The sequence below is a fragment of the Mycolicibacter algericus DSM 45454 genome (genome assembly GCF_002086455.1).
In the GTDB taxonomy this organism is placed as follows: Bacteria; Actinomycetota; Actinomycetes; order Mycobacteriales; family Mycobacteriaceae; genus Mycobacterium; species Mycobacterium algericum.
Map to the genome: position 1 here is coordinate 1 of NZ_MVHC01000002.1, position 371,887 is coordinate 371,887.

The 371,887-nt window shown below is 68.6% G+C and carries 321 protein-coding genes, 7 tRNA genes, 1 other RNA gene and 2 pseudogenes; 125 read left to right on the plus strand and 206 right to left on the minus strand.

The genetic code is table 11. From position 1 onward, the window contains the following. Nucleotides 1-7 precede the first annotated feature (7 nt). From BST10_RS01915 to ctaC, 3 genes are all read right to left on the minus strand, one after another. Nucleotides 8-541, minus strand: a complete 534-nt coding sequence (locus BST10_RS01915) for a hypothetical protein (RefSeq protein ID WP_423226883.1) — start codon at nt 539-541, stop codon at nt 8-10. A gap of 132 nt (nt 542-673) precedes the next feature. Then, a complete protein-coding gene (locus BST10_RS01920; protein WP_083036164.1) occupies nt 674-1,093 on the minus strand; it encodes a cytochrome c oxidase subunit 4 in 420 nt (139 codons plus the stop codon). A 9-nt stretch (nt 1,094-1,102) separates the two neighbouring features. Next, nucleotides 1,103-2,125 (minus strand): aa3-type cytochrome oxidase subunit II, encoded by a 1,023-nt coding sequence (gene ctaC / locus BST10_RS01925; RefSeq protein WP_275987543.1) that lies wholly within the window; start codon nt 2,123-2,125, stop codon nt 1,103-1,105. A 228-nt stretch (nt 2,126-2,353) separates the two neighbouring features. Between ctaC and asnB the strand changes: the two genes are divergently transcribed. Beyond that, the gene (gene asnB / locus BST10_RS01930) at nt 2,354-4,333 is read left to right on the plus strand and encodes an asparagine synthase (glutamine-hydrolyzing) (RefSeq protein WP_083036168.1); all 1,980 of its coding nucleotides are present in this window, start codon (nt 2,354-2,356) and stop codon (nt 4,331-4,333) included. Between the two features lie 44 nt (nt 4,334-4,377). Here asnB and BST10_RS01935 read toward each other — a convergent pair whose 3' ends face one another. The 3 genes from BST10_RS01935 to BST10_RS01945 form a co-directional block, all read right to left on the minus strand. Next, complete coding sequence (locus BST10_RS01935) at nt 4,378-5,352, minus strand: carbohydrate kinase family protein (RefSeq protein WP_083036171.1); 975 nt, start codon at nt 5,350-5,352, stop codon at nt 4,378-4,380. A gap of 122 nt (nt 5,353-5,474) precedes the next feature. Then, nucleotides 5,475-5,831, minus strand: a complete 357-nt coding sequence (locus BST10_RS01940) for a HesB/IscA family protein (RefSeq protein ID WP_065025289.1) — start codon at nt 5,829-5,831, stop codon at nt 5,475-5,477. A 96-nt stretch (nt 5,832-5,927) separates the two neighbouring features. Then, on the minus strand, nt 5,928-7,079 hold the full coding sequence (locus BST10_RS01945; RefSeq protein ID WP_083036173.1) for a glycerate kinase family protein: 1,152 nt from the start codon (nt 7,077-7,079) through the stop codon (nt 5,928-5,930). A 60-nt stretch (nt 7,080-7,139) separates the two neighbouring features. Between BST10_RS01945 and BST10_RS01950 the strand changes: the two genes are divergently transcribed. The 3 genes from BST10_RS01950 to BST10_RS01960 are packed head-to-tail and all read left to right on the plus strand — an operon-like array spanning nt 7,140 to nt 9,644. Then, a complete protein-coding gene (locus BST10_RS01950) occupies nt 7,140-7,826 on the plus strand; it encodes a DUF3043 domain-containing protein (protein ID WP_083036175.1) in 687 nt (228 codons plus the stop codon). A gap of 28 nt (nt 7,827-7,854) precedes the next feature. Beyond that, nucleotides 7,855-8,916 carry a nicotinate-nucleotide--dimethylbenzimidazole phosphoribosyltransferase gene (gene cobT, locus BST10_RS01955; RefSeq protein WP_109559376.1) on the plus strand — a complete coding sequence of 354 codons (1,062 nt, stop codon included), beginning with the start codon at nt 7,855-7,857 and terminating at the stop codon, nt 8,914-8,916. After that, a complete protein-coding gene (locus BST10_RS01960; protein ID WP_083036180.1) occupies nt 8,913-9,644 on the plus strand; it encodes an adenosylcobinamide-GDP ribazoletransferase in 732 nt (243 codons plus the stop codon). The genes cobT and BST10_RS01960 overlap by 4 nt, the downstream gene beginning before the upstream one ends. Before the next feature lie 309 nt (nt 9,645-9,953). On the opposite strand, the gene BST10_RS01965 is transcribed toward BST10_RS01960, so the two are convergent. Beyond that, on the minus strand, nt 9,954-11,060 hold the full coding sequence (locus BST10_RS01965) for a branched-chain amino acid aminotransferase (protein ID WP_083036182.1): 1,107 nt from the start codon (nt 11,058-11,060) through the stop codon (nt 9,954-9,956). A 23-nt stretch (nt 11,061-11,083) separates the two neighbouring features. Then, nucleotides 11,084-12,178 (minus strand): glycine cleavage system aminomethyltransferase GcvT, encoded by a 1,095-nt coding sequence (gcvT, locus tag BST10_RS01970; RefSeq protein WP_083036184.1) that lies wholly within the window; start codon nt 12,176-12,178, stop codon nt 11,084-11,086. A 32-nt stretch (nt 12,179-12,210) separates the two neighbouring features. Between gcvT and BST10_RS01975 the strand changes: the two genes are divergently transcribed. Beyond that, complete coding sequence (locus tag BST10_RS01975; RefSeq protein WP_083036186.1) at nt 12,211-13,299, plus strand: adenylate/guanylate cyclase domain-containing protein; 1,089 nt, start codon at nt 12,211-12,213, stop codon at nt 13,297-13,299. Nucleotides 13,300-13,310: 11 nt separating this feature from the next. After that, nucleotides 13,311-14,909, plus strand: coding sequence for a leucyl aminopeptidase (locus BST10_RS01980; protein WP_083036187.1), 1,599 nt, complete (start codon nt 13,311-13,313; stop codon nt 14,907-14,909). A 15-nt stretch (nt 14,910-14,924) separates the two neighbouring features. Here the strand turns inward: BST10_RS01980 and BST10_RS01985 are convergent, their stop codons facing one another. Further along, a complete protein-coding gene (locus BST10_RS01985; protein WP_235673719.1) occupies nt 14,925-15,809 on the minus strand; it encodes a hypothetical protein in 885 nt (294 codons plus the stop codon). A gap of 204 nt (nt 15,810-16,013) precedes the next feature. On the opposite strand from BST10_RS01985, the gene sucB reads away from it, so the two are divergent. The 5 genes from sucB to BST10_RS02010 all read left to right on the plus strand — a co-directional run bounded on the left by sucB (nt 16,014) and on the right by BST10_RS02010 (nt 21,223). Continuing rightward, a complete protein-coding gene (gene sucB / locus BST10_RS01990; protein WP_083036189.1) occupies nt 16,014-17,765 on the plus strand; it encodes a 2-oxoglutarate dehydrogenase, E2 component, dihydrolipoamide succinyltransferase in 1,752 nt (583 codons plus the stop codon). 43 nt (nt 17,766-17,808) lie between these two features. After that, a complete protein-coding gene (locus BST10_RS01995) occupies nt 17,809-18,720 on the plus strand; it encodes a TIGR01777 family oxidoreductase (protein ID WP_083036190.1) in 912 nt (303 codons plus the stop codon). 67 nt (nt 18,721-18,787) lie between these two features. Then, entirely contained in the window at nt 18,788-19,492 is a 705-nt protein-coding gene (gene lipB, locus BST10_RS02000; protein WP_013828622.1) for a lipoyl(octanoyl) transferase LipB, read from the plus strand. Beyond that, a complete protein-coding gene (gene lipA, locus BST10_RS02005; protein ID WP_041317702.1) occupies nt 19,489-20,439 on the plus strand; it encodes a lipoyl synthase in 951 nt (316 codons plus the stop codon). The genes lipB and lipA overlap by 4 nt, the downstream gene beginning before the upstream one ends. Nucleotides 20,440-20,470: 31 nt before the next feature. Further along, nucleotides 20,471-21,223, plus strand: a complete 753-nt coding sequence (locus BST10_RS02010) for a DUF4191 domain-containing protein (RefSeq protein ID WP_083036191.1) — start codon at nt 20,471-20,473, stop codon at nt 21,221-21,223. 13 nt (nt 21,224-21,236) lie between these two features. Here BST10_RS02010 and BST10_RS02015 read toward each other — a convergent pair whose 3' ends face one another. Beyond that, on the minus strand, nt 21,237-21,701 hold the full coding sequence (locus tag BST10_RS02015) for an RDD family protein (protein ID WP_013828619.1): 465 nt from the start codon (nt 21,699-21,701) through the stop codon (nt 21,237-21,239). Between the two features lie 122 nt (nt 21,702-21,823). Here BST10_RS02015 and glnA (BST10_RS02020) point away from each other — a divergent pair, with 122 nt between their 5' ends. After that, nucleotides 21,824-23,260, plus strand: a complete 1,437-nt coding sequence (gene glnA, locus BST10_RS02020; RefSeq protein WP_013828618.1) for a type I glutamate--ammonia ligase — start codon at nt 21,824-21,826, stop codon at nt 23,258-23,260. A gap of 117 nt (nt 23,261-23,377) precedes the next feature. On the opposite strand, the gene BST10_RS02025 is transcribed toward glnA (BST10_RS02020), so the two are convergent. From BST10_RS02025 to BST10_RS02045, 5 genes are all read right to left on the minus strand, one after another. Further along, nucleotides 23,378-24,001, minus strand: coding sequence for a hypothetical protein (locus BST10_RS02025; protein WP_083036192.1), 624 nt, complete (start codon nt 23,999-24,001; stop codon nt 23,378-23,380). 144 nt (nt 24,002-24,145) lie between these two features. Then, nucleotides 24,146-24,793: a PaaI family thioesterase gene (locus tag BST10_RS02030; RefSeq protein WP_013828616.1), complete on the minus strand. Its 648-nt coding sequence runs from the start codon at nt 24,791-24,793 to the stop codon at nt 24,146-24,148. A 13-nt stretch (nt 24,794-24,806) separates the two neighbouring features. Next, nucleotides 24,807-27,833 carry a bifunctional [glutamine synthetase] adenylyltransferase/[glutamine synthetase]-adenylyl-L-tyrosine phosphorylase gene (locus BST10_RS02035; RefSeq protein WP_083036193.1) on the minus strand — a complete coding sequence of 1,009 codons (3,027 nt, stop codon included), beginning with the start codon at nt 27,831-27,833 and terminating at the stop codon, nt 24,807-24,809. Nucleotides 27,834-27,845: 12 nt separating this feature from the next. After that, nucleotides 27,846-29,186, minus strand: a complete 1,341-nt coding sequence (gene glnA, locus BST10_RS02040) for a type I glutamate--ammonia ligase (protein WP_041317699.1) — start codon at nt 29,184-29,186, stop codon at nt 27,846-27,848. Between the two features lie 20 nt (nt 29,187-29,206). Next, nucleotides 29,207-30,748: an alpha/beta hydrolase gene (locus BST10_RS02045; protein ID WP_049792873.1), complete on the minus strand. Its 1,542-nt coding sequence runs from the start codon at nt 30,746-30,748 to the stop codon at nt 29,207-29,209. A gap of 230 nt (nt 30,749-30,978) precedes the next feature. On the opposite strand from BST10_RS02045, the gene panB reads away from it, so the two are divergent. The 3 genes from panB to BST10_RS22890 all read left to right on the plus strand — a co-directional run bounded on the left by panB (nt 30,979) and on the right by BST10_RS22890 (nt 33,425). Further along, nucleotides 30,979-31,830: a 3-methyl-2-oxobutanoate hydroxymethyltransferase gene (gene panB / locus BST10_RS02050; RefSeq protein ID WP_041317696.1), complete on the plus strand. Its 852-nt coding sequence runs from the start codon at nt 30,979-30,981 to the stop codon at nt 31,828-31,830. Nucleotides 31,831-31,863: 33 nt separating this feature from the next. After that, complete coding sequence (locus tag BST10_RS23645; protein WP_083036194.1) at nt 31,864-32,997, plus strand: CHAD domain-containing protein; 1,134 nt, start codon at nt 31,864-31,866, stop codon at nt 32,995-32,997. Nucleotides 32,998-33,125: 128 nt separating this feature from the next. Further along, the gene (locus tag BST10_RS22890) at nt 33,126-33,425 is read left to right on the plus strand and encodes a hypothetical protein (RefSeq protein WP_133054396.1); all 300 of its coding nucleotides are present in this window, start codon (nt 33,126-33,128) and stop codon (nt 33,423-33,425) included. Between the two features lie 8 nt (nt 33,426-33,433). Here the strand turns inward: BST10_RS22890 and BST10_RS02060 are convergent, their stop codons facing one another. Both BST10_RS02060 and rnpB read right to left on the minus strand, forming a co-directional pair. After that, nucleotides 33,434-33,895 (minus strand): hypothetical protein, encoded by a 462-nt coding sequence (locus BST10_RS02060; RefSeq protein ID WP_081465508.1) that lies wholly within the window; start codon nt 33,893-33,895, stop codon nt 33,434-33,436. Nucleotides 33,896-34,140: 245 nt separating this feature from the next. Next, nucleotides 34,141-34,526: RNase P RNA component class A (gene rnpB, locus BST10_RS02065), an RNA gene on the minus strand. A gap of 88 nt (nt 34,527-34,614) precedes the next feature. On the opposite strand from rnpB, the gene BST10_RS02070 reads away from it, so the two are divergent. After that, nucleotides 34,615-35,331, plus strand: coding sequence for a 2OG-Fe(II) oxygenase (locus BST10_RS02070; RefSeq protein WP_083036195.1), 717 nt, complete (start codon nt 34,615-34,617; stop codon nt 35,329-35,331). Here BST10_RS02070 and BST10_RS02075 read toward each other — a convergent pair. Together BST10_RS02075 and BST10_RS02080 are read right to left on the minus strand one after the other, a co-directional pair. Beyond that, the gene (locus BST10_RS02075; protein ID WP_083036196.1) at nt 35,316-35,969 is read right to left on the minus strand and encodes a class I SAM-dependent methyltransferase; all 654 of its coding nucleotides are present in this window, start codon (nt 35,967-35,969) and stop codon (nt 35,316-35,318) included. The genes BST10_RS02070 and BST10_RS02075 overlap by 16 nt on opposite strands. Then, nucleotides 35,962-36,876 carry an NAD(P)/FAD-dependent oxidoreductase gene (locus BST10_RS02080; RefSeq protein WP_083036197.1) on the minus strand — a complete coding sequence of 305 codons (915 nt, stop codon included), beginning with the start codon at nt 36,874-36,876 and terminating at the stop codon, nt 35,962-35,964. Before BST10_RS02080 ends, BST10_RS02075 begins: the two co-directional genes overlap by 8 nt. A gap of 215 nt (nt 36,877-37,091) precedes the next feature. Here BST10_RS02080 and cysK point away from each other — a divergent pair, with 215 nt between their 5' ends. The 3 genes from cysK to BST10_RS02095 are packed head-to-tail and all read left to right on the plus strand — an operon-like array spanning nt 37,092 to nt 39,240. Then, complete coding sequence (gene cysK, locus BST10_RS02085; protein WP_083036198.1) at nt 37,092-38,027, plus strand: cysteine synthase A; 936 nt, start codon at nt 37,092-37,094, stop codon at nt 38,025-38,027. 7 nt (nt 38,028-38,034) lie between these two features. Next, a complete protein-coding gene (gene epsC, locus BST10_RS02090) occupies nt 38,035-38,619 on the plus strand; it encodes a serine O-acetyltransferase EpsC (protein ID WP_083036199.1) in 585 nt (194 codons plus the stop codon). Between the two features lie 48 nt (nt 38,620-38,667). Then, on the plus strand, nt 38,668-39,240 hold the full coding sequence (locus BST10_RS02095; RefSeq protein WP_083036200.1) for a helix-turn-helix domain-containing protein: 573 nt from the start codon (nt 38,668-38,670) through the stop codon (nt 39,238-39,240). Between the two features lie 10 nt (nt 39,241-39,250). Here the strand turns inward: BST10_RS02095 and BST10_RS02100 are convergent, their stop codons facing one another. Genes BST10_RS02100 through BST10_RS02110 form a run of 3 tightly spaced genes read right to left on the minus strand, consistent with a single transcriptional unit; the run spans nt 39,251 to nt 42,252 of the window. Then, on the minus strand, nt 39,251-40,363 hold the full coding sequence (locus BST10_RS02100; protein WP_083036201.1) for a bifunctional RNase H/acid phosphatase: 1,113 nt from the start codon (nt 40,361-40,363) through the stop codon (nt 39,251-39,253). A 24-nt stretch (nt 40,364-40,387) separates the two neighbouring features. Continuing rightward, nucleotides 40,388-41,122 carry a zinc ribbon domain-containing protein gene (locus BST10_RS02105; protein WP_083036202.1) on the minus strand — a complete coding sequence of 245 codons (735 nt, stop codon included), beginning with the start codon at nt 41,120-41,122 and terminating at the stop codon, nt 40,388-40,390. Beyond that, entirely contained in the window at nt 41,119-42,252 is a 1,134-nt protein-coding gene (locus tag BST10_RS02110; protein WP_083036380.1) for a Nif3-like dinuclear metal center hexameric protein, read from the minus strand. The genes BST10_RS02105 and BST10_RS02110 overlap by 4 nt, the downstream gene beginning before the upstream one ends. Nucleotides 42,253-42,313: 61 nt before the next feature. Here BST10_RS02110 and BST10_RS02115 point away from each other — a divergent pair, with 61 nt between their 5' ends. The 5 genes from BST10_RS02115 to BST10_RS02135 all read left to right on the plus strand — a co-directional run bounded on the left by BST10_RS02115 (nt 42,314) and on the right by BST10_RS02135 (nt 46,105). Beyond that, nucleotides 42,314-42,997 carry an HAD-IA family hydrolase gene (locus BST10_RS02115; RefSeq protein WP_083036203.1) on the plus strand — a complete coding sequence of 228 codons (684 nt, stop codon included), beginning with the start codon at nt 42,314-42,316 and terminating at the stop codon, nt 42,995-42,997. Beyond that, the gene (locus BST10_RS02120) at nt 42,990-43,484 is read left to right on the plus strand and encodes a low molecular weight protein-tyrosine-phosphatase (RefSeq protein WP_083036204.1); all 495 of its coding nucleotides are present in this window, start codon (nt 42,990-42,992) and stop codon (nt 43,482-43,484) included. The genes BST10_RS02115 and BST10_RS02120 overlap by 8 nt, the downstream gene beginning before the upstream one ends. Next, nucleotides 43,484-44,317, plus strand: coding sequence for an SURF1 family cytochrome oxidase biogenesis protein (locus BST10_RS02125; RefSeq protein ID WP_083036205.1), 834 nt, complete (start codon nt 43,484-43,486; stop codon nt 44,315-44,317). The genes BST10_RS02120 and BST10_RS02125 overlap by 1 nt, the downstream gene beginning before the upstream one ends. 85 nt (nt 44,318-44,402) lie before the next feature. Then, the gene (locus tag BST10_RS02130; protein WP_083036381.1) at nt 44,403-45,212 is read left to right on the plus strand and encodes an oxygenase MpaB family protein; all 810 of its coding nucleotides are present in this window, start codon (nt 44,403-44,405) and stop codon (nt 45,210-45,212) included. 29 nt (nt 45,213-45,241) lie between these two features. Further along, nucleotides 45,242-46,105 (plus strand): LLM class F420-dependent oxidoreductase, encoded by an 864-nt coding sequence (locus BST10_RS02135; RefSeq protein WP_083036206.1) that lies wholly within the window; start codon nt 45,242-45,244, stop codon nt 46,103-46,105. 13 nt (nt 46,106-46,118) lie between these two features. Here BST10_RS02135 and BST10_RS02140 read toward each other — a convergent pair. The 4 genes from BST10_RS02140 to BST10_RS02155 form a co-directional block, all read right to left on the minus strand. After that, nucleotides 46,119-46,193 (minus strand) — tRNA-Val (locus BST10_RS02140). Between the two features lie 123 nt (nt 46,194-46,316). Continuing rightward, a complete protein-coding gene (locus BST10_RS02145) occupies nt 46,317-46,778 on the minus strand; it encodes a peroxiredoxin (RefSeq protein WP_083036207.1) in 462 nt (153 codons plus the stop codon). Continuing rightward, nucleotides 46,778-47,200 (minus strand): DUF3052 domain-containing protein, encoded by a 423-nt coding sequence (locus BST10_RS02150; RefSeq protein ID WP_083036382.1) that lies wholly within the window; start codon nt 47,198-47,200, stop codon nt 46,778-46,780. The genes BST10_RS02145 and BST10_RS02150 overlap by 1 nt, the downstream gene beginning before the upstream one ends. A gap of 84 nt (nt 47,201-47,284) precedes the next feature. Then, nucleotides 47,285-47,872, minus strand: a complete 588-nt coding sequence (locus BST10_RS02155; RefSeq protein ID WP_371869094.1) for a hypothetical protein — start codon at nt 47,870-47,872, stop codon at nt 47,285-47,287. Between the two features lie 188 nt (nt 47,873-48,060). Here BST10_RS02155 and aceE point away from each other — a divergent pair, with 188 nt between their 5' ends. The 7 genes from aceE to BST10_RS02190 all read left to right on the plus strand — a co-directional run bounded on the left by aceE (nt 48,061) and on the right by BST10_RS02190 (nt 57,733). Further along, entirely contained in the window at nt 48,061-50,859 is a 2,799-nt protein-coding gene (gene aceE / locus BST10_RS02160; protein WP_083036208.1) for a pyruvate dehydrogenase (acetyl-transferring), homodimeric type, read from the plus strand. 39 nt (nt 50,860-50,898) lie between these two features. Next, on the plus strand, nt 50,899-52,215 hold the full coding sequence (locus tag BST10_RS02165; protein ID WP_083036209.1) for a PucR family transcriptional regulator: 1,317 nt from the start codon (nt 50,899-50,901) through the stop codon (nt 52,213-52,215). Between the two features lie 176 nt (nt 52,216-52,391). Continuing rightward, nucleotides 52,392-53,315, plus strand: a complete 924-nt coding sequence (locus BST10_RS02170; protein WP_083036210.1) for an ACP S-malonyltransferase — start codon at nt 52,392-52,394, stop codon at nt 53,313-53,315. 83 nt (nt 53,316-53,398) lie between these two features. Further along, nucleotides 53,399-53,701, plus strand: a complete 303-nt coding sequence (acpM, locus tag BST10_RS02175; RefSeq protein WP_013828587.1) for a meromycolate extension acyl carrier protein AcpM — start codon at nt 53,399-53,401, stop codon at nt 53,699-53,701. Between the two features lie 2 nt (nt 53,702-53,703). Beyond that, the gene (gene kasA, locus BST10_RS02180; protein WP_083036211.1) at nt 53,704-54,957 is read left to right on the plus strand and encodes a 3-oxoacyl-ACP synthase KasA; all 1,254 of its coding nucleotides are present in this window, start codon (nt 53,704-53,706) and stop codon (nt 54,955-54,957) included. Between the two features lie 33 nt (nt 54,958-54,990). Then, the gene (kasB, locus tag BST10_RS02185) at nt 54,991-56,259 is read left to right on the plus strand and encodes a 3-oxoacyl-ACP synthase KasB (RefSeq protein WP_083036212.1); all 1,269 of its coding nucleotides are present in this window, start codon (nt 54,991-54,993) and stop codon (nt 56,257-56,259) included. 40 nt (nt 56,260-56,299) lie between these two features. Then, the gene (locus BST10_RS02190; RefSeq protein ID WP_083036213.1) at nt 56,300-57,733 is read left to right on the plus strand and encodes an acyl-CoA carboxylase subunit beta; all 1,434 of its coding nucleotides are present in this window, start codon (nt 56,300-56,302) and stop codon (nt 57,731-57,733) included. A 106-nt stretch (nt 57,734-57,839) separates the two neighbouring features. Here BST10_RS02190 and BST10_RS02195 read toward each other — a convergent pair whose 3' ends face one another. Further along, on the minus strand, nt 57,840-58,589 hold the full coding sequence (locus tag BST10_RS02195) for an SDR family oxidoreductase (RefSeq protein WP_083036214.1): 750 nt from the start codon (nt 58,587-58,589) through the stop codon (nt 57,840-57,842). A 107-nt stretch (nt 58,590-58,696) separates the two neighbouring features. Between BST10_RS02195 and BST10_RS02200 the strand changes: the two genes are divergently transcribed. Together BST10_RS02200 and BST10_RS02205 are read left to right on the plus strand one after the other, a co-directional pair. Then, nucleotides 58,697-59,566 carry a LysR family transcriptional regulator gene (locus BST10_RS02200; protein WP_083036215.1) on the plus strand — a complete coding sequence of 290 codons (870 nt, stop codon included), beginning with the start codon at nt 58,697-58,699 and terminating at the stop codon, nt 59,564-59,566. A 55-nt stretch (nt 59,567-59,621) separates the two neighbouring features. After that, nucleotides 59,622-60,215: a methyltransferase family protein gene (locus tag BST10_RS02205; RefSeq protein ID WP_235673583.1), complete on the plus strand. Its 594-nt coding sequence runs from the start codon at nt 59,622-59,624 to the stop codon at nt 60,213-60,215. A gap of 6 nt (nt 60,216-60,221) precedes the next feature. Here the strand turns inward: BST10_RS02205 and BST10_RS02210 are convergent, their stop codons facing one another. Both BST10_RS02210 and BST10_RS02215 read right to left on the minus strand, forming a co-directional pair. Next, nucleotides 60,222-61,760 carry a glycerol-3-phosphate dehydrogenase/oxidase gene (locus BST10_RS02210; protein ID WP_275987559.1) on the minus strand — a complete coding sequence of 513 codons (1,539 nt, stop codon included), beginning with the start codon at nt 61,758-61,760 and terminating at the stop codon, nt 60,222-60,224. Then, on the minus strand, nt 61,760-62,338 hold the full coding sequence (locus tag BST10_RS02215) for a TetR/AcrR family transcriptional regulator (protein ID WP_083036217.1): 579 nt from the start codon (nt 62,336-62,338) through the stop codon (nt 61,760-61,762). The genes BST10_RS02210 and BST10_RS02215 overlap by 1 nt, the downstream gene beginning before the upstream one ends. 56 nt (nt 62,339-62,394) lie before the next feature. Between BST10_RS02215 and BST10_RS02220 the strand changes: the two genes are divergently transcribed. Together BST10_RS02220 and BST10_RS02225 are read left to right on the plus strand one after the other, a co-directional pair. Further along, nucleotides 62,395-63,975 carry an FAD-binding oxidoreductase gene (locus BST10_RS02220; protein ID WP_109559368.1) on the plus strand — a complete coding sequence of 527 codons (1,581 nt, stop codon included), beginning with the start codon at nt 62,395-62,397 and terminating at the stop codon, nt 63,973-63,975. Continuing rightward, nucleotides 63,972-64,880 carry a diacylglycerol kinase gene (locus tag BST10_RS02225; RefSeq protein WP_083036219.1) on the plus strand — a complete coding sequence of 303 codons (909 nt, stop codon included), beginning with the start codon at nt 63,972-63,974 and terminating at the stop codon, nt 64,878-64,880. The genes BST10_RS02220 and BST10_RS02225 overlap by 4 nt, the downstream gene beginning before the upstream one ends. Nucleotides 64,881-64,950: 70 nt before the next feature. Here BST10_RS02225 and BST10_RS02230 read toward each other — a convergent pair whose 3' ends face one another. The 3 genes from BST10_RS02230 to BST10_RS02240 form a co-directional block, all read right to left on the minus strand. Further along, nucleotides 64,951-65,463, minus strand: a complete 513-nt coding sequence (locus BST10_RS02230) for a DUF3145 domain-containing protein (RefSeq protein ID WP_041319746.1) — start codon at nt 65,461-65,463, stop codon at nt 64,951-64,953. A gap of 128 nt (nt 65,464-65,591) precedes the next feature. Then, nucleotides 65,592-66,419, minus strand: coding sequence for a serine hydrolase domain-containing protein (locus BST10_RS02235; protein WP_083036220.1), 828 nt, complete (start codon nt 66,417-66,419; stop codon nt 65,592-65,594). An 11-nt stretch (nt 66,420-66,430) separates the two neighbouring features. Next, entirely contained in the window at nt 66,431-67,429 is a 999-nt protein-coding gene (locus tag BST10_RS02240) for an AraC family transcriptional regulator (protein ID WP_083036221.1), read from the minus strand. A 93-nt stretch (nt 67,430-67,522) separates the two neighbouring features. Here BST10_RS02240 and BST10_RS02245 point away from each other — a divergent pair, with 93 nt between their 5' ends. From BST10_RS02245 to BST10_RS02255, 3 genes are read left to right on the plus strand one after another with little or no spacing between them, the layout of a single operon-like run. Next, the gene (locus tag BST10_RS02245; protein WP_083036222.1) at nt 67,523-69,325 is read left to right on the plus strand and encodes an N-acyl-D-amino-acid deacylase family protein; all 1,803 of its coding nucleotides are present in this window, start codon (nt 67,523-67,525) and stop codon (nt 69,323-69,325) included. 10 nt (nt 69,326-69,335) lie between these two features. Then, the gene (locus BST10_RS02250) at nt 69,336-70,421 is read left to right on the plus strand and encodes an S-(hydroxymethyl)mycothiol dehydrogenase (RefSeq protein ID WP_083036223.1); all 1,086 of its coding nucleotides are present in this window, start codon (nt 69,336-69,338) and stop codon (nt 70,419-70,421) included. Next, nucleotides 70,418-71,047 (plus strand): MBL fold metallo-hydrolase, encoded by a 630-nt coding sequence (locus tag BST10_RS02255; protein WP_083036224.1) that lies wholly within the window; start codon nt 70,418-70,420, stop codon nt 71,045-71,047. The genes BST10_RS02250 and BST10_RS02255 overlap by 4 nt, the downstream gene beginning before the upstream one ends. Nucleotides 71,048-71,227: 180 nt before the next feature. Here the strand turns inward: BST10_RS02255 and BST10_RS02260 are convergent, their stop codons facing one another. After that, nucleotides 71,228-71,908: an SHOCT domain-containing protein gene (locus BST10_RS02260; protein ID WP_109559379.1), complete on the minus strand. Its 681-nt coding sequence runs from the start codon at nt 71,906-71,908 to the stop codon at nt 71,228-71,230. Between the two features lie 101 nt (nt 71,909-72,009). On the opposite strand from BST10_RS02260, the gene BST10_RS02265 reads away from it, so the two are divergent. Beyond that, nucleotides 72,010-73,089, plus strand: coding sequence for a class I SAM-dependent methyltransferase (locus tag BST10_RS02265; protein ID WP_083036225.1), 1,080 nt, complete (start codon nt 72,010-72,012; stop codon nt 73,087-73,089). Nucleotides 73,090-73,091: 2 nt separating this feature from the next. On the opposite strand, the gene BST10_RS02270 is transcribed toward BST10_RS02265, so the two are convergent. Continuing rightward, nucleotides 73,092-74,585, minus strand: coding sequence for an Hsp70 family protein (locus BST10_RS02270; RefSeq protein ID WP_163762316.1), 1,494 nt, complete (start codon nt 74,583-74,585; stop codon nt 73,092-73,094). A gap of 472 nt (nt 74,586-75,057) precedes the next feature. Between BST10_RS02270 and BST10_RS02275 the strand changes: the two genes are divergently transcribed. Both BST10_RS02275 and BST10_RS02280 read left to right on the plus strand, forming a co-directional pair. Further along, nucleotides 75,058-75,732, plus strand: coding sequence for a cutinase family protein (locus BST10_RS02275; protein WP_165757169.1), 675 nt, complete (start codon nt 75,058-75,060; stop codon nt 75,730-75,732). A gap of 157 nt (nt 75,733-75,889) precedes the next feature. After that, nucleotides 75,890-76,537, plus strand: a complete 648-nt coding sequence (locus tag BST10_RS02280) for a cutinase family protein (RefSeq protein ID WP_083036228.1) — start codon at nt 75,890-75,892, stop codon at nt 76,535-76,537. A gap of 10 nt (nt 76,538-76,547) precedes the next feature. On the opposite strand, the gene BST10_RS02285 is transcribed toward BST10_RS02280, so the two are convergent. The 4 genes from BST10_RS02285 to BST10_RS23650 all read right to left on the minus strand — a co-directional run bounded on the left by BST10_RS02285 (nt 76,548) and on the right by BST10_RS23650 (nt 82,171). After that, entirely contained in the window at nt 76,548-78,119 is a 1,572-nt protein-coding gene (locus BST10_RS02285; RefSeq protein ID WP_083036229.1) for an acetolactate synthase large subunit, read from the minus strand. A gap of 90 nt (nt 78,120-78,209) precedes the next feature. Beyond that, a complete protein-coding gene (locus BST10_RS02290) occupies nt 78,210-79,601 on the minus strand; it encodes an FAD-binding oxidoreductase (protein WP_109559369.1) in 1,392 nt (463 codons plus the stop codon). A gap of 9 nt (nt 79,602-79,610) precedes the next feature. Continuing rightward, entirely contained in the window at nt 79,611-81,950 is a 2,340-nt protein-coding gene (locus BST10_RS02295) for a Tex family protein (protein WP_083036230.1), read from the minus strand. A gap of 11 nt (nt 81,951-81,961) precedes the next feature. Further along, nucleotides 81,962-82,171 (minus strand): type I restriction-modification enzyme R subunit C-terminal domain-containing protein, encoded by a 210-nt coding sequence (locus BST10_RS23650; protein ID WP_308214909.1) that lies wholly within the window; start codon nt 82,169-82,171, stop codon nt 81,962-81,964. 318 nt (nt 82,172-82,489) lie between these two features. On the opposite strand from BST10_RS23650, the gene BST10_RS02305 reads away from it, so the two are divergent. Together BST10_RS02305 and BST10_RS02310 are read left to right on the plus strand one after the other, a co-directional pair. Beyond that, entirely contained in the window at nt 82,490-83,881 is a 1,392-nt protein-coding gene (locus BST10_RS02305; protein ID WP_083036231.1) for a 13E12 repeat family protein, read from the plus strand. Nucleotides 83,882-83,926: 45 nt separating this feature from the next. Beyond that, nucleotides 83,927-84,637 carry an ankyrin repeat domain-containing protein gene (locus tag BST10_RS02310; protein ID WP_083036232.1) on the plus strand — a complete coding sequence of 237 codons (711 nt, stop codon included), beginning with the start codon at nt 83,927-83,929 and terminating at the stop codon, nt 84,635-84,637. On the opposite strand, the gene BST10_RS02315 is transcribed toward BST10_RS02310, so the two are convergent. The 3 genes from BST10_RS02315 to BST10_RS02325 are packed head-to-tail and all read right to left on the minus strand — an operon-like array spanning nt 84,628 to nt 88,574. Beyond that, nucleotides 84,628-86,199, minus strand: coding sequence for a class I adenylate-forming enzyme family protein (locus BST10_RS02315; RefSeq protein WP_083036233.1), 1,572 nt, complete (start codon nt 86,197-86,199; stop codon nt 84,628-84,630). The genes BST10_RS02310 and BST10_RS02315 overlap by 10 nt on opposite strands. Then, nucleotides 86,192-87,718, minus strand: coding sequence for an acyl-CoA synthetase (locus BST10_RS02320; RefSeq protein ID WP_083036234.1), 1,527 nt, complete (start codon nt 87,716-87,718; stop codon nt 86,192-86,194). The genes BST10_RS02315 and BST10_RS02320 overlap by 8 nt, the downstream gene beginning before the upstream one ends. A gap of 19 nt (nt 87,719-87,737) precedes the next feature. Next, nucleotides 87,738-88,574: an SDR family oxidoreductase gene (locus BST10_RS02325; RefSeq protein ID WP_083036235.1), complete on the minus strand. Its 837-nt coding sequence runs from the start codon at nt 88,572-88,574 to the stop codon at nt 87,738-87,740. A 148-nt stretch (nt 88,575-88,722) separates the two neighbouring features. Between BST10_RS02325 and BST10_RS02330 the strand changes: the two genes are divergently transcribed. The 4 genes from BST10_RS02330 to BST10_RS02345 all read left to right on the plus strand — a co-directional run bounded on the left by BST10_RS02330 (nt 88,723) and on the right by BST10_RS02345 (nt 93,824). Beyond that, the gene (locus tag BST10_RS02330) at nt 88,723-89,835 is read left to right on the plus strand and encodes a cellulase family glycosylhydrolase (RefSeq protein WP_013828556.1); all 1,113 of its coding nucleotides are present in this window, start codon (nt 88,723-88,725) and stop codon (nt 89,833-89,835) included. 135 nt (nt 89,836-89,970) lie between these two features. Then, a complete protein-coding gene (locus tag BST10_RS02335; protein ID WP_165757170.1) occupies nt 89,971-91,788 on the plus strand; it encodes a serine/threonine-protein kinase in 1,818 nt (605 codons plus the stop codon). Nucleotides 91,789-91,925: 137 nt separating this feature from the next. Continuing rightward, nucleotides 91,926-92,933, plus strand: a complete 1,008-nt coding sequence (locus BST10_RS02340) for an MPT63 family protein (RefSeq protein ID WP_083036237.1) — start codon at nt 91,926-91,928, stop codon at nt 92,931-92,933. A 150-nt stretch (nt 92,934-93,083) separates the two neighbouring features. Continuing rightward, complete coding sequence (locus tag BST10_RS02345; RefSeq protein WP_083036238.1) at nt 93,084-93,824, plus strand: MPT63 family protein; 741 nt, start codon at nt 93,084-93,086, stop codon at nt 93,822-93,824. A gap of 23 nt (nt 93,825-93,847) precedes the next feature. Here BST10_RS02345 and BST10_RS02350 read toward each other — a convergent pair whose 3' ends face one another. Further along, entirely contained in the window at nt 93,848-94,936 is a 1,089-nt protein-coding gene (locus BST10_RS02350) for an NAD(P)H-dependent amine dehydrogenase family protein (RefSeq protein WP_083036239.1), read from the minus strand. Further along, entirely contained in the window at nt 94,933-95,967 is a 1,035-nt protein-coding gene (locus tag BST10_RS02355) for a Rieske 2Fe-2S domain-containing protein (RefSeq protein ID WP_083036240.1), read from the minus strand. The genes BST10_RS02350 and BST10_RS02355 overlap by 4 nt, the downstream gene beginning before the upstream one ends. Nucleotides 95,968-96,074: 107 nt before the next feature. Here BST10_RS02355 and BST10_RS02360 point away from each other — a divergent pair, with 107 nt between their 5' ends. From BST10_RS02360 to BST10_RS02370, 3 genes are all read left to right on the plus strand, one after another. Beyond that, a complete protein-coding gene (locus BST10_RS02360) occupies nt 96,075-96,707 on the plus strand; it encodes a TetR/AcrR family transcriptional regulator (RefSeq protein ID WP_083036241.1) in 633 nt (210 codons plus the stop codon). A gap of 89 nt (nt 96,708-96,796) precedes the next feature. Further along, nucleotides 96,797-97,483, plus strand: a complete 687-nt coding sequence (locus BST10_RS02365; protein ID WP_083036242.1) for a cutinase family protein — start codon at nt 96,797-96,799, stop codon at nt 97,481-97,483. 90 nt (nt 97,484-97,573) lie between these two features. Continuing rightward, nucleotides 97,574-98,527, plus strand: a complete 954-nt coding sequence (locus tag BST10_RS02370) for a 2-hydroxyacid dehydrogenase (protein WP_083036243.1) — start codon at nt 97,574-97,576, stop codon at nt 98,525-98,527. Between the two features lie 14 nt (nt 98,528-98,541). Here BST10_RS02370 and ygiD read toward each other — a convergent pair whose 3' ends face one another. From ygiD to BST10_RS02405, 7 genes are all read right to left on the minus strand, one after another. Then, entirely contained in the window at nt 98,542-99,390 is an 849-nt protein-coding gene (gene ygiD / locus BST10_RS02375) for a 4,5-DOPA-extradiol-dioxygenase (RefSeq protein ID WP_457920501.1), read from the minus strand. Nucleotides 99,391-99,617: 227 nt separating this feature from the next. After that, on the minus strand, nt 99,618-100,337 hold the full coding sequence (locus BST10_RS02380; RefSeq protein ID WP_083036245.1) for a trimeric intracellular cation channel family protein: 720 nt from the start codon (nt 100,335-100,337) through the stop codon (nt 99,618-99,620). Nucleotides 100,338-100,465: 128 nt separating this feature from the next. Continuing rightward, on the minus strand, nt 100,466-101,236 hold the full coding sequence (locus BST10_RS02385; RefSeq protein ID WP_083036246.1) for a MerR family transcriptional regulator: 771 nt from the start codon (nt 101,234-101,236) through the stop codon (nt 100,466-100,468). A gap of 9 nt (nt 101,237-101,245) precedes the next feature. Continuing rightward, nucleotides 101,246-102,730, minus strand: coding sequence for a flavin-containing monooxygenase (locus tag BST10_RS02390; RefSeq protein WP_083036247.1), 1,485 nt, complete (start codon nt 102,728-102,730; stop codon nt 101,246-101,248). 11 nt (nt 102,731-102,741) lie between these two features. Continuing rightward, entirely contained in the window at nt 102,742-103,662 is a 921-nt protein-coding gene (locus BST10_RS02395; protein WP_083036248.1) for a reductase, read from the minus strand. A 29-nt stretch (nt 103,663-103,691) separates the two neighbouring features. Beyond that, nucleotides 103,692-104,549, minus strand: a complete 858-nt coding sequence (locus BST10_RS02400; protein WP_109559380.1) for an SDR family NAD(P)-dependent oxidoreductase — start codon at nt 104,547-104,549, stop codon at nt 103,692-103,694. Further along, nucleotides 104,549-105,541 carry an alpha/beta hydrolase gene (locus BST10_RS02405; protein WP_235673581.1) on the minus strand — a complete coding sequence of 331 codons (993 nt, stop codon included), beginning with the start codon at nt 105,539-105,541 and terminating at the stop codon, nt 104,549-104,551. Before BST10_RS02405 ends, BST10_RS02400 begins: the two co-directional genes overlap by 1 nt. Nucleotides 105,542-105,882: 341 nt before the next feature. Between BST10_RS02405 and BST10_RS02410 the strand changes: the two genes are divergently transcribed. Then, nucleotides 105,883-106,647: a PE-PPE domain-containing protein gene (locus BST10_RS02410; protein ID WP_083036249.1), complete on the plus strand. Its 765-nt coding sequence runs from the start codon at nt 105,883-105,885 to the stop codon at nt 106,645-106,647. A 109-nt stretch (nt 106,648-106,756) separates the two neighbouring features. Here BST10_RS02410 and BST10_RS23155 read toward each other — a convergent pair. The 5 genes from BST10_RS23155 to BST10_RS02425 all read right to left on the minus strand — a co-directional run bounded on the left by BST10_RS23155 (nt 106,757) and on the right by BST10_RS02425 (nt 108,078). Then, nucleotides 106,757-106,863, minus strand: a tRNA-OTHER gene (locus BST10_RS23155). 80 nt (nt 106,864-106,943) lie between these two features. Continuing rightward, entirely contained in the window at nt 106,944-107,204 is a 261-nt protein-coding gene (locus tag BST10_RS02415; protein WP_083036250.1) for a hypothetical protein, read from the minus strand. Further along, complete coding sequence (locus BST10_RS23160; RefSeq protein ID WP_163762314.1) at nt 107,194-107,364, minus strand: hypothetical protein; 171 nt, start codon at nt 107,362-107,364, stop codon at nt 107,194-107,196. Before BST10_RS23160 ends, BST10_RS02415 begins: the two co-directional genes overlap by 11 nt. Beyond that, nucleotides 107,361-107,495, minus strand: a complete 135-nt coding sequence (locus tag BST10_RS24095) for a hypothetical protein (RefSeq protein ID WP_264079706.1) — start codon at nt 107,493-107,495, stop codon at nt 107,361-107,363. Before BST10_RS24095 ends, BST10_RS23160 begins: the two co-directional genes overlap by 4 nt. 193 nt (nt 107,496-107,688) lie before the next feature. Further along, nucleotides 107,689-108,078 (minus strand): hypothetical protein, encoded by a 390-nt coding sequence (locus BST10_RS02425; RefSeq protein WP_235673579.1) that lies wholly within the window; start codon nt 108,076-108,078, stop codon nt 107,689-107,691. Nucleotides 108,079-108,323: 245 nt separating this feature from the next. On the opposite strand from BST10_RS02425, the gene BST10_RS22895 reads away from it, so the two are divergent. Continuing rightward, nucleotides 108,324-108,605, plus strand: a complete 282-nt coding sequence (locus BST10_RS22895; RefSeq protein WP_133054398.1) for a hypothetical protein — start codon at nt 108,324-108,326, stop codon at nt 108,603-108,605. Between the two features lie 749 nt (nt 108,606-109,354). On the opposite strand, the gene BST10_RS02435 is transcribed toward BST10_RS22895, so the two are convergent. The 8 genes from BST10_RS02435 to BST10_RS02460 all read right to left on the minus strand — a co-directional run bounded on the left by BST10_RS02435 (nt 109,355) and on the right by BST10_RS02460 (nt 114,795). Further along, nucleotides 109,355-109,897 (minus strand): hypothetical protein, encoded by a 543-nt coding sequence (locus tag BST10_RS02435; protein ID WP_083036253.1) that lies wholly within the window; start codon nt 109,895-109,897, stop codon nt 109,355-109,357. Between the two features lie 31 nt (nt 109,898-109,928). Then, complete coding sequence (locus BST10_RS02440) at nt 109,929-110,261, minus strand: hypothetical protein (protein ID WP_083036254.1); 333 nt, start codon at nt 110,259-110,261, stop codon at nt 109,929-109,931. Between the two features lie 249 nt (nt 110,262-110,510). Then, nucleotides 110,511-110,858 (minus strand): hypothetical protein, encoded by a 348-nt coding sequence (locus BST10_RS02445; protein ID WP_083036255.1) that lies wholly within the window; start codon nt 110,856-110,858, stop codon nt 110,511-110,513. Nucleotides 110,859-111,134: 276 nt separating this feature from the next. Beyond that, the gene (locus tag BST10_RS24100) at nt 111,135-113,525 is read right to left on the minus strand and encodes a bifunctional DNA primase/polymerase (protein WP_163762313.1); all 2,391 of its coding nucleotides are present in this window, start codon (nt 113,523-113,525) and stop codon (nt 111,135-111,137) included. 139 nt (nt 113,526-113,664) lie between these two features. Beyond that, a complete protein-coding gene (locus BST10_RS22350; RefSeq protein ID WP_235673578.1) occupies nt 113,665-114,021 on the minus strand; it encodes a hypothetical protein in 357 nt (118 codons plus the stop codon). After that, nucleotides 114,018-114,191: a hypothetical protein gene (locus BST10_RS23165; RefSeq protein WP_163762312.1), complete on the minus strand. Its 174-nt coding sequence runs from the start codon at nt 114,189-114,191 to the stop codon at nt 114,018-114,020. Before BST10_RS23165 ends, BST10_RS22350 begins: the two co-directional genes overlap by 4 nt. Then, nucleotides 114,188-114,541, minus strand: coding sequence for a hypothetical protein (locus BST10_RS02455; RefSeq protein WP_083036257.1), 354 nt, complete (start codon nt 114,539-114,541; stop codon nt 114,188-114,190). Before BST10_RS02455 ends, BST10_RS23165 begins: the two co-directional genes overlap by 4 nt. Nucleotides 114,542-114,588: 47 nt before the next feature. Next, nucleotides 114,589-114,795: a helix-turn-helix transcriptional regulator gene (locus BST10_RS02460; RefSeq protein WP_083036258.1), complete on the minus strand. Its 207-nt coding sequence runs from the start codon at nt 114,793-114,795 to the stop codon at nt 114,589-114,591. A 101-nt stretch (nt 114,796-114,896) separates the two neighbouring features. Between BST10_RS02460 and BST10_RS02465 the strand changes: the two genes are divergently transcribed. Continuing rightward, nucleotides 114,897-115,481, plus strand: coding sequence for a helix-turn-helix domain-containing protein (locus BST10_RS02465; protein WP_083036259.1), 585 nt, complete (start codon nt 114,897-114,899; stop codon nt 115,479-115,481). After that, the gene (locus BST10_RS02470; RefSeq protein ID WP_083036260.1) at nt 115,481-116,653 is read left to right on the plus strand and encodes a site-specific integrase; all 1,173 of its coding nucleotides are present in this window, start codon (nt 115,481-115,483) and stop codon (nt 116,651-116,653) included. The genes BST10_RS02465 and BST10_RS02470 overlap by 1 nt, the downstream gene beginning before the upstream one ends. A 53-nt stretch (nt 116,654-116,706) precedes the next feature. On the opposite strand, the gene BST10_RS02475 is transcribed toward BST10_RS02470, so the two are convergent. After that, nucleotides 116,707-116,783, minus strand: a tRNA-Ile gene (locus BST10_RS02475). Nucleotides 116,784-116,917: 134 nt separating this feature from the next. Then, on the minus strand, nt 116,918-117,820 hold the full coding sequence (locus BST10_RS02480) for a sigma-70 family RNA polymerase sigma factor (RefSeq protein ID WP_083036261.1): 903 nt from the start codon (nt 117,818-117,820) through the stop codon (nt 116,918-116,920). Between the two features lie 78 nt (nt 117,821-117,898). On the opposite strand from BST10_RS02480, the gene BST10_RS02485 reads away from it, so the two are divergent. Continuing rightward, nucleotides 117,899-118,282, plus strand: coding sequence for a DoxX family protein (locus tag BST10_RS02485; protein ID WP_083036262.1), 384 nt, complete (start codon nt 117,899-117,901; stop codon nt 118,280-118,282). 1 nt (nt 118,283) lies between these two features. On the opposite strand, the gene mddA is transcribed toward BST10_RS02485, so the two are convergent. Then, a complete protein-coding gene (mddA, locus tag BST10_RS02490) occupies nt 118,284-119,027 on the minus strand; it encodes a methanethiol S-methyltransferase (RefSeq protein ID WP_083036389.1) in 744 nt (247 codons plus the stop codon). Nucleotides 119,028-119,139: 112 nt separating this feature from the next. On the opposite strand from mddA, the gene BST10_RS02495 reads away from it, so the two are divergent. Continuing rightward, nucleotides 119,140-120,003, plus strand: coding sequence for an alpha/beta fold hydrolase (locus BST10_RS02495; protein WP_205277383.1), 864 nt, complete (start codon nt 119,140-119,142; stop codon nt 120,001-120,003). Nucleotide 120,004: 1 nt separating this feature from the next. Here BST10_RS02495 and BST10_RS02500 read toward each other — a convergent pair whose 3' ends face one another. Beyond that, entirely contained in the window at nt 120,005-120,823 is an 819-nt protein-coding gene (locus tag BST10_RS02500) for a carboxymuconolactone decarboxylase family protein (RefSeq protein WP_083036263.1), read from the minus strand. A 39-nt stretch (nt 120,824-120,862) separates the two neighbouring features. Here BST10_RS02500 and BST10_RS02505 point away from each other — a divergent pair, with 39 nt between their 5' ends. Next, on the plus strand, nt 120,863-121,867 hold the full coding sequence (locus BST10_RS02505) for a zinc-binding dehydrogenase (protein WP_083036264.1): 1,005 nt from the start codon (nt 120,863-120,865) through the stop codon (nt 121,865-121,867). A 5-nt stretch (nt 121,868-121,872) separates the two neighbouring features. Next, a complete protein-coding gene (locus BST10_RS24105) occupies nt 121,873-122,034 on the plus strand; it encodes a PPW family C-terminal domain-containing PPE protein (RefSeq protein WP_264079707.1) in 162 nt (53 codons plus the stop codon). 26 nt (nt 122,035-122,060) lie between these two features. On the opposite strand, the gene BST10_RS02510 is transcribed toward BST10_RS24105, so the two are convergent. From BST10_RS02510 to htpG, 3 genes are all read right to left on the minus strand, one after another. Continuing rightward, nucleotides 122,061-123,221 (minus strand): PPE family protein, encoded by a 1,161-nt coding sequence (locus BST10_RS02510; protein WP_083036265.1) that lies wholly within the window; start codon nt 123,219-123,221, stop codon nt 122,061-122,063. A 25-nt stretch (nt 123,222-123,246) separates the two neighbouring features. Beyond that, a complete protein-coding gene (locus BST10_RS02515) occupies nt 123,247-124,458 on the minus strand; it encodes a PPE family protein (RefSeq protein WP_242665658.1) in 1,212 nt (403 codons plus the stop codon). Nucleotides 124,459-124,785: 327 nt separating this feature from the next. Beyond that, nucleotides 124,786-126,735 carry a molecular chaperone HtpG gene (htpG, locus tag BST10_RS02520; protein ID WP_083036267.1) on the minus strand — a complete coding sequence of 650 codons (1,950 nt, stop codon included), beginning with the start codon at nt 126,733-126,735 and terminating at the stop codon, nt 124,786-124,788. Nucleotides 126,736-126,945: 210 nt separating this feature from the next. On the opposite strand from htpG, the gene BST10_RS24380 reads away from it, so the two are divergent. From BST10_RS24380 to BST10_RS24400, 5 genes and pseudogenes are all read left to right on the plus strand, one after another. Further along, nucleotides 126,946-127,464, plus strand: a complete 519-nt coding sequence (locus BST10_RS24380; protein WP_235673577.1) for an AfsR/SARP family transcriptional regulator — start codon at nt 126,946-126,948, stop codon at nt 127,462-127,464. Next, entirely contained in the window at nt 127,364-127,771 is a 408-nt protein-coding gene (locus tag BST10_RS24385; protein ID WP_443093867.1) for an AfsR/SARP family transcriptional regulator, read from the plus strand. The genes BST10_RS24380 and BST10_RS24385 overlap by 101 nt, the downstream gene beginning before the upstream one ends. After that, a pseudogene (locus BST10_RS24390) lies at nt 127,674-127,961 on the plus strand (nucleotidyl cyclase domain-containing protein); the annotation flags it as partial. The gene BST10_RS24385 and the pseudogene BST10_RS24390, both read left to right, overlap by 98 nt. Before the next feature lie 33 nt (nt 127,962-127,994). Beyond that, the gene (locus BST10_RS24395) at nt 127,995-132,917 is read left to right on the plus strand and encodes an AAA family ATPase (RefSeq protein ID WP_457920502.1); all 4,923 of its coding nucleotides are present in this window, start codon (nt 127,995-127,997) and stop codon (nt 132,915-132,917) included. Beyond that, the gene (locus BST10_RS24400) at nt 132,884-135,049 is read left to right on the plus strand and encodes a hypothetical protein (protein ID WP_235673576.1); all 2,166 of its coding nucleotides are present in this window, start codon (nt 132,884-132,886) and stop codon (nt 135,047-135,049) included. The genes BST10_RS24395 and BST10_RS24400 overlap by 34 nt, the downstream gene beginning before the upstream one ends. A 94-nt stretch (nt 135,050-135,143) precedes the next feature. Here BST10_RS24400 and BST10_RS02530 read toward each other — a convergent pair whose 3' ends face one another. Then, the gene (locus BST10_RS02530) at nt 135,144-135,323 is read right to left on the minus strand and encodes a hypothetical protein (protein ID WP_083036268.1); all 180 of its coding nucleotides are present in this window, start codon (nt 135,321-135,323) and stop codon (nt 135,144-135,146) included. Between the two features lie 32 nt (nt 135,324-135,355). Here BST10_RS02530 and BST10_RS02535 point away from each other — a divergent pair, with 32 nt between their 5' ends. Beyond that, entirely contained in the window at nt 135,356-135,784 is a 429-nt protein-coding gene (locus tag BST10_RS02535; RefSeq protein ID WP_083036269.1) for a type II toxin-antitoxin system VapC family toxin, read from the plus strand. Nucleotide 135,785: 1 nt separating this feature from the next. Here BST10_RS02535 and BST10_RS02540 read toward each other — a convergent pair whose 3' ends face one another. Then, complete coding sequence (locus tag BST10_RS02540; RefSeq protein ID WP_083036270.1) at nt 135,786-137,153, minus strand: metallopeptidase TldD-related protein; 1,368 nt, start codon at nt 137,151-137,153, stop codon at nt 135,786-135,788. Further along, nucleotides 137,150-138,664: a TldD/PmbA family protein gene (locus BST10_RS02545; protein WP_083036271.1), complete on the minus strand. Its 1,515-nt coding sequence runs from the start codon at nt 138,662-138,664 to the stop codon at nt 137,150-137,152. Before BST10_RS02545 ends, BST10_RS02540 begins: the two co-directional genes overlap by 4 nt. 33 nt (nt 138,665-138,697) lie before the next feature. On the opposite strand from BST10_RS02545, the gene BST10_RS02550 reads away from it, so the two are divergent. Genes BST10_RS02550 through BST10_RS02560 form a run of 3 tightly spaced genes read left to right on the plus strand, consistent with a single transcriptional unit; the run spans nt 138,698 to nt 141,697 of the window. Further along, nucleotides 138,698-139,570 (plus strand): carbohydrate ABC transporter permease, encoded by an 873-nt coding sequence (locus BST10_RS02550; protein WP_041317642.1) that lies wholly within the window; start codon nt 138,698-138,700, stop codon nt 139,568-139,570. Then, nucleotides 139,557-140,369, plus strand: coding sequence for a carbohydrate ABC transporter permease (locus tag BST10_RS02555; protein ID WP_083036272.1), 813 nt, complete (start codon nt 139,557-139,559; stop codon nt 140,367-140,369). The genes BST10_RS02550 and BST10_RS02555 overlap by 14 nt, the downstream gene beginning before the upstream one ends. Further along, nucleotides 140,366-141,697: an ABC transporter substrate-binding protein gene (locus BST10_RS02560; RefSeq protein WP_083036273.1), complete on the plus strand. Its 1,332-nt coding sequence runs from the start codon at nt 140,366-140,368 to the stop codon at nt 141,695-141,697. Before BST10_RS02555 ends, BST10_RS02560 begins: the two co-directional genes overlap by 4 nt. Nucleotides 141,698-141,748: 51 nt before the next feature. On the opposite strand, the gene BST10_RS02565 is transcribed toward BST10_RS02560, so the two are convergent. The 3 genes from BST10_RS02565 to BST10_RS02575 all read right to left on the minus strand — a co-directional run bounded on the left by BST10_RS02565 (nt 141,749) and on the right by BST10_RS02575 (nt 145,581). Further along, nucleotides 141,749-142,621 (minus strand): hypothetical protein, encoded by an 873-nt coding sequence (locus BST10_RS02565; protein WP_083036274.1) that lies wholly within the window; start codon nt 142,619-142,621, stop codon nt 141,749-141,751. A gap of 135 nt (nt 142,622-142,756) precedes the next feature. Then, nucleotides 142,757-143,578 (minus strand): CbiQ family ECF transporter T component, encoded by an 822-nt coding sequence (locus tag BST10_RS02570; protein ID WP_083036275.1) that lies wholly within the window; start codon nt 143,576-143,578, stop codon nt 142,757-142,759. Then, nucleotides 143,575-145,581, minus strand: a complete 2,007-nt coding sequence (locus BST10_RS02575) for a DUF2232 domain-containing protein (protein ID WP_083036276.1) — start codon at nt 145,579-145,581, stop codon at nt 143,575-143,577. The genes BST10_RS02570 and BST10_RS02575 overlap by 4 nt, the downstream gene beginning before the upstream one ends. Nucleotides 145,582-145,717: 136 nt before the next feature. Here BST10_RS02575 and BST10_RS02580 point away from each other — a divergent pair, with 136 nt between their 5' ends. From BST10_RS02580 to BST10_RS02590, 3 genes are all read left to right on the plus strand, one after another. Further along, entirely contained in the window at nt 145,718-146,167 is a 450-nt protein-coding gene (locus BST10_RS02580) for a MarR family winged helix-turn-helix transcriptional regulator (protein WP_013828521.1), read from the plus strand. Between the two features lie 184 nt (nt 146,168-146,351). Next, on the plus strand, nt 146,352-148,160 hold the full coding sequence (locus BST10_RS02585; protein ID WP_049793013.1) for a putative bifunctional diguanylate cyclase/phosphodiesterase: 1,809 nt from the start codon (nt 146,352-146,354) through the stop codon (nt 148,158-148,160). Nucleotides 148,161-148,578: 418 nt separating this feature from the next. Continuing rightward, a complete protein-coding gene (locus tag BST10_RS02590; RefSeq protein ID WP_013828518.1) occupies nt 148,579-148,944 on the plus strand; it encodes a PAS domain-containing protein in 366 nt (121 codons plus the stop codon). Between the two features lie 4 nt (nt 148,945-148,948). Here the strand turns inward: BST10_RS02590 and BST10_RS02595 are convergent, their stop codons facing one another. The 3 genes from BST10_RS02595 to BST10_RS02605 form a co-directional block, all read right to left on the minus strand. After that, complete coding sequence (locus BST10_RS02595; RefSeq protein WP_013828517.1) at nt 148,949-149,626, minus strand: TetR/AcrR family transcriptional regulator; 678 nt, start codon at nt 149,624-149,626, stop codon at nt 148,949-148,951. Next, nucleotides 149,626-150,312 (minus strand): TetR/AcrR family transcriptional regulator, encoded by a 687-nt coding sequence (locus BST10_RS02600; protein WP_013828516.1) that lies wholly within the window; start codon nt 150,310-150,312, stop codon nt 149,626-149,628. The genes BST10_RS02595 and BST10_RS02600 overlap by 1 nt, the downstream gene beginning before the upstream one ends. Nucleotides 150,313-150,567: 255 nt before the next feature. Continuing rightward, on the minus strand, nt 150,568-151,704 hold the full coding sequence (locus BST10_RS02605) for an esterase-like activity of phytase family protein (RefSeq protein WP_083036277.1): 1,137 nt from the start codon (nt 151,702-151,704) through the stop codon (nt 150,568-150,570). A gap of 52 nt (nt 151,705-151,756) precedes the next feature. Here BST10_RS02605 and BST10_RS02610 point away from each other — a divergent pair, with 52 nt between their 5' ends. Continuing rightward, nucleotides 151,757-153,706: an acyl-CoA dehydrogenase family protein gene (locus BST10_RS02610; protein WP_083036278.1), complete on the plus strand. Its 1,950-nt coding sequence runs from the start codon at nt 151,757-151,759 to the stop codon at nt 153,704-153,706. 60 nt (nt 153,707-153,766) lie between these two features. Beyond that, nucleotides 153,767-154,165, plus strand: coding sequence for a hypothetical protein (locus BST10_RS02615; protein WP_083036279.1), 399 nt, complete (start codon nt 153,767-153,769; stop codon nt 154,163-154,165). A 16-nt stretch (nt 154,166-154,181) separates the two neighbouring features. Here the strand turns inward: BST10_RS02615 and BST10_RS02620 are convergent. Then, a tRNA-Asn gene (locus tag BST10_RS02620) sits at nt 154,182-154,257 on the minus strand. Between the two features lie 130 nt (nt 154,258-154,387). On the opposite strand from BST10_RS02620, the gene BST10_RS02625 reads away from it, so the two are divergent. Beyond that, a complete protein-coding gene (locus BST10_RS02625; RefSeq protein ID WP_083036280.1) occupies nt 154,388-154,642 on the plus strand; it encodes a hypothetical protein in 255 nt (84 codons plus the stop codon). 29 nt (nt 154,643-154,671) lie between these two features. Here BST10_RS02625 and dnaG read toward each other — a convergent pair whose 3' ends face one another. Next, a complete protein-coding gene (dnaG, locus tag BST10_RS02630) occupies nt 154,672-156,567 on the minus strand; it encodes a DNA primase (RefSeq protein WP_083036281.1) in 1,896 nt (631 codons plus the stop codon). An 82-nt stretch (nt 156,568-156,649) separates the two neighbouring features. Here dnaG and BST10_RS02635 point away from each other — a divergent pair, with 82 nt between their 5' ends. Continuing rightward, on the plus strand, nt 156,650-157,447 hold the full coding sequence (locus BST10_RS02635; protein WP_083036282.1) for a sensor domain-containing protein: 798 nt from the start codon (nt 156,650-156,652) through the stop codon (nt 157,445-157,447). A gap of 6 nt (nt 157,448-157,453) precedes the next feature. On the opposite strand, the gene BST10_RS02640 is transcribed toward BST10_RS02635, so the two are convergent. Continuing rightward, a complete protein-coding gene (locus BST10_RS02640) occupies nt 157,454-158,716 on the minus strand; it encodes a deoxyguanosinetriphosphate triphosphohydrolase (RefSeq protein WP_013828509.1) in 1,263 nt (420 codons plus the stop codon). A gap of 143 nt (nt 158,717-158,859) precedes the next feature. Here BST10_RS02640 and BST10_RS02645 point away from each other — a divergent pair, with 143 nt between their 5' ends. Beyond that, nucleotides 158,860-160,860 carry a TPM domain-containing protein gene (locus tag BST10_RS02645; RefSeq protein ID WP_083036283.1) on the plus strand — a complete coding sequence of 667 codons (2,001 nt, stop codon included), beginning with the start codon at nt 158,860-158,862 and terminating at the stop codon, nt 160,858-160,860. A 114-nt stretch (nt 160,861-160,974) separates the two neighbouring features. Here BST10_RS02645 and BST10_RS02650 read toward each other — a convergent pair whose 3' ends face one another. Together BST10_RS02650 and BST10_RS02655 are read right to left on the minus strand one after the other, a co-directional pair. After that, nucleotides 160,975-161,862: a DUF559 domain-containing protein gene (locus BST10_RS02650; protein WP_083036391.1), complete on the minus strand. Its 888-nt coding sequence runs from the start codon at nt 161,860-161,862 to the stop codon at nt 160,975-160,977. 173 nt (nt 161,863-162,035) lie between these two features. Continuing rightward, nucleotides 162,036-163,433 (minus strand): glycine--tRNA ligase, encoded by a 1,398-nt coding sequence (locus BST10_RS02655; protein ID WP_013828506.1) that lies wholly within the window; start codon nt 163,431-163,433, stop codon nt 162,036-162,038. Between the two features lie 162 nt (nt 163,434-163,595). On the opposite strand from BST10_RS02655, the gene BST10_RS02660 reads away from it, so the two are divergent. Together BST10_RS02660 and BST10_RS02665 are read left to right on the plus strand one after the other, a co-directional pair. Next, entirely contained in the window at nt 163,596-163,952 is a 357-nt protein-coding gene (locus BST10_RS02660) for an ArsR/SmtB family transcription factor (RefSeq protein ID WP_083036284.1), read from the plus strand. Next, nucleotides 163,949-164,341: a Fur family transcriptional regulator gene (locus BST10_RS02665; protein WP_013828504.1), complete on the plus strand. Its 393-nt coding sequence runs from the start codon at nt 163,949-163,951 to the stop codon at nt 164,339-164,341. The genes BST10_RS02660 and BST10_RS02665 overlap by 4 nt, the downstream gene beginning before the upstream one ends. A gap of 25 nt (nt 164,342-164,366) precedes the next feature. Here BST10_RS02665 and BST10_RS02670 read toward each other — a convergent pair whose 3' ends face one another. The 5 genes from BST10_RS02670 to recO form a co-directional block, all read right to left on the minus strand. Then, nucleotides 164,367-164,759, minus strand: a complete 393-nt coding sequence (locus BST10_RS02670) for a hypothetical protein (protein WP_083036285.1) — start codon at nt 164,757-164,759, stop codon at nt 164,367-164,369. Further along, nucleotides 164,759-165,646, minus strand: coding sequence for a decaprenyl diphosphate synthase (locus BST10_RS02675; protein WP_083036286.1), 888 nt, complete (start codon nt 165,644-165,646; stop codon nt 164,759-164,761). Before BST10_RS02675 ends, BST10_RS02670 begins: the two co-directional genes overlap by 1 nt. 82 nt (nt 165,647-165,728) lie before the next feature. Continuing rightward, nucleotides 165,729-166,949 (minus strand): class I SAM-dependent methyltransferase, encoded by a 1,221-nt coding sequence (locus BST10_RS02680; protein ID WP_013828501.1) that lies wholly within the window; start codon nt 166,947-166,949, stop codon nt 165,729-165,731. A 136-nt stretch (nt 166,950-167,085) separates the two neighbouring features. After that, on the minus strand, nt 167,086-167,580 hold the full coding sequence (locus BST10_RS23505; protein ID WP_205277382.1) for a hypothetical protein: 495 nt from the start codon (nt 167,578-167,580) through the stop codon (nt 167,086-167,088). A 124-nt stretch (nt 167,581-167,704) separates the two neighbouring features. Continuing rightward, nucleotides 167,705-168,505, minus strand: coding sequence for a DNA repair protein RecO (gene recO / locus BST10_RS02690; RefSeq protein WP_083036287.1), 801 nt, complete (start codon nt 168,503-168,505; stop codon nt 167,705-167,707). Nucleotides 168,506-168,581: 76 nt separating this feature from the next. On the opposite strand from recO, the gene BST10_RS02695 reads away from it, so the two are divergent. The 3 genes from BST10_RS02695 to BST10_RS02705 all read left to right on the plus strand — a co-directional run bounded on the left by BST10_RS02695 (nt 168,582) and on the right by BST10_RS02705 (nt 171,372). Further along, a complete protein-coding gene (locus tag BST10_RS02695) occupies nt 168,582-170,030 on the plus strand; it encodes an amidase (RefSeq protein WP_083036288.1) in 1,449 nt (482 codons plus the stop codon). Between the two features lie 123 nt (nt 170,031-170,153). Beyond that, a complete protein-coding gene (locus BST10_RS02700) occupies nt 170,154-170,492 on the plus strand; it encodes a hemophore-related protein (protein ID WP_013828497.1) in 339 nt (112 codons plus the stop codon). A gap of 13 nt (nt 170,493-170,505) precedes the next feature. Further along, nucleotides 170,506-171,372, plus strand: coding sequence for a sulfurtransferase (locus tag BST10_RS02705; RefSeq protein WP_083036289.1), 867 nt, complete (start codon nt 170,506-170,508; stop codon nt 171,370-171,372). Nucleotides 171,373-171,380: 8 nt separating this feature from the next. On the opposite strand, the gene BST10_RS02710 is transcribed toward BST10_RS02705, so the two are convergent. The 6 genes from BST10_RS02710 to BST10_RS02735 form a co-directional block, all read right to left on the minus strand. Continuing rightward, a complete protein-coding gene (locus tag BST10_RS02710; RefSeq protein ID WP_083036290.1) occupies nt 171,381-172,838 on the minus strand; it encodes a flavin-containing monooxygenase in 1,458 nt (485 codons plus the stop codon). Nucleotides 172,839-172,867: 29 nt separating this feature from the next. Next, nucleotides 172,868-173,542, minus strand: coding sequence for a DUF5642 family protein (locus BST10_RS02715; RefSeq protein ID WP_041317626.1), 675 nt, complete (start codon nt 173,540-173,542; stop codon nt 172,868-172,870). Between the two features lie 134 nt (nt 173,543-173,676). Further along, entirely contained in the window at nt 173,677-174,573 is an 897-nt protein-coding gene (gene era / locus BST10_RS02720) for a GTPase Era (RefSeq protein ID WP_013828493.1), read from the minus strand. 102 nt (nt 174,574-174,675) lie between these two features. Then, on the minus strand, nt 174,676-175,974 hold the full coding sequence (locus tag BST10_RS02725) for a hemolysin family protein (protein WP_013828492.1): 1,299 nt from the start codon (nt 175,972-175,974) through the stop codon (nt 174,676-174,678). Next, nucleotides 175,971-176,507, minus strand: a complete 537-nt coding sequence (ybeY, locus tag BST10_RS02730; protein ID WP_013828491.1) for an rRNA maturation RNase YbeY — start codon at nt 176,505-176,507, stop codon at nt 175,971-175,973. Before ybeY ends, BST10_RS02725 begins: the two co-directional genes overlap by 4 nt. Further along, the gene (locus BST10_RS02735; protein WP_013828490.1) at nt 176,504-177,562 is read right to left on the minus strand and encodes a PhoH family protein; all 1,059 of its coding nucleotides are present in this window, start codon (nt 177,560-177,562) and stop codon (nt 176,504-176,506) included. Before BST10_RS02735 ends, ybeY begins: the two co-directional genes overlap by 4 nt. A gap of 196 nt (nt 177,563-177,758) precedes the next feature. Between BST10_RS02735 and BST10_RS02740 the strand changes: the two genes are divergently transcribed. Next, on the plus strand, nt 177,759-178,406 hold the full coding sequence (locus tag BST10_RS02740) for a class I SAM-dependent methyltransferase (RefSeq protein WP_083036291.1): 648 nt from the start codon (nt 177,759-177,761) through the stop codon (nt 178,404-178,406). Here BST10_RS02740 and BST10_RS02745 read toward each other — a convergent pair. From BST10_RS02745 to hrcA, 4 genes are read right to left on the minus strand one after another with little or no spacing between them, the layout of a single operon-like run. Continuing rightward, the gene (locus BST10_RS02745; RefSeq protein ID WP_235673575.1) at nt 178,385-179,062 is read right to left on the minus strand and encodes a helix-turn-helix domain-containing protein; all 678 of its coding nucleotides are present in this window, start codon (nt 179,060-179,062) and stop codon (nt 178,385-178,387) included. The genes BST10_RS02740 and BST10_RS02745 overlap by 22 nt on opposite strands. Before the next feature lie 4 nt (nt 179,063-179,066). Next, entirely contained in the window at nt 179,067-179,804 is a 738-nt protein-coding gene (locus tag BST10_RS02750; RefSeq protein WP_013828487.1) for a 16S rRNA (uracil(1498)-N(3))-methyltransferase, read from the minus strand. A 3-nt stretch (nt 179,805-179,807) separates the two neighbouring features. Continuing rightward, a complete protein-coding gene (dnaJ, locus tag BST10_RS02755) occupies nt 179,808-180,956 on the minus strand; it encodes a molecular chaperone DnaJ (protein ID WP_083036292.1) in 1,149 nt (382 codons plus the stop codon). 33 nt (nt 180,957-180,989) lie between these two features. After that, nucleotides 180,990-182,033, minus strand: coding sequence for a heat-inducible transcriptional repressor HrcA (gene hrcA, locus BST10_RS02760; protein WP_083036293.1), 1,044 nt, complete (start codon nt 182,031-182,033; stop codon nt 180,990-180,992). 112 nt (nt 182,034-182,145) lie between these two features. Between hrcA and BST10_RS02765 the strand changes: the two genes are divergently transcribed. Continuing rightward, on the plus strand, nt 182,146-183,558 hold the full coding sequence (locus tag BST10_RS02765; protein ID WP_083036294.1) for a pyridoxal phosphate-dependent decarboxylase family protein: 1,413 nt from the start codon (nt 182,146-182,148) through the stop codon (nt 183,556-183,558). Between the two features lie 10 nt (nt 183,559-183,568). Continuing rightward, entirely contained in the window at nt 183,569-185,110 is a 1,542-nt protein-coding gene (locus BST10_RS02770; RefSeq protein ID WP_013828483.1) for a xylulokinase, read from the plus strand. A 39-nt stretch (nt 185,111-185,149) separates the two neighbouring features. Here the strand turns inward: BST10_RS02770 and BST10_RS02775 are convergent, their stop codons facing one another. The 8 genes from BST10_RS02775 to BST10_RS02810 all read right to left on the minus strand — a co-directional run bounded on the left by BST10_RS02775 (nt 185,150) and on the right by BST10_RS02810 (nt 203,219). Continuing rightward, nucleotides 185,150-185,647 (minus strand): MTB12 family secreted protein, encoded by a 498-nt coding sequence (locus BST10_RS02775; protein WP_083036295.1) that lies wholly within the window; start codon nt 185,645-185,647, stop codon nt 185,150-185,152. 86 nt (nt 185,648-185,733) lie between these two features. Continuing rightward, a complete protein-coding gene (locus BST10_RS02780; RefSeq protein WP_013828481.1) occupies nt 185,734-185,964 on the minus strand; it encodes an MbtH family protein in 231 nt (76 codons plus the stop codon). Further along, nucleotides 185,964-187,280 carry an NADPH-dependent L-lysine N(6)-monooxygenase MbtG gene (gene mbtG / locus BST10_RS02785; RefSeq protein WP_083036296.1) on the minus strand — a complete coding sequence of 439 codons (1,317 nt, stop codon included), beginning with the start codon at nt 187,278-187,280 and terminating at the stop codon, nt 185,964-185,966. The genes BST10_RS02780 and mbtG overlap by 1 nt, the downstream gene beginning before the upstream one ends. Then, on the minus strand, nt 187,277-191,689 hold the full coding sequence (locus BST10_RS02790; protein ID WP_083036297.1) for a non-ribosomal peptide synthetase: 4,413 nt from the start codon (nt 191,687-191,689) through the stop codon (nt 187,277-187,279). Before BST10_RS02790 ends, mbtG begins: the two co-directional genes overlap by 4 nt. Further along, nucleotides 191,686-198,216 (minus strand): non-ribosomal peptide synthetase, encoded by a 6,531-nt coding sequence (locus BST10_RS02795; protein WP_083036298.1) that lies wholly within the window; start codon nt 198,214-198,216, stop codon nt 191,686-191,688. The genes BST10_RS02790 and BST10_RS02795 overlap by 4 nt, the downstream gene beginning before the upstream one ends. Next, a complete protein-coding gene (locus tag BST10_RS02800) occupies nt 198,213-201,143 on the minus strand; it encodes an SDR family NAD(P)-dependent oxidoreductase (protein WP_083036299.1) in 2,931 nt (976 codons plus the stop codon). The genes BST10_RS02795 and BST10_RS02800 overlap by 4 nt, the downstream gene beginning before the upstream one ends. Then, a complete protein-coding gene (locus tag BST10_RS02805; protein ID WP_083036300.1) occupies nt 201,137-202,480 on the minus strand; it encodes a beta-ketoacyl [acyl carrier protein] synthase domain-containing protein in 1,344 nt (447 codons plus the stop codon). The genes BST10_RS02800 and BST10_RS02805 overlap by 7 nt, the downstream gene beginning before the upstream one ends. Then, entirely contained in the window at nt 202,473-203,219 is a 747-nt protein-coding gene (locus BST10_RS02810) for a thioesterase II family protein (protein WP_013828475.1), read from the minus strand. Before BST10_RS02810 ends, BST10_RS02805 begins: the two co-directional genes overlap by 8 nt. 165 nt (nt 203,220-203,384) lie before the next feature. Here BST10_RS02810 and BST10_RS02815 point away from each other — a divergent pair, with 165 nt between their 5' ends. Continuing rightward, nucleotides 203,385-203,759 carry a nuclear transport factor 2 family protein gene (locus BST10_RS02815; RefSeq protein WP_232062487.1) on the plus strand — a complete coding sequence of 125 codons (375 nt, stop codon included), beginning with the start codon at nt 203,385-203,387 and terminating at the stop codon, nt 203,757-203,759. 42 nt (nt 203,760-203,801) lie between these two features. Here BST10_RS02815 and BST10_RS02820 read toward each other — a convergent pair whose 3' ends face one another. The 3 genes from BST10_RS02820 to BST10_RS02830 form a co-directional block, all read right to left on the minus strand. Next, nucleotides 203,802-204,401, minus strand: coding sequence for a DUF3060 domain-containing protein (locus BST10_RS02820; RefSeq protein WP_163762311.1), 600 nt, complete (start codon nt 204,399-204,401; stop codon nt 203,802-203,804). A 73-nt stretch (nt 204,402-204,474) separates the two neighbouring features. Then, the gene (locus tag BST10_RS02825; protein WP_013828472.1) at nt 204,475-206,214 is read right to left on the minus strand and encodes an ABC transporter ATP-binding protein; all 1,740 of its coding nucleotides are present in this window, start codon (nt 206,212-206,214) and stop codon (nt 204,475-204,477) included. Continuing rightward, nucleotides 206,211-208,799, minus strand: coding sequence for an ABC transporter ATP-binding protein/permease (locus BST10_RS02830; protein WP_083036302.1), 2,589 nt, complete (start codon nt 208,797-208,799; stop codon nt 206,211-206,213). Before BST10_RS02830 ends, BST10_RS02825 begins: the two co-directional genes overlap by 4 nt. Before the next feature lie 125 nt (nt 208,800-208,924). On the opposite strand from BST10_RS02830, the gene BST10_RS02835 reads away from it, so the two are divergent. Next, nucleotides 208,925-209,554, plus strand: coding sequence for a GNAT family N-acetyltransferase (locus BST10_RS02835; RefSeq protein ID WP_083036303.1), 630 nt, complete (start codon nt 208,925-208,927; stop codon nt 209,552-209,554). Here BST10_RS02835 and mbtN read toward each other — a convergent pair. The 3 genes and pseudogenes from mbtN to BST10_RS02850 form a co-directional block, all read right to left on the minus strand. Beyond that, nucleotides 209,515-210,681, minus strand: coding sequence for a mycobactin biosynthesis acyl-ACP dehydrogenase MbtN (mbtN, locus tag BST10_RS02840; RefSeq protein ID WP_041319723.1), 1,167 nt, complete (start codon nt 210,679-210,681; stop codon nt 209,515-209,517). The two genes, BST10_RS02835 and mbtN, sit on opposite strands and share 40 nt — an antisense overlap. Nucleotides 210,682-210,686: 5 nt before the next feature. Continuing rightward, nucleotides 210,687-212,270, minus strand: a complete 1,584-nt coding sequence (gene mbtM / locus BST10_RS02845) for a long-chain-fatty acid--ACP ligase MbtM (RefSeq protein ID WP_083036304.1) — start codon at nt 212,268-212,270, stop codon at nt 210,687-210,689. Next, nucleotides 212,267-212,530 (minus strand): annotated as a pseudogene (locus BST10_RS02850) (acyl carrier protein); the annotation flags it as partial. The gene mbtM and the pseudogene BST10_RS02850, both read right to left, overlap by 4 nt. Nucleotides 212,531-212,700: 170 nt before the next feature. Between BST10_RS02850 and BST10_RS02855 the strand changes: the two are divergent. Then, the gene (locus BST10_RS02855) at nt 212,701-213,633 is read left to right on the plus strand and encodes a hypothetical protein (protein ID WP_083036305.1); all 933 of its coding nucleotides are present in this window, start codon (nt 212,701-212,703) and stop codon (nt 213,631-213,633) included. 280 nt (nt 213,634-213,913) lie between these two features. On the opposite strand, the gene BST10_RS02860 is transcribed toward BST10_RS02855, so the two are convergent. Next, complete coding sequence (locus BST10_RS02860) at nt 213,914-217,441, minus strand: non-ribosomal peptide synthetase (protein ID WP_083036306.1); 3,528 nt, start codon at nt 217,439-217,441, stop codon at nt 213,914-213,916. Nucleotides 217,442-217,542: 101 nt separating this feature from the next. On the opposite strand from BST10_RS02860, the gene BST10_RS02865 reads away from it, so the two are divergent. Both BST10_RS02865 and BST10_RS02870 read left to right on the plus strand, forming a co-directional pair. Then, nucleotides 217,543-219,366 (plus strand): (2,3-dihydroxybenzoyl)adenylate synthase, encoded by a 1,824-nt coding sequence (locus BST10_RS02865; RefSeq protein ID WP_235673574.1) that lies wholly within the window; start codon nt 217,543-217,545, stop codon nt 219,364-219,366. Continuing rightward, complete coding sequence (locus BST10_RS02870) at nt 219,363-224,519, plus strand: type I polyketide synthase (RefSeq protein WP_083036307.1); 5,157 nt, start codon at nt 219,363-219,365, stop codon at nt 224,517-224,519. Before BST10_RS02865 ends, BST10_RS02870 begins: the two co-directional genes overlap by 4 nt. Nucleotides 224,520-224,567: 48 nt before the next feature. On the opposite strand, the gene BST10_RS02875 is transcribed toward BST10_RS02870, so the two are convergent. From BST10_RS02875 to BST10_RS02885, 3 genes are all read right to left on the minus strand, one after another. Then, nucleotides 224,568-224,837 (minus strand): metal-sensitive transcriptional regulator, encoded by a 270-nt coding sequence (locus tag BST10_RS02875; RefSeq protein WP_013828462.1) that lies wholly within the window; start codon nt 224,835-224,837, stop codon nt 224,568-224,570. A gap of 115 nt (nt 224,838-224,952) precedes the next feature. Then, a complete protein-coding gene (locus tag BST10_RS02880; protein ID WP_013828461.1) occupies nt 224,953-225,447 on the minus strand; it encodes a hemerythrin domain-containing protein in 495 nt (164 codons plus the stop codon). Continuing rightward, nucleotides 225,444-226,478, minus strand: coding sequence for a Rieske (2Fe-2S) protein (locus BST10_RS02885; protein ID WP_081465500.1), 1,035 nt, complete (start codon nt 226,476-226,478; stop codon nt 225,444-225,446). The genes BST10_RS02880 and BST10_RS02885 overlap by 4 nt, the downstream gene beginning before the upstream one ends. 485 nt (nt 226,479-226,963) lie before the next feature. On the opposite strand from BST10_RS02885, the gene BST10_RS02890 reads away from it, so the two are divergent. Continuing rightward, nucleotides 226,964-227,248 (plus strand): hypothetical protein, encoded by a 285-nt coding sequence (locus tag BST10_RS02890; protein WP_083036308.1) that lies wholly within the window; start codon nt 226,964-226,966, stop codon nt 227,246-227,248. Nucleotides 227,249-227,270: 22 nt separating this feature from the next. Here the strand turns inward: BST10_RS02890 and hemW are convergent, their stop codons facing one another. Genes hemW through BST10_RS02905 form a run of 3 tightly spaced genes read right to left on the minus strand, consistent with a single transcriptional unit; the run spans nt 227,271 to nt 229,445 of the window. Beyond that, nucleotides 227,271-228,449 carry a radical SAM family heme chaperone HemW gene (gene hemW / locus BST10_RS02895; RefSeq protein ID WP_083036309.1) on the minus strand — a complete coding sequence of 393 codons (1,179 nt, stop codon included), beginning with the start codon at nt 228,447-228,449 and terminating at the stop codon, nt 227,271-227,273. 49 nt (nt 228,450-228,498) lie between these two features. Then, nucleotides 228,499-228,906 (minus strand): transglycosylase family protein, encoded by a 408-nt coding sequence (locus tag BST10_RS02900; protein WP_083036310.1) that lies wholly within the window; start codon nt 228,904-228,906, stop codon nt 228,499-228,501. Beyond that, nucleotides 228,903-229,445, minus strand: coding sequence for a hypothetical protein (locus BST10_RS02905; RefSeq protein ID WP_235673573.1), 543 nt, complete (start codon nt 229,443-229,445; stop codon nt 228,903-228,905). The genes BST10_RS02900 and BST10_RS02905 overlap by 4 nt, the downstream gene beginning before the upstream one ends. 414 nt (nt 229,446-229,859) lie before the next feature. Here BST10_RS02905 and BST10_RS02910 point away from each other — a divergent pair, with 414 nt between their 5' ends. The 4 genes from BST10_RS02910 to BST10_RS02925 all read left to right on the plus strand — a co-directional run bounded on the left by BST10_RS02910 (nt 229,860) and on the right by BST10_RS02925 (nt 233,952). Next, nucleotides 229,860-231,539, plus strand: a complete 1,680-nt coding sequence (locus BST10_RS02910; RefSeq protein WP_083036312.1) for a nitrite/sulfite reductase — start codon at nt 229,860-229,862, stop codon at nt 231,537-231,539. Next, nucleotides 231,536-232,267, plus strand: a complete 732-nt coding sequence (locus BST10_RS02915; RefSeq protein ID WP_083036313.1) for a phosphoadenylyl-sulfate reductase — start codon at nt 231,536-231,538, stop codon at nt 232,265-232,267. The genes BST10_RS02910 and BST10_RS02915 overlap by 4 nt, the downstream gene beginning before the upstream one ends. Beyond that, the gene (locus BST10_RS02920) at nt 232,257-232,979 is read left to right on the plus strand and encodes a sirohydrochlorin chelatase (RefSeq protein ID WP_083036314.1); all 723 of its coding nucleotides are present in this window, start codon (nt 232,257-232,259) and stop codon (nt 232,977-232,979) included. Before BST10_RS02915 ends, BST10_RS02920 begins: the two co-directional genes overlap by 11 nt. A gap of 136 nt (nt 232,980-233,115) precedes the next feature. Next, nucleotides 233,116-233,952: an iron reductase gene (locus tag BST10_RS02925; protein ID WP_083036315.1), complete on the plus strand. Its 837-nt coding sequence runs from the start codon at nt 233,116-233,118 to the stop codon at nt 233,950-233,952. A gap of 7 nt (nt 233,953-233,959) precedes the next feature. On the opposite strand, the gene BST10_RS02930 is transcribed toward BST10_RS02925, so the two are convergent. The 5 genes from BST10_RS02930 to BST10_RS02950 form a co-directional block, all read right to left on the minus strand. Then, nucleotides 233,960-234,991: a sulfate/molybdate ABC transporter ATP-binding protein gene (locus tag BST10_RS02930; protein WP_083036316.1), complete on the minus strand. Its 1,032-nt coding sequence runs from the start codon at nt 234,989-234,991 to the stop codon at nt 233,960-233,962. Further along, nucleotides 234,988-235,803, minus strand: a complete 816-nt coding sequence (gene cysW, locus BST10_RS02935; protein WP_013828450.1) for a sulfate ABC transporter permease subunit CysW — start codon at nt 235,801-235,803, stop codon at nt 234,988-234,990. The genes BST10_RS02930 and cysW overlap by 4 nt, the downstream gene beginning before the upstream one ends. After that, nucleotides 235,803-236,660, minus strand: a complete 858-nt coding sequence (gene cysT, locus BST10_RS02940) for a sulfate ABC transporter permease subunit CysT (protein WP_109559372.1) — start codon at nt 236,658-236,660, stop codon at nt 235,803-235,805. The genes cysW and cysT overlap by 1 nt, the downstream gene beginning before the upstream one ends. Next, nucleotides 236,657-237,676 carry an extracellular solute-binding protein gene (locus BST10_RS02945; protein ID WP_083036317.1) on the minus strand — a complete coding sequence of 340 codons (1,020 nt, stop codon included), beginning with the start codon at nt 237,674-237,676 and terminating at the stop codon, nt 236,657-236,659. Before BST10_RS02945 ends, cysT begins: the two co-directional genes overlap by 4 nt. Before the next feature lie 436 nt (nt 237,677-238,112). Continuing rightward, entirely contained in the window at nt 238,113-238,316 is a 204-nt protein-coding gene (locus BST10_RS02950) for a hypothetical protein (RefSeq protein ID WP_443093857.1), read from the minus strand. A gap of 158 nt (nt 238,317-238,474) precedes the next feature. Here BST10_RS02950 and BST10_RS02955 point away from each other — a divergent pair, with 158 nt between their 5' ends. Further along, the gene (locus BST10_RS02955; protein WP_013828446.1) at nt 238,475-240,526 is read left to right on the plus strand and encodes a glycoside hydrolase family 15 protein; all 2,052 of its coding nucleotides are present in this window, start codon (nt 238,475-238,477) and stop codon (nt 240,524-240,526) included. Between the two features lie 122 nt (nt 240,527-240,648). Here BST10_RS02955 and BST10_RS02960 read toward each other — a convergent pair whose 3' ends face one another. The 3 genes from BST10_RS02960 to BST10_RS02970 form a co-directional block, all read right to left on the minus strand. Continuing rightward, nucleotides 240,649-241,416, minus strand: coding sequence for a sensor domain-containing protein (locus tag BST10_RS02960; RefSeq protein ID WP_083036318.1), 768 nt, complete (start codon nt 241,414-241,416; stop codon nt 240,649-240,651). Next, complete coding sequence (gene lepA, locus BST10_RS02965) at nt 241,416-243,272, minus strand: translation elongation factor 4 (RefSeq protein WP_083036319.1); 1,857 nt, start codon at nt 243,270-243,272, stop codon at nt 241,416-241,418. Before lepA ends, BST10_RS02960 begins: the two co-directional genes overlap by 1 nt. 126 nt (nt 243,273-243,398) lie before the next feature. Then, nucleotides 243,399-243,977 carry a hypothetical protein gene (locus BST10_RS02970; RefSeq protein ID WP_013828443.1) on the minus strand — a complete coding sequence of 193 codons (579 nt, stop codon included), beginning with the start codon at nt 243,975-243,977 and terminating at the stop codon, nt 243,399-243,401. A gap of 402 nt (nt 243,978-244,379) precedes the next feature. On the opposite strand from BST10_RS02970, the gene BST10_RS02975 reads away from it, so the two are divergent. Continuing rightward, entirely contained in the window at nt 244,380-244,994 is a 615-nt protein-coding gene (locus tag BST10_RS02975; RefSeq protein WP_083036320.1) for a type II toxin-antitoxin system PemK/MazF family toxin, read from the plus strand. Nucleotides 244,995-245,016: 22 nt separating this feature from the next. Here BST10_RS02975 and BST10_RS02980 read toward each other — a convergent pair whose 3' ends face one another. After that, nucleotides 245,017-245,445: a CBS domain-containing protein gene (locus tag BST10_RS02980; protein WP_013828441.1), complete on the minus strand. Its 429-nt coding sequence runs from the start codon at nt 245,443-245,445 to the stop codon at nt 245,017-245,019. 127 nt (nt 245,446-245,572) lie between these two features. Between BST10_RS02980 and BST10_RS02985 the strand changes: the two genes are divergently transcribed. Both BST10_RS02985 and rpsT read left to right on the plus strand, forming a co-directional pair. Beyond that, nucleotides 245,573-246,430: a ribonuclease Z gene (locus BST10_RS02985; protein ID WP_013828440.1), complete on the plus strand. Its 858-nt coding sequence runs from the start codon at nt 245,573-245,575 to the stop codon at nt 246,428-246,430. 118 nt (nt 246,431-246,548) lie between these two features. Then, nucleotides 246,549-246,809, plus strand: coding sequence for a 30S ribosomal protein S20 (gene rpsT / locus BST10_RS02990; protein ID WP_013828439.1), 261 nt, complete (start codon nt 246,549-246,551; stop codon nt 246,807-246,809). Nucleotides 246,810-246,882: 73 nt separating this feature from the next. Here rpsT and holA read toward each other — a convergent pair whose 3' ends face one another. From holA to BST10_RS03010, 4 genes are all read right to left on the minus strand, one after another. Continuing rightward, entirely contained in the window at nt 246,883-247,845 is a 963-nt protein-coding gene (gene holA / locus BST10_RS02995) for a DNA polymerase III subunit delta (protein WP_083036321.1), read from the minus strand. Nucleotides 247,846-247,857: 12 nt separating this feature from the next. Next, complete coding sequence (locus BST10_RS03000) at nt 247,858-249,420, minus strand: ComEC/Rec2 family competence protein (protein WP_083036322.1); 1,563 nt, start codon at nt 249,418-249,420, stop codon at nt 247,858-247,860. A gap of 3 nt (nt 249,421-249,423) precedes the next feature. After that, nucleotides 249,424-250,275 carry a ComEA family DNA-binding protein gene (locus BST10_RS03005; RefSeq protein ID WP_083036323.1) on the minus strand — a complete coding sequence of 284 codons (852 nt, stop codon included), beginning with the start codon at nt 250,273-250,275 and terminating at the stop codon, nt 249,424-249,426. A gap of 98 nt (nt 250,276-250,373) precedes the next feature. After that, nucleotides 250,374-250,901, minus strand: coding sequence for a DUF4352 domain-containing protein (locus BST10_RS03010; protein ID WP_083036324.1), 528 nt, complete (start codon nt 250,899-250,901; stop codon nt 250,374-250,376). Between the two features lie 109 nt (nt 250,902-251,010). On the opposite strand from BST10_RS03010, the gene BST10_RS03015 reads away from it, so the two are divergent. Continuing rightward, nucleotides 251,011-252,171, plus strand: coding sequence for an acyl-CoA dehydrogenase family protein (locus BST10_RS03015; RefSeq protein ID WP_013828434.1), 1,161 nt, complete (start codon nt 251,011-251,013; stop codon nt 252,169-252,171). Between the two features lie 14 nt (nt 252,172-252,185). Next, nucleotides 252,186-253,295 carry an acyl-CoA dehydrogenase family protein gene (locus tag BST10_RS03020; protein ID WP_083036325.1) on the plus strand — a complete coding sequence of 370 codons (1,110 nt, stop codon included), beginning with the start codon at nt 252,186-252,188 and terminating at the stop codon, nt 253,293-253,295. Nucleotides 253,296-253,315: 20 nt separating this feature from the next. On the opposite strand, the gene BST10_RS03025 is transcribed toward BST10_RS03020, so the two are convergent. Next, a complete protein-coding gene (locus tag BST10_RS03025; RefSeq protein WP_083036326.1) occupies nt 253,316-254,527 on the minus strand; it encodes an enhanced intracellular survival protein Eis in 1,212 nt (403 codons plus the stop codon). Nucleotides 254,528-254,565: 38 nt separating this feature from the next. Between BST10_RS03025 and BST10_RS03030 the strand changes: the two genes are divergently transcribed. Beyond that, the gene (locus BST10_RS03030; RefSeq protein ID WP_083036327.1) at nt 254,566-255,618 is read left to right on the plus strand and encodes an NAD(P)H-dependent amine dehydrogenase family protein; all 1,053 of its coding nucleotides are present in this window, start codon (nt 254,566-254,568) and stop codon (nt 255,616-255,618) included. Between the two features lie 45 nt (nt 255,619-255,663). Here BST10_RS03030 and BST10_RS03035 read toward each other — a convergent pair whose 3' ends face one another. Continuing rightward, on the minus strand, nt 255,664-256,239 hold the full coding sequence (locus tag BST10_RS03035) for a PepSY domain-containing protein (RefSeq protein WP_083036328.1): 576 nt from the start codon (nt 256,237-256,239) through the stop codon (nt 255,664-255,666). Nucleotides 256,240-256,458: 219 nt separating this feature from the next. Between BST10_RS03035 and BST10_RS03040 the strand changes: the two genes are divergently transcribed. Together BST10_RS03040 and BST10_RS03045 are read left to right on the plus strand one after the other, a co-directional pair. Next, nucleotides 256,459-256,902 carry an MmpS family transport accessory protein gene (locus BST10_RS03040; RefSeq protein ID WP_013828429.1) on the plus strand — a complete coding sequence of 148 codons (444 nt, stop codon included), beginning with the start codon at nt 256,459-256,461 and terminating at the stop codon, nt 256,900-256,902. Continuing rightward, nucleotides 256,899-259,814 carry an MMPL/RND family transporter gene (locus tag BST10_RS03045; protein ID WP_013828428.1) on the plus strand — a complete coding sequence of 972 codons (2,916 nt, stop codon included), beginning with the start codon at nt 256,899-256,901 and terminating at the stop codon, nt 259,812-259,814. Before BST10_RS03040 ends, BST10_RS03045 begins: the two co-directional genes overlap by 4 nt. Before the next feature lie 7 nt (nt 259,815-259,821). On the opposite strand, the gene BST10_RS03050 is transcribed toward BST10_RS03045, so the two are convergent. Genes BST10_RS03050 through nadD form a run of 5 tightly spaced genes read right to left on the minus strand, consistent with a single transcriptional unit; the run spans nt 259,822 to nt 263,157 of the window. Further along, nucleotides 259,822-260,673 (minus strand): DegV family protein, encoded by an 852-nt coding sequence (locus tag BST10_RS03050; protein WP_083036329.1) that lies wholly within the window; start codon nt 260,671-260,673, stop codon nt 259,822-259,824. A 7-nt stretch (nt 260,674-260,680) separates the two neighbouring features. After that, on the minus strand, nt 260,681-261,430 hold the full coding sequence (octT, locus tag BST10_RS03055) for a diglucosylglycerate octanoyltransferase (RefSeq protein ID WP_013828426.1): 750 nt from the start codon (nt 261,428-261,430) through the stop codon (nt 260,681-260,683). Continuing rightward, entirely contained in the window at nt 261,420-262,100 is a 681-nt protein-coding gene (gpgP, locus tag BST10_RS03060; RefSeq protein WP_013828425.1) for a glucosyl-3-phosphoglycerate phosphatase, read from the minus strand. Before gpgP ends, octT begins: the two co-directional genes overlap by 11 nt. After that, nucleotides 262,097-262,483 carry a ribosome silencing factor gene (gene rsfS, locus BST10_RS03065; RefSeq protein WP_083036330.1) on the minus strand — a complete coding sequence of 129 codons (387 nt, stop codon included), beginning with the start codon at nt 262,481-262,483 and terminating at the stop codon, nt 262,097-262,099. The genes gpgP and rsfS overlap by 4 nt, the downstream gene beginning before the upstream one ends. Next, nucleotides 262,480-263,157 (minus strand): nicotinate-nucleotide adenylyltransferase, encoded by a 678-nt coding sequence (gene nadD, locus BST10_RS03070; protein WP_109559373.1) that lies wholly within the window; start codon nt 263,155-263,157, stop codon nt 262,480-262,482. The genes rsfS and nadD overlap by 4 nt, the downstream gene beginning before the upstream one ends. 157 nt (nt 263,158-263,314) lie before the next feature. Between nadD and BST10_RS03075 the strand changes: the two genes are divergently transcribed. Together BST10_RS03075 and BST10_RS03080 are read left to right on the plus strand one after the other, a co-directional pair. Further along, entirely contained in the window at nt 263,315-264,307 is a 993-nt protein-coding gene (locus BST10_RS03075; RefSeq protein WP_109559374.1) for a class I SAM-dependent methyltransferase, read from the plus strand. Nucleotides 264,308-264,503: 196 nt separating this feature from the next. Then, a complete protein-coding gene (locus BST10_RS03080) occupies nt 264,504-267,155 on the plus strand; it encodes a helix-turn-helix transcriptional regulator (RefSeq protein WP_083036332.1) in 2,652 nt (883 codons plus the stop codon). 102 nt (nt 267,156-267,257) lie between these two features. On the opposite strand, the gene BST10_RS23170 is transcribed toward BST10_RS03080, so the two are convergent. The 6 genes from BST10_RS23170 to BST10_RS03120 all read right to left on the minus strand — a co-directional run bounded on the left by BST10_RS23170 (nt 267,258) and on the right by BST10_RS03120 (nt 280,118). Continuing rightward, a complete protein-coding gene (locus BST10_RS23170) occupies nt 267,258-272,528 on the minus strand; it encodes a PGRS repeat-containing protein (protein ID WP_163762310.1) in 5,271 nt (1,756 codons plus the stop codon). 345 nt (nt 272,529-272,873) lie between these two features. Next, nucleotides 272,874-274,313: a vWA domain-containing protein gene (locus BST10_RS03100; RefSeq protein ID WP_083036333.1), complete on the minus strand. Its 1,440-nt coding sequence runs from the start codon at nt 274,311-274,313 to the stop codon at nt 272,874-272,876. 11 nt (nt 274,314-274,324) lie between these two features. Then, the gene (locus BST10_RS03105; protein ID WP_083036334.1) at nt 274,325-275,233 is read right to left on the minus strand and encodes an AAA family ATPase; all 909 of its coding nucleotides are present in this window, start codon (nt 275,231-275,233) and stop codon (nt 274,325-274,327) included. An 18-nt stretch (nt 275,234-275,251) separates the two neighbouring features. Further along, nucleotides 275,252-276,505: a glutamate-5-semialdehyde dehydrogenase gene (locus BST10_RS03110; RefSeq protein ID WP_083036335.1), complete on the minus strand. Its 1,254-nt coding sequence runs from the start codon at nt 276,503-276,505 to the stop codon at nt 275,252-275,254. Nucleotides 276,506-276,564: 59 nt separating this feature from the next. Then, nucleotides 276,565-277,929, minus strand: coding sequence for a mechanosensitive ion channel domain-containing protein (locus BST10_RS03115; RefSeq protein WP_083036336.1), 1,365 nt, complete (start codon nt 277,927-277,929; stop codon nt 276,565-276,567). Further along, on the minus strand, nt 277,926-280,118 hold the full coding sequence (locus BST10_RS03120; RefSeq protein ID WP_371869210.1) for an adenylate/guanylate cyclase domain-containing protein: 2,193 nt from the start codon (nt 280,116-280,118) through the stop codon (nt 277,926-277,928). The genes BST10_RS03115 and BST10_RS03120 overlap by 4 nt, the downstream gene beginning before the upstream one ends. 61 nt (nt 280,119-280,179) lie before the next feature. On the opposite strand from BST10_RS03120, the gene BST10_RS03125 reads away from it, so the two are divergent. Next, nucleotides 280,180-281,040 carry a ribokinase gene (locus tag BST10_RS03125; RefSeq protein WP_083036338.1) on the plus strand — a complete coding sequence of 287 codons (861 nt, stop codon included), beginning with the start codon at nt 280,180-280,182 and terminating at the stop codon, nt 281,038-281,040. Nucleotides 281,041-281,135: 95 nt separating this feature from the next. Here the strand turns inward: BST10_RS03125 and BST10_RS03130 are convergent, their stop codons facing one another. Both BST10_RS03130 and BST10_RS03135 read right to left on the minus strand, forming a co-directional pair. After that, entirely contained in the window at nt 281,136-281,531 is a 396-nt protein-coding gene (locus BST10_RS03130; RefSeq protein WP_083036339.1) for a tautomerase family protein, read from the minus strand. Between the two features lie 76 nt (nt 281,532-281,607). After that, nucleotides 281,608-283,662 carry an NAD(+) synthase gene (locus BST10_RS03135; RefSeq protein WP_083036340.1) on the minus strand — a complete coding sequence of 685 codons (2,055 nt, stop codon included), beginning with the start codon at nt 283,660-283,662 and terminating at the stop codon, nt 281,608-281,610. A gap of 58 nt (nt 283,663-283,720) precedes the next feature. Here BST10_RS03135 and BST10_RS03140 point away from each other — a divergent pair, with 58 nt between their 5' ends. The 4 genes from BST10_RS03140 (at nt 283,721) to BST10_RS03155 (ending at nt 287,105) form a co-directional block, all read left to right on the plus strand. Further along, a complete protein-coding gene (locus BST10_RS03140; protein WP_083036341.1) occupies nt 283,721-284,260 on the plus strand; it encodes a cysteine hydrolase family protein in 540 nt (179 codons plus the stop codon). A 4-nt stretch (nt 284,261-284,264) separates the two neighbouring features. Next, complete coding sequence (locus BST10_RS03145) at nt 284,265-285,113, plus strand: Sir2 family NAD-dependent protein deacetylase (protein WP_083036342.1); 849 nt, start codon at nt 284,265-284,267, stop codon at nt 285,111-285,113. A 10-nt stretch (nt 285,114-285,123) separates the two neighbouring features. Continuing rightward, entirely contained in the window at nt 285,124-286,365 is a 1,242-nt protein-coding gene (locus BST10_RS03150) for an MFS transporter (protein WP_083036343.1), read from the plus strand. A gap of 146 nt (nt 286,366-286,511) precedes the next feature. Then, nucleotides 286,512-287,105, plus strand: a complete 594-nt coding sequence (locus BST10_RS03155) for a hypothetical protein (RefSeq protein WP_083036344.1) — start codon at nt 286,512-286,514, stop codon at nt 287,103-287,105. A gap of 17 nt (nt 287,106-287,122) precedes the next feature. On the opposite strand, the gene BST10_RS03160 is transcribed toward BST10_RS03155, so the two are convergent. Beyond that, nucleotides 287,123-288,382, minus strand: a complete 1,260-nt coding sequence (locus tag BST10_RS03160) for a cytochrome P450 (RefSeq protein WP_083036345.1) — start codon at nt 288,380-288,382, stop codon at nt 287,123-287,125. Nucleotides 288,383-288,486: 104 nt separating this feature from the next. On the opposite strand from BST10_RS03160, the gene BST10_RS03165 reads away from it, so the two are divergent. Continuing rightward, nucleotides 288,487-289,140, plus strand: a complete 654-nt coding sequence (locus tag BST10_RS03165) for a TetR/AcrR family transcriptional regulator (protein WP_083036346.1) — start codon at nt 288,487-288,489, stop codon at nt 289,138-289,140. On the opposite strand, the gene BST10_RS03170 is transcribed toward BST10_RS03165, so the two are convergent. The 17 genes from BST10_RS03170 to clpX form a co-directional block, all read right to left on the minus strand. Continuing rightward, entirely contained in the window at nt 289,098-289,817 is a 720-nt protein-coding gene (locus BST10_RS03170) for a PE-PPE domain-containing protein (protein ID WP_083036347.1), read from the minus strand. The genes BST10_RS03165 and BST10_RS03170 overlap by 43 nt on opposite strands. A gap of 10 nt (nt 289,818-289,827) precedes the next feature. Further along, complete coding sequence (proB, locus tag BST10_RS03175; protein ID WP_013828404.1) at nt 289,828-290,931, minus strand: glutamate 5-kinase; 1,104 nt, start codon at nt 290,929-290,931, stop codon at nt 289,828-289,830. Continuing rightward, the gene (gene obgE, locus BST10_RS03180; RefSeq protein WP_013828403.1) at nt 290,928-292,373 is read right to left on the minus strand and encodes a GTPase ObgE; all 1,446 of its coding nucleotides are present in this window, start codon (nt 292,371-292,373) and stop codon (nt 290,928-290,930) included. Before obgE ends, proB begins: the two co-directional genes overlap by 4 nt. Nucleotides 292,374-292,476: 103 nt before the next feature. After that, nucleotides 292,477-292,743 carry a 50S ribosomal protein L27 gene (gene rpmA, locus BST10_RS03185; RefSeq protein WP_013828401.1) on the minus strand — a complete coding sequence of 89 codons (267 nt, stop codon included), beginning with the start codon at nt 292,741-292,743 and terminating at the stop codon, nt 292,477-292,479. A gap of 12 nt (nt 292,744-292,755) precedes the next feature. Next, a complete protein-coding gene (rplU, locus tag BST10_RS03190; protein WP_013828400.1) occupies nt 292,756-293,067 on the minus strand; it encodes a 50S ribosomal protein L21 in 312 nt (103 codons plus the stop codon). Between the two features lie 150 nt (nt 293,068-293,217). After that, on the minus strand, nt 293,218-296,061 hold the full coding sequence (gene rne, locus BST10_RS03195) for a ribonuclease E (protein WP_371869085.1): 2,844 nt from the start codon (nt 296,059-296,061) through the stop codon (nt 293,218-293,220). A 295-nt stretch (nt 296,062-296,356) separates the two neighbouring features. Beyond that, the gene (gene ndk, locus BST10_RS03200; RefSeq protein WP_041319710.1) at nt 296,357-296,803 is read right to left on the minus strand and encodes a nucleoside-diphosphate kinase; all 447 of its coding nucleotides are present in this window, start codon (nt 296,801-296,803) and stop codon (nt 296,357-296,359) included. 211 nt (nt 296,804-297,014) lie between these two features. After that, nucleotides 297,015-297,365, minus strand: a complete 351-nt coding sequence (locus BST10_RS03210; protein ID WP_013828397.1) for a DUF4233 domain-containing protein — start codon at nt 297,363-297,365, stop codon at nt 297,015-297,017. Further along, a complete protein-coding gene (gene folC / locus BST10_RS03215; protein WP_083036350.1) occupies nt 297,362-298,774 on the minus strand; it encodes a bifunctional tetrahydrofolate synthase/dihydrofolate synthase in 1,413 nt (470 codons plus the stop codon). The genes BST10_RS03210 and folC overlap by 4 nt, the downstream gene beginning before the upstream one ends. After that, nucleotides 298,771-301,422 carry a valine--tRNA ligase gene (locus tag BST10_RS03220; protein ID WP_083036351.1) on the minus strand — a complete coding sequence of 884 codons (2,652 nt, stop codon included), beginning with the start codon at nt 301,420-301,422 and terminating at the stop codon, nt 298,771-298,773. Before BST10_RS03220 ends, folC begins: the two co-directional genes overlap by 4 nt. Before the next feature lie 192 nt (nt 301,423-301,614). Next, the gene (locus tag BST10_RS03225; protein ID WP_083036395.1) at nt 301,615-302,208 is read right to left on the minus strand and encodes a DUF937 domain-containing protein; all 594 of its coding nucleotides are present in this window, start codon (nt 302,206-302,208) and stop codon (nt 301,615-301,617) included. Between the two features lie 83 nt (nt 302,209-302,291). Beyond that, the gene (locus BST10_RS03230; RefSeq protein WP_041317583.1) at nt 302,292-303,548 is read right to left on the minus strand and encodes a saccharopine dehydrogenase family protein; all 1,257 of its coding nucleotides are present in this window, start codon (nt 303,546-303,548) and stop codon (nt 302,292-302,294) included. Nucleotides 303,549-303,629: 81 nt separating this feature from the next. Beyond that, on the minus strand, nt 303,630-303,953 hold the full coding sequence (locus BST10_RS03235; protein WP_193374451.1) for a transglycosylase family protein: 324 nt from the start codon (nt 303,951-303,953) through the stop codon (nt 303,630-303,632). A gap of 881 nt (nt 303,954-304,834) precedes the next feature. Continuing rightward, nucleotides 304,835-305,419 (minus strand): molybdenum cofactor guanylyltransferase, encoded by a 585-nt coding sequence (gene mobA, locus BST10_RS03240; protein WP_083036352.1) that lies wholly within the window; start codon nt 305,417-305,419, stop codon nt 304,835-304,837. 15 nt (nt 305,420-305,434) lie between these two features. Further along, entirely contained in the window at nt 305,435-306,520 is a 1,086-nt protein-coding gene (locus tag BST10_RS03245; protein ID WP_013828389.1) for a 2-oxoacid:ferredoxin oxidoreductase subunit beta, read from the minus strand. Then, a complete protein-coding gene (locus BST10_RS03250) occupies nt 306,517-308,460 on the minus strand; it encodes a 2-oxoacid:acceptor oxidoreductase subunit alpha (RefSeq protein ID WP_041317579.1) in 1,944 nt (647 codons plus the stop codon). Before BST10_RS03250 ends, BST10_RS03245 begins: the two co-directional genes overlap by 4 nt. Nucleotides 308,461-308,748: 288 nt before the next feature. Then, a complete protein-coding gene (gene clpX, locus BST10_RS03255; RefSeq protein WP_083036353.1) occupies nt 308,749-310,032 on the minus strand; it encodes an ATP-dependent Clp protease ATP-binding subunit ClpX in 1,284 nt (427 codons plus the stop codon). Between the two features lie 251 nt (nt 310,033-310,283). Between clpX and mmuM the strand changes: the two genes are divergently transcribed. After that, nucleotides 310,284-311,222, plus strand: a complete 939-nt coding sequence (gene mmuM, locus BST10_RS03260; protein WP_083036354.1) for a homocysteine S-methyltransferase — start codon at nt 310,284-310,286, stop codon at nt 311,220-311,222. A gap of 25 nt (nt 311,223-311,247) precedes the next feature. Here the strand turns inward: mmuM and clpP2 are convergent, their stop codons facing one another. The 4 genes from clpP2 to BST10_RS03280 form a co-directional block, all read right to left on the minus strand. Beyond that, the gene (gene clpP2, locus BST10_RS03265) at nt 311,248-311,895 is read right to left on the minus strand and encodes an ATP-dependent CLP protease proteolytic subunit ClpP2 (protein ID WP_013828384.1); all 648 of its coding nucleotides are present in this window, start codon (nt 311,893-311,895) and stop codon (nt 311,248-311,250) included. Continuing rightward, the gene (gene clpP1, locus BST10_RS03270) at nt 311,892-312,470 is read right to left on the minus strand and encodes an ATP-dependent CLP protease proteolytic subunit ClpP1 (RefSeq protein ID WP_013828383.1); all 579 of its coding nucleotides are present in this window, start codon (nt 312,468-312,470) and stop codon (nt 311,892-311,894) included. Before clpP1 ends, clpP2 begins: the two co-directional genes overlap by 4 nt. Nucleotides 312,471-312,576: 106 nt before the next feature. After that, nucleotides 312,577-314,025 (minus strand): trigger factor, encoded by a 1,449-nt coding sequence (gene tig, locus BST10_RS03275; RefSeq protein ID WP_163762309.1) that lies wholly within the window; start codon nt 314,023-314,025, stop codon nt 312,577-312,579. A 55-nt stretch (nt 314,026-314,080) separates the two neighbouring features. Further along, nucleotides 314,081-314,157, minus strand: a tRNA-Pro gene (locus BST10_RS03280). A 125-nt stretch (nt 314,158-314,282) separates the two neighbouring features. Between BST10_RS03280 and BST10_RS03285 the strand changes: the two genes are divergently transcribed. Both BST10_RS03285 and BST10_RS03290 read left to right on the plus strand, forming a co-directional pair. After that, nucleotides 314,283-314,353 (plus strand) — tRNA-Gly (locus BST10_RS03285). 36 nt (nt 314,354-314,389) lie between these two features. After that, on the plus strand, nt 314,390-315,613 hold the full coding sequence (locus BST10_RS03290; RefSeq protein WP_083036356.1) for a serine hydrolase domain-containing protein: 1,224 nt from the start codon (nt 314,390-314,392) through the stop codon (nt 315,611-315,613). A 30-nt stretch (nt 315,614-315,643) separates the two neighbouring features. Here BST10_RS03290 and BST10_RS03295 read toward each other — a convergent pair whose 3' ends face one another. From BST10_RS03295 to BST10_RS03305, 3 genes are read right to left on the minus strand one after another with little or no spacing between them, the layout of a single operon-like run. Further along, nucleotides 315,644-316,447, minus strand: coding sequence for an Fpg/Nei family DNA glycosylase (locus BST10_RS03295; protein ID WP_083036357.1), 804 nt, complete (start codon nt 316,445-316,447; stop codon nt 315,644-315,646). 13 nt (nt 316,448-316,460) lie between these two features. Continuing rightward, nucleotides 316,461-316,940, minus strand: a complete 480-nt coding sequence (locus BST10_RS03300; protein ID WP_205277465.1) for a ribose-5-phosphate isomerase — start codon at nt 316,938-316,940, stop codon at nt 316,461-316,463. A 13-nt stretch (nt 316,941-316,953) separates the two neighbouring features. Further along, on the minus strand, nt 316,954-317,565 hold the full coding sequence (locus BST10_RS03305; RefSeq protein ID WP_013828378.1) for a mycothiol-dependent nitroreductase Rv2466c family protein: 612 nt from the start codon (nt 317,563-317,565) through the stop codon (nt 316,954-316,956). A gap of 97 nt (nt 317,566-317,662) precedes the next feature. On the opposite strand from BST10_RS03305, the gene pepN reads away from it, so the two are divergent. After that, nucleotides 317,663-320,251, plus strand: coding sequence for an aminopeptidase N (gene pepN, locus BST10_RS03310; RefSeq protein ID WP_083036359.1), 2,589 nt, complete (start codon nt 317,663-317,665; stop codon nt 320,249-320,251). Between the two features lie 22 nt (nt 320,252-320,273). Here the strand turns inward: pepN and BST10_RS03315 are convergent, their stop codons facing one another. The 3 genes from BST10_RS03315 to ctaJ all read right to left on the minus strand — a co-directional run bounded on the left by BST10_RS03315 (nt 320,274) and on the right by ctaJ (nt 321,781). Continuing rightward, nucleotides 320,274-320,882 (minus strand): hypothetical protein, encoded by a 609-nt coding sequence (locus BST10_RS03315; RefSeq protein WP_235673571.1) that lies wholly within the window; start codon nt 320,880-320,882, stop codon nt 320,274-320,276. 211 nt (nt 320,883-321,093) lie between these two features. Next, nucleotides 321,094-321,561, minus strand: coding sequence for a DUF5130 domain-containing protein (locus tag BST10_RS03320; protein WP_013828375.1), 468 nt, complete (start codon nt 321,559-321,561; stop codon nt 321,094-321,096). Further along, entirely contained in the window at nt 321,548-321,781 is a 234-nt protein-coding gene (gene ctaJ, locus BST10_RS03325; RefSeq protein WP_083036360.1) for an aa3-type cytochrome oxidase subunit CtaJ, read from the minus strand. Before ctaJ ends, BST10_RS03320 begins: the two co-directional genes overlap by 14 nt. Nucleotides 321,782-321,899: 118 nt before the next feature. Between ctaJ and BST10_RS03330 the strand changes: the two genes are divergently transcribed. Beyond that, complete coding sequence (locus tag BST10_RS03330; protein ID WP_083036397.1) at nt 321,900-322,826, plus strand: carbon-nitrogen hydrolase family protein; 927 nt, start codon at nt 321,900-321,902, stop codon at nt 322,824-322,826. Between the two features lies 1 nt (nt 322,827). Here the strand turns inward: BST10_RS03330 and BST10_RS03335 are convergent, their stop codons facing one another. After that, nucleotides 322,828-323,463 (minus strand): HNH endonuclease, encoded by a 636-nt coding sequence (locus BST10_RS03335; RefSeq protein WP_013828372.1) that lies wholly within the window; start codon nt 323,461-323,463, stop codon nt 322,828-322,830. 126 nt (nt 323,464-323,589) lie between these two features. On the opposite strand from BST10_RS03335, the gene BST10_RS03340 reads away from it, so the two are divergent. Both BST10_RS03340 and BST10_RS03345 read left to right on the plus strand, forming a co-directional pair. Then, nucleotides 323,590-323,997 carry a globin gene (locus BST10_RS03340; RefSeq protein WP_083036361.1) on the plus strand — a complete coding sequence of 136 codons (408 nt, stop codon included), beginning with the start codon at nt 323,590-323,592 and terminating at the stop codon, nt 323,995-323,997. Continuing rightward, nucleotides 323,997-325,574, plus strand: coding sequence for a glycoside hydrolase family 13 protein (locus BST10_RS03345; RefSeq protein WP_083036362.1), 1,578 nt, complete (start codon nt 323,997-323,999; stop codon nt 325,572-325,574). The genes BST10_RS03340 and BST10_RS03345 overlap by 1 nt, the downstream gene beginning before the upstream one ends. Before the next feature lie 43 nt (nt 325,575-325,617). Here the strand turns inward: BST10_RS03345 and BST10_RS03350 are convergent, their stop codons facing one another. The 5 genes from BST10_RS03350 to BST10_RS03370 form a co-directional block, all read right to left on the minus strand. Next, nucleotides 325,618-326,046 (minus strand): acyl-CoA thioesterase, encoded by a 429-nt coding sequence (locus BST10_RS03350; RefSeq protein WP_013828369.1) that lies wholly within the window; start codon nt 326,044-326,046, stop codon nt 325,618-325,620. Continuing rightward, entirely contained in the window at nt 326,043-330,905 is a 4,863-nt protein-coding gene (locus tag BST10_RS03355; protein WP_083036363.1) for an NAD-glutamate dehydrogenase, read from the minus strand. Before BST10_RS03355 ends, BST10_RS03350 begins: the two co-directional genes overlap by 4 nt. 54 nt (nt 330,906-330,959) lie before the next feature. Next, nucleotides 330,960-332,636: an energy-dependent translational throttle protein EttA gene (gene ettA, locus BST10_RS03360; protein ID WP_013828367.1), complete on the minus strand. Its 1,677-nt coding sequence runs from the start codon at nt 332,634-332,636 to the stop codon at nt 330,960-330,962. A gap of 82 nt (nt 332,637-332,718) precedes the next feature. Continuing rightward, nucleotides 332,719-333,183: a single-stranded DNA-binding protein gene (locus tag BST10_RS03365; protein WP_013828366.1), complete on the minus strand. Its 465-nt coding sequence runs from the start codon at nt 333,181-333,183 to the stop codon at nt 332,719-332,721. 155 nt (nt 333,184-333,338) lie between these two features. Beyond that, nucleotides 333,339-333,950 carry an LppX_LprAFG lipoprotein gene (locus BST10_RS03370; protein WP_232062640.1) on the minus strand — a complete coding sequence of 204 codons (612 nt, stop codon included), beginning with the start codon at nt 333,948-333,950 and terminating at the stop codon, nt 333,339-333,341. On the opposite strand from BST10_RS03370, the gene BST10_RS23685 reads away from it, so the two are divergent. Together BST10_RS23685 and BST10_RS03375 are read left to right on the plus strand one after the other, a co-directional pair. Further along, nucleotides 333,841-334,263, plus strand: a complete 423-nt coding sequence (locus BST10_RS23685) for a hypothetical protein (RefSeq protein WP_232062729.1) — start codon at nt 333,841-333,843, stop codon at nt 334,261-334,263. The genes BST10_RS03370 and BST10_RS23685 overlap by 110 nt on opposite strands. Before the next feature lie 114 nt (nt 334,264-334,377). After that, nucleotides 334,378-335,724, plus strand: a complete 1,347-nt coding sequence (locus BST10_RS03375; protein ID WP_083036398.1) for an MFS transporter — start codon at nt 334,378-334,380, stop codon at nt 335,722-335,724. A 2-nt stretch (nt 335,725-335,726) separates the two neighbouring features. Here BST10_RS03375 and BST10_RS03380 read toward each other — a convergent pair whose 3' ends face one another. From BST10_RS03380 to BST10_RS03395, 4 genes are read right to left on the minus strand one after another with little or no spacing between them, the layout of a single operon-like run. After that, nucleotides 335,727-337,736, minus strand: coding sequence for a bifunctional copper resistance protein CopD/cytochrome c oxidase assembly protein (locus BST10_RS03380; protein ID WP_083036364.1), 2,010 nt, complete (start codon nt 337,734-337,736; stop codon nt 335,727-335,729). 53 nt (nt 337,737-337,789) lie between these two features. Then, a complete protein-coding gene (locus BST10_RS03385) occupies nt 337,790-340,153 on the minus strand; it encodes a glycerol-3-phosphate 1-O-acyltransferase (RefSeq protein WP_083036365.1) in 2,364 nt (787 codons plus the stop codon). Beyond that, nucleotides 340,150-341,790, minus strand: a complete 1,641-nt coding sequence (locus BST10_RS03390; RefSeq protein WP_013828360.1) for an HAD-IB family hydrolase/lysophospholipid acyltransferase family protein — start codon at nt 341,788-341,790, stop codon at nt 340,150-340,152. The genes BST10_RS03385 and BST10_RS03390 overlap by 4 nt, the downstream gene beginning before the upstream one ends. Next, a complete protein-coding gene (locus BST10_RS03395) occupies nt 341,787-343,235 on the minus strand; it encodes a wax ester/triacylglycerol synthase family O-acyltransferase (RefSeq protein ID WP_013828359.1) in 1,449 nt (482 codons plus the stop codon). The genes BST10_RS03390 and BST10_RS03395 overlap by 4 nt, the downstream gene beginning before the upstream one ends. A gap of 344 nt (nt 343,236-343,579) precedes the next feature. Between BST10_RS03395 and BST10_RS03400 the strand changes: the two genes are divergently transcribed. Together BST10_RS03400 and BST10_RS03405 are read left to right on the plus strand one after the other, a co-directional pair. Beyond that, nucleotides 343,580-343,656 (plus strand) — tRNA-Arg (locus BST10_RS03400). Nucleotides 343,657-343,865: 209 nt separating this feature from the next. Then, the gene (locus BST10_RS03405) at nt 343,866-344,624 is read left to right on the plus strand and encodes an enoyl-CoA hydratase (protein ID WP_083036366.1); all 759 of its coding nucleotides are present in this window, start codon (nt 343,866-343,868) and stop codon (nt 344,622-344,624) included. Nucleotides 344,625-344,628: 4 nt separating this feature from the next. On the opposite strand, the gene BST10_RS03410 is transcribed toward BST10_RS03405, so the two are convergent. The 4 genes from BST10_RS03410 to BST10_RS03425 all read right to left on the minus strand — a co-directional run bounded on the left by BST10_RS03410 (nt 344,629) and on the right by BST10_RS03425 (nt 349,391). Further along, on the minus strand, nt 344,629-345,831 hold the full coding sequence (locus tag BST10_RS03410; protein ID WP_083036367.1) for a dihydrolipoamide acetyltransferase family protein: 1,203 nt from the start codon (nt 345,829-345,831) through the stop codon (nt 344,629-344,631). Further along, entirely contained in the window at nt 345,828-346,877 is a 1,050-nt protein-coding gene (locus tag BST10_RS03415) for an alpha-ketoacid dehydrogenase subunit beta (protein ID WP_013828355.1), read from the minus strand. The genes BST10_RS03410 and BST10_RS03415 overlap by 4 nt, the downstream gene beginning before the upstream one ends. Next, nucleotides 346,877-347,971: a pyruvate dehydrogenase (acetyl-transferring) E1 component subunit alpha gene (gene pdhA / locus BST10_RS03420; RefSeq protein WP_083036368.1), complete on the minus strand. Its 1,095-nt coding sequence runs from the start codon at nt 347,969-347,971 to the stop codon at nt 346,877-346,879. Before pdhA ends, BST10_RS03415 begins: the two co-directional genes overlap by 1 nt. Before the next feature lie 97 nt (nt 347,972-348,068). Beyond that, nucleotides 348,069-349,391, minus strand: coding sequence for an aminotransferase class I/II-fold pyridoxal phosphate-dependent enzyme (locus tag BST10_RS03425; protein ID WP_083036369.1), 1,323 nt, complete (start codon nt 349,389-349,391; stop codon nt 348,069-348,071). A 41-nt stretch (nt 349,392-349,432) separates the two neighbouring features. Between BST10_RS03425 and BST10_RS03430 the strand changes: the two genes are divergently transcribed. Further along, the gene (locus tag BST10_RS03430; RefSeq protein WP_041317566.1) at nt 349,433-350,113 is read left to right on the plus strand and encodes a pyridoxamine 5'-phosphate oxidase family protein; all 681 of its coding nucleotides are present in this window, start codon (nt 349,433-349,435) and stop codon (nt 350,111-350,113) included. On the opposite strand, the gene BST10_RS03435 is transcribed toward BST10_RS03430, so the two are convergent. The 15 genes from BST10_RS03435 to BST10_RS03505 form a co-directional block, all read right to left on the minus strand. After that, entirely contained in the window at nt 350,110-352,692 is a 2,583-nt protein-coding gene (locus BST10_RS03435; RefSeq protein ID WP_165757171.1) for a multicopper oxidase domain-containing protein, read from the minus strand. The genes BST10_RS03430 and BST10_RS03435 overlap by 4 nt on opposite strands. 85 nt (nt 352,693-352,777) lie before the next feature. Further along, on the minus strand, nt 352,778-354,025 hold the full coding sequence (locus tag BST10_RS03440) for a sulfotransferase family protein (protein WP_235673570.1): 1,248 nt from the start codon (nt 354,023-354,025) through the stop codon (nt 352,778-352,780). Next, entirely contained in the window at nt 354,022-355,095 is a 1,074-nt protein-coding gene (locus BST10_RS03445) for a DUF1214 domain-containing protein (RefSeq protein WP_083036370.1), read from the minus strand. The genes BST10_RS03440 and BST10_RS03445 overlap by 4 nt, the downstream gene beginning before the upstream one ends. Continuing rightward, the gene (locus BST10_RS03450) at nt 355,088-355,714 is read right to left on the minus strand and encodes a TetR/AcrR family transcriptional regulator (RefSeq protein WP_083036371.1); all 627 of its coding nucleotides are present in this window, start codon (nt 355,712-355,714) and stop codon (nt 355,088-355,090) included. The genes BST10_RS03445 and BST10_RS03450 overlap by 8 nt, the downstream gene beginning before the upstream one ends. Nucleotides 355,715-355,762: 48 nt before the next feature. Next, complete coding sequence (locus tag BST10_RS03455; protein WP_083036372.1) at nt 355,763-356,584, minus strand: class I SAM-dependent methyltransferase; 822 nt, start codon at nt 356,582-356,584, stop codon at nt 355,763-355,765. Nucleotides 356,585-356,647: 63 nt separating this feature from the next. Further along, nucleotides 356,648-357,577 carry a ketopantoate reductase family protein gene (locus BST10_RS03460; protein WP_083036373.1) on the minus strand — a complete coding sequence of 310 codons (930 nt, stop codon included), beginning with the start codon at nt 357,575-357,577 and terminating at the stop codon, nt 356,648-356,650. Further along, nucleotides 357,574-358,758 (minus strand): enolase C-terminal domain-like protein, encoded by a 1,185-nt coding sequence (locus tag BST10_RS03465; protein WP_083036374.1) that lies wholly within the window; start codon nt 358,756-358,758, stop codon nt 357,574-357,576. Before BST10_RS03465 ends, BST10_RS03460 begins: the two co-directional genes overlap by 4 nt. A 25-nt stretch (nt 358,759-358,783) precedes the next feature. Beyond that, nucleotides 358,784-359,590: an HpcH/HpaI aldolase/citrate lyase family protein gene (locus tag BST10_RS03470; RefSeq protein ID WP_083036375.1), complete on the minus strand. Its 807-nt coding sequence runs from the start codon at nt 359,588-359,590 to the stop codon at nt 358,784-358,786. Beyond that, nucleotides 359,587-360,075 carry a MaoC family dehydratase gene (locus BST10_RS03475; protein ID WP_013828342.1) on the minus strand — a complete coding sequence of 163 codons (489 nt, stop codon included), beginning with the start codon at nt 360,073-360,075 and terminating at the stop codon, nt 359,587-359,589. The genes BST10_RS03470 and BST10_RS03475 overlap by 4 nt, the downstream gene beginning before the upstream one ends. Nucleotides 360,076-360,171: 96 nt before the next feature. Next, complete coding sequence (locus BST10_RS03480; RefSeq protein ID WP_013828341.1) at nt 360,172-361,332, minus strand: acyl-CoA dehydrogenase family protein; 1,161 nt, start codon at nt 361,330-361,332, stop codon at nt 360,172-360,174. Next, on the minus strand, nt 361,329-363,311 hold the full coding sequence (locus BST10_RS03485) for an acetyl/propionyl/methylcrotonyl-CoA carboxylase subunit alpha (RefSeq protein WP_083036376.1): 1,983 nt from the start codon (nt 363,309-363,311) through the stop codon (nt 361,329-361,331). Before BST10_RS03485 ends, BST10_RS03480 begins: the two co-directional genes overlap by 4 nt. A 6-nt stretch (nt 363,312-363,317) precedes the next feature. Beyond that, on the minus strand, nt 363,318-364,889 hold the full coding sequence (locus BST10_RS03490; RefSeq protein ID WP_013828339.1) for a carboxyl transferase domain-containing protein: 1,572 nt from the start codon (nt 364,887-364,889) through the stop codon (nt 363,318-363,320). Beyond that, nucleotides 364,886-365,527 (minus strand): 3-oxoacid CoA-transferase subunit B, encoded by a 642-nt coding sequence (locus BST10_RS03495; protein ID WP_013828338.1) that lies wholly within the window; start codon nt 365,525-365,527, stop codon nt 364,886-364,888. The genes BST10_RS03490 and BST10_RS03495 overlap by 4 nt, the downstream gene beginning before the upstream one ends. An 85-nt stretch (nt 365,528-365,612) precedes the next feature. Further along, a complete protein-coding gene (locus tag BST10_RS03500; RefSeq protein ID WP_041317559.1) occupies nt 365,613-366,356 on the minus strand; it encodes a CoA transferase subunit A in 744 nt (247 codons plus the stop codon). A gap of 75 nt (nt 366,357-366,431) precedes the next feature. Further along, the gene (locus tag BST10_RS03505; RefSeq protein WP_083036377.1) at nt 366,432-368,075 is read right to left on the minus strand and encodes an AMP-binding protein; all 1,644 of its coding nucleotides are present in this window, start codon (nt 368,073-368,075) and stop codon (nt 366,432-366,434) included. 100 nt (nt 368,076-368,175) lie between these two features. Here BST10_RS03505 and BST10_RS03510 point away from each other — a divergent pair, with 100 nt between their 5' ends. Both BST10_RS03510 and BST10_RS03515 read left to right on the plus strand, forming a co-directional pair. Further along, a complete protein-coding gene (locus BST10_RS03510) occupies nt 368,176-368,826 on the plus strand; it encodes an SACE_7040 family transcriptional regulator (RefSeq protein ID WP_083036378.1) in 651 nt (216 codons plus the stop codon). A 57-nt stretch (nt 368,827-368,883) separates the two neighbouring features. After that, entirely contained in the window at nt 368,884-369,660 is a 777-nt protein-coding gene (locus tag BST10_RS03515; protein WP_013828334.1) for an MmpS family transport accessory protein, read from the plus strand. A 4-nt stretch (nt 369,661-369,664) separates the two neighbouring features. On the opposite strand, the gene BST10_RS03520 is transcribed toward BST10_RS03515, so the two are convergent. Then, entirely contained in the window at nt 369,665-370,981 is a 1,317-nt protein-coding gene (locus tag BST10_RS03520; protein ID WP_083036379.1) for an MFS transporter, read from the minus strand. A 23-nt stretch (nt 370,982-371,004) separates the two neighbouring features. Here BST10_RS03520 and cmrA point away from each other — a divergent pair, with 23 nt between their 5' ends. Further along, nucleotides 371,005-371,811 (plus strand): mycolate reductase, encoded by an 807-nt coding sequence (gene cmrA / locus BST10_RS03525; protein WP_041317551.1) that lies wholly within the window; start codon nt 371,005-371,007, stop codon nt 371,809-371,811. Nucleotides 371,812-371,887: the final 76 nt, after the last annotated feature.

Consider the following 371,887-nt stretch of genomic DNA (forward strand, 5'->3'; position numbering starts at 1 on the left):
GGGACCATTAACGGGATGTCGAACGCGGATTCGTACGGCCGGCCCGCGGCGGCGGGGGCGGCGGCACGGTGGTGGTCGGGATGCTGGTTTTGGTGATCTCGTCCTGCACCGGCGGCTGCGACACGGTGGTGCTGGTCGTGGCAGGAGTGGCCAGGTCGTGCGTTTCGGTGCGGGCGAACAACAGTGCCACCGACACCACCAGGGAGATCGCGGCGATGATCACGGTGACCCCGACCACCCAGGGCCAGCGCGGCGTCTTGGCGTGCGGGTCCGGCTCGTCGGGCGCGTTGTAGTTGTCGTAGTCGTACAACCGCGGGTCGGCCGGCACGTAAGGGCCGCTCAGGAATTGCTCGGACTCCGGCGCCGAATAAGCCTGCGAGTACGCCGTGTTGTCGGGGGTGGCCGCAACATCGTCGATCGCCGGGATGTCCCTGCCGCCGACCGCGCCCGGGACCGCTTCCGGAGCCGGTTCAGCGACCGGCTGACCGTTGCCGGGGACGTCGTCTCCAGAGCCCGACTCCGGGGGATTCGGCCCGCTCATTCCCGCCTATCCTGTTCCAACCTGTGCGCCCACCCGCGCGCCACCCACCGCGGTCGAATTCGACCGCCGGTGGTCATTGTGCACCGGCAACCCTACCCAAACGGGTCGACACGGCGGCGCGTGCGGACCGGCTCAGTGTTTCTCGGGGCCGATGTAGTACTCGAAGACCAGCCCGGCCACGCTCGATATCACCAGCACCACGCCGGCGGTGATCAGCCACGGCAGCCACAACGCGATCCCGACGGCGGCCACCGATCCGGACAGTGCGATCAAAATCGGCCACCAGCTGTGGGGGCTGAAGAAACCCAACTCCCCGGCGCCGTCACTGATCTCGGCCGCTTCGTAGTCCTCGGGACGGGTGTCGAGCCGGCGAGCAACGAACCGGAAGAAGGTGGCCACGATCAGCGCCATCACCCCGGTCAGGATCAGCGCCGTGCTACCGGCCCACTCCACGCCACCGGTGGCGAACAACGACGTCAGTGCGGCGTAGACCACACCGACGACCACGAAGAAGGTGGCCACGAACTCGAACAGCCTGGATTCGATGCGCATGGATCGTCCCTACTTGTCGCTGGCTTGCGGGGCCAGCAGGCCGCGCCGGCTATCGAACGGTTGCGTGGTGACGGCCAACGGCTCCTGGTTGATCGCCTCGAGCGCCTCGGCGTTGCTCTTCCCGGCGATGCGCTGGCCGAGGTAGGCCTTGAAGTCGTTGGGCGAGACCACCCGGACCTCGAAGTTCATCATCGCGTGGTACGTGCCGCACATCTCGGCGCAGTGACCGACGAACGCCCCTTCCTTCTGGATCTCGGAGACCTGGAAGGTGTTCACCTGGTTGTTGCGCTCGGGCCAGGCGATCACGTCACGCTTGAACAGGAACTCCGGCACCCAGAACGAGTGGATGACATCGGCGGAGTTCAGCACGAACTCGATGCGCTTGCCGCTGGGCACCACCAGCACCGGCACCTCGTTCGTGGTGCCGAGTGTCTCGACCTTGTCGAAGTTGAGGTAACTGCGGTCCTCGGTGTTGCGGCCACGGATCGGCCCGACCAGCTCCTCGCCGTGCTCGTCGACGCCTTCCGGCTTGGAGATCAGCGCGTCCTTACGCTGCTGGTCCGCGCCTTCGTAGCTCAACGTGCCGTCGCGGAAGTCGACCTTCTGGTAGCCGAATTTCCAGTTCCACTGGAACGCGGTGACGTTGACGACCACCTCGGGGTCGGGTTCGTGGTGCAGCATCTTCTCCTGCACGACGACGGTGAAGTAGAAGATCACCGCGATCGCCAGGAACGGCAGCACGGTCAGCCCGAGTTCCAGCGGCATGTTGTAGCCGAACTGGCGCGGCAGTTCGGTGTCGGTCGCCTTCTTGCGGTGGAAGAACGCCGACCAGAAGATCATTACCCAGACCATCCCGCCGATCACCACCGAGGCGATGACCATGCCCAGCCACAGCTTGTAGTTGGCCTCGGCCTCGGGCGTGATGCCCTTAGGCCAGCCGAAGCCGACCACGTCGGTCCAGTCGAAGCTGCAGCCGCTGAGTGTCACCGCCAGTAGCCCGAGTACGCCGGCTCCCGCCAGCGGCCGAAGCAGACGGCTGAGCACAACGCCCTGCCCGCGACGTGTCACGTTGGTGCCTCCTCGAGTCACAGACCGGGCCGGCCAAAACCGGCGGAGCAGTCGAATACTACGCAGCGTAGACCACCCGAGTCACCCCGGTTCGGCTGACCTGCCGGTTGGCCGGTCCGGTCGGGCCCACCACCGGGCCTGGGCAGGCCTACGCGGTCTGAGACCGATCCCGGTGCGGCATACTGAGACCCGATGTGTGGACTGCTGGCCTTCGTGCGTGCCCCGGCCGGCACCGCCGACCCCGCCGCGGCGGATTCGGGCGACCGCACCGACATTGTCGCCACGGTCGAACGGGCGGCGCACCTGATGCGCCATCGGGGGCCCGACGAACTGGGCACCTGGACCGGCGACGGCGTCGCCCTGGGCTTCAACCGGTTGTCGATCATCGACATCGAGCATTCGCATCAGCCGTTGCGCTGGGGGCCCGCTGAACAGGCCGACCGCTACGTACTGGTGTTCAACGGGGAGATCTACAACTACCTCGAGCTGCGTGAGGAGTTGGCCGCAACCCACGGCGCCGTCTTCCACACCGACGGTGACGGGGAGGCGATCGTCGCCGGCTACCACTACTGGGGCACCGACGTGCTGCCGCGGCTGCGCGGCATGTTCGCCTTCGCACTGTGGGACACCGTGCGCGGCGAACTGTTCTGTGCTCGCGACCCGTTCGGGATCAAGCCGCTGTTCATGGCCAGCGGGCCGGGCGGCACCGCGGTGGGCAGCGAGAAGAAGTCGCTGCTCGACATGGCCGCCCTGGTGGGCTTCGACGTCGGCGATGCCGGCATCGACAGGCGGGCGCTGCAGCACTACACCGTGCTGCAGTACGTGCCCGAACCCGAAACACTGCACCGCGGGGTGCGGCGGCTGGAGTCGGGCTGCTGGGCGCGGATCAGCCCGGACCGGCCGGTCCCGGAGATCACCCGCTACTTCAAGCCCCGATTCGACGCCACCCCGATCAGCCGCGACACCGAACAGGCCCGCTACGACGAGATCACCGCGGTGCTGGAGGACTCGGTCGCCAAGCACATGCGGGCCGACGTCACGGTGGGCGCGTTCCTCTCCGGCGGGATCGATTCCACTGCGATCGCCGCGTTGGCGATGCGCCACAACCCGAAGCTGATCACGTTCACCACCGGGTTCGAGCGGGAGGGCTTCTCCGAGATCGACGTCGCCGCGGCGTCCGCCGAGGCGATCGGCGCCAGGCATGTGGTCAAGGTGGTCAGCCCGGCGGAATTCGTCGCCGCCCTGCCCGAGATCGTCTGGTACCTCGACGACCCGGTCGCCGACCCGGCCCTGGTCCCGCTGTACTTCATCGCCGCCGAGGCCCGCAAGCACGTCAAGGTGGTGCTCTCCGGCGAGGGTGCCGACGAATTGTTCGGCGGCTACACCATCTACCGCGAGCCGCTGTCGCTGCGGCCGTTCAACTACCTGCCGGCACCGGTACGCCGGTCGATGGGCAAGGTGTCCAAGCCGCTTCCGGACGGGATGCGCGGCAAGAGCCTGCTGCACCGCGGGTCGCTGACGCTCGAGGAGCGCTACTACGGCAACGCCCGTAGCTTCTCCGACGAGCAGCTGCGCGCGGTATTGCCCGGCTTCTCCCCCGAGTGGACGCACACCGATGTGACCGCGCCGCTGTATGCCGAATCAGCGGGCTGGGATCCGGTGGCCCGGATGCAGCACATCGACCTGTTCACCTGGCTGCGCGGCGACATCCTGGTCAAGGCGGACAAGATGACCATGGCCAACTCACTGGAGTTGCGGGTGCCGTTCCTGGACCCGGAGGTGTTCGCGGTCGCCTCCCGGCTGCCGGCGTCGGCCAAGATCACCCGCACCACCACCAAGTACGCGCTGCGCCGTGCGCTGGAGCCGATCATCCCCGCGCACGTGCTGCATCGGCCCAAGCTCGGTTTCCCGGTGCCGCTGCGGCACTGGCTGCGCGCCGGTGAACTGCTGGAGTGGGCCTACGCCACCGTCGATGGCGCCGCCGCCACTTCCGCTGCCCAGCTGATCGACGTCGCCGCGGTGCGCACCATGCTCGACGAGCACCGGGCCGGCACCGCCGATCACAGCCGGCGGCTGTGGACCATGCTGATCTTCCTGCTCTGGCACGCCATCTTCGTCGAGCATTCGGTGGTCCCGCAGATCAGCGAGCCGACGTACCCGGTACAGCTGTAAGGCGCGAACAGCGGATTCGGGCGCTTTCGTGACTGCTCGGCGGGTTATTTGAGTGCGGCGCCGATCTCCGCGGCGGGGGCGTCGCCGTAGGCGTCGGCCAGCCTGGCGAGCGCGACGTCGCGGTCCCACGACCACTCCTGGGTTCCGGTGGATTCGAGCACCAGCACCGCGACGAGAGAACCGAGTTGCGCGGAGCGCTCCAGGCTCAGCCCGGCGCTGCGGCCGGTCAGGAAACCGGCCCGGAAGGCGTCACCGACTCCGGTCGGGTCGGTCTGGGCCTTCTCGGGTACCACGCCGACATGGATCCGCGAACCGTCGGGGTTGACGATGTCCACGCCGTTGCCGCCCAGCGTGGTGACCCGCAGGCCCACCTGCTTCATGACGTCGGCCTCGGTCCAGCCGGTCTTCGACAGCAGCAGATCCCACTCGTAGTCGTTGGTGAACAGGTAGGTGGCACCGTCGATGAGCCGGCGGATCTCCTCACCGGTCAGGCGGGCCAGCTGCTGGGACGGGTCCGCGGCGAACGCCAGGCCGAGCTTGCGGCACTCCTCGGTGTGGCTGAACATCGCCTCGGGGTCGTTGGCTCCGATGATGACGAGTTCGGGGGTGCCGAGGCGCTCCACTACCTGGGCCAGCGAGATGTTGCGTGCCTCCGACATGGCGCCCGGATAGAACGAGGCGATCTGGGCCATGTCGATATCGGTGGTGCAGGTGAAGCGCGCGGTGTGCGCCGTCGTGGAGACCAGCACGTTGTCGCAGTTGACGCCGTGGGAGGCCAGCCAGTCGCGGTAGTCGGCGAAGTCGTCGCCGGCCGCGCCGACCAGCGCGGCATCACCGCCGAGCACGCCGATCGCGTACGCGATGTTGCCCGCCACACCGCCGCGGTGCACCACCAGGCCGTCGACCAGGAAGCTCAGCGAGACTTTCTGCAGGTGATCGGCCAGCAACTGTTCGGAGAACCGACCCGGAAAGCGCATCAAATGGTCGGTTGCGATCGAACCGGTCACCGCAATCGTCACTGACTATCCCCCTCGTGTTGCCAATGTGGACCTGAATGTGGGTTCCCACGGTAGCGGCCGGTGCAACCCGGTTCGTCGCCGGGCAGCGCCTAGCCGTCAGGCCGAGGGGCGGTTGCCGATGGTCAGTTGAATGAGTCGCCGCACGAGCACGAGCCGCCCGCGTTGGGGTTCTCGATGGTGAAACCCTGCTTGTCGATCTGGTCGGCGTAGCCGATCTCCGCACCCTGCAGGTACGGGGCGCTCATCCGGTCGACGGCCAGCTTGACCCCGTTGAAGTCGGTGATCACGTCACCGTCGAGGGTGCGGTCGTCGAAGAACAGGTTGTAGCGCAGGCCCGCGCAGCCGCCCGGTTGAACCGAGATGCGCAGGGTCAGGTCGTCACGGCCTTCCTGGGCCAGCAGCGACTTCACCTTGGCCGCGGCTTCGTCGGTCAAGACCACGCCCTGAGACTCGGTGGTCGACTGGTCCTGAACAGTCATTGCGTCTCCCTAACTGCGGTTGATTCGGGGCGGGCTCGCCTCGACTCGAAGCATTCAAGCCCACCGTCACAACGATACCGTGCGCCGAGGTGTTCCCTACTGAGCTGCCGGATCGGGGGAACCCGCCGGTCGGCTACCGATCTGCGCCGCAAGCACCGTGGTCAGCCCGATCAGCTGGTTGGCGGCGTCGACCAGCGCCAGGCCCACCGAGCCGGCGTGGTCGGCGATCGCGCGGGCGGCCACCACGCCGGCCGACCGCAGCGCCGGCTCGTCCAGGTCGATCTGCCCGGCAAGTACCAGCACCGGCAGCTGCCGGGTCCGGGCCGCGGCGCACAGCGACCCGATGACCTTGCCGTGCAGGGACTGCTGGTCGAACCGGCCCTCGCCGGTGACCAGGACGTCGGCATCGGCGAGGGCGGCCGCCAAATCGGTGTGGCGCGCCACGATAGCGGCGCCCGATTCGGCGACGCCGCCCAGTGCCAGCAGGGCGGCGCCGATCCCGCCGGCGGCCCCGGCCCCGGAAGCGGCACTGACCTGCCGGCCGGCGGCGCCGTCGAGTTCGGCCGCCCAGGCGGTCAGCCGGGTTTCGAGTACAGCGACCGTGGCAGCGTCAGCGCCCTTCTGCGGTCCGAACACCCGTGCCGCGCCCCACGGGCCCAGCAGCGGGTATTCGACGTCGCAGGCCGCAATCAGCTCGACATCGGCGAGCCGCCGCCTGGCGGCGGTCAAGCCGCCCAGTTCCTCGACCATGCCCTTTCCGCCGTCGGTACTGGCGCTTCCCCCGAGCCCCACGACGATGCGCCGGGCCCCGGCGTTCAGTGCCGCGTCGATGAGGTGCCCCACCCCGGCGCTGTGTGCCGCCAGTGCAGTCCGCGGCGACGGTGACCCGTCCAGCAGCGCCAACCCGCAGGCCTGGGCACATTCCAGGTAGGCCGTCTCGGCTGCCGCGTCCCAGAACCATTCCGCCTCGACCGGTGTGTCCAACGGCCCGCTGACCCGACACCGCTGCACCGTGCCCGAACCGGCCTCGCCCAGCCCGGCTGCCAGCACCGCGACGAAACCCGGCCCGCCGTCGGATTGCGGGGCGATCGCCAACCGGTCGTGGGGGCGGCTGCGGTGCCACCCGGTCGAGATCGCGGCGGCGGCCTGCACCGCGGTCAGGCTCTCGCCGTAACAGTCCGGTGCGATCAGCACCCGCAGCCCCGCCGCCCCCGCCGAGGAGGCACCGGCACCAGGGTGGTCAGCCATACCGGCAGGGTATAGAGCCACATCGGCGACCGGGAACAGCGGCCAAGTAATCTGGCGGGCGTGAAGCTGCCGGGACGCAGGAAAGACGAAGCGGGGTCCGCCGGCTCCGCTGACTCCGCCGGCGGTGCCGTCGACCTCGACGGCACCGAATCCAAGGCTGCTGCTCGGTCCGGCCTCACCGCGCCCAAGGGCCGGCCCACGCCCAAGCGCGATGCGCGCGCTCGGCGTCGCGGACCGGTGGCGCCGGCTCCGATGACCGCCGCGGAGGCCCGGGCCCGGCGCAAGAGCCTGGCCGGACCGAAGCTCAGCAAGGAAGAGCGACGCGTCGCGAAGGCACAACGGCGCGAGCGGATGGCGCAGCGCCGGGAGCGGATGCTCGCCGGTGACGAGTCGGCCCTGCTCGAGCGTGATCGCGGCCCGGTGCGCCGCTACGTCCGGGACATCGTCGACGCCCGCTACAACCTGCTCGGGCTGTTCATGCCGGTGGCGTTGGGATTGATGTTCGTGATGATCGCCGTCCCGCAGGTCCAGTACTACATCTCGCCGGCGATGATGCTGCTGATGATCCTGATGGCCGTCGACGGCGTCCTGCTGGCGCGCAAGGTCGGCAGACTGGTCGACACCAAGTACCCCGACAACACCGAAGCCCGCTGGAAGCTGGGCATCTACGCCGCCAGCAGGGCATCCACGCTGCGCCGGATGCGGGCACCGCGCCCGCAGGTGCGGCGCGGCGAACGCCTGGACTGAGTTCGGCTCGGGGCCGTCAGCTTTGGATCTGCAGGAATTCCCGCCGGTATGCCCGCCCGATGCGTCGGCGGCTGCCGCCGCCCGGGCACGGCAGGACTCGCTGACCAAACCACCCGGCTCTCTGGGCCGCCTCGAGGAGCTTTCAGTGTGGGCGGCCGCCTGTCAAGGCCGTTGCCCGCCTAAGCAATTCGACCGAGTTCGGGTGGTGGTGTTCGCCGGTGATCATGGCGTGACCCGAGAACGGGTGTCCGCTTACCCGGCGGAGGTGACGGCGCAGATGGCAGCCAACATCGACCGCGGTGGCGCCGCGATCAACGCGCTGGCCGACGTGTCCGGCGCCGGCGTGCGGGTGGTGGACATGGCCGTCAACAGTGAGGTCTCCGACTCGCTCAGCGCCCACAAGGTGCGCCGCGGCAGCGGTGACATCTCCACCGAGGACGCCCTGACCGCCGAGCAGACCGTGGCCGCGGTGGATGCGGGCCGCCGGATCGCCGACGCCGAAATCGACGCCGGTGCCGACCTGCTCATTCCCGGCGACATGGGGATCGGGAACACCACTGTCGCAGCAACTTTGGTCGCCGCAGTGACCGGTGCCGAGCCGGTGGCGGCGGTCGGCCCCGGGACCGGTATCGATGACGCCGGCTGGGTGCGCAAGACCGCTGTGGTGCGCGACGCGCTGTTCCGGGCGCGCGGGGTGTCGGACCCGTGGGAGCTGTTGCGCTGCTGCGGCGGGGCCGACTTGGCCGCGCTGGCGGGTTTCTGCGCCCAGGCGGCCGTCCGGCGCACACCGGTCCTGCTCGACGGTCTGGCGTCGACCGCCGCCGCCCTGGTAGCCGAGCGACTGGCTCCCGGCGCCCGGGCGTGGTGGCAGGCCGGCCATCGCTCGCCCGAGCCGGCCCACGCGTTGGCGTGCGCGGCGCTGCAGCTGGAGCCGATCCTCGACTTGCGGATGCGGTTGGGTGAAGGCACCGGCGCCGCGGTGGCGCTGCCGGTACTGCGGGCGGCGGTGGCCGCGCTGGCGTCGATGTCCACCTTCGCCGAAGCCGGCGTCTCCGGCCCCGCCGCAGCGACGGCCGAGGCCGACCGGTGATCCGGTCACTGGCCTCGGCGATCACGTTCGGGACGGCGGCACGGCTGCCCGCCGCCGCCGGTGGCGCGCCGGGACGCGGCACCTTGACGGCGCTACCGGTGGTCGGGGCCGGCCTGGGGGCGCTGGCGGCGGGCGCGGTCTGGGCCGGCGGCTTCGCGTTCGGTCCCGATAGCGCGTTGACTGGGCTGCTCGCGGTGGCCGTGCTACTGGCCGCCACCCGCGGGCTGCACATCGACGGGGTGGCCGACACCGCCGACGGGCTGGGCAGCTATCGGCCCGCCGAGCAGGCACTGCAGGTGATGCGCGACGGCGCGACCGGGCCGTTCGGGGTGGTCGCGGTGGTGCTGGTGGTCGGCCTGCAGGCATCGGCGTTCCCGATGCTGGACACTGCGGGCATCGTCGTCGCGGTCTGCGCCGGCCGGGTGGCGGCCGTACTGGCCTGCCTGCGTTCGGTGCCCGCCGCGCCGGGCAGCACGCTGGGCGCCGCCGTGGCGGGCAGCCAGCCGGTACCGGTGGCGATCGCCTGGGTAGCGGTGCTCGCTGCCGGGTCGACGCTCGCCGGTGCGGCGCCGTGGCACGGGCCGGTCGCCGTGGCGGTGGCGCTGGTCGGCGCCGCGGTGCTGGTCAGGCACTGTGTCCGCCGCCTGGGCGGTGTCACCGGCGACGTGCTGGGCGCGGCCGTCGAATGGACGACGGCGCTGGCCGCCGTGCTGCTGGCCGCGTTCTGACCCGGCCGAAAGCATCGAAAACTCTCCGGACTTAGAGATATTTCTCCCCCAAAGTCACAGCTCCGAGGTAAGTTTGGAAAAATAGGAACTGTTATTAACATCTTGGCCTTCTCGCGACTCGGGAGGAACGCGGATGCCTCGCCATCATCGCTACAGCAAAAGAAGCCGAGAATCGCGCAAGGCGATGACCGACGGGGCTGGCGACGCGCCGGACTACCCCGACGCCGAGGACGCCCTGGCCGAGGACTGGCCACCCGGTCCGGAGGAATCCGACCCCCCGCCCGGCTCGGCGGGTTGAGCCCGGCGGGATCAGTCCAGCCGAGCCATCCAGCCGTGAGTGTCGGCGAAGGTACCGCGCTGGATGCCGGTCAGCGTGTCCCGCAGCGCCATGGTGACCTCGCCCGGCTCACCGTCGGCGATGGTGAACACCCCGGCCGCGGACTTGACCCTCGACACCGGAGTGATGACGGCGGCGGTGCCACAGGCGAAGACCTCGGTGATCTCGCCGGCAGCGGCCTTCTGCTGCCATTCGTCGACATCGATCTTGCGTTCCTGGACCGCGAACCCAGCGTCAGCCGCCAACTGCAGCAACGAATCCCGAGTGATTCCGGGCAACAGTGACCCGGACAGCTCCGGCGTGACCAGCCGCGCCGAACCGCCGGTGCCGAACACGAAGAACAGGTTCATCCCGCCCATCTCCTCGACGTAGCGCCGCTCGGCCGCGTCCAGCCACACCACTTGATCGCAGCCGTTGTCGGCGGCCTGCGCCTGGGCGACCAGCGAAGCAGCGTAATTACCGCCGAACTTGGCCGCGCCGGTGCCGCCCGGGCAGGCTCGCACATACTCGGTCGACAACCAGACGCTCACCGGCTTGATGCCGCCCTTGAAGTACGCGCCGGCAGGTGAGGCCATCACCAGGCAGCGATACTCATTGGCCGGACGCACGCCCAGTCCCGGCTCGGTGGCGAAGATGAACGGCCGCAGGTACAGCGACTCCTCTCCCCCGGCGGCCGGCACCCAGGCGGAGTCCACCGCGATCAACTGCCGTAGCGACTCGATGAACAGTTCGTCGGGAAGTTCCGGGATTGCCAGCCGCCGAGCCGACGCGCGCATCCGGGCGGCGTTGGCCTCCGGCCGGAACGACACGATCGATCCGTCCGTCCAGCGGTAGGCCTTCAGCCCCTCGAAGACCTCCTGCGCGTAGTGCAGGACGACCGCCGACGGGTCCAGTTCGATCGGCCCGTAGGGCATGACCCGCGCGTTGTGCCAACCTGCATCGCGGGTGTAGTCGATCGACACCATGTGATCGGTGTGGAACTTGCCGAAACCCGGCTCAGCCAAAATGGTTTCACGTACCTCGTCGGGAGTCGGGTTCGCCGTGACCGACACCTGGAACTCGAGGAGGCCGCTTTTCATGCAGCGATTGTATAACCGGTGCGCTAGCGGGTTTTTGCCGTCACGAACGGCGGCCGCACCAACTGGCACTCGACGGCCCGGCCGCGCACGTCGACGGTGACCAGTGCGCCGTCGTCGATGCCGGCATCCGCGTCGATCAGCGCCAGCGCGATGCCGGCCTTCAGCGTCGGCGAGAAGGTGCCCGACGTGGTGACCCCGACCTGCCGGTCGCCGTCGAGCACCGCCAACTCGGCTCGCAACACGCCGCGTCCGGTGGCGCGCAGCCCGCGCAGCAGCCGCGCCGGGCCTGCCGCCTTCTCGGCCAGCAGCGCCTCGCGGCCGAAGAACGCCGGCTTCTGCCAGCCGATCGCCCAGCCGCAGCGCGCCTGCAGCGGCGAGATCTCCGGCGACAGTTCGTGGCCGTGCAGCGGGTAGCCCATCTCGGTGCGCAGCGTGTCGCGGGCGCCCAGACCGGCCAGCTCACCCCCGGCCTGCGAAACTGCCGCCACCAGCGCGTCGAACACTACCGCCGCCGCCTCCCACTCCGGCAGCAGTTCGTAGCCGTGCTCCCCGGTGTAGCCGCTGCGGCATACCCGTACCGGCACGCCCGCATACGACGCATCGGCGAAGCCCATGTAGTCCATCTCGGTCGGCAGTCCCAAGCCGGCCAGCACCTCGGTCGACCGCGGCCCCTGCACCGCCAGCACCGCGCGCGAGCGGTGCTCGTCGGTGATGGCCACCCCGGCCGGGGCAGCCTCGGTCAAGGCGGCCACCACCGCCGCGGTGTTGGCGGCGTTGGGCACCAGGAAGATCTCGTCGTCGGCGATGTAGTAGGCGATCAAGTCATCGATGACGCCCCCGGATTCGTTGCAGCACAACGTGTATTGCGCCTTGCCGGGCCCGATCCTGGTCAGGTCGTTGGTGAGTGTGGCATTGACGAACGCCGCCGCGCCCGGGCCGCGAACCGTCGCCTTGCCCAGATGGCTCACATCGAACAGACCCACGGTGCTGCGGGTGGCGTTGTGCTCGGCGACGGTGCCGGCGTAGGACACCGGCATGAGCCAGCCCCCGAACTCCGCGAAGCTGGCGCCCAGCTCGCGGTGGCGATCTTCCAGGGGTCCGTGTTGCAGTTCGCTCACGACGAGCCACCTTAATCGGCAAACTTGTCTAGGTGGTCGATTGGGACGCGCTGGCAGCCGCGGGCATCTCCGACGCGCGCGAGCGCGCCGACCTGCTTGAGTACCTCGACGGGCTCGGTTTCAGCACCGAGGAGATGGCCGAGGCCGAACGCCAGGGCCGGCTGTTCGGCCTGGCCGGTGACGTGGTGGGGCGCTCGGGTCCGCCCGACTACACGCTGCGGACCGCCGCCGAGGCCTTGCGGGTACCGGTCGGCGATGTCGAACGCGCCTGGACGATGCTCGGGCTCAGCGTCGATGGCCCCGACACGCCGGCGCTGAGCCAGGCCGACGTCGACGGGCTGGCCACCTGGGTCGAGATGCGGTCCTATCTCGGCGAGCCGGTCGACGGCTTCCTGCGGGTGTTGGGGGCGACGATGGCCCGGCTGGCCGAGGCCGAGTCGTCGATGATCCGGATCAGCGAGCCCGACATGTGGCTGGGCCACACCCACAGCGAGCTGCGCACCGCCCGCGCCTGGCGGACGGTCGCCGAATACATTCCCCGGATCGGCGCGATGATCGACGCCGTCCACCGCCAGCACCAGGTCAGCGCCCGGACATTCCTCGAGGGCCTGGCCGGCGGGCCCACGTCGAGCATGGTGTGCGGGGTGGGCTTCGCCGACCTGACCGGCTTCACCGCCCTGACCCAGGTGCTCACCTCCGAGGAGCTGGCGACGCTGCTCACCGACTTCGGCGGCAGCGTCGCCGACGTGGTGCACGCCGACGGCGGGCGGGTGGTCAAGTTCATCGGCGACGCGGTGATGTGGGTGAGCGCGAGCGGGGAGCTGTTGGCGAAGGCGGCGACCGACCTGGTCGACCATCCCAAGGCCCGCAAGGTGGGTCTGCAGGTGCGGGCCGGACTGAGCTACGGGGAGGTGCTGGCCATCAACGGTGACTACTTCGGCACCCCGGTGAACCTGGCCGCGCGGCTGGTGGACGCCGCCGAACCCAGGCAGGTACTGGCCTGCGCCGGCGTGGTCAAAGAATTGCCGGACTGGCCCGTGGTGGAAAGAGGGCCCTTGAAACTCAAGGGATTCGACGAGCCCGTCCCGGCATACGAGCTGGTGCTGCCCGCCGATCGTTAGGGTGAGTGCTTGTGAGCACCCAACCCGGATACCGCGCCCCTACCGTCACCGTCACCGACTCGCTGCCCACCGCCGAGGAGGCGGTGCTGATCGTGCCGGTCGTATCGGCCGGCGATGAGCCGGATGAGTCCGGCGGTTCAGCGAGGCTCGACGAAGGAGAGGCGAAGCTGGGATCGCCGCCTCAACAGGGCGCCGTGGTCGCCGCGACCGAGCCGGCACTGCCGGCCGAAGCGGTCGCCGAGATCGAGGCCGGACTGCGGGCGCTGAACGCCAAGGGCAGCAGCGAACAGGTGCATCGGCTGGTGGTGGCATCACTGCCGGTGGCCAGCGTACTGACCGTCGGACTGGGCAAGGCCCGCGACAGCTGGCCCGCTGATGTGATCCGGCGCGCGGCGGGGACCGCGGCACGCTCGCTCAACGGCACCGCCGCCATCGTCGACACCCTGGCGGGGCTGCCCGGCGTCCCCGACGAGGATGTGGTGGCAGCCGGCGTCGAGGGCCTGCTGTTGGGCGGCTACCGCTTCACCGCGTTCCGCACCGACAGGACCGCCCCGAAGGATCCGGGCCTGCAATCCCTCACCGTCCTCAGCGCCGCGCCCGACGCGGCGGCACGCGCGGCCCACGGGGCGGATGTCGCCGCCGCGGTGGCCACCGCGCGGGACTTCGTCAACACCCCGCCGAGCCACTTGTTCCCGGCCGAGTTCGCCGACCGGGCCAAGGCGCTGGGCGAAGCCGCCGGCCTGCAGGTCGAGGTGCTCGACGAGCAATCACTCGCCGACGCCGGCTTCGGCGGGGTGATCGGTGTCGGCAAGGGATCGTCGCGGCCGCCGCGGCTGGTGCGGCTGACGTACCGGCCGGCCGTCGAGCACGAGGTCAAGAAGGTGGCGCTGGTGGGCAAGGGCATCACCTTCGACACCGGCGGCATCTCGATCAAACCGGCCGCCTCGATGCACCACATGACCTCCGACATGGGCGGGGCTGCGGCCGTGATCGCGACCGTGGTGCTGGCTGCGCGCCGCGAACTCCCGGTCGAGGTGACCGCCACCGTCCCGATGGCCGAGAACATGCCGTCGTCCACCGCGCAGCGGCCCGGTGACGTGCTCACCCAGTACGGCGGCACCACCGTCGAGGTGCTCAACACCGACGCCGAGGGCCGGCTGGTGCTGGCCGACGCGATCGTGCGGGCCTGCGAGGACAACCCGGACTATCTCATCGAGACCTCGACGCTGACCGGTGCGCAGACGGTGGCGCTGGGTGCGCGCACCCCCGGGGTGATGGGTTCGGACGAGTTCCGGGACCGGGTGGCGGCGATCTCGCAGGCCGTCGGCGAGAACGGCTGGCCGATGCCGCTGCCCGACGAGCTCAAAGAGGACCTGAAGTCGACGGTGGCCGATCTGGCCAACGTCAGCGGGCAGCGCTTCGCCGGCATGCTCGTCGCCGGGGTGTTCCTGCGCGAGTTCGTGGCCGAGGGCGTGGCCTGGGCGCACATCGACGTGGCCGGGCCGGCCTACAACAGCGCCGGCCCGTGGGGCTACACCGGCAAGGGCGGCACCGGAGTGCCGACCCGCACCATGTTCGCGGTGTTGGAGGATATCGCCGAGAACGGTTAGCCGGTTACCGCCCGATCATGCCGGTTGCTTTTCGGCGACCGGATCGGAAATTTCGACGCCGCTCTGAAAGGACAGCGCGGTGCTCTGCAGCAGCACCACAACGGTCAGCAGAGTCACCCACATCCAGCCCTCGCCGGGGGTGATGTGCGAATGCGGATCAATGGTCGGTAACGCCACGACGGACCGAATCCGCGCGTACATCACGAAGGCGATGGTGATATACGGCAGCGCCGTTTGGCTGGTGCGCACGATGCGGCCACGTGGTGACGGCGAACGGCGCCGTTTTGCTCCGGCGAACCAGAGGGCACCGCTGACGGCCATCACCGTCAGCCCGAGCGGTGCCGCGAGCCGGTTCGCGTGATCCCACAACGGCTGCAGCGGCTGCCGGTCCTCCGGCGAACCGAGCGAGATGGCCAGATCCATGAGCTTGATTTCGGCGAACGCGAAGACAACCGGCGGGACGAGCACCACCACGATGAATCGCGCATGTTTGGCGAGAGCCGCCGATGAGCTCGCCGCGAACTGCACCAGGCCGTAAACCAGGATGGAGATCGATGCCGCGAACATGACGTCGCCCAACAGTTCTTCGGATGCCGCCCGGCCACCGGTCAGCGCGCAGCCGCGCTCACCGGCCAGGATGCCGTACTGGAAACTGGCGAACAGCAGGCCGAGGAACGCCGCCACCAACGCGATCCCGGTCAATTTCTCGTACTCGGCGCCGCGCACGTCGACCGGATGCCCGCCGGCGTGCTTGCGATGCGAGCGGTCGAGCACGACCGTGACGGCAGCAAATGTGAAGCCCGCGAGAATTCCGGCTATTGCCTGGTAGTTACTGGCCACACCCGATATGTCGAAACCGGACCACAGCTCGCAGTTATCGCCGCCATTTCCGGAGCCCATCACCGGGATGCTAGTTCACCGATACGGCCATCGGCCCCTGGATGTGTAAGCGAGCCGGGGCAATGACAGGATGGTTTCGGCAGTCCGCGACAGTCCGCCGCCTAGCAGCGAAAGTCCGCCCGGATACGCCGCTCGATGCACCCGCTGTGGTAAGCCGGAGGGCGAGCCAAGGCGGCCCACCGACCGATCGAGGAGTCAACTGCGATGGCGTTCTCAGTTCAGATGCCGGCCCTCGGTGAGAGCGTCACCGAGGGAACCGTGACCCGCTGGCTCAAAAAAGAGGGCGACACCGTCGAGGCTGATGAACCGCTGCTGGAGGTCTCCACCGACAAGGTCGACACCGAGATCCCGGCGCCGGTGTCCGGCGTGCTGACCAAGATCATCGCCGAGGAGGACACCACGGTCGAGGTCGGCGGCGAGCTGGCACTGATCGGCGAGGCCGGCGAAAGCGCTGCGGGCGACGGCGAGCCCGCCCAGCAGGCCGCCGCGGCCGAGCCCGCCGAGCAGGCGCCCGAGCCCGCCGCCGAGTCCAAGCCGGAACCGGAGCCCGAGGCCGCCGAGTCCGGGGCCGAGTCCAAGCCCGCTGCCGCCGCGCCGGCCGGCGACGGCACCCCGGTGCTGATGCCCGAATTGGGCGAATCCGTCACCGAGGGCACCGTGACACGCTGGCTGAAGCAGGTCGGCGACTCGGTGGAGGTCGACGAACCGCTGGTGGAGGTCTCCACCGACAAGGTCGACACCGAGATCCCCTCCCCGGTGGCCGGTACGCTGCTGTCGATCACCGCCGGTGAGGACACCACCGTCGAGGTCGGCGGCGAGCTGGCCAAGATCGGTTCGGCTTCCGCCGCGGCGGCAGAGCCGGCAACCGCCCCCGCCCCGAAACCGGAGCCCGAGCCGGAACCCGAGCCCGAACCCGCGCCGGAAACGGAGCCCGCCCGGCAGGCCCGGCCCGAGCCCACGCCGGCTCCCGCACCGGCCGCCCCGAAACCCGCCGCCGAGGCGCCGGCCGCCGGCGGCTCCGACGCCACGCCGTACGTCACCCCGCTGGTGCGCAAGCTCGCCGCCGAGAACGACGTCGACCTCAGCCAGGTCACCGGCACCGGGGTCGGCGGGCGGATCCGCAAGCAGGATGTGCTGACCTTCGCTGAGCGGCAGGCCGGACAACGGCAGGCACCGGCCGCACCGGCCGCCCGGTCGGCGACCCCGGCGCCCGCCGCCCCGGCGCTGGCTCACCTGCGGGGCACCACCGCCAAGGCCAACCGGATCCGCCAGATCACCGCCAAGAAGACCCGCGAATCCCTGCAGGCCACCGCTCAGCTGACCCAGACCCATGAGGTCGACATGACCAAAATCGTGTCGCTGCGGGCCAGGGCCAAAGCGGATTTCGCCGAGCGCGAGGGCGTCAACCTGACCTACCTGCCGTTCATCGCCCGCGCGGTGATCGACGCGCTGAAGGCCCACCCGAACGTCAACGCCAGCTATAACGAGGAAGCCGGCGAGATCACCTATTACGACGCCGAGCACCTCGGCTTCGCAGTGGACACCGAGCAGGGGCTGCTGTCGCCGGTGATCCACAACGCCGGGGACCTGTCGCTGGCGGGGCTGGCCCGGGCCATCGCCGACATCGCCGCCCGGGCACGCTCCGGCGGCCTGAAGCCCGACGAGCTGTCCGGCGGCACCTTCACGATCACCAACATCGGCAGCCAGGGCGCGCTGTTCGACACCCCGATCCTGGTGCCGCCCCAGGCCGCCATGCTCGGCACCGGGGCCATCGTCAAGCGGCCACGGGTCATCGTCGACGACGCCGGCAACGAATCGGTCGGTGTGCGGTCGGTCTGCTACCTGCCGCTGACGTATGACCACCGGCTGATCGACGGCGCCGACGCCGGACGGTTCGTGACCACGATCCGCACCCGGCTCGAAGAGGGCGAGTTCGAGGCCGAACTGGGGCTTTAGCGGACCTGAGGAGTATCGGGAAGGGCTGCAAGAGGATTCAGCTGTGGGCAACCTCATCGTCGCTATCGCCGGGTCCTCCGGCCTGATCGGCTCCGCGCTGGTCTCGGCCCTGCGGACCGACGGTCACCAAGTGCTGCGGATCGTGCGGCGTACCCCGGCCAACGGCGGCGAGCTGCGCTGGGACCCCGAGGCCGGAGACATCGACGCCGATGCGCTGGCCGGCGTCGACGCCGTGGTGAATCTGTGCGGCATCGGCGTCAGCGACCGCCGCTGGTCCGGGGCTTTCAAACAGACCCTCCGCGACAGCCGGATCACCACCACCGAGGTGCTGTCGGCCGCGGTTGCCCAGGCTCGGGTACCGCTGTTGATCAACGCCAGCGGGGTCGGCTTCTACGGCGACACCGGCGCTCGCACGGTCGACGAATCCGCGCCGGCCGGCCGAGGGTTTCTGGCCCGGCTGGCACAGGACTGGGAGGCCGCGACCGCGCCCGCCCGCGCCGCCGGCGCCCGGGTGGTGCTGGCCCGCACCGGCCTGGTGCTGGCCCGCGCGGGTGGGCTGCTGGCGAGGTTGCGCCCGTTGTTCTCGCTGGGGCTGGGCAGCCGACTGGGCAGCGGCCGCCAGTACATGTCCTGGATCAGCCTGGACGACGAGGTCCGGGCGTTGCGGTTCGCGATGACCGAGCCGGCGCTCAGCGGTCCGGTCAACCTGACCGGGCCGGCGCCGGTGACCAATGCCGAGTTCACCGCGGCGCTGGGCCGGACGCTGAACCGGCCTGCCCCGCTGCTGGTGCCCGGATTCGCAGCGCGGGCAGTCTTCGGCGAGTTCGCCGAGGAGGGTCTGCTGGCCGGTCAGCGTGCCATCCCCGCCGCGTTGGAGCAGGCCGGCTTCCAGTTCCGGCACAACACCATCGGCGAGGCCCTCAGCTATGCCACCGAGCGCCCGACCCCGCTCTGATGTTTTCCGCAGGACCTCCCCGCGGTCCCGCTCCGGCGGCCGTTGCCGAGCCGGGTAGCCTGCGAGCATGAGGTCCATCCGGTCTGACACCGCGCCGCTCGACGTGCGCCAGCTCGGTACCGTCGACTACAGCACCGCCTGGCAGCTGCAGCGTGACCTGGCCGACGCCAGGGCCGCCGGCGGCCCCGACACGCTGCTGCTGTTGGAGCATCCGTCGGTCTACACCGCCGGCCGGCGTACCGAGCCGCACGAACGCCCGCTGCCATCGGTTCAAGGTACCCCGGTGGTCGACGTCGACCGGGGCGGCAAGATCACGTGGCACGGCCCGGGACAGCTGGTCGGCTATCCGATCATCGGCCTGACCGAACCGATGGACGTCGTCAATTACGTTCGCCGCCTTGAGGAATCACTCATCGAGGTATGTAACACGTTGGGACTCAACGCACTTCGCATCGACGGCAGATCCGGAGTATGGCTGCCGGCCGACGGTAGCCGTCCCGCCCGCAAGGTCGCCGCGGTCGGTGTCCGGGTGGCACGCGCGATCACCCTGCACGGCTTCGCGCTCAATTGTGATTGTGATCTCAGCGCGTTCGGGTCGATCGTGCCATGCGGGCTCACCGATGCGGGTGTGACGTCGCTGTCGGCGGAATTGGGGTTCGCGACCGGTGTCGAAGACGTTCGGCGCGCGGTCGCCGGCGCGGTCGTCGACGCGCTCGACGGCGTGCTGCCGGTGCGCGACCACTTCGAGTCGCGCGTAACATCGACACGGTGAGCGCCGCCGGAGAAGGCCGGAGATTACGCCGCGCCGAAGCACGCAACGCCGAGACACCGATCGAGCGCAAACCGTCGTGGATCAAAACCCGCGCCCGAATGGGTCCGAACTACACCGACCTCAAGCTGCTGGTAAAGCGGGAGAAGTTGCACACGGTGTGCGAGGAGGCGGGCTGCCCCAACATCTACGAGTGTTGGGAGGACCGGGAGGCCACGTTCCTGATCGGCGGCGAGGTCTGCACCCGCAACTGCTCGTTCTGCCTGATCAAATCGGGCAAGCCCAGCGAGCTCGATCGCGACGAGCCACGTCGCGTCGCCGAGAGCGTGCAGGCGATGGGGTTGCGGTATTCGACGGTGACCGGGGTCGCCCGCGACGACCTGGCCGATCAGGGCTCCTGGCTCTACGCCGAGACGGTGCGTGCCATCAAGGCGCTCAACCCGTCCACGGGCGTCGAACTGCTGATCCCCGACTTCGGCGGTCGACCCGACCTGCTGGGCGAGGTGTTCGAGTCCCGCCCGGAGGTGCTGGCGCACAACGTCGAGACCGTGCCCCGCATCTTCCGGTTGATCCGGCCTGGATTCAGCTACGAGCGCAGCCTGAACGTATTGACCCAGGCGCGCGACGCCGGGCTGGTCGCCAAGAGCAACCTCATCCTGGGCATGGGTGAGACACCCGAGGAGATCCGGGCGGCGCTGGCCGACCTCTACGACGCCGGCGCCGAGCTGGTCACCATCACCCAGTATCTGCGCCCCACCGAGCGGCACCACCCGATCGACCGGTGGGTCAAGCCGGAGGAGTTCGTCGAGCACGCCCGCTACGCCGAAGAGCTCGGGTTCGCCGGGGTGATGTCCGGGCCGTTGGTGCGCTCGTCGTATCGGGCCGGCCGGCTCTACCAGCAGGCCATGGCTCGTCGCGCCGAGCGGGACCGCACTCCGGCCCCCGGCTGACGAGAAGCCCGGCTGCGTATCCTTGGTAACTATGCCCAGACCGCGCACCACCGCCGAGAACAAGGCTGCCCGGGAGGCCGCGAAAGCCACCCGCAAGGCCGCCAGCAAAGAGCGCCGCACCCAGCTGTGGCAGGCCTTCCAGCTGCAGCGCAAAGAGGACAAGCGGCTGCTGCCGTACATGATCGGCGCATTCGTGCTGGTCGCGGGGGTGACCACGGCGTTGGCGCTCAACGGCGGGACGTTCGCCAAGGTGACCACGATTCCGCTCGGCCTGCTGTTGGGCGCGCTGGTGGCGTTCGTGATCTTCGGCCGGCGCGCACAGCGGACGGTCTACCGCAAGGCCGAGGGGCAGGCCGGGGCGGCGGCGTGGGCACTGGACAACATGCGCGGCAAGTGGCGGGTCACCCAGGCGGTCGCCGCCACCGGCCAACTGGACGCCGTCCACCGCGTGATCGGGCGCCCCGGTGTCATCTTCGTCGCGGAAGGCTCCGCCACCCGACTCAAACCGCTGCTCGCCCAGGAGAAGAAGCGCACCGCGCGACTGGTCGGCGATGTACCGATCTACGACGTCATGGTGGGCAACGGCGACGGCGAGGTGCCGCTGGCCAAGCTGGAACGGTTCCTGACCAAGCTGCCGGCCAATATCTCGGCCAAGCAGATGGAATCGCTGGAGTCGCGGCTGGCGGCGCTGGGCTCGCGGACCGGTACCGCGGCCATGCCCAAGGGCCCGCTGCCCGGCGGCGCGAAGATGCGCGGCGTGCAGCGCGCGGTGCGCCGCCGGTAGGCCGCAGATAGATTCAGCGGCTGCGCACCACGGCGGTTGCGGTGGCGCGATCCTGCAGACCGCGACCGTCGGCGTCGATGAACAGCGCCGGGACCACCAGCGCGATCGACAGGCCGCGTACCACCGCGCGGACCAGTCCCACGCCGGTGCCGTCCACCGCGACCACCCGCAGCCCGCACACATACTGACCCGGCGTGAAACCGAACAGCCGCACCGCGGCCACGCCCAGCACCAGCCAGATGACCAGCACCGCGGTGGCGAGCAACGGCGGGGTCACCAGCCCCAGCGTGACCCCCAGTCCGGCCAGGCCGTAGGCGACCAGCCAGTCGACGGCCAGTCCCAGCGCCCGGCGTCCCGTCGAGGCCAGCGACCCGGGACCGGTGGGCGGCAGGCCCAGGTCCTGCCCCGGGGCGCCTTCGGGGGGCTGCGGTCGAGCCGACTCCGGCCCGGACAGCCACGAGGAGAAAGTGCGGCTCATGCCTCCTACGATAAGCGGGCTGGAACCCGACCCGGCTTGGGCGGGTCCCGCCGCGGTTGCGTAACGTCAGCAACGGCAACCCCGCCGTCCGACCGGGGCTACCAGCGGAGGAGAACAATTCTGTGACCGACAAGACGGCCGACGACATTCTCAAGCTCGTGGCCGACGAGAACGTGGAGTACATCGACATCCAGTTCTGCGACTTGCCGGGCATGATGCAGCATCTGACGATCCCCGCCGCCACGCTCGACGCCAGCGTGTTCGAGGACGGATTGGCCTTCGACGGTTCCTCGATCCGCGGCTTCCAGTCCATCCACGAGTCGGACATGATGCTGCTGCCCGACTTCTCCACCGCCCAGATCGATCCGTTCCGGGCGGCCAAGACGCTGAACCTGAACTTCTTCGTCCACGACCCGTTCACCCGCGAGCCCTACTCCCGCGACCCGCGCAACGTCGCCCGCAAAGCGGAGAACTACCTGACCAGCACCGGCATCGCCGACACCGCCTACTTCGGCGCCGAAGCCGAGTTCTACATCTTCGACTCGGTGAGCTTCGACTCGCAGATGAACGGCACCTTCTACGAGGTCGACTCGGACTCGGGCTGGTGGAACACCGGCTCGCCGACCGAGATCGGCGGAGGCGTCAACCGCGGCTACAAGACCCGCCCCAAGGGCGGCTACTTCCCGGTGGCGCCCAACGACCATTACGTCGACCTGCGCGACGCGATGACCACCAACCTCGCCAACGCGGGCCTGACCCTGGAGCGCGGGCACCACGAGTGCGGCTCCGGCGGGCAGGCCGAGATCAACTACCGGTTCAACACGCTGCTGCACGCCGCCGACGACCTGATGCTGTTCAAATACATCATCAAGAACACCGCCTGGGCTAACGGCAAGACCGTCACCTTCATGCCCAAACCACTGTTCGGTGACAACGGCTCGGGCATGCATGTGCACATGTCGCTGTGGAAGAACGGCGATCCGTTGTTCTACGACGAGGCCGGTTACGCCGGGCTGTCCGACATCGCCCGGCACTGCATCGGCGGCATCCTGCACCACGCCCCGTCACTGCTGGCGTTCACCAACCCGACCATCAACTCCTATAAGCGCCTGGTGCCGCACTACGAGGCGCCGATCAACCTGGTCTACAGTCAGCGCAACCGCTCGGCCTGTGTGCGCATCCCGATCACCGGTACCAACCCCAAGGCCAAGCGGCTGGAGTTCCGCTGCCCGGACTCCTCGGGCAACCCGTACCTGGCGTTCGCGGCGATGCTGATGGCCTGCGTCGACGGCGTCAAGAACAAGATCGAGCCGGCCGCTCCGGTCGACAAGGATCTCTACGAGCTGCCGCCCGACGAGGCAGCCGGCATCCCGCAGGCCCCGACCACCCTGGCCCAGGTGATGGACAACCTGGAAGCCGATCACGAATACCTCACCGAGGGCGGGGTTTTCACGCCGGATCTGATCGAGAACTGGATCCGCTACAAACGCGACCACGAGATCACCCCGATCAACCTGCGCCCGCACCCCTACGAGTTCGCGCTGTACTACGACTGCTGAGTCGAGTTCCGGCGCGACACCATCGGCGGCGCAAATCGCGCAAAGTTCAGGGCGGGAATCAACCGGCCAGCAGGAATGTCGCGAGGAAGGCCAAGCGGCCGGCGGACGATCGTTGCGTCAGAACCCGAAGTCGAAGAAGTCCGTCATGGCCACGGCATCGTCGAAGAGGCTGCCGATCCAGACCACGGGAGCCGACGCGAGCGCGAGCGGGATCACCTCACCGAAGCTGATCCCCAGCATCTGGAATCCCGCGGACATGGTGTCGGCCATCGAGCCCTCGGCGACCGCACTCTCGAACGCCTGCGAGGCATCCAGCATCGATTCGCCGGCATCCGCCCACTGCTGGTTGAGCGGCGCGAAGAACAACTGGTCGATCAGCGACGACATCGACCCGGAATGCTCGAGGATCGTCGCTTCGGCCGGCGCGAGTTTGTCGTCGATGATGTCGACCGCCCGGTCCATGATGCTCGGAAAACGATGCATCGCCTCCACAGCCGACAGCAAGGTTCCGGATAGCTCTGAGGTGTCGATCCCGGTGATGACGTCGCTGGCGTCCCCGAAATTCGTACTCGCGATGATCAACAGCTCGGTCGAATCGGCGTTCTCGCCGGCGACTGCGATACCGGCGAGCTGATCGGCGGCGCCGGCGTGGGCGCCGCCCAGTCCGACCGTCACCGCAACCGCCACGGCCCCGCTGACCAGGCCGACTCCCACACCGAAACGACGCCCATAAGCCGACATCAGCAAGATCCTCTTCCCCGAATCCCCACCGCGACCCTGACAACCTCGCGGACATGAGTGTTTCTGAAGAAAACCCTAGCAAATGATCAGGTCCATCCGAAGAATTCCTGCGCAACGCATTCTCCCCGACTGCTGCGCCAGCCCTCACTCCACCGCGTCGCGGGCCCAGGACGGCATGATGAAGACCCCGTCGGCCTCCACGGTCACCCCGGACGCGTCGGAGATGTGCCCGCGGGCATAGGTCTTGAAGCCCTCCTTGCGGTAGATCGAGGCTTCGGCGTGCAATGGCCCCAGCGGGGTGCCGCGCAAGTACTTCACGGTGATGGTGCCGGTGTAGAGCGCCTTGGTCAGGCCGTCGCTGGCGGCCTCCCCCAGCAGGTGGTCGAGGACCAGGGCGCTGACCCCGCCGTGGACCAGGCTCGGCGGCCCTTCGTAGGCCGCCCCGAGATGGAAATCGGTCCAGCAGTGACCGTTTTCGCCGTGCTCGATCACCAGCGGAGGAGCGATCGGGTTGCGCAGCCCGATCACGGCGTTGCCCCATGCCAGCGGCCGCCCGTCGACCACGTAACGCATTCCGGGCGAGTCGCTCAGCGTATCGGCCTGCAGCCGCCCGGTCAGCTCGCGCAGTTGAGCGGTCACCTCGCGAGCCGTGGTGTCGTCGGTTTGGGTACGGATGGTGGCGTCGATCAGCTCACGCACCGCCTGCGCCAGCGGTCCGTAACGCTCCAACAACCGCGCACTCTCATCGGTACTGATCGTCGGCACGTTCGAGCCCGGCCTGAATTGCACCACAAACGTACTCCTTCTAGTCTCCGAATACCTTGCGCACCACAACCTTCGCGCGCCGCGTCACCCGCAGATAATTGTCCAGGAATTCACCGCCGTCACCGCCGGGCCAGCCGGCGGCCACCGCCACCGCGTTGAGCGCCCGCCCCGCCCCGGGCAGCTGGTCGGTCGGTTTGCCCCGCACCAGCACCAGCGCGTTGCGGGCCCGGGTCGCGGTCAGCCAGGCCTGCCGGAGCCGGTCCACGTCGTCTTCGTCGACCAGCCCGGCATCGGCGATGGCGTCCAGCGTCTCCAGCGTCGACGTGTTGTGCAGCGCCGGGACCTCGTGTGCGTGGCGCAGCTGCAGCAACTGCACGGTCCATTCGACGTCGGCCAGCCCGCCGCGGCCCAGTTTGGTGTGGGTGTTGGGATCGGCGCCTCGCGGCAGCCGCTCGGCGTCGACTCGGGCCTTCACCCGGCGGATCTCCCGCACCGCATCGACCGACACCCCGCCGGCGGGGTACCGGGTGCGGTCGACCATCAGCAGGAACCGGCGACCCAAGTCCGCGTCGCCGGCGACCCGGTGCGCCCGCAGCAACGCCTGGATCTCCCACGGCTGCGCCCACTGGTCGTAGTAGGCCGCATACGAGGCCAGGGTGCGCACCGGCGGGCCGCTGCGGCCCTCCGGTCGCAGGTTGATGTCCACCTGCAGCGGCGGGTCGGCGCTGGCGGTGCCCAGCAGTGCCCGGACCTGCTCGGCGATCGACGTCGCCCAGCGCACCGCGTCGGCATCGCTCACCCCCGCCACCTGTTCATTGGCCTCGCAGACGAACATCACGTCGGCGTCCGAGCCGTAGCCCAGCTCGCGCCCGCCGAGCCGCCCCATGGCGATGACGGCGATCCGTGCTGGAGCCGACTCCGCCTGGCCGTCTGGCAGGTTGACCCGGATGATCGCGTCCAGGCTGGCCTGCAACACCGCCACCCACACCGACGTCAACGCCGCGCAGACGTCGCGGACGTCGAGCATGCCCAGCAGGTCCGCCGAGGCGACCCGGGCCAGCTCGTGACGGCGCAGGCTGCGAGCGGCGGCGATCGCGCGCACCGGATCGGCGTGGCGGGCCGCCGAGGCGATCAGCGCCCGCGCCACCGCGTCCGGCTCGGGGTCCAGCAGCTTCGGCCCGGCAGGCCCGTCGCCGTAGGCCAGCAGGACATCCGGCGCGCGCAACAACAGTTCCGGAACATAAGCCGAGGTGCCCAGCACCCGCATCAGCCGCTTGGCGACGGCGCTGCTGTCGCGCAGCGTGCTCAGATACCAGCGGTGGGCGGCCAACGCCTCGCTGAGCCGCCGGTAGGCCAGCAGCCCGGCATCGGGATTGGGGGTGTCCGACAGCCAGTAGAGCAGCTTGGGCAGCAGCACCGTCTGCACCCGCCCGCGGCGGCCGCTCTGGTTGGTCAGCGCCGCCAGGTGCGTCAAGGCGTTCTGCGGCGCGTCATAGCCGAGCGCGGCCAGTTGCCGCTCGGCGGCGCCGGGCGTCAGACCGCCGGCCAGCTCCAGACCCGCGGGTCCGACCGCTTCCAGCAGCGGTTGGTAGAACAGCTTGGCGTGCAGCCGTGATACCCGCAGGTTCTGCGCCTTGAGCTCCTCGCGCAGCACTCCCAGCGCATCATGGCGGGCGTCCGGGCGGACGTGGGCGGAGCGGGCCAGCCAGCGCAACGCCTCGTCGTCGTCGGGCGGCGGCAGCATGTGGGTGCGCTTGAGCCGCTGCAACTGCAGCCGGTGTTCGAGAAGCCGGAGGAACTCATACGACGCGGTCAGGGTGGCCGCGTCCTCGCGGCCGATGTAGCCGCCGGCGCCCAGCGCCGCCAGGGCGTCGACGGTGGAGGCCACGTGGAGCGACTCGTCGCCGCGACCGTGGACCAGTTGCAACAGTTGCACCGCGAACTCCACATCACGCAGTCCCCCCGTGCCCAGCTTGATCTCCCGGTCCCGGATCTCGGCGGGCACCAGCTGTGCCACCCGCCGGCGCATCGCCTGCACGTCGGCGACGAAATCCTCACGCTCGCAGGCGGTCCACACCATCGGCAGCAGCGCGTCGACGTAGGCCCGCCCCAGCTCGGCATCACCGGCGGCGGGGCGGGCCTTGAGCAACGCCTGAAACTCCCAGGTCTTGGCCCACCGCTGGTAGTAGGCGATGTGCGACTCCAGCGTTCGCACCAGCGCACCGTGCCGGCCCTCCGGCCGCAGCCCGGCATCCACCTCGAAGAACGCCTCGCCCGCCACCGCCATCAGTTCGCCGGCGACCCGGCTGCTCACCGCGTCGGCTTCCTCGGCGACGAAGATGACGTCGACATCGCTGACGTAATTCAGTTCCCGCGCACCGGATTTGCCCATCGCGATCACGGCGAGCCGCGGCACGGCGGCGGTGTCGTCCGCGCCGCACACGTTCCGCTCGGCCACCTGCAGGGCGGCGGCCAGCGCGGCGTCGGCCAGGTCCGCCAGGTGCGCCCCGACGGCCACAAACGGCAGCGCCGGCAGTGGCTCCACGGTGGGCGCCAGATCCAGCGACGCCAACACCAGCAGCCGGTCGCGGTAGAGCACCCGCAGCCGCTCGACGTAGGCGCCGTCCGTGGTCTCGGCGATGCAGTCGGCGAACATGGCGCGCAACGCATCCGCCGACGGCAGGGTGATCACCCCGTCGGCAGCGCCGTCGGCGCCCTCGGGGGCCGCCAACAGCTTCCACGACTGCGGATGGGCGATGAGGTGATCACCCAGCGCCAGTGAGGATCCGATCACCCCGAACAGCCGCCCGCGCAGACCGCGGTCGGCCAGCAACGCAGCGCTCAGTTCCTGCCAGTCGATTCCCGGCGTCTCCGACAGCCGGACCAGGGTGCGCAGCGCGACGTCGGCGTCGGGTGCCCGCGACAGCGCCCAGAGCACATCGACGTGCGGCTGGGTGTAGGCGCTGTACCACCCCAGTGCCGTCAGGTCCGCCGCGGCGTACCGGTCGACCAAACCGAGCCGCCCGACGCTGGGCAGCTTGCGGCGCTGCGCTCCGGGATAGGCCACGAGGCGTCCGGACTAGAGCGCCAGGTAGTTCTGCAGCTCGTAGGGGGTCACGTGGCTGCGGTAGTTGGCCCACTCCTGGCGCTTGTTACGCAGGAAGAAGTCGAAAACCTGCTCCCCCAGCGCTTCTGCGACCAGCTCGGAGTTCTCCATCTCGGAAAGGGCGCGCTCCAGGGTGCCGGGCAGTTCCCGATAGCCCATCGCCCGGCGTTCCTCGGGCGTCAACGCCCACACGTTGTCCTCGGCTTCCGGGCCGAGCTCGTAGCCCTTCTCCACCCCGCGTAGCCCCGCGGCCAGCAGCACGGCGAAGGTCAGGTAGGGGTTGCACGCCGAGTCCGGACTGCGCACTTCGACGCGCCGCGACGACGTCTTGTGGGGGCTGTACATCGGTACCCGCACCAGCGCCGACCGGTTGGAGGCACCCCAGGATGCCGCGGTGGGCGCCTCCCCGCCGTGGATCAGCCGTTTGTAGGAGTTCACCCACTGGTTGGTGACGGCACTGATCTCGTTGGCGTGCTCGAGGATTCCGGCGATGAACGACTTGGCGGTATCGGAAAGCTGCAGTGGGTCATCTGGGCTGTGGAAGGCATTGACCTCGCCCTCGAACAGGCTCATGTGGGTGTGCATGGCCGAACCGGCGTATTCGCGGAACGGCTTGGGCATGAACGATGCCCGCACTCCTTCTTTGAGCGCGATCTCTTTGATCAGGTAGCGGAACGTCATCACGTTGTCGGCCATCGACAGCGCGTCGGCGTAGCGCAGGTCGATCTCCTGCTGACCCGGGGCGTTCTCGTGGTGGCTGTACTCCACCGAGATGCCCATGGTTTCCAGCGCCTCGATCGCGTGCCGGCGGAAGTTCGCGGCCGAGCCGTGGATCGCCTGGTCGAAGTAGCCGGCGTCGTCGGCCGGTACCGGCGTCGACCCGTCGTACGGGCCGGGCTCAAGCAGGAAGAACTCGATCTCGGGGTGCACGTAGCAGGCGAAGCCCAGCTCGCCGGCCTTGGCCAGTTGCCGGCGCAGCACGTGCCGCGACGACGCCCACGCCGGCGACCCGTCGGGCATGGTGATGTCGCAGAACATCCGGGCCGAGTACTGCCGGCCGGCGTCCGATGTCCACGGCAGCAGCTGGAACGTGGACGGGTCGGGGTGGGCGACCATGTCCGATTCGAAGACCCGGGCGAAGCCCTCGATCGCCGAACCGTCGAAGCCCACGCCCTCCTCGAAGGCACCCTCGAGCTCAGCCGGTGCGATCGCGACCGACTTCAGGTATCCCAGGACGTCGGTGAACCAGAGCCGGACGAAGCGGATGTCGCGTTCCTCCAGCGTGCGGAGCACAAACTCCTTCTGACGGTCCATACCGCGAAGCGTAGCAGCGCTCAGCACTTCGCATCGGTCGGCGGCAACGTGCCTTCGATCAGGTAACGCGTGGCGAACCCGTCGACGCATTCGTTGCCCTGAAACACCACCGTGTGCTGGGTTCCGTTGAACGTCAGCAGGCCGCCGCGCAACTGCTTGGCCAGGTCAACACCCGCCTGATACGGGGTGGCCGGGTCACGGGTGGTCGACACCACCATCGTCGGCGGCAGATCCGGCACCGAGATGGTGTGCGGCTCGCTGGTCGGGGGCACCGGCCAGAACGCGCAGGTGCTCAGTGGCGCGTCACCGGTGAACTTCCCGTAACTCATGAACGGCGCCAATTCACGCGACCGCCGGTCCTCGTCGATCACCTTGGCGCGGTCGGTGATCGGCGGCTGGTCGACACAGTTGACCGCCACCCGGGCGTCGGTGGCGTTGGTGTACTGGCCCTTGGCGTCGCGGCGCATGTACAGATCGGACAGGCTGAGCATGATGTCGCCGCGCCCGCCGGCCAGATCCGACAGCCCGTCGTTGAGGTGCGTCCAGAACGTCGGCGAGTACAGCGCCATGATGGTCCCGACGATGGCGTCGCTGTAGGACAGCCCGCGCGGGTCCTTGGTCCTGGCGGGCTTGTCCACCAGCGGGTCGACCAGGCTGTGGTAGACGTCGACGGCCTTGTCCGGATCGGTGCCCAGCGGGCACTCCGGCTCCTTGGCGCAGTCCGCCGCGAAGTCGTCGAAGGCGCCCTGAAAGGCCTGCGCCTGGCGCAGGTCCTCCTCGATCGGGTCGGCGTTGGGGTCGACCGCGCCGTCGAGGATCATCGCGCGCACATTCTGCGGGAAGGCCTCGGCATAGGCCGAGCCGATCCGGGTGCCGTAGGAATATCCCAGGTAGGTCAGCTTCTCGTCGCCCAGCCCGGCCCGGATCGCGTCGAGGTCACGGGCGACGTTGACGGTGCCGACGTTGGCCAGGAACTCCTTGCCGGTCTTCTCCAGGCAGCGCTCGACGTATTCCTTGGTCTCGTTCTCGATGCGTGCCACGCCCTCGGGGCTGTAGTCCACCTGGTTGAGGGCCCGCAGCCGGTCGTTCTCCTTGTCGGAGTTGCACCAGACCGCCGGCCGGCTCGACGCCACCCCCCGCGGGTCGAAGCCGACCAGGTCGAAGTGCTCGCGGACCTTGCGCGGCAGCGTGGTGACCAGACCCACCGCGGTTTCGATGCCGGACTCGCCCGGCCCGCCCGGGTTGATCACCAGCGAGCCGATCTTGTCCTTGGTGGCCGGGAACCGGATCATGGCCAGCCGGGCCACGGCGCCCTGCGTGTTGGAGTAGTCGACCGGCACCGCGATGAATCCGCACTGGGCGTCGTCGGGCACCTTGATGTTGGTGTCGGCGGTGAACCGGCACTTGTCCCACTGCACCGGCTGGCCGACCCGCGGCGCGGCCAATACCGCGTGCCCCGGCGTCATCCTGGTGCAGCTGCCGACCGTGAGCGCCACCATCGCGATCGCGAGGCAGGTCAGGGTCGTACGCGCGATCCTGTCGCGGCGGGTCGGCGGGGTCATGACACCACATGCTGCCATGCACGGTCGGTCGGCTCCGGGCACCCGGTCGCTCAGCGCGTGGCGTCGAGCAGGCCCGCCGCTGATCGGGCCGGCCGGTTCGGGTGTGAGGAAATCCACTCCACCTGGTGGTTCAGCAGCACCGCGGCAGGTGGCACACTGGCTGATGTCAGACGACCCGGGGACCCTGCGCAGGGCTTCGAGGATCGACCCGACCAATTCGAGGGACAACGATGTCTGAGCACGTTTACGGCGCTTCGCGCGATGACAAGCCCCAACCGACCCGCATTGCTCCGCAGACCCGCGTTCATCATCTGCAACAGCTGAAAGGCGAGGGCCGCAAGTGGGCGATGCTCACGGCCTACGACTACTCCACGGCCCGGATCTTCGACGATGCCGGCATCCCGGTGCTGCTGGTGGGCGACTCGGCGGCCAACGTGGTCTACGGCTACGACAGCACCGTGCCGATCTCCATCGATGAACTGATCCCGTTGGTCCGGGCGGTGGTGCGCGGCGCCCCGCATGCACTGGTGGTCGCCGACCTGCCGTTCGGCTCGTATGAGGGCGGACCGGCGGCGGCGCTGGCCACCGCCACCCGCTTCATGAAGGAGGGCGGCGCCCACGCGGTCAAACTGGAAGGCGGAGAGCGGGTGGCCGAGCAGATCGCGACGCTGTCGGCGGCCGGCATCCCGGTGATGGCGCACATCGGCTTCACCCCGCAGAGCGTCAACACCCTCGGCGGTTTCCGGGTGCAGGGTCGCGGTGACGCCGCCGAGCAGACCATCCACGATGCGATCGCCGTCGCCGAGGCCGGTGCGTTCGCCGTGGTGATGGAGATGGTGCCCGCCGAACTGGCCACCCAGATCACCGGCAAGCTGACCATTCCCACCGTCGGGATCGGCGCCGGACCCAACTGCGACGCGCAGGTGCTGGTATGGCAGGACATGGCCGGGATGACCACCGGCAAGACCGCCCGGTTCGTCAAGCGTTTCGGCGATGTCGGCGCTGAATTACACCGTGCGGCAACCCGGTACGCCGACGAGGTGTCGGCCGGTACCTTCCCCGCCGAGGAGCACTGCTTCTGACACGGCGCCACTCGCGGTGTGACACGCTGAGCTATGGCCGGTGACAACGCGGGCGATCCGATCCGCTGCGCCATTGCCGAGCAGGTCGCTTCGCTGCCGGTGATCGAGCGCGCCGTGCGGGCCGATGCCGACGACGCGGTGCATCAGCTGCGGGTGAGCATCCGCCGGATCCGCAGCCTGCTGCGGGCCGTTCCCGGCGGTTCAGCGAGGCTCGACGAAGGAGAGGCGAAGCTGGGACCGCCGCACGAACACAGCGGTTCAGCGAGGCTCGACGAAGGAGAGGCGAAGCTGGGACCGCCGCACGAACACAGCGGTTCAGCGAGGCTCGACGACGGAGAGGCGAAGCTGGGACCGCCGCACGAACACGGCGGTTCAGCGAGGCTCGACGAAGGAGAGGCGAAGCTGGGACCGCCGCACGAACACAGCGGTTCAGCGAGGCTCGACGAAGGAGAGGCGAAGCTGGGACCGCCGCACGAACACAGCGGTTCAGCGAGGCTCGACGACGAGCTGCGCTGGCTGGCCGGGGTGCTCGGCACGGCGCGGGACACCGAAGTGCTGGCCCAGCGCTACCGGCGGGCACTCCACCGGATCGCACCGTCACTGGTGCGGGGGCGGGTCGCCGAACGACTGGTGGACGCCGCCGCGCAGCGCTACCGGGCCGGGTGGGCGCAATCGGTGGCCGCGCTGGACTCGCCCCGGTATCGCCGACTGCTCGCCGGCCTTGAGACCGTGGCCGCCGGGCAGAGCACCGCCCCGGCCGACGAGTCGGCCGGCAGCGACACCGCGACCGTCGCGGCCGCCTATCGGCGGGTGCGCAAGGCCGCCAAGGCCACCCGGGTCGGCGGTACCGGCCACGACGACGAAGCGCTGCACCGGATCCGCAAGGCGGCCAAGCGGCTGCGCTACACCGCGGCGGCGATGGGTGCACCCTCGATCGAGGAGCAGGCCAAGACGATCCAGAACCTGCTCGGCGAGCATCAGGACAGTGTGGTCAGCCGGGAACATCTGCTTACCGAGTCTCGGGCCGCCGAAGCAGCCGGTGAGGACACCTTCACCTACGGGTTGCTCTACCAGCAGGAACGCGACATCGCCCGCACCTGCCGGGCCCAACTCGATCAGGCGCTCGACGAACTCGCCGAGTCGATGGCAGTGCTACGGGGCGGATGAGCCGGCCTGTAATCCCGCCGCGGTGAACGCCGCACACGGCCACATCTGGGCACGTGCGAACTCGACGACTGTCCACCGCCAAGCCCCACCAGCGAGAGAACCCGGGCCCTTTCGGCCGGTGCACCACGTTGGCATTCCCCGGCGGGGACACGTGGCCCCGCCCCGGTCGGACGCTGACACCGACCAACCAACGAAATGCACTGCATCAAAAGGTATTTCACGAAAAATCAACGACCAGCCATCGCCCGCTGATCGAGCCACTGTCGACCACGCCAACTCAGCCAAGCCGGAAGGGAAATACCCATGAGCGCACCAACCCCGGGATCGTCACCACCGACGCCGAGGTGTTCAAAGCCGAAGCCGGCCGCAGGCGCATGAAGGCCATCCTCCGCCGCCAGCCAGCACGCTTGCGGGCGGTCCTCTACTGAGAGGGCGCCTAGTCCCCGGCGGATGTGCCCGCCAGTGCGCCCAGTACCCGATCGATGAACCGGTCGGCGCTGCCACGAAGACTGTCGTTCGTGTGTTGGGTCGTGTCGACCTCGATCGGATTCCCGGATGCAAAGCGCACCACCACTGCGCGCCGGTACGTTCGCTCCCCGAAAGTGTCCGCCGGACCATAGGCGTTGACTTCGACCCCGATGACCTGGCTCAGCGGCCGGATCAGCGCAACGAGATCCTGCTCCTCCGCAGCGTCCGCGATGTAGTCCAGCTGTCCGATCGCGTGCCCGTCGATCCACACAAGACGGCGCTGCTGATCCGGCAGCATCTCGCGTGCGAAGCCATCAACCGGCCATCGCCTAACCAGCTCGCCGATCTGCTCAACCACGATCCTGGGCGGCCGCGACCAGTCCGGGAATACGTCCCTGGCTATCTGCCGGAGTCGTTCTTCATTCGTCATGGACGACAAGTTAACCCGCAATGCTCCCTCGCGCAGGCCGCGATCAGCCCGGGATGACGGTGGCCCGTCAACTTGTGACGGTGCTGGGCACGGCTCGAAGCTCGCGCCACCCAAAACGGCCGCCAGCAACCGGATCCGCTTCCCCCACGCTCAGGCCTGCACTTGCTCCGCCACTACTACGCCAGCCGGTTGATCCGGCACGGCGAGAGCGTCAATGGGTGAACGCACTGGTCAAACCTACGGGGCGGACGAGCTGGCCTGTAAGCCGGATTCTGTTCCGCACCGCGGGCGCGGTGCGGCGGCGACCATCCATCTGGGCACACCGTCGCCGGGTACCTCGAGCGGCCTACCCGCAGATTCGGGCGAGCAGCCCTCGAACACCTGCGCGACCGCACGAAGTGCGGTCTTCTTGGCCTTGCTTCGGGTGGGGTTTACCAAGCCGTACCGGTCACCCGGCACGCTGGTGCGCTCTTACCGCACCGTTTCACCCTTACCACCTCGCGGTGGCGGTCTGCTTTCTGTGGCACTATCCCGCGAGTCACCTCGGATTGCTGTTAGCAATCACCCTGCTCTGTGAAGTCCGGACTTTCCTCGACCCACTCTCGCGAGCCGCGGCCGCCCGGCCAACTCGTCCGCGCTGATCACCGTACCGGCAAGCCGTCCGGTGAGCCACCCGCAGCGCCCCGCCGCCGAGCCGGCCGGGCTTAGGCTTTGCGGTGATGACAACGACACCGTGGCAGCGGCGGGTGGACGCCGGCGACTGGGACGCCATCGTCGCCGAACTCGACGAGGTCGGCGGCGCGCTGTTGCCGCGGCTGCTGACGGTGTCGGAGGCTGCGCGGCTACGCGGTATCTACAAGGACGACGAGCGCTTCCGCGCCACCGTCGACATGCAGCGACAGCGCTACGGATCCGGGCAATACCGGTACTTCGGCGCGCCGGCACCGGATCCCGTCGATGCGCTCAAACGGGCGCTGTATCCGCACCTGCTGCCGATCGCGCGGAACTGGGCGGCGCGGCTGCGGCGAGACGCCCCGTGGCCCGACGACTTCGACGAATGGCTGGATCACTGTCACCGGACCGGGCAGACCAAACCCACCGCGCTGATGTTGCGCTACGGTCCCGGCGACTGGAACGCACTGCACCGGGACCTGTACGGCGACTTGGTGTTTCCGCTGCAGGTGGTGATCAACCTCAGCGACCCGGGCACCGACTACACCGGCGGGGAATTCCTGCTGGTCGAACAGCGGCCGCGCGCCCAGTCCCGGGGCACCGCCACCCAGTTGCCGCACGGACACGGCTATCTGTTCACCACCCGCGACCGGCCGGTGCGCTCCACCCGGGGCTGGTCGGCGTCGCCGGTGCGCCACGGCGTTTCGACGGTCCGCTCCGGCGAGCGCTACACCCTCGGGCTGATCTTTCACGACGCCGCTTGAACGTCGCCGTTCGGTGTGCGGCGCAGCAGAATCACGTTGTCGGTCAGCGTGGCGGTCTGGCCGTCGGGCCCGACGGCGTCACGCTCGGCGGTGCCCACCCGCAGCCGCTCCCACCGCGCATCGTCGAGGCGCAGCCCCGCCAGCACCTCCTCCGCCGCGGCGAAGTGGTGGGCGTGGGCCTGCTCCCCAGCCCACGGGGGCGCACCATGGTCGACGATCAGCAGCAGCCCGCCCGCCGCCACCGCCTCGGCGGCCCGGCGCAGCACCGTGTCGCGTTCCAGCCGCGCCGGGGAGTGTAGGAACTGCGCCGACACCAGGTCGAACCGGCCGGCCGGAAAGCTGTCGGACAGATCGTGCCGCTCGAAATGAATGTGCGGCAGCACTTCTCGTTGCCGCGCTGCGGCCCGAGCCCGGTCCAAGGCGTTGGCCGAGACGTCCACGGCGAGCACCTGCCAACCCTTTTCGGCCAACCAGATCGCATCAGCGCCCTCGCCGCAGCCCAGGTCCAGCGCCCGGCCCGGCGCCAGGCCGGCGGCGATCTGTGCGAGGTGGACGTTGACCCGGCCGCTCCATATCCGGTCGTCGCCGTCGTAGAACTCGTCCCAGAACTCCTGCGCGTCGCGCTGCGGTTCAGACATCGCCTACCGCCAGACTCTGCACCACTGCGACTGCGGCCCGAGCCCCCGCCGCGATCGCCACGGCGACCTGCGGCATCTCGCCGGTCAGGTCTCCGGCGGCGAACACCCCGGGAACCGAGGTGCGGTACAGCGGATCCACGCCGATCGGGTCTTGGGCGACCGGGCTCGGCGCGGTGATGTCCACGCCCAGTTGGGCCGCCAACCGATCGCGCTGCCGCGTGCCGGTCGCGACCAGCAGCCCGCGCCGCGGCAGTCGGCTGCCGTCGGCGAACACCACCGCCGACAATTCACCGTCAGCTGCATCCAGCGCCGCTACCGGCCGCTCGTCGACCTCGACGCCGGCACCGGCCAGCCGGGCGCGGCCAGCGTCGGCGAGGTCGGCCGAGCCGTCGGCCAGCAGCACGATGTCGTCGCTCCAGCACCGCAACAGCAACGACAGCTGCACGGCTTTCTCACCGCGGGCCAACACCGCCAGTGGTTGATCGGCCACCTCCCAGCCGTGGCAGAACGGACAGTGGAAGACCGACCGGCCCCACAGCGGCGCCAGGCCGGGCAGCTCCGGTGGCAGGTAGGCCATTCCGGTGGTCAGCAGCACCCGGCGGGTGCGCTCGTTGGCCCCGTCCGCCGAGCGCACGACGAAGTCCTCGTCCACCCGGCTGATGTCGGTCACCTCGCCGGAGCGGATCTGCACACCGTAGGACGCGAGTTCGCTGCGTCCGATTTCATACAGGTCGGCCGGCGGGCGCCCGTCGTGACCCAGTAGGCCGCCGATGCCGGCAGCGGGCAGGTTGCTCTGCTCCCCGGCGTCGATCAGGAATGTCTTGCGTCGGGACCGGCCCAGCACCAAGCCGGCGCTGAGCCCGGCCGCCCCGCCGCCCACCACAATGCAATCCCAGATCTCTGCCATACGCCCGAGCGTGCCGGTGCGCTCCAGACCCGGCAAGCCCACTTGCTATCTAGGCAAGTACGCGGATGGGTTCACATCCCCGTCGATATGAAAATCGAGGTGTTCTGCCGGGCCATTCGTCGCACCGAAGCAGCGGGCTCCTAGCATCGTTTACGGGGTCTGTTTTGTGTGGCCACGACGCAGCACCGGACGAGCAGCGAGAGATAAGGTCTCCTATGGGCAGGATCTACGACAACGTCACCGAACTGGTCGGGCATACGCCGCTCGTCCGGCTCAACCGGCTCACCGATGGCCTCGGCGCGAAGGTGCTGGCCAAGCTGGAGTTCTATAACCCGGCGCACAGTGTCAAAGATCGCATTGGGGTGGCGATCGTCGACGCCGCCGAGCGCTCCGGTGAGCTGCGGCCCGGCGGAACCATCGTCGAGGCCACCAGCGGCAACACCGGCATCGCGCTGGCGATGGTCGGTGCGGCGCGCGGGTACAAGGTGATCCTCACCATGCCGGACACCATGTCCACCGAGCGCCGGGTGATGCTTCGCGCGTTCGGCGCCGAGATCGTGTTGACCCCCGGCGCCGAGGGCATGTCCGGCGCGGTGGCCAAGGCGAAGCAGATCATCGCCGACACCGACAACTCGGTGGCAGCCGATCAGTTCGCCAACCCCGCCAACCCGGAGATCCACGCGACGACGACCGCCGAGGAGATCTGGTCGGACACCGACGGCGCGGTCGACATCTTCGTCGCCGGGATCGGCACCGGCGGAACACTGACCGGGGTGGGTCACGGGCTCAAGGAACGCAAACCCGGGGTAAGGATCGTCGGCGTCGAACCGAAAGACTCCCCGATCCTCACCGGCGGAGACCCCGGGCCGCACAAGATCCAGGGTCTCGGAGCGAATTTCGTGCCCGAGGTGCTCGATCCGGAAGTCTACGACGAGATCATCGATGCCACCTTCGACGACGCCGTCAAGGTCGCGCGCCGGCTCGGCACCGACGAGGGCATCCTCGGCGGAATCTCCGCGGGTGCGAACGTCTGGGCCGCAATCGAACTGGCCAAGCGCCCGGAGAACGACGGCAAGCTCATCGTCACGGTCATCCCCGACTTCGGCGAACGCTACATCTCGACGCCGCTGTTCGAGCACATCAGGGAATAATCGCCTTATGAGCCTGATATCGGCGGTACGCGAAGACCTGCAGAACGCCCGGGCCCACGATCCGGCAGCGCGTGGGAACGTGGAGAACGCCTTGGTGTATTCAGGTCTGCACGCCATCTGGTCACACCGTGTGGCACACCGGCTTTGGGCCCGGCCCGCATTGCGGGGCACCGCACGGCTGCTGGCCCAGTTCACCCGGTTGCTGACCGGGGTCGAGATCCATCCGGGTGCGACCATCGGCCGGCGGTTCTTCATCGACCACGGGATGGGCGTGGTGATCGGCGAGACCACCGAGATCGGCGACGACGTGATGCTCTACCACGGCGTGACGCTGGGCGGCCGCTCGATGAAGCGGGGCAAGCGCCATCCCACGGTGGGCGACCGGGTCACCATCGGCGCCGGGGCAAAAGTGCTCGGGCCGATACGCATCGGGGACGACTCAGCGGTGGGCGCCAATGCCGTCATCACCCGTGACGTACCGGCGAACTCGATCGCGACCGGGATCCCGGCGGTGGTGCGCCCCCGGGCCGAGACCCAGCGGGAGCCCGGTGTCGACCCGACGGCCTACATCGACCCCGCGATGTACATCTGACCCGGGCCCGATTGCGCTGACCGGCATCCGTCGGCAAACTGGTTTGCCGTGGCGGCAACTGATGAGAACAGCGTCGACCTGCGGGTGCGCCGCCGGCTGCGGGAACTACGCACCCAGCAGGGGCTGACACTCGAGGACGTGGCAACGCGCGCCCGCATCGACGTCTCGACGCTGAGCCGGCTGGAGTCCGGCAAACGGCGCCTGGCACTGGATCACCTGCCCCGGCTGGCCGAGGCGCTGTCGGTCAGCACCGACGAGTTGCTGCGCGCCCCCGAACACCGCGACCCGCGGGTACGGGGCGCCGCGCAGACCCGCCACGGCATCACCTACTGGCCGCTGACCCGGCACGGCCCGGCCGGTGGCCTGCATGCCTTCAAGATCCGGGTCAACGTCCGGCGTCGGCGTCCGGCCGAGTTGCCGGTTCACGAGGGGCACGAGTGGATGTACGTGCTGTCGGGCCGACTGCGCTTGGTGCTCGGCGACGACGACTTCCTGATCGGGCCGGGCGAGGCCGTGGAATTCTCCACCTGGATCCCGCACTGGTTCGGCGCGGTCGACAGGCCGGCGGAGGCGATCATGATCTTCGGCGCCCACGGTGAGCGGGTGCACCTGCGCGACTGAGCGCGCCCCGTTAGAGGTAGGCGGTCTGATTCACCAGTCGCACCGACGCGGGCCCGTCAGCGAAGAACTCGGCGATGCTCAGCGAGGCCAGGTCCAGGTGCAGCCGGTAGAGAATGGCCGGACCGGCGTCCAGCGCCAGGCGCAGCATCGTCTTGATCGGCGTCACATGCGACACCACCAACACGGTGGTGCCGGCGCGCTCGGCGATGATCCGGTCGCGTGCGCGCCGTACCCGCCGTTGCACCGCATCGAAACTCTCCCCGCCTGGCGGCTCGGTAGCGGTGTCGGTCAGCCACCGCCGGTGCAGTTCCGGGTCGCGTGCGGCCGCCTCGGCGAACGTCAGGCCCTCCCAGGCGCCGAAGTCGGTCTCGATCAGATCCTCATCGACGGCCACGTCCAGTCGCAGCAGCTTCGCCGCGGCGGTGGCGGTGTCATGGCAGCGCTGCAGTGGCGAACTGATCACCGCCGAAATGCCGCCGCGCTGCGCCAGGAAGCGCGCCGCCGCGTCGGCCTGGCGCCGGCCCGTGTCGGTCAGTTCCGGATTGCCGCACCCGGAGTAGCGCCGTTGCACCGACAATTCGGTCTGCCCGTGCCGCAGCAGCAACAGCCTGGTAGGGGTCCCCGTCGCGCCCGTCCAGCCGGGCGCCGTGGGCTTATCCGACACCGGTTTCCCGGGATTCTCGGCCGTCGGCTCCGCAACGGCCGGGGCGGTGCCATTGGCGGCGGCGGCGTCCATCGCCTCATTCGCCAGCCGGTCGGCGTGAGAGTTCTTCTCCCGCGGAATCCAGTTGTAGCGGACGTGGTCAAACTTGGCCGCCAGCTCACGGGCGCGGGTGTGTAGCGGGATCAGATCCGGATGCTTGACCTTCCATCGGCCGGCCATTTGTTCGACCACCAACTTGGAGTCCATGAACACCGCCACCTCGGCGGCGCCTAGTCGTGCCGCCTCGGTCAGACCGGCGACCAGGCCGCGGTATTCGGCCACGTTGTTGGTGGCCACGCCGATCGACTCCTTGATCTCGGCGAGCACCTCGGCGCGATCCGCGGACCACACCACCGACCCGTAGCCGGCGGGCCCCGGGTTGCCGCGCGATCCGCCGTCGGCCTCGACTACAACCTTCATCCCACGACCTTCATCCGCGGCGCTCTACCCGAAGTCCTTGACCCGCAACAGGATCGCACTGCACTCCGGGCAGCGCAGCACCTCCTCGGGCTGGGCCGCCGAGATCCGGGCGAGCTCACCGCGGTCGATCTCGATCCGGCAGGCCCCGCACTGGCCGCCTCGCAGCGGTCCCGCCCCGACGCCGCCGGAGGCCCGCTGCCGCTCGTAGAGCGCGAGCAGCTCACCGTCGATCGTGCCGGCCAGCTCCGCACGGGTCGCCGCGCGCTGGGCACGAGTGGTCTCGAGATCGGCCGACGCGGTCTGCAGGCTCTGCTCCACCCGGGCCAGCTCGGTGGCCAGCTCGTCGACCACACCGGTTTCGGCGGTCGCCTGCGTCTGCAGTTGCTCACGCTGTTCCAGCAGCTCCAGCAGCGAATCCTCCAGGCTGGCCTGACGCCGCTGCAGTGTCTCGAGCTCGTGCTGCAGGTCGGCGACCTGCTTGGCACTGGTCTGCCCGGAGTCCAGCAGCGCGCGGTCACGGTCTGCGCGCTGGCGCACCGCGTCGATCTCGGACTCGAACCGGGCGGCTTGGGCGTCCAGATCCTCCAGCGCCAATTCCAGTGCGGCCAGCCGGTCGGCGGCGGCGGTGTGATCGGCCTGGATGCGCTCATGCTCCTGCTGCTCGGGAAGATGACCGGCCCGATGTGCGATTCGGGCCAGTTCGGCGTCGAGTTCGGAGAGCTCCAGAAGCGAACGTTGGTGTGCCACTTCAGCCTTCATCGCCGGTCTCCTTCGAGCGCGAGATTCCAGGGGTCGGTACGCAACGCGCTGACGCGCACCGGCAGGGCAGCACCGAAATGCGACCGGAGCACGTCGGCCGCCTGCGCGCACCACGGGTATTCACTGGCCCAGTGCGCCACATCGACCAGCGCCACCGCCGACCGGCGGCCATGCTCGTCGGCCGGGTGATGGCGCAGATCCGCGGTGACGTAGGCCTGTGCGTCGGCCACCGCCGCAGCGTCCAGCAGGGAATCGCCGGCGCCGCCGCACACTGCCACCCGCGACACCGGCAGATCCGGGTTCCCGGCCGCGCGCACCCCCCACGAGGTGGCCGGCAGCCCGGCGGCGACCCGGGCCACGAACGTGCTCAGCGGCTCCGGCGCCGGCAAGGTGCCGATCCGGCCGATCCCGACCCCAGCGGGCAGCGGTTGCAGCGCGAACACGTCGAACGCCGGTTCCTCGTAGGGATGCGCGGCAAGCAGCGCCGCCCGGACCCGGCCGCGGGCGCGGGCCGGAGCCACCACCTCGATGCGATCCTCGGCGACGCGCTCCACCGCGCCCACCCGCCCGATCGTCGGGTCCGCGCCGTCGCCGGGCAGGAACTGTCCGGTCCCGGTCACCCCCCAACTGCACTGGGTGTAGTCGCCGATGTGCCCGGCTCCGGCGGCGAACACCGCGGCCCGCACCGCCTCGGCGTGCTCGATCGGGGTGTAGATCACCCACTTGTCGGTGTCGGGGGCCTGCGTGGCCGGTTCCAGCACGGCCTCCACGGTCAGGCCCAGTGCGTCCGCCAGCGCATCCGACACCCCCGGTGAGGCCGAGTCGGCATTGGTGTGCGCGGTGAACAGGGCTCGCCCGGAACGGATCAGCCGGTGTACCAGCGAGCCCTTGGGGGTACTGGCCGCCACGGTGTCCACCCCGCGCAACAGCAGCGGGTGATGGGCCAGCAGCAGGCCGCCGTCGGGCACCTCGTCGACGACCGCCGCGGTCGCGTCGACCGCGATTGTCACCGAGCCCACCACGTCGTCCGGATCGCCGCAGACCAGCCCGACGGAGTCCCACGAGTGAGCCAGTTCCGGGGGGTAGGCGGCGTCGAGCACGTCGATGACATCAGCCAGCCGCGCGGTCACACCCCAAGACAGTAGTGCGCCACCCGGCGAGGCCGCCGCCCACATCGGGGACAATGGGGCCGTGACGCGCACTACCACTGCCGGCGCCGAACTGGTGATCTTCGACCTGGACGGCACTTTGACCGACTCCGCGGCCGGGATCGTGGCCAGCTTCCGGCACGCGCTGGACCACATCGGGGCCCCGGTGCCCGGCGGGGATCTCGCCCAGCGGATCGTCGGGCCGCCGATGCACCACACGCTGGCCGCGATGGGCCTCGGCGAGCAGACCGACGCGGCGATCGCCGCCTACCGCGCCGACTACACCAGCCGCGGCTGGCTGATGAACACCATGTTCGACGGTGTCGCGGCACTGCTGAGCGATCTGCGCGCCGCCGGGGTACGGCTGGCCGTGGCGACCTCCAAGGTCGAGCCGACCGCGCGCAAGATCCTGGCCCACTTCGGGCTCGCCGGGCACTTCGAGGTCGTTGCCGGCGCCAGCGTCGACGGCAGCCGGGCGGCGAAGTCCGACGTGCTGGCCCATGCGCTGCAGCAACTGGGGCCACTTCCGGCGCGGGTGCTCATGGTGGGCGACCGCCGTCACGACGTCGACGGCGCGGCCGCCCACGGCATCGACACCGTCCTGGTCGGCTGGGGATACGGGCAAGCCGACTATCAGGACGTCGCCGACTCCGGCGCTGACATCTCCGACGGTCCCGTTGCCCGGGTGCAGACCGTCGCCGAACTACGGGAGGTGCTCGGTGTCTGACCCGGCGCTGCATGTCACGTTCGTCTGCACCGGCAACATCTGCCGCTCGCCGATGGCCGAGAAGATGTTCGCTCACCAGCTCGCGCAACGCGGCCTGGGCGAGCTGGTACAGGTGAGTAGCGCCGGAACCGCCGACTGGCATGTCGGCAAGGGCGCCGACGAACGCACCAACCGGGTGCTGCGCGACAACGGCTATCCGGTGGAGCATTCCGCCGCCCACGTCGGTCCGCTCCATATGGCGGCCGATCTGGTGGTGGCGCTGGGCCGCAATCACGTCGGGCTGCTGCGGGGGCTGGGGATCCCGGCCGACCGGATCCGGATGCTGCGGTCCTTCGATCCGCGTTCGGGTGCGGCCGTGCCCGACGTCGACGACCCCTATTACGGCGGACACGACGACTTCGTGGATGCCTACACGGTCATCGCGGCCGCGTTGCCGGGCCTGCACGACTGGGTCGACGGACGGCTGGCGTCCCGCGAGGGCAGCTGATGCGGCGGCTGGCCTTCCTGCTGCGCCCGAGCTGGCTGGCCCTGGCGGTGGTGGTGCTGGCCTTCGCCTACCTGTGCTTCACCGTGCTGGCGCCGTGGCAGCTGGGCAAGAACACCACCACCACACGCGCCAACAGCCAACTGGAGCGGGCGCTGACCGCGGAACCGGTGCCGCTGACGACGGTGCTACCGCACCAGGATTCGTCGGCGCCCGATGAGCAGTGGCAGCCGGTGACCGCCACCGGCCGCTATCTTCCCGACGCGCAGGTGCTGGTGCGGCTGCGGCTGATCGAGGGCGTGCCGGCCTTCGAGGTACTGACACCGTTCGCGGTCGCCGGCGGGCCGACGGTGTTGGTCAACCGCGGCTACGTGCGCACCGATGACGGCGGCACGCGGATGCCGCAGATTCCGCCGCCGCCGGACGCGCAGGTCACCATCACCGCACGGCTGCGCGATTCGCAGGCGGTGATTCCGGGCAAGAATCCGTTCAGCGAGAACGGCTTCCGGCAGGTGTACTCGATCAACACCGAACAGGTCGCGGCGGTGACCGAGATTCCGCTGACCGGGTCCTACCTACAACTGGTCGACGACCAACCGGGCGGGCTGGGGTTGATCGCGCTACCGCGCCGCGATAACGGGCCGTTCCTGTCCTACGGCATCCAGTGGATCGCGTTCGGGATCCTCGCCCCGATCGGCCTGGGCTACTTCGCGTTCGCCGAACTGCGCGCACGGCGATCGGAGAGCTCCGTCACCGCCGACGGCGACGCCGACGAGCCGGCACCACCGATGACCGTCGAACAGAAACTCGCCGACCGGTACGGCCGGCGGCGCTGACCACCGCCCGCACGCACTCGGCGCGAGTGCGGCATACCGGCCACCGCATTCGGGCATACTCGCAGCCATGGAGCAGCGCCGAGCGATGAAGCGGCCCACGAAAGTCGCCGACCTGCTGAATCCCGCCTCACTGTTGATGCCGGCGGCGAACGTGATCATGCAGTTGTCGCTGCCGGGCGTCGGTTACGGCGTGCAGGAGAGCCGGGTGGACAGCGGCAACGTCTACAAGCACCCGTTCAAGCGGGCCCGCACCACCGGCACCTACCTGGCGGTGGCCACCATCGGCAGCGACGAAGACCGTGCGCTGTACCGCCAATGGGTGGACAGCGCGCACCGGCAGGTGCGTTCCACGCCCGAAAGCCCGGTGCGCTACAACGCGTTCGACCCCAAGCTGCAGCTATGGGTGGCGGCCTGCCTGTACCGCTACTTCGTCGAGCAGCACGAGTTCCTGCACGGCCCCCTCGACGACGCGGCCGCCGACGCGATCTACGCCGACGCCAAGAAGCTCGGCACCACGCTGCAGGTGCGCGACCAGATGTGGCCGGCCGACCGGGCGGCGTTCGACGAGTACTGGAAACGCTCGCTGGACGAACTGCGCATCGACCCGCCGGTGCGCGAGCACCTGCACGGCGTGGCCTCGATGGTGTTTTTGCCCTGGCCGCTGCGACTGGCCGGCCCACTGAACCTGTTCGCCACGACCGGCTTCCTGCCCGCCGAGTTCCGCCAGCTGATGCGGCTGGACTGGTCGGCCTCGCAGCAGCGCCGGTTCGAGTGGCTGCTGTCCGGGCTGCGGCTCGCCGACCGGTTGATCCCACAGCGGGTCTGGGTGCTGGGCTACCAGGCCTACCTGTGGGACATGCGTTTTCGGGCCCGCACCGGTATGCGCGTGGTCTAGCGTCGCCGGCGCTGTGCCATCCTGGGCTGATGGTCGACATCTCGGGTGTGGGGATCTGGAGTGCGCCGCTGCGCTACGGCGATCAGGGCGAGGCCGCCGAGGCGGCCGCCGAACTGGAGGAACTGGGCTTCGGCGCGCTGTGGATACCCGACGTCGGCGGTCCGGTGTTCGACTCGGTGGGCAACCTGCTGTCGGCCACCCGGCGGGCGGTCATCGCCACCGGCATCCTGAACCTGTGGATGCACACCCCGGCCGACGTCGCGGCGTCGTACGCATCGCTGACGGCGACCCACGGTGACCGCTTCCTGCTCGGGATCGGTGTCAGCCATGCACCGCTGATCGACGCCGGGGATCCCGGCCGCTACCGCCGGCCGCTGCGGGCGATGACCACCTTCCTGGACGGCCTCGACGCCGCGGACAACCCGGTACCCGCCGGATCCCGCGTGCTCGCGGCACTGGGCCCGAAGATGCTCGGGCTGGCCGCAGCGCGCAGCCGCGGCGCCCACCCCTACCTGACCACCCCGGAGCACACCCGGTTCGCCCGCGAACAGCTGGGATCCGGTCCGTTGCTGCTGCCCGAGCAGACCGCGATCCTGTGCGCCGACCGGGCCGAGGCGCGCGAGATCGGCACCAAGTGGCTGGGTTCCTACCTCGCGCTGCCCAACTACGCCAACAACCTGCTGCGTTCGGGCTTCACCGACGAGGACATCGCCTCGGTCAGCGATCGACTGTTCGACGCGATCATCGCCTGGGGCTCCGTGGAGGCCGTGACCGGCCGGATCGCCGAACATCGGGCCGCCGGGGCCGACCACGTCTGCGTGCAGCTGCTCGACGCCGACCCGCGCGCCTTCCCGCGGGACCACTGGCGCCGGCTGGCCGAAGCCGTGTGCTGAACTGCATCGATACTGGTGGGCGCGGACGGTATCGAACCGCCGACCGCTGGTGTGTAAAACCAGAGCTCTACCACTGAGCTACGCGCCCTGACCCGGGCAGGTTACCCGTACCGCTGCAAGACACCCAAACCGCCACGGCCCTCGGCGAGTGTGCGCAGAATTCCGGCCACACCGGCGTGTCGGTGTGCAAACGCGCCCGCTCGCGCCGGGGTTACCCCTGGAGGGCGGCCAGCGCGTCGACCCACAACTGCTGGTCGCGCGCTTCGCCGGGCGCCTTCATCTCGGCGAACCGGATGACGCCGGACTTGTCGATGACGAACGTGCCGCGGTTGGAGAATCCGGTGTCGGCGTTGAACACCCCGAACGCCTGGCTGACGGCGCCGTGCGGCCAGAAGTCGGAGAGCACCGGGAACAGGAATCCGCTCTGGGCCGCCCAGATCTTGTGGGTGGGCGGCGGGCCCACCGAGATGGCCAGCGCCACGCTGTCGTCGTTGACGTAGGTGGGCAGGTGATCACGCAACTGGTCCAGCTCGCCCTGGCAGATACCGGTGAAGGCCAGCGGGAAGAACACCAGCAGCACGTTCTTCTCACCGCGGAAGCCACTGAGGGTGACCTGTTGCTGGTCCTGGTCTTTGAGGGCGAAATCGGGTGCTGCGGTGCCGACTTCCAACATCAGCGCTTTCCCGTCCGTGACTTGGGTTGAACCAATCGACTGGCGCTCCAGTCGCCGAGATTGACCGACGAGGTCGGCATCAGCCCGGCGGTCGGCGCCGACTCGGCGATCTCGGCGGGGCGCACATGGCCGGACTTGCCGGTCTTGGGCGTCAGTACCCAGATCACGCCGTCATCGGCCAGCGCGGTGATCGCGTCCATCAGGGTGTCGACCAGATCGCCGTCGCCGTCGCGCCACCACAGCAGCACGACGTCGATCACCTCGTCGGTGTCCTCGTCAAGCAGTTCGCTACCGCAGGCCTCTTCGACGTCGGCACGGATGTCGTCGTCGGCGTCGTCGTCCCAGCCGAACTCCTGGACCAACTGGTTGCTCTGGATGCCCAATTTGCGGGCCAAGTTCGGGGCGTTATCCGCCGCGACCACCGTGTAACCTCCTTCGACCGTCACCGCGCCGTTTGTTGAGCATCATCGTTGCACAGCACGCCGCACGGCACGGGATCGATGGGCTCAGAAGGCGCGACACAGCTGCATCCCCTTCTCCCGTGCCCGGTTGAGCTCATCCTTGCGGGCGTTGTACACCGAAACAGGCGCCTTACTGGAAATCGCATTCGCCACGCCACGCGCGGCTTCGACGTAGGTGTTGAACGCGTCGGTGAGCTCACCCGACAGCTTTTCGTTGATGGCACCGGCCACTTCGTCGGCACTGTGGTTGAGCGCCTCGACCGCCGGCCCGGCGGTGCCGGGGATGTCCCCGCCGCTGTTGAACGCCTCGACGTACTTGTTCACGGTGTCGACGGCGTCGCTGCTGCTCGAGGCGAACCTGCCGCACGCGCCGCGCACCGCCTGGGTCGTCATGGATTGCTGACGCTGGGTCTCGCGGATGCTCGACGTCGCCTCCGAAGCCGACACCGATGCCGACACCGAGGAGCGGTAGGCCGGTGCCGCCGAGGTGTCCGCCTGCGGGTCCCCGCCGATGATGCTGGTGCAGCCGACGACGCCCATCGCCACCGCCGCGGTTCCCCCGGCCACCAGGGCGCCCACCCGGGCGTGTCCCCGCACCCGCCCACGCGGGACGGTCCGCCATCCGGTCAGCACAACCTCAGACGTTACCGCGTTGTCGCGAACAAGCCGAGATCAGCCCACCGCAGCCGACTCACCCACCGCCGGTCCCGGCCGCGGTGGGGCAGGATAGAAAAGAAGGGACCGACGAAGCGATCGATTTCCGTGTCGTGCCGGCCACAAGCCGACAGACACGTTTCACCTCCAAACCAAGGAGCAATGCGTTGACTACCGAGGCCGCGGACCAGGATCTGGCCAAGAAACCAAGCGGCACAAGCGAAACCGATCGGGTCCGAGTGATCCGGGAGGGCGTGGCGTCCTACCTTCCCGACATCGACCCGGAAGAGACCTCCGAGTGGCTGGAGTCCTTCGACGGACTGCTGGCCCGCTCCGGCCCGGCTCGCGCCCGCTACCTGATGCTGCGCCTGCTCGAACGCGCCGGCGAGCAGCGGGTGGCCATCCCGGCACTCACCTCGACCGACTACGTCAACACCATCCCGACCGAACTGGAGCCGTGGTTTCCCGGCGACGAGGACATCGAACGCCGCTACCGGGCGTGGATCCGCTGGAACGCCGCGGTCATGGTGCATCGCGCCCAGCGGCCCGGGGTCGGCGTCGGTGGTCACATCTCGACCTACGCATCGTCGGCCTCGCTCTACGAAGTCGGGTTCAACCACTTCTTCCGCGGCAAGGACCACCCCGGCGGCGGGGACCAGATCTTCATCCAGGGCCACGCCTCCCCCGGCATCTATGCGCGCGCGTTCCTGGAGGGCCGGCTGAGCACCCACCAGCTCGACGGCTTCCGGCAGGAGCACAGCCATCCCGACGGCGGCCTGCCGTCCTACCCGCACCCGCGGCTGATGCCGGACTTCTGGGAGTTCCCCACGGTGTCGATGGGGCTGGGCCCGATGAACGCCATCTACCAGGCGCGGTTCAACCACTACCTGCACGACCGGGGCATCAAGGACACCTCCGACCAGCACGTGTGGTGCTTTCTGGGCGACGGCGAGATGGACGAGCCGGAAAGCCGCGGGCTGCTGCACGTCGGCGCGCTGGAGGGCCTGGACAACCTGACCTTCGTGATCAACTGCAACCTGCAGCGCCTCGACGGCCCGGTGCGCGGCAACGGCAAGATCATCCAGGAGCTGGAGTCGTTCTTCCGCGGCGCGGGCTGGAACGTGATCAAGGTGGTGTGGGGCCGCGAGTGGGACGCACTGCTGCACGCCGACCGGGACGGCGCCCTGGTCAACCTGATGAACGTCACCCCCGACGGCGACTACCAGACCTACAAGGCCAACGACGGCGGCTATGTGCGGCAGCACTTCTTCGGCCGCGACCCACGCACCAAGGCGCTGGTCGAGAACCTGTCCGATCAGGACATCTGGCACCTCAAGCGCGGCGGGCATGACTACCGCAAGGTCTACGCCGCCTACCGCGCGGCCGTCGAGCACCAGGGTCAGCCGACGGTGATCCTGGCCAAGACCATCAAGGGCTACAGCCTCGGCAGCTACTTCGCCGGCCGCAACGCCACCCACCAGATGAAGAAGTTCCGCCCGCAAGACCTCAAGGACTTCCGCGACGAGATGCGAATCCCCATCTCCGACGCCGAGATCGAGGAGAACCCGTACCTGCCGCCGTACTACCACCCCGGCGAGGATGCACCGGAGATCCGCTACCTGCTCGACCGCCGCCGCGCCCTGGGCGGTTTCGTCCCGCAGCGCCGCACCCGGGCCCGCGCGCTGACCCTGCCGGGCCCCGAGGCGTACGCGGCGGTCAAGAAAGGGTCGGGGACCCAAGAGGTCGCCACCACCATGGCGACCGTGCGGGTGTTCAAAGAGTTGTTGCGCGACAAGGAAATAGGCACCCGCCTGGTCCCGATCATCCCCGACGAGGCCCGTACTTTCGGGATGGACTCCTGGTTCCCGTCGTTGAAGATCTACAACCGCAACGGGCAGCTCTACACCTCGGTCGACGCCGAGTTGATGCTGGCCTACAAGGAAAGCGAAGTCGGCCAGATCCTGCACGAGGGCATCAACGAGGCCGGCTCGACGGCGTCGTTCACCGCGGTCGGAACGTCGTACGCCACCCACGACGAGCCGATGATCCCGATCTACATCTTCTACTCGATGTTCGGCTTCCAGCGCACCGGCGACAGCCTCTGGGCCGCCGCCGATCAGATGGCGCGCGGTTTCATCCTCGGCGCCACCGCCGGACGCACCACGCTGACCGGTGAGGGCCTGCAGCACGCCGACGGGCACTCGCTGCTGCTGGCGGCCACCAACCCGGCGGTGGTCTCCTACGATCCCGCGTTCGCCTTCGAGGTCGCCCACATCATCGAAAGCGGTCTGCAGCGCATGTTCGGGGAGAACCCGGAGAACGTGTATTTCTACGTCACGCTCTACAACGAGCCCTATGTGCAGCCGGCCGAGCCCGACGGCTTCGACGCTGAAGACGTCGCCGGACTGCTGCGCGGGATCTACCGCTACCAGAAGGCCGCGGAGCCGAAGTCCCATGCCGCCCAGATCCTCGCCTCGGGGGTGTCGATGCCCGAGGCGCTGCGCGCCGCCGAGCTGCTGGCCGCCGACTGGGATGTGGCCGCCGACGTGTGGTCGGTGACCAGCTGGGGTGAGCTCAACCGCGACGGCGTGGCACTCGAGCGCGAGCGCCTGCGTCACCCCGAGCGCCCGACCGGCGAGCCGTACGTGACGCGGGCGCTCGCCGACGCCGCCGGCCCGGTCGTCGCGGTGTCGGACTGGATGCGCGCGGTACCCGAGCAGATCCGGCCCTGGGTGCCGGGCACCTTCGTCACGCTGGGCACCGACGGCTTCGGCTTCTCCGACACCCGGACCGCCGCGCGGCGCTACTTCAACACCGACGCGGAGTCGGTGGCCGTGGCGGTACTGGCCGCCTTGGCCCGCGACGGTGCCATCGACGCGTCGATCCCCGCGACCGCCGCCGACCGGTATCAGATCGACGATGTGATGGCCGCCCCGGAGCAGACGTCGGACTCGGGCGTGGCCTAGTTGTCGGGTCCCGCCAGAAAATTGGCGTAGCTTTTAGGGATGGCCGACAACAATGCGGGGCCGGTTCTGCCGAGGTCCACGCTTGATCTGCTGAGCGCTGTCCCGGACACCCTGCTGCGCAGGCTGAAGCACTACTCGGGCCGACTGGCCACCGAGGCGGTCTCAGCGATGGGCGACCGGTTGCCGTTCTTCGCCGACCTGGAGGCGTCCCAGCGCGCCAGCGTCGCCCTGGTGGTGCAGGCCGCGGTGGTCAACTTCGCCGAGTGGATGCACGACCCGCACGGCAATGTCGGCCACACGGCGCAGGCGTTCGAGTTGGTCCCCCAGGACCTGACCCGGCACATCGCGCTGCGCCACACCGTGGACATGGTGCGGGTGACCATGGAGTTCTTCGAAGAGGTCGTGCCGATGCTGGCCCGCTCCGAGGAGCAGGTGACCGCGCTGACGGTGGGCATCCTCAAGTACAGCCGCGACCTGGCCTTCACCGCCGCCTCCGCCTACGCCGACGCCGCCGAGGCCCGTGGCACCTGGGATTCCCGGATGGAAGCCAGCGTGGTCGACGCCGTGGTGCGCGGTGACACCGGGCCGGAGTTGCTGAGCCGCGCAGCGGCGCTGAACTGGGACACCAACGCCCCGGCCACGGTCGTGGTGGGCACCGCGCCGCCCGGCCCGGACGCGTTCTCCGGCCAAAAGGCCAGCCAGGATGTCCGCGACGTCGCCGAGCGCCACGGCCGCGCCGCCCTGACCGACGTGCACGGCACGTGGCTGGTGGCGATCGTGTCCGGCCCGCTGTCGCCGACCCAGAAATTCCTCGCGGATCTGCTCGCCGCGTTCTCCGACGGGCCGGTGGTGATCGGCCCGACCGCCCCGAGCCTGACCGCGGCCTACCACAGCGCCAGCGAGGCGATCTCGGGCATGAACGCCGTGATCGGCTGGACCGGGGCGCCGCGGCCGGTGCTGGCCCGCGAACTGCTGCCCGAGCGCGCCCTGATCGGGGACGCATCGGCGATCGCGGCCCTGCACACCGACGTGATGCGGCCGCTGGCCGAGGCCGGACCGTCACTGACCGAGACGCTGGACGCTTATCTGGACTGCGGCGGGGCGATCGAGGCCTGCTCCCGGAAGTTGTTCGTTCATCCAAATACCGTCCGCTACCGACTCAAGCGGATCGCCGACTTCACCGGACGCGATCCCACCCAGCCGCGCGACGCCTACGTGCTGCGGGTCGCAGCCACGGTGGGCCGGCTGGCCAATCAGGCGCAGCACGCCAGCTTCAGCAGCGCACAGGTGACCTATGCCACCACGACCATGCCCCCGACGCCCGGCCCCGGACTCGACGAACATCACGTCGGGTGAGAGCCGGCGCGGTCCGGCGGAGCCGAGGCGGCGCCGTCGACGCGGCAGTTGTCGCAGGACGGTATCGAACATGTCGCATCGGATGACCGTTTTGTAGGACCTCCACAAAAACATAAGACAATGTTCATAATCTAGGACATCCTGCAAAACCCGCTTCACAATGTTCTCTTAAAGACGTGATTGCGTTGCTCGCTCCCGGACAGGGATCGCAGACCCCCGGCATGTTGTCGCCGTGGCTGGAGCTGGCCGATTCCGGTGACGTCCGGGCCCAGTTGGCCGCCTGGTCAGAGATCAGCGGCCTGGACCTGGTCGCGCTGGGCACCACCGCGACCGCCGAGGAGATCACCGACACGGCGGTCACCCAACCGCTGGTGGTGGCGGCGACCCTGCTGGCCCACGGCGAACTGGCCAAGCGCAACGACGGCTCGCTGACCAGCGGTGACGTCGTGGTGGCCGGTCACTCCGTCGGCGAGATCGCCGCGTACGCCATCGCCGGCGTGATCTCCCCCGACGACGCCGTCATGCTGGCCGCCACCCGCGGCCGCGAGATGGCCAAGGCCTGCGCGCTCGAGCCGACCGGCATGGCGGCCGTGCTGGGCGGCGACGAAGCCGAGGTGCTGACCCGTCTCGAGCAGCTCGACCTGACCCCGGCCAACCGCAACGCCGCCGGGCAGATCGTGGCCGCCGGCCCGCTGACCGCACTGGACAAGCTCGCCGAGGACCCGCCCGCCAAGGCCCGGGTGCGTAAGCTGGCTACCGCGGGGGCCTTCCACACGCAGTACATGGCCCCGGCGCTGGAGGCCTACTCCGCGGCGGCGGCTCGGGTCACCACGAACGAGCCCACCGCCACCCTGTTGTCCAACCGCGACGGGCAACCGGTGGCCACGGCGGCCGCGGCGATGGACCAGCTGGTCGCGCAGCTGACCCGGCCGGTGCGCTGGGACCTGTGCACCGCGACGCTCCGCGCCCGGGCAGTCACGGCGATCGTGGAGTTCCCGCCCGCGGGAACGCTCGCCGGGATCGCCAAACGTGAACTTCGGGGGACCCCGACGCACGCCGTCAAGTCCCCCGCGGATCTGGACGGGCTCCCCGAGTTCTAACGCCCGATTCCAAACTGCACAACCAGATACACCCAGTTATCAAGCCGCACACCCCGTGCGGAACCAACCGAAGGGAACACACTGTGCCTGCCAGTCAGGAAGAAATCATCGCCGGTCTCGCCGAGATCATCGAAGAGGTGACCGGTATCGAGCCGTCTGAGGTCACCGTCGAGAAGTCGTTCGTCGACGACCTGGACATCGACTCGCTGTCGATGGTGGAGATCGCCGTCCAGACCGAGGACAAGTACGGCGTGAAGATCCCCGACGAAGACCTCGCCGGTCTGCGCACCGTCGGCGACGTGGTCGGCTACATCCAGAAGCTGGAGGCCGAGAACCCCGAGGCCGCCGCCGCACTGCGCGAGAAGTTCGGTTCAGAGAGCAACTGACCGTGTCTTCCAAGCCTTCTACGGCCAACGGCGGTTACCCCAGTGTGGTGGTAACCGCCGTTGAGGCCACCACATCGATCGGTGCGGACATCGAGAGCACGTGGAAAGGCCTGTTGGCCGGCGAAAGCGGAATCCACGTCCTCGAAGACGAGTTCGTCACCAAGTGGGACCTGCCGGTCCGGATCGGCGGGCATCTCAAAGACCCGGTCGACGACCACATGGGCCGGTTGGACCTGCGGCGCATGTCGTACGTCCAGCGGATGGCCAAGCTGCTCAGCGGCCGACTCTGGGAGAACGCCGGCACCCCGGAGGTGGACCCGGACCGGTTCACCGTGGTGATCGGCACCGGCCTGGGCGGCGGCGAGAAGATCGTCGAGACCTATGACCTGATGAATGAGGGCGGCCCCCGCAAGGTGTCGCCGCTGGCCGTTCAGATGATCATGCCCAACGGCGCCGCCGCGGTGGTCGGGCTGCAGCTCGGCGCCCGCGCTGGGGTCATCACCCCGGTGTCGGCCTGTTCGTCGGGTTCGGAGGCGATCGCGCACGCGTGGCGTCAGATCGTCATGGGCGACGCGGACTTCGCCGTGTGCGGCGGGGTCGAAGGCGGCATCGAGGCGTTGCCGATCGCGACATTCTCGATGATGCGCGCGATGTCGACCCGCAACGATGACCCCGAGGGCGCCTCACGGCCGTTCGACAAGGACCGGGACGGCTTCGTGTTCGGCGAGGCCGGCGCGATGATGATCATCGAGACCGAGGAGCACGCCAAGGCTCGCGGCGCCAAGCCGCTGGCCCGGCTGATGGGCGCCGGTATCACCTCCGACGCCTACCACATGGTGGCGCCCGGACCCGACGGCAAGCGGGCCGGCCGGGCGATGACGCGGTCGCTGGAGTTGGCGGGCCTGTCCGCCAAGGACGTCGACCACATCAACGCGCACGGGACGGCCACCCCGATCGGTGACACCGCTGAGGCGAACGCGATCCGGGAAGCCGGCTGCCAGCACGCCGCGGTGTACGCACCCAAGTCGGCGCTCGGCCACTCCATCGGAGCGGTCGGCGCGCTGGAATCGGTGCTGACGGTGCTCTCGTTGCGCGACGGGGTCATCCCGCCGACGCTGAACTACGAGACCCCGGACCCCGAGATCGACCTCGACGTCGTCGCCGGCGAGCCCCGCTACGGCGACTACAAGTACGCCATCAACAACTCATTCGGTTTCGGTGGGCACAACGTCGCGCTCGCCTTCGGGCGGTACTGACACCAGTATCCGGGGAGGGAAGTTCGCAACAGCATGTCAACGCTGACCACAGGGAACGGTTTTCCCAACGTTGTCGTCACCGGGTTTGCATTGACGACCGCTCTGGCCGCCGACGCCGACACCACATGGAAGAAGCTGCTCGACGGCCAGAGCGGTATCCGTACGCTCGAAGACGACTTCGTCACCAAGTACGACCTGCCGGTCCGCATCGGCGGGCACATGGTCGAGACACCGGCGTCCTTCGAGACCACCTTGACCAAGGTCGAGTCTCGTCGGTTGTCCTACCTGCAGAAGGTGGCGCTGGTCCTGGGCCGGCGGGCGTGGGAGGACGCCGGCTCACCCGAGGTCGACACCCGGCGTCTGATGGTGTCGGTGGGCACGGGGCTTGGCTCCACCGAGGAGTTGGTCTTCGCCTACGACGACATGCGCGAGCGCGGGCTCAAGGCGGTCTCCCCGCTGACCGTGCAGAAGTACATGCCCAACGCCGCGGGCGCGGCCATCGGCTTGGACCTCAAAGCCAAGGCCGGGGTGCTGACCTCGATCTCGGCGTGTGCATCCGGCGCCGAGGGCATCGCCCGCGCCTGGCAGCAGATCGTGCTCGGTGAGGCCGACATCGCGATCTGCGGCGGTGTGGAGCAGCGCATCGAGGCGGTGCCGATCGCCGGCTTCGCCCAGATGCGCATCGTGATGTCGACCAACAACGACGACCCGGCCGGTGCGTGCCGTCCGTTCGACCGGGACCGCGACGGGTTCGTCTTCGGTGAGGCCGGCGCCTTGATGGTGATCGAGACCGAGGAGCACGCCAAGGCGCGCGGAGCGAACATCATCGCCCGCATCATGGGCGGAGCGGTCACCTCCGACGGCTACCACATCGTGGCCCCGGATCCCAACGGCGAACAGGCCGGCTACGCGATGACCCGGGCGATCCAGTTGGCCGGGCTCACCGCGGGCGACATCGACCACGTCAACGCGCACGCCACCGCGACCACCGTCGGTGACGTCGCCGAGAGCCACGCGATCGACAATGCCCTGGGCAAGGGTGGCGGCAACGCGGCGGTGTACGCGCCCAAGTCCGCGCTCGGGCACTCCGTCGGGGCGGCCGGCGCGGCCGAGTCCATCCTGACCGTGCTGGCCCTGCGCGACCAGATCATTCCGCCGACGCTCAACCTGAAGAATCTCGACCCGGAGATCGACCTGGACGTGGTCTTCGGCGAACCCCGACCCGGTAACTACCAGTACGCGATCAACAACTCATTCGGATTCGGCGGGCACAACGTGGCGCTCGTCTTCGGCCGGTACTGATCGCAGCTGCACAAGCAGCACAACGACAAGGAGACGCGCGATGACGACCATGGCTCCCGAGACGGTGGGCGAATCACTCGATCCGCGCGACCCGCTGTTGCGGCTGTCGACGTTCTTCGACGACGGCACCGTGGAACTGCTGCATGAGCGGGACCGCTCCGGGGTGCTGGCCGCCGGCGGTGAGGTCAACGGGGTGCGCACCATCGCGTTCTGCACCGATGGCACCGTGATGGGCGGTGCGATGGGCATCGAGGGGTGCGACCACATCGTCAACGCCTACGACACCGCGATCGCCGAGCAGAGCCCGATCGTGGGCCTGTGGCACTCCGGCGGCGCCCGGCTGGCCGAGGGCGTGCGCGCGCTGCACGCGGTCGGGCGAGTTTTCGAGGCGATGATCCGGGCCTCGGGCTACGTCCCGCAGATCTCGGTGGTGGTCGGCTTCGCGGCCGGCGGTGCCGCCTACGGCCCGGCGCTTACCGACGTCATCGTGATGGCGCCGGAGGGACGGGTGTTTGTCACCGGCCCCGACGTGGTGCGCAGCGTCACCGGTGAAGACGTCGACATGGCCGCGCTCGGCGGTCCCGACACCCACCACAAGAAGTCGGGCGTGTGCCACATCGTCGCCGACGACGAGCTCGACGCCTACGCGCGCGGCCGCCGGCTGGTCGGATTGTTCTGCCAGCAGGGCCATTTCGACCGCAGCAAGGCCGAGGCCGAGGACACTGACCTGCACGCGCTACTGCCGGAGTCGGCGCGTCGCGCCTACGACGTGCACCCGCTGGTGAACGGGCTGCTCGACTCGGAAGCCGATGGCACGCCGTCCTTCGAAGAGTTCCAGGCCAAGTGGGCGCCGTCGATGGTGGTCGGGCTGGGCCGGCTGTCCGGTCGCACCGTCGGGGTGCTGGCCAACAACCCGCTGCGGCTCGGTGGCTGCCTGAACTCCGAAAGCGCCGAGAAGTCGGCGCGTTTCGTGCGGCTGTGCGACGCGTTCGGGATTCCGCTGATCGTGATCGTCGACGTGCCGGGCTACCTGCCCGGCGTCGGCCAGGAGTGGGGCGGCGTGGTGCGCCGCGGCGCCAAGCTGCTGCACGCATTCGGTGAGGCCACCGTTCCGCGGGTCACGCTGGTCACCCGCAAGACCTACGGCGGGGCCTACATCGCGATGAACTCCCGGTCGCTGGGTGCCACCAAGGTGTTCGCCTGGCCGGACGCCGAGGTCGCGGTGATGGGTGCCAAGGCCGCGGTGGGCATCCTGCACAAGAAGAAACTGGCCGCCGCCCCCGATGACGAGCGCGAGGCTCTGCACGAGGAACTCGCCTTGGAGCATGAGCGGATCGCCGGCGGCGTGGACAGCGCGATCGACATCGGCGTCGTCGACGAGAAGATCGACCCGTCGCACACCCGCAGCAAGGTCACCCAGGCGCTGGCCGAGGCCCCCGCGCGCCGGGGCCGCCACAAGAACATCCCGCTGTAGCTCGTCCCCCTTTTCCCGCGAGCCTGCCCGTTAATCCTCCGCGAGCGTGCGCGTCCCCGGCCCGACACGCCGAGTCGAGGCCGGAAGTGCGCACGGTCGCGGCCGGCTAGCGCGTGGTGTAGCCGCCGTTGGCGAAGATGGTCTGCCCGGTGATCCACTGGCCGCCGTCCAGCAGGAAGAGCACCAGCGGCGCGATGTCCTCGATCTGGGTCAGCCGGTTGCCCATCGCCTGGGACTTGTGGAACTCCACGCGCTCCGGGGTCTCCTGCGGGTAGAAGAACGGGGTGTCCATCGGACCGGGTGCGACGCTGTTGACGTTGATGCCACGGGCCGCGAATTCCTTGGCCGCCGCGCGGGTGAAGTGCTCCACCGGACTCTTGGATCCCGCGTAGGTGGAATAGCCGTCGGTGAACGCCCCGAGCAGCGCTGTCACGATCGTCACCACCGAACCGTTGTCGTTGAGCCTCCTGCCGGCCTGCTGCAGAAAGAAGTAGGCGGACTTGGCGTTAATGTCGAACATCGAATCGTATTCGGCCTCAGTGGTTTCCAAGATGGGCTTGCGCAGCACCTTGCCGACGGTGTTGATCGCGTAGTCCACTCCGCCGAATGCCTCGACCGCGGCGTCGAACAGCGCGGTGACGTTGGCCGGGCGGGTCAGGTCGCCCTGGACCTTGATCGCCTTGGCCCCGGCGGCCTGTACCGCGGCGACGGTCTTGTCGGCGTCGGCTTCGGAGCCATCACTGTTGTAGTGCACCGCGACGTTGACGCCGCTGCGCCCCAACGTCGTGCTGATCAATCCGCCCAGGTTCTTGGCCCCGGCGGCCACCACCGCAGACTTGCCGGACATATTGGTCATGGTTGTTCCCTTCTGTCTTCGATGACGAACCTAATCGGGCAGTGCACAAATGAGAAACAATGTCTTGCGAACAATCCACAAATAATTTTTGTGGCTAACATGGTCCGATGCTCCCGGTCCCCGACCTGCGCCGCCTGACCCACTTCATCGCCGTGGCCGAGGCCGCCGGCTTCACCCGCGCGGCCGGGCAGCTGCACCTGTCGCAGCAGGCACTGTCGCATTCGGTGCAACAGCTCGAGAAGGAGATCGGCGCGACGCTGCTGGTGCGCTCCGGACGCCGCATCACGCTGACCCCGGCGGGCCAAACGCTGGCCGACGAGGGCCGCGCCCTGCTGGCAGCGGCCCGCACGATCACCGCCCACACCCGGGCAGCGGCCACCGCACGCCCCGCGGAGTTCGTCGTCGGGCACTCGCCGGCGATCAGCAACCACGATGTCTACGCGCTGATCGAGCCGGCCGTCGCCGCGGCACCTGACACCTCGTTCACGGTGATGCAGCTGTTCCCCGACCAGATGACCACCGGGGTACGCGACGGCACCGTGCAGTTGGGCCTGCGCCGTGCGGTGGTGCCGCAGGAACGTCTCGCCGGTGCCGTGATCCGCTACGACGCGATGCGGGTTGCGGTGCGCAGCGACCATCCGCTGGCCGCCCGCGCCCGCATCACCATCGCCGACCTTACCGACCAGCTCATCGCCTTGTGGGCACCGCCCGGATCGTCTTATTACAGCGACTTTCTGGTCAATGCCTGCCGGCGCGCCGGGTTCGAACCGCAGTACCGGGTCAGCCGGGTACAGGGCTGCCCACCGGAGGTGGCGGCTCTGACCGAGAACGCCGCCGCGTTTGTCACGGCACCGGCGGGTCCCGCGGTGAGCGGCGCCGTCACGGTGATCGACCTCGACCAGCCCCTGCTGATCCCGATGCAGGCACTGTGGCAGCCGCACACCAGTTCCGCCGTGCGCGATCTGATCTTGCGCTGACCTGCTTGACAAGTGCCACGGCCGAAACAATAATTCACCATACGATGAATTGAGCGTGGTTGCGACGAACGAAGGGATCCCGGTGCCCGGATACCTGGCCGCGCTGGCGCTGGCGTTATGTCCCGTCCTGGTCGCTGCCCGCCTGATTGTGCTGCGGCGCAACGGGACACGGGCGATGCACTTCGGGAACGTCGATAAGAAGGACTTCCTGATCCCGCCCTTCGCGCTGATCTACTTCTATGTCATTTTCGCCGGGGCATTCGGTTGGCCGCTGGTAGCCTCCCACCGGTTCCTCAGCTCCGAGGCCATCGCGTGGGCCGGGGTTACAGCGTGCTTCGGCGGCCTGGGGTTGGTCCTGCTGAGCCTGGTCGCCTTCGGCAAGAGCTTCCGGGTCGGCATCGGCGTCGACCACCCGGACAAGCTGGTGACTTCGGGGGTGTTCGCGATCAGCCGCAACCCCATCTACGTCGGATTCGCGCTGGTGCTGCTCGGCGAGTTGCTGGTGTTCCCGAGCTGGATTCCACTGATCTATCTGGTTGCCGCGGTATGGCTGTTCCACCGCCAGGTACTGCGGGAGGAAGCCTTCATGGCGGAGCACTACGGCCGGGAGTACGCCGGGTACGCCGGCCGGGTCCGCCGCTATATCTGAGCGTCGTCAATCGGCGGCGGCGACGAACTCCCGCGCCACCGACAGAACCCGCTCCCGGTCGGCGGCCACCAGCCCGATCCGGGTCCGGCGATCCACGATGTCCTCGGCGGTCAGGGCCCCTTCGTGGCTGACGGCGTACTCGAACTCCGCGCGGATCACGTCGATGCCGTCGGCCACCGGGTCGGCGGGCCGCCGGCAGGTGGCAGCGGCCAGCACGTTGGCCGCCTCCGCGCCATACCGCAGCACCAGCGATTCGGGGAGTTCGACCGACAGCGGGTCCTGTGACCCCGGGTTGTCCGGCGCGCCCACCAGCGGCAGGTCGCGGGTGCGGCAGGGCGTGGCGGACAGCGCCCGCAGCCGCACCGCGCGGTCCAGCACGTCTTGGGCCATGTGCCGGTACTCGGTCAGCTTCCCGCCGATCACGCTGAGCACCCCCGTCCCCGATTCGACGACGGCATGGTTGCGCGAGACGTCGGCGGTGTGGCCCGCCCCGGTGTCGATCAGCGGCCGCAGACCCGCATAGCGGCCGATCACGTCGCCGGCGCCGAGCGCGGTCCCCAGCGCGGTGTTGACGGTATCCAGCAGGAACGACACCTCCGCCGAGGTCGGTTGCGGCACATCGGGAATCGGGCCGGGCGCCTCCTCGTCGGTGAGTCCCAGGTAGACCCGGCCGAGCTGTTCGGGCATGGCGAAGACGAACCGGTTCAGCTCACCCGGGATCGGTACGGTCAGCGCGGCCGTCGGGTTGCCGAATGCCGCCGCGTCGAACACCAGGTGGGTGCCCCGGCTCGGCCGCAGCCGCAGGCCCGGGTCGATGTCAGCGGCCCATACCCCGGTTGCGTTGATGACGGCCCGCGCGGCGACGTCGACCGACTCCCCGGTGAGCTGGTCGGTCAGCCGCACCGAATCGCCGGTGGCCTCCGAGGCGGCCACATAGTTGAGGATCGTCGCGCCGTGCTGGGCGGCGGTGCGGGCCACCGCGGTGACGAGGCGCGCATCATCGATCAACTGCCCGTCGTAGGCCAGCAGACCGCCGTCCAGGCCGTCGCGGCGCACGGTCGGCGCCAGCTCGACCGTCGCTTCGGGCGAGATCCGTTGCGAACGTGGCAGCACCGTCTCGGGGGTGCCGGCCAGTCGCCGCAACGCGTCACCGGCGAGGAACCCGGCGCGCACCAGCGCCCGGTCGCGGCGGCGCATCGATCCCAGCAGCGGCACCAGTTGCGGCATCGCACGAACCAGGTGAGGAGCGTTGCGGGTCATCAGGATTCCGCGTTCGATCGCGCTTCGCCGCGCGATGCCCACGTTGCCGGTCGCCAGGTACCGCAGCCCGCCGTGCACCAGTTTGGAGCTCCACCGGCTGGTGCCGAACGCCAGATCGTGCTTCTCGGCCAGTACCACCCGCAAGCCGCGGGTGGCAGCGTCCAGTGCGATGCCGGCACCGGTGATACCGCCCCCGATCACCACGACGTCGACGCCGGCACCGTCGGCCAGCGCCGCCAGCTCCCGGGTGCGGCGGGCGGCGTTGAGGGCGGCGGTCTCGAGCATCACGACAGGTACCTGTTGAGGGCGTAGGTCAGTTCGGCGGCCAGGGCGTCCTCGTCGAGGATCGGCGCGACCAGCTGCGCCGACTGGATCGCCGACTGGGTGATCAGCAGACACATCGCGGCGAGCCCGCGCGGATCTCCCGGCCGTACGCCGCCGCCGACCTGGGCAGTGCGCAGTTCGGCCGCCACCAGGTCGATCAGCCGCTGCTGGCTGGCCCCCATCCGCTCGGTGATGTAGACCATCGCCAGTTCCGGTGCGTGATGCAGCACCTGCATCACCACCTCGTCCCGCCGCAGCCGTGCGGCCACCGCCACGATCCGCTCGACCAGCGCCGCACGTCCGGCCCCCGGCACGGTCACCTCGGTCCAGGCGTCGGTAACCCGGGCGGTGAGCAGCGCGGCGATCACCGAGCGGCTGTCGGGCCACCGCCGGTACACCGTGGGACGGCTCACCCCGGCACGGCGCGCGATGGCCGCCAAGGTCACCCGCTCCACGCCCAACGCCAGCAGACAACTCGCAGCGGCGTCGAGAATCCGGTCCCCCACAGCAAGCTGCTCGTCATTACTGGTTGACAGCATATGTAATACTGTAACGCATGACTCCGCCCGATGCCCAGGATGTCCTCACTCCCCCGATGAAGTGGAACGCCTGGGGCGACCCGGACGCCGCCAAACCGCTGTCTGACGGCATCCGCCAGCTGTTGAAGGCCGCACTGGGCATCGAGGGCACCGACGCCGTCGCGGCCGAGCCCGATCAGGTGGCGCTGCGGCCATCGGCGCTTGCCGACACCGATCGCCGGGCGCTGGCAGCGATCGTCGGCGAGGAATTCTGCCGTGTCGATCAGCGCGGGCGACTGTTGCGCGCCGGCGGCAAATCCACGCTGGATTTGCTGCGGCGCAACAGATCCGGAATCCAGGATGCGCCCGACGCGGTGCTGCTGCCGGGGTTCGAACTCGACATCGTCGCGATCCTGGAGTACTGCAGCCGGCACAACATCGCGGTGGTCCCGTTCGGCGGCGGTACCAGCGTGGTCGGTGGCCTCGACCCCATCCGCGGTGCGTGTAAGGCCGTGGTGTCGCTGGACCTGCGCCGCTTCGATCAGCTGCTGGAACTCGACGAGGTCTCCGGCGAGGCGGAGTTCGGCGCCGGGGTCACCGGACCGGAGGCCGAACGACTGCTGGGCGAGCGCGGTTTCTCACTCGGCCACTTTCCGCAGAGTTTCCAGTTCGCCACCCTCGGCGGGTTTGCGGCCACCCGGTCCTCGGGTCAGGATTCGGCCGGCTACGGCCGGTTCGACGATATGGTCCGCGGGCTGCGGATGATCACCCCGGCCGGGGTTCTGGATTCGGGGCGGGCCCCGGCGTCGGCGGCCGGACCTGACCTACGCCAGTTGCTGATCGGTTCCGAGGGCGTCTTCGGCGTGATCACCCGGGTCCGGGTGCGGGTGCATCCGGTGCCGGCGACCACCCGCTATGAGGCGTGGTCGTTCCCGGACTTCGCCACCGGCGCCGCCGCGCTGCGGGCGATCACCCAGACCGGCACCGGCCCCACCGTCGTCCGGCTCTCCGACGAGGCTGAGACCGGCGTCAACCTGGCCAGCACCGAACAGATCGGCGAGCAGCAGATCACCGGCGGCTGCCTGGCGATCACCCTGTTCGAGGGCACCGCCGAACACACCGAGAGCCGGCATGCCGAAACCCGGGCGCTGCTGGCCGGCCACGGCGGCACCTCGCTGGGCGAGGGGCCGGCGCGGGCCTGGGAACACGGCCGCTTCTCCGCTCCGTACCTGCGGGATTCGCTGCTGGCGGCGGGAGCGCTGTGCGAAACGCTGGAGACCGCCACCGCCTGGTCCAACCTCGGCACACTCAAGGCCGCCGTCACCGACGCGCTGACCACCGCACTGGCCGACAGCGGCACGCCGGCACTGGTGCTGTGCCACATCTCGCACGTCTACGCAGGCGGCGCGTCGCTGTATTTCACCGTCGTCGCCGGGCAGCGCGGCAACCCGATCGACCAGTGGCTGGCGGCGAAAACCGCTGCGAGCGAAGCGATCATGCGCAACGGTGGCACCATCACCCACCACCACGCCGTCGGCGCCGACCACCGGCGCTGGATGGTCGACGAGGTGGGCGAGCTCGGGGTGCAGGTGCTGCGGGCGGTAAAGGCAACACTGGATCCGGCCGGCATCCTCAACCCCGGCAAGCTGATCCCGTGACACGCCGGATCGGGCGGGTCACGCTGCTGACCAATCCGGCGGCCGGGCACGGCAACGCCCGGCATGCGGCCGAGCGGGCCCTCGCCCGCTTCCAGCAGCGCGGCGTGGACGTCAACCACATCGTCGGCTCCGATCCCCGGCACGCCCGGCAGCTGCTCGACGAGGCGCTGGCCGCCGGCACCGACGCCGTGGTGGTGGCCGGCGGCGACGGGGTCATCTCGTTGGCGCTGCAGGCGCTGGCCCTCGGCGCCGTGCCGTTGGGAATCGTCCCGGCCGGCACCGGCAACGATCACGCCCGCGAATACGGTCTGCCCACCGGGAACCCCGAGGCGGCCGCCGACGTCGTCGTCGACGGATTCACGGAAACGGTCGACCTGGGCCGCATCACCGCCGACGGCGGCGCCCCGTCGTGGTTCGGCACCGTGATGGCGGCCGGCTTCGACTCACTGGTCAGCGATCGAGTCAACCGGATGCGCTGGCCGCACGGGCGGATGCGCTACAACCTGGCCATGGTGGCCGAGATGTCCAAGCTGCGGCTGCTGCCGTTCCGGCTGACCTTCGACGACGACGAGCCGATGGAGATCGATCTGACCCTGGCGGCGTTCGGCAACACCCGCAGTTATGGCGGCGGGATGCTGATCTGCCCGGGCGCCGACCACGCCGACGGCCTGCTCGACGTCACGATGGTGCATTCGGGATCGCGCACCAAGCTGATCCGGCTGTTCCCGACCGTGTTCAAGGGCACCCATGTGGGCCTCGACGAGGTGAGCACCCGGCGGGCGGCCTCGGTCCGGGTGGAATGCCCGGGCATCAACGCCTACGCCGACGGAGACTTCGTCGCCCCCCTTCCGGTGACGGTGACGGCGGTACCGGGCGCACTGCAGATCCTGCGCCCCGCCGGCTGACCGCGAGCGCGCGTATCCCCGAGCGACACACCGGGAAACTCACCGCTGTTGCGCACGCTCGCGCCCGCGCTTACCCCACGCCGCGGCTGAGCCAGGACACCTCCGCGCCGTCGCCGCCGTCGCGGAAGGCCTCCAGGGCCTCGTCCCAGGCGGTGCCCAGCACCGTTTCCAGCTCGGCGGCCAACGCGTCGGCGCCGGCCGCCATCATGGTGCGCAGGCGGTTCTCGCCGACCATCACGTCACCGTTGGCGCTCATCGATCCACTCCACAGCCCCAATTGAGGGGTGTGGCTGAACCGGTGCCCGTCGACGCCGGCGCTGGGATCCTCGGTGACCTCGAATCGCAACACCGACCAGGAGCGCAGCGCGCTGGCCAGGCGAGCACCGGTCCCGACCGGCCCGACCCAGTTGACCACTGCGCGCAGTTGCCCGGGCATGGCCGGCTGTGGTGTCCAGTTGAGTTTGGCCTGCGCGTTCAACGTCGAGGTCAGCGCCCATTCGACATGCGGGCACACCGCCGCGGGCGACGCGTGGATGTACACCACGCCGCTGGTCACGTCGGCGAATTGATTCGTCGCGCGCATCAGTTGCTCCTTCGGATCCACGAGGGACGTCTTCCCCAACGACCTGGCGGAACCGAGTGGAACGGTGCTGATGCTGCTGTTTATTTAGTGTCGTATGTGTCTATTGTGCCTCGTGAGACGCCTGTTGGCTAGTCCCCGCCGTACTCCGACACGACCGCGTCGGCCAGCGCCGGCCACCGGGACATCACCCAGTCCCCGAAGTCGCGGTCGCTGAGCACCACCAACACCCGCTCGATCACCGGATCAGCCCAGATCAGCGTGCCCGACTGGCCGAAATGGCCGTAGGTCTGCACCGAGTTGGCCGCCCCGGTCCAATGCGGGGATTTGCCGTCGCGGATCTCGAAGCCCAGCCCCCAGTCGTTGGGCCGCTGGCGCCCGTACCCGGGCAGCACACCGTCCAGGCCGGGGAATTGCACCTGGGTGGCCTCGGCATGCAGCTGCGGCGACACCGTGACCGGCGCCAGCAGGTCACCGGCAAATGCGGCCAGATCGGCAACAGTCGAGGTAACCCCGAAACCTGCCGCCGCAGCACCGCCGTCCAGCCGGCTGGCCGACATCCCCAGCGGTTCGAACACCGCTTCGGTCAGGTAGCGACCGAATTCAATACCGGATGCCTGCTGCACTGCCTTGGCCAGCACGGCGAAGCCGTGGTTGGAGTACACCCGCCGGGTGCCCGGCTTGGCCAGCACCCGGTCGGAGTCCGCCGAGAGCCCGGAGGCGTGCGCGAGCAGATGTCGCACCGTGGCGCCGGGCGGCCCGGCCGGGGTGTCCAACTCGACGGCGCCCTCCTCGACCGCGACCTGCACCGCCCGCGCAACCAGCGGTTTGGTCACCGACGCCAGATAAAACGAGCGCGTGGTGTCGCCGCGGTCGGCCAGCACGCCCTGCGGACCGATGACCGCCGCGGCAACGTGGTCGACGGGCCAGTCATCGAGGGCATCGAGGGCTGCAGACATCGGCCGCCAGCCTAGCCTCGAACCGCCTTGCGGTAGCTACTCGCGCTGCACCCGAACCAGCGACGGCAGGACCGGCTGAGCACGCTCTGCTCGGCGTATCCGAGTTCGCGGGCCAGGTGCGACAGGCTGATGTCGGTCTCGCGCAGATAGCGATCGGCGGCGTCTCGGCGGACACCGTCGACCAGGGCGGCGAACGTGGTCTGCTCGGCGGCCAGCCGCCGGTGCAGCGCCTTGGGGTGCAGGCCGAGCTCGTCCGCGATCAGCTCCAGGCTCACCGTCCCGGTGGGCAACAGCTGGCGGGCCATGACGCGCACCGACGCGGCGATGCCGGGCGACTCGTCGGTCATGGCGCGCAGGTAATGCACCATGGCCTGGTGCGCCTGGTCGTCGCGGTGCAGCGGGCGGTTCAGGTCGGCGGTACGGAAGGTGAACCCCGCGACCGGTTGCGCGAAGTAGGGGCGGCAGCCGAAGTAAGCCAGGTACTCACGCACCGGGGTCAAGGGTTCATGCGGAAGGTGCACCGACAGCGGCGCATACGGGCTGTCGAACATCATCCGCATGATGCCCAGCGACACCCCGAGCGACAGCTCGGTGGTCTGCGGGTGCGGCGGCGAGCGCTCGAGCAGGACGTCGAAGGCATAGAACGACTCGCTGCTCTTCGCCCCCGGGGTGATGCGGGCCGAGATCGCCGGGCTGTAGGCGGACATGAACCGCTCCACGATCGAGAACCCCCCGCCGACGGTGGCCGCGGTGCGCGCAGCCACGCCGAGCGGCCCGAAGATGTCGATGTCCTGGCGCAGTGCCAGCCGTCGCCCGAAATCCGGGCAATCGACTGCATTCGCTGCACCTTCAATGGCGAGGATTACCGCGCGGTACGGCACGAACAGCTCGTGAGTTCCGGCCGCACCGGAAGGCACCCCGGCCGCCGCCAGTAACGCCGCCGGATCGCCGCCGAGTTCGGCGACCAGCTCCGGATAACCGGACAACGCGGTGCCGCGCACCACCGACATGTCCGCAAATATCAAAGAAATGTCCGCAGTTGTCAAGACTTCGCCTGCCGGGCAGGCCATGCTGAATCAGGCATCGATCGGAAGGAACGTCCCGTGAGCTTTGACACCGTGATTCGTGGCGGCCGGTGGTTCGACGGCACCGGCGCGCCGTCGGCGATCCGCAACATCGGTATCCGCGACGGTCATGTCGCCGCGATCTCGGCCGAACCGCTCGACGAAGCGGGCTGCGGCCAGGTGATCGACGCCGCCGGCAAATGGGTGCTGCCGGGACTGCTCGACATCCACACCCACTACGACGTCGAGGTGCTGGTCGCCCCGTCGCTGTCGGAGTCGGTCCGGCACGGTGTCACCACGGTGCTGGTCGGATCGTGTTCGCTGTCGACCATCCACGTCGACGGCCAGGACGCCGGCGACCTGTTCGGCCGGGTGGAGGCGATCCCGCGCCAGTACGTCGTCGACACCATCGACAAGCACAAGGACTGGTCGAATTGCGCGGACTACATCGCCGGCCTGGAGCGGCTGCCGCTCGGACCGAACGTGACCGCATTCATCGGACATTCCGATATGCGCGCCGCAACCATGGGCCTGGACCGCGCCACCCGCGGCGACGCTCGGCCCACCCCGGCTGAGCAGGCCCGGATGGAGCAGATGCTCGACGAGGCGCTGCAGGCCGGGTTCGTCGGGATGTCGTCCCAACAGCTGCTTTTCGACAAGATGGACGGTGACGTCTGCCGGTCACGCACCCTGCCGTCGACGTACGCCAAGCCGAGAGAACTGCGCCGGCTCAAGGCGAAGCTGCGCCGCAGCGGACGGATCCTGCAGGCCGGCCCGGACGTCAAGAACCCGTTCGATGTGGTCTCCCAGTTGGCGCAGGCGCTGGGCATCTTCCGCCGGCCGCTCAAAACCAGCCTGCTGGCCGCCGCTGACGTCAAGAGCAACCCGCTTGCGGTTCCGGCGATGATCAAGGCCTCGCGCGTGCTGAACAAGCTGGGCGCCGACTTCCGCTGGCAGCACCTGCCGGTGCCGTTCGAGGTCTACGCCGACGGCATCGATCTGGTGATCTTCGAGGAGTTCGGCTCCGGCGCCGAAGCGCTGCACCTGCGCGAGTCGGTCGAACGCGACGAGCTGATGCGCGACGAGGGCTACCGGCGGCGCTTCCGCAAGGACTACCAGAACAAGTACGGCCCACGGGTTTGGCACCGCGACTTCTTCGACGCCGAGATCGTCGAGTGCCCCGACGCGTCGGTGATCGGGAAGTCCTTCGGTCAGGTCGGGGTGGACCGCGGCGGGGTGCATCCCGTCGACGCCTTCCTCGACCTGGTGCTGGAACACGGAACCGCGCTGCGCTGGCACACCACCATCTCCAACCACCGTCCCGACATGCTCCGCAAGATCGCCCGTGAGCCGGGCGTCCAGATGGGCTTCTCGGACGCCGGCGCACACCTGCGCAACATGGCGTTCTACAACATGGGCCTGCGGCTGTTGCGCCACGTCCTCGACGCACAGCAGGCCGGGCAGCCGTTCCTGTCGATCGAGCAGGCGGTGCACCGGCTGACCGGTGAACTGGCCGACTGGTACCGCATCGACGCCGGCCACCTACGGGTGGGTGATCGCGCCGACGTCGTGGTGATCGACCCCGCCCACCTCGACGACACGCTGGATGCCTACGTCGAGGAGACCTTCGCCGCCTACGGCGGTATGTCGCGCATGGTCAACCGCAACGACGCGGCCGTCACCGCCGTGTTCATCTCGGGCCGCGCGGTGGTCCTCGACGGGCAACCCACCGGCGTGCTCGGCACGCAACGCACCGGAAGCTTCCTGCGCGCCGACACCCGAACCCCGGCCGTCACCGCGCAGGCCACGGTGCCGGCGGCGGGCGCCCCAACCGCAACATAAGGTTGGCATCATGAGTCAGACAGTGCGCGGCGTGATCTCCCGCGAAAAGGGCAAACCGGTCGAAGTGACCGACATCGTCATCCCCGACCCCGGTGCCAAGGACGTCGTCGTCGCCATCACCGCCTGCGGGGTGTGCCACACCGACCTGACCTACCGGGACGGCGGCATCAACGACAGCTACCCGTTCCTGCTGGGCCACGAGGCCGCCGGCACCGTCGAGTCGGTGGGCTCGGCGGTGACCGCGGTCGAGCCCGGTGACTTCGTGGTGCTGAACTGGCGCGCGGTGTGCGGACAGTGCCGGGCCTGCAAGCGCGGCCGCCCACACTTGTGCTTCGACACCTTCAACGCCTCGAAGCCGATGACGTTGGTAGACGGCACCGAGCTGACCCCGGCGCTGGGCATCGGGGCGTTCGCCGACAAGACACTGGTGCACGAGGGTCAATGCACCAGGGTCGATCCGGCCGCCGACCCGGCGGTGGCCGGACTGTTGGGCTGCGGGGTGATGGCCGGCGTGGGCGCGGCGATCAACACCGGCGGCGTCACCCGCGACGACACGGTCGCGGTGATCGGCTGCGGCGGCGTGGGCGATGCCGCGATCGCCGGTGCGGCCCTGGTCGGCGCCCGCCGAATCATCGCCGTGGACACCGACGACACCAAACTGGACTGGGCCCGCGGCTTCGGCGCGACCGACACCATCAACGCCCGCACCCAAGATCCGGTCGAGATCATCCAGGAGCTCACCGACGGCTTCGGCGCTGACGTGGTGATCGACGCCGTCGGGCGCCCAGAGACCTGGAAGCAGGCGTTCTATGCCCGTGACCTGGCGGGAACCGTTGTGCTGGTGGGGGTTCCGACCCCCGACATGCGGCTGGACATGCCGTTGATCGACTTCTTCTCCCACGGCGGGTCGCTGAAGTCGTCCTGGTACGGCGACTGCCTTCCCGAGCGCGACTTCCCCACGCTGATCAGCCTCTACCTGCAGGGTCGGCTGCCGCTGGAGAAGTTCGTCTCCGAACGCATCGGACTCGACGACATCGAGGAGGCCTTCGACAAGATGCACGACGGTAAGGTGTTGCGCTCGGTGGTGATGTTGTGAGCGGCCCCGCCATTCAGCGCGTCGTGACCAGCGGCACGTTCGAGCTCGACGGCGGCAGTTGGGACGTCGACAACAACATCTGGATCGTCGGCGACGACTCGGAGGTGGTGGTCTTCGACGCCGCCCACACCGCCGCGCCGATTATCGAAGGCGTCGGCGGCCGCAAGGTGGTCGCGGTGGTGTGCACGCACGGCCACAACGACCACATCACCGTGGCGCCGGAACTCGGCGAAACGTTCGACGCTCCGGTGCTGCTGCACCCCTCCGACGAGATGCTGTGGCGGATGACGCATCCGGACAAGGACTTTCGGCCGCTATCGGACGACCAGACGCTGCGGGTGGCCGGCACCGAGCTCCGGGCTCTGCACACGCCGGGCCACTCGCCGGGATCGGTGTGCTGGTACGCGCCCGAACTGCGCGCGGTGTTCAGCGGCGACACGCTGTTCTCGGGCGGGCCGGGCGCAACCGGACGCTCGTTCTCGGACTTCCCGACGATCCTGGCGTCGATCTCCGAGCAGCTCGGCAGTCTGCCGGACGACACCGTCGTCTACACCGGCCACGGCGACAACACCCGAATCGGCGACGAACTGGTCAACTACGACGAATGGGTGGCCCGCGGCCACTGACGATGCACCGCGAGGAACGAGCGGTGAGGAGGAAGCGGCCCACCCGGCATGGCCACTGACGATGCACCGCGAGGAACGAGCGGTGAGGAGGAAGCGGCCCACCCAACCTGGCCACTGACGATGCACCGCGAGGAACGAGCGGTGAGAAGGAAGCGGCCCACCCGGCATGGCCACTGAGCCTCAGCGTTCGTCGAGAATTCGCCGCTTCTCGGCCTCGAACTCGGCCGCCGTCAACGCGCCGCAATCACGCAGTGCCGTAATCGTTTTGAGCTGCTCGATACGGATGCCCTCGCCGTCGGGGACCAGCGCCGCGCCCACCGTCGGCCGGCTGCGGTCGCGGACCGGCCAGAATCGTGCTCCGATCAGACCCACCGTGCCCAGCCCGAACACTGCCGCGAACGCCCACGGAAGCGAACCGTGGGCACCGGATCTGCCGAAGGCCAGCCGCGGGGCGATGAAGCCGCCGACGTCGCCGTCCGTGGTGATCTGGTAGTCGCCGGCCGTCGCCACCTGGACCCGCCACAGCCGCCGCCGGGAGTCGTTGTTGACCGTCGTCGTGATCCCGACGCTCTGGGTGAACTCCGGATCGGCCGCGCCGGCCGGTGCCACCACTCCCAGGCTCAACGGCGGCACCGGCAGGCCGCCGCCGCTGGGACTGGAGATGACCCGGGTGTGCAGGCTCACCGTCACCTCGCCGGCCGGAAGGTGGACGGTGCCCGTCCCCGGGATCGGCACCTCGCCGTAGGCGTTGTAGCGATCCAGCACGAAAATGTTGAGCATCAGCGCAACCACGAACCCGATGACGCCGATGGCCATCAGGACCGCCGCGACCACGACCGGAACCCGTCGGGTCGCCCGCACGCCGCTCACCTGGGCAGTGTGCCACGGTGATCACCGGCAGCGGCACACCCGCTACCGTCGGAGGTGGTGTCCGCGAATGCCCGCAACGGTGGGAGGTGCACATGCGGGAGTCGAGCATCGTCGTCCGCCCGGAGGCTGCCGGCACCCCCTCGAGGCGATTGCAGGCAGCCGGCCTGGCCCATGCCACCGCCGTGTTCGAACAGCTGGCGGCGGCGGTCCCGCTACCGCGCGCCCCGCGGCCGATCGTGGTCGCCGACTACGGCGCGGCGACCGGCTACAACTCGCTGCTGCCGATCTGTGCCGCCATCGCGGCGTTCCGGCGGCGCACCCGACCCGACCACGCCGTGCTGGTGGCACACACCGACCTGCCCGACAACGACTTCACCGCGCTGTTCAGCACGCTTGCCGACGATCCGGACAGTTACACCCGCAAGGACGCGGCCAGCTTCCCCTCGGCGATAGGCCGGTCGTTCTACGCCCAGATCCTGCCGTCGCAGAGCGTCAACCTGGGCTGGACCTCGTGGGCGACGATGTGGCTGCGCCGACCCGCCGAAGAACTGCCCGAATTCGATGATCACGTCCATGTCGACCACAGCGACGACGCCGGCGCCCGGCAGGAGTACACCCGCCGGGCCGCTCAGGACTGGCACGACTTCCTGGCCTTCCGCGGCCGGGAACTGGCCCCGGGCGGCAAACTGCTGGTGTTGACCGCGGCCGTCGACGCGCAGGGCCGGTCCGGCTACCAGCCCGTGCTGGACGCCATCGTCGCGGCGCTCGACGAACTGGTGCACGATGGCTTGCTGAGCCGCGACGAGGTCGCCCGGATGACCATCCCGGTGCTCGGCCGCAGCGAGAAGGAGCTTCGCGCGCCGTTCGCCCCGGCCGGGCGGTTCGAAGCACTGACGATCGATCGACTCGAGCTGTTCGACGCCGAGGACCGGTTCTGGGAGCGCTACCTGCTCGACGCCGACGCGCGTGCGCTGGGCGCCCAGTGGGCCGCGTTCACCAGCGCCGCGATCTTTCCGACGCTGGCCGCCGCACTGGCCGGCGGGGCCGGCGACCCGCGGGCAGCCGACTTCGTGCAGCGCCTGCAGGCCGGTGTCGCCGCCGAGCTGGCAAGCAGCCCGCAGCAGGTGCAGATTCCGCTGGCGCTGGTGGTGCTGTCCAAAAGGGCGGCGTAACGCTACGGGACGGCCGGGGCCTCGGCGGGTTCCGGGCCCGGCGGCATGGCCGGCGCCTCGGGAAGATGCGGGAAGGCCGGCGGGGCCGGTTGGGGGTGCGGCGCGTACGCCGGCGGGAGTTCGACGGTGGTCGTGGGGTGTGTCGTCGACACCGTCGTCAGCACACCGGAACCCGGTCCCTCATCGGCGGCGTGCCGCAACACCAGCACGGCTACGGTGCCCAACAACATCGCGACCAGCGCGGCCAGGATCACCACCGGCGCCGGTCGCCGGTACCACGGCACCCCGCCCCGGTCGCCGATCTCCACCGGCTCGGGTGCGACAGGCTGCGATACGGGCGCGGGACGGGCCACCGGCGGCGGCGTGATCAGGGGCTTGAACGCCGCGTTGGGCGGGTTGTCCACCGGCGGCGGCGGTGGTGGGGGTTCGACCGGCGCGGTTTCGGGCAGCGGTGGCGGCTCGGCAGGCGGCGCAGCTTTTCTCGGCGTGGCCACCACGTTGCCGGCAACGCTGAGCGCCGCGCCGATCGCCGCCGTCAACTGTGGCCGGGGCGAGCTGATGACGGCGGCACCGAAGCGTTGCGACAGGCCGTTCGTGACCGTCGGCATATTGGCCCCACCGCCGACGGACACGATCGCTGACAACTCGCCGGGAGCGATCTCGTTGTCGTCCAAGGTCTCTTGTAATGCGGTGAAGAAGCCGTCGAGCGGTTGACGCAGTGCCTCGTCGAGTTCTGCGCGGGTCAGCCATACCCCACCGTGGAATCCCGCAAGTTCGGCGACCGTCTCCGTCGACAGGTGCTCCTTGGCGTCTCGGCACTGGCTGCGCAACCGGGTCAACGACCCGACCGTCGGGGGCCCGTCACTGTTGCCGCCCAGATCGGCCACCACATGATCGAGCAACGCCTGATCGATCACATCACCGGAGAACGTCGTGATGCGGCGGGTGGCGCCGATGGGTTCGTAATCGCGTCGGGCGTCGACGAGGGTGATATTGCTACCGCTGCCGCCGAAGTCACACACCGCGATGATGCCGTGGTCGGGCAGGCCCGGATTGGCCCGCAGGGCCGTCAACACCGCAGCGGTGTCCGAGATCAGCGTCACCGGATGCTGCGCCCATTCCGACACCCGCCCCAAGGCGGTGCGCAGCGCGCCGATGGCTTCCCGCGACCAGTGGGCCGGATGGCTGACCGCAACCGCGGGCGGTATCGGGCGTCCCTCGGTCGCGGCGTAGGCCAGCGCGTGCAGCCCGTCGCCGAGCAGTTGCTCGGCGCGGTGTGTGGATCCGTCGCCCGCCACCACCGGCTCCCGGCCGCCGACGCGATCGACGAAATCGGTGACCACCAGCCCGCGCTCGACCAGATCGACGTTGACGGCGGAATTCTCCGACGGCATGCCGATCTGGGACGGCCGGTCCCGGAACAGCGTGAGCACCGGCCGGCGGGTGATCGCGCGATCGGCGGTGACCGCCGCCAGAGTGGTCGCTCCGACAGACATGCCCATCGCGGGGCCTGTGTCATGCGCCATGCTGTCCCATCCACAGTGTCCACCGGCGATCGGAACGCACCGGATCCATGCAATTTTATCGATGCGTCTCCGATTTGCTCCGCATTGCAGCGCCATTGGTGCGCCGAACCACTCGCAGCGCTTCGCGCGGCAACCCCCGAACACCTGCGGCCCCCGGCTTCCGACAGTCGATTACACCGTGTCGGAAGCGGGCTGGCGGCACCCCGCGGCGGCGTCCGGTTCCGAGTTTGCTCCGGCAACACAGTGCGGTGGCCGCTCCGCCGACACCGGGCCGACATGCCGTGGTAACCGCCCGCTCACTTGCGCGTGGTCCGGTGATAATCCAAATCCTGAACACGACATGCGAGTCGGGGCGCGACGCGCCGGCAGCCGCCTCCGCTATTACGTGAATTCCCAGGGCAGCTTGCTTACGTCGCGGCACGAGTTATGCCACCATGAACGGGTGAACACACGTCGGATTCTTCGCTCCCTCGGTGTTGTGCCGGCACTGACCTGGCTGCTGCAGAGCACCGCTGTCACCCCTCCCCTCGCCTATGCCGAACCCTGCCCGGACGTCCAAGTCTTGTTTGCTAGAGGCACCGATGAAGCGATCGGCCTCGGTGAGACCGGGCAAGCATTCGTCGATGCGCTGCAGCACCGGCTCGGCGAGCGCTCCATGGCGGTCTACGCCGTCGACTACCCGGCCACCAACGACTGGCCGACCGGTATCCAGGGCATCCGTGACGCCACCACGCACATCCAGGCCACCGCCGCGAACTGCCCCAAGACCAAGATGGTGCTCGGCGGCTTCTCGCAGGGCGCCGCGGTAATGGGTTTCTCCACCGCCAACGCCATCCCGGACGGGGTGGTAGGAGTCGATGTACCACAGCCGATGCCCCCCGAGGTGGCCGACCACGTCGCCGCCGTCGTGCTGTTCGGCACCCCGAACGAGCGGGCGATGAACTTCCTGGGCCAACCACCCCTGGCCATCGGCCCCGCCTACCTGGCCAAGACCATTCAACTGTGCGCGCCGGAAGACCCGGTTTGCTCAGAGGGAATGAATTTCGCGGCGCACGCCCCCGGCGCCTACGACGGGATCGCCGACGAGGGTGCGGCCTACGCGGCAAACCGGCTGTAATCACTGTCTTCGCAGCGTGACGTCGGCATTGCTGTTTGCTGGCGACGCCGGTCGGCTGCGGTTGCCGGCGTGCGGGCGATGACCTGACCGGGCCGGCACGGCGCCGAATGTCGACCCGCGGGCCGGTCGCGCGACCGCGACATGTCAGCATTTGACCATGACCTTGCGTGACACCGTTCGCACCGTCACTGTCGCGGTGATGCTGATTGGAACCCTGCTGGGCTCGCCGACGGGCATTCCGGCCGCCGGCGCCGAGCCCTGCCCGGACACCGAGGTGGTGTTCGCGCGCGGCTCCGGGCAGCCCGTCGGGCTCGGTGACGTCGGCGAGGCGTTTGTCGCGTCGCTCACCGAACAACTTCCCGGTCGCGACGTGCGGGTCTACCCGGTCGACTACCCGGCGAGCACCGACTACCGCAACAGCGCGCTGCTCGGTGAGAGCGACGCCACCGCACGCATCCAGGCCACCGTCGCCAACTGCCCGAACACCAAACTCGTGCTCGGCGGTTACTCCCAGGGCGCCAGCGTCATCGAGATGTCCAGCAATTCGCTGCCGCCGGCGGTCGCCCAACGGGTGGCCGCAGTGGCCCTCTTCGGTCCACCGTCGAGTCCGTACTCCACCTCGTTGTGGGGCGGTCCGCTGCCGGTCCTCGCCGCCTCGTACCAGCCGATGACCATCACCTTCTGCCTGGCGGGTGACATCTACTGCGAAGACAACGGCAGCGTCGTCCCGCACCTGATGTACGTGCAGGACGGCAAGGCCGACGAGGGCGCCGCCTTCGCCGCGAATCGCCTGACGAGCGGTTAGTACGACTCGGTCAGAACACGCTCGGCATCCGCGCATCGATCAGGTGCGGGCCCGGTTCGGCTAGCGCCCGGCGGAACTGTTCGGCGAGTTCCTCACAGGTGGTCGCCACGCTCGCCGGCACCCCGAAACCCTCGGCGATCTTGGCGAAGTCCATGTTCGGCCGCGAAAGGTCCAGCAGTGCTTCCGCTTTGGGACCATAACGCCCACCTTCAGCTTCGGCGCCCACCCGGGCCAGTTCCATGCGCAGGATCGCGTAGGAGCTGTTGTTGATCAGCACCGTGGTCACATCGGCGTTCTCCCGCGCCATCGACCACAACGCCGAGATGGTGTAGGCCGCGCTGCCGTCGGCTTGCAGCGCGATCACCGGCCGGTCCGGCGCGGCGACGGCAGCACCCAGGGCGACCGGCAGTCCCTGCCCGATCGCACCGCCGGTGAGGGTGAGCACATCGTGGCGCGGTGCGCCGGCGGTGGCCGCGGGAAGCATCAGGCCTGAGGTGTTGGACTCATCGGAGATGATCGCGTTCTCGGGCAGCAGCGCCCCGATCACCTGCACCCAGTTCTGCGGGATGAGCTCCCCCGCCGGCAGCTGCGGGGCGGCGGCGGGTGCGGGCCGGGGCTGCACCCCCGGCGCCACCGCCTCGGCCAGCTGTGCCAGCGCGGCAGCCACGTCCGTCTCCAGGCCCGCCAACTGGTGCACCGCACAGCCTTCGGGCACCAGGTCACTGGGCTTGCCGGGGTAGGCGAAGAACGACACCGGGGCTCTGGTGCCGGCGACCACCAGGTGCTTGATCCCGTCGAGCTGGAACGCGGCCTGCTCGGCCAGGTAGCCGAGCCGGTCGATGGCCGGCACCCCGGCGCCGCGCGCCAACCGGGCCGGGAACGTCTCGACCAGCGCACGGGCTCCGGTCGCCGCGGCGATCCGGTCGGTGGCCTGCAGTGCTGCCACCTCGGCGGCCGCCGGCCCGCCGATCAGCAGCGCCACCGGCTCGCCGCTGCGCAGCACGTCGGCGATCTCGGCGACGGCATGTGGGTCGGGGGCGGCCGCGGCGACCGCTTCGACCGGTCCGGCCGCCTGCGCCCCGTCGTCCCAGGAGATGTCGGCGGGCAGGATCAGGTTGGCCACCTGCGCCGGACTGGCCATCGAGGCGGCCACCGCTTCGGCCGCATCCCGGCCGATCTCGGTCCCCGCGCCGGTGCGACGCACCCAGCCGTGGGTCCAGTCCGTCAGCGGCTCGATGTCGGATTCCAGTGGGGCGTCGTACTTCTTGTGGTAGGTGGCGTGGTCACCGATGACGTTGACCACCGGCACGTGCGCCCGGCGGGCGTTGTGCAGGTTGGCCAGGCCGTTACTCAGCCCGGGCCCCAGGTGCAAAAGGGTGGCCGCCGGCTTTCCGGCGATGCGCGCATAGCCGTCGGCTGCGCCGGTCACCACTCCTTCGAACAGGCACAACACCCCGCGCATCTGCGGCACCGAATCCAGCGCGGCCACGAAATGCATCTCGGAGGTGCCGGGGTTTGCGAAGCAGACCTGCACGCCGCTGTCGACCAGGGTGGTGATCAGGGCCTGTGCTCCGTTGGTCATGAGGTTGCCTTTCTTCGTCCCGCCGAGTGGGAACACTGCGACGCGACACGCCGTCCGGGGGCCGCGACGTTCCCGGTCGCAGAGGTCGTCCTATAGAAGCACGCCGGGGTTGAGGATCCCGGCGGGGTCGAAGGCGTCCTTGATCCGGCGCATCAGCGCGATCTTGACCGGGTCCTCCAATTCCAGGAAGTGTTGCGTCTTGGCCCGGCCGAGGCCGTGCTCGCCGGAGATCGCACCGCCCAACGCCATCGCCGCCGCGAAGATGTCGTGCAGCAGTTGGTGCCGGACCTCATCGTCGGCGCAGAACACCGCCAGGTGCACGTTGCCGTCTCCGGCGTGCCCGCATCCGACCACGCCCGCGCCGGCCGCTTGCGCGGATTGCTGAGCCCGGGTGAAGAACTCGTGCATGACCGCACGCGGAACCACCACGTCGATGACGTCGTGGGCGCCGGCGGCCTTGGCCGTCCAGAACGCCTTCTCGCGCGCCTCGATCAGCGTGTGCGCCGAGTTTCCTTCCAGTACGTAGACATCGACTGCCCCCAGTGAGCCCAGCAGTTCGCCCAGCATCGCCACGTCGTCGTCGAGGCGGGCACGGTCGCGGTTCTCCAGCCCGATCACCAGGTGCGCTTCGGCGCTGTCACGGACCTCGTCGGGGATGCCCAGGTTGAGGTGCTGTGCGTAGCTGATCGCGGCCAGGGTGAGTTTGTCGACGTATTCCAGGATCACCGGGTCCACGCCGCTGCGCACCACCGTCGGCACCGCGCGCATCACCGCGGGCAGGTCGGGGAACGGCGCCAGCAACGTCGCCGAGTGGGCCAGCCGCGGGTAGAGCCGCACCGTGATCTCGGTGGCCAGCGCGCAGGTTCCCTCGGAGCCGATGATCAGCTGGGTCAGGTCGTATCCGGTGGACAGTTTGGTGATCCGGCCGCCGGTACGGATCAGCTCGCCGGTCGGCAGCGCCGCCTGTAATCCGAGCACGTTGTGGCGGGTCACCCCGTATTTCACCGCGCGCATGCCGCCGGCGTTGGTGCCGACGTTGCCGCCGACACTGGCCGACAGCTCCCCGGGGAAGACGGTGTACATCAACCCCGCCGCGGCGGTTGCGGTGTCGAGGTCGGCCAGCGTGACCCCGGGCTGCACCACGGCGACCTGGTTGTCGGTGTCGATCTCCAGGATGGCCGCCATCTTCTCCAAGGAGATCAGCAGGCCGTCGGCGCACGGTCGCGCGCCGGCCGACAGCCCGGTGCCCGACCCGCGGGCGGTCACCGGGATCTTGTCGTCGGTCGCGGCGGCCAGCAGCGCCGCGACCTGTTCGGCGGTCTGCGGGCGAGCGACGTAGCGCGGTGTCACCGGCGCCCCGACCAGTGCCTCATCGTGGGTGTAGTCCGGGCCGATCTGCTCCCCGGTGAGCAGATCGGCCGCGCCGACGATGTCAGCGAACCGATGGGCGGCGTCGGCCTGCGCGCTGTCCAGCATGCCCATGCCTGCCCCTCACTTTCCGAATCCGGCGTCCCGCAGCGCCTGGGCCATCGACCCGCCGGCCGGGGCCGCGTCCCGGCGCCCGGCACCGTTACCGGGTCGCCGCCCCCGATTCTGCTTGCCGGTGTCGCGGCCCGCAGCCGGTTTGGCGGCCGAGCCGCGATCCGGCTTGTCCCGCAGCCGCAGGCTGAGCCCGATCCGCTGGCGGTCGACGTCGACGTCGACGACCTTGACCTTCACCACCTGGCCGGAACGGACCACCTCGTGCGGGTCGGAGACGAAACGGTCCGCCATCGCCGAGACGTGCACCAGGCCGTCCTGGTGGACTCCGACGTCGACGAAGGCGCCGAAGGCGGCGACGTTGGTCACCACCCCTTCCAGAACCATGCCCACTTTGAGGTCGGCCACCTTCTCCACGCCCGCGGCGAACGTCGCCGTGGAGAACGCCGGCCGCGGGTCACGGCCCGGCTTCTCCAGCTCGGCGAGGATGTCGGTCACCGTGGGAACCCCGAAGCGGTCGTCGGCGAAATCGGCGGGCCGCAAAGACCGCAGCAGTCGTTCGTCGCCGATGATCTCGGCCAGTGCGACGCCCGCGCGGTCCAGGATCCGGCGGACCACCGGGTAGGCCTCCGGATGCACCCCGGAGGAGTCCAGCGGGTCGTCGCCATCGCGGATGCGCAGGAACCCGGCGCACTGCTCGAATGCCTTGGGCCCCAACCTCGGCACGTCGCGCAGGGCGGCCCGACTCCGGAACGGTCCGGCCTGTTCGCGGTGCGCCACGATGGCTTCGGCCAGTGATTCCGAGACGCCCGACACTTTGGCCAGCAGGGGCGCGGACGCGGTGTTGAGGTCGACGCCGACGGCGTTCACGGCGTCTTCGACCACCGCGTCGAGGCTGCGCGCCAGGTTGCCCGGCGAAACGTCGTGCTGGTACTGGCCGACGCCGATGGACTTCGGTTCGATCTTGACCAGCTCGGCCAGCGGGTCCTGCAGCCGCCGCGCGATCGACACCGCCCCGCGCAGCGTGACATCGAGGTCGGGTAGTTCGTGTGCGGCGTAGGCCGACGCCGAGTAGACCGAGGCGCCGGCCTCGCTGACCATCGCCTTGACCGGCGCGGCGGCGCCGGCGGCTTTGAGGTCGGCGATCAGCTCGCCGGCCAGGGCGTCGGTCTCCCGCGAGGCGGTGCCGTTGCCGACGGCGATCAGGTCCACGCCGTGGCGGGCGATCAGCGCAGCCAGCATCGCCTTGGCCTGGTCCCACTGCCGTTGCGGCTGGTGCGGGAAGATCGCGCAGGTGTCGAGCACCTTGCCGGTGCCGTCCACCACGGCCACCTTGACGCCGGTGCGAAACCCCGGGTCCAGTCCGAGGGTGGTGCGGTTGCCGGCCGGGGCGGCCAGCAGCAGGTCCTTGAGGTTGGTGGCGAACACCGTCACCGCATCGGCTTCGGCGCGTTGCTTCAGCCGCATCCGGGCGTCGACGGCGGCCGAGAACGCCAGCCTGGTCTCCCACGCCCACCGCACCGTCTCGGCCAGCCAGGGCGTCGCCTGGCCGGGCGCGGCCATGTCCACACCGAGCGACTCGGCCACCATCGCCTGATAGGGCTCGGCGTCGCCGCCGCCAAAGGTCAGCGCCAGGGCCCCCTCCTTCTCGCCGCGCAGCACCGCCAGCACCCGGTGCGACGGCATCGTCTCCAACGCCTCGCTGAACTCGAAATAGTCGCGGAATTTCTGTGCGGCAGCACTTTTCGCAGCCTCTTCTGACCGAGGCGCGGTGCGCAGCGACCCGCAGGACCAGAACTTCTCCCGCACGGCCCCCACCAATTCGGCGTCCTCGGCGGCGCGCTCGACCAGGATGGCACGCGCGCCCTCCAGCGCCGCCGCGGCATCGGCGACGTCCTCGGCGGTGAAATCCCCGGCGAGCTGTTGCGGGTCCAGCATCGGGTCGGCCAGCAACCGGTCGGCCAGCGGTTCCAGGCCGGCCTCGCGGGCGATCTGCGCCTTGGTGCGGCGCTTCGGCTTGTACGGCAGGTAGATGTCCTCGACGCGGGCCTTGGTGTCGGCCTGGATGAGCGCGGCGCTGAGCTCGTCGGTGAGCTTGCCCTGCTCCTCGATCGAAGCCAGCACGGCGGCCCGGCGGTCGTCGAGTTCACGCAGGTAACGCAGCCGCTCCTCGAGGGTTCGGAGCTGCCCGTCGTCGAGGCTGCCGGTGACCTCCTTGCGGTAGCGGGCGATGAACGGCACCGTCGCCCCCTCGTCGAGCAATGCGACAGCCGCGGCGACCTGTCGTTCCGCCACCGCCAATTCATCGGCGAGGCGGGCGTTTACCGGTTTGAGGGCGAGGTTCGCGGTCACGCCGACGGACCCTACCGAACGCCGCCGACGGTTCCTTGGTGCGGGACGGCGTGATTTTTGACCGTGCGCAGGATGTCTACGATGCCGCCCACCTCGGCGTCGCCGAACATACCTTCCGGCCCGCGCGGTGCGTGGTCGGTGTAGGGCGATTCATACAGGCGTGCGGGCTCCATCACCCCGTTGGCGGTCACCTCGTCGATGATGAGGTTGACGAACCGGATCTGCTCGACGGTGAACTTTTGCCATCCAGGTAGGCGCCGAAAGCCTCGACTGCAGCCTGTCGATCCAGGCCCACCAGCGGCCGGATGAACAAACCCAACCCGCTGTCAATCAGCATCTGCTCCAATGCCTCCAGGTCGCTGCCGGTGAGCTGTTTGTTCCGCCGCAGCAGCTGCAGTGCGACGTCGCACCCACCGTGGACTGTTCGACGGCGTTGTCGGCCGGCGCGGTTTCAGGAGATCTATCCACAGTTGCCCGGTTCATCCACAGAGCACCGCACGACCCCCAATATTCGCACAATTGTTCGATACGTTGGAGCTGTGTCCGAACCCGATCAGGTCCTGCCTCCCGCCGCGGCGGCCCGCGCAGCCATCCGCGCGGACCTGGCCCTGATCGATGATGCCCAGGCCCGGCTGCGGCGCGCGGACACCGACATCGTCGGCAACGCGTTTCGCGTCGAGGTCGCCGAACACCTCGAAACCCAGCATCGAGTCAATCGCGGTCTGTCCTACCGCATATTCGGCGAGATCGCCGACCCGGCCGACGGTCCCGAGGACCCCCGACTGCCCGCCGACACCAAGATCCCAGACCTGCTGTGGTCGCGCCTGCGCATCACCCGAGCGGAGGTCCGGCGCCGGTTCCGCATCGCCGCACGCATCCGGCCGCGACGCAACCTGACCGGACCCCCAACCCCACCCGAACTCTCCGAAACCGCCGCCGCTGTCGAGGACGGCCGCATCGGCGACGACCACATCAAAGCGGTCGCCAAAGCCCTCGACGAACTTCCCGCGAAGATCGCGCCGACCGATCGTGAGGCTGCCGAACGTACCCTGGCACGCCACGCCACCGAACAGGACGCCGCCTTCGTCACCGCCATCGGGCATGCCATCGCCGACCGCCTCAACCCCGACGGCAACTTCACCGACGAAGACCGGGCGCGGCGACGCAACCTTGTCCTGGGCCGCCAAGGCCCCGACGGGATGAGCCGACTCTCCGGCTGCGTCGATCCCGAAGCCCGCGCCTACCTCGAGGCCGTCTTCGCCGCCGTCCGCCCCGGTCATCGTCAGCCCGACTGCTCCGCTGGCCGCGATACCCGTTCGTCGGGACAACGTGACCACGATGCGCTCAAACTCGCGCTGCGCCATGGCATCGAATCCGGCGCCATGGGCACCCACCGCGGCGTTCCGGTGACGGTCATCGTCACCACCAAACTCGCCGACCTCGACCAGGCCGCCCGCGCCATGGCCGACCCGAATGTCCCAATGCCCGCCCCGGCCCGCACCGGCGGCGGCAGCCGCCTGCCCATGCGTGACCTGATTCGCATGGCGGCCAACTCGATTCATTACCTGGCGGTCTTCGACGACCACTCCGAGCGCCCGTTGTACCTGGGCCGCAGCAAACGGATCGCCACCCTGGATCACCGGATCATCTGCCACGCCCGCGACCACGGCTGCACCAGGCCGAACTGCTCAGAGTCCGGCTACCATTGCGAGGTCCACCATTCACCGAACTGGGACCCCGACGGCCGCACCGACGCCGACGCGCTCTACTTCGCCTGCGGCGCCGACCACGGCGCTGCCACGCGCGGCGACCTTCAAACTCACGTCACCGAGCAAGGCCGGCTGGCCTGGACCGACGGCACCAGCCCACCGCAGATCAACCATCTGCACCATCCGGAGGAGCTCCTGGATGATCCGCACGCAGATCCATAGCTGCGAGTTCAGGTATCGCGGCCCGAACCGCGAGAGGATGCCACGGTGACGACCTACACCGAGATCCGCAACAATGCGCCGCTGTGGCCGGGCGTGATGGACCGCTCGCTGCTGGGCAACCGGCAGGCGCAGGCCGCGTTGTATCTGGCCGACGCCGCCAAGCGAGGCAAGTGGCGCAAGGTGGTTCGCGAACTCGACCGCGGCGACCACGTGGTCGACGTCAAGGCCTGGCGTCCCGGCGGCAAAACCTGGCTGACCGTGCTGCATCAGGCCGGCTGGCACGGGGCGTCCCCGGACGTCGCGTCATGGCTGATCGAGCGGGGCGCCCTGCGCAGCCAGCCCGACGCCGCCGGGCGCACCGCCTACGACATCGCCGTCGAGCACCACCAGCCTGCCGAGCTGTTGGAGGTACTCAAGCCCCCGGCGGCGCCGCTGGACCGCGACCGGATCGCCGCGCTCAACACCCAGCTCGCCGGAATCATCGACGACCTGATCCAGCAACTGTTCCGCGGTGTCGATCTGCGACGGATGTTCCGGTATCCCCCGGTCGAGGTGCTGCACGAGCTGCCCGGAAAGCAGCTGTGGTTCCCGGTTCCCTACCTGTGGGGCGGCTTCCGGGTAGGCCTACAGGACGACGACGTCGAACTGTTCGGCGGCTACCGCGAGCTCGACCCGGTCGGCGACGTGCACATCGCGACGGTGGGCTATCTCATCACGCCCGACGGCCCATCGCAGGTCTACGAGGGCTACGAGTGACCGCTGATCTGTCGCAGCTGCCCTTTGGCGATCTTGCCGCCGGAGGACCGCGGCAGTTCGTCGACGACGACGAGGCGTTCAGGCAGTAGCTCTTTCGACACCCCGAGGGCCAGCAGGTGCTCGACAAGCTCGGGCAATTCAAGGTTGCCGGTGCCGGCGACCTTCGCGTCGGCGAGTTCGGCGAACACGCACACCTTCTCGCCGAACACCGGATCTGGCATCGGCACCGCGGCGGCCACCGCGATCGCCGGGTGGGTCATGACGGCGTCCTCGACCTGTGCGGCGCTGATGTTCTTGCCGCCCCGCAAGATGAAGTCCGACGTCCGGCCGGTGACGCTGAGGTAGCCGTCGACGTCGATCTCGCAGATGTCACCCATGCGCATCCAGCCGTCCGCGGTGAACAGTTTGTCGTGATCGGCACCGCCCAGATAACCGAGGCTGGTGGCCGGTCCCCGGCAGGCGGGTTGGCCGCGACCGCTATCGGTCACGTCGGTGTCGCCGTCCTCGCCGCCGAACAGCCGGACCGCCATCTCCGGAACGACCCGCCCTCCGGTGCGCAGCCGCCGCTCCAGCGGGTCGTCGAGGGTGGTCGCGCTGAGCAGGCCGGTCTCGTTGGAACCGTAGAACTGCAGGATCGTGGCCCCGGTGAGTTCCTCGAACTCCGCGGCCGGCCGGTAGGGCAACGCCTCGCCGCCGGTGAACACCACCCGCAGCGAGCTCAGGTCGAACTCCCGACTCGCCGGGTCGGCCATCATCATCGTCAATTGTGTGCTGACACAACACAACACGCTGACGCGGTGTTCGGCTATGGCAGCGCAGGTCGCCGCGGCGGTGAACCGGTCCAGCAGGATCGCCGTGACACCGAGGTGGATCGGGGTGGTGTGGCTGGTCCAGAGCCCGAAACCGAACGGGGTCGGGATGATCGGCAGAAAAACGTCGTCGCCGCTCAGCTGCCCGTTGGCGGCGGCCAGCTGATGGAAGTAGTGCCACCGGTTCTGGGTGTGCACGACGCACTTGGGCAGACCGGTGGTGCCGGAGGTGGAATTGATCAAGAAAACGTCGTCGGCGCCGAGTTGCGGCCCGGGCAGCCCGATCTCGGCGGCGGCGTTCAGCGCATCGATGTGCACCGTGTGGATCTCGAGGTCGGCCGCGGCCGCCTGACGCGGCTCGTCGGTGATCAGCAGCTCGGCCTGCGCTGCGGCCAGGATTGCCGTCACCTCTCGGATCCCGGCACGCGCACCGATGCCCACCACCACCGCGCCGCACCGCTCGATCGCCACGAACAGCACATGGATGGCTGCGGAGTCGCCGTGCCAGACTGCGATACGGTCACCCGGCGACACTCCTGCGCCGGCGAGCCTGGCCGCCAGGGTGTCCGCCGCCGCGTCGAACTCCCGCCACGTCAGTTCCGCGCCGGGATGGTCGACGTAGGCGGCGCGGGCCGGGAAACGTTGCGCGTTGCGGCGGACCGCATCCGACAGCGTGGTCTGCGACCACCACCCGGCGTCGTGGTAGCGGGCCACCTCGGCCGCGGTGAACGCCGGCGAATCCCAGTCAGGCATAACGCTCCTGCAGTCGTCGCTTGACCAGCTTGCCGGTGGGTGTTCGCGGCAGGTCGGTGCTGAATTCGTAGCGGCGGGGCACCTTGTAGTGGGCCAGTCGCTCCCGCAGGAACCGATCGAGCGCTGCGGTCAACTCGTCGCGCGGGCCGGCTTCGGCAGCCGGGTGGACCACCGCCAGCACCGACTGCCCCATCTCCTCATCGGGGACGCCGATGACGGCCACATCCAGCACCGCCGGGTGCAGTGCCAGCGCGTTCTCGATCTCCTGCGGGTAGATGTTGACCCCACCGGAGATGATCGTGAACGACTTACGGTCGGTGAGATACAAGTAGCCCTCGGCGTCGAGGTATCCCACGTCACCGGTGGTGGTCCAGTTCGGATGGTTCCGGTGGCGGGTTTCGGCGGTGCGCTGCGGGTCGTTGTGGTATTCGAAAGGCGCGGCGTCACGTTCAAAGTAGACGGTGCCGTGCTCTCCCACCGCGACCTCGCAGCCGCTGTCGTCGCAGATGTGGGCAACGCCCAGTACCGGTTTGCCGACCGAGCCGGGATGCGACAACCAGTCGTGACTGTCGATGATGGTGGTGCCGGCGGCTTCGGTGGCCGAGTAATACTCCAGCAGGATCGGCCCCCACCAATCGATCATGGCGTGTTTGACCTCCGCCGAGCAGGGCGCTGCGCCATGTACTGCGCAGCGGTGCGATGACAGGTCATAGGAGTCACGAAGCCGCCGGTCGAGTCTGAGCATCCGGACGAACATCGTCGGCACCCACTGACTGTGGGTGACCCGATACCGCTCGATGAACCCCAGCGCGTCCGCGGCGTCGAAGTGCCGCATCATCACCACCGTGGCGCCGACCCGGTGTGCCATGGCCATGAACCGCAGCGGGGCCGAGTGGTAGACCGGGGCCGGCGACAGATAGACCGAATCGGCAGCCAAACCCATCGGCGGCGCGAACAAGCCCGTTATCCGGTCGCCCGGCGCGTCGACGTCGCGGCCGGGCAACGGCACCTTGATCCCCTTGGGGAACCCGGTTGTGCCCGACGAGTACAGCATGTCCGCTCCGCACGGCTGCGCCGGCAACGGTTGCGCCGAGGCGGCCGCCACCAGGGTCTCGTAGTCGTCGAAACCATCGATGAGCCCGAGTGCGATCCGGCGAGCGACCCGGGGTGTCCGGGCGACCACCGCACCGGCGATGCCGGCGTACTTCTCGGCGATCACCAGGGTCTGCGCATCGCAGTCGTTGACGACGTAGGCGACCTCCCCGGCGGTCAGGTGCGAGTTGATGAACGTGATGTAGAGCCCGGAACACATGGCGGCCCAGTAGATCTCCAATGCGCGCGGCTGGTTGTCGCAGAGCACCGCGATGTGGTCGCCCGGCCGGACCCCGACGTCGTAGAGGTGGCGGGCGAACCGCCGCGAGCGGGCGTCGAGTTGGCCGTAGGTGAGGGTCTCTGCGGTGTCGGCGACGATGATCGCCGGCTTGTCCGGCGTGGTCGCCGCATGAGCGCCGGGATACATCGTGACGGCCGCCTCGGTGTCAGTAGATGTAGTCTTCGCCGCTTGCCCGCACGGTGATGTCACTGATGCTGATCCCCCACGGCTGGTCGATCACTGCGACTACGGCCGCGGCGAGGTCGTCGGGGGTGATCAGCCAGTACTTCACCGAGTCGACGTCGGTCTGCTCGGCCGCCAGGGTGCCGTTGGCGAATGCGGTCATCGACTGGATGTAGTTCTCGGCACGCGAACCGACGATGCCCATGATCGCCGCGCCGTTGACGACCCCGCTGCCGAGATTGGTGCCGAGCACGCCGGTCGGTTTGACCGTGGTCACCTTGATCTTGCCCTTGGCCTCGCTGCGCAGCGAGTCCGACAGCACGGTGACCGCGGCCTTGGTCGCGCTGTAGACCCCGGAACCGGCCACTCCGGCGTTGCCGTAGATCGAGGAGATGTTGACGACGTGGCCGCGGCCCTGGGCGATCATTTGATCGTAGACGGCCGAGATCCCGTTCACCACGCCCTTGATATTGATGTCGATGGCGCGGTGCCACTGCTGCCAGGCTTTGTCGTGGTCGGCGAAGTACGCCAACGGCATCACCCCGGCGTTGTTGACGATGACGTCTACCGCGCCGAAGGTCTGCACCGCGTGCTCCACGGCGGCTTTCATCTGCCCCATGTCGGTGACGTCGGCGATGTGGTGGGTGCCCGACAGCCCGGCGGCGCGGATGCCGTCGAAGACCGCAGCGAGGTTCTCGGCGCCGATGTCCACGCCGACCACCCGGGCGCCGCCGGCGGCGCACTTCTCCGCGATCAGTTTGCCGAACCCACCGCCGGCGCCGGTGACGACGACAACTTTGTCCTGCAGGTGCTGCGACATAGTCGGCCTCCCGGCAACGCGACTCGGACGGAGAAGTTTCGATGAGTGTAGGTGGCCTCTGTTGCATCTGTGACGCGCGCCCGATTTGCCCGGCGACAGGCCGGACATCCACCCGCCGCACCGGCGAGCCGGGCGCTATGGTCACTGCGTGAAGCGTCGAACGGCACTGGGGCTGCCGCTCCTGTTGGCGGCGGGTCCCGCCCTGAGCCGCATCCCGCGGGCCGGTGCCGACGCCGGCCGGTGGTCGATCGACCGGGCCAACCGCTGGTATCAGGCGCAGGGCTGGCCCGTCGGCTCCAACTACATCACCTCGACCGCCGTCAACCAGCTCGAGATGTTTCAGCCCGGAACCTTCGACCTGCGGCGCATCGACGCCGAGCTGGGCTGGGCCCGCTCGGCGGGGTTCAACACCGTGCGGGTGTTCCTGCACGACCAGCTCTGGGCGGCCGACCGTAAGGGCTTCCAGTACCGGCTGGCCCAGTTCGTCTCCGTCGCCGCTCGGCGCCGGATCAAGCCGATGTTCGTACTGTTCGATTCCTGCTGGGACCCGCACCCCAAGGCGGGCCAGCAGCTTGCGCCCCGGCCCGGTATCCACAACTCGCGGTGGGTGCAGAGCCCCGGCGCCGAGCGGCTCGGTGACCGCAACTACTACCGCACCCTCTATGACTACGTCACCGGCGTGATGACCCAGTTCCGCTACGACGAACGGATTCTGGCCTGGGACCTGTGGAACGAGCCGGACAACATGGCTCGGGAGTACAGCAGCGTCGAGCGCTCCGACAAACTCGACCTCATCAGCGACCTGCTTCCCCAGGTCTTCAGTTGGGCGCGCGCGGTCGACCCTCGTCAGCCGTTGACCAGTGGCATCTGGGAGGGCTCGCGGCAGGGCAGCACGATCGTCAACACCCAGCTCAACAGCTCCGACATCATCACGTTCCACTCCTATGACAGGCCGGCGGCGTTCAGTGAGCGGATCGCCGAGCTCGCTCCGCTGGGCCGGCCGATGATGTGCACCGAGTATCTGGCGCGCACCAAGGGCAACACCATCGACGGGATTCTGCCGATCATGAAGCGCCACAATGTGGGCGCCTACAACTGGGGTTTCGTCGCCGGGCGAACGCAGACCTACCTGCCGTGGGACTCCTGGGACAGCCCCTACACCGCGGAGCCGCAGGTCTGGTTCCACGATCTGGTGCAGCCCACCGGGCGCGCCTACCGCAACCTGGAGATCTTGACGATCAGCAACTTGACCGGCCGGTGACCGCAGACCGCCTTTCGGGGCAGGTTGGCACGACCGGCTGATAGCCGCTGGATTCAATGGTGAAATTATTGGCGGCAATGTCATCAACCGCCGGTTCGGTGGTCGGTGTTCACGGGTCTGCTTGAGGAGTCGATGATGGGCGAGACCGCGCCGGGTTCGCGGGCTGGGTCACGTGTTGGGCGCTACCTCCTCAAACGTCTGCTGGGCCGCGGCCCCACCGGCGAGGTTTACGAAGCCGTCGACACGCAGAAGGATCGCCCGGCCGCGCTCAAACTGCTTGCACCGGCGTTGGGCCGCGACCCGGCGTTCCGGGAGTGGTTGCAGCGTGAGGCGCTGACCGTCGGGCGGGTTCAGGAACCGCACGTGGTACCGGTCCGCGATTACGGCGACCTGGACGGCGAGGTCTTCATCGACATGCCCCTGGTCCACGGCGCCGACCTTTCCGCGCTGTTGAAACGCACCGGGGTGCTGCCGCCGTCGCGCGCCGTCAACATCGTGTGGCAGGCCGCCTCGGCGCTGGATGCCGCGCACGCCGCCGGGGTGATCCACCGCGGCGTCAAACCGCGGAACCTCCTGCTGACCGGTGACGACTTCGTCTACCTGGTGGACTTCGGCATCGCCGGGGCGCCCGGGGCGAACGCCGGTGACGCCGACCACGCGGGCGCTCGCTGGAAGTACTCGGCGCCGGAGCTGTTCTCCGGCGGCGACTTCGGCCCGGGCGTCGATGTCTACTCGCTGGCGTGCGTGCTCTACCAGTGCTTGACCGGCTCACCGCCGTACCGGGCCGACAGCGTCAAGATGCTGGCCAATGCTCATCAGACCAAGCCCATTCCGCGGCCCAGCCATGCCGGGTCCACGATCCCGCCCACCTTTGACGCGGTGATCGCCAAGGGCATGGCCAAGGATCCTCAGGAGCGCTATGGCAGCGCCGCCGAACTGGCGACCGCGGCCTATCAGGCGCTCGGTGCGCCCGATCAGCACCGGACGCTGCAGATCTACGAGGCCAGTCAACAGTCCACCCTGCCGTTGATCGAGCAACCGAAGCCGAGCGTGCCGCCAGTGGTGCCGACTGCGCAGCCGCCCGAACAACCGAAACCACCGGCGGCACCGGCCGCGACGTCGCCGGCAGGTCCGGTGCCGCCCGCGCCGCCGGTGTCGCCCGCCCCGCCGGTGTCACAGGCCGCGACCCAACCGAGCACCCCGGCGCCCACCGCGCCGACCACACCGGAAACCGAACCCGCTCCGGCACCGGAACCGGTGGGTGCCGCCGTCCGCGCCACCGGACAGCCGAGCATTCCGCGCATCTCGACCCCCGACCATGACTGGTTCAGCTCGCCGCGACCGGTGCCCGCCTATCGCAATCCCGCCAAACGCAAGAAACTGCTGCGTCTTGCCGCGGCGCTGGCCGTGGTCGTGGGGCTGATCACCTGGCTGACGAACCGGTCGGGTTCCGATGAATTCGCCGCCGACAGCGACCTGCCGGGGTCCGCCGCCGCTGCCAGTGAGCCCGCATCGCCGGTGTCGAACGCCGAAGCCCAGGCGCGGTTGCTCAAACTGCTGCCCGCCGGTTATCCGCAGGACGCCTGCGCGTCGACCACACCGATGGGCGGCGCCATCGCGGAGGTGACCTGCGGCCGCAACGTCGATGTGGACGGCCCGCCCTCGGCGACCTACTCGCTGTTCCCGAATGCCGGCACGTTGCGGCTGAGTTTCGATAACACCGTGCAGGCCACCAACGTCGTCACCTGTCCGGGCCGGATCCAGTCGCCGGGGGCGTGGCACCGGACCGCCACACCGGACAAACCGAGCGGAATGCTGTTGTGCGGCACGCGGCAGGGCTCGCCCACGCTGGTGTGGACCAACGATGCCGACCTGATGATGGCGGCGCTGCGCACCGAACACAGCACCCCGAGCCTGGAGCAGTTCTATTCCTGGTGGAGTTCGCATTCCTGACCGGCCGTGCCGCGCCGACGCAACGAGATGTATCGCAACTCTGAGACGCGGGCAAACAACAAGGTCAAATCCGTTAAGATCTGCGGTCTGGACTACATAACCCCCGAGATCCAGTCGAACCGAGGAGTCAACCAATAATGAAGTTGATCACTACTGCCGTCGCAGCAGCGGGAGCATTGGCCGCGGCCGGCGCCCTCAGCGTCGCAACCGCCGGCGCCGACGCCGGTGACGTCACTCCGACGACCCACCCGATCGGAAGCCAGGCCACCATCGACAACGGCGGGGTAATCCAAGGCTGGACCATCAGCGACCTGCGGCCCAGCTCGGACGCCATTCCCTACCAGCCACACGGCACGCTGTGGGAGGCCACCGCCACCGACGTCGCCATTCAGGGCACCGTCACCCCGGTCGTCGCCAACCTCGGCGCCCGGTCGCCCAGCGGTCAGACCTACCCCGCGCTGTTCGGTGTCGCCACCCCGCAGGGCGTGAACCCCTCGAACCTGGCGCAGGGCCAGAAGACCACCGGCAAGGTGTACTTCGACGTCACCGGCGACGCGCCCAACAGCGCGGTCTACCAGTTCGCCGGCAAGGACCAGCTGATCTGGGTCCAGGCGGCACCGGCCAACGGCGGTTCGTCGGCCCCGGCGGCCGGCTCGCAGCGCAGCCCTGCGGCCACCAGCGGAAAGCCGGCGCAGTCGGGCAGCCAGACCACCCCGGCGCCCGCCGGCAACCAGACCACCGGCAGCGAGAGTGCCCCGTCGGCCACCGGCAGTCAGGGCACGCCGCTGAACTCCGCCAGCCAGGGCACCCCGCTGCCGGCCGAGGCCGACGGCACGCCGGCGACCACCGGAAGCACCGAGGGCACCCCGGCAGCGGCAAGCGGCTCGGAGACGCCGACCTCGGCGGGCACCCCCGAGGCGTCCGCTCCGGCCAACACCCCGGCGGCGGCCGGCAGCTCCGGCACGCCGCTTCCCGCCGAGACCCCCGGCGCCCCGACCGCAGGGTCGGAAAGCCCGGCTGCGGCCAGCTCGCACGGCAGCGACGCCGGCGGCGCGACGGCTTCGGGTGGAAACCAGGGCACGCCGCTTCCCGCCCCGGGTGCGCCGGCAGCCGGCGGCACGAGCAACGTGACCGGGTCGAACTGACCGCGCCATAGGTCGTTCATCCGGCCCGGCCTCCGCTTCCGCGGGGGCCGGGCCGGACTCGTTTCCGCGGCGGCCCGGTCGGCGGCCCGTTAGGATTCAGTACCTGAGTACCAATCACCGGGATGCCGCCGAACCGAGGAGTCAGACCACATGAAGTCCATCTCGACCGTCCTGGCAGCCGGAGCATTGGCCGCCGCCGGTGCGTTCAGCACCGGAATCGCCGCCGCGGACGAGCCTGCCCCGGCCACTCACCCGCTCGGCACCCAGGGCACGCTGCCGGAGGGTCCCGGAGTGCACGGCTGGACAGTCGCCGACCTACGGCCCAGCTCGGATACCATCCCTTACCAACCGCGCGGCACGCTGTGGGAGGCCACCGCCACCGACGAGGCGATCCAGGGCACCGTGTTCCCGATCGTCGCCAACCTCAGTGCCCGCTCCGCCAGCGGCCAGGATTACCAGTCGCTGTTCACCGTGCCCACTCCGCAGGGCATCGTGCCGACCGGCCTGACCCAGGGCCAGAAGACCAGCGGCAAGGTCTATTTCGACGTCACCGGCGACGCGCCGAACAGCATGGTGTATCAGGCCGGCGGCGCCGACCTGATCCGGTGGGTGGTTCCGGCGCCGCAACCGCAGTCCCGGCCGGCCGCGCCGCAGCCGCAGGCTCCGGCCGGAGCCGGATCGCAGTCCCCCGCGAGTGGCGGCAGCCATCGGGCGCCGGCCCCGGCTCAAGGCCCGTCATCGCGCCCCGCCAATCCGGCGCCGGCTTCACCGCCCGTTGGCAGCTCCGGCACGCCGCTACCCGAAGGCAGCTCCGGCACGCCGCTGCCGGCCGAGGCCCCCGATTCGTCGGCGACGTCGGGCGGTTCGGCGGGGACCCCGGCAAGTCCCTGACGCTCGGTCGGGCCTCGGACCGATCAGAGTTTGAAGCGGCCGGCGAAACCCCGCAACGGCAGGTCGGCACTGGTCAACAGGCCCGGACGGGCGGCCACCACCGAACTGATCGCGTTGAGTGCCGGCAGCCCGGTCACGGTCATCCCGATCGAGGCGAAGTTGTCCGGATCTGACAGGTCGACGCCGGGCTTCGGCAAGATCATGTGCTTGTTGTACACGCACGGATCACCGGTGACCCGGGTGATGTAGCAGCCCTTGATCTTCCAGTTCGGTTCGGTGTGCGGGGTCATCTGCCATTCCAGGTGCGTTTCGACGCGCGGCACACCGTCGACCATGCCCTGGTACTTGATGTAGTTGCCGCCCAACGAACCTTTGGGCAAGGTGTACCAGCCCAGGTCGACGTCTTTGGTGCACACCCCCAGCTCATAGCCGAAGGTGACCTCGTCGAGTGTCAGGTCGAAGCAGTCGGCCATCATCAGCACGCTGTCTGCGAAGACGCGGGTGAACTTCTCCAGCTTGGCCGGGATCTCCGGATCATCGGCCGGCTGGCCGTAGCCGACCTCGATCCAGGTCTCCTTTGAGTGATGGCAGGACACGTCGACCGATTCGATGGTGGTGACGTTCTCGATCTCGGCGACGTCGGCCGCAGCGACCACGCCCAGGATCTGGTTGAGGCCCGGGTTCATCCCGGTGCCGTAGAAGGTCGACCCGCCCTTTTTGCACGCCTCGGCCAGCAGTTGTGTCACCGGCTTCCCCGACGGGTGCGGGTGGTTGTGGTCACGATGCCAGCCGGTGATCCAGTCCGCGGTGGTGACGATGTTGATGCCCGCCTCCAGAACCTTGACGTAGAGGTCCTCATCGGGGAACACGCCGTGGAAGGTCAGCACGTCCGGTTTGGCGGCGATGATCTCCTCGACGGTCCCGGTCGCTATCACCCCGTTGGGCGAGATCCCGGCCAGCTCGCCGGCGTCCTTGCCGACCTTCTCGGGCGAGTAGCAATGCACGCCAACAAGTTCGAGATCGGGGCGAGGCGCGATCCGCTTGATCATCTCGGTACCGACATTGCCGGTGGCGACCTGGAACACGCGGATCGGTGCGTCGGATGCGGTCATGCGGGTGAGCCTTTCTGGACTGTGGCTTCAGCGACCTCGGCAGCACTGCCGCCGATGCCGTCGGGATAGAACTGCTTGGCCCACTGCCGGATTGCGGTGAAGCCCTCGTACTCGGCGCTGGCCAGGGCCGGTGGGTCCGAATAGCGCTGGTGCGACCAGATGTAGATGTCCTGTTCGAATTGGCGGATCACTTCCCGCCCGAATTCGGCGCCCCGGGCCTCGGCGCGCGCGGGGTCGGCGCCCGGCGTCCGGCCGATGTAGACCATGAACCGGACGTCGGAGGTGCGGTCGTCGACCGGGGTGATCGCCGAGATGGTGCGGTTGTCGATCATGCCCCAGCTCTTGGTCACCGCGATGCCCAGGCCGCCGTTGATGGCCTCCACCCCACTGTTGACATCTTCGATCCGCTGACCGTCGTCGCCTTCGAAGGTGATGGTGAAGTCCACGTAGGACACCGGTTCGGCGAAGTCGTGGCGGGTGAACACCGGCACGATCGGGGTGCGGTGCACGTATTTGAAGTGGGCGAAATCCACCCCGTTCTCCAGCACGTACTGCGGGTGCATCTCGAGAGACCGCCGGTAAAGCCGCTGCTGCGGGTAATAGTCGGCGGCGGTGCGGTCATCGAAACTCGCGAACACGTCGGGCGGGTCGAAATACGGCTCGCGTCGGTCCACGTCATGCCAGATGTAGACCGACTCGTTGCGCTCGACGACCGGGTAGGTGCCGATCCGCCGGCCGCGGTTGGGCTTGTCCTGGTAGGGGATACAGACGTTGCGGCCCTGGGAGTTCCACTGCCAGCCGTGAAACGGGCACTGCAGCACCTCGCCGCAGACGGTGCCGCCGTAGCCCAGGTGCGCCCCGAGATGCTCGCAGTAGGCGTTCATCACGGTGAGCTGGCCGGATTCGGCACGCCAGGCGACCATCTCCTGATCGAAGTACTTCATGCTGTGGACCTCGCCGAGACCGATCTCGTCGGACCAGGCGACCTGAAACCAGCCGGTCGGCTTCATCGACAGCGGCGGTTTAGCCATGCGCAGATGTCCTCTCCGAAGTCTGGACCGGGCCGACTTCCGCAGCATAGTTCGACCCGCACCAGAATCATAGTGGGTGCTATGGAAATGTTGCTAGGATTCCCGGGATGACGCAACCGGCGCCTCGGCGCAGCAACAAGCGGGGGCTGGCAACCCGCGAGGCGATGCTCGACGCCGCAGTGCGCTCACTGGCCACCGGCGATCCGGGAGCGGTGTCGGCGAGCCGGATCGCCAGGGAGAGCGGCGCCACCTGGGGTGCGGTGCAGTATCAGTTCGGCGACGTCGACGGCTTCTGGGCGGCGGTGCTGCATCGGACCGCCGAACGCCGCGATGCGGCGATGTCGGCATTCGCCGGTGTGAAAACGGATGCGCCGCTGCGGGATCGGGTCGCCGCGATCATCGATACGCTATATGACGGGTTGGCGTCGCAGGATTCGCGGGCGATCGAGAACCTGCGGGCCGCGCTCCCCCGCGATCACAGTGAGCTGGAACGGCTGTACCCGCGCACCGCGGCGGAGTTGTTCTCCTGGGGCAGAAGCTGGCTGCAGACCTGCCACAGTGCGTTCGCAGGCCTCGGGGTCGACCCACAGCGGGTGCGCGAGGTGGCCGCTCTCATTCCGGGTGCGATGCGCGGGCTGGTCTCCGAGCGCCAGCTGGGCTCGTACGCCGATCTCGAGGAGGCCCGCCGCGGATTGACCAACGCGCTGGCGGCGTATCTCGAAGAGTCGCGGGGCAGCTGAGGCGGCGCGACGCCATCGCTGAACGAGGTACGTCGACCGAGCCCGAGCCGGTGGCGACAGTGGGTCGGCGGACCACTACTATCCACCTCGTGAGCGATTCCTCGGCCCGCCGATTGAGACTCACAAGTCGGGTCACTGTGCTGGCGGCAGCCCTGCTGACCGCACCCGTCGTGATCCCCGCCGGGGCGCCCGGCGCGGTTGCACCGGCCAGCGCGGCCTGCCCCGACGTCGAAGTGGTGTTCGCCCGTGGGCGTTTGGAATCGCCCGGGGCCGGCGCGGTCGGCAACGCGTTCGTCAGCGCGCTGCGCGCCAAGACTTCCAAGAACGTCAGTCTGTATGCGGTGAACTACCCCGCTGACAATCAGATCGACCAGGGCGCCAACGACATGAGCGCCCGCATCCAGAACACGATCAACGGATGCCCGAACACCCGCATCGTGCCGGGGGGCTACTCACTGGGTGCCGCAGTCACCGACGTGGTGCTCGCCGTCCCCTTCTCGGCGTTCGGCTTCACCAATCCCCTGCCACCGGGTGCCGACGAGCACATCGCGGCGGTCGCACTGTTCGGCAACGGCAGTCAATGGGTCGGTCCCATCACGAACTTCAACCCGATCTACAACGATCGGACCATCGAGCAGTGTCATGGCGCCGACCCGATCTGCAACCCCGCCGACCCGAATACCTGGCAGGAGAATTGGCCGCAGCACCTGGCCAGCGCCTATATCTCGGCAGGGATGGTCAACGAGGCCGCGGACTTCGTCGCCGGAAAGCTGTAGCCGGCGGCCTGTCTCGACGTTGCCGGGCTCATCGACTGCGCAGCGCACACGCGGGCCATACCGAGACGCCCCGCCGTGGACACTGACGGTATGGGAGTTCTCGAAGTAGGCAGGCCGGATGCGGCGTTGGCCGAGGCCTTGACCGCGAAACATCAACCACTGCAGTTGCCGGACGGGCGCGAGCGGGACGCCTTCCTGGCCGAGCATGGGCCGAGCGTCGTCGCCGCCGTGGTGGCGGGACCGCCGGGCGTCGATGCCCGCCTCATGAACGCGCTACCCAATCTCGGTGCGATCGTGAATTACGGGGCCGGCTACGACTTGATCGACGTCGACGAGGCGCAACGACTCGGCATCGGAGTCAGCAACACCCCCGACGTCCTCAACGACAGCGTCGCCGATACCGCCGTCGGCTTGCTGCTTGCGACGATGCGCGGCTTCTGCAGTGCGGATCGCTACGTCCGGGCCGGTCGCTGGCCGGTCGAGGGACCGCTGCCGTTGGCCCGTGATGTGAGCGGAACCCGGGTCGGGATCCTGGGGTTGGGCCGGATCGGCTCGGCGATCGCGTCTCGGCTGACCGGATTCGGCTGCCAGATCTCGTATCACAATTGCCGGCGGGCACCCGACTGCCCCTATCACTATGCCGCGTCGCCGATCGAACTTGCCGAATCGGCCGACGTACTGGTGATTGCGGTCAGCGGCGGCAGGGGCAGCCGGGAATTGGTCAGTCGGCAAGTGCTGGAGGCGCTGGGCGATGACGGCTACCTGATCAACGTCGCTCGCGGCAGTGTCGTAGATCAGGACGCACTGGTGGAATTGCTTGTCGACAAACGCCTTGCGGGTGCCGGCCTTGATGTCTACGCCGACGAGCCGCACGTTCCCGAGCAATTGCGCGAGTTGGACAACGTGGTGCTGCTCCCGCACATCGGTAGCGCGACACCACGAACCCGGTCGGCGATGGCCGCGCTGACGCTGCGAAACCTGGACGAGTACCTCACCCGCGGAACACTGACGACACCGGTATTGCCACCACGACGATCCAGTTGAGCGTCTCCGCCGATTCAGATGTTGGAAGCGTCGGCGGGAAAGGCAGGCGGTGACTGCGGGGCATCCGACCGGCTGTCGGTGGCGGCATCGGCCCCGGCATGTCCGAGGGTGTAGGCGGTCATCGACATCGATCCGTACGCGTAGCCTTCGACGAGAATGTCTGGGGTGCCCGAGGCAACGCCGGTTAGTCCGGCGAAGTACAGCAACGGGATGAAATGGTCCGGTGTCGGCACGGCAGCCCGATAGTCACTGTGCCGGTCGAGTCGCACGGCGTCGACAGGGTCCGACAGCATCAGCGTCTTGGCATCCTCGTCGAAGCGAATGGCCCAGTCGTACCCCTTGTCAGCGAGGTGCCAGTCCATGGCCCGCAGATTGTGCACGACGTTGCCACTGGCGATCACCAGCACACCACGGTCTCGTAGCGGAGCCAGCCGGGCACCCAGGTCGAGGTGGTAGTCGAGCGGCTTGTCAGCGTTGATCGACAGCTGCACAACCGGAATGGACGCATCGGGGAAGGCGTGCACCAGCACCGACCAGGCGCCGTGATCGATACCCCAGCTGTCGATGTCGGCGCCCACCCAGGTCGGGTGCACCGCTTCGGAGATTTCGTCGGCCAACTCGGGTAGGCCGGGCGCGGGGTACTGAACCTCGAACAGCTCCGGCGGGAACCCATAGAAATCATGGATGGTGCGGGGCCGCGGCATGGCGGTGACGGCCGTCGCGTTGATGTACCAATGCGCGCTGATCACCAAGATGGCGCGAGGTCGCGTCACCGCTTGCCCGAACGCCTGCCACGCCGAGGTGTACCGGTTGGTTTCAATCGCGTTCATCGGGCTGCCATGCCCGATGAACGCCGCCGGAATTCGGCGAGGCGCGCTGCCGGTGGTCGTCTGCGTCTCGCGATGCATTCCTCTTTATATCCCCGATGGCTCCGCGGAACCGCATTAAAGCGTCAGCGGCCACTCCAGCGACGACTGCATGACCGGGGCAAAGGCCGGGGAATGGTTGACCGGGATGTCCGTGCTGACGCGGCCCGCCGATGCCGCCTTCTGATAGGTGGCGGGGTCGATTCCGCTGTGCCGCGAGTGATTCAGCGCTCGTCGTTGAAGTCCTTCCCGTCTTGGAGGTCGGCGGTATCCGGCGATGTGGGGCGGTGACGTGCGAAAGCCCCACCTGGTGACCAGGAGTCGGCCGCGGGCAACATCCACCCGCGCCAGTGGGAAAGCAGGCACAACACCGTTCCGGTCAGTGCTGCCATTAACAGGCCGGGGGTCGGGTGCTCGCGGTAGTTGAAAAGCACCAGCACACCGCTCGCGGCCAGCGCGCAGGTGGCGTACAAGGTGTTGCCACCGAAGATGCCGGGCACCCGCCGTATCGCGATGTCACGCAACGCGCCGCCGCCGACCGCCGAGATCGTCCCCAACAGCAGCGCGGCCAACCAGCCGAGCCCGACGGCGAGCGTCTTGTGCGCGCCGGTGGCGGCCCAGCATCCCAGCGCCAGCGCGTCGACGATCGGCCATGCCCGGTTCCACACCCGGCCCTCTACCCGGAAGACGAACGCGATCAGCGCTCCGGCCAGTGCGGTCAACAGGTACGCGTAGTCAGTGAGAGCGACCGGCGTGCCGCGCTGCAGTAGGGCGTCGCGGATCATGCCGCCGCCCAGACCCGATAACACGGCCAGGGCGGCAAAGCCGACCGGATCCAGCCCTTCCTTGCGGGCGACCACGCCGCCCAGCAACGCGTTGCCGAGCACGCCGATCAGGTCGACCACCCGGAACAGGTCCGTCACCGTCAGCTCGGTGAGCACCACACCACGCCCTCCTTCAGCGAACGGCCCGCTGATCCTCGTCAGCCCCGGGTACCCAGATCGGCGCAAACGCTGTCAAGTCCGCCTGATCCGGTGGTCCGCGCGTTGAGCTATTCCCCACACAGCTCGCGTCAGGGGTTCCCGTCCCCGGGCGCGTCCTGCGTTCTGCTCTCGCGCTGGTATCGCCGCAACTCGGTGCGTACCGCCGCGTCGAACGCCCGGTCCAGGCTGGCGTGCGCTGCTCGTCGTGCCACCCGGCGCATGGCATCCACCAAGTCGGCGGCCCACGCGAGTTCGTCGTCGTTGGCGGGTAACCATCCAGCCCCTCGCTGGCGCACCACCTCCGAATGTCCGCTGCGGGCCAGCACGCCGGCCGCTTCGTCCAGTTTCTGGTCGACTTCGCCGACCGCGTTCAGCAGTGCCGGCAATGGCATACCACGCGAGATCAGCGTGGCCAGGTCATCGACGAGGCGCAGATCGATCACCCGGTAGTTGTTGTCGGTGGTGCTCGGCTCGATCACTCCGTCATCGGCGAGCCGGCGCAGCATCGGGTCGTCCAGACTGCCGAGCCGCGTTTCCAGCTGGTCGCGGGTCATGCTCTGCGACACCGGGTTCGACCACGGCGCAGTCACCAGCTCGCCCAGATCGGCCAGATCCAGCACCTCGACCAGATCCTCGCCGCGTTGCAGACCGGTGAGGAACTTCAGGATGTGCTTGACCGTGAAGCCCTCGCCGAGCAAGCGAATGATCGCCTTCAGCTGCTTGAGGTGCCGGTCGGTGTAGATCGCGACGCGGCCCCGGCGCTGCGGCCGGGGCAGCAGACCGTTCTCCTGGTAGACCCGAACGTTGCGGGTGGTCGTTCCCGCCTCCCGTGCGAGGTCGTCGATCCGGTACTCGGCCACCAGTGCAGCCTATGTGCTCAGAACCGGGTCGCGGCTGGTCTCCGCCACAGTGATCTTGAAGTCCTTCAAGTCAACCGTCTTCAGCTGGTTGACGTATTGGGTGGCAAAGCCCGGGAACATGGTGGCGTTGAAACCGTCCTCGGTCAGATACCAGCTCTGGCATCCGGAGTTCCAGGTGGTCGATTCCAGGCGCCGCTGAATGTCCTTGTTGTAGCGGGACTGCACCTCGGGCCGCACATCCAGCGATTTCCAGTCGAACTGCAGCAGTTTGGAGATCGCCCCGACGATGTAGTCGATCTGGGCTTCCATGTAGACCAGCGCTGAGTTGTGGCCGGGACCCGAGTTCGGACCGAAGGTGAAGAACAGGTTCGGATAACCCGATACCGCGACGCTGCGGTAGGCGTAGGCGCCGCGGCTCCATTCCGAAGCCAGATCGCGACCGTCCAGGCCGGTGACCGGGAATGGGGTCCCGGCCTTGGAAACATCGAAGCCGGTGGCGAATACGATGGCGTCGAATCGGTGCTCGATGCCCTCAACGGTGCGGATTCCCTTGGGCGACAAGCGGGCGATAGGCCAGGTCACCAAGGTGCAGTTGTCCGCCTGCAGTGCCGGGTAGTAGTCGCTGGTCATCAGCAGCCGCTTGCATCCGGCCGAGAAGTCCGGTGTCAGCTGGCGACGCATCCAGGGGTCCTTCACCTGCAGACGCAGATTTGCGGCGCTGATGGCTTCGACGAGCCGGGTCAGCGGGGTGTCCCATACCACCCCAAGGGCTACCGACTCGTGGCCCCAGTACCAGGCGGACCGCATCAGCTTCTCGGCCAGCGGCACGTGCCTGTAGAACTGCTTGAGTCGGTCACCGGTCGACGTGTTGAGCTTGGGCAGCACCCAGCCCGGCGTGCGTTGGAATACCTTCACCGACTCGGCGACCTTGACAAGTTCCGGGATGATCTGGACCCCGCTGGATCCGGTGCCGATGACGGCAACCTTCTTGCCGACGAAGTCGTAGTCGTGATCCCAACGGGCACTGTGGATCTTGTGGCCTTCGTAGGTCTCGATACCCGGGATGCTCGGGAAGCTGTGATTGGCCAGCGGCCCGGAGGCCACGATCACGGTCCGGGCCCGCAGCGGCTCCCGGCCGGCAAGACCGACGGTCCACTCCCCCGCGTCGGCGTCGTAGACGACACCGGTGACGTTGTGGCCGAACCGGATGTGAGGTGCAATTCCGGCGGATTCGACCATGCTGTCGATGTACCCGAGGATCTCCGCACTGCCCGAGTAGGTCTGCGACCACTCCGGGTTACGCGCGAAGCTGTAGGAGTACAGCCGCGACGGAATATCGCATTCGGCACCCGGATAGGTGTTGTCCCGCCACGTGCCCCCGACACGCGAATCGCGCTCGAGGATTACGAAATCGGTGATGCCTTGGGCCTTGAGGCGGATGGCGGCACCGACACCGGCGAACCCGGCGCCGATGATCGCTACGGAGATCGTCATGTCCTGCTCCCTCATGCGACCGGTTCGTAGGTCAGTTCCCGCGACCAACTCGGCTCGTGACGGACCAACGACGCCGGGATGACGCCGGTGACTTTCACCAGCGAATCAGCCAGCCAGTGGTACTTCGAGCTGCGGTCGATCACCTTCTTGCCGTGCCAGGAGATCAACCGGTACATCGGCACCCGGCGGGCAAATGCGCTTCGTTCACCGACGTTTTGGAACCGGCGCATCGCCTGGTAGAGGCGTTCCTCATTGACGCCCATCGCCACGATGTTGTCGCGCATCTTGTTCAGCAGCGGGAAGTAGCTCAACGTGCCGACCACCAGCGCCGGGTTCAGCCAGCTGCCGACGAGTTCGACAGCCAACTTGCGGATGCTCGCGTGGCCCAGGATGTCCATCACCTCGAAGTCGACCGCCAGATGACGCGACTCGTCGGAGTTGATCCGCTTGAACACCTCTTGGGCCACCGGGTCTTTGACCTCGTCGGTGATGAACTTGATCAGCGCGCCGTCGAGGGCTACTTCCAACATGGGGATGACGGTGCCCAGAATCGACAACGACATGCCGTCGGAGAACTTGTCGAGCCAGGTGATCACCAGCTGCACGTTGACGCTCGGCGGCGGGACTTCGTCGTCCTCCAGCATGCCCCACCGTCGCATCAGCGCGAGTTCGGCATTGGCGTGCTTCTGCTCCTCGGCGTGGAAGTGCTCGTAAATGCTCTTCAGTGTCGGGGTCGGCGCCTTCTTGGCCAGCGCCGCGAATCCGCGGGCACCAACGTTCTCGATCCACATCAGGTCGGTCATGAACGGTTTGAGCTTGGCCCACAGCTCGGGCTCGATCAGCTCGGCTCCCGGGGCATCCCAGTCGATGTCGACCAAGGCCCACTGCTTGTCCTTGATCTTCTGCAGCATGTCGTCCAGGTCCATCGCCATGATCGGCTGTATTCCTTTCGTGAGACGGTTCAGTTCTTGGGAAGGACGCGGCCGAGCAGGCCGGCGCCACGGGCATACAGCGCGGGGAAATGTCGCTTGAGGTGCCAGATGACGGTGGCGTCGAACTGTGGCACCACATACAGCCGCCCGCTGTCGTGCGCGTCCAGCGTGCGCGCCGCGACGCTGTCCGCGGACAATCCGGTCCAGCGGGCCAGCTGCTGGCTGAGGCTCATCGAGCCGGGAGTGATCCGGCCGTCGGTAAAGACGTTGGTCTTGACGAAGGTCGGGCACAACATGGTGACCGCGATGTCGGTCCCATCGAGTTCGGCGGCCAGCGTCTCCGACAGCGACATGACGCCGGCTTTGGACACGTTGTAGGCCGCCATCGAGGGCGCGGCAGCGAATCCTGCCGCCGATGCCACGTTGATGATCCCGCCGCGGCCGGCCTCGCGAAGGATCGGTGTGAAGATCTCACAGCCGTGGACCACCCCCCACAGGTTGATCCCGAGCGCCCACTCCCAGTCCTCGAAGCCGATGTCGCCGACCGGCTTTCCCCCGATGCCGACGCCGGCATTGTTGATCACCAGGGTCGGCGCACCGCCGAAGACCTCCAGGGCATGCCGGGCCAGCTGCTCGACTGCGGCACGGTCGGATACATCGCACTGCACCGCATGTCCGGTGCCGGTGGGAAGCTGCTCGATCAGTGCCACCGTCTCGGCCGCGCGGGCGGCGTCGATGTCGGCGCAGAGGACGTCGCCGCCGCGGCGGACCAGTTCCAGGGCGAAGGAACGTCCGATACCGCTGCCGGCACCGGTGACCACCGCCTTGGCCTTGACCGAGCGCCGGTCGGTCCGGAAGGCGTTGAGCACCGTGTCGATGCCGAAGATCACGACACCCCCTCGAGGGTGTCGGATCGCTCGTCGCCGTAGGCATCGGCGATGAAGGCCGCCGCCCGCCGCAGCGCCGATGCGGCTTCCGGCGCCAGCCGCGGCAGCGCTTGGAAGACGTGCACCATCCCCGGCCAGATCTCCAGGGTGCTGGTTGCGCCGGCCCGGCGCAGTTCGGCGTCCAGGTACCGTGCGTCAGCGCTGAGCATCTCGTATTCACCGACCTGAATGAGCATCGGCGGCAGCCGATCCGCCCGGGCGAAGTCGAGTCGGAGACGCGGGTCGGCCTGGTCATGTCCGCGCATGTAGAGGCTCACCATGCGGCGCGCGGCGCGAGCCGACATCGCCGGGTCGCGGCGCACCACTTCCTGCTGTAGGGCCAGACCCAGGCTCAGGTCGATCAATGGCGAGAACAGCACCACAGCGGCCGGCCGGAAATGCGGGTCATCGGCGTGCGCGAGCAACATGTCACAGGCCAGGTGACCGCCGGCGGAGTCCGCACCGACCACGATGTCGGATGCCGCATACCCCTGGGCCAACAGCCACCGGTAGCCGGTTTCGACATCGTCGGCCGCCGCCGGAAATCGGTGCTCGGGCGCCAGCCGGTAATCCACCACGAACATCGGTAGGCCGGTGGCCTGTGACCATCGCGCGACCAGCTTGCGGTGGGTCCGCGCCGAGCAGATCACGTAGGCACTGCCGTGCACGTAGTAGCCGGCGCGCTTGCCGAACTCCACGCCCGGTCCGAGCACCCACTCCCCGCGCAACCCGGGCCCGGTCACCGGCACGATCCGGGTGCCGCCGGGCATCGACCCGAACGCCGCCATGATGGTGGCGATCAACCTGCGTCCGAACCAGACACCGGGTCGATTCATCGGGATCGCGCTGGTGAGACATCCCAGCGTCCAGCGGGTGGCTGTGGCTGACAGCACGGCCCGCAGGGTCGCACGGGTGGGTATGGCGGGCAGCGCCGCGCCGTGGGGTTCCGTCACGGTCGAGATGACATCACTGATTGTGCCATTTGTCAATGGCACGATAGTGGCGGTCAAAACTCGATAGTCCTTTTCCATGGACGCTCGTAGGCTTATCTTCCGCTTATGTTCCAGAGGCCATTCACTTAGTACATCAGGAGACTCGGCATCGGCAATCGGTGGGCGATTATTTCGATTCCGGGGACTAAATTGACGCCACCGGCAATAATCCGTATGTCGGCAACCGGTGCCGCCACAGCAGGATTCACATCTACACCGGGGAGGTGTCGATCGATGTATTCACATGCCGAGCAGAACAGCCGGACGACATCATCTGGGCTCTTTGCGAAAAAGGGGGAGCTATGAAGCGACTGATAATCGGCGCCGCGCTGTGTGGCGCCGCGATGGCATTCGCCGCCACAGCCAACGCAGCCGACGAGAATAACTACGAATTCCTCTACGGCTCGAGCGACGCGTTGGTCCTGGGCCCGACCGGGATCCCGACACCGAGTGCCAACTACATCAGCAACGGGATCGACCTGTACTTGGAACCGCTGGGGTACCAGGGCACCGTTGCGTCGTCGGAGGCGCTGACGCTTCCCAACTCTTATGACTTCTTCGAGAGCGTCCCGGGCGGCGAAAAGATCCTCATCGACGCGATCCTCACCGACTACAACGCCGGCGCGATGGGCTGCGATGACGCAGGCGTGTGCACCGATCCGCTGACCATCTTCACCTACTCCCAAAGCAGCCTGGTGGCCGCCCACGCCCAAGATGACCTCGTCGAAGCGGGCGTGCCCACCGACGCGTTACGTTTCGTGATGCTCGGTGCCAACCCCGACGCCGTCCCCACCGGCTTCTACGAAACCCAAATATTCAACATCGACGGCGACATCTTCACGAACAACGTGTACGAAAGTTGGTGGGACCTGCTGTTCGGCGGGAACACAAGCTTTGAGGATGTGCTGATCGGGTTGGCCCTCCACAACTCCTACCTCGGCTTGACCGAAGCCCAAATCGACGCTGCCACATCGGTTACCGAGGGAATGACCACGATCAACGAGATTCCGACGCTCACCATCCCGGAGCTGTTCCAAGCGTTGCTGGCTTCGTTCTTCAACGTGTAACCGCGCAGCGGCAAGCAGGACGTCACAAGCCGGTGGCGCGACTGCAGAACCACGACGAGGATGACTGCGCCACTGTTCCTGGCGCGCCAGGAACAGTGGCGCTTTACGGTGGGGCGGGCGGGGCTCGAACCCGCGACCAACGGAATACCGGCCGAACCTACCCAAACGTTGCCAATTGATCACGTTATCCGTTGTGTTGCAACCGATCCCACCCGCAACGGTACGCACTGTATACGCGGCCGTTTCGGTCCTATCTCGAACATTTCCGGCGGATAAGCGGCAACCGGCCAGACCACCTAACCGACCGCTGCCCGGGCTAGAGCTTCATCGGCCCGGGCAGCGCGCATCGCGGCCACCAGCTCGGCCCATTGCTCAGGCGTCGGCATGGGCCGCGGCCAAACGTTCGACCATTCCACCAGCGCGCCGTGCAACTCCTGCCAGCGGCCACGCAACCGGCAACCCGGCAACGCCAGATACCGCCCGGCCTCGGTGGCAGCGGCATGGATCGCGGCGAGCGTGCACGGCGGCAACGGCCGCCCCTCCTCGTCAGTCCGCATGATCGAGCAACGTGGTCGGCCCGCCGAGGCGCACCAATGGCGGCCGCCGGCGCTCCCGCTCCAACTCGGCCACCCTGCCTTCCAGCGCGATCAGCCGAGCCGCCACCGCGGCGCCCAACTCCGCGGCCAGCTCGGCGGTGCCGTCGTCGCCGGCGTTCACAAGTCGCGGTAGTCGGCCAGGTCGGCCACCGGCGGCGACGGCCGCACAGCATGATCCGACAACTTCGACTCGCCCACCACCGCCGGGAACTGCCCACGCCCCGCGGCAACCTGCACCAACCACGTCGACATGCGACCACCAGCCCCCGGCGCCCTATGCGGCGGGCCACCGTTCGCCGACTCCCAAGCATCCAAGAAATTCGCCACCCGACCGTGAGACTCATCGACCCGCCCGCGATGCAACGCCACATCGAGGCACCGCACCGCCCGGAACCAATCACCCGGCGAGCTGTAATCCAACGACGGCCCCGCAGGCTGCACAAACCTACCCATGATTGCGTCTCCCCCCGGCGTGGCCGGCACCCCGAACAGCCGCCGGCCGCGACGTAGGCGCAACCGGCCCCGCCCCCGCCACCGTGCGCTCAAGGCCCCGGCGAACTCGGCCCCACATCAGCACCGACTCCTTCTCGGAGGCTCGAACCTCAGCCGACAACCTGACGAGGATCGCCGGATCAGGCTCAGGCCGTCCAGCCTCCCCGTCAAGGGCGCGCTGCAACAGCTCGATCCGCTGCGCCAACCGCACCGCGGTCTCCACCATCGCCGCCTCATCCGGCGAAAACGTGACGCGACCGCCCCCGATTTCGTCCAACAGCTCGGCGTACTCGGCCCTGGTGCGGGCCTCAACCGTGGGCGCCGCACCCTGCTTTCTGGCCATCACAGGCCCCTTTCTGTCGATTCGCGGGTTTCCCCATGGGGACTCGCCGAGCCGGGCTTACCGGCAGGCACTATGTCGGCCTCGCTGCCGCCCTCCCCCTGGTCGGGACCCTCCCCACCCTTCGGCGGGCGGACTCGCGGCCACACTCCGAGGTCGGCGGGCTGGGCGCCGGCACCGAGGGCCGAGCGTGGATGCTTCGGCCGCCGCGCTTCCTTCTCCGCAGCTCGTGCGGCTGCTGCTGCCCGTTGGCCTTCGGCGCGTTGCTGCGCTGTGCGTTCGCGGTGGCATTCTGGGCAGAGCAGTCTGTACCAGCGTTCGATTTCGTCGGCGCGGAGACCTGCTGGTGGAAGCTCGCCGCAGCGTCGTTGATACTCGGCAATTCCTGGTACGTGGTCGGCTTCGAGGGGCTGATCGACTCGGCCGCAGGCAGCGCAGAAGGCTGGCAGGATTTTGTGGGCGAGTCGGCGGTCGCGTCGGTAGGCGTTGCCGTACGGGTTTTCGCCGCCGTGGCGTCTGGTGTTCCATGATCTGCTCATCGCGGACCACGTTTCGGTGCGCGCGTGCCGGCCCATCGGCGGGTGCGACGGGCGAGCATCTGCAGCTCGAAGTCTCGGTGTTGCCATTCGTCGCGGTTGGTGCGTTGACGGTCGCGACGTGTGGGCGTCGCTGGCCGGGTGCCGGCCGGGCCGGTCGGGGTGGCCTCGGGGGGCCTCGGGTGTCCGGGTGCCCGGGTGGTCATCCGGCGCCCCCTCTCTCTCTGTGTCGGTGGGGATGTTGGCCTGCCCAGGTCGGCCCCTGTGCCGCCGCGGTGCGCTGTGAGTGGCCCAGCAACGTAGCCGGCGACCTCGGTGAAGAAACCCCGGCTCTGGTGGCCGAGTGGGCGTTGTTCCCCCACCGCCGGCCTCGAAGCGGCGGTGGGCGCCTTGGTGCGCCGGTCGGCGCCCCGGGGCAGGCGCCACCGGCCCTGAGTTCCTTAAGCTCGGGGCCGGTGGCAGGCCCCCGCCCGTGGGAGCGGGTCGGGGCCTCACGTTTGACCGCCCCCGGGTGCACGGCTGCAATCCGTGGTTGACACACCCGGGGGCGGGGTCTTGGTGGATGCGGCCGGCACTAGCGCGCCTGCCCACCCTGCCGGTTGGAGGACGCTGCGGAGCATCATCCCGGCGGGGTGGTGTCGTCGCTGGTGCCGACCGCACGTTGGGGTGGCACCGACCGCCCGGCGCCGGCGGGGGTGCGGATAGGAACGCGCCGCGGGCCGCTCGGGTGGTCGGTGCCACGATCATGCGCCGGCCTCAGCCGGCTCGGGAATGTCCAGTGGGCCACCAAGATGGGAGACGGCCCAAGACTGTAGGCGTTCGACGGCGGCGGCGTGGCTGGGGCCGGCCGCTTTGGTGGCGGCGTCATCGAACCGGCCGGCCTGCACCAAACCTTCGAGGGTGCCGTCGATCTGGTTGGCGGCGTCGGCGGCCTCGGCGTGCTGTCGGGCCAGCCGGGTCAGGTCGCGGGCGATGGTGTGGCGGGCTGCCCGGATCGCGTCACTGACAGCCCGGCCGGCTGCGCTGATGGCGGCGAAGTGCGCGGTGCGGCGGGCCTCAAAGGTGACTTCGGCGAGGGCGGCCGCGTCGATCGCCTTCTGGTCCTGCGCGATTGTCGCGTCGATCAGCGTGTGGGCGCTGGGCTGCCGTGGTGCTGCGGCTTCCAGCTTGGCGAGCTGGTCGACCTTGTTCTGCACGGCGGCCGGGATTTTCACGCCGAGGTCGGTGAGTTGACCAACGGAACGTTTGGCGCGGACGGCGCCAGCTGCATCGGAGTTGTATGTCATCGTTGTTTCTCCTATCGAATGGGGTTGCAGGTCAAAACGTTTCGCCGGTGTTGTCGTGGCCGGCGTAGGTGACTCCGGTGGACTCGATCGCCGCGGCCGCGGCGTCGGGGCTGTACTTCGGTGTGCCGCGACCCATCGAGGTGCTGCCGTAATCGGCCAGGGCGGCCCGGGCGGCTTCTTTGCGCTGCGCGGCGGCTTCGGGGTCACCGAGGGGCACCCCGGTTAGGAGCCGTTTCGCTGCGGCCCTGCGTATGTCGGGGTCCTCGTGGGCGATGGCTGCCTGGACGGCGGCACCGCCACCGCGGAGCAGGCCGCGTAGCGCTGCTGCTGCGGCCTGCTGTTTCGTCTGCTGGTCTGCTGCCACGATGTGTTCCCCTATCGGTGCTGTCGCCGCCCGCCGTGGTGGCGGGTGGCCCTATCTGTTCGGCTATTTCCCGGGGGTCGGGTGGCGGTGTTGGCGAGGCCGGAGAAATTCGACAACCCCGGCCCCGCCAGACTGGCCTCACTGGTCAGCCCGCATGTGCTGCGCCATCCAGTCTATCGTGTTCGGTTGTGCCGCAGCCACTTTCGTAGACTGGTCTACAGGCCTTGGGCGGGCCGGGTCGCGCGGCGGTCACTGCTGGGCCACCTTGGCGCCGGCCGCGGTGGTGAGGTCGGCGAACAGTCGGGCGCGGTCACAGCCGACCAGGACCACGGTGACCGTGCCCGAAACGATGCGGTTGTCGCCGATGCGGCTCTGCGCCCAGTTCAGTTCGGCAAGTTCGACGGGTTCGACTGGCCGCGTGAACTCGGGGAGCTTGCCGCGTCTGGCGATCCGGGTTAGGCGTTTCGCGTCACGGCGGCGCAGCCGGTCATGCTCGCCGAGGAACGGGCAGCCGGGTTCGTGTTCCATCACCCGGTGGGTGGGTGCGGCGTTGCAGTCCGGGCAGCGGGTCGGCATCGCGGTGGCGGTGTCAGTCATGGTGCACTCCTTCGCTGTTTGCTGTTAGCTAGGCCAAAAGGTAGGCCAGGTAGGCCAGGTAGGCCGGGGTTCCTGTGTTCGCCCCAAACGCTGAGCGATCACCCTCTGTATATAAAGGATATTTAGTTAGTTATACTTACTACAGCAGGTAGATACGTTTCTGCGTTTTCGCCGTCAGACGCAATCCTGTGGACAGACTCAGGAATGGGGGCGAGGGCGGGCCTACTGGCCTACCTTGGCCTACCTGGCCTACCTCGTTTTCGTGTTTGCTGACAGTCATTTTTTCAACCTCCACCGCTTCTCTACGCGCTCGATCCGCTCGGCTTCGCCCAGGGCATCGAGGACCCGCGGCAGGTGCGGTTTGTCCCTGCTGGACAGCTTCCGGTTCAGTTCGGTTGTGGTCAGCTCCCCCGTGTCGCCGAGGTAGCGCAGCACTTTCTCCGCGACCCGCTGGTGCGCAGCATCGGCGAGGGCCGCCCGGGTGGCGTCGGCCGCGAACTGCTGCCGGCCGCGGGTGTTGCCGACCTGTTCGGCGTCGGCGTGCCGGGCCTCGTTGAGTCCTTCGAGGACCCAGTCCCGGGTGGCCGCTGAGACGGTGGCGGCGATCCCGGACAGCCGCCAGTCGTCGGCGCTGATCCGGTCAGGCCGGCCGTCGAGTACCGCGATTGCGTAGGCCAGTTTCAGGCGGACGAACAGGGCGTGCCCGTCGAGGGCGGCAACTTCACCGCGCCCCCGGGCCTCGGCGGCGAGGAGCACCGCCTCTCGTGCCGCCTCGGGAATCTTGATGTGCTGGGGGTGGCCGGGCCGGTAGTGGCCGCCGGGGAACGCTCCGCGGCGTGGGGGCTGGGCTAGGGCGCGTTGTTCACTGTCCGCGTGGCTGATCGACACCCGCGGGTCGGCGGCTGGGAACCATGCGAACCGTTGCGGGGTGCCGCCGCCGGCATCATCGAACAGGGCGCCGGCCCGGGCGGGCTGCACGCCGACCGTGATGCAGGCCCGGTAGGTGCCGGCCTTGAGTACGTCCTCGGTGCGGCCCCGGTAGCCGAACGCGATCGTTCCCCCGGAGAACGCGGTGCGTATCACCGACTTCGATGTTGAGCCGGTGCGGTTGTTGAGGGCGGCGAGCTGGTCGATTTCGTCCACGTCGAATAGCACCGACTCCCGCCACTGCGGTGCGGGTGGTTCGCTGGTCGGGTCGGCGGGTTGCCGGTAGGCGTCGAGGAATCCTTCACCTGAGCCGAGACCGGCCTCCTTCGCGCCGAGTGGGCCGGTGAGGTTGGCGGCGACGTGCCCGCTAGCGGATTTGCCGCCCGACGAGCTGGCGGCCAGAGCGGCGATGAAGTTGAGGGACCCGCGGCCGATCAGGTCCGGGAGTTCGCAGTGCGGCGGTACATCGGCGAGGGTGCGTGCGGCGACATGCCCGAACACGCCCCACGGCGAGCACATGCGGGCCACCGCGGCGGCGTGGATGAGGCCGAGTGACTGCGGCCGGCAAGTCCAGAAATCGCCTTCGAGGGGTCGCACGTCGATGTTGCCGCCGATCCGCCCGGCCACCGGCGGGCCGCCCGCGTCGTGGGCGGTGTTGGTGTCGGCGGCGGGGTCGGCGTAGACGAAAGTGGTTGAGTCCGGGCCGATGGCGGTGCCGTTGTAGGGGCGGTCCTCCAAGGGCCGGCCGCCGTCCTGTTCGGCGAATCGGCGGGCGTCGGCGATGTCGGTGTTCATGGCGGTCTCTCCGTCGTCGGCGGCGTACCCGTTGCTGATGGCGGCGGCCCGGAGCTGGGCTTCAACTTGGTCCAGGTCGAGGCCGTAGTAGATGGCGGTCTGGAACGCGGACTTGCCCCACTTGATGAGCCGGTCGTGGCGCTGTCCGCGGCCGGTGGTGGCCAGCTTGGCGACGAGCGCGCTGATGGCGGCGACGGCGCGGGCCTGGTCCTGTCCACCGGCGGTGGTGATCGTGGGCGGCAGGCCGGCCGCCGGCCGCGGCGTGGTCGGCTTCCGGTAGTTGTCTAGGAACTCGATCAGCTTGGTGGGTGCGGCCGCCAGTGGCACCCCGGTGCCGGGGCCAAGGATTTCGGTGTACTCCCCGGTCCAGGTGTCTCCGGTGTCCTCGTTGCGGCCGTGCATGACGGAGCCGGGCATGAGCACGTAGTGCTTGCCGGGCTTCCGTAGATCAATGAGGGCGTAGCCGTCGATGCTGATCTTTCCGGGCCACCTGTCGCTGTCGGTGCCGTCCGGGATGGCCTGCCAGATGTGGAAACCGCCGGATGCGGTTCGGATCACCCACGACGGCAGGGCCAGCAGCCCGGCCTGGTACATGTGGTCGATGACTTGTTCGACGCGCTGCACGGCGGCGATGTGGTCGTCGGTGGTGCCGCGGCCCCATTTGCCGGCGGCCGGCAGGTCGAAGTCGAGTACGAGTCGGCCGGCGGTGACGGGTGCGCCAATGTTTCCGGCGCAGGCGAGCCCGTGTTGGTCGAATAGGGCGTGGATGCGTTCGGTTCCGGTCACGGCGTCGTGGAATCCGTGCCGGGTGGCCGGTGTCTTGCCGTTCGCCGCGACTGGGAACACCGGCACCGTGTAGGTGTCGCTGATCTGGTCTGCGCGTTCAGCGCCGTACCGGGCAGCATCAAGGTCGCTACCGGCGGCATCGGTTGGTAGGCTGGTCATTTGAGGGGTTCCTGTCCTCTTGTGGTTGGTTGAACCGCCCCGGCGTGGTGGCCGGGGCGGTTCGTCGTTTACGGCCAGACGGCGACGAGTAGGCCGGTGACGGCGGCCAGCAGGGCGGCGGCCGCGATTGCCATGTCGATCACTGGGCGCCACCGCCCGGGGCCGGGCACATGGCTTCCAGTGCCCGCCGGTAGAGCCACCCGCCAAGCGGGTTGGAAATATCGACGCGCACGTCGGCCGGCACCAGCCGGTCGCCGCAGCGCGCATAGCCACTGCCGAGGCCGCCGGCGTCGGGTGGTGCCGGCACCGGCCCGCACCGCTGGTTGCCGTCGCGGGCGCAGGCCCACACGGGGCAGTCGGCCTCGAAGCACGCCGGGGCCGGCGGCGGCGGTTCGGCGCCGGCCGGTGGTGCGGCGGTGAACCACAAGGCCGCGAATACGCCAGCCAGCAGGATCAGGAACCAGGCCGCGTGAGTGACGTACTGGCGGCGGTTCACTGGTCGGCCCCCTGCCCGTAGGTGTTGCGGACAGCGCCCGCGAGTCGCAACGCGATCCGCATGTCGGCGGCGCATCCGAGCGCGATGATGGCGGGACCGGCGCCACGGTCATTGGCCCGCCACAACGCGACAGCCTCAGTAATGCGGTCGAGCTGGTCGCTGATGGTCACCGGATCACCCCCAGCGCGCTGAGCACCTGGGCGGCCTCGACGTGGCCGCCGGCCTCGGCGGCGACCTCGCGGCCGATGGGGCCGGTGAATGTCCACGCGCAGCCCGAGCAGCTGGCGTGCAGCCGGCCGCCGGCCGCGGTGATGACCGCCTCGTGGCGGCGAGCGCGGCCGGCGGGGTGGCGGTCCATGCACGCGGCAAGCTCGGCGGCGTCGTCACGTTCGGCGGCGGCGAACACGGCGGTAGGGCCGTTCGGGCAGCCGCGGGTGTGGCCGCCGATGCCCTGGCAGCAGCGGTGCAGCGTGCTGTCGACCGGGCGGTCACCCCAGCCGGCGTCGGGGGTGCTGGTCATGGTGGTCTCCTGTCGTCTGTGGTGGTGGTCGGTGTGGCGTGGGCGGGCTACTCGGTGCCGCCGCCGGCCTGCTCGGCTTCCCATGCCTGCACGTCAGCGAGCCGGTAGCGGGCGTGCCGGCCAAACACGGTGTAGCGGGGGCCGATGCGGCGGTACGCCCACATAGCGATGGTGCGAACGGGCAACTTGAGCCGGTCGGCGACTTCCTGCCGGGTCAACCAAACGTCCCCGGCCGGGGCGGTTGTGGTGGTCATCTGATGCACTCCTAGTTTCCAATCGAGGCACGTTCTGCCTCGTATTGTCACAATAGCATCGCTGTCGTACATCGTGGCAACCGTCGTGCGATACTGCCTCAATGGACGGCAATTCCTCAGATTGGCCACGGTCGTTGTCGGCGCGGATCGGCGCCGCCATCCGGGCCGCCCGTGAACAGCAGCACGTCTCCGCGCTGCGACTCTCCGAACTCACCCGGGCACTTGGCGCACCCGTCCACCGCAACGCGCTCGCCAAGCTCGAAGCCGGCGAACGCGACATCACCCTGCCGGAACTGGTAGCGATCGCCGCAGCGCTCGGCACCGTGCCGACCGCCCTCGCTGTCCCGGTAATCGCCCCCGGCGTCGAAGTCCTACCCGGCGTAGACGCACCCGCCGCCACCCCGCCTGTGGAGGTCCTGCCCGGCCGGTCGATGCCGGCCGTTGCCGCACTCGGCTGGTTCACCGGGCGCGGTCCCGACAACCCCGCCGGCGTCACCCGCCACCCGACCGCCGTGTGGGAACTCGAACGCGCCCTGGAGCTGATCGACGCCGACCGTCGTCTTGCCGCCCACCGCGCCCTGTTCGCCAACGAGTCCGACCCGGCCGTGGTGGAGCAGCACCGCGGGCTGATCGACACCTTGCAGAATCGCCGCGACGAACTCGCTGCCGCCCTCGGCGGTGCGTGATGGCCGGCCGCCCGTCGCTGCGCATCGGCGAACACGGCCGCGTCAACCGACGCGAGCTGAAACCCGGCGTGTGGCAGGCCGATTGCCGCTGGCGCGGCCCGGACGGCCGCACCATCCGGGTGGTGAAACAGACGCCGGCCGGTGCTGCTGATCCGCGGGGCCGGGCCGCCGAGGACGCGCTCCTGGCCGAACTCGACCGGCGGGCCGCGGCGGGCGGCGCCAGCGGCACCGAGATAACCGGCAACACCCGGCTCGCCGCCCTGGTTGATCTGCACCTGGAACGGCTCGCCGACGACGGCCGCAGCCCGGCCACCCTGGCGACCTACCGCACCGCCGCCGACAAACTCGACCCGTTCGCCGGCGGGCTGCGAGTCGCCGAGGTCACCCCCCACCGGCTCGACGGCGCGCTCCGCACCATGCGGAAAGCCCACGGCCCGACCATGACCCGGCAGGCGTTGACCATCATCAAGGGCGCGCTACAGATCGCAGTCGCAGCCGGCGCCGCCCCCCGCAACGCTGCCCGCGATGTGCAGCTCGACCGCCCCGAACCGGCCCGCCGAGCGCCCGCGCTCACCGTCGAAGAACTCCGCGGCCTACTCGCCGCCATCACCGCTGACGAAGCGGCGCAACGACTGGACCTCGCCGACCCGATCGCCGTGCTGGCCGGCACCGGGCTACGCAAATCCGAACTGCTCGGGCTGCGCTGGCAGGACTTCGACCCGGACGGCCGCACGATCGCCGTAGCCGGCCGCGTCGTGCGCGCCACCGGCCACGGCCTACAGCGCCTCGACAACGCGAAAACCCGCGCCGGCGTCCGCGTGGTACCGGCGCCGAGGTTCGTCTGCGACACGCTCACCAAGCGCCGCCACCGGCCGTTCTACGGCGAGCAGACCGCGATCTTCCCCAGCACCGCCGGCGGGTGGCGGGACCCCGGCAACTTCGGCAAACAGTGGCGGGCCGTCCGTGACCAGCTCGGCGTGCCCGATGTGTCCAGCCACAGCTTCCGCCGGTCGGTGGCAACCCTGCTAGACGATGCCGGCTTCTCCCCCCGGGTCGGCGCCGACCAGCTCGGGCACTCGCGGCCGTCGATCACGATGGACGTTTACCAGCAGCGCGGCCGGGTCCACCGCGGTGTCGCCGACATGCTCGACAGCCACATTTCCGGCGAATAAGCGGCAACCGCAGCCACGCCCGGCTGCCGCTCGGGTGCGTATCCGCTGGTAGATGGTGGGGCGGGCGGGGCTCGAACCCGCGACCAACGGATTATGAGTCCGCGGCTCTAACCGACTGAGCTACCGCCCCCGGCACCAACTAGCTGCGGATGACCGTCCCGCAAGATCGTCGGTCGGCGTCGGCGCGAAGCCTCCGCACGACCAAGACATTAGCGCGCGGGATGACCGCCGACCACGCCCCGGTGCACCCCAACAGGCCGACGTTCACCTCCGTGGCGGCTGATGGGCGCTGGCGGGCGCTTGGGGATCCTGCGGCAGATCCATGCCGGCCAGCCGCGCCGGGTCCGCGATCGAGACGATGCCCACCAGGCGGCCGGCTCGCACGGTGCACGCCATCAAGCTCAGCGGCCGGCCTGTCGGACCCCAGGCCAGGATGCCTGGTTCGCCATTGACCAGCACGCGGCGAGCGGTGATCCGCGCCCCCTGGCCTCGGCGAACCGCTTCCACGATCGCGGAGGATCCCGCCATGACCGTCACCCCGCGCGACGTGTGTTGACGCCATGTGACGTCGGGGTCGAGCACCCGCAACAGGGCGTCGAAATCGCCTCCCTGCGCGGCCGCCAGGAAGGCGTCGACGACCTCTCGCTGCGCCCGCCGGTCCCCCGTCGGCTGCGGCACGTCCTGCACCTTGCGGCGCGCCCTGCTGGCGAGCATCTTGGCGGCGTCGGCCGATCGTCCGAGGAGCTGCCCGATCTCGGCGAACGGCACCGCGAACATGTCGTGCAGCACGAACGCAAGGCGCTCATCGGGACGCAGCGATCCCAGCACAACCAGCAGCGCCAGTCCGACCGACTCCGACAGCACCGCGGTGTCTTCGGGGGTCTCGGCGTCATCGGTCACCACGAGTTCCGGAAGATCCTGATCGATCGGGATCTCGGGCCGGGAAGCACGCGACCGAAGGGCGTCGATGCAGATGCGGCCGGTGACGGTCGTCAACCACCCCGGCAGGCGGTCGATTGCGTCGGCGTCCTGACGGGCGAGCCGCAGCCATGCCTCCTGCACGGCATCTTCGGCATCGGACCACGAGCCCAGAACCCGGTAGGCCAGGGCCCGCAGCCGAGGGCGATGCTGCTCGAAAATCTCGGCCAGCTGCGACTCGCTCGTCATCGGTTACCTCTCGTCGTACCGGTCCGTCATAGGTGATGACGAGCCTCACCCGACCGACGTAACCACGAAGGAGCAGCCATGAACACCACCCTGTGGATCATCGCCGGTGTCGCCGCCGCCGGGTATGCCATCGGCGGCGCGACCCTGTTGCTGATGCCGAAGGACAAGTACCGGTCGCTGGGCACCAACCAGCACTGGGTCGACGACTTCACCACCGGCCACCTCAAGGCCATCGGCACGATCAAGCTGGTCGCAGCGCTCGGCCTCGTCTTGCCGGCGGTCCTCGGCATGGCACCGCTGCTGGTGCCGATCGCCGCCTGCGGCCTGATGCTCTTCATGGCCGGGGCCGCTACGACGAGGTTCCGGCGCAGCGAGTGGGGATTCATGGCCGGCGACGCGATGTTTCTCGCCGTGTTCGCCTTCCTCGCTTGGGGGCGGTTCCTCCTGCAGCCGTTCGCCTGAACTACCGCGACGCGACGTCGCGCCTGGGGACCGGAACCAGCATCCGCACCCGGCGACGGTACTGCCGATACTCCTCACCGAGCATCCCCGACAGATCCCGTTCCTCCAGCTGCAGCGCGATCAGGATGTAGCCGGTGCTCGCCGCCGCGAACAGCAGGTGGCCGGCGGTCATGGTGGGCGCAGCCCAGAACGCGATCACGAACCCCAGCATCAGTGGGTGGCGCACCACCCGGTACAGCGCCGAGGCGCGGAACCCGACTGGGCGGTAGGGCTGTTCGCGCCACGCGAGGTAAACCTGTCGCAGCCCGAACAGGTCGAAGTGGCTGATCATGAACGTCGACGCCAGCGCGATAGCCCAACCGATCCAGAACAGCACCCACAGCGCGGTCCGCCCCACCGGCGACGCGACTTCCCAGATGATCGGCGGGACCGGACGCCACTGCCAAAAAAGCAGGGCCAGAACGAGATTCGACGCCAGAACGTAGGTGCTGCGTTCGATGTCCGGCGGTACCAGTCGCGTCCACCATCGCTTGAACGCCGGTCGCGCCATCACGCTGTGCTGCACGGCGAACAAGCCCAGCAGCAGCACGTCGACCACGATCGCTCGGCCGGTCGGCGCCGGCGGGCCGTGGTCCACGGTGCGCGGCACCACGAAGTCGCCGACGAAGCCGACGGCATAGAGGAAGACCGCCAGGAAGACCAGATAGTTGAGCACCGCGTAGGCCAGTGCGAGAAATCGGGCCATGGCGCCCTCCCAGCCGGTGAGTCCCCCATCGTAGTCCGGAAACAAGCAGCTCAACAAGGGTTTTTACTGGGCAAGTGAGCAGCGCCCATCGGCACCGGCTTACGATCCCACCATGACCGCGGAAACGTTCGTCACCCACACCCCCGGCGATGTCCGGATCATCGCCGACCGTCACGGTGACCCCGACGCACGCGCGGTGGTGTTCCTGCACGGCGGCGGGCAGACCCGGCGCTCGTGGGGCCGCGCAGCCGCCGCGGTGGCCCAGCGTGGCTGGCAGGCCATCACCGTCGACTTGCGTGGCCACGGCGAATCGGATTGGGCGAGCGAAGGCGACTACCGGCTGGTCAGCTTCGCCTCCGACGTTCACGAGGTGCTGCGCACGCTACCGCCGGATCCGGTGGTGGTCGGCGCCTCCCTGGGCGGGTTCACCGCGATGCTGCTGGCCGGCGAGCTGGCACCCGGCGCGGCCAGCGCGGTGGTGCTGGTCGACATCGTGCCCAACATGGATGCCTCCGGCGCCGAACGGATTCAGGCGTTCATGGCCGAGCGGATGGATTCGGGTTTCGACTCCCTCGACGAGGTCGCCGACGCGATCGCCGCCTACAACCCGCACCGGCCCCGCCCCGCCGACCTGGAGGGCCTCACCACCAACCTGCGCCGCCGGGGAGACCGCTGGTATTGGCACTGGGACCCGAAATTCGTCAGCGGCTCAGACGAATTCTCGCCGCTGGAGATCCACGACGTCGACCGGCTCAACGCCGCGGTGGGCAATATCCTCGACGACGGCGTGCCGATGCTGCTGGTGCGCGGCCAGCTCAGTGATCTGGTCAGCGCCGAGAGCGCCGAGCTGTTCCTGACCCGCTTCCCGCAGGTGGAGTTCATCGACGTGGCCGGTGCCGGGCACATGGTCGCCGGCGACCGCAACGACATCTTCGCCGACGCGGTGTTGGGCTTCCTCGCCCGTCACACCGACTAAGTCAGCTGAAGACGGTCTGGCCTTCCGCGTTGAGCAGGTAGGGCTCGGTTCCGTCTGCAACCCGCGGTGCATCGGCACCCAGCGACACCGCGATCTTGTTGCCGGCGTTGCGCATCACATCCAGCGTCAGCTCGATGATCTGGTCCTCGGTGAAGTGTCGGCGTACCCCGGCGGCGACGTCGGGATCGATGCGCGCCGGCGTCCAGATCAGCGCGTCGACGTAGCGCAGCGCCGCCTTCTGCGGCTCGCTCAGCATCCCGGAGGACTCGAAGCGTTCGATCTCGTCGTAGAGCGTCTCGGATCCGCCGGCGTCCAGGGCGGTCGTCTCCCGCAGCGACTTACACAACCGGCAATTGTGCTGGGCCGCACCGCGCAACCGGACCACCTCGGAGGTCACCGCGTCCAACGACCGCAGCCGGGCCACGGCGGGCATGAACCGGTTGAACAACGCCTCGCCCGGGTGGCTCGAGTGGTCCCACACGATCGTCTCCGGCCACGACACCGAAACACCCACCGCTGCCAGCCCGGCGCGCACCCGCGGAACGAAGTCGGCGATGTACATCTGCACCACGGCGTCGAAGGCCGCGTCCCCCAAAGCGTCTCGCAGCCGGTCACGCTGGTCTTCGGTGATCACCGAAACATCGACGCTGAACTGTTCGGCGAACTCGACAACCGCCGGATCGGCGCCGAGCCGGTCACCGTCCACCTCGGCCGGCAGCGGCGGCAGGCCCAGCGTGCGGGCGCACACCGCCCGCACCGCTGCGCCGACGGCACCGCCCGACAACGCCACCAACGCGTTCAGCTCAGCGAGAACGTCCATGGCAAGGATTATGGACCCAACGGCAATAGGCTGAAACCCATGCGCGTCGTCGTCATCACCAAACACGGGCCTCCCTCGGTGCTGCAGGTGCAGGACCGCCCCGACCCGCTGCCCCCGGCGAGCGGCCAGGTCCGTATCGCGGTACGTGCGGCGGGAGTGAACTTCGCCGACCACCTCGCCCGGGTCGGGCTGTATCCGGATGCACCGAAGGTACCCAGCGTGGTCGGCTACGAGGTGGCCGGGACCGTCGAAGCGGTCGGTGACGGCGTGGATCCGGCACGCCTCGGCCAGCGGGTGCTGGCCGGCACCCGCTTCGGCGGGTACGCCGAGATCGTCAACGCCGACGCCGCCGACACCGTGGCGCTGCCACCGTCGATGAGCTTCGAACAGGGCGCTGCGGTACCGGTGAACTATGCGACGGCGTGGGCGGCGCTGCACGGCTACGGGTCACTGCAGGCCGGCGAACGCGTGCTGGTGCATGCGGCCGCCGGCGGCGTCGGTATCGCGGCGATCCAGCTGGCCAAGGCCGCCGGCGCCGTCGTGGACGGGACCTCGTCACCGGGTAAGCATGCTCAGCTCGAAGCACTGGGGATCGACCGCGCCATCGACTATCGACGCGACGGCTGGTGGAAAGGGCTGCCGCCCTACGACATCGTGCTCGACGGGCTCGGCGGCACCTCGCTGCGGCGGTCGATGACGTTGTTGCGTCCCGGCGGACGGCTTGTCGCCTATGGCCTTTCGTCGCTGCAGCAGGGCGAGAAGCGATCGCTGCGCCGGGCGGCCCCACAGGCGCTGGCGATGCTGCGCGGCTTCAGCCTGCTCACTCAGATGGAGCAATCCAAGACCGTGATCGGCCTGAACATGCTGCGACTGTGGGACGACCGCGGCACGCTCGAACCCTGGATCGCACCGCTGTCGCAGGCGCTGGCCGACGGCACCGCGGCGCCCATCGTGCACGCGGCGGTGCCGTTTGCGAACGCCCCCGAGGCCCACCGCATCCTGGCCGCGCGGGAGAACGTCGGCAAGGTGGTGCTGGTGCCCTGAACCGATTGCACGACGGCGGCGCTCACAACAACGACACCGCCACCAGCACAGCGGGTTTGACAACATTGAACGGTGACACGTTCGCGAGCGGCCCGACCATGCCGATGATGCCGGCCAGCTGGTCCCGGGACGCAGAACAGCTATCCGACACTCCGAATGAAAGCTGAGCATCGGTGGTCGGCGGCGGCAGTGGTTATCCGGCCGCAGGCGGCCGGGGCATCCGAAAACGCCGATCCCGCATGCGGTACATCAGGGTGCCGTCGCTGCGGGGCGCCTGACGGGCCATCGGTCCCATCACCGGTGGCATCGCGGCGTGGCCCACCGAGTTGGCGGCCGCCACGGGTGGCGTACGGACGGTCGCCGGTCGTGGCGATCGAGCAGCCGGATCGGCGGCAGCGGATGTCTGCGCTGCGGTCAACCAGTTTTGCGGCACCGATAGCTTTCCCACCGGCGCCGCTTTGCCTACCCCCGCCAGCACGCCGGCCGGGGCACCCGGCGAGACGGTTGGGTGCGCATCGGCCAAGACGGCCGCAGGAAGCAGCTCGGCGTCCACGGCCGCCTCTGCTTGGGTGTTGAGAATCGCCATCCCGAAGATTCCCAGCGAGCCGGTGGTGAACACCACCTGTTGAGCTACGCCCAGGACCCCTAATGGGGGGCCCAGGCCGGCAAACACGCTGACGACCGGCCACGACGACGCCTGGGCAGGTCCCGCCTGCGGGGCCAGCGCCGGTGCCGCGGTGAGGAGCTGTGACTGTTGCGGCGCACCGGCGACAACGTCGGCGGCAGCTCGCGCCACCGCGGCGTGCTGGGCGGATTGCCCGCCCGGGTTGCTCGTCTGCGGCGGCTGTTGAAACGGCGTCAGGGTGCCCGCCGCGCCCGAGGCTGCGGCGTAGCCGTACATCGCGGTGGCATCTTGGGCCCACATCTCGGCGTAGACGGCCTCGGTGGCTGCGATCGCCGGCACGTTCTGGCCGAAGAAATTCGTGGCCACCAGCATCGCCAATTGGGCCCGGTTGGCCGCTACCGCCGCGGGTGGCACGGTTGCGGTGAATGCCGTCTCGTAAGCGCCCACCACCGCCCGGATCTGGGCGGCGGTCCGTTCGGCCTGCGCCGCGGTCGCCGTGGCCCACGCCATGTAGTGGGCGGCGGCCGCCGCCATCGCGTCCGAGGCTGGACCCGACCAGTGCTGGCCCTGCAGCGTCGAGATCGTTGCGGAGTAACCGGTTGCCACCGACTCCAGTTGCGCGGCGATACCGTCCCAGGCCGCAGCCGCCGCCAGCATCGGCCCCGACCCCGGACCGGAATACATCCTGGTCGAGTTGATCTCGGGGGGCAGGACGCCGAAATCAAACATCAACTGCCCCGTCGCCGGGCATCAGCTATCCGCCGCAGGACGGACGGGGCATCTTGAAGCGGCTGGGCGCGACCCGCAGGGCTCCGGCGACCGTTTGACGCCCCGCCGCCCCGCCGGCCATCATTGCCGCCATCGGCCCCATACCCACCGCCGGAGAGGCGCCGGGGATGTCCGCCACCGCACCACCCTCCGACGTGTCCGCAAGCTCTGCGTCCGACAGCCACACCGGTTCTTTGGTGGCGGCGCCGACCGGGGTGGCATCCGCCCAGGCTGGCGGCACCGACAGCTGTCCCACTGGTGCCGCTTCGCCACCCATATGGGCAAGCACCGCAGGGCGATTGCCCGCGGCCCCCGCCTCGGCGACCGGTGCTGCTTCCTTCGCCAGGACCGGCGCCACAGCACTGGCCGCACCGATGCCGGCATTGCCGTGGGTGAGCATGTAGGCATTTCCGGCCAGCGAGAAGGAGCCGACCGCCGAGATGGTCCGGGCAGTCTGCATGCCGAATGATGCCGGCCCCAGCAGGATGTTCATCGCCTCGATGCCCGCCAGCGGCAACAACGGATCGGCTTGGGCGGGCAGCGCTGAGGCTGCCCCGGTGGAGAGGCCGCCGAGTTGCTGCGGCAACCCCGCAAGCAGCTGCGACAAAAAATTCTGCGAGTTCGACACACCGGTGGCGCCCGCGGAACCGGCGACCGCGGCGGCCTGGGCGGCGCCACCGGCTGGGCTGGTGGTCGGCGGCGGCGGCTGAAACGCCGGCAGCTGCGTCGCCGTCGACGCCGAGGCCGCATAGCCGTACATCCCCAGGCTGTCCTGGGCCCACATGTCGGCGTACTCGAACTCGGTGGCCGCGATCGCCGGGGTGTTCTGCCCCAAGATGTTGGTCGCGGCCAGGCCCGCCAGCCGCGTCCGGTTCGCCGTCACCAGCGCCGGCGGCACGATCGCTAGACGGGCGTTCTCATAGGCGGCCGCCGCCGCGCGGGCCTGACCGGCGGCGCGTTCGACCTGCCCCGCCGTTGCCGCCGCCCACTCGGCATACCGTGTCGCCGCAGCCGCCATCGCCGCCGACGCCCGGCCGGTCCAACTTTCGCCCTGCAGGTCCGCGATCACCGAGAAGTAGCCGGCAGCAAATGTATTCAGTTGCGCCGCAAGAGCATCGTACGACGCCGCAGCAGCCAACAGTGGGCCCGAGCCGGGACCGGCATAGATCTTCGCCGAGGTGACCTCGGGCGGGGACATTCCAAAATCCAACACGTCACACAACCCCTCTAGTTGCCGCTCTATCGGCGACCAGCGGTGCCGGACTCACCCCGCGTTTGGAGTTCAGAGAGCTGAGCGACCAACGCTGGCTCTACCGGACCGGATCGTGTGGCGGCGTTGCCGCCGATCAGTTCGACGTCCCTTCTTCGAAAATGTCACCGGCCTGGAAGAAATCTCCTTCTACCTGCCACCAGCGTCCCTGGCGAACCGGCCGCCCGCTATCCGATATGACTCCCAATCACAGGGGGAGACGACCTGTATACGCGCTCAGGCGCCCGCTACCGTCCGGTCCGCCGCCGGCTGAGCTCAGATGGTGCGGGCCAACCGTTGCGCGAGCAGCTGGGCGAACCGCGCCGGGTCCTCCAGCGCCCCGCCCTCGGCCAACAGCGCTGTCCCGTAGAGCAACTCCGCGGTGTCGGCCAACTCGGCATCTTCGCCGCGCTCACCGTGCGCCTGGCGCAGACCGGTCACCAGCGGATGAGCCGGGTTGAGTTCGAGGATCCGCTTACCGACCGGCACCTCCTGCCCGTTGGCGCGGTAGATACGCGCCAAGGCCGGGGTCATCTCGAAGGTGTCGGTGATCAGACAGGCCGGTGATTCGGTCAGCCGGGTGGACAACCGCACCTCTTTGACGTGCTCGGTCAGGGTCTGCTGCAGCCAGCCGATCAGGTCGGCGAACTCCTTTTCCTGCTCCTTGCGCTGCTCCTCGTGGGCGGTCTTGTCCTCCTCGGAGTCCAAGTCCACCTCGCCTTTGGCCGTCGACTGCAACGGCTTGCCGTCGAACTCGGCGACGGTGTTCACCCACAGCTCGTCAACCGGATCGGTCAGCAGCAGCACCTCATAACCCTTGGCCTTGAACGCCTCCAGGTGCGGCGAACTCAGCAGCTGCTGAACCGACTCGCCGGTGGCGTAGAAGATCTGCTCTTGGCCGTCCTTCATACGTCCGACGTACTCGGCCAGCGTGGTCGGCTCCGACTCGCTGTGCGTTGAGGCGAATGAGCTGATCGCCAGCAGCGTCTCCTGGTTGTCGAAGTCGGAGAGCAGCCCTTCCTTGACGACGCGGCCGAACTCGGTCCAGAAGGTGCGGTAGTCCTCCGGCCGCTGGGACTGCAGCTCTTTGATGGTGGACAGCACCTTCTTGGTCAGCCGCCGCCGGATCGCGTTGATCTGGCGGTCCTGCTGCAGGATCTCCCGGGACACGTTGAGCGACATGTCGGCCGCGTCCACCACGCCTTTGACGAACCGCAGGTACTCGGGCATCAGCTGGTCGCAGTCGCCCATGATGAAGACCCGTTTGACGTAGAGCTGCACACCGACCTGGGCGTCCCGGTTGAACAGGTCGAACGGGGCGTGCGACGGGATGAACAGCAGCGCCTGGTATTCGAAGGTGCCCTCGGCCTTCATCGCGATGACCTCGAGCGGGTCGTCCCAGGCGTGCGCGATGTGCTTGTAGAACTCTTTGTACTCGTCGTCAGACACTTCGTCTTTGGGTCGCGCCCACAGCGCCTGCATCGAGTTCAGCGTCGCCGTCTCGAGCGTGACAGTCTCTTCCCCGCCTTCTTCGGCCGGCGGGGTGCGGCGCTCGACCTGCATCCGAATCGGCCAGGCAATGAAGTCGGAGTACTTCTTGACCAGACCCCGAATCGTCCACTCCGCGGTGTAGTCGTGCAGCTCGTCCTCGGTGTCCTCGGGTTTGAGGTGCAAGGTGATCGCCGTGCCGCACCGAGCTTGTCCATCGGCATCGATGGTTTCGATGGTGTAGGTGCCGTCGCCGCTGGACTCCCAGCGGATGGCCTCGCGGTGTCCGGCCTTGAGCGTGACCATCTCGACGCGGTCGGCAACCATGAACACCGAGTAGAACCCGATGCCGAACTGGCCGATCAGCTCTTCGGATGCCGTTTCATTCTGGGCGTTGTGCGCTTCGCGCAGTTGCTCGCGCAGCTGCGCGGTGCCGGAGCGGGCCAAGGTGCCGATCAGGTCCACCACCTCATCGCGCGACATACCGATCCCGTTGTCGCGGACGGTCAGCGTGCGGGCCGCCTTGTCCACCTCGATTTCGATGTGCAGGTCGGAGGTGTCGACATCGAGCTCCTTGTCGCGGAATGCCTCGAGTCGGAGCTTGTCGAGCGCATCGGAGGCGTTGGAGATCAGCTCGCGCAGGAACGCATCCTTGTTGGAGTAGACCGAGTGGACCATCAGATCCAGCAGTTGCCGGGCCTCGGCCTGAAATTCCAGCTGTTCAACACGCTCGCTCATAAGTGCCGAATTTTACCGATGGCGTCGTGGCGCACCACGGCGGGCCGGGCCTTTACCGGATCTTGACCGGGTGTTGAATCGCCTCGCCGACGATGGCTGACGTGACTACCATTCAAGCCGTGGAGCTGGGGGTTTTGGGACCTCTCCAGGCCCGGCGGGGACGGCGCCTCGGTCACAATACCGGGCGCCAAGCCGCGTGCGATCCTCAGCATGCTCGGGCTGCACGGCGGTGCTGTCGTGGCGGCCGAGACACTGATCGATCTCCTCTGGGGCGACGAGCCACCGCGCACCGCCGCCAAGGCCCTGCAGACCCACATCTCCGCACTGCGTCGGGCGCTGGGCGACGGCTTCGTGCTGACCGAAGGCACCGGCTGGATTCTCAGCACGACCGAGGTCGATGCCCCGCGTTACAAGCTGGCCACCCAACTGGGCCGTGACGCCGCGGCCGCCGGCGACACCACGCAAGCGGTCGTCTGCTTCGACGAGGCGTTGGCTTTGTGGCGCGGATCGCCCGAACTGCCCGATTCCCGCCGGGGAATCGCCGAGAAGACACGCTGGATCGAGGGGCAAGCCGCGCCTGGTCGAAGACCGCGCCGACGCCCTCCTCGCCACCGGACGGGCCGCGGAAATCGTCGGGGAACTCGAGGCTGCGGTCGCCGACGCACCGTTGCGCGAGCGGCGATGGGGCCAGCTGATGCTCGCCCTCTACCGCGCCGGCCGACAGGGTGAGGCCCTGGGCGCCTATCAACGGGCGCGGGCACTGCTGGCCGATGAGCTCGGCGTCGACCCCGGCCCGGAACTCCGCCGCCTTGAGGCCGCCATCGTCGCCCAGGACACGGCGCTGGAATACCCGGTGGCACAGCCCCCCCTCGTCGGTGACACGCGCGGTGACCTTTTTGCTGACCGACATCGAGGGCTCGACTGCTGCGTGGGAAGCCGATGCGGGCGCGATGGCTGTTGCTTTGGCACGACACGACGAGCTCGCCGAACTTGTCGTCACGTCCCGCGGCGGCCGGCTGATCAAGACACGCGGTGAAGGCGACGCCACGTTCTCGGTCTTCGAACGGCCATCAGCGGCGGCCGCCGCCGCGCTGGAACTGCAGGACGCGATCCGCCACGAGCCCTGGGCCCTGCAAGAGCCCATGCGTATCCGGATCGCATTGCACACCGGCGAGGTGGAGCTGCGCGACGGCGACTACTTCGGCCGTGCGGTCAACCGCGCCGCCCGGCTGCGCTCGCTGGCCGTCGGCGGCCAGATCCTGTGCTCGGGCGCAACTGCCGAACTGGTCATCGACACACTGCCCGACGACGTGCTGCTCGCCGACCTCGGGATGCGTCAGCTCCGCAACCTGCCACGCCCGGAACACGTCTTCGAGCTCCGGCTGGAGCTCGCCGAGCGACCCGCGGAGACCAGCGATGCTACGCTGCAGCGGCCCGACCTTCCCGCGATACTGATCGGCCCCGGGCCGTTCGTGGGGCGCGGCCGCGAATTGGAGCGCCTCGCGTCGGCGTGGCAGACCACGCTCACCGTTGGCGTTCACGCGGTGCTGATCGCCGGTGAACCCGGTATCGGAAAGACCCGCTTGGCCGGGGAATGGTCTCGACAGGCCTACGAGCACGGCGCCGTGGTGCTGTATGGCCGATCCGACGAGGATCTCGGCGCGCCCTATCAGCCTTTCGCCGAGGCGCTGCGTTCGCTTGTGCCACGCATCGAAGCCAAACGGCTGCGGGGGCTGCGCGGTCTCGAAGCACTGCTTCCGCTGGTTCCCGGGCTGATCGATGTGCTGGCCGATCTGGTCACGCCACCCCGTGCCGACCCGGACACCGAACGTTACGCACTGTTCGACGCCGTCCTCGCGCTGTTGGAGCTGGCCGCCGCGAGCGCACCGGTCGTCCTGGTTCTCGACGACCTGCACTGGGCGGCCAAACCCACGCTGCTGTTGCTGCGGCATCTACTGCGCTTCGGTGACCACACCCGGGTGCAGGTCGTCGCGACGTACCGCAGCACCGACCTCGACCGCTCCCACCCGCTGGCGGCGATGCTCGCCGATCTGCACCGGGACGGCACCGCCGATCGCCTCGCGCTGGGCGGCCTCGACGAAGACGACGTGACCGCTTATGTCACCGAGGCCGGACATGATGACGAAGAACTCGCACGGGCGTTGGCGTCGGTCACCGGCGGCAACCCGTTCTTCCTGATCGAAGCGCTGCGCCATGTCGCCGAAAGCGGCGGCGTCTGGGATCCGAGTACCTTGCCGCAGGGTGTTCGTGAAGCCGTGAGCCGCCGGCTGTCCCGGCTTCCGGCGGAGACGAACAAGGCCCTTGCCGCGGCCGCGGTCATCGGCAGTCACTTCGCGTTGGACCTTGTCGAGCGGGTGGTCGACCAGGATCTCGTCGACGCGTTCGACGAGGCGCGCCAGGCCGGCATCGTCGTCGAAGAGCCCGGCGGCCGTTACCGGTTCAACCACGCGATCGTCCGACAGTCGCTGCTTGCCGAGCTGGCGTCGGTGCGTCGCATGCGGCTGCACCAGCGCATCGCCGCGACGTTGGAGGGCGAGCCAGGTGCGGACGACGACCTGCTCGCGGAACTGGCGTATCACTACTTCGAATGCGCCTGGGCGGGCAATGCGGCCAAGGCCGTTGGTTACTGCCGGCGTGCCGCGGACCAGGCGATGGCCCGCCTGGCCTATGAGGGTGCCGCCGATCTGTACGACCACGCCCTGCACGCACTGGAGGAGATCGATGACGAACTTCCCGACCGGGACGAGCAGGCCGCGGAGCTGTTGATCTCGCGCTGCGAAGCGCTGCTGGCCGCGGGCGACGTGGCGTCGGCGGCCGGCGCGATTGCGCAATTGCAGGCAGCCACAGTCGATTCGGCCCGTCTGGCAGCGTGGGCAACGTGCTTCGATGGCCAGCTCTCGATGCTGACCCACCCGGAACGGCTGGACAGCGTTGAGGCCGCCGTGGGGGCCGCCGCCGGCACCCTGGCTCAAGTTGCCGACGCCGCAGGCGAAGCCAAGGCGCACACCGTGCGTGCCGGGTGCCTTGCCCGCCTCGGTTGCATCGGCGACTGCGAGATCGCTTTGGACAACGCCCTCACCGCCGCGCGGCGCGCCGGTGACCACCGCCGGGTCAACGCCGTGCTGGCGGGTGCGCCGCTGGCGGCAATCTGGGGTCCCAACCCGGTTCCGCGGGCGGGTGGACGGTGCCTGGATGTGGTGCGGCTGTTACGAATCACCACCGATTCCCCGGCGGTCGAAGCCACATCGACCCGGTGCCAGGCGGTGTTGGAGGCATTTCGCGGCCGCGCCGAGGCGGCGCGGCGGATGATCGACTCGGCACGGCGCACGGTCACCGAACTCGGCCTGCGCCATGCGCTGCTCGAGGTTGAGCAGTTCGCCGGGATCGTCGAGCTTGTCATCGACGATCCCGCCGCGGCCGAGCCACATCTACGCAGGGCCTACAACGGCTTTCGCCGCATGGGGTTAGATGCCGACACCGCTGAGACAGCGGCTTTGTTGGGTCGCACGTGTCTCGCGCTCGACCGGGGTGCCGAGGCCGCGGTCGGCCTGGCCGAGCGGACCGACGGCTTGGTCGATCACGGCGATGCGTGTCTGGCCCTGGCGACGGTGTTGAACGCCGCCGGCGATGAGGTCGGGGCGCGGGCCGCCGCCGAGCGCGCGGTGGACCTATACGAGCGGAAAGGGGCGGCAGCCCTTGCCGAGAAAGCGCGGCTGGCGCTGGGAGAGCGCGTCCCGCCACCCGCCGCGGATCGGCCCGAAGAGCCAGCAGTCGAATTGGACACCGCTGCCGTGCGAGTGGGCGAACACGTGATGGCTGCTATTCATCGGAAAGCCTGGGACGAGTTCGAGCGACTTTTCGCGCCCGACCTCGTCGTCGAGAGTCGCCGGAAAGTCGTCGGCCTTTCGCTGCCATCTGACGCGGTGCGACTGGTAATGCGGCGTGAACTCGAGGCGGGAGCGCAAATCGACCACGCCATGATCGCCGCACGAGGTGAGCGGCTCGCTTTATCCCACATGATCACGACCATTCCCGACGCGCGTCCCGGGGCGCCGCAGGACGAGCTGCTCCAGCTGTACGGCATCGATGAGGAGGGCCGCGTCACATTGCAGATCTGGTTCGACGTCGACGACATGGATGCCGCGATCGCCGAACTCGACGCCGCGTATGCCCGGTTGGAGGGCGAACGCGTGCCAGCGCGGCTGGAAAACGCGGCCGCGCGCGTATACCGGCGCAACCTGGCGCATTACGCCGCTCGCGACTGGGACGCGTTGTCAAAGACATTCGCGCAGAACATCGTCGAAGACGATCGTCGTCGAGTGGCCAATGCCGGTCTCCGACGAGGCAGAGACGCCGTCACCGCAGGAAACAGGGCACTGGCCGAGCTCGGGGTGACCTTCGCGCTAGACGCCATCGCGACCCGTGGAGAACGCCTCGCATTGAGTCATGGCCGAGCCTCGGCGGGCCAGCCCCCCGATGACTTCCACGGCGATCTCCTCGACGTGGCCGAAATCGACGCCGACGAACAGGTCGTGGCACACGTCATATTCGAGGCCGATGACTTCGAGGCCGCCATCGCCGAACTCGACACCCGCTACCTCGCCGGCGAGGCCGCGACCTATGCACAGACGTGGTCAGCCCTGACACAGACGTACGCCGCGGCGAACAGGAAACAACTCCAACTGACGCCGGACTGCGTCAACATCGATCACCGCCGACTCGCGACCATTGAGACCGGTCACCTGGCCGCGTACCTCCGCTCTTCATGGGACGACGCGCAGAACTTCGTCGTCTACATCGAGGCGGTGCACCGGCTCAGCGCACGCGGCGCGGTGTTCACCCAGGCAGCGCGTGGGACGTCAGACCGCGGCTTCGACGCCGAGTGGCGGGAAGTCATCGTTGCTACCTTCGACGGCGACCTGGTCAACCGCTGCGAGCAGTTCGACGAGACAGACCTCGATACCGCGCTCGCGCGATTCGAAGAACTGCACCCGCGAGCCCGCCGCCTCGAGAACGCGGCAAGCCGAGTCTACGAACGTTTCCAGGCGTGTTTCTTGACCCGCGACTGGGACGCACTGCGTCAGATCCTCGCCGAGGATGTTTCCACCGACGACCGTCGTCGAGTCGTGAATGGCGGCTTTCAACAGGGCCGTGATGCCGTAGTCGCCGAGCTGTCAGCCATCTCCGAGATCGGTTCGGAGACTCTGGATCTCGCGTTCGACGTCATCGCGATCCGCGGCGAGCACCTGTTCCTCGGTCGTACCCGATACAGCGTCGGCGATGAGCGCTCGGGGGCCTTCCAGGTCGACAGCCTCGAAGTCCTCGAGATGGACGCCGCGAAGCGACTCGTGGCCCGAGTCGGGTTCGACCTCGACGACATCGACGCCGCCTTCGCTGAGCTCGACGCGCGGTACCTGGCCGGCGAAGCCGCCGCCCACGCGCAAACATGGCAGGCCATTACACGGCCCTACTCCGCGCTCGATCGCGGTGAAATGCCCGCCACCACCCCCGACTTTGTAGACACCGATCGTCGACCGCTGGCAGCGATCGGTCCCGGCGACCTGAAGGCATACCTCCGTTCCATGTTGGATGGCCTGGTCAGCCACAAACGTCACATCGAGGCCGTTCATAGCCTGACCGACCTCGGCGCGGTCGTCACTCATGTCTCCGAGGGCACGTCGCGCGAGGGCCTCGACGTCGAATGGCGGATGATCGCCGTCTACACGGTCGACGGAGATCTGCTCAGCGGCTGCGAGCTGTTCGATGAGGCAGACCTCGACGCCGCGCTCGCGAGGTTCGATCAGCTCGGAAGGCCAGTACCGCGGCTGGAGAATGCGGCCGCGCACGTCTACCAGCGCATCCTGGCGCATTACGCTGCCCGCGACTGGGCCGCGCTGGCAGAAATCCTGGCCGAAGACTGTTCCTCCATGGATCGTCGTCCGGTGGTCAATGCCGGCCACCGACAGGGCAGAGACGCCATCGTCGCCGAAGTTGCAGCAATCGCCGAAGCCGGGCTGATCCTCACGTCAGACGTCATCGCGACCCGTGGAGAACATCTCGTCTTGTGCCGTGGACGTGCCTCCGAGGGGGCCGGCGACCCGATGCATTCCGCTCCGATCTCCTCGACGTGGTCGAGATCGATACCAACGCACAGGTGGTAGCACGCGTCATATTCGATATCGATGACTTCGATACCGCCATCGAGGAGCTTGATATCCGGTATCTCGCCGGGGAGGCGGCGGCCCATTCGGATGTCTGGTCAACCGTTGCAGCTAGCTACGCAGCACTCAACCGGCATGAGCTGCCGTTGACCACGCCGGATTGTGTCAATGCCGACCACCGAAGGGAGACAGCCTTCGGGCCGGGTGATGTGACCGCATACATCCAAGGCGGGTGGGATACCGAGCAAGACATCGATATATACGTCGAGCAGGTGCATCGACTGAGTGGCATGGGAGCGGTCGTCACGTACGTGGCGCGGGAGACCTCGCATGAGGGGCTTGCCGCCGAGTGGCGCGGCGTCGCGGTCTTCACGGTCAACGGCGAGAAAATCAACCGCACTGAGGTATTCGACGGGTCAGACCTCGACGCCGCACTCGCCCGGTTTGACCAACTCAGTGCGCCGGTACGTCGGCTGGAAAACGCGGCGAGCCAAGCGTACGAGCACTTCCGGGCATATTTCGCTACCCGCGACTGGGACGCCATGGCGGAGCTACTGACCGTCGACACGTCTGTCTACGACCATCGACGGGTCGTCAACGCCGAAATCCAGCGCGGTCGGGACGGCGAAATCGCGAACATGCAGGCCTTCGCCGACATCGACGCGACGAGAAGTACATCGATGGTCCTCGCGACTCGAGGTGAACGCCTTGTCCTCTGCCGGACGTGTATCTCGGACGAAGACCACCAAGCTGGAGGGTTCCGCATCGAGCTGCTCATTGTCGTCGAAACCAACGCCGACAAACGGATCCTGGCACGCGTCGCGTACGACCCCGATGACATCGATGCCGCCTTCGGCGAACTCGAGACACGGTATCTCGCTGGTGAAGCCGCCGCGTTCGCACACACGCGGTCGGTGATCGCCCAGATCTACGCCGCATACAACCGGCACGAACTCCCGGCAGCAGACTGGATCAACGTCGACCACCGGCGGAGCACGCCGTTTGCGACCGGCGACGTAACCGCCGTCATCCGCGCGTGGCGGGAACTCACACCGGACTTCAGCATGCACATCGAGACCGTGCACCGGTTGAACAATTTCGGAGCGGTGATCACCCATACGTCATCTGGGACCTCGCAAGAAGGCTTCGACGCCGAGTGGCGACAGATCCAACTGCTGACCGTCGAAGGCGACCGGATCAATCGCTGCGAAATCTTCGACGAGGCAGACCTCGATGCCGCGCTGGCTCGGTTCGACGAACTCAGCGCGCAAACGCGGCAACTGGAGAACGCCGCGACCCGGGCCTGCGCACACGCAGCCGACGCATACAACCGTCGTGACGGGGCTGCGCTGTTCGCGCTCACGAGCGCGGACAGCCGACTTGACGACCGACGAAAAGGCCTGCGCGACACACATGAGGGTGCAGAAGTACAGAAAGTCGTTGCTGTCACGTTGGAGACGACACCCGGCAGTTGGCGGATGGAGATCCGGCCCATCGCGACCAGAGGGTCTCGCCTGGCCCTGACCCGCAGGAGCTACCGCGACAGCGATGATCCCGATCAGGCGGTCACCGTCGACCTGTTGAGTGTCGTGGAAGTCGGCGCCGACGGCCTGATGAACCACACCGTGACTTTTGATCCCGAAGATTTCGACGCCGCCGTCGCGGAGCTCGACGCCCGCTACCTCGCCGGCGAAGCGGCCGCCCACGCGCACACCTGGTCAATCGTCATGGGCGCCTACGCCGCTCTGAACCGACACGAGATCGCCCCGACGACGCCGGATTGGGTGAACATCGACCACCGTCGCGGTGCAGCTTTCGAGCCCGGCGACATGGTTCCGTATCTCCAGGCCGCCTGGGACGACTCCCCTGACACCAGGATGTACATCGCAGCGGTGCATCGCCTCAGCGACATCGGAGCGGTAATTACCCATGTGGCACGCGGGATTTCGCAAGACGGCTTCGACGCCGAATGGCGCGATGTCACGCTGATGACCCTTGACGGCGATTCGTTCGATCGTTCCGAGCTGTTCAACGAGGCAGACCTCGACGCCGCACTCGCTCGATTCGATGAATTGCACCAGCACATCGACGACGCGGTCGGCCCAAGCGGGCACTCGTCATTGTCCGAGTAAGCTGCTTGCATGATTGCTATCATCATTGATAGCATGGTGCATGCCTAATGTACTGATACGCGATGTTCCCGTTGCTGACCTGGATCAAATCCGGTCAGCGGCCACCGAGCGCGGCGTTTCGTTGCAGGCATATCTGCTTGAGGCGATGCACGCCCAGGCGGCGCATCTTCGCCGCAGGGCTGCTCTGAACCGCACTGCGGCACGCCTGGCGCAGCAGCCTGCTGTCGCCGAACAAGACCGGGCAGCCGTGCTCGACGCCATCGATGAAGCCCATGCCGACCGTGGCGCACAGTTGAGTCGTCCAACGTGATCGTCGACGCGTCGGTCGTCATCGACGCCGTCACCGACTCCGGCCCCCGAGGCCAAGCGGCCCGCCAAGCGCTCGCCGACCACCCCGCCTCAGAACCGCTGCTCGCACCCGGACATCTGGCAGTCGAAATCCTGTCCGGACTGGTGGCGGCAGCACACCGACCATCCCATCCGCTGCAGCCCGACCAGATCGAACAAGCGCTACTTGACGCTGCCGCGTTGGAGATAGCCATTGAGGGCACGCCCTGGGACGACGTCCGGCGCGCCTGGGAGCTGGCCCAGGCCGCGTTGCGCTACCCAGACGCCGTCTACGTCGCCAGTGCCGAACGCCACCGGTGCCCGCTGATCACCAGCGACGCACGCATCGAACGATCCGGCGCACCGATCCGCTGTGCCGTCATCGCGATCCGCCCCGACGAGGGCTGAATCACTGCGCCTGACTCACCGATGACATGTGGAAGTCGGGAATCCGCAGTGACGGCATCACCGCCCGAGTCGCCCAGTCCCCCCACTCCCGCGGCAGGGTCGGCTCGGCGATGCCGGCCTGGGTGGCCCGGCGCAGCAGATCCAGCGGGCTCTCGTTGAACCGGAAATTGTTCACCGCCGCACGCACTTGGCCGTCCTCGACCAGGTAGACCCCGTCGCGGGTCAGCCCGGTCAACAGCAGCGTGGTCGGGTCGACCTCGCGGATGTACCACAGCGTGGTCAGCAGCAGCCCCCGCTCGGTGGAGGCGATCATCTCCGCCATGCTGGCCGAACCGCCCGTCATCAACAAGTTGTCGGCGGCCAGCGCGACCGGGGCGCCGAACTCCGCGGCGGCGGCCCGCGGGTAGACCAGTGCGTTGATCACCCCACCGCGGATCCAGTCCACGCAGCCGATGTCCAGGCCGTTGTCGAACACCGACGCCGTCTCCGATGAGGCACCGGTGGCCACGAAGGGCGCACACTCGAGTTCGAACGCGTGCGGGTCGGAGTACAGCGTCAACGGCAACTCGGTGAGACGCTCGCCTACCCGGGTGCCGCCGCCGGGCACCGAGAGCGCGGTGCGGCCCTCCTGGGCGCCGCGGCCGCTCATCGTCCAGCCCAGGTAAATCATCATGTCGGCCACCGTGGACGGCGGCATCAACGTCTCATAGCGACCGGCCGGCAGCTCGACGGTGCGCGCCGCCCAACCGAGCCGGGTCGACAACTGCTCCAGCAGCGAATCGCATCGCACATCAACGAAGTCCGGGCTGCTGATCCCCGCCCAGGCGCTCGCACCGTCACGTTTGGCGTTGATCTCGACCGTCCCGGTGGGCTGGGTGAAGCGCCGCCGCAGCCCGGCCGACGACGCCAGGAACGTCGTCGACACCTCGTGGCGCGCGAAGCCGTACAGCTGGTCGGCGCCCCGAAAGCCACGGCTCAAACCGGCCGCCAGCTCGGCGAACACCTCGGCGCCGGTTCCCGGCACGTCGGCGTCCCAGTCGTCGGGCGCCCCGGTGCCGGCTACCAGCTCGGCGGCGTCGCGGGCTTCCGGCGCACCGGCGGCCGCCTCCTGCGAGGCCGCCACCAGTTCCGGGATCAATGCCGGATCCACCTCGGCCGAACACAGCGAACCGACGCGGGGCCCCTCATCGTCGCGGACGATGGTGACCACCGTGGTGGTCCGGCTGCTGGACACCCCGTTGGTGGTCATGGAGTTGCCCGCCCACCGCAACGACGCCTCGGCCTTATCGGTGACCAGCACGATGGTCTCGGTGTCGACGCCCGTGGCCGCGGCCAGCGCGGTGTCGATAACCTGTTGCGCGGGAATCATTCCCGGCCCCCTTCAGCCCGTGTGTTGAGCACATTGATCCCACGGAACAGCGCCGACGGGCAGCCGTGGCTGACCGCGGCCACCTGACCGGGTTGGGCTTTGCCGCAGTTGAACGCCCCGCCCAGCCGCCACGTCGAGGCACCGCCGACGGCCTCCATCGCGTTCCAGAAGTCGGTGGTGGTCGCCTGGTAGGCGACGTCACGCAGCTGCCCGTCGAGCCGGCCGTCGCGGATCCGGAAGAACCGCTGCCCGGTGAACTGGAAGTTGTAGCGCTGCATGTCGATCGACCACGATCGGTCCCCGACGATATAGATGCCGTCGTCCACCCGGGCGATCAGGTCGGCGGTGCTCACGTTTTCGGCACCCGGCTGCAGCGACACGTTGGCCATCCGCTGGATCGGGACATGGTGCGGCGAGTCGGCGTAAGAACACCCGTTGGAGCGGGTCTGGCCCAACCGGGGCGCGAACACCCGGTCCAGTTGATAGCCGACGAACACCCCGTCGCGCACCAGGTCCCAGCTCTGGGCGGCCACCCCCTCGTCGTCGTAGCCGATGCTGGCCAGCCCGTAGGGCACGGTGCGGTCGGCGGTCACATTCATCACCGGCGACCCGTAGCGCATCGTGCCGAGCTTGTCCGGGGTGGCGAACGAGGTGCCGGCATAGGCCGCCTCGTAGCCGATGGCGCGGTCGTATTCGGTTGCGTGCCCGATGGATTCATGAATCGTCAACCACAGGTTGGTCGGGTCGATCACCAGGTCGGTCGGGCCGGCGGCCACGCTGGGGGCCTTCATCTTCTCGGCGAGCAGCACCGGCAGCTGCCGCAGCTCGTCTGACCAGTCCCACACCTCGTCGCCGGCCACGGCCTCCCAACCGCGCGCGGTGGGTGGCGCCAGCGTGCGCATCGAGTCAAAGCCCTCCGGGCCCACCGTGACCGCTTCGCAGACGGGCATCACCCGCACCCGCTGTTGGGTGATCGACGAGCCGAACGTGTCGGCGTAGAAGGTCTGCTCCTTGACCGCGGTCAGCGCAGCGGTCACATGGTTGACTCCGTCGGCGGCCAGCAACCGCCCGGAGTAGTCCTCCAGCACGTCGATCTTGTCGGCGGTGGGCACTGCGAACGGGTCGATCGCATACTGCGACACCCAGCTGGCGTCGCGGTAGACCGGTTCGGTCGCCAACTCGACGCGTTCGGCGTTGAGGGTGCTCAGCGTCTTGGCCACCTGCACCGCCCGGCGGGCGGTGTCGGCCGCGACGCCCGGCGCCAGTTCGGCATGCGAAGCGAAGCCCCAGGTGCCGCCGACGATCACCCGCACTGCAAAGCCCAGTTCGCGGTTGACCACCGCGGTCTCCAGTTCGCCGTCACGCAGCCGGACGACCTCGGTGGCGATCCGGTGAATTCGCAGGTCGGCGTGCTCGGCACCGGCCGCTCTGGCCGCCGAGAGCGCGGCATCGGCCAGCTCGTGGCGGGGCAGCGCCAGAAATTCGGCATCGATCCCCCGGTTCGGTGTCACCCGTCCACGGTATCGAGCGGTTTTAATACCTGCATGGCAGACTCGCCGCGCCGCTCCACTTCCCTGGCCTACGCGTTGCTGGCCCCAAGCCTATTCGGGGTGGTCGCGTTCCTGCTGTTGCCGATGCTGGTGGTGGTATGGCTGAGTCTGCACCGCTGGGATCTGTTGGGACCGATCAGCTACGTGGGTGCAGAGAACTGGCGATCGGTGCTGACCGACCCGGTGTTCGGTAATTCGCTTGCGGTGACGGTGCTTTTCGTGGTGATCGTCGTACCCGTCCAAACCGCCCTGGGCCTCGCGGTGGCGGTGCTACTGGCCCGCGAACTACCCGGCAGCGGCGCTTTCCGCACCATCTACGTGCTGCCGTGGATCTGCGCGCCGCTGGCGATCGCGGTGCTGTGGCGGTGGATCCTGAGCCCCACCGACGGCGCGGTGAGCACTGTGCTGGGGCATCGCATCGAATGGTTGACCGATCCCGGGCTGGCGCTGCCGGTGACCGCGGCGGTGGTGGTGTGGACCAACGTCGGCTACGTCGCGCTGTTCTTCCTGGCCGGCATTCTGGCCATTCCCGCCCAGGTGCTGTCGGCGGCCCGCATCGACGGAGCGAACGGCTGGCAGCGGTTCTGGCGGGTCACGTTGCCGATGCTGCGGCCCACCATGTTCTTCGTGCTGGTCACCGGAGTGGTCAGCGCGGCGCAGGTGTTCGACACCGTCTATGCGTTGACCGGGGGCGGGCCGGCAGGCCGCACCGACCTGATCGCACACCGCATCTACGACGAGGCGTTCGGGGCGGCGGCGATCGGACGCGCAGCGGTGATGGCACTGGTGCTGTTCACGGTGCTGGTCGGTGTCACGGTGGTGCAGCAGCTGTCGTTGGGACGGCGGGTCAGCTATGACCTCACGTAACGCCGTCATCTACGCCCTGCTGACACTCGGCGCGTTGATCACGTTGGCGCCGTTCGGCCTGGGACTGTTGACGTCGTTCACTCCGGCCCGCCAGTTCGCCACCGGCACCCCGCTGGCATGGCCGAACCCGCCGACCCTGGACAACTTTCGTGATCTGGGCGGTGCCGGGTTCGGCCGCGCAGCTGCGGTCACCACTCTGATGACGGCGGTGATCGTGCTCGGGCAGCTGAGCTTTTCGGTGCTGGCCGCCTACGCGTTCGCCCGGCTGGAATTCCCGGGCCGCGACAAGCTGTTCTGGCTCTACGTCGCGACCTTGATGGTGCCGGCCACGGTGACGGTAGTGCCGTTGTATCTGATGATGGCGCAGTTGGGTCTGAGGAACACGTTCTGGGCGTTGGTGTTACCGTTCGTGTTCGGCTCCCCGTATGCGATCTTCCTGTTGCGCCAGTACTTTCGTTCCGTCCCCGATGACCTGGTCAACGCCGCGCGGCTCGACGGCGCGAACACCCTGGATGTGATCGTGCACGTGATGGTGCCGGCCAGTCGGCCGATCCTGGTCACCCTCGGACTGATCACCGTCGTCTCGCAGTGGAACAACTTCATGTGGCCGCTGGTGATCACCAGCGGCGACAAGTGGCGCGTGCTGACGGTGGCGACCGCCGCCCTGCAGTCCCGCTACAACGCGCAGTGGACGCTGGTGATGGCGGCCACCACGGTGGCGATGATCCCGCTGATCGTGTTGTTCGTGGCGTTCCAGCGCCGGATAGTGGCCTCGATCGTCGTGACGGGGATCAAATGAACCGGCCGCGGTTCTCGACCCTGTTCGCGATCGCGGTGGTGTTATTGGCCGCGCTGTTCGGTGTGACGGCGGTGCTGCTCGATCACGCCTCAACCCGCTCGGCCGGCGCCAAGACGGTGGTGACGGTGCGACTGTGGGACGAGCAGGTCGCGGCCGCTTATCGGCAGTCGTTCGCCGCGTTCCACCGCGCTCACCCCGATATCGAGGTACGCGCCAACGTGGTGTCCTATGCGACGTATTTCGACACGCTGCGCACCGACGTGGCCGGCGGCGGCGCCGACGACATCTTCTGGCTCTCCGACGCCTATCTGGCCGGCTACGCCGACACTGGACGGCTGCTGAAAATTGATGGGACCGGCGCGGATTGGGAGCCGTCCGTGGTCAGCCAGTTCACCCGCGGCGGGACGCTGTGGGGGGTACCGCAGCTCACCGACGCCGGTATCGCGCTGTACTACAACGCGGATCTGCTGAGAACTGCCGGAGTCGATCCCGCCCGGCTGGTGCGGCTGCGCTGGGATCCGCGCGGCGGCAGTGACACGCTGCGGCCGGTGCTGGCCGAGCTCACCCGCGACACTGCCGGGCGCAACGCGGGCACACCGGGTTTCGACCCGCGCCGCATCCGGCAGTGGGGCTACAACGCCGCCAACGATCCGCAGGGCATCTACCTGAACTACATCGGGTCAGCCGGCGGAATGTTCCAGCGCGACGACCAGTTCGCTTTCGACAACCCCGCGGCCGTGGCCGCATTCGAATACCTGGTTCGGCTGATCAACGAAGATCACGTGGCACCGCCGGCCTCCGACACCAACACCAACGGTGACTTCTCCCGCAACCAGTTCCTGGCCGGGAAGATGGCGCTGTTCCAGTCCGGCACCTACAACCTGGCCGCCGTAGCCGAGCAGGCCGCGTTCAATTGGGGGGTCGCGATGCTGCCGGCCGGACCGGCCGGCCGGGTCAGTGTCACCAACGGCATCGCCGCCGCCGGCAACGCCGCCTCCCCGCACCCGCAGGCGGTGCGAGACGTGTTGGCCTGGCTCGGCAGCCATCAGGGAAACGAATACCTGGGCCGCCAGGGGGCGGCGATCCCCGCCGTGCTCAGCGCGCAACACGTTTACTTCGATTACTGGGCGCGCCGCGGCCTCGACGTCACCCCGTTCTTCGCCGTACTGGACGGACCGCGCATCCCGACTCCCGGCGGGTTCGCGGGATTTCCGGCCGGCAACCAGGCGATCAAACCCTATTTCGACGAAATGTTTCTGGGTCGCACCGACGTCGCCGCCACGCTGCGCCGGGCTCAAGACGCCGCCAACACCGCAGCCGCCCGGTAACGGCCTCCGTAACAACTCCGAGATTGCAACCCTGCAGGAAAATTCGCGAAATCACCTGCGTGAGTGCAATCTCGGGGTGAGGGTGCCCCGCCAACCTCGGGACCGCAACGCGCGATCGACGCGGTCGATCACGTCGTCGGGCCGGTCTTCGGCGATCACCTTGATGCTGAGCCAGCCGAGCTGCGGCAGCTTGCGCTGACGGCGTTCACCACGGACGTATTCACGGCGGTCGGTGCGGTGCTGATCCCCGTCGTACTCGGCAGCGACGCGAAACTCTTCCCACCCCATATCGAGCATGGCGAACAACTGGAAGTTGATGTGAACGGGGATCTGCGTCGTCGGGATCGGGAATCCCTCGTCGATGAGCAGCAGCCGCAACCCACTCTCTCTCAGTGATGCCGCACCGCCGTCGACCAGTGGCAGCAGTTCCCGAAGCTGCTGCAATCCCCTGGCCCCGGGATACCGATCGGCGAGCGCCAGAACACGCTCGACTGCGAACGGCGTCGCCCGCATCAGGGCGTCCAGCCGGGCCAGCGCCTGCCCCCGCGGCAGGTGGCGCCCCAAATCGAAAGCGGTGCGGGCAGGCTTGGTGACCCGGATGCCCCGCACAACAGTCACCTCGTCATCGGCGAACGTCTCATTTCGCGTCGTTACTCCCCTCGGCGGCCGACCATTACACAGCAGCATCTCGATCACCACGTCGTCGTCGACCCAGCGCGCTCCGTGCAGTGCCGATGCCGCCACGCCGGCGATGACCCCGCGGCGCCGCGACCAGAGCCAGGTGCCTTCGATTCGGTCCCGCAGCGTGGGGACAGCCTGGCCTGCGGGGAGGTAGACGTCCGGAAAGATCCGTCGGCACCGCCCCAACCGATGCCGGGAGACCGTGCCTTCGGCGACCGCTTCGCTGCCGAGAAATGCCTTCATGCCCGGCGAGCATGCTCGTGGGCACCGACAACTCGCCGAGATTGCAACCATGCAGGAAACACAGCCGGAAAGCCTGCGTGAGTGCAATCTCGCGGTGGGAAGCAGGCAGGAAGCGGGTGGCGGGAGGCGGAAGACTCACCCCGCGGTTGTCAGCACCGTCAGCTCGAGGGCCAGCGACGCACCGCACGTCAGGGTGACCAGTGCCAGCGCCACCGCATCGGCCAGCTTCGGCCGCGCCGGCGATGCCGAGATCTGGCCGATGCCACCGCGAGCGGTGATCGCATCGCCCATCTCGTCTGCCCGGCGCAGCGTGACGGTGATGGCCGCGGTGATCAGGTCGATCGCCTCACGGGCCCAGCGGCGCCGACGTTCCCGGCGGGTCCGCGGCCGCGTCTTGGGACGCAGCCCACGCGCGGCGTAGAGCACCCGGAACTCATCGATGAGCATCGGGAAGGCACGCAGCGCCAACGCCAGCGCAACGGCCCACTCGTCGACCGGAATGCGCAGCAGCCGCAATGGCCGGCCGAGTGTGGCTACCGCGGGCGCGATTTCGGCGACGTTGGTGGTCCACGACACCATCGCGCCCAAGCCCAGCAGCACGATCGACAGCGCGGTGATCCGCAGGAAATTCAACAGTCCGCCCAGACCGGCCGGTTCGCCGCCGGCCATGGCGGCGGTTGCACCGCCGACCACCAGCAACACCCACAGCCAGCGCGGCACCGACGGCAGGGCGCCTCGCGGTATGCGGGCAACCCGGGCCGCGGTGAACACCAACAGGCCCACCGCACCGATCGTCACCCAGCCCGGATAGAAGGTCAGCAGTACCGAGATGCCGAAGACGACGAGCAGTTTGGTTCCCGCCCACAACCGGTGCACGACGGAGCTGCCGGGCACCGGGCGCAGCAGCACCACCGGGCGTGGGTTTCGGCGTGGGTTTCGGCGTGCCTCCCCGGTCATGCCGCACCCGCCGGTGCCGGCACCAGCACACCGTCTTGCAGGTGCAGGGTCCTGGGACACAGTTCGCCCAGCCCGGCGAAGTCATGCGAGATGACCACCACGGTCAGGCCGGTCTCGCGCCGCAGGCCCTCCAGCAGCCGCAGCAGCCCCAGCCGGCTGGTGGCGTCCAGGCCGGCGAGCGGTTCGTCGAGGATTAGGGCCCGCGGCGAGCGGGCCAACAGGCCCGCCAGCACCAGTCGGCGCATCTGACCGCCACTGAGTTGGTCGATGCGCCGGCCGGCCAGCGCCGCGTCCAAACCGACGGCCGCCAGCGCGGCGCTGACACGGGCGTGGTCGTGCGGTGAGAAGCCGGCGGCCGACGCCACCTCCAGGCCCACGTGGCTGCGCATCAGCTGCAGCCGGGCCGCCTGGAACGACAGCGCCACCGCCCCCACCTGTTCGTCGGCCGGTCGCCCGCCGAGCAGGCAGCGGCCGGTGGTGGGCGTGGTCAGGCCGGCCATGACCCAGGCCAACGTCGACTTGCCGGAGCCGTTGCCGCCGTGGATCAGCAGGCCGTCGCCGTCGTCGACGGTGAAACTGATGTCACGCAGCGCGGTCTTGGCCCATGGGGTGCCGCTGCCGTATTCGTGTCCGACACCGGCCAGTTCGAGCACCGGGCGGCCACTGCGCCCGGCGATGGCGCCACCGGACGCCGCGACAGGAACCTCGGCCGTCTCCACCATGGCGGTGTTGTCGCGCGAGCCGGATAGATCGATGACCCGGTCGGCGCTGCCGACCTCATCGTTGTAGTGGGTGATGTGCACCAGGGACGTGCAGCGCCGTTCGGAAGAGCCCGCCAGCCCCGAGAGCACCCCCAGCAGGACTTCACGCCCCTTCGGGTCGACCATGCTGGTGACCTCGTCGGCGATCAGCAGTGCCGGTTCGCGGGCCAGGGCCGCGGCCACCGCCAGGCGCTGCAGCTCACCGCCGGACAACCCGCCGGTGTCGCGCTCGGCGAAACCGCTCAGACCGACCTCGCCGAGGAGCCGGTCGATATCGGTGGTGGCCCCCGCGGGCAGGCCCCACACCACGTCGTCGGCGACCCGGGTGCCCAGCACCTGGCTCTCGGGATGCTGCATCACGACTGCGGTGCCGCCGGGCGCGCCCAGCCCGACCGCTCCGGGGCGCTCAACGGTGCCTGCGGTGGGAGCACGCCCGGCCAGCAGCAGCATCAGGGTGGTCTTGCCCGAGCCGTTGGCCCCGGTGACCGCGACGTGTTCGCCCGCTTGGACTTCCAGGCTCACCGGCCCCAGGGCGTCGTGGCTGGTCTGCGGATAGCGGAAGCGCACCTGATTCAGCCGCACCGGGACCGGCGCTACCGGCCCACTCTCGGCCGGCAGGTCCAATTTGTGCACGTCGGGAACGCCGCGCAGCCGGTCGAGCACCCGCGACAGCGCCCACCAGCCGAGCAGCGAGACGATCATCACGCTGATCGTCGACTGCACCAGCAACAGCCACTGCCAGTAACGCAGCACCACGCCGAGCAGGCCGGTGAGGTCCGCCGCGGCCCGCTGGAATTCCGGCAGCGGGACCTTGTCCATCGCGGCGGCGACGCCGTGCACATTGGCGGTGATCGCATCGAAGATCAGGTGGCGCAGCCGCGACAGGACGGTCAACGCCGCCACGGCGGCGGCTCCGAAGATTCCGCCGGCCACCGCCGAGGCCACGACCACGGTCGGCAGGCCGCGGCGGTGACGCTTGATGACGCCGGTCAACCCGCCGATGTAGGCACAGTTCACCACCGTCATGAAGCCGCCCATCCCCGCGATCAGGAACGCGATGGTTGCGGCGGCCACCGTGGCGGCGGTCAACACCCGAAACCGGTGGCGGTAGGCCAGCAGGCCCATCGGCACCGTCCCGAGCAGCGCCAATCCACCGGCAAAGGGCACGACGACCGCGATGATCGCCGTCGCTGCGCACAGCGCCGCCATCACCGCGGCCTGCGCGATCTCGACGGGTCGCATCGACCGCGCCCGAATTCGGCTACCACCCTGGCCGGTCTTCGTCACCCGTCGATTCTGCCAGCCGCTCCGGCAGCCGCCCGATACGCGGCCGGCCGAGATGATCCACTTCTGTCCACTCTTGTGCCATACTCGCGCGATGGCAGCCCCCGCCCATATCAGCCTGGGAGCCGACCTGCTCAGCGTCGTCGCCCGCCTCAACCGCGTGGCCACCCAGCGGGTCGCCCTGCCGATTCCCGGCGCCCAAGCCCGGCTGCTGTCCACCATCGAGGATCTGGACGAGGCCCGTATCTCCGAGTTGGCCGCGGTCGACCACTGCTCTCAGCCGACGATGACCACCCAGGTGCGGCGACTCGAGGACGCCGGGCTGACCACCCGCACCCCGGATCCGCAGGACGCCCGCGCCGTGCTGATCGGGATCACCGAAAAAGGCGTGCAGACCCTGGACCAGGTTCGCCGCGACCGGGCCGCGGCGATCGACCCGGAGTTGGACCGGCTGTCCGCGGAAGACCGCCGGACGCTCGCCGAGGCCGTCGAGGTGCTACGGCGTTTCCTGGCCGAGACCGCTCCGAGCAGACCGGGGCGTTAACAGCCGGTTCACCTGAGATGTTCCAGCCTGGGCGGTTTGTCGAATATGCTCACTGCGACATCAACCCGACGCGAGCCCAGGCGTGCTGCGGCCCGTGCGGTTCCCGCGCGGGGCTGGCGGTCTTCGGGGGAAGGACATCGTGGCGGATAGATTGGCGCTGGTCACTTCGATCGCCGCCCAGCTGATGGCCACCACACCGGCCACGGCGCCCGCCGTCAGCGAGCGGGTACTGCAGACGCTGGTGGAACAGCTCAACGTCGATGCCGGATTCCTGCGCCACAACGACCACGAGATCCGGGCGTCCAAGCTGGTGGCGGAGTGGCCGCCGCGTACCGATCCGCCCGACCCGGATCCGCTGGCGGTCGTCTCGTTCACCACCGCCGATCCGGTCTTCACCACCTGCGCGCACGGCAAGCGGGTGGCGGTCATCCGGCCAGAACCGTCGGAGTCGGGCTATGTGCGCCAGCTGGCGATCGATCATGCGATCGAATCACTGTCGGTGGCGACCGCACCGCTGATCTCGGGGCCGGTGACCACCGGCATGCTCGGCCTGGTCAAGTTCCGCCGGCCAAAGTGGCGGCCGGAAGAACTCAACACGATCGAAGCGATCGCGTCGCTGTTCGCGCAGTTGCAGGCCCGGGTGGTCGCCGAGGAGCGGCTGCGCTACCTGGCCGACCACGACGACCTGACGGGGCTGCACAACCGGCGCGCGCTCGTCGCTCATCTCTCGGACCGGCTGGTCGCGGGAAATCCCGGGCCGGTCGGCGTCTTCTATATCGACCTGGACCGGCTCAAGCCGATCAACGACTATCTCGGGCACGCCGCCGGCGACTGGTTCATCCAGGACTTCGCCCGGCGGCTCCGAGCATATGCCGGGAACCGCACAATGACGGCCCGGATCGGCGGTGACGAGTTCGTCGTCATCCCGGACTGGCCCATGTCGATGGCCAGCGCGGAGACCTTCGCCGATCGGCTGCAGGGTGCACTGCGCGACAAGGTGGAGATCCAGGGCCATACCGTGACCAGCACGGTCAGTGTGGGCGTTACCGTGGGGCTGCCGGGCGAGGACACCAGCGCGGGCCTGTTGCATCGCGCCGACGAGGCGGTGCTGGCCGCCAAACGCGGTGGTGGTAACCAGACCGTCAGCTCCACCGATGACATGTCGCTGAAGAGCTTGTTCCGCAAGGACATCGAGCTGCACCTGCAGGGCAAAATCGACGACGAGTCCCTGTTGCTGTACTACCAGCCCGAGGTCGACTTGTGGAGCGGGGCGATCGTGGCGGTCGAGGCGCTGGTGCGCTGGCGGCATCCGACCCGCGGGTTGTTGCTGCCCGGCTCGTTCATCAGCATCGCCGAATCCGCCAACCTGGCCGACGACCTGGGCCGGTGGGTGATGCGCAGTGCGTGCGCGGAATTCAGCTCGTGGCAGGCCAACGGCGTCCGGACCAACGCCACCTTGCGCGTTAACGTCTCCCCGGTGCAGCTGGCCGCTCGAGGATTCGTTCAGAACGTGGTGGACACCGTCGAGGAGTTCGGCCTGCGGCCGGGGTCGTTGTGCCTGGAGATCACCGAGCGCGCGGTGGTGCAAAACATCGAGACCACCCGGCGCACCCTGGCCGAGCTGCGCGAGGCCGGAGTGCAGATCGCCATCGACGACTTCGGCACCGGCTACGCCGTGCTGTCGCACCTGAAGGATCTGCCGGTCGACACGCTGAAAATCGATACCGTATTCGTGCGGGAATTGGGCGTCAACGCGGGCGATCTGGCGATCGTGCGGGCGATCATCGCCCTCGCCGAGGCGTTCGGACTGCAAGTGGTCGCCGAGGGCGTGGAGACGTCAGCTGCCGCGCTCACCTTGATGCGTCACGGATGCCACCGCGCGCAGGGGTTCCTGTTCTCGCGCCCGGTGCCCGGCGCCGCAGCGGAATCAATGCTGGCGTCGCGCTGGATGGCCATGCCTTTCCTGGCCGACAGCCAGGCTTTGGTGATCTGAAAAGAACAACGCCCGGTAGAAAGCGGCACACAACCGCACCCCCGGCTGCCGGCCGGCGAGCTCTGCAGCCGGTGCGGTGCACCAGCGCGTCTCGGCGTACGGCGGCAATCGGCGGTGCGGACCCCTCGAGGTGCCCCGGGCGAAGCTGTGGGAGGAACTCACCGGCGCCGGCCACGGCGCGCGCTGTTGCGCACCCCCGCCTTGCAAACCAGTCCCTCGCATAAATGGAGATAGTACATACCTTTCGTATGATGTTCAACTATCACAAGACCGGTCGTTAGGGCTTGTGTGACTGCTGTGCGTCGACGGCGCACTCCCGGCCTCGCCGGGACCGGAAAGGATGCCCGCGGGCAGGACCCCGCCCGTCATAATCAGATGCATGGAGCGACGGCGAAACGCGCAAACCCCCCAGACCCCGATGGAGACGCTGCGGCAGTTGCCGGCCCTGGTCGCGCTCGAGCGGATACCGGTGCCCGTGCTCGCGATCGCCGACGACGGCACCATCTTGTTCGCCAACACCGGCTTCGCCGGCATGCTCGGCTACACCCAGGAAGAAGTGCTGGCCCTGGAGTTCCGGCAGATCTTCGGCGAGGTCCCGCCGGCTGAGGAGTCCGCATTGTCGGTAATGCACTCATTGGCCAATCTGGTTGTCTCCCTGGAACATCGGGACGGTTCAACCGTGCGGGCCTTGATGAGCAAGTCGGCGCTCGAACGTGCCGACGACCGGGTTGCGCTCGCCACCTTCCAAGACCTCACCGAGCAACTGTGGACGGACGAGCGCTAGCGACTCAGTCGACGGCGGCCGAGTCCTCGTCGCCGCCCCCCGGTCCGGGCTCGGCCTGGTGACGCAGTGCCTCGCGAGCCAGGAATTGCTGAAAGTACGCCAGCGAGTCCGGCGCCACGATCGCGGGCAGCAGCATCTCCCACATCCGGGTCAATCGGGCGATGCCGTCCTCGCAGCTCGACAGCAGCCACGTCCCGAGCATCGCGCCGGTGATCGGTTCGGCGACCTGAGCGGGATCGAGGCCCTCGCGCAAATCCCCCTCGGCGATCGCGCGTGCGGTCTGGGCGGCCACCGCCGCCGCCCATTCGTCGGCGACGTCGCCGCCCAGTTCGTTGGATTCCGACAGTGCGAAAACCAGGTGGCCCGCCGCTCGCGCCTCTTTGTCGACGGCCAGCACCGCGGTGACGGCGAACATGCCGTGGATCATGCCTTCCAAGGCAGGCGACGACGGCTGGCACATGTTCCGGAAGGTGCTCAGCATGGTGCTGAATCCACCCTCGATGATGGCCATCACCAGTGATTCCATCGAATCGAAGTGGTGGTACAGGGCGCCTTTGGTCACTCCCGCGCGCTCGATGATCGCGGTTCGGCCGGCGGCGACGTAGCCCACCTCGCCGAAGACGTCGATGGCTGCGTCGAGCAGCTTCCGTCGGGTCGCCTCGGATCGAACCTGACGTGCCATCAGCCCGCCCGGTCGTCGGCCACGGTGGGGTTCGCCGACGCGGTCTTGATGGCCAGCGCGGTGCGCCGCCGGATGAACTGGAGAAAATAGTCGATGCGGTCGTCCGGCACCATTCCGGGCAGCACGACGATGAAGCCCCGCTCGATCTGCCCCAGGAACTGTTCGGGGTCGTCGAGATCGCCCGCCTGCCGCAACCCCAGGTACAGTGCCACCAGCATCCGGGCCACATCCTGCGGTTCCCTGCCGACGATGTCCCCTTCGGCGACTGCGCGTTCGGTCACCACACTCAGCGCTTGGACCGCGTTGTTGAGCACCGTGGTCTGCAGTCCCTCGCCACGACCGACAACCGGAAGCAGATGCAGCACCGCGCGCGCGGTGTCGCGACAGCTGTCTTCGACCGCCATCAGATAGCCGACGTCGATCAGGGTTTCCAGGCCGGAAAGCTTCCGGTCGACCAGCGACTGTACCGCCGCTCCGGCCCTGGCGAGTTGTTCGTCGATGACGGCAAGTGCGAGAGCATGCTTGGAGCGGAAATGGAAATACATTGCGCCCTTGGTCAATTCCGCTTCCGCGAGGATATCGTCAAGGCCGACGTCGTGATAGGGCCGCTGGGCGAACTGGTGCGCAGCGGCGCGGATGATCTGCTGACGCGTCGCATCGGCGCGCCGGTCGGTGGAGTCAGCCAACGCGCGATCTCAGCCTCGTCACTGACCGGCAGTCGTACCGCATTGCGCTAACGCTATCAGGGCACTGTGCAAATTAAACCTTTTCGATACCCGCAATCGCCAATAACGACAGCCGGCATTCGGAAAATATCAATTAGCGGCTGTCGGGTTATATTTAGTCTCCCAGGTGGCCGGCCTGCCCCCCGATGATAGTGCCCGTCCGAGCGGGCGGTGTCCGGCCCGGGTTGTTCCTCGCCGGCGCGTCACCGCATCGACTCAGCGCGCGGACATCGCGAACACCACGAACTGCGTCAGCTGGCGCGGCGAGAAGTTGTCGTCGCTGACGAGCACCAGCGTTTGACGCCCGTCGGGCAGTTTGGGGCCCAGCGTGATCCCCTCGATGTTGTCCAGCGGTTCCAGGCCGGGCGTGGTCGACAGGTCGGCCACCAACGTCTTGACCATCGGGGTCACGGCCGCCCCGGCAAGGGCCGGCACGCCCAACACATCGGTGGCGTCCCCGATTTCGGCCCGGAACAACCGCACCGTCGGGCGCACGCTGAACGCCCGCTCGATCACCAGGAACGCGGTGTCCGACAACGCCACCAGGTCGGTCAGACCGTTGGTCTCGGCGGGGGCCGTGGCCGGCTCCAGCGGATAGGCGTATTGGGCGACCGGTGCGGCCGAGTCGGCGCCCGGGTCGACGCGGTAGGCGGTGATGCGGGTCAGCGCGCCGCGGGCCTGATCCGGCAGGGCACCGTCGTCGTAGCCGGGTCCTTCCATCGCGGCGAACAGCGACCGGCCGTCCGGGCTCAGCGTCAGCCCCTCGAGCGTCTTGTTGCGGCGCGGCCCGGTGCGCTGCGCCGACATCGCCAATTGCGGTGGCGTGGTCAACTGACCGAGATAGCTGCCGTCGAGCCCGGCGATCCTGACCCAGGGATCGGCCAGCACCGGACCACGCGGCCCGTCGGTGCGCCGCTCCCCCTCCGACGACCAATACAGCCGCTGCCGGCCGCTGTCGAACGCGATACCTTCCGGGTCCGGTGGCACGACCGGCGGCGAACTGTCGAACGACCGCGGTTCGAACTGCCGCCCGTGTTCGTCCAGCAGTGGGTGGACGGCCATGATCGCCACGGCATCGATGCCGCGATCGGACACCGACAGCCGTACCGTGTAGAACCGGGCCGGTCCGCTGGCCGACCGGTCGTCACTGATGACGTAGTAACAATCCCGCTGCGAGTCGTAACTGATCCCCGACAATCCGCCCACCGTCGTACCGGCGAACACGGTGCTCGGCGCCAGGTGGGCCTGACCCAGGTATTCCACTCCCGGCGCCGCGACCGGCGCCTCGCACGGTCCGCAGCCGGCGACGAGTATCCAACACAGCGACAACAGCCGGGCCAGCTTCCAACGCACACCGTAATTTAAACCCGGTTTACCGGTCGCCCAGCCCGGCTACCGTGCAGGGGTGACCATCTCCGCAGCACTCTGTGACACCTTGGATGGCCGTTGGCGCGCGGTGAAGAACCGGGTCCGAGCCACCCTGTCCGATGAGAAATTCCGTCCGCACCACACGCCGAACACGGTGATCGCGCGCGCCAAGGTCGCCGAACAGCTCAGGATCATGGCCGGCACCGGTGTGGCCGCCGACAGCTTCCGCAAGGAACACGGTGGAACCGGCGATGTCGGCGCGGCGGTCAGCATGATCGAGATGCTGGCGATGTCGGATCTGTCGCTGATGGTCAAGGCCGGCGTGCAGTGGGGGCTGTTCGGCGGCGCCGTGGAGAACCTGGGCACCGAGCGGCACCACCGCGCCTACGTCCAGAAGATCATCGACCTCGACCTGCTGGGCTGCTTCGCGATGACCGAGACCGGCCACGGCAGCGACGTACAGGCGCTGGAGACCACCGCCACCTACGACCCGGCGACCGAGGAGTTCGTCATCGATTCGGCCACCGGTACGGCACGCAAGGACTACATCGGCGGGGCGGCCGAAACCGCCACCATCGCGGCGGTTTTCGCCCAGTTGAGAACACCGGGCCCGGGCGGGGAAGAGCAGGGTCACGGCGTGCACTGCCTCCTGGTGCCGATCAGGGATTCCGAGGGGAACGACCTGCCCGGCGTCACCACCTCGGACTGTCACTACAAGGGCGGTCTGCCCGGGGTTGACAACGGTCGCATCGTCTTCGATCACGTCCGGGTTCCGCGCGAGAACCTGTTGAACAGGTACGCCGATGTCGACCCCGACGGCAGTTATCGGTCATCGATCGAAAGCGACGGCCGGCGATTCTTCACCATGATCGGCACCCTCATCCGCGGCCGGGTCTCGGTGGGCGGGAGCGCGGGCGCAGCCGCCCGGGTCGCACTGGACATCGCTACTCGATACGCCTTGCAGCGCAGGCAGTTCAGCGCGCCAAGCGACGACGGCGCCGAGCACGAGGTGCTCATCATGGACTACCTGGTACATCAGCGCCGGCTGCTGCCGCTGATCGCACGGTCATACGCGCTGCAGTTCGCTCAGAACGAACTGGTGAGCAAATGCCATGACCTGCAGACCGCCGACGACCCCGACCCCGAGGAACAGCGGGAGTTGGAGGCGCGGGCGGCGGGGCTGAAGGCCGCCAACACCTGGCACGCGTCCCGGGCGATCCAGGAGGCGCGCGAGGCCTGCGGCGGCGCGGGCTACATGGCCGAGAACCGGCTGATCGCGTTGCGCGCCGACACCGACGTGTTCACCACCTTCGAGGGCGACAACCACGTGCTGACCCAACTGGTGGCCAAGCAACTGTTAACCGCCTACGCCGACGACATCGCCGGTATGAGCCCGGTCGACTGGGTGCGTTTCGCCGCCGAGACGGTCAGCGACCGGGTGCTGAAACGTACCGCCGCAGAGACGATCATCCAGACCTTCGTCGACGCCCGGCAAGACAGCGAGGAAGAAGGCAGTCTGTTCAACCGGGGTACCCAGCTGCACATGTTCACCGACCGCGAAGAGTATCTGCTGACGTCGGTGGCGCGCCGGTTGCGGGCCAAGTCCGAGGAGATGAGCGACTTCGACGCCTTCAACGCCGTTCAGGACCACGTGCTGCACGCCGCGGCCGCCCACATCGACCGGGTGGTGCTGGAGGCCTTCGTCGCCGGCATCGAATCCTGCCCGGACGCGGATGCCCGCGAGCTGCTGGAGCTGGTGTGCGACCTGTACGCGCTCAGCGTCATCGAGGACGACAAGGCGTGGTACATCGAGCACCGCTACCTGTCCACCGATCGGGCCAAGGCGGTGACCCGCGGCATCAACGACCGGTGCCGGAAGTTGCGGCCGCACGCCGAGACCCTCGTCGACGGGTTCGGCATCCCGGAGCAGCTGCGATACGCCGAGATGCTGCATCCGGAACACTTGGCTGAGACTGCCCGCCGGTGAATCCACCGGCCGACCGTCATAGGCTGTCCGCATCGATGCTCAAACAAAGGAGTACCAACCATGGCGTGGTTCCTCGCGCTGAATGCCACACCGACCAAGGGCGTCCAGGCACCGACCTATGAGCTGCAGGACTCCGCCGACATCGAGCGGATTACCGAGGAGATGGCCAGCTTCGCCGCCACCGACCGGGCGGTGGCGGTTCCCGCCGTCTTCAACAACGGCCGGCAGAAGGTCACGCTGTATGTGCGGCCGGCCGCCTGGGGCGCGTGGGCGATTTACGAGCTGACCGACGAGGAGCGCCGCGAGATGATGGCCAACAGCCCGCTGGTCAGTGCGCTCGCCCAGGCCCGCGCGGCTCAGCAGCAGCAGCAGTCCCAGTCACAGCAGACGCCCCCGATGTTCGCACCGCAACAGCCGCCTTCGCAGGCCGGTCCCTCGGTGATTCCCCGGCTGGACTGACGCCGGTACAACGTGGTGGCTCCCCCGGGTGGACTCGAACCACCAACCCTCCGGTTAACAGCCGAATGCTCTGCCAATTGAGCTACAGGGGACTGCTGTCCGCGTGGACTTGCACGACTCTAGCGCATCCGGACAGCACCGCCTCCCGACGGGGGTCGCACCGAAACGCGCCGCCGCCGCGTGAGGCAGGATGGAAACACCGCACGATGTAGGGAGCAGCATTTGATCGGGTACGTCGTCGTGATGGGCGTCGGCTACGTGATGGGCACGAAAGCCGGCCGTCGCCGCTACGAGCAGATCGTCGGCACCTACCACGCGCTGACCAGCAGCCCGATCGCCAAATCGGTGATCGACAAGGGACGGCGCAGCATCGCCAACCGAATCCATCCCGACCAGAAGATGGTGACACTGACCGAGCTCGAGGACGGCATGACGGTGCTGCGGCCCGAGGACTCCGACGAATCCGGCCGGCACTGATCCGCTCAGGCGATCAGGCGATCAGGCGGTCAGGCGGTCAGGTCGTCGCCGCTGGCCTGCTCGAGCAGACTGCGCCGGTAGGCCTCCATCGCGACCAGGTCCCCGAACAGGGCGTGGTATTCGTCACTGTGTTCCACCGGTGACATGCGCTGCAGCTTGGACTTGACCTCGGCGATCTGCCGGCCCACCCAAACCTCCTGCAACCGGGCCAGCACACCGCCGATGTAGCGGGGCAGTTTCTCGTCATCGACGCGGATGGACTCCACGCTCAACTCGTGGATGAGGCCGATCGTCAGCGGCGAGGTGGTCTGCTCGCGCACCGTCTCGATCCACTGCGCGCCCGCGGCCGCCCCGGCGGTTCCGCCGGCGGTGTCGATCGCCGAGCGCACCGCCGCGTAACCGGGATGGGTGAAACTCTCCACCGTCAGGCTGTCGAACACCGGCCCGGCCAGCGCAGGAAACTGCAGCGCCGCCTTGAGCGCCTCCCGCTGCGGCCACAGCGTCGGATCGGCCGGATTGGGGCGTGCGACCGGCGGCTGGGCGACCGCCGCGGCCGAAGTGGTGGACATGCGCTTCGCGGCGCCCCGGGAATCCTTGGCCGCGGCGCGCACCCTTCCGATGACCTGCGCGACGTCGTCCCATCCCACCCAGCCGGCCAGTTGGCGGGCGTATTCGTCGCGCAGCGTCGGGTCCTTGATCGCCGCGACCATCGGTACGCAGCGACGCAGCGCAGCGACCCGCCCCTCGGCGTTGTCCAGGTCCATCTCGGCCAGCGCGGTGCGGACTGCGAACTCGAACAACGGGGTTCGGCGTGCCACCAGGTCGCGCAGCGCCTCGTCGCCGTGGGCCAGCCGCAGATCGCACGGGTCCATGCCGTCGGCGGCCACCGCGACGAACGACTGTCCTGCCAGTTGTTGTTCACCCTCGAGGGCCTTGACCGCCGCCGCACGCCCGGCCGCGTCGCCGTCGAAGACGTAGATCAGCTCCCCCCGGAAGAACTTGTCGTCCATCATCAGTCGACGCAGCATCGCCAGGTGCTCGTCGCCGAAGGCTGTGCCGCACGACGCGACGGCGGTGGTCACCCCCGCCAGGTGCATCGCCATCACATCGGTGTAGCCCTCCACCACGATGGCCTGGTGCCCGCGCGCGATGTCCCGTTTGGCCAGGTCGAGACCGAACAGCACGTTGGACTTCTTGTACAGCGTCGTTTCCGGGGTGTTGACGTACTTGGCCTCCATCGGGTCGTCGTCGAACAACCGGCGGGCGCCGAACCCGATCACCTCCCCCGCCGAGGACCGGATCGGCCACAGCAGCCGACGGTGAAACCGGTCCATCGGGCCGCGGCGTCCCTCCCGGGACAGTCCTGCGGCTTCCAGCTCCTTGAACTCGAAGCCCTTACGCAACAGGTGTTTCGTCAGGCCGTCCCACCCCGAAGGGGCGAACCCGCAGCCGAACCGCTGGGCCGCGGCGGCGTCGAAGTTACGTTCGGTGAGGTACTTGCGCGCCGGTGCGGCCTCGGGGCTGCCCAACGCCGCGGCGTAGAACTCCGCTGCCGCAGCGTTGGCGGCGATCAGCCGGCTGCGGCCGCCGCGCTCGCGCTGGATGTTGGTGGCCGATGCCCCGGTGTAGGTGATGGTGTGGCCGACCCGGTCGGCCAACAGTTCGACCGCCTCGACGAAGCTGGCGTGCTCGATCTTCTGCACGAACGCGTAGACGTCACCGCCCTCCCCGCAACCGAAACAGTGGAACAGGCCGTGGTTGGGGCGGACGTGAAACGACGGCGACTTCTCGTTGTGAAACGGGCACAGGCCCTTGAGCGAGTCGGCTCCGGCCCTCCTGAGCTGCACGTAATCGCCGACCACATCCTCGATCCGGACACGTTCGCGGATGGTGGCGATGTCGCGATCGGAGATACGGCCGGGCACCGGGTCAGTCTAGAGTGCACCGCCGGTCGCCAACCCCGATGTTTTAAGCTCGGTCCGTCAACGTCGAGGTCCGGGAGCGCCCATGAGTCTGTCCGAGCAGCCAACGGCGGCGAAATCCAAGCGACCTCGCCTCCTACTGGCGATCGCTGTCGTCGTACTGGCCGTGGTGGGGCTGGTGCTGTGGCTGGTCTGGCCCGACCGCTCCCGCGGCGCCGCATCGGGTATCACCGGCGAGACCGTCAAGCAGGTCCTGCTCGACGGCGCCGAGCTCACGAAGATGCTGGACCAGCCCTTCACCACTGTCACCGGGCCGCCCGCCTACGGCGGCCTGGAGGCGATGGAGGACTCGTCGGCGACCGGCGAATGCGTGGGCGTCGTGGACGTCGCACCGAAGAGCGTGTACGCCGCGGCCGACGTGCAGAGCTACGCACGCGAGACGTGGATCGACTCCGAACCCCACCGGGACGGGTTCACGCCGCTCACCACCCGGGTGATGTTCGTCAAGGAGGCCGTGGTCGCGCTGCCCAGCGAGGCCGACGCGCAGGAGTTGTTCGCGAGCTTCGCCGAGCAGTGGCAGCGCTGCGACGGGCGTCCGGTCAACACGACCGACCCGGTTTCGGGAGCGCAGCCGCACCTGCACGGCACCGAAATGCACATCACCGACGTGCGGGTCACCGATGACGTGCTGGCGGCCTCCATCGTGCTCGACAAGAGCCCCAAGGCCCCCGACACCCGGGCCATCGGCGTACGCGGCAACTACATCGTCGGGGTGCTGATCGCGTTCACCGGCACCGAGAACGCCACCGGTTCCGCCGATCCCCAAACCAGCAGCATCCAGGCCGTGCAGGCGATGATGGACAAGGTCACCGAACTCGGCTGAGGCCACTCAGCCCGCCGCGAGACGCTCCAATCGTCCCTCGGTGCACGACGCGATCTGATCGATGACGACCCGCAACCGCGCGCCGTCGTCCGCAGCGGCGACGAACGCCGGGACGAAGATCGGATCCAGGCTCTCCGGCGCCCCGGCAAGCAGCCGGTGCGCCACCTCGTGAATCCGCTCACGCTGGGCGGCCTGGATCTTCCGGTGCTGATCTTCGGACATGATGAACTGCACCGCAAGGGTTTTCAGCACGGCTACTTCGGCCCGAACGAGTTCAGGCACCTCCAAGTCGGCCTGGTAGCGGGTCAGCGGCCGGCGGCCCGCGGTGGCATGAGTAGCGCTGATCGCCGCGGAGGCGAACCGGCCGACCAACTCGCTGGTGAGTCGCTTCAACGCCACGGACGCCGACAGTGTGACCACGAATTTGCCGTAGCCGGCGACCGCGGCCACCACCGGCAGTTCGGTGAGTCGTTGAGCCGCCGCGGCCAGATCATGCTCCCCGTCGGGATCGCCGAGCCGCGCCAGTTCGGCCACCGTCGAGGCGTCGCCGAGCACCCGCAAGTCGATGCGACCCGCGATGACACCGTCTTCGACGTCGTGCACCGAGTAGGCGACGTCGTCGGCCCAGTCCATGATCTGCGACTCCAAGCAGACCCGGCCCTCCGGCGCTCCTCGACGCATCCATTCGGCGGCGGCACGGTCGTCGTCGTAGAACCCGAACTTGGTTCGGTCCGGGCCGTTTTCCGACCGTCGCGGCCATGGATATTTGGTGACCGCGTCCAGCGCCGCCCGGGTCAGGTTCAGTCCCGCGCTTGCGCCGTCCGGCCCCAGGACTTTGGGTTCCAGGCCGGTCAGAATGCGGAAGTTTTGCGCGTTGCCTTCGAATCCGCCGCAACCGGAAGCGATTTCGTTGAGTGCCTGCTCGCCGTTGTGACCGTACGGCGGATGCCCGATGTCGTGAGCCAGTCCGGCCAGGTCGACCAGGTCAGGGTCGCAGCCCAGTCCGATCGCCATCCCGCGCCCGATCTGGGCCACCTCCAGCGAATGGGTCAGCCGGGTGCGCGGCGTATCGCCGTCGCGGGGCCCGACGACCTGGGTCTTGTCGGCCAACCGGCGCAGTGCGGCGCTGTGCAGCACCCGGGCCCGGTCCCGGGCGAAGTCGGTCCGGTGCTGGCCGCCGGTTCCGGGCAGGCCGGCCGTCTTCGACGTCTCCGCCACGATGCGATCGCGATCGTGCGCGCCGTAGCTGTCGTATGAGTTCATGGCCACCGGCGCCAGTCTATTTAGCGCGCCCCCACATCGATGACACGCCGGCCCGAAGTCCGGCGCCGCGCCGCCCGAGCCGCCCGAGCCGTCCAGGCCGGCCGCAGAATTCCATCGATCGCCCAGGGATCGCATATACATTGACCAGCATGCGAATCACGCGCCTGATCAGCGCCGTCCTGGCGATCCTCACCGCGGCGCTGCTCGTGGCGCCGAGCGCCGCGGCGCAACCACCGCTGCGGCTGCCCAGTTCGATCACCGACAGCGCCGGGGTGCTGTCGCAATCCGACCGCGCCGAGGTGCAGGCCGCGATCGACAAGCTCTACGCCGACCGGCACGTGCGGCTGTGGGTGGTCTACGTCGAGGTCTTCTCCGGGCAGACCGCCGACGGGTGGGGCCGCAGCACGGCCCAGCTCAGCGACCTGGGCAACAACGACGCCCTGCTGGCGGTGGCCACCGCCGACCGCAGCTACGCGTTCCTGGTGTCCAACGGCATCTCCGAGATCAGCACCTCCCAAGTCGACGCGCTGCGGCGCAACCAGATCGAGCCGGCCCTGCACCGCGGCGACTGGGCCGGGGCGGCCGCTGTCGCCGCCGACGGGTTGGACGCGGCGGCAGCTCCGGCCGAGGTGAACTGGGCGCCGATCTTGATCGCGCTGGCCGCGGTGGCGGCCGCCGGCGTGGTGGTGTGGCTGGTGGCACGTCAGCTGCGGCGTAGGCGTCACGCCGCGGCGCTGGCCGCAGCCCGGCGCGTCGACCCGACCGATCCGAACGCGTTGGCCGCCGTGCCGGTGTTCGCATTGGATGCGCTGTCGCGCGAGAAGGTGGTCGAGGTCGACAACGCGGTACGCACCAGCGCCAACGAGTTGCAGCTGGCGGTCGATGAGTTCGGGCAGGAACGCACCCGGCCGTTCGCACAGGCGGTCGCCAGCGCCAACGCCGCCATGGAGCACGCCTTCACGGTGCGTCAGCAACTCGACGACGACATCCCCGAGACACCGGCCCAGCAGCGCGATCTGCTGACCGGGGTGATCGTCACCGCCGCCAAGGCCGACCGCGAACTGGAGACCCAGCGTGCGTCGTTCGAGCAGTTGCGTGACCTGGTGCTCAACGCACCGGCGCGCCTCGACGACCTGACCCGACGGCTCGTCGAGCTGACCGGGCGCATTCCGCTCTCCGAGCAGCACCTGGTCGAGTTGCATCGCGAGTTCGACGCCACGGCACTCAGTTCGGTGTCCGGCAACGTCAAGACCGCGCAGGACCGGGCGGCCTTCGCCGAACGCAACATCACCCGGGCGCGCGGGCTGGCCGATCGCCCGGTGACCGGCGGGCAGAGCGAACTGGTGGACGCCGTGCGGGCCGCGGAGTCCGGATTGGGCCAGGGCCGGGCGCTGCTCGACGCGGTGGACAACGCCGCCCGCGACATCAGGCACGCGGTCGCCACGCTGCCGGAGGCGATCACCGACGCCGAAGCCGGCATCGCACAGGCCAATGCACAGCTGCAGCGCGGCGCGGGCCCACACAGGTCCGAGCTGACCTCGGCCCGCGACACCGCGGTCAGGGCTGTCGCCGCCGCGCGGTCCAGCGGAGATCCGCTGGGGGCGTTCACCGCGTTGACCAAGGCCGACGCTGATCTGGACCGGCTGCTGGACACCGTGGCAGAGGAACGCGCGGCCGCCGAGCGACTGGCCCGCACGCTGGAGCAGGCGCTGTTCACCGCGTCGTCGCGGATCCGCGCCGTCTCGGATTACATCGACACTCGCCGCGGCAGCGTCGGCCCGGAGGCCCGCACCCGGCTGGCCGAGGCCCGCCGCCGGCTCGAGGCCGCCCAGGACACGCGCAGCACCGACGTCGCCGGCGCCATCAGCCAGGCCAACGGTGCGGCCACACTGGCCGCCGCGGCCCAGTCACTGGCCAAGGCCGACGTGCAGGCCGCACAGCGGGCCTACTACGGGCGCTACGGCGGCGGCCCCGGTCGTGGCGGGGACACCGGCGCCATGCTGGGCGGCATCATCATCGGCAACATCCTCAGCGGTGGCGGTATGGGTGGCGGCTTCGGCGGCGGTAGCAGCGGCGGAGGTTGGAGTCCGACCTCGTTCGGCGGCTCTTCGGGCGGCGGCGGCTTCTTCGGCGGCGGCGGCCGCTTCTAGCAGCACCACCGCGAGTAGCCCAACCACCGCTTCTAGCCCAACCACCGCGAACGTGCGCGTCCCCGGTCGACGCGCCGGGGAAATCCCCGGAATTCCGCACGCTCGCGCCGGCGATTACGCGGCCCGCGATCGGGACATCTCCCCCTCGATGCGGCGCACCATGTCCCAGGGACGACGCCGAACGTCGTCGTCGACAAGCGACAGTACCGTCCACCCCACTTCCTGCAATGCCGCGCGCTTGCGTCGATCGCGGCGCAGGGCCTCCGGGCTGCTGTGGAAATTGAAACCGTCGTACTCGACCGCAACCCGGTAGGCCGGCCACGCGAAGTCGACCGTCCAGGTCTGGAAGTTGCGATCGACGATCTTGTATTGCAACTCCGGCACCGGCAGGCCGCCATCGATCATTCTCAGCCGTGCTTCGCTCTCCATCGCCGAGTCCGACCGCCCGTCGGCCAGCGGCATCAAGTCACGCACCGCCACTATCCCCCGCCGCCCGCCCTGGCGGGCCGCCGCCGAGCGCAACTGTCGACGATCACAGGTCCCGCTGCGCAACGCCGCGTCGAGAGTGGCCAATGCCCTCGGCCGGCGAAGGCTGCGGGCGACTTCGACTGCTGTCCAGGCGGGTTCGGTTGCCAATCGGCCGTCGACGAAGGCCAGCGGCGCTGCGTCGCGGCGGTGCACCACCAGCCCATCGGAGTTGCGTAACTGATGCCCGACGGGGTTCAGTACGTGGAGGTCGGTTACCTCTTCGGTATCGAAACCGTATGCCGCAGCGGCGGTCCCGAGGCAGACCGCGACTTGCTCACCGGCACGCAGATCCAGGCCCGCCAGCCGGAGCGTGGTATCGGGGTCGCTTCGGGAATACACGCCGAACCACACCTGGGTGAGCTCACCACGGGCGACGCCCGTTTCGAACGCGGCGCGGCCAAGGTGGCGTTGAAACTGTCCGGCGGTTGCCACCCCGCCCTGCTTAGCCAGCAGCATGTCCAGTTCGTTGGTCATCGCCGCAGCGTGCGGCGCGAACGACAACCACGCCAGTCACGGCTGTGGATAACCGGCGGCTATCGCTGCCCTGCCGATGGCGAGCGTGCGTGGATCCGGCTCCGGCACGGAGTGTCGGGCCGGGGACACGCACGCTCGCGCAAGCGGGAGGTGCCCCCATGCTCGCGCGAAGGTCAGCAGCCCTTGAGGCGCACGGCCAGGTAGTCGGCCACCCCGTCGATGGCCACCCGCTCCTGGGCCATGCTGTCGCGCTCGCGCACGGTAACGGCGTGGTCCTGCAGGGAGTCGAAGTCGACGGTGATGCAGAACGGAGTGCCGATCTCGTCCTGGCGCCGGTAGCGCCGGCCCACCGCCCCGGCGTCGTCGAACTCGACGTTCCAGGACTGGCGCAACTCGGTGGCCAGATCCCGGGCCTTCGGCGACAGGTCGGCGTTGCGGCTCAGCGGCAGCACCGCGGCCTTTACCGGCGCCAGTCGCGGGTCCAGGCGCAACACCGTGCGCTTGTCTACCCCGCCCTTGGCGTTGGGGGCCTCGTCCTCGTGGTAGGCGTCGATCAGGAACGCCATGAACGAGCGGGTCAGGCCGGCCGCCGGCTCGATCACGTACGGCGTGTAGCGGGTGTCGGACGCCTGGTCGTAGAACGACAGGTCGACACCGGAGTGCTTGGTGTGGGTGGACAGGTCGAAATCGGTGCGGTTGGCGATGCCCTCCAGCTCGCCCCACGGGTTGTTCTGGAAACCGAACTTGTACTCGATGTCGGTGGTGCCGGCGCTGTAATGCGACAGCTTCTCCAGCGGATGTTCGAACAGCCGTAGCTTGTCGGCGTCGATACCGAGGTCGACGTACCAGGCCAGCCGGGTATCGATCCAGTACTGGTGCCACTCGCGGGCGGTGGACGGCTCGACGAAGAACTCCATCTCCATCTGCTCGAACTCGCGGGTCCGGAAGATGAAGTTGCCCGGGGTGATCTCGTTGCGGAAACTCTTGCCGGTCTGGGCGATTCCGAACGGTGGTTTGCGCCGCGCGGTGGTGACCACGTTGGCGAAGTTGACGAAGATGCCCTGCGCGGTCTCGGGGCGCAGATAATGCAGCCCCTCCTCGGTCTCGATCGGGCCGAGGTAGGTCTTGAGCATCATGTTGAACTCACGCGGCTCGGTCCACTGGCCCTTGGTACCGCAGTCCGGGCAGGCGATCTCGCTCATCGGAACGTCATCGGGGTCGACCTGCTCCCCTTTTGCAAGCCGCTTGGCGGCTACCGCCTCCTGCATGTGGTCCTGGCGGTGACGCTTGTGGCAGGACAGGCACTCCACCAGCGGGTCGTTGAAGACGTCCACGTGACCGGAGGCCACCCACACCTCGCGCGGCAGGATGATCGACGAGTCCAGGCCGACGACGTCCTCGCGGGCGGTCACGACCGAGCGCCACCACTGTCGTTTGATGTTCTCTTTGAACTCCACGCCGAGCGGACCGTAGTCCCACGCGGATTTGGTGCCGCCGTAGATTTCGCCGGCCGGAAAAACCAGGCCGCGGCGCTTGGCCAGGTTGACGACGGTGTCGATGACGGACGCCACGAGGGGGTGCACTCCTGTCTTGTCGGGACCGCGCCGGCACCGCCGGCACGCAAAGCAACCGATATCGTATCGACCTCGCAACGGTTCTTTGACATGCATCATTACGCATGGAACAGTGGGAGTCAGCTGAAAACGGTTTCCAACATGGGCGGAGGTGGTGACATGGCGCCCGCGATGACCGGTCTGGTAACCGATGACCACCAACACACCGGGCCCGCCTACCCCGCCACACCGCCGCGTGAGATCCTCGACGCCGCTGGCGAATTGCTGCGGGCATTGGCCGCTCCGGTGCGCATCGCGATCGTCTTGCAGCTGCAGGAGTCGCATCGCTGCGTCCACGAACTCGTCGACGCGCTGGGGGCGCCTCAGCCGCTGGTCAGCCAGCATCTGAAGATACTCAAATCGGCCGGGGTGGTCACCGGGGAACGGTCGGGCCGCGAAGTGCTCTACCGGCTGGCCGACCACCACCTGGCGCACATCGTCATCGACGCGGTGGCCCACGCCGGTGAAGACCATTGACCGCCCCCGGGGTGCGCTCCACCCGGCAGCGCACAGCGATCTCGGCGCTGCTGGAGACCATCGACGACTTCCGTTCGGCCCAGGAGTTGCACGACGCGCTGCGTGAGCGCGGCGAGAACATCGGGCTGACCACCGTGTATCGCACGTTGCAGGCGATGGCGTCGGCCGGTCAGGTCGACACCTTGCGCTCCGACACCGGTGAATCGGTGTACCGGCGCTGCTCGGAGGACCATCACCACCACCTGGTGTGCCGCAACTGCGGCGCCACGGTGGAGGTGGCCGACCACGAGGTCGAGACGTGGGCCGCCCAGATCGCCGCCGAGCACGGCTTCTCCGACGTCAGCCACACCATCGAGATCTTCGGCACCTGCGCCGATTGCCGGAAGTAGGACGCTCTCGGCGCAACACCCGGCCTCAGCCGATCAACGCCTGCCGGATGTCGACACCCTTGGCAAGAACCAACAACACCAGTGTGCACAGCGCATCGTCGGTCAGGCCCGAGCCCGGAAAGTTGTAGCGCAGCATCACATCTGCGACTTTGGCGTTCTTCTCGACCAGGGTGACCGTCCCGAGCTGACTCAGGCGCGCCTGCTCGGCCGCTCGCTCACGCAACTTCTTGGTCAGCGCCAGGTCCCAGGCCAGGATCTGGGTGAGCGACACCAACTCCAGTTCGTCGGTGATCGGTAGTACCCGCAATGACGCCAGCGTGCCGTCATGATGGACGGTCAGCGCACCGTCAGGTTCGGCGTCGGTGGGCACCGCCGCCGCGGTGAGGGCTGTGTGGAGACGGTGGGCCAGATCCGTCATCACGCCGTCCCGAATCGCCGCTGCCGGGAGGCGTACTGTTCGCAGGCCTCCCACAGGTCGCGGCGGTCATAGTCCGGCCACAGCTTTTCTTGAAAGATGTACTCGGCGTAGGCCGCCTGCCACAGCATGAAGTTGGACGACCGCTGCTCACCGGAGGTGCGGATCAACAGGTCGACGTCGGGCATGTCCGGGCGGTGCAGATGCTGGGAGACGGTGGCCTCATTGATCCGGTTCGGGTTCAGCTTGCCCGCAACGGCTTCGGCGGCGATAGCCCGTGCGGCCTCGGCGATCTCGGTGCGCCCCCCGTAGTTGACGCAGTAGTTGATGGTGATGACGTCGTTGCCGACTGTCATGGCCTCGGCGATCTCGAATTCCTTGATGACGCTGCGCCACATCTTGGGTCGCGAACCCACCCAGCGCATCCGCACACCCATTGCGTTGAGGTTCTCCCGGCGGCGGCGCACCACCTCGCGGTTGAACCCCATCAGGAAGCGGACCTCCTCGGCGGAACGTTTCCAGTTCTCCGTGGAGAACGCATACACGGTCAGCCATTTGATGCCCATCTCGATGGCACCACAGGTGATGTCGATCAGCACCGCCTCGCCCATCTTGTGGCCCTCGGTGCGGCCCAGGCCGCGCTGAGTGGCCCACCGGCCGTTGCCGTCCATCACGACCGCGACGTGATTGGGCAGCGCCTCGGCCGGAATCCGGGGGGCGGCGGCCTTGGAGGTGTGCTGCGGCGGACGGCACGGCCCCCCGCCCGGTGGTGACGGCAACTGCGGGAACACCACCGGCCAGGTGGACGTGTCCGGGAACACCGGATAGTCCTCGGGTGCCGCGGGCAACTGCGGGCAGCCGCCCTTGCGATCGGCCCGATTCAACACCATGCGTCCAATCCTGCCCGACCGGGCCGGCACCGCCTGCGGTGACCGCTCGTTCGCTGCGGCGGTTTACCGGCCATGCCGACGATCAGGAATCGGTACTCAGGTCCATCGCGACGAAGTCCAGGCGCCACAGCGATTGGAACAGCTTGCGGCCGAACTTCTCCAGATCGGCTGTGCTCCCCCGCGACGGCCCGCCGGCCTGCGCCAGGCTCGAGGCGATCTCACGGATGCTCCGGCGCCCGTCGATGCTCTGCACGAACGGCAGCTGGGCCGGGTTGAGCTGCATGCGCCAGCCCGGACGGAAGATCTCGCTGCCGTTCAGCCCGCACTTGAAGCGGAACAGCGGCACGTAGTCGAGACTCTCGGGTGTCGAGAAGTCGATCGCATAGGTGTTCTTGGGACGGTCGGGGCGAGTGGCAAGGAAGAAGTGCCGCGCGTTGAGGGTGTGGATGCGCTCCATCACCGACCAGATCTTGGCCTCGGGCAGCGCGTTCACCACGTCGTAGAAGCCTCCCGACGGCGCGGCGATGTCGTGCGCGTAGTACGGCGCCTTGAGCAGCCAGCCCTGGAAGTCCAGCCCGGCCGAGTTGGCCAGGTCGATGCAGCCGTCGACGTCGTAGCTCTTTGCCCTACCGTGCAGGAAGGTGTCCACCAGGCCGGAGTCCGAAACCAGGTCGCCGGCGATCTTCAGATACGACTGGACGGGATGGTCCGGAGACAGCATCCGGATGGCCTGCCGCACGGTCTGGATGGAGGCGTCGCTCTGCTCCAATCCCAAGTCCTGGAAGACCGACTCGAGGATCTCGATGCCGATCCGGCCGTAGCGCGCGTACAGCATGATGGCGGCGACGCCATCGGGCCGCAGCCGCTCCGCGATGGCCTTCATCCCCACCTTCGGGTCAGCCATGTGGTGCAGCACGCCGGTGGACACCGCGAGGTCGAAGTCCATGCCCAGCGTGGACAACTCCTCGATCGGGAGCTGGTGCAGCTCCAGATTCCACAGCCCGTGCTTGTCCTTGAGGTACTGCTGGTGTCCCAGCGACGCCTGGCTGATGTCGACGGCCACCACCCTGGCCTTCGGGTTGTTGTATGCGAAGACTGCCGCCTGGTTGGTGCCGCAGCCCGCGATGAGGATGTCGAGGTCGGGCCGGTACTCCCGGTCCGGCCACAGCACCCGGTGGGCATGGCTCGGGTCGAACCACTCCCAGTTCCCGGCCGACCACGCCTGCAGGTCGTGGATGGGCGGCGGGTAGGTCCACCGCTCGTACTGCCGGGATACGACGTCTGCGCGTGGGTTCTCAGTCACTTCTTTGTGGCTCCTTGTTACGTTGCCCCCCGGCGATCGAGTCAGACTCTAGCGGGGGTGGTTGGGGCCGGCGCGACGGGTGCCACTCCCATCGGAGCAGCGTGCCGGACGCGTCGGTTCGCTCTTATCGGCTCAGTCAGCCGGCGCGTCCGGGCTGTCCGGGTTGACCTGGCTGACCAGGCGTTCCACCCGGCCCGGGCGCTCCGCCGGCACCCCCGGCACCGCCCGCACCAGGCTGGCCGCCCGGGCCGGACGCACCACCGGCGCCCCCGGCACCGCCGTGCCCGCCGGCACCGCCCTTGCCGCCGTCACCGCCCTTACCTCCGGCGCCGCCTTGGCCGCCCTTGCCGCCCTGCCCGCCTTTGCCGCCTTTGCCGCCCTTACCGCCCTGGCCGTCGGCACCCGGAGCACCGTCGGCCCCGTCGGCGCCGTCGGCCCCATCGGCACCCGGGGCATGAGTCGACAACGGCGCCATGGCCCCGACACCCGGCCCGAAGCCCGCCTGCGCGACCGGGCCGACCGCCGGGAGCATTCCCGCAACCAGCAGGGCTCCCGCCGCTGCGCCGAGGCCGGCCGCGTACCGCGGCCCGGTGTAGTGCGCCCAGCGTCCCCACCCGGTGTCGTGAATCATTCGGCCTGCCTTCCAGATTGAGCCTTCGGATCGTGAAGTCGCATCAGCCTACCGCCGACCCGCGAATGGTCCACGCAAACGAACACAATTGCCAGGTCGGTGCCCGTGGGCCGGTGCCGCGGGGTCAGCCGTCGCTGCCGGTGGCCTCCGATACCGCCTCGGCGCCCACCGCGCCCTGCCCGGCCGCCGCCCGCTGAACGCGCTCCACCAGCGGCAATGTCCGCAGCCGGCGCTCCAGATGCCACTGCAGATGGGCGGCCACCAATCCGCTGGCGTGGCTGCGGTGCGCCGACACTGAACGTTCAGCAGCCTCCCAATCCCCGTCGTGCAGCGCCGCCATCAGATCCAGCACCCCCATCGGCGGGGTGGTCGACCCGGCCGGGCGGCAGTGGCCGCAGACGCTGCCGCCGGCCGCGACATGAAACGCCCGATGCGGGCCGGGGGTGGCACAACGGGCACATTCGGTCAGTGCCGGCGCCCAGCCGGCCACCGACATGGCGCGCAGCAGATAGGCGTCCAGCACCAGCTCGCGGGGGCGACGGCCGTCGGCCACCGCCCGCAACGCGCCGACGGTCAGCCGGTGCAACGCCGTTGCCGGTGCCCGCTCGGTGCCGGCGAGACGCTCGGCGGTCTCCAGCATCACGCAGGCGCACGTGTAGCGGCCGTAGTCGCTGACGATGTCGCTCGCGAACGCGTCCACCGACACCACCTGGGTGACGATGTCGAGGTTGCGGCCCGGATGCAGCTGCACGTCGATGTGGGCGAACGGCTCCAGTCGGGCACCGAACTTACTGCGGGTACGGCGCACCCCTTTGGCCACCGCGCGGACCAGCCCGTGGTCGCGGGTGAGCAAAGTGACGATCCGGTCGGCTTCGCCGAGCTTGTGCTGGCGCAGCACCACCGCCCGGTCCCGGTACAGCCGCATCGCACCAGTTTCGCATCATCGCGGGGGCGTTTCGAGGACGGTCACCGGCGTGGCACGCCGGATAGTCTCGTCACCGATGACCCTCCCGCCCGCGGCGCCCGGCACCCGCTTTCCCACCCTCACCGAACAGCTCTACCAGCTGGCCAGCGGCGAGGTGGCCTCCGTCGACCTGGTCCGCCGCTCGCTGCACGCCATCGACGCCAGCCAGTCCACACTGAACGCCTTCCGGGTGGTGTTCACCGAGTCGGCGCTGCGCAGTGCCACCGAAGCCGACCGGCGCCGCGCCGCCGGCGATCGCGCCCCGCTGCTGGGCGTCCCGATCGCGGTCAAGGACGACACCGACGTCGCGGGCGTACCCACGTCGTTCGGCACGTCCGGCTACGTCGAGCCGGCCGGCCACGACGCCGAGGTGGTGCGGCGGCTCAAAGCCGCCGGCGCGGTGATCGTCGGCAAGACCAACACCTGCGAGTTGGGCCAGTGGCCGTTCACCGGCGGCCCCGGGTTCGGCGACACCCGCAATCCCTGGTCTCGCCGACACACCCCGGGCGGATCGTCGGGAGGCAGCGCCGCCGCGGTCGCCGCGGGGCTGGTCGCCGCGGCGATCGGTTCCGACGGAGCCGGCAGCGTGCGCATACCCGCCGCGTGGACGCATCTGGTCGGCATCAAACCGCAGCGGGGCCGCATCTCCACCTGGCCGCTGCCGGAGGCGTTCAACGGCATCACCGTCAACGGAGTGCTCGCCCGCACGGTCCAGGACGCGGCGCTGGTGCTGGACGCGGCCTCCGGCAATACCGCAGGTGACCTGCACAAACCGCCCCCGGTCACGGTGTCCGACTTCGTGGGACGCGCGCCGGGCCAGCTGCGGATCGCGATGTCCACCCGATTTCCCTACACCGGGTTCGGCGCCCGGCTACATCCCGAGATCAGGGCCGCACTCGAGCAGGTCGCCGCGCAGCTTCGCCTGCTCGGGCACATCGTGGTTCCGGGTAATCCCGACTACGGGGTGCGGCTGTCGTGGAACTTCCTGTCCCGCTCCACCGCTGGGGTGCTGACCGCCGCGAATGCGCTCGGCGGCGCGGTGGACCTCGACCCGCGCACGCTGGCCAACATGCGCACCGGCCGGCTGTTGTCGCAGGCGGTGCTGCGCAAGGCCCGCGCCCACGAGGCAAAGGACCGGCGACGGGTGGGTTCGATCTTCCGGATCGTCGACGTGGTGCTCGCCCCCACCACCGCCCAGCCGCCGCCACTGGTGCACGCGTTCGACGACCTGGACGCCCTGGCGACCGACCGCGCCATGATCGCGGCCTGCCCGGTGACCTGGCCGTGGAACCTGCTGGGCTGGCCGTCGATCAACGTGCCGGCCGGGTTCACCTCCGAGGGCCTGCCGATCGGGGTGCAATTGATGGGGCCGGCCAACAGTGACGGTCTGCTGATTTCACTGGCCGCGGAACTGGAGGGCATCAGCGGCTGGGCGGCGCAACAACCCACACCGTGGTGGCGCACCGATCCCAACCCCTGCCCGTAACGCCCGAAAAGGCTGTGACCACGGACTTCGGCGACGCCATCGGCTGTCCGCTAAGCTTGGTCCGTCTTCGAAGTAAGACCTCATATCCACACGTGAAATGCACTGGGGAAAGGCGTCTGCAAAATGGCCGCTCTGTCGTTGACCAGGATCGCTGTCGCAGCCGGCAGTCTGGCTTTGTCGCTGTCTGCTGGAGCCGGGTTCGCGTCCGCGGATCCCGACCTCGGGCCGATCATCAACACCACCTGCAACTACTCGCAGGTGAACGCGGCGCTGAACGCGGAGAACCCCGCGGCCGCCGCGGAGTTCAACGCCTCGCCGATGGCCCAGACCTGGCTGCGGTCCTTCCTGTCCTCGCCGCCGGACAAGCGGCAGCGCATCGCCACCCAGATCCAGGCCATGCCCGAGGCCCAGCAGTACATCGGCACCATCACCTCGATCGCCACCTCCTGCAACAACTACTGAGCAGAGCCCAGCGGTGAACCCGCGCGACAAGGTTCTGATCACCGCCACCGAGCTGGCTGAGCTGTTGCGTGCCGGTGATCCGGTGACGATTCTCGACGCCCGCTGGAGCCTGGACGCACCGGACGGACACCAGGCCTACCTGCAGGGTCATCTGCCGGGCGCGGTGTACGTCTCGCTCGAGGACGAATTGTCCGACCGTGCCGTCACCGGCCGGGGCCGCCATCCGCTCCCGACCGGTCGCAACCTCGAGGCCGCCGCGCGCCGGTGGGGGGTGCGGCGCAACACGCCGGTAGTGGTCTACGACGACTGGAACCGGGCCGCGTCCGCACGATTGTGGTGGCTGCTGTCCACCTCCGGGGCGGCCGGAGTGCGCATCCTCGACGGTGGGTTGTCGGCCTGGACGGCGAACGGCGGCGTATTGCAGGCCGGGGAGGTCTCCCCCGAACCGGGCAACGTCACCCTGCTACCCGAGGATCTCTACGACGGGCTTCGACCCACCCTGACCGCTGACGAAGCCGGCGACGGCGCCGGGTCCGGCACGTTGGCGCTGCTGGATGCCCGCGCCCCGGAACGGTTCCGCGGCGACGGGGAACCCGTCGACGCGGTCGCCGGCCACATCCCGGGTGCGAAGAATCTGCCGTTCACCGCGTTGTTGCACGCCGACGGGACTTTCCTGCCAGATGCCGCGGTCGCCCGACTGCTCGCCGACCGCGGTGTGGGAGCCGACGACGCGGTGGGCGCCTACTGCGGATCGGGTATCAGCGCGACGGTGATCGTGGCGGCGCTGGCCGCCGCCGGCCGGTCCGCCGCGATGTTTCCCGGGTCATGGTCGCAGTGGAGTTCGGACCCGTCCCGGCCGGTGGCGCGCGGCGAGGACTGAGCTCCGCCTCAGCTCAGGTGGAAGTCCGCCAGGTCCGGACCGGCCAGCATCGCGTTCATCGTCGCGCGGTCGAACGGCCACAAGTCGACGGCGCCGCCCTCGGTCAGATACCACGAGTTGCAGCCGGTGTTCCAGACCGTCGGGCCCATCGCGGCGGCGACCTCGTCGTTGAACCGTGCCGTCGCCTCCTCGGTGACCTCGACGCTCGCCAGCTCTCCGTCCCGGAACTTCTCCAGCCACTGCGCGATGTAACGCGCGGTCAGCTCGGAGGTGTACTGCAACGAGATCGACCCGGTGGGCGAGTTCGGGCCCAATACCGTGAACAGGTTGGGGAAGCCCGGGATCGCGGTCATCCGGTAAGCGCGCGGGCCGGCGGACCACGCGTCGTCGATGCTGAGCCGGTCGCGGCCGAGCAACCGCATCGGGCGCATGTAGTTGTGGGCGTGAAACCCGGTCGCCAGCACGATGACGTCGGTGTCGCGGTGGGCGCCGTCGGCGGTGCGGATCCCGCTCGGGGTGACTTCGGCGATGTCGCCGGTGACGAGGTTGCTGTTGTCGGCGCGGATCGCCCGATAGTAGCTTCCCGACACCACTTGGCGCTTGCACAACGGCTGGTAGTCGGGTGTGAGTTTGGCACGTAATTCTTTGTCCCGCACTTGAATCCGCAGACATGCTCGGGCATAGGCCTGGACCGTCCGGCGTCGCCACGACGGGCGGGTGGTGACGTCGGTCAACAGCGCCGACCCGCCGAAGGTCATGAGCCGGTACAGCGCCCGGTGCAGCGTCGGGAACCGCGCCAGCACCGCTGCAGCACCCGGGATTTGCCGCAGCGACGTGGGCGCCCACAGGATCCACTGCGCCGAACGCACGTAGTGGTCGATCGACGCCGCAGCGGGCTGCAGCGCGGACACCACTTGCACACCGGTCGACCCGGTACCGATCACCGCGATCCGCTTCCCGGCCGTGTCGAGTCCGTCGTCCCAGCGGGCGGTGTGCACAACCGGGCCGGCGAAATTCGCCAGCCCCGGGATGTCGGGGGTGAACGGATGGTGCAGCACACCGGTCGCGCAGACCACGAAGTCGGCGACCAGCTGCTCACCGGCGGCGGTGGTGAGGGTCCAATGTCGGCGCTCATCCCACTGTGCGGCGGTGACCTCGGTGTCGAGCCGGATTAGCGGCGCCAGCCCGAGCCGGTCGACGACGTCGCGGTGGTAGCGCTGGATCGCCGTGCCGGTGGCCCAGGCATGCCGCCAGTCGGGTTTCGGCGCGAACCCGAACTGATAGATCTGCGACGGCACGTCACACCGCAGCCCCGGATAGCGATTCCAGTGCCAGACGCCGCCGACGTCGGAACCCTTTTCCAGCACGGTGATGTCGGTGAACCCGCGCTCACGCAGCACATGCGCGGTCGTGATGCCGGCGATGCCCGCGCCGATCACGATGACGCGGGGCTCGCGCGCGTTCACCGCCGATCCCGCGCCGACGGCGTGCGCATCTAGCTGCGCAGCGCGGACACCGCGTCGGCCAGCAGCTGGCGCGCCCGATCGGCGTCGACCATGCCCGGCGGCTGACCGCGTACCGCCTGCGGGTTCGCGGTCACCTGCACCAGGGCGCTGCCGAGGTAGGCGGTGAACGTGTAGGACTCGCGGGACTGCTGTTGGCCGTCCTTGCCGGTGATCTCGATCTCGGAGTGCGAGCCCACCGTCTTGGCGTGATCGATCTCGGGCGCATCCGTCTCATCCAGGTAGCCGGTGAGCTTGCCGGCCTGGAAGGAGACGTGCTTGCACCTCTCGGCGGCGGACTCGTCGTAGGGCAGGTCCTGGTCGGCCTGCATGGCGATGGCGACCAGTTGGTTGCCGTTGCCGACGATCGAGACCATCGACATCTTGCCGCGGATGCCCTTGGGCGGGCGACCGCTGCTGGCCGCGTAGTCGGCGCAGTCCGAGGGATCGAACGTCACGCCGGGCGGCATCTTCTGCGGCCCGAGGATCTTGGGATCGATATCGTTGGGACCCTTGGTCTGGGTCTTGTATTCCGAGCCGAACGTCGACTCGACGTTGAACAGCTTGGTGGTATCGATCGGCTTTTGGCCGCCCCCGCAACCGGTCAGTGCTTGCGCGCACATGAGCAGGCCAACAGTGGAGACAACCAGCGACTTGGGTTCCAGCACCCCTGGAATGTACCCAATGGCGCCTGCCGGCGAGGGAATGTGTCCCCGGTCCGGCCACGAGCGGGGACCGTCCGGGGTCTCGCGCCCCGGCCGGCGGAGCTGTCCGCCGGCTCGCGCGGCGGCGTACGCCGGTTCTAAAACCCCAGCCGGCCGAGCTGTTTGGGGTCGCGCTGCCAGTTCTTGGCCACCTTGACCCGCAGATCCAAGAAGACCTTCGTGCCCAACAGCTTTTCGATCTGGGAGCGGGCGGCGGTTCCCACCTCGCGCAGTCGGGAGCCGCCGCGGCCGATCACGATCCCCTTCTGGCTGTCGCGTTCGACGTAGAGCACCGCGTACACCTCGATCAGGTCGTCACGGTCTTCACGCGGGCGGACTTCCTCGATCACCACCGCCAGCGAATGCGGCAGTTCGTCGCGCACCCCCTCCAGGGCGGCTTCCCGGATGAACTCGGCCATCAGGGTCTCTTCGGGCTCGTCGGTCAACTCGCCGTCGGGGTAGAAGGCCGGGCCGACCGGTAGCGCCCCGGCCAGCACGCCGATGAGTACGTCAACCTGCTCGCCGCTGACGGCCGAGACCGGGACGATCTCGGCCTCGGGGGCCAACTCACCGACGGCGACCAGTTGGGCGGCGATCTTATCTCGGGAGGTCTTGTCGATCTTGGTGACAACGACCAGCAGTTTCGTCTTGGGGGCGACAGCGCGGATCTGCTCGATGATCCAGCGGTCCCCCGGGCCGATCGCCTCATCGGCCGGGATGCACAGGCCGATGACGTCGACTTGCGCGTAGGTGTCCTTGACCAACTCGTTGAGCCGCTTGCCCAGCAACGTTCGGGGGCGGTGCAGGCCGGGGGTGTCGACCAGGATGATCTGGAAGTCCTCGCGGTGCACGATGCCGCGGATGGTGTGTCGGGTGGTCTGTGGCCGGTTGGAGGTGATCGCCACCTTCGCGCCGACCAGAGCGTTGGTCAAGGTGGACTTTCCGGTGTTGGGCCGGCCGACGAAACACACGAAGCCGGAATGGAATTCGCTCACGAGCGACCTTTCGCCGAACGTGTACTCAGCGCGAGTTCTCGCGGAGACTTTCGCAATGAGTGCACGCTCGGCGCACTCGCGGCGGGTTGTCCGCCCGGCAGATCACTGCTCAACTGCGGCCTCCTGACCGTCGTGGTCGACCGGGCTGACCAGAACGGTGCTGATCCGCACCCGCCCGCGGCTGTCGCGGCTGCCCTCGGCCCGCAACCGCAGTCCGTGCGACACTACCTCGGAGCCGGGCAGCGCAACCCGGCCCAGTTCCAGCGCCAACAAGCCGCCGACGGTCTCGACGTCGAGGCCGGCGTCGAACTCCATCCCGTAGAGTTCACCGACGTCCTCAATGGGCAGTCGCGCCGAAACCCGGAACCTGTTGGCCCCCAAAGCCTCCACCGGCGCCACTTCGCCTTGGTCGTACTCGTCGGCGATTTCGCCGACGATCTCCTCGAGCACGTCCTCGATGGTGACCAGCCCCGCTATCGCGCCGTATTCGTCGACCAGCAGCGCCATGTGGTAGCGGGCGCGCTGCATGTCATGCAGCAAGGCGTTGAGCGCCTTGGAGTCGGGCATGAACACCGCTGGGCGCATCACCTGCGCCACGGTGGTGTCCCGCCCGCCGTTTGTCGAGTAATAAGTTTGTTGGACAAGGTCTTTCAGGTAGACGACGCCGAGGATGTCGTCGACGTTCTCCCCGATCACCGGGATCCGGGAGTGACCGCTTCGCACCGCCAAAGAGGTGGCTTGGCCGGCTGATTTGTCGTGTTCAATCCAGACCATCTGGGTGCGCGGCACCATCACCTCTCGGGCGGGTGTGTCGGCGAGCTCGAAGACCGACTGGATCATCCGGCGCTCGTCGGCGGCGACCACCCCGCGCTGCTGCGCCATATCGACCACCTCGCGCAACTCGATCTCGGAGGCGAACGGCCCGTTGCGGAATCCCCGGCCCGGGGTCAGCGCGTTACCCAGCAGCACCAGCAGACCGCTGATCGGGGCGAGCAGCACCGAAAGGACTTGCAGCGGAAGCGCTGATGCCAGGGCGATCGAATAGGCGTTCTGCCGCCCCAGGGTGCGGGGCCCCACCCCGATCACGACGAAGCTCACGACCACCATGGCGGCCGCGGCCGCGAACAGTCCCCAGTCCAGCCCGAGCACCGCGTGCAACAGGAACACCAGCAGTGCGGTGGCGGTGATCTCGCAGATGATGCGCAGCAGCACCACCAGGTTGATGTAGCGGGGCCGTTCGGCCATCAGCTTGGCCAGCCACACCGCACCCGGCCGTTTCGCGCGGACCAGTTCGGCGACGCGCGCCACCGAGACGGTGCTGACCGCGGCGTCGATCGCCGCGAACAGCCCGCCCAGACCGATCAGCGCGATCACGCCGACTACCAGCGGTGTTTCGGTCACGGTTCGTCGAAGTACCGGGACTTGTCCAGCAACCGGCGGTCCTTCTCGCTCTGGGTCTGCACCCGGTAGCTCTCCACCTGGTCGGCGACCCACTCCTCAAGCAGCCGGCGCTGCAGCGCGAACATCTCTTTTTCCTCGTCGGGCTCGGCGTGGTCGTAGCCCAGCAGGTGCAGCACGCCGTGCACGGTCAGCAGCGCGAGTTCCTGACCGAGCGAATGCCCAGCCGCCGCGGCCTGTTCGGCGGCGAACTCCGGGCACAGCGCGATGTCGCCGAGCATCGAGGGCCCGGGCTCGGGGGCGTCCGGGCGCCCGCCGGGCTCGAGTTCGTCCATCGGGAAGCTCATCACGTCGGTGGGTCCGGGCAGATCCATCCAGCGCATGTGCAGGTCGGCCATCGCGGCGGTGTCCAGCAGCACCATCGACAATTCGGCGCCGGGGTTGACGTCCATCCTGGCCAGCACGAACTTGGCGACGCTGACCAGTTCGACCTCGGAGACGTCGAGACCGGATTCGTTGGAGACCTCGATGCTCACCGGCGCGACCGGCCCTGAGACGCCCGCCGGGCCGCCCGGTTCATCGTCAGTCCCGGCTGGGATTGTTCGGCTTCATGGCGTGAGTAGGCGTCGATGATCTCGGAGACCAACCGGTGCCGGACGACGTCGGCGCTGCTCAGCTCGGCGACATAGATGTCATCGATGTCGTCGAGAATGTCCACGGCCGCCCGCAGCCCGGATCTCGCGCCGCCGGGCAGGTCGATCTGGGTGACATCGCCGGTGACCACGATCTTCGAGCCGAAGCCGAGCCGGGTCAGAAACATCTTCATCTGCTCGGCGGTGGTGTTCTGTGCCTCGTCGAGGATGATGAACGCGTCGTTCAACGAGCGTCCCCGCATGTAGGCCAGCGGCGCCACCTCGATCACCCCCGAGCTCATCAGCTTGGGGACCAGCTCCGGATCCATCATGTCGTACAGCGCGTCGTAGAGCGGACGCAGATACGGGTCGATCTTCTCGCTCAGGGTGCCGGGCAGAAAACCCAGCCGCTCACCGGCCTCCACCGCCGGACGGGTCAAGATGATCCGGGTGACCTGCTTGGTCTGCAGGGCGTTGACGGCCTTGGCCATCGCCAGGTACGTCTTGCCGGTACCGGCGGGCCCGATGCCGAACACGACGGTGTGGGCGTCGATGGCGTCGACGTAACGCTTCTGATTGAGCGTCTTGGGCCGGATCGTCTTGCCGCGCCGCGACAAGACGTCGAGGGTCAGGACTTCCGCGGGCGAGGCGCTGGCGGCGCCGGCGCCGGTCAGCATGCCGACGCTGTGGCGCACCGTTTCCGGGGTCAGCGCCTGGCCGCCGGCCACGATCGCGATCAGTTCGGAGACGATCCGCTCGGCCAGGGCAACGTCGGCCGGCTCCCCGGAGAAGGTGACGGCGTTGCCGCGTACATGCAGGTCGGCGGCCAGCAGGCGTTCCAGGGCGCGCAGGTTCTCATCTGCGGAACCCAGCAGACCCACGACGAGGTCGGGTGGAATATCGACACTGCTGCGAACCTGCGAGGCCGGCACGGCAGCGGGGGTATCGCGGGGCGTCACGGGGTTTTCGATGCCTGCTTTCTGGTCAGCGCCGGGTATCAGCGGGTCAGCCGGTTGCTGTGAGTCTACCGTCGGCCGCCGTCAGCTCCCAGCGCTTGTACGCGGGCCGGCCTCCCGGCGCTGCCGCAGCGTATCGGCGGTCGGAGCGAGCGATTCGTTCAAGACGCGAACGGTCGCGGCGCGGAGACTCGCGGCCATGAGCGAGAACGCCTTCACTCCTGCCCTGGGCCGACTGGCGCCGGCCCGTTTCTTCGACGCCGTCGTGGCGATGACGCGAGAGCGGCTGTGGCGAGGCCTGACGGTCGAGCACCTGGCGCCACAACCGGACGAGGCGATCCTCGACGTGGGCTGCGGCACCGGGTCGCTGGCGGTGCTGGCCGCCCGGGTGCAGCCGCAGGCTCAGGTGACCGGCTTGGACCCCGACCCCGAGATCCTGGCGGTGGCGCGGGGCAAGGATCCCGGCCGCCGGGTGCGCTGGCTGACCGGGATGGGCGACGCGCTGGTGGAGGCGGTGGGCGCGGAATCGGTGGACGGGGTGATGTCCAGCCTGGTGCTGCACCAGTGCCCGATGGCGATGAAGCGCGCCATATTGGCGTCGATGTTCGCGGTGTTGCGGCCCGGCGGCCGGCTGGTCATCGCCGACTACGGCTTGCAGCGGACCCGGTTGATGCGCACCGCGTTCCGAATCGTCCAGTTGGCCGACGGCAAGATCGACACCCAACCCAACGCCGACGGGGTTCTCCCGGAGCTGATCTCGGCAGCCGGCTTCGCCGAGGTGGCTGAAGCTGAGGTGGTGGCGACCGTCACCGGGTCGATCTCGGTCTATGTCGCCCGGAAACCGTGAGAGCCCAGCGCCTGCAACACGACCGACGGCGTCAGCCCCATCATCTCCTGCATCTGCCGGGTGAAGTGGGCTTGGTCGGAGAACCCGGCCGCCACCGCGGCCTCGGCCATCGGCATACCTGACCGCAATCCCCCGACGGCCCGGCGCAACCGGGACCAAATCCGCCACCGGGTCAGCGGCATGCCCAGCTCTCGTCGCGCCAAGGCACGCAGCCGCTGCGGCGAAACATCCAGCGTCGCCGCCAGTTCCGGCAACGAGATGTGCACCCTGTCCAGCAGTGCCAGCGCAGCCACCAGTCGGGGGTCGAGCTGATGCGACGGCGCTCGGCACGCGTCGACGATGTCTTGATCACGCAGCTGCGCCAGTTCCGGGGCGATCGCGATGCCGGTCTGGTATCGCTGCCGCAACCGGTCGGCAAACCGGCAGTGCGGGTCGATGTAGTAGGTGACCAGATCGGGCGCGGCGATGATCCGGTGCGGCACCATCGGGGCCACCACCAGCGCGGGGCCCTGATGACGGGTTCCGCAAGGATCCACCAGCGCGACCTCGCCGCATTCGCTCATCACGATTTGGAAGGCGCCGTGACGGTGTATGGGTCCACCGCTGCCTATCGGGCCTCGATACACCGCGTAGCCGTCGCCGATGGCCAGGTCCACCGCCTCACCCCCAGCGCGGCGTCAGCACCCCGAGCGCCCCGAGCGCAACCGCCGCCGCGGTGGAGGTGCGCAGCACCGTCGGACCGAGTCGGGTGACAACAGCGCCGGCATCGGTCAGCGCCGCCAGCTCGGTGTCGGTGATACCGCCTTCCGGGCCGACGATCAGCGCCAACGCCGACGCGGCAGCCACCGCCGGCAACCCCGCGCCGGCCCCGTCGTGCAGCGCCAACACCGTGGTACCGCCGGCCACCCGTTCACGCACCCACGAGACCAGCTCGGCAGTCCCCAGCACGCCCTCCACCGGCGGAATGTGGGCGCGCCGCGATTGCCCGGCCGCCGCCCGGGCAACCGCCCGCCACCGCCGCAGGCCCTTGTCGGCCCGCGCACCGTCCCAGCGGGCGACGCAGCGGTCGGCCTGCCACGCCACGAACCCGTCGGCGCCGGCCTCGGTGGCCAGCTCGATCGCCAGCTCGGACCGTTCGGATTTGGGCAGCGCCTGCACCACCGTGACCGGTGGGGCGGGCGCGTCGACAACCTTGCGCTCGACTACCCGAACCCGCAATCCGGCCCGGTCGGTGTGCTCGACCCGGCATTCGGCCAGCACGCCGACGCCGTCGCCCAGCGTCAGCTGCTCGCCGGGGCGGATCCGGCGCACCGTCGCGGCATGGAACCCGGCGTCACCGTCGATGTCGGCCAGCGCACCCACCTCGGGCAGCGCCTCGACATAGAACAGGCCGGCCAAGTCTCAGCGGCCGCTGAACGTCTCGCGCAGCCGGCTGAACAGTCCGCCGCCGTGCGATGCGTGTGACGTGCGGACTTCGGCGGTCTCGCGTTCCCGGTGCTGTTTGAGCTGCTGCAGCAGCTCGATGTCGTGCTGGTCCAGCCGCTCGGGCACCACCACCTCGACGTGGGCGTGCAGGTCACCGCGCGCGCCGGAACGTAGCTGCGGCATGCCGTGGCCGCGCAACACCAGGGTCGCCCCCGGTTGGGTGCCGGCCGGGATGGTGATGTCGGTCGGGCCGTCGAGGATCGCGTCGACGACCACCGTGGTGCCCAGCGCCGCGTCGACCATCGGCACCGAGAGGTGGCAGTGCAGGTCGTCGCCGTCGCGCGCGAAGATCTCGTGGGGCTGCTCGTGCACCTCGACGTAGAGGTCGCCGGCCGGTCCGCCGCCGGGCCCCACCTCACCCTGAGCGGCCAGCCGGACGCGCATCCCCTCGCCGACACCGGCGGGGATCTTCACACTGATGTCACGGCGGGCCCGCACCCGGCCGTCGCCGGCGCACTGGTGGCACGGGTCCGGGATCACTTCACCAACCCCGCGGCAGGTGGGGCACGGCCGCGACGTCATCACCTGGCCGAGCAGCGAGCGCTGCACGGTCTGCACCTCGCCGCGGCCGTGACAGGTGTCACAGGCCATCGGGCGGGAATCGCCGTGGGTGCCGCGCCCCTGGCAGCGATCGCAGAGCACCGCGGTGTCGACCGTCACCTGCTTGGTCACCCCGGTCGCGCATTCGGTGAGGTCCAGGCGCATCCGCAGCAGTGAGTCCGTCCCCGGCCGGACCCGGCCGACCGGACCCCGCGAGGTGGTGCCGCCGCCGAAGAAGGCTTCGAACACGTCGCCGAGGCCGCCGAAGCCCGAGTAGCCGCCGAATCCGTTCCCGGCAGCGCCGCCGTTCTCCAGCGGATCGCCGCCGAGGTCGACGATGCGGCGCTTCTCCGGGTCGGACAACACCTCGTAGGCGGCACTGATCTCCTTGAACCTGGCCTGCGCCGCCTCGTCGGGGTTGACGTCGGGATGGTATTTGCGAGCCAGCTTGCGATATGCGCGCTTGAGCTCGGTGTCGCTGACGCCCTTATCGACGCCCAGCAGTCCGTAATAATCGCGTGCCACGACTGACCTTTCCCAACTACTTCCGATCGGAGATTATCGAGCCCCGAGCACTTCACCGATGTACATTGCAACCGCAGCGACACTGGCAATGGTTCCCGGATAATCCATCCGGGTGGGACCCAGTACCCCCATACCTCCGTACACGGTGCCCTGCGAGCCGTAGGCGGTGGACACCACCGAGGCGCCGGCCATCTCCTGCGCCTCGGTCTCGTGACCGATGCGCACCGTGACTTTACCGGCTTCTTGCTGCACCGCGAGCAGCCGCAGCACCACGACCTGCTCCTCGAGTACTTCCAGCACCGACCGCAGCGAATCACCGAAGTCGGCGGCATTGCGAGTCAGGTTGGCAGTACCGCCGAGCAGCAGTCGCTCCTCGCGGTGCTCGACCAGCGATTCCAGCAGCACCATGGCCGACCGCCCGACCGCGTTGGCCAGGCCGGGCGACAGCCCGCTGCGCCCGTCCAGGTGCCCGGCGAGCTCGGCAACGGCGGTGGAGGCCGCCGAGATCCGCTTGCCGTCCAAGGCCGCGCCGAGCAGTTCGCGCAGCTGGGACAGCTGGTGGTCGTCGATGGCGTCACCGAGTTCGACGATGCGCTGGTCGACCCGGCCGGAGTCGGTGATGATCACCAGCAGCAGCCGCGCCGGGGTCAGCGCGATCACCTCGAGGTGGCGCACCGTGGACACCGACAGCGTCGGGTACTGCACGACGGCCACCTGGCGGGTCAGCTGTGCCAGGGTGCGCACCGCCCGGCGCAGCACGTCGTCCAGGTCGACTCCGGAGTCGAGGAACGACAAGATCGCCCGGCGCTCCGCGCTCGAGAGCGGTTTGACCTCGTCGATGCGGTCGACGAACTCCCGGTAACCCTTCTCGGTGGGCACCCGCCCGGAACTGGTGTGCGGCTGGGCGATGTAGCCTTCGGCCTCCAGCACGGCCATGTCGTTGCGCACCGTCGCCGAGGAGACCCCGAGGTTGTGCCGCTCGACCAGTGCTTTGGACCCGATCGGTTCCTTTGTCGCGACGAAGTCTGCGACGATGGCGCGCAGCACCTCGAAGCGACGATCATCAGCCACACCCATAGGCACTAGATTACTTTCTGGGACGTTTCCCGGCGCGAACGTGCGCGTTTGCACGCCGACACGCCGGGATCCCGGTACATCTGCGCACGCTCGCGCAGAAGAGAGGAACGGCATGTCCGACTTCCCCTACGCCGATCGCTTCACGGTGAACCGCGTGCTACCCGAACGCGGCCGCTCGCGCGAGGAGGTGCTCGCCGAACTGCGGGAGATGGCGCAGGCCGAAGACCCGACCTGGGAGACCGGCAAGGTATCCGGGACCATGTACTGCGGCGACCGCGAGCACTACCGCTTCCTCGACGAGGCGTTCGGGCTGTTCGCCCACGTCAACGTGCTGCAGCGTGACATCTGCCCGTCGGCGACCAAGTTCGAGGGCGAGATCATCGCGATGGCCCTGGACCTGATGCACGCCGACGCCGTAAGCGATGGCGAACCGGCCGGCATGGTCACCACCGGCGGCACCGGCAGCATCATCCACGCGCTGCTGGCCTACCGTGAGCACGCCGCCAAGCACCCTAAAAAGCGAAGCGTCGCCCGGCCCAACTTCATCAAGCCCGAGACCGGTCACCCGGCCTTCGACAAGGGCTGTCACCTGTTCGGCATCGAGCTTCGCCGGGCGCCGATTGATCCGCAGACCACGCAGGTCGACGTGGACTGGGTGGCGAACAACATCGACGAGAACACCATCGCGATCATGGGGTCGGCCTGTAACTACGGCTACGGCACCGTCGACCCGATCCCGGAGCTGGGAGAGCTGGCCGTCGACCGCGGGGTGGGCCTGCACGTCGACGCCTGCCTCGGCGGATTCGTGCTGCCGTTCGCCCAGGAGCTGGGCTACGGGGACGCTGTACCCCTTTTCGACTTCCGGGTGCCCGGCGTCACCAGTATCTCGGCGGACAACCACAAGTACGGCTACTCCTTGAAGGGCGCGTCGACCCTGCTTTTCCGCGACAAGGCCTACCGCAACGCGCAGTACTTCTACCTGCCGGACTGGAGCGGCGGGAAATACCATTCACCGGGCATCGAGGGCTCCCGCTCCGGCGGGTTGATCGCCGCCGCGTGGGCCTCGATGGTGCAGCTGGGCCGCGAGGGATACCGCGACTACGCCAAGGCGATCCTGCAGACCGCGTTTGTGATGCAGGACGCGGTGCGCAGCCACCCGGAGCTGATGATCATGGGTTCGCCGACGTTCTGCTTCGCGTTCCGCTCCAACGAGTTCGACATCTACCACGTCGCCGACGCCATGAAGGCAGGCGGCTGGCGGTTCAACGGCCAGCAGTACCCCAACGCGATCCACATGGCGGTCACCCGGCCGCAGACGCAGCCCGGGGTGACCGCGGCGTTCGCCGCCGACCTCGACGACGCGGTGGCGTACGCCAAGCAGAAGACCGCCGCCGGCGAGGCGCCGATCAGCGCCGCGATCTACGGCGGGGTCCCCGGTGGAATGACCGACGAGGCAGCCCAATTCATCGAGGGGTTCATGGAGCGGATGCTCGACACGCAGCAGTCTCTGCCCCCTGTTTCATGACGCGGCTCTCATGACACCGCGCGCCGATCGCGTCGTCCTCGCCGTCGACCTCGGTACCGGCGGACCCAAGGTCGGGTTGGTGGCGCTGGACGGCACCGTGCTGTGGTCGGACCTCATCTCGGTGCCGACCAGCTACGGCCCCGGCGGCGCGGCCACCCAGGACGCCAGGCTGTGGTGGGCGATCATCCGCGACGCCACCCGACGCGGCCTGGCCGACAGCGGCGTGCGCGGCGACCAGGTGGCCGGGGTGTCGATCACCGGGCAGTGGGCCAGCACCGTCCCGGTCGACGCCGACGGCCGCCCGGTCGGTCCGTGCGTGATGTGGATGGACACCCGCGGGGCGCCCCACAGCCGCAAGGTGTTCGGCGGCCCACTGGCCGGCTACCGCCCGCGGGCGTTGCTCAGTTGGCTTCGCCGCAACGGCGGCATCCCGTCGCCCAGCGGCGATGACCCGGTCGGGCACATGCTGCACCTGCAACACGACGACCCGGTGGTCGCCGGCGCGGCCCGCTGGTTCCTGGAGCCGGTGGACTACTTGAGCATGTGCTTCACCGGCCGGGCCGCGGCGTCTCGCGCTTCGATGATGGCCTCGTGGCTCACCGACAACCGCGACCTGGCAGTGCTCGACTACGACGACGTGCTGGTACGACTGGCAGGTGTCGAACGGGCCAAGCTGCCGCCGCTGGTGCCGACCGGCTCGATCATCTCCCGCGTGGCACCGGCGGTCGCTGCCGAACTCGGCATCTCCGCTGCGGCGCAGGTGGTCACCGGCACCCCGGATATGCACAGCGCGGCGGTGGGTTCCGGCGCGGTGCGACCGGGCGAGCTGCACCTGACCATCAGCACCACGTCGTGGATCAGTTGCCCGATGACAGTCAAGAAAACCGATGCGTTTCACCAACTCGCCACGGTGCCGGGCCTGGACCCGGCGAGCTACCTGCTGGTCAACAATCAGGACACCGCCGGCCGGGCGCTGCAATGGTTGCGCGACAACCTGTTCGACGACCTGGATTATCCCGCGCTGACCGCGTTGGCCGCCGGTGCGCCGGCCGGTTCGAACGGGGTGATCTTCACCCCCTGGCTCAAAGGCGAGCACTCCCCCATCGACGATCGCAATGCCCGCGGCGGCTTCCACAATCTGTCACTGGACACCACCCGCGCCGATCTGGTGCGGGCGGTGCTGGAAGGGGTGGCCTACAACAGCCGCTGGCTACTCGACTGCGTCAACCGGTTCACCACCACTACCGGACCCATCCGGATCGTCGGTGGCGGAGCCCGCTCGGAGCTGTGGTGCCAGATCATCGCCGACGTGTGCGGCCGCACCTGCGAACGGGTCGCCGATCCGCTCAACGCGCAGTTGCGCGGTGCGGCCTTGTTCGCCGGTATCGGGATGGGCGAACTCGACCGCGACGAACTACACGACCTGATCCCCCTCGACGGCGTCTTCGAGCCGGACGCGGGCAACCGTGCGGCCTACGACCGGCTCTTCGCCGAATTTCCCCGCCTCTACAAGACGCAGAAGGGTATGTTCGCCCGGCTCAGCCGTTCTTGAGCGCTCCCGCGCTGGGCCGTTCTTTGATCGCTGCCCGACTCAGTGCGGCAGCCGGCCGACGATCTCCTCCATCAGCTCGTCGGCCCCGTTCTGGGACAGCATCCAGCCGTTCTGGTCGGTGAAGGTCACCGGCTTGGTGATCGGGGCCGGCAACCCGGGTCCGGTGGCGGTGATATCGGCACTGACGGTGTCGGGACCGGTCGACGCGATGTCGGTCGCGGTGAAGGTCAGCGGAAGCCCACCGTGGTGGCCCAATCGGCGCAGCTGATGGTCCAACACATCGGCTTGGTGCCGCTGCAAACCACCGGCCACCAAGCCGCTTTTCACCTCCGCGGGAACCTGCGGATCGACCAGGTTGTCGAGGATTCCGGTGAGTCGCTCGGCGCTCGGCAGGTTCGTGGCCGGCGGCGGGTCCTGCGGATGCGGCGCGTGAAACACCGTGAGCGGGGGCTGGTTCGGCACTTCAGCGACCGCCACGCCCGGCACGGCGATCGCGGCCGCCAAGCCCATACCGACGGTGAGCAGTTTCACGGACATAACCACGCCTTTCTGATTGCGTCGAGCAAAAACCATGGGGTGAGTCTTCATCCGAGGGTAGTGGCATCGACACGAGCGTGGCCGGGTTACCCCCGTTCGGCCGCCATGGCATCACGAAGGCTCTTCGGCCGCAGGTCAGTCCAACGTTGTTCGACATACTCCAGACAGGCCGCGCGGGCCGCGCCCTGCTCGCCGCCGTAGACCACCCGCCACCCGGCGGGAACGTCGGCGAAACTGGGCCAGAGGCTGTACTGGTCCTCATCGTTGATCAGCACGTAAAAACTACCGTTGTCGTCGTCAAAGGGGTTGGTGCTCATCACTTCTCCTCATCATTTTGTCCGCGAGCAGTCGCGAAAGCCCCCTCGGGCGGCGCCGAAAGGGTGCTTTCGCGACTGCTCGCCGGGATGTGTGTGCCCAGGATCCGGTCGGACAGCAGGCCCAGGCAACTCAGGTTGGGGAAACCCGGCCCCTGGGTCAGTCCGGCAAGGTTGGGCAGGAACAGTTTCGGGGTGACTCCGGCGACGGCCAGATCGTGGCCGACCGCCTCGGCCAACCGGTCTCCGGACAGCGGCCCGCCCAGGCCCAGCTCCAACAGGTCCAGGGTGTCCTGCCCGAACAGCGACACGAACCACAGCGGGTCGGCCCCGGAACCGTCGATCACCAGGTCGAAGCCGTGCACGGTCTCGAAGTTCTCGCCGCCCCGATTGGTGCTCAGCGTCAACCGGATCCGGCCGTCACGAGCCACTGCGTGCGCCACCCGACCACGGAGGTGCCGGATCCGGTCGTCGGCCAGCAGTGCGTCTTGCACCCGTGCCGAGAACACACCTCGGTCGGTGCGGGCCAGCGCATCCCGTCGCTCGGCCAGTGTCAGCGCGGACCAGTCGGTCGGATCGGAGAACAGCGCGTTCTCGAAGAAGCCTTCTCCGCGGGTGAACAGCGTCACCTGCGGGGAGATCACGGTGATCGTCGAGACACGGTGTCGAAACAGCTCGTTGAGCATCGACGCGGCGGTTTCACCACCACCGATGACGGCCACCCGCGCAGCGCTGATCCGGTCGGCCGCGGCCCGGTGCCAGAACTGCGCGATCGAGAGCACCAGTGGGTTACCGGGCAGGATCGACTTCTCGGCCTGGCCCGGACCGGTGATCATCACCGCGTCGGCGGCCACTTCGGTCTCCCGGGTGTGCAACGCCCAGCCGTCGCCGGCCACGGCCAGCCGATCGACCTCGCCGGGGACCACGGTCAGCGCCACGGCATCCGCGACCCAACGAAGGTACTGGCTCCATCGCAGATGGGTGGGCGCCGGCCGGCCGCGGTCCACCCATTCGGCGAACTGGCCGGTGGCGATCAGGTAGGACTGCCAACTGTAACGGGTCATCCGCTCGTCGAGTTCGGCGTTGCGGCCCGCCACCAGCGCCGAGCGGTACGGGAAGCCGACGTCCTTCTCCGGGCTGGTTCCCAGCCGGTGTGCCCCGTCGGTCCAGCCACCGGTCGCCCGCCAGTTGGCGGCCACCTCGGTGCGTTCGACGGCGACGATCTCCGGTGTCGCGACACCCATCTCACGCAACACCGCGGCCTTCGCGGCCACCGCGACCGCCTTGGCGCCCGCTCCTACCACCGCCAGGGTGCTCATGACAGCTCCTCCACCAGGTCGCGCAGGGCCCCGGTGAACAGTTCCTGCAGTTCGATGATCTCGGCGTCGCCGAGGATGTCGGGCAGCGTCCGCCACTGGGTCATCACCACCGGGCCCGCCCCGACGTCGGCCACCGCGGCGAAGATGCCCAGCTCGTGACGCACCGCCTGATCGGGTTCGGGCACCGACGGCAGGCCGGCGATCAGGTCGGGCGCCAGGGCCGGCCCGTCCCCGACCCGGTCGACGCGGCCCAGATAGTTCAACAGCAGTTGCGGACCCGGATGGCCGGAGAGCAGGGCTGCGGTGTCGTCACGCAGATAGGCCAGCAATCCGTAATCGATTCCGCTGCCGGGGATCTCGGCCAGTGCCCGCGCGACCCCAACCGGGTCGGCCTGATGAATCCGCAGCGGGTAGATCGACGTCAGCAGCCCGGCGATGTCGGCGGAGTCGACGCGGCGACCCTGGTACACCAGGTCGTCGGCGCGTCCGTGGGTCTCCAATGCCAGCAGCGGTGCCGGGCTCTGCTGTCCGCGCCGAGTCCGCCAGGCCCGGATCATTCGCGCCGTCGCCGCCACCAGCAGATCATGCATCGGCGCACGCGAAGCCAGCAACGCTGCGGTGACTTCCGGGTCGGCGACCGCCACCGAAACCGTGAGGTCACCGGCGCGGTCGTGGTCCGGACGGACCCTCCGAGAGCCCAGTTGGGGATCGTCACCGGTGATCTGGTCGGCCCAGAAGTCCACGGTGTCCAGGCGTTGCGCCCGCGCGCCCAGCGCCGCCGCCCAGCGCCGGTAGCCACTCCGCTCGGGCAGCGGAGCTGCGCCGGCCAGCGCGGCGTGCAATTCGCCCAGCACCACCTGCCACGACACCGGGTCAAGCGCCAGTACGTGTGCGCACAGCAACAGCACGCCGGTCCCGGTCGGCGGACGCAGCCATGCCGCGCGCAACAGCACCCCGTTCTCGGGGTCCAGAGCCGCCAACAGATTGGCGCCGTGCTCGGTGACCGCAGTGAGATCAGCCGGCCCGTCGGCGCCAACGGCGATTTCGGTGAGGACGTCGGCGGGTTCGACCGGGCACAGCGTCAGCGTGTCCGGGTCGAGGCGTGCGCGCAGCACCGGGTGCGCGGCGACGATCGCAGCCAGCGCCGACCGCAACTGGCCCGCGTCGATGTCGGCCGGCACCCGAACCGCCTCGACCTGCCCGAGCCGGCGCGGACTGCCGTGCTGGTAGAGCCAACGGCCGGCCGGCAGCAGCGGGATCGGCCCGTCATCCGCGGCGGCTTCGGCGTCGGCTTGGCCGGCTTCAGCCGCTTCAGTGGCTTCAGCATCCAGGGCGGCGGCCATGTCCCGGATCGTGGTGCAGGTCAATGCGGTCCGCGGACGCAACGGCAGTCCGGCCCGGCGGGCCGCCCGCACCATCGCCAACGCAACGATGCTGTCCAGGCCCAGGTCGCGTAGATCGGTCTCGACGCCGGGCGCCGGGCTTTCCGGGCCGGCGAAGATCTCGGCCATCAGCTCGACCAATATCCGCTCGGTCTCGGTCGCCGGCTCATCGCCGACACCGCCAACGGGCCCGGCCTGGGCGAGCAGCGCCAGCAGCTCTTCAGCGTCCAGCTTTCCGTTGGGGGTCAAGGGCATCGACTTCACTACGACGATCCTGGCCGGCACCAGGTACGCCGGCAGCCGGGCACCGACCGCTGTCCGCACCCGGGCCGCGTCCAGGCCGGTGCCGGAGACGAAGCCGGCCAGTTGCGTTCCGGTGGCGCCGTCCACGGGCAGCACCGCCGCTGCCGCCACCCCGGTCGCCGCGGCCAGGGCTGCTTCGACTTCGGCGACCTCGACCCGGTAGCCGCGCACCTTGACCTGGTCGTCGGCCCGGCCGAGATAGACCAGGCGACCATCGGCCCGGCGCCGGACCAGATCTCCGGTGCGATACATCCGGCCGCCGGCGCCAAACGGGTCGGCAATGTAGCGGGCCGCGGTCGCGCCGGCCCGGCCCAGATAGCCGCGGGTGACCTGCGCACCGGCCAGGTACAGTTCGCCGGCCACCCCGTCGGGCACCTCCCGCAATGCGGAGTCCAGCACGTGAGCGGTCATGCCCCGCACCGGTTCTCCGATCACCGGCACCTCGGCGTGGGCGACGTCGGCGACGACGGCCTCCACCGTGGTCTCGGTGGGGCCGTAGCAGTTGTGCACCGCGACCGACGATGCCGCCGACACCGACCGCAGCCTCGTCCAGACGTGCGGGGCGATCGCCTCGCCGCCGAGGGCCAGCACGGTGAGGCGGTGCGCGGCGTGCGCGTCGAGCAGACCGGCGTCGAACAGCTGGGTGAACATCGACGGCGACGTGTCGATCATGTCCAGCCGGTGTCGCCGGATACCGTCGATGATCGCCTCGGCATCGCGCATCTCCTCGGCCGAGAACAGGTGCACGGCCTGCCCGCCCAGCAGACCGACCAGCGGCTGCCAGCTCGCGTCGAAACTCAGTGACCAGGCGTGCGCGACGCGCAGTGGCCGTCCCAGGTGGGCCATCGCCGGCGCGTACATGCGCTGCTGATGGTCGGCGAAGTACGACGTCAGCGCCCGGTGGGTGCCGATGACGCCTTTGGGCTCGCCGGTGGAACCGGAGGTGAAGATGACATAGGCGGCGGAGTCCGGGTGGATCCCCGCCGGTGTGGGGCACCGCACCGCAGCATCGGATCGCAACTCGGCCAACAGCTCGGCGGTCAAGGTGAGCTTCGGATCGGCTTGGCGCAGAATCGATTCGATCCGATTCTTCGGCAGATCGACATCGATCGGCACGTAGGCTGCTCCGGACTGCAGCACGGCCAGGATGGCGATGACCGAATCGGCCGAGCGCGGCAGCGCGATCGCAACCCGATCCTCGGGACCGATTCCGCGCCCGGCCAGTGCCTGCGCCAGCCGGCTCGACTCGGCCTCCAGTTGGGCATAGGTCAGGGTCTGGCGCTCACCGGTGAGCGCCGGGCTGTCCGGATGGCCTGCGGCCGCGGCGGCGAACAGTGCGGGCACGGTCGCCGCTGGCGCAGCCACCGGCGAGCTGCGCCGGGACCGTTCGACGGGCAACAGCACGTCCAGGTCGGCGACGCGCGGCCGCGCCGGGTCGACCAGTTGGCGCAGCAGCTGCAGCAGTCGCCGGCCCAGGTCCGGCACCGACAGTTCGCCCAGTGCCGCCGGCACCGCTTCCAGCAGCAGGGTGAGCCTGCCGTCGCGCGGCGGATAGCTGACCACGGTCAGCGGATAGTGGGTCAGGCTCTCCACGGCGACCGGGATGAACTGCACCCCGTCCGGCGTGGTCACCCCGGCTGCCGCCGACCCGATCGGGGCGTTCTCGAACACGAGCAGGGTGTCGAAGACAGCGCTACGTGCAGCCCGTTGCACCGATGCCAGGCTGAGGTAGCCCAAGTCGCGCATCGCCGCGGTATCCCGTTGCAGGGCTTGGCAGACGGTGACCACCTCGGCGCCGGCCGGAGTGGCAGCGACTACGGGAACGGTATTGATGAACAGGCCGACCATGGATTCGACGCCGGTGAGCTGCTGGGGCCGGCCCGACACCACCGCACCGAACGCCACCTCGCGACGGTCGGTGAGTCGGCCGAGCAGCACCGCCCAGGCGAACTGCAGCACGGTATTCAAAGTCAGCCCGTTTCGGCGGGCCCACTCGGTCAGCCGGGCGGTGTCGTCGGGATCCAGGGCCACCTCGTGGGTCTGCGGCATGACGCTGCCCAGCTCGGTTCGCTCGCCGTCAGCCAGGATGGTCGGCGCGGTCAGTGGCGCCAGGTACTCGCGCCACCGCTCGGTGGCGGCGGTGACATCCTGGGCGGCCAGCCAGCCGATGTAGTCGCGGTAGGGACGCGGCGCGGGCAACGGGTCGGTGCCGCCGGCGCGGTAGATCGCCACCAGTTCGTCGAAGAACACCGCCATCGACCAGCCGTCGACCAGCAGGTGGTGCACGGTGAGAATCAGCCGGTGCCGATCGGGCGCCGAGCGGGCCAGCACGAAGCGCAGCAGCGGGCCGCGGGCAAGGTCGAAGTTGGTGGTGCGTTCGCTACGTGCTATCTCGTCGAATTCATTTGGTGCCGCGTCGATTTCGCGCCACGGGAGCGTGACGTCGGCCGGTATGATCTGTACCGGGTGCGGCAGGTCGGCATCCCAGAACGACGCCCGCAGGTTGGCGTGCCGGCCCAGCATGGCCTCGGCACTCCGGCGCAGCAGTTGCGCGTCGACGGCCCCGACGATGTCGATGACGAACTGCACGGTGTAGACGTCAACCCCGTCGTCAACTTCAGCAGCGAGTTTGGCCAGCGAGAACAGCCCCTGCTGCAGCGGGGACAGCGCCAGCACGTCCTCGATCGATGACGCGGTGTTGCGCTGTGTTGCGGCCTCCGTCACGGTGAGTCGCCCCAGCTCGCGGTGAGATCGGCCAGCGCATCACTGCTCAATCCCGAGACACTCATCGGGGCGAACGCCGTGTCGGCGGCGGTATCGGTACCGCCCCCGGCCGCGGCAAGGCGGTCGGCCGCGGCGGCCAGTCCGGCGAATGTCGGGTGCTCGAAGATCATCCGCGGGTCGACGTCGAGTCCGGCGGCGCGCGCGCGGGCGGCCAGTTGCACCGAGAGGATGCTGTCGCCGCCGAGCTCGAAGAATCCGTCACTGCGGCCGATGCGTTCGACGCCGAGCAACTCGGCACAGATGCCCACCAGTGTCTTCTCGGTGGCGGTCACCGGCGGGTCTGCCTCCCCGCGGGTGGCCACCGCCGGCTGCGGCAGGGCCGGCCGGTTCAGCTTCCCCGAGTCGGTCAGTGGCATGGCCTCCAGCACCGTCAGCGACGACGGCACCATGTAGCCGGGCAGCTCCGCAGCCAGCGCGGCGCGCACCGACGCGACGAACGGCGCCGCGTCGGCGACCGGCTCGGCCGGCACCAGGTAGCCGGCCAGCGTGGTGGCACCCCGCTGTTCCCAGGTCCGGGCGGCAGCCGTCGCCACCCCGGGGGCAGCGCGCAACGCGGCCTCGACCTCGGCCAGCTCGACCCGGAAGCCGCGCACCTTGACCTGGTGGTCGGTGCGGCCGACGAACTCGAGTACCCCGTCGGTACTCCAGCGGGCCCGGTCCCCGCTGCGGTAGAGCCGGTCACCGGGGCTGAACGGGTTGGCCACGAATCGGGTGGCGGTCAGCCCGGGCCGCTTCCAGTAGGCCTGCACGATCTGCGGACCTGCGTAGTAGACCTCGCCGACGACACCGGGCGGCACCGGCCGCAGCGCGTCGTCGAGCAGGTAGGCCTGCGAGCCAGGTGTGGGCCGGCCGAGTTTCGGTGTGGGAGGCGTCAACTCGCCGCGCACCGCGGCCCCGGAGGTCTCGGTGGCACCGAAGTTGTTGAGCAGTTGGGTATTCGAGTCGAGCACCGCGGTCAGCCGGGCCAGCAGGTCCGCCGAGACCGGCTCGCCGCTGCAGACCAGCCGGCGCAGACCGCGGACCGCATCGGGTGCCGAATCCACCAGCACCGAGATGAGGCTGGCCACCGCGGTCACCTGGGCGACCCGTTCGGCTGTGATCAGCCGGGCCAGGGCTTCGGGATCGCGGAACTCGTTGTCGTCGGCCAAAATCATCGTCGCCCCGGCGGCCAGCCCGGCCAGCAACTCCATCCCGCCCTCGAGGAACGTCATCGAGGACTGGGCCAGCCGGATGTCCTCACCGGTAACCGGATAGTGGGCGAGCTGCCAGTTCAGCCGTGCGCTCATCGAACGGTGGGTGCCCAGCACGCCCTTGGGCACGCCGGTGGACCCGGAGGTGAACACCAGATACATCGGGTCGTCCGGGTGCGGCACCGGAAGATCCGATCCGGCAGCCTCTTTCGCCAATTCGGCTTGCACGTCAGCGTCGTCCAGGCACAGCAGTGTCGCCCCGTCCGGCATCGCGTCACGGGTCGTCGAGCTGACGACGATCACCTTCGGCGCGGCGGGGTCGGAGAACACGTCGTCGACCATGAACTCCAGGCGCTGCCGCGGATAGCCGGGGTCCAGCGGGAAGTAGCCGGCACCTGCCTTCATGATCCCGACCAGCGCCACGACCAGGTCCAGGTCACGCCGAACCGACAGGCCCACCAGGGTTCCGGGCTGCACGCCCGCCTCGATCAACAGCCCGGCGAGCCGGTCGGATCGGCTGTGCAGGTCCGGATAGGTCAGCTCGGCTCCGGCGCAGCGCACCGCGACACCGTCGAAGCTGCGGCTCGGCGCGAGCACCTCGGCGATCGTCTGCGGATCACCGTCGCCTATCGGCGCACCCTTGCTCCACTGGTTGAGGATGCGGTCGCGTTGTTCGTCGTCGATCAGGCCGATGTCGCGCAGCGTGCGCTCCGGCGCGCCGGCCATCGCCGCCAGCACCCGGCCCAGCCAGTCGGCCAGTCGCTGCACGGTGGATCGTTCGTAGAGGTCGGTGCGGTAGATCAGGTGGCCGTCGTAGCCGGCGCCGTCGCCGGTGGCGTTGGTGGCGAACAGGTTCACCGACAGGTCGGCGTGCGCGATGTCGAACGTCGGCATCACGGTGCGGAAGACCAGGTCGTCGCCACCATCGCCGCTGTCTCCGCCGTTGATGACATGGGTGACCTCGGCGGCGTCGCGTACGTGCACCACCACCTGGAACAGCGGGTTGCGCGACAGCGTCCGGACCGGGTTGAGCGCCTCGACCAGTCGATCGAACGGCAGGTCGGCGTTCGCGTAGGCCCCCAGCGCCACTTCGCGTGCCCGTAACACCACATCGCGCAGTGTCGGGTTGCCGTCCAACCGGTTTCGCAACACCACGATGTTGACGAAGAACCCGACCAGGTTGTCCAGCGCGTTGTCGGTTCGGCCGGCGACCGGCACGCCGAGCGGGATGTCGTCGCCGCTGCCCGCCAGATGCAGCAGCACCGCGACCGCGGCCTGCACCACCATGAACTCGGTGGCGCCGGTGTCGCGGGCCAACGCCGCCAGCCCGGCCCGCACCTGGGGGGAGACGGTGAAGGCAACGGAGTCGCCGGCCCCGTCCGCGGTGGCCGGTCGCGGGAAGTCGGGTCGCGGGCCGGTGTCATCGGCCAGTCCGGCGAGTTGTTCCATCCAGTAGCGGCGCTGCGCGTCGATCAACCCGGATTCGTCGAGCAGCAGCTCCCCCTGCCAGTGCGCGAAGTCGGCATACCGCAAAGCCGGCGGCGGCCACGACGGTGCACTGCCGGCAGCCCGGGATTGGTAGGCGATCAGCAGGTCGGTGAAGAGCACCTCGACCGACCAGTGGTCGGCGGCGATGTGGTGCACCACCAGTGACAGCACCCGCTCATCGCCGGGTAGGTGCAGCAGTGCCGTCCGGATCGGCCAATCCTGCTCCAAGTCGAAGGCGCCAGCGCGCTGTTCGTCGAGCCGGTCACGGGTCCACCGCTCGACCGCTTCCGGATCGCTGTCCGGGCAACGCAGTTCGGCTACCTCGACCGGTACGGGCGGGTTGATGATCTGGTGGGGCACGCCGTCGATCTCACAGAATGTGGTGCGCAGGCTGTCGTGGCGGGCCACCACGTCGTTGATCGCAGCGGTCAGCGCGGCGGTGTCGCAGGGGCCGGTGAGCCGGGCCGACAGCGGGATGTTGTCGTCGGTCGCCCGCGGGTTCAGCCGGTAGGCGAACCAGGTGCGCAGCTGGGACGCCGACACCGGAAGCGGCCCGGTTCGGGGCACCGCGACCAGCGGCGGGCGACCCGCCCCGGTCTGTCCGGCCGGCGCCCGATCGATCGCGGCGGCCAGCCGGGCCACCGTGCTTGCCTCGAAGATGTCGCGGATGCCGATCTCTACGCCGCACCGGGCGCGGATCTCGGCGACCAGCTTGGTGGCCAGCAGCGAGTGACCACCGAGGTCGAAGAACGAGTCGTCGGCGCCGACCTGCTCCCGGTCGAGTAGCTGCGAGAACAGTAGCGCCACCGTGTGTTCGGTGTCGGTCTGCGGCTCTCGATAGGGGGCCGACTCGAAGGGCTGCGGGTCGGGCAGCGCGGCCCGGTCGATCTTGCCGTGGGCGGTGATCGGGATGTCGTCGACCACCACGTAGGCCGCCGGGGCCATGTATTCGGGCAGCGCGGCCGCCACCCGGGCCCGGATCCGGGGGATCTCAACCGTGTCTTCATCCGCGTCACGCTCCGCGGGTGTCAGGTAGGCGACCAGGCTGCGGCCGAGCCCGGGCAGGTCGGAGACGAGCACCACGCACTGACCCACACTGGGGTCGACCGAAATCGCCGAGGCCACCTCGCCGAGCTCGATGCGAAAGCCGCGGACCTTCACCTGGTCGTCGGCGCGGCCGATGAATTCCAGATCGCCGGCAGCGTTGCGACGCGCCAGGTCACCGGTGCGGTACAGCCGTCCTCCCGGTGTCCACGGGTCGGCGACGAAGCGTTCGGCGGTCAGGCCGGGACGGTCGAAGTAGCCGCGTGCGACATGTGTTCCGCCGATGTAGATCTCGCCGATCACCCCGACCGGCACCGGCTGCAGCGCGTCGTCGAGCAGCCACATGGTGGTGTTGATGTTGGGACTGCCGATCGGCACGACCCGGTTGCCCTGCGCGCCCTCCACCTTGTAGCGCGACGAGTTGACCACCGTCTCGGTGGGGCCGTAGAAGTTGTGCAGCATCGCATCGAAGGTGGCATGGAACTTGTCCGCCAACTCGCCCGGCAGCGGTTCGCCGCCGATCGGGATGCGTCGCAGGGTGCGCCACTGTTTGACCCCGGGCAGCGACAGGAACAGCCCCAGCAGTGAGGGTACGAAGTGCATGGCGGTGACGCCCTCGCGCTGCAGTAGATCGGTCAGGTAGCCGATGTCGCGCAGCCCGTCGGGACGCGGAATCACCAGCCGGGCGCCGTTGCCCAGCGTGCCGAACAGTTCACCGATAGACACGTCGAAGCTGGGCGAGGCGACCTGCAGCAGCACGTCGGTGTCGTCGATGGCGTACTCGTCTCCGAACCAGGTCAGGTACTCGGTGATCGGAACGTGGGACACCTCGACGCCCTTGGGCAGGCCGGTCGATCCCGAGGTGTAGATGAGGTAGGCCAGGTTATCCGGCCGTAGCGGGCGCACCCGGTCGGCGTCGGTCGGGTCGGTGTCGGGCCGATCGGCCAACGCCTCGGGCGTGAGGGGCTCGCGCATCACCAGGGCGGCCCGGGCGTCGCCCAGGATGAACTCGATGCGGTCCGCCGGATATTCGGGGTCGACGGGAACGTAGGCCGCGCCGGCCTTGGCGATGCCCAGCGCCGTGACCACCAAGTCGACCGAGCGACCGAAGAGCACCGCAACCTTGTCCTCGGTGCCGATACCGGCGGCGATCAGATGATGCGCGATCCGGTTGGCACGGGCGTTGATCTCAGCGTAGGTGTAGCGACCGTCATCGTCGACGACGGCGATGGCATCCGGGGTCAGCGCCGCCCGGTCGGCGACCAGTGCGCCGAGCGTCGTCGGAGCGGCGCTGAAGTTCGGTCCGCGAGACGCGGCCTCCAGCCAGTGACGGTCGTCGTCTCCGAGCATGTCGAGTTCGCTGACGGCCGCCTGCGGTTGTGCGACGGCGGCGCCCAGCAGTTGCACCAGGTGTCGCAGCAGTTGGTCGACGAGCGCTTCATCGAGCACGTCGTGCAGGTATTCGGCTTCGATCAGCGCGCCGCCGTCGTGGGAGCCACCGGCCTCAACCATGATCCCCAAGGGCAGTTGGGCGATCTTGCCGCGGTAATCGGCTCGGACACACGTAATTCCGTCCGGCTGGAAACCGTCACCGCCGGCGGACCGGAATCCGAAGCTGAGCCGGGTGAGCCGCTCCACGCCCCCGTGCCGGCGGTCCGGGTTGAGCTCGCGGACGACCCGGTCGAGATTGATGCCTTGGTGGGCGAACGCACCCAGTGCGGTGTCGCGGGTGCGGGTCAGCAGGTCACTGAATCGGTCAGATGCGGTGACCCGGGCACGCAGCACCACGGTATTGCCGAAGTAGCCGATGGCCTCCTCGGTGCCGGCCGTTCGGTTGAGAACGGGTGAGGCGATCAGGAAGTCATCGGTGCCGGTGTAGCGGTAGATCAGCGCGGACAGCGCCGCCGCGACCACCATGTAGGGCGTCGCGCCGTTGTCGCGGGCCAGATCGGTGATGCCGTCCATCAATTCGGCCGGCAGCGGCCGGGTGCACAGCCCGGCCCGCAGGGTGTGGGGTATCGCGGAGCCGCGCGGGCCCGGCAGTTCCAGCGGGTCGGGCGGCTCGGCCAGCAGGGTGCGCCAGTAGTCCAGGTCGGCGCCGTGATCGGAGACCGGTGGTGTGCTGACCACAGGCGCGGGCGGGCGGGCGGCGAACGCATCCGGGTCGGTGTAGGCGGCGGTCAGATCGGCGAAGAAAACCGGCCAGCAGGCGTCGTCCCAGGCGATATGGTGGGCGACCAGCAGCAGAATGTGTTCGTCGGGCCCGAGCCGGATCACGGTGAGCCGCAACGGGGCATCGGATTCCAGCCGGAACGGAGTGGCGAACTCGCGCTGGGCCAGCACCTCCAGCCGCAGTGCCCGGGCCTGTCCGGCGAGGTCGGACAAGTCGTGTTCGGTGCAGGTCGGCGTGACCGCTGCCAGCACCGGCCGCGGCTCGCCGTTGTCATCGACGCCATACGTGGTGCGTAGCAACGGGTGACGGTCGGCCACCGCGGCCAGCGCTGTGCGCAACCGGCCGCCATCCAGCCGGCCCGACAGCCGGTAGGAGACCGAGATGTTGGCGACAGTGCCGTCGGGGTCCAGCGCCTGGACGAACCACATCCGGCGCTGCCCGTCGTTCATCGCGGGTTCGGCGGGTTCGGTGGTCGGCGCGGTTCCGGCCAGCCCGCGTTCGGCGAGCCGGCGGCGCAGCAACTCCAGTCGCAACTCGGTCGCGTCGGTTGACTGGTCGACGGTGTCAGTCATGGGTTAAAACAGTCCTTTCGCGTCGCCGCGGCAGCAGCGGTGTCATCACGGAGCGTCGCGGTCAGTTGCGCCGCGGTCATGCCCGCCAGCAGCGGTCCGAGCGCCACCCTTCTCCCGGTTGTCCGGGCCAGCCGCTTGCGCAGGTCCAGGGCGAGCAGTGAATCCATGCCGAGGTCGACCAATGCCCGATGCATGTCGATGTCGTCGGTGCGGTCCAGGCCGAGCACCGCCGCGAGTTCGCCGACCACGACGTCGCCGACCGGGCGATCCCCCGATATGGCGCTCGCGGGTGCCGCGGTGACGTCGAAGGGAGAGGGAACGCCCTGGCTGTCGAAGAACACCCCCAGCCGGTCGAAGTCGGCGGCCAATATCGCCGGGTCGTTCGGCGTGGCGCTGAGCCCCGCGGTGATCGCGGCCTCGGGCGCCATCGGGGTCAGACCGGTCCGGGCGATCCGGTTCTTCTCCTCGCCGCTCACCACGGCCACGCTCTGCCACAATCCCCACCGGATCGAGTTGGCGCTACGGCCCTGCGCCCGCAGCCGGCTCACCAGGGTGTCGGCCATCCGGTTGGCCGCTGCGTAGAGGCCGTGTCCCGAGCCGCCCCACAGCGCCAACACCGACGAGCAGACCAGCACCTGGGCGTCGGGGCGCTGCGGCCAGTGTCGCACCAGATTGTCCAGGCCGATCACTTTGGCGCCGAGGGCGTCCCTAACCGCTGCCTCGGTGATCTGCTCGGCGGCGACCGCTTCCGCCGAAGCGGTGTGCACCACGAGCCCGGCCGGGGCCGGGTGATGCTGGGAGATCAGCGCCGCAAGTGCGGCATCGTCGGTGATGTCGCACCGGATTGCGGTGATGCGCGCCCCGGTACGCATGCGCAGGGCATCCAATCGGTCCGCGGTGGCGTCGGTGTCGCCGCTGCGGCTGAGCAGGCTGATGTCGCGGGCGCCGTGGTCGGCGCAGAACGCCGCGAAAGCCATCCCGATGGCGCCGGTGCCGCCGCTGATCACCACGGTCTCCGGGATCGCGGGCATGGCCGGGGCGGCATCGGATCGCACCAGTCGGCGCACCGAAAGGCGGCCGGCGCGCACCGCGACTTCGGTGTCGGTCAGGCTCAGCGCGGCCACCGCGGCGCCGATGTCGTCGGCGGTCGGATCGACCGGCAGATCCAGGTGCGCGAACGTCTGGTCGGGGTGGGCGAATCCGGTGCTGCGGTGCAGTGCCGCCAGCGCGGCGGCCTGGGGCCGCGGCGGCAGGTCACCGTCGAGTTGCTCGGCGCCGGCGGTGATGAGCCAGACGCGTCGGCAGTGGACTCCGAGCGCCGGCGGCGCCTGGGCCACGGCAGGACCAGTGAACGCGGTTGCCACCGCGGTGATCTCGATATCGTCGGCAGGGGGTGCGACGAGCACCAGCTGTTCGGCATGTGCCGGGTCCACGGGGTCGGCGCCCATCGCCGCGATCAGTTCTGCTGCGAGCTCCGGCGATTGCCCGGTGTAGTCGATGACGGCCATCCCGGCGGGCCGATCCTCCGGGACCTCGATCGATTGCCATTGTTCGCTCATGACCACCGGCAGCCGGTGGCGCGGCGCGGGGGTCTTCCTGCCGGCCCACAGCCGGGTGGTATGCATCGGCGCGTGCGGGAAATGGCGCAGCGGCGCGGTGGACGGCGCGGCGAAATCCCGCCAGCGGTAACCGGGGTCGGTGATGGCCGCGGCGGCGATGTTGGCCGCCAACGCCTCGCCGGCCGGCTGATCACGGTCGGTGCTGGCCAGCACCTGAGCGGTGCCGGCGACATCTCCGAGAGGCACGAGCAGGGTGGGATGCGCCGACATCTCGATGAAATTGGTGACACCGCGCGCCACTGCGGCGGCGGCGGCCAGGTCGAACCGCACCTGCTGGCGGAGATTGTCGAACCAATACTGCCGGAAGGTCTTTCCCGGCGGGATCGGCCCGCCGTACACCGATCCGATGAATTCCACCGGGGCGCCGTGGAATTGCGCATCCGGTAACCGCGCGGTCATGCGGTCGCGCAGCGGCTCCAAGACGCTGGTGTGCGCCGGGTAGCGTACCGCCAGCTCGCGGGCGAACACCCCGCGCCGGTCGGCGCGTTCCAGGATTTGCTGCACCGCAGCCCATTCGCCGGAAACCACGACCGACTCGGGACCGTTGATCACCGACAGCTCCAGCCAGCCCGAGATGCCGGCGATGAGTTCGGCGGCGTCGTCGGCGGCCAGGGCGATCATCGCCATGCCGAAGCGGCCAGCGGCGTTGTCGGCCAGCAGATCGGTCAGTTCCGCACGCGCGATCACCACCGCAGCCGCGGCATCCAGGTCCACCGCTCCGGCGGTGTAGGCGGCGGCGAGTTCCCCCAGGCTGTGTCCGACGGTGATGTCGGGCAGTACGCCGAAATGCCGCCAGGTGGCGGCCAGCGCCGCGGCGTGCGTGAACTGGGCGGCCTGCACCACCACCGGATCCGGGTCGTCGGCGCCGCGCAGATAGGTCAGCGGCGAGGCGTGCCCGGCACGGCGGAAGGCATCCTCGCAGCGGTCCGCCTCGGCGCAATAGGCCGCAATTCCGAACAGGTCGGCGCCCATGCCCGGCCACTGGTTGCCCTGCCCGGGAAACACGAAGGCGATGCGGGCGGCCTCCTGACGGTGCGACCGGGCCACCAGCGGATGCTCGACATCATGGTAGACGGCGTCCAGGCCGCTGATCAGTTCGTCGGTGTCGCGCGCCCGAATCACGGTGCGGTACCGGCGGATCGGGCGGGTGGCCCGCAGCGTTTGCGCGACGGCCCCGACACCGGCGGGCCGGTTGCGCAGGTAGCGTGCCAGCGCGCCGGCTTCGGCTTGTACCAGGTCGCGGGCGTGTGCCGAGATGAGGACGGGGGTGCGGCCGTCGGGCAGCGCGGCCGGGTGACTGTTCAGCACGCTGCCACCGCCTGGCTGTCGCGGGTGTCATCGACAGCGACGATCACATGCGCGTTGGTGCCACTCATCCCGAACGCCGAGACCGATCCGATCCGGCGGCCGTCGCTCGCCGGCCAGGCGGTCAAGGCGTCGGCCAATGTGATGCCCCCGCCCTCCCCGCCGTCCCAGTCGACGCCGTCGTGCCACCCCTCGTCGACGTGCAGCGTCGGTGGTATCGCCCGGTTTTCGGCGGCAAGCAGCACCTTGCTCAGGCCGAGCGCACCGGCCGCGGCCTGCGTGTGCCCGATGTTGGACTTGACCGACCCGAGCCGCGGTCCAGCGCCCGGCTCGGTGACTGCGCCGTACACGTTGATCAGCGACCGCAGTTCGACGGGGTCACCGACCCGGGTGCCGGTGCCGTGCCCCTCGATCATCCCGACCTGGCGTGGGTGCACGTCGGCGTCGGTAAGCGCGTGCCGGAACAGCCGCTGCTGCGCCTGCTCACTGGGGGTGAGCAGCCCGGTGGTGTGGCCGTCCTGGTTGAGCCGGCTGGCCAGGATCTCGCCGTAGATGTGGCGATGTTCGCGCAGGGCGGCCGACTTGCGCTGCAGCACAAATATTCCGGCGCCTTCGGCCCATACCGTTCCCGAGGCGGCAGCACTGTAGGGTCGGCAATGGCCGTCGTCGGAGAGCGCGTGCTGCTTGGAGAACTCGACGAAAAAGCCGGGTGAGCCCATCACGCACACGCCACCGGCGAGCGCCATGTCGGTGTCGCCGGTCCGAATCGCCTGTATCGCCAGGTGCAGCGCCGACAGCGCTGACGAGCAGGAGGTGTCGACGGTGATCGCCGGTCCGGCCAGCCCGAGGGTGTAGGCGACGCGGCCGGAGATCACCGACAGTGCGGTGCCGGGTAGCAGGTGACCGCTGTGCTCGGAGAACTGAGCCATGTCCGGGCCGTAGCCGGTAACGGATGCGCCGAGGTAGACGCCGACGTCGTGGCCGGTGAGTTCGTCCGGGTTGATGCCGGCGTCCTCGCACGCACGCCAGGCCACTCGCAGCGCAACCCGCTGCTGCGGGTCCATCGCAACAGCTTCGCGTGGCGCGATGCCGAAGAAGCCGGGGTCGAATTCGGTGGCGCCGGACAGGAACCCACCGGAGTCGCAGAGCGGTTTGAAACCGTCACGGTGTGATCCGTCGATGAGTTCGTGCACCGCCCAGTCCCGGTCGTCGGGAATGGTGCTCAGCGCTTCGCGCCCGTCAGCCAGCAGTGACCAGTACTGCTCGGCGGTCTCGATACCCCCGGGCGCTTCGACGCCCAGACCGACTATGACGACCGGATCCTCGCACCGGTCAGGCATTGGCGATGATCCGATTCGCGAGAGCGTCAATGTGCTCGTAATGGTAGAAATGCCCGCCGTCGTACAGCGAGAGCGTGCAGGCGCCGGTGGTGTGATCGGCCCAGCGCTTCAGCAGGTCAGTGCCCACCCGGTCATCAGATCGGCCGCCGAGCACGTTGATGTCCGCGCGGATGGTCACCTCCGGCGCGCACCGGTAACGGTTGAACGCCTGGTAGTCCGCGCGCACGGGGGTCAGCAGCAAGGCGAGGAACTCCTGGTCGGCGAGGATTCGAGGGTCAGTGCCGCCGAGTTGCTCCAACTCCGCGCGCAGGTCGGCGTCCCCGGTCGGCACCTTGCGCAGCCCGGCCACCGCGCCCGGTGCCGGCCCCGCCGAGGCCCACAGCCGCTGGACCTCGATACCGCGCTGTTCGGCAAGGCGGGCGAACTCGAATGCGACGATGGAGCCCATGCTGTGGCCGAACAGCCGCAGCGGGCCGAGTTCCTCCCAGGGGCCGGCGTCGAACAGTCCTTGAGCCAGCTCCGGCAGGGTCTCGGCGGCAGGTTCGCGAAACCGGTCGGCGCGCTGCGGATACTGCATGACGTAGGTGTCGACGCCGCCGGCCAACGCCAGCGCCAGCGGGCGGTAATTGACGGCCGCTCCGCCGGCGTGCGGGAAGACCAGCGTTGCCGGGCCGGGGCCGGAGAAGTGGCCGATCCAGGTGGGAAAACGCGCGACGGCCGAGATGTCGTCGCCGGCCATCCGATCTCCTCCGCACACTCGCTGGGTGTTAGTAAAGGCTGCCCTAATTTCCCCGGGTAAGGTTACCCCCATCGCGGGCGGCCGGGGAAATCCGGGCGAGCGCTCCGCCGCACGGAACGCGCGTTCGGCAACAGCGGGGCCACCACGTGGGCCACACTCCTGCCCATGATGGATGTCCGCGCCACGATCGACACCTACCTGCGCGCCTGGATGCAGCAGGACCCAGACCTCATCGTCACGATCTTCACCGACGACGCGACCTACCACGAGCGGGTACTCCAGGAACCGATTCGCACTCGGGCCGGGATCCGCGACTATTGGCGGACCAAGGTCGTGGAAGGCCAAGCCGACATCGACGCCCGGCTGCTCAACCTCTACACCGCCACTGACGGCACCACGGTGATCGCCGAATGGGAAGCCACCTTCGATGACCGCGTCCAAGGGCAGCGCAAGCGGATGCGCGAAGTCGCCATTCTGGAGTTCGCCGGGGAGCAGATCGCCAGCCTGCGCGAATACTGGGCGTCAGACGTCATCGGCTGAGGGCGTCGGGCCGGATCGGATTCCACGGCCGGCCGAGCCGCCTCAACCACGTACGACGACGTTGTCGAACCCGGAGGTGCTCACCTCGGGATCCCCGAAGCGGTAGGTCACCCGGTTGTCGACACCGGATGTGGTGATCGCTGGGGTGAAGTCGACGGTGATGACGTTGCCGATGCCCGAGACGGTCAACCCCGCGCACCGGCCGGTGAGCGTGATCGTATTGCGGACGCCGCTCACCGAGACCTGGTTACCGGCGCATGCCAGGGTCTTGTCTTGCCCGGCGCCGGAGACGGTGATGGTGTCGGCGCGGCCAGGCGTCGGATTGGCCGGCGACGCCGAGGCGGGCGGCACCACCGGGACCGATCGCGATGGTGTCGGCGCCGCAGTGCTGGGCACGGTGGGGAACCCGGGCGTCGTACCGGTCGGGCCGCGGGAGATCAAGAACATCGCTGCGGCGGCGACCGTCACGAAGACCGCCGCCATCGCACGGACCGCGACGCCGATCCCGCGCCCGTTGCCTGCCGTCGGCGATACCTGCTCGGCGCCGGCCGAGGAGACGGTGACTTCGGCGGCTTTGGCGAAGTCCGACAGCGGGCGCTCCAGTTCCCGGATCCGGGCCTCGGGGTCGTCGTCGGCGCTCACCCTAGGAATGATCGCACAGGCGATCAATGGCGATGGCCCGCTGCGCCCGGCTCCGCCGTTCTTGCGGCCATCGCTAGCCGGCGTGGATGCGCCATCCGGAGGCATCGTTCTGTTGCCGCCAGAATTCGTCGAAACGCCCGCCGGCGCACTGCAATTCCTCGATCGTGCCGTCCTCGATGACCCGACCGTCGTCGAGGAACAGCACCCGGTCGGCTTGTGCGATGCTGGCCAGCCGGTGCGCGACGATCACTCGGGTGCGCGGCCGCAGCTCGGCGCTGAGCGCATCGACGACCGCGGCCTCGTTCTCGGTGTCCAGGGCACTGGTCGCTTCGTCGACCAGCAGCACCGGTGCGGGCTTGAGCAGGGCGCGAGCGATGCTGACCCGTTGGCGCTCGCCGCCGGACAGCGCCGCGCCGGCTTCTCCTACCCGCGTGTCGGTGCCGTCTGGCAGTCGGGCCACCAGCTCGTCGACCCGGGCCAGTTCGGTGGCCCGCTGGACAGACTCCTGATCGGCGTCGGGGTCTCCGACCAGGATGTTGTCCCGGATCGTGCCGTCCAGCAGGTAGGGATGCTGGAACACCATGGTGCTCGCCGCTCGGCGTGACAGCGCGTCGAGTTCGGCGGCGTCGGCCCCGTCCAGCAAGACCCGGCCGCCGGTCGGTTCGTGCAGACCGGCGATCAGGGCCAGGATGGTGCTCTTTCCCGACCCGGACGGCCCGACGATAGCGGTCGTGGTGCCCGGCTCCAGTGTGAAACTGACTCGGTCCAGCACCGGCTCGCCGCCCGACTCATAGCCGAAGGTGACGTTGTCGAACTCGATGCGGGGAGCCCCGGCACCACCGGGAAGCTCACGATCGCCGACCTGCAACGCCGGTGCGGTCAGCACGGCCCGGATCCGCTCCAGGCTGGCACGCGTCGATTCCAGTGCCGGTCCCAGCTCGCTGATGGTTGTGAAGGGTTCCAGGTAGCGGGCAGTCACAACGATGAGCGCAATCGCTTCCGGAACGCCCAGGGTGCCGCGCACGGTCAGCGCAGTGGTCGCGCCGGCGAGCAGGATCAATGCCCCCTGGCTGGCCAGGCTAAACAACAGCTGGCCGGGAATCTGCATGAGCAGCAGCCGCATTGCCGCGCCGTGCTGGGCGGTCAGGGCCGCACCGACGGTGCTGCGTTCGGGTTCGACCCGCCGCGCCGCGCGCAGTGCCTGCTGGGTGCGGGCGAACTCGATGATGCGCTCGGTCAGCGCGGTGTTGGCTTCTCCGGCGGCGACGTCGGCGCGGGCACTGAGCCGGTTGGCCGCCCACAGCGCCCCCAGCAGCAGCGGCACGCCGCCCAGGGCGGCCAGACCCAGCTGCCACGAGACGCCGAGCAGCGCCACCGCGATCGCCGGCGGCAGCAGGATGGCGCTGATCAGCGGGGTCAGCAGGTTGACGACCAGGCTGACCAGTTCGGGGCCGGTGGCCGCGATCGCCTGCCGCGCGGTGGCGGTGTTGTCGGCGGTGAACCAGTCCAGCCGGACCGCCGGCAGCCGGTCGGCGACATCGTGCTGGGTGTGATCGAGGACGGCGAACCCGACATCGAATCCGATTCGCGCGCACGCGAAGTCGATCAGCCAGCCGGCAATGGTCACCGCGGTCAGCCAGCCCAGCCAGCTCAGCGCACGGCTCGGGTCATCGGAGAACAGCGCGGCCACCAGTGGGACGAGCAAAACGGTGCCCACCGCCCGCGCCACCACCGACAGCAGCGTCAGTACGGTGTAGCCGACGAGCCGGCCGCGACGGTCTGGCGGAATCAGCCGGATCAGGGTGCGGATCACGGTGTCGCCTCCGCTCCGACGCCGACCGCCCGGCGCCCGGTCTCCCACAGCTGCAGATAGCGTCCCCCCGCTGCGAGCAGTTGGTCGTGGCGGCCTTGTTCGACGACGGCGCCGTGGTCGAGCACCACGATCTGATCCGCGCCGGTGACGGTGTGCAGCCGGTGGGCGATGACCAGCACGGTGCGGTCCTTGGTCAGCTGGTTCAGGGCTTGCTGCACCAGGTATTCCGATTCGGGGTCGGCGAAGGCGGTGGCCTCGTCGAGGATGAGCACGCCGGTGTCGGCGAGGATGGCGCGTGCGATGGTGAGCCGTTGGCGCTCACCGCCGGAGAGTGCCGCGGCGGCGCCGAGCACGGTGTCGTAGCCGTTGGGCAGCCGCAGGATCCGGTCGTGGATCTGGGCTTGGCGCGCAGCATGGTGCACCTGCTGGTCGGTGGCATCGGGCACCGCCAACGCGATGTTGTCGCGGACACTGCCGTGAACCAGCTGAGTCTCCTGCAACACGAACCCGACACGATGATAGAGGTCGTCGGCAGACAGGGACCGAATATCCTGTCCGTCAACGGTTATCGCGCCCTCCTGCACGTCATGGAAGCGGGCCAGCAGAGCGGCCAGCGTGGACTTGCCGGATCCTGACGGGCCGACCAGCGCGGTCACCGTGCCGGGCCGCAGCGTCAGCGACACATCGCGAATCACCGGCACACCCGGGCGGTAGCCGAAGCTGACCGCTTCGAAGCGCACCGTCCCGGCCGGCTGCGGATCCTCCACTGCCGGCGAAGCAGGCTCGGTCACGGCGAGTTCGGCTTCGTCCAGGGCGATCTGCAGGCGCCGGGCTGCCAGCATGCCGCCGCGGATTCCGCCGACGCCCAGGCCGATACCCAACAGCCGGGCACCGAAGGTGGTCCCCAGTAACAGGAACGGCAGCAGGCTCACCGGGTCCATCCGGCCGAGAACGATGAGCGGGGTCCCGGTCAGCATGATCAGCCACAGGAAGGTGGACGGGCGCGTGACCAGATCCATCAGCGTCTTCTTGCCGATAAAGGGCCGCTGCCAGTCCACCAGAAAATTGATGTACTCGTCGAGGCGGCGGCGGAAGCTCGAGGCCGCCGCCCCACCGAACACCCGGATCACCGGCTGCCCCTCCAAGTAGGTGCCGGCTTCGCCGTTCATCCGCTCGGCCCAGCGCTGCGCCTGACTGATCTTGGGACCCGACTGGGTCATCATCACCGACATCAGCACCAGGTAGATCAGCACCGGCACAAACAGCACGAGCGCCACCCGCCAGTCCACCACAAACAGGTAGACCAACACCGCGACCGGTGCCACGACCGCGGCGACGGCATCGGGGATGGCGTGGGTCACCAGATAGTGCAGCGACAGGGTGTCGTCGGCGACCAGTTGCTTGATCGAGCCGGATCCGCGCGCGGTGAACCAGCCCAGCGGCAGCCGAGACAGCTTGCTCAGCAATCGCGTACGCAGCGCGCTGGCAAAGCGGGCGTCGACCACATGCAGCCACAGCGTCAGCCCCGCCCCCAACAGCGTCCCCAGGCCGAGCAGCGAAACCGCGGCGATCGCGAGCGTCCACAGCCGCGACTCGTCGGCGCCGGCGACCAACAGCCTCGCCAGCTCCACCAGCAGCACGAAGGGTGCCAGCTGCAGCAGCGTGATCACCGCCTGCAGCACGCCGGAGACGATCAGCGGCGCCTTCAGCGGGGCGAGCAGCCGACCCGCAGCCTGGGCACGCCACGCCCCCTTGGTGTTGACGCTGCGCTCACCAGGCACCTCACTCGCACTTTTGTCTGGTGGCGGCAGAGTCAACGACGTTTCGGTGGGCCCGCGTTGAGTGCCCATGGCACGCCCGGCGGTCCAGTAGGCCTGCGCGTGGACCTCAGATTTGGGAAACCCGAACTCGTTGCGCAACCGGGTCCGCAGCGCCTTGAGCGTCGCGGCTTCGGGGGTGGCCCAGGCATACCAGTCCGACCAGTCGCGAGCCTCGATGGCTGCGGCCAGCGAACTCGCATCACGGCGGGGCACCCAGTGCACCCGCAGCCGGGGGTGCTCACGCAGCGGAATCAGCAGGTCGTCGTCGTGGTGCTGTTCGAGATAGAGCTCGATCGGTATCTCCGGCGCGACGGTCCCGATGATGCCGTTGATTCCGGGAATCGACGCCGAGTCCCCCATCAGCAGGTAGCCGGCGGGCTGGGCGTCGGCCTCAGGCGCCTCGAAGCGCGAGGAGCCCATCAGCGACACCGCCGCGATGGTGGCTCCGGGTTCCACGGTGCGGGCCCAGCGGCTGGCGGGCCCGGCCGGTTCGTGCAGCACCATGTCGATCGCGAAACGCCCGGTAGCGGCGTCGCCCTCGGCGATGGTGTAGGCGCGCTGGAATTCGGTGTCCGAGCCGTCCGGGTCGGGGAACCAGAACCGCAGCCAGGCCGCGGGTTCGACACTCGCCTCGGTGAACAGGGTCGGTGAGTGCATCCAGATGCGGATGAAGTGCGGGGTGATCCGGCTGGTCTCGAGCACCGTCACGACGTGGTCCCGGGCGCCGAAGCCCCTAAGTATCGCGCCCTGCAAACCGCGCGCCATCAAGGTCCTTTCGCCGACGGTTACCCGCCCCGCGGGGGTGGGGCCTGGCGCTGCCGCCCAACCCGACCGAGGTTACCCTATCCTCACTTTGACAGACAGGGCCTCCGGTAGGCTAACGGTTCGTTATGACTGATGCCGCCGCCATCCTGCACCGCGAGCTGACCGACATATCCGACGAGGTTCGCCGCGTTCCTGCGCCCCCGATCCCAGTGCTGGCCGAGCCGTATGCGATCCGGGTGGCCGATCCGGATGCCGATGCGGAGCTGATGTCGGAGTGGATGAACCGGCCGCACCTGGCGGAAACCTGGGAGTCCGCCTGGCCGCCGGAACGCTGGCATCGGTACCTGAGCGCCCAGGTGGCCGGCAGTTTCACTCGGCCGCTCATCGTCAGCCGACACGGACGAGACTATGGCTATATCGAGTTGTACCGGGCCGCAAAAGATTCCATCGCCAAGTACTATGCCGCCGACCCGCACGATCTGGGCATGCACGGAGCCGTCGCCGATGCCGCGGTGGCCAATCGGGGCTTCGCGGCCATCCTGCTGCCGCGCGTCATGACAAGCGCGTTCGACCTCGAACCGCAGTGCCGGCGGATGATGTTCGAGCCCGAGTACCGCAATACGGCGATGCGTCGGCTGGCCGAGTATGTGGGCGGCACCTTCCTCGGCGAATACGACATGGGTTATCGCAAGATGGCGCTGTATGCGGTGCTGCGCTACCCCGACGACGACCCGCTGTCGAACAGCTCGTCGTAACCGTCATAGTCGGGTCGCATCCCGGCGGCCACCAACTCCCAGAGCACCTCGTCGGTACCGCCGCCGACGCGGGCCAGCTTCATGTCCCGCCACCAGCGCCCGATCGGGGTCTCGTCGACCAGGTAGCCCGAACCGCCGAAGATGTGCATACATTCGGAGAACACCTCTTCACCGAGCCGGGCGGCGGTGACCTTCATGGCCGCGGCGGTACGCAGATCGAGCCGCCCGTCGGCGGCGATGCCGTTGAGTGCGTGGCGGAGCAGATCGACACGGGCTTGCAGGTCAGCCACGCGCATCCGCAGCGCCTGGTGCTCGAACAGGGTGGCACCGAACTGTCGGCGGCGCATCATCCGGGCGTGCGTGAGCCCCAGCACCAGCTGACACGACGCGGCGACCTGCCCGGCGATCGACATGCGTTCATGGGCCAGCCCCCAGGAGATCGCGGCCAGGCCGGTACCCGGGCGGGCGATCAGGGCATCAGCGGGCACCCAGGTGTCGATATCGACCGCGGCGGTGTCCAGCGGTCCGGCCCCCACCTTGCGGTAGGGCTCGTTGACGTGCACCTGGGAAGTCGGGACCGCGATCACCAGGACGTTGCCGTGTCGGCTGTGCTCATCGTGGTCCATGCCGCGCGCCACCACCACGATGTGATCTGCGATCGGCGACAGCGACACGAACTTCTTGCGGCCGCGGACGTCGAACCCGTCTCGCGCGGAACGGACTTCGGTCTCGACGATCTGGAGGTCGGAGCCTCCGGACTCCTCAGAGGCTGCGATGCACAGCACCGCCTCGCCACGAATGGCCTGCTCGCAGATGTCCTTCAGGTATTCCGATCGCCCGAATCGGCGCAGGATCGCGATCGCGGAGTCATGCAGGCTCACCCCGACACCGATCCCGGCCGACCGCAGCTGTCCCAGTTTGAACGCCAGCGCCACCAGCTTGGCGACGTCGGGGTGCTGGCCGTTGCTCCATTTGCCGGCGAACACACCGCTGCGGCCCAGGTGTTCGATCAGGTCGCGCGGAAAACGCTCGGTGGCTTCGGCTTCGGCGGTCCAGTCGGCCACCTGCTGGCCGAACACCTCGTCCAGCAAGGCGCGATACGTGGCGATGTCGGGCCCGGCGGTCACGTCGGTCACCTCATCACCTCCAGGTTCCGTTTGACTTCTAGCCGCCGCAGCTTCCCCGACGATGTCCGCGGCAGCGAGCCCGGCGCCAGGAACACCACATCTGCGGGCACCACCCCGCACTGCGATGCCACCCGGGAGATCACGTCGGCGCGCGCGCCGGCCTCGTCGCGGCCGCGGAACTCCGCAGCGATCACCAGTCCCGCCCGGATCCCGGCTGTGCCGACCGCCACCACCGCGCCATCGCGGACGCCGCGCACCTCGGCGGCCACGCGCTCGATCTCGGTGGGAAACACGTTGCGTCCGGCGATCGAGATGATCTCTTTGGCACGGCCGCAGACCACCAGTCCGGCGTCGGTGAAGTAGCCGAGGTCGCCGGTGGCGAACCAGCCGGCTGGGTCCAACGCCGGCTGGTCGACATAGCCGGACATCATCGAGGTTCCGCGGATCTCGATCTCACCGACCTCGCGCTGCGACAGCTCCTCGTGACGTTCGGCTACCGGACTGATCCGGACCTGCATTCCGGGAATCGGTTCGCCGAGCACCGCATGCCTGCGCACCGCTGGCGCGTCATCGCTTGCCGCGCCGATGGTTTCGTCGTACTGCAGGCCGGTACCTGGCTGTGGTGCGGTCACCGCGCAGGTGGCCTCGGCCAGGCCGTAAGACGGCATGAGAGCACCGGGGGCGAGGCCGTATCTGCCGAGTTCGGCGACGAATCGCTCCAGTCCGGCACAGTCGACCGGCTCGCCCCCGTTGATCGCGACCCGCAGCCGGCCCAGGTCCACTTCGGGAACCCGACGGGCGTACTTGCCGATCACGCCGTAAGCGAAGTTGGGTGCGGCAGTCATGGTGGCCCGGCTGTCGTGCAGCCAGCTCAGCCAGCGAAACGGCGACGCGGCGAACGCCGCGGTGGGCGCCAGCCACAGCGGGGAGCCGGTCAAGGCCGCGCTGAGCAGAAAGGTCAGCCCCATGTCGTGGTACAGCGGCAGCCAACTGCAGCCGGCGTCGGTCGCCGGGTCGACGCCGAGGTGCTCGGCCAGGCCGGAGACGTTGGCCAGCACCGCTGCCGGTGACAGCTGGGCGGTGCGGGGGGTGCCGGTGGAGCCTGCGGTGCCCTGCAGTACTGCCGGCACGTCCGGTGCGGCGGTCACCGGGGTGAAGGCGGTCGACGGCTCGATGGCGGCGGCGGTGACGTCGTGCACGGCGATGGCGGTGCCGGCCTCATCCAGCAGCTGCCGAGGTCCGCCGTGAGTGAAGACGGTGTCGACACCGATACCGCTGAACCGGTTTCGGGTCGCCTGGGCCCATTGCTGCGGATCGGAGCCGCGGACCGGTCCGGGCAGGATCGACACGCTGCGCCCGGCCAGCCAGGCGCCCTGGATCGCGGCGACCAGTTCGACGGTCGGCTCCCCGACCAGGCCCACCGCACCGGTGCGGCCGGTGTCGAGAATTCTCGACGCCACCCCCTGGGCGCGGGCGTGTACCTGCGCCCACGGGTGACGCTGCCAGCTGCCACTGGCCTGATCGAAGACCGCCAGGTCCTCATCCGAGGCGGTCATCGCCCTGGTCAGGGCGCTTGCCAGCACGCTCACGCGTCGGCGGGGGCTTTCGCCCGGATGGCGGCCTCGAGGTCTCCGACAGTGTCGCAGGTCAGCAGATCTTCCTCGGATAGTGCCACGCCCAGCCGATCCTCGATGGCGACCATGCCGATCGCGAAGGCCACCGAGTCCAGGCCGACCTCATCGACCAGCCGCGACTCCGGAGTCACCTTGGTCAGGTCGACATTCAGATCATCGCGGAGGATCTCCCGCAGCGCAACGCTGACGGCATCGGATGGCGAGGCACTCATGCCGAGGGACGCTACACGACTGTCGAAAGTAAGGTTAGCCTTACCCTAGTCTATGACGATGGACACACAGTTAGGTAAGGCTTGCCTCCTGACAAAAGATGTGTCTAAGGTAAGCCAGCGTTTACAAATACACAGGTACCTCATGACAGTTGAGGTCACGATAAGGAGAAGCAATGCAGCTCGCTCTCGCCGCCGGCTCGACCGACCGCGGCCCCGAATCTCCCGCCCGGACCACCGGGCTCTTGGCCGCCGGGATCGCACTGGCCGGCGCCGGCATGCTCGCCGTCAGCCCGGTCGCCCCGCTGGCTCCTGCGGTCGTCCACCAGCCCGCCGTGGAGCTCACCGCGACCACGTCGGAGAACCTCGACTACATCATGGACCTGCTCAATGGCCCGAACCCGATCAGTACGGCGCTGGGTGAGCTGTCCAGCTACTACGGCGAGGTCGCCCAGAACAGCTTCGACGGCGTGCAGGCCGGCCTCGAAATCATGTGGTCCGGGGGCGGCCGGGTCCTCGGCCTGGAGACCATGATCCCGCAGGTGATGGAATTCCTGCAGCAGGGTGACCTCACCAGTGCCTGGAACCTGATCAACAACGACTGGCTGTTCAATATGAACAACATCTTCCAGCCGCTCTTCGACCACATTCCGCGCGGTGAGGATGTCGAGGTCCCCGGCGTGATGGGCATCGGCGCCGACATGACCCATGTCTGGGCGAACGTGCAGGAGCTCTTCGGCGACTTCAGCTTCTGGAAGAGCACCGCCAAGTACCTGATGGAGCCGCTCACCGGCTTCGCATTCGCCTTGTCGGAGAATCTGAGCGGTGTGCCCGACGGCGTGGCACACGTGGCGCAGGACCCGTTCGACGCGTTGCTCAACGGTTACATCACCTGGGACTCGGAGACCGGCGAAGACACCGGCCAGTGGTGGGGGCTGCTCACCGAGCAGGGCACCTTCTCCTACTTCCTCGACGTGCTGCCCAGCCGGATCGCCGAGGCGTTGACCTCGACCATCCCGGTGGACGAGGTGGTGGACCCTGACGTCGGCGCCTCACTGGCAGACCCGAGCCTGTTCGACCTGGACTGGCTGACCGGCCTGTTTAACTAACTGCACACCGCCTGCGCGCACACGCAGGTACCGCCTCCTGCGCGAGCGTGCGTGTCTGCGGTAGGCACGCCGGTGTTCACCGCGAATGCACGCACGCTCGCGCAGTGCGGATGCCGGGCTCGGGTAGCAGCTACCCGAGTCCGGCTCAATGCATTTCCGGCCCTTGGTGGCCGTTAACTCAATTCAGGTTTTCCGGCGGTCGCCACAACGCAGCCACACCAGCGACGTCGCCTCAGCCGCACAGCTCAAGCCCAGGATCAGCCGGCACGGCTGAATCCCATCACTCGTTGGCCGAACCCGCATCGAGGGCCACCATGACGTCGGCCTCCGACATCGCCGCAACTTCGAGATACGCCTCGGCGACCGACTCCATTCGTCCGGCGTCGCTTTCCCGGCCGATGAGTACCTCGGCCAGCGCGGCGACCGTCCGGGCAGCGAACATGTCTGACACCATCGTCCGCGGCGAATCGAGCCACACCCGGATCTCGGCCACGACCTTCGTTGCAAGGACCGAATCACCGCCGAGTGAAAAGAAGTCGTCGTGGACATCCACGGCGTCACCATCACGGCCCAAGACCCCCGCGACGATATGACACAGCGCCCGCTCCAAGGTCGATCGCGGCCCGGTGACAGATCCTGTCGCGCCGCCGAGCTGGCCGAACTCCTGGTCAAGTCGGCAGGCAACGGCCGCACGGTCGATCTTGCCGCCATCGGTGAACGGGATTCGATCCACCGGCGAGATCCAACGCGGAATCATGTGCGCGGGAACGAGATCGATCAGCGCATCGCGAATCCGGCCTGCCGTCAAACCCGAATCATCAGCCACCCGGACCAGCGCCGCGAGCCCGTCTGAGCCACCCGCGGCGGGTAGTACCGCAGCCACCGCGGCATGTACGCCGGGAATTCTTCCCAGCGCGGCCTCAACCTCACCGAGTTCGACGCGGTAGCCGCTGATCTTGGTGCGGTGATCAGCGCGGCCGACGAATTCCAGCGTGCCGTCCGGCCAGTACCTGGCGAGGTCTCCGGTTCGGTACCAGCTGCGCGTCACACCGTGCAGCGGATACTCGACGAAGCGTTCCCCGGTGAGGTCGGGGCGACCGCGGTAGCCGCGGGCGATGCCGCGTCCGGTCACCCAGAGTTCGCCGATCACCCAATCCGGGCAATCGCTGCCGCTTTCGCTGACCACCCGGCAAGCCATGTTCGGCAACGGCACACCGTAGGGCACCGAGCTGCCGTTCGGCGGTAGACCCGCCGCCTCATCCACCTCGAAAATGGTGGCGTGCACTGCTGTTTCGGTAGCGCCACCCAACCCCGCGAAGCGGGCTCGGGGCGCCTGCAGCCGCAGCCGGCGGGCCAACTCCGGGCGCACCCAGTCCCCGCCGACGGCCACCGCCCGCAGCGACGACAACCGTCCATCACCGACCGCGAGCAGCATCTCGAGCCAGCCGGGCATGAAGTTGAGGGCGGTGACCCGATGCGCGTGGATCAGGCTGGCCCAGGCGTCGGGGTCACGGCGCTGGTCTTCGTCGACCACGACGATCGCCCCACCTGCACGCAGGTTGGCGAAGATGTCCGGCACCGACATGTCGGACTCCAACGTCGCCAGCGACAGCCAGCGGTCGCTCGCCCCGATGTCGAAATGCCGGAGCAGAAACTCGACGGTGTTCATCACGGCGTCGTGCGTGAGCTCCACGCCCTTGGGCTCTCCGGTGGAGCCCGAAGTGAACAGAACGTAGGCCAGCGCTTCGGGATCGCTTGCGACAGAAATCGATTCATCCGGGCTCGTCGGACCGGAAAGCACCTCGGCTAGGCGGAGCGCGGGCACCGACGACGGTGTCTGCTGCGCGCCGGACAACAGCGCCAAGCGGACCGATCCGGTCTGCAGTAGACGTTCCGCCCGCTCGCGGGGCTGGTCGGCACCGATGGGCAGATACACCGCCCCCGCGGCCAGAATCCCCAGCACCGCCGGCACCTGCTCGGCGTTCTTCGGTCCCAGCACCGCGATCGTGTCACCGGCCCGCACCCCCTCAGCGCGCAGGGCGGCGGCTACCGCCAGTGCCTGATCACGCAACTGCCGGTAGCTCAGATCGCCGGAACGGGCGAAGACCGCAGGAGCATCGGGCTGGCGCTCTGCCTGCCGAAAGAACCCAGTGTGCAGCGCCTCGCCGCTCGGGTCGGCGACCGTGCTGTTCACCGCCGCCCGCACGACACGCTGGGATTCGGGGACCTCCGGCGAATCGGGCGTCGTCCAGGCGTCGGGGTCGGCAAGCCGGTGCAGTTCATCGAGTTGGTGACCGAACATCGCGTCGACGACACCGGGCTGGAACGCCTCCTCACGGACGTCCCAGTTCACCAGCAGGCCGCCGCCCAGCGGTGTCACCTGAGCATCCAGCAACACCTGCGGCCCCTGGGAGATCGTCCACACCGGCGCGCCGAAGATCTCGGTCACCTCACCACCGAACAGATCACCTAGACCGAGCCCGCTGGTGAACACGAACGGGGCCAGCGTCTGGACACCGCGGTGGCGGCTCAGATCGCGCAGCACCGACAGCCCGGAATAGCCGAGGTGACGGGCGCTGGAGTGCAGCGCCTGCTGTACTGCGACCGCCCGCGACAACGGGGAGTCCGCCTGCGTCAGATCGACATCGAGCATCAACGACGACGTGAAGTCGCCGACCAGCATGTCTACCTGCGGGTGGAACGGCTCACGGCCGAACATCGGCAGGTTCAGCAAAAACCGACGACTGGTGGACCATCGGGCCAATGTCCCGGCGTAAGACGCCGCGAACGCCATTGCCGGCGTGACGCCGTGGCTGCGGGCCGCAGCGAACAGTGCCTCGCGGGCTGCTGCGTCGAACCAGTGCCAACGCCGAACGCTGCGTCGCGGATCGGACTGCTCAGATGTCGGGACGAGCGGCAACGAGGGGGGGCCGGGCAGGCTCGGTATCCGTTCGCTCCACCAGGGCTGATCCTGAGCTGACCGTGCCGCCTCCAGCCGGCTCATGGCGGCGCGATACTCCCGGTAGGTGTAGTCCAGCTGCGGCGGGGTTCCGCCTGCGTACAGCACCGCGAGGTCGGACATGAATCTGCGGTAACTCACGGCATCACCCGCCTGCATGTCCAGATCGACATGCAGGCGCGTTCGCCCGCCCGGCAGCAGAGACAGGCTCAGCTCGAGCACCTCGCCGTCGAGCAGCTGGTGAGACTTGGCCTCGCGCGTCGCAAGCAGTTGCCGCTCGACGGCCTCGGCGTCCAGCTCGCGCAAGTCACTGATCTTGACCGGCAGCTCACGGTCTCCGATGCGTTGGGTGCCGTCGGACATGATCTCGACCCGCAACATCGGGTGGCGGGCGGCCAGTTCGGCAGCCGCCGCGGCCAGGCGCTCGGGATCGACGCCGGTGCCGTCGAATTCGACGTACAAGTGTGCCGCAACCCCGCCGAGTTGCTGCTGATGGTTTCGGCCCACCCAGTAGGCGTGTTGCAGCGGCGCAAGGGGGAACGGCGCCGCGGGGCCGCCGTGATCCGCGGACGAGGCGCCGCCGTCCGGCGCGGCGTCGAGCGCGTCGGCCCCCGGAGCGTGCGCGGCAACCAGGTCCGACCACGCCGCAACGGTGGGATCGGCCGCCAGGGTCGCGAAATCGACGTCGATCCCCCGTTTTCGCCAGCGGCCCGACAACGACATCATTCGGATCGAATCCAGGCCCGACGCGATCAGATCCTGCGCCGGATCAATGGTGTCTGGACTCACGCCAAGGAGTTCGGCGACCTCGTCACGAACCGACTGTGAAGGTGTCGCACCACCGCGCACGCCGTCTCCTTAAGTTAGTATAGGATGGCCTAACTTTACGAAGGCTATCTCATGGGGTCGCTCGCACACCACCATGATTGACCGAGGGGTGGTTCGACTGGATGGGTGCTGTGCTCCAGCCCGAACCCGGCGGTTCAGCGAGGCTCGACGAAGGAGAGCCGAAGCTGGAACCGCCGCAGGAACACCGTGGTTCAGCGAGGCTCGACGAAGGAGAGCCGAAGCTGGGACCGCCGCATCAACACCGCGGTTCAGCGAGGCTCGACGCAGGAGAGGCGAAGCTGGGACCGCCGCATCAACACCGCGGACTCCTCGCCGGCTTCACGCCCTTCCCGGCTGACCGCGCCGCCGAGTATCGACAAGCGGGTTACTGGACCGGACGCCCCTTGGACTCGATCCTTACCGAAGCGGCGAGCAACTGGCCACAGCGGCCCGCTGTCATCGATGCGGACCGCAGCTATTCCTTTGCCGAACTCGATTCGGCTGCTGACCGATTCGCGGCAGGCCTGGCGCGGCTCGGCATCGCTGCGGGCGATCGCGTACTGCTTCAGCTGCCGAACTCGACGCAATTCGCGCTGGCGTTTTTCGGCGTATTGCGGGCCGGCGCCGTGCCGGTGATGTGCTTGCCGGGTCACCGTGCCGCCGAGCTGGGCCACTTCGCCGACGTGAGTGACGCGGTGGCTCTGATAATCGCCGACCGTGCAGGCGGTTTCGACTACCGCGAACTTGCCGCGCGCGTCACCGAGGGCCGCTCGAGGCTGCAGCACGTCATCGTCGATGGAGATCCCGGACCGTTCACTGCGTGGTCGACAGTCGCCCAATGCGCAGGCCCCGCCGTCCAGCGTGCCGATGTCGACACCACCACGCCCGCTCTGCTGCTGGTATCGGGCGGTACGACCGGCATGCCCAAGCTCATTCCCCGCACCCATGACGACTACCTCTACAACACGACGGCCTGCGCTCAGGCGTGCGGACTGACCGGGGACGACGTCTACCTGGTGGCGCTGCCCGCCGGTCATAACTTTCCGCTGGGATGCCCGGGAATGTTGGGCGCGATGACGGTGGGCGCCGCCACGGTGTTCACCGCCGATCCCAGCCCCGAAGCCGCTTTTGCGCTGATCCACCGGCACGGCGTGACCGCTACCGCGTTGGTCAACGCCTTGGCGAAGTTGTGGGCGCAGGCCTGCGATTGGGAGCCGAACCCGCCGACAGCGCTGCGATTGCTGCAAGTGGGTGGATCACGGATGGCGCCCGACGAAGCCCGCTATCTCCGAGAGACCCTGGGTCCGGGACTGCAGCAGATTTTCGGAATGGCCGAGGGGATGCTGAATTTCACTCGCCCCGGCGACCCCGTCGAGGTCGTCGAGCAGACCCAGGGCCGGCCGATGTCACCGCACGACGAACTGCGCGTCGTGGACGACAACGGCGAGGACGTGGCCCCGGGCGAGGAAGGCGAACTGCTGGTCCGCGGACCGTACACCCTCAACGGCTACTACCGGGCGGATCAGGCCAATGCGCGGTCGTTCAGCCCCGATGGATTCTTCCGGACCGGAGACCAGGTGCGTATCTTTGCCGACGGTCCGCTCGCCGGCAACGTCGAAGTCACCGGGCGGATCAAGGACGTGATCCACCGTGGCGGGGAGACTGTTTCGGCGTCCGACATCGAGGAGCACATCCTTACCCATCCGGCCGTCTCGGCTGCCGCGGCGATCGCGCTGCCAGATGAATTTCTGGGTGAAAAGATCTGCGCCGCAGTGATCTTCAAGAGCGAACAGATCTCCCTCGCCGAACTCAACCGCCACCTGGACGAGCGCGGAGTCTCTGCCCATTCGCGCCCGGACATGCTCGTTGCGATGCCCTCGCTGCCCATCACCGCCGTCGGGAAGGTCGACAAGAAGCAGATCGTCGCCCAGGTGGGCAGCAGATGACGACGCACGGCGCCCACCGGCACGCCATCCCCTCCAACGACACTGCCGAACCTATCGCCATCATCGGCATCGGATGCCGACTGGCCGGTGATGTCACCACACCGGCGGACTTCTGGCGGTTTCTGCTCGACGGTCGCAGTGCGGTTCGGCAGGTACCTGCCGAACGCTGGGAACCGTATCTGCGGCGTGACCCGCGAAACGCCGCGGTGCTGCGGGACACCACACCGTGGGGCACCTTCTTAGACGATCTTGCCGGCTTCGACGCGGAGTTCTTCGGCGTCTCGCCGCGCGAGGCCGAACTGATGGATCCGCAGCAGCGTCTCGCGCTCGAAGTGTGCTGGGAGGCACTCGAACACGCCGGGATCGCGCCGCGGTCGTTGGCGGGCAGCGACACCGCCGTGTTGATGGGGGTCAACGCCGACGACTACGGCAAGTTGATCATGGAAGACCTGCCCGGTATCGAGGCCTGGGCCGGCATCGGAACAGCACTGTGCGGAGTCGCCAACCGGGTCTCACACCTACTTGATCTTCGTGGTCCCAGTGTCGCCCTCGACGCGGCGTGCGCCGCGTCGTTGGTGGCGGTACATCAAGCGTGTCAGCAATTGCGTACCGGTGAAACGTCACTTGCGCTGGCAGGCGGTGTGAGCGCGCTGATCGGACCCGGTTTGACCCGGGTGCTCGATCAGGCCGGCGCCACCGCACCGGACGGTCGGTCCAAGACCTTCGACATGGCGGCCGACGGCTACGGCCGCGGAGAGGGCGCGGCGGTGGTGGTCCTCAAGCGTCTCGGCGACGCCAGGCGGGACGGCAACCCGGTGCTGGCAGTGGTCCGTGGTGGCGCTGTCGCCCATGACGGCAACACGCCGGGCATCATGTCGCCCAACGGTAGGGCCCAGGAAGATCTGTTCCGGCTTGCCTGCGCATCCGCCGGCATCGAGCCCACCAGCGTTGACTTCGTCGAGGCGCACGGGACCGGTACACCGGTCGGCGATCGGGTCGAGCTGGCCGCTCTTGCGGCGGTATACGGCGCCGGACGCCCCTCGAACGCGCCCTGCCTGATCGGATCGGTGAAGCCCAATACGGGCCACCTCGAAGGCGGGGCGGGGGTAGTCGGCCTCATCAAGGCGGCGCTGGCGCTCCATCAGGAGACGATCCCGCCGACAGCCGGGATCAGCAAACTCACGACAGCCATCGACTGGGCGGACAGCTGCCTGCGGGTGGCCACCGAAGTCGAGGCCTGGCCCCGACAGCCGGACAGCCGGCGCCGCGCCGCGGTGTGCAGTTACGGCTATGGGGGCACCATCGCCCACATCATCCTGGAAGAAGCACCACCGCGGCCCGCCGAGCACCTCGGGCCGGTCACGGCGCCCGCTGCCGTGCCGGTCGTCGTTCCGATCTCGGCGCGCACGCACGCCCGCCTCGCTCGCCAGGCCGATGCATTGGCCGACCACCTGCGAGCCCGCGACTGCTCCGTGGATCAGGTGGCGGCGACACTGTGGACCCGACGCTCGCACGAACGGATCCGCGCGGCCGTGCTCGCCGACAACTGCGACGAGCTGGTGGGCGGTCTGGACTCGCTGGCAAACGACGGGCAACAGCCCGCCGTGGTCACCGGCGCGGTGGTTTCCGGCGCACCGGACGGCGCCGTCTGGGTTTTCTCCGGCCACGGATCGCACTGGGAGGGCATGGGCAGCGAACTGCTGGCACATGAGCCCGCCTTCGCCGCGGTCATCGACGAGATCGATCCGGTGTTTCAAGCTGAGTTGGGATTCTCCGCCCGGCAAGCGCTGAGCACCGGTGAACTGGGCGCCACCGATCGGGTGCAGGCGTTGACCTTCGCGATTCAAGCCGGGCTCGCCGCATTGTTGGCCGAGCGCGGCGTGCGGCCCGCAGCCATCATCGGTCATTCGGTCGGCGAGGTCGCCGCATGCGTGGCAGCCGGTGTTCTCGACTTGGCGCAGGGAGCCAAAGTGGCGTGCTACCGGGCGCGCGGTTTCAGACACGTCGCCGGACACGGGGCGATGGCGCTGGTGGGGCTCTCACTCGAGGAGGCACAACGGCGGCTGTGCCAGCGCAGCGACGTGGTCGCGGCGATCAGCGCCACACCTGAGTCCGCGGTGGTCTCCGGCACCGTCGAGGCCATCGATCAGATCTGCCAACGCTGTTCGGACGACGGCATTTCGGCGCGTCGGGTGAACACCGACGTGGCCTTCCACAGCCCGCAGATGGACGCACTCACCGACGACCTTGCCCGGCTTACCGCAGGGCTCCCGCCGGCCGATGAACCCGCCGTCCCGCTGTACACGACCGCGCTGGCCGATCCTCGCTCGACGGCACCCCGCGACTCGCGCTATTGGGTGGCCAACCTACGAGGTCAAGTGCGCTTCGCTGAGGCCGTTATCGCCGCGGCCGAGGACGGGCACCGACTGTTTCTGGAGATATCAGCCCATCCGGTGGTCTCGCACTCGATTGCCGAAACGTTGTCACACCTCGGGCTCGACGAGCACGGCGTGGTCCCCACTCTCCGACGTCAGCAGCCCGAGCTGCGTGCGGTCACCCGTGCGCTGGCTTCGCTGTACTGCCACGGGGCGCCGTTTCCGCACGGCGTCACGGCCACCTCGCCCTGGACCGACAACCTGCCGGTCACCCAATGGGAGCATCAGCACTTGTGGCGCACCCCGACTCCCCCGCCGTCCGGCGGTGGGATTCACGACGTCGATTCCCACACGCTCCTGGGCGGCCAAGTGGATATCACCAGCGCCGTTCCCACCCGCATGTGGCAGACCCGACTGGATATGTCCAACCGGCCCTATCCCGGCGATCATCCCGTGCAGGGTACGGAGATCGTGCCCGCCGCCGTTCTGCTGAACACGATGCTGACCGCCGCCACAACGGATTTGGCGGATTTGCGGCTGCGCACGCCGGTCGCACCCGGACGGACCCGCGATATCCAGGTGGTGTTGCAGGAGCACTGCCTGAGCCTGGCCTCACGCCTCGTGGATTCAGACGACGCGCCTACCGCGGGTGGTTGGCTGGCCCACTGCACCGCGGTGGCCGAGACCAACAACGACGGCGCGGCGCCGGTCTTCGAACTACCGGCCGTGCAACGACGTTGCACGGAGGTGTTGCCTTCGACCCATGTCACCGACCTCCTGGAATCGCTCGGTGTCACCGCCATGGGATTCGAGTGGGAGATCCTGGAACTACGTTGCGGCGACGGTGAATTGCTGGCGCGGGTCAACGCCGAGCCGGACGGATCGACTCCGGCGACCTGGGCCGGACTTCTCGATGCCGCGACGTCGACGGCGTCGGTCCTTTTCAGCGACCCCGGACGCCTCAAGATGCCGGCGCGTATCGAGCGGGTGGCGGTGCACGGCCCGCCTTGTGGCGAGGCCCTGCTCCACGCGCGGCGCCGCGCAGCAGGAGCGATCACCGACGTCGTGATCACTGACCGCGCCGGCACGGTGCTGGCCTCGATGACCGGGTTGGCCTTCGAAGATCTCGAGCGTTCGACAGAACGTGAATCCAGCCGCCTGGTACACAGATTGGCGTGGCACCCGACACCCTGGCGTGACACCGATCGCCCCGACCACGTCACCTTGATCGGCGGCACCGACGAAACGCGAGCATGGTGTACGCGCGATCTGGCCGCTGCCGGAGTGCCTACCCGCAGCGTCGCAGACCCTGCGGAGCTGCCGTCCGGTGACGCAAGCTCGGGTTCCGGTGCCGTGGTCCTGGTATTGACCGAGCCGCGCGATGAGCCGAGGGTGTCCATCGAATTGGTCCTGCGGACACTGAAATGTCTGGTAGGACAGGGCTCTAAGGCACGGCTTTGGGTGCTGACCCGAAACGTGCATGAAGGCACCGATATCGAGCAGGCGCCGCTATGGGGTCTGTCCCGGGTGGCCGCGGCCGAACACCCCCAACTCTGGGGCGGTGTCTTGGACCTGTTTGAGGAGCTGTCCGAGCCCCACCTGCCCGTGCCCGCGCTGAGTTCTCTGACCGGACACGGGGTGGTCGTGGTGCGTGACGGCATCGCCTACACCGCCCGCCTGGCGTCCGCGCCGTGCGTCGGTGAATCGATGCATTGCTCGCCGGGCGGTACCTACTTGATCACCGGGGGCACCGGCGCCCTCGGACGGCAGATGGCCCACCGGTTGGTCGATCTCGGCGCCAGGCGCCTGGTGCTCGTGTCGCGTTCGGGGATGCCGGACAGGACAGTTGCGGATGCCCCGACCAACCCGGGGTTGGTCCAGACGGTCCGATCGCTGGAGGAACGCGGGGTGTTCGTGCGGGTGGCCGCCATCGACATCGGTGCAGCCGGGGCTGCGGCGGCCCTGCAACACGCGTTGAGGGATCTGCCGCCGGTACTCGGTGTGGTGCATGCAGCCGGTATCGAGACCGGTGCGCTGCTGACTGACACCACGCTTGCCCAGGTCGACGCTTCCATGCACGCAAAAGTCACCGGCGCACGGGTGCTTGATGAAGTGTTCCCGCCGGGGACGCTGAACTGGATGCTGCTGTTCTCGTCATGTGGCTATCTCACCGGCTTTCCGGGTCAGGGCGCCTACGCGTGCGGAAATGCGTTTCTCGATGCGTTCGCCCGGCAACGCCGCAACCTCGGCGACCGAACCATCAGCGTCGCCTGGACCGCGTGGCGTGGTCTGGGGATGGGGTCGACCTCCGAGTACGTTGCCGCGCAGCTCGAGTCCATGGGCATGGAAACCATCAGCGCCGACGACGCGATGTGGGCCTTGGACCTGGCGATGCGCGATGACCAAGCCAACACTGTCGTACTGCCGGTCACGCCGCTCGCGGCGTCGGTGGCCATGCTTGCCGACATCGCTCCCGCGGAATCCGACGTCGTCGAATCGCAGGATCCGGTGCAGGCGGGCTTGCCCGAGGATCCCGCCGAGGCCTCCGATTGGGTGGCGGAACGGGTATCCGCCGCGATAGCAGGCCAACTCGGTCTCCCCGACGACGGCGTAGACCCCCACCTTCCGTTGATCGAAATGGGCGTCGACTCGATCATGACCGTCGCCGTGCGACGTCGATTGGAGAAGCAGATCGGGCTGACGCTGTCGCCGACGCTGCTGTGGGAGCATCCGACGGCGGCCGCGGTGACGAAAAAGATCCTCGAACTGCTCGCGTAACCCTCGGCCCGGATTCGATGACGCAGTAGCGCGCCTCGGATCCCCCCGTTAGGCCAGGGCGAGGAACAGTTTTTCGAGTTCCTCCTCGGTGAGCGGGGCTTTTCCGCTGTCGGATTCGCCGGTCAGGCATTCGCGAAGCCCACTGGCGACGATCTTGAAACCTGCCCGATCCAGCGCGCGCGAGACCGCGGCAAGCTGCGTGACGACTTCCTTGCAGTCCCGGCCGCTTTCAATCATCGCGATCACGCCGGCAAGCTGGCCGTGGGCACGGCGCAGCCGGTTCAACACCGCCTTGAGGCTCTCGTCGTCACCAACCACGTCAGACCCTTCCCGCACCAACCATTTATACCCTGCAGGGTATCCCACCCGACGGGTGTCAGCTGGATTCAACGGACGGCGACCGGGTACGGCGCCGCGGTGGCTGTGCGCACACTCAGCCCGGCATCAGTGCCAGGAACTTCGCCCGCGCCTTGACGTGCAGCTGCTCGAATCTGGAGTTGCGCTGCCGCTCCATCTCCGCGAGCATCCGGTTGCCCAGCTCGTCCAACTCGGCGTCGGTCAGGTCGATCGGCGCAGGCGGAGGCACCAGATCGCGCTCCTCCTCGTCGGCGTGCGCCTCCAAGACGATGAGGAAGGAATTCCACTCGTCCACGTGGCGCGGTGAGTGGGCCGGTGTCCGCAGCGCCACCGCAAGCTGGTCGTAGATCTGCCGGTGTTCGGCGTGCGCGATCGCGATCAGCCGGCTGGCCGCCGCCAGCGCCGGATAGTAGATGTCATCCTCGATGCGCATGTGGATGGTGAACTCCCGCAGGAGTTCATCGAGGATCGCCTGGCGCTCGACCGATCCGACCGGGGCGGCCTTGAACCTGCCACCCAGGCCCCGCAGCACGTTGTGGTGATCCCGCAATACGTCGTAGGCGTTGCTCACTGTGCGATCTCCTTAACGTCCGAAGCGTCCGGGATTTCCGGGCATGGCACAGCTGCCGAGTCCAGGTACTTCTCCCGGGCCACGCCGAGCGGGGTCGGGGCGCCATCGCGCAGTTCGACCATCCCGTCGCGTAGCCGCGCCTGGTAACAGGGCAGCGGCGAGGCCGCCGGTCCGCGCACCACCGCACCGGTCTGCACGTCGAACTGCGAGCCGTGCCACGGGCAGACGACCCGGCCTCGGTCGAGCCAACCGTCCGCCATCGGCGCGGCCAGGTGCGGGCACAGACCGGCGAACGCCGACACCTGCTCGCCGTCACGGCACACCACTACGCCCACGCCGTCGACCTCGACCCGCTTGAGCCGCTGGTCCGCCGGCAGTTCCGCCTCCGGAAGCACCGGGGTCCAGTCGTCGATGCGCAGCCGGTCACCGGACTGATCCATGCCGATACCGGAACCGAACACCAGCGCGCCTCCCAAAAAGCCACTGCCGCTGGTGATCCCGTAGCCGATCGCACTGGTCACGATCCCGCGCAGCTGCCGTCCCCGGTGCCGGTCCCGCCAGGACTGGAGGTACAGGCCCGTCGCGACCAGATTCAGCACCCCGTGCACCAGGCCGATCCGCCGATCGTTTTCGTGGGTGTGCTGCCAGTCGGTCACACCGGTGGCCGCGGCGGCGAAGTTGGCCAGGATCCCCAGACCCAGGGCGCGCTGGGCGAACCGGGACGCATCGAGCATCTCGGTCGACGACTTGGCCGGCAACAGACTCAGCGCGTCCAAGGCCACCGTCGTCCCGATGGCACCCGTGGTCAGCGAGGCCAGCGGCGGATGTACCGGGTGACCGAGCCAGACGCCGTTCAAGAAGTTGGTCACCCGGTTCCGTGCCCCGCCGAACGCGTTGAACACGAAGCTCAGCACATTCTCCAGCCGGTAGCTCGGCCGATCGAGCCACTCCTGACGCCCGAGAAACTCCAGCAGCCGGCCGCCCACGCCGTGCGCCCGGTTCGGGGCGCGTCGCGCCCGTTGAACTGCCATCCCGTTGGCCCTCCATCCCATCTCGCGGCTGCCGCAGTTGCGGTATTACCGCGTGAGTGTATCCGCATTTGCGGTTCACAACAAACCACGGATTGCGATATTGCTGCCGCGTCGGCTGTCCACATGGTCACCACCGTGGCCGCCGGTTTCGCTGTGCCACGATAATTGTTGTATACCAGGTATTTTCGTAACCCTTCAGGTCGCCGTAGCCCCCAGCAGAAGGAAAGCTGCCAACTCGATGGCAAGCTTGCTGTGAATCTGTTGTCAGCGGTATTGCCGACACGGAACATGCGGGAATTTCGCGCCCCTTATCCGCAGATCGGGATCTCTATCTTCCACCTCCGGGGCCAATCGGTCCGGGCCCACCGGATCATGACGCCCACCGCTGCACCACTGGCGCGGTGATGTGTTACGGGCATTCACGATTCGGTCTCGGTCCTCACACAATGGTTGGCAAGGCGGGCGTCGGTATGGAATATGGAGTCATGCTAAGTATTCGAAAGTTCGTGGGTTCGATGTTCATAGCGACAGCCGCGGCGGCGATCGCCGTCGCCCCGACCGGCGTGATGGCGATGAGCGCACCGGCGGTTGTGGCCCAACCGCACGGTGCCGGCGGCCCCGACGGCAACGGCGGCGGCAGCGGCTGTGGTCACGACGCCGGCTGGCAGGGCTGCGGCGGCTTCATTCCCGGCCAGGGCGGCTTCGGTCACGGCTGCATCGGCGGAGTCTGCGGCAGCTGGGACGGCGGCCGCGGCTGGTTCAGCGGCTGACCTGTCGCTCCCGCTCCGGCGGCTACCCCAGCAGCGAACGCACCACCGCATCGGCCAGCAACCGCCCGCGATCGGTGAGCACCAGCCGATCGCCATCGACGCACAGCAAGCCATCGTCGACGGCGGACTCGGCGCGTTCCCGCTCACCCGGGTCCAGAACCGCCAGCGCCAGCCCCTCGCGCATGCGTAACCCCAACATCACCTCTTCGGTGTGCCGGTCGGCCTCGGAGAGCTCCTCGAAACCCGCGATCGGCAGCGTCATCTCACCCAGGAGCTGCGCGTAGGCGTTGGGGTGCTTGACGTTCCAAAAACGCAGCGTGCCGTCGTAGCCGTGAGCACCCGGGCCCGCGCCCCACCATCGGCCGCCGCTCCAGTAGCCCAGATTGTGCCGGCAGGCCGCTCCGGGCCGGCCCCAGTTCGACACCTCGTACCAGTCCATCCCGGCTGCCCGAAGCCGGCTGTCGACCAGCTCGTAGCGATGCGCCATCACGTCGTTGTCGGGCACCGGGAGTTCGCCGCGCCGCACCCGACGGGCCAGCGCGGTGCCGTCCTCGACGATCAGGCTGTAGGCCGAGACGTGGTCGACGCCTGCCTCCAGCGCGGCGTCCACCGAGCGAAGCAGATCATCGTCGGTTTCACCCGGGGTGCCGTAGATCAAGTCGATGTTGAGGTGTTCGAAGCCGGCGGCGCACGCTTCGCGCGCGGCGGCCACCGGCCGGCCCGGCGAGTGGATGCGGTCCAGGGTGGCCAGCACCCGCGGCGACACCGATTGCATGCCCAGCGACACCCGGGTGTAGCCGGCGGCCAGGATCGATTCGAAGAACTCCGGCGACGTCGACTCGGGGTTCGCCTCGGTGGTGACCTCGGCGTCGTCGGAGAGCCCGAAGTGCTCCCGCACATGATCGAGCACCGCCGCCAGCCGCGCTGAGCCCAGCAGCGATGGTGTGCCGCCGCCGACGAACACGGTGTCGGCGCGCGGGCCGCCCAGCCGGGCGGCGGCCAGCTCCAGTTCCCGCGCCAGCGCCGCCACCCAGGCGTCGGGGTTGGCCCCGCCCAGTTCGGCCGGGGTGTAGGTGTTGAAGTCGCAGTATCCGCAGCGGGTGAAGCAGAACGGGACGTGCACATACACCCCGAACGGGCCGTCCTGGTCAAACCGGGCCGGCGCCAGTTCGGGCAGCGCTACCGCGGTCGCGGTGGTCATAGGGCCCGATCATCCCACGACGCCGGGGACGCCGCTGGCGGGCAGCTGCTCAGTCGGCCGGTACGACCGGCCCTCCGCTGTCCTCGAACAGTGCCGACAGATAGTGGGTCAGCGAGCCGACCGGGGCCGCCCCGGCACCGGTGGTGGCCGCGGCGCCGCGGGACGCGCAGGCGGGCCAGGCGCCGGGCCCCTCGCTGGCCATGATGCGCTTGGCCACGGCGATCTGCTGCTGCCGGCTGGCGTCCGACGGCAGCCCGACTCCGCCGTTGGCGTCCCAGGTCGCGGCACTGATCTGCAATCCGCCGTAACCGTCGTTGCCGGAATCGGCCGCCCAGTCGCCACCGGATTCACAGTTGGCGATGGCCTCCCAGTTGATCGGCTCGGCGTGGGCTGCCGCTGTCAGTTCGGCGGTACCGATCAGCAGCGCACCGGCCGCCAGCGCTGTGAGTTTCCTCATACCAACTCCACCTTGCTGGCCAGCCACCGGCCGTCGATCCGGTCCATGGTCATCCGGATCCGGCTGCGATCCATCACGGGTTCGGGGTTGTCGGCGTTGCGTACCGCCTGGTTGACCAGCAGCACCACCACGGCATGGTTCCGGTCGGCGGATTTGACCACCGCTTCGGCGACGTGGCCGCGGGCGGTCGCCTTGTTGTCGATCAGCAGCTGACGCTGCCTGGCCGCGGACCGGGCGCGCATCGCGTCGAACTCGCCGGTGGCACCGTCGGCGATGTCGGCGAAGTTCCGGTCGACGTCGTCGGCGTCGATGTCGGTCAGCCGCAACACATATGCCTCGGCGACATCGAGGGCTTGCTGGCCGGCGACATGAGTTTCGTAGTGCTGCGCGGCCAGCCAACCGCCGCCGCCCACCGCGGCGACCAGGGTCGCGATGGCCAGCCAGCGTCGCAGCATGGCGCGTCCGTTGGTCCGCGGCGGCGGTTCAGGCGCCGGTGGCGGTTCCCACACCGGCTCCCATCCGAAGTCGACGACACTCACCTGTCCCACCCGCCTTCCGATCGGCTTGCAATCAGCTCGTTGTGTGCGGTCCGCATCCCGGTCCGCACCGGCCCGGGCTGTCCCGATCCGGTCCTCCCGTACCGACCGCTTCGCCCTCGGGCCCCAACTGAGTTTTACGCACGCTGATCACAACTTTGCGCCGGTAAGGAAGATTTTCGGCATCCATGGCATAATCGCCCGTGTGACTGCCGCCTACTGCACCGCATCCGGGGTTGCCCTGGTGGCTCGGCGGCACATCGATTTCAAGCGAGTTTGCACCTGTCGCTGTCTGCCTTGATGTCGTAGAACCGCCCACCTGTACTTTCCCAGCTGGCCGCCGGATCTGCGCCGCCGGACTCAGCCACCGGTGACCTGCGCTCAATCCCTGCCGGCTCCTTTTCCGAAGGAGAATCGATGACCGCCACCCCGTCCGCGCCGAGCAAGGGCCGGCAGCGCAGCGAGGCCCAGTGGGCGCTCGGTGAGACCGAACCGGTCAACAGCAACGAGCAATTCAAGAAGGACGACCCGGCGCTCAACGTGCAGGCGCGCATCATCGACGTCTACTCCAAGCAGGGCTTCGACAGCATCCCCAAGGACGACCTGCGTGGCCGGTTCCGCTGGATGGGTCTCTACACCCAGCGTGAGCAGGGTTACGACGGCACCTTCACCGGCGATGAGAACGCCGACCTGCTGGAGGCCAAATACTTCATGATGCGGGTGCGCTGCGACGGCAAGGCGCTGTCGGCCACCGCGATGCGCACCCTCGGTCAGATCTCGGTCGATTACGCCCGCGGCACCGCCGACATCACTGACCGGCAGAACCTGCAATACCACTGGATCGAGATCGAGAAGGTTCCCGAGATCTGGGATCAACTGGCCGCCGTCGGTCTGCAGACCCTGGAGGCCTGCGGCGACTGCCCGCGCGGCATGCTGGGCTCGCCGCTGGCCGGGGAGTCCCTCGATGAGGTGCTCGACGCCTCCCCCGCGCTCGACGAGATCGTCCGGCGCTACATCGGCAAGGCCGAGTACGCCAACCTGCCGCGCAAGTACAAGACCGCGGTGTCGGGCCTGCAGGACGTCGCCCACGAGATCAACGACATCTCCTTCATCGGCGTCAACCATCCCGAGCACGGCCCCGGCCTGGACCTGTGGGTCGGTGGCGGCCTGTCGACCAACCCGATGCTGGCCAAGCGGCTCGGCGCGTGGGTGCCGCTGGATGAGGTCCCGGACGTCTGGGAAGCCGTCACCCGGGTCTTCCGCGACTACGGCTACCGCCGGCTGCGGTCCAAGGCCCGGCTGAAGTTCCTGGTCAAGGACTGGGGTGTGGAAAAATTCCGGGAAGTTCTCGAAACCGAGTACCTGGGCCGCAAGCTGATCGACGGCCCGGCGCCCACGCAGCCCACCGCGACCATCGACCACGTCGGGGTGCAGAAGCTCCGCAACGGCCACAACGCGGTCGGGGTGGCCCCGATCTCCGGCCGGGTCAACGGCGCCACGCTGCTCAAGATCGCCGAACTGATGGAGCAGGTCGGTACCGACCGCGCCCGGTTCACCCCGTATCAGAAGCTGATCATCCTCGACGTGCCCGACGAGAAGCTCGACGGCCTGCTGGCCGAACTCGATGCGCTGGGCCTGCCAGCCGACCCGTCGCCGTGGCGGCGCAACCTGATGGCCTGCACCGGCCTGGAGTTCTGCAAGCTGTCGTTCGTCGAGACCCGGGTGCGCGCGCAGAGTCTGGTGCCCGAACTCGAGCAGCGGCTGGATGACCTCAATGCGCAGTTGGACGTCCCGGTCACCGTCAACATCAACGGTTGCCCCAACTCGTGCGCCCGCATTCAGGTGGCCGACATCGGGTTCAAGGGCCAGATGATCGACGATGGTAACGGCAACTCGGTCCCGGGTTTCCAGGTGCACCTCGGCGGCAGCCTGGGCGCCGACAGCGGTTTCGGCCGAAAACTGCGTCAGCACAAGGTGTTCAACGACGACCTCGGTGACTACATCGACCGGGTGGTGCGCAACTTCATCAAGCAGCGCAACGCCGGCGAGCGATTCGCGCAGTGGGCGGTGCGGGCCGAGGAGGACGACCTGCGATGAGGCCCCACAGCGAAGACGAGCTGCGCGAACTGGCCGCCAAGGGTGCCGCCGAACTCGACGGCGCCACCGCCACCGAGCTGCTGGAGTGGACCGAGGCGAACTTCGGCGGGGTGAACGGCCCGCGCGGCGGCGCGACGTGCAACTACGTGGTGGCCTCCAATATGGCCGACGCGGTGCTGGTGGATCTGGCGGCCAAGGTCCGCGCCGGGGTTCCGGTGCTGTTCCTCGACACCGGGTACCACTTCGCCGAGACCATCGGCACCCGCGATGCCGTCGAGGCGATGTACGACATCCAGTTGGTCAACGTGACCCCGGAGCAGACCGTCGCCGAGCAGGACGCCGGCCACGGCAAGGATCTGTTCGCGTCGAATCCGGCGCTGTGCTGCCGGCTGCGCAAGGTCGAACCGCTGGCCCGCACGCTCGGCGGCTATTCGGCGTGGGTGACCGGGCTGCGCCGGGTGGAGGCGCCGACCCGGGCCAACGCCCCGCTGGTCAGCTTCGATGAGCAGTTCGGTCTGGTGAAGATCAACCCCATCGCCGCCTGGAGCGACGCGGAGATGGACGCCTACATCGCCGAGCACAACGTGCTGGTCAACCCCCTGGTGGACGAGGGCTACCCGTCGATCGGCTGCGCGCCGTGCACCGTCAAACCGGCGGCCGGCGCCGATCCGCGCAGCGGCCGCTGGGCCGGTAGTGCCAAGACCGAATGCGGGCTCCATGCTTCGTGACGCATTCAGGACCACGCTGGTCTTGACGGCTCACGGCAGCCGGGATCCGCGCTCGGCTGCCAACACCCGGGCGATCGCCGGGCACCTGCGCCGGGTGGCGCCCGAACATGATGTGCGGGTGGCGTTCTGCGAACACAACACCCCGAATCTGCGCGACGTGCTCGCCGACGTCGGCGACGACGCCATCGTGGTGCCGTTCCTGTTGGCCAGCGCGTACCACGCCCGCATCGACATCCCGGGGATGATCGAAGAATCCGGGGCGGCCGTCCGGGTGGCTCCCACGCTGGGCGAAGACCGTCGACTGGTGCAGGTGCTCGGTGAGCGGCTGACGTCGGCCGGGGCGTCGCGGTTCGACCCGCAGCTGGGTGTGGTGGCGGTCGCGGTCGGATCATCGGATGCTGCCGCCAACGCGGGCACCGCACGCGTCGCCGACCGGTTGTCTCGCGGAACCCGTTGGGCGGGTGTAGAAATGGCTTTCGCCACCATGGCGGCCTCGGTGCCGCAGGCAGTTGAGCGGCTCCAGGCGCGCGGCGCCGAGCGGCTGATGATCGCGCCGTGGTTCCTGGCGCACGGCAAGATCACCGACGGCATCGCCGAATACGCGCGCCGCGAGGGCATTCCGATGGCCGAGCCGCTCGGCGCGCACCGCCTGGTGGCCGCGACCGTGCTGGACCGGGTGGAGACGGCGCTGGCCGATCGCCTCGCAGCCTGACCGGCCCTCGAACCACGCGCGCAACAGTGAAAACGGTCACAGCTGCTCCGCCCATGGGCGGCCTTGAGTATGGTTAGCCTAACCTACTTACGGAGGTCCGGTGGCGCCGAGGGGCGAGAACCCACTCACCGCGGGAATGGACGATCAACGGCCACTGGCACTGCATGAATCCTGCCAGCGCCTTCGTGAACTACATCCGCTGTACCCACGAACCTACGGTGTCACGGTGCTGGCCGAGGTCAACAAGCGTCGCTGGTGCCCGATGGACTCCGTCCTGACCATCGACCGGCTGGGGAGCGTCTTCGACGAGACTGCCACGGTCGCGGGCCGGCGCATGGCGGGAAATCTGCTGGCCGGCCGGCTGACCCACGAAGTGCTCGGGCGGGTGCTACCGCTGGTGCTGCTGGAGGGCAGAGCATGGGACACCGGCCTGGAGAACCTGTGGGTGCACTTCGACAGCGACAACGACATCGACTGGGCGGCCGTGGTGGATCCCACGATGCGTGTACTTCCCGACGATCCGGCCATCGGGCATGACGGCCGCCCCCTGCACCGGGACGCGGTGGTGGTGTTGCCCGACGAGTCGGCCCTGATCACCTGGGTGGCACACCGGTGCCACCGCGCCCTGGCGCCACTGTTCGTCTGGCTACACGGGGTGAGCGAACGAGCGGTTCCCGTCGCCTCGATGTGGCAGGCCGTGGGCTCGGCGGTGGTAATGGCCGCCTCCCAGCTCCGGCGCCTCCCGGGCAACAACGAGGCTGTCAGCTTCCGGCGCAGCCAGGCCATGCTCGACGTGATGGCCGGATTCGGTCTGCCGGTACGCGGGACGACCGCGCCGTCCCGACGGGTGGAATCGCTGGCATGCACGGTGGCAGCACATGAGCGCCCGCAACCGGCGGGACGGCACCTGCGGGCGCTGAGCCATGTCCCCGCGCCGGCCGCCGCGGGCCGCGGCGACCGAACCCCACGATGACGGCCGGCTACGCCGTCACCGACGCGTCAGTGATCGGCGTCTCCGCCAGCGGCGGCACCCGGGTGGCCCGCACATAGACGGTGTCCCCTTCGACCAAGGCCAGCGCCTCGGCGTCGCCGCGGGTGATCTGGGCGATGAAGGGCGCATGGGTGGCGGCGTTGATCAGCTCGACACGGACCTCGAAGCCCAGCGCCACCACCCGGTGCACTACCGCGCGCAGCACCGCGGACGCCTCGTCGGTATCGCCGACGGCGGCCACCGCCATCTCCGGGGTGCGACCGACCCGGATGTCGTGCGGGCGCACCAGGGCGCCGTTGAGCGAGGACACCGCCCCGAGGAACGACATCACGAACGCGTTCGCCGGAGCGTCATAGACCTCGGTCGGGGAGCCGAGCTGTTCAATACGGCCCTGATTGAGTACCGCGATACGGTCCGCGACATCCAGCGCCTCGGCTTGGTCGTGGGTGACGAGCACCGTGGTGACGTGGACCTCCTCGTGCAGCCGGCGCAGCCACGCCCGCAGATCCTCCCGGACCTTGGCGTCCAATGCCCCGAACGGCTCGTCGAGCAGCAACACCTGGGGGTCCACCGCCAATGCCCGCGCCAACGCCATCCGCTGCCGCTGCCCACCGGAGAGCTGGTTGGGATAGCGGGCCTGAAACCCGCTGAGCCCGACCACTTCCAGCAGGTTGTCCACCTTCTCCTTGACCTCGGACTTGGGCCGTTTGCGGATCTTGAGCCCGAACGCCACGTTGTCGCGCACCGTCATGTGCTTGAACGCCGCATAGTGCTGGAACACGAATCCGATGCCGCGCCGCTGCGGCGGGACACCGGTGACGTCGACGCCGTTGATCGTCACCGTTCCACTGTCCGGGTGGTCCAGGCCGGCGATCGCCCGCAACAATGTGGACTTGCCCGAACCGCTGGGGCCCAGCAGTGCGGTGAGGGACCCGGACGGCACCGCGAAGTCGACGTTGTCAAGTGCAACGAAGTCGCCGTAGCGTTTGTTGGCTCCGCGCACGGTGATCGCGTCGGTCATCTGCTCCCCTTCCCGGCCCGCCGCATGTCAAGCGCCACAGAGACGATCAACACCAGCGCCGAAACCGTCATCAGCAGCGTCGATAAGGCGTAGGCACCGTATTCGGCGCCGCGGTTGTAGCGGTCGGACACCAGCAGTGTCAGCGTCTGGGATGTGCCGGGCAGATTGGATGACACGATCAACACCGCGCCGTACTCGCCCAGGGTGCGCGCCACGGTCAGCACGATTCCGTAGGTCAGTCCCCACCGGATGGACGGCAGTGTGATCCGCCAGAACGTCTGCCACGAGCTCGAACCCAGCGTCGCGGCCGCTTCCTCCATGTCGGTGCCCAGTTCGTGCAGCACCGGTTCGACTTCCCGAATCACGAACGGCAGGGTGACGAAAATGCTGGCCAGCACGATGCCGGGCAGGCCGAAGATGATCTTGAGACCCCAGTTGTTCTCCACGAAACCCAGCAACCCGGCCGATCCCCACAGCACGATCAGCGCGACACCGACGATGACCGGCGACACCGCGAAAGGCAGGTCGATGATCGCCTGGAGCGCTCCCTTGCCGCGGAACCTGTTGCGGGCCAGCACCAGTGCCGTCGGGATACCGAAAGCGACGTTCAGCGGCACCACGATCGCCACCACGAGCAGCGACAGCTGCAACGCCGAAATCGCGGCCGGAGTGGAGATGTAGGCGAAGAACTGTCCGAATCCGGGCGCGAAGCTGCGCCACAGGATCAAAGACACCGGAACGATCAGCAACAGGCCGATGTAGGTCAGAGCCAGAAAGCGGATGAGGTAACGGACTTTCGGTGACGGTGTCATCAGGACCGCTCCTGTCGCTTGGCCACCCGCGCACCCAGCACCCGCAGTGCCAGCAACACCAAGAACGAAACCGTGAGCAGTACAAGGGAGATCGCCGCGGCTCCGGTGCGGTCGTCGTTCTCGATCAGGGTCCGGATCCACTGCGAGGACACCTCGGTCTTGCCAGGCACCGCCCCACCGATCAACACCACCGAGCCGAATTCGCCGATGGCCCGAGAGAACGCCAGGCCCGCTCCGGTCAGCAGCGCCGGAGTCAACGACGGCAACACCACCGAACGAAAGATCGTCGCACCGGAGGCGCCCAGCGACGCGGCGGCCTCCTCGACCTCCCGATCGATCTCCAACAGCACCGGTTGCACCGCGCGCACCACGAACGGCAGCGTGACGAAGGCCAGCGCCAAACCGACGCCCCAGGCGGTGTGCTGCAGGTGCACGTTGACCGGGCTGGCCGGGCCGTACAACGCCAGCATCACCAGGCTGGCGACGATGGTGGGCAACGCGAACGGCAGGTCGATGATGACGTCGATGAAACGCTTGCCGACGAAGTCGTCACGCACCAGCACCCAGGCGATCAGCAGCCCGAACGCGAGGTTGACAACGGTGACCCCGGTCGCGATCGTCAGCGTCACCCGGAAGGACTCCAGCGCGGCGTGCGAGGTGACCGCCAGCCGGAACGCCTGCCAGCCACCACCGGCGGCCTGCCAGCTCACCGCGGCCAGCGGCGCCAGCACGATCAGCGACAGCCACACCACCGCAGCACCCACCCGCAGCGAGACGCCTTCGCGATGCAACCCGGTGTGCACCGGCGGCTCGTCTCCGCCGGTGCGGGTCGCCTCGGTGACCACGATCTCGGTCATCCGGTGGCCCGGGTGTAGATCTTGGTGATGGCGCCGCTGTCCTTGTCGAACAGGCCGCCGTCGACGACCTCCCAGCCGCCCAGATCGGCGACCGTCCACAGCTTGTCCGGCGCCGGGAACTCCTCGCGGAACTCCGCCGCCACGCCCGGGTCGACCGGACGGAAGCCCGCCTGCGCCCACAGCCGTTGCGCGGCGGGCGTGTACTGGAAGTTCTTGAACGCGGTGACAGTGTCGAGGTGTCGGCTGGAGGTCACCACCGCCAGCGGATTCTCGATCTTGAACGTCTGCGACGGATTCACGTGCTCCACCGGTTTGCCCTTGCGCTCGACGGCGATCGCCTCATTCTCGTAGCTGATCAACACGTCGCCGCTGCCCTGCAGGAACACATCGGTGGCCTCCCGTCCCGAGCCCGGGCGCAGCTTGACATGGTCGGTGACGAGTCTGTGGACGAAGTCCAGGCCCGCCTGCGCATTCTTGCCGCCCTCACTCTTGACGGCGTACGGGGCCAGCAGATTCCACTTCGCCGATCCGGAGCTCAGCGGGCTGGGAGTGATGACCTCGATGCCGGGCGCCAGGAGGTCGTCCCAGCCCTTGATGTGCTTGGGATTGCCCTGCCGCACCATCAGGGTCACCACCGAGCCGAACGGGATGCCCTTGGTGACGTCGGCGTTCCAGTCCTCGCCGATCTTGCCGGCGTTGACCAGCCTGGTGATGTCGGGTTCCACGGAGAAGTTCACGATGTCGGCGGGCTTGCCGTTGGCAACGCCACGGGACTGGTCACCCGAGGCTCCGTAGGAGGTGACGACCTGCACGTCGGCGCCCGCCTCGGTGTCGTAGAAGGCCGGGATCACCTTGCTCCAGCCGGGTTCGGGCACCGCGTATGCCACCAGGGTCAACGTGGTGTGAGCGTCGGACCGTTCGCCGCCGCCCACGACGTCGCTGGGGCCGCCGCCGCACCCGGCGATCAGAATGGCGGCCAGACCGAGGGCAGCGCGGCGGGTGGCGGTGTGAGGCATTGGTGACCTTTCCGTGCAGACTGAGGAAATCGGTTCCCGTCGCGTGGCAAAGGTGGTGGCCCGATGAATGAGAAGCCGGGCATTGCGACCCCAGAGCGCCGACGGGCGGGAGTCAGCGACAACAGTGCACGTCGGCCACAGCGCAAGTACCCACGGCGACATACACCCGGAGGGCCGGGCCGCGGCACACTCCATCACCGGACGCTGCGAACATGCGGGGAAGCCTAACAGAACCCCGCGGTTCAGTGAGGCTCGACGGAGGAGCGCCGAAGCTGGAACCGCGGCAGGAACCCCGCGGTTCAGCGAGGCTCGACGGAGGAGCGCCGAAGCTGGAACCGCGGTATGAACCCCCGGCAGTTCAGCGGGTCAGCAGCCAGCTGACGATCACCAGCGCGATCAATCCGACCAGAATCAACGTCACCTGCGAGCGCGGCATCTACCGGGCCTCGCCGTCGTCGGGGCGGACCCGTTCCAGTACCCGAATCCCCTGCCCCAGCATCGCGTCCAGGACCACCGCCAGGATGTAGGCCAACGCCAGTACCACCGGCATCACCACTGCGGTCTGGATCACGAAGCCGAGTCCGGACAGCCACAGCTCAACGCCGTCCCACCAGCTCAGGAAGCCAACCACCCCGCCCACCTTAGCGGCGATCGCGAGCGCGGCGAAGCCGGGCGAAGCGGATCACCGCCATCAGCACCGCGGCGATCGAAGCGGATCACCGCCATCAGCACCGCGGCGATCGCCGACAAGGGGCGGGTCAGGTGGACTCGCGGCAGGGCGCCAGAGATGATGTCGGAATGGTCCTGCACACCCCGCCGGGCGATGCACCCGACAAGACCGCTCCCGAAGTCACCGGAAAAGCCTCCGATGCCCGTGTCGCGACCAAAATGACCCCGCCATTGTCGGCCACTGCGCCGGTGCCTTATACGGCGGCGCCGGGGCAGGTCCGCAACTCGTTCCCACCGATCGCCGACTATGCGTTTCTGTCGGACTGCGAAACGAACTGCCTGATCTCGGCGGCCGGCTCGGTGGAGTGGATGTGCGTGCCACGGCCCGACTCCCCCAGCGTCTTCGGGTCGATCCTGGACCGCAGCGCCGGGCACTTTCGGCTCGGACCGTACGGGGTTTCGGTGCCTGCGGCGCGGCGTTACCTTCCCGGCAGTCCCATCATGGAGACCACCTGGCAGACCCACACCGGCTGGCTGATCGTGCGCGACGCGCTGGTGATGGGCAAGTGGCACGACATCGAGGCGCGGTCGCAGACCCACCGGCGAACCCCTACCGACTGGGACGCCGAGCACATCCTGTTGCGCACGGTGCGCTGCGTCAGCGGCACCGTCGAATTGACCATGAGCTGCGAACCGGCGTTCGACTACCACCGCACCAGCGCCACCTGGGAGTACTCGTCCAACGCCTACGGCGAGGCGATCGCGCGGGCCCGGCAGAACCCGGACGCCCACCCGACACTGCGGTTGACGACGAATCTGCGGCTGGGTCTGGAAGGCCGCGAGGCGCGGGCCCGCACCCGGCTGACCGAGGGCGACGACGTGTTCGTGGCGTTGAGCTGGTCCCGACACCCGGCACCGCAGACTTACGCCGAGGCCGCCGACAAGATGTGGAACACCACCGAGTGCTGGCGGCAGTGGATCAACATCGGCAACTTCCCCGATCATCCGTGGCGGTCCTACCTGCAGCGCAGTGCGCTGACGCTGAAGGGACTGACCTATTCGCCGACCGGCGCCCTGCTGGCAGCAGCCACCACGTCGCTACCGGAAACCCCACAGGGCGAACGCAATTGGGATTACCGCTACGCCTGGGTGCGCGATTCGACTTTCGCATTGTGGGGTCTCTACACACTGGGGCTGGACCGCGAGGCCGACGATTTCTTCTCGTTCATCGCCGATGTGTCCGGCGCCAATAACGGCCAGCAGCGCCCGCTGCAAGTGATGTATGGCGTCGGCGGCGAACACGAACTCGCCGAAGAGGAACTGGAGCATCTGTCGGGCTACGACAACGCTCGCCCGGTGCGAATCGGCAACGGCGCCTACAACCAGCGGCAGCACGACATCTGGGGCACCATGCTCGACTCGGTGTATTTGCACGCCAAGTCCCGCGAACAGATCCCCGAAACGCTGTGGCCGGTGCTCAAACGTCAGGTGGAGGAAGCCATCGACCACTGGCGCGAACCGGATCGCGGAATCTGGGAGGTCCGCGGCGAACCGCAGCACTTCACCTCGTCGAAGGTGATGTGCTGGGTGGCGCTGGATCGCGGCTCGAAGCTGGCCGAGTTGCAGGGCGAGGTCTCCTACGCCCGGCAGTGGCGGGTGATCGCCGAGGAGATCAAGGCCGACGTGCTGGCCAACGGGGTGGATTCGCGCGGTGTGCTGACGCAGAGTTACGGCAGCGATGCGCTGGACGCCTCACTGCTGCTCGTGGTGCTCACCCGGTTCTTGCCGGCCGACGATCCGCGGGTGCGTGCCACCGTGATGGCGATCGCCGAGGAACTCACCGAGGACGGCCTGGTGCTGCGCTACCGGACCGAGGAGACCGACGATGGCCTGTCCGGCACCGAGGGCACCTTCACGATCTGCTCGTTCTGGCTGGTTTCGGCGCTGGTGGAGATCGGTGAGGTCAGCCAGGCCAAGCATCTGTGCGAGCGACTGCTGTCGTTCGCCAGCCCGCTGCACCTGTATGCCGAGGAGATCGAGCCGCGCACCGGTCGGCACCTGGGCAACTTCCCCCAGGCGTTCACTCACCTGGCGCTGATCAACGCCGTGGTGCACGTAATCCGCGCCGAAGAAGAGGCCGACTCCACCGGGGGCTTCCAACCCGCGAACGCACCCAACTAGGGGCGGCCCATTTGGCGCGAGCAGTCGCGAAAGCCACCAAATCGGACCGTTTGAGGGCGCTTTCGCTGGGGGCACCTCCCGCTTGCGGGGGACTGCTCGGCGTGGAGACCGCCCGGTCTGGGTCAGCCGCTCAGGTTGCGGACCTTGTCCAGCATCGCTCTGGCCAGGTCGGCCGCGGTGGTGTCCCCGGCCGGTGGGGCGTCGGCATGGTCCTCCTCGCCGACGAACCAGAACACGTCGACGTCGACGATGCAGTTCACCAGAACCGCCACGGCGCGTGACACCCGCAGGCCCACCTCGCCGTCCACGGTGGTCCGTACGGTGGCGGTCAGTACCGTGTCGCTGGTGGAGACGTCGATGATCTCACCGCTGGCCTCGCCGTCGGCCTCGTCGCCGCGGGTCACCGTGACCCCGTCGCAGCGGCCCCATTGCTGGGTGAACTTCTCGAAGAGCGCGTCGGCGTCGGCGGGGGTGGCCAAGGCGATCACGGCCTCACCGACCCCGGTCAATGCCGAGTCACCGGTGGTAGAGGTGGAGTCCCAGAACTCGTGGGCGACATCCTGCACGCCGGCAGATTTGTAGACCGCCTGCTGTCCGCCCACCGCAGCGCCGACGCAGTCTTCCGGCCCCGCGGTGTCCCAGGCATCGGGCAGACTGTCGACGCCGCCGAACCGTGGCGGCAACGAGGGGTCGCTGCGGAAGGGCTGACCGATCAGCTTCGACAACTCCGCGTCGTCGAGCAACACCTGCCGGACCGCGATTCCGGTCACCGGGGTGGGCGCCAATCCCGGTGCCGGCCTGACTGTTCCGCTGACCACCGTGGTGCACCCGCTCGCCAGCAGCGCCAGCGCCGCCGCACTGGCAGCGGTTCTGCCCGCCCGGTTGGCCACTATTTCTTGGCTCTTTCCGCGGCGGTCCCACCGCCGTCGGTGGACAGTGCCGCGACGAACGCCTCCTGCGGTACGTCGACCCGACCGATGGTCTTCATCCGCTTCTTGCCTTCCTTCTGCTTTTCCAGCAGCTTGCGCTTACGGCTGATGTCACCGCCGTAGCACTTGGACAGCACGTCCTTCCGGATGGCCCGAATATTCTCGCGGGCAATGATTTTCGAGCCGATTGCAGCCTGTACCGGCACCTCGAACTGCTGGCGCGGAATCAACTCCTTGAGCTTGGTGGTCATTTTGTTGCCATAGGCCGACGCCGAGTCCTTGTGCACGATCGCGCTGAATGCGTCCACCGCCTCGCCCTGCAGCAGGATGTCGACCTTGACCAGATCGGCCTCCTGTTCGCCGGCCTCCTCGTAGTCCAGGCTGGCGTAGCCGCGGGTGCGCGACTTCAGCGAGTCGAAGAAGTCGAAGATGATCTCGCCCAACGGCATCGTGTAACGCAGCTCGACGCGTTCCGGCGACAGATAGTCCATGCCGCCCAGTTCACCGCGCCGGGACTGGCACAGTTCCATGATGGTGCCGACGAATTCGCTCGGCGCGATGATCGTGGTCTTGACGACGGGCTCGAAAACGGTGCGGACCTTCCCTTCCGGCCAGTCCGACGGATTGGTGACGATCACCTCGGTGTTGTCTTCGCGAATCACCCGGTAGACAACGTTGGGTGAGGTGGAAATCAGATCGAGGTCGAATTCGCGCTCGAGGCGTTCCCGGGTGATCTCCATGTGCAGCAACCCCAGGAAGCCGCAGCGGAAGCCGAAACCCAGCGCCACCGAGGTCTCCGGCTCATAGGTCAGGGCGGCGTCGTTGAGCTGCAGCTTGTCCAGCGCGTCACGCAGGTTCGGGTAGTCCGAGCCGTCCACCGGGTACAACCCGGAGTAGACCATCGGCTTGGGTTCGCGGTAGCCGGTGAGCGCCTCGGCGGCGCCGCCCCGCGCGGTGGTGACGGTGTCGCCGACCTTGGATTGGCGCACGTCCTTCACGCCGGTGATCAGGTAGCCGACCTCTCCGACGCCGAGCCCCTTGGTGGCCTTGGGTTCCGGGGAGACGATGCCGACTTCCAGCAACTCGTGGGTGGCGCCGGTGGACATCATCGCGATCTTCTCGCGCGGCGTGATCTTGCCGTCGACGACGCGGACATAGGTGACCACGCCGCGGTAGATGTCGTAGACGGAGTCGAAGATCATTGCCCGGGCGGGCGCATCGGCGTCGCCGGTGGGCGGGGGCAGCTGTTTGACGACCTCGTCGAGCAGGTCGGCCACCCCTTCGCCGGTCTTGCCGGACACCTTGAGGACATCGCCCGGTTCGCAACCGATGATGTGAGCCAGTTCGGCGGCGTAGCGCTCCGGGTCGGCGGCGGGCAGGTCGATCTTGTTGAGCACCGGGATGATGGTCAGGTCACGGTCCAGCGCCAGGTACAGATTCGCCAGGGTCTGGGCCTCGATCCCCTGGGCTGCGTCGACCAACAGGATGGCGCCCTCGCAGGCCTCCAGCGCCCGGGACACCTCGTAGGTGAAGTCGACGTGGCCGGGGGTGTCGATCAGGTGCAGGACGAACTGTTCACCGTCGACCTCCCAGGGCAGCCGCACATTCTGTGCCTTGATGGTGATGCCACGTTCCCGCTCGATGTCCATCCGGTCCAGATACTGGGCGCGCATCGACCGGTCGTCGACGACGCCGGTCAGCTGCAGCATCCGATCGGCCAGCGTGGACTTGCCGTGGTCGATGTGGGCGATGATGCAGAAGTTCCGTATCTGCGCCGGCGCGGTGAAGGTCTGGTCGGCGAAGCTGCTGATGGGAATCTCCTGGTGAAGCGGGTGGTGTGGCGGTGTGTGCCTACTGTCCTGTCAGGGTAGCGAGGCGACGGCCCCAAAACGAAACCCCCGGAGGCGGCGGCACCTCCGGGGGTTTGCGTTCGCAAGCGACGATCACATGTCGAGCGCGCCCAATCCGAAGTACCCGAACAGGTCGGCCACGCCCGCCTGGAAGAAGTTGCCGAAGTCGGCGAAGAAGCCGTCACCGGCCAAGCCGTCGGCGATTCCGGCTTCGCTGCCGAACAGGTAGTCGCCGGCGTCTGCGACGTCGATCTCGCCGCCACCGGTCAGCAGCGCGTACGTCAGCACGTTGCTGGCGTCGTAGAACTGCGTCAGCGCGCCGTTGAACAGGCTGTAGGCGCCCGGGTCGGAAGACATCTCGTCTTCCCAGTTCGGGCCGAACAGCATCGCCGCGAAGGCCGGGTTGTCCGTCAAGTCGTCAGCGGAGATGGTGCTGAACGACAGCGGGTTCTCGGTCGTCGGGTCGCCGGCGGTGATGAGGTCGCTGTCGACCCCCGAGGCCGTGGCCTGAGCGCCGAAGAGCCAGTTCATCGACTGCACCTGGCCCACCAGGATGTTGCTGAAGTCGGGCGGCGCCGGGGTGTCACCCGTCTCCGCGGCCGCCAGCGGCGCCAATGCGAATGCCGCGCCCGCTGCGAAAGCCCCCACTACGCCGATTTTGCGAATGTTCATAGCCTCATTTGCCTTTCACGATGTCCAACCGGCGGGCCGTTTTGCCACCGCCGGATGCTCCCCCAGCACCGTCCGCTGCAAAGCTGGTCAAATCTAACAGATACCTGTGATTAGGCACAACTACCCGTTCACATAGCTGTGTGCCAGCGAGGTTCTTGCGAGCCTTTCCCCAGGTAGATACGCTGAACGGTCCGTGTTTGTCGCTTCTTAGCCCACCTAAGTCGGCGCGTCACATCCGGCCCGGGAACGTCGCCGAAGCCCTCGCCCGGGGCGGGGCCGCGAGGCAACCGGCACTCAGTTTTCGCCCAGTTCTTGGGGCGCTTCCACGTGCACAGCACCCGAGCGTTCCGGCACCGAACTCGGTACACCGGCGCCCGACCCCGTTTCGCCTATGCTGCGAACATGGCTTCCCCGCGGAAGACCCCATGGCAGACGGTGCAGCGATTCGCGGAGAACCTGGTGTTCAACGAAGCTCCACGGTTCATCCGCCAACTCGAGCAGGCGCCGCTGGTGCAGCAGCGCATCCAGCGGGGCATCGAGCAGGGCATCAAGCTCGGCCTGGAAGTGCTGACCGGCACGGCGTCGGACCCGTCGCCGGCGATTCCGGCCGGCCGCCCGGTAACCAATAGCAGTGTCCCCACCGCGCACCGCGCACGCCGCCTGGTGTACGCGCCCGATCTCAACGGCCGAGCCGACCCGGGCGAGATCGTCTGGACCTGGGTGGCCTATGAGGACGATCCGCGCGAAGGAAAGGACCGGCCGGTGCTGGTCGTCGGACGTGACCGCAGCGTGCTGCTGGGACTGATGTTGTCCAGCCAGCCGCGCCACGCCGAGGACACGAATTGGTTGGGCATCGGCGCGGGCAGTTGGGACGACGCCCACCGGCTCAGCTGGGTACGGCTGGACCGGGTGCTCGACGTGCCCGAGGAGTCGATCCGGCGCGAGGGCGCCATCCTGGAACGCACGGTGTTCGACGTGGTGGCCGCGCGGCTGCGCAGCGACTACGCCTGGAGCTGAGCCCTGCCGGGGGCGGGATCCGCTATCCCTGGCTGATGTAGGAGCGCAGCTGCGCGTGCTCGGCCTGCAACTCCTCCATCCGCGACTTGACGACGTCGCCGATGCTGACGATCCCGGCCAGCCGGCCGTCTTCGAGCACCGGTATGTGGCGTGCCCGGTGCTCGGTCATCAGCACGCTGACCTCGTCGGCGGTGTCGGATTTGGTGCAGGTCGCCACCAACCGGGTCATGATCGCCGACACCGGCCGGGCCAGCAGGCTGGCGCCGTGGACGTGCAGTTGCCGAACCACGTCACGCTCGGAGGCCACCCCCTGCAGGCCGTCGGTTCCGATCACGACCATGGCGCCGATGTTGTGCTCGGCCAACCCCGCCAGCAACTCCATGACGGTGGCATCCGGATGGATGGTCACCACCGCCGCGCCCTTGTTCCGCAATACATCCGCGATCCGCATAGAAGCCTCCCGCCGCAGTGATCTGCTTCACACCAGGCTAGGCCATTTTGCCCGGTCGCGGGGCGGCGATGCCGAAACTCTGTAGATCAGCCAGCGGCAGACGGAGTTCTGTGGCATATGTGACGTCATGACGATCGAGATCACCCTGCTGGGCACCGGAAGCCCGATCCCCGACCCCAACCGTGCCGGTCCGTCGACCCTGATCCGGGCCGGCGGCCAGGCGCTGCTGGTCGACTGCGGGCGCGGGGTGTTGCAGCGGCTGGCCGCCGCGGGCGCGTCGGCCAACACGCTGGCCGCGCTGCTGCTCACCCACCTGCACAGTGACCACATCGCCGACCTCGGCGACCTGTTGATCACCCGGTGGGTCACCACGTTCACCCCCGACCCCGCACCGCTGCCGATCATCGGGCCGCCGGGTACCGCCGATGTCGTGGCGGCAATGCTGCGGGCGTTCGGCCATGACATCGGCTACCGCATCGCCCACCACGACGACCTGACCGCCCCGCCCCCGGTCGACGTGCAGGAGCACACCGCCGGCCAGGTCTGGGATCGCGACGGCGTGCGGATCACCGTGGCGCCCACTGACCACCGGCCCGTGACACCGACCATCGGGTTCCGCATCGAGCACACCGACGCGTCGGGAACCGCCTCGGTGGTCATGGCCGGCGACACCGTGCCCTGCGACAGCCTCGACGAGCTGGCCGCCGGCGCCGACGCGCTGGTGCACACCGTGATCCGTAGCGACCTCATCGCTGCGCTGCCGCAACAGCGGATCCGCGACATCTGCGACTACCATTCCTCGGTCGCCCAAGCCGGCGCCACCGCCCGGCGCGCCGGAGTCGGCACGCTGGTGCTGACCCATTACGTGCCCGCCATCGCCCCCGGGCAAGAGGAACAGTGGCGGGCGTTGGCGGCCGCGGAGTTCGACGGGCCGATCGAGCTCGGCGACGACCTGCACCGGGTCGACGTGGTCGCACGAGGCTGAGCACAGCGGTCACAGTTGAGCCAAGTTGGGGAGTTGACCGGCCAGCTGGTAACCTGAACAGCCGTTGCTCCCATCTCGGGAGGCGAACCCAACCAAGCTTTTAAGAAGGAACTACTTCGTGGCCAACATCAAGTCGCAGGTCAAGCGCAACCGGACCAACGAGCGCGCCCGGCTGCGCAACCAGTCGGTGAAGTCGGCGGTGCGTACCGCGATCCGCGCCTTCCGTGAGGCAGCCGAGGCCGGCGACAAGGAGAAGGCCGGCGAGCTGTTGCTGTCGACCGGCCGGAAGCTCGACAAGGCCGCCAGCAAGGGCGTGATCCACAAGAACCAGGCCGCCAACAAGAAGTCGGCGCTGGCGCGGGCTCTCAACAAGCTCTGATCCACTCGCGAGCAGTCGCGAAAGCCCCCGTTCCGGTCGGAATTCGGGGGCTTTCGCGACTGTTCGGCACTCCTCAGCGGGCGGCCAGTTCGGCGACCTTGCGCACCGCCGCCTCCAGCGCGTAGTCGGCGTCGGCTGCGGCGCCCTTGACGTCGGCGTTGAGGCCCGCCACCAGCCGCACCGCGGCGGCGACCGATTCCTGCGACCAATGCCGGGCCTGTTTCTGTGCCCGCTGCACCCGCCAGGGCGGCATGCCCAACTCGCCGGCCAGCCGGTAGGGGTCTCCGGATTTGGGCCGCACCCGGGCGATGGTGTGGATAGCCTCGGCCAGCGCGTCGGCCAGCACCACGTGCGGCTCGCCCCGGATCATCGCCCATCGCAACGCCTCGGTGGCGCCTTCGACATCCCCGACGACCGCCCGATCGGCGACGTCGAAGCCCTTCACTTCGGCTTTGCCGCTGTGGTAACGGCGCACCGCGACGGCGTCGACATGCCCGCCGGTGTCGGCAACCAGCTGTGAGCAGGCCGCGGCGAGCTCGCGGATGTCGGAGCCGACCGCGTCGAGCAGCGCCGTGACGCAGGCGTCGTCAACCCGGACCTTGAGCCGGCGGAACTCGGCGCGGACGAAGTCGGCGCGTTCGGTGGCCTTGGTGATACGCGCGCACGGATGCACCTCGGCGCCGAGCTGCCGCAGCTGCCCGGCCAGCGCCTTGGCCCGTCCCCCGCCGGAATGCGCCACGACCAGCACGGTGCCCGGCGGGACGTCGGCGGCCGTCGCGCCGATGAGGGTCACCGCATCCTTGCCGGCCTCGCCGGCGGCTTCCAGCACCACCACACGTTCATCGGCGAACAGCGACGGGCTGAGCAGTTCGGCCAGTTCGCCGGCCTCGACCTCGCCGGCCCGCAACCGGTCAACCGGGATGTCGGCACTGCCGGCCTGGGCCCGCACCGCCGCCAGCACCTGCGCGACGGCCCGTTCGACCAGCAGTTCCTCGTCACCGAGGATCAGGTGTAGCGGCGAAACCGGTTGGCTCACCCGCCAATCGTGTCACGCAGCCCCGACAACCGCCCAGCCGGTCAACACCTCCGTGACCGACCACGCCAGCAGGCATACGACCAGGACGGTCAGCATCCGCCGGCAGCACCGCCAGCGCCAACAGCGCACGATCGCGACGGCAGCGGCGCCGACGCCGAATACCCCGGCCGCCCCTGCCGGCACGGACACGGTGGCGGCAGGGACCCCGGCGGTCCAGTGGGCAACGTGGCCCAGCCACCACAGTTCGGGGCCGGTGAACCGGATCAGCAGTTCGGCGGCCGCCGGCCACCACCCGCACAGCGCCGCCGCCGCGCTGCCCAGCACGGTGATGGGCGCGACGAGCACCGCGACCGCGAGGTTGGCGAGCGTGCTGACCAGGCTGAGCCGACCGGAGATACCGGCGATCAGCGGCGCGGTGACCAAGTTTGCCGCCCATGCCACGGCTACCGCGGCAGCCAAGGGTTCGGGCCAACCGCGCGCCACCAGCCGCGCCGTCCACACCGGCGCGATGAGCACCAATGCCGCCGTCGCCACCACCGACAGGGCGAAGCCGACGTCGACGGCCAGCTGCGGGGCCAGTGCGAGCAGCACCAGCACGCTGGCGGCCAGACTCGGAATCGCTTGCCGCCGTCGCGCCGACAGCACGCCCAGCAGCGCGATCGCCCCCATCACCGCCGCCCGCACCACGCTGGCCGTCGGTTGCACCACGATGACGAACCCCAGCAACGCGACCCCGGCCAGCACCGCCGCAGCGCGCGGCCCGACCAGCCGCGCCGAAAACAACACCGCACCACAGACGATGGTGACGTTGGCGCCGGAGACCGCCATCAGGTGCGTCAAGCCCGCGGCCCGGAACTCTCGCCCGGTCGCGGCGGTGATCGCCGAGGTGTCACCGAGCACCAGCGCGGGCAGCATCCGGGCCTGTTCGCCGGGCAGTACCCGCCCGGCGGCGGCCGCGAACCGCGCGCGCACCTGATGTGCACTCCGCGCAACAAGTCCGGGATCGCCCCACGTCGGCTCGCCGGTGGCGGTCAGCACCGCCGCCGTCAGGTCGCGCCGCGTCGGACGGGCGATTTTGGCGCGGAACGCCATAGACCGGCCCACCATTACGTCACCGAATTCGATATTGGACGCGAAAACCACTACCCGGCCCGAGGATTCTGCACCATCGAGATACTGCAGGGTGGCCCGGAACATCAGCCGACGGGCGCCGGCCGGCAGTGGACTCTCGCTGGGGGTGACCGTGACCGGGGCGGTGCGGCCGAATGCGGCGGTGATCGGGTGGTGGCTCAGCGACTCGGTGCGCAGCGCGACAGCCCAGCCGAACCCCACCCCCACCGTTGACGCCGCCGCCAGGACCGCACCGGCCAGCCGATGACCGGGCCGCCGCGTGCGCCCGCCGTGCCGCCACAGCAGCGCCGCCGAGACGCCGATCAGTGCGCACAGCGCCGCCAAGGTGCCGCCGATCTGCCACTGGATGCCGGCGGCGGTGACCGCCCAGCCGGTCAGGGCCGCCGGCACCAACCGAACGTCCAGCCGGGCCGCCGGTGGCGCCGGGGCCGGTGGCTGAGCCACGCCTCAGACACGCACCAGGGCACGCAGCTTCTCCAGCCGCGCCGGGCCGATCCCGTCGACATCGCCGAGTTGGTCCACGTCGGCGAACTTGCCGTGGGCTTCCCGCCAGGCCACGATGGCTGCCGCGGTCACCGGCCCGACGCCGGGCAGGGCATCGAGCTGTTCGACGGTCGCGGTGTTGAGGTTGACCGGTTCGCCGCCCTTCGGCTCGGGTTTGGTCGCCGTCGCCGTCGGCGCGGTACTGCTGCGGGGAGCCTCCGGTGGCGGCGATGCCGCACCGACGGAGCTGCCTAGTACCGGCGGCCCGGCCGGCGGCGCCAGGCCGACCACGATCTGTTCGCCGTCCACCACCGGGCGGGCCAGGTTCAACCCGATGGTGTCCGCACCGTCGAGCGCCCCGCCGGCTGCGGTGAGCGCATCGGCGATCCGGGAACCGGGTGACAACGTCGCCAACCCCGGCTTATGGACCAACCCCACCACGCTGACCACCACCTGATCCGCGACCGGCGCAGGATCTGCCGATGGCTCCGCGCCGCGCGTGCTGGCAGTCGAAACCATCTCCACCGGAGGCAGTTTGGCGCTGAGCACCGGCGCAGGCCGGTCGCGGACCACCGTGAACACGGTGATGAGCACTGCGACCGCCGCGATCACCGCCAAGGCGATCGCGCCGGCGCGGCCCGGATCAGCCCGCACCTTGGCGAGCCAACCGGCGTCCGTGGCGTCGGGCAGCCAGCGCGGCAGCAACGAGTTCGGGTCTGCTTCGTCGCCGGGCTCGGCGGCTTTCTCGGTGCGGTCGGGTTCGGGCAGCAGGCCGAGCCGCCGCTGCAGCCGCTCGCCGGGTGGTTCTGGTGCCATGCGCCGACCGTAGATGCCGGCGCCGGCGGCCGACCCGGTCCGGCGCCGGGCGCGGCCCGCGATTGTGGATCAACGCGCCACTGTGCAGAAAGCCGCTGCTACGGGTTCAACCACTCGCCGACATCCTGGGAGATGCCCGAGGACGGTGAGTAACGCACCTTTGTCGCGGTGACCCCCGACGGCAGCGCGAACACCACGCAACCGGTGCTCGACGAACCGGCGGCGATCAGGAACCAGCCGTAGCCGACGTCCTGGCATTCGGTCACGGTGGCGAAATCAGCCTGGTAGTCGTGGTCGTCCGAACCGACCACCGAGACATCGCTGTTGCTGTTGCCGACGATGGTCGTCGTTCCGGCGTTCTCGATCCGCAGTTTGGCCGCGACGTAGGTCTTGCCGGCCTCGCCCCAGCCGTTGGGGACGGTGGCCGGGTCGATGACCTCGGTCAACGTCACAGCGATCTTCTGCCCGCCGATCCGCATCAGGTCCAGCGTCTGGCCGATGTGCGCGGCCGGTTTGGCGGCCGGCGACTCCGACGGCCGCGGCGCCGGTTCGGCGGGCTTGGCCGGTTCCGCCGAACACGACACCGCCGACAACAGGACGCACAGCGCGAACAACGACCGCCTCATGCGGTCAAGCGTACAAAAACGCACGATACCGGCCTTGTGGACCGGCCATGGCGGGCTCGGATTAGTGTGCATACCAGTCTGCGTTTCCATCCCGACCCAGGAGTCCGCCGTGCAACTGGCACTCACCGACGAAGAATCCGCATTCCGCGACGAACTGCGTACCTTTTTCACCTCCGAGATCCCCGCCGAGATCCGGGAACGCAGCCAGCGGGGCGAGTCGATCTTTCCCGACGACATCGTCACCACCCAGCGGATTCTCAACGCCCACGGTCTGGCGGTGCCCAACTGGCCGACCGAGTGGGGCGGCAAGGACTGGACGCTGACCCAGCACCAGATCTGGCTCGACGAGATGCAATTGGCATCGGTGCCCGAGCCGCTGACCTTCAACGCCAAGATGGTCGGACCGGTGATCGCCGAATTCGGTTCCCAGGCAATAAAGGAACGCTTCCTGCCGGCTACCGCCAACCTGGACATCTGGTGGTGCCAAGGTTTTTCCGAACCCGATGCGGGCTCCGACCTGGCAAGCCTGCGCACCACGGCGGTGCGCGACGGCGACAGCTACATCGTCAACGGCCAGAAGACCTGGACCACGCTCGGCCAGTACGCAGACTGGATCTTCTGCCTGGTGCGCACCGACCCGCAAGCACCCAAGAAGCAGGCCGGTATCTCCTTCCTGCTGTTCGAGGTATCCACACCGGGTGTCACCATGCGACCGATCAAACTCATCGACGGCGGCTACGAGGTCAACGAGGTGTTCTTCTCCGACGTGCGGGTGCCCGCCGATCAGCTCGTCGGCGAGGAGAACCACGGCTGGACCTACGCGAAGTTCCTGCTCGGCAACGAGCGCACCGGAATTGCCGGGGTGACCCGCACCAAAGTCCGGCTCGCCGAGGTCAAGGCGCGCGCCAAGGAGCTCGGTGCACTCGACGACCCGCTGTTCGCGGCGCGACTCGCCGAGACCGAAAACGATTTGCTGGCATTAGAACTTACCCAGATGCGGGTATCGAGCGACTCGGTGGACGGCAAGCCCAACCCGGCGTCGTCGGTGCTCAAACTGCGCGGCAGCCAGCTGCAGCAGGCCGTCACCGAACTGTTCGTCGAGCTGGCCGGCCCCGACGCGCTGCCCTACGAGGCAGGCGAGGACATCGCGTCACCGGGGTGGGCGCAGCACGCCGCCCCGACCTACCTGAACTACCGCAAGACGTCGATCTACGGCGGCAGCAACGAGGTGCAGCGCACCATCATCGCGTCCACCATTCTCGGCCTGTAGGAGGTACCACGGTCATGGACTTTCAACTCAGCGACGAGCAGGTTCTGCTGCGCGACACCACCCGTTCGATGTTGTCGGGCTACGACACCGAGACCCGCAACGACGTCATCGAGGCCGACCCCGGCTTCAATCCACAGGTGTGGAAACAGTTGGCCGACACCGGGATTCTCGGTCTGGGCTTCGACCCGGACGAATCCGGTCCGCTGGAGATCATGGTGGTCCTCACCGAGATGGGCCGGCGGCTGGCCCCTGAGCCGGTCATCCACGGCGCGCTCGGGCCCGGCGCGCTGATCGCCGAACGTGGCACTGCCGACCAGCGGGAACTGCTCGACGCCGTCGCCGGGGGCGAGCACATCCTGGCGTTCGCCCACACCGAGCCGGGGATGCGCGGCGTGGCTGCGCAGGTCTCCACCAACGCGGTGCGGCAAGGGGATTCGTGGGTGTTAAGCGGGCGCAAGAACCCCGTACTGACCGGGGACCGCGCCGACACGCTGGTGGTCAGCGCCGCACTTCCGGACGGTGGGACCGGGCTGTTTGTGGTCGACGGCAGCGCCGACGGCCTGACCCGCCGGCCCTACCGGACCTTCGACGGCCAGCGCGGCGCCCAGATCGACCTGGACGATGCGCCGGGCAGCCCGCTCGGCGAGGCGACCGACGCCACCGGGGCCATCGAGCACGCGATGATCCGGATCTCCTCGGCGGTGTGCGCCGAGGCGGTCGGCGCGATGGAAGAGGCACTGCGGCTCACGACCGATTACCTCAAGACGCGCAAGCAGTTCGGGGTGACGCTCAACACCTTCCAGACCCTGACCCAGCGTGCCGCCGACATGTACGTGTCGCTGGAACTGGCCCGCAGCATGAGCCTCTACGCGGCCATGTCGATCGCCGACGGCAACCTCGACCCGGTGATCGCGGCACGCACTAAGCTGCAGGTCGGCCGGTCCGGGCGGCATATCGCCCAGGAGTCCATCCAGTTGCACGGCGGAATCGGGGTGACCTGGGAGTACCCGGTCGGCCACCTGGCAGCCCGACTCACCGCGATCGAGCACACCCTGGGCTCATCGCAGGACCAGCTACACGTGCTGATGGACAACCTGGGCAGCTACGACCTGGCCAAGCTGTAGGCTCCGGGCAAGGACGCGCTTTAGAAGAAGAATCCCAGCTGCGCCGGGACGTCGCTGACGAAGGCGGCGTCCAGCCGGCGCACCACGGCCTCGTCGTCGCACCGCAGCCGGCCGGCCCTGGCCATCACCGACGCCCGGTGCACGCCCAGATACAGCATGCCCAGCACATCGAGATCCAGCTCGACGTCAACCGGCGCCTCGGTGCGCTCACAGCTTGCCTGTCCGTCGCGGACCGTCAACGCGAATCGCCCACCGTCGCTACGGAATCCGTCATTCAGCTGCAGGACAACGGACAGCTCGCAGGCGTAGCGGCGAGCCTGCAACACGGCCGGGACGTCCATCGCGCGCAACCACATGTGGTCCTTGCGGCCGGTGGTGCGTGCCAGCCGGGTATCGGTCAGCAGGTACGGCAGCGGATCGTCGGGATAGGTGCCGATGGCGACCTCCTGAATCAGATCCAGCCCCAGCAGCGCGCGCCACAGTGCCGCGTGCGCCTCGGCGGTCACCGCCCGGAACTCCTCGACCCGCGCCGTCTTCGGGTGTTCACCGCGCACCCGGTACAGCGCGTAACCGTCGGGATGCAGCAGCGCGAACAGCGCGGTGCCGCCGGCCCGCTCCTCCGGCCGGTCGGCGAGGACGTCGTTCCAGAGCGGCTGTGGGCGCAGCAGTCCGCCCGGAGTGATGACGCGCCACCGGTCATAGATCGCGGCGAATTCGCCGCCACACTCGGCGGTCTCGACCAGCCGCACACCTCCGGGGTCGGGCGCGTCGGCATGCAGCACTGCGAATCGCCGATCCACGCTCAGCCCGTGATCGACGGTCGCCGGGCCGTAACCGAACCGGCCGTAGATCCCGCCCTCGCTGGCCGTCAGCGCTGCGATCGGATAGCCGGCATCGGCTATGCGGCGGTGCAACTCGTCGTACATCGCCCGCAGCACCCCACGCCGGCGGTGGGTCGGCGCCACCACCACGCCACTGATTCCAGCGGCCGGCAGAATCGCCCCACCGGGAACGGTCAAGCGCAGGTCCAGATAGAACGCCACGCCGATCACCGTGGCGCCCTCGCAGGCCACCACCGTGCCGCCGGCCGGCACCAGGTCGCGGAAGGCGGCAAGGTCATCAGGATGGTGGACCGTCCCGAAGCCGGTGTTTTCCAACAGCACGACTGCCGGCCAGTCGCCGTCGGTCGCGGTACGCACCTGCACGCCGGTCACAAGATCCGACGGTGCCACAACAGCCGTCTCGGCGCACCCGAATATGGTGGTGAGCCATGGACACACCGTTGCGCGTCATCCAATGGACCACCGGCAACATCGGGCAGCGCTCGCTGCACGCCATCATCGGCCGTCCCGACATGGAGCTGGTCGGTGTGTATGCCCACGGCAAGGACAAGGTCGGCGTGGATGCCGCCGAGCTGGCCGGCTGCGCCGCCGAGACGGGTCCCACCGGGATCACCGCCACCAACGACATCGACGCGCTGATCGCGCTCAAACCCGACGCCTGCTGCTACAACCCCCTGTGGCCGAGCATCGACGAGTTGGTCCGGCTACTCGAAGCCGGGGTCAACGTGTGCTCCACCGCGGCGTGGATCACCGGCGGCAAGCAGACCCCGCAAGACCGCAACCGCATCGAGGAAGCCTGCCGGGCGGGCAACTCGACGATGTTCGGCAGCGGCGCGCACCCGGGGTTGACCAACATGGTCGGCATGGTGCTGTCCGGGGCGTGCGAACGGGTCGACGAGATCCGGATCACCGAGTCGGTGGACTGCTCGACCTATGAGTCGGCGGCCACCATGGCGGCGATGGGTTTCGGCCAGGATCCCGGCATTCCCGGGCTCGCCGAAAGTGTCCGCGTCGAAAGCGAGGTGTTCGCCGAGTCTGCGGCCATGATGGCCGACGCGATCGGCGCGCAACTGGACAAGATGACTTTCGACGTGCAGTTCACCGCCGCGACCGGTGACAGCGACCTGGGCTTCATGAAGATCCCCGCCGGCACGGTGGGCAGTGTCTTCGGGTATCACCGCGGCTGGGCCGGCGACCGCAACGTCGTCAGTGTGGGGTTCAACTGGATCATGGGCAGCCACGTCACTCCGCCCAAGCCGGTGGCGCACGGCCACGTGATCCAGGTGTTCGGGCTGCCGAACATGCGCACCGTCATCAACTGCCTGCCACCGAAGGACTGGAGCGAGCCGAACCTCAACGGCCTGGGCTCGATCTATACGGCGATGCCGGTGACCAACGCGGTGCCGGCGGTGGTCGCCGCCCCGCCGGGCATCGTCACGCTGGCCGACCTGCCACCCGTCACCGGCCGCGCCGGCGGTTAGCGAGGCTCGACGAAGGAGAGCCGAAGCTGGACCGCCGACTCAGACCTACCGGTCGGTGGTGATCGCCCCGGACGCCGCGTCGACGGTGACGTCGCGTTCGACCAGGTCGGCGTCCCAAACGTCGGCATCCCAGACGACGGTGCCGTTCATGTCGAGCAGACTGAGCTCGGTGATCGAGGCGTTGGGAACCGCGGTCAACACCCTGTTCACCGCCGCCCGATAGTCCAGGCGGGCGCCTTCGACGTTCGCGCGGCGCTTGGCCTTGTCGGCGTCGCTGTCCTCGGTCGCAGTCGGGCCGACCAGCACCGCCACCCCGTCGGATCCGATCTTGAGTTGCCGTTCGGCGCCGTCGGAGGTGACCACTCGGGCCTTCCAGGTTCCGGCGTCACTGGACTGGCTCTCGATGAAGATCAGCACGCTCTCGGGCACCTGCGAAACGGCGAGGTCACCGGCCCGAAGCAAGGTCCGCGGGTCCGGCGGCGCGTCCGGACCCGACCAGGACGCTTCCGGCGTGGTCGACTCCACCGCTTTCGAGCCTGACCTGCCGCTGCAACCAGCCAACGCCAGCGCTACCACGATGACCACTGCGCCGAATCGGACGCCATTCACCAGACCGTGCATCAGCGGCCATGCTACTGAAGCCTGGTCGTCGGTGCCGCGCTACCGGCCACTTACGAACCGGCGAGCCTCGAAAAAGGCTTGTTGCGATCGTTAGCCAACCGAAGGTTATGCTGCCCGGGGACGATTTTGCGGCAGCCTTCGACGCTTCCGGCCGAGCCGGGGAACAAACTGTCCGCTGCCCGCGTTCGACCGCACTATCGACCAGCGGAAGGCGGTGATATGAAGACGATCCCGATCGGCGGAATACTCAGACGGTATTGGATTCCCTTGGTCTTCATCGTGGTCATCTTCGTATCCAGTGTGATCGTCACTCGACTGCACAAGGTGTTCGCCTCTCAGGAGCTCAACCCCCACGCCGGCGCCGGCATCGAGATCGTGCAGTTCAACCCCAAGTACGTCGCATACGAGGCATTCGGGCCGCCGGGCACCAGAGCCGACATCAACTACTGGGACGCCGAGGCCAACGTCCACCAGATCAACGACGTGCCGCTGCCGTGGTCCTACACCGTCGTCACGGTGCTTCCCGCCGTGCAGGCCAACATGATCGTGCAGGGCAACTCCGGTGAGATCGGCTGCCGGATCAAGATCGATGACCGGCTGCTCGATGAGCGGCGTGCCACCGGTATCAACGCCCAGACCTTCTGCCTGGTGAAGTCCGGATGATCAAACGCATCCGCAACCAGCTCGATCAGCAGCAGGACCCGCACGTCAAGCGACCGTTCTTCGCACACATGCTGCGCGTCTTCGCGGTGCCGATCATCATCGCCTGGATCGTGCTCACCGTCATCGTGAACGTTCTTGTGCCCCAGCTGGAAGTGATCTCCGAGGAGCACTCCGCACCGCTGGCGCCGATGGACGCGCCGTCGATGATCGCCAGTCAGCTGGTCGGTGAGAACTTCCAGGAGTACAAGTCCAACAGCACCGTGATGATGGTCGTCGTCGGCGAGGACGAGCTCGGCGACGATGCCCACCACTACTACGACGAGATCGTCAAGAAGCTGGTCGCCGACACCGACCACGTCGAGCACGCGCAAGACTTCTGGCGAGACCGGCTGACCGCGGCGGGCGTGCAGAGCTCCGACGCCAAAGCGGCCTACATCATGCTCAACCTGGTCGGCAACCAGGGCATGACCGAAGCCAACGATTCGGTGGTGGCGGTCCGCAAGGCCATCGACGACACACCGGCGCCACCCGGAGTGCAGGCCTACGTCGCCGGGCCGGCGGCGCTGACGGCCGACCTGCGGGAGATCGGCGACGCCAGCCTGGTGAAGATCACCCTGTTCACCATCGCCGCGATCGCGGTCATGCTGCTGATCGTCTTCCGCTCGTTCGGCGCGATGTTGACGCAGCTGTTCCTGACCCTGTTGGAATTGATCTGCGCTCGTGGTGTCGTCGCCTTCCTCGGCTTCAACAACGTCATGGGCCTGACGACGTTCGCGGTCAACATCATGGTGATGCTGGCCATCGCCGCCGGCACCGACTACGGCATCTTCTTGATCGGCCGCTACCGCGAGGCCCGGCTGGCCGGCGAGGAGCGGGTCGACGCCTACTACACCACCGTGCGCAGTGTCACCCCCGTCGTGCTCGGATCGGGGCTGACCATCGCCGGGGCGTCGGCGGTGCTGTACTTCACCCGGCTGCCCTACTTCCACACCATGGGCATTCCGGTATCGGTGGGCATGATCGTCGTGGTCGCCGCGGCGCTCACCCTGGGACCCGCCATGCTGGTCGTGGTCACCAGCTTCGGGCTGCTCGACCCCAAACCGGCCAAGCCGGGCGGGTTCTGGCGCCGTGCCGGGATCTCGGTGGTGCGCTGGCCCGCACCGATCATGGTGGCGAGCCTGGCCATCATCATGATCGGGCTCGTCGCCCTACCCGGCTTCAAACCCGGCTACGACGACCGGCAGTATCTGCCCAAGGACACACCGGTCAACGTCGCCTATGCCGCCGCCGAGAAGCACTTCTCGGCGGCCCGGATGGCGCCGGACATCACCATGGTGACCTCCGACCACGACATGCGTAACCCGGCCGACATGCTGGTCCTGGACCGGGTCGCCAAGAACATCATGCGGGTACACGGCATTGCGATGATCCAGGACATCACCCGCCCGCTGGGGATTCCGCTTCAGCACAGCTCGATTCCGTTTCAGCTGAGCGCCGCCAACCAGCTGATGATGCAGAACATGAAGACGCTCAAGGACCGGATCAAAGACATCGACACGATCTCCCAGCAGTTGGACAAGGACATCTCGCTACTCATCGAGATGTACGGCTACCTGCAGGAGGTGGACCGGACCTTCGACGACACCGCCGAAGTCACCCGGCGCACGGTGGAAGTCACCGATCGGATCCGCGATCACCTCGCCGACTTCGACGACCAGTTCCGGCCGCTGCGCAGCTACTTCTACTGGGAACCACACTGTTTCGACATCCCGATGTGCTGGGCACTGCGGAGCACATTCGACACCACCGACGGCGTCGACCAACTCTCCGAGGAGATGCACAACCTCTCCGCAGACATCACCAAGACGGCCCGACTGCTGCCGCAGGCGGTCGAGTTGCTGCCGGCCGTGGTGGACACCATGAAGATCATGCGCGGTCTGGTGTTGACCGTGCACTCGACGTTCTCGGCGTTCATCAACCAGATGGAGGATCTGAGCAACACCCAGATCATGATGGGCCAGAGTTTCGACGACTCGAAGAACGACGATTTCTTCTACCTTCCCGCAGAAGCCTTCGACAACAAGGACTTCCAGACCGGGCTGCGGTTGTTCATGTCGCCGGACGGAAAGTCGGCGCGCTTCTTCGTAACCCACCAGACCTATCCGGCCACCGCCGAGGGCATCAAGCGGGTCGAACCGGAACGGATCGCCGCGCAGGAGGCCCTCAAGCAGTCGTCGTTGTCGGACGCCAAGGTCTACGTCGGCGGGATGGCCGCCCTCTACGAGGACATGCAGAACGGCGCCAAGTATGACCTGTTGATCGCGGTGGTCGCGTCGCTGACGCTGATCTTCCTGATCATGATGATGATCACCCGTTCGCTGGTGGCCGCCGCGGTGATCCTGGGCACCGCGTCCAGTTCGATCGCCGCGTCCTTCGGTATCTCGGTGCTGATCTGGCAACACATCTTCGGTCAACATATCTACTGGGTGACCTTGGTGCTGGCGGTGATCGTGCTGCTGGCGGTCGGGTCGGACTACAACCTGCTGCTGGTCTCCCGGTTCGAAGAGGAGATCCATGCCGGGCTCAAGACCGGCTATATCCGGGCGATGGCCGGCAGCGGTGGCGTGGTGACGTCGGCGGGCATGGTGTTCGCGGCGACCATGGGCATCATGTTCTTCTCCGATCTCAAGGCGATCGGCATGTACGGCACCACCGTGGCGATCGGGTTGCTGCTCGACACCTTCGTGGTCCGCGCATTCTTCATGCCGTCGATCGCGACGCTGTTGGGCAAGTGGTTCTGGTGGCCGCAGGTGGTCCGGCCGTGGGGTCCCAATAAGAACATCCGCGGCATCGCGGCGCACCGTCCGCATTCCGAGCCCACCGCCGACACCGACAGGTTTGCCACGCAGTAGAACGTGGTCAGACCTGGCCGGGGCCCGCGGTGGGATCGACGTCGACACAGACCGCCACCGCGCCCGCCCCGACGTGAAGCGCCAACGTCGAACCCAGGCCGGTGATGAGGGCCGGTGCGCAGGCCGGTAACCGCTCGGCCAACGCGTCGGCCACCTCACGAGCCCCTTCCGGATTGGCGACGTGATGCACGGCCAATGCGGCCGGCCGATCGCCTACCACCTCACAGACGCGGTCGATCATCGAGGCGACGGCCTTGCCGACAGTGCGGATGCGCTGTGCCAACACGAGTTTTCCGTCATCGACGGCGAGCAGCGGCTTGAGCGACAACGCGGTGCCCAGCCAGGCCGCCGCGCTGCCGATCCGGCCGCTGCGGCGCAGGTTGTCCAGCCGGTGCACGATCAGATAGGCGTGGCTGCGCAGCACAGCCGCATCCGCCGCGGCCACCACGGCGTCGATGTCGGCGCCGCCGGCGGCAGCGCGCGCGGCGGCCAGCGCCGCGAACCCGGTGCCCATCGCCGCAGACCGCGAGTCGACGACCCTGACCCCGGAGAACTGGGTGGCGACGTGTTCGGCGGCGCCGAACGTGCCGGACAACGCCGCCGAGATGTGGACCGCCACCACGCCGTCGCCACCGCTGTCGGCCAGCGCGGCCCGGTAGGCGTCGGTGAGTTCCTCCGGATTGGTTCCGGCCGTGCTGACGCCGTCGCGGGCATAGATGTCCTCGGGCACCTCATCGATGCCGTCGCGCAGATCGGCGCCGTCGAGCAGAATGTGCAGCGGAACCACCCGGATACCCCATCGGTCGCGCAGCTCCACGGGCAGGCACGCCGACGAATCGGTGATGACGGTGACGGTCATGGACAGGTCATGCCGACGATCCGGGCACGCCCGCCTCAGCCAGCGCTTTGAGCATCAGTTCGGCGACGGCCCGGTGCGCTTCGAAGTTCCAGTGGATGCCATCCGGGTTGGCCCGCCCGCTCATGACCTCGTCGGCCACCGCCGCCTTCAGATCGACCAGCGTGATGTCCTGGCGCTGCGCCCACTGCGTGATCGCGTGCACCGTCGGCTCCCGCCCCTGGTGGGCCCGACCATAGGTGTCGGCGATGTGAACTGACGGCAGGCAGGCCACAATCGGGATTCCTGGCCGGTTGAAGTCGATTGCGCCCCTAGTCATCTCGAGATAGTCGGCGGTAAGCTGCGGCGGCAGTGCCGCTCGCGCCCGCGGCGAGAACCTCGGCTGCAGCCAGCCGTATCCATCGCGGACCCAGCGCCGCAGCCGGGGCGGGCGCACATACCGGATCAACTCGCGCAGCGCAGTCGGCCACACCGAGGGCAGCGAGTCCATCCCGCTGGTGGCGATGATGACGGCCCCGGCACGAGGCAGGGCGGCCCAGGCGCGCGGGTCCTGGGTGGCCGCCCACCACACGTCCCGGCTGGTCCAGCCGATCCGTCCGATCAGCTCGACGTCCCAGCCGAGTTGCGCGCCGACGATGTTCGGCCATATCCGCGGGTCGTCGGCCGGCAGCCCGCCGGTGGGTCCGTAGTACGACAGCGAGTCGGCAAAGATCAGCAACGCGGGGCGCTTCTCGGCCGGCGGCAGCGGTTCAGAGGACATCGCCGGCCACCTGCGCTGAAGCGTTCCAGACATCGAGACGCCAACGCACGTCAGCGAAGTCGTCAGCTCCGCCGGAATCGTCGGAATACCCGCTGAGCTGGGTCCAACTGGCGTTGGCCATCCCGCCCAGCGCCGGCCAGTTCTCGACCGGAAGACGCAGCAGCGCAGCGGTCAGCGCAGCGATCAGGCCGCCGTGGGCGACGAGCACCGCCGGCCGGTCCGCCTCGTCGGCGCTCCCCCAGGCCGGCTCACCGGCCACCAACTCGGCGACCAGCGGTTCGCTGCGCGCGGCCACGTCCACCCTGCTCTCCCCGCCGTGCGGAGCCCACCGGGCATCATCGCGCCACGCCAACCGCGCACCCGGTGCCGCGGCGTCGACCTCTTCGTGGGTCAGCCCCTGCCAGTCACCCAGGTGCGTTTCGCGCAACCGCGTGTCGACCCGGACCGGCAGCCCGTTGTGCTCGGCCAGCACCGTGGCGGTGTCGTAGGCGCGCCACAGATCCGACGACACGATCAGCAACGGGTGGCGCTTGCGCAACACCTCGGCCGCCGCTTCCGCCTGCGCGCGACCGAGGTCGCTCAGGACGGTGTCCAGCTGGCCTTGCATGCGGCTGCCGGCGTTGAACTCCGTCTGGCCGTGCCGTAACAGGATCAGCCGCCGGACCCTCACGACGCGTCCTCCGGGGCCGGGGCAGGACCCAGGTCGACCGGCACCACGGGGCAGTCCTTCCACAGCCGGTCGAGCGCATAGAAGTCACGCTCGTCCTGATGTTGGATGTGCACGACGATGTCGACGTAGTCCAGCAGCGTCCAGCGGCCCTCGCGGGTGCCCTCGCGGCGCGCCGGCTTGTAGCCGGCCAGCCGCATCTTCTCCTCCACCTCGTCGACGATCGCGTTGACCTGCCGTTCGTTGGACGCCGAGGCGATGACGAAGCAGTCGGTGATGACCAGCTGGTCCGAGACGTCGATGACGACGACATCGGTGGCCAGCTTGGCGGCGGCGGCCACCGCGGCCGCCCTCGCCATGTCGATCGCCTCTGAGCCGGCCGTCATGCGTTGTTCCCGGCGGCCAGGCTGGTGGATCGGCCCACCGCCTTGTTGGCGTCCGAGCCGTCGCCGCCACGGTAGAGCCGGCGTTTGGACACATACTGCACAACGCCGTCGGGCATCAGGTACCACAGCGGCCGACGCTGCTCGGCGCGCTCGCGACAGTCCGTCGACGAGATCGCCAACGCCGGAATCTCCACCAGTGTCAACGCATGCTCCTCCAGTTCGCCCAGCACACCGGTGATGTGGTCATGCCGCAGCTCGTATCCGGGCCGGCTGACCCCCACGAACCGCGCCAGGTCGAACAGCTCCTCCCAGCCCTGCCAGGACAGAATCGACGCCAACGCGTCGGCACCGGTGATGAAGTACAGCTCGGAATCGGGGTTCAGCGCATGCAGGTCTTGCAATGTGTCGCGCGTGTAGGTGGGACCGGCCCGGTCGATGTCCACCCGGCTCACCGAGAAGCGCGGATTGGACGCTGTGGCGATCACCGTCATCAGGTACCGGTCCTCGGCCGCCGAGACGTGCCGATCCTTCTGCCAGGGCTGGCCGCTGGGCACGAAGACGACCTCGTCCAGCGCGAATTTGTGGGCTACCTCGCTGGCCGCGACCAGGTGGCCGTAATGGATGGGATCGAACGTCCCGCCCATCACCCCCAGCCTGCGTAGCCCGACATGCATGGTTGGCCAGCTTACTGGACCAGCAGAAACGGCATCACCGGACGGCCGCCGGCCGGTTAGCGCCGTTGGCGCGGCAAAGCGTCCCCGGATCGTGTAGAAGAAGGCGGTGGAAGATTTCTCTCCGAGATCAGATGTGGCGCGATCGGCGAAGGACGCCATGCGGCGGCGTTTCTACACCCGGGCCCAGATCAACGGCGACATCCGGCTGCCGGCGGTGCCGAGCTTGCTCGACGAGTACGTGTCGATGTGCGACGCGGTATTCGCGGGACTGGGCAAACCCTTCAATGAGCAAGAACTTGCGCATCTTAGGAGCGTGATACAGGGCCAGCTGGCCGCCGCCTATGCGGCATCGGTGCGTTCACACATTGTCATCTCCTACAACGCTCCGGTCGGCCCATCGCTGAACTACACGGTCCGTGCGCAATGGTCCTCGGTCGCAGCGGCATACGAGAGTTGGCTGTCGACGCGGGAACCGCCGTTGTTCGGCACGGAACCGGACGCCCGGATCTGGCAGATCTCCGGCGAAGTCGACGATCCATCCGCTCATCGGATACTCGAAATCGGCGCGGGCACCGGCCGTAACGCGCTGGCGCTGGCACGTCGCGGGCATCCTGTCGACGTCGTGGAGATGACCCCGAAGTTCGCCGAGATCCTCAGGCAGGAGGCGGAACGCGACTCGTTGGACGTGCGAGTCATCGTCCGCGACGTGTTCGCCGACGCCGACGACCTGCGCGACGATTACGACCTGATCGTGCTCTCGGAGGTGTTGACCGATTTCCGGTCGACGCAACAGCTACGCAGTCTTTTCGAGCTCGCCGCTCAGCGCCTTGTTCCCGGTGGACGGCTGGTTTTCAACAGCTTCCTGGCATGCGACGGGTACCAGCCCGACGAGGCCGCTCGCGAATTTTGTCAGCAGGTGTACTCGGGCCTGTTCACCCGTGATGAGATGTCGATCGCCACGGCCGGCTTACCGCTCGCACTGCTGTCTGATGAGTCGGTCCACGATTACGAGAAAGCACATCTGCCCGACGGCGCCTGGCCACCCACCAGCTGGTACATCGACTGGGTGAGCGGACTCGACGCGTTCAGGACCTCGCGCGAGGACAGCCCGATCGAGTTGCGCTGGCTGGTGTTCGAGCGGACACGCTGACCGGCGGAGCGGGTAGCCGCCACCGCTCGGTGATCACTCGCCCTGGCAAAGCATTCCCGGGGCGCATTCGCAGCTGCCTCCCAAACGTTTTTACGCATTCGTCAACGTTTGTATTTCAAGCCGGAAACGTATGTTCCCCCCGGTACCGCAGCGTAACTTTGGCGGCACGCAGTTGTCCCGGGGGAGGTCGGAACTTTTGCGCACAACGGCTGAGACTTCGTCCGCGTGGCCGATCGTCGGTCGCGACGACGAACTGCGCGCAGCGCTGGCGACGCTCGGGCCGGATTCTGAGTACCAGGGCATCGCGTTGGTCGGGGACAGCGGCGTCGGCAAATCGACGCTCGCCCGCGCCCTCGGTGCCCGCCTCACCGCGGCCGGGCGCGCGGTCCGGTTCGTGCTGGGCACCCAGACCGGGTTTGACGTACCGCTCGGGGCATTCTCCCGGTCGGTGACGGTCGATGCAACCTGCGAACCGGCTGCGATGTTAGCGATAGCGCACCAGAACCTCGCGGCCGCAGAGCGCCCGGTGATCGTCGTCGACGACGCCCAACTGCTGGACCCATTGTCTGCCACCCTGATCTATCAGCTTGCCGCCGAGGGTACCGCGCAACTGATCGTGGTGATCCGTTCCGGCGAAACGCTCCTCGACGCGGTGACCGCGCTGCTCAAAGAACAGCTGCTGTTGAGCATGCGCATCAACCCGTTCACCCGCGAACAGACCGGTGAGCTCGCACGCCGTGTGCTCGGTGGTGTCGTCAGCGCACAAGTGGTCAACCGGTTACACGACCGAAGTGGGGGAAGCCCGCTGTATCTGCGCGGACTGCTGCGGGCCGGCCGCGACAACGGCGTGCTGGTGTTGGACGAGTACGGCTGGCAGCTCAAGGGGCCACTGCACGCCGACCAGGAACTCTCTGTCCTGCTGGGATTTCGGCTCCAAGCACTCACTCCGGACGAGCTGGAGGCACTCGAGATTCTCGCGGTCGCCGAGTTGCTGGACTGGGAAGTCTTCCGAGAACTCTGTTCTTCCGAAGCTGTTTCCGAACTGGAACGTCATCGCTTGATTCACCTGACCTCCGACGGCGGGGGAACTCTGGTCCAGGTGACCCACCCGATTTTCGGCGAGGCGGTGCTCGAACGTATCGGTGTGGTGCGCTCGCGCCGACTCAACGGGTTGCTGTTCAACGCCTTTGACAAGTACCTGCGGAGAGGCGGCCGGCGGCTGCGGTTGCCCGACGTTCGCGGCAGAATCCGGATGGCCCAGTTCATGATCTGCAGCGACCTGGAGCCTGACTTCGAGTTGATCATCGGCGCAGCGGTGCGGGCGGCGGCGATGTCCAACCTCGCCCATGCAGAAGAGCTGGCCCGCTTTGCATTTGACCGCGACGGTGGCTTACCGGCGGCACTCGTGCTCGGGGACACACTGTTGTGGCAAGGCCGAGGAGACGAAGCCGAATCGGTACTGACCGATGTCGGCCTCGACGGTGCCGACAGCGTCTCGATCGTTGACTGGGCTTGTGTTCGCGCATCGAATCTCTTCTGGAACTGCGGTGAGATCGATTCAGCACAACAGGTTCTGGCCGAGGTCAGGGGCCGCGCCCACTCGAAAGCCAGCACCGCGCTGGTCCATGCTCTCGAGACGGCTTTCGCGTTCTTCACCGGCGACCTGGCAACGGCACTCCGGGCCGGACCGTCGTTCTGCGAAGCAGATGTATCGCCGACGGCGACGGCCTTGGCCGCCCTGCCGACCGCACACGCACTCGCCAAAACAGGGCGCTTCGGCGAAGTGACCGGAATCGCTCAGATCGGATTGCACGCCGCTGCGCGCAGTCGCTCCGGGATGATTCGATTCGGTCTCGGTGTCGCCGAGGTCACCGCACTCGTCGACGCCGGTGATTACTCCGCCGCTGAACGAGCCGCGGAACGCTATGCCACCATGGCTGCCGGGGTGCCGGAATCCGATGCGATGGTCGGTGTGCTGGTCGGCCTGGTACACCTGGCACGCGGCCAATTGCCATTGGCAGCTTCGCTGTTTCAGGACTCGACGCCGGTATTGACAAACGCCGCTCCATCGCTGTGGCCGATGCTGGCGAACGCTTGGTCCGCTCAAGCCGAAGCGGCGCGGGGCAACGCCGTGTCGGCGTCGATCGCACTGCGACATTGCGAAGAGGCCTACGGACCGCAAATCGCTGCGTTCCTACCGGAAGTGGAGCTTGCCCGAGCCTGGGAGCGGGTAGCGCACGGTCAGACCTCCGATGCCCGGTCCCTCGCGCTGCGAGCGGCACAGATCGCCCGCCGATCCGGTATGGCCGCTGTCGAGATGCGCGCGCTGCACACCGCGGTCCGATTCGGCGACCGATCGCACGCCGATCGGCTGGCAGATCTCGCGGAGGTGCTGGACGCCCCGTTGCCGAATGCGATTGCCGCGCATGCTCGTGGCTTGGCCGACCGCAACGCCGATCTGTTGAGCGCCACGTCGGACCGGTTCGCGATCATGGGTGCCTTCGCATCCGCCGCCGATGCGGCGGCGCAGGCATCGAGCGAGTACGGCCGCGCCGGTCAACGCGGCAAGCAGTTGGAATTGTCAACGCGGACCCAATGGTTGGCCGGGCAGGGCGAGATCCGCACACCGGCCGTCGCGGCGGTGACTCAGCCACTGCCGATCACCGACCGTGAACGCGAGATCGCGATGCTCGTTGCAGCGGGCCTACCCAACCGTCAGATCGCCGATCGGCTTTCCGTTTCGGTACGGACCGTGGACGGTCATCTCTACCGGATGTTCGCCAAACTGGGTATCACGCGGCGCGATGAGCTGATCCGGCTGCTCGACGGGGTCCAATCGCGGGCTTGAGCCCAACACCTGGCGCTGACCATGGTCCATTCATGACCCGACCGCGGTCGCCGGATGTTCTCCGACGACCGCGGTCGTGCCGTGGCCGGTCTCAGCCGACCATCATGCGGGCGGTGCCGGCGTGCCGTCAGCGCCGGCGTTACCGTTGCCGCCGGGGGTGGTGCCGGCACTGCCGCTAGAGCCGTTTCCACCGCCGTCGGTCCCCGCACCTCCGGTTCCGCCGCCACCGACTGCACCGCCGGCCGCGCCGTCGCCCCCGTGGCCGCCGACACCGCCGAGTGCGGCATTGGTGGCGTCGCCACCGTCGCCCCCGTCTCCGCCGTCGCCACCGTCTTGGCCATTGCCACCGTTGCCGCCGGCACCGCCGCCGGTGCCGTTGACGCCCGCACCGCCGGTGCCACCGTCACCGCCACTGCCGCCAGACCCGCCGGTGGCACCGGCGCCGCCATCACCGCCGTTTCCGGTTCCGGCGGCGTTGCCACCGGCACCGCCGGTGCCACCGTTGCCCCCGGGGCCTCCGGTGCCGTACCCGGCGATTCCGCCGGCGCCACCCTCACCACCGTCGCCGGCGAAGCCGGTCCCGGCCGCGGCCGCACCACCGGTGCCGCCGTCGCCGCCGGCGCCGCCACCACCGTTCCCGCCGGCGTTACCGCCATACCCACCGTCGCCGGTCGCGGCGACGGTGGTGCCGGTGGAGTCGCCGCCCGCACCGCCAGCTCCGCCGACGACGCCGACACCGCCCTTGCCGCCGCCCCCGCCGGCGCCTGCCGCTTGGTGGTTGCCGGGGGTCCCGGCGTTGCCCTCACCACCGGTGCCGCCGTTACCGGCGTCGCCGCCAGTTGCCCCGACGCCACCATTACCACCGGTCCCGCCGTCGCCGTTGAGCGAGTTACCGCCAGCGCCGCCAGCGCCGCCCTGGCCAAAGTTGTACGGCGGGAAGGGCTGGAAGTTGTTCTGGTTGCCGTCACCACCGTCGCCGCCCGCGCCGGCGGCGTGGGTGGCAGAGGCGTTGCCGCCGTTGCCGCCCTGGCCTCCGGTGCTGTTGGTTCCGGCGTCGCCGCCGTCACCGCCGGTCCCACCGGTGCCGGATCCGGCGGCGTTACCACCGGCCCCGCCCTCCCGGCCGACGCCGCCCCAGCCGCCTTCACCGCCCTGACCGCCGGCGGTGCCGTCGTCGGTGCCAGTGGCATTGCCGCCGTTGCCGCCGGTGCCTCCGGTGGCGGTGGTGTTGCCACCGTTGCCGCCGGACCCGCCGGCCCCGCCGTTTCCGGCGGCGCCGAGTGCGTCGCCACCGGCACCGCCCCTACCGCCCCAGCCGCCTAAGCCGCCCCAACCACCGTCACCTGCGATCCCGGGTGCGTTCGCGGCGCTGCCGCCGTTGCCGGCGATCTCTCCGCCGTCGCCGCCATTGCCGCCGTTACCGCCGGCGCCGCCGTCACCACCGACCGAGTCACCGCCACGGCCGCCCTGGGCGCCGCCCAGGTGGTTCGTCCCGCCGGCATCGCCGCCGTCGCCACCGTTGCCGGTGCCGGTGGCGTTGCCGCCGTTGGCGCCGCTACCGCTCTGGCCGGCATTGCCGCCGTCGCCGCCGGTGCCACCGGCGCCGGTGCCCCAGGCCTTGCCGCCGTCGCCGCCTTGGCCACTGCCGGCACCCAACTGGGCGTCACCGCCGCTGCCACCCCTGCCACCGTTGCCACCGTTGCCGCTGGCGTTGGTGGCGTTCGAGCCGGCCCCGCCGTCGCCGCCGTCACCGCCGTCACCGGAGCGGCCGCCGGCACCGCCGTCGCCGGACCCGAGTGCGTCACCACCGCGGCCACCGCCGCCGGCGGTACCGCCGTCACCGCCGTTGCCGCCGGTTTGGCCGGCACTACCACCGTTGCCGACGATTGATACGCCGGCCGATCCGTTGCCGCCATCACCGCCGTCACCACCGCGACCACCGGCACCGCCGTTACCGGAGCCGGCTCCTTGACCGCCGCCGCCGCCAGCGCCGCCGGCCCCGCCCATCAGCCCGCCGTTGCCGCCGTTGCCGGCCAGGGCCGCCAGGCCGTTGCCGCCGTCGCCACCGTTACCGCCGATACCACCGGCACCACCTGTGCCGTCAGTGCTGACGTTGCCGCCGGTGCCACCGTTGGCGCCAGTACCCGCGGTGCCACCAGCACCGGCGTTGCCGCCGCTGCCGCCGTTACCGCCAGCACCACCGTCGCCGATGACTGCGTTTCCACCGATGCCACCTTGAGCACCATTGCCGCCGTTTCCGGCCGGGCCATTTCCGCCGCTGCCGCCGTTACCGCCCTTGCCGCCGTCACCGTGGCCAAGGGCGTTACCGCCCGCCCCGCCCAGGTTGCCGCTACCACCGTGACCGCCGGTCGGGCCGCCGTCACCACCGTTCCCGGCGTTGCCGCCGTCGCCGCCATTACCGCTGGCTCCGGCGACGTTGAAGATGGAACCACCTGCGCCGCCCTTGCCGCCATCGGCTCCGTTGCCGCCACCGCTGGTCGTGCTGCCGCCGTTGCCGCCGTTGCCACCGTCACCGGCGTCACCGACCTTTGCCCAGCCGCCCGCGCCACCGTTACCACCGTTGGTCGGGAAGGGTCCGTCACCGCCTTCACCACCGTCACCGCCGTTGCCGCCGTTGCCGGATTCCGTGCTGTCACCGCCGTTGCCGCCGAACGAACCGGAGTACACGCCGTTGCCGTCGCCACCGTCGCCGCCGTCACCGCCGTTACCGACCTTGGCGTCCCCGCCGTCGCCGCCGTAGTAGCCGGTGCCGCCGTCGCCGCCGTCGCCGCCGTTGCCCGTGACGAAGCTGTCGCCACCGGCGCCACCGTGGGCGTTGACCGCGCCGCTGCCGTCACTGCCGTTGCCGCCATCACCGCCGTCGCCGGTCTGGGCGTCGCCGCCGTCGCCACCGTAGTTGCCGGCGCCCAGCGCGGCACCGGCCAGACCCGCACCGGCTGCACCAGCGTTGCCGCCGTCCCCGCCGTTACCGACCTGGTTCAGACCCGGGCCGCCGTAGCCATTGCCACCGTTACCACCGTGGCCCGCGCCGCCGCCCTGGGCGCCGGCGCCATGACCGGATCCACCGTTGCCGCCCTGGCCGCCGTCAGCCCCCGCAGCCTGCGCGTTGCCGGCCTGGCCGGCCACGCCGCCCGCGCCGCCGGCCGCACCGCCGCCGCCACCGATAGCCGAGTTGGCCCCGCCGTTACCGCCGTTACCGCCGTTGCTGCCGTTCGCGGTGCCGGTAGTGGCATTCCAACCGTTACCACCGTTACCGCCGGCGCCGGCCACACCGGCGTCGCCACCGTTGCCGCCGTTGCCGGCCAGACCGATGGCGCCCTGGCCACCTGCGGCGCCGGCCGCACCGCCGGTGCCGCCACTACCGCCGTTGCCGCCGACCGCGCCGTTGCCGCCGTTAGTGCCGTTGACGCCGGGACCGGTGCCGTCATGGCCCGGACCACCGACGCCGCCATTGCCGCCGTCGCCGCCGTCGCCACCGACACCACCGGCGCCGCTGACACCCGAGATGGTGCCGGCCGCGCCACCGGTCCCGCCCGTGCCGCCGGTCGCGCCGTTGCCGCCGGCGATCCCGTTGCCGTCGCCGGCGGTGACGCCGTTGACACCGTCGGCGCCGTCGCCGCCGGTACCGCCGACGCCGCCGTCGCCGTAGGTGCCGCCGGTCCCACCGACACCGCCCTTGCCGCCGACGCCGTTGGAAGCGGCCACATTCCAATCGCCCTTGGCGCCGGTACCGCCGTTACCACCGTGAGCGGTTCCCGCCGCGGGAACAGTGCCTCCGGCACCGGTGTTGCCGGCGTTGCCGCCGGAACCGGTACCGGCCGCGCCGCCGGCACCGCCGTTACCGGCGACCCCGATGGCCGATCCGGCGTTGCCACCGGCACCGCCGACGCCGTTGGAAGCGGCCACATTCCAGTCGCCCGTTGCGCCGTTACCGCCGTTACCAGCGGCCCCCGCGTTACCGCCGGCACCACCGTCACCGCCGTTACCGGCCGTGCCTGCGTTGCCGTGCGCAGCCGTACCGGCATTACCGCCGTGGCCGCCGGCACCGCCGTCGTAGCCCTGGCCGCCGGCGCCACCGTCTTGTCCGGCCCCTAGACCGTTGCCGTAGTCGGTGGCCCAGTTCCCGTTGGCTCCGGTGCCGCCCTGAGCTCCGGCAGCACCGGCACCGCCGACGCCGCCGTCACCGCCGTTGCCGCCGTTGCCGGACTGCGAGCCGCCCGCACCACCGTTACCACCGGCGCCACCGTTGCTGCCGACGCCGGCCACTCCGGCCGCGCCGTCGCCGCCGGAGCCGCCGTTGCCGCCGTTGCCGGTTGCACCGCCGTCACCGCCATTACCGCCGGCACCACCGGCAATACCCGCAGTGGTCGAGTTGAGGCCATCCTGTCCATCACCGCCGTTACCACCGCCGGTTCCGCCCGCGCCGGCCGCGCCACTTGTGCCACCGCTACCAGCACCGGCCGCGCCACCGGCGCCGCCCTTACCGACGTCACCGCCGTTACCACCGTTGCCGCCGCCGAGGTGGGCAGCATTGGCGAGCGCACCGTCGCCGCCGTTACCGGCCGCGGCGCCGGAGCCGCCGTCGCCACCGTTGCCGGCATGCCCGCCGAGGAGGAAGTTCAGCCAACCCGAGGCGGCGCCACCGTTGCCGCCGGCACCACCGTTGCCGCCGTCGCTGCCGTCCTGGCCGGCGCCGTCGACGCCGCCGGCACCGGCGACGCCCCACACGCCGTTGTCGCCGTCGGTACCGGCTAGGCCGTCACCGCCGCGACCGCCGTCACCGCCGCTGCCGAAGATCGAGCCACCCGCGCCGCCGTCACCACCGTCCGCGCCCGCACCACCGGCACCGCCGGCACCGCCGTCGCCCCAGAAGTTGGCGTCGCCGCCGTTGCCGCCGGCTTCGCCGGCCACCGTGCTGTTCCAGCCATCACCGCCGTTGCCGAACAGCCAGCCGCCGTCCTGGCCGTCCGGGTCGGCGGCCGTACCCGCCACACCGTTGCAGATGAATCCGCAGCTGTCCGCGGACGCCCATGCCGCGCCCAGCGGGTTGATCAGGTTGTTGTCGACCCAGTCGCCGAACTGCGTGCCGATCCAGTTGGTGGCGACCCAGCTGTTGACGTCGCTCATGAACGAGTTGAATGCAGCATCCAGCCCGAACGGGTCGGCAGTTGCGGTTCCCACAGCGGTGGCGTCGAAGGCCGCGGCGTCGAACAACGACGACCAGGCCGCCGGGTCGACGAAAGAACCCCAGTCGATGTCGTCGTACGGCAACGCCCAGGTCGAGGGGTCGAACAGGTCGGCCAGCCCGAAATCATCAGCCTGAGCCTGCGGTGCACACGTCAATGGCGTCATCCCGAACGCCAGAAACGCACTTACCGCTGCGCCGGCACCGGCCGCTCGGCTCGCGCGACGCGCCGTGCCCTTTCGCGCAGAGTTCCGCCTCGCACTGCGGTTCCTGTCAGACATCACACAACCTCCCCGTGAAACAACCAGATGCTTAAAGCTCGCTAAGACGCCTTAGGTTATTTCGATGGTCGGCGGGGTTCATAGAGTAATGAACTACTCTAGTTTTTCGCAGAAAGGTCACTTGCTTGCTCGTTTAGGGTGCGCGGGGACCGGCGGGTTGAGGTGAGCGTGCACAGTTGCGCGGCCCGCCCGGCGTGGTGCCGGACAGACACGCACGTTCGCGATTTGGGGTCAGACCGGTAGGAGTTGGTCGATCACCGTGGCCAACTGCTTGGCGGAGCGACATTCATGCATGGGGATGACATCCTCATACCGAGGCACGGCGGAATCGCCACTGCCCCAAAGGTGCCGGGGCTCGGGGTTGAGCCAGTGCGCGTGACGGCTCGCCGTCACCAGGTGCGACAGCACGCCCACCCCGGGGTCGCGGTAGTTGGTGCGGCCGTCGCCCAAGACCAGCAGCGAACTGCGCGGTGACACCACACTCGGATACTTCTCGGCGAACGAGACGAAGGCATTGCCGTAATCGGAGTGGCCGTCACGGGTGTACACGCCCGACTCGCGGGTGATCCGCTGAATGGCCACCGCCAGGTCGGCCTCGGGCCCGAACAGGTGGGTGACCTCGTCGGTGGTGTCAATGAAGGCAAAGACGCGAACTCTTGAGAACTGTTGGCGCAGTGCATGTACCAACAGCAGGGTGAAGTGACTGAACCCGGCCACCGAGCCGGACACGTCGCACAACACCACTAGTTCGGGCCGGGCCGGACGCGGCTTGCGCAGCACCACGTCGATCGGCACACCCCCGGTGGACATCGAGCGGCGCAGCGTCTTACGCAGGTCGATGGTGCCGGCGCGGGAGCGTCGCCGTCGCGCGGCCAGTCGGGTGGCCAGGGTGCGGGCCAACGGGGCCACCACGCGGCGCATCTGGCGCAGCTGCTCACCGGAGGCGCGCAGGAATTCGACGTTCTCGCTCAGTTGCGGAATGCCGTACATCTGCACATGCTCGCGACCCAACTGTTCCGCGGTACGCCGCTTGGTTTCGGCGTCGACGAGCTTGCGCAGTTGTGCGATCCGCTGGGCTGCAACGGATTTGGCGATCTGCTCCTGGGTGGGACTGGGCTCGTCCCCGTAGGGGGCGAGCAGGCCCGCCAGCAGCCTGCCCTCCAATTCGTCGAGTTCGAGCGCCTTGAGCGCCTGGTAGGCCGAGTACGACGGACCCCGGCTGGAGCGGTATTGCCCGTAGGCGCCGACAATCGCGGCGATCATCGCCGACAATCGTGCGTCGGTCTCGGCCAGGTCGGGATTGGCGGTCAGCAGATCGACCAACATCGCGCGCATCTGCTCGGCGTCTTCGGGCACCGGGATGTCGTCGGCCGACTGCGGTTCCTCCGACACGACCACGGTCCGCCCACCCAGCGCGGCCGGAAACCACAGGTCGAACATGGCGTCGTAGGTGTCGCGGTGATCGGGTCGGCGCAGCACCGCGCACGCCAGGCCCTCACGCAACACCTCGCGATCAGTGAGCCCGAGCGCGGCCAGCACCCGCCCGGCGTCGACGGTCTCCGACGGCCCCACCGAAATCCCCTGGTCGCGCAGCGCTTCGACGAACCCCACCAGGTGACCCGGGATACCGTGCGGGGCCAGCGGCTGCGGCGGGCGGATGCGGCGAACCATCTACTGCACCATCAGTTCAGTCGCAGTTCCCCCGATGCGCGCACCTGGTCGGACTGGTGCTTGAGCACCACCCCGAGGGTGGCCGCAACGGTGGCGTCGTCGATGGTGTCCATGCCCAGCGCCAACAGCGTCCGTCCCCAGTCGATGGTCTCGGCCACCGACGGCAGCTTCTTGAGCTGCATGCCGCGCAGCACGCCGATGATGCGCACGAGTTCGGCGGCAAGGTGTTCGGGCAGCTCGGGTACGCGCGACAGCAGGATGCGCCGCTCCAGGTCCGGGTCGGGGAAGTCGATGTGCAGGAACAGGCAGCGCCGCTTGAGCGCTTCGGACAGTTCCCGGGTGGCATTGGAGGTCAACACCGTGAACGGTGTCCGGGTCGCGGTGATGGTGCCCAGTTCCGGAACGGTGACCGCGAAGTCGCTGAGCACCTCCAGCAGCAGGCCCTCGATCTCGATGTCGGCCTTGTCCGTCTCGTCGATCAGCAGCACGGTCGGTTCGGTGCGCCGGATCGCGGTCAGCAGCGGGCGCGAGAGCAGGAACTCCTCGGAGAACACGTCCATCTTGGTGGCGTCCCAGTCGCCGCCCTGATCGGCCGTGTTGCCGGACTGAATACGCAGTATCTGCTTGGCGTGATTCCACTCGTAGAGCGCCCGGGCCTCGTCGACGCCCTCATAGCACTGCAGCCGCACCAGCTCGGCGCCGGTGGCGGCAGCCACCGCGCGGGCCAGTTCGGTCTTGCCGACACCGGCCGGGCCCTCCACCAGCAGCGGTTTCCCGAGCCGGTCGGCCAGGAAGACCGCGGTGGTGGTGGCGGTGTCGGCCAAGTAGCCGGTCTCGGCCAGCCGCCGGGCCACGTCGTCGATGTCGGTGAACAACGAGGCGTGCCGGGCCGGGGTGGCGGGAATGCCGGGCTTTTCCATGCGAGGGTATGGCTCCTTTTAGACGGGACGGGTGTGACCGTCGCCCCACACGATCCATTTGGTCGATGTCAGCTCCGGCAACCCCATCGGGCCGCGGGCGTGCAGCTTCTGGGTGGAGATTCCGATCTCGGCGCCGAAACCGAACTGCTCGCCGTCGGTGAACGCCGTGGAGGCGTTGACCATGACCGCCGCGGCGTCGACCTGCTCGCTGAAGCGCTGGGCGGCGGCCATGTTGCTGGTGACGATGGCCTCGGTGTGCCCAGTGCCGTATTCGTTGATGTGGTCGATGGCGTCCTCGAGCCCGTCGACCACCGAGAGCGCGATGTCCATAGCCAGGTATTCACGGCGCAAGTCGTCCTCGGCCGCGGCGGCGGCGGCGTCCCCGTGCACCGCAACCCCGGCGGCGGTCAACGCGTCGACCAGTCGCGGCACCGCGGAGCCGGCGATGGCCCGGTCGATCAACAGCGTCTCGGCGGCGTTGCAGACGCTGGGACGCCGCGTCTTGGAGTTCAACAGCACCTCTTCGGCGATGTCGAGGTCGGCCGCCTCATGGACGTAGACGTGACAGTTGCCGACGCCCGTCTCGATGGTCGGCACCAGCGCATCGCGCACCACGGCCTCGATCAGCCCGGCCCCGCCGCGCGGAATCACCACGTCGACCAGTCCGCGGGCCTGGATCAGGTGGGTTACGGTGGCGCGGTCGGCCGCAGAGAGCAACTGGACGGCGTCGGCGGGGAGGTCCTCGTCGGTCAGGGCCTTGCGCAGCACCTCGACCAGGGCCCGGTTGGAATGCGCCGCTGACGAGCTGCCGCGCAACAGCGCGGCGTTGCCTGACTTCAGCGTCAGGCCGAACGCGTCCACGGTGACGTTGGGCCGGCCCTCATAGACCATGCCCACCACGCCGAGCGGAACCCGCTGCTGACGCAGCTGCAGCCCATTGGGCAGCGTGTAGCCGCGCAGCACCTCGCCGACCGGGTCGGGCAGCCCCGCGACCTGGCGCAGGCCCGCGGCGATCCCTTCGACACGCTGCGGGTTCAGCGCCAGCCGGTCGAGCATGGCCTCTGGAGTGCCGGCGGCCCTGGCCGCGGCCAGGTCCGCCACATTGGCGGCCAGGACGTCGTCGGCATGGGCCAGCAGCGCATCAGCCGCGGCGTTCAACGCACTGTTCTTGGCCACCGTGGACAACGACGTCAGCGCACGGGAGGCGATCCGAGCCCGGCGGGCGGCGTCGTGGACCTCTTGGCGCAGGTCGGGAAGTACGGGGACGCTCATCGTCCCAGGGTATCGGCGAACGGTGGTTGGGACGAAACGGCCCCATTTCGGCCGCGGCGCTAGGCCGGCACCGCGCGACGCTGGTCGATGATCCGGCCCAACTCCTGCAGCAACAGCGGCTTGGCCATCACCAGCTCCTCGATGTGTTCGCGGTCGATCACCACCGCGGTCACTTCCTCCAGCGCTCGGGCGTCGAACTGGCTGGCCTGCCGGGTCAGCGTGGTGACCCCGAGGAAGGCGCCGTGGCGCAGTGTTGCGGCCGGCACCGCCGGATCCTCGGTGGTGAGCCGGACACTGCCCTCGGTCAGGAAGATCATCGCGGTCGGCACGTGGCCGGCCTGCTCCAGGACTTCATCCGCGCCGTAGCGGACCACCGCGGCGTAGGGCGCCACGGCCTGCTGGTCGGCGTCGGTCAGCCGCAGCGCAGGCGCCACCACCGTGCGCAGCGCCTCGGCCACCCGCTCGGGTGTCGAGAACACATCGTCGGAGTCGTCGAGGTGCAGCCCCTCGCGGCGGGCGGCATACCACAGCCACCGCAGGAAGGTGGCCTGCGCGGGACCGTCGTCATCCGGGGAGTCGAGGGCGACGGTGGTCCGGTATTCGCCGCCGCCGAGCGCCACCGAACCGGGCGCCTCGCCGGTGGTACGCAGCGGCAGCGCGGTGGCGACCCGCGACAGCAACGCGCACACCCGGTCCGGCGGGTCGGAGACCGCGAACGTCGTCGTGATCGACACCCGATGCGCACCACCGGACCGGCTGACGTTGGTGAACGACGTGCTCGCCAGCACCGAGTTCGGGGTGACCTGCAGGCCGCCGGCGGTGCTGATGTGCACCGCCCGCCAGTTCACCTCGACGACGCGGCCGCGCGCGGTCGGGGTGGACAGCCAGTCGCCGATCCGGAACGGCTGCTCGAACAACATGAACAGCCCCGAAACGATCTGACCGACCGAATTCTGCAGCATCAGGCCGATGACCACCGAGGTCACGCCCAGCGCGGTGAACAGGCCGCCGATCTTGGCGCCCCAGACGTAGGACAGGATCAGCGCCAGACCGACACCGATCAGCAGGAAGCGGGCGACATCGACGAAGATGGTCGGGATCCGGCCTCGCCACGAGCCTTTCGGGGCACTCTGGAAAAAGGTGACGTTCAGCCCGGACAACAGCAACACCAGCAGCACAAAGCCGAACAGGGTGTAGATGACCCGCACCGTCGGGTCCTGCGCGGGTACTGCGGCCACCTGCCCGAGCAACACCAGCAACGCACCCAGCGGCAGCAGGTAATTCCGCACCAACGCCACCGGCCGGGCCAGGTAGCTGCCCCTGCGGGTCAACGCCACATGCCATTCGGTCAGCAGGATCAGAGCGGCGGGAAATCCCGCGGCCACGCCGACGGCCCAGTAGAACCACGGCCCGAGGATGTTCACGTCGGCTCCGATAAGCGCCAGGCCTGCTCTTCGGTGTCACCGATGGCCACGGTGCCGGCCGGGGTGAACTCCGCGCCGCCGCCGAGCATGTCGCGCACCGCCCCGGTGACGTAGATGCCGGATTGCGGTGTACCCCTGCGTAACTGATAGGCAAGGTTGACGGCCGATCCCCACAGGTCGTAGGTGACCCCGGATCGGCCCACCAGACCGCTGACGACTTCGCCGGTGTTGACACCGGCCCACAAGCTCAGCCGGTGACCGGATTTGACGTTGAACCGGTCGACGATGCGCCGCATCTCGCTCGCGAATTCGACGATGCGGTGCACGCCGTCCAGCCGCGGGGTGGTCAGACCGCAGCCGGCGAGGTAGCCGTTGTACATGGTGCGAATTCGTTCGACTCCAACGACTTCGGCCGCCGCATCGAATTGCCGGACCAGCTCGTCGACGATCGTCACCAATTCGTTCGCGGCGACCTCGCCGGAGAGCTGGTCGATCCCCTGCAGTTCGGCGTAGACGACGCTGACGTTGTGGTGCTCTTCGGCGATGGCCTGCTCACCGCCGCGGTAGCGCCGCACCACCGACTCCGGCATCAGCGACAGCAGCAGCTCGTCGTTCTGCTTGCGCTGCTCGTTGAGCAGTTCCTCCTTCGTCCGCAGGCTGCGGCCCATGTCGTTGAAGGCCTTGGTGAGATCGCCGATCTCGTCAGCCGTTCCGCTGGGTACCGAGGCGCTGTAGTCGCCGGCACTGATCCGCTGGGCGGCGGCCTGCAGCCGTCGGATCGGCCGCAGGAAAAGCCGTGCCAGCAGCATCGCCAGCACACAGATGGCGAAGATGACCCCGGTGGTGGCCAGCACCACCCGCTTGCTGAACGAGGTGACCCCGGCGTACGCGTCGGAGTAGTCCCTGGTCGCCAGGATCGACCACTGTAGATCCGAGTTGGGGATGGTCAGCGGCGCGTACGCGGCAAGTTCGCGGTTGCCGAGGTAGTCGTATCCGGTGTTGAGCGTGCCGGTCTGGCCGCGTTGCGCGGCACGCAGCCCCGGGGAGCCCACCGGCTGAACCAGGGTGGTGGTCCCCAGCTTCAGGGCCTTGTCCACCGTGGCGACCGGAGTACCCGCCGCCACCGCTTCGCGGCGGTACCGCTCCGGGTCCTCCAGAAACAACCGCGAATCGGAGCGCATCAGGTCGTCGGGTCCGGCCAGATAGGTCTCGGTGGTGCGCCCGACCTGGGCGGCCTTCCAGTCGCGGTTGGCGGTCATGATCCGGTTGACCTTCGCGCTGGGCAGCGGCAGGGCCAGCACTCCCTCGACCGTGCCCTTGACGCCGACCGGCGACACCAGCCAGGCGGTCGGCGTGTCCAGGTTGGGTTGATAGGGCTGGTAATCGGTGATCCAGACGAAGTTGACCGCGTTGGAGGCCAGCGCTTTACGGTAGGCGTCACGCAGCACGGACTCGCGGTAGGGGCCGGTCAGCACGTTGGTGCCCAGGTCCACTCCCTTGTTCACGGAGTAGACCACGTTGCCCCGGGTGTCCAGCAGCAGCGCATCCAGGTACTCGTTGCGCTTGACGATCTCCGCGAAAAAGCTGTTGAATTCGGCGTTTGCCGCGGACCAGGCGCTGCCGTCGCCGGCGTCCTCGGGCTTATCGGATTCCCCGGTATAGCCGGCGGTGTAGTGCGCCTGCAGGTAACGCTGCGCGGTCGACGCCGGCAGCAACGCGGCGATGTCTGCCCGCTCCCCGGTCCGCTCGGCCAGCTGCTCGATGAAGTTGTCCCGATAGTGGCCCACGATCGCGCGTTGCTGCTCGGGAGTGACTGTGGCGCGGGCAAGTTCGTCGAAACCCGCGGTGAACGCGTGGAGCGCGTTGGAGGCCATCGCTCCCCCGCTGAAGATGATCAGCGAACTCGTCATCTCCGCGAACAGGCTCGAGACCGCCCGGCGCTGCGCCTCCCGGGCCTGCACCAGCTTGCTCGTCGCCGAACGTTGCAGTTCAGCTGCGCCGTACTGGAACTCGACGAAGCCCACCACACCAACCGACACAATGCTGGTCAGCAGCAGGATGAGCATCAGTTTGGTCTGGATGCTGAGCCGAGACGGCAGCCACCGGCGCCGTCGCTCAACATTCGCGGTGTCGTCCGCGGCTGCCGACGGTGCCGAGTCCACCCGGCCGCTCCCTTCCCCGGTTACCAGACGGTTCCCCACCCTAAGGGATGCGCGACATTACGAGGTCGCGAATGCGAAGCTGGACAGCATGGTGGCGCAGCTGTGCGTGGTGGGCAGTGTGAATCTGGATACGGTGTTCACGGTGGCTGCGCTGCCCGCCCCGGGCGAAACGGTCCTCAGCTCGGCACCGAGCAGCCACCCCGGCGGCAAGGGCGCCAACCAGGCGGTGGCAGCCGCGCGTGCCGGCGCCGACGTCTCGTTCATCGGCGCGGTGGGTGACGACGACGCCGGTCTGCGGTTACGCCGGCACCTCCGGGACAACGACGTCGGCACCGACGGATTGACGACCGTCGCGGGTCCCAGCGGATCAGCGGTCGTCACGGTGGATCCGGCCGGGGAGAACACCATCGTGGTGGCGCCGGGGGCCAACGGCGCGCTGACGCTGGACTCCGCCCAGCGTGCACTGATCACCAAGGCGCACGTGGTGCTGCTGCAGCTGGAGATTCCGGTCACGACGGCCACCGCAGCGGCCCAAGCCGCCCGCCGGGCGGGGGCGACCGTGATCGTCAACGTCTCCCCGGCCGGTGAAGACCTGAGCGAGCTGGCGGGGCTGATCGATGTGGCGGTCGTCAATGAGACGGAATCAGCGCGGTTCAGCCATCCGGTACCGCATCGGGTGGTCACGCTCGGAGCGCGCGGCGCCCGCTACAGCGGGGCTGATGGCATCGTCGAGGTTCCGGCGCCGGTGGTGGCCGCTATCGACACCTCCGGTGCCGGCGATGTCTTCGCCGGCGTGCTGGCGGCCGAGTGGCCCAGCGGCAAGGCACATGCGCTGCGGCTCGCCTGTGCGGCCGGGGCGCTGGCGACGCTGGTTGCCGGCGCCGGCGATTGCGCCCCGACCGCCGCGGCGATCGAAGCGGCGCTGACGACGGGCCAACCGGGTGGCTGAACGCCGGCGGGGCTGGTTCCAGCCGCGTTGAGTCTGCGCTCAGGGCGGTAGTCGTCGGCGTGTCGCCGACCTGGACGCAGTCTCAACGCTTCTGCTCACACCCGAACGTTGAACCCCAACTCGACGTCGGATGCGGCCTGCCCGCCGCGGATCCCCCAGTTCTCCCGGTCCACCTCGTGCAGCGTGATCATCACGTGGTCGATCGGGATACCCAGCGTCGCAAGGCGTTCGACGATCTCCGCGTAGAGTTTCCGCTTGGCTTCCAGGGTGCGGCCGGTGAAGCAGTCGATCGAGACCAGAGTGCGGTACTCGGGTCGGGTGAGTTTTTCCGGGACTGCGAACCGGTGCGGCTCATGAACCACCAGCCGGACGTTCTTGTCGTCGGCGGGCGTCTGGAAAGCCGCCACCAGCGCGCCGTGAACAGCGTCGATGATGGCGACTTCCTCGGCTTGCGAGTAGCGGCGGCGAACCTCGATCAGCACGGTCGGCATGGGCTACTTCCTACCAGAACCGCAGCGCAGCGCGGTCTCATTACGGGCGCAGCTCGACGAATCTAGCATCGCTGGGCTACTGCTCCGGGATCTCCCGTTCGATCTCGTCGAGCCAGATCCGCGCCGACATGTCCGACGGTGCCCGCCATTCCCCCCGCGGCGACAGCGAACCACCGTGGGAGACCTTCGGCCCGTTCGGCAGCGCCGAGCGTTTGAATTGACTGAACGAATAGAACCGCTGCGCAAAGACTTTCAGCCAGTGCCGGATGTCTGCCAGGGAATAGGCCTGCCTTTTGTCCGACGGGTAGCCGGGCGGCCAGGACCCAGCTGCAGCGTCATGCCAGGCGTGCCAGGCCAAGAACGCGATCTTGGCCGGCGAAAACCCGTAGCGCAACGCTTGAAACAGTGCGAAGTCCTGCAACGAGTACGGCCCCACCTTGTCCTCGCTCCGCTGAATCTCCTCGCCGTCGGTCGCCGGCACCAGTTCCGGGCTGATCTCGGTGTTGAGCACCGAGGCCAGCACGGCGCACACGTCGGCGTCGAATTCGCCGGAGTTGATCACCCAGCGGATCAGGTGCTGGATCAGTGTTTTGGGCACCCCGCCGTTGACGTTGTAGTGCGACATCTGATCGCCCACGCCGTAGGTGGACCAGCCCAGCGCCAACTCCGACAGGTCACCGGTGCCCAGCACGATGCCGCCGCGCTGGTTGGCGATCCGAAACAGGTAGTCGGTGCGCAGCCCGGCCTGCACGTTCTCAAACGTCACGTCGTAGACGGCTTCGCCACGAGCGAACGGATGGCCCAGCTCGGCCAGCATCAGCCTCGCGCTGTCGCGGATATCGATCTCGGCGAAGGTCACCCCCAGCGCCCGGCTCAGCGCAGCCGCGTTGGCCTTGGTGCGCTCGCCGGTGGCGAAACCGGGCATGGTGAACGCCAGAATGTCACTGCGCGGCCGGTTCTCCCGGTCCATGGCCCGCGCAGCGACGATCAGGGCGTGGGTCGAATCGAGTCCACCCGACACCCCGAGCACCACCTTGGGATAGTCCAGGGCACGCAGCCGCTGCTCCAGGCCCGATACTTGGATGTTGTAGGCCTCGTAGCAATCCTGTTGCAAGCGCTGGGGATTCGACGGCACGAACGGGAACCGCTCGATCACCCGGCGTAGCCCGATGTCCCCGGAAGGCGGGTCCAGCGCGAACTCCACCCGCCTGAAGGACTGGACCGCATCGCGGTGATGGCGGCGGTTGTCGTCGAAGGTACCCATCCGCACGCGCTCCGCGCGCAGCAGCCCGAGGTCGACATCGGCGACCGAGCGACGGGCGCCGGTGGGAAAGCGTTCGCTGTCATCGAGCAGCGTGCCGTTCTCCCAGATCATCGTCTGGCCGTCCCAGGCGAGGTCGGTGGTCGACTCCCCCTCCCCGGCGGCGGCGTAGATGTAGGCGGCCAGGCATCGCGCCGACGCCGACCGCGCCAGCAGGCAGCGATCCTCGGCGCGCCCGACGGTGATGGGGCTGCCGGAGAGATTCGCCAGCACCGTCGCGCCGGCCAGCGCGGCCTGGGCACTCGGGGGCACCGGCACGAACATGTCCTCGCACACCTCGACGTGCAGCACGAACCCGGCCAGGTCGGTCGCTGCGAACAGCAGGTCCGGCCCGAACGGCACCTCGAGGCCGCCGAGCCGGATCATCCCGCGTTCATCGGCGCCGGCAGCCAGCTGGCGCCCCTCATAGAACTCCCGGTAGGTGGGTAGATACGACTTCGGCGCCACCCCGAGAATGCGCCCGCGGTGGATCACCACGGCGGTGTTGTAGACGCGGTGGGCATAGCGCAGCGGCGCCCCCACCACCAGCACCGACAGTAGCGGCGTCGAGGCCGCGACCACCTCTAGCAGCGCCGTCTCGACAGCGCCGAGCAGGCTGTCCTGCTGCACGATGTCCTCGATGGAGTATCCCGACAGCGTGAGCTCGGGAAAGACGGCCAGCGCGACGCCGTCGTCATGGCATTCCCTCGCCAGGCGCAGCACCGACTCGGCGTTGGCGGCCGGGTCTGCGAGCGTGGTGCGGTGCGTGCAGGCGGCAACCCGCGCGAACCCGTGCCGGTAGGCGCTATAGAAGTCCCCAGAATTCTCCATGGCCTCCCATTCTCGCCCGGATGGTGTCAACGTGCAGCTTTCGGGTATCACCAGGGCCATGAGCGATACCGCGGTGGCCGTCGTCGAGATGCTCAACGCGTACCGGCATCCAGACGCGGCGCAACTGGCCGACAATGTCGCGAAGATCATCGAACCGCTGGCCGACCTGGTCGAACGCAGTCGAGCCGACGAGCAGGTCGACCTGATCTACGTCAACGACAACCACGGCGACTTCACCGCCGGATTCACCGACATCATCGGGTCGGCCCTGGAGGGCGCACGCCCCGAGCTGGTTCGCCCCATCGTGCCGGCCTCCGGCGATCGGGCGGTGAGCAAGGTGCGACACAGCGCCTTTTATTCCACTCCGTTGGAGTACCTGCTGGGCCGGCTCGGCGCCCGGCGGCTGATCCTGACCGGGCAGGTCACCGAACAGTGCATTCTCTACACCGCCCTGGACGCCTACGTTCGGCACCTTCCAGTGGTGATACCGGTCGACGCCGTCGCCCACATCGACGCCGCACTGGGCGATGCGGCACTGGAGATGATGTGCCGCAACATGGCTGCCGAACGGTCGACCGCCGCGCAGTGCCTACGCTAGCCGGATGGGCGGAGCCGAACCGACGGTCTGCGACCTGCTGACGCTGCTGGCGGGCCGGCGGACCGCGGTGCTCACCGGCGCCGGGATCTCCACGGACTCGGGCATTCCGGACTATCGCGGCCCCGATTCCCCACCGAGCAACCCGATGACGATCGCCCAGTTCACCGGCGACCCGGTTTTCCGTCAGCGCTACTGGGCGCGCAACCATCTCGGCTGGCGACACCTGGCAGGCGCCGCGCCCAACGCCGGGCACACGGCGCTTGCCGCCCTGGAAGCGTCCGGCGTCGTCACCGGGGTGATCACCCAGAACGTCGATCTGCTGCACACCCGGGCCGGCAGCCGCCGTGTCATCGACCTGCACGGCAGTTACGCGGCGGTGGTGTGTTTGAGGTGCGGCACCACCATGAGCCGGGCTTCGCTGGCCGAGCAACTGGAGGAGCTCAACCCGGGATTCATCGGCCGAACCGGGCCGCTCGGCCCCATCGTGGTGGCCCCCGACGCGGACGCCGTCGTGACCGACACCGCATCTTTCCGCTACCTCGACTGCCGCGCCTGCGGCGGGATCCTCAAGCCGGACATCGTCTACTTCGGCGAGAGTGTTCCCAAAGACCGCGTCGTCCAGGCGTATGCCGTTGTCGATGAGGCCGAGGCGTTGCTGGTGGCGGGATCGTCGCTGACGGTGTTCTCCGGCTACCGGTTCGTCCGCCACGCCGCGGCGCGCGGTATGCCGGTCGCCATCGTCAACCGTGGCCCCACTCGCGGCGACGGGTTGGCCGACGTCAAGTTCGACGGCGGCTGCTCGGCGGCACTGACCGTGCTGGCCGCTGAGTTTGGTGCCGTTTCGGTGCGTTAGTGCCCGACGAATGGGGCAGGATGTCCCGGTGAAACAGCGCCTCACCTCCGATCAGCGCAACTCTTTCCTGGCCGCCCTGCTGGGGTGGTCGATGGACGCCTTCGACTACTTCATCGTGGTGTTCGTCTACGCCGATATCGCCAAGACCTTCGGCCACACCAAAACCGAGGTGGCGTTTCTGACCACCGCCACGTTGGCGATGCGCCCGGTCGGGGCGCTGCTGTTCGGCCTGTGGGCCGACCGGGTGGGCCGTCGGATACCACTGATGGTGAACGTGATCTTCTACTCGACGGTGGGGTTCCTGTGCGCGTTCGCGCCGACCTTCACCGTGCTGGTGGTGCTGCGCCTGCTCTACGGCATCGGCATGGGCGGCGAATGGGGCCTGGGCGCCGCGTTGGCCATGGAGAAGATCCCGCCGGAGCGACGCGGCTTCTTCTCCGGACTGCTGCAGGAGGGCTACCTGTTCGGCTACCTGGCCGCCAGCTTGGCCTCGCTGCTGGTGAACGACTGGCTCGGGTTGTCCTGGCGCTGGCTGTTCGGGCTGTCCATCCTGCCGGCCATGATCAGCCTGCTCATCCGTTATCGGGTCACCGAATCCGAGGTGTGGCAGGCTACCCAGGACCGGATGCGGTTGACGCGCACCAGGATTCGCGACGTATTCACCGACGCCAAGGTGATCCGCCGGTTCTGCTATCTGGTGTTGTTGATGACGGCGTTCAACTGGATGAGCCACGGCACCCACGACATCTACCCGACATTCCTGAGCTCGAACGATGGCGCGGGGCTGTCCCATGTCACGGCGAAGTGGATCGCGGTGATCTACAACATCGGCGGCATCATCGGCGGGCTGATCTTCGGCTCGCTGTCGCAACGGCTGGGTCGCCGCTACGCGATCATCTGGGCGGCGGTGATGGGCCTGCCGATCGTGCCGCTGTTCGCGCTGTCGCACAGCGCCGGCATGCTGTGCCTGGGATCGTTTCTGCTTCAGGTCTGTGTGCAGGGCGCCTGGGGCGTGATCCCGGCGCACCTGACCGAGATGTCGCCGGACGCGATCCGCGGCTTTTATCCGGGCGTGACCTATCAGCTGGGCAATCTGCTGGCCGCGTTCAACCTGCCGATCCAGGAGCACCTGGCGGCCGCGAACGGCTACCCGTTCGCCTTGGTTGTCACCGTGGTACCGGCGCTGATCGCCGTCGTGGTGCTGACCGCGGCCGGTAGGGACGCCACCGGCCGCAGCTTCGGGCCCACCTAGCCGCCGCCCCTGGTCGGGGCCGGGTTGTCCGGGCGGCCGCGCGGCAATGCTCGCTGTTGACAGCGCCATTTCGACCGCCCTAGCGTCTACAAAAAATCTGCCGTGTTCTAAACAAGAATAAGGGTCGGATTATGCATTGTGGTCGAATGGCCCTCTTTCTCGGAGCCAGCCTGGGAATCGCGCTGGGTGGCGCGCTTGCCGCCAGTACGGTCGCCGCTGCGGACGCTGTCGAAGACGCTTGGCCGTATCTGCAACCGGAGTCGCCGGTGTTCCCGTATTACTACGCGACGGGGCTTCCGAGCATCCCCGGCACCGATCCGTGGTACACGGTCGACCGCGATTTCACCAGTGTCCCGTATCTGTACAACTACTTTCACAACGTCGTCACCGCTACCCTCGACGGCCCGGAATACCCCCACGTCGGAACAGTTTCAGATGCCCTGATTTTGTTGCCAATCTTCCCCGCGGTCGGCGGACTCGTCGGAGCCCCGTTGTTCACGAACTACTATCTGGAGGATCCACAGCTGGGGTTCGCGGACGCTTTCAGCGTGCTGAACCTATTCACCAACACCTACCTCAGCGACACCGCGGGCGTGAAAGACGTGCTCAGCATTAATGGCCTGCCGCCGCTGACCCTGTTCGAATTCCCCACCGTCGACGCCGGCGGGCCGGCAACGGAATCGGCCGACGGATTCGCGCAACTGCTGGCAGAACTCGCAGACACCACTTCGAGCCTGTAGCGGCCGCGGCGTCGCCGTCAGAAGGTGCAGGGCATGGCGCGGATGCCGTGAATGAAGCTGCCCGCCAGATATTCCGGGTCCCCGGCTTCGATACCGGGTAGCTCCCGGAGCAGTTCGCCGAAGATGGCGCGCAACTGGGCTCGCGCCACATGGGTCCCCAGACAGTAGTGCTGCCCGCCGCCGCCGAACCCGACGTGCGGGTTGGGATCACGGCTCAGGTCGAGGCAGTCCGGCCCGGCGAACACCGTCTCGTCCCAGTTGCCGGAGGCATAGAACATGGCGACCTTCTCGCCGGCCCGGATGGTCTGCCCACCCAGCTCGCAATCGGTTGCCGCGGTGCGGCGAAAGGTCATCACCGGGGTGGCGTAACGGATGAACTCCTCCACTGCGACGCCGATGCGCCGGTCGAAATCCTCCAGTAGCCAGCCACGTTGGGCGGGGTAGTCGGTGAGCGCCTTGACCGCGTGACTGGTGGTCTGGCGGGTGGTGTCGTTGCCGGCCACGCACAGCAATACGAAGTACGCCGCGATCTCGGCGTCGGTGAGCCGGTCGCCGTCCACCTCGGCGTTGACCAGGCTGCTGAACAGGTCGTCGCCGGGTTTGTCACGCCGCGCGGCCGCCAGCGAGCCGGCCAGCTGGTGCAGGTACATGATGTTCTCGCCCATCACCGCCAGCGGGTCGCGCCCGTCGAGGAACACCGGGTCGTTGGTCGACACCAGCGCATCGGCGGCACGCGCCACGGCCTCCCGCTCGGATTCCGGGATCCCCACCATGTCCGCCAAGGTGCGCAGTGGCAGTTCCTTGGCGCAGCATTCGACGAAATCGGCCCCGCTGCCGGCGGCCTTCAGTTCGGCGACGATCGCCGTGGCGCTTGCCTTGATCGCGTCCTCGATGCGCCTGATCTGCCGGGGGGTGAACGCCGCGGTGGCCAATTTGCGCAGCTTGGTGTGCCGGGGCGGGTCCATCGCCAGGAAGGATTGCGTGGTCTCGAGCAACTCCTCGGGAAAGTTCTCGAACATGACGCCCTTGCCCGACAGGAACACCTCGTTGGTGCGACTCACCGTGACGATGTCGGCGTGCCGGGTGACCGCCCAGAAGCCGGGGTCGTCGGGATCGTTGAGCATGGCGTCCTCGACCGGAGGATGCCAGCTCACCGGCCGTTCGACGCGCAGCACCGCGAACGAGCGTTCGCGCTCGGCGGCGGTGGTGGACCAGAACGCGCGAGAAGACAGGTCAACAGCGTCGTAGCTGCGGGTGGACAGTGACGGCGCTGGCATGGATGCCCCTTCGCTATGACGACGATCACAGGCTGGTTCTGCTAACACTACGTCTAGACAGTATGTCTAGTCAATATGTCTGCCCAGCCGCTACGCTGGTCGGCATGGCATCGGTGACCCGCAAGCCCCCGACCAGCCGCCAACAACGGCGCGAGGAGATCGAGCGTCGGCTGCTCGACGCCACCGAGCGGCTGATGGGCGAAGGCACCAGTTTCACCGAACTCAGCGTGGACCGGCTCGCGACCGAGGCGGGGATGTCGCGCGCCAGCTTCTACATCTACTTCGAGGACAAGGGCCATCTGCTGCGCAGGCTCGCGGGCCAGGTGTTCGGCGATCTGGCCTCGGGGGCCGAACGCTGGTGGCAGGTGGCAGGACGTCGCGATCCTGACGATGTCCACGCCGCCATGACCGCGATCATCGCCAGCTACCGCCGACACCAGCCACTGCTGATCGCACTCAGCGAGATGGCCGGCTACGACCCGCTGGTGGCGGCCACCTACCGGGAGTTGCTGACGGGCATCTCAGGCCGGGTGGCCCGGGTCATCGAGGACGGCCAGGTCGACGGTTCCATTCGCCGCGCACTACCCGTCGCCGCCACCGCCAGTGCACTGACCTGGATGGTGGAGCGGTCCTGCCAGCAGAACCTTCCTGCGCAGGACTCCGGCTACGACGCTGAACTCGCCGCTGCGCTGACCGAAATCGTGTGGGGCGCACTCTATCTTGCTGACGCCGGGCCGCCCCAGGCCGAGCGGTCGTAGCTGCTCTCGATCCGCTGACGCCTCCTACGCCGGGTGGGACACAACACGTAGGTGATGTTGCCGCGGTGGACCCGCAGGTTATCGCGGGCCTGGATGTCGACTCGGAAGTAGTTGTTGTGGACAGTCACCAGACCCAGCAAGGCATTGCGCACGGCCAGTGAGTTGACTTGTGCAGCAGGACGATTGGGGAAGTCGGCCATGCCGTCGTACTGGCGGCACAGGTCCGTCACCGCGAAGGGCGTGTGCTGCGGCACGCCGACGCCGCCGTAGTCGGGCAGCGTCATGAACTTCACCAGCTTGGGATCGGCCCGGTAGATGCCGTGGAACGGCTGCTCGGGATTGGCCAACAGCAGAAACGACACCTTGCCGACGGGGACCGTCGAGGTTGGGCCGCGCTCGCGCAACCACTTGCAGGCAACCTGCGCCCCCATGCTCACGCCGTAGACCAGCACGTCATCGGCATCCGGGTGGCCGTCGAAGTGCGCGGTCAGCATGTCGTCGAGGGCCTGCGCACCTCGTTCCACCGCACGGACCGCCGGGACATACCGCAGGCCGTCGACGTAGGTGTTGGGGTACTTGACGTTCCGGATTCTCTTGCCCCTGGTGACAGCACCGCGGCACATGAACCGCAGCAGCCCGCTCCATCCCGCCCCGTCGATGGTGAAAACGGTGCTCATGCGGGCGGTCCTACACCGCCACCAGGTCGTCGGCGTGGACGACGGGGCGGCGCGCATCCGGCGCCAACTCCGCGGTGGAATGACCGATCATGGCCGCCAACTCCGTCGCGTCGTAACCGACGACACCGCGGGCCACCACCGAGGCGTCCGGGCCACACAGGTCGACCACGTCGCCGCCGTGGAACCTGCCCGACAGCCCGGTGATGCCGGCCGCCAACAGTGAGCGCCGCCGTTGCAACACCGCCTCGACCGCCCCGGCGTCGAGCGTCAACGTGCCCGCCGCGTCGGCGGCGTGGCGCACCCAGAACCGGCGCGCCGACAACCGTTGCGGCCGGGCCGCGAACACGGTGCCCACCGATGCGTGCGAGAGGGCCGCGGCAGCGTCGGCGGCGGCGGCCAGCAACACCGGAACGCCGGCATCGGCGGCCAGCAACGCCGCCGACAGTTTCGACACCATGCCGCCCGTGCCCAGCTGGCTGCCCTCACCGGCCACCACACCGGTGAGGTCCTGCGGGCCGGACACCTCGGGAACCAGCCGGGCCGGCCCCTTGCGGGGGTCAGCGTCGTAAAGGCCGTCGATGTCGGAGAGCAGCACCAGCGCGTCGGCGCCCACCAGGTGCGCCACCAACGCCGAGAGCCGGTCGTTGTCGCCGAACCGGATCTCGTTGGTGGCCACCGTGTCGTTCTCGTTGACGATCGCCACCGCGTGCAGTGCCCGCAGCCGGTCCAGGGTGCGCTGCGCGTTGGTGTGCGACACCCGCATCGAGACGTCCTGGGCGGTGAGCAGAACCTGCCCGACGGTGCGGCCGAACCGGCCGAAGGCCGCGCTCCAGGCGTTGACCAAAGCCACCTGACCCACGCTGGCGGCGGCCTGCTTGGTGGCCAGATCGGTGGGCCGTTTGGCTAAGCCGAGCGGTTCCAGACCGGCGGCGATCGCACCGGACGACACGATGACCACGTCCGAGCCGGCTTTCATCCGGGACTCGATCGCCTCGGCCAGCCCGGCCAGCCGGTCCGGGTCGAACATGCCGTTGTCGGCGGTCAGCGCGGTGGTGCCGATCTTGACGACGACGCTGCGTGCGGTGCGGATCGCCGCTCGGGCCGTGCTGGTCATGCCTCGTCCGACTGCTCACGCCGCTGCCTGCGCGCGATCTTGCGTTCGGCGGCCCCGACGCGTTCGGTGCGCTCCAGTCGGCTGTCGGTGCCCCGCCCGGACAGGGTGACGTCCACGCCGGCCGGCGTGGCCGGCTCCCAGTCGAAGGTCATCTCCCCGATGGTCACCGCGCAGCCCGGCGTGGCGCCCAGCCGCAACAACTCGTCCTCGACCCCGAGCCGCGCCAACCGGTCACCCAGGTAGCCGACCGCCTCGTCGTTGTCGAAGTTGGTCTGGTGCACCCAGCGTTCCGGGCGCGACCCTCGCACGACGAAACCGCCGTCGCCGTCGGGCTCCACACTGAACCCGGTCTCCCCGGCGCGTATCGGCCGGATCACCGGCCGGCGCGCAACCGGTTCCGGCTGCGCGGCGCGATACGCCGTCACCATCTCGGCCAGCGCAAATACCAACGGCCGCAGCCCCTCCCGGCTCACGGTCGACACCAGGAAAACCGGCCAGCCGCGCTCGGCCACGATGTCGTCGCGGACGAACTCGGCCATCTCCCGCGCTTCGGGCACGTCGATCTTGTTGAGCACCACCGCGCGCGGCCGATCCACCAGGTCGCCCAGCACCGAATCCCCTTGCATGGTCGGGGTGTAGGCGGCCAGTTCGGCTTCGATCGCCTCGATGTCGGAGAGCGGATCACGGCCGGGCTCGGCGGTCGCACAATCCACGATGTGCACCAACACCGCGCACCGTTCGATGTGGCGCAAGAAGTCCAAGCCCAGCCCGCGTCCCGCCGAGGCGCCCGGGATCAGGCCGGGCACATCGGCGGTGGTAAAGGTGTTGTCTCCGGCCGAGACCACGCCCAGGTTCGGTGCCAGCGTGGTGAACGGGTAGTCGGCGATCTTCGGCTTGGCCGCCGAGATCACCGACACCAGCGCGGATTTGCCGGCCGAGGGAAACCCGATCAAGCCGACGTCGGCGACGGTCTTGAGTTCCAGCGTGAGGTCGCGGGTCTCACCCTTCTCCCCGAGCAATGCGAAACCGGGAGCCTTGCGGGCCCGCGACACCAACGCGGCGTTGCCCAGCCCGCCGCGGCCGCCGCCGGCGGCCTCAAAGCGGGCGCCGGCGCCGACCAGGTCGGCCAGCAGCCGGCCGTGCTCGTCGAGCACGACGGTGCCGTCGGGCACCTTGATCTCCAGGTCCGATCCGGCAGCGCCGTCCTTGTTGCTGCCCTGGCCCTGCTTGCCGGACGCGGCCTTGATGTGCGGCCGGAAATGAAAGTCCAACAGGGTGTGCACGCCCGGGTCGACGACCAGCACGACACTGCCGCCGCGACCACCGTTACCACCGTCCGGGCCGCCCAGCGGCTTGAACTTCTCCCGGTGAATGGACGCGCAGCCGTTACCCCCGTCGCCGGCGCGCACATGAATGACGACGCGGTCGACGAACCGGGACATCGAGCTTTCCTCTCACCCAACCCACACACCGAGCGTGCAACCACTGCGAAGTTTGTCGCCCATTTTCGCAGGCAGTGCACGTTCGCGGCGCGGGGCCGGTTGGTTAGCTCTCGACGCGGGCGACAGGAACGATGTTGACGGTCTTGCGGCCGCGCTTCAGGCCGAACTCGACCGCACCGGGAGCCGTGGCGAACAGCGTGTCGTCGCCGCCGCGACCGACGTTGATGCCGGGGTGGAAGTGGGTGCCGCGCTGCCGCACCAGGATCTCGCCGGCTTTGACGACCTGGCCGCCGAACCGCTTGACGCCGAGTCGCTGCGCGTTCGAGTCGCGCCCGTTGCGTGAGCTGGAAGCGCCCTTCTTGTGTGCCATCTCGTTCGCTCCCTACTTGATTCCGGTGACCTTGAGCACGGTCAGCTGCTGACGGTGACCCTGCCGCTTGTGGTAGCCGGTCTTGTTCTTGAACTTGTGGATGCGGATCTTGGGGCCCTTGGTGTGCTCGAGCACCTCGCCGGTGACCGCGACCTTCGCCAGCTTGCCGGCGTCAGTGGTGACGGTGGTGCCGTCCACGACCAGCGCGACCGGCAGCGAGACCGACGAACCCGGCTCCGAATCGAGCTTCTCGACCTTGACCACGTCACCGACGGCAACCTTGTACTGCTTGCCGCCGGTCTTGACGATTGCGTACGTCGCCATCGTTGGTTTCTACCTCTGCTTCTCGGGCGCGCACGCCATCGGGACTTGCGCAGGTGTCTGGGGTTCTGTCCGCCGAGCTGTGGTTATCCCGCCTGGCGACAACTGGTCTAGGGTACGTGACCAGCGGCTAAGGGGTCAAACCGGCCTTGCTCAACTGGGCGGCCCCGCCGGCCGGGCAGCCGCCCGTCGCCGCCGGGGACGTTCGTAGGGCGCCGCTGCGGCCAAGGTCTCCTGGCCGGACTCGTCGTCATCGGCGTCGTCTGCCTCGTCGATGACGTCCAGATCGTCGTCGAAGTCGTCGTCATCGTCGTCGAGGTCGACTTCGACCTCTTCGTCGGTGTCCTCGGTGTCCTCGCCGTCGTCGGTGTCGTCAGCGTCGTCGCTGTCCTCGCCGTCGTAGGAGTCGTCGGCGTCGTCCGTGTAGTCGGTGTCCTCGGCGTCGTCCGCGTCGTCGGTGTCCTCGGCGAGCGCGGTACCGGGCAGTTGCGGCTCGTGCTCGACGGCCGGCCGTGGCTCCCCGGCCGCCGACGCCGCGGTGGCCTCGACCTCGGTGTCGTCGTCGGACTCGTCGTCGCCGCGGTCACTCGCCGCGGCCATCGCCTTGAACATCGGGTGGTCACCGGGGGTGTGCGCCGGCACCTTCGCCACGACCGGCTCGTCGGCCTTGGGCTTCTTCGACCGTCTGCTGCGACGGCTGCTCGGTTCGGACCTGCGCCCGGGTGCCGCCGAGTCGACCGGGTCGGCATGCAGCATGATGCCGCGCCCGGCACAGTGCTGACACGACGTCGAGAACGCCTCGATCAGCCCGGTGCCCAGCCGCTTGCGGGTCAGCTGCACCAGGCCGAGCGAGGTCACCTCCGACACCTGGTGGCGAGTGCGGTCGCGGCCCAGGGCCTCGGTCAGCCGGCGCAACACCAGGTCACGGTTGGACTCCAGCACCATGTCGATGAAGTCGATGACGATGATGCCGCCGATATCGCGCAGCCGCAGTTGCCGCACGATCTCCTCGGCGGCTTCCAAGTTGTTCTTGGTCACCGTCTCCTCGAGGTTGCCCCCGGAACCGGTGAACTTGCCGGTGTTGACGTCGACGACCGTCATGGCTTCGGTCCGGTCGATCACCAGCGTTCCACCCGAGGGTAGCCAGACCTTGCGGTCCATCGCCTTGGCCAGTTGCTCGTCGATGCGGTGCACGGCGAACACATCCGGCCCGGCCTGGCCCTCCGGACCCTCGGGCGCGGTGTAGCGGGTCAGCTTCGACACCAGTTCGGGCGCCACCGAACCCACGTAGTCGTTGATAGTGGCCCAGGCGTCGTCACCGGACACCACCAGCTCGGAGAAGTCCTCGTTGAACAGGTCCCGAATCACCTTCACCAGCACATCGGGCTCTTCGTACAGCGCCACCGCCGCGCCGGCGGCCTTGCTCTTGGTCTCGGCCGCGGTCGCCTCGATCTGGTTCCAGCGCTCCTGGAGGCGTTCCACGTCGGCGCGGATGTCTTCTTCTTTGACGCCCTCCGACGCGGTGCGGATGATCACGCCGGCGTCGGGGGGCACCACCTCGCGCAGGATCTCCTTGAGCCGTTGACGCTCGGTGTCGGGCAGTTTGCGGCTGATCCCGGTCGACGACGCGCCCGGCACGTACACCAGGTAGCGGCCGGCCAGCGACACCTGGGTGGTCAGCCGGGCACCCTTGTGCCCGATCGGGTCCTTGCTGACCTGCACGACGACATAGTCGCCGGGTTTGAGCGCCTGCTCGATCTTGCGGTTGGTCCCACCGAGGCCGGCGGCCTCCCAGTTGACCTCGCCGGCGTAGAGCACGCCGTTGCGGCCCCGGCCGATGTCGACGAAGGCGGCCTCCATCGACGGCAGCACGTTTTGCACGATGCCCAGATAGACGTTGCCCACCAGCGACGTGGAGGCGGCCGAGGTGACGAAATGTTCGACCATCACGCCGTCTTCGAGCACGGCGATCTGGGTGTAACGCGCGCCGGTGTGCGGCGGCTCGGTGCGGACGCGGTCACGGACCACCATCCGGCGTTCGACGGCCTCGCGGCGAGCCAGGAACTCGGCTTCACTCAGGATCGGCGGCCGGCGGCGCCCGGCGTCGCGACCATCGCGGCGACGCTGCCGTTTGGCCTCCAGCCGGGTCGAGCCGGTGATGCCCTGGATCTCGTCGTCCGACGAGCTCTTCTCGTTCTTGGTGCTCCTGGTGGTCTTCCGCGGGGTCCGTTCGTGTACGACGGTGTTCGGCGGGTCATCGCTTGACCCGGTGTCCTCGTCATCGCCGTTGCCGGTCTTGCGCCGACGCCGGCGGCGCCGACGTCGGCTGCCCGTCTCGTCGGCCGCATCACCGTCGTCGTCACCGGTGTCCTCGGCGTCCGAGTTCTCGCCGGACTCCGCGGCCGAATCGTCGTCGTCGCCGTCGTCGTCGGCGTCGGTGTCGGTGTCTGCCCCGTCGTCCGAGGCTGCGCCGTCGGAGCCGCGGCCCCGGCCCCGACCGCGCCGACCGCGGCGGCGACGCCGATTGGCGGGGCGGTCCCCGTTCTCGTCGTCGCTGTCGGAGCCGAGGTCGTCGTCATCGTCGGACTCGGAGTCGGACTCCCGAGGCGGCGACGGCTCGAACGTGACCGGTTGCGGCGCCACGAACAGCGGCATGTAGTCGACCCGCGCGTTGGCCGCCTCCGGGGCGGTCTCCAGCAACAGCCGGGACTCCGGCTCGTCGACGGCGTCCCCGGACTCGCCGGGCACCTCGGTGGTGGGCGGTTCGGTGGAACCCAGCAGGTCGCGAACGCGGACCGCTTCGACCCGGTCGACGCTGGAGTGGGCGCTGCGCGCCCGTCCGTCCAGCTCGGTCAGCGCGTCGAGAACCCGTTTGCTGGTGGTGCCCAGAACCCGCGCCAGGGAGTGGACCCGCAGCCGATCCGGCAGCTCCTCCTGCTCGGTCGGCACCGCTTCTACGTCGGAAAAAGGGCTCTTAAAAAGAGACGGGTCTGCCACGTATTCTCCTCAAGCCCCCGGGCGCGTCGTTACGACGCGGCCACGCGAGGGCTTCTCGTTATTCGCCCGGCTCACTTCCCCGGGCTTGTGGTGGTCTCGCTCCGAGGGGCTCGGGTGGAACCGACTCGGTGCCTGGCTGAATGAGGACCGGCGATCGGCGCCGCATCACATCTCGCGACCGTCGCACTCGCCTAAGTCTTCATTCGGGTGTCGGACACCGGTCCGGTGACGTTCACCCATTGGCCAGTATCCCACACAACCAGACCAAGCCGGACGAAAGGCATTAACTCCGACGTCAGGCCAGTGTCATCGGGGCCGTCGGCGCCGACGGCTTCAAGTCGGGAAACCACAGCGCGATCTCGCGCTCGGCCGACTCCGGCGAGTCGGAGCCGTGCACCAGGTTGAACTGGGTCTCCAGCCCGAAGTCACCGCGGATGGTGCCGGGCGTGGCCTTGGCGACCGGGTCGGTACCGCCGGCGAGCTGCCGAAACGCCTCGATGGCCCGCGGCCCCTCCACCACGGCCGCGACCACCGGGCCGGAGGTGATGAAGTCCAGCAGCGAGGCGAAGAACGCCTTGCCCTCATGTTCGCCATAGTGCTGCCGGGCCACCGCCTGCTGCACCGGCCGCAGTTCCAGCGCCGCCAGCGTCAGGCCCTTCTTCTCGATCCGACTGATGATCTCGCCCACCAGTCGGCGGTTGACGCCGTCCGGCTTGATCAGCACCAAGGTCCGCTCAGTCATGAAGCGCCGCTCCTCATCCATCGCTCCGTGTCCCTCGCCGCCGCGCGGCCGGGTACCCCACCGGTCGTCGCCAGCGGCACGGGCGACAGCGTACCGAATCGCCGCTCGGCCACGAGCGCCACCAACACGCCGTTCCTCAGCGTCGCTTCGCTCCGCCTCGTCACTGGCAGTGCCGATACGCCGTTCCTCAGCGTCGCTTCGCTCCGCCTCGTCACTGGCGGCGCAACACCTCGGCACGGAAGTGCGCGATCAATCCCCACACCACGGCGAACACCAGCCCCATGATCCCCACCGCCGGATAGACCACGAAGCCAGCGACCAGCACCAGTTGCAGACCCAGATTGGCCCAGATCGCCCAGGGCCGGCCCTGGATACCGGTGAACAGCAGCAACACCAGCGCCAGACCGAGCAGGTAGGCCAGCGACACCGGCGAGAGCCCGCCGCCGACCACGTGGACCACCGGCAGTGCCAACAGCACCACGATCGCCTCGAGGATCAGCGTCGCCGACATCACGCCGCGGAAACCGCGCCATGGATCGGGCGCCGCCGTTGGGTCGCTCATGCCGGATCCTTTCCGAACAAGGTGCGGGCGGCACCGGCGGTGACCACCGAGCCGGTGATCACGATGCCGATTCCGGTGGTGTCGCCGTCGGAGTCGAATTCGTCGACCAGTGCGGTCGCGGTGTCGATGGCGTCCTCAAGGGTGTCGGTGGTCACCACCCGGTCTTCACCGAACCACCGTACCGCGACGGCGGTCAGCGTCTCGACATCCACCGCACGCGGGGAACCGTTGTGGGTCACCACGATTCGATCAAAAACCGGCTCCAAAGCGGCAAGGATGCCGTCGGCGTCCTTGTCCCCCAACACGCTGACCACGCCGACCAGGAAGCGAAAGCCGAAATCCTCGGTCAGCGCCTGGGCCAGCACGGCGGCGCCGGCCGGATTGTGGGCGGCGTCGATGAAGACGGTGGGCGAGCTGCGCATCCGTTCGAGCCGGCCCGGACTGCGCACCGCGGCGAAGCCCGCCCGAACCGTGTCGGCGTCGAGCTGGCGCTCGGCGCCCGCCCCGAAGAACGCCTCCACCGCCGCCAGCGCGAGCACCGCGTTGTGCGCCTGGTGCTCGCCGTGCAGCGGCAGGAAGATGTCCGAGTACACCCCGCCCAGGCCCTGCAACTCCAACAGCTGACCACCGATCGCCAGTTGGCGGCTGCGTACCGCGAACTCGGAGTTCTCCCGCGCGACCGCGGCATCGGCACGCACCGACTGCGTCAGCAGCACGTCCATCACCTCGGGTGTCTGACGGGCGATCACCGCGACGGTGTCGGTCAGTTCGTCCGACGAGCGGTGGATGATGCCGGCCTTCTCCGCGGCGATCCCGGCGATGTCGTCACCGAGGTAGTCGACGTGATCGACACCGATCGGGGTGATGACCGCGACGGGTGCCTCGACGACGTTGGTGGCGTCCCAGCGGCCGCCCATCCCGACCTCCACCACGGCGACGTCGACAGGGGCGTCGGCGAACGCCGCGAAGGCCATCCCGGTGAGCACCTCGAACTTGCTCATGGCCGGCCCGTTCTCGGCTTGCGAGGACGCGTCCACCATGTGCACGAACGGTTCGATCTCAGCGTAGGTCTCCACATATTTGGCGGGACTGATCGGCACCCCGTCGATCCCGATGCGCTCGACCGCCGACTGCAGGTGCGGGCTGGTGGTGCGCCCGGTGCGGCGAGAAAACGCCGTCAGCAACGCGTCGATCATCCGTACCACCGAGGTCTTGCCGTTGGTGCCGGCGACGTGAATCGACGGATACCCTCGCTGCGGGGAGCCGAGCAGTTCCAGCAGGGCGTTGATCCGGGTCAGGCTGGGTTGGATCTTGGTTTCGCCCCAGCGCTGATCGAGCAGGTGCTCGACTTGCAGCAGCGCCGCGATCTCGTCCGGTGTCGGCTCGGCACCGACCGGGTGCTCGGTCATGCCAGGGCCGAAAGACGCGCGGTGATCCGGTCGACCTCGTCTCGGGCCAGTTGCTGGCGGCCTCGGATCTTGTCGACGACGGCTTCCGGCGCCTTGGCCAGAAACGCCTCGTTGCCGAGCTTTGCCGCGGTGGCCACCAACTCCTTCTCCGCAGCGGCGAGATCCTTCTCCAGGCGCCGGCGCTCGGCGGCGACATCGACGGTGCCGGAGGTGTCCAGTTCCACCACGACGGTGCTGGTGCTGTGGGCGGCACCCAGCCGCACCTCGACCGTGGCCGACGGTGCGAAATGCGCGCCGGGCTCGGTCAGCCAGGCCTGCGAGGTCACCGCGGCCACCTGGGTGGCCAGGTCGGCGTCGTCGATACCGGACAGCCGGGCCGGGACCTTCTGCCGGTCACGCAGTCCCTGGTCGCTGCGGAACCGGCGCACCTCCGTCACGAGCTTCTGCATGTCGGTGATCCGTTGCGCGGCAACACGGTCCAGGATGATTCCCGACGGCTCGGGCCAGTCGGCGATCACCAGTGACTCTGCGCCGGTGAGTTCCTGCCACAGGGTTTCGGTGACGAACGGGATCACCGGGTGCAACAACCGCAGCAACGTGTCGAGCACCGCGGCCAGCACAGCGGTGGTGTGGGCAAGCCCTTGACCCAGCTGTGTCTTGGCCAGCTCGACATACCAATCGCAGAACTCGTCCCACGCGAAGTGGTACAGCGCCTCGCAGGCCCGGCCGAACTCGTAGCCCTCGAAAGCCGAATCCACCTCGGCGCGAACCTCTTCCAACCGCCCCAGAATCCACCGGTCAGCATCGGTGAGCTCGTCGAGCGCCGGCAACGGGGTCGGTCGCGCGCCGTTGATCAGTGCGAATCGAGTGGCGTTGAACAGCTTGGTGACGAAGTTGCGCGACGCGCGGGCATGGTCCTCGCCGATCGACAGGTCGCCGCCGGGGCTCGCGCCGCGAGCCAGCGTGAACCGCAGGGCGTCGGCGCCGAATGCGTCCACCCAGTCCAGCGGGTCGATGCCGTTGCCGCGGGACTTGCTCATCTTGCGCCCGTGCTCGTCGCGGATCAGGCCATGCAGGAACACGTTCTCGAACGGCACCTTGCCGCCCTGCAGGGCGGGATCGTCGGCGACGAAGGTGCCGAACATCATCATCCGGGCGACCCAGAAGAACAGGATGTCGTAGCCGGTCACCAGAACCGTTGTGGGATAGAACTTCTCCAGCTCCGCAGTGGCGTCGGGCCAGCCCATCGTGGAGAACGGCCACAACGCCGAGGAGAACCAGGTGTCGAGCACGTCGGGGTCCTGCTCCCAGCCCTCCGGCGGGGTCTCGTCCGGTCCGACACAGACCTTCTCACCGTTCGGCCCGTGCCAGATCGGGATGCGGTGACCCCACCACAGCTGCCGGGAGATGCACCAGTCGTGCATGTCGTCGACCCAGGAAAACCAGCGGGGCTCCAGGCTTTTCGGGTGGATGACGGTGTCGCCGTTACGCACCGCATCCCCGGCGGCCTTGGCCAGCGAGGAGACGTTGACCCACCACTGCATCGACAGGCGCGGCTCGATGACCTCGCCGCTGCGCTCGGAATGCCCGACACTGTGCAGGTAGGGCCGCTTCTCGGCGACGATGCGTCCTTGGCCGGCCAGCGCTTCGCGCACCGCGACACGCGCCTCGAAGCGGTCCATGCCGTCGAACTGCGTGCCGGTTCCGGTGATCCGGCCCTTGGTGTCCAGGATGGTCGGCATCGCCAGCTGGTGCCGCAGCCCGATCTCGAAATCGTTGGGGTCGTGGGCGGGGGTGACCTTGACCGCGCCGGTGCCGAATTCGGGGTCTACGTGCGCGTCGGCGACCACGCCGACCTCCCGGTCCAGGAACGGGTGCGGGAGGCTGGTCCCGACCAGGTCACGGTACCGGTCGTCGTCGGGGTGCACCGCGATCGCGGTGTCGCCGAGCATGGTCTCCAGCCGGGTGGTGGCCACCACGATATGGGGTTGGGAGTCGTCGAGGGAGCCGTACCGGAACGACACCAGTTCGCCCTCGATGTCGTCGTATTTGACCTCGAGGTCGCTGATCGCGGTCTCGAGCACCGGTGACCAATTCACCAGCCGCTCGGCCTGGTAGATCAGGCCCGCATCATAGAGACGCTTGAAGATGACGCGGACCGCGCGGGACAGCCCGTCGTCCATGGTGAACCGCTCACGGCTCCAGTCCACCCCGTCGCCGATCCGGCGCATCTGGGTGCCGATGGTGCCGCCGGATTCCCGCTTCCAGTCCCAGACCTGCTCGACGAAGCCTTCGCGTCCCAATTCCTCCTTGGCCTGCCCGGCGGCGTTCAGCCGCCGCTCCACCACGCTCTGCGTGGCGATACCGGCGTGATCCATGCCCGGCAGCCACAACACCTCGTAGCCCTGCATCCGCTTGCGGCGGGTCAAGGCGTCCATCAGGGTGTGGTCGAGCGCGTGCCCCATGTGCAGGCTGCCGGTGACGTTCGGCGGCGGAAGCACGATCGAATAGCCGGGCTTGGTGCTGGCCGGGTCCGCGGTGAAGTAGCCGGCATCGACCCAACGCTGGTAGATCGCGTCCTCGACCGCACTCGGCTCCCAGGATTTGGGCAGGTGTTCGGTGTTGGCAGCGTCGGGGGTGGCGGTCACCGCTTAATTCTAGGAACGACGGCCCACCGCACGTGACAGCCCCCGGACCCGGCGATCTAGCGAGGCTCGACGAAGGAGAGCCGAAGCTGGAAACGCCGCATGAACCGGCGATTTAGCGAGGCTCGACGAAGGAGAGCCGAAGCTGGAAACGCCGCATGAACCGGGACCGGTCCGGGGGCCGGCGACGAGTGGTTACTTCTTGCCGCCGAGCAGTCCGCCGAGGATGTCGCCGATAGCGCCGCCGGTCTTGCCGCCGATCATGTTGCCCAGGATGCTGCCCATCGACTGGTTCTGGGCGCTGCCGCCGGAGCTCGCGCCGGCCAGGATGCTGCCGAGGATGTCCCCGAGGCCGCCGCCCCCGGAGGCCTGCTGCTGGGCCGGCTCGGCCTTCTGGCCCGTCAGTTGCTTGCCGATGTAGGCGAGCACGATCGGAGCGATGATCGGGAGCAGCTTTTGCAGCAGGTCGTTGTTGCCGGCGCCGGCACCCGACAGCGCCGAAGCGACCTGGCTGGTGTCGTTGCCGCCGAAGATGGTCGAGATCACCTGCTGCCCTTCGGCCTGGTTGCCGGCGAACGCGTTGCCCAGCAGCCCCTGCGCCGCGAAGCTGCTGGCCTTGCTGGCGATGTCGTCGGCCTGGCCCGGGTCCTGGGCGTTCTGGCTCAATCCGCCGACCAGCACCGGCACCAGGGTACGGATGGTGTTGTCCACCTCACCCGAATCGGCGCCGAGTTGATTGGCGATGTCTTGTACGGGGATCTGCGCGAAAAGATCGTCGAGGCCGGCCATGAAAGTTCCACCTTCGTTGCTGGGTGCTGCCGTGACAGCGGTCGAAAACGACATTAGCGGAAAGCGCCGCCAGCCCGCACCGGTCAGTTCAGCCGTGAAACGTCCAGCGTGACGCCCGCCGCGCGGAGTCGGGCCAGCAGTGCGTCACCCATCGCAGCCGCCGGGGTGAGCACCCCGAAGCGGTCGGGCAAAGCATCGCGGTTCAACGCCAGCGCCAGCCCACTTTCGGCCAGCAACACCGACGTCGCCTGGTAGCCGGGGTCGCCCTGCTGCGCCATGTCCGCCACGTAGCGGGCACCGGTGCTCGTGGTGGTGTAGGTCTCGACGCGGTAATAGCCATTCTCACGGCGGCTCTGGCTGGGGCCGGTGCCCGGCTTGGGCAGCACCCGCTCCACCAGTCGGCGCGGCAGCAGCCGGAAGAACCGGCTGCCGAGTCCGACGGTGACGGCGCTGATTCCGGTCGCCAGTCCCGACAGCGCCGGAGCCACCGCCGACGAGCCGACGCTCATGTGCTCGGCGTAGCGGAACCGCCGGCCGTAGGCCCACTCCAACAGCCCGTTGCTGCGCCGCACGATCCGGGTGTTGTAGGGCGCCATGACGAAGCCGGCGGTCCAGATGCCGGTGAGTTCGGGGGCGATGTCACGTCCGCGACGCCAGGGCAGGTCGGGCTGCGCGCCCAGGTCGGGCTCGGCGCCGCGATCGTCACTGAGGGTGTAGGGGTCGAAGAGTTGACGTCGGGCGTCGGCGTCGGTGGAGGCGGTCCGCAGCACCTCGGTCATCGAGGCGATGGTGCCGCCCGAGAGACCGCCGGAGAACCCCCGCACGACGAAATCGGTGTTGAGCAGTTCGCCGGCGCCGTCATCGCGGGCCGCCCGGTAGAGCGCATAGACGCTCAGATCCGACGGGATGGAGTCGAAGCCGCAGGCGTGCACGATGCGCGCCCGGTTGTCGACGGCCTGTTTCTGGTAGGTATCGATGCTCTCGCGCACGAACATCGCCTCGCCGGTGAGGTCGACGTAGTCGGTGCCCGCCGCCGCACACGCCGCGACCAGTGGCATTCCGTATCGGGTGTAGGGGCCGACGGTGGTGATGACCACCCGGGTGCGGGCCGCCATCGCCTCCAGCGACGCCGGTTTGTCGGCGTCGGCCACCACGATCGGCCAGTCCTGCGCTGCGCTGCCGATCTCATCGCGGACGGCGCGCAGTCGCTCCGCCGAGCGGCCGGCCAACCCGACGCGGGTCTCGCCCCCGACGCGGGCCAAGTATTGGGCGGTGAGCTTCCCGACGAAACCGGTCGCCCCGTAGACGATGACGTCGAGTTCACGTGGCGTCTCAGACATGGATCCGACGCTACCCGCCGCACCGGGTTCCGAAGACGGCGACGGCGCCGGGTTCATCGCCCGGCGCCGTCGTCTGGAAGGTCAGCCGCGGCGGCCGCAGACCGGCCACGCGCCGATGCCCTGGCTGCGCAGCACGTTCTCGGCCACCCGGATCTGCTCAGACCGACTGGCGTTGTGGGGCATGCCGCTGCCGCCGTTGGCGCGCCAGGTGCCGGCGTTGAACTGCAGACCGCCGTAGTAACCGTTGCCGGTGTTGATCGACCAGTTGCCGCCGGACTCGCAGGCCGCGATGGCGTCCCAGTTGACGCTGTCCGCCCTGGCGGTCGCGTCGGACAGTGCCACCGCACCGGTGATCAGCGCGCCGGCGATCGCGGCCAGGGTGAGGGGCTTACGGACGTTTTTCAACATCGTTCCTTTCGCGGTGCGCGCTCCGAAGTGCAGCCGGGATGGCCCTCAGGCGAGATTGATCTTCGAGACGTGCCGTCTAGGTCAGGCACGACAGCGGGGGCAAGGGCTGCCCGCCGGGATGACACCCGGCACCGCGGAAGCATTCATGGGGCCGCCCGCGGCCCCGCTCACACGCGGTTCCGTGGATTCAATTTGTTTGCCCTGCATTCGGGCGAGGGGAAACTTACGAAACGTTCATGCGAGAAGTCCAACCGCATGACGCGGGCATTTCGGAGGGATAACGAAACCATCACACCAGCGCGGGGAATGGTTTCACCAGGTCACCTATTGCTTTTAGTCTTTCTAAGCGTTTGCCGCCCGGATTGTTTTTCGTGAGTCAAATCACGGATATTTTGTGGGCTGGAGCACTGACGCCGCGTGCCCACGACGGGCCGGACTGCGCTAGCTCCCCTGCAACTTGCAGCTCAAGGCCTGAATGGGGGTACGTATCGCCCTCGCCCGCTACCCGGGACACTGCGGGCGAGACAGTCGGTGATCAGCGTGGCGAATGAGCGGCATCACCGCGCTGCTATCGGCGAAAGATCCAATTACGACCGAGAGGGACGAGACCGGCTTCCGGCCGGGTCGCCATGCCCGCCGCGGTGGAGAACAGCATGACTTCTGCTGCACCACAATAGTTTTCGCCGGATGATCAGCACCCTTTGATCGCCGGCGGCCGAAGGGCCCTCGAGTTTTGATAAAGGTCCTATTTCACAGCGATAACACGAATGTTTATTCAACGCGCCGGCAGCGGAACTGAATCCATTCCATCGCCCCCGTCACCGTATTTGCTGTCCTCATTCCCGTCCTTGCCGGCGGCAGACGTGCCGCGGGCGGGCTCAGCAGAGGCCGGCGATGTCATCCGGAGAGTTGAGGTTGGCCAGCGGCGCCGGATCCTCGAGTTCGACCCGCTGCGCCTCGACCATGTCGACCAATGCCCCCACCCGGCGCTGCCCATCGGCGACCAAGGCGTCGATGGATCCGGCCAGTGCCGTCCGGTACACCGCGGCCAGGTAGTGGTCCCGACCAGCTCGGGGCAGCACCACGTCGGCACCGGGATGTGCGTCGGCGAGCAGGCCGATCAACGCGGGCACCAGAAACGGCATGTCGACCGCGCAGACGAACGCCCGCTCCGCGCCGGCGCGCGCGGCGGCACGCAACCCCAGGCCGACCGCGGGCAGCGGCCCCAGCCCGGGAACCTCGTCGCGCAACACCTGGGCCGGCAACGCGGGAAGGGCCTGCCCTGGGGCGGCCACCACGAAGATCGGGTCGCAGCACTGGGCGACCACTGACACCAGGTGCTCGACCAGGGTCCGGCCGCCGAACCGGCCCGCCACGGTCAGGGTGGCCTTGTCACGGCCCATCCGGCGCGATGCGCCACCGGCGAGCACGACGCCGGCGAGACCGGCCCGTCGGCCGGTCATGACCTCAGGCTCGCCTCAATCCACGGTCCAGGTGTCGCGGCCACGCAACAGCGCCTGCAGAGCGGCGGTGTCGTGCGAGCTGGCCTGGCGGGCTTCGGCGACCTGCGCGCGCGCCAGGTCGTCGTAGGTGGGCTTGTTGATCTTGCGGAAGATGCCCATCGGGAAATGCGACAGATCCTGCTCGGAGAGCCGTGACAACGCGAACGCGTAAGACGAGTCGGCCAGCGTGGCGTCGTGCACCACGATCTGCTCGGCCGAGACGTTGGCGGTCTTGGCGACCTCCAGCCCGAAGCCCGACTTGATCACGCAGTACTCGTCCTCGGCGCCGAAGGTGATCTTCTCGCCCTGCCGGACGTTGATGATGCGGTTCTCCGCACCCTCCTTGCGCAGCAGGTCGAAGGAACCGTCGTTGAACACCGGGCAGTCCTGCAGGATCTCCACCAGCGCCGAGCCGCGGTGTTCCATGGCACCGCGCAGCACTTCGGTGAGGCCCTTGCGGTCGGAGTCCAGGGCGCGACCGACGAAGGTCGCCTCGGCACCGATCGCCAGCGAGACCGGGTTGAACGGGTTGTCCAGCGAACCGAACGGTGTGGACTTGGTGATCTTGCCGGTCTCCGACGTCGGTGAGTACTGGCCCTTGGTCAGCCCGTAGATCCGGTTGTTGAACAGCAGGATCGTGAGGTTGACGTTACGGCGCAGCGTGTGGATCAGGTGGTTGCCGCCGATCGACAGCGCGTCGCCGTCACCGGTGACCAGGAACACCGACAGATCCGGACGGGCGGTCGCCAGCCCGGTGGCGAACGTCGGGCCACGGCCGTGGATCGAGTGCACCCCGTAGGTGTTCATGTAGTACGGGAACCGGCTCGAGCAGCCGATGCCGCTGACGAACACCACGTTCTCGCGGCGCACCCCCAGCTCGGGCAGGAAGTTGCGGATCGAGTTGAGGATGGCGTAGTCGCCACAGCCCGGGCACCAGCGCACCTCCTGGTCGGAGGTGAAGTCCTTGGACTTCTGCGGCTCGTCGGTGGTGGGCACGCCGGTCAGGGCGGTCAGCCCCAGCTCGGTGCCTACCAGGGAGCTGGCGGGTTCGGTTGTGGTCATGAATTCGCTCCTGCTGTACTGCCCGCGATGGTCACCGCCGCGGCCGTGGCCAGCGACGCCTTCTCGTTCTCTCGCTCGGCCAGCGTCCCGGCCAGCGCGTCGTCAATGATCGCCTCGACCTCGTCGGCGAGGAATGCCTGACCGGCCACCTTGGTCACCGACTGGATGTCGACCAGGTAGCGGCCGCGCAGCAGCAGCGCCAACTGGCCCAGGTTCATCTCCGGCAGCACCACCTTCGGGTAGCGCCGCAGCACCTCGCCGAGGTTGGCCGGAAACGGGCTGAGGTGGCGCAGGTGAGCCTGCGCGACCTTGACGCCGCCGCGCCGGGCCCGCCGGCACGCCTCGGCGATCGGGCCGTACGAGCTGCCCCAGCCCAACATCAGTAGCTCGGCGTCACCGGTCGGGTCGTCGACGACCAGGTCGGGCACCTTGATGCCGTCGATCTTGGCCTGCCGCAGCCGCACCATCAGGTCGTGGTTGGCCGGCTCGTAGGAGATCGCGCCAGAGCCGTTGGCCTTCTCCAGACCGCCGATGCGGTGCTCCAGACCGGGGGTGCCGGGGATGGCGAACTGCCGCGCCAGGGTCTGCGGGTCGCGCGCGTAGGGCGCGAAGTCCTCCCCCGCCTTGGCCAGGTTGCGTTCGATGGGCTCGATCGCGCTGATGTCGGGGATGCGCCACGGCTCGGAGCCGTTGGCGATCGCGCCGTCGGAGAGCAGCACCACCGGCGTGCGGTAGGTCAGCGCGATCCGGACGGCCTCGATGGCGGCGTCGAAGCAGTCCGACGGCGTGCAGGGCGCCACCACCGCGACCGGTGACTCGCCGTTACGGCCATAGAGCGCCTGCAACAGGTCGGCCTGCTCGGTCTTGGTGGGCAGCCCGGTCGACGGACCGCCGCGCTGGACGTTGATCAGCAGCAGCGGCAGTTCGGTCATCACGGCCAAGCCCAGCGCCTCGGCCTTGAGCGCCAGGCCCGGGCCGGAGGTGCTGGTGACGCCCAGCGCACCGCCGTAGGAGGCGCCGATCGCCGCGCCGATACCGGCGATCTCGTCTTCGGCCTGGAAGGTCAGCACGTTGAAGTTCTTGTGCTTGGACAGCTCGTGCAGGATGTCCGACGCCGGGGTGATCGGGTAGGTCCCCAGCAGCACCTGCGTGTCGGCGAGCTGACCGGCGGCGATCACACCGTAGGCCAAGGCGGTGTTGCCCGAGATCTGGCGGTACTCGCCCGGCGGCAGCTTGGCCGGTGAGATCTCATAGGTGGTGCCGAACGCCTCGGTGGTCTCGCCGTAGTTCCAGCCCGCCTTGAGCGCCAGCACGTTGGCGTCGGCGACATCGGGCTTCTTGGCGAACTTCTCCCGGATGAACTGCTCACTGGTCTCGATGGGCCGGCCGTACATCCACGACAGCAGGCCGAGCGCGAACATGTTCTTGGCCCGCGCGCCGTCCTTCTTGGTGGCACCGATCGCCTCGACGGCGCCCAGGGTCAGCGAGGTCATCGCGACCGGAACCACCACGTAGTCGGAGAGCGCCTCGGTCTCGAGCGGATTGGCCTCGTAGCCGATCTTGGCCAGGTTGCGCTTGGTGAACTCGTCGGAGTTGACGATCACCATCCCGCCGCGCGGCAGGTCGCCGATGTTGGCCTTCAGCGCCGCGGGGTTCATCGCCACCAGCACGTCGGGGCGGTCACCGGCGGTGAGGATGTCGAAGTCGGCGATCTGGATCTGGAACGACGACACGCCCGGCAGGGTGCCCTGCGGGGCGCGGATCTCGGCCGGGTAGTTGGGCTGGGTCGCCAGGTCATTGCCGAACAACGCCGCTTCGGAGGTGAAGCGGTCGCCGGTGAGCTGCATGCCGTCGCCGGAGTCGCCAGCGAAGCGGATTACTACTTTTTCGAGTTTTTGACGCCCGGGCGCCGACCCGGCTCCGTTACCGCTCGGACCCACGGCCCCCGCCTTCCATCACTTCTGACCGGGCCCGCACAGCGCGGCTGGCGCAACCCACACGTTTTTCTGTCACTGGCAGTACCGATTATTGCACCGTTCTTAGAGACGGTTCGACGCCACACCGTATCGGGACCCCACCGACTTACCGACAAACGCCGACGTCACAGTACGGTTCTCGGTCGACTTCCGGCAAAAATGTGGTTTTGGTCACGTTTGATGACAGTCGAACTTTAAGAAAAGTTCGCTACCGGTGAGTAACCCGTCGCGACGCGCGCGCCGTCGCTCGGATCAGGCGGTCTTGTCGCGACGCTCGGCACGCGAGGTCTTGCGCGGCACGATGGTCGGCAACACGTTGTCCTGCACCGTTTCCTTGGTGACCACGACCTTGGCGACGTCGTTGCGGCTGGGGATGTCGTACATCACCGGCAGCAGCACTTCTTCCATGATCGCCCGCAGGCCACGTGCCCCGGTGCCACGGTGGATGGCCTGGTCGGCGATCGCCTCCAGCGCGTCCTGGCTGAACTCCAGCTCCACCCCGTCCATCTCGAACAGTCGGGTGTACTGCTTGACCAGAGCGTTCTTCGGCTCCGAAAGGATCTTGACCAACGACTCCATGTCCAGGTTCGTCACCGAGGCCACCACCGGCAGCCGGCCGATGAACTCGGGGATCAGACCGAACTTGATCAGGTCTTCGGGCATCACCTCGGCGAAGTGGTCGACGGTGTCGACCTCCGCCTTGGACCGGACCTCGGCGCCGAAACCCAAGCCGCGCTTGCCAACCCGGTCGGAGACGATCTTCTCCAGCCCGGCGAACGCGCCGGCCACGATGAACAGCACGTTGGTGGTGTCGATCTGGATGAACTCCTGGTGCGGGTGCTTGCGGCCGCCCTGCGGCGGAACCGACGCCTGGGTGCCTTCCAGGATTTTCAGCAGCGCCTGCTGCACACCCTCACCGGAGACGTCACGGGTTATCGACGGGTTCTCGCTCTTGCGGGCGATCTTGTCGACCTCGTCGATGTAGACGATGCCGGTCTCGGCGCGCTTGACGTCGTAGTCGGCGGCCTGAATCAGCTTGAGCAGAATGTTCTCCACGTCTTCGCCGACGTAGCCCGCCTCGGTGAGTGCCGTCGCATCCGCTATCGCAAACGGGACATTGAGCATCTTGGCCAGCGTCTGGGCCAGGTAGGTCTTGCCGCAACCGGTGGGGCCCAGCATCAAGATGTTGGACTTGGTCAGCTCAACGGGCTCACCGGAGCGGGAGTCCCGGCTCTTCTCGCCGGCCTGGATGCGCTTGTAGTGGTTGTAGACGGCCACCGCCAAGGTGCGCTTGGCGGTGTCCTGGCCGATGACGTAGCCCTCCAGGAAGTCCCGGATCTCAGCGGGCTTGGGCAGCTCGTCGAGCTTGACGTCGTCGGCGTCGGCCAGCTCCTCTTCGATGATCTCGTTGCACAGGTCGATGCATTCATCGCAGATGTAGACGCCGGGACCCGCAATGAGCTTCTTGACCTGCTTCTGGCTCTTCCCGCAGAACGAACATTTCAGCAAGTCACCGCCGTCTCCGATGCGCGCCATGGTGCGTGAGGACCTACTTCCTGTTCGCCGTCCGTCGTCGAGGTACCGGTGTCTGGCCCCGACGCTACCCGCTTGTTCCGGTGCGAGGCGACCGATAAGGCCGAATCGCGTCGTTGGTATTCGTTGCTGTCCGTGTGCTCCAAGAAGATATCGCCCCAACTGCCCCACCCGGCGCGTGACGCGCTGGCGTGGCGTGAGCGAATCGCCGGCGTTACCCCGCTGTGAGGCGGGCGGCACCGCGGAGCCCTACAGTGGCGAACGTGCGGTTCGCCGTGCCCGACGATACCGTGATCGTCGCCGATGGCGGGTTGGCCACCGAACTGGAGGCCCGCGGCTTTGACCTTTCCGGGGACCTCTCCGACCCACTGTGGTCGGCCCGCCTGCTGCTCGATGCCCCCGACGACATCGCCGCGGTGCACGCCGCCTTCTTCGCCGCCGGGGCGATGATCGCGACCACCGCCGGCTACCAGGCCAGCTTCGAGGGCTTCGCCGCCCGAGGGATCGATCGCCGAGCCGCCGAAAGGCTGCTGCGCCGCAGCGTCGACCTGGCCCGCCTGGCCGGCGGCGGCGCGCGTGGGCACTGGGTGGCGGCGTCGGTCGGCCCGTACGGCGCCGCGCGCGCCGACGGCTCGGAATACGTTGGCCGCTATGGGCTTTCGGTCTCGGAGTTGACGGCCTGGCACCGCCCCCGGCTGGAGGTCCTGGCCGATGCCGGGGCCGATGTACTCGCGCTGGAGACCATCCCGGACGTCGACGAGGCCGAGGCACTGCTGCGCCTGGTGAGCGAGGCCGACGTTCCGGCCTGGCTCAGCTACACCATCGAGGGCACCTCAACCCGCGCCGGCCAACCGCTGACCGACGCGTTCGCCGTCGCCGCCGGGGTGCCACAGATCGCCGCGGTGGGAGTGAATTGCTGCGTCCCGGACGATGTCCTGCCGGCGATCGAGATCGCCCGCGAGATCACCGGAAAGCCGGTGATCGTCTACCCCAACAGCGGGGAGAGCTGGAGGTCGGGGCGCTGGGCCGGTCCGGCGCGCTTCTCCCCCGCGCTGGTGCCGCTGTGGGTGGCGGCCGGGGCACGCATCATCGGCGGCTGCTGCCGGGTCGGACCGGCCGATATCGCTGCCGCCGCAGCCGCATTACGCCGAACGTGCACTCAGCGCGAAAATCCAGCCGGAGATTCGCAGTGAGCGCACACTCGGCGGGGAGGTACCCCTAGGCCGTTTGCGCCGAAAGCTTGCGGTACTCCAGCACCGTGTCGATGATCCCGTACTCCTTGGCGTCTTCGGCGGTCAGGATCTTGTCCCGGTCGGTGTCCTTGCGGATCACCTCGGGGTCCTTGCCGGTGTGACGGGCCAAGGTGGACTCCATCAGCGTCCGCATCCGCTCGATCTCGGCGGCCTGGATCTCCAGGTCGGAGAACTGCCCCTGGATCACCCCGGACAGCGACGGCTGGTGGATCAGCACCCGGGCGTTGGGCAGCGCCATCCGCTTACCCGGCGTACCGGCCGCCAGCAACACCGCGGCCGCCGAGGCGGCCTGCCCCAGGCAGACGGTCTGGATATCGGCCCGCACGTACTGCATGGTGTCGTAGATCGCCATCAGCGACGTGAACGAGCCGCCCGGCGAGTTGATGTACATGGTGATGTCACGGTCCGGGTCCAGCGACTCCAGCACCAGCAACTGCGCCATGATGTCGTTGGCCGACGCGTCGTCGACCTGCACGCCGAGGAAGATGATGCGCTCCTCGAACAGCTTGTTGTAGGGGTTGGACTCCTTGACGCCCCAACTGGAGTGCTCGACGAACGACGGCAGGATGTAGCGGGCCTGCGGTGCGATGGCTCGCAAGGTCTCGGGGTTCATGAGGCATCTCCGTTGACGTGGGCGCGGGTGATGATGTGGTCGACGAAGCCGTATTCCAGGGCTTCCTGGGCGGTGAACCAGCGGTCACGGTCGGAGTCCGCCTCGATGCGCTCGATCGGCTGACCGGTGAATTCGGCGTTGAGCCGGAACATCTCTTTCTTGATGACCGCGAACTGCTCGGCCTGAATCGCGATGTCGGCGGCGCTGCCGGTCACCCCGCCCAGCGGCTGGTGCATCAGGATCCGGGCGTGCGGCAGGGCGTAACGCTTGCCCTTGGTGCCCGCGGCGAGCAGGAACTCGCCCATCGAGGCGGCCATCCCCATCGCGTAGGTGGCGACATCGCACGGCGCGAGCACCATGGTGTCGTAGATCGCCATTCCGGCGCTGATCGAACCGCCCGGGGAGTTGATGTAGAGCGAGATGTCCTTGGTGGGGTCCTCGGCGGCCAACAACAGGATCTGCGCGCACAGCCGGTTGGCGATGTCGTCGTCCACCTGCGACCCCAGGAAGATGATGCGTTCTCGCAGCAGACGCTCGTATACGGAGTCGACGAGGTTCAGACCGGGCTGGCTCACAGTTGGATACCTGCTTTCTCGAGATTCATATGCCGAGACATGCTTACGACCCTAACGAACCGGCGCGGCTGTAGGCGGCCCGAACCGGCTTCGTTCGCTTACAGCGTCACTCGTCGGATGCCGCCCCGGCTTCGACCGCGCCGTCCGCGGTCCCGGCCGGCTCGTCGACGACGGCCGCTTCGGCTTCATCGGCCTGAGCATCATCGGCCTGAGCGTCATCGGCCTGGGCGTCGGCGCCGCCACCGAAGAACTCGGCGGTGTCGATCTCGTTACCGTCGGTGTCGCTGACGGAGGCGGCGCGCACCGCCGCTGCCAGCGCCATACCCCGGCGCACGTCGGCGAAGACCGCGGGCAGTTGGTTGTTCTGCTGCAGGAACTGCATCAGCTGCTGCGGTGCGACGCCGTACTGCCGCGACATCAGCACCAGGTGCTGGGTGAGGTCGTTCTGGCCCACCTGGATCTCCAGCTCGTCGCCGAGCGCGTCGAGCAGCAGCTGCGTCTTGACGGACTTCTCGGCCTCGCTGCGGGTGTTGGCGTCGAACTCGGCGCGCGAGGAGCCCTGCTCGGCCAGCGACTCGGCGAACTTGTTCTCGTCGTGGTCCACCGCGTGCAGCGCGTTGTGCAGCGCATTGTCGACGTGGGCCTGCACCACCGCCTCGGGCAGCGGCATCTCGACCTGCTCGACCAGGGCCTCCAGCGTCGCCTCGCGTACCTTCTCGGCCTGCTGGATGCGCTTGGTCCGGCTGACCTGCTCGGTGAGGTTCTCCCGCAGCTCGCCCATGGTGTCGAATTCGCTGGCCAGCTGCGCGAACTCATCGTCGGCCTCCGGCAACTCACGTTCCTTGACCGACTGCACCGTCACGGTGACCTCGGCGTCCTTGCCGGCATGCGGGCCGGCCGCCAGCTTGGTGGTGAAGCTCTTGTTCTCACCGGCCGACATGCCCACGATCGCGTCGTCGAGCCCCTCGATGAGCTGGCCCGATCCGACCTCGTGCGACAACCCCTCGGTGGCGGCGCCTTCAACCACCTCGCCGTCGACCGTCGCGTCCAGATCGATCGAGACGAAGTCGCCCTCGGCGGCGGGCCGGTCGACACCGGTCAGCGTGCCGAATCGGGCACGCAGCGCGTCCAGCTCGGCGTCCACCTCGTCGTCACCGACCTCGATCGGGTCCACGCTGATCTTGAGCTGCTCCAGGTCGGGCAGCGTGATCTCCGGTCGCACGTCGACCTCGGCGGTGAAGGTGATCTGGTCGCCGTCGTCGAGCTTGGTCACCTCGATGTCGGGCTGACCGAGCGGCTTGAGTTCCGAACTGGTGACCGCCTCGCTGTACCGACTCGGCAGCGCGTCGTTGACCACCTGCTGCAGCACCGCGGCACGGCCGAAACGGGCCTCGATGAGCTTGGCGGGTGCCTTGCCCGGCCGGAAGCCGGGCATCCGCACCTGCTGGGCCAGCTGCTTGTAAGTCCGCTGGAAGTCCGGCTCCAACTCGGTGAACGGCACCTCCACGTTGATGCGAACCCGGGTGGGGGTCAGCTGCTCGACGGTGCTCTTCACGGGCGTACTCCTCGATATCGTTGACGGTCTGTCGTGCCGGTGCGGCGCGCGCTGCTGGTCGGGGTGACAGGATTTGAACCTGCGGCCTTCCGCTCCCAAAGCGGATGCGCTACCAAGCTGCGCTACACCCCGCACTGACCAGGCGATCCTACGGCCCTGCGACAACGGCAACACAGCCGCCCGCACCTGACGGCCGCAGCGGGGAGTGCCAATTGGATTTGAGGTCGGCAACGCCGGTACAGTCTGGCCTGGATATTGCGGGCGTAGCTCAATGGTAGAGCCCTAGTCTTCCAAACTAGCTACGCGGGTTCGATTCCCGTCGCCCGCTCGAAACGGGGATTTTCCCTGGCAGGAAGGCACGCCTATGGGCGGCACCCAGCACGTCCGGATTCACGGGTCGTGCTCGCCGCGCTTCGAACGGGTGCGGTACGAGTTCGAGCGCAATTTCACGCTGCGCGACGAGCTCGGCGCTGCCGTCGCGGCATATGTCGACGGGGAACTCGTCGTCAACCTGTGGGCGGGCTCGGCCGATGTCGACGGTCAGCGCCCCTGGCAGGAAGACACGCTGAGCACCGTGCTGTCCGGCACCAAGGGGCTGACCAGCACCTGCGTGCACCGGCTCGCCGAGGGCGGCGAACTGGACCTCCGGCGACCGGTGGCCCACTACTGGCCGGAGTTCGGCCAGGCCGGCAAGGGCGACATCTCACTGGCGATGGTGCTGGCGCACCGCTCCGGGGCGATCGGGCCGCGCGAACCGATGCACTGGCGCGACGTCACCGACTGGGACCTGGTCTGCCAGCGGTTGGCGGCCGCCGAACCGTGGTGGCGACCCGGCACCGCGCAGGGCTACCACATGACCACCTACGGCTTCATCATCGGCGAGGTCGTCCGCCGCGTGACCGGTATGACGGTGGGCCAGTATCTGCACAGTGAAGTCGCCGGCCCGCTCGGCGCCGAGGTCCACATCGGCGTGCCGGCCGACCAGCAGCCTTACCGCTGCGCCGACCCGGTGGGCAAGCCGACGATCCGCGAGATGCTGGCCTCGGCCGGCGCGCCCAAGCGCCCCACCTCGCTGGACCACCATTCCAAGGCGGGGCTGGCGGTGGCGATGGGGTTCGCCCCCGACGACGAGATCGCCACCAACGACCTGACGCTGTGGCGGCAACTGGAGTTCCCCGGCACCAACGCCCAGGTCTCCGCGCTGGGCATGGCCACGTTCTACAACGCACTGGTGCAGGAGAAGCTGCTCAGCCGTCCCACCATGGACCGGCTGCGGGTGCTGCAGGGCGGCACCGAAACCGATCTGGTGCTCGGTCCCCGCGTCGCCGAACACGGGTGGGGCATGGGCTACATGCTCAACGCCCAAGGCGTCAACGGACCCAACCGGCGGATCTTCGGGCACGGCGGACTGGGCGGGTCGTTCGCGTTCGTCGATCTGGAGCACCGCATCGGCTACGGCTACGTGATGAACCGGTTCGACCACACCCAGGCCAATGCCGACCCGCGCAGCGTGGTGCTGTCCAACGAGATCTACCGGGCACTAGGGATACCGATTCGCCCTCGGCGTGAAACGGTCTACGACGACTGACGCGCTGCCCTCGGTGACGCGCGCACTCGCCTAGCTCTGGCAGGACGGGCACCAGAACACGTTGCGGGCCTCCAATTCCGCGGTGCGCACGGTGTTCCCGCACAGCCGGCACGGGTCGCCGGCTCGGCGATACACATAGGTGCGCGGCTTGCCGGGCGCGTACGCCGGTGCACCGTGATCATCTTCGGGCCGGACCACCACGATGTTGCCGCGCCGCAGCCCCACTTTCATCAACGCCACCAGATCGGTCCAGACCGCGTTGAATTCCGCTTCGCCGATGGCGGTGCCGGGCCGGAACGGGTCGATCCGATGCCGGAACAGCACCTCGCTGCGGTAGACGTTGCCGACGCCGGCGAGCACCGACTGGTCCATCAACAGCGCGCCGATAGTTCTGCGGGACTTGCCGATTCGCTTGAAGGCCAGCGCCGGGTCGGCATCGCCGCGCAGCGGATCCGGCCCGAGCCGCGCGATCACATCAGCGGCGAATGCCTCGTCGACCACCTCACAGGCCGCCGGACCGCGCAGATCGGTTCCATAGTCGACGCCGATCATGCGCATCCGCACCTGGCCCACCGGGTCGGGTATACCACCGTCCGACAGGTGGAACTCGGTGAAGTGCCCGTAGATGCCCAAGTGGACGCGCACGATCGGTCCGCCGGCGTAGTGGTGGAACAGGTGCTTTCCCCAGGCTTCCGCACCGGTGAGCACTCGTCCGTCGATCGCGGCGGCACCGGCTTCGAACCTGCCCTGCGGACTGAACACCGCCACCGGGGCGCCGCCGAAACGCCGTTGATGCAACCGAGCCAGCCGGTGCAGGATGTGCCCCTCCGGCATGGCGGCAGTCTCGTCAGGCCGGGGCGCCGGGCACCGGGGGCGCCTCGTGGCTGCGTTCGTAGGCCGTCAGAATGTCGATGCGCCGCTGATGGCGTTCGGCTTCCGACCACGGTGTGCTCAGGAACGCATCCACGATGGCGAGCGCCTCGGCGGTGGAGTGCATACGGCCGCCAATACCGATCAACTGCGCATTGTTGTGCTCGCGGGCCAACTTTGCCGTCTCGGTGCTCCACGCCAGCGCACAACGCGCCCCGGGCACTTTGTTGGCCGCGATCTGCTCGCCGTTGCCGGAACCGCCGATCACGATTCCGAGGCTGCCCGGGTCGGCGACCGTGCCGGCGGCCGCGGCGATGCAGAACGCCGGATAGTCGTCCTCGGCGTCGTAGGCGAAGGCCCCGCAGTCGACCGGCTCGTGCCCGGCCTGCTTCAGGTGCTCGAGGATCTGCTCTTTGAGCTCGTAGCCGGCGTGGTCGCAGCCGAGGTAGACGCGCATGGCGGTCATTGTGTCAGTCGAATTCGGGCGCCTCGCCGCGGGTGCGCTTGAGCTCCCAGAAGTGTGGGTAGGACGCGAAGGTCACCGACGCATCCCACAGTTGCCCGGCCTGCTCGCCGCGCGGGATCCGGGACAGCACCGGACCGAAGAAGGCCACCCCGTTGACGTGGATGGTCGGGGTGCCGACGTCCTTGCCGACGGCGTCCATCCCGGCGTGGTGGCTCTTGCGCAGCGCCTCGTCGTAAGTGTCGGTGGTGGCCGCGTCGGCCAACTCGGCCGGCAGGCCCACCTCCGCCAGCGCACCGGCGATGACGTCGGGGAGGTCCTTGTTGTTCTGGTTGTGGATCCGGGTGCCCATCGCGGTGTACAGCGGGCGCAGGATCTCGTTGCCGCGCTGCTGTTCGGCGGCGATTGCCACCCGCACCGGGCCCAAGGCGTTCTTCAGCCCCTCGCGGTACTCCTCGGAGATGTCATCGCGATCCTCGTTGAGCACGGCCAGGCTCATCACGTGGAAGGTCACCTCGATATCGCGGACCTTCTCCACCTCGAGGATCCACCGCGAGGTGATCCAGCACCAGGGGCACAGCGGGTCGAACCAGAACTCGGCTGTCGACTTGTCGGACATCAGCAAGGTCCTCTCGGGAGCGGGGAGCATCTGTGCAACACAACTATGCCCGTCCGCGCGGTGTTCCCGACCGGGTCAGCGGCTACTGTTGGCGGGCGTGGCACTTCCTAACCTCACCCGCGACCAGGCCGCCGAGCGGGCCGCGTCGATCACCGTCGACAACTATCGGATCGCCCTCGACCTGACCGACGGCAGCGGCAACCCGGGCGAGCGCACGTTCCGCTCCACGACGACCGTCACCTTCGAGGCGCTGCCCGGCGCCAACACCGTGATCGATATCGCCGCCCGGACGATCCGCGCTGCCACCCTCAACGGCCGCGCACTCGACGTGTCGGCCTACGACGAGTCGATCGGTGTCGAGCTGACCGGTCTGGCCGAGCGCAACGTGGTCGAGGTCGACGCCGACTGCTACTACTCCAACACCGGCGAGGGCCTGCACCGCTTCGTCGACCCGGTCGACGACGAGGTGTATCTGTACTCGCAGTTCGAAACCGCGGACGCCAAGCGGATGTTCGCCTGTTTCGACCAGCCCGACCTCAAAGCGACCTTCGACCTCACCGTCACCGCGCCGCGGCACTGGCAGGTGGTCTCCAACGGCGCCACCACCGCTGTGGACGACGGCGTGCACACCTTTGCCACCACCCCGAAGCTGAGCACGTATCTGGTGGCGCTGATCGCCGGGCCGTATGCCCGGTGGGACGACGTCTACCGCGATGAGCACGGCGAGATCCCGCTTGGCCTGTTCTGCCGGGCATCGCTGGCCGAGCATATGGACGCCGAGCGGCTGTTCACCGAGACCAAGCAGGGATTCGGCTTCTACCACCGCAATTTCGGTGTGCCGTATGCGTTCGGCAAGTACGACCAACTGTTCGTACCGGAGTTCAACGCCGGGGCGATGGAGAATGCCGGCGCGGTGACGTTCCTGGAGGACTACGTCTTTCGCAGCAAGGTGACGCGGGCGTCCTATGAGCGGCGCGCCGAGACCGTGCTGCACGAGATGGCGCACATGTGGTTCGGCGACCTGGTCACCATGCGCTGGTGGGATGACCTGTGGCTCAACGAGTCGTTCGCGACGTTCGCCTCGGTGTTGTGCCAGAGCGAGGCGACCGAGTACACCAGCGCCTGGACGACGTTCGCCAACGCGGAGAAGTCGTGGGCCTACCGCCAAGACCAGCTGCCCTCGACGCATCCGATCGCCGCCGACATCGCTGACCTGGCCGCCGTCGAGGTCAATTTCGACGGGATCACCTACGCCAAGGGCGCATCCGTGCTCAAGCAGTTGGTGGCCTACGTCGGCCTGGACCACTTCCTGGCCGGGCTGCGCGACTACTTCGCCGCGCACGCCTTCGGCAACGCGACCTTCGACGACCTGCTGGCCGCCCTGGAGAAGGCATCGGGTCGCGACCTGTCCGACTGGGGTCGGCAGTGGCTCAAGACCACCGGCCTGAACACCCTGCGCGCGAACTTCGATCTCGACGACGCCGGGAAGTTCACCCGGTTCGCCGTCACCCAGGACGGTGCCGCCCCGGGCGAAGGCGAGACCCGGGTGCACCGGCTGGCCATCGGCATCTACGACGACGACGGCGCCGGACGCTTGGTGCGCATCCACCGCGAAGAACTCGACGTCGAGGGGCCGGCAACGGCCGTCCCGGCGCTGGAGGGGGTTTCGCGAGGAAAGCTGATCCTGGTCAACGACGACGACCTGACCTACTGCGCACTGCGGCTGGATGAGGAGTCGCTGGCGACCGCGATGGAACGCATCGCCGATATCGCCGAGCCGTTGCCGCGCACGCTGGTCTGGTCGGCGGCCTGGGAGATGACCCGCGAGGCCGAGCTGCGCGCCCGGGATTTCCTGGCACTGGTGCAAGGCGGTATTCAGGCCGAAACCGAGGTCGGGGTCGCCTCGCGGCTGCTGCTGCAGGCGCAGACCGCGCTGGGGTTTTACGCCGAACCCGGCTGGGCCGCCGAGCACGGTTGGCCGGCGTTCGCCGACCGGCTGCTGGAGTTGGCCCGCGCAGCCGAACCCGGCTCCGATCACCAGCTGGCCTACGTCAACGCGCTGTGCACGTCGGTGCTGTCCGAACGGCACACCGTGGTGCTGGCGGCGCTGCTGGACGCCGACCCCGCGGATCAGGGGTTGGCCGGATTAGCGGTCGACACCGATCTGCGCTGGCGGATCGCGGTGGCCTTGGCGCGGGGCGGCGTGCTCGACTCCGAGGCGATCGACGCCGAGATTCGGCGTGATCCCACCGCGGCGGGCAAGCGCCAGGGCGCGCAGGCCTCGGCGGCGCGGCCGCTACCGGAGGTCAAACAGGCGGCCTGGCAGCAGGTGAACGAGGACGACACGCTGGCCAACATCACCGGCCGGGCGATCATCGCCGGGATCGTGCAACCCGGGCAGGGCGAGCTGTTGGCGCCGTTCACCGAAAAGTACTTCGCAGCGATCCGCGGTGTCTGGGAGCGGCGCTCCAGCGAGGTGGCGCAGACGGTGGTGGTGGGGCTGTATCCGGGGTGGGACGTCAGTCAGGCCGGGTTGGACGCCGCCGAGGCGTTCCTGGCCGATCCCGCGGTGCCGCCGGCCCTTCGGCGGCTGGTGCTGGAGGGTCGGGCCGGGGTGGAACGATCGCTGCGGGCGCGTACCTTCGACGCCGCTTGCACAGACACCGCCGGAACGGACAGCGCCTGACCCGCCCAGCCCCGGGGCCGGCTCACTGATAACCCCCGTCGCACAATCCCGCGTCGCTTTCAAAGCTGTTGGTGCCGCCGAAGATCCGCACTCTTGCCTCCTCGGCGAGATAGCGCGCGGGAAACTGTATCGACCCCAGCGCGGCCCACTGCTGGGCGTGAATCTCCTCGTGATGCAACACCCGGTCCAGCTCGGGACCACCGGGCGAGATCCGTCCGGCTTCGACGATCTCGCGCAGCCTGCGCATCGGGTCGGAACCGCGATCGACGTTGACCATGAACAGGTCACCCCACATGGTCCCGGCACGGCGGGTGAGCTGGGCGTGAAACCGATTGCCGCCCAGCCCCATCAGCAACCCGTTGGGCGTGGTGACCAGACAACCGCCGGTGTTGCAGATGGCCCGGACCGCGTCGTAGCTCCAGCGGTTCGCTCGCTGCCGCTGAACGATCCGCTCAAATTCGGCCACCCCGTAGGGCGTCTCGGGGAAATCGTTCCGGGTGCTGGTCCGGCCGTAGCCGGTACCCGCGTTGAGCAGGTATGTCAGCCGCACCGCGTGACGGGCCTCCTTCCCGCCGGCACCGCGGGGAATCACGAAGAAGCTCTGACCGTGCGGGTCGGTGATCTGCTCCATCGCGTCCAGAGCCCGGAAGCTGTCACGGGAGAGGCGCTGCCGGCGGACGATATCGGCTACCGCTTGCGGGGCGACCCCGCGCCGGTCGAGGTTCGCCAGCCAACTGTGGTGCGCCGGCGACGCCGATACGACGGCAGCGCGAGTGTGTCGACCGGGGCTCCCGCGCCAGCGCGAGGCACCCCCAGCCACGTCCGCGACCGAAAGACGGCGGCTAGGCCGGGGTGATGCCGGCGCTGAGCACCTGCACCGCGCTGACCAGGCCGTCGATCAGGTTGCCGTCGCTGAATGCCGCGGCCGCCGCGGCCACACCCTGCGGTGCCGCCACCGGGGCGATGCGGTCGGCCACACCGGCGCCGTAGACCACCTCGATGGCCCGCTGGTCCGGTGAGACCGCGATGAGCACCGCGTCGTTGGGGGTGGGCACCTTCGCCAGGATCTCGCGGGCCTGCGCGGCGGTGTCCGAGCCCAGGTCCCCGATGTAGACGGCGAACCGGGCGTTGGTCTGCCGTGACCCGTAGGTCAGGGCGTCATCGAGCGCCACCAGCTCCTTGATCGGGAACGGGTAGTGCAGCGACGCCTCGCCCGGCTCCGTGACCCCGGAAATCCGACCGCTGTAGGTGATCGCCGACCCGTACGGCAGGTCCGCCGGATCGATCGTCGCGACCTCACCAGTTGCCACTGGCTCCACCCCCCACGCTGAACTCGGAATTGCCGTGACCATGGCCGCGACCGACGGCCTCGTCGGTGGCCGCCCACAGGATCGGTGGATGTGTCCAACGGTCGGCCATCTGGTAAACGGCCGCGCGCGGCCCCTTCTGCGACCAGATCCGGGCTGACAGCAGCGCGACCAGCACAATCGGAATGCCGACGAAGTAGCCGAGGAATGACAACACGCTCACGCCGTAGACGGTATCCCACCGGGAATCGACCGGTGGCGGGAACCCGGGCTGAGGCCATATCTTCGCACTGGTAACCAGTGCGGCAGGGCTGCGCCGTCGTTGCAGAAGGGCGATGATCATGGTTCTTGCGGCAGCTGTCCAGTTGGAGGCCGTGCTCGGCGATGTGTCGGCCAATCTGGCCGCCTGTGAGCGCCTTGCCGATGAGGCGGGCCGGGCCGGTGCCGAAATCATCGCGCTGCCGGAGTTCTTCACCACCGGGATCGGGTTCGACGAGTCGCTGGCCACCGCCGCGCTGCCGCCCGATGGTGCGGCGACCGAGCTGCTCACCGCCCTGGCCCGCCGGCATCGCGCACTGGTGGGCGGGTCATTCCTGTGCCGCGATCCCGACGGGCATGTCCGCAACGCCTACCTGCTCGCCGGTCCCCCCGGCGGCGTGGTGGGCCGGCACGACAAGGATCTGCCCACGATGTGGGAGAACGCCTTCTACACCACCGGCGACGACGACGGGGCGCTCGCTACGGCCGACCACACGGTGGGAGCCGCGGTGTGCTGGGAGCTGATGCGCACCCAGACCGTGCGCCGGCTGCGCGGCCGGGTGGACCTGATGATGACGGGCTCGGGCTGGTGGTCGATCCCGCGCTGGGTGCCCCACCGGCTGTTCGACCGGCTCGAACGCAACAACGCCGGCACCGCTCGGCGGGCGGCGGCGTCGTTCGCCCAGTACGTCGGCGCCCCGATGGTGCACGCCGCCCATGCCGGCACCCTGACCTGCGCCATGCCGTGGCTGCCCCTGACGTATCGGGGCCACTTCGAAGGCGCCACCCTGATCGCCGGCGCCGACGGCACCGTCGTCGCCGAACGGCGCGCCGACGAGGGCGAGGGCATCGTCCTCGGTGAGATCACGCTGGGGCGGCAACCGCCCCGACTCGACCCGCCCGCCGGGTTCTGGCTGCATCGGCGAGGGACACTGCCGACCGCGGTGTGGCACTACCAACGCTGGCATGGCCGTCGCTGGTACCGGCACCACGTAGTTCAAGCAACCTAGTTCAGGCAGCGCCTTCGCCTAGGTAGCGCATCCACACCGGATCGAGGTCGTGGATCACGGCCAGCAGCCGCCAGTGCTGGCCCTTCGGCGACGTCGGCACCAGCCGCAACGTCCAGCCGAGTTCGGCCAGCAACCGGTCGGCCTTGCGGTGGTTGCAGGCCGAGCAGGCGGCCACGCAGTTCTCCCAGGAGTGGTCGCCGCCCCGGCTGCGGGGCACCACGTGGTCGACGGTGTCGGCCTTGCCGCCGCAGTAGGCGCAGCTGTGCCGGTCCCGGTGCATCAGCGCGGCGCGGGTCAACGGGATCCGGGCGCGGTAGGGCACCCGGACATAGGACCGCAGCCGGATCACCGAGGGCACCACCACCGACCGGGTCGCCGAATGGATGACCGGGCCGGCCGGGTCGTCGTGCACCACGTCGGCCTTGCCGCAGATCAGCATGACGATGGCACGCCGCAGTGGAAGCGCCGTCAACGGCTCGAAGGTGGAGTTCAGCAGCAGCACCCGCCGCCGGGTCCAGATCGAGGCGGAGTCGTTGCCGGTCCCCGAAGCGGAGACCGAGTGCAGGCAGGGGGTGGTGGCAAGCCCGGTCAGGCTCGCCACCGGGGCACCGGGTCTGCGGTGGCCCCGACGCTTCATATCGGCCTTCGGGAGTCGTTTTCGTGCTGCACCATAAATCCTCCGCGGAACAGTTCACCATGATTCCACGCTGGTCGCACGCCTATTTGCTGTGTGTTCATTGGCAGGAACCGGCGATAGCCCACAATGGTGGCGATGCAGCCGATAGAAGAGCCTTCGTTTTATGACGCCGTCGGCGGGGCGGAAACCTTCCACGCCATCGTGTCGCGGTTTTATCAACTGGTCGCCCAGGACGCGATCCTGCGCCCGATGTACCCCGCCGACGACATGGACGGCGCCGAGGAGCGACTACGGATGTTCCTCGAGCAGTACTGGGGCGGCCCGCGCACCTACTCCGAACGCCGCGGCCACCCGCGGCTGCGGATGCGCCACATCCCCTACCGCATCGGCCCGCTGCAGCGCGACGCCTGGCTGCGCTGCATGGTCACGGCGATCAACGAGATCGACGGCGACACCCTCGATGACGCACGCCGCGCCGAGCTGCTGGACTACCTGCACTCGGCGGCCGATTTCCTGGTCAACGCACCGCTCTGATGGGCGACAGCAGCAGCCCCGACGACCACGCATGGTGGGCCGACAGTGTGTTCTACCAGGCCTATCCGCGCTCGTTCGCCGACAGCAACGGTGACGGTGTCGGCGATCTGCCCGGGGTGATCGCCCGCCTGGACTATCTGCACCGGCTGGGGATCGACGCGATCTGGCTCAACCCGGTGACGGTGTCGCCCATGGCCGACCACGGCTACGACGTGGCGGATCCCCGCGATATCGATCCGCTGTTCGGCGATCTGGCGGCGCTGGACCGGTTGGTGGCGGCCGCGCACGAACGCGGGATCAAGCTGACCATGGACCTGGTGCCCAACCACACCAGTTCGGCGCATCCGTGGTTCGTCGCGGCCCTGGCGTCCGGGCCGGGCAGCCCCGAACGGGAGCGCTACGTCTTCCGCGACGGGCGCGGGCCCGGCGGCAAGCTGCCGCCCAACAACTGGGTGTCGGTGTTCGGCGGTCCGGCCTGGACCCGGGTCACCGGACCCGATGGCCCCGGCCAGTGGTATCTGCACCTGTTCGACCCGACGCAGCCCGATCTGAACTGGGACAACCCGGAGGTCATGGCGGATTTCGAGCGGACGCTGCGGTTCTGGATGGACCGCGGTGTCGACGGCTTCCGGATCGACGTCTCGCACGGCATGGCCAAACCGCAGGGACTGCCCGACATGCCGGTCACCGACGCGAAACTACTGGCGCACCGCGACGACGATCCGCGGTTCAACCAGCCGGGCGTTCATCGGATCCACCGTGCGATTCGCGCGGTCTTCGACGACTACCCCGGCGCGGTCTCCGTCGGCGAAGTCTGGGTGCACGACAACGCCCTGTTCGCCGAGTACGTCCGGCCCGATGAACTGCACCTGGCCTTCAACTTCCGGTTGCTCCAGGCCGACTTCGACGCCGCCGCGGTCCGCGACGCGATCGACAATTCGCTGGCCGCGGTCGCCGCGGTGAACGGAATCGCGACGTGGGCGCTGGAGAACCACGACGTCGAGCGATCGCTGACCCGCTACGGTGGCGGCATCGTCGGGCTGGCCCGGGCGCGGGCAATGGCGTTGGTGCTGCTCGCGCTGCCGGGGGCGGTATTCGTCTACAACGGCCAGGAATTGGGTCTGCCCAATGTCGAGCTACCCGATTCAGCGTTGCAGGATCCGGTGTGGGAGCGCTCCGGGCACACCAAGCGCGGCCGCGACGGCTGCCGGGTGCCGATGCCGTGGTCGGGTACCGAGCCGGCGTTCGGGTTCTCCGACAATCCCGACACCTGGCTGCCGATGCCGCCGGACTGGGCGCCGTTGACCGTCGAGAAGCAGCTCGCCGATGGCGACTCGACGCTGCAGCTCTACCGCCAGGCAATCGAGTTGCGCGGCAGCCGAGCCGAATTCAGCGGACGGGACGTGAACTGGCTGGATTCACCGCCGGGAACTCTGGCGTTTCGGCGCGGCGGCCTGGTGTGCGTGCTCAACGCCGGTGAGCGTCCGGTGGTGCTGCCCGAGGGCCGGCTGATCCTGGCCAGCGCACCACTCGGCGACGGCATGTTGCCGCCCGACGCCGCCGCGTGGCTGGTCTGACGGCCGGATAGCTCACCGGCAGCCACCAGCAGACCTGGCCGGCTCAGCGCGTCCAGCGCTGCAGGTACTCGCGGTGCTGCGGCGAGAGCCGCACCAGCTTCTGCTCGTCGATGCTGAAAGCGGCCAACTGGCTTTCGGCGACCACCGCCGGTTTCGAATCCGGTGCGGCACTCACCGAGCGCACCTCGTAGCCGATGGTGAAGTCGACGGTCCGCAGCCGCGAGATCCACATCGTCACCTGCAGCGGCGAGTCCGTCAGCCGCAGCTGTCCTTTGTAGGTGACCTTCACCTCGGCGATCAGCAGGCCCACGCTGGTGATGTCGACCGCGAAGGCCGGTGACAGGAACGGCACCCGCGCCTCTTCGAGGATGGTGACCATGGTCGCGTGGTTGACGTGCTGGTACATGTCGATGTCCGACCAGCGCACCGGAACCGCTGCGACGAACCCGGTGGCGGCCGTTGAACCGGTCATGACGCCGATCCCCGGCCGCTGGCCCGGGTCATGCTGCGGAGCTGCCGCGCGGCCACCGACAATGCGGCCAGATCCCGCTGGTCGGATTGGTCGATCTGGGTCAACGTGCGCCGCGCCCGTTCCACCCGTGACCCGTTGGTCGATTCCCATTCGGTGATTTTCTGCATCCCGTCCTCGTCCGGTTCGCCGACCGCCAGCACGTCCAAGCACAGCGACCGCACCGAATTGTAGATGTCGTCACGGATCGCCAACCGCGCCAAGGCATGCCAGCGGTCAGTCCGCGGTAACTGCGCCACCGCGGTCAGCAGTCCGTCGGTGCCGAGCCGGTCCATCAGCGCGAAGTAGGTGTCGGCGACCTCGGCGGGGTCGCGCTCGGTGATGTCGGCGACATCGATGACGTCGAGCAGGCTGTAGCGGTACAGACCCATGGCGACGAGGGCGGCAAGATCCTCGGGCACGCCCAGATCACGGAACTCACCGGTGTGCTTGGCGACGATGGCGGCGTCGGCGCCGCGCAGCCATTCCGACATCCGCGGCGTCAACTGCCCGACCTGCTCGGCGAACCGGTTGATCTCGGCCCCCACCGCCAGCGGTTGCGGACGGTAGTTGAGCAGCCAGCGCCCGGCGCGGTCGATGAGCCGACGCAGATCCAGCGTCATCCGGTCGCAGACCGCCACCGGAAGTCCGTCCTGCTCGCCGGCCGCCCGGATCCGGCGCCACAGCTCGCCCACCCCGAAGATCGCGTCGGTCGCCACGTAGGCACGTACCGCGTCGGTCAGCTCGACACCCACGTCCTCGGTGATCCGGAAGGCGTAAGTGATGCCGGCGGTGTCCACCACGTCGTTGATCAGCATGGTGGTCACGATCTCGCGGCGCAGCTGATGCGAGCGGATCTCGGGTGCGAACCGCTGCTGCAGCACGAGCGGGAAGTACTGCGGCAACCGCGCCGCGAACACGTCCTGGTCCGGCATGTCGGTTGCCAGCACCGCCGCCTTGAGGGTCAACTTGACGTGCGCCATCAGCGTGGCCAGCTCCGGTGACGCCAGGCCCAGCCCGGCTTCGGAGCGCCGGGCGATCTCCTTCTCCGACGGCAGCGCCTCCAGCTCGCGGTTCAGACCGCGGTCGGCCACCAGATGCCGGATCTGGTCGGCATGCACCGGCAGCAGGCTGGCCGCATTGGCCCGGCTGGTGCCCATCAGGTCGTTCTGTGCGGTGTTGTCGGCCAGCACCAGCGCACTGACTTCCTCGGTCATCGACGCCAGCAGCTGCGGCCTGTCGACGGGGTCGAGCTTGCCGAGCGTGACCAGCGAGTCGATCAGAATCTTGATGTTGACCTCGTGGTCGGAGCAGTCGACACCGGCCGAGTTGTCCAGCGCGTCGGTGTTGATCCGGCCGCCGGCCAGGTCGAACTCGACGCGGCCCAGCGGTGTGACACCGAGGTTCCCGCCTTCGCCGATCACCTTGGCGCGCACCTGGTTTCCGTTCACGCGGACCAGATCGTTGGCGCGATCGCCGACGTCGCTGTCGGATTCGGCCTCGGCCTTGATGTAGGTTCCGATGCCGCCGTTGAACAACAGGTCCACCGGCGCGCACAAGATCGCCCGGATCAGCGCGGGCGGGTTCAGTTCGGTGACTCCCTCGTCCAGGCCCAGCACCGCTCGCACCTGCGGGCTGATCGGCACCGATTTCAGCTCGCGCGGATAGACGCCGCCGCCGGCACTGATCAGCGCCTTGTCGTAGTCGTCCCAACTGGATCGGGGCAAGTCGAACAGCCGCTGCCGCTCGGCGAAGGACCGGGCCGCATCCGGGTCCGGGTCCAAGAAGATGTGCCGGTGGTCGAACGCGGCCAGCAACCGGATGTGTTCGCTGCGCAGCATTCCGTTGCCGAACACGTCGCCGCTCATGTCCCCGATGCCGACGACGGTGAAGTCCTGGGTCTGGGTGTCGACCCCCATCTCGCGGAAGTGCCGCTTGACCGATTCCCAGGCGCCCTTGGCGGTGATGCCCATTTCCTTGTGGTCGTAGCCGACCGATCCACCGGAGGCGAACGCATCGCCGAGCCAGTAGCCGTAGGACTGCGCGACCTCGTTGGCGATGTCGGAGAAACTGGCGGTGCCCTTGTCGGCGGCGACCACCAGGTAAGCGTCGTCGCCGTCGCGACGCACCACCTCCGGGGGCGCGCTGACGGCGTGGGTGACGTGGTCGACGTTGTCGGTGACGTCGAGCATGCCCGAGATCAGCAGCCTGTAGCAGGCAATGCCCTCCTGGCGGGTGGCATCACGGTCGGCGCCGGGGTCGCCGGTGGGCATCGGGGGGCGTTTGACCACGAATCCGCCCTTGGCGCCGACCGGGACGATGACGGCGTTCTTGACCTCTTGGGCCTTGACCAGTCCGAGGATCTCGGTGCGATAGTCCTCACGGCGGTCCGACCAGCGCAGCCCACCGCGAGAGACGAACCCGAATCGCAGGTGCACCCCTTCGACGCGGGGAGAGTAGACAAAGATCTCGAATTTGGGCCGCGGTAGCGGCAATTCGTCGATCAATTGGGCGTCCAGTTTGAGCGCCAAGACATTTTGGGCGCGAGCCGAGTCGGCGCGTGTCACGAAGTAGTTGGTGCGCAAGGTGGCCTGGATCAGCGAAGCGAACGCGCGCAGCACCCGGTCGGTGTCCAGGCTGACCACGGCGTCGATATCGGCTGCCACCTCGGCGGCCGCCGCCTGCGCATCGCGGCTGCGAGACGATCGGGACGGGTCGAACAACGCCTCGAACAACGCCACCAACGCCCGCGCGGTGCCGGGGCGCTCATTGAGCACCGAGGCGATGTGGCTCTCGCTATAGGGAAAACGCGCCTGGCGCAGGTATTTGGCGTAGCCGCGCAGCACCACCACCTGCTGCCAGGCCAGGCCGGCCCGTAGCACCAACTCGTTGAACCGGTCGACCTCGACACGGCCCTCCCAGATCGCGGTGACCCCGTCGGCGAAGCGTCGCTGGGCGGCGTCGCGTTCGGCGCCGGTTGCCGGAATCTCAATGCTGGGGTGCGGCGACAGCTTGAACTTGTAGATCCACACGGTCAGACCGTCGGTGCGGGTGACGGTGAACGGCCGCTCCTCGAGCACCACCACACCCATGGACTGCAGCATCGGCAGCAGCTGACTCAACGAGGCACCACGCCCGCCGAGGAACCACGTCAACGGGACCGCGTCGCCCGTGCCGTAATCGGAGACCACCAATCGGACCGAGCCGTCGGCCACCGCCTCGATGATCGCGATGTCCGCGACGGCTTCGGCCGGTGTCACGGCCTGCTTGTAAGTCTCGGTGAACGCCGCCGCGTAGTGCTGCGCCTGCTGCTCCACCGGGGTTCCGCCCGCCGCGCCGACCATCCGGTCCGCCCAGGTGCGGCTGGCCTCGGTCAACCGCGCCTGGATCCGTACTCGGTTGGCCTCGGAGGTGTCGACGGTGCGCGCCTTCGGGTCATCGGGCAGCCGGACCATGAAATGGATCAGCGCCCAGGGGGCTTCGCTAACCCGGGCGCTGTACTCCACGCCGACGCCACCGAACTCGGCGGCCAGGATCTCCTCCATCTGCAGCCGAACCGGGGTGGTATAGCGGTCACGCGGCAGGTACACCAGGCACGACACGAAGCGCCCGGTCCGGTCGCCCCGCAGGAACAGCAACGCGCCGCGCCGCGAGCCCAGATTGGCAACGGCCATCGCCATATTCAGCAGCTGCTCGGAGCTGATCGCGAAAAGCTCTGAGCGCGGGACGGTTTGGATGATGTCGAGCAGCAACTGGCCCGGGTGACCCGGCTCGCTCTCCGAGAGCGCCAGTGCGTGGCGCACGGTCCGGGAGATGACCGGGATCTTGAAGACATCAGCGTTCATGGCGCCGGCGGTGAACAGCCCGACGAAACGGTGCGCGACGATGTCCGCACCGGTGTTCTCCCGGATCACCACCACGTAGGTGTGTGAGCCGAAACGCATGTAGCTGGGCACGGTGGCCTGTGCCAGGGTCAGCAGATCATCACCGGTGAGCATGGGCCGCACCGACTTCCGCGTCTGCAGCACGCCCAGCCGGTCGGCGTCGTCCACCAGCACCTGCCCGTCACGGACGACGCCGCGTTGGTAGCCGAGCAGCACGAAGTGCCCGTCGGCCAGCCAGCGCAGCAGCGCGGCGACATCGTCGCGGTCCGGCGCGGTGTAGTGCCCCTGCGCGTTGGTTTCGACGTCCCCGGCCAGGGTGTAGAGCGCATCGTGCATCGCCTGCGAGTCCGCGGCGACCTGGCGGACGTCGGCCATCACGTGGGGCAGCAGCTGTTCGGCCTCGGCCAGCGCTTCGCGGCTGACCGACGGTGAGAGCTGAACATGAATCCAGGTCTCGCCGGCCGAACCGTCTGCCGACTTGTCGCCGTCCGAGGGTTTCGGTGCGACCCAGCGCAGTTCACCGTCGGCGTCGCGGCCCACGGTGAACACCGGCGTCATGATGCCGGTGTAGGCCACCCCCAGCCGGTGAAGCAGCACCGCTACGGAATCCACCAACATGCCGGCATGCCCGGTGACCGCTTGCAGGGCCGGGCCGAAACCGGCCGCGTCGTCGGCGGCGTAGACGCCGACCCGGGTTTCACCGGCAGGCCGGTGTTGCGCCAGCCGGGCGTGGGCCGCCAGCAACGACGGTGTCACGACAGCCGCTGCCCGGCCGGCCGAATCCTCACCGGACCGGTCGTCGCCGGTCAGCGCATCGCTGTGTGGGCCCCGGTAGGTGGCGACATAGGCGCCCACGACCCAGTCGGGGATGTCGTGTGGCTGAGCGGGATCGGGAAACGTCGTCCATGCGGCTGTCCGCCGCTCGGTGGATTCCGTCATCCCCACCCCTCCTGAGCACGTGTCAGCTCCGGCAGCGCCGCTACCGGCCTCACACTAGTCGCGGGTGAGTCTGCGGTGGGTCACTCGATGCGGACGCGCCGCCTCGGCTCCGAGGCGTTCGATCTTGTTCTCCTCGTAGGCGCCGAAGTTGCCTTCGAACCAGAACCACTTGGCCTCATCATCCGCATCGCCTTCCCAGGCCAGGATGTGGGTGCAGGTGCGGTCGAGGAACCAACGGTCGTGGGAGATCACCACCGCACAGCCCGGGAAGTTCACCAGCGCATTCTCCAGCGAACCCAGGGTTTCGACGTCCAGGTCGTTGGTCGGCTCGTCGAGCAGGATCAGGTTGCCGCCCTCTTTGAGGGTCAGCGCCAGGTTCAGCCGGTTGCGTTCGCCGCCGGAGAGCACCCCGGCCGGCTTCTGCTGGTCGGGGCCTTTGAAGCCGAACGCCGACACGTAGGCGCGCGACGGGATCTCGTTCTGCCCGACCTGGATGTGGTCGAGCCCATCGGAGACCACCTCCCAGACCGTCTTCTTCGGGTCGATGCCCGCCCGGGATTGGTCGACGTAGCTCAGCTTGACGGTCTCGCCGACCTTGACCGTGCCGCTGTCGGGTTCCTCGAGGCCGACGATGGTCTTGAACAGCGTGGTTTTGCCGACACCGTTGGGGCCGATCACGCCGACGATGCCGTTGCGGGGCAGCGTGAACGACAGGTCCTTGATCAACATCCGGCCGCCGAACCCCTTGTCGAGGTGTTCGACCTCCACCACCTGGCTGCCCAGCCGCGGCCCGGTCGGGATCTGGATCTCCTCGAAGTCGAGTTTGCGGGTCTTCTCGGCCTCGGCCACCATCTCCTCGTAGCGCTGCAGGCGGGCCTTGTTCTTGGCCTGGCGGGCCTTGGCGCCCGACCGCACCCAGGCCAGCTCCTCTTGCAGCCGCTTCTGCAGCTTGGCGTCCTTGCGGCCGGCCACCGCGATGCGCTCGGCCTTCTTCTCCAGATAGGTCGAGTAGTTGCCCTCGTAGGGGTAGGCCCGGCCGCGGTCGAGCTCGAGAATCCATTCCGCCACGTTGTCGAGGAAGTAGCGGTCGTGGGTCACCGCCAGGATCGCGCCCGGGTAGCTGGCCAGGTGCGATTCCAGCCACTGCACACTCTCGGCGTCGAGGTGGTTGGTGGGCTCGTCGAGCAGCAGCAGATCGGGCTTGGACAGCAACAGCTTGCACAGCGCGACGCGGCGCCGCTCACCACCGGAGAGGTTGGTCACCGGCTCGTCGGGCGGCGGGCAGCGCAGCGCGTCCATGGCCTGCTCGAGCTGAGAGTCGATGTCCCACGCGTTGGCGTGGTCGAGTTCCTCCTGCAGCCGGCCCATCTCCTCCATCAGTTCGTCGGAGTAGTCGGTGGCCATCAGTTCGGCGACTTCGTTGAACCGGTCCAGCTTGACCTTGATGTCGCCGAGGCCCTCCTCGACGTTGCCGCGGACCGTCTTCTCCTCGTTCAGCGGCGGCTCCTGTTGGAGGATGCCGACGCTGGCTCCCGGAGACAGGAACGCGTCGCCATTGTTGGGGGTGTCCAGACCCGCCATGATCCGCAAGACGCTCGACTTGCCGGCCCCGTTCGGGCCGACCACACCGATCTTGGCGCCCGGCAGGAAACTCAACGTGACGTCGTCGAGGATGACCTTGTCGCCGTGCGCCTTGCGGACCTTCCTCATCGTGTAGATGAACTCAGCCATACCGCGGTGTCGCCTCCTGGTCTCGCGAATTTGCTCGCGGCCCATCCTAGGGGGTCGAGCCAGCGCGGCCGTCGGGCGCTGGTCAGGCGGTCAGCGCCATCCCATCGTCGGCGTCGGCTTCGTCGGCGCCGGCGTCGGGACCCCCGGCTTCCTCGGGTGCGGCGGCAGCCGGCGGATTGTCGGGCCCGGCGGCGATGATCTTCTCCACGCGGGCCGCGCATCGCGCCAGATTCGGGCCGACCGCGGTCGCGCGCAGCTCCACCGATGAGCGGCGGTTGCCGTCCTTGTCGTCGTATTCGCTGGTGAAGACGTCTCCGACCACGATCACCGGCAATCCCTTGCTCAGCGAGGCACCCACCCCGGTGACCAGCCGGTCCCAGCAGGTGACCGTCATGAACAGCGAGTTTCCGGGCTCCCAGTTGCCGTCGGCGGTGCGTTTGCGCGAGTTGCTGGCCACCCGGAACTTGATCAGCTCGTGCTCCCCCACCCGTCGGCGGATCGGGTCGGTCACGACGTTGCCGATGATGGTCAGAGGTGTTTCGTACATGGCAGGTTTTCCTTCCTGGTTGCGGCGGACGTGATCAGCCCGCCGGGTGCTGCACCCATTGAGCCCGCAGCACCCGACAACCAGGGCGGGCCGACCGTGGCTGTCACGGCCGGCTGTGGAAGGGATACGAACTGGGGATAAGCCCGACAGCGGTGCTACACCCGCGGCTTGCCGACGTTCACCGGCGCATTCCAATTCGAGAAGGTGATCACAACGGACTCATCGGCACCGGACGCCAGCTTGAGCGCAACCAGGTGATGATCACCGGTCTCCTGGATCCAGACCGTGCACGACGTCCGTTTGGTGGCCTGCAACTGCGGCACGATCTTCTTCGCCGCGCGGGCCGACACCTGGCCGCTGATCCGCACGGTGTGCACTTCGTCAGTGCCGAGATCGATCGTCTCGCGGCCCTCGACCTCCGGGTCGATGAACTCGGTCAGCATCTCGGCGAGTCCGGTATCCGGGCTCAGGATCGACGCCACGTCGTAGAAGTTCGCGGCAGGCCCGTAGTCGATCCACCGGCCATCATCTTGCGACACGTAGAGGTCGCCCCCGAACACCACGAACTCCACGTAAGCCGGAGCCCCCCGGTACCTGATCTTGGCGTAGCCCTTCGCCGCCTCGGCGGGCTGCCGGGTCACGTCGCCGTCGAGCGCGGTGATCGCCATGTTCTCGATACTGCTGCTCGCCGACAGACTCAGGTGCGCGCTGTCGACTGCTGCGGTGGTGACGCTGGACTCCTTGAGAATCGCCGCGGCGGTCGGCAGTGGCTCGCTGGCCTTTTTCGAGGACGTGGGCGACGGCTTCGAGGACGTGGCCGATTCCGTGGGCGATTCCGCAGCCGACGGTTCGGGGGCCGACGAGGTCGTCGGCGCGGAGGTCGGCGCGGTGGTCGACGGGACTGTCGAGGTGACAGCAGACGACGAAACCGACGGCGCGGTTGGAGGGGTGGACGAGCAACCGGCGACCAGGGCAGCGGCGGCACTCGCAACAGTCAGTACGGCGGGAAGCCTGCGCATGCCCGCCATGCTAGGTGCCCGCGAACCGGCGGACCCGGCAGGGGGCACCGTGCGGCGATGAAACCGTTGGTATACCTTGCTTGCGGTGGATACCAAAGGCCAGTCCGGCAGCGGTGCACACACCGACCGCAGCACATGGGCACGCGACGAAATCCGGGTCTCGGACCCGAAAGCCATGCAACGCTCGATTGCCGGCACTGCTGTCGGCAACTTCATGGAGTGGTACGACTTCGGCATCTACGGCTTCCTCGCCACCACACTCGCGCAGGTCTTCTACCCCGGCGACAGCTCCAGCGCGGTAGGCCTGATCGCCACATTCGGCACCTTGGCGGCGGCTTTCGCGGTGCGGCCGTTCGGCGGGATATTCTTCGGCGCACTCGGTGACCGCATCGGCCGCAAGAAGGTCCTGATCATGACCGTCTCGCTGATGGCGATCGGCACCACGATCACGGGACTGCTGCCGTCCTACGAGGCGATCGGGATCTGGGCTCCGATCCTGCTGATCATCACCAAGCTGATGCAGGGCTTCTCCACCGGCGGCGAGTACGTCGGCGCGATGACTTATGTCAGCGAACACGCCCCGGACCGCAGCCGCGGTGCGCTGACCGGATATCTGCCGTTGGGCACCCTGGGCGGCTACATCACCGGTGCCGGCGTGGTCACGCTGATCCAATCCCAGCTGCCGGTGTCCGACATGCTGCACTGGGGCTGGCGAGTCCCCTTCCTGCTGGGGGTGCCGCTGGCCATCGTCACGCTGTACATGCGGCTGCGCATCGATGAATCACCGGCCTTTGAAGAGCTGGGGCAGGCCGGTGAGGACAACTCGGCGGCCGGCGAAACCGGGTGGCAGCAGTTCCGGCAGACCGTCGTGGGACAGCGCCGAGGACTGCTGATCTGCATGGGCCTGGTGCTGGCGGAGAACGTCACCAACTACATGCTCACCGGATACCTGCCGACGTACTTCAAACAGGTCGGCGGTATCAGCGGCAGCCGCGGGCTGACGATGATCGTGGTGGCCTTGGTGATGATGTTGATCGTCGTGATGCCACTGGCCAGATTGTCCGACCGCATCGGCCGCAAGCCGCTGCTGTGGACCGGCAGCAGCCTACTGATCTTCGGCTCCGTGCCGGCGTTCCTGCTGATCCGCCACGGCGGAAACTATCCGACGCGGCTGCTCGGTGTGTTGCTCATCGGGCTGATGCTGGTGTGCTTCAACAGCACCACACCGTCGACGCTGCCCGCGTTGTTCCCCACCCAGGTGCGCTTTTTCGCGGTGGCCATCGGATTCAACATCTCGGTCTCGTTGTTCGGTGGTACCACTCCGCTGGTCGCCGAGACGCTGGTCTCGGGAACCGGCAACGTGATGTTGCCGGCCTTCATCCTGATGGCCGCGGGCGTCGTGGGCGCGATCACGCTGTGGTTCACGCCCGAGACGGCCGGGAAGGTACTGCCGGGCTCGGGCCCGTCGGTGGCAACCGAGCAGGAAGCCGACGCCATCGCCCGGACCGGATTGCGCGAATAGCGTCAGTGCCGCCCGAGGGCGTCGCGGCGAGCCACCTCGGCCAGCATCGCGTTGTAGGCGGCCAGCTCGGCGTCGTCGTCCCGGTCGGCGGACCGGTCCGTCCGTTTCGCGGTCCGGCTATCACTGCGATGCCACTGCACCAAGAGCGCGATCATCACCATCACCAGCGGCAATTCACCTGCAGCCCAAGTGATTCCCCCACCCAGGTGCTGATCTCCGGCCAGGTCGGTGTGCCAGGGTAACCCCAGGCTGGCGTAGAACCACTCACCCAACACCTTGTGCATGCCCATCAGCAGCACCCCGAAGAAGCCGTGCATCGGCAGCGAAGCGAACACCACCGCCAGTCTGGCCAGCGGTGAAATCGGCCGCGGTGTGGGATCCACCCCGATCACGACCCAGTAGAAGAGGTAGCCGCTGAGCATGAAGTGCACGTTCATCGCGACGTGCCCCGCGTGGCTGCCGACGATCGAGTCGAAGATGGTGGAAAAGTACAGCCCGTAGAAGCCGGCGACGAAGATCACCGCCGCGATGATCGGGTTGGTGAGGAATCGCGAGACCCGGCTGTGCAGTGCCGCCAACAACCATTCCCGCATCCCGGGCGGTTCGCCGCGCCCGGCAGCCGGCAACGCCCGCAGCGCCAACGTGGTCGGCCCGCCCAGCACCAGCAGGATCGGCACCAGCATCGACAACAGCATGTGCACGACCATGTGCATGCTGAACATCGCCGGCATGTAGCGCCCGGTTCCCGACGAGGTGGCGACGAGCAGCGTCGCACAGCCCAGCAGCCAAGCCGTGGTGCGGCCCGCCGGCCAGGCGTCGCCGCGGCGTCGCAGGCGCAGCACCCCGGCCAGGTAGACGGCCGCCAGCACCACCGCGGCGGTGCCGAAGATCACGTCGAACCGCCAGTCGAACAGGATCCGCGCCACGGTGGGCGGGCCGGCGAAGTCGTAGCCGATCTTCACCATCGGCACCGACGGATTCAGTACCGGCGGTGGCGGCGGTGGGGTGCGCCCCAGTCCGACCGCGATCCCGAAGGTCGCCGCGAGGATGCCGGCCTCGACCAGGGCCAGCCGGATCAGCGCAGCGCTCGACGGTGGGTCCGTCTGCAGCGCCGCGACCCCACTGCGCCGCTGCTGCCAGCCCAGCACACCGAGCAGGCACAGCGCGACGAATTTGGCCAGCACCAGTCGGCCGTACTCGCTGGTCAGTAAATCCGACGGGGCGACGCGCACCAGGGCATTGAGCACCCCGGACAATCCCATGGCCACAAAGCACCACAGCGCCACCGCGGAGAACCGCCGAGCCGCCAGACCGGCGTGTTCACCGCCGCGCAGCGCGTGTACCAACAGCGCGAACAGGCCGCCGGCCCACAACCCAGCGGCGACCAGGTGGATCAGCAGGCTGTTGGTGGCCAGGTCGTGGGAGCCGCCGGCCGCCGAGTGCCCGGTCAGACCCAGCGGGACGAGGGTGAACAGCGAACCCGCCAGCAGCACCGGCGTCCAGGACCAGCGCAGCACCGACAGGCTGACCAAGGTCACCGCCGCGGCGAGGGCTGCCGTCCATCGCCACGCGGACGCGGTGTTGATCATCCCGGTCAGCGACCAGGTGGTGGCCGGATTCAGGAACTCCGACAGCGGGTGTCCGGAGACATCGGAGATGGTCAGCGGGACCAGCAGCGCCGCGCACACCGCCCAGATCCCCGACGCCACGGCGCCCAGCCGCAGGGCGCGGTAGCCGGCGACGTCGAGCACACCGCTGGATTGTGGCGGCACCAGGAACGCGGCGAGCAGAAACGAGCCGACCGCCAAGACCGCGGCGATCTCGCCGACCGCCCGCACGAACGGCAGGCCCAGGGTGGTCACCGGACCCGGATCGGGCAGGCCGGTCACGGTCAGGGCATCGGCCAAGGACAGCGCGGCGATCGCGGCGGCGGTACCGCCGGCCAGGATCGCCACCCCGGCCAGCACCGGCACGAACTTGGCCGAGCGGGCGCGGGCCGCAGCAGAGGTCATGGTCCCAGCGTATGGTGCGCTCCCGAAACTCCGCGTAGCGAGGCGCCGCGGCGCTATTGGCCGGCCACTCCGCGCCGATGCCGGCGCATCTCGGTGTCTCTGGCGGCGAATGCCTGCCGGGCGATCCGGGCGATGTGGTCGGAGTCCTTCAGGATGCTGCGCAATTCGGCCCGGAACGCCCGGCGGCGCTCGGCCAGGTCCGGGGTGTTCTCCAACAGCTTCTGGTCGGCGACGACTTGGCATGCCGTGGCGAACAGCAAGGTGGACACCGACTCACTGCTGCGGACCCGCCCCTGCGCCACATACTGCCGGCCGACTCCCAGGGCCGACTGGGTCAGTTCCTGCTCGCCGATGTCGGGCGGCGCATCGCAGAGCACGTCGGCGACGATCTCGTAGGCCTCGAAGAAAACCCGCAGCATGACATCGGAGGTCACCGGGGTCTTCTCCGACAGAATCCCGTCGACCTCGGCGCCACCGGCGGCGACCCGCGACTCCCAGTCGGAGAACCAGGACATCTCCTCGGCGATGTTGTCGCGGAACGTGGCCGAGTCGGCGAAGTAGAAATCGAACTTCAGCAAGTCCCGCAACCGCATCGCCTGCGTCCAGAACGCGTCGAGCCGGTCACCTCCGCCGCGACGGGCGTGGGCCAGTGCCAGCTCGACGATCGAGGTCTCCAGGAAGGCGTGGATGACCGAGTTGCGGTAGAACGAGGCGGCGTGCTCGTCCTCGGGGGCGATCCGCCACACCGACTCGCGGCCCCCGTCGACGCGAGTCACCGGATGCCCGTTGGACATCGCGTCGACCGCCGCGCGCACCCCGTCGCGGCTGCGCAGCCGCAGCGCACTGGTGGAGATCGGGGTCTGCTTGCGTTCCAGGAAGTCCAGGCCGTCTTGCAGCGAATGGTGGATCTGGTCCAGCGTCAACGCCAGCCCGTGAGTGGTCAACAGCAGCGCCGACACCAGGCCGGTGGCACTGATCGGGGTGACGCGCTGAATGCGCCAGGCCACCTCGATGGCCATCTTCTGCATGGCCAGCCGCTTGGCATCCGGGTCGGTCGCCGCGGGGCCGTCGGGGGCACCGAGGTACTGGCGCATCGACACCGCCTCGGGGAAACGCACGTAGATCTTGCCGTAGTTGCGTTCGCCCTGCGCCTTGATGAACCGGTAGAGCCAGCGAGCCCCCTCCGGGGTCTTCTCCCCGCCGCGGGCGTAGGCGGCATATTCGTCAGTCTCGTGCAACTGGTCGAAGCTGATCGAAACACCTTGCAGCAGAACATCCTCGGTGCGGTCATCCAGGTAGGCGTCGGCGACGTAGGTCATCAACCCGAGCTTGGGCGGCAGCATCTTGCCGGTGCGCGACCGGGTTCCCTCGATGGACCAGCTCAGGTTGAACCGTTTCTCCATCACGTAGCCGACGTACTCCTTGAGCACGTACTTGTAGAGCGGGTTGTTGCCGATGCTGCGCCGGATGAAGATCACCCCGGACCGGCGCAGTAGCGGTCCCATCAATCCGAAAGACAGGTTGATTCCGGCGAATACGTGGACCGGCGGCAGCCGGTTCTCGGCCATCGCGACCGGCATGACCGCGCCGTCGATGTAGGAGCGGTGGGAGAACAGCAGCACCGCGGGGTGACTTTCCAGCGCGGTGCGCAGCGCGGCCACCTGATACTCGTCGTAGTCGATCTCGGGGTCGAACCCGCGGCTGAGCATCCGGGTCAGCACACCGACCAGGTCGACGGAGACGCGACTCCACCCGGTGGACAGCTCGTCGAGCATTTTGCCCGCCTCTTCGAGCGTGGCGCCGGGAATTGCCTTGAGTCCCTCGCGAAATCGGGTGGACGCCAAGATCTCCGGCTTCACCAGCCGAGGTGACTTGTACTGTGGTCCCAGGATCCGGTACTCGGCACGTTCCAGCGCCAGCACCGCCCGCCGGGTGACGAAGTGCGCGAAGTCGCGCGGGTTGTCGCCGACGGTGTTCTCGCTCCACTGCTCACGCAGGTGGGCGACGCTGGCCGGCTCGCCGGCGACCACCCGGGCCAGCGTCGAGTCGGTGCGCACGATCTGGCGTTGCTGACGCTCACCGGGCCGGTATGGGTTGCGGCCGGGCAGCAGCGCGGCCACCCGGGACAGCGCTGACGCTCCGGCACGCGGCATCCAGAACACCCGCACCGGCAGGATCGAGCGCTGTTCGTCGCGTTCGAGCTGTCCCACCAGCCGAGCCATCGTCGATGGCGGTCTGTCCGGTTCGAGCGGAAACAGCTCGGCGTGTACTTCGGGATTCGCCTGCCGATACCGATCCAACCAATCCCGGACCAGGCCCGCCTCCACCTCCGATGACACGAACGCCAGCACCAGCGTGTCGCCGGTCATGATGGACCCGGAGTGGTCAGCGGGGTCGGTGGCCGGTGATGTCGTCACTGCACCTCTTTCGGGCCGGCGGTCTTCTTCGCCTTCGGCGCCGCCGTCTTCTTGGCGGCAGCCTTCTTGGCCGGCGCCTTCTTGGCCGGCGTCTTCTTGGCCGGCGCGTTCTTGGCGGCGGCCTTCTCGGCCGCGGCCTTCTTGGCCGGCTTGGGCGACCACTGCGGCAACTCGTCGACCGGCCAGTCGGCCAGCGTGTCCAGATAGAGCTGCCGGATCTCCGCGATCCGGTCGGCCAGGTTGTCGACTGTCCAGTCCTCGACCGAGATCGCCGGGAACACCGCGACATCGACGGTGCCGGGGTTGGCGGTCATCGAGTCTCGGGCGGCGACCACCTCGGCGTTGCGGATCACGATCGGCACGATCGGAATCCCCGCCGCCATCGCGATACGGAACGGCCCCTTTTTGAACGGCCCTACCCCGGTGGTGTCGACGCGGGTGCCCTCGGGGGCGATCACCACCGACAGTCCCCGCTTGGCGCGTTCCTCGACCTCGTGTAGTGATTCCACCGCGGACGCCGCGTCGTCCCGGTCGATGAACACCATCTCGGTCAGCTTTCCCAGCGGGCCGGCGATCGGGTCACGCTCGAGCTCGCGTTTGCCGACGCTGACCCAGTTGTCGCGCACCAGCGACGCGGTGATGACGGGATCGACCTGGTTGCGGTGATTGAAGATGAACACGGCCGGCCGGTTCGCGGTGAGGTTCTCCTTGCCGATCACGTTGAGCCGCACGCCGTTAAGGCTCAGCAGCAGATTCGGGAAGAAGGCCGTGAAAAAGTTGACGCCGCGGCGCCGGCTGCCGCTCAACAGGCCCAGCCCGATCGCGCCGGCGCCCACCGGCACCATCGATCCCAACGCGGCAAGATTGCGCAGTTGACCGACGACGCCACTGCCGCGGCTGCTGAACCGCAAGATCGGCCAGCCCCGCTTGTGCGCGACCGAGGCCATCTTGCCTTCGGGGTTGGTCGGCCTGGGGTTTCCGACCAGATGCATCAACGCGACGTCCTCGTCGCCGTCGGCGTAGAAGTAACTGTCCTGCAGATCGATGTCGTGTTCGGCGGCGAACTTCTGCACCGCGGCGGCTTTTCCCGGCCCCCAGAGGATCGGTTCGGCCACATCCCCGGTGAGCACACCGTTCTCGTCGGTGACGAAGGCATTGGTGAGCGTGTTGGTGATACCGAGGAAGCGGGCGACCGGTTCGACCTGGATGGTCAGCGCGGAGGAACTCAACACCACGGTGTGCCCGCGGGCCTGATGGGCGCGCACCACTTCGCGCATCTCCGGGTAGATCCGACCGGCGATCTTCTGCACGAACAACCGCTCACCGATCTCGTCGAGATCACTGATCGAGCGGCCCCGCAATGCCGACGAGGCTTTGGTGATGAGTTGCTCGAATTCGATGCGGCCGAGTTGGTGGTTGAGCCCGGCCTGGATCATGCCGAACAGCTCCCCGATCCCCATGTCACGGCTGCGGACTCGTTCCCGGGTGAGGATGACAGCGGTAAACCCGGCCACCAGGGTGCCGTCGAGATCGAAGAAGGCGCCGATCTTGGGACCGGGCGCGCTGGCGGCGATCTCGGCCACCGAGCCGGGCAGCCGCATGTCACGGGGTGGCTGCGGTGTCTGGGCGTCGGTCATGATTCGGCACCCGGATCAAACGACGCTGCCACGCAGCGCGGCGCAGGCTCACCGGCAAGCGCCAACACCTCGTCGAACCCCTGGACCAGGCATGCGCCGAACAGCTTCTCGTCGCGCACCGCCGCGCGGTCGTAGCGGACCGTGATGGTGCACTCACCGCCACGCGAGATCAGCACCACCATCATCGCCACGCCGGGAAGCGGGCCGATTCCATAGTGCCGCAGCACTTTCGCTCCGGCGATGTAGGTGTCACCGGGATAGAACGCCACATTGCTGGCCTGTACATCGGCACCGACGACGGACTCGGTCATCTTCTCCAGGACCGGCGTCGGGATAACACTCAACAGCGGCGCGACGGAGCCGATCACGTCCATTGCGGGCTCTTCACGCCGTCGCGTCATCTGGGACCGGATCCGCTTCATCCGCTCCACCGGGTCGGCGACCCCGATCGGAGCGGCCAGATTCACCCCGGTGAACCGATTGCCGCCGGCAGGATCGGCCTCGGCGCGCAGGTTCACCGGAATGGCCATGGGCAACGTGGCGATCGGGACACCCAGTGCCCGGTGGTAGCGTCCCAGCGCACCGGAGAGCGCGGCCAGGTAGGCATCGTTGATCGACCCGCCGCCCGCCTTGGCGGCGCGGTGCAGATCCGACAGCCGGATGTCGATCGCCTGGGTGCGGCTGGTGAGGCTGCGCCGCCGCAGCAGCGGTGAGGGTTCTGCCGCCTGACTCATCACCCGCGCACTCGACCGGGCGTAGCCGATGGCGCCGGCCACCGCCGACAACGGGTCACGCACCGTGCGGGTCGCCATCGACAGCGCACCGAACAGCACGTCGCGGGTACCGCCGAGCACCGTCGCGGGCAGCTGGTTGATGCCGTCACGCATCAGGTCGTTGGCCGACAGGTCCTGCGGTACCGGTTGCGGCGGCATCGCGCGGGCGGGCGGATCGCGTTCCAGGTCGTAGATCTGTCCGAACATCGCAGCGCCGCCGACGCCGTCGGTGACGGCGTGACTCAGGTGCAGCAACGTGGCGGCCCGCCCGCCGTCCAGCCCCTCCACCAGGGTGGCCGACCACAGCGGCCGCTGAATGTCCAGCGGCGATTGCAGGCTCACCTCGGCCAGGTCGAGCACTTCGCGCAGCCCACCGGGTTCGGGCACCCGCAGCCGGCGCACGTGAAAATCGAGGTTGAAGTCGGGGTCCACCACCCAGCGCGGCGCCGCGGTAGGCAGCGTCGGCACCACCACCTTCTGGCGCAACCGCAGCACCCGCCGGGAAACGTTCTCGAACAGGCCCCGGAAACGATTCCAGTCCGGGGTGGTGTCGAGCAGCTCCAAGCCCATGATTCCTGAACGGGTGCGCGGGTTGGCCTCGCCGCGGTGCAACAGATAGTCGACGGCCCCGAGTTCGGTGGGCAGGCCCGCGGCATCGACGAGGTCACCCACGGGGCGCTCCCGACACCGGTTCACCGCCCGGACCTGCCCGGCGTACCGACGCTACGACCACCACGTGCCCCTCCTGATTCCCACTGTTCACGAGCACCATTCAACGCTAATCGTTTGGCTATGGCGACGGGTGTCGATTGTCCAGATCAGGCCTTCGGTGGGCAAAACGAAATACTCTGCTGGCCGGGTGAATTGGAAACGCCGCCCCACGACACCGCAGGTGGTCGTGCCGAATGAGCGCACTCATCGACCGTGGCAACCGGCCGAACACCGGGTGCGAACCGGACCGGCATTGCACGACCATCCCCGATCCGCTGCGATCAGCCGATAAACTGGGTTGCATTGCCTCCGTAGCTCAGGTGGATAGAGCACATGACTTCTAATCTTGTGGTCGCAGGTTCGAGTCCTGCCGGGGGCGCCATCCGACCAGGCAAAGCGCTCCGCCGCTTGGTCGCGTGACATTCCGCCGGAGAACGGCGAAGATACCGGTAAAACCGGGAAAGGTAGGCTCATGAGCCACGAACGTACGATCATCCTCTACACCGTCTTCATGATCGCGCTGGTGGTGGCGTCCGCGGTGATCATCGCCTGGGTCGCCTGACCGGTTCGCACCGGATACCGTCATCGTCGATGACACAATCCGATCTCGTCTTGTTCAGCGTCACTGAGCGGGTGGCGTTGATCACCGTCAATGATCCCGGCCGCCGCAACGCGGTCACCGGCGTGATGTCGGCGCAGTTGCGGGCTGCGGTGCAGCGGGCCGAAGCCGATCCGAACGTGCACGCGGTGGTGGTCACCGGCGCGGGGCGGGCGTTCTGCGCCGGCGCTGACCTGTCGGCCCTCGGGGCCGCCACCGAGGACGGCCTGCTGGCGCTCTACGACGGCTTCATGGCGGTCGCACAGTGCACGCTGCCCACCGTCGCCGCGGTCAACGGCGCCGCCGTGGGCGCCGGGCTGAATCTGGCACTGGCGGCCGACGTGCGGATCGCCGGCCCGGCAGCCGTGTTCGACGCCCGGTTCCAGCAATTGGGTCTGCATCCCGGAGGCGGCGCCACCTGGATGCTGCATCGGGCGGTGGGACCGCAGGTCGCCCGGGCGGCACTGTTGTTCGGTATGCGTTTCGACGCCCAGGCCGCCGTGCAGCACGGGTTGGCCCTGCACGTCGCCGACGACCCGGTCGACGCGGCGATCACGTTGGCCGCCGGGCCGGCGTCGGCTCCGCGGGAGGTGGTGTTGGCGACCAAAGCCACGATGCGCGCCACGGCGAGTCCCGGCGCGGTCGAGGGCGAGCAGCACGAGTTCGCCAAGCGCACCGAGCTGGGTCCGCAGGCGGCGACCGTGGAGTCACCGGAGTTCGCGTCTCGGCTGGCCGCCGCGCGACGTCGCTGATCGGCTACAGGTCCAGCAGCGCGGTATCGGGATGTTCGATCAGATCGCGTAGCGCACACAGGAATTCGGCGACCTGCGCACCGTCGGCGATTCGGTGGTCGAACGCACAGGTCAACGTCATCTGCGGGCGGACCACGACGGCGTCGTCGATGGCCACCGGCCGCGGTTTCAGCGAACCCATGCCCAGGATCGCCGCCTCGGGGTAGTTGATCACCGGCACCCCGTCGTCGATGCCGAGGGCGCCGAAGTTGGAGACGGTGAACGTCGATCCCTGCAGTTCGGCCGGTTGAAGGCTACCGGCACGAGCGCCGGCGATGAGCCGCGTCACGCAGTCGGCGAGTTCCCGGGTGGTCTTGCGGTGCGCGTCGAACACCACCGGGACCAGCAGGCCACGCGGGGTGGCCACCCCGAATCCGAGGTGGATGGCGCGGTGGGCGCGCACCTGGGGGCCTCCCGGCGAGTCGACCCAGGTCGCATTGAGCACCGGATGACGGGTCAGGGCGAGGATCAGCAGTCGCAGCGTCAGTGTGAACGGCGTGATCGATGTGCCGTCGGCGTCGTCGGCGAGACGGTCGCGCAGCTGCAGCAAGTTGGCACAGTCCACCTGTACGGCGGCATGGGCATCCGGGATCCTGCTGCGGGCCATGGCCATTCGTTGTGCCATCGCAGCCTGCACCGGACTCACCGGGCGCAACTCGTCGGCCGGCCGATCGCCGGTCGCCGCGGCCAGCACGCCGTCGGTGGTGATCACGCCGCGCGGTCCCGGTGGCACGCCGCCCAGGTCCACGCCCAGCTCGGCGGCGAGCTTGCGGGCGCCCGGCTTGGCTTTGGGCCGGGGGGAGCTCGCGCAGGCTCGGCGGCTGGTGTCGACGGTGTCGTCGGCGCCGTAGCCGACCAGCACCGGCGTGCGCACCGGCGGAGCCGCTTCAACGGGCTGGGTCGAAGACTCAGCCGCCGTACCGGTGTCGATTCGCACCAGCGGCGCCCCGACCGCGAGCACGTCACCCTCGGCACCGCCGAGTTCGACGATCCGGCCGGCGTACGGGCTGGGAATCTCCACTTCGGCTTTGGCCGTCTCCACCGAGCACAGCGTCTGGTTGAGTTCCACCTCGTCGCCGACGGCCACCTCCCAGCGGGTCACCGTGAGCTCTTCGAGTCCCTCACCCAGGTCGGGAACCGCGAACGTCTGGATCTGTGCTGGGCTCACGGCGCCTCCAGGACGCGCTGCACGCAGTCCAGCAGCCGGTCGGGTCCCGGAAGCCACAGCCGCTCCAGCCGGGCCGGCGGGTACGGGGTGTCGAATCCGGTGGCGCGCAACACCGGCGCCTCCAGTTCGTAGAACAGTTCCTCCTGAATACGGGCCGCCAGCTCGGCACCGTAGCCGAGGTTGCGCGGGCCCTCGTGCAGCACCACGCATCGGCCGGTGCGCCGTACCGATGCCGCGACGGTGTCGAAGTCGAGCGGGACCAGCGACCGCAGGTCGACCACTTCCAGGCTCCACCCGTGTTGCCGCGCACCGATTTCGGCCGCCGCCAGCGCGGTGGCCACTCCGCCACCGTAGGTCAGCACGGTGACGTCGGTACCGGTCCGGCGCACCGCGGCGCGACCGATGCCCGGCTGCGGGCGAGCGGTGTCGACGGTGCCGCGGGCCCAGTACCGCCGCTTCGGCTCCAGGAAGATCACCGGGTCGGGCGCGGAGATGGCATGCCGCAGCAGCCAGTAGGCGTCCGACGGGTCGGCGGGAACCACGACTTTCAGCCCCGCGGTGTGAGCCCAGTAGGTTTCGGTGGACTCCGAATGGTGTTCGGCCGCACCGATTCCGCCGAATGACGGGATTCGCACGGTGACCGGCATCGGTATCTCGCCGCGGGTCCGGGTCCGGTACTTAGCCAGGTGGCTGACCATTTGATCCAGCGCCGGGTAACTGAATCCGTCGAACTGGATCTCGGGAACGGGCACGAAGCCGCGCACCGCCAGTCCGACGGCGATCCCGATCATCGCGGACTCGGCCAGCGGAGTATCGAAACAGCGTTGCTCGCCGAAGGTTTCGGCCAGGCCTTCGGTCACCCGGAACACGCCGCCCTGCACCCCGACGTCGGTGCCGAACACCAACACCTTCGGATCGGCGTCCATCGCGTCCCGCAGCGCCCGGTTGAGCGCCTGCACCATCGTCAGCTGCTCGGCGCCGGGGTTCGACCCGGCGGTAGGGGCCGTAGCCGGCGAGCGGGTGGGCGGTTCGAGGATCTGGGTCATCAGCGCTCCCTGGCCAGCTCGGCACGCAGCGCGCGGCGCTGCTGCTGCAGCTCCGGGGTGAGGTCGGCGAAGACCGAGGTGAACACCTCGTCGACGTCGAAATCGGCCGCGCCGACCGTCGCGTCCCGCAACTCGGTGCGCAGCCGCTGCGCCCGGGCCGCGACCCGGTCCTCGAGCCGCTGTGTCCATACGCCGGCGTTGCGCAAATAGCTGCGGTAACGCGGGATCGGGTCGAGCGCCGTCCAGCGCTCGTGTTCGGCGCTGCTGCGGTAACGCGTTGGATCGTCGGAGGTGGTGTGCGGACCGATCCGGTAGGTGACGGCCTCGACCAGGGTGGGGCCGCCGCCGGTGCGGGCCCGCTCGGCCGCTTCGGCCATCACCGCATAACAGGCCAACGGATCGTTGCCGTCCACCCGGATTCCGGGCATCCCGTAGCCGATTGCCTTGTGCGCCAGCGACGGAGCAGCGGTCTGACGATGCAGCGGCACCGAGATCGCCCACTGGTTGTTCTGCACGAAGAACACGCACGGAGCCGCGAACACCGCGGCGAAGTTCAGCGCCTCATGGACGTCTCCCTCGCTGGTGGCACCGTCGCCGACGAACGCGACGGTGACCGAGTCCTCGCCGAGGCGTTGCGCGCCCATCGCCGCGCCCACGGCGTGCAGCGCCTGGGTGCCGATCGGAACCGAGATCGGCGCACAGCATTTCGCGGTGAATTCCAGTCCGCCGTTCCATGTTCCGCGCCAGGCGGCCGCCAGGTTCCACGCCGGGATACCCCGGGCGACGAACACTCCCAGCTCGCGATACTGCGGGAACAGCCAGTCGGTCTTGCGCAGGCATGCGGTGGCGCCGATCTGAGCCGCCTCTTGTCCGCGACAGGATGCGTAGAGCGCCAGTTCCCCTTGGCGCTGCAGGTTGACCAGTTCAGTGTCGAGCTCGCGGGTGAGCGCCATCAGTTCGTAGAGCCAGCACAGCGTTTCGTCGGGCAGGTCACGGCTGTAGCGATTCTCGGCGGTCGGTGCGCCGTCCGGCCCGATCACCTGCACAGGCTCGAGGGCGACCTGGGGACCGGTGATGCCTGGCAGCTGGCCCATGCGAGCCTCCTTGTGACGCTGCTCTCATTATGCCAGCGAACCCGCGATTGCCCGGTGAGCGTGACCGGTGACGTCGACGTGTCCGCGGGCCGGTCCGTCACACGCTCACGGTTCCGGTGCCGCTCAGCGAATCCGCTACCGCATCGGCCAGCGGTCCGATCTCGGCGGCGGCCAGATCCGAGATGGTGATGCGGATTCCTGGCGGGCTACCGATCCGGTACCGGCTGCCCGGGGCGGCGGCCCAGCCCGCGGCGAACAACCGCGTGATTGCCGCCGACTCGTCGGGTACCGGAATCCAGACGTTGAGCCCCGAGCGACCGTGGCAGGCCAGGCCGCGCTCCGCCAGCGCCGCGCACAGCCGGGTGCGCCGGTCGGTGTAGACGGCTTCGGCGTCGGCCACCAGCCGTGTCGCGGCCCTATCCCGCCACATACCGACAACAACGTCCTGCAACAGCCGGCTGACCCAGCCCGGCCCCAGCCGCTGGCGCCCCTGCACTCGTTCGATCGTGCGACGGTCCCCGGCCACCAGCGCCAACCGCAGGTCCGGGCCGTAGGCCTTGGCCACGGACCGCACGAACGCCCAGTCCCGCACCACCCCGGCCAGCGGGTGCAACGCCATCCCCGCCACCCCGGCGCAGTGGTCGTCTTCGATCAGCAGCACGTCGGTGGCGGTTTCGGCCAGCACGGCACGCAACGCAGCGGCACGCTCCGCCGACATCGCGCCGCCGGTCGGGTTCTGGGCGCGGCTGGTCACCACCACCGCTCGTACTCCGCGGCGCAACGCCCGAGCCAGGTCTGTGACCAATGGCCCGTCGTCGTCGCCACCCACCGGCTCCACAGCCAGCCCCAGCGCTCCGAGCAGGTCGAGCAGATTGGCCCACCCGGGGTCTTCGACGGCCACCCGGTCGCCGGGACGCAGGTGAGCCGCCAGTACCCGCTCGATCGCATCCAGTGCGCCCGATGCCACCGCCAGGTGCTCGGCCGCCACCCCGTCGGCTTCCAGGGCGGCCCGGGCGTGGTCGGCCAACTCCGGCGAGACGGGTGGCTGCCCGTACAGCACCGGGGTGGCCGGCGGCGACAGCCGGGCGCCGGCGATCGGCAGCAACGCGGGGTTCGGGTTCCCGGTAGACAGATCACGGACACCGGCCGGGACCGTGAGGCCGCGCAGCGAACGCGGTGTGGTCGCCGGCCGATCCCGTACCCGGGTTCCCCGCCGACCGGCTGTTTCGACCGCCCCGCGGTCGCGCAGCAACCGGTAGGCGGCAGCAACGGTGTTCGGGTTGACCGCGAGCCGGCCGGCCAGGTCGCGGATGGGCGGGAGCGCAGACCCCGGCGCCAGCTGGCCATCGGAGATGCCGTCTTCGATGCTGGCGGCTATCGACTCAGCGCCGGCACCGGTAATAGAATATTGTACCGTCACATATCTAATTATGTACTAGTTCAATATGAAAGGCAACGGTGATGGCCCGGACTTATGCGCGCACAGACCGCACCACGCCCACCAGGTACCGGGAGCGGGCACGCTATGACCACGAGACCGTCCATCGCATCCTCGACGAGGCACTGATCTGTCACCTCGGTTATCTCGACGAGGGGTCCCCGGTGGTGCTGCCCACCACTCACGCGCGCCACCGCGAGGTGCTCTACCTGCATGGCTCCACCGGAAGCGGCCCGATGCTGGCAGCCGCGAAAGCCCCCGCGGGCCTGCCGGTCTGCGTCACCGTCAGCCTGATCGACGGCCTGGTGCTGGCCCGCTCGGCGCTGCACCACTCGCTGGCGTATCGCTCGGTGATCATCCGCGGCGCGGCGCGGGTGGTCGTTGATCCCGGCGAAAAGCGCGAGGCACTGGCGGCGCTTGTCGACCATGTGGTCTCCGGCCGCGCCGCCGACAGCAGGCCCCCCAACGAACGTGAGCTGGCCATGACCGCCGTGCTGGCACTCGACTTGGTGGAAGTCTCCGCCAAGGTGCGCACCGGCGGCCCGGTCGACGATCCCGAAGACCTCGCCCTGCCCTACTGGGCCGGGGTGGTGCCGTTGACGGTGGCCGCCGGATCTCCCGAACCAGCCGGCGACCTCGACCCGGCCATCCCGCTGCCGTCCTACCTGACGCCGTACCGGCGAACCGCTCCCGCCGGCAATTAGCCGGCGACCTCGAAGATGCCGTGGGCGCCGTTTTCGGCGTGCCGCATGTCGTGGTCCATGAACGGGTAGTGGCCCGGCTCGGGGAAGGTCAGCTCGACGAAACCGCCCTGGGCCGGCGCCAGATCCAACACCTGGGAGCCGCCCGGGCCCCCGGGCTGGTGCGGCGGCCGCAACAGCCAGGCGCCCTCTTTGTAGACGGTGTCGAACTGTGTGCCGACGATGTGGAAGGCGATCGTGTCGCCGGGCCCGGCGTTGACCACCCAGACCCGCACCCGTTCGCCGGCGCGCGCCGGCAGCGGGGCGTGCATGTACTGTGCCGCGGTGCCGTTGAACATCCAGCCGTCGGGCTGTCCGGCGCGGATCGCGGTCGTCTTGGCGTCGGCATCGGGCGCTCCGGCATAGAGTTGCGCGCCGACCAGGGCGTATTCCCGGTCCACGGCCGGCAGTCCGGGCGGGTCGATGATCACCGCGCCATACATGCCGTTGGCGATGTGCAGCGTCATCGGCGGCGTGCTGCAGTGATACAGCCAGGCGCCGGCCCGTCGGGCGGTGAACCGGTAGACCAGCCGCTCCCCCGGCTCCAGCGTGCGCATCGGCTGGTCCGGTGCAAGCGCCCCGGCGTGAAAGTCGATGCCGTGTCCCATGGTGGAGTCGTTGATCAGGGTGATCTCGAAGGTGTCCCCGACCCGGCCGTGCAATGTGGGGGCCGGCTCGCTACCGCCGAAGGTCCAGCGGATCTCGCGGCGGCCGGGTGCCACCTCAAGCTCCCGGTCCACGGCCCGCAGTTCCACCCGGTGCACGCCGGGTGTTGCCGGCGCCAGCACCGCATCGTACGGCCGCCATCCCGGCGACGGGTCCGCGGCCAGGTTCAGCGTGGCCGGCACGGGAACTCCCCCACCGTGGTCACCGCCGGTGTGCTCGTGGCGCGGCACGCCGCCGACGGCATGGATCGTCATCGTCATCCCGGCGGCCCGGTGGCCCGGTACGTCGCACCAGACGTCGCGGTCCTGCCGGATCACCCCGAGATCGAGCACCGCGGTCTGGCCGCGGCTCAGCCGCGGCGTGTGCTCGCCGGTGTCGACGTGCAGGTCGTGCGGCAGGCCGTCGATGTTGGTGACCCGCAGCACCAGCCGGGTTCCGGCCGCCACCTCGAGCACGTCCGGGGAGAACCGCATGTTGTTCAGCGTCACCTCGACCGTGTGTGCCTCGCCGGCGACGTCGGCCACTTCCGAGGACGCCGGCGCCCCCAGTATCAGCGCCGACGCGACCGCGGCCACCGCGGCCACCGCGACCGCCCCGGTCACCGCAGCGGAGTGCGGTTTGATCGCCTCGACGTCGATCGGTCCGCGCAGCGCCACCGGCAGCGCCAGCCGCAGCGCCAGCAGCACGAAACTGGCCACCGCGACGGCGGCCAACACCCAGCCGACGATGGGCAACGGCCCCCGCCACGGCCCGGCCACCAGCGGCACGGCGACGTTGATCGCAGCCACCCGCACCTGCCAGCCCTGATCCAGGTAGGCGATGACGGCCTTACGAATCGGCGGGCCGTGGGCCACCAGGATCGGCAGCAGCTGACTGAGCGCACCGAGCAGGATCTGAGCGACGAAACCCACCGCCAGCAGCGGCAGCAGGGTGTGCTCGACGAATGCGGGCAGCACATCGACGGAGCGGCCCGCGATCAGCGCGACCACCTCCGTCACGACGGCCACCCCGAGCCAGCCGGTCGCACCGACCAGCATCCAGGCCGCCGGGCCGGTGAAGCTTCGTCCCGGCCACAGGCCGACGATCGCCAGACCGACGCCGATCGCATAACCCGCCAGACCTGCCGCCGCCAGCCACCAGCTGTCGGCGAGCAGGCCCGCGGTGGCGATCGCCAAACCAACGGTCAGGGTCGGCAGCGCACGACGGGCCATCGCGAAGCTGCGCGGGGTGATCTTCTCCCGGATCGTGGTGGGCCACAGGGTGAACAGCGTGCCCACCACGGTCAGTCCGATCCAGCCGTAGAGCATCACGTGCACGTGGGTCGTCCACAATCGCGCATACCACCGCGCAACGCCGAAGGCCATGGTGGCGCCGGCCGCCGATCCGATCAGCAGGGCGACGAGGGCAGCCAGATAGAAGCCGACGAGATAGTCGAAGCGCGCCGAGAGCGCCGACTTCTTCATCGCGATCAACTCCGCGCCGTGAGCGACGCCGACCACGGCCACGACCGCACCGCCGATACCGGTCAGCGCCTCGGTGTTCCAGGTGACACCCGCCAGGGCGGCGATCACGCCCGTGTTGAGCACGGCGAGTTTGGCCACCAGGTGCCAGTGCGGCGGGTCGGGGACCCTGCACAGCGTCGTGGTGAAGTGTCCCGACCAGATCACGATCGCGTTGGTGGCCGCGCCGAGCAGCAGCGCATGCACCGGCAGCCAGATCGGGTGCGCGATGGCGTTGTGTCCGATCAGCAACGCCACCGAGACGGCCAGCCAGACCAGCACCACGATGTTGGCGCCCAGGAACACCGGCCCGCGCGGCCCGCCCCGGCGGCGCTTCGCGGGTGGTGCCGTGGACGGCGGCGACCCCAACTGAATCATGATCGCCAGGCTACGGTGATGGCGCTACCAGGAGAAAGTGCCGTTAGACATCGGTAGCCATCGATACGGTCGGTTCGCCCTCCGATCAGCCGGCGACGAACCGGTTCCGGTAGTCACGCAGGCGTGCGGCGATCTCGTCGGTGTTCAGCCCCACGTCGGCCGGCTGGTAGTCCACCGTGCCGTAGCGGCCGCGGGGGTGGTCGGCGCGGAACTGGGTCATCGCTTCTTTGGCCCGGGTATCAAGCGGCTGGCCCGCGAGCTCGTAGATGGCGGCGACGGTGCCGTCCTCGTCGGCCATGAAGTCATCGAAGCGCACATCGATGGACTGCGCCGCCGGCAGCACGTCGCGATCGGCCAGACACCCGCTGAGTAGGTCGTCGGCTCGATCGAACCAGTACGCCGAGATCTTGACCGGGTCCGGACGGTCGCATCCCATTCGCGCCGCATAGCTGATCATCGTCGTCATCGACTGTGTTACCTCGACCGGATCCCGGTGAGTGACAACGAAGGTGGCGTCGGGGAATGTGGCGTACAGCGCCGGGAACTGTTCCAGATGCTGCGGCGATTTGAGCACCCAGCGGGTGCCGCCGCGCAGCCATTGCAGGGCCTGCAGGCTGCGTTTCAGGTAGGCGTATGACGCGGTTTGGTCGTGGGCCTTGTACTGCTGCGCGAAGGTCGGCAGAAAGTAGCTGCATTCGAAGAGCATTCCGGAGATGTCGTTGCCCAGCAGCTGGATCTCCTCGTGCGCGTGGTCGACGGTCATGTCGTGCATGCGCTTGAACTCGGGCATCGAGGTGTTGATCAGGTCCAGCCCGACCGCGCAGCGGTCACGCCGGGCCTGCGGATCGGGCTCGCCGGGTGTGGCTATCGGCTCCAGGCTTTCCCAGTAGGGCAGGTACCGCAGCGCGGGGTCGGCGGCGATCAGGTTGTGCAGATGGGTGGTCCCGGTACGGGGCAGCCCGCAGATGATGATCGGGCGTTCGATCGCGACGTCTTCGATCTCGGGGTTCGTCGCGATCAGGTCTTCCAGCCGTAGCCGGTTGACCAGGTGACCGGCCAGCTGCTCGAACGCCATCGCTCGCCCCACGCCGGACAGCTCGGCTTCGTCGACCAGCGATCCGCACAGTACGTCGAGACGTTCCCGGAATGCGTTGTCGCCCCAATTGTCCAGTCCCGTTCGTTCGGTCGCAGCCCGCAACAGCGCCTCGGGTGTCAGCTGCAGCGCGGCGCCGTAGCCGGCCAGTCCTTCGCGCATCGGGCGCGCGGCCTCGGGAAAGACCGGGTTGGCCAGGTCCTCGAGCCGGATGGCACCCGGACGGGTGGCGGCGCTCACCAGACCAGCTCTGCGACGTCGACGACCCGGCAGTTCAGCGAATCGGGGGTGGCCTCGGGCAGGAACCAGCGCAGCCAGATCAGGCCTTTGGACCGGCCGGCGGTGGACACCCAATTCGGATGCCCGGGGTCGGTTTCGCTGATCACGATCTGCCAGGACCCGTCGGGTGCGTAGGTGACGTGCGCACCGTTGATCGTGACGCGTTCGCGGGTGTAGTCGTAGGTGTGCAGGAACGGATTCCACAGGCACAGGTTCCAGAACACACACTCCGGCGAGGTACCTTCAATGACCAGCGCCTGGCCGGGTTGCAGTTCGTAGGCTCCCATGGCGTACGCGGCGTCACCGGCGGCCCAGCCCACCGTGCGACTCGGCACGGGGTACGGGTCCTGCAGTGCGTTGGCCGGCAACCGTACCGGCGCCATCGCAGCCTGCTCACGGATCCAGGTCCGTGCCGCGCGCATCCGCCGGCTCAGGTCGGCGCGGCTATCGGGGCGACGCGGCGTGTCCTCGAGCGCCTCGATCATCCATTGGGCTCGCCGGTCCGTGCCCGGCTCGGTGCAGTAGTCGCGGGTCAGGATGAAGACCGCGTCAGGTTCGAGCTTGAGCCAATTGCCCTGTTGCTCAGTGGCGCTGATGACGAACTCGAAGTCGCGGTCGGTGTCGCAGCCCAGGTCACGGTCGTTGATCGTGTCGATGATGCGGTCGCTGTAGCGGCCGTCGTCGGGGCCGCCGTAGACGGTCATGGACAGGTAGACCGCGTCGCCGCGGTTGCCGGTGACCCGGTAGCTGCGGCCGGGGTCGATCGGTGCCAGCTGGTAGAAGGCGTCGGAGTTGTCGCCGCCCCACTTCAGGTACGGGCCGATCACGTCGACCAGGATCGGCTTGTCGGCGTCCCCCCAGATGTAGGCGTCGGCGGCGACCCGCAGCAGGCTCAGCGCCCACCGGTAGCCGTCGAGGATGTCGGCCTCCTCCAGTGGCGGATCGGCGCCCAACAGCCGCTGCTCGACGGCGCGAACCTCCTCGAGCAGGTCCCCGAATGCCTGAGACAGCTCCGACGACTCGTCACCCATCACGGTTCTCCTTCTTTCTCATTCCTTGCAGCACCAGGGAGCAGAGTCGGTCGACAGCGTCGACGGTGTCGGCGGCCAGCACCTGGGCGATGTAGAAGCTGGTGCCCACCAGCAGGTCGTAGGCGATCTCGACGTCGACGTCGGCGCCGAGCACGCCTTGGTCGATGCCGGTGCTGATCAGTTCCCCGAACGCGGTGCGGGTCTGCTCGTCGAGCAGCTGCTGGGTGCGGATGAACAGCTCCGGGTCGCGGTGGCGGTCGGCCAGGATGCCCAGCGCCGCGGCGGCCACCTCCGGTGAGCGCCAGAACGCGAAGACTCCGGCCACGAACCGGCGCAGGTCCGCCTCGAAGTCGCCCGAGCTGGTCAGCAGGTCCCCGACGGTCGAGCCGAAGACCGCGTCGAACACCAGGTGGGTCTTCGACGGCCAGCGCCGGTAGACGGTGGGGCGGCTGACGTCCGCCTCTCGTGCGATCGCCTCGATGGAGACCTGGTCGTAACCGTCACGGGCGAGCAGCCGGCGGGCTGCCTCGGCGATGGCCTGCTCGGTGCGCGGATTGCGCGGCCGACCGCGGGCGGTGGGGGCGGATTGCGGTGCCGTCACCCGATCGTCGTTGCCCACGAACCAAATATTTACATTACGTAACGTAATTCGTCAATGGCGTGCCGGTCAGAAGGCGTAGCGGTGGTACCGCGCCAGGTTCGCCATCGCCGGAACCAGCGACATCGCCTTGCCCAGCGCCCGGTAACGGCGGGGAAGCATCTGGTAGGTGTCTGACTCGAACCAGCGCAGGCACTCCACCAACCGCGTGCCCGGAACGGCGGCGAGGATCTCGCGGGGCTCGTCGATCCCCCACTGCAGCTTTGCCCCGGAGCGGCGGACCACGGCATTGGCCCACTGGGTCTTGATACCCAACCGGCTGAAGGCGTCGAACTGTAATTCCCCGCGCGCGCAGTGCTCGACGACCCGGCGCAGCAATGCGACGCCGGCTTGTTCGGTGAGGTACATGGCCAGCCCCTCACCGAGCATCAATGTCGGTCGGTCGGTGGGGATTTCGGCCAGCCACGCCGGGTCGGTGACCGATGCCGCGACCACGTGGTTGTGTTCGCGCGCGGGGAGTAGCCGACGGCGCAGGTCGGCGACGCACCTATAGTCGATGTCATACCAGTCGACTCCGTCGCCGGGTTGCAGCCGGAAGTATCGCGCGTCGAGCCCACAGCCCACATGCAGCACCACCGCGTCGGGGTTGATCGCCAGGAATTGGCCGGCCCAGGTATCGAAGTGCGCCGAACGGGTGGTCACCGACGGTGACCGGGCGGCGGTGATGGTGGTCTTGCTCCAGTCGTAGTCGATGCGTTCGACCGCGTCCTTGGCGTAGCGATCACCCAGAATCGGCTCGGGCAGATCCGCGTCCAGCGCCTTGGCGTACAACGTCGCGAGCATGGTCTGCGGCGCTCCGCGCAGGTCCACCCGCGCCTTGTCATCGGTCATGGATTCGAGGCTAGCTCCGCCCGGGAGCGCTCGCGCCGAACTGAACGCCTCGCGGCGCGGTGTTCAGTCCTCGGGCGTCATCCACTGCCGTTCAACGGCTTTGACCAGCGCCGTCAGCGTCATGTTGACCGGAGCCTGCTGCTCGACCTGCGCTGCCTGGCGCACCACCGCGCCGTTGATCACGTCGATCTCGCTGACCCGGCGGGCCAGGTGGTCCAGCAGCGCCGACGGTTTGGCGTCGGGCAGCTGCGCCCCGAAGGCCCGGACGTGCGCAACCGGGTCCGCCACGGCGATGTCGATCCCGGCGGCGCGGGCCACCGCCCAGGCCTCGGTGGCGGCGGCGCGGCTGACCGGTCCCATATCTGCGTCGTCCATGACCTGCCCCACCGTCATGCCCGTCAGTGCGCACGGCGCGCTGTAGGCGACATTGCAGATCAACTTCTCCCACTGCATCGCGGCGATGTCGGCGACTGCAGCCGCGTCGAATCCGGCGTCGGTCCACACTCGCGCGATCTCCTCGACCGCCGAAAACGGCAGCGCCGCATAAGCTCCGAACCGGACCGCCCGCATCGCGTTGTGGTGCGCGTGTCCGGGCGCGGGACGTGACGCGCCGAAACCACTGGCGATGCCCACCGCCACCCGCTCGGCTCCCACGATGTCGGCGACGGTGTCGGCCGATCCCAGTCCGTTCTGGATGGTCAGCACCGGTGTGTCCTCGCCGAGCAGCGGCAGTGCCTGGGTGGCCCCGGCGGCGACGTCGGCGGCTTTGACCGCGAGCACCACCAGGCCCATCGGCTCTGCCGGCGCCACGGCGGCCGCCCGCATCGCCACCACCTGATCGGATTGCGGCCCGCTGATGCGCAGGCCGTCCCGGTTGATCGCTTCGACGTGCGCGGGTGAGCGGTCCAGGGCCAGTACGTCGTTGCCGGCGGCGGCCAGTCGCCCGGCGTAGATCGATCCCATGGCGCCGCATCCGATGACCGCGATCTTCATCTGCTCATGCCTCCCATGAGGGCGATCGCGGCGAGCAGGTCGGGCTTTTCCTCGAGCCCGAATCCCGGGGCGTCGGTGGGCGCGATGGTGCCACCGGCCAGCCGGCATCCGGGCGAGTAGCCGCCGAAGGGTGCGAACACCCCGGGATAGGACTCGCAGCCTCCCAAGCCCAACCCCACCGCGATGTGCAGGTTGATCAGGTGGCCGCCGTGCGGGAAGGCACAACCGCGGTCGAAGCCGTGCGACTCGAGTACCTCGATCATGCGGGCGTATTCGGTCAACCCGTAGCTGAGTCCCGCGTCCATCTGGAAGACGTCGCGGCCCGGGCGCATGCCGCCGTAGCGCACCAGGTTGGTCACGTCACGCGCGGAGAACAGGTTCTCGCCGGTGGCGACCGCTCCCGGGTAACCGGCGATCAGTTGGGCGTTCAGCACGAAGTCCAGCGGATCGCCGGGCTCCTCGTACCAGCGCAGGCCGTAGGGGCTCAGCGCCTGCGCCCACTGCCCAGCGGCTGTGGCGTCGAATCGACCGTTGGCGTCGACGGCCACCCGTGCGCCGCTGCCCACCACGTCGATGACCGCCTCGATGCGGTCCAGGTCCTCGCGCATCGGCGCGCCGCCGATCTTTATCTTGACCGCGTCATAGCCCAGGTCGAGATAGCCGCGCATCTCGGTCCGGAGCCGGTCCAAGCCGTCTGCCTGATAGTAGTACCCGCCCGCGGCATACACCGGAACCGCTGCCACGGCTTCATTCCAGCCCAAGTTCCGGCCGAAGTGTCGCGCGATGGTGCGGTAGGCGGGTTCGTCGGCGAGTTTCGCTTTGAGATCCCAGCACGCCAGTTCCAGGGCCGCCGCCGCGCCGGCGCGGTCGCCGTGGCCGCCGGGCTTCTCGTCGACGAGCGCCTGGTACAGCACCCGGGCGGGGTCGATGTGGCCGTCATCGTCGAGTAGCGACTCCGGGTCGGCGCGCAGCACCCGCGGGATCATCCGATTGGCCAGGATGCCTCCCTGGGCGAATCGGCCGATTGAGTTGAACGCGATGCCGGTCACCGGTTTCCCGTTCCGTATCCGGTCGGTGACGATGGCGACCAGTGACACGGTATGCCGGGAGAAGTCCACCAGTGCGTTGGCGATCTCGCCGCTCAATGGCACCGATCTTTCGACGATCCGGGTGATGCGCACGCGCCGTCGCTCCTGTCGGTAGGCGTTACTCCGCTCGCCGCAGGATAGCCTCAGCGTGCCGCAGCACCGGCGAGTCCACCATTTGTCCCTCGAAGGCGAACACGCCCCGCTCGTGCTGTGCCGCGGCGAGCACCCTTCGCGCCCAGTCGATCTTGTCCTCCGCCGGTCGGTAGGCGTCGCGCACCACCGGTACCTGGGTGGGATGGATGCACACCGTGGCGGCGAACCCGACCGCGGCGCCGTCGAGCGCCTCGGCCCGCAACCCGTCGAGGTCACCGATATTGAGGTAGACGGCGTCGAGCGCGGCACGCTCAAACACCGACGCCGCCAGCAGCACCGTCGAACGCGCGTGCCGGGCGAAGTCCCGATAGCGGCCGTCCGCGTGACGGCTGGAGCCCCCTCCCATGGCGGCGACCAGGTCCTCGGCGCCCCACATCATCGCCGCACAGGCCCGCGTAGCGGCGATCTCGGTCGCGAACACGACGCCGCGCGGGGTTTCGGCCAGCGCGACGACCTGCCGCGGCGCCAGCGCATCGACCTGGGCGGCTGACTCGGTCTTGGCCAGCATCACCGTCGTGTAGGCGGTGTCGGCCAGCGCCGCCAGATCGCGCGACTGATCCTCGGTACCGGCCGGGTTGATCCGCACCACGGTCCGCTCCGGGTCGAGCGGGTTGTCCCGCAACGCTTCCCGGGCAGCGGGCCGGTCGGCGGCGGCCACCCCGTCCTCCAGATCCAGGATGACCACGTCGGCCACCGCGGCGGCCTTTGCGTAGCGCTCCGGGCGATCGGCCGGGCAGAACAGCCAGGCCGGCCCGGTGGAGAGCAGGTTCATGCCGACTCTCCTGCCGGCCGCTTGCGCACCAACGTAGTCCGCACCGCGCGGGCCACCACGTCGCCGTGCTGGTTGCGCCCGACATGCTCGAGCGTCACGATGCCCTCCCCGGGACGGCTCTTGGACTCGCGCTTGTCGGTGCAGACCGTCTCGGCGTAGAGGGTGTCGCCGTGGAAGACCGGCTTGGGAAACGACACCTCCGAGAATCCGAGGTTGGCCACGATGGTGCCGAGCGTCAACTGAGCGACCGACAGCCCGACGAGCGTGGACAGGGTGAACATGGAGTTCACCAGCCGCTCACCGCGGAAGCCGGGCTGCTCGGCAGCCCAGGCCGCATCCAGGTGCAGCGACTGGGTGTTCATGGTCAGCGTGGTGAACAGCACGTTGTCGGCCTCGGTGACGGTGCGCCCGGGGCGGTGGGCATACGTGGTGCCGATCTCGTACTCCTCGAACCACAGTCCGCGCTGCTCGACCGTCTTACCCACGCTGCTTCCCTTCTCCTTCGCCGACTCGGAATTCTGCGACGCAACACGCCGCTGCTGTGTCGCGAGATGCCCGCTCGCGGCCGCTGCCGGTGCTCATCACAGCCCCAGCGATCGTGCGATCAGCATCAGCTGGACTTCGGTGGTCCCCTCGCCGATCTCCAGGATCTTGCTGTCCCGGTAATGGCGGGCTACCGGGTATTCGTTGATGAAGCCGTACCCGCCGTGAATCTGGGTGGCGTCGCGGGCGTTGTCCATCGCCGCCTCCGAGGAGATCATCTTGGCGATCGCCGCCTCCTTCTTGAACGGCTTGCCCGCCAGCATCTTCGCCGCGGCGTCGTAGTAGGCGGTGCGTGCTACGTGGGCGCGGGCCTCCATCCGCGCGATCTTGAAGCTGATCGCCTGGTAGGAGCCGATCGGCTGGCCGAATGCCTCGCGCTCACCGGCGTACTTGACGCTCTCGTCGACGCAACCCTGTGCGACCCCGGTGGCCACCGCGGCGATCGCGATGCGGCCCTCATCGAGGATCGACAGGAAGTTCGCGTAGCCCCTGCCCTGTTCGCCGAGCAGATTGGCTTGCGGGACACGGGCGTCAGCGAAGGTGAGCGGATGGGTGTCCGAGGCGTTCCAGCCCACCTTGTTGTAGGCCGGTTCGACGGTGAAACCCGGCGTGCCGGACGGGACGATGATCGTGGAGATCTCCTTGCGGCCGTCGGGTGCGGTTCCGGTGACGGCGGTGACGGTCACCAGCGAGGTGATGTCGGTGCCGGAGTTGGTGATGAACTGCTTGGCGCCGTTGATGACCCACTCGTCGCCGTCCAGTCGCGCGGTGGTGCGGGTGCCGCCGGCATCCGAACCGGCACCCGGCTCGGTGAGGCCGAAGCCGGCAAGCGCACGACCGGCAACCAGGTCGGGCAGCCAGGTCTGCTTCTGTTCCTCGGTGCCGAACCGGTAGATCGGCATCGCTCCGAGGCCCACCCCCGCCTCCAGGGTCATCGCAACGGACTGGTCGACCTTGCCGAGTTCCTCCAGGGCGAGCGTCAGCGCGAAAAAGTCGCCGCCCATACCGCCGTACTCTTCGGGGAACGGCAGGCCGAACAGCCCCATCTCGCCCATCTTGGCGATCACTTCGTAGGGGAAGCTGTGCTCTTCGTCGTGTTTGGCGGAGACCGGAGCGACGACGGTGCGCGCGAACTCGGCGACCGTGTGCTGCAGATCCTGGTACTCCTTGGGCAGCTCGCCTGCCATGATCGTCGTCATCGCTGATCGTCCTCACTTGATTCGGGCACCAGCCGGGCCAATACCTGGTCCACCGTCACCTGATCGCCCACCGATACCAATACCTCCACCCGGCCGCTGATCGGCGCGGTCAAGGTGTGCTCCATCTTCATCGCCTCGACCACCACGACCGGATCGCCCTCGTCGACCGGCGTTTCGGACGCGACGTTCACCGCGATCACGCTGCCGGGCATCGGGCTGACGATCTCGGCGCTGCGCGGACCGACGGCAGACCGCACCACGGTGCTTTCCTCGGCTTCACGCAGGTGCCAGATGCCGCGCTCATCGGAGATCCACAGCTGCCCGTCGTGCTCGGCGAACCTGTAGCAGCGTCGTCGGCCCGCCAGTGTCACCGTCAGCCGGTCGCCCTCGACTTCGGCGCTGCCGCTGTGGATCTCGCCGTCACCGACCTGCACCCGCGCGGTCGCCGGAAGCCCCCACACCGACACCGTCTCCGACCGAAGCGGCGTGCGCATCTCGGTGCGCACCGGTGCCGACGCGCCGATCCGCCATCCGCTGGGGTTGGCCCACGGTGATTTCCGCCCGGACAGCGCCCATTGGCGGTAGAGGCCGCCGGCGGCCAGCACGTCGTCAGGCGCGGGCGCCGGCGCGAAGTCGGCCGACCTGGTATCGAGCAGTTCGGTGTCGAGATCCCCGGTGACCACCCGGTCGTCGGCGAGCAGGAACCGCAGAAACTCGACGTTGGTCTGTACGCCGAACACGGCGGTGCCGGCCAGCGCCGCATCGAGCCGCGCCAGGGCCTGCGCCCGGTCGGCCCCGTGCGCGATCACCTTGGACAGCATCGGGTCGTAGTCGCTGCCGACCACGGTGCCGTCCTGCAACGACGAGTCCACCCGCACCCCGGGCCCGGCCGGCTCGTGCACCGCCAGCACCTGTCCGCCGGTGGGCAGGAAACCGCGGGCCGGATCTTCGGCGTACACCCGGGCCTCGATCGCGTGCCCGTCCAACGTGATCTCATGCTGCGCGAACGGCAGTTTCTCGCCGGCGGCTACCCGCAGCTGCCACTCGACGAGGTCGAGGCCGGTGACCGCTTCGGTGACCGGGTGCTCGACCTGCAGCCGGGTGTTCATCTCCATGAAGAAGAACTCATCCGGGCGGTCCGCGGAGACGATGAACTCCACGGTGCCGGCGCCGACGTAGTCGACGCTGCGGGCGGTGTTGCACGCCGCCGTCCCGATCCGGTCCCGGGTCGCGGCGTCCAGCAGCGGCGACGGCGCCTCCTCGATCACCTTCTGATGACGTCGCTGCAGGCTGCACTCCCGCTCGCCGAGGTGCACCACGTTGCCCTGGGTGTCGGCGAGCACCTGAACCTCGATGTGGCGGGGCCGCAACACGAATCGCTCCAGGAACAGTGTGTCGTCGCCGAACGCGGACGCCGCCTCACGCCGTGCGGTGGCCAGCGAAGCCCGCAGCTGCGCGGGGTCGTCGACCAGGTGCATGCCTTTGCCGCCACCGCCCGCCGACGGTTTGATCAGCACCGGGTACCCGATCTCGCCCGCGGCGGCCACCAGTTCGTCATCGGACAGACCGGGTTTAGCGATACCCGGAACGACCGGGACGTCGAACGCCGTGACGGTGTTCTTCGCCGAGATCTTGTCGCCCATCACCTCGATGGCGCGCGCCGGCGGTCCGATGAACACCACCCCGGCCGCCTCGCAGGCGGCGGCGAAGCCGGCGTTCTCGGAAAGGAACCCGTAGCCGGGATGAATCGCGCTCGCGCCGGTGGCGGCAGCGGCCTCGAGCACCACGGGGATCGACAGGTAGCTGTCGGCCACCGGCGCGGGGCCGAGCCGCACCGCGGTGTCGGCTTCACGCACATGCCGCGCTCCGGCGTCGGCGTCGCTGTAGACCGCCACCGACCGGATGCCCATCCGGCGCAGGGTGCGGATCACCCGCACCGCGATCTCACCGCGGTTGGCTACCAGGACGGTTTCAAACATGGGCACTCACATCCGGAAAACGCCGTAGGAGACCGGGTCCAGCGGCGCGTTCGCACAGGCCGAAAGCGCCAGCCCCAGCACTGTTCTGGTGTCGGCCGGGTCGATGATCCCATCGTCCCACAGCCGTGCGGTCGAGTAGTAGGGGTTGCCCTGGGCCTCGTATTGGTCCCGGATCGGGGCCTTGAACGCCTCCTCATCCTCGGCGGACCACGGCTTGCCGGCCGCGTCGAGTTGGTCACCGCGCACCGTGGCCAGCACCGACGCGGCCTGCTCGCCACCCATCACCGAGATCCGGGCGTTGGGCCACATCCACAGGAACCGCGGCGAATACGCCCGGCCGCACATGGAGTAGTTGCCCGCCCCGTAGGACCCGCCGATCACCACCGTCAGCTTGGGCACCCGCGCGCAGGCCACCGCGGTGACCATTTTGGCGCCGTGTTTGGCGATGCCGCCGGCCTCGTAGTCGCGGCCGACCATGAAACCGGCGATGTTCTGCAAGAACACCAAGGGGATGGAGCGCTTGTCGCACAGTTCGATGAAATGCGCGCCCTTGAGCGCCGACTCACCGAACAGCACCCCGTTGTTGGCGATGATGCCCACCGGATGGCCGTGGATGCGAGCGAACGCGGTCACCAGGGTCTTGCCGTATTCGGCCTTGAACTCGCTGAACTCGCTGCCGTCGACAATGCGGGTGATGACCTGCCGCACGTCGTAGGGAACCCGCGGATCCGGTGGGACCACGTCGTAGAGCTCCGCGGGGTCATGGTGCGGATCCACGGAACGCTTGATCTCCCATGGGCTTTCGGGTCTCGGCCCGAAGGTCTGCGCGATCTGGCGGACGATGCGCAGCGCGTGTTCATCGTCGTCGGCCAAATAGTCGGTGACCCCGGAGACCTTGGAGTGCAGGTCTCCCCCACCGAGTTCTTCGGCGGTCACCACCTCTCCGGTGGCGGCCTTCACCAGCGGCGGGCCGCCCAGGAAGATGGTGCCCTGTTCGCGGACGATGACGGCCTCGTCGCTCATCGCGGGAACGTAGGCGCCGCCGGCGGTGCAGGAGCCGAGCACCGCGGCGATCTGCGGGATGCCCGCCGCGCTCATGGTCGCCTGGTTGTAGAAGATCCGGCCGAAGTGCTCGCGGTCGGGGAACACCTCGTCCTGACGGGGCAGAAACGCGCCGCCGGAGTCCACCAGGTAAATGCAGGGCAGCCGGTTGCCCAGCGCGACTTCCTGGGCCCGCAGGTGCTTTTTGACGGTGACCGGGTAGTAGGTGCCGCCCTTGACGGTGGCGTCGTTGGCGACGATCACGCATTCCCGCCCGGACACCCGCCCGATCCCGGTGATGATCCCGGCGCCGGGGCATTCGTCGTCGTACATGCCGTCGGCGGCCAGCGGCGCCAACTCCAGAAACGGGCTGCCCGGATCCAGCAACCGGTCGACCCGGTCGCGCGGCAACAGCTTGCCCCGCGACACGTGCCGCTGCCGGGACTGCTCGCTGCCACCGAGCGCCGCGGTCGCCAGCTTGGTGTTGAGCTCGGCGACCAGCCGCCGGTGCTCGTCGGCGAATGCTGGGGCCGTCATGACACCTTCGAAAGATTCAACGGGGCACCGGTTTTCGCAACCACCTCATCGACCGATACACCGGGCGCGGTCTCCACCAACTCCAGGCCCGCTTCGGTGACGTCGATGACGGCCAAGTCGGTGATGATGCGGTCGACGCAGCGGGCGCCGGTGAGCGGCAACGTGCACTGCTCGACGATCTTCGCGCTGCCGTCCTTGGCGGCATGTTCCATCATCACGATGACCCGGCGCGCCCCGTGCACCAGGTCCATCGCCCCGCCCATGCCCTTGATCATCTTGCCGGGGATCATCCAGTTGGCCAGGTCGCCGACCGCTGATACCTGCATGGCGCCGAGCACCGCCACGTCGAGGTGGCCGCCGCGGATCACCCCGAACGACGTGGACGAGGAGAAGAATGACGCCCCGGGCAGCACCGTCACGGTTTCTTTGCCGGCGTTGATCAAATCGGCGTCGAGGTCCTCGCGGCGCGGGTACGGCCCCACGCCGAGGATCCCGTTCTCCGAATGCAGCACGACGCTGACACCGTCGGGGATGTGGTTGGGAATCAAGGTCGGCAACCCGATACCGAGGTTGACGTATTGCCCGTCTTCCAACTCCGCGGCGACCCGTGCGGCCAGTTCGTCACGCGTGAGTGCCATTAAGCGCCACTCCTCTTCATCGCTTCGTCCCCCTCGCCGCTGCGCGGCTGGGGGTACCCCCACTGCATCGTCGCTGGCGCAGCCATCAGCGCACCGTCTCCCGTTCGATTCGTTTCTCCGGATTCGGTACGTGCACCACCCGATGCACGTGAATACCTGGGGTGTGCACCTCGGCGGGACAGATCTCGCCGGGCTCGACCAGGTGCTCGACCTGGGCGATGGTGATCCGGCCCGCTGCGGCGCAGTCCGGGTTGAAGTTGGCCGCGGCCTCCCGGTAGACGAGGTTGCCGTGCCGATCGCCCTTCCAGGCGTGCACCAACGCGAAATCGGTGCGGATCGCCCGCTCCAGCACGTAGGTGCGCCCGTCGAAGTCCCGGGTCTCCTTGCGCGGTGAGGCCACCGCCACCCCGCCGGCTCCGTCGTAGCGCCACGGCAGGCCGCCGTCGGCGACCTGGGTGCCCACCCCGGTCGGTGTGTAGAACGCCGGGATCCCGGCACCGCCGGCGCGCAGCCGCTCGGCCAGCGTGCCCTGCGGTGTCAGCTCCACCTCGAGCTCTCCGGACAGGAACTGCCGGGCGAATTCCTTGTTCTCGCCCACATAGGAGCTCACGGTGCGTCGGATCCGCTTGTGCTCCAACAGCACTCCCAGCCCGATGCCGTCGACGCCGCAGTTGTTCGAGACGGTTTCCAGATCCGTGACACCGAGTTGCAGGACGGCGTTGATCAACGCCTCCGGAATGCCGCAGAGGCCGAACCCGCCCACCGCCAGTGACGCGCCGTCGGTCACGTCGGCCACGGCTGCCGCCGCCGTCGCCACGACCTTGTCCATCGCCACCCGCGCCTCCTCATTTTCAGTTAATGTTGATTAACTGACAGCAGAGAATACCATTCTCGCGCTGTCCTGTCAGCCGCCACCCAGCTGCTCGATCACCTGTCGACGCACCTCGTCCTTACGGACCTTGCCGGTGGCCGTCATCGGGAACTCCGCGACCACGCGCAGGTACCGCGGCACCTTGAAGTGCGCCAGTCGGCCGGCGCAGAACTCGCGCAGCCGCTCAACGGTCAGCGGCCCCGCCCCGTCGCGCAGCATGACCACCGCCATCAGTTCCTCACCGTAGATTTCGTCGGGCACACCGATGACCTGGGCGTCGAGGATGTCGGGGTGGGTGTGCAGGAACTCCTCGATCTCGCGCGGGTAGATGTTCTCCCCGCCGCGGATCACCATGTCCTTGATCCGCCCGGTGATCCGCACGTATCCGTCGTCGTCCATGACGGCCAGATCGCCGCTGTGCATCCAGCCTTCGGCATCGATGGCCGCCTCGGACTTGGCCGGGTCGTTCCAGTAACCGGTCATCACCGAATAGCCGCGGGTGCACAGTTCGCCGACCTGACCTCGCGGCACCGGGTGGCCGGTGGCCGGGTCGATCATCTTGATCTCCAGATGAGGTCCCACGCGCCCGACGGTCTCCACCCGCTGGGTCAGCGAGTCCCCGCTGCGGGTTTGGGTCGACACCGGCGACGTCTCGGTCATGCCGTAGCAGATCGCGATCTCGGTCATGTGCATGTCGTCGATCACCCGCCGCATCACCTGCGCCGGGCACGGCGACCCCGCCATGATCCCGGTGCGCAGGCTGGTCAGGTCGTAGTCGGCGAAGTCGGGCAGCCCGAGTTCGGCGATGAACATGGTGGGCACCCCGTAGAGGCTGGTGCAGGCCTCCTCCTGCACGGCACGCAGCGTGGCCGCCGGATCGAAGCCGGGACCCGGCAAGATGATGGCCGCGCCGTGGCTGGTGGCCGCCAGGTTCCCCATCACAAGGCCGAAGCAATGGTAGAGGGGAACCGGCAGGCAGATCCGGTCCCGATGCGTGTAGCCCAGCAAGTCACCGACCAGGTAGCCGTTGTTGAGGATGTTGCGGTGACTGAGCGTCACGCCCTTCGGGTAACCGGTTGTGCCCGAAGTGTATTGGATATTGATCGGATCTGTGGCGCGCAGCGGTCTGGCCGCGTGCGCCAGTGCCACCGTGTCGACGGGTGTGCCGGCCAGCTCACGCCAACGCGCGCTGTCGATGAACACCGCCTCGCGCAGGCCCGGACACGCTGGCGCCACCTCGCGCAGTAGCGCGACGTAGTCGGAGGTCTTGAAACGCGATGCCGAGATCACCATCGCCAGCCCGGACTGGTTGAGCGCATAGGCCAATTCGTGGGAGCGGTAGGCGGGGTTGATGGTGACCAGAACCGCGCCGATCTCGGCGGTGGCGTACTGGGTCAGCACCCACTCGGCGCAGTTGGGCGCCCAGATGCCGACCCGGTCCCCGGCGCTGATACCCGCCTGCAGCAGACCGGTGGCGAGCCGGCGCACATCGCGCCACAGCTCCGCGTAGTTCCATCGCCGTCGGGCCGGAAGGTCAATCAGCGCATCGCGATCCGGGTGCGCGCTCACCGTTGCGGCGAGACAGGCTCCGATGGTCGTCTCCAACAAGGCCGGTCGGGCCTCGCCGCGAGCGTAGGACAAATCACCGCGAGTTGCGGGCCATCCCGCCGTTGCCATCAGGCCTCCACCGCTGCCGCCCGGAGCCGGGTTCGACCCCAAGGGATGGGTGCTACGTTAGTGACCATTAACTCAGCTGTCCATGACGAGCGGAGGCGAGATGGCAGCATCCGCTTCGGCGGGCCCGGCGGGAAACGACGAGCCGGCCAACCGGCGCAGTCGGCTGAAATCCGATCGGCGTTCCCAATTGCTGACGGCCGCCGAACGGCTCTTCGCCCAGCGCGGCTTCCTCGCCGTACGCCTGGAGGACATCGGCGCGGCCGCCGGCGTCAGCGGCCCGGCGATCTATCGGCACTTCGCCAACAAGGAAGCACTGTTGGTCGAACTGCTCGTCGGCATCAGCACCCGGTTGCTCGCCGGAGCGCGCGCCGTGGAATCCGGCGGGCGCAGCCCGGACGCGGTGCTGGACGGCCTGATCGAGTTCCATCTCGACTTCGCGCTCGGGGAGCCGGATCTGATCCGGATCCAGGACCGCGACCTGGCTCATCTGCCGGCCGGCGCGCAGCGTCAGGTACGCAGCGCCCAGCGGCAGTACGTCGAGGTCTGGGTGGATGTGCTGTGCGCCCGGCACGCCGGGCTCGCCGAAGCAGACGCCCGGTTGATGGCCCACGCGGTGTTCGGTCTGTTGAACTCGACCCCTTACAGCGTCAAGCCGGCCGGTGCCAAGTCGGCCGCGCCGGAGCGCTCCCGAGCGGTGTTACGGGCGATGACCATCAGTGCGCTGGGTGCCGCCGGGATTTCAATGGGCTGACCGACGATACGGTCGTGGGCAGCCCTGCGCAGGTACCCTGCAATCCATGAGGTGGGTATGACCGATCCCTATCGGCCGGAGGATTCCGATCGACCCTGGCAGCGCAGCGGGGCGACCGAGCAGTCGCCCTTCGGCTTTCCGCCACACGTCGATCCGGCCTACGCGGGCCAACTTCCGTCATACCCGGCCGGCTATCCGCCGCAGGCCACCGACCCGACCGCCCAACTGCCGCGGCAGCACTGGGAACCGGCGCAGCCGGGCGGCGGACCGGGAGGCGGCGTCCCGCCGGGCGGCGAGGGCGGCCCGCCCGAACCGCCACGGTTCCCGAACTGGCTGTGGCTGGTCGCCGGTGCGGCGGTGCTGCTGGTGGTCGGCATGGTGATCGCCCTGGTGATCGCCAACGGCTCGGGCCGCAATTCGGCTACGGTCACACCGGTTTCGCCGTTGCCGACGGCGCCGAGCACACCGATTCCCAAGCGCACCCCGACCACCACGCCGCCACCGCGGTCCTCGGCGCCCAGCACCACGCCGAGCACGCCGCCACCGACCACGTCGACTACCGCCGGGGTTCCCGAGACGATCGTCTACAGCGTCACTGGGACCGGCCGGGCGCTCAGTATCGCCTACATCGACGACGACGGTGTGCTGAAGACCGAGTTCAACGTGGCGTTGCCGTGGAGCAAGCAGGTCACCCTGACGCCGCCGGCTACAAAAGCGGCGGCGGTGACGGTGGTGAACTTCGGCGAGCAGATCACCTGCTCGCTGTCGGTGGACGGCGCCCAGGTGCGCCAGCGCACCGGCTCGATCCTCACCGTCTGCGCCGCGGCCGGTTGAGCCGTTAGGCCGCTCGCCGCGGCGCGCGCACCCCCAGCATCGCCAGCAATCCGAGCACCAGCACGGTGCACAGCCCGCCCATGCCGGCCCGGTCGCTGTGGAAGACGTCGACGAAGACCGAGAACAGCCACGGCGCCATGAACGATACGGCGCGACCGGTCATGGTGTAGAGCCCGAACGCCACCCCTTCGAATCCCTCGCGGCCTTCCTGCGCCATCCGCAGCAACAACGTGCGCGCCGAGGACTGGGTGGGGCCGATGAACAGGCAGAGCAGCAGGCCGCAGGCCCAGAACGCCCCCGGACCCGACAGTGTCATCAGCGTGGTCCCGGCGGCGACCATGGCCGCCAGCGACCCGACGATCACCGTCTTGGAGCCGATCCGGTCGTCGAGCAGGCCGCCGGCGACCGCGCCGACCGCGGCCACCACGCTGGCGGCTACCCCGAAGATCAGCACATCACCGGCCGAAATCCCGTAGACGTTGACGCCGAGCACCGCACCGAAGGCGAACACCCCGGCCAGCCCATCACGGAAGATCGCGCTGGCCACCAGGTAGAAAACCAGGTTGCGGTCGCGGCGCCATTCGCCGGTGATGTCGCGCCACAACTGGCGGTAGCCACCGAACAAACCGAGCCGGGGCGGCCGCGGACCTTCGGCACCGGCGAACCGATGCGCGGTGAACAGCAGCGGCAACGCGAAGACCGCCAGCCATGCCGCGGTGAGCCACATCGCCGCCCGCACGTTCTGTCCGTCCTCGACGGGCACGCCCAGCAAGCCGCGTTCCGGGCCGCTGCCGGAGATGAAGCCCACGTAGACCACCAACAGCAACACCACGCTGCCGGCATAACCTGCCGCCCAGCCGAATCCGGAGATGCGGCCGGAGTTCTGCGGCGTCGACAGCTGCCGCAGCATCGCGTTGTAGGGAACGCTGGCCAGGTCACCGCAGGCCGCGGTCAGCGCCAGCAGCAGCAGCCCCGGAGCCAGGTAGGCCGGTGAATCGCGAATCATGCTCATCGACGCGATCAGCACCACCGCGGTGCCGGTCAGAACCGTCAGCGTCACCCGGCGACGGTGCGGTGCGGCGACCCACACCCCGACCACCGGCGCCACGACGGCCACCGTCAAACCAGAGATGGCCAGGGTGCGGCCCAGCCAGCTGGCCGGCGACACCGAACCGGGCAGGTCCCGGCCGACGCTGCTGGTCAGATAGACCGAGAACACGAACGTCACCGCGATCGCGCTGACGGCAGCGGCACCGGTATCCCACAACGCCCAGGCCACAATCCGGGATCGCCCGGATCTGACCACCCCCGGGTTACCCATGCCTGGCACTCTACGATTGCCCCATGCCAGTGCCTGCTCCCAGCCCGGATGCCCGCGCCGTCGTCACCGGAGCCTCCCAGGGGATCGGCGAAGCGCTGGCCACCGAGCTGGCCGCCCGCGGTCACTCACTGATCATCACCGCGCGCCGAGAAGATGTGCTCAACGACGTGGCGGCGCGGCTGCGCGACACCTACCGAGTCACCGTGGAGGTGCGAGCGGTGGACCTGGCCGATCCGCCGGCCCGCGACCAGCTCTGCGCCGAACTGGCCGAGCGGGAGATCTCGGTGTTGTGCGCCAACGCCGGCACCGCCACGTTCGGGCCGATCGCCAAGCTGGACCCGGCCGCGGAGAAGGCCCAAGTGCAACTGAATGCGATCGCGGTGCACGATCTGGTGTTGGCGGTGTTGCCGGGCATGCTGGCACGCCGCGCCGGCGGGATCCTCATCTCGGGTTCGGCGGCCGGCAACTCCCCGATCCCCAACAACGCCACCTACGCCGCTACCAAGGCCTTCGCCAACACCTTCAGCGAGTCACTGCGCGGCGAACTGCTCAAATCCGGGGTGCACGTGACACTGCTGGCGCCGGGGCCGGTGCGTGCCGAGATGCCCGACGCCGCCGAAGCCTCGTTGGTCGACAAGCTGATCCCGGACTTTCTGTGGATCTCCACCCAGCACACCGCCAAGCTTTCGCTGGATGCGTTGGCGCGCAACAAGATGCGCGTCGTGCCCGGAATCACGTCGAAGGCCATGTCGATGGCCAGCGGGTACGCTCCCCGCGCGATCGTCACCCCGATCGTGGGCGCGGTCTACAAGAAGCTCGGCGGCGGCTAGTGTCCTGAGTCATTAATTCGTACGCTCTTGTTAGCATGGGTGATGCCATCGCCGCATGCCGCCAAGATCGTCCTGA

What these genes read in the sequence shown, in the direction of transcription:
- BST10_RS01915 (WP_423226883.1), bottom strand. Translation starts at nt 541, where the DNA reads ATGAGCGGGCCGAATCCCCCGGAGTCGGGCTCTGGAGACGACGTCCCC.
- BST10_RS01920 (WP_083036164.1), bottom strand. Translation starts at nt 1,093, where the DNA reads ATGCGCATCGAATCCAGGCTGTTCGAGTTCGTGGCCACCTTCTTCGTG.
- asnB (WP_083036168.1), top strand. Translation starts at nt 2,354, where the DNA reads ATGTGTGGACTGCTGGCCTTCGTGCGTGCCCCGGCCGGCACCGCCGAC.
- BST10_RS01940 (WP_065025289.1), bottom strand. Translation starts at nt 5,831, where the DNA reads ATGACTGTTCAGGACCAGTCGACCACCGAGTCTCAGGGCGTGGTCTTG.
- BST10_RS01945 (WP_083036173.1), bottom strand. Translation starts at nt 7,079, where the DNA reads ATGGCTGACCACCCTGGTGCCGGTGCCTCCTCGGCGGGGGCGGCGGGG.
- BST10_RS01965 (WP_083036182.1), bottom strand. Translation starts at nt 11,060, where the DNA reads ATGAAAAGCGGCCTCCTCGAGTTCCAGGTGTCGGTCACGGCGAACCCG.
- BST10_RS01985 (WP_235673719.1), bottom strand. Translation starts at nt 15,809, where the DNA reads ATGGGCTCCGGAAATGGCGGCGATAACTGCGAGCTGTGGTCCGGTTTC.
- sucB (WP_083036189.1), top strand. Translation starts at nt 16,014, where the DNA reads ATGGCGTTCTCAGTTCAGATGCCGGCCCTCGGTGAGAGCGTCACCGAG.
- lipB (WP_013828622.1), top strand. Translation starts at nt 18,788, where the DNA reads ATGAGGTCCATCCGGTCTGACACCGCGCCGCTCGACGTGCGCCAGCTC.
- BST10_RS02010 (WP_083036191.1), top strand. Translation starts at nt 20,471, where the DNA reads ATGCCCAGACCGCGCACCACCGCCGAGAACAAGGCTGCCCGGGAGGCC.
- BST10_RS02015 (WP_013828619.1), bottom strand. Translation starts at nt 21,701, where the DNA reads ATGAGCCGCACTTTCTCCTCGTGGCTGTCCGGGCCGGAGTCGGCTCGA.
- BST10_RS02025 (WP_083036192.1), bottom strand. Translation starts at nt 24,001, where the DNA reads ATGTCGGCTTATGGGCGTCGTTTCGGTGTGGGAGTCGGCCTGGTCAGC.
- glnA (WP_041317699.1), bottom strand. Translation starts at nt 29,186, where the DNA reads ATGGACCGTCAGAAGGAGTTTGTGCTCCGCACGCTGGAGGAACGCGAC.
- BST10_RS02045 (WP_049792873.1), bottom strand. Translation starts at nt 30,748, where the DNA reads ATGACCCCGCCGACCCGCCGCGACAGGATCGCGCGTACGACCCTGACC.
- panB (WP_041317696.1), top strand. Translation starts at nt 30,979, where the DNA reads ATGTCTGAGCACGTTTACGGCGCTTCGCGCGATGACAAGCCCCAACCG.
- BST10_RS23645 (WP_083036194.1), top strand. Translation starts at nt 31,864, where the DNA reads ATGGCCGGTGACAACGCGGGCGATCCGATCCGCTGCGCCATTGCCGAG.
- BST10_RS02060 (WP_081465508.1), bottom strand. Translation starts at nt 33,895, where the DNA reads ATGACGAATGAAGAACGACTCCGGCAGATAGCCAGGGACGTATTCCCG.
- BST10_RS02070 (WP_083036195.1), top strand. Translation starts at nt 34,615, where the DNA reads ATGACAACGACACCGTGGCAGCGGCGGGTGGACGCCGGCGACTGGGAC.
- BST10_RS02075 (WP_083036196.1), bottom strand. Translation starts at nt 35,969, where the DNA reads ATGTCTGAACCGCAGCGCGACGCGCAGGAGTTCTGGGACGAGTTCTAC.
- BST10_RS02080 (WP_083036197.1), bottom strand. Translation starts at nt 36,876, where the DNA reads ATGGCAGAGATCTGGGATTGCATTGTGGTGGGCGGCGGGGCGGCCGGG.
- cysK (WP_083036198.1), top strand. Translation starts at nt 37,092, where the DNA reads ATGGGCAGGATCTACGACAACGTCACCGAACTGGTCGGGCATACGCCG.
- epsC (WP_083036199.1), top strand. Translation starts at nt 38,035, where the DNA reads ATGAGCCTGATATCGGCGGTACGCGAAGACCTGCAGAACGCCCGGGCC.
- BST10_RS02100 (WP_083036201.1), bottom strand. Translation starts at nt 40,363, where the DNA reads ATGAAGGTTGTAGTCGAGGCCGACGGCGGATCGCGCGGCAACCCGGGG.
- BST10_RS02105 (WP_083036202.1), bottom strand. Translation starts at nt 41,122, where the DNA reads ATGAAGGCTGAAGTGGCACACCAACGTTCGCTTCTGGAGCTCTCCGAA.
- BST10_RS02125 (WP_083036205.1), top strand. Translation starts at nt 43,484, where the DNA reads ATGCGGCGGCTGGCCTTCCTGCTGCGCCCGAGCTGGCTGGCCCTGGCG.
- BST10_RS02130 (WP_083036381.1), top strand. Translation starts at nt 44,403, where the DNA reads ATGAAGCGGCCCACGAAAGTCGCCGACCTGCTGAATCCCGCCTCACTG.
- BST10_RS02135 (WP_083036206.1), top strand. Translation starts at nt 45,242, where the DNA reads ATGGTCGACATCTCGGGTGTGGGGATCTGGAGTGCGCCGCTGCGCTAC.
- BST10_RS02145 (WP_083036207.1), bottom strand. Translation starts at nt 46,778, where the DNA reads ATGTTGGAAGTCGGCACCGCAGCACCCGATTTCGCCCTCAAAGACCAG.
- BST10_RS02165 (WP_083036209.1), top strand. Translation starts at nt 50,899, where the DNA reads ATGGCCGACAACAATGCGGGGCCGGTTCTGCCGAGGTCCACGCTTGAT.
- kasB (WP_083036212.1), top strand. Translation starts at nt 54,991, where the DNA reads ATGTCAACGCTGACCACAGGGAACGGTTTTCCCAACGTTGTCGTCACC.
- BST10_RS02190 (WP_083036213.1), top strand. Translation starts at nt 56,300, where the DNA reads ATGACGACCATGGCTCCCGAGACGGTGGGCGAATCACTCGATCCGCGC.
- BST10_RS02195 (WP_083036214.1), bottom strand. Translation starts at nt 58,589, where the DNA reads ATGACCAATATGTCCGGCAAGTCTGCGGTGGTGGCCGCCGGGGCCAAG.
- BST10_RS02200 (WP_083036215.1), top strand. Translation starts at nt 58,697, where the DNA reads ATGCTCCCGGTCCCCGACCTGCGCCGCCTGACCCACTTCATCGCCGTG.
- BST10_RS02210 (WP_275987559.1), bottom strand. Translation starts at nt 61,760, where the DNA reads ATGCTCGAGACCGCCGCCCTCAACGCCGCCCGCCGCACCCGGGAGCTG.
- BST10_RS02215 (WP_083036217.1), bottom strand. Translation starts at nt 62,338, where the DNA reads ATGCTGTCAACCAGTAATGACGAGCAGCTTGCTGTGGGGGACCGGATT.
- BST10_RS02220 (WP_109559368.1), top strand. Translation starts at nt 62,395, where the DNA reads ATGAAGTGGAACGCCTGGGGCGACCCGGACGCCGCCAAACCGCTGTCT.
- BST10_RS02230 (WP_041319746.1), bottom strand. Translation starts at nt 65,463, where the DNA reads ATGCGCGCGACGAATCAATTCGCCGACGTGACCAGCGGCGTGGTGTAC.
- BST10_RS02235 (WP_083036220.1), bottom strand. Translation starts at nt 66,419, where the DNA reads ATGTCTGCAGCCCTCGATGCCCTCGATGACTGGCCCGTCGACCACGTT.
- BST10_RS02240 (WP_083036221.1), bottom strand. Translation starts at nt 67,429, where the DNA reads ATGTCGGTGGTGCGCGGCACCGCGTTGTCCGGTTATCCGGAGCTGGTC.
- BST10_RS02250 (WP_083036223.1), top strand. Translation starts at nt 69,336, where the DNA reads ATGAGTCAGACAGTGCGCGGCGTGATCTCCCGCGAAAAGGGCAAACCG.
- BST10_RS02265 (WP_083036225.1), top strand. Translation starts at nt 72,010, where the DNA reads ATGCGGGAGTCGAGCATCGTCGTCCGCCCGGAGGCTGCCGGCACCCCC.
- BST10_RS02270 (WP_163762316.1), bottom strand. Translation starts at nt 74,585, where the DNA reads ATGTCTGTCGGAGCGACCACTCTGGCGGCGGTCACCGCCGATCGCGCG.
- BST10_RS02280 (WP_083036228.1), top strand. Translation starts at nt 75,890, where the DNA reads ATGACCTTGCGTGACACCGTTCGCACCGTCACTGTCGCGGTGATGCTG.
- BST10_RS02285 (WP_083036229.1), bottom strand. Translation starts at nt 78,119, where the DNA reads ATGACCAACGGAGCACAGGCCCTGATCACCACCCTGGTCGACAGCGGC.
- BST10_RS02290 (WP_109559369.1), bottom strand. Translation starts at nt 79,601, where the DNA reads ATGGGCATGCTGGACAGCGCGCAGGCCGACGCCGCCCATCGGTTCGCT.
- BST10_RS02315 (WP_083036233.1), bottom strand. Translation starts at nt 86,199, where the DNA reads ATGCCTGACTGGGATTCGCCGGCGTTCACCGCGGCCGAGGTGGCCCGC.
- BST10_RS02320 (WP_083036234.1), bottom strand. Translation starts at nt 87,718, where the DNA reads ATGTATCCCGGCGCTCATGCGGCGACCACGCCGGACAAGCCGGCGATC.
- BST10_RS02325 (WP_083036235.1), bottom strand. Translation starts at nt 88,574, where the DNA reads ATGTCGCAGCACCTGCAGGACAAAGTTGTCGTCGTCACCGGCGCCGGC.
- BST10_RS02335 (WP_165757170.1), top strand. Translation starts at nt 89,971, where the DNA reads ATGGGCGAGACCGCGCCGGGTTCGCGGGCTGGGTCACGTGTTGGGCGC.
- BST10_RS02340 (WP_083036237.1), top strand. Translation starts at nt 91,926, where the DNA reads ATGAAGTTGATCACTACTGCCGTCGCAGCAGCGGGAGCATTGGCCGCG.
- BST10_RS02345 (WP_083036238.1), top strand. Translation starts at nt 93,084, where the DNA reads ATGAAGTCCATCTCGACCGTCCTGGCAGCCGGAGCATTGGCCGCCGCC.
- BST10_RS02350 (WP_083036239.1), bottom strand. Translation starts at nt 94,936, where the DNA reads ATGACCGCATCCGACGCACCGATCCGCGTGTTCCAGGTCGCCACCGGC.
- BST10_RS02355 (WP_083036240.1), bottom strand. Translation starts at nt 95,967, where the DNA reads ATGGCTAAACCGCCGCTGTCGATGAAGCCGACCGGCTGGTTTCAGGTC.
- BST10_RS02360 (WP_083036241.1), top strand. Translation starts at nt 96,075, where the DNA reads ATGACGCAACCGGCGCCTCGGCGCAGCAACAAGCGGGGGCTGGCAACC.
- BST10_RS02370 (WP_083036243.1), top strand. Translation starts at nt 97,574, where the DNA reads ATGGGAGTTCTCGAAGTAGGCAGGCCGGATGCGGCGTTGGCCGAGGCC.
- BST10_RS02390 (WP_083036247.1), bottom strand. Translation starts at nt 102,730, where the DNA reads ATGACGATCTCCGTAGCGATCATCGGCGCCGGGTTCGCCGGTGTCGGT.
- BST10_RS02395 (WP_083036248.1), bottom strand. Translation starts at nt 103,662, where the DNA reads ATGGCGATGGACCTGGACGACATGCTGCAGAAGATCAAGGACAAGCAG.
- BST10_RS02410 (WP_083036249.1), top strand. Translation starts at nt 105,883, where the DNA reads ATGAAGCGACTGATAATCGGCGCCGCGCTGTGTGGCGCCGCGATGGCA.
- BST10_RS02415 (WP_083036250.1), bottom strand. Translation starts at nt 107,204, where the DNA reads ATGCGGACTGACGAGGAGGGGCGGCCGTTGCCGCCGTGCACGCTCGCC.
- BST10_RS24095 (WP_264079706.1), bottom strand. Translation starts at nt 107,495, where the DNA reads ATGTCGACGTGGTTGGTGCAGGTTGCCGCGGGGCGTGGGCAGTTCCCG.
- BST10_RS02425 (WP_235673579.1), bottom strand. Translation starts at nt 108,078, where the DNA reads ATGGCCAGAAAGCAGGGTGCGGCGCCCACGGTTGAGGCCCGCACCAGG.
- BST10_RS02435 (WP_083036253.1), bottom strand. Translation starts at nt 109,897, where the DNA reads ATGACATACAACTCCGATGCAGCTGGCGCCGTCCGCGCCAAACGTTCC.
- BST10_RS02445 (WP_083036255.1), bottom strand. Translation starts at nt 110,858, where the DNA reads ATGACTGACACCGCCACCGCGATGCCGACCCGCTGCCCGGACTGCAAC.
- BST10_RS24100 (WP_163762313.1), bottom strand. Translation starts at nt 113,525, where the DNA reads ATGACCAGCCTACCAACCGATGCCGCCGGTAGCGACCTTGATGCTGCC.
- BST10_RS02455 (WP_083036257.1), bottom strand. Translation starts at nt 114,541, where the DNA reads ATGACCAGCACCCCCGACGCCGGCTGGGGTGACCGCCCGGTCGACAGC.
- BST10_RS02460 (WP_083036258.1), bottom strand. Translation starts at nt 114,795, where the DNA reads ATGACCACCACAACCGCCCCGGCCGGGGACGTTTGGTTGACCCGGCAG.
- BST10_RS02465 (WP_083036259.1), top strand. Translation starts at nt 114,897, where the DNA reads ATGGACGGCAATTCCTCAGATTGGCCACGGTCGTTGTCGGCGCGGATC.
- BST10_RS02470 (WP_083036260.1), top strand. Translation starts at nt 115,481, where the DNA reads ATGGCCGGCCGCCCGTCGCTGCGCATCGGCGAACACGGCCGCGTCAAC.
- BST10_RS02480 (WP_083036261.1), bottom strand. Translation starts at nt 117,820, where the DNA reads ATGACGAGCGAGTCGCAGCTGGCCGAGATTTTCGAGCAGCATCGCCCT.
- BST10_RS02485 (WP_083036262.1), top strand. Translation starts at nt 117,899, where the DNA reads ATGAACACCACCCTGTGGATCATCGCCGGTGTCGCCGCCGCCGGGTAT.
- mddA (WP_083036389.1), bottom strand. Translation starts at nt 119,027, where the DNA reads ATGGCCCGATTTCTCGCACTGGCCTACGCGGTGCTCAACTATCTGGTC.
- BST10_RS02495 (WP_205277383.1), top strand. Translation starts at nt 119,140, where the DNA reads ATGACCGCGGAAACGTTCGTCACCCACACCCCCGGCGATGTCCGGATC.
- BST10_RS02500 (WP_083036263.1), bottom strand. Translation starts at nt 120,823, where the DNA reads ATGGACGTTCTCGCTGAGCTGAACGCGTTGGTGGCGTTGTCGGGCGGT.
- BST10_RS02505 (WP_083036264.1), top strand. Translation starts at nt 120,863, where the DNA reads ATGCGCGTCGTCGTCATCACCAAACACGGGCCTCCCTCGGTGCTGCAG.
- BST10_RS02510 (WP_083036265.1), bottom strand. Translation starts at nt 123,221, where the DNA reads ATGTTTGATTTCGGCGTCCTGCCCCCCGAGATCAACTCGACCAGGATG.
- BST10_RS02515 (WP_242665658.1), bottom strand. Translation starts at nt 124,458, where the DNA reads ATGTCCCCGCCCGAGGTCACCTCGGCGAAGATCTATGCCGGTCCCGGC.
- htpG (WP_083036267.1), bottom strand. Translation starts at nt 126,735, where the DNA reads ATGAGCGAGCGTGTTGAACAGCTGGAATTTCAGGCCGAGGCCCGGCAA.
- BST10_RS24380 (WP_235673577.1), top strand. Translation starts at nt 126,946, where the DNA reads ATGCTCGGGCTGCACGGCGGTGCTGTCGTGGCGGCCGAGACACTGATC.
- BST10_RS02530 (WP_083036268.1), bottom strand. Translation starts at nt 135,323, where the DNA reads ATGGGCTTCATCGATGGCGTCGAGCACGGCTGCCCGGTCTTGTTCGGC.
- BST10_RS02540 (WP_083036270.1), bottom strand. Translation starts at nt 137,153, where the DNA reads ATGATTCCCGCGCAACAGGTTATCGACACCGCGCTGGCCGCGGCCACG.
- BST10_RS02550 (WP_041317642.1), top strand. Translation starts at nt 138,698, where the DNA reads ATGGCAGACTCGCCGCGCCGCTCCACTTCCCTGGCCTACGCGTTGCTG.
- BST10_RS02555 (WP_083036272.1), top strand. Translation starts at nt 139,557, where the DNA reads ATGACCTCACGTAACGCCGTCATCTACGCCCTGCTGACACTCGGCGCG.
- BST10_RS02560 (WP_083036273.1), top strand. Translation starts at nt 140,366, where the DNA reads ATGAACCGGCCGCGGTTCTCGACCCTGTTCGCGATCGCGGTGGTGTTA.
- BST10_RS02565 (WP_083036274.1), bottom strand. Translation starts at nt 142,621, where the DNA reads ATGAAGGCATTTCTCGGCAGCGAAGCGGTCGCCGAAGGCACGGTCTCC.
- BST10_RS02570 (WP_083036275.1), bottom strand. Translation starts at nt 143,578, where the DNA reads ATGACCGGGGAGGCACGCCGAAACCCACGCCGAAACCCACGCCCGGTG.
- BST10_RS02575 (WP_083036276.1), bottom strand. Translation starts at nt 145,581, where the DNA reads ATGCGACCCGTCGAGATCGCGCAGGCCGCGGTGATGGCGGCGCTGTGC.
- BST10_RS02580 (WP_013828521.1), top strand. Translation starts at nt 145,718, where the DNA reads ATGGCAGCCCCCGCCCATATCAGCCTGGGAGCCGACCTGCTCAGCGTC.
- BST10_RS02585 (WP_049793013.1), top strand. Translation starts at nt 146,352, where the DNA reads ATGGCCACCACACCGGCCACGGCGCCCGCCGTCAGCGAGCGGGTACTG.
- BST10_RS02590 (WP_013828518.1), top strand. Translation starts at nt 148,579, where the DNA reads ATGGAGACGCTGCGGCAGTTGCCGGCCCTGGTCGCGCTCGAGCGGATA.
- BST10_RS02595 (WP_013828517.1), bottom strand. Translation starts at nt 149,626, where the DNA reads ATGGCACGTCAGGTTCGATCCGAGGCGACCCGACGGAAGCTGCTCGAC.
- BST10_RS02615 (WP_083036279.1), top strand. Translation starts at nt 153,767, where the DNA reads ATGGCGTGGTTCCTCGCGCTGAATGCCACACCGACCAAGGGCGTCCAG.
- BST10_RS02635 (WP_083036282.1), top strand. Translation starts at nt 156,650, where the DNA reads ATGAGTCTGTCCGAGCAGCCAACGGCGGCGAAATCCAAGCGACCTCGC.
- BST10_RS02645 (WP_083036283.1), top strand. Translation starts at nt 158,860, where the DNA reads ATGCGAATCACGCGCCTGATCAGCGCCGTCCTGGCGATCCTCACCGCG.
- BST10_RS02650 (WP_083036391.1), bottom strand. Translation starts at nt 161,862, where the DNA reads ATGACCAACGAACTGGACATGCTGCTGGCTAAGCAGGGCGGGGTGGCA.
- BST10_RS02660 (WP_083036284.1), top strand. Translation starts at nt 163,596, where the DNA reads ATGGCGCCCGCGATGACCGGTCTGGTAACCGATGACCACCAACACACC.
- BST10_RS02670 (WP_083036285.1), bottom strand. Translation starts at nt 164,759, where the DNA reads ATGACGGATCTGGCCCACCGTCTCCACACAGCCCTCACCGCGGCGGCG.
- BST10_RS02675 (WP_083036286.1), bottom strand. Translation starts at nt 165,646, where the DNA reads ATGGTGTTGAATCGGGCCGATCGCAAGGGCGGCTGCCCGCAGTTGCCC.
- BST10_RS23505 (WP_205277382.1), bottom strand. Translation starts at nt 167,580, where the DNA reads ATGATTCACGACACCGGGTGGGGACGCTGGGCGCACTACACCGGGCCG.
- recO (WP_083036287.1), bottom strand. Translation starts at nt 168,505, where the DNA reads ATGCGGCTGTACCGGGACCGGGCGGTGGTGCTGCGCCAGCACAAGCTC.
- BST10_RS02695 (WP_083036288.1), top strand. Translation starts at nt 168,582, where the DNA reads ATGACCCTCCCGCCCGCGGCGCCCGGCACCCGCTTTCCCACCCTCACC.
- BST10_RS02700 (WP_013828497.1), top strand. Translation starts at nt 170,154, where the DNA reads ATGGCCGCTCTGTCGTTGACCAGGATCGCTGTCGCAGCCGGCAGTCTG.
- BST10_RS02740 (WP_083036291.1), top strand. Translation starts at nt 177,759, where the DNA reads ATGAGCGAGAACGCCTTCACTCCTGCCCTGGGCCGACTGGCGCCGGCC.
- hrcA (WP_083036293.1), bottom strand. Translation starts at nt 182,033, where the DNA reads ATGGGTGTGGCTGATGATCGTCGCTTCGAGGTGCTGCGCGCCATCGTC.
- BST10_RS02765 (WP_083036294.1), top strand. Translation starts at nt 182,146, where the DNA reads ATGTCCGACTTCCCCTACGCCGATCGCTTCACGGTGAACCGCGTGCTA.
- BST10_RS02770 (WP_013828483.1), top strand. Translation starts at nt 183,569, where the DNA reads ATGACACCGCGCGCCGATCGCGTCGTCCTCGCCGTCGACCTCGGTACC.
- BST10_RS02775 (WP_083036295.1), bottom strand. Translation starts at nt 185,647, where the DNA reads ATGTCCGTGAAACTGCTCACCGTCGGTATGGGCTTGGCGGCCGCGATC.
- BST10_RS02780 (WP_013828481.1), bottom strand. Translation starts at nt 185,964, where the DNA reads ATGAGCACCAACCCCTTTGACGACGACAACGGTAGTTTTTACGTGCTG.
- mbtG (WP_083036296.1), bottom strand. Translation starts at nt 187,280, where the DNA reads ATGAGCACCCTGGCGGTGGTAGGAGCGGGCGCCAAGGCGGTCGCGGTG.
- BST10_RS02795 (WP_083036298.1), bottom strand. Translation starts at nt 198,216, where the DNA reads ATGACTGACACCGTCGACCAGTCAACCGACGCGACCGAGTTGCGACTG.
- BST10_RS02805 (WP_083036300.1), bottom strand. Translation starts at nt 202,480, where the DNA reads ATGCCTGACCGGTGCGAGGATCCGGTCGTCATAGTCGGTCTGGGCGTC.
- BST10_RS02810 (WP_013828475.1), bottom strand. Translation starts at nt 203,219, where the DNA reads ATGGCCGGCGACGACATCTCGGCCGTCGCGCGTTTTCCCACCTGGATC.
- BST10_RS02815 (WP_232062487.1), top strand. Translation starts at nt 203,385, where the DNA reads ATGATGGATGTCCGCGCCACGATCGACACCTACCTGCGCGCCTGGATG.
- BST10_RS02830 (WP_083036302.1), bottom strand. Translation starts at nt 208,799, where the DNA reads ATGGCGCGCGGTTTGCAGGGCGCGATACTTAGGGGCTTCGGCGCCCGG.
- BST10_RS02835 (WP_083036303.1), top strand. Translation starts at nt 208,925, where the DNA reads ATGACTGATGCCGCCGCCATCCTGCACCGCGAGCTGACCGACATATCC.
- BST10_RS02855 (WP_083036305.1), top strand. Translation starts at nt 212,701, where the DNA reads ATGCAGCTCGCTCTCGCCGCCGGCTCGACCGACCGCGGCCCCGAATCT.
- BST10_RS02865 (WP_235673574.1), top strand. Translation starts at nt 217,543, where the DNA reads ATGGGTGCTGTGCTCCAGCCCGAACCCGGCGGTTCAGCGAGGCTCGAC.
- BST10_RS02870 (WP_083036307.1), top strand. Translation starts at nt 219,363, where the DNA reads ATGACGACGCACGGCGCCCACCGGCACGCCATCCCCTCCAACGACACT.
- BST10_RS02885 (WP_081465500.1), bottom strand. Translation starts at nt 226,478, where the DNA reads ATGGCAGTTCAACGGGCGCGACGCGCCCCGAACCGGGCGCACGGCGTG.
- BST10_RS02890 (WP_083036308.1), top strand. Translation starts at nt 226,964, where the DNA reads ATGCTAAGTATTCGAAAGTTCGTGGGTTCGATGTTCATAGCGACAGCC.
- hemW (WP_083036309.1), bottom strand. Translation starts at nt 228,449, where the DNA reads ATGACCACCGCGACCGCGGTAGCGCTGCCCGAACTGGCGCCGGCCCGG.
- BST10_RS02900 (WP_083036310.1), bottom strand. Translation starts at nt 228,906, where the DNA reads ATGAGGAAACTCACAGCGCTGGCGGCCGGTGCGCTGCTGATCGGTACC.
- BST10_RS02910 (WP_083036312.1), top strand. Translation starts at nt 229,860, where the DNA reads ATGACCGCCACCCCGTCCGCGCCGAGCAAGGGCCGGCAGCGCAGCGAG.
- BST10_RS02915 (WP_083036313.1), top strand. Translation starts at nt 231,536, where the DNA reads ATGAGGCCCCACAGCGAAGACGAGCTGCGCGAACTGGCCGCCAAGGGT.
- BST10_RS02920 (WP_083036314.1), top strand. Translation starts at nt 232,257, where the DNA reads ATGCTTCGTGACGCATTCAGGACCACGCTGGTCTTGACGGCTCACGGC.
- BST10_RS02925 (WP_083036315.1), top strand. Translation starts at nt 233,116, where the DNA reads ATGGACGATCAACGGCCACTGGCACTGCATGAATCCTGCCAGCGCCTT.
- BST10_RS02930 (WP_083036316.1), bottom strand. Translation starts at nt 234,991, where the DNA reads ATGACCGACGCGATCACCGTGCGCGGAGCCAACAAACGCTACGGCGAC.
- cysW (WP_013828450.1), bottom strand. Translation starts at nt 235,803, where the DNA reads ATGACACCGTCACCGAAAGTCCGTTACCTCATCCGCTTTCTGGCTCTG.
- cysT (WP_109559372.1), bottom strand. Translation starts at nt 236,660, where the DNA reads ATGACCGAGATCGTGGTCACCGAGGCGACCCGCACCGGCGGAGACGAG.
- BST10_RS02945 (WP_083036317.1), bottom strand. Translation starts at nt 237,676, where the DNA reads ATGCCTCACACCGCCACCCGCCGCGCTGCCCTCGGTCTGGCCGCCATT.
- BST10_RS02955 (WP_013828446.1), top strand. Translation starts at nt 238,475, where the DNA reads ATGGTCCTGCACACCCCGCCGGGCGATGCACCCGACAAGACCGCTCCC.
- BST10_RS02970 (WP_013828443.1), bottom strand. Translation starts at nt 243,977, where the DNA reads ATGAACATTCGCAAAATCGGCGTAGTGGGGGCTTTCGCAGCGGGCGCG.
- BST10_RS02975 (WP_083036320.1), top strand. Translation starts at nt 244,380, where the DNA reads ATGGCTTCCCCGCGGAAGACCCCATGGCAGACGGTGCAGCGATTCGCG.
- BST10_RS02980 (WP_013828441.1), bottom strand. Translation starts at nt 245,445, where the DNA reads ATGCGGATCGCGGATGTATTGCGGAACAAGGGCGCGGCGGTGGTGACC.
- BST10_RS02985 (WP_013828440.1), top strand. Translation starts at nt 245,573, where the DNA reads ATGACGATCGAGATCACCCTGCTGGGCACCGGAAGCCCGATCCCCGAC.
- BST10_RS03005 (WP_083036323.1), bottom strand. Translation starts at nt 250,275, where the DNA reads ATGGCACCAGAACCACCCGGCGAGCGGCTGCAGCGGCGGCTCGGCCTG.
- BST10_RS03010 (WP_083036324.1), bottom strand. Translation starts at nt 250,901, where the DNA reads ATGAGGCGGTCGTTGTTCGCGCTGTGCGTCCTGTTGTCGGCGGTGTCG.
- BST10_RS03020 (WP_083036325.1), top strand. Translation starts at nt 252,186, where the DNA reads ATGGACTTTCAACTCAGCGACGAGCAGGTTCTGCTGCGCGACACCACC.
- BST10_RS03030 (WP_083036327.1), top strand. Translation starts at nt 254,566, where the DNA reads ATGGACACACCGTTGCGCGTCATCCAATGGACCACCGGCAACATCGGG.
- BST10_RS03035 (WP_083036328.1), bottom strand. Translation starts at nt 256,239, where the DNA reads ATGCACGGTCTGGTGAATGGCGTCCGATTCGGCGCAGTGGTCATCGTG.
- BST10_RS03040 (WP_013828429.1), top strand. Translation starts at nt 256,459, where the DNA reads ATGAAGACGATCCCGATCGGCGGAATACTCAGACGGTATTGGATTCCC.
- BST10_RS03045 (WP_013828428.1), top strand. Translation starts at nt 256,899, where the DNA reads ATGATCAAACGCATCCGCAACCAGCTCGATCAGCAGCAGGACCCGCAC.
- BST10_RS03050 (WP_083036329.1), bottom strand. Translation starts at nt 260,673, where the DNA reads ATGACCGTCACCGTCATCACCGATTCGTCGGCGTGCCTGCCCGTGGAG.
- octT (WP_013828426.1), bottom strand. Translation starts at nt 261,430, where the DNA reads ATGTCCTCTGAACCGCTGCCGCCGGCCGAGAAGCGCCCCGCGTTGCTG.
- rsfS (WP_083036330.1), bottom strand. Translation starts at nt 262,483, where the DNA reads ATGACGGCCGGCTCAGAGGCGATCGACATGGCGAGGGCGGCCGCGGTG.
- nadD (WP_109559373.1), bottom strand. Translation starts at nt 263,157, where the DNA reads ATGCATGTCGGGCTACGCAGGCTGGGGGTGATGGGCGGGACGTTCGAT.
- BST10_RS03075 (WP_109559374.1), top strand. Translation starts at nt 263,315, where the DNA reads ATGCGGCGGCGTTTCTACACCCGGGCCCAGATCAACGGCGACATCCGG.
- BST10_RS23170 (WP_163762310.1), bottom strand. Translation starts at nt 272,528, where the DNA reads ATGACGCCATTGACGTGTGCACCGCAGGCTCAGGCTGATGATTTCGGG.
- BST10_RS03100 (WP_083036333.1), bottom strand. Translation starts at nt 274,313, where the DNA reads ATGGTTCGCCGCATCCGCCCGCCGCAGCCGCTGGCCCCGCACGGTATC.
- BST10_RS03105 (WP_083036334.1), bottom strand. Translation starts at nt 275,233, where the DNA reads ATGGAAAAGCCCGGCATTCCCGCCACCCCGGCCCGGCACGCCTCGTTG.
- BST10_RS03110 (WP_083036335.1), bottom strand. Translation starts at nt 276,505, where the DNA reads ATGAGCGTCCCCGTACTTCCCGACCTGCGCCAAGAGGTCCACGACGCC.
- BST10_RS03125 (WP_083036338.1), top strand. Translation starts at nt 280,180, where the DNA reads ATGGTGGCGCAGCTGTGCGTGGTGGGCAGTGTGAATCTGGATACGGTG.
- BST10_RS03130 (WP_083036339.1), bottom strand. Translation starts at nt 281,531, where the DNA reads ATGCCGACCGTGCTGATCGAGGTTCGCCGCCGCTACTCGCAAGCCGAG.
- BST10_RS03135 (WP_083036340.1), bottom strand. Translation starts at nt 283,662, where the DNA reads ATGGAGAATTCTGGGGACTTCTATAGCGCCTACCGGCACGGGTTCGCG.
- BST10_RS03140 (WP_083036341.1), top strand. Translation starts at nt 283,721, where the DNA reads ATGAGCGATACCGCGGTGGCCGTCGTCGAGATGCTCAACGCGTACCGG.
- BST10_RS03145 (WP_083036342.1), top strand. Translation starts at nt 284,265, where the DNA reads ATGGGCGGAGCCGAACCGACGGTCTGCGACCTGCTGACGCTGCTGGCG.
- BST10_RS03150 (WP_083036343.1), top strand. Translation starts at nt 285,124, where the DNA reads ATGGGGCAGGATGTCCCGGTGAAACAGCGCCTCACCTCCGATCAGCGC.
- BST10_RS03155 (WP_083036344.1), top strand. Translation starts at nt 286,512, where the DNA reads ATGGCCCTCTTTCTCGGAGCCAGCCTGGGAATCGCGCTGGGTGGCGCG.
- BST10_RS03160 (WP_083036345.1), bottom strand. Translation starts at nt 288,382, where the DNA reads ATGCCAGCGCCGTCACTGTCCACCCGCAGCTACGACGCTGTTGACCTG.
- BST10_RS03165 (WP_083036346.1), top strand. Translation starts at nt 288,487, where the DNA reads ATGGCATCGGTGACCCGCAAGCCCCCGACCAGCCGCCAACAACGGCGC.
- BST10_RS03170 (WP_083036347.1), bottom strand. Translation starts at nt 289,817, where the DNA reads ATGAGCACCGTTTTCACCATCGACGGGGCGGGATGGAGCGGGCTGCTG.
- proB (WP_013828404.1), bottom strand. Translation starts at nt 290,931, where the DNA reads ATGACCAGCACGGCCCGAGCGGCGATCCGCACCGCACGCAGCGTCGTC.
- obgE (WP_013828403.1), bottom strand. Translation starts at nt 292,373, where the DNA reads ATGTCCCGGTTCGTCGACCGCGTCGTCATTCATGTGCGCGCCGGCGAC.
- rpmA (WP_013828401.1), bottom strand. Translation starts at nt 292,743, where the DNA reads ATGGCACACAAGAAGGGCGCTTCCAGCTCACGCAACGGGCGCGACTCG.
- rplU (WP_013828400.1), bottom strand. Translation starts at nt 293,067, where the DNA reads ATGGCGACGTACGCAATCGTCAAGACCGGCGGCAAGCAGTACAAGGTT.
- ndk (WP_041319710.1), bottom strand. Translation starts at nt 296,803, where the DNA reads ATGACTGAGCGGACCTTGGTGCTGATCAAGCCGGACGGCGTCAACCGC.
- BST10_RS03210 (WP_013828397.1), bottom strand. Translation starts at nt 297,365, where the DNA reads ATGAGCGACCCAACGGCGGCGCCCGATCCATGGCGCGGTTTCCGCGGC.
- folC (WP_083036350.1), bottom strand. Translation starts at nt 298,774, where the DNA reads ATGACCGAGCACCCGGTCGGTGCCGAGCCGACACCGGACGAGATCGCG.
- BST10_RS03225 (WP_083036395.1), bottom strand. Translation starts at nt 302,208, where the DNA reads ATGGCCGGCCTCGACGATCTTTTCGCGCAGATCCCCGTACAAGACATC.
- BST10_RS03230 (WP_041317583.1), bottom strand. Translation starts at nt 303,548, where the DNA reads ATGTCTGAGACGCCACGTGAACTCGACGTCATCGTCTACGGGGCGACC.
- mobA (WP_083036352.1), bottom strand. Translation starts at nt 305,419, where the DNA reads ATGACCGGCCGACGGGCCGGTCTCGCCGGCGTCGTGCTCGCCGGTGGC.
- BST10_RS03245 (WP_013828389.1), bottom strand. Translation starts at nt 306,520, where the DNA reads ATGACCACAACCGAACCCGCCAGCTCCCTGGTAGGCACCGAGCTGGGG.
- clpX (WP_083036353.1), bottom strand. Translation starts at nt 310,032, where the DNA reads ATGGCGCGCATCGGAGACGGCGGTGACTTGCTGAAATGTTCGTTCTGC.
- clpP2 (WP_013828384.1), bottom strand. Translation starts at nt 311,895, where the DNA reads ATGAACCCCGAGACCTTGCGAGCCATCGCACCGCAGGCCCGCTACATC.
- BST10_RS03290 (WP_083036356.1), top strand. Translation starts at nt 314,390, where the DNA reads ATGGGCGGCACCCAGCACGTCCGGATTCACGGGTCGTGCTCGCCGCGC.
- BST10_RS03295 (WP_083036357.1), bottom strand. Translation starts at nt 316,447, where the DNA reads ATGCCGGAGGGGCACATCCTGCACCGGCTGGCTCGGTTGCATCAACGG.
- BST10_RS03300 (WP_205277465.1), bottom strand. Translation starts at nt 316,940, where the DNA reads ATGCGCGTCTACCTCGGCTGCGACCACGCCGGCTACGAGCTCAAAGAG.
- BST10_RS03305 (WP_013828378.1), bottom strand. Translation starts at nt 317,565, where the DNA reads ATGTCCGACAAGTCGACAGCCGAGTTCTGGTTCGACCCGCTGTGCCCC.
- BST10_RS03315 (WP_235673571.1), bottom strand. Translation starts at nt 320,882, where the DNA reads ATGGAGCAGATCACCGACCCGCACGGTCAGAGCTTCTTCGTGATTCCC.
- BST10_RS03330 (WP_083036397.1), top strand. Translation starts at nt 321,900, where the DNA reads ATGGTTCTTGCGGCAGCTGTCCAGTTGGAGGCCGTGCTCGGCGATGTG.
- BST10_RS03335 (WP_013828372.1), bottom strand. Translation starts at nt 323,463, where the DNA reads ATGAAGCGTCGGGGCCACCGCAGACCCGGTGCCCCGGTGGCGAGCCTG.
- BST10_RS03340 (WP_083036361.1), top strand. Translation starts at nt 323,590, where the DNA reads ATGGTGGCGATGCAGCCGATAGAAGAGCCTTCGTTTTATGACGCCGTC.
- BST10_RS03345 (WP_083036362.1), top strand. Translation starts at nt 323,997, where the DNA reads ATGGGCGACAGCAGCAGCCCCGACGACCACGCATGGTGGGCCGACAGT.
- BST10_RS03350 (WP_013828369.1), bottom strand. Translation starts at nt 326,046, where the DNA reads ATGACCGGTTCAACGGCCGCCACCGGGTTCGTCGCAGCGGTTCCGGTG.
- BST10_RS03355 (WP_083036363.1), bottom strand. Translation starts at nt 330,905, where the DNA reads ATGACGGAATCCACCGAGCGGCGGACAGCCGCATGGACGACGTTTCCC.
- ettA (WP_013828367.1), bottom strand. Translation starts at nt 332,636, where the DNA reads ATGGCTGAGTTCATCTACACGATGAGGAAGGTCCGCAAGGCGCACGGC.
- BST10_RS03365 (WP_013828366.1), bottom strand. Translation starts at nt 333,183, where the DNA reads ATGTACGAAACACCTCTGACCATCATCGGCAACGTCGTGACCGACCCG.
- BST10_RS03375 (WP_083036398.1), top strand. Translation starts at nt 334,378, where the DNA reads ATGCAACGCTCGATTGCCGGCACTGCTGTCGGCAACTTCATGGAGTGG.
- BST10_RS03380 (WP_083036364.1), bottom strand. Translation starts at nt 337,736, where the DNA reads ATGACCTCTGCTGCGGCCCGCGCCCGCTCGGCCAAGTTCGTGCCGGTG.
- BST10_RS03390 (WP_013828360.1), bottom strand. Translation starts at nt 341,790, where the DNA reads ATGACCGACGCCCAGACACCGCAGCCACCCCGTGACATGCGGCTGCCC.
- BST10_RS03405 (WP_083036366.1), top strand. Translation starts at nt 343,866, where the DNA reads ATGACACAATCCGATCTCGTCTTGTTCAGCGTCACTGAGCGGGTGGCG.
- BST10_RS03415 (WP_013828355.1), bottom strand. Translation starts at nt 346,877, where the DNA reads ATGACCCAGATCCTCGAACCGCCCACCCGCTCGCCGGCTACGGCCCCT.
- pdhA (WP_083036368.1), bottom strand. Translation starts at nt 347,971, where the DNA reads ATGGGCCAGCTGCCAGGCATCACCGGTCCCCAGGTCGCCCTCGAGCCT.
- BST10_RS03430 (WP_041317566.1), top strand. Translation starts at nt 349,433, where the DNA reads ATGGCCCGGACTTATGCGCGCACAGACCGCACCACGCCCACCAGGTAC.
- BST10_RS03435 (WP_165757171.1), bottom strand. Translation starts at nt 352,692, where the DNA reads ATGATTCAGTTGGGGTCGCCGCCGTCCACGGCACCACCCGCGAAGCGC.
- BST10_RS03445 (WP_083036370.1), bottom strand. Translation starts at nt 355,095, where the DNA reads ATGGGTGACGAGTCGTCGGAGCTGTCTCAGGCATTCGGGGACCTGCTC.
- BST10_RS03455 (WP_083036372.1), bottom strand. Translation starts at nt 356,584, where the DNA reads ATGACCGATGACAAGGCGCGGGTGGACCTGCGCGGAGCGCCGCAGACC.
- BST10_RS03460 (WP_083036373.1), bottom strand. Translation starts at nt 357,577, where the DNA reads ATGAAGATCGCGGTCATCGGATGCGGCGCCATGGGATCGATCTACGCC.
- BST10_RS03470 (WP_083036375.1), bottom strand. Translation starts at nt 359,590, where the DNA reads ATGAACCTGCTCTCCACCGGGCCGGCCTGGCTGTTCTGCCCGGCCGAT.
- BST10_RS03480 (WP_013828341.1), bottom strand. Translation starts at nt 361,332, where the DNA reads ATGACGACGATCATGGCAGGCGAGCTGCCCAAGGAGTACCAGGATCTG.
- BST10_RS03485 (WP_083036376.1), bottom strand. Translation starts at nt 363,311, where the DNA reads ATGTTTGAAACCGTCCTGGTAGCCAACCGCGGTGAGATCGCGGTGCGG.
- BST10_RS03490 (WP_013828339.1), bottom strand. Translation starts at nt 364,889, where the DNA reads ATGACGGCCCCAGCATTCGCCGACGAGCACCGGCGGCTGGTCGCCGAG.
- BST10_RS03495 (WP_013828338.1), bottom strand. Translation starts at nt 365,527, where the DNA reads ATGGCACTCACGCGTGACGAACTGGCCGCACGGGTCGCCGCGGAGTTG.
- BST10_RS03500 (WP_041317559.1), bottom strand. Translation starts at nt 366,356, where the DNA reads ATGGACAAGGTCGTGGCGACGGCGGCGGCAGCCGTGGCCGACGTGACC.
- BST10_RS03505 (WP_083036377.1), bottom strand. Translation starts at nt 368,075, where the DNA reads ATGGCAACGGCGGGATGGCCCGCAACTCGCGGTGATTTGTCCTACGCT.
- BST10_RS03510 (WP_083036378.1), top strand. Translation starts at nt 368,176, where the DNA reads ATGGCAGCATCCGCTTCGGCGGGCCCGGCGGGAAACGACGAGCCGGCC.
- BST10_RS03515 (WP_013828334.1), top strand. Translation starts at nt 368,884, where the DNA reads ATGACCGATCCCTATCGGCCGGAGGATTCCGATCGACCCTGGCAGCGC.
- BST10_RS03520 (WP_083036379.1), bottom strand. Translation starts at nt 370,981, where the DNA reads ATGGGTAACCCGGGGGTGGTCAGATCCGGGCGATCCCGGATTGTGGCC.
- cmrA (WP_041317551.1), top strand. Translation starts at nt 371,005, where the DNA reads ATGCCAGTGCCTGCTCCCAGCCCGGATGCCCGCGCCGTCGTCACCGGA.